Source organism: Sphingobium sp. KKT206, assembly GCF_055640555.1.
Window position 1 is genome coordinate 1,813,139 of the sequence record NZ_CM145764.1, and the last position, 450,612, is coordinate 2,263,750.

448 protein-coding genes, 5 tRNA genes, 1 other RNA gene, 2 pseudogenes and 1 riboswitch (2 of these 457 only partly in view) are annotated in these 450,612 nt (G+C 63.2%); of the genes and pseudogenes, 197 read left to right on the top strand and 259 right to left on the bottom strand.

All coding sequences use genetic code 11. The annotated features are described in order from the left end of the window. The 24 genes from gcvH to ACZ2HM_RS08675 form a co-directional block, all read right to left on the bottom strand. Positions 1–229, bottom strand: partial view of a glycine cleavage system protein GcvH gene (gene gcvH, locus ACZ2HM_RS08560; RefSeq protein ID WP_037480119.1) — the 5' portion only. Its footprint begins 143 nt before the window's first position; only the first 229 of its 372 coding nucleotides appear in the window; its start codon is at positions 227–229; the stop codon falls past the left edge of the window. 59 nt (positions 230–288) lie between these two features. Continuing rightward, complete coding sequence (gene gcvT / locus ACZ2HM_RS08565) at positions 289–1,455, bottom strand: glycine cleavage system aminomethyltransferase GcvT (RefSeq protein WP_052027824.1); 1,167 nt, start codon at positions 1,453–1,455, stop codon at positions 289–291. A gap of 176 nt (positions 1,456–1,631) precedes the next feature. Next, positions 1,632–1,732: riboswitch (glycine riboswitch) on the bottom strand. A 233-nt stretch (positions 1,733–1,965) separates the two neighbouring features. Further along, on the bottom strand, positions 1,966–3,108 hold the full coding sequence (locus tag ACZ2HM_RS08570) for a deoxyguanosinetriphosphate triphosphohydrolase (protein ID WP_037480115.1): 1,143 nt from the start codon (positions 3,106–3,108) through the stop codon (positions 1,966–1,968). An 11-nt stretch (positions 3,109–3,119) separates the two neighbouring features. Beyond that, a complete protein-coding gene (locus ACZ2HM_RS08575; RefSeq protein WP_470426820.1) occupies positions 3,120–4,883 on the bottom strand; it encodes a tetratricopeptide repeat protein in 1,764 nt (587 codons plus the stop codon). A gap of 163 nt (positions 4,884–5,046) precedes the next feature. Continuing rightward, positions 5,047–6,471, bottom strand: coding sequence for a cell division protein FtsZ (gene ftsZ, locus ACZ2HM_RS08580; RefSeq protein ID WP_037480675.1), 1,425 nt, complete (start codon positions 6,469–6,471; stop codon positions 5,047–5,049). 107 nt (positions 6,472–6,578) lie between these two features. Further along, complete coding sequence (gene ftsA, locus ACZ2HM_RS08585; RefSeq protein ID WP_037480110.1) at positions 6,579–7,865, bottom strand: cell division protein FtsA; 1,287 nt, start codon at positions 7,863–7,865, stop codon at positions 6,579–6,581. A gap of 5 nt (positions 7,866–7,870) precedes the next feature. Next, the gene (locus ACZ2HM_RS08590; RefSeq protein WP_037480105.1) at positions 7,871–8,815 is read right to left on the bottom strand and encodes a cell division protein FtsQ/DivIB; all 945 of its coding nucleotides are present in this window, start codon (positions 8,813–8,815) and stop codon (positions 7,871–7,873) included. Then, a complete protein-coding gene (locus ACZ2HM_RS08595) occupies positions 8,808–9,758 on the bottom strand; it encodes a D-alanine--D-alanine ligase (RefSeq protein ID WP_470426762.1) in 951 nt (316 codons plus the stop codon). Before ACZ2HM_RS08595 ends, ACZ2HM_RS08590 begins: the two co-directional genes overlap by 8 nt. A 160-nt stretch (positions 9,759–9,918) precedes the next feature. Further along, positions 9,919–10,839 (bottom strand): UDP-N-acetylmuramate dehydrogenase, encoded by a 921-nt coding sequence (murB, locus tag ACZ2HM_RS08600; protein ID WP_470426763.1) that lies wholly within the window; start codon positions 10,837–10,839, stop codon positions 9,919–9,921. Then, entirely contained in the window at positions 10,809–11,006 is a 198-nt protein-coding gene (locus tag ACZ2HM_RS08605) for a hypothetical protein (RefSeq protein WP_470426764.1), read from the bottom strand. The genes murB and ACZ2HM_RS08605 overlap by 31 nt, the downstream gene beginning before the upstream one ends. After that, complete coding sequence (murC, locus tag ACZ2HM_RS08610) at positions 11,006–12,433, bottom strand: UDP-N-acetylmuramate--L-alanine ligase (protein WP_470426765.1); 1,428 nt, start codon at positions 12,431–12,433, stop codon at positions 11,006–11,008. Before murC ends, ACZ2HM_RS08605 begins: the two co-directional genes overlap by 1 nt. Positions 12,434–12,602: 169 nt before the next feature. Then, positions 12,603–13,769 (bottom strand): undecaprenyldiphospho-muramoylpentapeptide beta-N-acetylglucosaminyltransferase, encoded by a 1,167-nt coding sequence (gene murG / locus ACZ2HM_RS08615; RefSeq protein ID WP_470426766.1) that lies wholly within the window; start codon positions 13,767–13,769, stop codon positions 12,603–12,605. Next, the gene (locus tag ACZ2HM_RS08620; protein ID WP_470426767.1) at positions 13,766–14,968 is read right to left on the bottom strand and encodes an FtsW/RodA/SpoVE family cell cycle protein; all 1,203 of its coding nucleotides are present in this window, start codon (positions 14,966–14,968) and stop codon (positions 13,766–13,768) included. Before ACZ2HM_RS08620 ends, murG begins: the two co-directional genes overlap by 4 nt. Before the next feature lie 43 nt (positions 14,969–15,011). Beyond that, positions 15,012–16,526, bottom strand: coding sequence for a UDP-N-acetylmuramoyl-L-alanine--D-glutamate ligase (gene murD, locus ACZ2HM_RS08625; protein WP_470426768.1), 1,515 nt, complete (start codon positions 16,524–16,526; stop codon positions 15,012–15,014). Next, on the bottom strand, positions 16,523–17,596 hold the full coding sequence (gene mraY / locus ACZ2HM_RS08630) for a phospho-N-acetylmuramoyl-pentapeptide-transferase (RefSeq protein WP_037477658.1): 1,074 nt from the start codon (positions 17,594–17,596) through the stop codon (positions 16,523–16,525). The genes murD and mraY overlap by 4 nt, the downstream gene beginning before the upstream one ends. Beyond that, complete coding sequence (locus ACZ2HM_RS08635) at positions 17,596–18,978, bottom strand: UDP-N-acetylmuramoyl-tripeptide--D-alanyl-D-alanine ligase (protein ID WP_470426769.1); 1,383 nt, start codon at positions 18,976–18,978, stop codon at positions 17,596–17,598. Before ACZ2HM_RS08635 ends, mraY begins: the two co-directional genes overlap by 1 nt. A 115-nt stretch (positions 18,979–19,093) precedes the next feature. After that, positions 19,094–20,539 (bottom strand): UDP-N-acetylmuramoyl-L-alanyl-D-glutamate--2,6-diaminopimelate ligase, encoded by a 1,446-nt coding sequence (locus ACZ2HM_RS08640; RefSeq protein ID WP_470426770.1) that lies wholly within the window; start codon positions 20,537–20,539, stop codon positions 19,094–19,096. Continuing rightward, a complete protein-coding gene (locus ACZ2HM_RS08645) occupies positions 20,536–22,251 on the bottom strand; it encodes a peptidoglycan D,D-transpeptidase FtsI family protein (protein ID WP_470426771.1) in 1,716 nt (571 codons plus the stop codon). The genes ACZ2HM_RS08640 and ACZ2HM_RS08645 overlap by 4 nt, the downstream gene beginning before the upstream one ends. Continuing rightward, positions 22,251–22,904, bottom strand: a complete 654-nt coding sequence (locus ACZ2HM_RS08650; protein ID WP_313923522.1) for a colicin transporter — start codon at positions 22,902–22,904, stop codon at positions 22,251–22,253. The genes ACZ2HM_RS08645 and ACZ2HM_RS08650 overlap by 1 nt, the downstream gene beginning before the upstream one ends. Beyond that, positions 22,901–23,866, bottom strand: a complete 966-nt coding sequence (gene rsmH / locus ACZ2HM_RS08655) for a 16S rRNA (cytosine(1402)-N(4))-methyltransferase RsmH (RefSeq protein WP_470426772.1) — start codon at positions 23,864–23,866, stop codon at positions 22,901–22,903. Before rsmH ends, ACZ2HM_RS08650 begins: the two co-directional genes overlap by 4 nt. Then, a complete protein-coding gene (locus tag ACZ2HM_RS08660; protein ID WP_470426821.1) occupies positions 23,863–24,360 on the bottom strand; it encodes a division/cell wall cluster transcriptional repressor MraZ in 498 nt (165 codons plus the stop codon). Before ACZ2HM_RS08660 ends, rsmH begins: the two co-directional genes overlap by 4 nt. Positions 24,361–24,544: 184 nt before the next feature. Next, entirely contained in the window at positions 24,545–25,753 is a 1,209-nt protein-coding gene (locus ACZ2HM_RS08665) for a Gldg family protein (protein ID WP_470426773.1), read from the bottom strand. 31 nt (positions 25,754–25,784) lie between these two features. Continuing rightward, positions 25,785–26,093, bottom strand: coding sequence for a hypothetical protein (locus tag ACZ2HM_RS08670; RefSeq protein WP_096062565.1), 309 nt, complete (start codon positions 26,091–26,093; stop codon positions 25,785–25,787). Positions 26,094–26,135: 42 nt separating this feature from the next. Next, on the bottom strand, positions 26,136–27,131 hold the full coding sequence (locus ACZ2HM_RS08675) for a cysteine synthase A (RefSeq protein WP_313924812.1): 996 nt from the start codon (positions 27,129–27,131) through the stop codon (positions 26,136–26,138). Between the two features lie 193 nt (positions 27,132–27,324). Here ACZ2HM_RS08675 and ACZ2HM_RS08680 point away from each other — a divergent pair, with 193 nt between their 5' ends. Beyond that, the gene (locus tag ACZ2HM_RS08680) at positions 27,325–28,284 is read left to right on the top strand and encodes a cell wall hydrolase (protein WP_470426774.1); all 960 of its coding nucleotides are present in this window, start codon (positions 27,325–27,327) and stop codon (positions 28,282–28,284) included. 361 nt (positions 28,285–28,645) lie between these two features. Next, positions 28,646–28,774, top strand: coding sequence for an entericidin A/B family lipoprotein (locus tag ACZ2HM_RS08685; RefSeq protein WP_037476638.1), 129 nt, complete (start codon positions 28,646–28,648; stop codon positions 28,772–28,774). Positions 28,775–28,852: 78 nt separating this feature from the next. On the opposite strand, the gene tatC is transcribed toward ACZ2HM_RS08685, so the two are convergent. The 10 genes from tatC to glmU form a co-directional block, all read right to left on the bottom strand. Further along, positions 28,853–29,632, bottom strand: coding sequence for a twin-arginine translocase subunit TatC (tatC, locus tag ACZ2HM_RS08690; RefSeq protein ID WP_037476637.1), 780 nt, complete (start codon positions 29,630–29,632; stop codon positions 28,853–28,855). After that, positions 29,629–30,081, bottom strand: a complete 453-nt coding sequence (gene tatB, locus ACZ2HM_RS08695; RefSeq protein ID WP_470426775.1) for a Sec-independent protein translocase protein TatB — start codon at positions 30,079–30,081, stop codon at positions 29,629–29,631. The genes tatC and tatB overlap by 4 nt, the downstream gene beginning before the upstream one ends. Positions 30,082–30,107: 26 nt before the next feature. Further along, a complete protein-coding gene (locus tag ACZ2HM_RS08700) occupies positions 30,108–30,344 on the bottom strand; it encodes a twin-arginine translocase TatA/TatE family subunit (RefSeq protein ID WP_037476635.1) in 237 nt (78 codons plus the stop codon). Positions 30,345–30,371: 27 nt separating this feature from the next. Then, positions 30,372–30,962: an SMC-Scp complex subunit ScpB gene (gene scpB, locus ACZ2HM_RS08705; RefSeq protein ID WP_470426776.1), complete on the bottom strand. Its 591-nt coding sequence runs from the start codon at positions 30,960–30,962 to the stop codon at positions 30,372–30,374. Further along, positions 30,959–31,720, bottom strand: coding sequence for a segregation and condensation protein A (locus ACZ2HM_RS08710; protein WP_470426822.1), 762 nt, complete (start codon positions 31,718–31,720; stop codon positions 30,959–30,961). Before ACZ2HM_RS08710 ends, scpB begins: the two co-directional genes overlap by 4 nt. Positions 31,721–31,728: 8 nt before the next feature. Then, entirely contained in the window at positions 31,729–33,552 is a 1,824-nt protein-coding gene (glmS, locus tag ACZ2HM_RS08715; protein WP_037476632.1) for a glutamine--fructose-6-phosphate transaminase (isomerizing), read from the bottom strand. Between the two features lie 15 nt (positions 33,553–33,567). Further along, complete coding sequence (locus ACZ2HM_RS08720) at positions 33,568–33,948, bottom strand: PIN domain-containing protein (protein WP_037476631.1); 381 nt, start codon at positions 33,946–33,948, stop codon at positions 33,568–33,570. Then, positions 33,945–34,304, bottom strand: coding sequence for a ribbon-helix-helix domain-containing protein (locus ACZ2HM_RS08725; protein ID WP_037476629.1), 360 nt, complete (start codon positions 34,302–34,304; stop codon positions 33,945–33,947). Before ACZ2HM_RS08725 ends, ACZ2HM_RS08720 begins: the two co-directional genes overlap by 4 nt. Positions 34,305–34,349: 45 nt before the next feature. Further along, complete coding sequence (locus ACZ2HM_RS08730) at positions 34,350–35,201, bottom strand: metallophosphoesterase (protein WP_470426823.1); 852 nt, start codon at positions 35,199–35,201, stop codon at positions 34,350–34,352. Between the two features lie 100 nt (positions 35,202–35,301). After that, entirely contained in the window at positions 35,302–36,594 is a 1,293-nt protein-coding gene (gene glmU, locus ACZ2HM_RS08735) for a bifunctional UDP-N-acetylglucosamine diphosphorylase/glucosamine-1-phosphate N-acetyltransferase GlmU (protein WP_037480314.1), read from the bottom strand. Positions 36,595–36,741: 147 nt separating this feature from the next. On the opposite strand from glmU, the gene ACZ2HM_RS08740 reads away from it, so the two are divergent. Beyond that, positions 36,742–37,410 carry an HAD family hydrolase gene (locus tag ACZ2HM_RS08740; protein WP_470425046.1) on the top strand — a complete coding sequence of 223 codons (669 nt, stop codon included), beginning with the start codon at positions 36,742–36,744 and terminating at the stop codon, positions 37,408–37,410. Beyond that, the gene (locus tag ACZ2HM_RS08745; RefSeq protein WP_470425047.1) at positions 37,407–38,174 is read left to right on the top strand and encodes an enoyl-CoA hydratase/isomerase family protein; all 768 of its coding nucleotides are present in this window, start codon (positions 37,407–37,409) and stop codon (positions 38,172–38,174) included. The genes ACZ2HM_RS08740 and ACZ2HM_RS08745 overlap by 4 nt, the downstream gene beginning before the upstream one ends. 4 nt (positions 38,175–38,178) lie before the next feature. Here the strand turns inward: ACZ2HM_RS08745 and ACZ2HM_RS08750 are convergent, their stop codons facing one another. From ACZ2HM_RS08750 to ACZ2HM_RS08760, 3 genes are read right to left on the bottom strand one after another with little or no spacing between them, the layout of a single operon-like run. Next, the gene (locus ACZ2HM_RS08750; protein WP_037480308.1) at positions 38,179–38,607 is read right to left on the bottom strand and encodes an HIT family protein; all 429 of its coding nucleotides are present in this window, start codon (positions 38,605–38,607) and stop codon (positions 38,179–38,181) included. Continuing rightward, positions 38,604–39,698, bottom strand: coding sequence for a CDP-alcohol phosphatidyltransferase family protein (locus ACZ2HM_RS08755; protein WP_037480306.1), 1,095 nt, complete (start codon positions 39,696–39,698; stop codon positions 38,604–38,606). The genes ACZ2HM_RS08750 and ACZ2HM_RS08755 overlap by 4 nt, the downstream gene beginning before the upstream one ends. Further along, positions 39,695–40,762 (bottom strand): glycosyl transferase, encoded by a 1,068-nt coding sequence (locus ACZ2HM_RS08760; RefSeq protein WP_037480304.1) that lies wholly within the window; start codon positions 40,760–40,762, stop codon positions 39,695–39,697. The genes ACZ2HM_RS08755 and ACZ2HM_RS08760 overlap by 4 nt, the downstream gene beginning before the upstream one ends. Positions 40,763–40,920: 158 nt before the next feature. Here ACZ2HM_RS08760 and ACZ2HM_RS08765 point away from each other — a divergent pair, with 158 nt between their 5' ends. From ACZ2HM_RS08765 to lpdA, 9 genes are all read left to right on the top strand, one after another. Beyond that, on the top strand, positions 40,921–41,709 hold the full coding sequence (locus ACZ2HM_RS08765; RefSeq protein ID WP_037480303.1) for a succinate dehydrogenase iron-sulfur subunit: 789 nt from the start codon (positions 40,921–40,923) through the stop codon (positions 41,707–41,709). A gap of 2 nt (positions 41,710–41,711) precedes the next feature. Then, positions 41,712–42,173: a PaaI family thioesterase gene (locus ACZ2HM_RS08770; protein ID WP_037480764.1), complete on the top strand. Its 462-nt coding sequence runs from the start codon at positions 41,712–41,714 to the stop codon at positions 42,171–42,173. Next, positions 42,170–43,282 (top strand): cell division protein ZapE, encoded by a 1,113-nt coding sequence (zapE, locus tag ACZ2HM_RS08775; RefSeq protein WP_470425048.1) that lies wholly within the window; start codon positions 42,170–42,172, stop codon positions 43,280–43,282. Before ACZ2HM_RS08770 ends, zapE begins: the two co-directional genes overlap by 4 nt. A gap of 465 nt (positions 43,283–43,747) precedes the next feature. Next, positions 43,748–44,710 carry a malate dehydrogenase gene (mdh, locus tag ACZ2HM_RS08780; RefSeq protein WP_037480299.1) on the top strand — a complete coding sequence of 321 codons (963 nt, stop codon included), beginning with the start codon at positions 43,748–43,750 and terminating at the stop codon, positions 44,708–44,710. Between the two features lie 322 nt (positions 44,711–45,032). After that, positions 45,033–45,917 carry a succinate--CoA ligase subunit alpha gene (sucD, locus tag ACZ2HM_RS08785; protein ID WP_096062546.1) on the top strand — a complete coding sequence of 295 codons (885 nt, stop codon included), beginning with the start codon at positions 45,033–45,035 and terminating at the stop codon, positions 45,915–45,917. 91 nt (positions 45,918–46,008) lie between these two features. Continuing rightward, positions 46,009–48,804, top strand: a complete 2,796-nt coding sequence (locus tag ACZ2HM_RS08790) for a 2-oxoglutarate dehydrogenase E1 component (protein WP_470425049.1) — start codon at positions 46,009–46,011, stop codon at positions 48,802–48,804. A gap of 8 nt (positions 48,805–48,812) precedes the next feature. Continuing rightward, positions 48,813–50,057: a 2-oxoglutarate dehydrogenase complex dihydrolipoyllysine-residue succinyltransferase gene (gene odhB / locus ACZ2HM_RS08795; RefSeq protein WP_470425050.1), complete on the top strand. Its 1,245-nt coding sequence runs from the start codon at positions 48,813–48,815 to the stop codon at positions 50,055–50,057. 76 nt (positions 50,058–50,133) lie between these two features. Further along, entirely contained in the window at positions 50,134–50,397 is a 264-nt protein-coding gene (locus ACZ2HM_RS08800; RefSeq protein WP_470425051.1) for a GIY-YIG nuclease family protein, read from the top strand. 50 nt (positions 50,398–50,447) lie between these two features. Continuing rightward, positions 50,448–51,848 (top strand): dihydrolipoyl dehydrogenase, encoded by a 1,401-nt coding sequence (gene lpdA, locus ACZ2HM_RS08805; RefSeq protein WP_470425052.1) that lies wholly within the window; start codon positions 50,448–50,450, stop codon positions 51,846–51,848. A gap of 352 nt (positions 51,849–52,200) precedes the next feature. Here the strand turns inward: lpdA and ACZ2HM_RS08810 are convergent, their stop codons facing one another. Then, on the bottom strand, positions 52,201–52,971 hold the full coding sequence (locus ACZ2HM_RS08810) for a phosphocholine cytidylyltransferase family protein (protein WP_037477105.1): 771 nt from the start codon (positions 52,969–52,971) through the stop codon (positions 52,201–52,203). 119 nt (positions 52,972–53,090) lie between these two features. Between ACZ2HM_RS08810 and ACZ2HM_RS08815 the strand changes: the two genes are divergently transcribed. Next, positions 53,091–54,404, top strand: a complete 1,314-nt coding sequence (locus ACZ2HM_RS08815; RefSeq protein WP_470425053.1) for a lipopolysaccharide biosynthesis protein — start codon at positions 53,091–53,093, stop codon at positions 54,402–54,404. 92 nt (positions 54,405–54,496) lie between these two features. On the opposite strand, the gene ACZ2HM_RS08820 is transcribed toward ACZ2HM_RS08815, so the two are convergent. Beyond that, positions 54,497–55,291, bottom strand: coding sequence for a nucleotidyltransferase family protein (locus ACZ2HM_RS08820; protein ID WP_470425054.1), 795 nt, complete (start codon positions 55,289–55,291; stop codon positions 54,497–54,499). A 40-nt stretch (positions 55,292–55,331) separates the two neighbouring features. Continuing rightward, positions 55,332–56,861, bottom strand: coding sequence for a peptidoglycan DD-metalloendopeptidase family protein (locus tag ACZ2HM_RS08825; protein WP_470425055.1), 1,530 nt, complete (start codon positions 56,859–56,861; stop codon positions 55,332–55,334). Between the two features lie 227 nt (positions 56,862–57,088). On the opposite strand from ACZ2HM_RS08825, the gene ACZ2HM_RS08830 reads away from it, so the two are divergent. The 4 genes from ACZ2HM_RS08830 (at position 57,089) to ACZ2HM_RS08845 (ending at position 62,159) form a co-directional block, all read left to right on the top strand. After that, a complete protein-coding gene (locus ACZ2HM_RS08830) occupies positions 57,089–59,803 on the top strand; it encodes a helicase-related protein (RefSeq protein ID WP_470425056.1) in 2,715 nt (904 codons plus the stop codon). Next, complete coding sequence (locus ACZ2HM_RS08835; protein WP_037479277.1) at positions 59,796–60,092, top strand: RNA-binding S4 domain-containing protein; 297 nt, start codon at positions 59,796–59,798, stop codon at positions 60,090–60,092. The genes ACZ2HM_RS08830 and ACZ2HM_RS08835 overlap by 8 nt, the downstream gene beginning before the upstream one ends. Before the next feature lie 959 nt (positions 60,093–61,051). After that, positions 61,052–61,390: a ferredoxin FdxA gene (gene fdxA / locus ACZ2HM_RS08840; protein ID WP_069066175.1), complete on the top strand. Its 339-nt coding sequence runs from the start codon at positions 61,052–61,054 to the stop codon at positions 61,388–61,390. Positions 61,391–61,631: 241 nt separating this feature from the next. Then, entirely contained in the window at positions 61,632–62,159 is a 528-nt protein-coding gene (locus tag ACZ2HM_RS08845; RefSeq protein ID WP_037477608.1) for a CarD family transcriptional regulator, read from the top strand. A gap of 87 nt (positions 62,160–62,246) precedes the next feature. Here ACZ2HM_RS08845 and uraH read toward each other — a convergent pair whose 3' ends face one another. The 10 genes from uraH to ACZ2HM_RS08895 form a co-directional block, all read right to left on the bottom strand. After that, complete coding sequence (uraH, locus tag ACZ2HM_RS08850) at positions 62,247–62,648, bottom strand: hydroxyisourate hydrolase (RefSeq protein ID WP_470425057.1); 402 nt, start codon at positions 62,646–62,648, stop codon at positions 62,247–62,249. Between the two features lie 80 nt (positions 62,649–62,728). Beyond that, a complete protein-coding gene (locus tag ACZ2HM_RS08855) occupies positions 62,729–63,232 on the bottom strand; it encodes an asparaginase domain-containing protein (RefSeq protein ID WP_470425058.1) in 504 nt (167 codons plus the stop codon). Between the two features lie 61 nt (positions 63,233–63,293). After that, positions 63,294–64,103 (bottom strand): pyrroline-5-carboxylate reductase, encoded by an 810-nt coding sequence (gene proC / locus ACZ2HM_RS08860; protein ID WP_470425059.1) that lies wholly within the window; start codon positions 64,101–64,103, stop codon positions 63,294–63,296. Between the two features lie 4 nt (positions 64,104–64,107). Next, a complete protein-coding gene (locus ACZ2HM_RS08865) occupies positions 64,108–64,614 on the bottom strand; it encodes a type III secretion system chaperone family protein (RefSeq protein WP_037477312.1) in 507 nt (168 codons plus the stop codon). A 42-nt stretch (positions 64,615–64,656) separates the two neighbouring features. Then, the gene (locus ACZ2HM_RS08870; RefSeq protein ID WP_470425060.1) at positions 64,657–64,956 is read right to left on the bottom strand and encodes an accessory factor UbiK family protein; all 300 of its coding nucleotides are present in this window, start codon (positions 64,954–64,956) and stop codon (positions 64,657–64,659) included. A gap of 44 nt (positions 64,957–65,000) precedes the next feature. Next, a complete protein-coding gene (locus ACZ2HM_RS08875; protein ID WP_470425061.1) occupies positions 65,001–65,549 on the bottom strand; it encodes a TspO/MBR family protein in 549 nt (182 codons plus the stop codon). A gap of 22 nt (positions 65,550–65,571) precedes the next feature. Next, entirely contained in the window at positions 65,572–68,676 is a 3,105-nt protein-coding gene (locus tag ACZ2HM_RS08880) for an efflux RND transporter permease subunit (protein WP_470425062.1), read from the bottom strand. 7 nt (positions 68,677–68,683) lie between these two features. Beyond that, complete coding sequence (locus ACZ2HM_RS08885) at positions 68,684–69,730, bottom strand: efflux RND transporter periplasmic adaptor subunit (RefSeq protein ID WP_470425063.1); 1,047 nt, start codon at positions 69,728–69,730, stop codon at positions 68,684–68,686. 88 nt (positions 69,731–69,818) lie between these two features. Then, positions 69,819–70,556: a TlyA family RNA methyltransferase gene (locus ACZ2HM_RS08890; protein WP_470425064.1), complete on the bottom strand. Its 738-nt coding sequence runs from the start codon at positions 70,554–70,556 to the stop codon at positions 69,819–69,821. Continuing rightward, positions 70,556–72,580: a protein-disulfide reductase DsbD family protein gene (locus ACZ2HM_RS08895; RefSeq protein ID WP_470425065.1), complete on the bottom strand. Its 2,025-nt coding sequence runs from the start codon at positions 72,578–72,580 to the stop codon at positions 70,556–70,558. Before ACZ2HM_RS08895 ends, ACZ2HM_RS08890 begins: the two co-directional genes overlap by 1 nt. Positions 72,581–72,656: 76 nt before the next feature. Between ACZ2HM_RS08895 and ACZ2HM_RS08900 the strand changes: the two genes are divergently transcribed. Continuing rightward, positions 72,657–74,306, top strand: coding sequence for an alkaline phosphatase family protein (locus ACZ2HM_RS08900; RefSeq protein ID WP_470425066.1), 1,650 nt, complete (start codon positions 72,657–72,659; stop codon positions 74,304–74,306). 6 nt (positions 74,307–74,312) lie between these two features. On the opposite strand, the gene ACZ2HM_RS08905 is transcribed toward ACZ2HM_RS08900, so the two are convergent. From ACZ2HM_RS08905 to ACZ2HM_RS08935, 7 genes are all read right to left on the bottom strand, one after another. Beyond that, positions 74,313–75,629, bottom strand: a complete 1,317-nt coding sequence (locus ACZ2HM_RS08905) for an ATP-binding protein (RefSeq protein ID WP_037477296.1) — start codon at positions 75,627–75,629, stop codon at positions 74,313–74,315. Positions 75,630–75,637: 8 nt separating this feature from the next. After that, complete coding sequence (locus ACZ2HM_RS08910; protein WP_037477295.1) at positions 75,638–76,348, bottom strand: response regulator; 711 nt, start codon at positions 76,346–76,348, stop codon at positions 75,638–75,640. 181 nt (positions 76,349–76,529) lie between these two features. Further along, complete coding sequence (locus ACZ2HM_RS08915) at positions 76,530–77,375, bottom strand: TorF family putative porin (RefSeq protein ID WP_470425067.1); 846 nt, start codon at positions 77,373–77,375, stop codon at positions 76,530–76,532. A 266-nt stretch (positions 77,376–77,641) separates the two neighbouring features. Continuing rightward, positions 77,642–79,138, bottom strand: coding sequence for a SulP family inorganic anion transporter (locus tag ACZ2HM_RS08920; RefSeq protein ID WP_470425068.1), 1,497 nt, complete (start codon positions 79,136–79,138; stop codon positions 77,642–77,644). Between the two features lie 3 nt (positions 79,139–79,141). Beyond that, positions 79,142–79,840 (bottom strand): carbonic anhydrase, encoded by a 699-nt coding sequence (locus ACZ2HM_RS08925; protein ID WP_470425069.1) that lies wholly within the window; start codon positions 79,838–79,840, stop codon positions 79,142–79,144. A 174-nt stretch (positions 79,841–80,014) separates the two neighbouring features. After that, positions 80,015–80,725, bottom strand: coding sequence for a response regulator (locus ACZ2HM_RS08930; protein WP_470426824.1), 711 nt, complete (start codon positions 80,723–80,725; stop codon positions 80,015–80,017). Between the two features lie 168 nt (positions 80,726–80,893). Beyond that, the gene (locus ACZ2HM_RS08935) at positions 80,894–81,430 is read right to left on the bottom strand and encodes a hypothetical protein (protein WP_470425070.1); all 537 of its coding nucleotides are present in this window, start codon (positions 81,428–81,430) and stop codon (positions 80,894–80,896) included. A gap of 226 nt (positions 81,431–81,656) precedes the next feature. Between ACZ2HM_RS08935 and ACZ2HM_RS08940 the strand changes: the two genes are divergently transcribed. After that, entirely contained in the window at positions 81,657–82,625 is a 969-nt protein-coding gene (locus ACZ2HM_RS08940) for a magnesium and cobalt transport protein CorA (RefSeq protein WP_470425071.1), read from the top strand. A gap of 5 nt (positions 82,626–82,630) precedes the next feature. On the opposite strand, the gene ACZ2HM_RS08945 is transcribed toward ACZ2HM_RS08940, so the two are convergent. The 5 genes from ACZ2HM_RS08945 to ACZ2HM_RS08965 all read right to left on the bottom strand — a co-directional run bounded on the left by ACZ2HM_RS08945 (position 82,631) and on the right by ACZ2HM_RS08965 (position 85,107). Beyond that, positions 82,631–82,707, bottom strand: a tRNA-Arg gene (locus ACZ2HM_RS08945). 36 nt (positions 82,708–82,743) lie between these two features. Continuing rightward, on the bottom strand, positions 82,744–83,217 hold the full coding sequence (locus ACZ2HM_RS08950; protein ID WP_037472140.1) for a DUF1178 family protein: 474 nt from the start codon (positions 83,215–83,217) through the stop codon (positions 82,744–82,746). Continuing rightward, the gene (locus ACZ2HM_RS08955; protein ID WP_470426825.1) at positions 83,214–84,044 is read right to left on the bottom strand and encodes a carbon-nitrogen hydrolase family protein; all 831 of its coding nucleotides are present in this window, start codon (positions 84,042–84,044) and stop codon (positions 83,214–83,216) included. The genes ACZ2HM_RS08950 and ACZ2HM_RS08955 overlap by 4 nt, the downstream gene beginning before the upstream one ends. Before the next feature lie 5 nt (positions 84,045–84,049). Then, positions 84,050–84,307 (bottom strand): glutaredoxin 3, encoded by a 258-nt coding sequence (gene grxC, locus ACZ2HM_RS08960; protein WP_037472139.1) that lies wholly within the window; start codon positions 84,305–84,307, stop codon positions 84,050–84,052. A gap of 50 nt (positions 84,308–84,357) precedes the next feature. Beyond that, complete coding sequence (locus ACZ2HM_RS08965; protein WP_037472491.1) at positions 84,358–85,107, bottom strand: ComF family protein; 750 nt, start codon at positions 85,105–85,107, stop codon at positions 84,358–84,360. A gap of 40 nt (positions 85,108–85,147) precedes the next feature. On the opposite strand from ACZ2HM_RS08965, the gene ACZ2HM_RS08970 reads away from it, so the two are divergent. From ACZ2HM_RS08970 to ACZ2HM_RS08995, 6 genes are all read left to right on the top strand, one after another. After that, complete coding sequence (locus ACZ2HM_RS08970; protein ID WP_037472138.1) at positions 85,148–85,996, top strand: class I SAM-dependent methyltransferase; 849 nt, start codon at positions 85,148–85,150, stop codon at positions 85,994–85,996. A 182-nt stretch (positions 85,997–86,178) separates the two neighbouring features. Continuing rightward, a complete protein-coding gene (locus ACZ2HM_RS08975; protein ID WP_156106019.1) occupies positions 86,179–86,877 on the top strand; it encodes a hypothetical protein in 699 nt (232 codons plus the stop codon). A 143-nt stretch (positions 86,878–87,020) separates the two neighbouring features. Continuing rightward, entirely contained in the window at positions 87,021–88,034 is a 1,014-nt protein-coding gene (locus tag ACZ2HM_RS08980) for a phytanoyl-CoA dioxygenase family protein (protein WP_470425072.1), read from the top strand. A 131-nt stretch (positions 88,035–88,165) separates the two neighbouring features. Beyond that, positions 88,166–89,236 (top strand): dTDP-glucose 4,6-dehydratase, encoded by a 1,071-nt coding sequence (rfbB, locus tag ACZ2HM_RS08985; RefSeq protein ID WP_037472276.1) that lies wholly within the window; start codon positions 88,166–88,168, stop codon positions 89,234–89,236. 65 nt (positions 89,237–89,301) lie between these two features. Continuing rightward, on the top strand, positions 89,302–91,593 hold the full coding sequence (locus tag ACZ2HM_RS08990) for a glycosyltransferase (RefSeq protein ID WP_076605436.1): 2,292 nt from the start codon (positions 89,302–89,304) through the stop codon (positions 91,591–91,593). Positions 91,594–91,721: 128 nt separating this feature from the next. After that, positions 91,722–91,795: transfer RNA gene (locus ACZ2HM_RS08995), tRNA-Gln, on the top strand. Between the two features lie 215 nt (positions 91,796–92,010). Here the strand turns inward: ACZ2HM_RS08995 and tnpC (ACZ2HM_RS09000) are convergent. From tnpC (ACZ2HM_RS09000) to thiS, 11 genes are all read right to left on the bottom strand, one after another. Continuing rightward, on the bottom strand, positions 92,011–93,534 hold the full coding sequence (tnpC, locus tag ACZ2HM_RS09000) for an IS66 family transposase (RefSeq protein WP_470425073.1): 1,524 nt from the start codon (positions 93,532–93,534) through the stop codon (positions 92,011–92,013). A 31-nt stretch (positions 93,535–93,565) separates the two neighbouring features. Further along, positions 93,566–93,922 (bottom strand): IS66 family insertion sequence element accessory protein TnpB, encoded by a 357-nt coding sequence (tnpB, locus tag ACZ2HM_RS09005; RefSeq protein ID WP_470425074.1) that lies wholly within the window; start codon positions 93,920–93,922, stop codon positions 93,566–93,568. Then, entirely contained in the window at positions 93,919–94,347 is a 429-nt protein-coding gene (gene tnpA, locus ACZ2HM_RS09010; RefSeq protein ID WP_470425075.1) for an IS66-like element accessory protein TnpA, read from the bottom strand. The genes tnpB (ACZ2HM_RS09005) and tnpA (ACZ2HM_RS09010) overlap by 4 nt, the downstream gene beginning before the upstream one ends. Positions 94,348–94,946: 599 nt before the next feature. Then, on the bottom strand, positions 94,947–96,230 hold the full coding sequence (locus ACZ2HM_RS09015; RefSeq protein ID WP_470425076.1) for a capsule biosynthesis protein: 1,284 nt from the start codon (positions 96,228–96,230) through the stop codon (positions 94,947–94,949). Then, positions 96,223–97,737 (bottom strand): capsular polysaccharide export protein, LipB/KpsS family, encoded by a 1,515-nt coding sequence (locus tag ACZ2HM_RS09020; RefSeq protein WP_470425077.1) that lies wholly within the window; start codon positions 97,735–97,737, stop codon positions 96,223–96,225. Before ACZ2HM_RS09020 ends, ACZ2HM_RS09015 begins: the two co-directional genes overlap by 8 nt. 52 nt (positions 97,738–97,789) lie before the next feature. Beyond that, positions 97,790–99,085 (bottom strand): glycosyltransferase family 4 protein, encoded by a 1,296-nt coding sequence (locus tag ACZ2HM_RS09025; RefSeq protein WP_037477285.1) that lies wholly within the window; start codon positions 99,083–99,085, stop codon positions 97,790–97,792. 33 nt (positions 99,086–99,118) lie between these two features. Beyond that, the gene (locus ACZ2HM_RS09030) at positions 99,119–99,559 is read right to left on the bottom strand and encodes an HIT family protein (RefSeq protein ID WP_037477283.1); all 441 of its coding nucleotides are present in this window, start codon (positions 99,557–99,559) and stop codon (positions 99,119–99,121) included. 10 nt (positions 99,560–99,569) lie between these two features. Next, positions 99,570–100,205 carry a CoA transferase subunit B gene (locus ACZ2HM_RS09035; protein WP_037477281.1) on the bottom strand — a complete coding sequence of 212 codons (636 nt, stop codon included), beginning with the start codon at positions 100,203–100,205 and terminating at the stop codon, positions 99,570–99,572. Further along, positions 100,205–101,035, bottom strand: coding sequence for an HAD family acid phosphatase (locus ACZ2HM_RS09040; protein WP_052027799.1), 831 nt, complete (start codon positions 101,033–101,035; stop codon positions 100,205–100,207). The genes ACZ2HM_RS09035 and ACZ2HM_RS09040 overlap by 1 nt, the downstream gene beginning before the upstream one ends. Positions 101,036–101,079: 44 nt before the next feature. After that, positions 101,080–101,790, bottom strand: coding sequence for a CoA transferase subunit A (locus tag ACZ2HM_RS09045; protein WP_037477278.1), 711 nt, complete (start codon positions 101,788–101,790; stop codon positions 101,080–101,082). A gap of 82 nt (positions 101,791–101,872) precedes the next feature. Next, positions 101,873–102,874: a sulfur carrier protein ThiS gene (thiS, locus tag ACZ2HM_RS09050; protein ID WP_076605529.1), complete on the bottom strand. Its 1,002-nt coding sequence runs from the start codon at positions 102,872–102,874 to the stop codon at positions 101,873–101,875. 123 nt (positions 102,875–102,997) lie between these two features. Between thiS and aroQ the strand changes: the two genes are divergently transcribed. From aroQ to arsC, 4 genes are all read left to right on the top strand, one after another. Then, positions 102,998–103,438 carry a type II 3-dehydroquinate dehydratase gene (gene aroQ / locus ACZ2HM_RS09055; RefSeq protein ID WP_313923457.1) on the top strand — a complete coding sequence of 147 codons (441 nt, stop codon included), beginning with the start codon at positions 102,998–103,000 and terminating at the stop codon, positions 103,436–103,438. A 118-nt stretch (positions 103,439–103,556) separates the two neighbouring features. Beyond that, positions 103,557–104,036, top strand: a complete 480-nt coding sequence (gene accB, locus ACZ2HM_RS09060) for an acetyl-CoA carboxylase biotin carboxyl carrier protein (protein WP_313923456.1) — start codon at positions 103,557–103,559, stop codon at positions 104,034–104,036. 14 nt (positions 104,037–104,050) lie between these two features. Beyond that, positions 104,051–105,403 carry an acetyl-CoA carboxylase biotin carboxylase subunit gene (accC, locus tag ACZ2HM_RS09065; RefSeq protein WP_037477272.1) on the top strand — a complete coding sequence of 451 codons (1,353 nt, stop codon included), beginning with the start codon at positions 104,051–104,053 and terminating at the stop codon, positions 105,401–105,403. Continuing rightward, positions 105,400–105,744 carry an arsenate reductase (glutaredoxin) gene (gene arsC / locus ACZ2HM_RS09070; RefSeq protein WP_037477270.1) on the top strand — a complete coding sequence of 115 codons (345 nt, stop codon included), beginning with the start codon at positions 105,400–105,402 and terminating at the stop codon, positions 105,742–105,744. Before accC ends, arsC begins: the two co-directional genes overlap by 4 nt. Before the next feature lie 42 nt (positions 105,745–105,786). Here arsC and ACZ2HM_RS09075 read toward each other — a convergent pair whose 3' ends face one another. Further along, entirely contained in the window at positions 105,787–107,919 is a 2,133-nt protein-coding gene (locus tag ACZ2HM_RS09075) for a TonB-dependent siderophore receptor (protein WP_470425078.1), read from the bottom strand. 168 nt (positions 107,920–108,087) lie between these two features. Here ACZ2HM_RS09075 and ACZ2HM_RS09080 point away from each other — a divergent pair, with 168 nt between their 5' ends. Then, a complete protein-coding gene (locus ACZ2HM_RS09080; RefSeq protein ID WP_037479079.1) occupies positions 108,088–108,837 on the top strand; it encodes a ParA family protein in 750 nt (249 codons plus the stop codon). Here the strand turns inward: ACZ2HM_RS09080 and ACZ2HM_RS09085 are convergent, their stop codons facing one another. Both ACZ2HM_RS09085 and ACZ2HM_RS09090 read right to left on the bottom strand, forming a co-directional pair. Continuing rightward, positions 108,838–111,135 (bottom strand): putative bifunctional diguanylate cyclase/phosphodiesterase, encoded by a 2,298-nt coding sequence (locus tag ACZ2HM_RS09085; RefSeq protein WP_470425079.1) that lies wholly within the window; start codon positions 111,133–111,135, stop codon positions 108,838–108,840. Positions 111,136–111,251: 116 nt separating this feature from the next. Then, positions 111,252–112,988 (bottom strand): fatty acyl-AMP ligase, encoded by a 1,737-nt coding sequence (locus ACZ2HM_RS09090; protein WP_470426826.1) that lies wholly within the window; start codon positions 112,986–112,988, stop codon positions 111,252–111,254. Positions 112,989–113,174: 186 nt separating this feature from the next. Between ACZ2HM_RS09090 and ACZ2HM_RS09095 the strand changes: the two genes are divergently transcribed. The 5 genes and pseudogenes from ACZ2HM_RS09095 to ACZ2HM_RS09115 all read left to right on the top strand — a co-directional run. Next, a complete protein-coding gene (locus ACZ2HM_RS09095) occupies positions 113,175–113,702 on the top strand; it encodes a regulatory protein RecX (RefSeq protein WP_470425080.1) in 528 nt (175 codons plus the stop codon). Between the two features lie 629 nt (positions 113,703–114,331). After that, the gene (locus ACZ2HM_RS09100; protein WP_470425081.1) at positions 114,332–114,730 is read left to right on the top strand and encodes a VOC family protein; all 399 of its coding nucleotides are present in this window, start codon (positions 114,332–114,334) and stop codon (positions 114,728–114,730) included. A 288-nt stretch (positions 114,731–115,018) separates the two neighbouring features. After that, the gene (locus tag ACZ2HM_RS09105) at positions 115,019–115,546 is read left to right on the top strand and encodes a DUF192 domain-containing protein (protein ID WP_470425082.1); all 528 of its coding nucleotides are present in this window, start codon (positions 115,019–115,021) and stop codon (positions 115,544–115,546) included. Between the two features lie 195 nt (positions 115,547–115,741). After that, a complete protein-coding gene (locus ACZ2HM_RS09110; protein ID WP_037476915.1) occupies positions 115,742–116,140 on the top strand; it encodes an NADH:ubiquinone oxidoreductase subunit NDUFA12 in 399 nt (132 codons plus the stop codon). Positions 116,141–116,307: 167 nt separating this feature from the next. Beyond that, a pseudogene (locus ACZ2HM_RS09115) lies at positions 116,308–116,544 on the top strand (DUF2155 domain-containing protein); the annotation flags it as partial. Positions 116,545–116,579: 35 nt separating this feature from the next. Here the strand turns inward: ACZ2HM_RS09115 and aat are convergent. Beyond that, positions 116,580–117,329, bottom strand: coding sequence for a leucyl/phenylalanyl-tRNA--protein transferase (gene aat, locus ACZ2HM_RS09120; protein ID WP_037476919.1), 750 nt, complete (start codon positions 117,327–117,329; stop codon positions 116,580–116,582). Between the two features lie 105 nt (positions 117,330–117,434). On the opposite strand from aat, the gene ACZ2HM_RS09125 reads away from it, so the two are divergent. After that, a complete protein-coding gene (locus ACZ2HM_RS09125) occupies positions 117,435–118,652 on the top strand; it encodes a dipeptidase (protein WP_037476921.1) in 1,218 nt (405 codons plus the stop codon). Between the two features lie 155 nt (positions 118,653–118,807). Here the strand turns inward: ACZ2HM_RS09125 and ACZ2HM_RS09130 are convergent, their stop codons facing one another. The 4 genes from ACZ2HM_RS09130 to ACZ2HM_RS09145 form a co-directional block, all read right to left on the bottom strand. Continuing rightward, positions 118,808–119,227 carry an AbrB/MazE/SpoVT family DNA-binding domain-containing protein gene (locus tag ACZ2HM_RS09130; RefSeq protein ID WP_237748916.1) on the bottom strand — a complete coding sequence of 140 codons (420 nt, stop codon included), beginning with the start codon at positions 119,225–119,227 and terminating at the stop codon, positions 118,808–118,810. A gap of 203 nt (positions 119,228–119,430) precedes the next feature. Continuing rightward, positions 119,431–121,113 carry an AMP-binding protein gene (locus ACZ2HM_RS09135; RefSeq protein WP_037476923.1) on the bottom strand — a complete coding sequence of 561 codons (1,683 nt, stop codon included), beginning with the start codon at positions 121,111–121,113 and terminating at the stop codon, positions 119,431–119,433. A gap of 74 nt (positions 121,114–121,187) precedes the next feature. Then, positions 121,188–121,544: a hypothetical protein gene (locus ACZ2HM_RS09140; RefSeq protein WP_470425083.1), complete on the bottom strand. Its 357-nt coding sequence runs from the start codon at positions 121,542–121,544 to the stop codon at positions 121,188–121,190. Further along, positions 121,426–123,495 (bottom strand): TonB-dependent receptor, encoded by a 2,070-nt coding sequence (locus ACZ2HM_RS09145; protein ID WP_470425084.1) that lies wholly within the window; start codon positions 123,493–123,495, stop codon positions 121,426–121,428. Before ACZ2HM_RS09145 ends, ACZ2HM_RS09140 begins: the two co-directional genes overlap by 119 nt. Positions 123,496–123,809: 314 nt before the next feature. On the opposite strand from ACZ2HM_RS09145, the gene ACZ2HM_RS09150 reads away from it, so the two are divergent. Next, a complete protein-coding gene (locus tag ACZ2HM_RS09150; RefSeq protein WP_037476927.1) occupies positions 123,810–124,715 on the top strand; it encodes a helix-turn-helix domain-containing protein in 906 nt (301 codons plus the stop codon). A 10-nt stretch (positions 124,716–124,725) separates the two neighbouring features. Here the strand turns inward: ACZ2HM_RS09150 and ACZ2HM_RS09155 are convergent, their stop codons facing one another. Genes ACZ2HM_RS09155 through oxdA form a run of 3 tightly spaced genes read right to left on the bottom strand, consistent with a single transcriptional unit; the run spans position 124,726 to position 127,560 of the window. After that, positions 124,726–124,962: a hypothetical protein gene (locus tag ACZ2HM_RS09155; protein WP_037476929.1), complete on the bottom strand. Its 237-nt coding sequence runs from the start codon at positions 124,960–124,962 to the stop codon at positions 124,726–124,728. Then, positions 124,962–126,476, bottom strand: coding sequence for an amidase (locus ACZ2HM_RS09160; protein ID WP_069066142.1), 1,515 nt, complete (start codon positions 126,474–126,476; stop codon positions 124,962–124,964). The genes ACZ2HM_RS09155 and ACZ2HM_RS09160 overlap by 1 nt, the downstream gene beginning before the upstream one ends. 13 nt (positions 126,477–126,489) lie before the next feature. Further along, positions 126,490–127,560 (bottom strand): aliphatic aldoxime dehydratase, encoded by a 1,071-nt coding sequence (oxdA, locus tag ACZ2HM_RS09165; RefSeq protein WP_037480141.1) that lies wholly within the window; start codon positions 127,558–127,560, stop codon positions 126,490–126,492. A gap of 319 nt (positions 127,561–127,879) precedes the next feature. Between oxdA and nthA the strand changes: the two genes are divergently transcribed. From nthA to ACZ2HM_RS09180, 3 genes are read left to right on the top strand one after another with little or no spacing between them, the layout of a single operon-like run. Beyond that, positions 127,880–128,503 carry a nitrile hydratase subunit alpha gene (gene nthA / locus ACZ2HM_RS09170; protein WP_037480142.1) on the top strand — a complete coding sequence of 208 codons (624 nt, stop codon included), beginning with the start codon at positions 127,880–127,882 and terminating at the stop codon, positions 128,501–128,503. Positions 128,504–128,533: 30 nt separating this feature from the next. After that, complete coding sequence (nthB, locus tag ACZ2HM_RS09175) at positions 128,534–129,166, top strand: nitrile hydratase subunit beta (protein WP_037480144.1); 633 nt, start codon at positions 128,534–128,536, stop codon at positions 129,164–129,166. A gap of 11 nt (positions 129,167–129,177) precedes the next feature. Beyond that, entirely contained in the window at positions 129,178–130,353 is a 1,176-nt protein-coding gene (locus tag ACZ2HM_RS09180) for a GTP-binding protein (protein WP_470425085.1), read from the top strand. Positions 130,354–130,540: 187 nt separating this feature from the next. On the opposite strand, the gene ACZ2HM_RS09185 is transcribed toward ACZ2HM_RS09180, so the two are convergent. The 4 genes from ACZ2HM_RS09185 to ACZ2HM_RS09200 form a co-directional block, all read right to left on the bottom strand. Beyond that, on the bottom strand, positions 130,541–130,702 hold the full coding sequence (locus tag ACZ2HM_RS09185) for a hypothetical protein (protein WP_171899254.1): 162 nt from the start codon (positions 130,700–130,702) through the stop codon (positions 130,541–130,543). A gap of 437 nt (positions 130,703–131,139) precedes the next feature. Then, a complete protein-coding gene (locus ACZ2HM_RS09190; RefSeq protein WP_037476896.1) occupies positions 131,140–131,943 on the bottom strand; it encodes a LytR/AlgR family response regulator transcription factor in 804 nt (267 codons plus the stop codon). Then, positions 131,940–133,046 (bottom strand): sensor histidine kinase, encoded by a 1,107-nt coding sequence (locus tag ACZ2HM_RS09195; RefSeq protein WP_037476898.1) that lies wholly within the window; start codon positions 133,044–133,046, stop codon positions 131,940–131,942. The genes ACZ2HM_RS09190 and ACZ2HM_RS09195 overlap by 4 nt, the downstream gene beginning before the upstream one ends. 44 nt (positions 133,047–133,090) lie before the next feature. Further along, positions 133,091–133,573, bottom strand: a complete 483-nt coding sequence (locus tag ACZ2HM_RS09200) for a winged helix-turn-helix transcriptional regulator (RefSeq protein ID WP_037478935.1) — start codon at positions 133,571–133,573, stop codon at positions 133,091–133,093. A 110-nt stretch (positions 133,574–133,683) separates the two neighbouring features. Between ACZ2HM_RS09200 and ACZ2HM_RS09205 the strand changes: the two genes are divergently transcribed. Further along, positions 133,684–135,789, top strand: coding sequence for a RelA/SpoT family protein (locus ACZ2HM_RS09205; RefSeq protein WP_037476901.1), 2,106 nt, complete (start codon positions 133,684–133,686; stop codon positions 135,787–135,789). On the opposite strand, the gene ACZ2HM_RS09210 is transcribed toward ACZ2HM_RS09205, so the two are convergent. Further along, positions 135,786–136,073, bottom strand: a complete 288-nt coding sequence (locus ACZ2HM_RS09210) for an addiction module antidote protein (protein ID WP_037476903.1) — start codon at positions 136,071–136,073, stop codon at positions 135,786–135,788. The genes ACZ2HM_RS09205 and ACZ2HM_RS09210 overlap by 4 nt on opposite strands. 57 nt (positions 136,074–136,130) lie before the next feature. Next, positions 136,131–136,421 carry a type II toxin-antitoxin system RelE/ParE family toxin gene (locus tag ACZ2HM_RS09215; protein ID WP_202807674.1) on the bottom strand — a complete coding sequence of 97 codons (291 nt, stop codon included), beginning with the start codon at positions 136,419–136,421 and terminating at the stop codon, positions 136,131–136,133. 356 nt (positions 136,422–136,777) lie between these two features. On the opposite strand from ACZ2HM_RS09215, the gene rplJ reads away from it, so the two are divergent. The 4 genes from rplJ to ACZ2HM_RS09235 all read left to right on the top strand — a co-directional run bounded on the left by rplJ (position 136,778) and on the right by ACZ2HM_RS09235 (position 140,746). Then, complete coding sequence (rplJ, locus tag ACZ2HM_RS09220) at positions 136,778–137,293, top strand: 50S ribosomal protein L10 (protein ID WP_043149471.1); 516 nt, start codon at positions 136,778–136,780, stop codon at positions 137,291–137,293. Positions 137,294–137,369: 76 nt separating this feature from the next. Next, positions 137,370–137,741 (top strand): 50S ribosomal protein L7/L12, encoded by a 372-nt coding sequence (gene rplL, locus ACZ2HM_RS09225; protein ID WP_037476909.1) that lies wholly within the window; start codon positions 137,370–137,372, stop codon positions 137,739–137,741. A 1,066-nt stretch (positions 137,742–138,807) separates the two neighbouring features. Then, entirely contained in the window at positions 138,808–140,304 is a 1,497-nt protein-coding gene (locus ACZ2HM_RS09230) for an ABC transporter substrate-binding protein (RefSeq protein ID WP_470425086.1), read from the top strand. A gap of 19 nt (positions 140,305–140,323) precedes the next feature. Then, positions 140,324–140,746: a DUF4112 domain-containing protein gene (locus ACZ2HM_RS09235; RefSeq protein WP_333976615.1), complete on the top strand. Its 423-nt coding sequence runs from the start codon at positions 140,324–140,326 to the stop codon at positions 140,744–140,746. A 3-nt stretch (positions 140,747–140,749) separates the two neighbouring features. Here ACZ2HM_RS09235 and ACZ2HM_RS09240 read toward each other — a convergent pair whose 3' ends face one another. The 6 genes from ACZ2HM_RS09240 to ACZ2HM_RS09265 are packed head-to-tail and all read right to left on the bottom strand — an operon-like array spanning position 140,750 to position 146,361. Continuing rightward, positions 140,750–141,589, bottom strand: coding sequence for a ribonuclease T2 family protein (locus ACZ2HM_RS09240; protein WP_470425087.1), 840 nt, complete (start codon positions 141,587–141,589; stop codon positions 140,750–140,752). Beyond that, positions 141,582–142,433, bottom strand: a complete 852-nt coding sequence (gene nadC / locus ACZ2HM_RS09245) for a carboxylating nicotinate-nucleotide diphosphorylase (RefSeq protein ID WP_470425088.1) — start codon at positions 142,431–142,433, stop codon at positions 141,582–141,584. Before nadC ends, ACZ2HM_RS09240 begins: the two co-directional genes overlap by 8 nt. Beyond that, positions 142,414–143,733 carry a DUF2254 domain-containing protein gene (locus tag ACZ2HM_RS09250; RefSeq protein WP_470425089.1) on the bottom strand — a complete coding sequence of 440 codons (1,320 nt, stop codon included), beginning with the start codon at positions 143,731–143,733 and terminating at the stop codon, positions 142,414–142,416. The genes nadC and ACZ2HM_RS09250 overlap by 20 nt, the downstream gene beginning before the upstream one ends. Before the next feature lie 28 nt (positions 143,734–143,761). Next, complete coding sequence (gene nadA, locus ACZ2HM_RS09255) at positions 143,762–144,748, bottom strand: quinolinate synthase NadA (protein WP_037475903.1); 987 nt, start codon at positions 144,746–144,748, stop codon at positions 143,762–143,764. A gap of 33 nt (positions 144,749–144,781) precedes the next feature. Continuing rightward, positions 144,782–145,501 (bottom strand): DUF4230 domain-containing protein, encoded by a 720-nt coding sequence (locus ACZ2HM_RS09260; RefSeq protein ID WP_470425090.1) that lies wholly within the window; start codon positions 145,499–145,501, stop codon positions 144,782–144,784. Continuing rightward, on the bottom strand, positions 145,486–146,361 hold the full coding sequence (locus ACZ2HM_RS09265; protein WP_470425091.1) for an MBL fold metallo-hydrolase: 876 nt from the start codon (positions 146,359–146,361) through the stop codon (positions 145,486–145,488). Before ACZ2HM_RS09265 ends, ACZ2HM_RS09260 begins: the two co-directional genes overlap by 16 nt. Before the next feature lie 239 nt (positions 146,362–146,600). Between ACZ2HM_RS09265 and ACZ2HM_RS09270 the strand changes: the two genes are divergently transcribed. Continuing rightward, complete coding sequence (locus ACZ2HM_RS09270; RefSeq protein WP_470425092.1) at positions 146,601–147,494, top strand: tyrosine recombinase XerC; 894 nt, start codon at positions 146,601–146,603, stop codon at positions 147,492–147,494. A gap of 7 nt (positions 147,495–147,501) precedes the next feature. Here the strand turns inward: ACZ2HM_RS09270 and ACZ2HM_RS09275 are convergent, their stop codons facing one another. The 5 genes from ACZ2HM_RS09275 to rsmI form a co-directional block, all read right to left on the bottom strand. Beyond that, positions 147,502–147,894 carry a BA14K family protein gene (locus tag ACZ2HM_RS09275; protein WP_470425093.1) on the bottom strand — a complete coding sequence of 131 codons (393 nt, stop codon included), beginning with the start codon at positions 147,892–147,894 and terminating at the stop codon, positions 147,502–147,504. Between the two features lie 61 nt (positions 147,895–147,955). Beyond that, positions 147,956–148,573, bottom strand: coding sequence for a DedA family protein (locus ACZ2HM_RS09280; protein WP_470425094.1), 618 nt, complete (start codon positions 148,571–148,573; stop codon positions 147,956–147,958). A 112-nt stretch (positions 148,574–148,685) separates the two neighbouring features. Continuing rightward, the gene (gene gshB / locus ACZ2HM_RS09285) at positions 148,686–149,660 is read right to left on the bottom strand and encodes a glutathione synthase (protein WP_470425095.1); all 975 of its coding nucleotides are present in this window, start codon (positions 149,658–149,660) and stop codon (positions 148,686–148,688) included. A 142-nt stretch (positions 149,661–149,802) separates the two neighbouring features. Next, entirely contained in the window at positions 149,803–150,156 is a 354-nt protein-coding gene (locus ACZ2HM_RS09290; RefSeq protein WP_069066125.1) for a YraN family protein, read from the bottom strand. Further along, positions 150,153–150,995, bottom strand: a complete 843-nt coding sequence (gene rsmI, locus ACZ2HM_RS09295) for a 16S rRNA (cytidine(1402)-2'-O)-methyltransferase (RefSeq protein ID WP_470425096.1) — start codon at positions 150,993–150,995, stop codon at positions 150,153–150,155. The genes ACZ2HM_RS09290 and rsmI overlap by 4 nt, the downstream gene beginning before the upstream one ends. A gap of 11 nt (positions 150,996–151,006) precedes the next feature. Between rsmI and ACZ2HM_RS09300 the strand changes: the two genes are divergently transcribed. Next, complete coding sequence (locus ACZ2HM_RS09300; RefSeq protein WP_037479485.1) at positions 151,007–152,212, top strand: penicillin-binding protein activator; 1,206 nt, start codon at positions 151,007–151,009, stop codon at positions 152,210–152,212. A 45-nt stretch (positions 152,213–152,257) separates the two neighbouring features. On the opposite strand, the gene ACZ2HM_RS09305 is transcribed toward ACZ2HM_RS09300, so the two are convergent. After that, positions 152,258–153,355, bottom strand: a complete 1,098-nt coding sequence (locus tag ACZ2HM_RS09305; protein ID WP_470425097.1) for an AI-2E family transporter — start codon at positions 153,353–153,355, stop codon at positions 152,258–152,260. Positions 153,356–153,486: 131 nt separating this feature from the next. On the opposite strand from ACZ2HM_RS09305, the gene ACZ2HM_RS09310 reads away from it, so the two are divergent. Continuing rightward, the gene (locus ACZ2HM_RS09310; RefSeq protein WP_470425098.1) at positions 153,487–154,287 is read left to right on the top strand and encodes a TrmH family RNA methyltransferase; all 801 of its coding nucleotides are present in this window, start codon (positions 153,487–153,489) and stop codon (positions 154,285–154,287) included. Positions 154,288–154,450: 163 nt separating this feature from the next. Beyond that, the gene (locus ACZ2HM_RS09315) at positions 154,451–155,722 is read left to right on the top strand and encodes an MFS transporter (RefSeq protein WP_470425099.1); all 1,272 of its coding nucleotides are present in this window, start codon (positions 154,451–154,453) and stop codon (positions 155,720–155,722) included. An 85-nt stretch (positions 155,723–155,807) separates the two neighbouring features. Here the strand turns inward: ACZ2HM_RS09315 and rplS are convergent, their stop codons facing one another. From rplS to ffh, 9 genes are read right to left on the bottom strand one after another with little or no spacing between them, the layout of a single operon-like run. Then, the gene (gene rplS, locus ACZ2HM_RS09320) at positions 155,808–156,176 is read right to left on the bottom strand and encodes a 50S ribosomal protein L19 (protein WP_037479649.1); all 369 of its coding nucleotides are present in this window, start codon (positions 156,174–156,176) and stop codon (positions 155,808–155,810) included. 6 nt (positions 156,177–156,182) lie between these two features. Continuing rightward, positions 156,183–156,920: a tRNA (guanosine(37)-N1)-methyltransferase TrmD gene (trmD, locus tag ACZ2HM_RS09325; protein ID WP_037479647.1), complete on the bottom strand. Its 738-nt coding sequence runs from the start codon at positions 156,918–156,920 to the stop codon at positions 156,183–156,185. Beyond that, positions 156,917–157,189 (bottom strand): hypothetical protein, encoded by a 273-nt coding sequence (locus ACZ2HM_RS09330; RefSeq protein WP_470425100.1) that lies wholly within the window; start codon positions 157,187–157,189, stop codon positions 156,917–156,919. Before ACZ2HM_RS09330 ends, trmD begins: the two co-directional genes overlap by 4 nt. A gap of 46 nt (positions 157,190–157,235) precedes the next feature. Then, a complete protein-coding gene (locus ACZ2HM_RS09335) occupies positions 157,236–158,729 on the bottom strand; it encodes a serine hydrolase domain-containing protein (RefSeq protein ID WP_470425101.1) in 1,494 nt (497 codons plus the stop codon). Next, positions 158,729–159,100, bottom strand: a complete 372-nt coding sequence (locus tag ACZ2HM_RS09340; RefSeq protein WP_470426827.1) for a PIN domain-containing protein — start codon at positions 159,098–159,100, stop codon at positions 158,729–158,731. Before ACZ2HM_RS09340 ends, ACZ2HM_RS09335 begins: the two co-directional genes overlap by 1 nt. Then, positions 159,100–159,369, bottom strand: a complete 270-nt coding sequence (locus ACZ2HM_RS09345) for an AbrB/MazE/SpoVT family DNA-binding domain-containing protein (RefSeq protein ID WP_043154881.1) — start codon at positions 159,367–159,369, stop codon at positions 159,100–159,102. The genes ACZ2HM_RS09340 and ACZ2HM_RS09345 overlap by 1 nt, the downstream gene beginning before the upstream one ends. Before the next feature lie 33 nt (positions 159,370–159,402). Beyond that, positions 159,403–159,897, bottom strand: a complete 495-nt coding sequence (rimM, locus tag ACZ2HM_RS09350) for a ribosome maturation factor RimM (protein ID WP_470425102.1) — start codon at positions 159,895–159,897, stop codon at positions 159,403–159,405. 5 nt (positions 159,898–159,902) lie between these two features. Then, positions 159,903–160,352: a 30S ribosomal protein S16 gene (gene rpsP / locus ACZ2HM_RS09355; protein ID WP_037475913.1), complete on the bottom strand. Its 450-nt coding sequence runs from the start codon at positions 160,350–160,352 to the stop codon at positions 159,903–159,905. A 42-nt stretch (positions 160,353–160,394) separates the two neighbouring features. Continuing rightward, positions 160,395–161,855 carry a signal recognition particle protein gene (ffh, locus tag ACZ2HM_RS09360; protein ID WP_037475915.1) on the bottom strand — a complete coding sequence of 487 codons (1,461 nt, stop codon included), beginning with the start codon at positions 161,853–161,855 and terminating at the stop codon, positions 160,395–160,397. Positions 161,856–162,311: 456 nt separating this feature from the next. On the opposite strand from ffh, the gene ACZ2HM_RS09365 reads away from it, so the two are divergent. Together ACZ2HM_RS09365 and ACZ2HM_RS09370 are read left to right on the top strand one after the other, a co-directional pair. Further along, entirely contained in the window at positions 162,312–163,058 is a 747-nt protein-coding gene (locus tag ACZ2HM_RS09365) for an SGNH/GDSL hydrolase family protein (RefSeq protein ID WP_470425103.1), read from the top strand. Between the two features lie 189 nt (positions 163,059–163,247). Further along, positions 163,248–164,645, top strand: a complete 1,398-nt coding sequence (locus tag ACZ2HM_RS09370; RefSeq protein ID WP_037475916.1) for an amino acid permease — start codon at positions 163,248–163,250, stop codon at positions 164,643–164,645. Between the two features lie 3 nt (positions 164,646–164,648). Here the strand turns inward: ACZ2HM_RS09370 and ACZ2HM_RS09375 are convergent, their stop codons facing one another. Next, the gene (locus ACZ2HM_RS09375; protein ID WP_037475917.1) at positions 164,649–164,939 is read right to left on the bottom strand and encodes a HigA family addiction module antitoxin; all 291 of its coding nucleotides are present in this window, start codon (positions 164,937–164,939) and stop codon (positions 164,649–164,651) included. A 188-nt stretch (positions 164,940–165,127) separates the two neighbouring features. Between ACZ2HM_RS09375 and dapF the strand changes: the two genes are divergently transcribed. The 6 genes from dapF (at position 165,128) to ACZ2HM_RS09405 (ending at position 170,247) form a co-directional block, all read left to right on the top strand. Beyond that, positions 165,128–165,928 (top strand): diaminopimelate epimerase, encoded by an 801-nt coding sequence (gene dapF / locus ACZ2HM_RS09380; RefSeq protein WP_470425104.1) that lies wholly within the window; start codon positions 165,128–165,130, stop codon positions 165,926–165,928. Then, positions 165,928–167,241 (top strand): tRNA (N(6)-L-threonylcarbamoyladenosine(37)-C(2))-methylthiotransferase MtaB, encoded by a 1,314-nt coding sequence (mtaB, locus tag ACZ2HM_RS09385; RefSeq protein ID WP_037475922.1) that lies wholly within the window; start codon positions 165,928–165,930, stop codon positions 167,239–167,241. Before dapF ends, mtaB begins: the two co-directional genes overlap by 1 nt. A 115-nt stretch (positions 167,242–167,356) precedes the next feature. Next, positions 167,357–168,289, top strand: coding sequence for a signal recognition particle-docking protein FtsY (gene ftsY, locus ACZ2HM_RS09390; RefSeq protein WP_152542530.1), 933 nt, complete (start codon positions 167,357–167,359; stop codon positions 168,287–168,289). Beyond that, complete coding sequence (gene ispZ / locus ACZ2HM_RS09395; protein ID WP_037475350.1) at positions 168,279–168,896, top strand: septation protein IspZ; 618 nt, start codon at positions 168,279–168,281, stop codon at positions 168,894–168,896. The genes ftsY and ispZ overlap by 11 nt, the downstream gene beginning before the upstream one ends. Positions 168,897–169,075: 179 nt before the next feature. Further along, positions 169,076–169,690: a superoxide dismutase gene (locus tag ACZ2HM_RS09400; RefSeq protein WP_037475352.1), complete on the top strand. Its 615-nt coding sequence runs from the start codon at positions 169,076–169,078 to the stop codon at positions 169,688–169,690. A gap of 119 nt (positions 169,691–169,809) precedes the next feature. Then, the gene (locus tag ACZ2HM_RS09405) at positions 169,810–170,247 is read left to right on the top strand and encodes a hemerythrin domain-containing protein (RefSeq protein ID WP_470425105.1); all 438 of its coding nucleotides are present in this window, start codon (positions 169,810–169,812) and stop codon (positions 170,245–170,247) included. Positions 170,248–170,253: 6 nt separating this feature from the next. On the opposite strand, the gene ACZ2HM_RS09410 is transcribed toward ACZ2HM_RS09405, so the two are convergent. The 13 genes from ACZ2HM_RS09410 to mscL form a co-directional block, all read right to left on the bottom strand. Then, entirely contained in the window at positions 170,254–171,786 is a 1,533-nt protein-coding gene (locus tag ACZ2HM_RS09410) for a methyl-accepting chemotaxis protein (RefSeq protein ID WP_470425106.1), read from the bottom strand. Then, positions 171,786–172,037 carry a hypothetical protein gene (locus ACZ2HM_RS09415; protein ID WP_069066106.1) on the bottom strand — a complete coding sequence of 84 codons (252 nt, stop codon included), beginning with the start codon at positions 172,035–172,037 and terminating at the stop codon, positions 171,786–171,788. The genes ACZ2HM_RS09410 and ACZ2HM_RS09415 overlap by 1 nt, the downstream gene beginning before the upstream one ends. A gap of 94 nt (positions 172,038–172,131) precedes the next feature. Further along, complete coding sequence (locus ACZ2HM_RS09420; RefSeq protein WP_470426828.1) at positions 172,132–172,446, bottom strand: (2Fe-2S) ferredoxin domain-containing protein; 315 nt, start codon at positions 172,444–172,446, stop codon at positions 172,132–172,134. A gap of 10 nt (positions 172,447–172,456) precedes the next feature. Further along, positions 172,457–173,005: a J domain-containing protein gene (locus ACZ2HM_RS09425; protein WP_037475360.1), complete on the bottom strand. Its 549-nt coding sequence runs from the start codon at positions 173,003–173,005 to the stop codon at positions 172,457–172,459. Positions 173,006–173,074: 69 nt separating this feature from the next. Next, positions 173,075–173,460: RNase P RNA component class A (gene rnpB, locus ACZ2HM_RS09430), an RNA gene on the bottom strand. Positions 173,461–173,501: 41 nt separating this feature from the next. Further along, positions 173,502–174,200, bottom strand: a complete 699-nt coding sequence (locus ACZ2HM_RS09435; RefSeq protein ID WP_037478310.1) for an N-acetylmuramoyl-L-alanine amidase — start codon at positions 174,198–174,200, stop codon at positions 173,502–173,504. 94 nt (positions 174,201–174,294) lie between these two features. Beyond that, positions 174,295–175,158 carry a CheR family methyltransferase gene (locus ACZ2HM_RS09440; RefSeq protein ID WP_470425107.1) on the bottom strand — a complete coding sequence of 288 codons (864 nt, stop codon included), beginning with the start codon at positions 175,156–175,158 and terminating at the stop codon, positions 174,295–174,297. Further along, the gene (locus ACZ2HM_RS09445) at positions 175,155–176,237 is read right to left on the bottom strand and encodes a chemotaxis protein CheB (protein ID WP_037475367.1); all 1,083 of its coding nucleotides are present in this window, start codon (positions 176,235–176,237) and stop codon (positions 175,155–175,157) included. The genes ACZ2HM_RS09440 and ACZ2HM_RS09445 overlap by 4 nt, the downstream gene beginning before the upstream one ends. 69 nt (positions 176,238–176,306) lie before the next feature. Further along, complete coding sequence (locus tag ACZ2HM_RS09450) at positions 176,307–176,672, bottom strand: response regulator (protein WP_037475370.1); 366 nt, start codon at positions 176,670–176,672, stop codon at positions 176,307–176,309. Positions 176,673–176,756: 84 nt separating this feature from the next. Continuing rightward, entirely contained in the window at positions 176,757–177,194 is a 438-nt protein-coding gene (locus ACZ2HM_RS09455) for a chemotaxis protein CheW (RefSeq protein WP_037475373.1), read from the bottom strand. A gap of 4 nt (positions 177,195–177,198) precedes the next feature. Continuing rightward, the gene (locus ACZ2HM_RS09460; RefSeq protein ID WP_470425108.1) at positions 177,199–179,571 is read right to left on the bottom strand and encodes a chemotaxis protein CheA; all 2,373 of its coding nucleotides are present in this window, start codon (positions 179,569–179,571) and stop codon (positions 177,199–177,201) included. Positions 179,572–179,710: 139 nt separating this feature from the next. Continuing rightward, positions 179,711–179,980, bottom strand: coding sequence for a hypothetical protein (locus ACZ2HM_RS09465; RefSeq protein WP_037475378.1), 270 nt, complete (start codon positions 179,978–179,980; stop codon positions 179,711–179,713). Between the two features lie 143 nt (positions 179,981–180,123). Next, entirely contained in the window at positions 180,124–180,567 is a 444-nt protein-coding gene (gene mscL, locus ACZ2HM_RS09470; RefSeq protein WP_037475380.1) for a large conductance mechanosensitive channel protein MscL, read from the bottom strand. Positions 180,568–180,670: 103 nt separating this feature from the next. Here mscL and ACZ2HM_RS09475 point away from each other — a divergent pair, with 103 nt between their 5' ends. The 4 genes from ACZ2HM_RS09475 to ACZ2HM_RS09490 are packed head-to-tail and all read left to right on the top strand — an operon-like array spanning position 180,671 to position 183,382. Further along, positions 180,671–181,273, top strand: coding sequence for a LemA family protein (locus ACZ2HM_RS09475; protein ID WP_037475382.1), 603 nt, complete (start codon positions 180,671–180,673; stop codon positions 181,271–181,273). Between the two features lie 11 nt (positions 181,274–181,284). Next, positions 181,285–182,178, top strand: a complete 894-nt coding sequence (locus ACZ2HM_RS09480; RefSeq protein ID WP_470425109.1) for a TPM domain-containing protein — start codon at positions 181,285–181,287, stop codon at positions 182,176–182,178. Further along, a complete protein-coding gene (locus ACZ2HM_RS09485) occupies positions 182,178–182,855 on the top strand; it encodes a TPM domain-containing protein (protein WP_037472159.1) in 678 nt (225 codons plus the stop codon). Before ACZ2HM_RS09480 ends, ACZ2HM_RS09485 begins: the two co-directional genes overlap by 1 nt. Next, complete coding sequence (locus ACZ2HM_RS09490) at positions 182,852–183,382, top strand: NUDIX hydrolase (RefSeq protein WP_470425110.1); 531 nt, start codon at positions 182,852–182,854, stop codon at positions 183,380–183,382. The genes ACZ2HM_RS09485 and ACZ2HM_RS09490 overlap by 4 nt, the downstream gene beginning before the upstream one ends. Here the strand turns inward: ACZ2HM_RS09490 and ACZ2HM_RS09495 are convergent. Next, complete coding sequence (locus ACZ2HM_RS09495) at positions 183,379–183,837, bottom strand: DUF6456 domain-containing protein (RefSeq protein WP_470425111.1); 459 nt, start codon at positions 183,835–183,837, stop codon at positions 183,379–183,381. The two genes, ACZ2HM_RS09490 and ACZ2HM_RS09495, sit on opposite strands and share 4 nt — an antisense overlap. Before the next feature lie 99 nt (positions 183,838–183,936). On the opposite strand from ACZ2HM_RS09495, the gene ACZ2HM_RS09500 reads away from it, so the two are divergent. Next, positions 183,937–184,500: a helix-turn-helix domain-containing protein gene (locus ACZ2HM_RS09500; protein ID WP_037472155.1), complete on the top strand. Its 564-nt coding sequence runs from the start codon at positions 183,937–183,939 to the stop codon at positions 184,498–184,500. Between the two features lie 59 nt (positions 184,501–184,559). After that, the gene (locus ACZ2HM_RS09505) at positions 184,560–185,732 is read left to right on the top strand and encodes a glycosyltransferase (protein WP_470425112.1); all 1,173 of its coding nucleotides are present in this window, start codon (positions 184,560–184,562) and stop codon (positions 185,730–185,732) included. Here ACZ2HM_RS09505 and ACZ2HM_RS09510 read toward each other — a convergent pair. After that, positions 185,708–187,351, bottom strand: a complete 1,644-nt coding sequence (locus ACZ2HM_RS09510; RefSeq protein ID WP_470425113.1) for a molybdopterin-dependent oxidoreductase — start codon at positions 187,349–187,351, stop codon at positions 185,708–185,710. The two genes, ACZ2HM_RS09505 and ACZ2HM_RS09510, sit on opposite strands and share 25 nt — an antisense overlap. Before the next feature lie 82 nt (positions 187,352–187,433). After that, a complete protein-coding gene (locus tag ACZ2HM_RS09515) occupies positions 187,434–188,294 on the bottom strand; it encodes a metallophosphoesterase family protein (protein ID WP_470425114.1) in 861 nt (286 codons plus the stop codon). Positions 188,295–188,364: 70 nt separating this feature from the next. On the opposite strand from ACZ2HM_RS09515, the gene ACZ2HM_RS09520 reads away from it, so the two are divergent. Next, a complete protein-coding gene (locus ACZ2HM_RS09520) occupies positions 188,365–189,285 on the top strand; it encodes a diacylglycerol/lipid kinase family protein (RefSeq protein ID WP_470425115.1) in 921 nt (306 codons plus the stop codon). On the opposite strand, the gene ACZ2HM_RS09525 is transcribed toward ACZ2HM_RS09520, so the two are convergent. After that, the gene (locus ACZ2HM_RS09525; protein ID WP_470426829.1) at positions 189,286–190,443 is read right to left on the bottom strand and encodes an N-acetyltransferase; all 1,158 of its coding nucleotides are present in this window, start codon (positions 190,441–190,443) and stop codon (positions 189,286–189,288) included. Positions 190,444–190,589: 146 nt separating this feature from the next. On the opposite strand from ACZ2HM_RS09525, the gene ACZ2HM_RS09530 reads away from it, so the two are divergent. Then, positions 190,590–191,657 carry a fatty acid desaturase family protein gene (locus ACZ2HM_RS09530; RefSeq protein WP_037472147.1) on the top strand — a complete coding sequence of 356 codons (1,068 nt, stop codon included), beginning with the start codon at positions 190,590–190,592 and terminating at the stop codon, positions 191,655–191,657. Between the two features lie 3 nt (positions 191,658–191,660). On the opposite strand, the gene lptG is transcribed toward ACZ2HM_RS09530, so the two are convergent. Continuing rightward, complete coding sequence (lptG, locus tag ACZ2HM_RS09535; protein ID WP_037472146.1) at positions 191,661–192,761, bottom strand: LPS export ABC transporter permease LptG; 1,101 nt, start codon at positions 192,759–192,761, stop codon at positions 191,661–191,663. A gap of 4 nt (positions 192,762–192,765) precedes the next feature. Continuing rightward, a complete protein-coding gene (gene lptF / locus ACZ2HM_RS09540) occupies positions 192,766–193,983 on the bottom strand; it encodes an LPS export ABC transporter permease LptF (RefSeq protein ID WP_037472145.1) in 1,218 nt (405 codons plus the stop codon). A 129-nt stretch (positions 193,984–194,112) separates the two neighbouring features. Here lptF and ACZ2HM_RS09545 point away from each other — a divergent pair, with 129 nt between their 5' ends. Genes ACZ2HM_RS09545 through ACZ2HM_RS09555 form a run of 3 tightly spaced genes read left to right on the top strand, consistent with a single transcriptional unit; the run spans position 194,113 to position 195,876 of the window. After that, positions 194,113–194,607 (top strand): DUF2141 domain-containing protein, encoded by a 495-nt coding sequence (locus ACZ2HM_RS09545; RefSeq protein WP_037472144.1) that lies wholly within the window; start codon positions 194,113–194,115, stop codon positions 194,605–194,607. 10 nt (positions 194,608–194,617) lie between these two features. Further along, positions 194,618–195,586 (top strand): diacylglycerol/lipid kinase family protein, encoded by a 969-nt coding sequence (locus ACZ2HM_RS09550; RefSeq protein WP_037472143.1) that lies wholly within the window; start codon positions 194,618–194,620, stop codon positions 195,584–195,586. Positions 195,587–195,645: 59 nt separating this feature from the next. Further along, a complete protein-coding gene (locus tag ACZ2HM_RS09555; protein WP_037472142.1) occupies positions 195,646–195,876 on the top strand; it encodes a hypothetical protein in 231 nt (76 codons plus the stop codon). Between the two features lie 60 nt (positions 195,877–195,936). Here ACZ2HM_RS09555 and xth read toward each other — a convergent pair whose 3' ends face one another. The 6 genes from xth to ACZ2HM_RS09585 all read right to left on the bottom strand — a co-directional run bounded on the left by xth (position 195,937) and on the right by ACZ2HM_RS09585 (position 201,956). Next, positions 195,937–196,710 (bottom strand): exodeoxyribonuclease III, encoded by a 774-nt coding sequence (gene xth, locus ACZ2HM_RS09560; RefSeq protein ID WP_470425116.1) that lies wholly within the window; start codon positions 196,708–196,710, stop codon positions 195,937–195,939. A gap of 50 nt (positions 196,711–196,760) precedes the next feature. Next, positions 196,761–197,087 carry an iron-sulfur cluster insertion protein ErpA gene (erpA, locus tag ACZ2HM_RS09565; RefSeq protein ID WP_037474406.1) on the bottom strand — a complete coding sequence of 109 codons (327 nt, stop codon included), beginning with the start codon at positions 197,085–197,087 and terminating at the stop codon, positions 196,761–196,763. Positions 197,088–197,165: 78 nt separating this feature from the next. Continuing rightward, positions 197,166–197,894: a M23 family metallopeptidase gene (locus tag ACZ2HM_RS09570; protein WP_081912826.1), complete on the bottom strand. Its 729-nt coding sequence runs from the start codon at positions 197,892–197,894 to the stop codon at positions 197,166–197,168. A gap of 107 nt (positions 197,895–198,001) precedes the next feature. Further along, positions 198,002–198,811: a ferritin-like domain-containing protein gene (locus ACZ2HM_RS09575; protein ID WP_470425117.1), complete on the bottom strand. Its 810-nt coding sequence runs from the start codon at positions 198,809–198,811 to the stop codon at positions 198,002–198,004. After that, positions 198,808–199,269 carry a peroxiredoxin gene (locus ACZ2HM_RS09580; protein ID WP_470426830.1) on the bottom strand — a complete coding sequence of 154 codons (462 nt, stop codon included), beginning with the start codon at positions 199,267–199,269 and terminating at the stop codon, positions 198,808–198,810. The genes ACZ2HM_RS09575 and ACZ2HM_RS09580 overlap by 4 nt, the downstream gene beginning before the upstream one ends. Then, a complete protein-coding gene (locus ACZ2HM_RS09585; protein ID WP_037475041.1) occupies positions 199,269–201,956 on the bottom strand; it encodes a bifunctional [glutamine synthetase] adenylyltransferase/[glutamine synthetase]-adenylyl-L-tyrosine phosphorylase in 2,688 nt (895 codons plus the stop codon). Before ACZ2HM_RS09585 ends, ACZ2HM_RS09580 begins: the two co-directional genes overlap by 1 nt. Before the next feature lie 93 nt (positions 201,957–202,049). On the opposite strand from ACZ2HM_RS09585, the gene ACZ2HM_RS09590 reads away from it, so the two are divergent. Together ACZ2HM_RS09590 and ACZ2HM_RS09595 are read left to right on the top strand one after the other, a co-directional pair. Continuing rightward, complete coding sequence (locus ACZ2HM_RS09590; protein WP_333973896.1) at positions 202,050–202,235, top strand: hypothetical protein; 186 nt, start codon at positions 202,050–202,052, stop codon at positions 202,233–202,235. A gap of 88 nt (positions 202,236–202,323) precedes the next feature. Then, positions 202,324–202,650 (top strand): hypothetical protein, encoded by a 327-nt coding sequence (locus ACZ2HM_RS09595; protein WP_037475035.1) that lies wholly within the window; start codon positions 202,324–202,326, stop codon positions 202,648–202,650. Positions 202,651–202,653: 3 nt separating this feature from the next. On the opposite strand, the gene ypfJ is transcribed toward ACZ2HM_RS09595, so the two are convergent. Further along, complete coding sequence (gene ypfJ, locus ACZ2HM_RS09600) at positions 202,654–203,532, bottom strand: KPN_02809 family neutral zinc metallopeptidase (RefSeq protein WP_037475032.1); 879 nt, start codon at positions 203,530–203,532, stop codon at positions 202,654–202,656. A 146-nt stretch (positions 203,533–203,678) separates the two neighbouring features. On the opposite strand from ypfJ, the gene ACZ2HM_RS09605 reads away from it, so the two are divergent. Next, the gene (locus ACZ2HM_RS09605) at positions 203,679–204,869 is read left to right on the top strand and encodes a patatin-like phospholipase family protein (RefSeq protein ID WP_037475030.1); all 1,191 of its coding nucleotides are present in this window, start codon (positions 203,679–203,681) and stop codon (positions 204,867–204,869) included. Next, positions 204,866–205,657, top strand: a complete 792-nt coding sequence (locus ACZ2HM_RS09610) for a 3-hydroxybutyrate dehydrogenase (protein WP_470425118.1) — start codon at positions 204,866–204,868, stop codon at positions 205,655–205,657. Before ACZ2HM_RS09605 ends, ACZ2HM_RS09610 begins: the two co-directional genes overlap by 4 nt. Positions 205,658–205,676: 19 nt before the next feature. Here ACZ2HM_RS09610 and ACZ2HM_RS09615 read toward each other — a convergent pair whose 3' ends face one another. From ACZ2HM_RS09615 to ACZ2HM_RS09625, 3 genes are read right to left on the bottom strand one after another with little or no spacing between them, the layout of a single operon-like run. Then, entirely contained in the window at positions 205,677–205,958 is a 282-nt protein-coding gene (locus tag ACZ2HM_RS09615) for a hypothetical protein (RefSeq protein ID WP_470425119.1), read from the bottom strand. A gap of 3 nt (positions 205,959–205,961) precedes the next feature. Continuing rightward, entirely contained in the window at positions 205,962–206,090 is a 129-nt protein-coding gene (locus ACZ2HM_RS09620; protein WP_255245595.1) for a hypothetical protein, read from the bottom strand. A 28-nt stretch (positions 206,091–206,118) separates the two neighbouring features. Beyond that, a complete protein-coding gene (locus ACZ2HM_RS09625) occupies positions 206,119–206,361 on the bottom strand; it encodes a hypothetical protein (RefSeq protein ID WP_037475022.1) in 243 nt (80 codons plus the stop codon). Between the two features lie 226 nt (positions 206,362–206,587). On the opposite strand from ACZ2HM_RS09625, the gene ACZ2HM_RS09630 reads away from it, so the two are divergent. Further along, positions 206,588–207,943, top strand: coding sequence for an amidohydrolase (locus ACZ2HM_RS09630; RefSeq protein ID WP_037475019.1), 1,356 nt, complete (start codon positions 206,588–206,590; stop codon positions 207,941–207,943). Positions 207,944–207,974: 31 nt separating this feature from the next. Here ACZ2HM_RS09630 and vapC read toward each other — a convergent pair whose 3' ends face one another. The 7 genes from vapC to ACZ2HM_RS09665 all read right to left on the bottom strand — a co-directional run bounded on the left by vapC (position 207,975) and on the right by ACZ2HM_RS09665 (position 212,554). Next, complete coding sequence (gene vapC / locus ACZ2HM_RS09635) at positions 207,975–208,370, bottom strand: type II toxin-antitoxin system VapC family toxin (protein ID WP_037475016.1); 396 nt, start codon at positions 208,368–208,370, stop codon at positions 207,975–207,977. Further along, positions 208,367–208,561, bottom strand: coding sequence for a type II toxin-antitoxin system VapB family antitoxin (locus ACZ2HM_RS09640; protein ID WP_037475014.1), 195 nt, complete (start codon positions 208,559–208,561; stop codon positions 208,367–208,369). The genes vapC and ACZ2HM_RS09640 overlap by 4 nt, the downstream gene beginning before the upstream one ends. Before the next feature lie 100 nt (positions 208,562–208,661). Beyond that, positions 208,662–209,651, bottom strand: a complete 990-nt coding sequence (locus tag ACZ2HM_RS09645) for a nucleotidyltransferase domain-containing protein (protein ID WP_470425120.1) — start codon at positions 209,649–209,651, stop codon at positions 208,662–208,664. Beyond that, a complete protein-coding gene (locus tag ACZ2HM_RS09650) occupies positions 209,648–210,511 on the bottom strand; it encodes an HprK-related kinase A (protein ID WP_470425121.1) in 864 nt (287 codons plus the stop codon). The genes ACZ2HM_RS09645 and ACZ2HM_RS09650 overlap by 4 nt, the downstream gene beginning before the upstream one ends. Then, a complete protein-coding gene (locus tag ACZ2HM_RS09655) occupies positions 210,508–210,795 on the bottom strand; it encodes an HPr-rel-A system PqqD family peptide chaperone (RefSeq protein WP_470425122.1) in 288 nt (95 codons plus the stop codon). The genes ACZ2HM_RS09650 and ACZ2HM_RS09655 overlap by 4 nt, the downstream gene beginning before the upstream one ends. Before the next feature lie 62 nt (positions 210,796–210,857). Continuing rightward, positions 210,858–212,018, bottom strand: coding sequence for a glycosyltransferase (locus ACZ2HM_RS09660; protein WP_470425123.1), 1,161 nt, complete (start codon positions 212,016–212,018; stop codon positions 210,858–210,860). A gap of 110 nt (positions 212,019–212,128) precedes the next feature. Next, positions 212,129–212,554 (bottom strand): hypothetical protein, encoded by a 426-nt coding sequence (locus ACZ2HM_RS09665; RefSeq protein ID WP_069066074.1) that lies wholly within the window; start codon positions 212,552–212,554, stop codon positions 212,129–212,131. 101 nt (positions 212,555–212,655) lie between these two features. On the opposite strand from ACZ2HM_RS09665, the gene ACZ2HM_RS09670 reads away from it, so the two are divergent. From ACZ2HM_RS09670 to phoB, 7 genes are all read left to right on the top strand, one after another. Next, positions 212,656–213,942 carry an ATP-binding protein gene (locus tag ACZ2HM_RS09670; protein WP_052027732.1) on the top strand — a complete coding sequence of 429 codons (1,287 nt, stop codon included), beginning with the start codon at positions 212,656–212,658 and terminating at the stop codon, positions 213,940–213,942. Between the two features lie 105 nt (positions 213,943–214,047). Next, positions 214,048–215,097 carry a substrate-binding domain-containing protein gene (locus tag ACZ2HM_RS09675; protein WP_037477000.1) on the top strand — a complete coding sequence of 350 codons (1,050 nt, stop codon included), beginning with the start codon at positions 214,048–214,050 and terminating at the stop codon, positions 215,095–215,097. 10 nt (positions 215,098–215,107) lie between these two features. After that, positions 215,108–216,502 (top strand): phosphate ABC transporter permease subunit PstC, encoded by a 1,395-nt coding sequence (gene pstC, locus ACZ2HM_RS09680; RefSeq protein WP_037477002.1) that lies wholly within the window; start codon positions 215,108–215,110, stop codon positions 216,500–216,502. Continuing rightward, positions 216,499–217,743, top strand: a complete 1,245-nt coding sequence (gene pstA, locus ACZ2HM_RS09685; protein WP_037477004.1) for a phosphate ABC transporter permease PstA — start codon at positions 216,499–216,501, stop codon at positions 217,741–217,743. The genes pstC and pstA overlap by 4 nt, the downstream gene beginning before the upstream one ends. 8 nt (positions 217,744–217,751) lie before the next feature. After that, a complete protein-coding gene (gene pstB, locus ACZ2HM_RS09690) occupies positions 217,752–218,540 on the top strand; it encodes a phosphate ABC transporter ATP-binding protein PstB (protein WP_037477006.1) in 789 nt (262 codons plus the stop codon). 21 nt (positions 218,541–218,561) lie between these two features. Then, complete coding sequence (gene phoU, locus ACZ2HM_RS09695) at positions 218,562–219,260, top strand: phosphate signaling complex protein PhoU (protein WP_037477008.1); 699 nt, start codon at positions 218,562–218,564, stop codon at positions 219,258–219,260. Positions 219,261–219,262: 2 nt separating this feature from the next. Then, positions 219,263–219,964 carry a phosphate regulon transcriptional regulator PhoB gene (gene phoB / locus ACZ2HM_RS09700; protein ID WP_037477010.1) on the top strand — a complete coding sequence of 234 codons (702 nt, stop codon included), beginning with the start codon at positions 219,263–219,265 and terminating at the stop codon, positions 219,962–219,964. A 50-nt stretch (positions 219,965–220,014) separates the two neighbouring features. On the opposite strand, the gene def is transcribed toward phoB, so the two are convergent. The 4 genes from def to recR all read right to left on the bottom strand — a co-directional run bounded on the left by def (position 220,015) and on the right by recR (position 222,251). After that, positions 220,015–220,545 carry a peptide deformylase gene (gene def / locus ACZ2HM_RS09705; RefSeq protein WP_037477011.1) on the bottom strand — a complete coding sequence of 177 codons (531 nt, stop codon included), beginning with the start codon at positions 220,543–220,545 and terminating at the stop codon, positions 220,015–220,017. Positions 220,546–220,602: 57 nt separating this feature from the next. Beyond that, complete coding sequence (locus ACZ2HM_RS09710; RefSeq protein WP_470425124.1) at positions 220,603–221,061, bottom strand: VOC family protein; 459 nt, start codon at positions 221,059–221,061, stop codon at positions 220,603–220,605. A gap of 106 nt (positions 221,062–221,167) precedes the next feature. Next, positions 221,168–221,500, bottom strand: coding sequence for a hypothetical protein (locus tag ACZ2HM_RS09715; RefSeq protein WP_470425125.1), 333 nt, complete (start codon positions 221,498–221,500; stop codon positions 221,168–221,170). Between the two features lie 154 nt (positions 221,501–221,654). Then, positions 221,655–222,251 carry a recombination mediator RecR gene (gene recR / locus ACZ2HM_RS09720; RefSeq protein WP_333975549.1) on the bottom strand — a complete coding sequence of 199 codons (597 nt, stop codon included), beginning with the start codon at positions 222,249–222,251 and terminating at the stop codon, positions 221,655–221,657. Between the two features lie 53 nt (positions 222,252–222,304). Between recR and fmt the strand changes: the two genes are divergently transcribed. Together fmt and truA are read left to right on the top strand one after the other, a co-directional pair. Then, positions 222,305–223,213: a methionyl-tRNA formyltransferase gene (fmt, locus tag ACZ2HM_RS09725; protein ID WP_470425126.1), complete on the top strand. Its 909-nt coding sequence runs from the start codon at positions 222,305–222,307 to the stop codon at positions 223,211–223,213. 13 nt (positions 223,214–223,226) lie between these two features. Further along, on the top strand, positions 223,227–223,988 hold the full coding sequence (gene truA, locus ACZ2HM_RS09730) for a tRNA pseudouridine(38-40) synthase TruA (RefSeq protein ID WP_470426831.1): 762 nt from the start codon (positions 223,227–223,229) through the stop codon (positions 223,986–223,988). Here truA and ACZ2HM_RS09735 read toward each other — a convergent pair. Further along, complete coding sequence (locus ACZ2HM_RS09735; RefSeq protein ID WP_470425127.1) at positions 223,966–224,907, bottom strand: GGDEF domain-containing protein; 942 nt, start codon at positions 224,905–224,907, stop codon at positions 223,966–223,968. The genes truA and ACZ2HM_RS09735 overlap by 23 nt on opposite strands. A 62-nt stretch (positions 224,908–224,969) precedes the next feature. Next, on the bottom strand, positions 224,970–225,689 hold the full coding sequence (locus tag ACZ2HM_RS09740; protein ID WP_470425128.1) for a queuosine precursor transporter: 720 nt from the start codon (positions 225,687–225,689) through the stop codon (positions 224,970–224,972). 68 nt (positions 225,690–225,757) lie between these two features. Here ACZ2HM_RS09740 and ACZ2HM_RS09745 point away from each other — a divergent pair. Next, a tRNA-Arg gene (locus ACZ2HM_RS09745) sits at positions 225,758–225,834 on the top strand. A gap of 150 nt (positions 225,835–225,984) precedes the next feature. On the opposite strand, the gene ACZ2HM_RS09750 is transcribed toward ACZ2HM_RS09745, so the two are convergent. Next, a complete protein-coding gene (locus ACZ2HM_RS09750; protein WP_063141252.1) occupies positions 225,985–226,239 on the bottom strand; it encodes a hypothetical protein in 255 nt (84 codons plus the stop codon). Between the two features lie 15 nt (positions 226,240–226,254). Further along, positions 226,255–227,007, bottom strand: a complete 753-nt coding sequence (locus ACZ2HM_RS09755; protein ID WP_234780504.1) for a hypothetical protein — start codon at positions 227,005–227,007, stop codon at positions 226,255–226,257. A gap of 112 nt (positions 227,008–227,119) precedes the next feature. Between ACZ2HM_RS09755 and ACZ2HM_RS09760 the strand changes: the two genes are divergently transcribed. The 4 genes from ACZ2HM_RS09760 (at position 227,120) to ACZ2HM_RS09775 (ending at position 231,123) form a co-directional block, all read left to right on the top strand. Beyond that, complete coding sequence (locus tag ACZ2HM_RS09760) at positions 227,120–227,530, top strand: ArsR/SmtB family transcription factor (protein WP_470425129.1); 411 nt, start codon at positions 227,120–227,122, stop codon at positions 227,528–227,530. A gap of 51 nt (positions 227,531–227,581) precedes the next feature. Then, positions 227,582–228,625: a hypothetical protein gene (locus ACZ2HM_RS09765; protein ID WP_063141247.1), complete on the top strand. Its 1,044-nt coding sequence runs from the start codon at positions 227,582–227,584 to the stop codon at positions 228,623–228,625. Between the two features lie 97 nt (positions 228,626–228,722). Further along, positions 228,723–229,709, top strand: a complete 987-nt coding sequence (locus ACZ2HM_RS09770; protein ID WP_037510693.1) for a CBASS cGAMP-activated phospholipase — start codon at positions 228,723–228,725, stop codon at positions 229,707–229,709. Between the two features lie 7 nt (positions 229,710–229,716). Next, positions 229,717–231,123, top strand: a complete 1,407-nt coding sequence (locus tag ACZ2HM_RS09775) for a CBASS cGAMP synthase (RefSeq protein ID WP_052076664.1) — start codon at positions 229,717–229,719, stop codon at positions 231,121–231,123. 197 nt (positions 231,124–231,320) lie between these two features. Here the strand turns inward: ACZ2HM_RS09775 and ACZ2HM_RS09780 are convergent, their stop codons facing one another. The 4 genes from ACZ2HM_RS09780 to tnpA (ACZ2HM_RS09795) form a co-directional block, all read right to left on the bottom strand. Continuing rightward, positions 231,321–231,566, bottom strand: a complete 246-nt coding sequence (locus ACZ2HM_RS09780) for a hypothetical protein (protein WP_470425130.1) — start codon at positions 231,564–231,566, stop codon at positions 231,321–231,323. Positions 231,567–231,583: 17 nt separating this feature from the next. Next, positions 231,584–233,248 (bottom strand): IS66 family transposase, encoded by a 1,665-nt coding sequence (tnpC, locus tag ACZ2HM_RS09785; RefSeq protein ID WP_470425131.1) that lies wholly within the window; start codon positions 233,246–233,248, stop codon positions 231,584–231,586. 71 nt (positions 233,249–233,319) lie between these two features. Continuing rightward, a complete protein-coding gene (gene tnpB, locus ACZ2HM_RS09790; RefSeq protein WP_031286377.1) occupies positions 233,320–233,661 on the bottom strand; it encodes an IS66 family insertion sequence element accessory protein TnpB in 342 nt (113 codons plus the stop codon). After that, entirely contained in the window at positions 233,658–234,005 is a 348-nt protein-coding gene (gene tnpA / locus ACZ2HM_RS09795; RefSeq protein WP_043151652.1) for an IS66-like element accessory protein TnpA, read from the bottom strand. The genes tnpB (ACZ2HM_RS09790) and tnpA (ACZ2HM_RS09795) overlap by 4 nt, the downstream gene beginning before the upstream one ends. A 95-nt stretch (positions 234,006–234,100) precedes the next feature. Between tnpA (ACZ2HM_RS09795) and ACZ2HM_RS09800 the strand changes: the two genes are divergently transcribed. The 3 genes from ACZ2HM_RS09800 to ACZ2HM_RS09810 all read left to right on the top strand — a co-directional run bounded on the left by ACZ2HM_RS09800 (position 234,101) and on the right by ACZ2HM_RS09810 (position 236,909). Continuing rightward, positions 234,101–235,294, top strand: a complete 1,194-nt coding sequence (locus tag ACZ2HM_RS09800) for an RNA-guided endonuclease InsQ/TnpB family protein (protein WP_080727058.1) — start codon at positions 234,101–234,103, stop codon at positions 235,292–235,294. Between the two features lie 110 nt (positions 235,295–235,404). Continuing rightward, positions 235,405–236,109, top strand: coding sequence for a pirin family protein (locus ACZ2HM_RS09805; RefSeq protein ID WP_470425132.1), 705 nt, complete (start codon positions 235,405–235,407; stop codon positions 236,107–236,109). 47 nt (positions 236,110–236,156) lie between these two features. Then, complete coding sequence (locus ACZ2HM_RS09810) at positions 236,157–236,909, top strand: hypothetical protein (protein ID WP_063977167.1); 753 nt, start codon at positions 236,157–236,159, stop codon at positions 236,907–236,909. 30 nt (positions 236,910–236,939) lie between these two features. On the opposite strand, the gene ACZ2HM_RS09815 is transcribed toward ACZ2HM_RS09810, so the two are convergent. Continuing rightward, positions 236,940–238,121: a hypothetical protein gene (locus tag ACZ2HM_RS09815; RefSeq protein ID WP_010338246.1), complete on the bottom strand. Its 1,182-nt coding sequence runs from the start codon at positions 238,119–238,121 to the stop codon at positions 236,940–236,942. Between the two features lie 313 nt (positions 238,122–238,434). Here ACZ2HM_RS09815 and ACZ2HM_RS09820 point away from each other — a divergent pair, with 313 nt between their 5' ends. The 4 genes from ACZ2HM_RS09820 (at position 238,435) to ACZ2HM_RS09835 (ending at position 244,502) form a co-directional block, all read left to right on the top strand. Next, positions 238,435–239,235, top strand: coding sequence for a hypothetical protein (locus tag ACZ2HM_RS09820; RefSeq protein WP_010338245.1), 801 nt, complete (start codon positions 238,435–238,437; stop codon positions 239,233–239,235). 174 nt (positions 239,236–239,409) lie between these two features. Continuing rightward, on the top strand, positions 239,410–241,674 hold the full coding sequence (locus ACZ2HM_RS09825) for a Mu transposase C-terminal domain-containing protein (RefSeq protein ID WP_010338244.1): 2,265 nt from the start codon (positions 239,410–239,412) through the stop codon (positions 241,672–241,674). Between the two features lie 21 nt (positions 241,675–241,695). Further along, a complete protein-coding gene (locus tag ACZ2HM_RS09830; RefSeq protein ID WP_029547813.1) occupies positions 241,696–242,646 on the top strand; it encodes an ATP-binding protein in 951 nt (316 codons plus the stop codon). A gap of 5 nt (positions 242,647–242,651) precedes the next feature. Beyond that, positions 242,652–244,502: a TniQ family protein gene (locus tag ACZ2HM_RS09835; protein ID WP_234781663.1), complete on the top strand. Its 1,851-nt coding sequence runs from the start codon at positions 242,652–242,654 to the stop codon at positions 244,500–244,502. Here the strand turns inward: ACZ2HM_RS09835 and ACZ2HM_RS09840 are convergent. Further along, positions 244,499–244,678, bottom strand: coding sequence for a hypothetical protein (locus ACZ2HM_RS09840; RefSeq protein WP_037525480.1), 180 nt, complete (start codon positions 244,676–244,678; stop codon positions 244,499–244,501). The two genes, ACZ2HM_RS09835 and ACZ2HM_RS09840, sit on opposite strands and share 4 nt — an antisense overlap. A gap of 220 nt (positions 244,679–244,898) precedes the next feature. Between ACZ2HM_RS09840 and ACZ2HM_RS09845 the strand changes: the two genes are divergently transcribed. Then, a complete protein-coding gene (locus tag ACZ2HM_RS09845; RefSeq protein WP_029547811.1) occupies positions 244,899–245,234 on the top strand; it encodes a hypothetical protein in 336 nt (111 codons plus the stop codon). On the opposite strand, the gene ACZ2HM_RS09850 is transcribed toward ACZ2HM_RS09845, so the two are convergent. After that, positions 245,214–245,468 carry a DUF1289 domain-containing protein gene (locus ACZ2HM_RS09850; RefSeq protein WP_470426832.1) on the bottom strand — a complete coding sequence of 85 codons (255 nt, stop codon included), beginning with the start codon at positions 245,466–245,468 and terminating at the stop codon, positions 245,214–245,216. The two genes, ACZ2HM_RS09845 and ACZ2HM_RS09850, sit on opposite strands and share 21 nt — an antisense overlap. A gap of 121 nt (positions 245,469–245,589) precedes the next feature. On the opposite strand from ACZ2HM_RS09850, the gene istA reads away from it, so the two are divergent. The 4 genes from istA to dmeF all read left to right on the top strand — a co-directional run bounded on the left by istA (position 245,590) and on the right by dmeF (position 249,348). Continuing rightward, positions 245,590–247,104, top strand: coding sequence for an IS21 family transposase (istA, locus tag ACZ2HM_RS09855; protein WP_021238707.1), 1,515 nt, complete (start codon positions 245,590–245,592; stop codon positions 247,102–247,104). After that, positions 247,091–247,819 carry an IS21-like element helper ATPase IstB gene (istB, locus tag ACZ2HM_RS09860; RefSeq protein ID WP_031304487.1) on the top strand — a complete coding sequence of 243 codons (729 nt, stop codon included), beginning with the start codon at positions 247,091–247,093 and terminating at the stop codon, positions 247,817–247,819. The genes istA and istB overlap by 14 nt, the downstream gene beginning before the upstream one ends. Positions 247,820–248,119: 300 nt before the next feature. After that, positions 248,120–248,395, top strand: a complete 276-nt coding sequence (locus ACZ2HM_RS09865) for a metal/formaldehyde-sensitive transcriptional repressor (protein ID WP_004210808.1) — start codon at positions 248,120–248,122, stop codon at positions 248,393–248,395. A 50-nt stretch (positions 248,396–248,445) separates the two neighbouring features. Continuing rightward, entirely contained in the window at positions 248,446–249,348 is a 903-nt protein-coding gene (gene dmeF / locus ACZ2HM_RS09870; RefSeq protein WP_470426833.1) for a CDF family Co(II)/Ni(II) efflux transporter DmeF, read from the top strand. A 102-nt stretch (positions 249,349–249,450) separates the two neighbouring features. On the opposite strand, the gene ACZ2HM_RS09875 is transcribed toward dmeF, so the two are convergent. The 18 genes from ACZ2HM_RS09875 to fsa form a co-directional block, all read right to left on the bottom strand. After that, positions 249,451–250,908 (bottom strand): argonaute/piwi family protein, encoded by a 1,458-nt coding sequence (locus tag ACZ2HM_RS09875; RefSeq protein WP_037510712.1) that lies wholly within the window; start codon positions 250,906–250,908, stop codon positions 249,451–249,453. Further along, positions 250,898–252,229 (bottom strand): DUF4365 domain-containing protein, encoded by a 1,332-nt coding sequence (locus ACZ2HM_RS09880; protein WP_037510774.1) that lies wholly within the window; start codon positions 252,227–252,229, stop codon positions 250,898–250,900. Before ACZ2HM_RS09880 ends, ACZ2HM_RS09875 begins: the two co-directional genes overlap by 11 nt. Positions 252,230–252,440: 211 nt before the next feature. Next, on the bottom strand, positions 252,441–253,064 hold the full coding sequence (locus ACZ2HM_RS09885; RefSeq protein ID WP_063142258.1) for a carbonic anhydrase: 624 nt from the start codon (positions 253,062–253,064) through the stop codon (positions 252,441–252,443). A gap of 145 nt (positions 253,065–253,209) precedes the next feature. Further along, positions 253,210–254,085, bottom strand: coding sequence for a bestrophin family protein (locus ACZ2HM_RS09890; RefSeq protein WP_037510716.1), 876 nt, complete (start codon positions 254,083–254,085; stop codon positions 253,210–253,212). A 52-nt stretch (positions 254,086–254,137) separates the two neighbouring features. Beyond that, positions 254,138–254,602, bottom strand: a complete 465-nt coding sequence (locus tag ACZ2HM_RS09895) for a hypothetical protein (protein WP_037510718.1) — start codon at positions 254,600–254,602, stop codon at positions 254,138–254,140. A gap of 30 nt (positions 254,603–254,632) precedes the next feature. Continuing rightward, positions 254,633–257,119: a heavy metal translocating P-type ATPase gene (locus ACZ2HM_RS09900; protein ID WP_182115411.1), complete on the bottom strand. Its 2,487-nt coding sequence runs from the start codon at positions 257,117–257,119 to the stop codon at positions 254,633–254,635. Between the two features lie 49 nt (positions 257,120–257,168). Continuing rightward, positions 257,169–257,570: a hypothetical protein gene (locus ACZ2HM_RS09905; protein WP_246428341.1), complete on the bottom strand. Its 402-nt coding sequence runs from the start codon at positions 257,568–257,570 to the stop codon at positions 257,169–257,171. Positions 257,571–257,680: 110 nt separating this feature from the next. Beyond that, the gene (locus ACZ2HM_RS09910) at positions 257,681–257,923 is read right to left on the bottom strand and encodes a TFIIB-type zinc ribbon-containing protein (protein ID WP_037510722.1); all 243 of its coding nucleotides are present in this window, start codon (positions 257,921–257,923) and stop codon (positions 257,681–257,683) included. Between the two features lie 61 nt (positions 257,924–257,984). Further along, on the bottom strand, positions 257,985–258,608 hold the full coding sequence (locus tag ACZ2HM_RS09915; RefSeq protein ID WP_037510724.1) for a cation efflux transmembrane domain-containing protein: 624 nt from the start codon (positions 258,606–258,608) through the stop codon (positions 257,985–257,987). Next, a complete protein-coding gene (locus ACZ2HM_RS09920; RefSeq protein ID WP_037510726.1) occupies positions 258,601–259,095 on the bottom strand; it encodes an SRPBCC family protein in 495 nt (164 codons plus the stop codon). Before ACZ2HM_RS09920 ends, ACZ2HM_RS09915 begins: the two co-directional genes overlap by 8 nt. 62 nt (positions 259,096–259,157) lie before the next feature. Beyond that, entirely contained in the window at positions 259,158–262,385 is a 3,228-nt protein-coding gene (locus tag ACZ2HM_RS09925) for an efflux RND transporter permease subunit (RefSeq protein ID WP_010338226.1), read from the bottom strand. A gap of 4 nt (positions 262,386–262,389) precedes the next feature. Next, a complete protein-coding gene (locus ACZ2HM_RS09930; protein WP_010338225.1) occupies positions 262,390–263,547 on the bottom strand; it encodes an efflux RND transporter periplasmic adaptor subunit in 1,158 nt (385 codons plus the stop codon). Positions 263,548–263,550: 3 nt separating this feature from the next. Further along, positions 263,551–264,813, bottom strand: coding sequence for a TolC family protein (locus tag ACZ2HM_RS09935; RefSeq protein ID WP_010338224.1), 1,263 nt, complete (start codon positions 264,811–264,813; stop codon positions 263,551–263,553). A 74-nt stretch (positions 264,814–264,887) separates the two neighbouring features. Next, positions 264,888–265,223: a hypothetical protein gene (locus ACZ2HM_RS09940; RefSeq protein ID WP_010338223.1), complete on the bottom strand. Its 336-nt coding sequence runs from the start codon at positions 265,221–265,223 to the stop codon at positions 264,888–264,890. Positions 265,224–265,907: 684 nt separating this feature from the next. Beyond that, the gene (locus ACZ2HM_RS09945; protein ID WP_470425133.1) at positions 265,908–266,858 is read right to left on the bottom strand and encodes a hypothetical protein; all 951 of its coding nucleotides are present in this window, start codon (positions 266,856–266,858) and stop codon (positions 265,908–265,910) included. Further along, positions 266,851–267,855 carry a nucleoid-associated protein gene (locus ACZ2HM_RS09950; RefSeq protein ID WP_228221999.1) on the bottom strand — a complete coding sequence of 335 codons (1,005 nt, stop codon included), beginning with the start codon at positions 267,853–267,855 and terminating at the stop codon, positions 266,851–266,853. Before ACZ2HM_RS09950 ends, ACZ2HM_RS09945 begins: the two co-directional genes overlap by 8 nt. A gap of 294 nt (positions 267,856–268,149) precedes the next feature. Further along, positions 268,150–268,272, bottom strand: coding sequence for a hypothetical protein (locus tag ACZ2HM_RS09955; RefSeq protein WP_470425134.1), 123 nt, complete (start codon positions 268,270–268,272; stop codon positions 268,150–268,152). Positions 268,273–268,320: 48 nt separating this feature from the next. Continuing rightward, on the bottom strand, positions 268,321–268,974 hold the full coding sequence (fsa, locus tag ACZ2HM_RS09960) for a fructose-6-phosphate aldolase (RefSeq protein ID WP_470425135.1): 654 nt from the start codon (positions 268,972–268,974) through the stop codon (positions 268,321–268,323). 143 nt (positions 268,975–269,117) lie between these two features. On the opposite strand from fsa, the gene ACZ2HM_RS09965 reads away from it, so the two are divergent. The 3 genes from ACZ2HM_RS09965 to ACZ2HM_RS09975 are packed head-to-tail and all read left to right on the top strand — an operon-like array spanning position 269,118 to position 272,188. After that, on the top strand, positions 269,118–269,765 hold the full coding sequence (locus tag ACZ2HM_RS09965) for a DUF2490 domain-containing protein (protein WP_470425136.1): 648 nt from the start codon (positions 269,118–269,120) through the stop codon (positions 269,763–269,765). A 45-nt stretch (positions 269,766–269,810) separates the two neighbouring features. Then, the gene (locus tag ACZ2HM_RS09970; protein ID WP_470425137.1) at positions 269,811–271,979 is read left to right on the top strand and encodes a primosomal protein N'; all 2,169 of its coding nucleotides are present in this window, start codon (positions 269,811–269,813) and stop codon (positions 271,977–271,979) included. Beyond that, the gene (locus ACZ2HM_RS09975) at positions 271,979–272,188 is read left to right on the top strand and encodes a DUF1289 domain-containing protein (RefSeq protein WP_470425138.1); all 210 of its coding nucleotides are present in this window, start codon (positions 271,979–271,981) and stop codon (positions 272,186–272,188) included. The genes ACZ2HM_RS09970 and ACZ2HM_RS09975 overlap by 1 nt, the downstream gene beginning before the upstream one ends. Here the strand turns inward: ACZ2HM_RS09975 and ACZ2HM_RS09980 are convergent. Then, on the bottom strand, positions 272,103–273,614 hold the full coding sequence (locus ACZ2HM_RS09980; RefSeq protein ID WP_470425139.1) for a hypothetical protein: 1,512 nt from the start codon (positions 273,612–273,614) through the stop codon (positions 272,103–272,105). The two genes, ACZ2HM_RS09975 and ACZ2HM_RS09980, sit on opposite strands and share 86 nt — an antisense overlap. Positions 273,615–273,684: 70 nt before the next feature. Then, positions 273,685–274,737, bottom strand: coding sequence for a bifunctional DNA-binding transcriptional regulator/O6-methylguanine-DNA methyltransferase Ada (gene ada / locus ACZ2HM_RS09985; RefSeq protein ID WP_037480732.1), 1,053 nt, complete (start codon positions 274,735–274,737; stop codon positions 273,685–273,687). 110 nt (positions 274,738–274,847) lie between these two features. On the opposite strand from ada, the gene ACZ2HM_RS09990 reads away from it, so the two are divergent. From ACZ2HM_RS09990 to ACZ2HM_RS10035, 10 genes are all read left to right on the top strand, one after another. Next, complete coding sequence (locus tag ACZ2HM_RS09990) at positions 274,848–276,395, top strand: S1C family serine protease (RefSeq protein ID WP_470425140.1); 1,548 nt, start codon at positions 274,848–274,850, stop codon at positions 276,393–276,395. A 199-nt stretch (positions 276,396–276,594) separates the two neighbouring features. Continuing rightward, positions 276,595–277,149 (top strand): F0F1 ATP synthase subunit delta, encoded by a 555-nt coding sequence (locus tag ACZ2HM_RS09995; protein ID WP_037479226.1) that lies wholly within the window; start codon positions 276,595–276,597, stop codon positions 277,147–277,149. Positions 277,150–277,151: 2 nt separating this feature from the next. Then, entirely contained in the window at positions 277,152–278,681 is a 1,530-nt protein-coding gene (atpA, locus tag ACZ2HM_RS10000) for a F0F1 ATP synthase subunit alpha (RefSeq protein ID WP_037477463.1), read from the top strand. Beyond that, positions 278,678–279,064, top strand: a complete 387-nt coding sequence (locus tag ACZ2HM_RS10005) for a hypothetical protein (protein WP_193378882.1) — start codon at positions 278,678–278,680, stop codon at positions 279,062–279,064. The genes atpA and ACZ2HM_RS10005 overlap by 4 nt, the downstream gene beginning before the upstream one ends. A gap of 12 nt (positions 279,065–279,076) precedes the next feature. Then, positions 279,077–279,961 carry a F0F1 ATP synthase subunit gamma gene (locus tag ACZ2HM_RS10010; RefSeq protein ID WP_037477465.1) on the top strand — a complete coding sequence of 295 codons (885 nt, stop codon included), beginning with the start codon at positions 279,077–279,079 and terminating at the stop codon, positions 279,959–279,961. 24 nt (positions 279,962–279,985) lie between these two features. After that, a complete protein-coding gene (atpD, locus tag ACZ2HM_RS10015; RefSeq protein ID WP_037477467.1) occupies positions 279,986–281,431 on the top strand; it encodes a F0F1 ATP synthase subunit beta in 1,446 nt (481 codons plus the stop codon). Between the two features lie 178 nt (positions 281,432–281,609). After that, entirely contained in the window at positions 281,610–281,864 is a 255-nt protein-coding gene (locus ACZ2HM_RS10020; protein WP_037477469.1) for an ATP synthase F1 subunit epsilon, read from the top strand. A 207-nt stretch (positions 281,865–282,071) separates the two neighbouring features. Next, positions 282,072–283,595 carry a CpaF family protein gene (locus tag ACZ2HM_RS10025; protein WP_037477472.1) on the top strand — a complete coding sequence of 508 codons (1,524 nt, stop codon included), beginning with the start codon at positions 282,072–282,074 and terminating at the stop codon, positions 283,593–283,595. Positions 283,596–283,690: 95 nt separating this feature from the next. After that, a complete protein-coding gene (locus tag ACZ2HM_RS10030; protein ID WP_037477474.1) occupies positions 283,691–284,503 on the top strand; it encodes a class I SAM-dependent methyltransferase in 813 nt (270 codons plus the stop codon). Positions 284,504–284,591: 88 nt separating this feature from the next. After that, on the top strand, positions 284,592–285,476 hold the full coding sequence (locus ACZ2HM_RS10035) for a DMT family transporter (protein WP_470426834.1): 885 nt from the start codon (positions 284,592–284,594) through the stop codon (positions 285,474–285,476). On the opposite strand, the gene ACZ2HM_RS10040 is transcribed toward ACZ2HM_RS10035, so the two are convergent. Then, positions 285,448–285,879 (bottom strand): OsmC family protein, encoded by a 432-nt coding sequence (locus ACZ2HM_RS10040; RefSeq protein ID WP_037477476.1) that lies wholly within the window; start codon positions 285,877–285,879, stop codon positions 285,448–285,450. The two genes, ACZ2HM_RS10035 and ACZ2HM_RS10040, sit on opposite strands and share 29 nt — an antisense overlap. 87 nt (positions 285,880–285,966) lie before the next feature. Here ACZ2HM_RS10040 and ACZ2HM_RS10045 point away from each other — a divergent pair, with 87 nt between their 5' ends. The 11 genes from ACZ2HM_RS10045 (at position 285,967) to ACZ2HM_RS10095 (ending at position 296,446) form a co-directional block, all read left to right on the top strand. Further along, positions 285,967–286,332 (top strand): PRC-barrel domain-containing protein, encoded by a 366-nt coding sequence (locus ACZ2HM_RS10045; RefSeq protein WP_037477478.1) that lies wholly within the window; start codon positions 285,967–285,969, stop codon positions 286,330–286,332. Between the two features lie 178 nt (positions 286,333–286,510). Next, positions 286,511–287,176 carry an RBBP9/YdeN family alpha/beta hydrolase gene (locus ACZ2HM_RS10050; protein ID WP_037477480.1) on the top strand — a complete coding sequence of 222 codons (666 nt, stop codon included), beginning with the start codon at positions 286,511–286,513 and terminating at the stop codon, positions 287,174–287,176. A gap of 92 nt (positions 287,177–287,268) precedes the next feature. Next, the gene (locus ACZ2HM_RS10055; protein ID WP_037477482.1) at positions 287,269–287,457 is read left to right on the top strand and encodes a YezD family protein; all 189 of its coding nucleotides are present in this window, start codon (positions 287,269–287,271) and stop codon (positions 287,455–287,457) included. Between the two features lie 166 nt (positions 287,458–287,623). Then, positions 287,624–290,086: a TonB-dependent receptor gene (locus tag ACZ2HM_RS10060; protein ID WP_470425141.1), complete on the top strand. Its 2,463-nt coding sequence runs from the start codon at positions 287,624–287,626 to the stop codon at positions 290,084–290,086. Positions 290,087–290,176: 90 nt separating this feature from the next. After that, positions 290,177–291,049, top strand: coding sequence for a 3-methyl-2-oxobutanoate hydroxymethyltransferase (gene panB / locus ACZ2HM_RS10065; protein ID WP_037477487.1), 873 nt, complete (start codon positions 290,177–290,179; stop codon positions 291,047–291,049). Between the two features lie 78 nt (positions 291,050–291,127). Next, a complete protein-coding gene (locus ACZ2HM_RS10070; protein ID WP_313923327.1) occupies positions 291,128–291,826 on the top strand; it encodes a tetratricopeptide repeat protein in 699 nt (232 codons plus the stop codon). Between the two features lie 40 nt (positions 291,827–291,866). Further along, positions 291,867–293,189 (top strand): outer membrane protein assembly factor BamB family protein, encoded by a 1,323-nt coding sequence (locus tag ACZ2HM_RS10075; RefSeq protein WP_470426835.1) that lies wholly within the window; start codon positions 291,867–291,869, stop codon positions 293,187–293,189. A gap of 121 nt (positions 293,190–293,310) precedes the next feature. Further along, positions 293,311–294,678, top strand: coding sequence for a ribosome biogenesis GTPase Der (gene der / locus ACZ2HM_RS10080; RefSeq protein ID WP_037480361.1), 1,368 nt, complete (start codon positions 293,311–293,313; stop codon positions 294,676–294,678). Further along, positions 294,665–294,880, top strand: a complete 216-nt coding sequence (locus ACZ2HM_RS10085) for a sulfurtransferase TusA family protein (protein WP_037480362.1) — start codon at positions 294,665–294,667, stop codon at positions 294,878–294,880. Before der ends, ACZ2HM_RS10085 begins: the two co-directional genes overlap by 14 nt. A gap of 72 nt (positions 294,881–294,952) precedes the next feature. Continuing rightward, complete coding sequence (locus tag ACZ2HM_RS10090; protein ID WP_470425142.1) at positions 294,953–295,393, top strand: Hpt domain-containing protein; 441 nt, start codon at positions 294,953–294,955, stop codon at positions 295,391–295,393. A gap of 45 nt (positions 295,394–295,438) precedes the next feature. Then, entirely contained in the window at positions 295,439–296,446 is a 1,008-nt protein-coding gene (locus ACZ2HM_RS10095; protein WP_470425143.1) for an LLM class flavin-dependent oxidoreductase, read from the top strand. On the opposite strand, the gene ACZ2HM_RS10100 is transcribed toward ACZ2HM_RS10095, so the two are convergent. After that, on the bottom strand, positions 296,441–297,502 hold the full coding sequence (locus ACZ2HM_RS10100) for an acyltransferase family protein (protein ID WP_470426836.1): 1,062 nt from the start codon (positions 297,500–297,502) through the stop codon (positions 296,441–296,443). The genes ACZ2HM_RS10095 and ACZ2HM_RS10100 overlap by 6 nt on opposite strands. Positions 297,503–297,739: 237 nt before the next feature. Here ACZ2HM_RS10100 and ACZ2HM_RS10105 point away from each other — a divergent pair, with 237 nt between their 5' ends. After that, positions 297,740–299,395 carry an ATP-binding protein gene (locus ACZ2HM_RS10105; RefSeq protein WP_470425144.1) on the top strand — a complete coding sequence of 552 codons (1,656 nt, stop codon included), beginning with the start codon at positions 297,740–297,742 and terminating at the stop codon, positions 299,393–299,395. Here the strand turns inward: ACZ2HM_RS10105 and ACZ2HM_RS10110 are convergent, their stop codons facing one another. The 6 genes from ACZ2HM_RS10110 to ACZ2HM_RS10135 all read right to left on the bottom strand — a co-directional run bounded on the left by ACZ2HM_RS10110 (position 299,396) and on the right by ACZ2HM_RS10135 (position 307,509). Further along, positions 299,396–300,847, bottom strand: coding sequence for an MATE family efflux transporter (locus ACZ2HM_RS10110; protein WP_470426837.1), 1,452 nt, complete (start codon positions 300,845–300,847; stop codon positions 299,396–299,398). Positions 300,848–301,083: 236 nt separating this feature from the next. Continuing rightward, entirely contained in the window at positions 301,084–304,059 is a 2,976-nt protein-coding gene (locus ACZ2HM_RS10115) for a valine--tRNA ligase (RefSeq protein ID WP_470425145.1), read from the bottom strand. 44 nt (positions 304,060–304,103) lie between these two features. Continuing rightward, positions 304,104–304,784, bottom strand: a complete 681-nt coding sequence (locus ACZ2HM_RS10120; RefSeq protein WP_470426838.1) for an NnrU family protein — start codon at positions 304,782–304,784, stop codon at positions 304,104–304,106. Positions 304,785–304,864: 80 nt separating this feature from the next. Then, positions 304,865–305,359: a DUF2497 domain-containing protein gene (locus ACZ2HM_RS10125; RefSeq protein ID WP_069066051.1), complete on the bottom strand. Its 495-nt coding sequence runs from the start codon at positions 305,357–305,359 to the stop codon at positions 304,865–304,867. Positions 305,360–305,396: 37 nt separating this feature from the next. After that, positions 305,397–306,872 carry a TolC family outer membrane protein gene (locus ACZ2HM_RS10130; protein ID WP_470425146.1) on the bottom strand — a complete coding sequence of 492 codons (1,476 nt, stop codon included), beginning with the start codon at positions 306,870–306,872 and terminating at the stop codon, positions 305,397–305,399. 10 nt (positions 306,873–306,882) lie between these two features. Then, positions 306,883–307,509, bottom strand: a complete 627-nt coding sequence (locus tag ACZ2HM_RS10135) for a protein-L-isoaspartate O-methyltransferase family protein (protein WP_470425147.1) — start codon at positions 307,507–307,509, stop codon at positions 306,883–306,885. A 205-nt stretch (positions 307,510–307,714) separates the two neighbouring features. Here ACZ2HM_RS10135 and ACZ2HM_RS10140 point away from each other — a divergent pair. Both ACZ2HM_RS10140 and ACZ2HM_RS10145 read left to right on the top strand, forming a co-directional pair. Beyond that, a tRNA-Cys gene (locus ACZ2HM_RS10140) sits at positions 307,715–307,788 on the top strand. A gap of 163 nt (positions 307,789–307,951) precedes the next feature. After that, positions 307,952–308,587, top strand: a complete 636-nt coding sequence (locus ACZ2HM_RS10145; protein WP_237748929.1) for a tyrosine-type recombinase/integrase — start codon at positions 307,952–307,954, stop codon at positions 308,585–308,587. Positions 308,588–308,652: 65 nt separating this feature from the next. On the opposite strand, the pseudogene ACZ2HM_RS10150 reads toward ACZ2HM_RS10145, so the two are convergent. Beyond that, positions 308,653–309,096 (bottom strand): annotated as a pseudogene (locus tag ACZ2HM_RS10150) (TonB-dependent receptor plug domain-containing protein); the annotation flags it as partial. A gap of 102 nt (positions 309,097–309,198) precedes the next feature. Between ACZ2HM_RS10150 and ACZ2HM_RS10155 the strand changes: the two are divergent. The 3 genes from ACZ2HM_RS10155 to ACZ2HM_RS10165 all read left to right on the top strand — a co-directional run bounded on the left by ACZ2HM_RS10155 (position 309,199) and on the right by ACZ2HM_RS10165 (position 312,211). Next, positions 309,199–310,980, top strand: a complete 1,782-nt coding sequence (locus ACZ2HM_RS10155) for a TonB-dependent siderophore receptor (protein ID WP_470425148.1) — start codon at positions 309,199–309,201, stop codon at positions 310,978–310,980. Beyond that, complete coding sequence (locus tag ACZ2HM_RS10160) at positions 310,980–311,630, top strand: PepSY domain-containing protein (RefSeq protein WP_470425149.1); 651 nt, start codon at positions 310,980–310,982, stop codon at positions 311,628–311,630. Before ACZ2HM_RS10155 ends, ACZ2HM_RS10160 begins: the two co-directional genes overlap by 1 nt. A gap of 311 nt (positions 311,631–311,941) precedes the next feature. After that, a complete protein-coding gene (locus ACZ2HM_RS10165) occupies positions 311,942–312,211 on the top strand; it encodes a DUF3325 domain-containing protein (protein ID WP_037477422.1) in 270 nt (89 codons plus the stop codon). Positions 312,212–312,648: 437 nt separating this feature from the next. Here the strand turns inward: ACZ2HM_RS10165 and ACZ2HM_RS10170 are convergent, their stop codons facing one another. The 4 genes from ACZ2HM_RS10170 to ACZ2HM_RS10185 form a co-directional block, all read right to left on the bottom strand. Then, the gene (locus tag ACZ2HM_RS10170; protein ID WP_156106254.1) at positions 312,649–312,816 is read right to left on the bottom strand and encodes a hypothetical protein; all 168 of its coding nucleotides are present in this window, start codon (positions 312,814–312,816) and stop codon (positions 312,649–312,651) included. A gap of 46 nt (positions 312,817–312,862) precedes the next feature. Further along, positions 312,863–314,371: an aldehyde dehydrogenase family protein gene (locus ACZ2HM_RS10175; protein ID WP_237748927.1), complete on the bottom strand. Its 1,509-nt coding sequence runs from the start codon at positions 314,369–314,371 to the stop codon at positions 312,863–312,865. A gap of 72 nt (positions 314,372–314,443) precedes the next feature. Continuing rightward, a complete protein-coding gene (locus ACZ2HM_RS10180; protein ID WP_470425150.1) occupies positions 314,444–316,807 on the bottom strand; it encodes a TonB-dependent receptor in 2,364 nt (787 codons plus the stop codon). A gap of 90 nt (positions 316,808–316,897) precedes the next feature. Next, complete coding sequence (locus ACZ2HM_RS10185; RefSeq protein ID WP_037477418.1) at positions 316,898–318,199, bottom strand: cytochrome P450; 1,302 nt, start codon at positions 318,197–318,199, stop codon at positions 316,898–316,900. Positions 318,200–318,420: 221 nt separating this feature from the next. Here ACZ2HM_RS10185 and ACZ2HM_RS10190 point away from each other — a divergent pair, with 221 nt between their 5' ends. Continuing rightward, entirely contained in the window at positions 318,421–319,524 is a 1,104-nt protein-coding gene (locus ACZ2HM_RS10190) for an NAD(P)-dependent alcohol dehydrogenase (protein ID WP_037477416.1), read from the top strand. On the opposite strand, the gene ACZ2HM_RS10195 is transcribed toward ACZ2HM_RS10190, so the two are convergent. The 4 genes from ACZ2HM_RS10195 to ACZ2HM_RS10210 all read right to left on the bottom strand — a co-directional run bounded on the left by ACZ2HM_RS10195 (position 319,499) and on the right by ACZ2HM_RS10210 (position 324,594). Then, the gene (locus ACZ2HM_RS10195) at positions 319,499–320,242 is read right to left on the bottom strand and encodes a MerR family transcriptional regulator (protein WP_052027742.1); all 744 of its coding nucleotides are present in this window, start codon (positions 320,240–320,242) and stop codon (positions 319,499–319,501) included. The two genes, ACZ2HM_RS10190 and ACZ2HM_RS10195, sit on opposite strands and share 26 nt — an antisense overlap. A gap of 71 nt (positions 320,243–320,313) precedes the next feature. Next, positions 320,314–321,357 carry an aromatic ring-hydroxylating dioxygenase subunit alpha gene (locus ACZ2HM_RS10200; protein WP_037479167.1) on the bottom strand — a complete coding sequence of 348 codons (1,044 nt, stop codon included), beginning with the start codon at positions 321,355–321,357 and terminating at the stop codon, positions 320,314–320,316. 145 nt (positions 321,358–321,502) lie between these two features. Continuing rightward, on the bottom strand, positions 321,503–322,282 hold the full coding sequence (locus ACZ2HM_RS10205) for an SDR family NAD(P)-dependent oxidoreductase (RefSeq protein ID WP_052027803.1): 780 nt from the start codon (positions 322,280–322,282) through the stop codon (positions 321,503–321,505). 59 nt (positions 322,283–322,341) lie between these two features. Continuing rightward, on the bottom strand, positions 322,342–324,594 hold the full coding sequence (locus ACZ2HM_RS10210) for a TonB-dependent receptor (RefSeq protein ID WP_069066038.1): 2,253 nt from the start codon (positions 324,592–324,594) through the stop codon (positions 322,342–322,344). Positions 324,595–324,814: 220 nt separating this feature from the next. Between ACZ2HM_RS10210 and ACZ2HM_RS10215 the strand changes: the two genes are divergently transcribed. The 6 genes from ACZ2HM_RS10215 (at position 324,815) to ACZ2HM_RS10240 (ending at position 331,993) form a co-directional block, all read left to right on the top strand. Further along, positions 324,815–326,128, top strand: coding sequence for a Rieske 2Fe-2S domain-containing protein (locus ACZ2HM_RS10215; RefSeq protein ID WP_037479160.1), 1,314 nt, complete (start codon positions 324,815–324,817; stop codon positions 326,126–326,128). Positions 326,129–326,275: 147 nt separating this feature from the next. After that, entirely contained in the window at positions 326,276–327,208 is a 933-nt protein-coding gene (locus ACZ2HM_RS10220) for a PDR/VanB family oxidoreductase (protein WP_069066037.1), read from the top strand. 94 nt (positions 327,209–327,302) lie between these two features. Beyond that, positions 327,303–328,640: an MFS transporter gene (locus ACZ2HM_RS10225; protein WP_470425151.1), complete on the top strand. Its 1,338-nt coding sequence runs from the start codon at positions 327,303–327,305 to the stop codon at positions 328,638–328,640. Beyond that, positions 328,637–330,265: a GMC family oxidoreductase gene (locus ACZ2HM_RS10230; protein ID WP_470425152.1), complete on the top strand. Its 1,629-nt coding sequence runs from the start codon at positions 328,637–328,639 to the stop codon at positions 330,263–330,265. Before ACZ2HM_RS10225 ends, ACZ2HM_RS10230 begins: the two co-directional genes overlap by 4 nt. An 11-nt stretch (positions 330,266–330,276) precedes the next feature. Further along, on the top strand, positions 330,277–331,764 hold the full coding sequence (locus ACZ2HM_RS10235; protein ID WP_470425153.1) for an aldehyde dehydrogenase family protein: 1,488 nt from the start codon (positions 330,277–330,279) through the stop codon (positions 331,762–331,764). A 52-nt stretch (positions 331,765–331,816) separates the two neighbouring features. After that, on the top strand, positions 331,817–331,993 hold the full coding sequence (locus ACZ2HM_RS10240) for a hypothetical protein (protein WP_193378881.1): 177 nt from the start codon (positions 331,817–331,819) through the stop codon (positions 331,991–331,993). Between the two features lie 2 nt (positions 331,994–331,995). Here the strand turns inward: ACZ2HM_RS10240 and ACZ2HM_RS10245 are convergent, their stop codons facing one another. Further along, positions 331,996–333,228 (bottom strand): LysR family transcriptional regulator, encoded by a 1,233-nt coding sequence (locus ACZ2HM_RS10245; RefSeq protein WP_470425154.1) that lies wholly within the window; start codon positions 333,226–333,228, stop codon positions 331,996–331,998. Between the two features lie 204 nt (positions 333,229–333,432). Here ACZ2HM_RS10245 and ACZ2HM_RS10250 point away from each other — a divergent pair, with 204 nt between their 5' ends. Further along, positions 333,433–334,572 carry an acyl-CoA dehydrogenase family protein gene (locus ACZ2HM_RS10250; protein WP_470425155.1) on the top strand — a complete coding sequence of 380 codons (1,140 nt, stop codon included), beginning with the start codon at positions 333,433–333,435 and terminating at the stop codon, positions 334,570–334,572. 214 nt (positions 334,573–334,786) lie between these two features. Here ACZ2HM_RS10250 and ACZ2HM_RS10255 read toward each other — a convergent pair whose 3' ends face one another. From ACZ2HM_RS10255 to ACZ2HM_RS10265, 3 genes are all read right to left on the bottom strand, one after another. Beyond that, the gene (locus ACZ2HM_RS10255; protein WP_470425156.1) at positions 334,787–335,617 is read right to left on the bottom strand and encodes a 23S rRNA (adenine(2030)-N(6))-methyltransferase RlmJ; all 831 of its coding nucleotides are present in this window, start codon (positions 335,615–335,617) and stop codon (positions 334,787–334,789) included. A 345-nt stretch (positions 335,618–335,962) separates the two neighbouring features. After that, positions 335,963–337,150: a CaiB/BaiF CoA transferase family protein gene (locus ACZ2HM_RS10260; RefSeq protein ID WP_470425157.1), complete on the bottom strand. Its 1,188-nt coding sequence runs from the start codon at positions 337,148–337,150 to the stop codon at positions 335,963–335,965. Positions 337,151–337,219: 69 nt separating this feature from the next. Next, positions 337,220–337,954 (bottom strand): FadR/GntR family transcriptional regulator, encoded by a 735-nt coding sequence (locus ACZ2HM_RS10265; protein WP_470425158.1) that lies wholly within the window; start codon positions 337,952–337,954, stop codon positions 337,220–337,222. 130 nt (positions 337,955–338,084) lie between these two features. Here ACZ2HM_RS10265 and ACZ2HM_RS10270 point away from each other — a divergent pair, with 130 nt between their 5' ends. From ACZ2HM_RS10270 to ACZ2HM_RS10285, 4 genes are all read left to right on the top strand, one after another. Continuing rightward, positions 338,085–338,834 (top strand): electron transfer flavoprotein subunit beta/FixA family protein, encoded by a 750-nt coding sequence (locus tag ACZ2HM_RS10270; protein WP_069064938.1) that lies wholly within the window; start codon positions 338,085–338,087, stop codon positions 338,832–338,834. Beyond that, positions 338,831–339,760, top strand: a complete 930-nt coding sequence (locus ACZ2HM_RS10275; RefSeq protein ID WP_037475700.1) for an electron transfer flavoprotein subunit alpha/FixB family protein — start codon at positions 338,831–338,833, stop codon at positions 339,758–339,760. Before ACZ2HM_RS10270 ends, ACZ2HM_RS10275 begins: the two co-directional genes overlap by 4 nt. A 358-nt stretch (positions 339,761–340,118) precedes the next feature. After that, a complete protein-coding gene (locus tag ACZ2HM_RS10280) occupies positions 340,119–340,793 on the top strand; it encodes a glutathione S-transferase family protein (protein ID WP_037475703.1) in 675 nt (224 codons plus the stop codon). A 4-nt stretch (positions 340,794–340,797) separates the two neighbouring features. Beyond that, the gene (locus ACZ2HM_RS10285) at positions 340,798–341,442 is read left to right on the top strand and encodes a hypothetical protein (RefSeq protein ID WP_069066028.1); all 645 of its coding nucleotides are present in this window, start codon (positions 340,798–340,800) and stop codon (positions 341,440–341,442) included. 70 nt (positions 341,443–341,512) lie between these two features. On the opposite strand, the gene ndk is transcribed toward ACZ2HM_RS10285, so the two are convergent. The 3 genes from ndk to ACZ2HM_RS10300 form a co-directional block, all read right to left on the bottom strand. Next, positions 341,513–341,935 (bottom strand): nucleoside-diphosphate kinase, encoded by a 423-nt coding sequence (gene ndk / locus ACZ2HM_RS10290; RefSeq protein WP_037475709.1) that lies wholly within the window; start codon positions 341,933–341,935, stop codon positions 341,513–341,515. A 91-nt stretch (positions 341,936–342,026) separates the two neighbouring features. After that, the gene (locus ACZ2HM_RS10295) at positions 342,027–342,464 is read right to left on the bottom strand and encodes a DNA polymerase III subunit chi (RefSeq protein WP_037475712.1); all 438 of its coding nucleotides are present in this window, start codon (positions 342,462–342,464) and stop codon (positions 342,027–342,029) included. A gap of 147 nt (positions 342,465–342,611) precedes the next feature. Then, entirely contained in the window at positions 342,612–344,057 is a 1,446-nt protein-coding gene (locus ACZ2HM_RS10300; protein WP_037475715.1) for a leucyl aminopeptidase, read from the bottom strand. Positions 344,058–344,251: 194 nt separating this feature from the next. On the opposite strand from ACZ2HM_RS10300, the gene ACZ2HM_RS10305 reads away from it, so the two are divergent. From ACZ2HM_RS10305 to rsmA, 4 genes are all read left to right on the top strand, one after another. Further along, the gene (locus ACZ2HM_RS10305) at positions 344,252–346,516 is read left to right on the top strand and encodes an LPS-assembly protein LptD (protein WP_470425159.1); all 2,265 of its coding nucleotides are present in this window, start codon (positions 344,252–344,254) and stop codon (positions 346,514–346,516) included. Positions 346,517–346,601: 85 nt separating this feature from the next. After that, on the top strand, positions 346,602–347,987 hold the full coding sequence (locus tag ACZ2HM_RS10310) for a peptidylprolyl isomerase (RefSeq protein ID WP_470425160.1): 1,386 nt from the start codon (positions 346,602–346,604) through the stop codon (positions 347,985–347,987). 31 nt (positions 347,988–348,018) lie between these two features. Next, positions 348,019–348,987, top strand: a complete 969-nt coding sequence (gene pdxA / locus ACZ2HM_RS10315) for a 4-hydroxythreonine-4-phosphate dehydrogenase PdxA (protein WP_470426839.1) — start codon at positions 348,019–348,021, stop codon at positions 348,985–348,987. After that, complete coding sequence (gene rsmA / locus ACZ2HM_RS10320; protein WP_470425161.1) at positions 348,980–349,816, top strand: 16S rRNA (adenine(1518)-N(6)/adenine(1519)-N(6))-dimethyltransferase RsmA; 837 nt, start codon at positions 348,980–348,982, stop codon at positions 349,814–349,816. Before pdxA ends, rsmA begins: the two co-directional genes overlap by 8 nt. A gap of 10 nt (positions 349,817–349,826) precedes the next feature. On the opposite strand, the gene ACZ2HM_RS10325 is transcribed toward rsmA, so the two are convergent. From ACZ2HM_RS10325 to ACZ2HM_RS10360, 8 genes are all read right to left on the bottom strand, one after another. Continuing rightward, a complete protein-coding gene (locus tag ACZ2HM_RS10325) occupies positions 349,827–351,341 on the bottom strand; it encodes a M56 family metallopeptidase (protein ID WP_470425162.1) in 1,515 nt (504 codons plus the stop codon). Beyond that, on the bottom strand, positions 351,338–351,706 hold the full coding sequence (locus ACZ2HM_RS10330; protein WP_037478444.1) for a BlaI/MecI/CopY family transcriptional regulator: 369 nt from the start codon (positions 351,704–351,706) through the stop codon (positions 351,338–351,340). The genes ACZ2HM_RS10325 and ACZ2HM_RS10330 overlap by 4 nt, the downstream gene beginning before the upstream one ends. A 163-nt stretch (positions 351,707–351,869) precedes the next feature. Next, positions 351,870–352,202: a Grx4 family monothiol glutaredoxin gene (gene grxD, locus ACZ2HM_RS10335; RefSeq protein WP_037475731.1), complete on the bottom strand. Its 333-nt coding sequence runs from the start codon at positions 352,200–352,202 to the stop codon at positions 351,870–351,872. A gap of 60 nt (positions 352,203–352,262) precedes the next feature. After that, positions 352,263–352,496: a BolA/IbaG family iron-sulfur metabolism protein gene (locus ACZ2HM_RS10340; protein ID WP_037475732.1), complete on the bottom strand. Its 234-nt coding sequence runs from the start codon at positions 352,494–352,496 to the stop codon at positions 352,263–352,265. A gap of 10 nt (positions 352,497–352,506) precedes the next feature. After that, positions 352,507–352,830 carry a DUF1476 domain-containing protein gene (locus ACZ2HM_RS10345; protein ID WP_037475734.1) on the bottom strand — a complete coding sequence of 108 codons (324 nt, stop codon included), beginning with the start codon at positions 352,828–352,830 and terminating at the stop codon, positions 352,507–352,509. Positions 352,831–352,886: 56 nt separating this feature from the next. Beyond that, entirely contained in the window at positions 352,887–353,480 is a 594-nt protein-coding gene (gene leuD / locus ACZ2HM_RS10350; RefSeq protein WP_037475736.1) for a 3-isopropylmalate dehydratase small subunit, read from the bottom strand. A 109-nt stretch (positions 353,481–353,589) separates the two neighbouring features. Then, on the bottom strand, positions 353,590–355,041 hold the full coding sequence (gene leuC / locus ACZ2HM_RS10355) for a 3-isopropylmalate dehydratase large subunit (RefSeq protein WP_037475738.1): 1,452 nt from the start codon (positions 355,039–355,041) through the stop codon (positions 353,590–353,592). Positions 355,042–355,131: 90 nt separating this feature from the next. Continuing rightward, positions 355,132–355,818, bottom strand: a complete 687-nt coding sequence (locus tag ACZ2HM_RS10360; protein WP_037475739.1) for a glutathione S-transferase family protein — start codon at positions 355,816–355,818, stop codon at positions 355,132–355,134. Positions 355,819–355,988: 170 nt separating this feature from the next. Between ACZ2HM_RS10360 and ACZ2HM_RS10365 the strand changes: the two genes are divergently transcribed. Next, positions 355,989–357,800, top strand: a complete 1,812-nt coding sequence (locus ACZ2HM_RS10365; protein ID WP_037475741.1) for a DUF885 domain-containing protein — start codon at positions 355,989–355,991, stop codon at positions 357,798–357,800. A gap of 333 nt (positions 357,801–358,133) precedes the next feature. Here ACZ2HM_RS10365 and ACZ2HM_RS10370 read toward each other — a convergent pair whose 3' ends face one another. Further along, on the bottom strand, positions 358,134–359,729 hold the full coding sequence (locus ACZ2HM_RS10370; protein WP_037475743.1) for an isocitrate lyase: 1,596 nt from the start codon (positions 359,727–359,729) through the stop codon (positions 358,134–358,136). Between the two features lie 142 nt (positions 359,730–359,871). On the opposite strand from ACZ2HM_RS10370, the gene ACZ2HM_RS10375 reads away from it, so the two are divergent. After that, positions 359,872–361,260, top strand: a complete 1,389-nt coding sequence (locus ACZ2HM_RS10375) for a helix-turn-helix domain-containing protein (protein WP_470425163.1) — start codon at positions 359,872–359,874, stop codon at positions 361,258–361,260. On the opposite strand, the gene ACZ2HM_RS10380 is transcribed toward ACZ2HM_RS10375, so the two are convergent. Then, the gene (locus ACZ2HM_RS10380; protein ID WP_470425164.1) at positions 361,218–362,243 is read right to left on the bottom strand and encodes an esterase-like activity of phytase family protein; all 1,026 of its coding nucleotides are present in this window, start codon (positions 362,241–362,243) and stop codon (positions 361,218–361,220) included. The genes ACZ2HM_RS10375 and ACZ2HM_RS10380 overlap by 43 nt on opposite strands. Before the next feature lie 200 nt (positions 362,244–362,443). Here ACZ2HM_RS10380 and ACZ2HM_RS10385 point away from each other — a divergent pair, with 200 nt between their 5' ends. After that, positions 362,444–362,872 (top strand): glycine zipper 2TM domain-containing protein, encoded by a 429-nt coding sequence (locus ACZ2HM_RS10385; protein WP_037475748.1) that lies wholly within the window; start codon positions 362,444–362,446, stop codon positions 362,870–362,872. A 49-nt stretch (positions 362,873–362,921) separates the two neighbouring features. Here ACZ2HM_RS10385 and ACZ2HM_RS10390 read toward each other — a convergent pair whose 3' ends face one another. Beyond that, a complete protein-coding gene (locus tag ACZ2HM_RS10390) occupies positions 362,922–363,164 on the bottom strand; it encodes a hypothetical protein (RefSeq protein WP_470425165.1) in 243 nt (80 codons plus the stop codon). A 267-nt stretch (positions 363,165–363,431) separates the two neighbouring features. Beyond that, positions 363,432–363,650: a hypothetical protein gene (locus ACZ2HM_RS10395; RefSeq protein WP_037475755.1), complete on the bottom strand. Its 219-nt coding sequence runs from the start codon at positions 363,648–363,650 to the stop codon at positions 363,432–363,434. A 216-nt stretch (positions 363,651–363,866) separates the two neighbouring features. Between ACZ2HM_RS10395 and ACZ2HM_RS10400 the strand changes: the two genes are divergently transcribed. The 10 genes from ACZ2HM_RS10400 to ACZ2HM_RS10445 all read left to right on the top strand — a co-directional run bounded on the left by ACZ2HM_RS10400 (position 363,867) and on the right by ACZ2HM_RS10445 (position 373,878). Beyond that, a complete protein-coding gene (locus ACZ2HM_RS10400) occupies positions 363,867–364,838 on the top strand; it encodes an ArsR/SmtB family transcription factor (protein WP_037475758.1) in 972 nt (323 codons plus the stop codon). Continuing rightward, the gene (gene metF, locus ACZ2HM_RS10405) at positions 364,835–365,740 is read left to right on the top strand and encodes a methylenetetrahydrofolate reductase (protein ID WP_470425166.1); all 906 of its coding nucleotides are present in this window, start codon (positions 364,835–364,837) and stop codon (positions 365,738–365,740) included. Before ACZ2HM_RS10400 ends, metF begins: the two co-directional genes overlap by 4 nt. Positions 365,741–365,839: 99 nt before the next feature. Then, positions 365,840–366,886 carry a homocysteine S-methyltransferase family protein gene (locus tag ACZ2HM_RS10410; RefSeq protein WP_470425167.1) on the top strand — a complete coding sequence of 349 codons (1,047 nt, stop codon included), beginning with the start codon at positions 365,840–365,842 and terminating at the stop codon, positions 366,884–366,886. An 86-nt stretch (positions 366,887–366,972) separates the two neighbouring features. Then, positions 366,973–369,573: a methionine synthase gene (gene metH, locus ACZ2HM_RS10415; protein WP_470425168.1), complete on the top strand. Its 2,601-nt coding sequence runs from the start codon at positions 366,973–366,975 to the stop codon at positions 369,571–369,573. 90 nt (positions 369,574–369,663) lie between these two features. After that, entirely contained in the window at positions 369,664–370,023 is a 360-nt protein-coding gene (locus ACZ2HM_RS10420; protein ID WP_470425169.1) for an argininosuccinate lyase, read from the top strand. A gap of 352 nt (positions 370,024–370,375) precedes the next feature. Beyond that, positions 370,376–370,711, top strand: a complete 336-nt coding sequence (locus tag ACZ2HM_RS10425) for a low molecular weight protein tyrosine phosphatase family protein (protein ID WP_037475764.1) — start codon at positions 370,376–370,378, stop codon at positions 370,709–370,711. A gap of 206 nt (positions 370,712–370,917) precedes the next feature. Next, positions 370,918–371,217 (top strand): GIY-YIG nuclease family protein, encoded by a 300-nt coding sequence (locus ACZ2HM_RS10430; RefSeq protein ID WP_037475766.1) that lies wholly within the window; start codon positions 370,918–370,920, stop codon positions 371,215–371,217. 493 nt (positions 371,218–371,710) lie between these two features. Then, positions 371,711–372,163, top strand: a complete 453-nt coding sequence (locus tag ACZ2HM_RS10435; protein ID WP_470425170.1) for a hypothetical protein — start codon at positions 371,711–371,713, stop codon at positions 372,161–372,163. Between the two features lie 182 nt (positions 372,164–372,345). Then, positions 372,346–372,639, top strand: coding sequence for a LysR family transcriptional regulator (locus ACZ2HM_RS10440; RefSeq protein WP_470425171.1), 294 nt, complete (start codon positions 372,346–372,348; stop codon positions 372,637–372,639). Positions 372,640–372,939: 300 nt separating this feature from the next. Then, the gene (locus ACZ2HM_RS10445; protein ID WP_470426840.1) at positions 372,940–373,878 is read left to right on the top strand and encodes a right-handed parallel beta-helix repeat-containing protein; all 939 of its coding nucleotides are present in this window, start codon (positions 372,940–372,942) and stop codon (positions 373,876–373,878) included. Between the two features lie 34 nt (positions 373,879–373,912). On the opposite strand, the gene ACZ2HM_RS10450 is transcribed toward ACZ2HM_RS10445, so the two are convergent. Beyond that, positions 373,913–374,197 (bottom strand): TFIIB-type zinc ribbon-containing protein, encoded by a 285-nt coding sequence (locus ACZ2HM_RS10450; protein WP_037475774.1) that lies wholly within the window; start codon positions 374,195–374,197, stop codon positions 373,913–373,915. 4 nt (positions 374,198–374,201) lie between these two features. Beyond that, a complete protein-coding gene (locus ACZ2HM_RS10455) occupies positions 374,202–374,894 on the bottom strand; it encodes a Bax inhibitor-1/YccA family protein (protein WP_470426841.1) in 693 nt (230 codons plus the stop codon). Between the two features lie 328 nt (positions 374,895–375,222). Here ACZ2HM_RS10455 and ACZ2HM_RS10460 point away from each other — a divergent pair, with 328 nt between their 5' ends. Both ACZ2HM_RS10460 and ACZ2HM_RS10465 read left to right on the top strand, forming a co-directional pair. Next, on the top strand, positions 375,223–376,749 hold the full coding sequence (locus tag ACZ2HM_RS10460; RefSeq protein ID WP_470425172.1) for a cysteine--tRNA ligase: 1,527 nt from the start codon (positions 375,223–375,225) through the stop codon (positions 376,747–376,749). 76 nt (positions 376,750–376,825) lie between these two features. After that, positions 376,826–379,750, top strand: coding sequence for a CHAT domain-containing protein (locus ACZ2HM_RS10465; protein ID WP_470425173.1), 2,925 nt, complete (start codon positions 376,826–376,828; stop codon positions 379,748–379,750). Here the strand turns inward: ACZ2HM_RS10465 and ccoS are convergent, their stop codons facing one another. The 9 genes from ccoS to ACZ2HM_RS10510 form a co-directional block, all read right to left on the bottom strand. Next, positions 379,751–379,894 carry a cbb3-type cytochrome oxidase assembly protein CcoS gene (gene ccoS, locus ACZ2HM_RS10470; protein WP_037476351.1) on the bottom strand — a complete coding sequence of 48 codons (144 nt, stop codon included), beginning with the start codon at positions 379,892–379,894 and terminating at the stop codon, positions 379,751–379,753. It lies immediately after the preceding gene. Then, complete coding sequence (locus tag ACZ2HM_RS10475) at positions 379,891–382,038, bottom strand: heavy metal translocating P-type ATPase (RefSeq protein WP_470425174.1); 2,148 nt, start codon at positions 382,036–382,038, stop codon at positions 379,891–379,893. Before ACZ2HM_RS10475 ends, ccoS begins: the two co-directional genes overlap by 4 nt. Continuing rightward, positions 382,038–382,499, bottom strand: a complete 462-nt coding sequence (locus ACZ2HM_RS10480; RefSeq protein ID WP_470425175.1) for a FixH family protein — start codon at positions 382,497–382,499, stop codon at positions 382,038–382,040. The genes ACZ2HM_RS10475 and ACZ2HM_RS10480 overlap by 1 nt, the downstream gene beginning before the upstream one ends. Further along, positions 382,496–383,932 carry a cytochrome c oxidase accessory protein CcoG gene (gene ccoG / locus ACZ2HM_RS10485; protein WP_470425176.1) on the bottom strand — a complete coding sequence of 479 codons (1,437 nt, stop codon included), beginning with the start codon at positions 383,930–383,932 and terminating at the stop codon, positions 382,496–382,498. Before ccoG ends, ACZ2HM_RS10480 begins: the two co-directional genes overlap by 4 nt. A 123-nt stretch (positions 383,933–384,055) precedes the next feature. Continuing rightward, positions 384,056–384,994, bottom strand: coding sequence for a cytochrome-c oxidase, cbb3-type subunit III (gene ccoP, locus ACZ2HM_RS10490; RefSeq protein WP_069066003.1), 939 nt, complete (start codon positions 384,992–384,994; stop codon positions 384,056–384,058). Further along, positions 384,987–385,163: a cbb3-type cytochrome c oxidase subunit 3 gene (locus tag ACZ2HM_RS10495; RefSeq protein WP_096060801.1), complete on the bottom strand. Its 177-nt coding sequence runs from the start codon at positions 385,161–385,163 to the stop codon at positions 384,987–384,989. Before ACZ2HM_RS10495 ends, ccoP begins: the two co-directional genes overlap by 8 nt. Then, positions 385,160–385,915: a cytochrome-c oxidase, cbb3-type subunit II gene (gene ccoO, locus ACZ2HM_RS10500; RefSeq protein WP_096060802.1), complete on the bottom strand. Its 756-nt coding sequence runs from the start codon at positions 385,913–385,915 to the stop codon at positions 385,160–385,162. The genes ACZ2HM_RS10495 and ccoO overlap by 4 nt, the downstream gene beginning before the upstream one ends. Positions 385,916–385,927: 12 nt before the next feature. Further along, entirely contained in the window at positions 385,928–387,589 is a 1,662-nt protein-coding gene (gene ccoN, locus ACZ2HM_RS10505) for a cytochrome-c oxidase, cbb3-type subunit I (protein WP_470425177.1), read from the bottom strand. Positions 387,590–387,835: 246 nt separating this feature from the next. Further along, on the bottom strand, positions 387,836–388,579 hold the full coding sequence (locus tag ACZ2HM_RS10510; protein ID WP_470425178.1) for a Crp/Fnr family transcriptional regulator: 744 nt from the start codon (positions 388,577–388,579) through the stop codon (positions 387,836–387,838). 205 nt (positions 388,580–388,784) lie between these two features. Between ACZ2HM_RS10510 and ACZ2HM_RS10515 the strand changes: the two genes are divergently transcribed. Further along, the gene (locus ACZ2HM_RS10515) at positions 388,785–390,365 is read left to right on the top strand and encodes an ABC-F family ATP-binding cassette domain-containing protein (protein WP_037476331.1); all 1,581 of its coding nucleotides are present in this window, start codon (positions 388,785–388,787) and stop codon (positions 390,363–390,365) included. Here ACZ2HM_RS10515 and ACZ2HM_RS10520 read toward each other — a convergent pair. The 3 genes from ACZ2HM_RS10520 to ACZ2HM_RS10530 are packed head-to-tail and all read right to left on the bottom strand — an operon-like array spanning position 390,362 to position 394,555. Then, entirely contained in the window at positions 390,362–391,891 is a 1,530-nt protein-coding gene (locus tag ACZ2HM_RS10520) for a DHA2 family efflux MFS transporter permease subunit (protein WP_069065998.1), read from the bottom strand. The two genes, ACZ2HM_RS10515 and ACZ2HM_RS10520, sit on opposite strands and share 4 nt — an antisense overlap. A gap of 11 nt (positions 391,892–391,902) precedes the next feature. Continuing rightward, the gene (locus ACZ2HM_RS10525) at positions 391,903–393,048 is read right to left on the bottom strand and encodes an EmrA/EmrK family multidrug efflux transporter periplasmic adaptor subunit (protein ID WP_470425179.1); all 1,146 of its coding nucleotides are present in this window, start codon (positions 393,046–393,048) and stop codon (positions 391,903–391,905) included. Beyond that, the gene (locus ACZ2HM_RS10530; RefSeq protein WP_470425180.1) at positions 393,041–394,555 is read right to left on the bottom strand and encodes an efflux transporter outer membrane subunit; all 1,515 of its coding nucleotides are present in this window, start codon (positions 394,553–394,555) and stop codon (positions 393,041–393,043) included. The genes ACZ2HM_RS10525 and ACZ2HM_RS10530 overlap by 8 nt, the downstream gene beginning before the upstream one ends. 88 nt (positions 394,556–394,643) lie before the next feature. Here ACZ2HM_RS10530 and ACZ2HM_RS10535 point away from each other — a divergent pair, with 88 nt between their 5' ends. Then, positions 394,644–395,303 carry a TetR/AcrR family transcriptional regulator gene (locus ACZ2HM_RS10535; protein ID WP_470425181.1) on the top strand — a complete coding sequence of 220 codons (660 nt, stop codon included), beginning with the start codon at positions 394,644–394,646 and terminating at the stop codon, positions 395,301–395,303. 53 nt (positions 395,304–395,356) lie between these two features. Then, entirely contained in the window at positions 395,357–395,980 is a 624-nt protein-coding gene (locus tag ACZ2HM_RS10540; RefSeq protein ID WP_037472761.1) for a response regulator transcription factor, read from the top strand. A 3-nt stretch (positions 395,981–395,983) separates the two neighbouring features. On the opposite strand, the gene ACZ2HM_RS10545 is transcribed toward ACZ2HM_RS10540, so the two are convergent. The 4 genes from ACZ2HM_RS10545 to argH are packed head-to-tail and all read right to left on the bottom strand — an operon-like array spanning position 395,984 to position 399,650. Then, a complete protein-coding gene (locus ACZ2HM_RS10545; protein ID WP_037472760.1) occupies positions 395,984–396,742 on the bottom strand; it encodes a precorrin-2 dehydrogenase/sirohydrochlorin ferrochelatase family protein in 759 nt (252 codons plus the stop codon). Continuing rightward, positions 396,742–398,007: a diaminopimelate decarboxylase gene (gene lysA, locus ACZ2HM_RS10550; protein ID WP_470425182.1), complete on the bottom strand. Its 1,266-nt coding sequence runs from the start codon at positions 398,005–398,007 to the stop codon at positions 396,742–396,744. The genes ACZ2HM_RS10545 and lysA overlap by 1 nt, the downstream gene beginning before the upstream one ends. Before the next feature lie 18 nt (positions 398,008–398,025). Next, positions 398,026–398,283 carry a hypothetical protein gene (locus ACZ2HM_RS10555; protein WP_096061183.1) on the bottom strand — a complete coding sequence of 86 codons (258 nt, stop codon included), beginning with the start codon at positions 398,281–398,283 and terminating at the stop codon, positions 398,026–398,028. After that, a complete protein-coding gene (argH, locus tag ACZ2HM_RS10560) occupies positions 398,280–399,650 on the bottom strand; it encodes an argininosuccinate lyase (protein WP_470425183.1) in 1,371 nt (456 codons plus the stop codon). The genes ACZ2HM_RS10555 and argH overlap by 4 nt, the downstream gene beginning before the upstream one ends. 43 nt (positions 399,651–399,693) lie before the next feature. Between argH and ACZ2HM_RS10565 the strand changes: the two genes are divergently transcribed. The 5 genes from ACZ2HM_RS10565 to ACZ2HM_RS10585 all read left to right on the top strand — a co-directional run bounded on the left by ACZ2HM_RS10565 (position 399,694) and on the right by ACZ2HM_RS10585 (position 406,046). Continuing rightward, positions 399,694–400,275: a TlpA family protein disulfide reductase gene (locus tag ACZ2HM_RS10565; protein ID WP_470425184.1), complete on the top strand. Its 582-nt coding sequence runs from the start codon at positions 399,694–399,696 to the stop codon at positions 400,273–400,275. Positions 400,276–400,532: 257 nt separating this feature from the next. After that, the gene (locus ACZ2HM_RS10570) at positions 400,533–403,148 is read left to right on the top strand and encodes a TonB-dependent receptor plug domain-containing protein (protein ID WP_470425185.1); all 2,616 of its coding nucleotides are present in this window, start codon (positions 400,533–400,535) and stop codon (positions 403,146–403,148) included. Positions 403,149–403,212: 64 nt separating this feature from the next. Further along, on the top strand, positions 403,213–404,349 hold the full coding sequence (locus tag ACZ2HM_RS10575; protein WP_037477723.1) for an aminotransferase class I/II-fold pyridoxal phosphate-dependent enzyme: 1,137 nt from the start codon (positions 403,213–403,215) through the stop codon (positions 404,347–404,349). Then, a complete protein-coding gene (locus ACZ2HM_RS10580) occupies positions 404,346–405,599 on the top strand; it encodes an aminotransferase class V-fold PLP-dependent enzyme (protein ID WP_037473247.1) in 1,254 nt (417 codons plus the stop codon). The genes ACZ2HM_RS10575 and ACZ2HM_RS10580 overlap by 4 nt, the downstream gene beginning before the upstream one ends. Positions 405,600–405,614: 15 nt before the next feature. After that, positions 405,615–406,046: a RidA family protein gene (locus tag ACZ2HM_RS10585; RefSeq protein ID WP_037473249.1), complete on the top strand. Its 432-nt coding sequence runs from the start codon at positions 405,615–405,617 to the stop codon at positions 406,044–406,046. A gap of 44 nt (positions 406,047–406,090) precedes the next feature. On the opposite strand, the gene ACZ2HM_RS10590 is transcribed toward ACZ2HM_RS10585, so the two are convergent. The 8 genes from ACZ2HM_RS10590 to ACZ2HM_RS10625 form a co-directional block, all read right to left on the bottom strand. Next, a complete protein-coding gene (locus ACZ2HM_RS10590) occupies positions 406,091–406,381 on the bottom strand; it encodes a GIY-YIG nuclease family protein (protein ID WP_037473250.1) in 291 nt (96 codons plus the stop codon). Positions 406,382–406,438: 57 nt separating this feature from the next. Beyond that, positions 406,439–406,636 (bottom strand): Trm112 family protein, encoded by a 198-nt coding sequence (locus tag ACZ2HM_RS10595; RefSeq protein WP_037473252.1) that lies wholly within the window; start codon positions 406,634–406,636, stop codon positions 406,439–406,441. After that, complete coding sequence (locus tag ACZ2HM_RS10600; protein ID WP_470425186.1) at positions 406,633–407,247, bottom strand: LON peptidase substrate-binding domain-containing protein; 615 nt, start codon at positions 407,245–407,247, stop codon at positions 406,633–406,635. Before ACZ2HM_RS10600 ends, ACZ2HM_RS10595 begins: the two co-directional genes overlap by 4 nt. Then, a complete protein-coding gene (locus ACZ2HM_RS10605) occupies positions 407,247–408,158 on the bottom strand; it encodes a tetratricopeptide repeat protein (protein ID WP_037473254.1) in 912 nt (303 codons plus the stop codon). The genes ACZ2HM_RS10600 and ACZ2HM_RS10605 overlap by 1 nt, the downstream gene beginning before the upstream one ends. 86 nt (positions 408,159–408,244) lie before the next feature. Continuing rightward, entirely contained in the window at positions 408,245–409,093 is an 849-nt protein-coding gene (locus ACZ2HM_RS10610) for a MipA/OmpV family protein (protein ID WP_037473256.1), read from the bottom strand. 91 nt (positions 409,094–409,184) lie between these two features. Beyond that, complete coding sequence (locus tag ACZ2HM_RS10615; protein WP_037473257.1) at positions 409,185–409,622, bottom strand: DUF2141 domain-containing protein; 438 nt, start codon at positions 409,620–409,622, stop codon at positions 409,185–409,187. Further along, positions 409,619–410,350, bottom strand: coding sequence for a sterol desaturase family protein (locus ACZ2HM_RS10620; RefSeq protein WP_470425187.1), 732 nt, complete (start codon positions 410,348–410,350; stop codon positions 409,619–409,621). The genes ACZ2HM_RS10615 and ACZ2HM_RS10620 overlap by 4 nt, the downstream gene beginning before the upstream one ends. A gap of 49 nt (positions 410,351–410,399) precedes the next feature. Then, positions 410,400–411,290 carry a prephenate dehydratase gene (locus ACZ2HM_RS10625; RefSeq protein ID WP_470425188.1) on the bottom strand — a complete coding sequence of 297 codons (891 nt, stop codon included), beginning with the start codon at positions 411,288–411,290 and terminating at the stop codon, positions 410,400–410,402. A gap of 185 nt (positions 411,291–411,475) precedes the next feature. Between ACZ2HM_RS10625 and ACZ2HM_RS10630 the strand changes: the two genes are divergently transcribed. Beyond that, the gene (locus ACZ2HM_RS10630) at positions 411,476–412,096 is read left to right on the top strand and encodes a cytochrome c family protein (RefSeq protein WP_313923224.1); all 621 of its coding nucleotides are present in this window, start codon (positions 411,476–411,478) and stop codon (positions 412,094–412,096) included. A 274-nt stretch (positions 412,097–412,370) separates the two neighbouring features. On the opposite strand, the gene ACZ2HM_RS10635 is transcribed toward ACZ2HM_RS10630, so the two are convergent. Next, a complete protein-coding gene (locus ACZ2HM_RS10635) occupies positions 412,371–413,687 on the bottom strand; it encodes a hemolysin family protein (protein WP_037473266.1) in 1,317 nt (438 codons plus the stop codon). A 148-nt stretch (positions 413,688–413,835) separates the two neighbouring features. Between ACZ2HM_RS10635 and ACZ2HM_RS10640 the strand changes: the two genes are divergently transcribed. Beyond that, a complete protein-coding gene (locus ACZ2HM_RS10640) occupies positions 413,836–414,516 on the top strand; it encodes a YiaD family glycine zipper/OmpA-like lipoprotein (RefSeq protein WP_037473268.1) in 681 nt (226 codons plus the stop codon). A 262-nt stretch (positions 414,517–414,778) separates the two neighbouring features. Here the strand turns inward: ACZ2HM_RS10640 and purN are convergent, their stop codons facing one another. Both purN and purM read right to left on the bottom strand, forming a co-directional pair. Beyond that, positions 414,779–415,729: a phosphoribosylglycinamide formyltransferase gene (gene purN, locus ACZ2HM_RS10645; protein ID WP_470425189.1), complete on the bottom strand. Its 951-nt coding sequence runs from the start codon at positions 415,727–415,729 to the stop codon at positions 414,779–414,781. A gap of 106 nt (positions 415,730–415,835) precedes the next feature. Further along, positions 415,836–416,930, bottom strand: coding sequence for a phosphoribosylformylglycinamidine cyclo-ligase (gene purM / locus ACZ2HM_RS10650; protein WP_470425190.1), 1,095 nt, complete (start codon positions 416,928–416,930; stop codon positions 415,836–415,838). 233 nt (positions 416,931–417,163) lie between these two features. On the opposite strand from purM, the gene ACZ2HM_RS10655 reads away from it, so the two are divergent. The 11 genes from ACZ2HM_RS10655 to ACZ2HM_RS10705 all read left to right on the top strand — a co-directional run bounded on the left by ACZ2HM_RS10655 (position 417,164) and on the right by ACZ2HM_RS10705 (position 427,392). Continuing rightward, the gene (locus ACZ2HM_RS10655; protein ID WP_470425191.1) at positions 417,164–418,453 is read left to right on the top strand and encodes a heavy-metal-associated domain-containing protein; all 1,290 of its coding nucleotides are present in this window, start codon (positions 417,164–417,166) and stop codon (positions 418,451–418,453) included. After that, positions 418,450–419,088, top strand: a complete 639-nt coding sequence (locus ACZ2HM_RS10660; protein WP_470425192.1) for a P-loop NTPase family protein — start codon at positions 418,450–418,452, stop codon at positions 419,086–419,088. The genes ACZ2HM_RS10655 and ACZ2HM_RS10660 overlap by 4 nt, the downstream gene beginning before the upstream one ends. A 3-nt stretch (positions 419,089–419,091) precedes the next feature. Then, on the top strand, positions 419,092–421,230 hold the full coding sequence (locus tag ACZ2HM_RS10665; protein ID WP_470425193.1) for an RNA degradosome polyphosphate kinase: 2,139 nt from the start codon (positions 419,092–419,094) through the stop codon (positions 421,228–421,230). A 5-nt stretch (positions 421,231–421,235) separates the two neighbouring features. Further along, positions 421,236–422,750: a Ppx/GppA phosphatase family protein gene (locus tag ACZ2HM_RS10670; protein ID WP_470425194.1), complete on the top strand. Its 1,515-nt coding sequence runs from the start codon at positions 421,236–421,238 to the stop codon at positions 422,748–422,750. 46 nt (positions 422,751–422,796) lie between these two features. After that, the gene (locus ACZ2HM_RS10675; protein ID WP_470425195.1) at positions 422,797–423,471 is read left to right on the top strand and encodes a queuosine precursor transporter; all 675 of its coding nucleotides are present in this window, start codon (positions 422,797–422,799) and stop codon (positions 423,469–423,471) included. Between the two features lie 107 nt (positions 423,472–423,578). Continuing rightward, positions 423,579–424,496, top strand: coding sequence for an acetylglutamate kinase (gene argB / locus ACZ2HM_RS10680; RefSeq protein ID WP_037473279.1), 918 nt, complete (start codon positions 423,579–423,581; stop codon positions 424,494–424,496). 98 nt (positions 424,497–424,594) lie between these two features. Next, positions 424,595–424,909: a YggT family protein gene (locus tag ACZ2HM_RS10685; RefSeq protein ID WP_150125798.1), complete on the top strand. Its 315-nt coding sequence runs from the start codon at positions 424,595–424,597 to the stop codon at positions 424,907–424,909. Then, a complete protein-coding gene (locus tag ACZ2HM_RS10690) occupies positions 424,906–425,232 on the top strand; it encodes a DUF167 family protein (RefSeq protein ID WP_470426842.1) in 327 nt (108 codons plus the stop codon). The genes ACZ2HM_RS10685 and ACZ2HM_RS10690 overlap by 4 nt, the downstream gene beginning before the upstream one ends. Then, complete coding sequence (gene folD / locus ACZ2HM_RS10695) at positions 425,229–426,122, top strand: bifunctional methylenetetrahydrofolate dehydrogenase/methenyltetrahydrofolate cyclohydrolase FolD (RefSeq protein WP_470425196.1); 894 nt, start codon at positions 425,229–425,231, stop codon at positions 426,120–426,122. Before ACZ2HM_RS10690 ends, folD begins: the two co-directional genes overlap by 4 nt. Then, positions 426,119–426,775 (top strand): Cif family virulence factor, encoded by a 657-nt coding sequence (locus ACZ2HM_RS10700; RefSeq protein ID WP_470425197.1) that lies wholly within the window; start codon positions 426,119–426,121, stop codon positions 426,773–426,775. The genes folD and ACZ2HM_RS10700 overlap by 4 nt, the downstream gene beginning before the upstream one ends. After that, on the top strand, positions 426,772–427,392 hold the full coding sequence (locus tag ACZ2HM_RS10705) for a MarC family protein (RefSeq protein ID WP_037473284.1): 621 nt from the start codon (positions 426,772–426,774) through the stop codon (positions 427,390–427,392). Before ACZ2HM_RS10700 ends, ACZ2HM_RS10705 begins: the two co-directional genes overlap by 4 nt. A gap of 58 nt (positions 427,393–427,450) precedes the next feature. On the opposite strand, the gene fixJ is transcribed toward ACZ2HM_RS10705, so the two are convergent. The 3 genes from fixJ to ACZ2HM_RS10720 are packed head-to-tail and all read right to left on the bottom strand — an operon-like array spanning position 427,451 to position 430,058. Next, positions 427,451–428,074, bottom strand: a complete 624-nt coding sequence (gene fixJ, locus ACZ2HM_RS10710; protein WP_470425198.1) for a response regulator FixJ — start codon at positions 428,072–428,074, stop codon at positions 427,451–427,453. After that, positions 428,071–429,222: a sensor histidine kinase gene (locus ACZ2HM_RS10715; protein WP_470425199.1), complete on the bottom strand. Its 1,152-nt coding sequence runs from the start codon at positions 429,220–429,222 to the stop codon at positions 428,071–428,073. The genes fixJ and ACZ2HM_RS10715 overlap by 4 nt, the downstream gene beginning before the upstream one ends. Before the next feature lie 20 nt (positions 429,223–429,242). After that, a complete protein-coding gene (locus tag ACZ2HM_RS10720) occupies positions 429,243–430,058 on the bottom strand; it encodes a universal stress protein (RefSeq protein ID WP_470425200.1) in 816 nt (271 codons plus the stop codon). Positions 430,059–430,173: 115 nt separating this feature from the next. On the opposite strand from ACZ2HM_RS10720, the gene ACZ2HM_RS10725 reads away from it, so the two are divergent. Then, the gene (locus ACZ2HM_RS10725) at positions 430,174–430,536 is read left to right on the top strand and encodes a hypothetical protein (RefSeq protein ID WP_037473292.1); all 363 of its coding nucleotides are present in this window, start codon (positions 430,174–430,176) and stop codon (positions 430,534–430,536) included. A gap of 19 nt (positions 430,537–430,555) precedes the next feature. Next, positions 430,556–431,053: a GNAT family N-acetyltransferase gene (locus tag ACZ2HM_RS10730; RefSeq protein ID WP_470425201.1), complete on the top strand. Its 498-nt coding sequence runs from the start codon at positions 430,556–430,558 to the stop codon at positions 431,051–431,053. Between the two features lie 9 nt (positions 431,054–431,062). Here the strand turns inward: ACZ2HM_RS10730 and ACZ2HM_RS10735 are convergent, their stop codons facing one another. Continuing rightward, the gene (locus ACZ2HM_RS10735) at positions 431,063–432,916 is read right to left on the bottom strand and encodes an ABC-F family ATP-binding cassette domain-containing protein (RefSeq protein WP_470425202.1); all 1,854 of its coding nucleotides are present in this window, start codon (positions 432,914–432,916) and stop codon (positions 431,063–431,065) included. Between the two features lie 375 nt (positions 432,917–433,291). Here ACZ2HM_RS10735 and ACZ2HM_RS10740 point away from each other — a divergent pair, with 375 nt between their 5' ends. Beyond that, positions 433,292–434,749: a hypothetical protein gene (locus tag ACZ2HM_RS10740; protein ID WP_470425203.1), complete on the top strand. Its 1,458-nt coding sequence runs from the start codon at positions 433,292–433,294 to the stop codon at positions 434,747–434,749. Between the two features lie 136 nt (positions 434,750–434,885). On the opposite strand, the gene ACZ2HM_RS10745 is transcribed toward ACZ2HM_RS10740, so the two are convergent. Together ACZ2HM_RS10745 and ACZ2HM_RS10750 are read right to left on the bottom strand one after the other, a co-directional pair. Next, positions 434,886–435,206, bottom strand: a complete 321-nt coding sequence (locus tag ACZ2HM_RS10745; protein WP_470425204.1) for a DMT family transporter — start codon at positions 435,204–435,206, stop codon at positions 434,886–434,888. Positions 435,207–435,301: 95 nt separating this feature from the next. After that, positions 435,302–435,388: transfer RNA gene (locus ACZ2HM_RS10750), tRNA-Tyr, on the bottom strand. A 105-nt stretch (positions 435,389–435,493) separates the two neighbouring features. On the opposite strand from ACZ2HM_RS10750, the gene ACZ2HM_RS10755 reads away from it, so the two are divergent. Beyond that, a complete protein-coding gene (locus tag ACZ2HM_RS10755) occupies positions 435,494–436,234 on the top strand; it encodes a TrmH family RNA methyltransferase (RefSeq protein WP_096060986.1) in 741 nt (246 codons plus the stop codon). 94 nt (positions 436,235–436,328) lie between these two features. On the opposite strand, the gene ACZ2HM_RS10760 is transcribed toward ACZ2HM_RS10755, so the two are convergent. Then, positions 436,329–436,646 (bottom strand): 2Fe-2S iron-sulfur cluster-binding protein, encoded by a 318-nt coding sequence (locus ACZ2HM_RS10760; RefSeq protein ID WP_037473305.1) that lies wholly within the window; start codon positions 436,644–436,646, stop codon positions 436,329–436,331. Positions 436,647–436,726: 80 nt separating this feature from the next. On the opposite strand from ACZ2HM_RS10760, the gene ACZ2HM_RS10765 reads away from it, so the two are divergent. The 3 genes from ACZ2HM_RS10765 (at position 436,727) to ACZ2HM_RS10775 (ending at position 438,112) form a co-directional block, all read left to right on the top strand. Then, positions 436,727–437,344, top strand: coding sequence for a DNA-3-methyladenine glycosylase family protein (locus ACZ2HM_RS10765; protein WP_470425205.1), 618 nt, complete (start codon positions 436,727–436,729; stop codon positions 437,342–437,344). After that, positions 437,341–437,577 (top strand): DUF2188 domain-containing protein, encoded by a 237-nt coding sequence (locus tag ACZ2HM_RS10770; RefSeq protein WP_313923206.1) that lies wholly within the window; start codon positions 437,341–437,343, stop codon positions 437,575–437,577. The genes ACZ2HM_RS10765 and ACZ2HM_RS10770 overlap by 4 nt, the downstream gene beginning before the upstream one ends. Positions 437,578–437,677: 100 nt before the next feature. Further along, entirely contained in the window at positions 437,678–438,112 is a 435-nt protein-coding gene (locus ACZ2HM_RS10775) for a response regulator (RefSeq protein WP_470425206.1), read from the top strand. Here ACZ2HM_RS10775 and ACZ2HM_RS10780 read toward each other — a convergent pair. Next, on the bottom strand, positions 438,060–439,586 hold the full coding sequence (locus tag ACZ2HM_RS10780) for a PAS domain-containing protein (protein WP_470425207.1): 1,527 nt from the start codon (positions 439,584–439,586) through the stop codon (positions 438,060–438,062). The two genes, ACZ2HM_RS10775 and ACZ2HM_RS10780, sit on opposite strands and share 53 nt — an antisense overlap. Next, a complete protein-coding gene (murA, locus tag ACZ2HM_RS10785) occupies positions 439,579–440,862 on the bottom strand; it encodes a UDP-N-acetylglucosamine 1-carboxyvinyltransferase (RefSeq protein WP_470425208.1) in 1,284 nt (427 codons plus the stop codon). Before murA ends, ACZ2HM_RS10780 begins: the two co-directional genes overlap by 8 nt. Before the next feature lie 196 nt (positions 440,863–441,058). On the opposite strand from murA, the gene ACZ2HM_RS10790 reads away from it, so the two are divergent. Next, complete coding sequence (locus ACZ2HM_RS10790; RefSeq protein ID WP_037473317.1) at positions 441,059–441,793, top strand: Crp/Fnr family transcriptional regulator; 735 nt, start codon at positions 441,059–441,061, stop codon at positions 441,791–441,793. 310 nt (positions 441,794–442,103) lie between these two features. Here the strand turns inward: ACZ2HM_RS10790 and ACZ2HM_RS10795 are convergent, their stop codons facing one another. Both ACZ2HM_RS10795 and ACZ2HM_RS10800 read right to left on the bottom strand, forming a co-directional pair. Then, on the bottom strand, positions 442,104–442,373 hold the full coding sequence (locus ACZ2HM_RS10795; protein WP_037473319.1) for a hypothetical protein: 270 nt from the start codon (positions 442,371–442,373) through the stop codon (positions 442,104–442,106). Beyond that, entirely contained in the window at positions 442,370–442,936 is a 567-nt protein-coding gene (locus ACZ2HM_RS10800) for an HNH endonuclease (RefSeq protein ID WP_037473320.1), read from the bottom strand. Before ACZ2HM_RS10800 ends, ACZ2HM_RS10795 begins: the two co-directional genes overlap by 4 nt. Positions 442,937–443,057: 121 nt before the next feature. Here ACZ2HM_RS10800 and gluQRS point away from each other — a divergent pair, with 121 nt between their 5' ends. The 7 genes from gluQRS to ACZ2HM_RS10835 form a co-directional block, all read left to right on the top strand. Next, positions 443,058–444,023, top strand: a complete 966-nt coding sequence (gluQRS, locus tag ACZ2HM_RS10805; protein WP_076605541.1) for a tRNA glutamyl-Q(34) synthetase GluQRS — start codon at positions 443,058–443,060, stop codon at positions 444,021–444,023. 9 nt (positions 444,024–444,032) lie between these two features. Next, positions 444,033–444,269, top strand: a complete 237-nt coding sequence (locus ACZ2HM_RS10810; RefSeq protein ID WP_037473323.1) for a twin transmembrane helix small protein — start codon at positions 444,033–444,035, stop codon at positions 444,267–444,269. A gap of 6 nt (positions 444,270–444,275) precedes the next feature. Next, positions 444,276–444,845: a cob(I)yrinic acid a,c-diamide adenosyltransferase gene (locus tag ACZ2HM_RS10815; protein ID WP_037473326.1), complete on the top strand. Its 570-nt coding sequence runs from the start codon at positions 444,276–444,278 to the stop codon at positions 444,843–444,845. A gap of 128 nt (positions 444,846–444,973) precedes the next feature. Further along, positions 444,974–445,825 (top strand): GGDEF domain-containing protein, encoded by an 852-nt coding sequence (locus ACZ2HM_RS10820; RefSeq protein ID WP_037477735.1) that lies wholly within the window; start codon positions 444,974–444,976, stop codon positions 445,823–445,825. A gap of 76 nt (positions 445,826–445,901) precedes the next feature. After that, positions 445,902–447,170 carry an ergothioneine biosynthesis protein EgtB gene (gene egtB / locus ACZ2HM_RS10825; protein WP_037473328.1) on the top strand — a complete coding sequence of 423 codons (1,269 nt, stop codon included), beginning with the start codon at positions 445,902–445,904 and terminating at the stop codon, positions 447,168–447,170. Positions 447,171–447,175: 5 nt separating this feature from the next. Next, a complete protein-coding gene (egtD, locus tag ACZ2HM_RS10830) occupies positions 447,176–448,135 on the top strand; it encodes an L-histidine N(alpha)-methyltransferase (RefSeq protein WP_470425209.1) in 960 nt (319 codons plus the stop codon). Between the two features lie 257 nt (positions 448,136–448,392). Beyond that, a protein-coding gene (locus tag ACZ2HM_RS10835; RefSeq protein WP_470425210.1) for a TonB-dependent receptor crosses the window boundary here: on the top strand, positions 448,393–450,612 show its 5' portion. 243 nt of this gene lie beyond the right edge of the window; only the first 2,220 of its 2,463 coding nucleotides appear in the window; its start codon is at positions 448,393–448,395; the stop codon falls past the right edge of the window.

Consider the following 450,612-nt stretch of genomic DNA (forward strand, 5'->3'; position numbering starts at 1 on the left):
CATTGGCTTCGACGACTTCGCCCGAAATCGGTGCATAGACGTCGGATGCGGCCTTCACTGATTCCACGACGGCGGCGTCATCGCCCTTGTCGAAGGTCGCGCCTTCGACCGGCAGTTCGACGAACACGATGTCGCCCAATTGCTCCTGGGCAAAGTCGGTGATGCCGACCGTGGCGATCTCACCCTCGACGTCGATCCACTCATGTTCTTCGGTAAAATAACGGCTCATGATGATAGTCTCCGGAATGATTGCTTGAAAATCATGATCACAAAAAGTCGGAACAAAAATTAGGCGGTCGCGCGGCGATAGCGGTGCGGCACGAAAGGCATCGGCACCACCGTCGCGCTGATGCGCTTGCCGCGCACGTCGATCTCCAGCGCGGTGTCGAGCGCGCTATGCGGCAGGCTGACCCAGCCCATGGCGATCGGCGCGCCCAGGCTCGGCGCAAAGCCGCCCGACGTCACTTCCCCGACCAGATTGTCACCGACAAAAATTTGGGCGCCCTCCCGCGCGGGCAGACGCCCCTGGATTTTCAGGCCGACGCGCTTCGTGCCGGGGCCATCGGCCAGTTCCTTCATCACCCGACCATGGCCGATAAAGCCGCCCTCCGCGCGCCGACGCTTGCCGATCGCAAAACCCAGATCCGCGCCGATCGTGCTGACGGCAGGGGTCAGGTCGTGCCCATAAAGCGGCAAGCCCGCCTCCAGCCGCAGCGAGTCGCGCGCGCCAAGGCCGATCGGCTTGACCTGGCGGAGCGCACACAGCGCATCGGCAAAGCCCTCGGCGGCGTCCGCGGGCAGGCTGATCTCGAACCCATCCTCGCCGGTATAGCCCGACCGGCTGATCCACAGCGCCACGCCGTTCCACTCGAACGCGCCGCACTGCATGAAGGTCAGGTCCGCCGTCCCCGGCACCAGCGCGGCCATCGCCTCGCCGGCCTCCGGTCCCTGCAACGCCAGCAGCGCCTGCTCGTCCATATGGTTCATCACGACCTCGTCGGGCAGATGCTCGATCATCCAGGCCATGTCGTCATATTTGGTCGCGCCGTTGACGACCATATAGATCGCCGCGCCATCGAACGCCCCATCGGCTGGGCGCGCGACCATCAGGTCGTCGAGAATGCCGCCATCCTGGTCCAGCAGCATCGAATAACGCTGGCGACCGGGCTTCAACCCCTTGATGTCGCTCGGCAACAGCATTTCCAGCGCTTCGTCCACGCCCTCGCCGGAAAAGCCGATCTGCCCCATATGGCTGACATCGAACAGCCCGGCATGTTCGCGGGTCCAGCTATGTTCGGCCATGATGCCATCATAGTGGATCGGCATATGATAGCCCGCAAAGCCGACCATGCGCGCGCCCTGCGCACGGTGCCAGGCGTCGAGCGGCAGCGCTTCGAGCGGCAAGGCCTCTTCGAGCGTAGCTACATCGTCATTTGAGTCATAGGTGGCGGTCATAGGACGGCCTTTCCGTGAGAGGGTTGCAGCGACGTTCAGCCCGGCCCGCACCGGACCGCTTCTGTTCGTCACCCCCTCTGTCACGGGAACCTGAGAGCTTTGACCAGCGGCCTTGCGGCCACATGGCTTACCCCTTCGGTGGGACGAGATAACTCGTCCGCTTTCCAGAGTGCCTTGCGCGCGATGCGGTCCATTGGCCTGAGAGATTCCGGGGCGGTTGCTCCTTCGGCGACGGGGACGGCCTCAAAGGCCACCCATGCTCTCCCGCATCATGCCCAGCGCCGAATCCTCGACACCGGAGACATCCAAGGCATTGCGACAAAGGACAGGGCACGTCAATCAGCTAAAATATCCTCCCATTGCAAGGAAGGTGGCTGGCCGCAAAGCTCTGCCTATCTCACCAACCCCACCCCGTTCGGGCTGAGCCTGTCGAAGCCCCCTTCCTTTCTTCAAGAAAGGCCCTTCGACAAGCTCAGGGCGAACGGAAGAGGGATGAGCCTTCCCCCTAACCTACCCGAAAATTTCCGCATGCCGCTTTTCGGCATAGCGGTCCGTCATCCCGGCGATGAAGTCGGTGATGTGGCGGCTACGCGCCGGTTCGGCCAACACACATTCGTCGCGCCATTCAGGCGGCATCAGGCCGGGCTGCTCCTGATAAGCACGGAACAGGTCGGTCACGACCACCCGCGCCCGGTCGGCCGCCGCCATTTGCTCTGGATGGTGATAGAGGGTGGCGTACATGAAGCGTTTGAGGTCGCGCTCCTGCGCCGCCAGCTCCGGCGAAAAGCCGACCAGCGTGAGGCCCAGCGCGCGCACATCTTCCACCGTTTCGACGCGCGATTCCGCGATATTCGCCCGCGTCGCCGCCAGCAGGTCATTGGCCATCACGCCGATCTGCTCGCGCACCAGTTCGCGCAGCAAACCATCCTGCGGCACGTCGGGATAGCGAGTCCGCACCCGGTCCCAGCAGGTCGCGACAAATGGCACTTCCAGCAATTGCTCCAGCGTCAGCAGCCCGGCGCGCAATCCATCATCAATGTCGTGATTGTCATAGGCAATATCGTCCGAAATCGCCGCCAGTTGCGCCTCCAGCGAGGCATGGCTGGTCAGGTCCAGCGGAAACAGCGCATCCAGTTCGCGCATCGCCCAGCCGGGATGGTCGATCGGCCCATTATGCTTGGCCAACCCCTCCAGCATCTCCCAACTAAGGTTCAGCCCCTTGAAGCGCGGATAGGGGCTTTCCAGCAGCATCAGCGTGCGCAGCGTATGGGCATTATGGTCGAACCCGCCATGATCCTCCATCGCCACTTCCAGCGCATCCTCGCCCGCATGGCCGAAGGGGGGATGGCCGATATCATGCGCCAGGCACAGCGCCTCGGTCAGATCCTCGTTCAGCCCCAGCGTGCGCGCGGTGGTGCGGCCAATCTGCGCAACCTCCAGGCTGTGGGTCAGGCGGACACGGAAATGATCGCCATCGGGCGACACGAACACCTGCGTCTTGTGGCGCAACCGGCGAAAGGCGATCGAATGGATGATGCGGTCGCGGTCGCGCTGGAACATGTCACGCGGCCCGCGCACCTCCCCGCCTGGTTCGGCATGGAGCCGACCCCGGCTGGCGGCGGGGTGGCAGGCATAGGAAGCAAGGATCGTCATGGGACGTCCTCTTACTGACCGCCCAGCCTTTCGACCACCTCTCCCGCGCTGCTTTTCCACGCAAAGGCATCGCCACCGGCAGCCTTGATCTTGTCCTCCAGCGCCTTGGCGCGCGCGAAGTTGGGGAACGGCCCGACCAATAAGCGGTTGGTCTGGCCCCAGCTTGCGCTCCAGCCATCCTGCGCGGACAGGCTGTCATATTTTTTGCGCAGCGCATTGAGCGTGAAGGCGAGGCCCGATTTGCTGGCGCCGATGCCGATCTGCAACCAGTTGCGCGACGGATTGTCGGCCAACTTCTTCTTTTCTTCTGCTTCCTTCTTCGCCTTGGCGTCGGCTTCCACCTTGGCCTTGGCGAGCGCCGCTTTCTTCACCTTGTCGGCAGCCGCTTGCCGCTCGGCGCGGCGCGCGGCCTGCCGCGCGGCGATCTCCTCCAGATCCACGGCAGCGACGCGCGCCTGTCGCTCCGCTTCGGGCACATCGATCGCGCGAATGATGTCGGCGAGCGTTCGCGTCGCCTCCGGGTCCGGCTGCGGCGGCGCAGCGGGCACTGATTGAACCATGGCCGGCTGCGGCGCGGTCTGCGGCGCAGGCGACGGCGCGACGGTGGCTACCGATTCGAAGCCCGGCGCGGGCGGCCCCTGCACCGCTGTAGCGGGCGTACTCGCCTCCCGCACCGGCGGCGGCGTTGGATCCGGGGTCGGCACGCTTGCCTGGACCGATGGCACAATGGCAGCCGGTGGCGTCTGCGCTGGCGCAGGACTTGGGGTCGGCTGAACCATCGGCGTCGGCGACGGCGTAGGCTGGACCATCGGCGTGGGCGTGGGCGTGGGCTGAACCACCGGCATCGCCTGACGTTGCGTCTGCGCCCGTGCCATCGCCACGCGGGCGGGTGTTTCAGCGCGGGCCAGGCGCGCGGCCTCGCGCCGCTGGCGTTGCTGTTCGGCCCGGCGCGCCCGCGCGCTTTGCGGTCGATTGGTCGGCGCGGCGGCGACCGCCACCGATGCGGCTGGCACCACGACCTGCGGCGTGCCGGGCGCTGGTGGCGTCGGCGTGATCGCCGCAATGCGCGTGCCGGTCTGCGCCGGGAACTGCCCGAAATGCACCGCCGCCGCCTTTTGCGGCGCGGTCAGATAGGGCATTTTCTGCATATAGGGGACGATCGCCGCCGCGAGTTGCGCGGGCATGGTCTGGTCGGCCACCTTGCGCGCTTCCACCTGCTGGTTGTTCATCGCCAGAATGAATGCGCGATAGCGCCACGCCGCCCGATCACTCTTGTAGAGCAAAGGCTCCAAAGCCCGCTCCGCCGCCGCCACCTGGCCCGATATGCCCAGCGACGCGGCATAGCGGCGGATCAGTTCGGCGTCATTGGGCGTCCGCTGCAACGCGGCCTGATAGTCGCGCTGCGCCCCGGCCTGATCGCCGGTCATGTCGCGCGCCAGCCCGCGATCGGTCAGGATAGTCGCGTCGGCAAATCCCAACCGCCCTGCCTGATCGAACAGCCGCACCGCCTCCGCCGGATTTTGCAGCTTCAGATTGACCCGCGCCAGCCCGACCTTGATCCGGCCATTGCCGCTGGTGATCGTATCGGCGCGCGCAAAGAAACCCGCCGCCGCGCGCGGGTCATCCAGCGCCAGCGCCGCCTCCCCTGCGCCGATCAACGCATCCACGTCGCGCGGATTGGCCGACAGGCGCGCCAGATTGCTGTTGAGGTCGGCGGCGCCAAGGGGACGGACCAGTTGGGCCTGGTCGGTTTGCGCCTGGGCGGTTCCGGCCATCAGCAGGCCGCCAAGAATCCATGAAAGATATTGTGTCACATTCGGGCTCTAGCGGATCAAGGCGCGAATAGGAAATCGCCCAGCCAAAAAAGCACGCCGTGCTGCCCCATAGGACAGACGGCGCGCTGCATGACCGGCGCGGCGCGTACCGCGCGCGATGATCTTACTGGTTGTTCTGGCGGTTCAGGAAGCGGGGAATGTCGACACCGGCGGCGTCATCGCCACCCGGCACCTTGTCCGCACCACGGGTCAGGCCCGCCATCCGCTCGAACAACGTCCCACCGCTGGCAACGCGCGGCGCTGCAGGTTGCGCAGGCGCTGCAGCTGGCGCGGCATTGTCCGCACCCAGCACCAGTTCGTCCTGGTCCGGCCCTTCGTCGGAAAACACGGCCGCAGGCTTGGGCGCAGCGAAAGGCGCGGGGGCCGCTTCGACCGGTGCAGGCGCAGGCGGCGCCGGGACGTCCAGTTCCAGTGTTTCAGGTTCGGGCGCGGGTGCTGCGGCTGGCGCAGGCTGCGGCGCGGGCGTCGCGGCCTTGGGCGCGCCACCCTGCTGCGGCACCGAGACGGCGGGACGGCTGGCAAAGCTGAACGGCTGCGTCAACGGCGCGGCATGGTTGCCGATCTCATTGTCGATGCCGGTGGCGACCACCGACACGCGGATCTTGCCGTTGAGATTGTCGTTGAACGCGCTGCCCCAGATGATGTTCGCGTCCGGATCCACCAGCTCGCGGATATGGTTGGCGGCTTCGTCCACTTCCATCAGGCGCATATCTTCGCCACCGACGATGGAGACGATCACGCCCTTCGCGCCGCGCATCGACACGCCGTCGAGCAGCGGGTTGGCAATCGCCTTCTCCGCCGCCTGCAAAGCGCGGCCGTCGCCTTCCGCTTCGCCGGTGCCCATCATCGCCTTGCCCATTTCGCCCATCACCGACCGCACGTCGGCAAAGTCGAGGTTGATGAGGCCGGGCATGATCATCAGGTCGGTGATGCTGCGCACGCCCTGCTGCAACACTTCGTCCGCCATCTGGAACGCTTCCTTAAAGGTCGTGTTCGGATTGGCGATCAGGAACAGATTCTGGTTCGGAATGACGATCAACGTATCGACATGCTTCTGTAGCTCATCGATGCCGCTTTCCGCCGACTTCATGCGGCGATTGCCCTCGAAGGTGAAGGGCTTGGTTACGACGCCGACGGTCAGGATGCCACGCTCACGCGCCGCCTTGGCGATGACGGGGGCCGCGCCAGTGCCGGTGCCGCCACCCATGCCCGCGGTGATGAAGCACATATGCGCGCCTTCCAGCGCCGCTTCGACCATGGCGATGGTTTCTTCCGCCGCCGCCTTGCCGATTTCGGGACGCGATCCTGCGCCCAGACCCTCAGTGATCTGCGGACCAAGCTGGATACGGCGTTCGGCCGGCGAGCTGTTCAATGCCTGCGCGTCGGTATTGGCGACGATGAAATCGACACCCTCGACATTGGCGGCGATCATGTTCGCGATGGCATTGCCGCCCGCGCCGCCGACGCCGATCACCGCGATCCGCGGCTTCAGTTCGTCCACATGCGGTGGGCTGATCTCAATGCTCATATATTCTGCTCCCTCAGCTTCCTCGTCAGGAAGCGAAACCGTCATTAATTGTTAACACCAGAAAATAGGGGATTTCACCAGCTATTTTCGTTTCATTCCAAATTCGGTCAATAGTTTGTCTTCATCGCGCGCATCATCCGCTGCCACCAGAGCGGAGTCCCCAGACGATGGACCGTCTGCGGCGACGGCGCCATCGTTCGGAGATCAACCGGGTTGGAAGCACCGTAAAGCGCCAGACCCGCCAAAGTTGCAAAGGCCGGGCCACTATGCGCTTCGGGCATGGCGGACAAGCCCCGTGGCCGCCCGATCCGCACGGCCCGGCCCAGCGCGCCCTGCGCATAATCGGCAATGCCCTTCATTTCCGCGCCGCCGCCCGTCAGCACCACCTGCCGCCCGGTCGGCGTGTTGAACCCCATGCCCGCCAGCGCCGTATTCACTTCGGCCATGATCTGGTTCAACCGTTCGCAAATGACGCCGACCAGCGCCGCACGGGTGATCTTGCCCCCTTCCGCATTCGGCCCGGCCGCCTGCCCCGCCGCCGCACTTTCGCCATGGGGCGCGGCAATCTCGATCATCTCGCGGAAATCGCGCGGATTCTGCATCGCCGAGCCATAGAAGCATTTGATCCGCTCCGCCTGGCTGCGCCGAATGCCGAAGGCCGACGCAATATCGTCGGTAATGTCCGCCGCGCCGATCGGGATGCTATGCAGCCCGACCAACATGCCGCCCGCATAGAGCGAGACATTGGTCACCCCCGCCCCGATCTCGACCAGCGCCACGCCCAGGTCGCGCTCCTCTTCGGACAGACAGGCAAGTCCCGTCGCGATCGGCGCGGCGACGATCGAATTGACGTTGAGATACGCCCCGCGCACGCACAGGTCGAGATTGGCGAGCGGCGCGCCATCGGCCAGCACGACATGGATATCCACGCCCAAAAGGTCGGCGTGCATCCCCAACGGCTTCTTAACTGGCACCCGGCCATTGATAGTGAAGCAGGTCGGCTGGGCATGCAGCACGACTCGGCCGTCCGGGTCGATGCCCTGCTGTCCCGTGGTCAGCAGGTCATCAATATCCGCCTGCTCGATGCGATAGCCCGCCATGTCGCGCTCGACCGTGACGACATCGCTGACCAGGCTGCCGCCCGAAAAGCTGACCCAGACATCTTCGATATTGGTGCCCGCGACCCGCTCGGCCTGCTCGATCGTTTCGCGCACGGCCAGTTCAGTGCGCTCCATGTCGGCGATGAAGCCGCGCCGCACGCCCCGGCTTTCGCGCTGGCCGGTGCCCAATATCGCCAGCTCGCCCGTGTCGGTCCGCCCCGCGATCAAGGCGGAGACCTTCCACGACCCGATATCGATCGCGGTGATCAGCTTTTCGACCTTGGGCTGCGCCATGCGGTTTAGCCCTCTTCCTCCGCGGGCGCAGCGCTCGCGGTCTTGCCGTCGGTGGCCATCGGCTTGTCCTCGACCTTGCCTTGGGGCAGGCGCAGGACGAAACGATCGGGGTCACGCATGTCGAACTTGACGATCCCGCGCCCCAGCAGGCGGTTGACGCCATCCATGCGCGCGAAATTCACCAGAGCCGCCGCGCTCCCCTTGTCGCCTTCGGGCAGCGACAGGGTTTCGCCCGACTGAAAGCGTAGATCCCAGCGGCGATTGCCGACCCAGGTCGCGCCCGCCAGCATCGGCTTCAACGCGGGCGCATTGTCCATCAGCGCATTCAGCCCCGCCGTCTGCCGATTGGCGTCCGGTCCCACCACTAGCGGCAGGTCGGGCATCGCATTGGCCGACACAGGTTGCAGCACCACGCCCATCACGTCGATCAGGTGCAGCCGCCCGCCATGCTGCCACACCGCGACCGGATCGCGCTCGACGATGTCCACCACCAGCGTATCGGGCAGGCGGCGGGAAATGCGCGCATCCTTGATCCAGCCGAGTTTCAGCATCTCACTGCGCACCTTGGGCAGGTCGAGCGACAGCATCGAACGATCGACCTGACCTAGTGCGATATTATAGACCGGCAGCTCGTCCATTCGCTCGACGCCGCGCACCTCGACCTTGTCGACCTCGAACCCGGCGCGCGCGGCCAGCAGCGCCGCCTGCTTGTGCGCCATGGCGGGCACGCCGAAGAATATTGCGACGCCGACCACGCCCGCGCCGAAAATGCCGACGATCGCCCAGCTCGCCAGGCGTTGCAGCGTCGCTTCGCTGACCGGCAGCGCTTCGATCACCCGGTCCAGCGTCGATTGCCGCTTGAGCGTGCGGCCGCGCCGCCCCTTGGTCGCCGTATCGCGCGCGCTGCTCAATCGCGTGGAGCCGCCCCGTCTGATGCGTGTCTCAGCCATGTTCCGTCCCCCCGGCGCGCGACAGCGCTTCTGCGACAATAGTCTCTACCAACGTGGCATAGTCAATGCCCAGCTTCGCCGCCTGTTCAGGCACGAGGCTGAGCGGCGTCATGCCCGGCTGGGTGTTGACCTCCAGCAGATACAGCCCCTCGATCCCCTGTTCATCGTCCCAGCGGAAATCGGCGCGCGACGCGCCCTGGCACCCCAGCAATTGATGCGCACGCAGCGCGATCGCCTTGCAGGCTTCGCTAATGTCGGGCGGAATATCGGCCGGGCAGACATGCTCGGTCATGCCATCGGTATATTTGGCATCGAAATCGTAAAAGCCGCTCTTGGGGCGCAATTCCGTGACCAGCAGCGCTTCATTGCCCAGCACGGCCGTCGTCAGTTCACGCCCGCGAATATAGGGTTCGGCCAGCAGTTCGGAAAAATCCTGCCACGGGCCGACACTGTCGCGACCGATGGGATCGCCATAATTGCCCTCCGCCGTGACGATCGCCACGCCGACCGAACTGCCTTCATTGACCGGCTTCAACACATAAGGACGCGGCAACGGATCGCCCGCAAACAGGCTCTCGCTCGCCACGATCTTGCCGCCGGGCATGGGGATGCCATGCGGCACCAGCGCCTGCTTGGTCAGCTGCTTGTCGATCGCGATGACCGATGTAGCGAGGCCCGAATGGGTGTAGATCAGGCCCATCAGGTCCATCATCCCCTGCACCGTGCCATCCTCGCCCGGAACGCCGTGCAGCGCGTTGAACACGACATCGGCCTTGGCCTCGGCGAGACGCGCGGCGACGTCACGATCCATATCAATCCGCGTGACCCTATGCCCCCGCGATTCCAGCGCCTTGGCAACACCCTCCCCGCTCATAAGGGAAACCGGCCGCTCCGCCGACCAGCCACCCATCAGGACGGCGACATGCCACGGACCACGGGTCATGCAATTCCTCCCCGGCACGGTTCGGCAGAGTCACGTGCCTCTGCCGAAGGGGACCGCTGGCGAAGCCAGTGGTGGAGGGGGCGTGCAGCGGGGCGAGCCCCCTCCGTCAGGCCTTCGGCCTGCCACCTCCCCGTACCGGGGAGGAACTTCATAGCGCCGCTCACTTTACCATCCCCACCCGCTGAATTTCCCATTCCAGTTCCACGCCGCTCTTGTCTTTCACCCGCCGCCGCACTTCTTCGCCCAGCGCTTCGATGTCCGCGCTGGTGGCGTCGCCCAGGTTGAGCAGGAAATTGGTGTGCTTCTCGCTCACCTGCGCGCCGCCCAGTTGCAGCCCGCGACAGCCCGCCTCGTCCACCAGCGCCCAGGCCTTATGCCCGTCCGGGTTCTTGAAGGTCGATCCGCCGGTCTTGCTGCGCAGCGGCTGGCTGGCTTCGCGCGCAGCGGCGATCCGGTCCATTTCCGCCTGAATCGCGGCCGGTTCGCCCGGTTCACCGCGAAAGGTCGCGCTGACCACGACGGCCCCTTCCGGCAGCGTCGAATGACGATAGCTATAGCCAAGCTCGTCCTTGGAAAGCGTCACCCGCTCGCCCGATCGCAGCACCACGTCGCATGACAGCAAAATGTCGCATGTCTCGCGGCCATAAGCGCCGCCGTTCATCCGCACGAACCCGCCGACCGTGCCGGGGATGGAGCGCAGAAATTCGAGGCCCGCTATGCCCTTGTCCCGCGCGGTCGAGGACACGAGAATGCCCGACGTCCCGCCGCCGCAGACCAAGGTGGTCGCGTCCAGCGCCTCCACCGTCGCGAATGGCTTGCCCAGCCGCACCACCACGCCCGGCACCCCGCCATCGCGCACGATCAGGTTGGAGCCAAGGCCGATCGCCATCACCGGCACCGCCGGATCGAGCGCGGACAGCAAATCGGACAAGTCCTGCGCATCCTTCGGCTCGAACAGCCATTGCGCTGCACCGCCCGCCTTGAACCAGACCAGCGGGGCCAGCGGCGCATCGGGCTTGATCGTGCCACGGACAGCAGGAAGGGTCAGGCTCAACCGCGCACTCCCCACATATTCATCCATTTTTTCATGGACTTAATGCCATCCTCTTGCGCCTGGGTCGCGGCCATGCCTGCCTGTACGTTTTGCTGTGCGGCATCGATCATGTCGCGCGCGGCTTCGACGCCCTGCATCTGCACGTCGATCATCCGCTTCTGCATTTCCAGGCCAACGGCGAACAATTCGAACATCAGACCGCTTCCTTGACCTTTGCGGACACCGCCAACGCCATCCCCGCCGCCCATTTGGTGATGTCGCCCGCGCCCAGGCAGACGATCATGTCGTCCGGCTGGATGTCAGCGGCGATCGCATCCACCAGTTCGTCCATATCCGCCACGGTGGAGGCATGGCGATGCCCCCGACGCTTGAGCCCCGCGACCAGCGCGGCGCTGTCCACGCCCTCGATCGGCTGCTCGCCAGCGGTATAGACGGGCGTTGCGTAAACCATGTCCGCATCGTTGAACGCTTGCTGGAAATCATCCATCAAATCGCGCAACCGCGTGAAGCGGTGCGGCTGGACCACGGCGATCACGCGACCCTGCGCGCCTTCGCGCGCCGCCGCCAGCACGGCCTTGATCTCGACCGGATGGTGGCCATAATCGTCGATCACGATGGCACTGCCATCCCCGACTACAATCTCGCCGACCTTGGTAAAGCGCCGCTTGACCCCGCCAAACTTGGCGAAGCCCGTCTGGATCGTCGCATCGTCGATCCCCATGTGCAGCGCCACGCCGATCGCCGCCATCGCGTTCAACACGTTATGGCGCCCCGGCATCGGCATCTCGATCCCCTCGATCTTCCGCGTCGATCCGTCGCGTTCGCGCACCTGAATGTCGAAACGGTTGCCGCCGGGGAAGCTCACCACATTGTCGCCGCGAATATCGGCCTGCGCCGAAAAGCCATAGGTGACGATCCGCCGGTCCTGCACCCGCGGCAAGATCGCCTGCACTTCGGGATGGTCGAGGCACAGCAGCGCCGCGCCATAGAAAGGCACATTGCCGACAAACTCGACAAAAGCGTCCTTCACCCGGTCGAAGCTGCCATAATGGTCGAGATGTTCGGGATCGATATTGGTGACGACCGCGATGGTGCCGTCCAGCCGCAGGAAGCTGCCGTCGCTCTCATCGGCCTCCACCACCATCCAGTCGCTATTGCCTAACCGCGCGTTGGAGCCATAGCTGTTGATGATGCCGCCATTGATGACCGTCGGGTCCACCCCGCCCGCGTCCAGCAAGGCCGCGACCATCGACGTCGTCGTGGTCTTGCCATGCGTCCCCGCGACGGCAACGGTGGATTTCAAACGCATCAGCTCGGCCAGCATTTCGGCGCGACGGATGACCGGCACGCGCGTTTCCAGCGCCAGCTCGACCTCCGGGTTGCCGCGCTTGATCGCGGTGGACGTCACCACGACAGCGGCGTCGCCCAGATTTTCCGCCTTATGGCCGATCATCACTCTTATGCCCTTGGCGCGCAGTCCTTCGACCACATAGCCTTCGGCCACGTCCGATCCCTGAACATCATAGCCCAGATTGTGCATCACCTCGGCAATCCCCGACATGCCAATGCCGCCAATGCCGATGAAATGGATCGTGCCGATGTCCGTGCCGACACCCTTCATGAGCGAGATTCCTTCAGGTTCATCATGTTGTGATCCTCCCCTGGCAGGGGAGGTGGCAGGGCGAAGCCCTGACGGAGGGGTGTCGCCCCATCGATAGGGTGACACCCCTCCACCGGCTCCGCCGGTCCCCCTCCCCTTACAGGGGAGGATGCATGGGTCGGGATCTGGCTCACGCCGGAACCCCCGCCAGATTGAGCGTCGTCGGCATCGGTCCGACCCGTACCGGGTCATTGACGATCGGCGCATGACCGATGCTTTCCAGCAAGTCCGCCATGTCACGTGCCGCGTTCGGCCGGCCGCAGCCCCATGCGCGCTTCGCAGCGTTCTGCAACGCGCCCGGCTCCATCGCCATCTTCTGCATCTGCTTGGCCAGCTCGACGGCGGTAAAGCGCGCCTGGGTAATCGTGCGCGCCCCGCCCGCTTCGGTCATCTCGCGCGCATTGGCCGTCTGGTGATCGTCCATGGCGCTCGGCAAGGGGATGAGGATCGCGGGCCGCCCGGCGCAGGTCAGTTCCGCCAGCGTCGAAGCCCCCGCCCGCGCGATCACCAGATGCGCCCAGCCCAATTTCTCCGGCACATCGTTAAAATAGGTGGCGAGGTCTGCGGGAATTTCCATCTCCGCATAGGTTTTCCGCACCCGATCAATATCCTCGGCGCGGCATTGCTGCGTGACCTGCAAGCGGCGGCGCAGCGCGACCGGCAGCATCGACAGGCCTTCGGGCACGACGCTCGACAGGATGGACGCTCCCTGGCTGCCGCCGATCACCAGCACCCGGAACACGCTTTCATCGGTCAGCGCCGGGAAATCCTCCTCGCGCAAGGCTTTCACCTCCTCGCGCACCGGATTGCCGATCAGATGGACCTTAGCATCATATCTGGGCTTGAGCCGCTCGACCCCCGGATAGGCCGTCGCGATCGCATCCACCCGCGCGGCGAGCAGGCGGTTGACCCGGCCCAGCACCGCATTTTGTTCATGGATCGCGGTCGGAATACCATCGGCCAAGGCGCCGAGCAGCGCAGGCATGGCGGGATAGCCGCCGAAGCCCACGACCGCGGTAGGCCGGAACGTCTCGTTCAACCGCCGGGACATGGCGCGCCCGGCGAGGATCGCCTTCAACGCCCCCGGCCAACTCGCCGGGTTCTTCGTCATGCGCCCCGCTGGCATGATATGGACTTGCGCCCGGTCGAAGATACCGGGGATCTTCGCGCCCCGTTCATCGGTAACCAAAGCGACATGATGGCCACGCGCCATCAGTTCTTCGGCCACCGCATGGGCGGGAATCATATGACCCCCCGTCCCGCCAGCGGCCAGGACGAAGTGACGGGAAATGCTCATCGACCACTCCATTTGACGACCGTATGCCGACCCATGAAGGGGTTGCGTCGCGTGAAGGCGAGCAACAGGCCGACGCCGATGCAAAGCGCGAGCATAGAGGAGCCGCCATAGCTGATAAAGGGCAGCGTCATGCCCTTGGACGGAAATATCTGCGCATTGACGCCCATATTGATGATCGCCTGCAATCCGAACTGGGTGGTGAGGCCTGCCGCCGCCAAAATGGTGAACACATCCTCCTCGTCCAGCAGGCGCAGCAACACCCGCACGATGATGGCGAGATAGACGCAGGCAATGGCGATGCAGGCCAGCAGCCCGAACTCCTCGCCGATCACCGAGAAGATATAGTCGGTATGCGCTTCGGGCAGGCGGAATTTATGTTGGCCCCCGCCCGGCCCGACGCCAGTAAAGCCGCCATGGGTTATGGTGCGAAAAGCAAGGTCGGTCTGGTCCGGCCCCGCACTCTCGTCCACACCGATGCCCAGAAAGTCGTTGAAGCGCTGGCGGCCATTTTCATAGAACATATAGACCGCGACCAACCCCGCGAGGCCTGCGCCGATCAGCGCGCCGATCGCCCGCATCGACACGCCCGACAACAGCAGCAACACGCCCCAGCAGGCGCAGAAGATCACCGTCTGGCCGAAATCGGGCTGGCGCATCAGGACGAGCGCGATCAGCGCCGTGGTCACGCCAGTCAGCGGGATGACGGGCAGGGTCTGGTCCTTGCCACGCAGCGACAGCAACCAGGCCAGCGTCACCACATAAGCGGGCTTCAGAAACTCCGACGGCTGAAAGCGGAAGCCGGGCAAATCGATCCACCGCTTCGCCCCGTTCACCGTGCTGCCGAGCAGCGGCACGACCAGCAGCATCACGAAGAAGAAGACCGCCATGAAGGTCGCCAGCCGCCGCGCCTGCGGCCGGGGCAGCATGGAGATGACCAGCATGATGGGGAGGCCAAGCAGCACGAAGAAGAGCTGGCGATAGAAATAGACGAGCGGATTGACCGCGATCTGCGCGGTCGACCGATCGATCGCGGCCACCGGCGAGGCAGCGGCAACCGCCACTAGCCCGATCGCCATCAGCGCGACGATGAGCGACAGGAGGACGCGGTCGATCTCCCAGAACCAGATGGCGAGCGCCGTGCGTTCGCGCGGCACGGTGCGGGTGCGAAACCCCTTCACCAGGTCGCCAGCTCTAGACATGCGCGTCGTCCCTTCCCTGTTCATGCTCTGCCCCCGATGCCGTCTAGTCGAGCGCCGCGACGGCGGCGACGAACGCATCGCCGCGCGCCTCGAAATCGCGAAACTGGTCGAAACTGGCACAAGCGGGCGAGAGCAATATCACGTCGCCGGGCTGCGCGATGCGCGCGGCGCGGCGGACGGCGGCGCTTAGCATCTCACTATCGTCCACCGCCATAGAGGGGCGCAGCAGGTCAGCGAACATATGCCCCGCTTCGCCGATCGTATAGGCATGGGCGACATTGCCGAAATGCGGCACGCACTCGTCCAAATTGTCGGACTTGGCAACACCACCCAAGATCCAGTGGATGCGGGGGCGGCCGTCCTTTGCGGGCCAGGCGGCGAGCGCAGGCGCGGTGGAGGCAGCGTTGGTCGCCTTGCTGTCATTGACGTAAAGAACGCCGTTACGAGTCGCCACGGCCTGCATGCGGTGGGGGAGCGAGGCGTAGCTCACGAGCGCGTTGGCCAGCGTCGCGTCGTCAATATCGAGCGCCTTGGCGACGGCGATTGCTACAGCCGCATTCTGCGCATTGTGCGGCCCTTGCAAAGCGGGCCAGCCCAATTGGGTATTGGGATCGATGGTGGACGATGCGACCGTCACAACGCCGTGCTCCTGCGCAAGCAGGAGCCCAGGGTCGGATGGCACCTCGTTACGCTCTAGGCTCCTGCTTTCGCAGGAGCACAATTTCTCGGCAATCGCCCGGCTCGGCTCATCCTCGGTTGCAATCACCGCGACATGGCCCGCCGACTGCATCGCGAACAACCGCGCCTTGCTCGCCACATAACCCTCAAACCCGTTATAGCGGTCGAGATGATCGGGCGTAATATTGAGCAGCACCGCGACATCGCAATCCAGGCTGTAGGTCAGGTCGATCTGATAGCTGGACAGTTCCAGCACATAGACGCCCACCCCTTGCAAATTCGGCTCCAGCGGCGGTTGGCCCAGCACGGGCAGGCCGATATTGCCGCCCATGGTCGTGGGATAACCCGCCTGCTCGATGATATGATGGATCAGCGCGGTCGTGGTCGACTTGCCGTTGGTGCCGGTTATGCCGACGACCTTGTGCGGCGGCAGCGTCGGCCGGGCGAGCGCGAACAGTTCGATGTCGCCGATGATCGGCACGCCGGCGATCTTCGCGCGCATGGCGATGGGATGCCGATTGAGCGGAACGCCCGGCGACACGACGATGCCGTCGAAACCGGTCAGGTCGATCTCCATCGGATCGCCGATTTCCAAAATTCCGTTCGTTTCGAGCCCTTCGACTGCTTGCCAAGGCAGGCGCTCAGGATAAACTTCATCCCGTTGGGATGAATTCGAGAAACCCTGCTCTGCGCAATCGTCTCTCGACTTCGCTCGAGACGAACGGCCAAGGGCTATAGCAGCCGCGCGCGCCATTTCCTGGCTATCCCAGGCCACAACCCTCGCCCCGCTGGCCAGCAGCGTTTCGACCGTGGCAAGGCCGGACCGCGCCAGCCCCAGCACCGCATAGGTTTTGCCTGCAAAGACCTCCGAAACGATCATCGCAGCTTCAACGTCGCAAGACCGGCGAGCGCCAGCACGAAGGCGATGATCCAGAAGCGGATCACCACGGTCGGTTCGGCCCAGCCCAGTTGCTCGAAATGATGGTGGATCGGCGCCATCTTGAACACGCGCTTGCCGGTGCGCTTGTAGAAGAACACCTGGATGATGACCGACAGGGCTTCGACCACGAACAGGCCACCGATGATGCCCAGCACGATTTCATGATGCGCCGTCACCGCGATCACGCCGATCGTTCCACCCAGCGCCAGCGATCCGGTATCGCCCATGAACACGGCAGCGGGCGGCGCGTTGAACCACAGGAAAGCGAGCCCCGCGCCGATGATCGCACCGCACAGGATCGTCAGGTTGCCCGCGCCCGGCACATGCGGAATGCCCAGATATTCAGCGAAATCAGCGCGCCCCACCAGATAGACGATCAGCATGAAGGCCAAGCAGGCGATGATCACCGGCATCGTCGCCAGCCCGTCCAGCCCATCGGTCAGGTTCACCGCATTGCCGAACGCCACGATGACGAAGGCGGCAAAGCAGAAATAGAAGGGACCAAGCTCGATCGCCGGACCATTATAGAAGGGCACGTAGAGCGCGGTATTGCCATGGCTGTTGACGATCATCCATGCCGCGACGCCCGCGATCAGGAACTCGAACGCCAGCCGCATCTTGCCCGACAGCCCCTTGTGGCTGGCCTTGGTCACCTTGTCATAATCGTCGAGGAAACCGATCGCGCCGAAACCCAGCGTCACGAACAGGCAGGCCCAGACATAGGTGGACGACAGGTCCATCCACAGCAGCACCGATATGATCATGGAGGTCAGGATCATCAGCCCGCCCATGGTCGGCGTGCCCCGCTTGGCCAGATGCGTCTGCGGGCCATCATCGCGGATCGGCTGCCCCTTGCCCTGGCGGACGCGCAGCCAGCCGATGAATTTGGGACCGATCACCAGACCGATGATGAGCGCGGTGAAGATCGCCGCGCCCGCGCGAAAGGACAAATAGCGGATGAGGTTGAAAATACCCTCGAAATCCATCGTCTGGGCAAGCCAGTACAGCATCAGTCTTGTTCTCCGTCGGCAAGGGCCGCGACCAGCCGGGACAGGCCGATACCGTTCGATCCCTTGACCAGCAGCGCGTCGCCCGCGCGCAGTTCATTTTGGATGATGGGGATGGCGCTCGCCGTATCGGCGACATGCGCGAAGGGCAGCACGCCGTCCAGCGCATCGGCGAGCGGCTGCATTTCTGCGCCGACCAGAATGACGTAATCGATCCCATTGTCGCGCAGCACAGGCGCGATATCGGCATGGAGTTCCGCGCTGCGACTGCCCAGTTCCCGCATCCCGCCCAGCACCGCCAGGCGACGGTCGGCTGTCTCCCGGCCGAGTTGCCGCAACGTCGCCGCCATCGACAGCGGATTGGCATTATAGCTTTCGTCGATCAGCAACGCCGTGCCGCCGCCAACCGAGACGGTCCGCCGCTCGCCCCGGCCCGGCAGGCCCGGCATCTCCGCCAGCGCCAGACCCGCCGCGGCCAGATCGCCGCCGACCGCATCGACCGCCGACAGCACCGCCAGCGCATTGGACACCCAATGTTCGCCCGGCGCGGCAACCGTAAAGCAGAGTTCGGCATCGGGCAGCTTGGCCGTGACCAGCGTGCCACCGCCCGGCGCGGGCACCGTTTCGCGCGCATGGACATCGGCCTGCGGACTGGTGCCGAAGGTCAGGATGCGCCCGGCATGACGCTCCGCCTTGTTGTAGAGCAGCGCCACATGCGGGCTGTCATAGGGAATGATCGCGGTGCCGCCCGGCTCCAGCCCCTCGAAAATCTCGGCCTTGGCCTCGGCGATCGCCGCTTCGGTGCCGAAAAATTCGATATGGGCGGGCGCGATGGCGGTGACGATGGCGACATGGGGCCGCACCTGCCGAGTCAGCGCGGCCAGTTCGCCCGCATGGTTCATGCCCATTTCGAACACGCCGAACGCCGCGTCACCCGCCATCCGCGACAGGCTGAGCGGCACGCCGACATGATTGTTGTAGCTTTTGACCGAGCGGTGAACCTGCCCCGGATGCGCGCGATCCAGCGCCTGGAACAGCGCTTCCTTGGTCCCGGTCTTGCCGACCGATCCGGTGACGCCGATCACCTTGCCACTCATGCGCTTGCGCGACGCGCGGCCCAGCGCTTCGAGCGCGACGGCGCTGTCGGGCACCAATATATGGGGATGATCCACCGGCTCGCTGACGATCGCCCCGGCCGCGCCCTGGGCAAAGGCCTTGTCGAGGAACTTATGCCCGTCGGTCGCCTCGCCCTTCATCGCGACGAACAGGTCGCCATCCGTCACTTCGCGGCTGTCGAACGCCACGCCCGAAACGGCAAACGGCGCCGACGCGGCGCCGCCCGTTGCCTGAGCGATGTCTGCGGAGGTCCACAATGGCTCCGTCACGCGCCCTCCTCCCCGTTCGCTTCGAGCAGCTTCGAGCAGCTTCGAGAAGCGTCTGTCGAGAAGGCAGCGCATAGTTCTCGACAAGCTCGAACCGAACGGAGGACGGATGGCAGGCTCACTCCGCGCACTCCCGCGCCACGGTGACATCGTCAAAGGGCAGCACCCGGTCGCCGATGATCTGGCCCTGCTCATGCCCCTTGCCGGCCAGCAGCACGATGTCGTCCTTGCCCGCCAGCGCGATCGCGGCGGCAATAGCGGCACGTCGCCCACCAATTTCCTCGGCTCCTCGCGCGCCCGCCATCACGGCGGCACGGATCGCGGAGGGTTCTTCGGAGCGGGGATTATCATCCGTCACGATCACATGATCGGCCAGTTCCGCCGCAACCTGCCCCATCAACGGCCGCTTGCCCGCGTCCCGGTCCCCGCCTGCGCCGAACAGCGCGATCAGTCGCCCGTTTGTGTGCGGGCGCAGCGCTTCGATCGCGGCTTTCAGGCCATCGGGCGTATGCGCATAATCGACATAGACCGGCGCGCCCGTCCGGCTGATGACGGCCCGTTCGAGACGGCCGCGCACGGGCTGCACCCGGCCCAGCAATTCCAGCACCTTGGCCACGTCCCCGCCGGTCGCGATGACTAGCCCCGCCGCCGTCAGCGCATTGGCCGCCTGATAGGCGCCGATCAGCGGCAAGTTGACGGTATAGCTTTTGCCCTCGACCTCGATCTCCAGCAATTGCCCCAATTGCGTCGGCGTGCGCGAGACGAGGCGCAGCGCTTCCCCCTTCTCGCCGACCGACAGCAGCTTGAGGCCGCGCGCTGCGACCCGTGCAATCACCTTGTCCGACCAGGCATCATCGGCCCAGACAACCGCCGCGCCATCCGCCGCCACCACTTCATCGAACAACCGCATCTTGGCGTCGAAATAGCGGTCCATATCGCCATGATAGTCGAGATGGTCGCGCGACAGATTGGTGAACGCCCCCGCGACGACCGGCAATCCTTCGGTCCGATACTGGTCCAGCCCATGGCTCGACGCCTCGAACGCGGCATGGCTGACGCCCTCACGGCGCAGGCCCGACATGTTGGCGAGGAAAGTGACGATGTCCGGCGTGGTGAGGCCGGTGGAAACCTGATCGACCGAGGTGGTGACGCCCAGCGTGCCGATGGAGGCGGCATGATGCCCCATCATCCGCCACAATTGCCGCGCCAGTTCCACGGTGGATGTCTTGCCGTTGGTGCCGGTCACAGCCACGGTCACATCAGGGAAAGGCGCGAAATAGCGCGCAGCCAGTTGCGCGAACAGGCGGCGCGGATTGGCGTGCGCGATATGGATCGCACCCTCGACCACCGCTTGCGGCCGGGCAACCACGGCGATCGCGCCTGCCTTCACTGCGTCAGCAATATAATCCTCGCCATTGACGCGCATACCCTCGAACGCGCCGAACACCGTGCCCGGCGCGACCTTGCGATTGTCGATCGCAAACCCCGTGACATTGCGGTCAAGGTCAGCGTCCGCCCCGACATGAGCATCCAGACCGTCGATCAGCGAACCCAGCCGTGTCATTCGCGCTCTCCCTTGGCCTTCCACAGCAACGGCATCAGGTCCGAAATATCCACGTCGCGCCGTTCGTCGGGCATCACGCCCAGCATCGGCCCGACCCGTTCGACCACGCGCTTGACCACGGGCGACGCCGTCCACGCGGCGGTGCGCAGGCCGAATGTCTCCGCATTGCCCTTGGGCTCGTCCATCATCGCCAGGACGACATAGCGGGGATTATCCATCGGAAAGGCAGAGGCGAACGTCGTCACCAGCGAACTCTTGTTATAGCGACCTTCTTCGGGCTTCTCGGCGGAGCCCGTCTTGCCACCCACCCGGAAACCCTTGGCGTCGGCGCTGCGTCCTGTACCCTCCGCCACGATCATCCGCAACAGCTGGCGCATCCGCGCGCTCGTTGCGGCGGTGAAAACGCGGCGACCCTGCGGCACATCGTCCCCATCCAGCTTGCGCAACGTCGCGGGCCGCCATAGGCCGCCATTGACGAGCGCAGCATAGGCGCTGGCCAGATGCAGCGGCGTCACCGCGATGCCATGGCCATAGGATACGGTCATCGTCGTGATCCGTCCCCAATTGGCGGGCCACAGCGTCCCGGCGCGCTCTTTCAGCTCGATCGGCGCGCGCTGGTCGAAATGCAGGGCGCGGAACAGGTCCTGCAACGGGGCCGCCCCCAATTCGTCGGCGATGCGCGCGGTCGCGATGTTGGAGCTATGGACCAATGTTTCAGGCACGTTGATCCAGCGCCCCATGGCGTGATCGTCCTTGATGCGGAACCCGGCGATGGCGATCGGCGCAGTCGCATCATAGCGCTTGCTCATCGACGTCACGACGCCCTTGTCCATGGCGGCGGCGATCGACAGCGGCTTGAAGGTCGACCCCAGTTCGTAGCGGGCCTGCACGATCTGGTTGCATAGCGGCGACTGGCTACAGCTCTTACCCGCATAATTTTGCAGCTTGTTGGGATCGAATACCGGGATGGAGGCCATGGCGATCACTTCGCCGGTGTTGACGTCCAATATGATCCCGCCCGCGCCACGCGCACGCTGCGACACCATCTGCGCATAAAGCTCGCTTTCCAGCGCGCCCTGTACCCGGCTGTCGATCGAAATGGCGAAGGGCTGGCCGCGCAGCGTCGCGTCGGTCAGCCGATCGTTGAAGGCCGACTCGACGCCCATCCCGCCGACGCCGTTGGCGTTGGGCGCAAAGCCCAGAACATGCGCTGCCAGCGTCCGCTGCGGATAAAGCCGTTCCTTTTCACGCGGAAATTCGATGCCGATTTCGCCCAGCGCATTCACTGCCGCCACCTGTTCGGGCAGCGCGCGGCGGCGCAGATAGGCCCAGCCCTTGCCGGTCAGCTTCTTGTAGAAGACTGCCTCGGCTTCGTCGGGGAAGATTTCGTGCAGCTTGCGCGCCAGTTCGGCCGGTTCGCCGATCAGCTTGGACGGCCGCACCGCCACCGAATAGGCATCCATCGTCCGCGCCAGTGGCACCCCGTTGCGATCGACGATATCGGCGCGCGCAGGCAGGAAAGCCGACAGCGCATCGTCGCCCTGGCCGCTCTGCGTGAAGATACCGACCCAGAATAGCCGCCCGATCACGATCAGCGTGATGAGAATGAACAGGATCAGCAACAGCATCAGCCGGTTATGGGCAACGGCAGTCAGGCTGACGCGCTGCCGCCCGACACGCGCATGGCCGGGTTGGACGATGATCGTAGCCATCAGCGCGCCCCCTTCTTGCGTTCGCGCGCCGCCTTGGCGCTCAAATCGCCCAGCGTGCTGTCATCCAGCAGCTTGGCATCGAGCATCGCCATCCGTTCCGCCTTGCGCGCGACCGGATTGGGCTTCGACACATCGGCATCGACCTTGGCCTGCACCGCAGGCGTCCGCGCTGGCGTGGCCTTGGCCAGCTTCTCGACATTGTCGGCGGCATGGGCTTCGCGAATGACGGCGATGTCGCTGCGAATCTGCGTCGCGGCGGGACTGGCGGGTGCGGCCTGCGGCGCGGAGGGCAGGTCGGCGGGGGTTTCGACCATCGCTACCATCACGGGCGGCGCGACATAGTCGGGGCCATTGGGCTGCACCCCGTCCAGCTGCGCCAGTGCGCGCTCGCCCGCCAGATATTGCCCGGCGGTCGGCGTGCCATACATGAAATCATGCTGGTTCCAGCTTTCGAGCTGCCGCATCGAGGCGCGCGCGCTGAATTCCGTTTCCAGATAACGGATCTCACCCTGCGTCCGCGCAATCTGCGCACGCACCCGCATCAGTTCGTTGCGCTCGGTCGCGACCTTGAGCGACACCATATAAGCCCCCAGCGCGCCCAGCGCGACCAGGATCACCCAGATCAGGCTCTGCAACCTCTTGACGGCGATCATGGACGGGCACTCCGGGCGGACGGGACAACAGGGGATTGGGCAACGGGGGCAGCGGTACGGACGGCGCTGCGCAAAGTGGCGGATCGGGCGCGGGGGTTGCGCGCCAGTTCCGCTTCACCGGCCCGCACCGCCTTGGCCGGCTTGGCAAAGGTCGGCGCAGCGCTCGCCTGCTTTTCGGGCATATGGCGCGATCCGCCCCCCTCGCCCCCGCTGCGATTGCGCAGGAACTGTTTGACGATGCGGTCCTCCAGGCTGTGGAAGGTGACGATCGCCAGGCGACCGCCCTCCTCCAGCAGCGCTTCGGCCGCTTCCAGCCCGCGCTCCAGTTCCTCCAATTCGCGATTCACATGAATGCGGATCGCCTGAAAGGTGCGGGTGGCAGGGTCTTTCTTGTCATGCGACTTGTGGCCCAGCGCGCGGCGCACGACGCTGGCAAGCTGCGCCGTCCGCTCCAACGGGCGCGCCATCACGATTGCGCGGGCGACCCGGCGCGACCGTGGCTCGTCGCCATAGCGATAGATGACGTCGGCAATCTCTTCTTCGGCCGCTTCGTTCAGGAAATCGGCGGCGTTCATGCCCGCCTGGCTCATCGTCATGTCGAGCGGGCCGTCAGCCTGAAAGGAAAAGCCGCGATCGGCCCGGTCGAGCTGCATCGAGGATACGCCGATATCGAGCGTCAGGCCCGACACCTGCTCGATGCCCTGTTCGGCCAGCAACTCGCGCATCCGCGAAAACTCGCCCGCGATCAGCAGGATGTCGTTCGCCGCCGCGACATCCTGACCTTCGCGGATCGCATCGGGGTCGCGATCGAAGGCGATGACGCGCGCGCCCTTGCCCGCCATGGCGCGCGAATAGCCGCCCGCGCCGAACGTGCCGTCGACATGGATTTCGCCCGGCGCAATGGCCAGGGCGTCCAACACTTCATCCAGCAGCACGGGGATATGCGGAACGGTCTCGGTCACTTGCCACCCTCAGCCGCGCGCGCATCGAGCCAGCGCTTCGCCTTGTTGCGGATGACCGCCGGACGATCGGGGCTAGCGACCAGCGCCTTGGGATCCCAGAGCTGGAAATAGAAGCCAACGCCCAGAAAGACGACCGCGTCGGTGATACCGACTTCTTCCTTGATATCGGGGTGCAGGAAGAAGCGGCCACCATCGTCGAAATTCACGTCTTCGATCATGCTCAGGCGATTTTCACGCTCCAGATCGCCGTTGAAGGGGCGGTTCGCCTCGCGCGCCAGCCGTTCCAACTCCGCGACTTCATCGAACAGGAACTGCTTGTGCGACAGGCCGAAACCAGTGGCGCAGCCATTGGCCATGTGGATCGACAGGCACAGCCGGTTCTCGCCGCCGCTGGCCTGCTTGACCTGCTTGCGCATCTCCAGAGGCAGCACGAACCGGCCTTTGCCGTCCGCGACGCTGATTGCGTTGCCTGAATAGAGAATTGCGTCCGACACGGCGACTAGCGGCCCCTTTTCCATGGGGCACAGATTTCCTGCCCACGGAACCGCGATCGCGAATCCCGATGCACAGGACTGATCAACGCCTGATGAACCCCAATGCGAGATTACCTATCAAGCATGGGCTGGGCTGCAAAGGGAATTTTCGGGATTTACCGGGAAAATCCGGTCAAAAATGGGATCAACCGCTTTTCGGCGCATCTCCTTCGGGATATACCTTTTTTGTTCTCGTGCCGCCGCCCGGCTTCACCCTGCGCAACAGCCCCGCACCCATCATCGCCCAGCCCAGCCCAGCCAGAATCGCCCAGCGCAGCGCCGCGACCACATCCGCCCCTTCGCGCATCCAGCGCCGATCGTCGGGGATCGCTGCGCCCAACCATTGCGCAATGCGCGCGGGCGTGTCGGCGCTCCAGACGCGGGGGTCGAGCGGCCGGGCGGGATCGGCAAGCCACAGCCGATCATCGATCAGGTCCGCATCGCCCAGCAGCACGACCTTACCCCGGCCGATCCGCTTGCGCTGCACCATGCCCTCGCCCCCCGCCATCTGCGCGCCCGACAGGGTGAGAAGGGCGCCATCGGGCAGGAACCAGCGCCGCTCCCCGTCCTCGATGCGATCGAACGCAAAGCCCCAATGGCCCAGCAACGGCTCCAACAAGCTGGTGGCGGGCGCGCGGCGACGGTCGCCCATGGGCAGGTCGGACGGCCAGCGCAGCAACGGATCGGCCAGCACCACCGCCCTGCCCCCGCCCCGCACCCAGCGATCGACCGCCACCAAGGCTTCGGGCGTCATCGCGCGCGGCTGGACGAGCAGCAGCAGGCGCGCACGCGACGGCTCCAATTGCTGTGCATCATCGATCGGCTGGACGGTGAAACGGGTACGCAGCACGGTGACGATCGCCGCATCGGCCCGTCCCTGCGCATCCCAGAACAAAGGCAGGGCGGTGATGACCGCCAGGGCCGGGCGATCGACGACAGGTTCGATCGGTTGCGCCGGGCCGCGCCACGCCAACAGGGCCGCCAGAGCCAGCAAGGCAATGCCACCGGCCACGCGTTTTGCGCGCAATGGCGCACCCTGCCGGACCAATGCACCACCAAACGCCGCTGATGATGCAACCAGGATCAAGCCGGTCGCCGCTACAGGGTCAGGCCACCGCCCCGCCGCGACCCCGCAAAAGAGCAAAGCGGACACGACGGCGCCCATAGTCCAGGCCAGCAGCGGCCATCCCTGCCTTGCCAGCAACAGCCCCATCGCCGCCATCACCGCCAGCGCGGGCCAGGCCCAATCCCATGGGTCGGTCTGTCCGGTCGCAAAGGCGCGCTGTAGTCCCGCGAGCAAAATCGCAAGGCCCGGCAGCCACAGGATCAGGACTCGCTTTAGCGCCGCCATCATGGGCGGCTTCCCCTGACCCTGTGCATCGGCGTCAGCGCGACGGCTGCGCGGGGTCGCGATCCATGGGATTACGCAAATTGGGGTCCGGCTCAAGGTCAGGGACCAAAGGCGCCTGCTCCGGCGCGGGCTGTACCCCAAGCTCAGCGAGCGGATCCCTGGGCGACACGGCGGCATTGCCGGTCATCGTCGGCACCGCTGGCGGCGGCAGCGCCGCATCGTCCACCCGCGCCTTTTCGATCACGATATTGGCAAGGCCCACCAGCAACACGACGCCCGCCAGTCCGGTCAGGCCGATCTGGACGCGCTGCAACCCTTCGACGCGGCGGGGTGTCTCAGCCATGGGCTTGCTCATTTTCTTGTCGCCGCGACCCGTGTCGGCGCATCAACCATTGTGCGCGAGCCAGGGGAAGACCGTCAAGCCCTTCGCTTCGAGCCACTGGCGATTATAGAGCGTCGAGAGATAGCGGAAGCCCGTGTCGCACAATATGGTGACGATCCGCTTGCCCGGCCCCAATTGCCGCGCCAGCGCCACCGCGCCAGCGACATTGATGCCCGACGAGAGGCCCAGGCACAGCCCTTCTTCGCTCAGCAGGCGGCGGACCCATTCCAGCCCTTCCTCATCCGAAATGCGGAACTGCGTGTCGATCGGCGCGCCTTCCAGATTGGCGGTGATCCGCCCCTGCCCGATCCCTTCGGCGACCGACGACCCTTCGGCCTTCAATTCGCCATGGGCATAATAGTTGAACAGCGCCGCGCCGTGCGGATCGCTGAGCGCGATGGTGATACCTTCATCCTTGGCCTTGAGGCCAAGGCCAACGCCCGCGATCGTCCCGCCGGTCCCCGCCGCGCAGGTGAAGCCGTCGATCCGCCCCTCCATCTGGGTCCAGATTTCTTCGGCCGTGCCGACGATATGCGCCTTGCGGTTGGCGATATTGTCGAACTGGTTGGCCCAGATCGCGCCTTCCGTCTCTTCCGCCATGCGGCGCGAGGTGTGGACGAAATGGCCGGGGTTGGAATAGGGCGCGGCTGGCACGGTCACCAATTCGGCGCCCAACGCGCGCAGCGTGTCCATCTTCTCGCGGCTCTGGGTTTCGGGCATGACGATGATCGACTTATAGCCCTTGGCATTGGCGACCAGCGCCAGGCCGATGCCGGTATTGCCCGCCGTCCCCTCGACGATCGTGCCGCCCGGCTTCAACAGCCCGCGTTCTTCGGCATCATTGACGATGAACAAAGCGGCGCGGTCCTTGACCGACGCGCCGGGGTTGGCGAATTCGCACTTGGCGAAGATGTCGCAGCCCGTTTCCTGGGAAGGGCCGGTGAGGCGCACCATCGGCGTATTGCCAATCAGCGCGAGACTATTGTTCTGGAGCAGCATGGCGTGACGCATAGCGGACGCCATGCACCTTTGCCAAGCAAGGGAATGATGGCCCGGTGAAAGAGCCGATTGTTAACACGGCCGCTGGTTAACGTCCCATCGCGGCACAGCGCAAAATCCGGCAGGCAATTTTTAGCATTTTGGCTTATGGGGCAGCGCAGGCAGCCCATGGCTGCGGCTATAAGGTCTTGAAATGCAGCGGCTCGAACGGTTCAGCGGATGGAAGGGACGCAGCGCGGTCATAGGACTTGCGCTGTTGGCGCTAGCCGCGCCGCGCTTCATCACCGCCGCACCGCTCGACATGCTCGATGGCGATCAGGGCCGTGCGTCGGTCGATCCAGCGGAAGAATCGGCAGCGAATTTCCCCGGCTCTGCTTTTTTCTTCGCACAAGGCGCATTCGATCCCGTGCCGGGCGTCGAAACCGTGCAGAGCCAGCATGTGCTGGGCCTGGATGCGGTCAAGGCCGCCCCCGCCACCATCTTTCGCGGCCTCACCCCGCTCGACAGCTATCGCGCGATCAACTGTCTGACCTCGGCCATCTATTATGAAGCCGGAAACGAACCGGAAGACGGCCAGCGCGCCGTCGCGCAAGTCGTACTCAACCGGGTGCGCAGCCAGCTCTGGCCCGATACCGTATGCGGCGTCGTCTATGAAGGGTCCGAACGCACCGACTATCGCTGCCAGTTCACCTTCAGCTGCGACGGCGCGATGGCGCGGCTGCCTGCGGCCGCTTCATGGAACCGCGCCCGCCGCGTCGCGCAGGAGGCGCTGAGCGGCACCGTCTATGCGCCGGTCGGCCTCGCCACCCATTATCACACGCTCGCCGTCCGCCCGGACTGGTCGTCCCGCCTACATGCCGTGGCGGTCATCGGCGCGCATATCTTCTATCGCAATCCCGGCTTCAACGGCACACCCGCTGCCTTTCGCGCGGTCTATCTGGGCCGGGAAACCCAGTCCGGCCCGGCGCGCCGCGTCTGGCCGACCCGTCCGGTGGCCCCCGTCGAACTGCTCGCCCCCGCCTATAGCGCGCCAGCGCCAGCAAAAGCGGCACCTGCAATCGGCTGGACGCTGCCTGCGCCCCAGGTCGATGACAGCCTGCCGGAATCGACGATCCGCCCGGAATATCGCAATAGCGGCCGGCCGCTGATCTGACTTTTGATGATGGCCGGCACCCTATTTTAATCTTAACGGCCGGTTGACCATCAAAGTCCTTGAAAAGACGCGCGATAAAAAGTGCAAATTTTTGACCCCGGTTTGGAACCAGATTTCGGGCTTGTGGGTTCTATATTCAGGACAGCAAATCTTTTGCCCCCCGCTCTTGCTGTCCAATATTATGAGCCCGGAATGCTTCCCCCCCCGACGCGTTCCGGGCTCAACCTTTTTCCGGGCAAGATAATATTTGAAATCATTATATTTTCCACCGCCGGAACGCTTTGTCGGGCGGCGGGTTCTGATCTGCGTCACCGGCATGGCGCAAACCAACCGGTCGCGAAGTTTCTCAAGGAGACGGTCTATGACGAAGAAGATTTTCGCAGCCCTGCTGCTCACCGGTTCGCTGATGGTCGCCGCCTGCAACACCGTCGAAGGCGCTGGCCGCGACGTACAGAGCGCCGGCGAAGCGGTCGAACGCGCTGTCGACTGACCTGCACGATTTTCTGATTTGCCTCCCAGGCATCAATGAGGTCTGCCCCCAAGGGGCAGGCCTCTTTTTTTTGCGAGTTCAGGCCGCCGCCTCTTCCGCCTCTTCACCCTTGGCCTTGCGCCGATCGGTGAACCAGATCGCCATGATCGTGATTTCGTACAGCAGCAGCAGCGGGATCGCGAGCATCAGCTGCGATACGACATCGGGCGGCGTCAACACGGCCGCGACGATGAAAGCCGCCACGATCATATAACGGCGCAGGCCGATCAATTGCGCCCGGCTGACGAAACCCGCACGGTTCAGCAGCATCAGCAGCACCGGCATCAGGAAGCTGATTCCGAACGCCAGGATGAACTGCATCACCAGCCCCAGATAGGCGTCCGCGCTGGGTAGCGCCTCGACCTGCAAGCCGCTGCTATTGCCCTGAAATTCCAGAAAGAAGTGGAAAGCCGTCGGCATCACCACGAAATAGGCAAGGCTCGCGCCCATGCCGAACAGGAAGGGCGTGGCCAGGATGAAGGGCAGCAGCGCCTTCTTTTCCTTGGCATAAAGCCCCGGTGCCACGAACGCCCAAAGCTGGTTGGCGATGATCGGGAAGGACAGGCAGAAGGCCCCGAAAAAGGCGATCTTCACCTGCACGAAAAAGGCTTCGTAGAGCTTGGTATAAACGAGCTTCCCGCCGCCATCGCCAAAGGCTTCCTTGAGCGGATGCACGAGGATCGCGAAAAGCTGTTCGGAAAAATAGAAGCACAGCGCCCCGGTCAGGGCCAAGGCATAGACGCATTTGAGCAGGCGACCGCGCAATTCGATCAAATGGTCGAGCAAGGGCGCCTTGCTCTCGTCAATATCGCCGATCATGCCGCCGCATCTCCCTTGGGGGTCGCGGACGCGTCGGCGACATAGGGCGGACCATCCGATGCCGCGACAGGCGCGGCGGCCACGGGCGCGGATTCGGCGACGAACGGCGGCACTTCCACGGGCGCAGGCACGGCCGACTGCGCGACATAGGGTGGATGCTCGTCAGCGGCCACGGGCGCGTCCAGCGCTTCCATCGCGGGCGCTGCGGTCTCAGGCGGATGCTCGGCCATGATCCGCTTATTCTGGTCGGCCCATTTCTTTTCCAGTTCCTCCAGTTCGACTTCGCGCACCATCGCGTCGAGCCCAGTGCGGAAATGGCGGGCCATGCCCTGCGCCTTGCCGATCAACTGCCCCACCTTGTAGAGCGCGCGTGGCAAGTCCTTTGGCCCGATCACGATCACCGCAATGATCACGATCACCAGAAACTCGGTGGAATCGATGCCGAACATGGGACTGGTCTACCAGATTGTACGAATCAGACCTTGGTCTTGTCTTCCGTGGTCACGCTCGCATCCTGTTCGGACACGCGCTGCCCCTCGATACGGCTGGCAGGCTTGGTCGGCGTGGCGTCATCATCGTCGGCCATGCCCTTCTTGAAGCTCTTGATACCCTTGGCGACGTCACCCATCAGGCCGGAAATCCGACCGCCACCGAACAGCAGCATGACGACCAGGAGTACAATGACCCAGTGCATCAGCGAAAAGGAACCCATTTTCAATACTCCAGCAAGCAGACCTATCTAGGCCACATCGTCATCAGTTTCCAGAACGGATTGGCCGCCCAGACCCTCCAGCGCCAAATCCACCGGATCGAGCAGCCCGGCCGCGCGCAGATCGTCCACGCCCGGCAGGTCACGGCGGCTGCTAAGCCCGAAATGTGACAGGAAGTCTACGGTCGTCGCATAGATGAGCGGACGGCCCGGCACTTCACGCCGCCCGGCGGGCCGGACCCAGCCCGCCTCCATTAGCACATCCAGCGTCCCCTTGGCCACCTGCACGCCCCGGATCGCCTCGATCTCGGCGCGGCTGACCGGCTCATGATAGGCGATGATCGCCAGCGTCTCCATCGCCGCGCGCGACAATTTGCGCGGTTCATCCTTTTCGCGGCGCAGGATATGCGCCAGGTCGGGCGCGGTCTGGAAATACCAGCGCCCGCCGCGCTCGACCAGATTGACGCCGCGCCCGGCGTAATCCTCCGCTAATCCCGCCAGCGCCGCCGACAGGTCGCCCTCGCCGACATGCAGCTTGAGGTCGGCAGGCGTCATCGGCGCTTCCGCCACGAACAGCGCCGCTTCCACCGCACGCCGGAAATCGTCGGGCTCTTCGTTCATGCGCCTGCCTCCGGTGCCGCCGCGCGCAGATAGAGCGGCTGGAAAATCCCGTCCTGCTGCAATTCCACCCGCCCCTGCCGCGCCAGTTCCAGCGCCGCGACGAAACTGCTCGCCAGCGCCGACTTCGCCTTGGGACCGTCCATATCTTCGGGCAGAAACGACTCCAGCCGCGTCCAGTCGATCGCCGTGCCGACCAGCGCACCGACGCGCTGGATCGCTTCGTCCAGCGTCATCACGGGTCTCCGCGCGATGGTGTGAACGACCGGCCGCGTGCGCGCGCGAATCTGGCCATAGGTCTGAATGAGGTCATAGAGGCTGGCGCGCCATTGCGTCTTGCGCACCAGCCGCAGCCCTTCGGGCTTGCGCCGCACGAACACGTCGCGGCCGATCCGATCCCGCGCCATCAGCCGCGCGGCGGCATCGCGCATCGCGTTCAGGCGTTGCAACCGCAATTGCAGGCGCAGCGCCATTTCTTCGGGGCTGGGATCGGGCTGTTCCTGCCGGGGCAGCAGCAGCGAGGATTTCAGGTATGCGAGCCACGCCGCCATCACCAGATAATCGGCCGCCAGTTCCAGCTTCAATTCCCGCGCGCCATCGATGAAGGCGAGATATTGTTCGGTCAGTTCCAGGATCGAAATTTCGCGCAGGTCGACCTTCTGCCCGCGCGCCAGCGTCAGCAACAAGTCGAGCGGCCCTTCCCAATGGTCGAAGCTGACGGTCAATATGTCCGGGCCGGGGATGACCGGCGACGCGAACATATCCTCGCTCACTCCACCGTCACCGACTTGGCGAGGTTGCGCGGCTGATCGACATCAGTGCCCTTGGCGACCGCGACATGATAGGCCAGCAACTGCACCGGCACCGCATAGACGAGCGGCGCGATCAGCGGATGGACCTTGGGCATTTCGATCGTCGCCATGCAGCCTTCACCGGCCAGCGCAATGCCTTCCGCATCGGAAATCAGCACCACCTTGCCGCCGCGCGCCTGCACTTCCTGCATATTGCTGACGGTCTTTTCGAACAAAGGCCCACTCGGCGCGATGACGATCACCGGCACCAGTTCGTCGATCAGTGCGATCGGCCCATGTTTCATCTCGCCCGCGGCATAGCCCTCGGCATGGATATAGCTGATTTCCTTGAGCTTGAGCGCTCCTTCCAGCGCCATCGGATAATCCGGCCCACGGCCCAGATACAGCACGTCCCGCGCGGGCGCGATCAGATGCGCCATCGCCTCGATCTGCCCGTCGCGGCTCAGCGCCTCGTTGAGCGCGGCCGGTGCTTCGGACAGGTGCCAGACGATCTCGGCCTCCTCCTCCGGCGTCAGCTTCCCTTTGGCCCGCGCCAGATTGGCCGCCAGCGCCGCCAGCACCGCCAACTGGCAGGTGAACGCCTTGGTCGAAGCGACGCCGATCTCCGGCCCGGCATGGGTGGGCAGCAACAGGTCGGCCTCACGCGCCATCGAACTGGTGGGGACATTGACCACCACCGCGATGATCTGCCCCTCCGCCTTGGCATGGCGCAGCGCCGCCAGCGTGTCCGCCGTCTCGCCCGACTGGCTGATGAACAGCGCCAACCCGCCCGGCTCCAGCACCGGGTCGCGATAGCGGAACTCGCTTGCCACATCGATATCTACGGCGACGCGCGCGAATTTCTCGAACCAATATTTGGCGACCAGTCCGGCATAATAGCTGGTGCCGCACGCGACGATGGTGATGCGCTTCACCGACCCCAAGTCGAAATCCATGTCGGGCATGGCGACCTCATTCTCCATCCGGCGGAGATAAGCGCGCAACGTCTGGGCGACGACGACCGGCTGCTCAAAAATCTCCTTCTGCATGAAGTGGCGATGATTGCCCTTGTCGATCATCGCCCCCGACACGCCGGACAGCGTGACCGGCCGTTCGACTGGCTGATTATCCTTGTCGAAAATCTCCGCGCCGTCCTTGGTTATGACGACCCAGTCGCCCTCTTCCAGATAGGCGATCCGCTGCGTCAACGGCGCCAGCGCCAGCGCATCGGACCCCAAATAGGTCTCGCCATCGCCATAACCCACGACCAGCGGCGACCCCAGCCGCGCGCCAATCAGCATGTCGGGATGGCTGCGGAACAATATGGCGAGCGCAAAGGCCCCGTGCAGGCGCGGCAAGACCCGCGCAACGGCATCGCGCGGCGACACGCCCTGCTCGACCAGTTCGCTCACCAGATGCGCAACCACCTCGGTATCGGTCTGGCTGTCGAAAATGCGCCCGCGCGCCATCAGTTCGGCGCGCAGCGGCTTGAAATTCTCGATAATGCCATTGTGGACCAGCGCCACTTCGCGCGTCGCATGGGGATGCGCGTTGCTGGTCGTGGGCGCACCATGCGTCGCCCAGCGGGTATGAGCGATACCGGTGGTGCCGGGCAGCGGCTCGTCGCGCAATTCGGTCACCAGATTGGCGAGCTTGCCTTCCGCCCGCCGCCGTTCGATCGCGCCATCATGGACCGTGGCGACGCCCGCGCTGTCATAGCCGCGATATTCCAGCCGCTTCAATCCATCGACCAGCCGCTCCGCCACGTCGTCCCTGCCGATGATACCGATAATGCCGCACATGTGCCGGAGAGCCTTTCAGAGTGTGTAGGGAACGCGGATACCTGGCATCTCTGCCGGGAAATCCTTTGTATTTCGTGTCACCAGCACGCGGCCGCGCAATTGCGCCGTGGCCAGGATGATGGCGTCCGGCGATTTGAGCCTTGCCCGTTCACGGCGCAGCGCAGCCGCCCGATGCGATATCTCGTCATCAATTTCGTCCAGGCCGAACTGTGCCAAAAACATCAGCACCTCACGCACGGCCGTTTCATTCCCCTTGGACAATATCTCGATCCACGCCATGCGGCTGAGCCACATGCGCGCACCGCTATCGGCTATGCGGGAAAGTTCGCGATGCGCGGGTTCGTGATTCAAAAGAGCGTCGATGACGATATTGGCGTCCAGGCTGTAACCGCTCATGCGCTGTTCTTTGGGTGCGTCTCGGCCGCCTTCTTGGTCAGCGCCAGATAATGCGCCCGCTCCTTATCATCTTCTTCCGTGAAATATTCAGGCGATGCGGCGCGGACTTCGTCATAATCATCGTCCCAGGGTCGTGTCCATTCCGCCCGCCGCGCACGTTCATATTCGTGGGGATCGATCGACACGCCATTCCGCGCCCACGCGCCGAAGCCCTGCTGCAGCCAATCTTTCGACGTTTGCGGGCGATAGGCCGAAACCGCCTCCCGCAGCACCGCCGCGCGCGACTTGCCCTGCTCGCGCGCCAATTGGTCGAGCCATTTGACGTCTTCGTCGGGAATATCGGCCAGGAAACGCATGATGATAGATTGATATCATATCATGATATCATGTCAACAGGCGTCTCACTGTGGCCGGACAGTGATCAGCCAGATGTCCGGTGGTGCGAGCATCCGAATCGGCAATCCGCTGGTGCCGACCCCGCCCGCCACGATCATCGTTCTCGCCCCATCGCGATACAGGCCGCAGGCATAGCGCGTGCCATATTTCGACGGCACATAGACGATCCCCGCAAAGGGCAGCGCCACTTGCCCGCAATGGGTGTGCCCCACCAACGTCAGCGACGGCGCATCGGGCAAAGCGGGAAACACATCCGGCCCGTGCGACAGGATCAGCGGCGCGCCACGGACCCGCGCCATCGCCGCCAGCGTCGCGGGCAAATCGATCCTGCGCGTATAGACATCCTGCAACCCGCCGATCGCCAGCGGCCCGCGCCGCACCGCGCCATCCTGCAACAAAGTGATGCCCATGCGTGCAAAAGCCGCCTGCCAGTCCGCGCCACTCAAAGCGCGCTGGTTCTTCTGGCTGCGGCTGTCATGATTGCCCAGCACCGCGACGACACCCAGAGGCGCGCGCAGCCCCGCAAAGGGCGCGATGCTCGCCCGCGCATCATAGGTCGCGCCACCTTTGGCATCGCCGATATAATCGCCGCCCAGCAGGATGAGGTCAGGCTTGAGCGCATTGATCTGCGCCACGATCCGCGCCATCCGCGCCGGGCTATTGTCCGGCCCCGACAAATGCGTGTCGGTCAGCAAGGCGACCGTGACCGGGCTACGCGGCGCATCGGCGGGAAAGGGCAACACTACCTCCGCACGCCGCACCACCGGCATGGTGCGCGCATTGAGGATGAGCCAGAGAGCGAGCCAGCCCGCAAGCAGAACCAGCGCAAGCAGCGTCCAAAGAATTTTACGGCGCATGCTCAAAGAACGACGTGCTCCTGCGAAAGCAGGAGCCCAGGGTCGATCGGATTGCCCTGCACACTAGGCTCCTGCTTGCGCAGGAGCACCAACATCACCTTCACTTCGCCGCCTTCTTCGCCACCATCCGCTCGCGAAAGGCCGCCGCCCAGCCGGGCTTTGCAACCTGCGCGGGCCGGACCAGGCACAGCGCATCATCGCCCACCGGCTGCGTCACCACGCTACCCGCCGCCACGATCGCGCCATCGCCGATCCTGACCGGCGCGACCAGCGCGCTGTTCGATCCGATGAACGCCCCCGCGCCGATTTCCGTGCGATATTTGAAGAAGCCATCATAATTGCAGGTGATCGTCCCCGCGCCGATATTGGCACCCGCGCCGACGCCCGCATCGCCGATATAGGACAGGTGATTGACCTTCGCCCCCTCGCCCAGCCGCGCCTTCTTGATCTCGACGAAGTTGCCGACCTTGGCCTTGACCCCGATCTCGGCGCCGGGCCGCAGCCGCGCATAGGGACCGATCGCAGCGCCGCGTTCGATGCGCGCACCCTCCAGATGGGAGAAGGCGTGGATCACGACATCATCGGCCACCGTCACGCCCGGTCCGAACACGACGTTCGGCTCCACCACCACGTCGCGGCCCAGCACCGTATCATGGGCAAAGAATACCGTCTCCGGCGCCACCAACGTCACGCCCTCGCGCATCGCCTCGATCCGGCGGCGCGCCTGCCACATCGCTTCCACGCCCGCCAGTTCGACCCGGCTGTTAACCCCCGCCACTTCCCAAGCTTCGGTCTCGATGACGGCGCTTTGCGCGCCCGGCAGCATGATGATATCGGGCAGATAATATTCGCCGGCGGCATTGTCGTTGCCAATCTGGTCGAGCAGCACGAACAGGTCGGTCGATCGCACCGCCATCAGCCCGCTATTGCACAACGTCACCGCGCGCTCGGCCTCGCTCGCATCCTTATATTCGACCATCTTGCCGATCATGCCCTGCCCGTCGGCGATGATCCGGCCATAGGCGGCGGCATCGTCGGGGCGGAAGCCCAGCACCACCGCGCGCGGATCGTCCCCCCGGTTCAGCCGATCGAGCATCGCCCGCATCGTCGTCGCACTCACCAACGGCACATCGCCATACAAGATCAGCACATCGCCCGCGAATCCGGCCAGCGCGTCATGCGCCTGGGCGACCGCATGGCCAGTGCCCAACTGCTTGTCCTGCACCGCGATCACCGCGCCGGTGCCCGCTACCGCCGCCTCCACCTGTTCCCGGCCTGCGCCGACCACCACCACTTGCCGCTCCGGCTCCAGCGCGGCAACGCTGGCCAGCAGGTGCAACAGCATCGGCCGCCCGGCGACCGGGTGCAACACCTTGTGCAGCGCGGATTTCATGCGCGTGCCTTGGCCTGCGGCAAGGATGATGACGGCGAGAGGACGGGCGGCAGTCACGATGGCTTTGTCCCTGACAAGTGCGTTGGATCATGCGGCTCTGCCATGTTTGGCTTGCCTTTGCCACCGCCGACGCGGCATGGCGCGGCCATGGCCCATATTCCTTTCGATATCGTCGGCTTCGACCTCGACGGCACGTTGATCGACACCAGCGGCGATCTCGCCGCGGCGGTCAACCACGCCATCGGCACGGTCGGCCTTGCCCCCTTCCCCGTCGCGGACATTCGCCCTTTCGTCGGCCAGGGGGCCAGGGTCATGCTCGACCGCGCGCTGTCGGCATCGGACGCGCAGGACGATGCCTTGCTGGCGCAACTGCTCCCGGTGCTGCTCGACTATTATCAGGCGAACCTCAGCGCCCATTCCACCCCCTATCCCGGTCTGCTCGGCGCGATGGATGCGCTGACAGCGGCGGGCGTCACGCTCGCCATCTGCACCAACAAGGCGGAACGTTTCGCCCTGCCCCTGATGGATCAGCTCGGCCTGTCGCACCGCTTCGCCAGCATCATCGGCGGCGATACGGTCGGCGTCGGCAAGCCCGATCCCGCACCGATCCACGCCATGATCGAGCGGGCGGGCGGCGGGCGCACGATCTTCGTCGGCGACACGATCAACGACATAGCGGGCGCGCGCCATGCGGGCATCGCCAGCGTCGCGGTCAGCTTCGGCTTCCTCGACGGCCCGGTCGAAGAGTTGCGGGCCGACGCCATCATCCATCATTTCGACGAATTGCTGCCCCTGCTGCAAGGCTGGCCGCAATGACCCTGCGGCTGGAGCGCGACGGCCCGGTCGCCCGGCTGCTGATCGACCGCCCGGCCCGGCGCAACGCCATGACGCAGGATATGTGGGAAACACTACCACTCCTCGTCCATGACGCCATAGCCGATGATGCCATCCGCGTGCTGATCCTCGCCTCAGCCACGCCCGGCCTGTTCTGCGCCGGGGCGGATATCGATGAATTTGCGACTTGTTCCGGTGGTCCCGACTGGCGCGTCACGAACCAGACAGCGATCCGTAATACCCAATATGCGCTCGCCCATGCCGACAAGCCGGTCATCGCCGCGATTGATGGCGATTGCGTCGGCGGCGGCTGCGGCCTCGCCATCGCCTGCGACCTGCGCATCGCCGCGCCCACCGCGCGGCTGGGCATCACGCCCGCCAAGCTCGGCATCGTCTATTCGCTGTTCGACACCAAATTGCTGGTCGATCTCGTCGGCCCTGCCCGCGCCAAGCGCATCCTCTTCACCGGCGCGCTCCACGATGCCGATACCGCGCTCGCGATCGGCCTCATAGACCAGATCGCCGCCGATCCGCTGGCGGAGGCTGACGCCCTTGCCCGCACCATCGCCGCCAATGCCCAGCATAGCGTGCGATCGTCCAAGACGATCATCCGCCGCATCCTGGATGGTCAGGCAGACGATGACGACAGGACGCTCGCGCTGTTCCGCGACGCCTTCACCCTGCCCGATTTCGCCGAAGGTGTGTCCGCTTTCCGCGCCAAACGGAAACCCGATTTCGGCGGCTGAGGCCTTAGGGCTGCGCAGCCTCGAAATAGGATGCGACCCAATCGCGGACCCCCGCATCGGACGCAACCGCCGCACCCAAATCCGGCTGCCCCGGCCAGCCCGCATCGCGCACCGTCAGCCCGCCACCGCTGCGCTCGCCCTCATAGCGCGGCAGGACATGGAAATGGACATGCGGATCGACCATCATCAGCATCAGATAGTTGATCTTCTGATAGCCGACCGCCGCCCGCAATGCCGCTTCGATCGCCCCGGTCACGGTCTTGAGTTCGGCATGGGCTTCGGCTGGCAAATCCCCGAACGCCGTCGCATCGCTCTTGGCCGCCAGCACCAGCGACCCCAGCGTCGGCTGCGCCGGGCGCAGCAGCACCACCCAATGCGCAAACTCCGCGATCAGGCTGGCGGGCCAGCCGAACTTCACTATCGTCTCGTTCACGCTGCCGCCTCATCCATCCAGCTGACGATCGGCCGTCCCGACCGCTTCACGCTATAGGCCTGCGCCAGCCGCACCGCATGCACGACCAGCGAAATCACCGTCCACCAGGCCAGCGCCACCAGCCCGATGTCTGGCCGCCCGACCAGCAGCGCCACGAACAGGATCACCATATTCGGGTTGCGCCGCGCCGTCACCAGCCGGAACTGGCTGTCGAACCGCCTCCAGACATGGATGTCCATGCCGAAATCCTTGAGGAACGCGCCCTCAATCAAGCGTTGCAGCACATAGCCGACGACCACCGCCGCCATCACCAGGATGAACGCCTGCCCCGTCAGCGACAGGCCCCAGGCGGCCAACCCCGTTCCCCAAAAATACCACCAGAAGGGCGGGTGAACCAGATCGACGCCATGGTCGATCACATTGCCCCATTTGGACGAGGTGATGGTGCAGCGCGCCAGCTTCCCGTCCACCGTATCCAGCACCATGAAGATGAAACCGCACAGGAAGCCGGTCCAGTACATCCCTTCTGAAAACAGGAAGGTCGCGATCAGGCACAGCGTCACCCCGATCACCGACACCATATTGGGCGTCATCTTGAGCTGCGCCGCGATCCGCGTCAGTATCAGCGCCAATTCGGGCCACAGATATTTGGTCAGCACGTCCGTCACGCCCTTATAGGCGCCGAAATAGCTGTGCCGCTCGATCGCGCGCCGGGTCGCGGGGGTCAGCTCGCGCACCATCGGCTGCTCCAGCTTGCGCAACTGCCGGTTATAGAGTTTGCGCCCGTCCGACAGGTCGATCACCGCTGCCTGCATCGGATCATGTCCCTGCGGCACCTGCCCCACGACCGGCACGCCACCCCAGGCAAAGACCGTCCCCGGCGTCTCCAGCACCAGCCGCAGCAGCAACGGATCGAATGCATAGGTCAGGTTGAAGACCAGTTCATGCCCCGGTGCCAGCGCGCTGCCATTCTTTGCCGCGCTTTCCGCCATCCGGCGGTTCCGTTCGGCATTGGTCATGCCCCAGATCGGCGTGGTATTCTTCCCCAGCATGCGAATGGGGCCAAGGGCAGTGGTCATCGTCTCAGTCATGCAGGCGCTTTCGCGAAGGTCATTATGATGTCGGCCTGCCGCCGCGACGCGGGAATCGGCGACAGGTCGATGGATTGCTCCATGGCCGCTTCCTGCGCAGCAACGAAGCCGGGTTGCAAGTCCTGCGCCCGCGCCAGGGCATCGGCCAGCGCCTCCGGCGTCTCGATCACCTGCCCCAACCGCCAATGCGCAAAGGCCTCACCACTGGCATCGCGCCGGTCGAGATTGAGGAAGATGCACGGCCGCGGCTGGATCAGAAACTCATACACCTGGCTCGATACATCGCCCAGATAGACGTCGGCGCTCATCGTATAGCTCATGTCGATCGCATGCCGGCTGCCCATGTCGACGCGGATGTGCGGCGCGGCGCTGACGATCGGCGCCACCGCCTGCGCCAGCTTGGTATGCGGCGCGATGATGACATTCCACCCGTTGAACGACTCCAGCGCCGCCAGCATCGCCGGGCCATGCCGCACCCAGGAAGACAGATCAGGGTCGAAATGCGGATTATAGAGCAGCACCGGCTTGTCGTCAGCGAAGAAACGCTGCCGCGCTGCCTTCAACTCGAACTTGGCATAGCCCCCGACCACGACTTTATTCGCCGCGCACAACCCCCGTTCGATCATCCGGCGACGATCCTTTTCGCCCGCCACCAGCGTCAGGTCGAAATCGGCATGGCGCTTCTTATAGCCCCCCTCCCGGTCGCCCGCGCCATGTTTGATCAGCACCAGCCGGGACTTGAAACCCGGCACCCGCCGCAACCAGGCGGTGGAAATCTCCGTCGTCACCAACAGCGGAAAGGCCGCGATCGTGCGGTAATTGCCAAGCAGGGTGAGGATTCGCGAAGGCTGGCGGAACAGCGAGTCGGCTTGGGCCGAAAAACGCCTCAGCCGTACCGGCCGCAACCGCCGGTCTGTGTCGTACCCCGCCACCAGATCCAGTATCGCGTCCGATGGCGACAGCACATGCACCCGCACCCCAGGACGCCGCGCCAGTTCCAGCGCGGCAGGCAGCCAATGATAAAGCTGCTGCGCTTCGGCAATGGCGAGGAAGGCGATGTCCATGCGCGAAAGCCACTCCAGACGGGCTGGAGGCCTAGCGGCGATATAGGGGCTTTTGCAAGGGCGCGCGTCGCATTCCCTTTTGTAGGTGCTGGACCTTTGCCCATATTTTGGTATGCGGGCCGCAACCGAACGACACTCTGAAAGAGGCTCGACGAGCGATGGCCGAATTTGCGTTGCCCAAGAACAGCAAGATCAGCGGTAAGGGTGTGACCCACCCCGCACCCGCAGGCGCAACCAATGTGCGCAGCTTCAAAGTCTATCGCTATGATCCCGACTCCGGGCAAAACCCGCGTTACGACACGTTCGAGGTCGATCTCGACCAGTGCGGGCCGATGGTTCTGGACGCGCTCATCAAGATCAAGAATGAATATGACACCACGCTGACCTTCCGCCGCTCTTGCCGCGAAGGCATTTGCGGTTCCTGTTCGATGAACATGAACGGCAAGAACGGCCTGGCCTGCACCACCGCGATCGACGAATGTTCGGGCAAGGACGTGAAGATCACGCCGCTGCCGCACATGGACGTGATCAAGGATCTGGTGCCTGATTTCACCCATTTCTACGCGCAATACAACTCGATCCAGCCTTGGCTGAAGACCGTGTCGCCCCCGCCATCGGGCAAGGAGCGGCTCCAGTCGCCCGCCGACCGTGAAAAGCTCGACGGCCTCTACGAGTGCATCCTGTGCGCCTGCTGCTCGACCAGCTGCCCATCCTATTGGTGGAACAGCGACAAGTTCTTGGGTCCGGCCATCCTGCTCCAGGCCTATCGCTGGCTGGCCGACAGCCGCGACGAATATACCGGGGACCGCCTCGACGAGCTGGAAGATCCCTTCCGCCTCTATCGCTGCCACACGATCATGAACTGCGCCAATGTCTGCCCCAAGGGTCTGTCGCCGGCCAAGGCGATCGCCGAGACCAAGAAGATGATGGTCGAACGGCAGCTTTGATCTTGAACAGTGATGGTGTCGCCGGGGGTCAGCCACTGACGGACGGGCAATGGGCGGGCTGGATCGCATGGTCCGACCCGCACCCCGATACGTTTTTGCAGGCGATCGGCCGTGGCTATATGCGCGAACTCTCGCCCGGCCGGGCGGAAGTCGCGCTGGAAACCCGCTCCAGCCATCGCAACCGGCTCGATACGCTGCATGGCGGCTTCCTCGCCGCCTTTGCCGACCATGCCTATTTCGGCGCGCTCTGGGCGATGGGGCATAAGGATCAGATTCATGGCGTGACCATCGACCTGTCGATGCAATATCTGGGTGCCGGGCGCGTCGGCCCGCTGCTGCTGGCGCAGGTCGACCTGTTGCGTGAAACCGGCCGCCTATTGTTCCTGCGGATGCTGATGACGCAGGATGGCGAACCCGTCGCCGCCTCCACCGCCACCATCCGCAAGGCGCCGCCCGCCAAATGACCGGTGTCCTTGCTCGCTACGAAGCGTTGATCGCTGCCGGAGAATTGCGCGCCGATCCCGATCAGCGCGCCGCTGCCGTCCGGCTCGACACCCTGCAACAGCAGTTGGAAGCCGCGCCCGAACGCGGCTCGACCCTGTGGCGGCTGCTCCGCAAGGCCCCCGAACCGCCGCGCGGCCTCTATATGTGGGGCGGCGTCGGGCGCGGCAAATCCATGTTGATGGACCTGTTCTTCGACACGGTGAAAATCCCGCGCAAGGCGCGTGCCCATTTCCACGAATTCATGCTCGACGTCCACGCCCGCTTGGCCGAAGTGCGCAAATCCGAAACCGGCGACCCCATCCCCCCGGTGGTCGAGGCGCTGGCCGAGAATGCCCGGCTGCTATGCTTCGACGAGATGGTGGTCAATAATATGGCGGACGCCGCGATCATGTCGCGGCTGTTCACGGGATTGCTCGAAAAGCGGGTGACGATCGTCACCACGTCGAACCGCGTGCCCGACGATCTCTACAAGGACGGCCTCAACCGCCAGTTGTTCCTACCCTTCATCGACCTGATCAAGGATCGGCTCGATGTGCAGACATTGAACGGCCCGACCGACTATCGCCGCGACCGGCTCGGCGATGCGACGCTGTGGCATTGCCCCAATGGCGACGAAGCGACCGCCGCGCTCAGCACTGCCTTTTTCCGCCTGACCGACTATCCGCCGTCCGATCGTGCCCATGTCCCGTCCGAAGACATACCGGTCCAGGGCGGCCGCACCCTGCATGTGCCCAAAAGCCTCAAGGGCGTCGCGGTCTTCTCGTTCAAGCGCCTGTGCGCCGAAGCCCGCGGTGCGCCCGACTATCTGGCGATCGCGCGCAAATATCATACAGTCATCATCGTCGGCATTCCGGTGCTTGGCCCGGAAAACCGCAACGAGGCCGCCCGCTTCGTCACGCTGATCGACTCGCTCTACGAATATAAGGTCAAATTGCTGGCCTCGGCCGATGCGGAACCGGCGCAGCTCTATCCACAAGGCGATGGCGCATTCGAATTCGAACGCACCGTCTCGCGCCTGATGGAAATGCAGTCGGATGATTATCTCGCGCTCGGCCACGGCCCCAAATAGCATCCTCCCCTGGCAGGGGGTCGTTGCGAAATGCGCATCGCTTACCAATCACCGTCATTCCCGCGAAGGCGGGAACCCATCTCCCACCTTATCGTCTTGGGTTTAGGTTCGGAGATGGATCCCCGCCTTCGCGGGGATGACATAAAGACCTATGGGTAACTGCCTGTTGCAGCACGTTATAGCGCGCACCGCCGTCATCACGGCGCAATCTTCTTGTCCATATCCTGCGAAAAATAGACCGGATGCCTTCCGTCGGGAAGGCATCCGGCAGGGTAGCGCTGCAGGGAAGGCTCACCGGCCAGGGTAGGAGCCGGGAGCGACAGCGTGTGAATCGCCTTTAATGCAACTGCGAATGAATTGCAAAGATAAATCCGACTTCCCACCTTTGACAGGTTGAAACCCCCGGTCGAAGGGCGTAGGCGAGGCATCAATTCCAGTAGTCAAGACTTGGAGGATGACAGATATATGGCCCGTAAGAAGATCGCGCTCATCGGCGCTGGCAATATTGGTGGCACGCTGGCGCATCTCGCCGCTCTGAAGGGCCTGGGCGACATCGTCCTGTTCGACGTCGTCGAAGGCATCCCCCAGGGCAAGGCGCTCGACCTGTCGCAGTGCGGCGCGGTCGAAGGCTTCGATGCCAAGATCACCGGCTCCAACGATTATGCCGACATTGCAGGCGCGGACGTCATCATCGTCACCGCCGGCGTCGCCCGCAAGCCGGGCATGAGCCGCGACGATCTGCTCGGCATCAATCTCAAGGTCATGAAGGCCGTGGGCGAAGGCATCGCCGCCAACGCGCCCGACGCCTTCGTCATCTGCATCACCAACCCGCTCGACGCGATGGTGTGGGCGCTGCGCGAATTTTCCGGCCTCCCCCACAATAAGGTCGTCGGCATGGCGGGCGTCCTCGACAGCTCGCGCTTCAACCACTTCCTCGCCGAGGAATTCCAGGTGTCGGCCAAGGACGTCACCAGCTTCGTGCTGGGTGGACATGGCGACACGATGGTCCCCGTCATCGAATATTCGACGGTCGCTGGCATCCCCGTCCCCGACCTCATCAAGCAGGGTCGCTCGACGCAGGAGCGCATCGACGCCATCGTGCAGCGCACCCGTTCGGGTGGCGGCGAAATCGTCGGCCTGCTCAAGACCGGCTCGGCCTTCTATGCGCCCGCCACCAGCGCGATCGCCATGGCTGAAGCCTATCTGGGCGACAAGAAGCGCCTGCTGCCCTGCGCCGCCAACCTCACCGGCCAATATGGCGTCGACAATCTCTATGTCGGCGTGCCCGTGATCATCGGCAAGGACGGCGTCGAGCAGGTCATCGAGATCGAGCTGAACGAAGAAGCCAAGGGCAACCTCCAGGTGTCGGTCGACGCGGTCAAGGAACTGCTCGACGCTTGCAAAGCGATCGATCCCAGCCTGGCCTGAGTGATTTCGATGGTATTTCCCAAGCCCACGGTTGCTCAGGCCATCGAAGTTATCGTCCGATACAGGGCACCTATTGATTTGGTGCAATTGGCAATGGCGATATTTGGCTCTGGTGATCGAGCATCTGATCTACGCAAGGATTTAGCTTGGCTAGTAAAAGAAGGGCATCTGCGTGTGGACGCCGGAAAATACTTTCCGGGTCGGATCGGACCTACTAACTTGAATAGTAACGACCACTACGTTCCCGAATAAACGCCATTCTCGCAACTAGCGAGTTCATAGACCCGACCTGCACCGGGCAACCGAAAGGACGCCAAGACAAATGTCGATTCTCGTCAACAAGAATACCAAGGTCATCACGCAAGGGATGACCGGTGCCACCGGCACTTTCCATACCGAACAGGCGCTTGCCTATGGCACGCAGATGGTGGCCGGCGTCACGCCGGGCAAAGGGGGCCAGACCCATATCGGCCTGCCCATGTTCGACACCGTGCTGGAAGCCAAGACCAAGACCGGCGCCGATGCCTCGGTGGTCTATGTGCCGCCACCATTTGCCGCCGACTCGATCCTGGAAGCGATCGACGCGGAAATCCCGCTGATCATCTGCATCACCGAAGGCATCCCCGTCCTCGACATGGTGCGCGTCAAGCGCGCCCTGTCGGGCAGCAAGTCGCGCCTCATCGGCCCCAACTGCCCCGGCGTCCTGACCCCCGACGAGTGCAAGATCGGCATCATGCCCGGCAGCATCTTCAAGAAGGGCAGCGTCGGCGTCGTCTCGCGCTCCGGCACGCTGACCTATGAAGCCGTGTTCCAGACCTCGAACGCGGGCCTGGGCCAGACCACGGCTGTCGGCATCGGCGGCGATCCGGTCAACGGCACCAACTTCATCGACGTGCTGGAACTGTTCCTGGCCGACGACGCGACCGAATCGATCATCATGATCGGTGAAATCGGCGGCGACGCGGAAGAACAGGCCGCCCAGTTCCTGATGGATGAGGCCAAGCGTGGACGCAAGAAGCCGATGGCCGGCTTCATCGCGGGCCGCACCGCCCCTCCGGGCCGTCGCATGGGCCATGCCGGCGCGATCGTGTCGGGCGGCAAGGGCGACGCGGAAAGCAAGATCGCGGCGATGGAAGCCGCCGGGATCAAGGTCGCCGCCAGCCCCTCGGAACTCGGCACGACCTTGCTCGAAGTGCTGAACGGCTAAAAAGCGACTATATATAGAGGCGGCCGGGCTGCACCCTGGCCGCTCACTTCCCGCACCGCGACTGCACGCGGCACGGATCGGACAAGATATTATGGGTTACGAAAACCAGGATTTCGAGATCGAGCAAGGCCCCAGCTGGGCACGCCCGAATTGGCCGTTGTCGGACACTGACGACCTCACCGGGGCGCTTGACCCCACGCAGATGCAGGTCGCGGTCAAGGCCGCCGCCAAGGCTGCGGGCAAGGCGGTGTCGGATGCGGACATAGCGCAGGCCGCCGAAGATTCCATCCGCGCGATGATGCTGATCCGCACCTATCGCGTGCGCGGTCATTTGGCCGCCAATCTCGATCCGCTGGGGCTGACCCATCGCGATCTGCCGGCCGACCTGACGCCGGAATTTCACGGCCTGACCGACCTTAACCGGAAAATCTATCTCGGCGGCACGCTCGGCCTGCAATTTGCCAGCGTCAGCGAGATCGTCGCCATCCTGCGCGCCAATTATTGCGGCAATGTCGGCCTCGAATATATGCACATCGCCGATGTGGAGGAGCGCCGCTTCCTGCAGGACCGGATGGAAGGCAAGGACAAGGAAATCATCTTCACGCCGGAAGGCAAGAAGGCGATCCTGGCCAAGGTCATCCAGGGCGAGCAATATGAGAAGTTCCTGGGCCGCAAATATGTCGGCACTAAGCGCTTTGGCCTCGACGGCGGCGAATCCATGATCCCCGCGCTCGAAGCCGTCATCAAATATGGCGGCCAGTCGGGCGTGCGCGAAATCGTCTATGGCATGGCCCATCGCGGCCGTTTGAACGTCCTTGCCAATGTGATGGCCAAGGGCTTCCGCGTCATCTTCCACGAATTTTCCGGCGGCACCGCCAACCCCGAAGATGTCGGCGGTTCGGGCGACGTGAAATATCATCTGGGCACCTCCACCGATCGCGAGTTCGACGGGATCAAGGTCCATATGTCGCTGGTGCCCAACCCCTCGCATCTCGAAACCGTCGATCCGGTCGTATTGGGCAAGGTGCGCGCGCAGCAGACCTTCCGCGACGACCTCGACAAGCATGAGCAGGTTCTGCCCGTGCTGATCCATGGCGACGCCGCTTTTGCGGGTCAGGGTATCGTATGGGAATGCCTCGGCTTCTCCGGCGTGTCGGGCTACAATACCGGCGGCTGCATCCACTTCATCGTCAACAACCAGGTCGGCTTCACCACCAGCCCGCAATTCTCGCGCGGCTCGCCCTACCCGTCCGACGTGGCGAAGGGCGTTCAGGCCCCGATCCTGCACGTCAATGGCGACGACCCCGAAGCGGTGACCTTCGCGTGCAAACTGGCGGTCGAATATCGCCAGACCTTCCACCGCGACATCGTGATCGACATGTGGTGCTATCGGCGCTTTGGCCATAATGAAGGCGACGAGCCTTCGTTCACCCAGCCGCTGATGTATGCGAAGATCCGCCAGCATCCGCCGGTCAGCGACGTCTATGCCACGCGCCTCAAGGAACAGGGCGTGATCGGCGACGATTTCGTGGCCAGCGCGACCAACGAGTTCGTGACCCATCTGGAAGACGAGTTCGAAGCGTCCAAAAGCTACAAGGCCAACAAGGCCGACTGGTTCGCCGGTCGCTGGTCGGGCCTGCACAAGCCCGCCGACGCGGAAACCACACGCCGCAGCGTCGAATCCGCCATCGCGCCTAAGCTGATGGAAAGCCTGGGCAAGACGCTGACCACCGTTCCCGAAGGCCATGCCGTCCACAAGACGCTCCAGCGCGTGCTGGATGTCAAGGCGGAGATGTTCAAGACCGGCGCGAATTTCGATTGGGCAACCGGCGAGGCGCTGGCCTTCGGCTCGCTCCTGTCGGAAGGCTATGGCGTGCGCCTGTCGGGCCAGGACTCAGGGCGCGGCACGTTCAGCCAGCGTCACTCGGTCTGGGTCGATCAGAATACGGAAAAGAAATATATCCCGCTCTCCACCGTCCGTCATGGCCGGTTCGAGGTGCTGGATAGCCCCTTGTCCGAATATGGCGTCCTTGGCTTCGAATATGGCTATGCCCTGGCCGACCCCAAGAGCTTGGTCCTGTGGGAAGCGCAGTTCGGCGATTTCGCCAATGGTGCGCAGATCATCTTCGACCAGTATATCGCCTCGTCGGAAAGCAAGTGGCTGCGCGCCAACGGCCTCGTCTGCCTGTTGCCGCACGGCTATGAAGGACAGGGACCGGAACATAGTTCGGCGCGTCTGGAACGCTTCCTTCAGCTCTGCGCCGAAGGGAATATCCAGGTCGCCAACATCACGACCCCGGCCAATTATTTCCACGTCCTGCGCCGTCAGATGCTGCGTCCCTTCCGCAAACCATTGATCATCATGACGCCCAAGTCGCTGCTGCGGCACAAGCTGGCGGTGAGCAAGGCCGAGGATTTCCAGGGCGACACCCACTTCATGCGCATCCTGTCGGACATGAATCCGGCACCCGATGCGGAAACGAAGCGGCTGGTGCTGTGTTCGGGCAAAGTCGCCTACGACCTGATGGAAGCGCGCGATGCGGCCGGGGACAAGAACACCCAGATCGTCCGCATCGAACAACTTTATCCCTTCCCCACCGAAGCACTCGCCATCCGCATGGAGCGTATGCCAAAGCTGGAAGAAGTGATCTGGTGCCAGGAAGAGCCACGCAATAATGGTGCGTGGTTCCATGTGGAGCCCTATATCGAGGAAGCTCTGGCGGACGTCGGCAAGGCACCGATGCGCGCCCGCTATGCCGGTCGCAAGGCATCGGCGTCGCCCGCAACGGGTCTCGCCAAACGCCATGTCGCCGAACAGGGCGCCCTCGTCGCCGATGCGCTGGGTCACAGCGTCCGTGAAGAAATCCGACGCCAGAAGAAAGGCTGAACAAGCTCATGGCTACCGAAGTCAAAGTCCCTACCCTGGGCGAATCCGTTACCGAAGCAACCGTGGGCCAGTGGCTCAAAAAGCCCGGTGAAGCCGTCGCGCTCGACGAACCCATCGTCAGCCTGGAAACCGACAAGGTCGCGGTCGACGTGCCCTCGCCGGTCGCCGGCACGCTGGGCGATATCATCGCCAAGGAAGGCGATACCGTGAATGTCGGCGCGCTGCTGGCGATGGTCAACGAGGGCGCGGCCGCCGCTGCTGCGTCGCCTGCTCCCGCTGCCAAGGCGGAGGCCGCTGCGCCTGCGCCTGCCGCATCGGCCCCTGCGCCAACGGCGTCGGACGAGGAGGAAGGCGGCAATCTGACGCTCTCCCCCGCCGTGCGCCGCCTGGTGCTGGAGCATGGCCTTGACCCGTCCAAGATCAAGGGCACCGGCAAGGACGGCCGCCTGACCAAGGACGACGTCACCGCCGCCGTCGCCGCTGGCACTGCCAAGGCCGCCGCGTCCGCGCCTGCCTCGGCCCCAGCCGCCGACGCCCCTGCCGCTGGCCCCACCCGCGCGCAGGAGCGGGTGAAGATGACCCGCCTGCGCCAGACCGTCGCCAAGCGGTTGAAGGAAGCGCAGAATACCGCAGCGATGCTGACCACGTATAACGACGTGGACATGACCAACATCATCGAGGCCCGCGCCAAATATAAGGACTTGTTCGAAAAGAAGCATGGCGTCCGTCTGGGCTTCATGGGCTTCTTCACGAAGGCGGTCTGCATGGCGCTCCGCGACATTCCGGGCGTCAATGCGCAGATTGAAGGCGACGAGATCGTCTACAATAATTTCTGCGACATCTCGGTCGCGGTGTCGGCGCCCACCGGCCTCGTCGTTCCGGTCATCCGCAACGCCGAATCGCTCAGCGTGGCCGAGATCGAAAAGACCATCGGCGGCTTTGGCAAGAAGGCCAAGGAAGGCAAGCTGACCATGGAAGATATGAAGGGCGGCACCTTCACCATCTCCAATGGCGGCGTGTTCGGCTCGCTGCTGTCCAGCCCGATCATCAACCCGCCCCAGTCGGGCGTTCTGGGCCTCCACCGGATCGAGGACCGCCCGGTCGTTCGCGACGGTCAGATCGTTATCCGTCCGATGATGTATCTGGCGCTCAGCTATGATCATCGCATGGTCGATGGTCGCGAAGCGGTGACCTTCCTCGTCGCGGTCAAGAACGCGATCGAAGACCCGACCCGCCTGCTGATCGACCTGTAAACTAAGCCAACAGTGCTCCTGCGAAAGCAGGAGCCCAGGGCGGAGACGTGCAACGAAAGCCGGATATGTCTACCTGATGGCCAACAGGCGCAACGGAACGCTCTATGTGGGCGTTACGAGCGACTTGGCCAGCAGGGCATATCAACATCGCAAGAAGCTGGTGGATGGCTTTACGAAACAGCATGGCTGCACCATGTTGGTATGGTTCGCTGCTTATGACGATCTGCAGGAAGCGAGGCTTCGCGAAGTGCAGATCAAAAGATGGAAACGCGCCTGGAAGATGGAGTTGATCGAACGGGAAAATCCGCAATGGCGCGATTTGTTCGAGACGCTTTTCTGACGACGCCCTGGGCTCCTGCGTGCGCAGGAGCACTAAGAGGAAGGTGACACATGTCCGATTTCGACTATGACGTTCTGGTGATCGGGTCCGGCCCCGGCGGTTATGTCGCCGCGATCCGCGCCGCGCAGTTGGGTCTCAAGACCGCCTGCGCCGAAAGCCGCGATACGCTGGGCGGCACCTGCCTCAATGTCGGCTGCATCCCGTCCAAGGCGATGCTGCACGCCTCCGAACTTTATGACGAAGCGGCCAATGGCACGCTCGCCAAGCTCGGCGTCAAGATCGACAAGATGAGCCTCGACCTGACCACCATGCAGGGCCAGCGCGCCGATGCGGTCGAGGGCCTGACCGGCGGCATCGAATTTCTGTTCAAGAAGAACAAGGTGACCTGGCTCAAGGGCCTGGCCAGCTTCACCGGCGCGAACACCGTCGAGATCAACGGCGAAAAGGTAACGGCCAAGAATATCGTCATCGCCACCGGCTCGTCGGTCACGCCACTTCCCGGTGTCGAAGTCGACAATGACGGCGGCAAGATCGTCGATTCGACCGGCGCGCTGGTGCTGGACAAGGTGCCGGGCCATCTAGTGGTCGTCGGCGGCGGTGTCATCGGCCTGGAAATGGGCAGCGTATGGCGTCGCCTGGGCGCCAAGGTCACCGTCGTCGAATATCTCGACCAGATCCTGCCCGGCATGGACGGTGAAGTCCGCAAGGAAGCCAACAAGATCTTCAAGAAGCAGGGCTTCGACTATAAGCTCGGCACGAAGGTCACCGGCGCGAAGGCGCATGACAAGGGCGTGACCCTGACCGTCGAACCCGCCGCCGGTGGCGATGCTGAAACCATCGAAGCCGATGTCGTGCTGGTATCGATCGGCCGTCGTCCCAACACCAACGGCCTTGGCCTCGACAAGATCGGGCTGGAACTGAATGCGCGCGGCCAGATCGAAACCGATCATGAGTTCGGCACGAAGGTTCCCGGCGTCTGGGCGATTGGCGATGTCATCCCCGGTCCGATGCTGGCGCACAAGGCCGAAGATGAAGGCATTGCGGTTGCGGAAAATATCGCGGGTCTGACCGGCATCGTGAACCACGACCTGATCCCCTCGGTCGTCTACACCAAGCCGGAAATCGCGGGCGTCGGCCTGACCGAGGAAGCCGCCAAGGAAAAGGGCGCGATCAAGGTCGGCAAATTCCCGATGATGGCCAACAGCCGCGCCAAGACCAACCACGAACCCGAAGGCTTCGTGAAGATCATCGCCGACGCCGACACCGACAAGGTGCTGGGCGTCTGGATCATCGCCACCCCCGCCGGCACGATGATCGCGCAGGCGGCACAGGCGATGGAGTTTGGCGCATCGAGCGAAGACATCGCCTACACCTGCCACGCTCACCCCACGCACAGCGAAGCGATCAAGGAAGCCGCCATGGCGGTCACCGGCAAACCGATCCACATGTGATCGCTGCCCGCTCGCGCAAATGAAAAAGGCCTCCGCAAAACGGAGGCCTTTTTCATGTCATTCCCTTGCAAGGGTCGGAAGCAGGGCTGAACTATGGCATCATAGGACCCGTTCGTCCTGAGTAGCCATTGAGCGAAGTCGAAATGGCGTATCGAAGGATCAGGCGCTGCGTATGATGCTTCGATACGAGCCTTCGACAAGCTCAGTCTCTACTCAGCACGAACGGATGTTATATAACCGATCCAGAGTCATCATGGCTTATGATCAGATGGAGAGGTGTCACCCTATCGAGACAGAAAATGCCTCTGTCCTACAATCCGCCTGAAAAGCATGACGTTCACCCCCCACTCCCCTATCGCCGATAGCGCCCCTCATCGACCCACCGCGCCGTCAGCGCCGCCGCCGCTTCCACGTCCTGCGGAAAATCGACCTCCTGCCACGGCAGACCGTCGATCGACACGGTGCCCACCCGGTTGCCCTTGGCGATGATGTCGATCGCGCGCAGATACCAGCGTTCCACCCCTTCGGGCGTCCGCATCATCTGGTTGATCTGGTTGCGGAAGATCGCCGGGCCTTCGCCGGTGAACGCCAACATGCCGATCGATTCGGCATTGGTGTCGGGCGGCAGCAAGCGCTTGCCGATATGGTGCAGGCGGCCGCTCTCGTCGCGGTTCACCTTCATGTCATCGTCGTCATAGTCTCCATCGGGCTTCACATCGACGGTGACGGTGATCGCGTCGGTCGCCCCGGCGATCAGCTTGGCGACGATCTCGTCCGACACGATGGTATCGCCATTCAGGATGATGAAGTCGCGGTCCATCTCTTCCCGCACGATCCAGCAGGTGCCCAAGTTATCGGCAACCTGAAAGAAGGGATTGAACACGGTGCGGATACGCGCGCCCGTCTCGCGATAGAGCTGCAGCGCATGATCCTCGACCCGCTCGGTGCGAAAGCCCGTCACCACCACGATGTCGGTCACGCCATTGGCGACCAGCGCGGCGACCTGCCAGCTGATGAGAGTACGCCCGTTAAATTCGATCATGCATTTGGGCACGTCGCGGGTCAGCGGCAACAGGCGTGAGCCTTGCCCGGCGGAAAGAATGATGGCTTTGCTGATCGTCATAGCGCGCGGCCTTAGACCGCAATTTGGCCGAAAAAAAGGCGGGGTTTGCACGACGGCCCGAACCCCCTAGACAGGCGCACGCCGGATGACCGGCATCCGGGTGAAAGGCCAGGGCAGACGTGAAGGTCAAACGCGGATCGGGGCAGGCAGGCGACGGCTTTTCGCGCATCCTGGCCAATACCGGCTGGCTGCTGGGTGGCAAGGGCGTCGGCGCGATCCTCAGCATCGCCTATCTCGCCATCGTCACCCGCACGCTCGGCGTCGCCGATTTCGGCCGCTTCGCCCTGGTGCTGAGCGCCGCGCAGGTCATCAAGACGCTGGTGTCGTTCGACAGCTGGCAGATCGTCGTGCGCTATGGCCAGCCGCATCTGACCGCCGGCCATGGCGATGCGCTCAACCGGGTGCTGCGCTTCTGCATCCTCATCGACCTGGCATCGGCGGTCGCGGGTGGGCTGATTGCGGCCGCGATCCTGCTCCTGTTCGCTGACCTGCTGGAGGTCGGACCGCATATGGCCTGGCAGGTCTGGCTGTTCTGCATGGTGATGATGATCACCATCCGCTCCAGCCCGACCGGCCTGTTGCGCCTGTTCGACCGGTTCGACAGCGCCGCGCTCGCCGAAACCATGATCCCGGTCGGCCGGATGATCGGCGCGGGCGCGGCGCTGCTGTGGATGCCCGACATTACCGGCTTCCTCATCGCCTGGGCCTTTGCCGAACTGCTCTGCGCGCTCAGCTATTGGGGACTGGCGTTGCGTGTCGGCCATGGCCGCATCGGCCATTGGCGCGCCGGACGGGCGATCGACGCGCGTCGCGAAAATCCCGGTATCGTCGGCTTCCTGACCGCCACCAACCTCCAGACCAGCCTCACCTCGATCGGCCAGCAGGTCGCGGTGCTGATCGTCGGGGCGTTCGTCGGCCCCGTGGGCGCTGGCCTCTACCGCCTCGCCAACCAGCTCGCCAATTCGCTGACCAAGATCAGCAGCTTGCTGTCGCGCAGCATCTTCGTCGAACTGTCGCGCAGCAGCAGCCATGGCAAGGAAGCGCTCGGCGCCCTGTTCCGCCGCACCAACCGGCTGGCGCTGATCGCGGGCGCGGTCATCATCGCGCTCATCGCGACCATCGGCCGCCCATTGCTGGGCTTCATCGCCGGGCCGGACTTCCTGCCCGCATATCCGCTGCTGCTGCTGCTCGGCATCGCCGCCTGCATCGAACTGATCGGCGTCAGCTACCGCCCGCTACTGATGGCGACCGATCGCGCGGGCCTGTCGCTGCGCATCACCTTCGTCGCGACCCTGCTGCTGCTCGGCCTGCAGGCGGCGTTGCTGCCGCTCTACGGCACGATCGGCGCAGCGGTCGCGAACATCGTCGCCGCCCTTGCCGGTTTCGCGATGATGGGCTGGGCCAGTCGCCGGGCCGTGGCGAGCGACAAGTAAGCAACCACCCGCCGTTCGTTTCGAGCGCAGTCGAGAAACCCTCGCGCCGGTTTCTCGACTGCGCTCGAAACGAACGGAACCAGGAATAGCGCCTACCGCCCCGCCAATATCGCCTCGATCAGATCCACATCCGCCTGCTTGTCCGCATCGATGCACGCTTCGGGCTGCGCCATCGCCACCAGCCGCGCCACCAGGCCAAAGCGCCGCCCGACCCGCGCCATGCCACCGCGCAGCGTCGAAATCCGCAACAGCGCGCCCAGCAACGCCAGCGGCCCGAAGGCGGACAGGATTTTCCACCCCTTCTTGCGGTCCTGCTCCACCTCCTGCCACAGAGCGATCACCGGCCGCGCCTTGTTGCTGCCGAACCAGAAGATATTGGCGCCCGACCAACCGCCATCGCGGAATTTAAGCCAGGTCCGCCGCGATTGCGGATAACGCGCCAGCAGCGTCACCCGTTCGACCATAGCCACCGCAACATCCGCGCCCGTCGCCTCGGCAATGAACTGATCCAACATCGCCCGATCGAGCAGCACATGATCGGCCGTCGTCAGCAACAGCGGAAAGGGCAGATCGCCCGCCTCCATCAACGCCAGCAGCGACGAAGCAATCCCCGCCCCGCCCCGCTCGAACCGCACGCGCGGATGCGCGCCCAACCACGCCGTCGCCGGATCGGCGGCAAAGGCATCGGCCCGCTGGGTCAGGACGATCACCTGCCCGATCGCAGGATGATCGAGCAACGCGCGCGCGGGGCGATTGATCATCGGCTCGCCCGCGACCGGCGCGAGCGGCTTGACCGGCACGCCTGCGGCAATCGCCAACGGATCGGGAATGGGCCGCGCACCCGCAAGCAGGATGGCGGTGACGGAAGCCGGAGCGGAAGCAATCATCCCCGCTCGTTACCCAAGCGACACCCGCGCGGGAAGCGGCTTATTTACCGCTGGCGACCGGCGCGGCCGATGGCACTTCGGCAAAGGCCTGGCGCTGGCCCACAGCCAGCCCCTTGTAGCGCGCCAGTTGCGCGCGGAACGCCCGCAAATCATTGCCCGCCAGCTGCGCCGTGGTGGTGAACTTGACCGACAACGGATTGACCGTCGCACCACCGCGATAGAGTTCATAATGGAGATGCGGCCCGGTCGACAGGCCGGTCGAGCCGACATAGCCGATCACTTGGCCCCGGCGCACACGCTGGCCCGGCGCGGCGGCGATGCGGCTCATATGCGCATAGCCCGTCGCGATACCGCCGCCATGCTGGATACGCACATAATTACCATGCCCGCCATGCCGACCGGCATAGGCGGTCACGCCATCCGTGACCGCATAGATGGGCGATCCATAGCGCGCCGCGAAATCGATGCCCGCATGCATCCGGCTATAGCCCAAAATCGGGTGCCGCCGCATACCATAGCTGGACGACATGCGCCCGGCGACCGGGGCCGACAGCACACCGCGCCGCTCGCCCACGCCCGACGCTTCGAACCATTCGGTGCGGCCATTGCTGGTCCATTTGAGCATGTCGACCGATTTGCCGCGCGCGCGCTGCAACCCGGCATAGAGCAACTCGCCCACCTCGATATCGCCCGTTTCCGCGCGGCGATATTCAGTCACGATGTCGTAGCGATCCCCCGCGCCGATCCCGCCCAGATCGACCTGCCCGGCAATCACCCGCAGGAAGGCCTGCACCGCCTTGGGCGGCGCACCGGCGGCGCGCGCCGAGCGATAGATGCTCTCGCCCACCACGCCCTGAATGCGCAGCGGCGTATTATCGACGCGGATCGGGATGCGCCGCACCGACAGCACCCCGCCCGCCCGCTCCAGTTCCAGCGCCAGGTCGAGCCGCGCGCGGAACGCCAGCCGATCAAGCGGCCGGGGCCGGTCGCGGCTCGCGCGGCGGCCCAATATGATGTCGAGCCGCGTGCCCGGCTTCACCCCGTCGCTGATATCCGCGCCGACCAGCGCGTTGATCGTCGCCACATCGCCGCTGCTGACCCCCGCCCGCGACAAGGCACGCGCCAGCGTGTCGCTGCTGCCGACCTGGGCGTTGAGTTCGATCTGCGGCCGCTCCGGCGTCTGGCGCAATGGCTGCACCGCATCGGTCGCGCCCATCCGCCGCCCGCTGTCCGCGCCCAGTGCCAGTGGCGTGATCATCTGGCTGCGCACTTCGTCATACTGCGCTTCGGCCATCGTCCGGCCGGGCAACCCCGGAATGGGCTTGAAACCCGGCGACAGATACAGCGCCGTCGCGCACAGCCCGAAACAGGTGGCGAGGCCCCGGAACCAGGTCGGGCTGCCGATCCGCTGGGCAAGGTCGGGGACCAGTTCCACCTCGTCCGCCCATTCGCGCAGCCGCATCCGCCAGTCGCGCGGCGGGACCGGTGCAGGCTGACGCAGCGAGTCGGCCAGCCATAGCGACATGGTGGCGCCGCCCTGCTGCGATCCGAACTGGCTATCCTGAAACAAACCGCGACCCCCAGGGGCATGATAGCATTGCTTGGCGACGCAACGGCCCCCGCGCCATACGTCGGGCCAGACCCTTGTGAAGCGGCAGGGTTAAAGTCAATTTAAGACGCACCAATGACGCACCCGCCTGCGACGACCCGTGCCACGGACCCGATAGGAATGCACCAAGGTAGGGAACCCGCGAATCTCCTTGCTCCATCGCCGCCCATGCTCGACAGAGGGCCATCATGGTTGCCTTTGCCCGATCGCCCGTCACCGCCGTCCTGGGGCCAACCAATACCGGCAAGACCCATCTCGCGGTCGAGCGGATGTGCGGGCACAGCAGCGGCATGATGGGCTTCCCCCTCCGCCTGCTCGCCCGCGAAGTCTATGACCGGGTGGTCGCGATCAAAGGCCCGGCGCAGGTCGCGCTGATCACCGGCGAGGAAAAGATCGTCCCGCCCCACGCCCGCTATTTCCTCTGCACCGCCGAATCCATGCCGATCACCGGCGATTATGCCTTCGTCGCGCTGGACGAAGCGCAACTGGGCGCAGACCCTGAACGCGGCCATATCTTCACCGACCGGCTGCTCCGCGCGCGCGGGCGCGAAGAGACCATGATCCTGGGTTCCGCCAGCATCGCCCGCACCGTCAAGGCGCTGGTCAAGGATGTCGAGATCATCGGCCGCCCGCGCTTCTCCACCCTCTCCTATGCGGGCGCGAAGAAGCTCTCGCGCCTGCCCAAACGCTCCGCCATCGTCGCCTTCTCGGCCGAGGAAGTCTATGCCGTCGCCGAAATGCTGCGGCGGTTCCGGGGTGGTGCCGCCGTGGTGATGGGCGCGCTCTCTCCCCGCACCCGCAATGCCCAAGTGCAGATGTTCCTCAATGGCGAGGTCGATTATCTCGTCGCCACCGACGCGATCGGCATGGGGCTGAACCTCGACGTCGCCCATGTCGCCTTCGCGTCGCTGCGCAAGTTCGATGGCCGCCGCACCCGCCGCCTGACCGTCAGCGAAATGGCGCAGATCGCCGGGCGCGCCGGGCGGCATCACAAGGATGGCACATTCGGATCGCTGGGCGGCGAAGATAGCGACGCTGCCTTTACCCCCGAAGAGATCGAAGCGATCGAGGCGCATCGCTTCCCGCCGGTGGACCATCTTTTCTGGCGCGACGGCACGCCCCGCACCGACCGGCTCGACCATCTTATCGCCGATCTGGAGGAGCGGCCCGACCGCCCCGAACTGCGCGCCGCGCCGCAGGCCGTCGACCTGTCCGTGCTCAAGCGGCTGGCCGACGATCCCCTCGTCATCGACCGCGCGCGTGGCCAGCGGCAGGTCGAACGGCTCTGGGCCGCCTGCAGCCTGCCCGATTTCCAGAAGCTCGGCACCGAACATCATGGCCGCGCCGTCGCGCGCATCTGGCGCTTCCTGTCCGAAGGCAATGGCCACATCCCCCGCGACTGGTTCGCGCAGGCGATCGCCCGGCTCGATTCGGTGCAGGGCGATATCGACACGCTCGCGGGCCGGATCGCCGCCGCCCGCACCTGGTCCTACATCGCCCACCGCGCCGACTGGCTCGCCGATCCCGCCGAAATGGCCGAACGCACCCGCGCGCTGGAGGAAAAGCTGTCCGATGCGCTCCACGCCGCGCTGACGCAGCGTTTCGTGGACCGCCGCACCACCGTCCTGTTGCGCGATCTCGGCCAAAATGCCAGCACCCTGCCGGTCACCGTCGAACCGGACGGCAGCGTGTGCGTCGATGGAGAATCGATCGGGCGACTTGACGGATTTCGTTTCTCGGTCGATCCCGCTACGCGGCATCAGGACAGGAAGATGCTGTTGGCGGCGGCGGAAAGGCGCCTTGGAAAGGTATTGCGTGTGAAGGCAGATGAATTGGTTGCGGCGGCGGATGCGGATTTTGCCCTGCTGGACGAAGCGGGACAGATGCCGGGCATCGCTTGGGGACAGGCGACGGTCGCGACCCTGCTGGCGGGGCCGACCCTGCTGACGCCCGAAATCCGGCTCGACCGCGCCTTACTCGAACTGGCCCCCGATCTGCAGAAACAGGTCGCCACGCGCCTCGCCGCCTGGCTCGACGCGCAGAAGCAGAAGCATCTGTTACCGCTGGTAAAAATGGCCGAAAGCGCCGCCGATCCGGCCGTCCCGGCCGTGGTGCGCGCGGTCTTCGCGCAGCTTGCCGATGGCGGCGGCGTGATGGCGCGGGTCGATCTCGATGCCGCGCTTGGTCATCTCGACAAGGACCAGCGCCACCTGCTGCGCCGCGCGGGCATCGATATCGGCGTGCTCGACATCTATCATCCGGGCCTGCTCAAGCCCGGCGCGGCGCGCTGGCGCTCCGCCTTGCTGGCGGCGCGACTCGGCAAGCCCTGCCTGCCCTTGCCGCTGCCCGGCCTCACCCTGCTGCCCACGGGCGACAAATTTGCGCAGATGGGCGCGCGAATCGCTGGCTTTCGCGGCTTTGGTGACCAGATGCTGCGCATCGACATGGCCGAACGCATGGCCCGCGCCGCGCATGAGGCGATCGCCAAGGGCGAAGCCTTCACCGCCGTCAGCCCGCAGATCGTCTCGCTCGGCCTGCTCGAACCCGCTTTCCTGCAACTGATGCGCGCCGCCGGCTTCCGTCCCGTCGAAGCGCCCACTCCGGTTGCGACCGAGGAAGCTGTCGAAGGAGCTGAACCAGCAGAAGCGCCCCCCGTCAGCGCCGCCAACTGGGTCTTCAAGGGCCGCCAGAAACCCCGCCCCGAACGCGCCCAGCACGCCCGTCCGCGCACGGGCCGACCAGACAATGAGCAGAAGCCACGCAGCGACAAACCCGCCCATGGTCGTCGCGGCGGCAAGGATGGCACCCCCCCGCCCTCGCGCGCGAACCCCACCGGCGGCAGCCCCGCGCCCGCCAATAACGCCTTTGCCGGATTGGCCGAGCTGCTTGGTCGCAATGGCTGATCCGGGCGCAGCCCCCGGCCATGCGCCGACGCTGCGCATCGACAAATATCTCTGGTTCGTCCGGCTCTGCTCCAGCCGGTCAAGCGCCCAGAAACTGGCGGAGGACGGCCATATCCGCCTCAACGGCCGCCGCATCGACCGCGCCCACGCCCCCGTGCGCGCGCACGATCTCATCACCTTCCCCCACGGCACCACCGTCCGCGTCGTCCGCATCACCCACCTCCCCACCAGACGCGGCCCCGCAACCGAAGCGCGCGGCTGTTATGAGGAACTGACGGTCGGCGGGTGAAGGGCGGGGGCCATCCGCAATCGACCACTTGCGGACAGAAGCCTACGATGAGACAGTGTCGTTCATGAAAGATCGCCCTCGATATTGGACCCTTCAAACGCGAAAGCCACTGCATCCGGCAATTCCCACGCGGGCAAGGGAATTGCTCATGTTTTTTTGCGGCAGCCCTTTTCCTTGTCGCCGCCCCTGTGTATATTTTATTAGCCTATTTTCGTCACTTACTGACTGCTGACGAAGCAGTACAAATGGCCATCCCGCTTTGGTTTGGAGGCGGAGTGTTCGTTGTGGCCGGGTTGTTTTGTAGATGGTGGCGATTGAAGAAGCTGGAGATGTATATTCGGTTCAAACGAGATTTAGTTGCGGGCCTTTCCAAATCGGACTGACGGCAATCCACCCTTCGCCGTCATGCCGGGCTTGACCCGGCATCCATTGGCTCAACAGTTCGGCGTCACTGAGAGGGCGAGGCTAATAGACCCCGGATCGAGTCCGGGGTGACGCCGTTTGAGGGGCATCCCCCTCTAACCATGCCAGCCGTCCGCCATGGTGCCCCTCTCTCGACGCACCCCCCTTCTCCCCGCCGAGGCGGAGTTGGATGAGGGGGCTCGGCATTGATGCGGCGCGATGGTGTAAGGCTCAGGACACCCTCACTCCGCCTGTACCAGGAACCTGCCACCGCTCTGTCCTACATCCCAATCCCATGTTACCCTCCCCCCGGCACCGCTCTTTCCCATCGTCCACCCCGCTCCCACGACGCACGCCTGCAACGGTGTGAACTTCGCCGGATTCGCATCATCACGCGCCTATCCCGCCGTCCGCCCAATCCAACCCTGCAACGGTGTGAACTTTCGAGTCGGGCCGCAGGAAACCGGGCCTAAACCCCCGGCAACATTATCCTCATTGACCTTGGCCGTGCCTGCGCATAGCAGGACCGCGCTTTTCCAACCAAGAGTGACCAGACAATGACCTATGTCGTGACCGACAACTGCATCCGCTGCAAATATATGGATTGCGTCGAGGTCTGCCCCGTGGATTGTTTCTACGAGGGTGAGAATATGCTGGTCATCAATCCGAGCGAATGTATCGACTGCGGCGTGTGCGAGCCTGAATGCCCGGCCGAAGCGATCCTGCCCGATACCGAAAATGGCCTGGAAAAATGGCTGGAGCTGAACACCAAATATTCGGCCGAATGGCCCAACATCACGGTCAAGGGCGATGCCCCGGCCGACGCCGATGCCATGAAGGGCGTCGAGAACAAGCTGGAACAGTATTTCTCGCCGGAACCCGGCACGGGTAGCTGACGGGCGCGCCGCCGCCGCCTTCGCCGTCCCATTTTGCGCCACACGCCCGCCCTTTATGTCCGGGGGTGGTAATTTTGTTACGAATCTGCTAAAAGCCGTCACAACGGACGGGCATATGCGCTCGCCCCTGGAGTATTAGCTTCATGTCTTGACGGTGGTGTCGCGGTCTTCCCTGCATGTGACCCCTATCGCATGTGCCCTGCGTCGGCCCCGTTCCCCGGTTGAATTGGAAAGGTTGCAAATGGCTGCCAAAGCGCTGTCCTTTGACGTTGGTGATTATGTCGTTTATCCCAAGCATGGCGTAGGCCGTGTAATCGAGCTGCAGAAAGAGCAGATTGCAGGCATGGATCTGGAGCTGTACGTGCTCCGTTTCGAAAAAGAGCGCATGACGCTCCGCGTACCGACCAACAAGGCCGAAGGCGTCGGCATGCGCAAGCTGTCGTCCAACAAGACGCTCGAAGAATCGATGGAAACATTGAAGGGCAAGCCCAAGGTCAAGCGCACCATGTGGTCGCGCCGCGCGCAGGAATATGAAGCGAAGATCAATTCGGGCGACCTGGTGTCGATCGCCGAAGTGACCCGCGACCTGTTCCGGGCCGACGACCAGCCCGAACAAAGCTATTCCGAGCGTCAGATCTTCGAAGCGGCCTCCAGCCGTCTCGCCCGCGAACTGGCCGCGATGGAAGAAACCGACGAACCCACCGCGCTCAAGAAGATCCTCGCGATCCTCAACGAAGCCGCGCCCAAATATGCCAAGGTCGAAGGCTGATCGGCTTGGCTTGAGCCGATAACGGCAGGCTGAAGGAAAAAGGGGCGTCCCGATATCATCGGGGCGCCCCTTCCTCGTCTGGGCCAATCAATTGCCGCGATAGCTGCTATAGCCATAGGGGCTGACGACGACCGGCACATGATAATTGGCCTTTGCCTCGTCGGCGCGGAACGTGACGCTGATTTCCGGGAAAAATGGCTTCGCCGCCGATCCTGCATAGGCCGTCATGTCGAAACTGATGCGATAGATGCCGGGCGGCGTATCGATCCCTTCGCCAAAGCTGCGGATGCGGCCATTGCCATCGGTGCGCGCCGTGGCGACGCGGGTCCAGTTGCCGGCCGCATCCTTGCGCTCCAGCGTCGCCGGGATGTCGGCCCCACCCACGCCCTGCGCCAGATCGAGAACATGGGTGGAAATATCCGAAGCCTGCGCCACCAAAGGTGTCGCAAAGAGAGAGAGGGCTAGGGTAGCGGCAATCCTGTGACGCATCATTCTGGTCCTGATCCTGTGTAGTTCGTCGATGTAAACGCCTCGACTGCGCCGTAAACCAACCCGAAAGACCATGGCTGTCAGGTCGGCATCGACACGAAGGCACCTTTGGCGCGGTCCTTGATCACTTGGTCGGCACGGAACACCGATCCGCTCATGGTGATGTAAACGCCGGGTTCCGCCACCTGCGCGGTGGCGAAGGCCATGCCGAGGTTGAAACTCGCATCGCTCTCCCCGAAGCGCGCGGGCGCGAGCGCACCGACGAGGACGATCGTCTTGCCCTCGATGCCCGCCAGCGCCTTGGCCGTGTCGGTCATCGTATCGGTGCCATGGGTGATGACGATATGCTTTTCCGCCGCGGCCGCAATCCGCGCATAGATGAGCGCGCGATCGCGATCGTCCAGTTCAAGGCTGTCCTTGCGGGTCACTTCCTCGATCCGAAACGGCCGCTTGACCCGTGCCACGTCCAGCAGCTTGGCCATCACCGTTTCGCCCACCTGATAGTCGGACAGCGCATCGAAATAGACTTTGTCGATCGTTCCGCCAGTGGTCAGCAGCAATATGGGGGTGTCGGGCGACAGCATGGGAAAGCTCCAAACAGGGAAGATATGCCCCTAGCGCAAATCGTCCCGTGCCGGAACCGGCCTATTCCCCCCGCGCCATCGCTTCGCCGCGATCCCGCGCCGCCGTCAATGTGTCGACCAGCAGCGTGCGCAGACGGTCGTCGGCGTCGAGGATGTTCATGCCTTCGCGCGTCATGCCGCCGGGACTGGCAACTCGATCGGCCAACTGGCTAGGGCTATCGCTGGCGCAGGCCGCCATATTGGCCGAACCTTGAACCGTCGCCAGCGCCATCCGAGCGGCCTGATCGGCGGGAATGCCGAGCGCTTCGCCTGCCTTGGCCAACGCGTCGATGAAGCGGAACACAAAGGCAGGACCACATCCCGACAGCGCCGTGACCTGGTTGAGCAACGCTTCGTCCGTCACCCATTCGGCAAGGCCCAACGGACGGATAAGGGCATCGACGGCATCCCTCGCCGGGGGTGCAGTGCGGCTATCCGTGAACAGCGCGGTCACGCCCTCGCCCAGCCCCACGGGCAAATTGGGCATGGCCCGCACAATGTCCCGAACCTGCGGGAAACATGCGCGCAGGTCCGCCAAAAGCGTGCCCGCCAGGATCGACACGATCCTCGTGTCAGCCGCGCATAGGGGCGCAAGTGATTCCGCCACATCGCCAATCTGATAGGGTTTCATGCCGAGCAGCACCGTGGTTCCAGCGGGCAATGCGGCGGGATAATCCGTCATCACCACCACGCCATCCGCCACCGCCTTACCGCTCGGACGCAGGACGGTAACGCGCGCAGGATCAAGGCCGCAAGCAAGCCAGCGCGACAACATCTGCCCCGCCATATTGCCACAGCCGACGAGAAAGAGGTGTTGGGGCCAGATCGTCATCGGCTCAGGCTTCGCCGCGCGTTTCGATCAAACTGGCGGAAATCGCTTCCGACGGGGATTTGCCGCCCCACAATACGAACTGGAACACGGGATAGAAGCGTTCGCATTCGTCGATCGCCGTTTCGACCAGCAGTTGCGCCTGGTCGAGCGTCAGCGTGCCGCCTGCGCCCAGCAGCGCCCCATGACGGAACAGAATGATGCCGCTCGAAGACCAGAGTTCGAAATGACCGAGCCAGAGCTGTTCGTTGATTAGGCCCAGCGTCTCGTAAATGACGCTGCGCTTCTCATCGGTGACGCGGATGTCGGGCATTGCCAATAGCTGCAACACCTGGTCTTCGTCGCGCCAAATGCCGCGCAATTCATATTGCGCCCAAGATCCTTGCGTGTTGGCGACGATCTCATCCTCGCCAACCTGCTCGTAGCTCCAGCCATGCGCCTCGTAAAAGGCCGCCAGCATATCGATCGGAGCGGCCTCCTGACCGCCATGTTCAAACTCGTCACTATCCATCATCGCCGCGCCTTATCACTGCATAAGGCGAAAAGACAGACAGGATCAGAGCGCGTCGCTTCCCTTTGGCTTGCTCGCCTTGACCGTCTTGGTGACGGGTTCGGACGTCCGCCCCTCCAGCGCGTCGAGGCGCGCCTTCAGCAATTCGACCTCTTCGCGCGCGACGGCAGCCATGGCCTTAACCGCATCAAACTCCTCGCGCGACACAAACTCCATGCCTCCAATCCATTCCTTGGCCTTTTCACGGGCATTGGCCTCGAACTCGCGGCTCATGCCCGCAACCGTACCGGCGGCACCGTTTACCAGCTTGGCCAGATCGTCGAAAAAGCGGTTTTCGCTCTGCATTGCTCTTGTCCTTTGCGGCGGCGCGATGGAACCTGCGCCAAAAATCATATCTGGGTGCTAAGCGCCGGTGCGACAAGGGTCTCGGCATCGGGATTGAGCCGTCCAATCTCATAATTGAGGAAGGAAGCAAAGGCGAGCCACGCCAGATAGGGGAGCAGCAGCAAACCGGCGACACGCCGTATCCGGCCAAACAGCCATATGGTTATCGCGACAACGACGATCAGCGCCAATATCAACATCAGCGCGCTGCCGACCTGATGCGCGCGGAAGAAGAGCGGCGACCAAGCAAGGTTCATGACCAGCTGGACCAGGAACAGGGTAATCGCCGGTCCCCGCCCCTTCGCGCCGCGCGCATGCAGGACGATAGCCAGTGCCAGACCCATCAATATGTAGAGAATGGTCCAGGCGACACCGAACAGCCAGCCGGGCGGCATCAATGCGGGCTTTTCCAACGCATCGAACCAACGATTGCCATAGCCGCTATTGGCGAGGCGCCCCGACAGGAAGCCTAAAAGTACAATGGCCGGAACGGTAAGCAGGGACCACCGCAGATAAGCGAGGCGCAACTGGCCGGGGGACGCGATCTCGTTCATCGGCAACGCTTCTCCATAACCCTCATTCCGCCGGTTCAGGCGCGTCCTTCAGCGCCGAATCCAGCTTTCGGCCGACGGTTTGCGGGGAAACCGTGCGCTTGGCAACGCGCGAATAGAAGATGGGGATGAGGAATAATGTGATCAGTGTCGCCAAGCTGACGCCCGATACGATGACCACACCGATCGACTGGCGCGCCGCCGCTCCCGCCCCGCCGCGGATGACCAGCGGCACTGCGCCGATGACCGTCGCGATCGAGGTCATGAGGATGGGACGCAGGCGGCGGGTCGCGGCCTCGCGAATGGCCTGCCCCACCTCCATGCCTTCGTCGCGCAACTGGTTGGCGAACTCGACGATCAGAATGCCGTTCTTGGCTGCCAGCCCCACGAGCATGACGATACCGATCTGGCTGTAGAGATTGATCGTGCCCCCAGTGATGATCAGCCCAATCACGCCGCCCGCCACGGCGAGCGGCACTGTGGCGATGATGACACCGGGATGGATGAAGCTCTCAAATTGCGCGGCGAGTAGCAGAAAGACGACGAGGATGGTGAGGCCGAAAATCAACCAGATCGATCCGCCGGTTTCCCGCAACGACTGGCTTTCGCCGCGATAGCCGATGGCCAGCACTTCGGGCGCTTGCCGTGCTTCATTCTCCAGAAATGTGAGCGCGTCCCCAAGCGAGGTTCCCGGTGCAAGGGCCGCGGTCAAAGTGATCGCGCGGAGCTTGTTGAACCGGTTAAGCTGACGTGGCCCTGCGACTTCACGCACGGTCACGACGGACGACAGTGGCACCAGCGCCCCGGTGCGGGTGCGGACATTGATCCGTTCCAGATCGGCGAGGGTTTGCCGCCCTTCGTCTTCGGCTTGCACGATGACACGATATTCCTCGCCCCGATCGACATAGGTAGTCACGCGGCGGGAGCCGAGCAGGCTTTGCAGCGCTTGGCTGACATCGTTAACCGACACGCCCAGATCGCCGGCGCGCTGCTGATCGACGTCGATCCGCATTTGCGGTTTGGTTTCCTTATAGTCGCTGTCGAGGTTGATCAAACCCGGATAGTTGGCGGCGGCCGCGGTGATGCGATCGCGTGCCGCGACCAGGCCTTCGTAGGTAGAGCCTGCAAGCACGATATTGACCGGCAGGCCGCGCCCGCGTCCCAAGCCAGAGCGCGGTGCGGCATTGCCGCGCACGCCTGGCTGGTTGGCGATGACATTGTTGATGATGGTCGCGACTTCCGCCGTTGTGATCGTGCGATCCTCCCAAGGTCGGAGGAAGGCGATGACATTGCCGCCGTTGAAGTCGTCGGTCGTACCAAAGCCGCTTGGCGTGCGGATAATCAGATTTTGAAGCGTGCCATCCTTGCGCAACGGCGAGAGTTCATCCTCGATCTTGCGCATATAGGTCAGCATCCGGGCATAGCCGGTGCCTTCGGGCGCGCTGATCTGGCTGTCGACGACACCTGTATCTTCGGCCGGTGCCAATTCGTTGGGCAACAGGGTGAACAAACCGCCTGCGATGGCGAGGAAAAGGCCGACCCCGATGAGTGGGATCAGGGGCTTGTTGAGCACCCGATCCAGCCACTTGCGATAGCCGCCTTCGATCCTCTGAAACCGTGCATCGACCCAGCGCGCCAAACGCCCGCGCTCCGCATCGTTGAGCAATTTGGAGCAGAGCATGGGTGCAAGGCTGAGGGAAATGAAGCCCGAAAAAGCAATGGCCGCGACCATCGCGATAGCCAGTTCACGGAACAGCAACCCCGTCTGTCCGGCGAGGAACATCACCGGCACGAACACCGCACACACGACCAAAGTGGTCGAGATGATGGCGAAACCCACCTGCCGCGTACCAAGATAGGACGCAAGAAGCGGGTCTTCGCCCTGTTCGATGCGGTGATAGACATTCTCAAGCACGACGATGGCGTCATCCACGACGAGGCCAATGGCCAACACGAACGCCAGCAATGTCAGCAGGTTGATCGACAGGCCCGCCAACCACATGACAGCACAGGTCGCCAACAGACAGATCGGCACGGTAATGGCCGGGATGATGGTAGCGCGCACCGAGCCCAGAAACAGGAAGATGACGAGAATGACGAGCAGCGCCGCCTCGATCAGCGTGTCGTAGACGTTGGCAATGGCACGGCTGATGAAGAGGGACTCGTCGGACCCGACGGCAACGCGCATGCCTTCGGGCAGGGTTGGTCGCAATTCCTCTGCCAAAGCCTTCGCCTTGTCGGCGACGTCCAGCGTATTGGCACCCGACTGGCGCACGATGCCCAATCCCACGGCCGTCCCGGCGTTGGATCGGAAGCTGTTATAGGGATTTTCCGCCGCTTCCTCGATCCGCGCGACGTCGCCCAGCTTGACCTGGTATCCGTCGGCACCACGGCCGACGACCAAGCTGGCGAACTGCGCGGTCGTAGCAAACGCCCGTTCGACGCGCAGCGTCTGATTCTGATCCTTCGATTCAAAGCGACCGGCGGGTAATTCGACATTCTGCGCACGCAGGGCGTTTTCCACGTCGGCTGGCGTCAGACCAAAGGCAGCCAGCCGCTCGGCATTCATCCACACACGGGTCGAAGGCCGCGCCTCGCCACCAATGGTAACCCGCGCCACGCCATCGATGGCAGAGAAGCGGTCCGCAACGTTGCGGTCGATATAGTCGCTGAGTTGAATCGAGGTCCAACCGGGGCGGGAGAAGGCCAGAAACAGGATCGGCCGCGCATCCGCATCGACCTTGCGAATTTCAGGAGCCAACGCGTCTTCGGGCAAGTCCTCAACCACGGAACCGACACGGTCACGCACGTCATTCGCCGCCGTATCAATGTCGCGCGACGGATCGAATTCGATGCTGATGTTGGACGTGCCATCCTGCGACGTCGACGTGATGGTCCTGATGCCTTGGACACCGGCCACCGCATCTTCGATCAACTGGGTGATGCGCGTCTCTACGACCGAAGCGGCGGCCCCGGTATAGCTTGTCTCGACCGATACGACCGGCGGGTCTGTATCGGGATATTCGCGTACCGACAGGCTGAGATAGCCGACCACGCCGACGATGCAGAGCAAGATGGCGACGACGGCCGCAAAAACCGGGCGGCGGACGGAGAGATCGGACAGTTGCATGACTGCTCTAGCCCGCAGGCTTGCGCGAAGGCGCTGGCTTGTCACCCGCCAGGCGCACGGTCGCGCCATCGCTCAGTTTCACCACACCCTCGATCACGACCTGCTGCCCCGCCTTCAGGCCGCTCAAAATCTCGACCTGTCCATCCTGGCGAATGCCAGTATCGACTTTGACCCGCTTCACCTTGCGACCTTCGAGCAGGAACACGAACCGGTCCTCGCCATCACCGACGATCGCCAGTTCGGGCAAAGCCAACGACTGGCGCTGGCGCGATGCGACGCTGACGGTCAGCAACATGCCGGGTTTGAGCGTCCGGTCAGGATTAGGCAAGATCGCCCGGACCCGCACTGCCCGCGTGGCGGGGTCGATCACCGGATCGATCGTCGCGATCGTGCCCGTATAGGGCCGGTCGGGCCAGGCGGCGGAAATAGCCTTGATCGACTGACCGGCCTGGATCGACGATAGCCGTGTCTCCGGGATGGTGAAGTCGAGCTTGATGCGTGACACGTCGCTGACCGTCGCGATGGCGGTGCCTGCCGACACGATCGCACCGGGCGAAACAATCCGCAGACTGGCCCAACCCGTGAAGGGGGCACGGATCACCCGGTCGCCGATCGACGCGCGCGCCTGATCGGCAGTGGCGCGCGCTGCGTTGGCCAGCGCGAGTTGCTGATCGAGCGACGACGCGGTCGCAAAGCCGCGGGTCTTGAGCGACTGGACCCGCTCCAATTGCTGGCGGGCCTGCAAGGCCTGCGCTTCGGCGGCCGCAAGCTCGGCCTGTTCCTGGCCAACCGCCAGCGTCGCGATCACCTGACCCTTTTTGACATAAGCACCATCCGCGAAATTGATCGATGTGATCCGCTCCGTCACCGGCGCGGACAAAACCACCTGCTCGTTGGCAAGGGCCGTGCCGACCGCCTCTAGGCGGTCGGTAAAGGTTGCCGTGGCGACCGGTGCCGCCTCCACCAGCGGAACGGCGCGCGGTTGCTGCGCCTTTTCACTGCCGCAACCGGCAAGGCAAAGCGCTGTAAAGGCGAGGAGATGGGGAAATCGCATAGGAGGGGGCTAACGGGCCTTTGCAAGCGGCACAACATGACCTTTTGCCGCTGGATGAACTTACTGGCGAGAAACGAACATGGGGCGTTTATCCACCAAGCCGCGCGTAGATGAGAAATTCGACATTGCCCTGTGGACCCGTAATCGGACTTTGTGTCAGGCCGATAACGGTCCAACCCTGCGCATCGATCCATGCCCGCACTTCCGCGCAAACCCGATCGTGGATCGCCACGTCGCGCACGACCCCGCCCTTGCCGACTTCGCCACGTCCCGCTTCGAACTGCGGTTTGATCAACGCTACCAGGGCGGCGCCGGGCCGGGCGAAGGTCAGCGGGCGTTCCAGCACCTTGGACAAAGCGATGAAGCTCGCGTCGCAGACGATACAATCGACCGGCTCCGGGATATGCGTTTCCGTCAATATGCGCGCACTGGTCTGTTCATGAACGATCACCCGATCATCCGAACGCAATTTCCAGGCGAGCTGATTGGTGCCGCTATCGACCGCATAGACTTTGGCCGCGCCGTTGGTCAGCAGCACGTCGGTAAAGCCGCCGGTCGAACTGCCTACGTCGATCGCGACCTGACCGGTCACGTCGATACCGAATGTATCAAGCGCGTGGGCGAGCTTGATGCCCCCGCGCGAGACCCAAGGATGGTCGCGACCGCGCACGTCGATCGCAGCGTCCGGCGCGACTTGCTGACCGGCTTTCTCCACCTTGCGATCGCCGAGGAAGACATGGCCCGCCAGGATCAACGCCTGCGCGCGGGCGCGGCTTTCCGCCAGGCCCAGATCGACGAGCAACTGATCGGCGCGTATCTTGGCCATCAGCGTACCAGTCCGGTCAGCGTCGCTACGCTCAGCAATTGCGGCAAGGTCTGCGCCTCCTTACCCGGCGCATACCAGAGGTAGAGCGGCACGCCCGAACGGCCCTGCGCTTCCAAGAAGCGGGTAATGGCGGGGTCGGCATTGGTCCAGTCGCCAACCATGACCGTTACGCCACCCTGTTCGAAACGGGCGCGCGTTTCGGCACGGTCGATGGCGGCGGCTTCATTGGCCTTGCAGGTCAGGCACCAGTCGGCGGTAAAATAGAGGAAAACGGGCTTGTTCGCCGCGCGCAGACTGGCCAGCTGCGCCTCGTCGAACGCGAGATGATTGGCGCTTGCTGTTTCCGCGGGGGCTTGCGTCGGCAATGTCACCGCTGCTGCGGCAAGCAACGCCACGCCCAACAAGGTGGCGATCAGTCCGCCCCCCCGGCCTGCACGCTGCCGCATGCCCAGCCACCAGAGTAGAAGCGCCAGCAGGAGCGCCGCCGCCAGACCGATAGTCATGCCCGAAACGCCGCGCTGCTGACCCAATAGCCAGGCAAGGCCGAGCGCGGTCAGGAACATAGGGATAGCGAGAATTTTCTGAAGGCGACCCATCCATGCGCCAGGCTTGGGCAAACGCCGCCGCAAAGCGGGGACATAGGCGAGCAGCAGGAAGGGCAGCGCCAGGCCCAAGCCTAATCCGGCAAACACTGCCAGCGCAGCGACCAGCGGCAGCAGCAGCGCCGCGCCCATGGCAGCCGCCATGAACGGCCCCGTGCAGGGAGTTGCGACGAAGGCGACCAACGCGCCGGTCCAGAATGACCCGGCTATGCCGCCTTTGCCCGCCAGTCGATCACCGCCGCCGATCGCACGAAAATCGAACAGGCCTGCCAGATTGAAGGCTATGAGCGTCACCAGCAGCAGCAAGCCCAGAATGATGCGTGGATCCTGCAACTGGAACGCCCAGCCAGCCGCCGTCCCCGCAGCGCGCAAGGCGAGCAAAATGCCACCAAGGGCAAGGCAGGTCATGATGACACCCGCCGTATAGGCCAGCGCTTCCTGCCGGACCACGCGCTCGTCGCCTCCGGCCTTGGCCAGTTTCATGACCTTGAGGCCCAGGATCGGAAAGACGCAGGGCATGATGTTGAGCAGCAAGCCGCCAAGCAAGGCGCCACCGAGCGCGGCCAGGATCGCCCCCGCCTGCCCCCCGCCCGACGATGCGGCAACCGCGCCCGGCTGCGCCGTCAGCAGGAAACCGACATGCTCGCCAGTTCGCAACACCGCCTGAACATTACCGCCCTTGCCGCCTTCGGCCGCATCCGTCTCGATCAGTAGGCGATCGCCATCGCGGGTGATGCTTTGCGGCGCGGCGTAGCGGGTGAGGCCCTCTGCCAGCGGAAAGAGATGGACATCGCGCGCCTGCGCATCCGCTGGAAATGGCACTGACAGGCGCAGCTTGCCGTCGGCGATGGCATAGGTCGACACACTGCCCAACGGCCGGGGGAGATGCGTGCGCCAGGCGTCGAACCGGGCGCGATCGGCGGCGCTGGCCTGTCCCTCGCCCGCTACGAGATCGAGCGCCATTTCCCCGCGTTCAGGCACGCACACTTTGTCGGTGCAAGCCAACCATTGCGCCTTCACCCGGACCGGCAAACGGGTGCCCAGTGCCACATCCGGCGCGACGGTCAGGTTCGCCAATATACCATAGGGGCCTTCATACACATGGTTCATCAGGCCGGAGATCAACAGCGTTTCAGGGACAGGGTAACGCAACGCCCCAACGCTGACGCCCTTTGGCAGCGTCCATTCGACGCTCATCCCCAAGCCTGCATCGCCCGGATTTTCCCAATAGCCGTGCCATCCTGCCTCCGGCGTCATGGCAAAGGCGATAGTCGTGCCCTTGCCGGGCTGCGGCGCGGCGCTTTCGGCCACCAGCCGCGCGGCGATATGCGGCGCTCCGCCCCCGAACGCGCCCTGGGCCAGCGCAGCGGGCGCGGCGAACAGCAACGCCAACGTCATCAATATGCCATGAAAAATCCGCATCGGGCCTCTGGTCGAGTGGGTGAGAGCGGGCTAGGTCCGGGGGCGTTCGCCGTCAAGGCTGGAGAAGGTACAGGAAATGTTGAAACATGTCGCCGCCGCCCTGCTGCTGGCCACCGCCATGCCGATTGTGGCGCAGACGCCTGCCCCGGCTACAACCTCCGCCCCGCCGAAGCTGATCGTCGCAATCAGCGTCGATCAATTTTCCGCCGATCTGTTCAGCGAATATCGCCAATATTATAGCGGCGGTCTCAAGCGACTGACCCAGGGTGCGGTCTTCCCCAACGGCTTTCAAAGCCATGCCGCAACCGAAACCTGCCCCGGCCACAGCACCATCCTGACCGGCAGCCGTCCGTCGCGCACGGGCATCATCGCCAATAGCTGGTTCGACCTCAACGCCGCGCGCCCAGACAAAGCGGTCTACTGCGCCGAGGACGAAACCCAGCCGGGCAGCAGCAGCGACGCCTATGTCGCGTCGCCTGTACATCTCAAAGTACCTACATTGGGCGGACGCATGAAAGCCGCCAATCCGGCGACCCGCGTGGTGTCGATTTCGGGCAAGGATCGGGCCGCTATCATGATGGGCGGGCCGACCGCAGACCAGGTCTGGTGGCTTGGCGGACCGCAGGGCTATGTCAGCTACAAGGGCGTCGCCAAACCGCCGCTCGTCGCCAAGGTGAATGAGGCGATGGGCCGGCAACTGGCGCAGCCCAATCCCGGCTTCGACCTGCCCGCCCAATGCGTAGCCAAGGATTTTGCTGTGCGCGCGGGCGACCGTACCGTGGGCACGGGCCGCTTTGCGCGTGCTGCGGGCGATTATAAGAGCTTCCGAATCTCGCCGGAACAGGATGCCATGACGCTCGCGTTCGCGGCGGCCGCCGTCGCGACGATGGCGCTGGGTCAGCAGGCGCAGACCGACATCATCTCCATCGGCCTGTCCGCCACCGACTATATCGGTCATAGCTACGGCACCGAAGGGACCGAAAGCTGCATCCAAGTCGATCGTCTGGACCGGGAACTGGGTGCCTTTTTCGACCGGCTCGACAAGGACGGCATCGATTATGTCGTGGTGCTGACCGCGGATCATGGCGGGCATGACTTGCCCGAACGGCATCGCCTGAACGCCATGCCGATGGAAAGCCGCGTCGACACCGCGCTCACGCCCAAGGCGCTGAACGCGGCCATAGCGCAGCGCACCGGCCTTGCGGGCAAGACCCTGATCTGGGGCGATGGCCCATCGGGTGACCTCTATTTCAACAAAGGGCTGACGTCCGCCCAGCGCGCGAAGGTGGAGGCTGCCACGCTGGCGCTGCTTCGTGCCCATCCGCAGGTCGCCGCCGCCTTAACCAAGGCCGAGATCGCCGCCACCCCCTCTCCTGTTGCCCCCCCCGAAAACTGGACCCTGATCCAGAAGGCGCGTGCCAGCTTCGATCCGACGCGGTCGGGCGACCTGCTCCTGCTGCTCAAGTCGCGGGTCATGTCGATCCCCGAACAGGCGGTAATGGGTTCAGTCGCCACGCATGGCAGCCCATGGGATAGTGACCGTCGCGTACCGATCCTGTTCTGGCGCAAGGACATGCGCGGCTTCGAACAGCCATTGGGCGTCGAGACGGTGGACATCATGCCCAGTCTGGCCGCGCTGATCGGCCTGCCGATCGCGCAGGATAAGATCGATGGGCGCTGCCTGGATCTGATCGCGGGCGAGGGAGATAGCTGCGCGGGAAAATAAGCGGCGTTAGCGCCGCACGTTCTTGGGCCGCTGCAGGCAGATTTCTGCCCGCAGTCCGCCTTCGGGGCGATTGATCAGCGTCAACTGCGCGCGTTCCAGTTCCACCGCTTTCTGCACGATCGCCAGCCCCAGCCCCAGACCGCGCGTGTTACGCTGCCGCGCGGTATCGAGCCGGGCGAAAGGCTTGAGCACTTCGCCGATCTGATCGCGCGGTATGCCGGGACCATCATCGTCGATGCGGATCAGCACCTCGTCCCCCACCCGCAGCAGGGAGACGCGCGCCCGCTGCCCATAATGGAGCGCATTTTCGATCAGGTTGCGGACGGCACGGCGCAGCGAAAGCGCATGAATCTCCATCTCCAGATGGTCCGGCCCGCTATAATCGACATCCTGCCCATGATCCTGGAACGCATCGACCACGGTCGCGATCGTGACGGCCAGGTCTGCCCGGACCAGAGGCTCAGGATTCTTCTCCCCGCCCAGAAAATCGAGCAGCGATTCGATCATGGCCCCCATCTCTTCGAGATCGCCATCCATGGCTTCGCGGACATCATCCTGCCGCACCGTTTCCAGCCGCAACTGCAACCGGGAAAGCGGGGTGCGCAGGTCATGGCCGACCGCCGCCAATGTCTCGGTGCGTTCGTTGATCAGGCGATGGATGCGAGTCTGCATGGCGTTGAACGCGCGGATCAGTTCGCGCACGTCGCTGGTTCCCGCTTCCGGCAGGATGACTTCGGCACCAAGGCCGATCTTCTCCGTTGCTCGCGTCAACTCCCGTAATGGTGCCAATGTGCGACGGATCAATATCCATCCGGCCACCAACAGCGCCAGCACCGGGATCAGGGCGAGGCCCATTCGGCCGATGGTGAAGGCCCATTTGCCACCGCCATGATGCATGCCGAAATAGAGCCAACTGCCGTCGGGCAGTTGCAGTCCGCCATTGATTTCCGAATGGCGACTGGGCGACGTGAGCCGCAGCCAGAGGCGCGAGCGTTCGAGTGTCGGTTCCCACGCGATGATCTGCTGCCGCATCCGTTCCAGTTCCGGCGACAGCGGCGGGGGCGGCGGCGATGCAGCCGACCAATGAACATCGTAGCGATCGGTGGTCAGTTGAACGCCCATGGCGCGCCGCTCAGCAGGCGGCTGTTCGGTCAATAATTTCCGGGCGATGACCAGATGTTCGGCCAGCCGCCGTGCTTCGTCATCCTGCAGCGATATCTGGCTTGCCCGTTCGTAAATGAGCGTGCCGACGGCAAATTCCAGCGTCAAGGTCAGGAGCAGGATCGCGAAGAGGCGGCCAACCAGCCCCAGCGATCCGTGCATGTGCCACCTCAAGCGCGGCTGACCTCTGCATTGAACATATAGCCGACACCACGCACGGTCGTGATCGGTGCGCCCCGGTCCTCGGTCGATAATTTGCGGCGCAGGCGACTGACCAGCACGTCGATGCTGCGGTCGCTGCTGTCGCCCATCCGGGTCCGCGACAATTCGATCAGGCGCTCGCGGGCGATGACCCGCTGTGGATGGCTCAGAAAACTGCCAAGCAGATCGAATTCCGCGCCTGTCAGATCGACCAGCCCGCCGGTTGGGGATCGCAGCTCGCGACGCGGGAAATTGACGACCCAGCCATCGAACCGGGCTTCATTCTCGCGATGTTCGTCCGGGCCACGCTCAAGTCCCACCCGGCGCAGGATAGCCCTGATGCGGGCGATCAGTTCGCGCGTGCCGAATGGCTTGGGGAGATAATCATCCGCACCCAATTCCAGGCCGACGATCCTGTCCGTTTCGCTGCCCTTGGCGCTGATGAAGATGATGGGGACATCGCTCTTGCGCCGGATCTGGCGGCACAGGTCGATGCCATTGGTGCCGGGCAGCATGACGTCGAGCACGACGAGATCGACGGGACCAGCATCGAACGCCACCCACATTTCCGGGCCGGACGAAGCGGGACGCACCTCATAGCCATGCTCCTGCAAAGCGCGGGCGGTCAGGGTGCGAAGCGGCGGGTCGTCTTCGACGAGGATGATCGACGGAGCGGTCATGAATGCTGCAAGGCGGGTGATGTCATGGCCATGGGATAGGGCCGACCGTTTCGGGGGTCAACCGGATCAGACGCACCGGACGCTTGCCAGCGGCTTAGCAACACTTTGTCATGCGTGCAGCAATGCGACGCAGATGCGAAAACGCCGGGACCAGTTGCTGGCCCCGGCGTTCTTTATGCTATTAGAATGCGGCCGAGATCGAGAAGACGATCTGGCTGCGGGCAATCGACTTGCCCACATCCTTGCTGTCGCCGGAAACCATGAAGTTCGGGCGCAGATAATTTTCTTCGACACGGGCAATGTCCGTATCGACATAGGCGACGCCCAGCGTCAGCGGCGTGCCAGGAATGGCGACGTCTGCACCGACCAACCAGTCGAGATATTTGCCAGTCGGCGCGATCGAGGTGCCGTTCGGGCCGAGGCCGGGGTTACCGTCCGACCAACCCAGATGCGCCTTCAGCGTAACCGGGGTGTTGGGCACCGAACCGCTGACATCGGCCCAGATGTAGAGATTGTCTTCCTTGTCGCCGGGGTTGAACACGGTGCATGCTGCATCACTGCAAACATTGCCCAGGGCTTCCTGCTTGGGCGCGTAGGCGACACCGACCAAGCCCTTTACGGGACCAACCGTGCTGGACAGCTTGATATAGGGTTCGGCGAAGTCCGTCTTATCAGCGCCCGACGGGTACATATACCAGGTCAGACCGACGTCGAGCGTCGCGCCGCCCAGTGGAATGGCATAACCTGCGAACAGGTCGAGTTCCATGTTGGAACCACCAAAACGACCCCAGCCGCCGAGATTGGATGCCCAGGTGCCAGCATAGGCCCCGCTTTCATGCGTAGCGGTGATGCCGCCTTGCACGGCCATGCCCTTGTCGCTCTGCGACACGCCACGGAAACGATAATCGGAAACGAGCGCTACGCTGCCGGTCACGGTGACGGGGCTGGTGGGCTCTTCCTGAGCAAAAGCCGGTACGCTAGACATCAGCGCGAGGGCGGCACAGGCGATTTTATACTTCATGAACATTCCCCTTTACGAAAGAATGTTCCGTCCTGCTTCCACTCAGCCCGAAAGTCTGTTGCTTGCGCCTTCAGTGCCGGTGGATGACCCTTGCCTATTCAAAATAGCCCCACAGTCAAACAGGTTTTTCTCGCATCTGCGAGATGGCGCGTATCGCTGTTGCATAACGGGCACAGTTCAATGCCTTGCCACGCTGATACAAAGTCAAAAAATGCCGCCGCGCCGGGGGTAGTGGCGCGGCGACACTCTGTATCGCCCGATATTTTGAAAAATCAGGCGACCAGTTGGCGCATCCGTCCGGTCGCACCAAATAATTCCACCGGAAGCCCGCTGCCGCGCCGACGCTCGACCCATTCGCGGACCATCTCTGCGGTCGTATGATCGATATGACCCAGACGTTCGACGTTGAGGATGACCAGACCACCCTTTGGCAACGAATCGAGCTTTGCCGACAATTTGGGTAGCGTCAGGAAGGTCGCGCTGCCGCGCAGAGCCACTTCATGCGCATCACCCCGGCTTTCATCCTCCAGCTTGAGGCGCAGGCGGCTCAAATGAGGGATGAGTTCCAGCATCGAAAGGCCGATGCCAACCAGAACACCGGTCAGCAGGTCCATGGTAACCACGCAGATCAGCGTGGCCGCCCAGACGATCGCGGGCAGCGGACCATAGCGGTGAAGCAGATGCCGAACATGATCGACGCTGACGAGGCGCACGCCGGTGACGACGAGAATGCCCGCCAAGGCGGCCATCGGGATTTCGCGCAGCAACCAAGGCAGCAAGGCGACAAAGCCCAGAATCCAGACGCCGTGCAGCACCGCCGACATGCGGGTCTTTGCGCCCGCCTGCACGTTGGCCGAGCTGCGAACGATAACGCCGGTCATGGGCAATGCACCGGCAAAGCCGCACAGCAGGTTGCCGACGCCTTGGGCGCTCAGTTCCCGGTTATAATCGGTACGCACGCCATCATGCATCCGGTCGACGGCGGCAGCCGACAGCAATGTTTCGGCGCTGGCAATGAACGCAATGGCGATGGCAATCGTGATGACCGCAGGGTCCATCATCGTCGCGAACAACCCCGCGTCCGGCAGGCTGACAGCCGCCACGATCGATTCGGGCACCACGACCCGCGCGACGGGAAGGGCGAGGAAGAAGGCCACTAGGGTCGCAAGCAAGACGCCCACCAGTGCGCCGGGGACGAGCTTCAGCGACGCAGGGCGGAACTTCTCCCAGCCGAGCATGCCGCCAATGGTAACCAGGCCGATGGTGAAGGCCGTTACCGTGTCGCCAGTGGAGAGACCGAGCAACTGCGCAGGCATGGCCAGCAAATTGGCTAGACCGCTCGACAGGGGCGTATCGTCGAACAGCACATGAAACTGGCCAACGACGATCAACACGCCGATGCCAGCCAACATGCCATGGACGACGGCCGGCGAAATCGCGCGGAACCAACCGCCAACGCGCATCAAGCCCGCCACCACCTGTATGGCCCCCGCCAGAATCAGGATCGGTCCCAGTGCGGAGAGACCCTGTTCGCGCACGATTTCAAAGACGATGACCGCAAGACCAGCGGCAGGCCCGCTGACCTGCAGCGGAGAACCCGCCAGCAGGCCGACAACAATGCCGCCGATGATGCCGGTAATTAGACCCTTTTCCGGCGGAACGCCGGAGGCAATGGCAATGCCCATGCAGAGCGGCATCGCCACCAGAAAGACGACGATCGACGCCGTGAAGTCGCGGCCGAAGGTGCCGCCGGAAAAGGCTTTCAGCATGATTTACTCCGCCGCCAGGGCATATTCGCCATCGCCAGCCAGTCGACGGGCATGGGGCAGCGCAATCGGCATGGGCTGATCCTCGCGGAGCGGCATGAAACGACCAGTCTCGCCATCCAGGCCCAGCACCTGACCGGCGTGAATGTCCACATACCAACCATGGAGCGCGATATCGCCACGCGCGATGCCCGAAGCGACCGATGGATGGGTGCGCAGATGGGCCAGCTGTACGACGACATTTTCCAGCGCCATGTTACGCAACTTTTCTGCGTCGGTCAGCGTGTCGGGATAGCTCTCGCTGCAAACCTGCTGCGCGGCATGGGCATGACGCAACCAAGCCGCGACGTTGGGCATTTTGGAGAGGTCGGCATTGGTCGACATCGCCTTCATAGCGCCGCAGTCGCTGTGACCACATACGATGATGTCACGCACGCCCAATACCATCACCGCATATTCGACGGTGGAAGTGACGCCGCCATTCTGCGTCGCATGCGGGGGTACGATGTTCCCGGCATTGCGGCATACGAACAGATCGCCCGGCTGTGCCTGCATGATATGTTCGGGCACGATCCGCGAGTCGGCGCAGGAGATCATCAGCGCCTTGGGGCTTTGCCCATCGCTGGCCAGCCGATTGTAAAGCGCGCTTTCATTAGGAAACACATGCTTTTCGAAGCTGAAGACGCGGCCTAGAAGCTCGTTCATGGGGTCTATCCTTCTATTGCTATGCCGGTCAGGGGGAACCAGCTCAGTCTCGGACAATAGAGGTCAGGTTTTGCTGCGTCGCAGCGGCTTTGTTAAAAAACATGTCTGGATGGCAAAATCGTTACGGGGTGATCGCCATTGCGAAAAACCAGCAATTCCGGGCGTTTTAGTGGGTCAGCGTCGCTCCACCGCCGCGCTGAACATATAGCCTGCGCGTCTTACGGTAACAATTGGGGCAGGTTCATTGCCCCATTGCAGCTTTCGACGCAAACGGCTGACCAGCACGTCGATACTGCGATCGGACGATGGCGCGTCGCGCACGCCTGCCAACTCCATCAGCCGCGCGCGCGTAAGCACGATTTGCGGATGATCGAGCAATACGCCGAGCAACGCGAACTCGGCCGCGGTCAGACCAACAGCCGCGCCCGTCGGATCAGCCAGCGTCCTGCGCGAAAAATCTACGGTCCATCCGTCGAAGAACGCCATGGATTGGCGCGGCAGGCCGATCGCGCGCTCGCCCCGCCCCCGCCGCAGGACGGCACGCAGGCGCGCAGCGAGTTCACGCGCAGAATAGGGTTTGTTGATATAGTCGTCCGCGCCAAGCTCCAATGCGACGACGCGATCGACCTCCGAACTATTGGCCCCCACCAGGATCACCGGCACCTCGCTCCGCGCACGCACGTCTCGGCACAAGTCCATGCCATCCGCGCCGCGAAGCGCGGCGTCCAGCACTATGACGCCAACGGGCATGGTGGCCAGCGCCTGAAAAATCTGGGCAGCACCACCGCTTGGCACAACTCTAAAGCCGGTTTCCTCCAGATGCGTGCGGACCGCTTGCTGCTGCGCGGCTTCCGTTTCCGTCACCAGGATGAGCGGCGGGGTCATGCCCAAAGATCGTGCCATCCACACTTGCCTCGACCGCCGATCATGCGCGTACCTCCTGCAACAGACGGACGCCCCCAATGCGCCCGTAACGGGGCCCGGCTTAGATCGCCTGAATGTCTCTGAAATTTGCCGAACGTTACAAATTATTGCGCAGGCGACACAGCAGCGTCAAACCGACGATAATTCCGGCATTTTCGTCCCAATCTGCGGTGGTGCAGCGGCGGGGAGTTGCGCCAGCATGGTGGCGAGCCACAAGGCGTCGGTGCCCGCGCGATGGCGTGTGGGGCATCGACGGTCGGCGATCGCCACGGCCTCACGGACTTGCGCATCGTCGGCATGCCGTTCCGCAACAATCGCGGAGACATGCTCGATCAGGAAGGGCGCGGGTCGACCCGCAGCTGAAGCAAGCGTGTCCAGCCATTGTTGATCGATGCGGCTGTCCGCTACCACGCGCCGACCGGTTGCGGCATCGCTCAGCAAGGCCCATACCGCATCGACATCCAGGCCCTTTTGCACGAGCATCGATCGATCAAGACCGTGCAAGGCCTGCGCCTCCTGCGTCCAGCCCCAGTCTTCCCAATCCTGATGCGGCCGTATCAACCAACTGCACGACCAGCCTTCCACCGCAATACCGACCTCGATCGGGAAGGACCGACCATGGCGCGGGAGGCAGGACGCCTCGAAATCAATGGTCAGGATAGACACGGATGTAGCTCCACTGTGCGCGTGACCCGGTTTATCCCGGCCTGGGTGCCCGCATCGATACATCCCTTTCGCGCTCGACTGTGTCAGAGCGAAGTCAGCTTGCGATGGTTCCCGATAAAATTGCGCCGGGCGAGGCTGGCGAGCGACGAACAGATGGGCGTGCTTGGAGGACGCGGGAAAGGCCATCTGCTAATCGGCATGTCCGACTCCATATGCAGGATCACTCATGACCGTCATCGCCGCCTATCTCTATCGCAATGGCCGCCGCGTCAGGCCGGTGACGATCGACGAGCGGATCGACTGCGCGCACGACAAATCCGAATTCGTCTGGATCGGCATGGCTGAACCGACGATCGCGGAAATGGAAACCCTCCGGAGCAGCTACGACCTGCACCCGCTGGCGATCGAAGATGCCATCAAGGCCAATCAGCTGCCCAAGGTCGATATTTATGGCGACCAATTGTTCGTGGTTGCGCGCACCGCCCATGTCGAGGAAGGCAGCATCTGTTATGGCGAGACCGCGATCTTCGTCGGCCACAGCCATATCATCAGCGTACGTCATGGATCAGCTCGCGCGCATCATATGTTGCGGCAGGAACTGGAAGCCGTGCCGGATCGACTGGCGCAAGGCGTGGACTATGTGCTGCATGCCGTCCTCGATTTCATCGTCGATGGCTATCTGCCCGTCATCGAGGGCGTGGAGGACGAAGTGCTGGCGATGGAGCAACAGACCGTCGATCAGTTCCTGGGGCGGGAAGACATCACCCGGATATTCAATCTACGCAGGCAGGTGATGCGTTTCCAGCGTATCCTGACGCCGATGCATGAAGTCGCCAACAAGTTCGTCAAACTGGACCTCCCCTGCATCGACGCGGAGGCAAGGCCCTATTTCAGCGACGTGCGCGATCATGTCCGCCGGGTCCAGACCATGGTCGATGATCTGCGCGAAATATTGATGTCCGTGTTCGAATTCAGCAACCTGCTCGAACAGCAGCGGACCGGCGCTATCACCCGCCAGTTGGCCGCCTGGGCTGCGATTCTGGCCGTGCCGACCGCCATCGCGGGCATATATGGCATGAATTTCGACAATATGCCCGAACTGCGGACGCGCTACGGCTATTTCGTCGTGTTGGGCGTGATCACGATCATCTGCAGCCTACTCTATGCCCGCTTCCGCAAGCTCAAATGGCTGTAGGAAGATGGTGCACCCGACGGGATTCGAACCCATGGCCCTTAGATTAGGAATCTAATGCTCTATCCTGCTGAGCTACGGGTGCACGCCCGGCACGCTCTATTATGCGTGAACGGCGCGGTCAATTCTTCGCTTCGGGCGGGATGACCGGGAAAGGTAAGGGCGCGACTTCGACGCCTTCGGCGATCAGCGCCTTGGCCTCCTGCGGCGCGACTTCGCCGTGTATGCTGGCGCGATCCTGCTCGCCATAATGCATGGCACGGGCCTGTTCGGCAAAGCCGTGCCCGACCCAGGTCGATCCCTCCAGCGCCTTGCTCTGCGCCTGCGCCAGCGCATCGACCAGCGCCCGCATCTTCGCCTCGTCGCCGCCATTGGCGACCACCGGGGTTGTGGCTTCTGGGCGCGGTACCACCGCGCGACTATTGCCCTTGGCCGCAACGGCCGGGGCCATCACCGCTTTCATCACGCGCGCGTCACCACAAAGCGGACAGGCAATCAGACCGCGCGCCTGCTGGTCGGCATAGTCGTTGCTGGAGCCGAACCAGGCTTCGAACACATGGCCCTGCCCTTCGCATTTGAGGTCGAACACGATCATGCCAGCGTCACCTGCGCCGGGATCGGGCGGCGGTTGGCAATGGCGGGCACGCGCCCGCGCACGGCGTCGATCCGCGACAGGTCGAGATCGACAAGGGCGAGCCCAGCCGTCTCGCCCATGTCGAGCAGAACATCGCCCCACGGATCGACCACCAGGCTATGGCCATAGGTCGTCCGGCCATCCGCATGATTACCGACCTGCGCCGTCGCGATCAGGAAGCAGCCCGCTTCGATCGCGCGGGCACGCAGCAGCACATGCCAATGCGCCTGTCCCGTCGGCACGGTGAAGGCGGCCGGTGCCAACAGGATCGTTGCCCCTGCATTGGTGAGCGCGCGATACAGGTCCGGGAAGCGCATGTCGTAGCAGATTGAAAAGCCCATCCGGCCCCAGGGCGTATCGGCCGCAACCACTTGCTCCCCCGGTCCATAGGCCGACGACTCGCACCAGCTTTCGCCTGTTGCCAGATCGACATCGAACAGATGGATCTTGTCATAGGTCGCGCGGATCGCGCCGGTATCGTCGATCAGGAAACTGCGATTGGCCCAGCGACCGTCGGCGCGCTCGTCCTTGAGCGGCAGCGAGCCGATATGCACCCACAACCCTTCGCGCGCCGCCGCATCCCGCACCGCCGCCAGCACGCCATCGTCCGCCTGGCAACGCAAGGTCGCCGCCGCGCGTGCCCGGTCCCGATCAAGATAGCCCGCCATTTCGGGCGTGAAGAGCATGTCTGCCCCCTCGCCCTTGGCGCGCGCGATCATTTCCACGATCGCGGCGGCATTGGCGGCGGGGTCGATCCCGCTGGTCATTTGGAACAGCGCGGCGCGCATGTGCATCAGAGGCCGAGCAAGGCGTCGAGCTTGCCCTGTCGGTTGAGCGCCGCCATGTCGTCGCTGCCGCCGATATGCGTACCGTCGATGAAGATTTGCGGCACGGTCACCCCGCCATTGCTGCGCGCCAGCATTTCCTCACGCTTGGGGCCGCCCATGCTAATGTCATATTCCTCGAACGCCACGCCCTTGTCGCGGAACAACGCCTTGGCGCGCGCGCAATAGCCGCAAAATGCCTTGGTATAGATTTCGACCTTCGCCATATGCCTGTCATACTCCTTAGCGTCCGAAATTGGGCGCGCACACCGCTTTGTCAATCCGCAGCGTCGCGCGGCAAGGCCCGTGCCCAGCACAATAGACGCACATGACTCGCCCCGCCCCGGTGCAGAACCTGCGCACAGGCCGCCGCCGTCGCGCCGCTGGTGTGGACATCGTCGATCAACAAGATACGCCGCCCCTTCACCCCATGCCCATCCGCCAGCGCAAAAGCACCGCGCACCGTCTTCGCCCGTGCCGCCGGGTTCATGCCCCGCAAGGGCTGGGTCCGACGGGTCCGCAGCAACAGATGTTTTTCGACCCGCAACCTGGTCAGGCGGCCCAGATGATCGGCGATCAGCGCCGACTGGTTGAACCCCCGCCCCCATAATCGCCAGCGATGCAGCGGCACCGGCACGATCAGCGGCGGATCGTCGCCATGATCAGGCACATGACGCAGCATCTGTCGCGCGATCAGCCGCGCCAGGCCGATCCGCCGCCCATATTTGAGCCGCAGCGCCACGGTGCGCGCGACATCGCCATAGGCCAGCACCGCCCGCGCGCTGTCGAAGGGCGGCGGATCAACGAGGCATCGCGCGCATTCCGCCCCCTCCCCCATATCGTGCGGAAAGGGCAGGCCGCAGCGCGCGCAACAGGGTTCGCCCAGCAACTCCATCCCGCCCCAACAATCGAGGCAGAAAGCAAAATCCTCCTGCACGATCGCGCCGCAACCGGGACAGCGCGGTGGCAGCGCATAATCGACCAGCGGACGGATCGCGCCCTTGAGAAGCGGCAAGACGGACATCATCTGCTTGTCCCCGCTTGCCGCCCGATGCACAAGGCCCGCCATGACCGCCCCCGACATATTCGACCGATCGCGCCGCGCCCAGGGTCGCGACCGCATGATCACCCGTTTTGCCGATCACGACTTTCTCTATCGTGCCATGCTGGAGGAATTGCTCGACCGACTGGCCGACGTGCAGCGCGACCTGCCCGAAGCACTGATGATCGGCTGCCCTGACGACAGCGCGAAGGCCGCGTTGGAAGCGATGGGCAAGCGCGTCGCCTGCGTGGATCCCGGCTTCCTCGCCGCGCGCGGGGCAAACGGCGTGCAGGGCGACGAAGATGCCCTGCCCTTTGCCGATGACAGTTTCGACCTCATCATCGCCTGCGGCACGCTGGACAGCGTCAACGACCTGCCCGGTGCGTTGATCCTGATCCGGCGCATCTTGCGACCCGACGGATTGATGCTCGCCGCCTTCACGGGTGCGGGCAGCCTGCCAAGGCTCAAGGCCGCATTGCTGGCGGGTGAGGGCGACCGGCCAGGCCAGCATATCCATCCCCAGATTGATGTCCGCGCGGCCGGCGATTTGCTCAGCAGAGCGGGCTTTGCCATGCCGGTCGCCGATGGCGAGACGCTCGTCGTGCGCTATGGCGACATAGTGCGGCTGATGCGTGACTTGCGCGGCATGGGCGCGGGCAACCGACTGGCAGAGCAGCCACCGCTACTGAACCGCGAAACGCTGGCAAGAGCAGGCGCGCATTTCGCGCAGGCAGCGGACGCGGACGGCCGGACGGCCGAGCAAATGGCGATCGTCTATCTGTCCGGCTGGAAACCCGACCCCAGCCAGGCAGCCCCTGCCCGACGCGGCAGCGCCACCATGTCGCTCGCCGCCGCGCTCAAGGGCAAGGCCTGATCGTGGCAGAGGAAATCTGCGAAGATTTCGCTTGCTCGCCATCCTATGCGTAGCTTCCGCCGCCGAGCGACGACCCATAGACGTCCACTCAGCCAGACCTCACCTTGGAAATACCAATAGACTGACGCATTTCTCCCTTTTTGCGGTCGACAATGTGCCAATTGCCAGTCATTGGAAAGGCGATGCAAGAGCCAGAAATTGATCTGCCAAGTGGCGATGGCCGAACCGCCGATTCAGTCGAACCCGCAGGCACTTTGTTTGTCATAGAGGAAATGCGGCAACGTTTGGCGACTCTAGAGCAGATGACGGCGGCGATTATCGGTCGGATCGATCAATTGCAGCATCTCGCTGAATTGTCATTTGCAGAAACCCACGCCCGCCGCCGTGACGACGCGACGAAGCCTCAAGGCCAATCAAGCTGGTCCAGCGCAGGCTTTCCCCTCATCCCCCGCAACATACCGGTATTTTTCGGTACGCTTCGCGATAACCAAACTGTCGATGTCGATGATATCTTGGTCAGAGGTTGGTACACCCGTGAGGAATGGGGCGTTTGGGGTCAAGATTCAATTCAGGAATTGCGGTTCGCCATGGACGGCTATGGCGGCGGATATGCAACCGTACACCTAGCCCTTCAATGCTTCGTACCACCAGGCATGAGCCATCAGAATATCGATATCCTTGCGAACGGTTATTTTCTCGGCAGTTTCGATCTGCCGGGAGGATTGCAGATGATCAAGTTGCGGCTACCTCCTTCCTGCATCTGCAACGGCGATATTTTGTTGCAAACTCAGCAAGACAAAACATTTTCTCCTGCTGCATTTAGCGATAGTCTGGACACCAGAGTGTTAGGCATTGGACTCATATCACTTGACGCAGGCTGAGGGTGCCAATGAGCATTGAGGTAAATAAATTTTACGCCGCATCGCGTTACCCTGCTTAATCCTATGCTTCGTTCTGACCATTGGAAATATCGCTACATCACGCTGCCTCTAGAAGCCTATATCGCTCTGAAAGGATGATCCCCGTGAGTAAGAATGATGATCCCGCTTTCCACTCGCGATTTGGTGGCTTGTGGGTGGACCGCGACGACTGGCGTCAGCAGATAACGGCCCGTCATTTGACATCCGAGCAAATAAATCAGATCGAATTTTTTGTTAGAAACGGCTTTATCATTCTACACGCTGCCGCAACACCAGAAAAAGTTGATGCATTTCGACGTAAAATAGAGACGTCTTTCCGCGAAGGAAATAAAGACGTTCTTTATCAGCGGCATGATGGCTATGATACTTTGCCATTAAGTCAACCTGAGGACAGATTGGGCGTACGTGTCGTCGATTCTTTTGTGCCGTTTGCGGAAGCTCTCGATCTTTTTTCTTCTCCATCATTGATTGCATTTTTGCAGCTGATATTCGACGCTGATCCCCTGTTGTTTCAGAGCTTGAGTTTCGATCAAGGGTCGCAACAGGGACTCCATCAAGACACGGCTTATGTTGTTGTCGATCAACCGTTAGAACTAGCCGCCTGCTGGATCGCGTTGGAAGATATTCAACCGGGTTCAGGCGAACTGATGTATGTTCCCGGTAGCCATCGGCTGCCCGACTGGAATTTTGGTGGGGACAGAAAACATTGGGTTGCCACCGAGGATGGGAAGGAGCCTCATGACGATTGGGCTCGGCATCTAACGCAGCATGCCAAAGATAGCCAATATGGAGTCCAATACTTCCTCCCCAAAAAAGGCGATATATTGGTATGGCACGCGGATTTGGCGCATGGCGGCGCGCCAGTCAAAAACCCCGACCTGACGCGGCAAAGTTTGGTCGGCCATTTTTGTCCGCAAGGGCGGTCACCCCATTTTTTTTCGACGTCTCCCCATTTGGCCACCATTCGTCATCGCGGTTCGCTTGCTTATTGCAGCCAGCATTATGACCTCGCCGGGCGACCCGATCAAACGCGGACGGACGCTAAAATACCCCCGCAACAAAATTTTATGTCGAGCATAGAGGCATTTCGTCAGGCGACGAAAAAGCAGGCCTCCTGATTGCAGTGCAGCACATTTTGCGGCTACTGCTTTGCGACGGGTAAGGGAATCATAAGTCGCTCGCAATCTGAACAGACTAGGGCGCGCTATTTCTTCGACGTGGGGATTTCAAGGGAGCGAAATACGGGCATATGGCCAATCTGATCATCACTGGAGGAGCCGGTTTCATCGGCGCGAATTTCGTCCGTCATTGGCGCAAAGCGTCTCCCGATGACGGTATCGTCGTCCTCGATGCGCTGACCTATGCAGGCAATCCTGCCAACATTACCGATGTGCCCGACGTCGAATTGGTCGTCGGCGACATTTGCGATACCGACCTCGTTTCCCAACTGATGGCCGATCATGATATCGACACGATCGTTCATTTCGCGGCGGAAAGCCATGTCGACCGATCCATCACTGGCCCTGACGCCTTTGTGACGACCAATGTCATCGGCACGCACAGTCTGCTCAAGGCGGCCAAGACCGCCTGGCTCGACAAGGGCACCGGCCGCCCCCATCGCTTCCACCATGTCTCGACCGACGAAGTCTATGGCACGTTGGAACTGGATGATCCGGCGTTCAGCGAAACCACCCCCTATGCCCCCAACTCGCCCTATTCGGCGTCGAAGGCGGGATCGGACCATCTGGTTCGGGCCTATCATCACACCTATGGGCTGGAAACGACGACCAGCAATTGTTCGAACAATTATGGTCCCTACCAGTTTCCCGAAAAGCTGATCCCGCTGTTCACCATCAATGCGCTGTCGGGCAAAAATCTGCCTATCTATGGCGATGGCATGAATATCCGCGACTGGCTGCACGTCGAAGATCATTGCATCGGCATCGAACTCATTCTGCGCAAGGGCCGGATCGGCGAAACCTATAATGTCGGCGGCGGGCAGGAATTGCCTAACATCGAAGTGATTCGCGAAATCTGCCGCGGTGTGGATGCCGCTTTCGAGCGCAATCCCGCCCTCGCGACGATGTTCCCCGATGCGCCCGCCGCGCAGGGCCGCCCTTCGATCGACCTGATGACCTATGTGCAGGACCGCAAGGGCCATGACCGTCGCTATGCCATCGACGAAACCAAAATTCGCAGCGAATTGGGCTACGCTCCATCGCGTGATTTCCCGCAGGGTTTTGCTGACACACTCAACTGGTTCCTGGATAACCAGGACTGGTGGCGTCCATTGATGAACCGCGCTGAGTTGGGTGGCTAATAGAACCTGACCTCCTTCGAACCGCCTTAGTCAAGGCGGAATGAGCCAGTTATCAAGGACCTTTGATGAAACTCAATCTCATCATACCCGTTTATCGCAATGTCGAGTTGGTTAAGACTTGCCTCGAATCGATAAGCGCAAATCTGGATGAAATTCGGGCATATAATCCTAAGGTCATCGTCATTAACGATTCGCCTGATGATGAGGCGGTTGAAGAGTATCTCGCAGAATGTCACAAGTCGGGCTTGATTGACCTCTATATTCGTAATTCCGCCAATATAGGCTTCGTTCAAAGCGTTAACAAAGGGTTGGCGATCAGCCGAAAAAATGGCGCAGGCGCGCTTCTGATTAACAGCGACACGATCACCTACAAAAACACATTGATAGAATGCGTTGCGGTAATGTTATCGGATCCCCAAATTGGCTTTGTATGCCCGCGATCTAACAACGCCGCCATCGCAACATTTCCCCAAGCGCCAAATAATCTATCCGGCATCGCGACGACGCCGGAGATTTGTCACATAAGTTGGCAATCAGTCTACCGATATTTGCCTCGCTATACTTTAGCGCCCACAGCCGTAGGCTTCTATATGCTCATTTCCCCCCAAGTCGTGGCCAACTTCGGGCATCTGGATGAAGCCTTTGGGACTGGGTATGAAGAAGAAAATGATCTCGTGATGCGTGCTGGTAAAGTAGGTTATCGAGCAGCACTCGCCAATCACGCCTATGCCTATCATTCGGGATCGGCGTCTTTCATGCTTCACGAAATGGACCTGAAAGGCCAGCAGCAAAATAATCTTCAAAAAATGATGGAACGGCACCCGGAGTTTTTGCCGTTGGTTCGAGAATTTGAGCGTTCTCCTGAACATCGGGCCATGACCCAGGTAAAAAATCTAATACCCACTGTGGAGGGTAAGCTTAAGGTTGCTCTTAACCTGCTGACCATGGGCCGTCATCACAATGGCACGAACGAACTGATCGTGAATTTCATCCATTGGTGCGATAAGCGGCAGTTTGACGAATTTGAAGTTTACGCCATTTGCGATAAGTCCGTCGCCGAATTTCATGGTATCGACCAACTTGAAAATGTGAAATTCCGGACTGAAATATCGCCAACCTACGCCGTTGCTATCTTCTTTGGCCAGCCTTTCGACTTACATCATATAAATGTTATGGAGCATCTCGCTCCCGTTAATATATATGGAATGCTGGATGTCATTGCGCTTGATTGCAGCAATTTGCGCTATGATAGCAACGTGGAGCCGATGTGGTCCTATGTTGCGCGTAACGCAAGTGGGCTGTTCTTCATCAGCCAGTTTGCAGAAGATACGTTCCGTCATCGATTCATTCGAAAAGATCGTGCTAAGAAATTTACGCGCCTTTTGCCGACCAGCCCAAAATCTTATGCCGCCCGTTATGATGGTGTAACATTAGGGCGGGAGCATGTCCTTGTTATGGGAAACCATTTTGCACATAAGGCTGCTGGCAGCACTGGCAGAATGATTGCTAATGCTATCCCCAGCCTCTCCATTATAGTCATGGGGAATGGAAGCGAAACGTCTCTCCGAAATCTGCGCGAACTTCAAGCTGGCGTCGTTCCTGAAAAGGAAATGAACGATATTCTGGCAGGCAGTAGCGTTATCATTTTGCCGTCATATTATGAGGGGTTTGGCCTTTCACTTATGCACGCCCTCGCACTAGGTAAGCCTGTGGTTGCCAGGGATATTCCAGCAACACGCGAGATACTGGCCACCTTTTTAACGGTTGAAGGCGTGTATCTCTATGAAAGCGACAGCGAACTACCTGAGTTGGTGCGGGCTGCTGTGGCTTTTGGCCATTCCACCGTGGTCGAACGTGAACCAAGCGACTGGAATGAGTGGTCACGCGGACTATTCGAATTTGCCACCAGCCTGACGTCTAGTCCTGACCTATATGATCGACTGATGGACCGCATTGAGGACGGGGACACGTTGCGTTTTCGTCATTCGGTCGGAAATGCGGCATCGCAATCTTCTTCCCTCGCTTCACCTTCTGCAAGAGATGACGTGGATAGCGGTGCAACGCAAAAAATTTGGCGCGAATCCGATGCGACTGTCGATGTTGCTTCGATCCTTGCGCTAGATGATGAGGCGTTCATTGAGAAATTTTATCAACACGCACTTGGTCGTCGCGCTGATCCCGCTGGTCTTTCGCACCATCTCGCGCTGTTAAGCAGTGGCGTGACAAAAATCGACATGCTTCGTTCAATCCTTGAATCCCCGGAATTTAAGGAGCGACGCGCGAGCATTACGGTGATTGGCGGAGAATTATTAAAGCGTAAGAGCAAGCGTCGCCGATTGTTAATATCACGGGATTGAGCTGATCTTTCGATTCCGATGGACTATGTGATCGACCAAAAAGTCATTCCAGATCATCGAGAAGCTCTTGACCGAATGAGCATCGCCGCCTATCTGCGGCCTCCCAAGCGCAACGCGCTACAGATTGATGCCCGATCGTCTAAAGGTAAGACAACGGACTCTGACTCCGTTAATCGAGGTTCGAATCCTCGTCGGGCATCCAAACTACCGGTATTAGGTAGCAAACGCACCAAGCGCCCTATCGACCTCGCCGAGGCCCATCCGGTATCTCTTCGGCATGGGCATGACCAATCTACAGCACTCCCTCAGAAAGAAATTTTCGGCGCTGACCGGCGAGCTTGCGGAGGTGCGCGCCAATATTGAGCGCATCCAGCGAGAGCAAAGCAGGCTCCCCGAACTGGAAGGTAAGCGCTGTTCTCAGCCCACGGCGGTCCAAGGCATCAGTGCGCCGACGTCGTTCGCCGGATGACCGTTGGCGAGTTTGGTGAGCGTCTCGGCGAGCCAAGTATGCGGGTTGATACCCGAGATCTTGCAGTTCTCGATGAGCGTGGCGATGACCGCCCAATTGTCGCCGCCTTCGTCGGAGCCGGCGAACAAAGCATTTTTGCGATTGAGGGCCAGGGGCCTGATGCTGCGTTCGACGGGGTTGGAGTCGAGATCGACGCGGCCGTCGTCGAGGAAGCGTGAGAGGCCTTCCCAGCGGGTGAGCGCGTAGCGGATCGCCTCGCCGAGCTTGCTCTTGGCGCTGACCTGGCGGTTTCTTGCCTCGAGGTATTGGTGCAGATCGGCGACGAGGACGCGGCTGCGCTCGGTGCGGGCTTGGCGTCGCTGCTCGGCGGATGTGCCGCGGATGTCGGCCTCGATGGCGTAGAGCTGGGCAATGTGGCGCAGCACTTCGGTGGCCACCGGCGACGTGTCGGCGAGTTCGTAGAACTTGCGGCGGACGTGTGCCCAGCAAAACGCGAGGCTGATCTGCTGGCGGCGCCTGGCGAGCGCGGTATAGCCGCCATAGCCATCGACCTGCAGGATGCCTTCAAAATCGCCAAGATGCGCTTCGGCTCGTTCGCCCTTCCGGTCGGCGGCATAAACGTAAGCGACCATCGGCGGATCACCGCCGCCCCAAGGTCGGTCATCGCGGGCATAGGCCCATAGCTGCCCGGTCTTGATCCGCCCGCGCCCCGGATCGAGCACCGGCGCGGTCGTCTCGTCGGCGAACAGCCGCTGCGATCGTCGCAATCGCTCCAGGATGTGGTCGCGCAAGGGCCGCAGATACCAAGCTGCCCGGCCAACCCAGTCCGCGAGAGTGGATCGATCAAGCTGGATGCCTTGCCGGGCGTAGATCTGGGCCTGGCGGTAGAGTGGAAGGTGATCGGCATACTTGGCGACCAGCACCTGGGCGATCAGCGCTTCGGTGGGAATACCGCCCTCGACGATCCGCGCTGGCGCCGGGGCCTGCACAACCGTGCTCTCGCACGAACGGCAACCATAGCGCGGACGACGGGTGACGAGCACACGGAAAGTGGTGGGCACGACGTCGAGGCGCTCGGCAACATCCTCGCCGATCTGGTGAAGCGCCCCGCCACAGCAGGGGCAGGCCTTGTGCTCGACATCGACGACCTGTTCTATCCGCTCGAGATGGGCCGGCAGTGAACCGCGGTTGGTCTTGCGCGGTCGTTCGGTCGGAGTCCGGCTTGCCTTGTCGCGAGCATGCTCGGCCTCGGCCAGCGCCGTCTCGACTTCCTCCAGGGCAAGCTCGAACTGATCGGGATCGAGCTGTTCGGAGCGGCGGCCGAAGCGGTGACGCTGAAGAGCGTCAATGATCGCCTTCAGACGTTCGACCTCGGCCCGGAAAACCTTGAGAATATCGAGCTCGCGGGCCTGTTCGAGGACGAGCGCGCGTAGCGCTTCAACGTCATCCGGGAGGTCCGCTTCCATGAGCATGGAAGCAATGAATCAGGACAAGAAGGCCCCGTCAACCGGCAATCTGCGGGGCAATAGGACGACGTCCACCATGCACCCGCCGCCAGTCCAGACCTTCCAGCAGCGCGCCAAGTTGCGCCGACGTCAGCCGCATTACACCGTCCTGGATGGCTGGCCATCTGAAGCCTCCTGACTCCAGCTTCTTGGCCATCAGGCACAAGCCGGTGCCGTCCCACCATACCAGCTTGATCCGGTCGGCACGCTTGGCCCGGAACACGTAGATCACGCCCGAATAGGGATCACCGCCATACTCGGCGCCGACCAGTGCGGCCAAGGCGTCAGGTCCCTTGCGGAAATCCACCGGACGCGTCGCGACCATCACGCGCGCGCCAGCACCAGGTCCAATCATCGCGTTGCCTTGAGCGCTTCGATAACTGCGGCAATGACGCTGGCGTCGGCTCCGTGGCCGATCTTCACTGCCACCCCGTCAATCTCCAACTCCACAGCGGCACCGGTAGACCGGCGCCGACGGCGCGGGCGACGCTTGGGTGCAGAATGCACCGTGCCGTTCACCTCGACTATGGCAGGCACAAACGATGGCACTTCCGGCTCCGTCGCCGGCAGGACTACGCCCGCCACCTCAAGTTGCTTCCGAAGGTCCCTCCGCCATGCGTACACCTGCGAAGGGTCGAGCCCATGCCGACGAGCAACGGCACGGACGCCTTCTCGCCCGGAATAGCACTCGGCGACAATCGACGCCTTCACCTCGGGCGGCCACTCGCGCCGCTTGCCAGCCCCCGTGAACACCTCGAAGCGCTGCGCGCCCTTGCTCACAGGATCATCACCCGAGATTATCATAGTAGCAGCGCACTCCCGCCCGATCAGGGCGCGAAGACTCGGCGCTACGCGTCAACCGCGCAAGGTGGGCGCAGGACAGCGCTTACACTGGAAGCACGCATTCCGAAGTTGGAGGCATTGATCGAAAGCGCGGCGATGCTGCTCAAAGACGCATCGGATGATTGGGAACCAGAGCAAACACCGCCCGTCAAACCATGGACGCATATGCTTCCCGTTCCGTTCGGTTCTTGCGGTCGTCGCGGGATGGAGGTTCTCCGTAAAGCGGATGTGCCTATGACCACGCGACAGATCGCACAGGAAGTCCTTCGACAGTCAGGTAGCGAGTGTCCTGACCCCATCCACGAGGCTTCCAGTCCATAGCAGCTTGCCTGAACCGCTGCTGCTGGCGGTTTCGTGATATTTGCACTCAGGACAAATGCGTATCGCTTCAATTCCGGCCATGTCGCCCTCCTTTGGGACCACTTAGCTGGAATGAGCTAATGATCCGTGACCGGAAGCTCTTGGTGCGTTTGCTACCTAATACCGCAAACTACTTCCATTCATCCAATAGAAGTTCGGCGAGGACGCATCGTCCATCAAGCTGCATCGCCCCGTACAATAGCTATTTGGCGCTGGCGTCGGCGGCCTTGGCGTGGAAGAGCCAAGACTTCCGACGGGTCCTTCTCAAGGCGCTCAACCGCATTGGCTACAAGCAGTTCAAGCCCTTCTTCGCTCAGCAAACCGCCACGGATGAGACACCGATCCACCAAAACGCGACGAAACGCTGAATAGAGTTTCAGGTCCGGCTGACGAGGTGCCGCCCAAAAATCATCCAAATTGCCCTGGTGTACGACGCCTGGCACTTTGTAGACTGCATGTCCCAGCACCACGACTGGCTTGCCGCTGTTCAGGGCCAGCGTGCCCACAGTGCTGTTGACGGTCACCACGCCCAGAGATTTGCTCACTACCTCGGCAATGTCCCAGTCAGGTAGGTAGGATACGCGATCGGCCACACCATAATGTTTAGCAATCCGGTTCGTCAGCCTGCGCCAGGCGACAAGACCAGCATCCAGCGGATGACGTTTGACCAGCAGGAACACCCCCTGAGGCGCATGCTGTGCGAAGCTCTTTATCACGAAACGCAACGCGGCGCGCATGTTACCAAAGGGCGAATGAACCCGGATCTGATAGTCGGAATTGAGCTGGAGCGGCAGCGTGAAATAGGGCTTGTCTTTGACCGCTTCCCAAACGACCGCCGAACGCTGAATTTCGCTCTGCCGCGTCAGTAGCTTGTAGCACCAGGCAACGGATTCGAGCAGGAAACTGTGCGGACGATGGGTCTGATAATAGGGAAAATAGGGCCGCATCCAGGCCGATGCCATGCCGTTCCGCATGGTGTTGCGCGCGCGCGCTCGAAAAGTCGATGGCACCGGCGGCAAGTCGCCATCATATGGTGACAGTTGTTCGGCCTGATCAAGATACCATTGCGGATCGAGCGGCAGGGTAGAGTTGCCGTTCACTCCATCATCCTGCAAAGTCAGGAAATCGGGACGAATATAGCCCTCCTCCATGACATGGACACGCAAGCCCCGCAGCCGCGCCATGCCATGCGCGGACGCATGATAGGGACGGCAATCACCATAGAGGATCAGGTCGGTGACGCCATGATTGACGACGAAATCATCGAAGAATAACGGCCAGTTGCGGAACGTGCCGCGATAGTCCGTGGCGTCCCCAGGCCAGTCGATCTTGTCGCCGCCATTGATATTGATCCGCAGGGCAATATGCCCACGCGTCCGAAGGGCATCCGCCAGCATTGCGAAATAAGGGCCGTGCGGCCCTTGCAGAAAAAGAAAGGTCTTGGTTGGCACGTCAGCCATGAAGATAATCAGCCGTCAAAGTCATAAACCGTCGTAACTTTCCCTGCATGGACCGCAACCGGATCAGCCATGTCGTCGGTGGCACAGCCCCATTTGCCAAGCGATCCGTCATCACTTCAGGGCCGCAGGGCAACCGGGTTACCGGGTCCAGATACCGTGGATAGAGAATGAGGGCGGCGGCGACAAGTTCGTCCAGCAACAATTGCCGCCCGCGCCGCGCAACCGGTGGGGCAAGATCGCGCGTCAGGCCCCAGCCTGCATAGAAAGGCATGCCATGCACCGTCACGCGACATCCCCGCATCAGAGCCTCGAACCCGGTCAGCGAAGACAGGACATGCAGTTCATCGACCGCCTGCACCAGAGCCATGAGCGGCGAACCGCGGTCAATCGCATCGGCATATGTCAGCACGGTCGCATCGGCCAGATGCCCTTTGCGATGCCCCGCCTCCACATCGGGATGGGGACGATAGATGATCCAGGCATCAGGCTCGGCGCGTCGGACCTGGCCAAGAAAATCGAGATTGCCGACGACCCCTGCCCCGCCAAGTTGCACCGACAAATCATCATCGACCTGCCCGATCGCCAGCACCGTGCGACGTCCGGTGGGTAAATCAGGCAACCGCCCCGTATCCTGCCCATATTTGGTGACCCCACCGGCGCAAATACGCGCGCGCAGGCGGGCGGCACGTTCCACAAGAGCGGGGGAGAAATCCTGCGTCGCCAGCAAGGTTTCCAGATCGTTGGCAGCCAGCGCATTATAATAGATGCCGCTGCGGTCCACGACGATCGATCCCGGCGGATGCAGCGCCGCACCCAGCCCGCGTGAGCGCAGGAAGCCATCCTCCACCCGCACGAGTTGCACGCCCTGCGCCTGCGCGTCCGCCACCAGCGTCGATGGCACCCGCGAAGGCCAGATGGCCAGCGCACCGCGCCCATAACGGGCACGACGCACCCCCTGCGCTGCAGACAGGAACGGCGGTGAACGCTGCCCATCCCAAAGAAAGTGGCGCATGGCCTCCTGCTTCCAGAAGGCCATACCACAGGCGGCTGCGATCCCCCTATTGCCGTCCAGATGCCGCCGCCAGTCCGCCAGCTGCGCTACCGCCTGCGCCGCATCGACGGACTCGCCACTGAAACAGTCACAGTAGCGGGCAGCGGCAATGCGCCGTTTCAGAGTCGAGCGGAGCAGAGCAGGATCGATCCGCACACCATCCGGCCCAATCACCGGCACATCCAACAGTCCGGCGACCAGCGCCACGTCATCGTCGGCGCTCGCCTTTATGCTTTGCACTTGCGCCACCTGTGTCCAAGGGTCGTCGGCTCCGGCCCAGAATGCCCCACCGACGCGCGCATCTCGGATCAGGTCGAGCAGGTCATCGGGAACCTCGCCATCACACTCGATGGCAGCCTCACTAATCGCAGCGACCGAAGGCGCGATACCGGGAAACGGGGGCGACCGCAGAAAGGGCGGGAAAGTTAGGGGCTGGCGCGCAGCCCCTGCTGTCATATCCGAAGGTGATAGCGTCACTGTTCATCCATGCGCGGCGGCCAGTCGCACGTCAAGAAACAGACTCTGTCACTTCTTCCAGAAGACCCGTGATAATGTCGAAATAGTCGCGCCATGTCGGCGCGCGCCATTGCGCGATACGCGCGCGCTGCGCCGCGCGTTCCGGCGAATCTTCAGCGACATAGGCACAGATTATCCGCATCCAGCCTAATCCATCGAGAGGATCGAGATAATCGGGTGCATCACCGCCAACCTCGCGATGGGCGATAATGTCGCTGCAAATGACCGGCACGCCCGCCGCCAGCGCTTCGACCACCGGCATCCCGAACCCTTCGATGAAGGACGGCATCAGCATCGCGCGGGCATGGGCGAGCAAGGCCTGCATTCGGTTGTCGGAAACCTCGCCCGCTTCGATCACATGGCCACGTAGCACTTCGCCGCGCTCCAGCATGTCGATGACATTTTCGTTTTCCCAGCCGCGCCGACCGATCAGCACCAGCATGGGTGCGTCATCGCCCATCGTCTCGATCAAGCGCCGCCAGATATTGAGCAGCAGCAGGTGATTTTTGCGTGGCTCTATGGTGGAGATGTAGACGAAATAGGGGCGGTCGGGGACGTCCTCGCGCGGGGCGCCGAATATGTCGGGCGCGTCTGCGCCGAAATGGGCGACGCGGATCGCTCGTCCCTCCAGCCCGCGCCGCATATGCGGGGCAAGCGCGTCGATCGTCGCCTGGCTGTTGCCGATGATCCCATGGGCAAAGGCATCGATGGACCGCACGCGCCGCAAATGCTCCTCCGCCCCCTGCGGTCGGGCGAACTCTGGATGGCTGAGCGGAATCACGTCATGCACCAAGGTCACGAACTTCGCGCCTTCCGCCCGCAGGATCGCGCCGACCTGCTTGGGATCGTCCAGATGGTGTGGGGAAACCTGCAGATAGATGCGTGGTCGGGTAGCGCGCGGCACCGGGCGCGGCCGGGTGGCGAACATATGGCGGATCGCCGCCGCTTTGCCTTCGGCCGCATCATAGAGGCCCGGATTGCGCCATTTAGCCGCTGTCGAGGCCAGGAATTGGCGCACCGCGGCGCTGTTCAGCCGCCCATAATAGCCGCCCGCCGGATGAACCGCCGCAAAGGACAGGCGATCGGGCATGCGCTCCAGCAATTCGCGCGCATAGACATATTCGACGCGGTCGATGCCGGTGGGTGCTGCATGAAAGGAACGCGAGAGCAGCCGCGACAGATCGAGGATGATCTCGCTATCGCCTGCGCCGCCTGTCAGGTTCGGGCTGGCACGCTTGGACCGCAGCGCGAGCCGCGCGCCGGGGGCATTGAAAGGACGCAGCACCATGTCAGTGCGCGCCGAAGATCAAGGGCCAAGCCATCAAAGTTGCGCGCGAATCTCGTCGGCAAGCGCGCCGAGCGCGTCGGCATCGGCGAACGCGCCCTGCCCATGGGTGGCAAACCCGGCGGCCTGCCCGTCCCAGCGGGGCACGATATGGACATGCAGATGGAACACCGTCTGCCCGGCCGGTGCGCCATTGAACTGCGCGATATGCAAGCCATCCGGCTTCAGCGCGGAGCGGATGGCGCACGCGACTTTCTGCACCGTCGCCATCACCTGCGCCAGCGCCTCAGGCTCAATCTCCAGAATGTTACGCGCCTTCGACCATTTGGAAATGACCAGCGCATGCCCCTTCGACTGCGGCTGTATGTCGAGAAAAGCGAGCGTGTCGTCATCCTCATACAGCTTGGTCGCCGGGATTTTCCCTGCGATGATCAGGGCAAACGGATTGCCCGCATCATAGGTGCCATCGAGGCTCATCAGCCGTCCCTTATTGCACGAAATGCGCGGTGGTCTTGGCGGCTATATCCTCGGCCGTGACGCCGGGGGCCAGTTCGACCAGCTTGAACGGGCTGTCATGATCGGGCCGCTGGAAGACGCACAGGTCAGTGATGATCATGTCCACGACATTGCGGCCGGTCAGCGGCAGGGTGCATGCAGGAATGAATTTGGGATCGCCATTTTTGGACGTATGCTCCATCACCACGATGATCTTCTTGACGCCAGCGACCAGATCCATGGCACCGCCCATGCCCTTGATCATCTTGCCGGGGATCATCCAGTTGGCAATGTCGCCATTTTCCGCGACTTCCATCGCGCCCAGCACGGTCAGGTCGATATGCCCGCCACGGATCATCGCAAAACTGTCAGCGGAGGAGAAATAGGCGGTTTGCGGCAATTCGCTGATCGTCTGCTTGCCCGCGTTGATGAGGTCGGCATCTTCCTCCCCCTCGAACGGGAAGGGACCGATGCCCAGCATCCCGTTTTCGGACTGGAGCGTGACTTCCACGCCAGCGGGGATATGGTTGGCCACCAGCGTGGGGATGCCGATGCCCAGATTCACATAGAAGCCATCCTTGAGTTCCTTTGCCGCGCGTGCGGCCATTTCGTCACGAGTCCAGGGCATCAGTTCTTCTCCCCATCGGTAGGCAAGGCCCACCTTCTATCCATTGGAAAAACATCGTCAAATCCGCCTTTGAGGCCGCTGCCGTAGACAGGGTTCGGCAGGACGAACCAACCCCTTCCCCACAAGGCCGCAATCGCAGGCGTTGTCGTCGCCACACGTCGGGCAGCGACCGGTTGGCCAGCATTGAATAGGTCGGAAAAATCACCGAGCTGGTCACCGCCCAGCGCAATCACGCAATAGCGCGAAGCAATGGTCGCCCGGCGCCCATCCTTGCCCGATCCCATGGCATCATCGCCTTGCAGGAACAGCGTCTGGCCATGCACCGCCTGCCCAAGGCCCGCCGCGCTGATCGCCTGCGCCGTTGCCGCTGCGTTGGCGGCAGAACGATTGGTGTTGAACACCACGGTCACGCCCGCCGCCCGCAATTGCGCCAGCGCCGCGACCGCGCCAGGCACTGGGCTGACCGCGCCTGCGCCAGTGCGCTCCCACGCATCCCATGCTGCTTCGTCATAGCCTTTGCCCGACCGCGCATCATGATATTCATAGCCGATGTTCAGCAGCACGGTTTCGTCGACATCGAACACAGCGGCAAAAGGCTTGTCCCCGCACGGCACGAAGCGTGGCTGGTCGAGCGACGCACCCGATGTCAGCACGACGGACTGCGCCGGTCGCGCTTTGGCCGTCGCGGTGGCATGGGACGCCAGCATGGCAAATGCCTGCACCGACAGCGCAGCCGCCTCGCCCGACCCGTAGAGATATTGCATCCCGGCGGGCGGATTGGCGGGCGGCGGGGCAATCGGTTGCGGCATGGGCGCACAGGCGGCAACCATCGTCAGCAACGATGCCACCGCTACCGCGCGCAGCGCCACTGCCCTCACGCCGCTTCCCGCTGCCTTACGGTGCGAAACTCGATCTTCTTGTCATAGGGCGCGCCGACGATCATGCGCTTCACATAAATGCCGGGCAGATGGATCGTATCGGGATCGAGTGAGCCGACCGGCACCACTTCCTCGACCTCGGCAACGCATATCTTCGCGGCCGTCGCCATCGGTTGGTTGAAGTTACGCGCGGTCTTGCGGAAAATCAGGTTGCCGCTCTCATCGGCTTTCCAGCCCTTGATGATCGCCACGTCGGCGAAGATGCCGCGCTCCAGGATATAATCCTGCCCGTCGAAATTCTTGACTTCCTTGCCCTCGGCCACGGCCGTCCCGACGCCCGTCTTGGTGTAGAAGCCGGGAATGCCCGCGCCCCCTGCGCGGCACCGTTCGGCCAGCGTCCCCTGCGGACAGAACTCCACCTCCAGCTCGCCCGCCAGATATTGCCGCTCAAACTCTTTGTTTTCGCCGACATAGGAGGAAATCATCTTCTTGACCTGCCGGGTGCGCAACAGCTTGCCCAGCCCCTCGCCATCGATCCCGGCATTGTTGGACGCGATGGTCAAATCCTTGACGCCCGAATCGCGGATCGCATCGATCAGTCGTTCGGGAATGCCGCACAGGCCGAACCCGCCCGCACATAGCTGCATCCCGTCGAAGAGGAGGCCTTCCAGAGCCGATGCCGCATCAGGGTAGAGCTTGTTCACCATCGCTTATTCTCCTCCTCAACGTGATCCTGCCCATAGGGGACAAGCGGGCCGCCGGTCAATTTACTGCGGTCGCGAAAGCGCGTCAGATCAGTCCCGCCAAAGGACTGGACGGGTCGGCATACATACGCTTGCCCATGCGCCCCGCGCGATAGGCCATACGGCCTGCCTCGACACCGGCCTTCATCGCCGCAGCCATCAGCACCGGGTCTTTCGCCTCGGCGATCGCCGTGTTCATCAGAACGCCGGTACAGCCCAGTTCCATCGCCTGCGCCGCTTCCGACGCGGTGCCGACCCCTGCATCTACCAATACCGGCAGTTTGGTGCCCTCCACGATCAGTCGGATCGTCACCCGGTTCTGGATACCCAGCCCAGACCCGATCGGCGCGCCCAACGGCATGATCGCGACCGCCCCGACATCCTCCAGTCGCTTGGCCGCGATCGGATCATCGACGCAATAGACCATCGGCTTGAAGCCTTCCTTGGCCAATATTTCGGTCGCGCGTAGCGTTTCGACCATGTCGGGATAGAGCGTCCGCGCTTCCCCCAGCACTTCGAGCTTCACCAATTCCCAACCGCCCGCTTCCCGCGCCAGACGCAGCGTGCGGATGGCGTCCTCGCCCGTGAAACAGCCCGCCGTATTGGGCAGATAGGTGATGACCTTCGGGTCGATATAGTCGGTCAGCATCGGGGCCTTGGGGTCCGACACATTGACACGGCGCACGGCCACGGTGACGATCTCCGCGCCCGATGCCGCGACCGCCGCTGCATTCTGCTCGAAACTCTTATATTTGCCCGTGCCGACGATCAGCCGCGAGCGGAATGTCTTGCCTGCGACGCTCCAGCTATCGTCGCCCGCTGGAGCGATGTCGCCACCGCCGACGAAATGCACGATTTCCAGCTCATCGCCATCCTCGACCATCACGTCCTGCAAGGTCGAGCGCGGCACGACCGCCAGATTGCGCTCCACCGCCACCTTTTCCGGCACGAAGCCCAGTTCGCTTGCCAGCGCCGCCAGCGTCAGCCCTTCGCGCACGCGACGATGCTCGCCATTGATATGGATGGATATGGTGCCGTCGACGCTCACGATATGCGGTCCCGTTCTTGCAAAAAGGAAACGTGCCTCGACTTGGCGCGGCACGAAAGGCTAAGGATTGAGCCGCATATAGGGGCGGCATCGCCCCAGCCGCAACATGCAAGGGGGATCGCCATGGCGGATAGTCGCAAAATCTATGTTCTCAACGGCCCCAATCTCAATCTGCTGGGCACGCGCGAGCCGGAAATCTATGGTTATGACACGCTCGACGACATCGCCGAACGGATGGAGGATGCCGCAACCCGCGCCCATGTCGTCCTCGATTTTCGCCAGTCCAATCATGAAGGCCATCTGATCGACTGGTTGCAGGAAGCCCATGGCGAAGGGGCGCATGCGGTCATCATCAATCCCGGCGGCCTGACCCACACCTCGGTCGCCCTGCATGACGCGATCAAGGCGATCAGCGTGCCGGTGATCGAAATTCACCTGTCCAACCCCCATGCCCGCGAGCCTTTCCGCCATAAAAGCTATGTCGGCATGGCGGCAAAGGGGACGATCGCGGGCTTTGGCCCCCTCTCCTATATGCTCGCGCTCGAAGCGGCGCTGGAACTATAGCATCGGCGGATACGGCGTTGCGCTCGATCGGCCGGACGTTACAAAGTTGCGCTTTGCCGCAAACCGGCATAGGCGCTGGCCGCTAGAGATACGTTAGAATGGCAAACAAGGGTCAACCATGAACGACAAGCAAGACAAGGGCGCGATGCAGGTGGACGTTACCCTGGTGCGCGAACTGGCCGCGCTGCTGGACGACACCAACCTGACCGAAATCGAGGTCGAAGACGGCGATCGCAAGATCCGCGTCGCGCGCAAGGCCGGGGCCATGGCCCCCGTCTACGCCGCGCCACCCGCAGCGCCCGTCGCAGCCGCCGCTCCCGCCGCTGCGCCTGTAACGGCAGCCGCTGAACCCGCCATGCCCGCCGGCACGCTGGTCCGCTCGCCGATCGTCGGCACCGCCTATCTGTCGGCCGAACCCGGCGCCGCGCCCTTCGCCCGCATCGGGTCGCAGGTTGCCGCTGGTGAAACCGTGCTGATCGTCGAAGCCATGAAGGTGATGAACGCGATTCCCGCGCCGGTATCGGGCACGGTAAAGGCCGTATTCGTCGACAACGGCCAGCCGGTCGAGTTCGACCAGCCGCTCATCGTGATCGAATAAGGCCGCTATACCCCATGGCCATTGAAAAGCTGCTCATCGCCAATCGCGGCGAAATCGCGCTCCGCATCCATCGCGCCTGCCATGAAATGGGCATCAAGACGGTCGCGGTCCATTCCACCGCCGACGCCGACGCCATGCATGTGCGCCTCGCCGACGAGGCGATCTGCATCGGGCCGCCCGCTGCGCGCGACAGCTATCTGAACGTCGCGGCGATCATCTCTGCCGCCGAAATCTCCGGCGCGGACGCGATCCATCCGGGCTATGGCTTCCTGAGCGAAAACGCCAAATTCGCCGAGATCGTCGAAGCCCACGGCATCGCCTTCGTCGGGCCGAAGCCCGAACATATCCGCACCATGGGCGACAAGATCGAGGCGAAGCGCACCGCTGGCGCACTCGGCCTGCCGCTCGTCCCCGGTTCCGATGGCGCGATCAGCGACCTGGAAGAAGCGAAGGCGATCGCGGAGAAGGCCGGCTATCCGGTCATCATCAAGGCCGCGTCCGGCGGCGGCGGTCGCGGCATGAAGGTCTGCACCTCGCCCGACGATCTGGAAACGCTGATGCAGCAGGCCGGGTCGGAAGCGAAGGCCGCGTTCGGCGACGCGACCGTCTATCTCGAAAAATATCTGGGCAACCCCCGCCATATCGAAATCCAGGTGTTCGGTGACGGTAAGGGCAATGCCATCCATCTGGGCGAGCGCGACTGTTCGCTCCAGCGCCGCCACCAGAAGGTGTTGGAAGAAGCCCCCTCCCCGGTGCTGGGCCAAGCCGATCGCGAGCGTATCGGCGGCATATGTGCCAAGGCGATGGCCGACATGGCCTATCGCGGCGCGGGCACGATCGAATTTCTGTGGGAAGATGGGGAATTCTACTTCATCGAAATGAACACCCGGCTGCAGGTCGAACATCCCGTCACCGAGATGATCACCGGCGTCGACCTGGTGCGCGAACAGATCCGCATAGCCGAGGGTCGGCCACTGTCGGTTGCGCAGGAAGATATCGTGTTTTCGGGCCATGCGATCGAATGCCGCATCAACGCCGAAGACCCCCGCACCTTCGCCCCCTCGCCCGGCACCGTGACCAGCTATCACGTCCCCGGCGGCATGCACGTCCGCGTCGATAGCGGTCTGTATCAAGGCTATAAGGTGCCGCCTTATTACGACTCCATGATCGGCAAGCTGATCGTCTATGGCCGCACCCGCGAGGGCGCGATCATGCGCCTCAAACGCGCGCTGGAGGAATATGTGATCGAGGGGATGAAGACCACCATTCCGTTGCATCAGGCGCTGCTGCGCGATCCTGAGTTCCTCAACGGCGACTATACGATCAAGTGGCTGGAGGAATGGCTGGCCCGCGACGGCCAGCCATGAAGGCCAGCATCTGGCATAACCCCCGCTGTTCGAAATCGCGCCAGGCGCTTGCGATCCTGCAAGCGACGCCGGGCGTGGAGGTCGAGATCGTCGACTATCTCAAGACCCCTCCGAGCCGTGCCGAACTCGAAGCGCTGTTCGCCAAGGCTGGCGTCACCCCCGCGCAGGCGCTGCGCAAGGGAGAGGCCGTGGTGAAGGAGATCGGCCTCAATACGGACAGCGATTCGGACATACTTCATGCAATGATATCGCACCCGATCCTGATCGAGCGACCGATCGTGATCACGGAAAAGGGCGCGGTCATTGCCCGGCCGCCCGAAAAGGCGCGTGACGTTCTGTGACGCTGGAGCGAAGGGCAGGCGACGTGCCTGCCCTCCGCCTTCTCAAAAGCGATATTGCAGCGTCAGCGTGACATTGCGTGGCTCGCCGAAAGCATGTTGGTTGTAAAAGCCTATCTGCGAATAATAATGTTTGTCGAACAGATTTTCGACATTGACCTGAGCCGACAGTCCGGGCTTGAACTCATATCGGCCCATCAGGTTGACCAGCGCATAGGGCTTGACCTCCAACCGTTCCGCCGCGCCCGTCACCGGATTGACCGCGTCGGTATAGCTCAACCCTTCCCAATTGACCCCGCCGCCTATTGTGAGGCTGTTCAGCTTATAGGTGGTGAATAGGCGCAACAACTTCTGCGCATAAAGCGTGTTGATACGCGCGCCGTTCGCATCCTTAGCGCGAAACTGGGTGTAGTTGCCGCTGACCGACCAGCCGGGCAGCACTTCGCCATTCGCCTCGACTTCGAATCCGGTGCTTCTGGCACCCTTGATCGCCCGATAGGCTTGTTCATTTTCCGTACCCAGCACCGGAATGTCGCCGTCCAGCACGCCGAAATTATCCTGCTCGATGCGGAAGACCGACAGCGCTGTGTTCAGCCGCCCGCCAAAGAAGCTGCTCTTGAGCCCGGCCTCATAGGTGCTGCCCGATAGCGGATCGAGGAACTGGCCGTTGCGGTTCCGTATCTGCTGCGGCTGGAAAATGTCGGTATAGCTGGCATAGAGCGTATGGCCCGGTGCGATATCGTACAGCAGCCCGGCATAGGGCGTGAACTTGTCGCGGATGCCGTAATCGATCGCCATGCCATAATAGCCGCCGGTGCGATCCCAGCTGTTCAGTCGCCCGCCCAATATGAGCTTGAGCGAATCCGCGAGATTGACCCGCGTCGATGCGAAATAGCCCCATTGCTTGGTGGCGAGGTCCACCTGATGGCTGCGCGCGCCCCAGGTCGGTTCGGCATAGCTGCCATCCCAGGTCAGGAAATTACCCGGCGTCGCGACATTGCTGCGCGCATAGCCGAAAAAGTCCATATCCTGCTTGGCATAGCTTGCCCCGACCATCAATTCATGGTCGCGACCGAACAGCGCGTAGCTGCCATTCAGCCGGATGCCGACATCGAACTGGTTGCGCCGCGCGTCAAAGCGACTGGGCGAGGCCGTCATGCCAAGACCCGTATCCTTGTCCGGCTGCCCCGACAGGAACAGCAATCGCATGTCGCTGCTGTTCTGCGTATAATTGCCATAAACGCGCAATTGCCACCGTTCGCCGAGTTGCTGCGTCGCATCGGCAAAATAGGTGGCATTTTTCGCGGGCCATGTCGTCCAGTCCGCACCGATGCTTTGGGACCGGCTCCAATCCGTGCGGGAGCCATCGGAAAACCAGGTCGGCAAACCGCCCCATTGGGTGCCGCTGGCATCATGGTCCTGATAGCTGGCGCCGAAGCGCAGATGCGTGTCCACCGTGACATCAGCGTCGATCACGCCGTATAGGACGAGTTTCTTGTTGTGCAGGCGGTCAATGAAACTGTCGCCTTCCTCATATTTGGCCACGATCCGGCCGCGCACGGCGCCATCGGCGGTGATGGGCGCACTGATATCGCCCATGACGAAAATATTGTCCCAGCGGCTTGCCGAAGCGGTCAACGTTCCGGTCAGATGGTCGCTGTCGGCATGTTTGCGCACCAGGTTGACCGAAGCCGAGGGATTGCCGACGCCGGTCAGAAGACCCGTGGCACCGCGCACGATCTCGACCTGTTCGTAGATAATGACGTCCAGATTGGATTCGCCCGCGCTGAATCCCTGGTCCCATTGCACAGGGATGCCGTCAATCTGATAGATATTGATGTCGAAGCCGCGCGCCGAAAAGCCGTTGCGCGAACTGTCCAGCGCCTTGACCGAAACGCCCGCCGCATTGTTCATGACATCACTCAGCGTTCGGATCGCCTGATCCTCCATACGCTGCGCCGTCATCACCGTCACGGACTGGGGCGTCTCCTGAATGGTCAGGCCCAGCCCCGTCGCTGACCCCAGTTTCTCATTGGTGGTGTAGGAACCCGTGACGATGATCTGGTCTGCTTCCGTCGCCTCGGTCGGCGCAGAGGTCTGCGCCTGTGCGGGCGCGACGAGCAACAGCGCAAGCGGCGATGCCGTGATGGACAAAAGAATGACGTGCGACTTTGGCATGGCGATGCCCCCCGATGATCTGCTTATAATGATATTGCGAATGATTCGCGGTCGCCATATGCGTTTCCGCGCCCACACTGTCAATCGGCATGGATTGCGTCACCGTCGCGTAACATGAGGATGATTGAGCGCTTGCTTTGGCGGACGGAAGCCGTAGCTTCACGCCTCATGGCAAAGGAACCGGCATTGGCGACCATCGCGGTCTACAGTCTCAAGGGTGGCGTGGGCAAAACCACATTCGCGATCAATCTTGCCTGGGCATCGGCCAGCATATCGAAGCGCCGCACCCTGTTGTGGGATCTCGATCCGCAGGCGGCGTCCAGCTGGCTTGTCTCCACCGACAGCAAGAGTCGCGATGCCGCGCAGGCGATCTTCAGCAAGGATGTCGAGGTCAGGAAACTGATCCAGCCTTCGACCGTGCCGGGACTGGACCTGATCGCGGCGGACACGTCGCTGCGCAGCCTCGATCATCTTTTCCGGGAGATGGACAAGAAGAAGCGATTGTCCAAGCTGATCGAAAGCCTGGGCAAGGATTATGACCGCATCATTCTCGATTGCCCGCCGGGCCTCACTGAAACCAGCGAGCAGGTGTTGCGCGCCGCTGACCTGATCGTCATTCCAGTCATCCCCTCCCCCTTGTCGCAGCGGGCCATGGGCGAGGTCGCACGCTATCTGGTCGAACGCGGCGGAGCACATGCGCCGATTTTGCCGGTCTATTCGATGGTCGATCGCCGCCGCAGCCTGCATCGCAAGGCGCTGGACGAACATCCTGGTTGGCCCGCCATTCCGATGGCCAGCATGATCGAACAGATGACGGTGCGCCGCAAGCCGCTGGGGAGCTTCGCGCCCAACTCCCCCCCGGCCAAGGATTTTGCCGCGCTCTGGACTACCGTCGAACGGTTGCTGCGCGGCGGTTGATCAGGCGATCAGCCGTTCGGGCGCCGCCAGGAACAGAGCGCCTGCGTCGTCGGCGGACATGGGCCGTCCGAAATAGAAGCCCTGCACCTTCTTGCAGCCCAGCGCCAATACCATCGCCAGTTCCGCCTCTGTCTCCACGCCCTCCGCCGTCGTCGCCATCCCCAGGCTATCGGCCAGTGTGACAACGGCGCGGATGATCGCCAGGCTTTCCGCCACATCCTTCGACGCGCCGACCACGAAACTGCGGTCGATCTTGATCGTGGTGAAGCGCGTGCGGCTGAGATAGCCAAGCGAGCTGTAGCCCGTACCGAAATCGTCAAGCGAAAGCTGGATACCCAGCCCAAGCAACTGATCCAGCACGCGCAAAGCGCCCGCATCCTCGTTCATGAACACGCTTTCGGTGACTTCCAGTTCCAGCCGCCGTGCGTCCAGGCCGCTCTGCGCCAAGGCGGACACGACGGTCGCGACGAAGCTCGGATGGCTCAACTGTTCGGCCGATACATTGACCGCGATCCGCACGTCATCGGGCCAATTCACCGCTTCCATGCAGGCGGTACGCAACACCCACTCACCGATGGGTGCGATCAACCGCGCTTCTTCGGCCACCGGCACGAATTTGGCGGGCGAGATCGGCCCCAGTTCGGGATGCGTCCAGCGGGCCAAAGCTTCGAAACCGACGACCCGACCGCTATCGGCCTGCACCACCGGCTGATAGAGAACGTGCATCTGGTCCTTTTCCAGCGCCGCGCGCAGCGCCAGTTCCAGCAGACGGCGTTCCTCGGCCTTGGCATGGAGTTGCGGCTCATAGGCGTAATGGACCCCGCCGCCGTCATCCTTGGCGCGATACAATGCCAGGTCCGCGCTGCGGATAAGCGCTTCGGAATCACGCCCATCGACCGGCGACAGCGCCGATCCGATCGACGCGCCGATATAGAGGATATGGCCATCGATTTGATAAGAGGCCGACAATATGGCGATGATGCTGTCTGCCAATTGGGCGATCGCATGATTGTCGAGAGCGGACGGCACGACCACGGCAAATTCATCGCCGCCGATCCGTCCGCAAAATTCCTGCCCACGGCAGGCCTTGCTCAAACGGCGAGCGACCTCGCTCAGCAATTTATCGCCAATCTGATGGCCTAGGGTATCGTTGACCGACTTGAACCGATCGAGATCGACCATCAGGAAAGCGCAGCCGGGGCGGCGCGCGCCTGCGGCAGCTACCGCCTGGTCCAGCACTTCGCGCAGATGGCTGCGGTTGGGCAGGCCAGTTAGCGGATCGAACCGCGCCAGTTGCGCAATCTTGTCCGCCGATTCGCGCTGTACCGTCACATCCGATGCGACGCCACGGAAGCCAAGGAAAGCACCATTATCGTCGTGGCGGGGAGAGGCGGACAATTCCCACCAGCGTGTCTTGCCCGACACCTCAACCGGCAGCACGAGGTTGGAAAAACTCTCCCGCCGCTTGAGATGATCGGCTAGGCTGTGCAGTCCGGCGGCGAAGCGTCCGCTTTCCCACGCGCTGCCTGCCAATATCTGAACCAGCGGCACGCCCTCCAACTGTTCGGGCGGCAATCCCATCGTCTCGGCAAAACGCTTGGACGCGCCGTTAATGCGGCGCATCGTGTCGGTCTGCCACAGCCAATCCGAGCCGCCCTCTTCATATTCGCGCAGCAGCAGGCTGACGACTTCGGATTTTTCCGCCAGTTGCGCGGTGCTGCTATGCTGGTGCGCGAATGTGCGCGCATAGATGAAGCAGCCAGCGAGCAGCGAGAGCGCATAGCTGGTCGCGAGCGCGTGCAGCGGCAGTTGCAGGCCGTCGCCGAACATAGCGAACAAGCCGCCGATGCAGGGCAGCAGAAACGCCGTCGCCGCCAGCGGCGTGGCGGCGTAGCTGATCGCGCTGCAAACCATGATGCAACTGACCAGCGTCCACAGCGCGACCAGTTCCTCCGTTTCCCCGGCATGGGCCACGATCATCATGCAGCCCGCCCAGGACAGGCCCAGCGCCAAGCCCCCCATCCCATGGCGACGCAAATCCCGCGCAGTCAGGCCGACATTGTCCGCCCGGCGACGATTGCGGTCGAGCCATAATCCCAACATTATCGTGCCGATCAGCGCCACGCTCCACCCGGCCAGCAAGATCGGCGAACAGCAATGGGCGAAAACGGCCCAGACGAAAATCAGGCCCAGCAGGTTCATCACATGGCGCAGCAGGGCGACGCTGTCGGCGGCGCGAAACTGCGCCTCCAGCACGCGATATTGCGCGTCGTCGGCGATTGTGCCCAGACCCGTCATCGCCCGGAGACTTATCCGCTCCCGGCCATCCGCGTCGCGTTGCTGATGATCCCTCTTGCCCACCGTGCCGCGATAACGGCTATGGGTTATGATTTGGTAACCTCGATCCGACTTTGTCAGGCGGCGATGTCGTAGGGGCGGATTTCCCCGGTCAGATAGAGGTTGCGCGCTTTCGACCGGCTCAATTTGCCCGAACTGGTGCGCGGCAGGGTGCGCGGCGGCACCAGTTCGACGACGCAGTTCATGCCGGTGATGGCGCGCACGCGCTCGCGAATCTGGTCGCGCAAGCGCGAGCGTTCCTCATTGTCGGAGGTGCGGCAATGGACCAGCACGGCGGGCGCTTCCTCGCCGCCCGGCGTGGTGATGGCGAAGGCGGCGATGTCGCCCTGCTTGAAGCCGGGCAATTGTTCGACCGCCCATTCGATATCCTGCGGCCAGTGATTCTTGCCGTTGATGATGATCATATCCTTGGCGCGGCCGACGATGTAGAGATAGCCGTCGCTCAGATACCCCATATCGCCGGTGTCGAGCCAGATGCGGCCAGAGGCATCGGAGGCCATGCAGGCGTCGGTCGCGGCCTGATCGCGGAAATAGCCGACCATCAGGCTTGGCCCGGTGGTCCAGACCTTGCCGATCTGCCGCTCGCGTAGCGGGCCGCCATCCTCGTCGCGGATTTCCACGACCATGTCCTTGGCGGGCTTGCCGCAATTGACGATCGAACGGAAGCGTTGCGGACGCCCCTCGGTCGCGTCGCCGCCCGACAGGTCGGTTTCCTCGACCAGTTCTACGATGATCCCCTCGCCCGGCGGCATGATGGTGACGGCCAGCGTCGCTTCGGCGAGGCCATAGCTTGGCAGGAAGGCGCTGGGCGAGAAACCGGCATCGGCAAAGGCATCGACGAAGCTCTGCATCACGTCGGGGCGGATCATGTCCGCGCCATTGCCCGCCAGCCGCCAGCGCGACAGGTCGAAGCGATCCTGCGCCTTGGTCTGGCTCGACATGCGGCGGGCGCAGATGTCGTAGCCGAAGGTCGGCGAATAGCTGATCGAGGTGCCTTCATTGCGGCTGATGAGGTCGAGCCAGGCGAGCGGACGGCGGGCGAAATCCTCGGTCTTCATATAGTCGGTCGACACCTGATTGGCGACGACCGAGAGGAAGCAGCCGACGAGGCCCATGTCATGATACCAGGGCAGCCAGCTGATGCAGCGGTCGCTGTCCTGCACCTGCATCCCGTGGCTGTGCGCCGACAGGTTGGAGAGCAGCGCATGGTGCGTCACGGCGACGCCATGGGGGAAGCGGGTCGACCCGCTGCTATATTGTAGATAGGCGATTTCGCCGCTGCGCGCTTGCGGCAAGGCGCAGGGGACGGCTTCGCGGGCAATGAAATCCTCGAACGCGATGCTTTCGACCGCCTTTTGCCGACCGGATTCCCCGGCCATGTCGGCCAGTTCGCGGGGAAAGAGGAACAGCATGGGATCGCAACTGGTCAGCTGGACATTGAGCTGGTCGATATAGCTGTCCTTGCCGCCGAAGCTGGTCGGCAGCGGCAGCGGCACGGGCCAGGCGCCGGCATAGACGATGCCGAAGAAAAGCTGGGCAAAGTCCGCCCCGGTTTCGGCGACCAGTGCGACGCGATCGGCGGGCTTGACGCCATGGGCGATCAGGCGATGGGCACAGGCGACGGCGTCGGCACGCAATTCGCTGAACGGATAGGGCCGCGCCAGATTGCCGCGCGCATCATGGAAATTCAGGCCCCGCTTTCCCCGCGCCGCATAGTCCAGCGCCTCGCCCAGCGTCTCGAAGTCCGAGAAGCGGCGCGGCAGGTCATCGGTGGTCGGCGTTGGTGCCATCATCTCTTGCGAACCCGTCATATTGGCGTGACCATATGGTCTAAAAATCGTGAAAGCGCGGCCGCTATCATCTTTGACTGCGACATGCACCGGATATTGCACTCCAGCTTTCCCTCTTAGCGGAACAGGAACGGTAAAATTCCGGCCCGACTGTGGCATAAACATGGCGCATGGCCCATGAAAGCGAATATGTCCGCCAAACGCCTCCCCCCGCCGCTCGATGAGGCGACGATGCGCGACATGGCGCTGCGCCATGTCGCGCGCTTTGCGACCAGCCGGGGCAAACTGCTTAGCTATTTGAAGCGCAAGATCAAGGAGCGCGGCTGGGGTGGCGAGCAGCCTGCCGACCCCGAAGGCCTCGCCGATCGCTTCGTGGAACTGGGCTATATCAATGATGCGGGCTATGCGGTGATGAAGAGCGGGGCGCTGGCCCGGCGCGGCTACGGCGCGCGGCGGATCGACCAGGATCTGCGCGCGGCCGGGATCGGCGAGGAAGACCGGGTGCAGGCGGATGCGCAGATCGCGGCCGAAGCCTGGGCGGCGGCGGACCGCTTTGCGCGGCGCAAGCGGGTCGGCCCCTATGCTACTGCGCCGCTCGGCCCCAAGCAGCGGGAGAAGGCGATCGCCGCCTTTTTGCGGGCGGGCCATGATTATGCCGTGGCACGGCGCTGGGTGGACGCCGCGCCGGGCGAGGCGCTGGCGCAGGAGGAGGAATAGCGGGCCTGGGGCACGGCAGGGTCACAGGGCGCAAGTTCACACCGTCGCTGGCCTGATTTTGCGCGGGAAACTGGGGAAAAAGCGCGCGCAAAGTGCCGACGAAGTGCTGGCGACGCGCCGGTTGGGTCACAATGCGGTGCCTGTCGGGTCACAGGGACGCGCCACCCGCGCGTCGGCGACGCGGCTGCGGGTTTTGGGCGGGAGGCCGTCGCACACGGCGCGGGCGGATCGGCGGCGGGATCGGGGTTCACCGGCAAGGATAGATCAGATGAAATCCTATTTTGGAAGGGGTTTTGGCGTGGGGTGGGTACGCGCCATCTATCTCGCAATCCCCTTGAGCGGCTGGGCAGCAACGACATCGCGGCGTGGGCGCCCATCCCCGCAACTTCGCCCTTGGGGTAAGAGCGAGAGATGTTGGGTCCAGTAGCTTGGTTGCGCGATGGATCGGCGTTGGCGGCCGTCTCGCAATCGCGTCCGACATGCTTCACCCCCAAGGTACGGTTCCTGTGCCTGCCAGTTCTAATCTATCGCCATCGGCGTGCATATCCGAGCGTGACCCAATATCTCAATCTGCTACTGCGTGACCGCACGCGGTGTTCAATCATGAGCCCCAACGCAGGAGATGATGCATGCTTTTTCACACGATGATTGGGTCGAATGACATCGAGCGTGCAAAGCGCTTTTACGACACTGTACTCGGCACCCTTGGAGTGGGGCGGGCAGCAGTTAACGTAGCCGACAGTGGCCACACTCGCCTAATCTACCAAAATGGGAATGGCACTAATTTTATCGTCACACAGCCCATCAACGACGAACCTGCAACCGTCGCAAACGGCGGCACCATTGCTTTTTCATGCAACTCGCCGGAGCAGGTGAAACAATTTCATGATGTCGCAGTGGCGAATGGCGCTACGTCGATTGAGGCAGAGCCCGGTCCTCGTGAAACGGCGTCCATGGGCATGATCGTACTCGCCTATTTTCGCGACCCTGATGGAAATAAGCTATGCGGCATACATTTCCCTAAATAACCAGTCTTCTCATATACTTGCCAGAGGTAGCTGCCCGCTATCGCTTTGGTTGGGCAGCTACAGTCTACCGACTAAATTAAGATGGCGCTGATTCTGCTTTACGGGAGCATCCGGCATCAGCGTCGAGCCATTTTCCTACTGCGCCCATCCTCACTGCGTTCGGTAAGGCTTCGTATCCTTCTCCCGGATGGGGAGACGGGACTTTCGTTTGCGGGCCTGCCAAAAAAGGCTGGCGACGCGGCCGATGCCCCCTCCCCTTCTTTCCCGAATCGCTTTAGGCACATCGCCATGATCCGTTTTGCCGCAATTCTCGCCCTTGGCCTGCTCGCCGCCTGTTCCAGCCCGCAAGCCGCGCCCGACAATGGTGCGCAGGCGCAAGCCGTGCCTGCGCTGCTGCCGGTGGTCATCCGCACGGCCAAGGGGGCGCATCGGTTCGATGTCGAGGTTGCGGATACGCCGCAGGCGCAGGAGAAGGGGTTGATGTTCCGCAAGGAGCTTGGCCCAACCACCGGCATGTTGTTTCCGATGGACCCGCCGCGCACGGCGAGTTTCTGGATGAAGGATACGCTGATCCCGCTCGACATGATCTTCATCCGCACCGACGGGACGATCGCTTTCCTGCGGGCCGATACCGAACCCTATTCGCGCGTGCCGGTGTCGGCGGGTGTGCCAGTAGCGGCGGTGCTGGAACTGGCGGGCGGGCGCGCTGCGGCGCTCGGCATCAAGGAAGGCGACCGGGTTGCGTGGGGTGGGTGCGCGGTGTCGCAGGAGACGGTGACGACCGAACGCAATTTCTGCCCGTCCGCCTCTCGCTAAAGGACGAACAGCCACCAACCGTTCGCTTCGAGCGTGGTCGAGAAGCCTCTCGCGCTGTGCCATGCGTTTCTCGACTTCGCTCGAAACGAACGGATAGGGGTGGATCGACCCCAGCGCTCCGCATCCCGATCCGCCTCTCGATTCTCGCATATCCGCCTTGCCAACGCCCCGCTCCAGCGGCTAAGCGCTTGAGCCATGGGAATCCTCGGCAAGATCTTCACCTGGTGGGATGGCGCGACCATCGGCACTTCGCTCTTCACCGCTCGCAAGGGCAGCAAAGTGGGCGAGGATCATCAGGGCAATGTCTATTATCAGGGCGGCGTCGATGGGAATGGCCTGACGCGGCGCTGGGTCATCTATAATGGCGCCAACGACGCCAGCCGGGTGCCAGCCGAATGGCATGGCTGGCTGCACCATTCGATCGAGGGTGCGCCGGAAAGTTTCCTGCCGCCGCCGCGCATCTGGGAACGCGAATATACCCCCAACGCCACTGGTACGGTGAATGCCTATCGCCCGTCCGGCGCGATGGAAAAGGGTGGCCTGCGCCAGAAGGCGACCGGCGATTATGAAGCGTGGAGCCCCGACGCATCATGATCGGGCGTGCGGCGGGCGTTGCCCCGTCGATCCTGATCGGCGCGTCGCTGCTCGCGCTTGCCGCCTGTAGCGATGGCGAGGTGCCGGTGGCCAACCAGACCGGGCCGGTCAAGGTTCAGGGCACCGCGATCCGCTCCGCCGACAAGGACAGCCTGCCCGGCACGCCCATGGCCGAGCGCACTGCCGTCGTCGGCCTGCTCAACAAGCGCAACGGGCTGACCCGCGACCTGACGCTCAAGCCCGGCGAAGCGGTGCGGGTGGGGGACGCGATCGTGCGCCTGCAGGCCTGCGAAACCAGCGCGCCGTGGGAAAATGTGCAGGACACCGGCGCGTTCGTGCAACTCGACGTGCGCAGCAGCGCCGATGGCAAATGGCGGCGCAATTTTTCCGGCTGGCTGTTCCGCGACCGGCCCGACCGCAATGTCGTGCAACACCCAATCTATGACATCTGGGTCAGAAGCTGCACGATGGCATGGCCCGAAAGTGGCCCCGACACGGTGACGTTGGGCGCGAAGGGTGAACCGGCATCGGCGCGCCCGGCGAGCGGCGCGAATGCCAGTTCGGCGGCAGCCCCGGAACCTGAACCCAGCGCCCCGGCCCCTGCGCCCAGCGCCGCGTCCCCCACGGCCGCGCCCAGCAACTGAAGATAGTCGCGCTGGCTGATTTCGACCGCGCCCATCGAATGGAGATGGTCGGTCATGAACTGACAGTCGAGCAGGGTGAAACCGCCAAAGCGTAGCCGCGCCACCAGCCAGGCGAGCGCGACCTTCGACGCATCGGTGCGCCGCGATACCATAGATTCGCCGAAGAAGGCGCGGCCCAGCGCGACGCCATAGAGGCCGCCGACCAGTTGCTCTCCCTCCCACACTTCGACCGAATGGGCGTAGCCGATGGCATGGAGGTGGCGATAGGCGCTCTCAATCTCGCGGTTGATCCAGGTCGATGGCCGATCCGGCGCAGCCTGCGCGCAGAGCGCCAGCAGGTCGGGGAAAGCGCGATTGGCGGTGACGCGGAACGGATCGCGGCGGAGTGTCTTGGCGAGCGAGCGGGACAGATGGAAGCCGTCGAGCGGCAATATGGCGCGTTGCTTGGGTTCGACCCAATAGACTTCGGCGGCATCGCGGTCGTCCGCCATGGGAAAGACGCCGATCGAATAGGCCTGGAGCAATATCGCGGGATCGATCATCATTGCCCGTCTTATGGCGCATATTCGGCACCGAGCGAAAGCGCTTTGGGCGGCGCGGGCGATTTTTAGCCATTGACGTGGGGGGATGCCACCATAGGCTCCAGCGCCATGATCCTGTTTCGCCTGATGGCCCTGTCGCTGCTGCTCGCCCCGCTGCCGCTCAACGCCGCGCCCGATCCTCATTCGGCACGCATCGCCCGTATCTTGAAGGCCACGCCGCTGATCGACGGGCATAATGACTGGCCCGAAGCGCTGGCGGAAAAGGCCAAGGACGCACGCTGGACGATGGACCTGACCCGGCTCGACCCGGCGACCTATCATACCGATCTCGATCGGCTGCGTGCGGGTGGGGTCGGCGGGCAGTTCTGGTCGGTCTGGGTGTCGGCAGACCTGCCGCAGGTGCAACAGGTCAAGGATACGCTCGACCAGATCGGCATGGTCCATAGCCTGGCCGCGCGCTATCCCCGGCATATCACCTTGGTCCGCACGGCAGCGGAGCTGCGCGCGGCGCACAAGGCGGGGCGGATCGGGTCGCTGATCGGGGTCGAGGGTGGCGGCCAGATCGACGGCAGCCTCGCGGTGCTGCGCGCCTATCGCCAGCTTGGCGCGGCCTATCTCACCCTGACGCATAGCCGCACCATCGCCTGGGCCGACAGCGCCACCGACAATCCGCAGCATGACGGCCTGACCCCGTTCGGCGAAGATGTGGTGCGCGAACTCAATCGGCTGGGCATGTTGGTGGACCTGAGCCACGTCAGCGAAGCGACGATGCTGGATGCGCTGCGCATGACGAAGGCACCGGTCATCTTCTCCCACTCCAACGCCCGCGCGCTGTGCGACACGCCGCGCAACGTGTCGGACACGGTGCTACGGCAGGTCGCGGCCAATGGCGGGGTGGTGATGGTCAATTTCGCCGCCCAATATGTCTCCGAAGCGCGGCGCATCTGGGGCGCCGATCGCAGCGCGGAAATCACCCGCAACAACGCCCCACCCTTTGGCGGCCTGCATATCGGCGACCCCAAGGGCGCGGCGCAGGCACTGGCCGACTGGGAACAGGCGCATCCCGAACCCGTCACCACGATCGCGCAGGTCGCCGACCATATCGATCATATCGTCAAGGTGGCAGGGATCGACCATGTCGGGATCGGTAGCGATTTCGACGGCGTGGGTGCGTTGCCGCAGGGGTTGGGCGGCGTCGAGACGTACCCAGCTTTGCTGTCCGAACTGATGCGGCGCGGCTGGAACGATGGAGACATCGCGAAGCTGGCGGGCGAAAATGTCCTGCGCGTGATGGCGGCGGCGGAGAAGGTTGCGGTGGGGAAGTAGATGCTGCCTAGGGCCAGGACAGCGCTTGGCGGATCGTGGCTGACGACCACCTCAAAAACATATCCCTTGATCCGCATTGTCACCAGGCAACAGAGCATCATACCGCGATAGCGCGCGGGCGAGAGGACGAGTGCGGAACGGTGCCCAGGCCGACATCACCAGACTTCCTTGCCGATCGGAGCACCGAAATCGACATCATCGGGAAAAGTGTCGGCCGTCATTGCGGATAGCAATTCATCGAAATCATAGACTGGCGCCCGGATCGGCTCGATCACCACGCGTCCACCTTCTTCCCGCACATCCACCGCCTGATCGACGTGCAAAGCAGCAGCAGCCATGACCGATGCGGGAATCCACACCGAGGCGCTGTTGCCCCATTTCTCGAAAATTGCCCAAGGCTGACTGTCGTTGGTCGCTATACGGGCGCGAATATGCTGGCGGACGATGTGCCGACCCATAGCCTCTGCGACGCAGGTCAGCGCTGCTCTTACATCCATGTCAGGCGGTTCGGTGACAACGTCATTGTCGTTCGCGACACCGATGCGATGGTCTGTGGCCTTGCTGCTGGCGTTCATCGCATTGGCACAAACCTGACCTTGCCTTCCACCTTCTGGAGACCTTCGAGCGCTATGGTCATCCGGCGGCTGCTATCAGCAGATTTCTAATCGAAGAAAAGCCGTACCAACAAACGACCGGTTCCGGCCGTTCAGCGATCAAATTTTCTTCCCAATGAGCAGACCGTTTCCTTTCCTTGTCGGCAAGATGTAAATTTGCACGGTCATACGGTTCCTATCATTGCCTCATCACGCTCAGCCATCATGACCTCGCGCATGGCGAATTTCTGAATTTTGCCGGTGACCGTCATCGGAAATTCTTGGACGAACCGAATGTGTTCGGGAATTTTATAATGAGCGATCTGGCCGCGGCAATGACCGCGTATTTCCGCTTCGGTAAGGTGCGCATTGCCCGTTCGTATCCATGCGCAGACGGTTTCGCCCAGTCGCTCGTCGGGGATGCCGAATATCTGGGCTTCCTGCACATCCGGGTGGCGGTGAAGGAATTCCTCAATCTCGCGCGGATAGATATTTTCGCCGCCGCGGATGATCATGTCTTTGGCGCGACCGGTGATGCGCACATAGCCATCCTCATCCATCGTCGCCAGATCGCCCGAATGAATCCAGCCGCGCGCATCGATTGCCTCGGCGGTCCGGTCAGCATCCTCCCAATAGCCGTTCATCAGGCTGTAGCCGCGGAACAATATTTCTCCCTGCATGCCTCGCGGCACCACCCGTCCGCGGCCATCGACGATCTTGGCCTCGACAAAATCATGGACTTGGCCGACCGTTTCGACCCGCCGTTCCAGGCTGTCGCCCGGCATGGTCTGGAAACTCAGCGGGCTGACCTCCGTCATGCCATAGCCGATCGTGATATCGCGCATGTGCATCTGCACGATCACCCGCTCCATCACGTCCACCGGGCAAGGCGCGCCAGCCATAATCCCCGTGCGCAGGCTGGACAGGTCGAATGTCGCGAAGGCGGGATGGTCGAGTTCGGCGATGAACATCGTCGGCACGCCATGCAGACCGGTACAGCGCTCGTCCGCGACGGTTTCCAGCACCACGGCGGCATCGAAGGCTTCACCCGGAAAGACCATGCAGGCGCCATGGGTGATGCAGGCCAGCACACCCAGCACCATGCCGAAACAATGATAGAGCGGCACCGGGATGCAGAGCCGGTCCTGTTCCGACAAGAGCATTCGGCGACCAGAATAGAAGCCGTTATTGAGGATATTATGGTGGCTGAGCGTCGCCCCCTTGGGCGATCCGGTTGTGCCGCTGGTGAACTGGATGTTGATCGGGTCTTCAGGCTGGAGGCGGTTGGCCAACGCATCGAGCGCCGCGTCGCTATCCGGGGTAACAAAGGCCGCGACGGCATCGAACGGTAAAGCCCCCGCCATCTGGCCCTCCCCGATGGTGATGAGCCATTCCAGCTCCGGCAGGCGGGCGGCGCGTAGCGCGCCGGGCGAGGCTTGCGCCGCTTCGGGCGCCAATTCGGCGATCATGGCGCAATAGTCGCTGGCCTTGAACTGCCGCGCAAATATCAACGCGCGACAGCCGACTTTGTTGAGGCAATAATCCAGCTCGGCGATGCGATAGGCAGGATTGATGTTGACAAGGATCAGGCCCGCCTTGGCCGTGGCCAACTGGGTGACGACCCATTCCAGGTTATTGGGCGACCAGATGCCGACACGGTCGCCTGGTTCCAGACCCATTGCCAGCAGTCCGCTGGCGAAGGCGTATACCTTCGCCGCCAGGGCCGTATAGGTCAGCCGCACGTCCTGATCACGCACGACGATCGCCTCGCGATCGCCATGTCGCTGCGCGATGTCGGTAAAGGCTGCACCAATCGTCTGATACAGCAGCGGGTGATCGCTGCATCCCGACACATAACTGGCCGTCATTTTATCCTGTCCTGCTACTATTGTCATTGTAGTATCGCACCGACGAGAATGGTCTCGTCGGTGCGACGGTTAGATCAGAAGCGACGGCGGAACGTGACGCCATAGGTACGCGGGGCGCTGTAATTGCCCTGGACGAAGCCAGCCGCGGCATTGGCATCACCGCTAAAGATGACCTGCTTGTCGCTCAGATTCTTGCCCCAGAGCAGCAGATCCCAATTTCCATCGTCATTTTCATAGGCGATCTGCCCATTGAAGATGCTGTACCCTTTCTGCGTCAGCCAGACCGAGTTGATGTCGTCATTGTAGATCTTGCTATTGTAAGACCAGTCGCCGCGCAGGCTGACATCGCCCGAAAGCGCCGGAGCAGGGATGCGATAGTCGAACCCGGCACTGGCCGACCATGCGGGCGAGTTGGACAGGGTGTTGCTCATCCGCACCTGAAATTCCGGCCGGACGAGCGAGGAGAGCGGCAGCAGCTTGGTAATGGGTGGCGAGATGCGCCAGCGAGGCATTGAGCGTCAGCCGATCGGTCGGCTTGGCCGCCAGCTCTGCCTCAAACCCCTTGATCCGCGCATCGCCGCCATTTTGCGTGCCCGGCGCGAAATCCTCGATCACGGTGATCTGGATGTCCTGATATTTGGTGGTGAAGGCGGCAAGGTTTAGCCGCACCTTGCGATCCAGCATCTCCAGCTTGGTGCCGATTTCGAAGGTGGCAAGCTTTTCTGGCGTGAAGCCCAGAACATCGGGCCGGGGCGCGACGGTGCGGGCATTGAAGCCGCCGCCCTTGTAGCCGCGCGAATAGGAGCCATAGAATAGTACGTCGCGGGAGAGTTTATAGTCGATGCTAAAGCGTGGCGACACGTTGGAAAATGTGTTGGTGACACGGCCATAGGGCACAGTGCGGACCCCGGCAAAGGCGCCCCCTGCCGCCGGGTCATAGATGAAGTCCGGCAACAGCGATTTCTTGTCATGAGTATAGCGGACGCCGGCAGTGATCTTGATAGCGTCCGATAGTTTGAAGGATGCCTGGCCGAAAGCGGCGTAACTGCTATTGTCGGCATCGGATTTCAGGATGATCGTGCCGATCGAGGGCGGCAGCGCGCAGCGATAGTCATCAACGGCGCTTTCCTTGAAATAATAGGCACCACCGATATATTCCACGCGATCCGAGAAGGCCGACCCGACCAGTTGCCCTTCCTGCGAGAATTGCTTCTGCTGGAAATTGCTGAAGCAATCGACAACCTGGAGCGGACTGTTGTCGGCATCGCGGTTGAAGCTGCCGCTGACCTTGCGAAAGGCTGTGATCGACTTGAAGGTCAGATCGTCCGTCAGTTTCCATTCTGCGGTTCCGGCAAAGCCGGTAACGTTGAGATTAGTGCCGTTCGGGCCCGTCTGGTAAGTGCCGCGCTTGTTGCCCGGCGCGACCACCCAGCGATCGTCATAAAGGACGCCGGTGCCATAGCCGGGGACGTCGATGACCGCCGCATCATTGGCATTATAGGCCGCCGTCAGCGTGCCATCGAGCGGCACAGCCAAAGCGGCCGAGGGCACGGTAGCTTCCCTTATGCGCGAGACATCGGCGGTCAGATAGAGGTTGAAGGCGTCTGATGGCGCATATTCTATCGCAAGGCGACCCGATCCGCGATTGACGTCGCCGGGCGTGCGCTGGCTGCGGTTATTATGGGCAGGCGCGGGATAGTTGGCCGCCAGCAAATGCGACCAGCCATCGGCGCGCTTATAGCCAAAGGTAAGCTTGGTGCGCAGGACGTCGGAGATCGGCGTATCGATCGATCCGCGCATTTCCATGCGGTCATAATTGCCATAGGTCGCCTCCAGCGAGCCTTCCGGGGTCGAGGACGGGCGCTTGGTGGTCACGCTGATCGCGCCCCCAATCGTGTTGCGGCCGAACAGCGTACCTTGTGGCCCGCGCAACACTTCGATCCGCTCCACATCCAGCACGTCCAACACGCCGCCGACCGAGCTGGAAACATAGACCCCGTCGATATAGGTGCCGACGCCTGGATCGTCCGTGACCTGATAGCCCGACTTGCCGACGCCGCGAATGAACACGATCGCGGCCGACGATGCTCCACTAAGCGGCGCGGTGGAATCGAATTGCAAGTTGGGGGTGAAGGCGGCGATGCCGGAAATATCCTCGACATTCTTGTTGGCAAGAGCCTGCGCGTTAAAGGCGGTCACCGCGATCGGCGTGTCTTGCAGATTTTCGGTACGCTTCTGAGCGGTGACGACGATTTCATCCAGGCCGCCGGACTGCTGAGGCGCAGCATCCGCACCTGTGATTTGCGCTAAGGCGGGTTGAATAATTGTCGATGCCGCCAGGGCGATCAGCGAAATTGACAGATTTGCATTTTTATAACGCAATTTATCTTCCCCTATTTGATTAGATGATCGCGGTCCGACACAATCCGAGCGCGAGATGTTCTCACCCGCCGCAACGTTAATCGCGGCACCCTGCGAATATTTTCTATTATGTTCTTTTGTTTGGCGCAGGATCTGGAAATGAATTCGCACTTTCGTGCGATCATTTGCCTTTCCCGCGATCTGTGGAATGGCGCACTCTTGCGGCAAGATATTGCCCGCTCTTGCGCACTCTTTGCCATTTCGTGCTCGATTGTGACGGCCCACTTGTGCCGCCGCTCACTCTGAGTCTTAATCGAGCCATGGGGTAGCAAGACATGCAGTTGAACAGTCATGGCGACAGAAAATATATTACCGGGCGGCGGCTTTCGGATGTCGCTGAATGGTCCGGACTGCGCCTTGAACTTTGGCAGCATGATGCCGGGCAGCTAGCCGACCTTGGCCTGGAATGTACCGAGATCGGCATCCTCCTGTCCGGACAGCTCAGCGTCCGGCGGACCGGCGATGGCCAGACGCAGGAGGCGTTCGCCCGTCCGGGGACATCCTGGATCTGTCCGTCAGGTACTTATGAAAGCGATATTCGCCTCTCCGCGCCGATGGACGAGTGCCTGCACATCTTCCTGCCGCCCACTTTGCTGGAGCGTGCAGCGCTGGAAGCGTATGAGATCGATCCGGACAAGGCGCGCCTCGGCTATGCGGGCGGCATGAACGACACGCTGCTGGTGCAGATCGGCACGGCTTTCCGTTCGCTATTGGAACGTGGACCGGCCCCTACCGATCGTCTGCTCGTCGATGGGATGCGCACGACGCTCGCGGCACATCTGGTCAGCCAATATTCCGCCGATCACTGGCGCGCGCCGGATATGCAGGCCGCGCGCACGCTCGATCCAGTTCGGCTGAAACGGGTGGTGGACCTAATCGAACACAAGCTCGACGCCGAACTGTCGCTGGAGGAACTGGCCGCGCAGGCGTGCCTCAGCCCGTTCCACTTCACCCGCCTGTTCCGACGGGCGACCGGGCTGACGCCGCATCGCTATGTGATGGAGCGGCGCATCCAGGTGGCGCAGGAACGGCTTGCACTGGGGCGGCTGACGCTGGTGGAGATTGCATTGGAAACGGGTTTCGGGTCGCAGGCGAATTTCAACCGCGTGTTCCGCAAGGCGACTGGCATGTCGCCCGGCCAGTATCGCAAGCTGCATTGCGTCGCGCTATGCGCAACCTGAAACGGATCGCTCAATTGGCGATACCGCCATCATCCGGCAATTGGCCAATGCGCCGCAGTAACCGCGTGGCCACCGATGCGCGGATCGGCTGTCCGCGCCTGATCTTGACCCATGTGTTGACGCTGATCCCCAACTTTTCCATCAGATAGTCTGGCTTCTGGCTTTCGAGCTTTGCCGCTAGCCTATCCGCGATGCTTGGGTCGATATGCGCCATGCGCTGCGGTGTCGCGGGCTGCCCGCCCGACATCACAGCGCTTCCCAATCCACCGCCTGCTCATAGGCAGCTGCAGCCTGATAGATGATGCTTTCGCCATGATCGCGCGCCACCAGCATCAGACCCACGGGCAGCCCGTCGACCGTGCCGCACGGTAGCGACAAAGCCGGATTGCCGGTAACGTCATAGGCGGCTGTATTGCCGATCATCTCCAGCGCGCGGGCGACGATCTCGGTCACGGGCGCATCGGCGGCTGGCAGTTTCGACGCGACGATCGGCAGCGTTGGCATCAACAGCAAATCATAGGCACCGAAAAGCCTTTCGTAGCTGCGCTTTACCCGCAAGCGGATATTCTGCGCTTTGGCATGGTAGCGCCCGCCAAAGGCGCGCCTGCCATATTCGCCCACCATCATGCATAATTTGAGCGACGCAGACAGGGCATCGGCCTGATCGCGCCAATTCCGATGCCGGTCGATCAGCGCGACATCCTGCAAGCCGATGCTGTTATGACCGCCGCCGTTGCCGAACATCATCTGCGCCAATAGCCCCTCGCAGCCGATCGGTGTCCACAGCGCGGTCGCCAACTCATGGTCGGGGACTGACAGGGGCGTGACAGTGGCGCCGAGCGCCTCGAACTGGCGCGCCGCATCCCGGACCTTTTCTGCAACTTGCGGCATCATGTTGGACAGCGCGAAGCCTTCTTCCACTAAGCCGATCCGCAGCCCCTGCACCCCGCGATCCAGCGCAGCCGAATAGGCCTGCGCCTGTGCGCCGCGCTGGCGCGAGTCCATACCGTCGGGACCAGCGATGACTTCGAGCATCAGGGCATTGTCGCGCACAGTGCGGGTGATCGGGCCGCAATGGTCCACCGTCGCCTCGATCGGCATAAGGCCGGTATAGGGCACCAGCCCATGGGTCGGTTTCATCCCCACGACGCCGCAGAAAGAGGCGGGGATGCGCACCGACCCACCCTGATCCGTGCCCAGCGCCATGTCCACTTCGCCTGCCGCGACCAGGGCGGCGCTGCCCGACGACGATCCACCAGCTGAATAGCCCAATCGGCGCGGATTATGGACAGGTGCCGGATCTGACGTATGGCTCCCCCCCGACAGGCAGAACTGCTCGCATGTCGCCTTGCCCAGGATCGAGCCCCCGGCATCCAGTACACGAGTCACGACCGTCGCGTCGAAACTGGGCACGAAGCCCTCCAATGTCGCCGATCCGTTCATCATCGGTACGCCAGCGACGTTGATATTATCCTTGATCGCGACAGTCCTGCCATGCAGCTTGCCGGTCGAGGCGCCCTGCACCATGGCCTTCCAATACCAAGCGTTGCCGCATGTTTCCTCCCCTTCGGGGCGATAGCCCGGCGCGCGCGGATAGCGCAGCGGCGGCACCTCGTCGGGAAGATCGTCGATCATCTGATAATCGGCAAGGAAGCCGTCCATCAGGACCCGATAGTCCTGCACCTGATCGGGCGGCAGAGTCATGTGCAGGCTGGCGGCGATGTCGGCCAGTTCGGCGGTCGACGGCGTGCGGATGGTCATGGATGATCCCCGATCAGTTGGCGTCGGCGCCGATGCGGGCGTCGCGCATCAGGCCGCTATTGGGATGGCAATTGATATATTCATAATATTGGTCAGCAGCGTCGACCACCAGCACCTCATGATAGAGCCTGAGCTTCTCAAGCGAAGTGGCGACCCGGAAGAAGGTGACGAAGATGCGCAAATGCGTCGGATGAGATTCCGCCCAGCGCTCCAGTAGGTCGAGCGACCGCCAGTGGCCCAGGTCGAAACTCTGGTCGATCGGTCGCCCGTCCAGGTCGATATGCCGGACATAGCGGTTCGAATAGCAGCCGACACTGGCACCCTGATCGCGCAGGAAATCCATGCCCGCGCGTAGCGTCGGCTCGATCTCCTCCAGATACAGGACGCGCTCTTCCGCTCCGGCCTCCTCCCAATCCTGTCCTGACCGGATCAGGCAGAGATTGTCATGCCCGCCGATGATGACCCGGCCCCGTGCCTGCGGGTCGCCGGCAGCAACGGTCAGGTCGCCCTTCGCCGCCAGCCAGTCGGTCTGCGAAGCGGCCATCCGGTCACGCATCGACCCCCAATAGCCATGTTCCTCAATCTGGTCGCTGACGCGATCCATGACCGCGCCGACGCCGGGCAGCGCATCACGAAAGGCATAGAGCGTCTCGAACTGATCGACGCGTGGGGCCAGTATCTCGCGAAAATAGCCTAGCCCGTCGGACAGGCGCGCATCCGCCTGCCACCAGTCCCGCACCGGCGCGGCATCCTGCCAGCGCGCGAACGCGGCGGGATCGCCCCAGTAGGCGATGGCCATGCGATTGTCATAGCCATCGGTGTCGGCATAATCGACCAGGTCGAAATGACCCGGACCGTCCGTCGCCTGAAACATCGCGACGATGTGCCGCAGCGCATCCAGCGAAGCGGCGTTGGCGAGACCATCGCCACTTTTCGACTGCACGCCGAAATGCGCCATCACGACCTGCTTGAGCGACGGATCGGCACGCGCCACCCACATGGGGAAAGGCGGAACATAGTCGGCCGCGACCCGGCGCGAGAGGCTACGCGGGCATTTGAGGTGGGTATCGATTGCGGATTCCATGTCGCCGATGGTCCTTTCCGGGCGCGAACTTAGCCCTCCATGAGCCGGTCGATAGGCTCGCGGAAAGGCATGGACCGATCATATCGGGCGGCAGCGCGAGATATTGCCAAGGCTTGCGAAGTCATTGGCATATCTTGCTATTCATTCCGTTGGCCTAGGTTCCCGCAAGATGTGTCAACAGCTCCGCAGGATCGGGCAATACGTGCCTGGTCGAGGCATCCAATCTCTTGGCGATATCGGCGCAAGCCCGGCGACCTCGCCCGAACTGAGGTCCGCTTGCGGTCGTATCGACCTGATCTCATCGAGAGAGGAAAAGGGAATGTCTGTCGGGGTAGAAGAGATGCATGACAACCGACCCGGCCTGCCGTTGCAGGCGTCGGCCGAAGAGCGCGCCCGCGCGCTCTATCAGGTTTTGAAGGACAAGGGCGTTGCAGCGGACGGCTTTGTCGAAGGATGGCAAAAGGTGTTCGAGGAGGATTTCTCCCCCCGGCGCGGCGCAGAATTGGTCGCCCGCGCCTGGACCGACCCGGATTTTCGGGATTTGCTGCTCAGCGATGGCACAGCAGCTGTAGGGCAATATGGCTATCTGGGGCCGCAGGGCGAATATATCGTCGCGCTGGATGACAGCGCCAGCGTCAAGCATGTCGTAACCTGCACGCTATGTTCCTGCACCGCCTGGCCGATCCTTGGCCTGCCACCGACATGGTATAAGAGCTTTGAATATCGGGCGCGCATCTGCCGCGAACCGCGCAAGGTGCTGGCCGAAATGGGCACCGACATCCCCGCCGAGGTCGCCATCAAGGTTTATGATACGACCGCCGAAACGCGGTACATGGTCCTGCCCGTCCGTCCCGAAGGGACCGGGGGCTGGAGCGCGGAGCAGCTCGCCCAGATCGTCACCAAGGACTGCCTGATCGGCGTCGCCTTGCCCAAGGCAGGCTGAACCCAAGACTTCAAGCAAAGGACAGACATAATGGACGGTATCCATGATCTCGCCGGGATGCAGGGCTTCGGGAGGGTCGATCATATCGCCGATGCGGACGTCGGCGGCCCGTTTCACCATGACTGGGAGGCGATCGGCTATGGCGGCATTTTCCTGGGTGTGGAAAAGGGCATTTTCAGCATCGATGAAGTGCGTCACGCGGTCGAGCGGCTGGAGCCGCTCTATTATCTGATGACTCCCTATTATGAACGCTATGTCGTCGGCGTAGCCTCCCTACTGGTCGAAAAAGGCGTGTTGACGCAGGATGAACTGGTCGCCGCGACCGGCAAGCCCTTCCCGCTGGCCCGGCCTGCCTTGTCGCAAGGTCGTGCCCCGCGCCAGGATCGCTCTCTCTTTGCGGTCGGCGATCGCGTCCGGGTACGCGACGATCATTTTGCCGGACATGTCCGCTATCCCGCTTATTGTCGGGGCAAGGTGGGGACCGTCACGCACCGCACCAGCGCACAATGGCCGTTCCCCGACGCGATCGGCCATGGGCGCAACGACTGCGGATCGGAACCAACGCTCCATGTCGAATTTGCAGGGGCTGACCTATGGGGCGACGATACCGACGCCTCCGCCGTGGTGGTCGATCTGTTCGAAACCTATCTCGAACCCGCCTGAGCCATAGGGCCATGGATGACACCCGCCTCCCGGTCACCGTCCTCTCCGGCTTTTTGGGCGCGGGGAAAAGCACCTTGCTCAGTCATATCCTGAAAAACCGTCAGGGCCGACGGGTCGCCATCATCGTCAATGACATGAGCGAGATCAATATCGACGCCGCTGACATGATGCGTGATGTCGCCCTCAGCAGGTCGGAGGAACGGCTGGTCGAAATGACCAATGGTTGCATCTGCTGCACTCTGCGGGAGGATTTGCTGGAACAGATCAGCCTACTCGCAGCAGAGCAGCGGTTCGATTATCTGCTGATCGAATCGTCAGGTATTTCCGAACCCCGGCCGGTCGCGGAAACTTTCACCTTTATCGACCCTGCGGGAAGAACGCTGGCCGATGTCGCGCGACTGGATACAATGGTGACGGTCGTGGACGCTCGTCACTTCCTGCGCGACTTTCGCGCTGGCGAGTGGCTGGAGGCAGGTTTGCCGGGCGATCGCGACCTCTCACAATTGCTGATCGACCAGATCGAGTTTGCCGACATGATCCTTGTCAGCAAGGTGGATCTGGTATCCGCGGACGCGATCGACGAATTGCTAGCGATCCTGCGCCGCCTCAATCCTGTGGCTACCATCAGGTATATGCAGATGGGCAAGGTTCCGCTCGACTGGATTCTCGACACCCGCCTTTTCTCCCTGGAACGGGCGGAAAGCGCGCCGGGGTGGTTGCGGGAACTGCGGGGCGACCATGTACCGGAGACGGAAGAATATGGCATAGCATCCTGCGTCTATCGCGCCCGCGCGCCCTTCCATCCAGGACGCTGGAATGACTTTCTCGCACAACCCTGGAGCAATGGCCGCCTGTTGCGGGCCAAGGGCCATTTCTGGAATGCCGCCCGCTTCGCCGAAATCGGAAGTATCTCCCAAGCCGGAACCCTGATCCACCAAGGCTATATAGGGCGATGGTGGAATTTTATCCCCCAGGTCAACTGGCCCTTAGATGAGGATCGGCGCAGTGCGATCCTGCAGCAATGGGAGGAACCGGTCGGCGATTGTCGGCAGGAACTCGTCTTCATTGGCCAGCATATCGATCGCGAGACGCTATTTAGGCGACTGGACGCTTGCCTTTTGACGGTAGCGGAGATTGCTCTTGGTCCAGATCGCTGGAAAGATTTTGGCGCCGTTGCCGATGATTGAGAAGAAAGAAGGCTCTTAGCGACCTTGATGCGATGTTCAGGATTCGATTGTAATACCCGATGTCCGGACGTTCCGCCTTCCTATTCTGGACACCCAGGACTGGGCTGATTGCAGAATGACTGGTTCCAGATGATATGAACGTGAAGCGGACCATCATTCAGCTGGACTTGTAACCTATTTGCGCCGGTCACCCATCCCATTGAGCCGCCTTGACTTCGAAGGCGAGCAGGCTGATGCCACCGGGATATGAATGTCGACGGCGGGTGATGTAGAGCCCGTTGATCTTCATCAGCCGCCCGTCCCGCCATTGGCCAACATCGAGCCCCACCTCCTTTAGCTCCATCGTCACGCAAGGACGCCCCCTTCGACGACCTGCAAGGCGGGCGCTCAGGATAAACTGCGGTACCACGGCTCAGCCTGTATTGTTCCCGAATATGGGCCAGCACTTTGGCTGAGCCATCCTTCGGAGCCGCTTGCTGATCAGGCGAGAGCGCCAGGAACGATCGCCACGTTCACTCACATCCATGACACGGCAGGGCAGTTCAACGGGCCTCTGGGGCCGACAGCCATGCACAAATGCGAAATTCACGACCTTTGGCTCGCGAAGAACTGCTTGGCCTTCCCCAGCATTTCCCTCTCCTCCCGCAGCACATGGTTTTCAAGGCGAAGACGCTCATTCTCACGCGCCGGATTTGCATCCTGCGCGGCCATCAGGTCAGATCGGTATCTCCAGCGAGTTACAACAATGATGTTCCCGTGAAGGCGGGAGAGAGCAGAGTCGTCACCTCAATGTACGAAGCGGGCCACCACGTCGCGGTAGGAGCGGCTGACTTTGACTTGGGCGCCGGATTCCAGCACCAGGAAACATTCGCCGTTGGTGTGCGGCTTGACCTGCTTCACCTGGCTCAGGTTGACGATGGTGGAGCGGTGGACGCGCTGGAAGTTGCGGGGGTCCAGGCGCTTTTCCAGATCCTTCATCGTTTCGCGCAGGATCAGGCTGTTGTCGGCGGTGTAGATGCACATATAGTCGCCGGCCGCGTCGATCCGTTCGATGGAATCGACGTCGACCCGGAAAATCTGGCCGCGATCCTTGATGTTGATGAGCTTTTCGAAGCGGTTGGAGGCTGGCCCCTCTTCATCGCCCGCGGCGAAATCGGTCATCGCCTGGGGCGCGACTTCGGCCAGTACTTCGCGCAGCTTTTCCGCTTCCTGCACCTGGCGCTTGTCGGACAGGCGCAGCCGCACGCGGTCGAGCGCATCGGCCAGGCGGCCTTCTTCCACCGGCTTCATCAGATAGTCGATCGCCTGCGCTTCGAACGCGCGGATGGCATGGTCGCTATAGGCGGTCACGAAGATGAACAGCGGTGGTTCGACTTCCATCATCCCCTGCACGACGGAAAATCCATCGAAGCCAGGCATTTGAATGTCGAGGAACACGAGGTCGGGCTTGTGCGTCTTGATCGCACGAATGGCTTCGCGGCCATTGGTGCAGGTTTCGATGATGTCGACATCCTCATGCGCTTGCAGACGCAGGGCAAGGCCCTGGATGGCCAGGCTTTCGTCATCGACGAGGATAGTTCTGATGGTCATGCGGCCACTTTCGGTTTGTCTTCCATGTTCAGCGGAATTTCGATGATGACCGAAAATCCGCTTGGGCTGGAACGTGTTTCAAAGCGCTGTCGTTCCCCGAAAGCCTGAATTAACCGGTCCCGGATGTTCGGCAGGCCCACGCCCATGCCCTCGCTCACCATCATGTGCGGCTTCATTCCGCCTTCGTTCAATCCCGGACCGGTGTCCGATACGACGATCCGCACATTTTCACCGGCAGGCTGCGCGCTGACCGAGATTTCCGCCCCCTCCTCCTTGGGCGTGACCGCATATTTGATGGCATTTTCGACCAGCGGCTGGAGCAGCAGCGATGGCAGGCGCGCATGGCCGACCGCCGGATCGATGATGAAGACCGGCCGCAACCGCTCCTCGAAGCGCATCTTCTCAATCTCCAGATAGAGTTTGAGCGTCTCGATCTCCTGTTCGATCGTCACCTGCGCGGTCGGTTCGTTGACGAGCGTGTAGCGCAGGAAGGATGACAGCCGCGACAGCATCGCATTGGCGCGGTCGGTCTGTTTGAGCAGCACCAGCGTCGAGATGGAATTGAGCGTATTGAACAGGAAATGCGGATTGAGCTGATAGCGCAGCATCGCGAGTTGCGCGTTCGCCGCCTGCGCCTCCAGCCGCAACAGTTGGTCGGCCTGTTCCTCAACCGTCAGATAGAAGTTGATCGCATAATAAAGCGCCGACCAGGCCCCGATCAGCGTGACCGACAGGTAGAAAGCGCCCAGGAACAGTTGCACCCCGGCCGTTTCGCTGCCCTTATTCTGCGTCGAAAAGACCCAGGCGTCGATGAAGGCGACCAGCCCGGCGGCGATCAGCACGGCGAGGATGGATACGCCCCAGGTGATGATCGGCCGCTGTTTGAGCAAAAAGCGGAACATCACCGCGATCAGCAGCGTGACCGAATAGCCGGTCGCGGTGGAGATCATCACCGGCACCAGGCTGGAGAAGGACTGGCCATTGGCGATCGTGGACGAACCGCGCAGCAGGAAGGCACCAGCCCATCCCAGCGATTGCAGGTTCCAGAAAGCGCGGTTCTTGTCAGCGAAAAAGGGCTGAGGCTGGATACGGGGCACGGACATCGCGCGGGAGACTAGGCGATTTCCGCGCGGGGGTGAAGCCGGGTTCAGGCTGCGGCTGCCGGTTCTTCCGCCATCGGCGTGATTTCATCCGGGCACAGCCACACCAGATCGGCGAAGCTGAGCGGCCGTCCGTCATGCGCGTGGATGGCGATGGGACGGATCGGCTGGCCATCCCGCTTGTCGGCCAGCACCTGGCACGACATGGTGCCGCATCCCCACCGTTCGCCCCATTGGCGCAGCGCGATCATCGCGGGCACGAGATCCTCGCCCTTTTGCGTCAGGCGATATTCGACCTTGCGTCGGTCGCACTGCATCGGCTGGCGCAGCATGATGCCATTTTCCACCAGCCGCGACAGGCGGTTGGCCAGGATGTTGCGGGCGATGCCCAGCGTCGATTGAAATTCCTCGAAATGGCGGATGCCCGACAAGGCACCACGCAGGATCAGGAAGGACCAGCGTTCGCCCATCATCTCCAGCGCGCTGGGCAGCGCGCATTGTTCCAGATCCTGGGCGAGATTATGTTTCATCGTCATAGCATATAGCGCAAAGCCACAGGCGTTGCAAAAGTGCAGCCTTATTCGGGGAAATGGGATTTTTTTGTTGCGTAACAAGGCACTTCCCACACAATCGGGAAACGATGTTACGCCAGTATGAACTTGTCGAACGGGTAAAGCGCTACGATCCCGATGCGGACGAAGCGATGATCAACCGCGCCTATGTGTTTTCGGTGCAGAAACATGGGAGCCAGAAACGTGCGAGCGGTGACCCCTATTTCAGCCATCCGATTGAAGTCGCGGGGATATTGACCGACTTCCATCTCGATGATCAGACCATCGTCACTGCCCTGCTGCACGACACGATCGAAGACACGCTGGTCACCTATGAAGAGATTGAGGCCGCGTTCGGCAAGGATGTCGCCCGCATGGTCGATGGCGTCACCAAGCTGTCGAAGATCGAAGCCATGTCCGAAAATGAGCGGGCGGCGGAAAATCTGCGCAAATTCCTGCTCGCCATGTCCGACGATATCCGCGTGCTGCTGGTCAAGCTCGCCGATCGGCTGCACAATATGCGCACGCTGCATTTCATCAAGAATGAAACCAAGCGCCGCCGCATCGCCAAGGAGACGATGGACATCTATGCCCCGCTCGCCGAGCGGATCGGCATGTATGATTTCATGCGCGAGATGCAGTTGCTGTCGTTCCGCGAGCTGGAACCGGACGCTTATGACAGCATCACCAAGCGGCTGGAGCAGTTGAAGGAAGGCGGCCATGACAAGGTCGACCGCATCGGCGCGGAATTGCAGCTATTGCTGGGCAGCCGCGACTTGCCGGTCACTGTGTCGGGGCGCGAGAAACATCCCTATTCGATCTGGCGCAAGATGCAGGAGCGCCACATCAGCTTCGAGCAGCTGACCGACGTCATGGCGTTTCGCGTCATCACCGACAGCCCGGAGGATTGCTATCGCGCGCTGGGCGTCATCCACCAGACCTATAAAATGGTGCCCGGCCGCTTCAAAGATTATATCTCCACCCCGAAACGCAACGGCTATCGGTCGATCCATACCACGGTCATTCATCAGGACAATGCCCGGATCGAGGTACAGATCCGCAGCCGCGACATGCATAATCATGCCGAACTCGGCCTTGCGGCGCATTGGGCTTATAAGCAGAAGGGCGACGCCACCGACCAGCAGGCGGCGTGGCTGCGCGACCTGGTCGAAATCCTGGAACAGAGCCAGGATGCCGACGAACTGCTCGAACATACGCGCATGGCGATGTATCAGGATCGCATCTTCGCCTTCTCGCCCAAGGGCGAGCTGCATCAATTGCCCAAGGGGTCGACCCCGGTCGACTTCGCCTATGCCGTCCACACCTCGCTTGGCAATCAGACGGTGGGGGCAAAGGTCAATGGCAGGGTCGTGCCGCTGCGCACCTCCCTCGAAAATGGCGATCAGGTCGAGATCCTCAAGTCCGACGGGCAGGAGCCGCAGCCCGGCTGGCTGACCTTCGCCATCACCGGCAAGGCACGCGCGGCGATCCGCCGCTATATCCGCCAGAAGCAGCGCGGCGAGGAGATCAAGCTGGGCGAGAAACTCTATGACGAGATTCTCGGCCGCTTCTCGCCTGACCTCGCCAAGGAATTGGGCGACAAGGCGCTGGCAGGCGCGCTCAAGCGGTTGAAGCTGGAGGATCGCGCCGCACTGATGGTCGCGATCGCCACGCACCGCCTGCTCGATTCCGAAGTCATGGAAGCGCTCGTCCCCGGCTCGACCAGCGCCATCGGCATGGAGGAAACCCACCCGCGCCAGCATGCCCCGGTGTCGATCCGCGGCCTGACGCCGGGCATCGCCTATAACCTCGGCGATTGCTGTCATCCAGTGCCGGGCGACCGCATCGTCGGCGTGCGCCGCACGGGCGAGCCGATCGAGGTCCACACCATCGATTGCCGCGCGCTCGAAGCGGGGCAGGATGATGACTGGATAGACCTCAGCTGGGACAGCAAGTCCAAGGGCGGCACCGCCCGCCTCTCGGTCATCGTCAAGAACCAGCCCGGCGCGCTCGCCGCCGTCGCCAATGTGTTCGGCGCGACCAAGGCGAACATCCTCAACCTGCAACTGGTCAACCGCGAAGGCCCGTTCCACACCGACGTCATCGACCTGGAAGTCGCCGACGCCCAGCATCTGATGCGGATATTGTCAGCGCTGCGCGCGATTGACGTGGTAGTGCAGGCGGACCGGGTTTAGGCTGCCGCCTCTATCCGCATTCGCAAGCCCAGGGCCGGCAGAAGCTTCAGCATGGTGCCAAGTGTCGGATTTCCTTCGGGACCAAGCACACGATAGAGTTGTTGCCGCTTGATGCCAGTTTCCTGTGCAAGCTCCGTCATTCCATGTGCCCGCGCGACAATGCCAATCGCTTGGGTAATGACATGGACGTCGCCCGTCGCGAGCGCTTCGGCCAGAAGGTCCGCTTGATCTTCGGCCTCGGTCAGATATGCCGCCGCATCGAAGCGGGTGAGTTCGATCGTCATCATAATTTCCTTTCGCACGCAGGCCCAGGCCTATTGACGCTGGTTGCGTGTGGCGGCTCAGCCTATCCGAGCTGCCATATCCTTTGCTTTTATTATATCCCGCTGTTGGCTCGACTTGTCGCCGCCCATCAGCAGGATGACCCATTGTTCGCCCCGCCTCAGCAGATAAAGGCGATATCCAGGGCCGAAATCGATCCGCGCTTCCAATACGCCTTCGCCCACCGACTTCACGTCACCCATCAAACCCAGTTCAAAGCGCGCGATCCGGCCGGCAATCTTCGAACGTGCCTTGTGATCGCGCAAACTGGAAAACCATTCGACGAAGGTTGGGGTTTGCTGCACGTTCACAACGTCAACATATATGTGACACATCCTATGACGTCAATATATAAGTGACACTCGTGATCATTGTCGCATGTTATGCATTGATTCTGCCCAATAGATCTGTATAGGCGACCGCAGCGAACCCTTCGGGGTTCACCGTCCGAGACAGTTGGTGAAGGGAATATGCCCTTCTTAATGTCCAGCCTAGACGGGGAAAAGTTCTTTACCGAACGGGCCATATGCCCGATTCGGGTCTGCCTGTTCCCGTCAAACGGATGCGGGCCAGTCGATCTCTCCCCTTCGGACTTAGTGCCCCGTGGCTTATCCCACGGGTTTTAAGCGTTCGTCGGATTTCCGCCGAACAGAAAGTGGAGAATGGCATGGATCGTAATCAGAAAGCTGAGGTCGTTTCCGCGCTGAACGCAGAGCTGGCAGAAGTTGGCGTGGTCGTCGTGACCCGCAACCTCGGCATGACCGTCGCCCAGTCGACGGTTTTGCGCCAGAAGATGCGGGAAGCAGGCGCGACCTACAAGGTTACGAAGAACCGCCTCGCTCGTATCGCCCTTGATGGCACCGACTATGCCGGCCTCAGCGACATGCTGACCGGTCCTGTCGGCCTTGCTACCTCGGCCGATCCGGTTGCAGCCGCCAAGGTTGCAGTCGAATTCGCAAAGACCAACGACAAGATCGAAATCGTTGGCGGCGCGATGGGCGGAATGCTGCTCGATGCAGAGGGCGTCAAGGCGCTCGCATCGATGCCGTCGCTGGACGAACTGCGTGCAAAGATTATCGGCCTCATCCAGGCGCCGGCAACCAAGCTCGCTACCGTCATCCAGACACCGGCTTCGCAGCTCGCGCGGGTCTTCAACGCCTATGCGGAGAAGGACGCAGCCTAAGGGCTGCCCCCGACCCCTTTTCGTTTGACTCATTATCTGACGGGGCAAACGGCCCCAACGTAAGGAAATATTGCACATGGCAGACATCAACGCACTGGTCGAACAGCTTTCGGCCCTCACCGTCCTCGAAGCCGCCGACCTGTCGAAGGCTCTGGAAGAAAAGTGGGGCGTTAGCGCCGCTGCTGCCGTCGCCGTCGCTGGCCCGGCCGCTGCCGCTGCCCCGGCTGCTGAAGAGCAGACCGAATTCGACGTCATCCTGACCGGCGACGGTGGCAAGAAGATCAACGTCATCAAGGAAGTCCGCGCTATCACCGGCCTGGGCCTGACCGAAGCCAAGACGCTGGTCGAATCGGCTCCCAAGGCCGTCAAGGAAGGCGTGAACAAGGACGAGGCCGAGAAGGTCAAGAAGCAGCTTGAAGAAGCCGGCGCGACCGTCGAACTCAAGTAATCGGTGCGCCCCGCGTCATGCGGGGCACAACGGTCCGGTTTCGACCGGACGATATCGGGCGGCTCCTCGCGGGGCCGCCCTTTTTCGTGGGGTTAGGGGTAGTGGCGTTTGGTTTTGGCCGATCCCAGCTTTGCACCCGTGGATGCACGAGCAAAGCCAGGTGTGACGGCTATTGGTAGATGGCGGACCTTCCGGTTTCCGACTCCGTTTTCCCGATAGCTGACATTTTAGATGTCGGCGCCATGTGGTGCTTGCTCATCCCATTCGGCTCCCTCTGCGCAGCCGCCGCCCTTACACTCAAGGAAACGATCCATCATTGCGCGGACCCGAACGATCTGACGGCAATTCGCCCCATTATCTGGCCGGAACACCACTATAGGCTGGACAGGTAGTTTGGAGATCGAGATTAGACGGGAGGCTAACGCAGACCGTGATATTTCACGGCCATCGAACAAAATCTGGTTTTCTCTCGTTAGCTCCAACACGCTTAATGCAGAGAGCCTAGTGTTCCATTGAGGTTTTGTATCCCAACGTCCCGCCCGACAAACATTGGAAGCGGTTGAGGCGACGATGATACAACCAGCAAAAGCCATCAGCCAAAACGCTCCGCCTAAAATTATCTCGCGCCGTTCCATAGCATCTCTCCGTTTCGGATCAGGCACAGTCTATCGAATGGCCGATTTACGGCGAGCTAACAATAAAATTGGGCCGGCATTTATGGGCGATACCGGGCGGATAACTTTCTATTCCCCGCCCGCTTGCGGGAGGGGCAGCGAGACTTAATGAGCGGAGCGAATTTAGTCGCAGCGGGGTGGGCCGACGCGAGCGTTGCGCTATGCCCACCCCCTAACCCCCTCCCGCCAGCGGGAGGGGGGACAGCCTTTGTGCAAGGGCGGCCTTTCCGATTCAAGTCCGGTAAGGGCCTCGACGTTGTAGCGGGGAAGCTCAATGGCATCGCGCCTAATCCTATCAACAGCGCCAATCGGAAAAAGATCATCCCTCCCCCTTCCCTTCCCGCCATGACGGTTGGCGTTGAAGCGATAGCGGGGTAGGTCTCTTCATCGCCATGTTCGCCCGCCCTGCCCTGCCGCGTCGTTATCGCCCCCTGTTTGCCGCCGTCGCTGCGCTGGCGGCGATTGGCGGCTGTTCGCGGGAGGGTAGCGGGCCGGTTGTCGTCAGCGTGGTGGGCGACCGGGCGGATGTGACCAAGCCGTTGCAGCGATTGCCCAACCCGGCCGCCAAATTGATCCTGGAAGCGACCGCGCAAGGTCTGGTCGGCTTCGACGCCAGCGGTGAAATCCTGCCGGCGTTGGCGCAGCGCTGGATCGTCGAGGATGACGGGCGCAGCTATATTTTCCGCCTGCGCCGCGCTTTCTGGCCCGACGGCACGCGCGTCACGGCGCGCGACGTCGCGCGGATATTGCTGTCGCGGATCGTGGCGCAGCGGCGGCTCGACCCGGACGGGCCGTTCGACGCGGTGCAAAGCGTGGTGCCGATGACGGGCGAGGTGATCGAAATCAAACTGACGGTCGCGCGGCCCTTCCTGCTCCAGATATTGGCCCAGCCGCAAATGGCGATCCTGGCGCGCGAGGGGGGCACTGGTCCCTATCGCCGCGCGCAACAAGGCCAGGCGCTGTTCCTGACTCCCGTCGATCGCGCGACCGGCGACGATGACGCGGCCGATGACGAGCCGATCCCGCCGTCGCAGACGCGGGTGTTGCGCGCCGAAAATGCCGCGCTGGCGATCATCCGGTTTCGCGAGGAACAGGCGGCGCTGGTGTTGGGCGGGCGCTTTGCCGACCTGCCGCTGCTGCTGCCCGCCGGAGTCGAGCGCGATGCGGTGCGGACCGATCCGGTTCAGGGCCTGCTGGGCCTGGCCGTCACCGGGCGCGGCAAGCTGCTCGATGATGATTATGTCCGCGCGGCCATCAACATGGCGATCGACCGCGCCAGCCTGTCCGCCCTGTTCCCGCTCGGCGGCTGGGCCACCAGCGAGCAGATATTGCCCTCCGCGCTCGACCTTGGCCGCTCGCCCACCGCCCCTGCCTGGGCCGGACAGTCGATGGACGAACGCCGCGCGCTGGCCAGCGCCACCATGACGCGGTGGCGGGCCGACAATGGCGATCCCCCGCCGCTGCGCATCGCCCTGCCGCAGGGGCCGGGCGCGACGCTGATCTTCGGCCTGTTGCGGCGCGATCTGGCTGCGATCGGGCTGACCGCCGTGCGCGTGGCGATCAACCAGAAGGATGCGGACCTGCGCCTGATCGACGAGGTGGCGCCCTATGACAGTGCGCTCTGGTATCTCGGCCGCGTCGGGTGCGCCCGTGCGGTGCATTGCAGCGATGCCGCCGACGCGGCGTTGCAGGCCGCCAGCCTTGCCAGCAACAGCGACAATCGGATCGCCCATATCTCACAGGCCGAAGCGCTGATGCAGGCGCATAATGGCTATATCGCGCTCGGCGCGCCGATCCGCTGGTCGCTGGTATCCAAACGGCTGAGCGGCTTTCAGCCCTCGCGTCGTGCGCGCCACCCATTGAACCATCTGTTCCGTCGCCCCAATTAAGGGGGAAGGAGACAGGCAGATGGCAGTATCGCAGGATCAGTTCGAGCGCGTGGTGCGCGACATGCCCGGTTTCGGACGCGATCCCGCGTCGATCCGCCGCCGGATAGAGGCAATGGAAGCGGTGCTGGAGGGATTGTTCGTAATCCCCGGCACCAATCGCCGCGTCGGCCTCGACAGCCTCGTCGGCCTGGTGCCGGTGGTCGGCGACCTCGCCACCGCCGCCATGGGCGCATGGATGGTGTGGGAAGCCCGCAACCTTGGCATGTCGAAATGGCAGCTGGCGCGCATGGCGGGCAATGTGGGCGTCGATACGCTGGTGGGGGCGATCCCCTTTGCCGGTGACATTTTCGACTTTCTCTACAAGTCGAATACCAAGAATCTGCGGATCATCCGCAAGCATCTCGACAAGCATCACCCCTCGACCGCGACGATCGACGCCTGATCCTTAGGGCGCGCTGGCGTTGGCGAGCGGCTGGACCTTGGGATCGAGGTCTAGGATCAGTCCCGGCTTGCGGGCGGGGGTAGCAGCGGGCCTTGGTTGGCGGGGCGCGGAGATCGCCGGACGGCCATAGGCGATGCGCGGCCCTGGCTCGATCCGCAACAGGCTAGTGGGCGCAGCGCCGCCTTGATGCGCCGGGCATCGCGTGAAGGCCATCGCCCGGTCCATGCACAGCCACACTTCGCTCAGCCAATTGCCGCGGGTCGTCGTCACCCGCAGCATGTCGGCGCGCAGTCCTTTGTTGGCGCGGGCGAAGGCTTCGGCGAATTTCCCCACGGTCAAATTCTTGGTCGCAGCGAGCGCGGTCATATCGGGGTAGCGCATCGATTGGTAAAAGGCGCGCGACAGGTTGAAATAGAGTTCCGGCTTGGTCGTCATGCAAGTGCCATGCTTGGCCCATTCATGCTGGATCAGTTGCACCGACGGTGTCGTGCAAAGGTTGGCGCGGATCACGTCGCGCGGGACCAGATCGGCGGGGCGGCAATATTGCGGCCATTCCTTGCCGAAGCCATCGGGCCACAGGCCATGGAGCGTAAAGCCGAAGCGCCCCGCCTTGCCCCCGCATTGCAGCGCATGTTTGTTGCCCCGCGCGGTCGAGCAAAATTGCGGCGACCAACTGAGTGCCAGCGTATAGCTGCCGATCGGCAGGACGCGCTTGGGTTCCTTGGCGGTCGGCCCTTCGATGGTAGGCCGGACGATCTGCGATGGCGGGCGGCATTGGTCCGATTGCGCCAGCGCGGTGCCCGGCAGCGCGATCAGGCTCAGTCCCGCCAACGCCTTAAGCATAAGCGAAGTCCAGCCCGATGTCGGCGGCGGGTGCCGACTGAGTCAGCCGCCCGACGCTGATATAGGTGACGCCCGTGCTGGCCTTCGCGCGGATCGTGTCGAGCGTCACGCCGCCCGACGCTTCGGTCGGGACGCGGCCATCGACCAGTCCCACGGCCTGCCGCAGCATGGCCGCATCCATATTGTCGAGCAGTAAATGAGTCGCGCCCGCCGCCAGCGCCGGTTCGATCTGGTCGATCCGGTCGACCTCGACGATGATCCGCTCGACCCCGGCCTCGACCGCGCGGCGCACCGCTTCCTCGACCGACCTCGCCACCGCGACATGATTATCCTTGATCATCGCCGCATCCCACAGCCCCATGCGATGGTTGGTCGCCCCGCCCATGCGCGTCGCATATTTTTCAAGCCTCCGCAGGCCGGGGATGGTCTTGCGGGTGTCGAGCAGGATCGCGCCGGTGCCGTCGATCGCATCGACATAGGCCCGCGTCATGGTCGCGATGCCGCTCAGATGCTGCACCGTGTTGAGCGCCGACCGCTCCGCCGTCAGCATCGCCCGCGCGCGCCCCCGGATGCGCAATATGTCGGTCCCTGCCGCCACCTGGTCGCCATCCTGGCGCAACTGTTCGATCTCGACATCGGGGTCGAGCGCGCGGAAAAAAGCGACCGCAATTGGCAGCCCCGCCAGCGTCACCGGATCGCGCGCATCCATCACCCCGTCGAAGATAGCGTCGGCGGGAATCACCGCCTCGCTGGTAACGTCGCGCCGGTCCGGCCCCAGATCTTCGGCCAGCGTAGAGGCCACAAAGGCGTTTAGGTCGAAACCATCAAGAGCAAAGCCGGTCATGCGCGCCGTTTTCCATGGCTTGGACAAAATCGCAATAGCGCGCTTCCAATTCCTCCAGCGCCGGGCCGTCCAGCGCCAGGCGGGCCTGCGCGATCAGGCGCGTGCCCTCCGCCTGCAACCGTGCGCGCCGGGAGCCGAGCGTCAACGGGGCTGCGGCATCCCGCAAGCCATCGAGGAACTGCGCCGCCGCAATCGGGCTGGTCGCGGCAGCGGGCATGATCCCACCGAAGCCGCGCGCGACGAAATGGTCGAAATCGTCATTGAGCGGCACCACCCAGTTCCAGTCATAATCGCCCCGGTCCGGTCCGCCGCGCAGGTCGCGCTGGCCGATCGCCGCCGTCGCCGCGCCGAGCCAATGAAGCGCGGTCACCGCCGTAAACGGATCGTTGATGCCGGGCGACAGCGCGCGCAAGGCGATTTCCACCAACTCGTCGATCAGAAATTCGATGTCCTGCGCAGGGGATCGCATCGCCCCGGTCGAAAAGCAGGACCGGACGGCGTCACGCATCGCGCTGTCGATCTTCGCGCCGACGACGCCGACCAGCAGGATGCCGGGATGGACGAAATCGCCCGGCCGCAACCGCAACTCCAGCCGACATCCGGCATCGCGCGCAATCTCGTCCAGACCGGCGAAATCGACGATCTGGATATAGCCGGTATCGGCCGCGACGATCGGCTCCCCCTGGGGCGGGGCATCGGCGGTCTCCTCGACACAATCGTCGGGGAAGCGCCCATGGACTTCGCGCAGCAAGCGATCCCCAATGCCTTCCAGCACGGCGTTGATACGGATGCTCGATGGCACATGGTTGAGGAAATAGACCAGGATGGCGATCGATATGCCCATCAACAGCGTGGCGATAAGCAATGATATTTGAGGCACGAATCCGGGATCGCCCGCGCTTTCCTGCGCATCGCGCACAACCCGCAACACCAGCACCGCATAAACGAAGGTTGCGATAAAGGTCGCCAGCGACAATTGGTTGCCGCGATCCTCCATGAAATTGGACAGCAGGCGCGGGCCATAGCTGCCCGATGCATAGACGACGGCGGCGATGGTGATCGAAAAGACCGTGGAGGCGACGCCGATCATCGACCCGGCAATGACGTTGAGGACGTTGCGTGCGCCTTCGGGCCGGGCGATGTCGATCCAGTCGTGCCGCTCCAGCCAGACCGACCCGCCATGACGGTCGATCCACACCGTCGCAAAGGCCATCAACGCGGCGAGCGTGGTGAACAGGGCGGGATAGAACCAATAGCTGGCGCGGGTTTCCTGCCAGCGCGCGCGCAGCCGAGCGATCATCGCCGTGCGGCCTTCACCGCGCGCCCCTTCACCGTGGGCCTACGTCGCCCAGACCCACCGTGGCGCTCGCCATTTCCAGCATCCGGTCCAGGCTCTTCTTCGCGCCCAGGCGCAGCGTCTCGTCCATTTCGATGCGCGGCTGCAGGTCGCGCAGCGCGAGGTACAGCTTTTCCATCGTGTTGAGCGCCATATAGGGACAGATATTGCAGTTGCAGTTGCCGTCCGCGCCGGGCGCGCCGATAAACTGTTTATCCGGCACCGCCTTTTCCATCTGGTGGATGATATGCGGCTCGGTCGCGACGATCAGCGTATCGCCGGGCATCGTCTTGGCGAAGTCGAGGATACCGCTGGTCGATCCGACATAATCGGCATGATCGACGATATAGGGCGGGCATTCGGGGTGGGCCGCGACCGGGGCGTCCGGGTGTTGCGCCTTGAGCTTGAGCAACTCGGTTTCGCTGAACGCCTCATGCACGATGCAGACGCCCGGCCACAACAGCATGTCACGGCCGAGCTTGCGCGCGAGATAGCCGCCCAGATGCTTGTCGGGGCCGAAGATAATCTTCTGGTCCAGCGGGATTTGCGACAGGATCTTTTCAGCGGACGAGGATGTCACGATGATGTCGGACAGCGCCTTCACCTCGGCCGAACAGTTGATGTAGCTCAGTGCAATATGGTCGGGATGGGCTTCGCGAAACGCCTTGAACTGCGCGGGCGGGCAAGAGTCTTCCAAGGAGCAACCGGCGTCCATGTCCGGCAGCACCACGATCTTGTCGGGCGATAGGATCTTGGCCGTTTCGGCCATGAAGCGCACGCCGCAAAAGGCGATCACGTCCGCATCCGTCTCCGCCGCCTTGCGCGACAGTTCCAGCGAATCGCCGACGAAATCCGACAAATCCTGAATTTCGGGCGACTGATAATAATGGCCCAGGATCACGGCATTGCGCTCCTTGCGCAGCCGCTCGATCTCGCCGCGCAGGTCTATGCCCTGCGGAATGCCGGTAAAAGCGTTCATGTGCCTAAAACTCCTCGATCCCTGAACAGCGCCCTAGCTCCGAGCCTGCCGGTTGGCCAGCACCTCGTTCACGGGCGTGGTGACGTCCCATCGTTCGCGATTGCGCCCGGCCCGTTCGGGCGGAAAGGTCACGATCACCCGCGCATCGTCATAGCCTGCGGCCGCCAACGGCGCGGCCATCAATTTGGTCAGCGCGCCGCGGCCATATTCGCGCGCCTGCGCCATGCGTTCGGGTGCCTGCGCCTCGCGCTGGGCGCGGCTTTGCGCATGGGCGGAGACGCGGCGGCTCAACTCCTCGCCCGCCTGCCGCGTCACGAACATGCCCTGGGTGCGGACCAGCGTGCGGCGGCTCTCATCGACATTGGGCTTGCCGGGCTTCACATCGGGCGCGTTGACGATCAGCGTGCGGGTCGCCTCGTTCCATTCCAGATCGCCTTCGCCAAGGCCGCCGACCTCGACGAAATAATCGACCGAGAAGGGCATTTTGACCACCTGATCGGACTTGAGGAGGCCGAAACCGCGCACATCCTGCGCCGTGCTCTGAACCGTGCCGGACAGTTCGGAGACTTTGAGGCTGCTCACCCCGGCGATCTTCGCCGCGATCACCTTGGTCACCGCAACGCCATCCTCCTCGACCGCGACCACATAGTCCCGGTCATAGCGCTGCCAGCCGACCAGCATCGCCCCGCCGACCAGCAACAGGATGACCGCCGCCGCAATCGGCCCGGCATAGCGTTTCAGCGCATCTGCCATCGATCCTCCGTCGACGTCACCAGCCCGCGCTGATCCAGGTCGATCAGATGCGCCAGCACGGATCGCCCGGCGGCGGGATGCAGGCGCGGGTCGACGCCCTTATACATTTCCAGCACCATATCGGGGATGAGGCTGTCGCCATTGCGCGACAGAAAGCGCAAAATCTGTCCCTCGCGCTGCTTGCGATGGCCCATCATGCCGCGCACCAGCCGCTGCGGATTGCCGATCGGGTCGCCATGGGCGGGATAATAGATGACATCCTCGCGCTCCAGCAGCCGCTGCATCGATCGCATATAGGCCGCCATGTCGCCATCGGGCGGGGAGATCACGCTGGTCGACCAGCCCATGACATGATCGCCGGTGAACAATGCGCTTTCTTCGGCCAGCGCGAAGCAGAGATGATTGGACGTATGCCCCGGCGTCGCCACCGCTTCCAGGGTCCAGCCAGTGCCCGCCACTTGCTCGCCATCCGCCAGCACCCCATCGGGGCGATAGGCCGCATCGAACGCCGCATCGGCGCGCGGCCCGTCATCCTCCAGCGTCAGCGGCGCGCAACCGATCACCGGCGCGCCGGTGGCCTCGCTCAGCGGTCGCGCCGCCGGGCTATGATCGCGGTGCGTATGGGTGCAGAGGATCGCCACCACAGGCCGCCCTGCGATCGCCGCCGTCAGTGCCGCCAGATGATCGGGCGCATCGGGACCGGGATCGATCACCGCGACGTCGGCCGCCCCCACCACATAGGTCTGGGTGCCGGTAAAGGTGAAGGGCGATGGATTGGGCGCCAGCACCCGCGCCACCAGGGGAGATAGCGGCATCTGAACGCCGGTCGGCAGGTCGGCCGGATCGAAGGGAGGTGCCATGTCTCCCATGTGCCTATTTCCGGCGGGATTTCAAGGTGCGGCTTGGGTCCATAAAGATCCTCCCCTGGAAGGGGAGGGGGACCGGCGAAGCCGGTGGAGGGGTGTCGCCCCATCGTGAGGGTGACACCCCTCCGTCTGGCCTGCGGCCAGCCACCTCCCCTTACAGGGGAGGATTTTAGTGGCGTACCGGATGCCATCCCGCATTTCCCATTTCCCCCAACCTGCCCTATCCTCCGCCCATGCCCTCCCCCGACCTCATGGAACGCTGGCGTCACCATCTCGCGCTCGACCGCCGCCGGTCGACGCATACGGTGCGCGCCTATGTCGCGACGGCGGAGCGGCTGGTCGCCTTTCTGGAGGGCCATCATGGCGCGGCGGTGACCCCCGCCAGTCTGGCCCGGATCGACCAGGCGGACCTGCGCGCCTTTCTGACGGTGCGGCGAATGGACGGGATCGGCAATCTGTCGGCGGCGCGCGAACTCTCCGCCGTGCGCGGTTTTCTGCGCTTTACCGGCGGCGAGGATGCCCGCGTGCCCCTGCTCAAGGGGCCACGGGCCAAGCGCGGCCTGCCCCGCCCCATCTCGCCCGACGAAGCCGTCGCGCTGGCGCAGGACATTGCGGAAACCGCGCGCCTGCCCTGGATCGGCGCGCGCGACTGGGCGGTGTTGCTGCTGCTTTACGGGGCGGGCCTGCGCATCGGCGAAGCCATGGGGCTGACCGGCGCCGCGCTACCGCTCGCCGACACGCTGCGCGTCACCGGCAAGCGTAACAAGACCCGGCAAGTCCCACTGCTGCCGCAAGTGCGCCAGGCGATCGAGGCCTATGTCGATCAATGCCCCTTCCCCATGACCCGCGACGAAGCGCTGTTCCGGGGTGCGCGCGGCGGGCCGCTCTCGCCTGCGCTGATCCGCCGCGCCGTGCAGGGCGCACGCGGTCGGCTGGGCTTGTCGGACCGCACCACGCCCCATGCGCTGCGCCACAGTTTCGCGACGCATTTGCTGGGGCGGGGCGCGGACCTGCGCAGCTTGCAGGAACTGCTCGGCCATGCCAGCCTGTCATCGACCCAGGTCTATACCCAGGTCGATGCCGCGCATCTAATGGACGTTTATCGCAACGCCCATCCGCGGGCGTGAAGCGGCGTCAGAGCGTGCAGGTGCGGCTCACGCCCCGACGCACGAAATATTGGTCGGTACGCGAATTATAGCTGCGATAGCGCTGCTGGCAGGCGCGCACATGCTGATACCAGTTGCTGCGATTGCCCCAGCTGCGCGGCGGATCGGACGGGCGGCTGCCCCATTTGCTGTCCCAATTGCCATGCCGGCTCTGGCCACTGTTCCGCCCATTGTCGTTCCGGCTGGCGGCGGGAGCACGGCGGTCGTCACGGTTGCTGGTCTGCGCCTTTTGCGGTCCGCGACGGTCATCGTCCTTGCGTCCGATAGTGCTCCCCGATTGCTGTCCCGGCTGGGCAAGAACAGAGGCAGGGGCAAGCGCCAGAAACATAGCGCTCAATAGTGTCGCGGTTTTCATCAACATCAAAACAAACTCCGATAGTCAGCCGGGTTTAGGCAACTGACTGACGAACGAAGCGCTGTGGCTATCGCTCCTCGCAAACAGGCGCCTTGGGCTTCCATGTTGCTAGACGCCACAGATAGAGGATTACCGCCCCAACGACGCAGATTGTCGCGGCCGGGCCGATATATTTGTCGATCTCGCTGAAATTCTTGCCCAGTACGAAGCCAGCATAAGCCAGGATGATGTTCCAGATCAGCGCCCCGCCGGTAGTCCACAGCAGGAAGCGGATATGCCCCATCCGAAACAGTCCGGCGGGGAGCGAGATCATCGTCCGCAACGCGGGCATGAAGCGGAAGACGAAGACGACGATCTGGCCATATTTGCCGAACAGGCGATCCAGCGCCTCGACATCGCGCCACTCCAGCGTCGCCCAGCGGCCATAGCGATCGACCAGCGGCTTCAACCGGGCAAAGCCCAGCACATGGCCGATCATATACCAGAAATAATTGCCGATCGTTGTGCCGATCGTGCCCGCCAGCAGCAGCCAGCCCATGTCCATCCGCCCCTGGCCGACACGAATGCCGCCAATGCCCATGATGAGTTCGGACGGAATCGGCGGAAAGACATTTTCCAGCACCATTAGCAGGAAAATGCCCCAATAGCCGCCCGCATCGATCAGGCGCAGCACCCAGTCAGTCAAACCACGCGCTCCCCGTCATGCCAGCGCACGCTGCCATCCCTCTTTCTTGTCGCGCCAGAGGAAGAAGGGAGATCCCAGCTTTCGCTGGGATGACGATGGAGGATCATGCGGATTAGGCCGCCACGCGCGCTGCCAACCGGGCGTCGATCGCGTCCCAGATCAGCCCGCCGGTGTCGGTCCCGTCGAACGCTTCGATCGAGACGATGCCCGTCGGCGAGGTCACGTTGATTTCAGTCAGCCATTCGCCGCCGATCACGTCGATACCCACGAACAACAGCCCGCGACGCTTGAGTTCCGGGCCCATCGCCGCGCAGATTTCGCGCTCCTTGTCGGTCAGCACGGTCTTGGCCGCAGAGCCGCCAACGGCGAGGTTGGAGCGGATTTCGCCAGCGCCGGGAATGCGGTTGACCGCGCCCGCGACTTCGCCGTCGATCAGCACGATGCGCTTGTCGCCCTCCGCGACGCCGGGAATGAAGGCCTGAACCATGAAAGGCTCGACCCATGAGGCGTTGAAGAGTTCCACGAGCGAGGAGAGGTTGGCGCCATTTTTGCCGACATGAAACACCGCCACGCCGCCATTGCCATAGAGCGGCTTGACTACGATCTCACCATGTTCGGCGAGGAAGGATCGCACTTCGGCCAGGTCGCGGGTAATCATCGTCGGCGGCATGAAGCGCGCATAATCCAGCACGAACAATTTTTCCGGCGCATTGCGGACGCTGGCGGGGTCGTTGACCACCAGCGTCTCATCCTGCACCCGCTCCAACAAATGGGTGGCGGTGATGTAGGACAGGTCGAACGGCGGATCCTGCCGCATCAGCACGACATCGACATCTCGGCCAAGGTCGATCATCTCTTCTGGCCCATAAGCGAAATGATCGCCATCCACTTTCTGCACATGCACCGGCCGCGCCTTGGCCAGCACCCGGCCGTCGCGGAACGTTAGGTCATGGGCGAGATAATGGTAAAGCCGATGCCCGCGCGCCTGCCCCGCCAGCATGATGTGGAAGGTCGAATCGCCCGCGACCTTGATGCCCTCCATCGGGTCCATCTGCACCGCGACGGTCAGGGGGTTGAGCTGCGTCATTGGGGTCATCCTCATATAATGACTCGTCATGCTGAACTTGTTTCAGCATCCATTCGTCCTACCGCTGCGTATATCCGCAGCCGCAGAGCCAATGGACCCTGAAACAAGTTCAGGGTGACGAAGGGGTGTATGGAAGGACAAATCACCCCCCATGCCAGACATTCGCCAGATGGCGTGGCGCGCGGCCCGGCGCAAGGAGGATGACGTCGATTCGCATATCGTCCCCCGCTTTGCCCAGCTCATGCCACAATATTTCCGCCGCCGCCGCCACCCGGCGCAAACGCCGCTCGTCGATCGCCAGGTCCAGTTCCGCCGCCGTGGCGCGCGCCTTGACCTCGACAAAGGCCAGCATCGTGCCCTTGCGCGCGACCAGGTCAACCTCACCCGCCGCCGTCCGCATCCGCCGCCCGACAATCTGCCAGCCTTTGAGCCGCAGCCACCAGGCGGCGATCCGTTCCGCCTGACGCCCGCGTCGCTCGGCGCTTTCGCGCTTCACCCCTTCAATTCCGTCGCCCGATCATAGAGCGTGCGCCGGTCCAGCCCCAGTTTCTTGGCCACTTCGCCCGCCGCCTTGGACACGGACAGCCGGGTCAGCGCCTCACGCAGCGCCACGTCGGCATCTTCGGCGGTTGCGGGCGGCGCTTCGCCCGGCGGGCCGACGGTGACGACGATCTCACCCTTGGGCGCGGCATCGGCATAGCGAGCGGATAGTTCGCTGAGCGTCCCGCACGCCGTTTCCTCGAACGTCTTGCTGATCTCCCGGCTGACCGCTGCCTCCCGGTCGCCCAGATGCGCCGCCATCGCCGACAGGCTTTCCGACAGGCGCGGCCCGCTTTCGTAGAAGACCAGAGTCGCGCGCAATCCCGCCACTTCATCCAGTGCATCGCCCCGCGCCTTGGCCTTGCTGGGCAGGAAGCCCATGAACAGGAAGCGATCTGTCGGCAGCCCCGACAGGGTCAGCGCCGCGATCGCCGCGCTCGGTCCGGGCAGGGTCGTGATCCGCCGCCCCGCCGCCCGCGCGTCGCGCACCAGCTTATAGCCCGGATCGGAAATCAGCGGCGTGCCGGCATCCGACAGCAAAGCGACCGATTCGCCCGCCATCCGCTCGACCAGTCGCTGGCGCACATTTTCGCCGCTATGGTCATGATAGGGCAGCATTGGCCGATCAGAGCCTGCATGGCGGAGCAGCCGCGCGCTGACCCGCGTATCCTCGACCGCGACGACATCGGCCAGCCGCAACACCTCCGCTGCGCGCGGCGTGAGGTCACCAAGGTTGCCGATCGGCCCCGCGACGATATAAAGCCCAGGTTCAAGACCCGATGATTGAGTTTCCATAAGGACGCCAGATGACAGAGACGGATGCCTCCCGGCAAGCGGACTTGTTCGCTTCCCTCAAACGCGGCGCACGGCTGGCTTTCGCCGCGAGCGCCCTGATGCTCGCCGCCTGTCAGTCGATCGTGCCCAAGGGACCGGCCCCGACGACGCCCACCGGTCCGGTTCAGCCGACACGTCCCGACGTGACCGAAGGCCTGCCCACCGACACGCTGCGCCATCGCGTCGCGCTGCTGGTGCCGATGAGCGGCACCAATGCGGGCGTCGGCCAGTCGATCGCCAACGCCACCACGCTGGCCCTGATGGATACCAAGACCGACAAGGTCCGCATCACCACCTATGACACCGCGCTGGGCGCGGCGGCGGCAGCCAACAAGGCGCTGGCCGATGGCAACCGCCTGATCCTTGGCCCCTTGCTGGCCGATGACGCCCGCGTGATCGGGCCGATTGCGGCGCGCGCCAATGTGCCGGTGATCAGCTTCTCCAACGACAGCGGCGTTGCGGGCAGCGGCGTCTATATCATGGGTTACAACCCCAATCAGTCGATCGAACGCGTCGTCGGCTTTGCCCGGCAAAAGGGGCTGAGCCAGTTCGGCGCACTGATTCCGCGCGGCACCTATGGCGAACGGGCGGGCAACGCCCTGCTGCGCGCGGTCGAGCAGGCGGGCGGCACGGTCGTATCGATGCAGACCTTCGACCGCAGCCCCGCATCGATGACGGCGGCGGTCAAGAAATTGCAGGCCTCCTCCAGCTATGACGCGCTGCTGATCGCCGATAGCGGCCGCGTCGCGCTGCAGATCGCGCCGATCGTGCGTAAGAATGGCGGCGCGACGGCGCGGCTGCTCGGCACCGAATTGTGGAATACCGAAGGCTCGCTGTCGGCCAGCCCGGTGTTGCGCGGCGCCTGGTTCGCCAGTGTTTCCGACAGCCTCTATCGCCAGCTCGCCACCAAATATCGCGCCCGCTACGGCAGCGCGCCTTTCCGCCTGTCCTCGCTTGGCTATGATGCCGTGCTGCTGACGGTGCGGATCGCGCAGGACTGGAAGCCGGGCAGCGCCTTCCCCGCCGCGCGCCTGCGCGACGCGGGCGGCTTTTCCGGCATCGACGGCGCATTCCGCTTCTCGCGCTCCGGCGTTGCCGAACGCGCGCTCGAAGTGACCGAAATCGGCGCAGGCAATATGACCGTCATCGCGCCTGCGCCCCGCAGCTTCGAGGATTAACGGAAAGCGAGCGTCACCTGGCGGGCCGGGCCAGCGCTCGGTGCCCTACCCTTCCGCCAGGCCACCCACCTGCCGCATCCGGGTAAAGATGTTCCACGTCGCGATGAACAGCGCCGCGATGACCGGCCCGATGACGATGCCGTTGAAGCCGAACAGCTCGATCCCGCCCAGCGTCGTGATCAGCACCACATAATCGGGGATGCGCGTATCGCGACCGACCAGGATCGGGCGCAGCACATTGTCGACCATGCCGATGATCAGCACCCCGCACGCCACCAGCACGATCGCCTGCCAGATCGCGCCGCTGGCGAACAGATAGATGGCGACCGGCACCCACACGATCGCCGTGCCGACCGCCGGCAACAGCGAAAACGCCCCCATCAGCACCGCCCAGAGCAAGGCGCCTTCAATCCCCAAGGCCCAGAAGACGATACCGCCGATCAAACCCTGAACGATGGCGACGACGATGCTGCCCTTGATCGTCGCGCGGATGACGATGACGAATTGCTGGATCAGCGCCTGGCGCTGGCTGGCCCGCAACGGCGCGGCGGCGACAATGCGCTGCGACAATTTTTCGCCATCACGCAACAGGAAGTAGGAGAGGTACAGCATCACGCCCAGCGCCATGAAGAAGCTGAAGGCTCTCTGGCCGATCTGGAACGCCTGCGCCGCCAGCACCCGGAAACTGCTGGTGATGCCCTTCGTCACCATCGCCTGCGCCGCGTCGAAATTGCTCAGGCCCAACCGTCGCAAATAAGGGCGCGCCCAGTCGGGCAGTGCCGCCATCATCTGCGAGAAGAGCCGGGCGAAGTCGATCTCGCCGGTCTGGATCTTGCCATAGAAATAGGCCGCCTCCTGCAACAACGCCGCCCCCAGCACGAAGGCCGGGATGATGACGATCCCCAGGATCAGGAACAGCGTGATCAACGCCGCCCCGTTGCGATGAGTCGGCATTTTTTCCAGGATATTGCGGTAGATCGGCGCGAACAGGATGGCGGCGATCACCCCCCACAAAATCGCGGCAAAGAAAGGCTGGATCACCAGCAGAAAGGCGATCGACACCAGCACGACGACGCCCAGGAAAAAACCATCCTCGATTTTGGGCGAGACGTGCAGCGGCGGTGGGGGCGTTTGGGAATCCATGCCCGCTCCTTCGCAAGATTCGACGATCAAATCCATCGCCGAACGACCCGGCCGACCCCTGCCCTCTGTCCTTTTGTTGTTTCCGTCGATAGAGAAGCCCATTCCTTGGGCAATTGGGACGTCGAGCAACCGTGGCACGCGAAATCACCGGATTTTCAAACCCGCTGGTGAAGCGTGTCCGATCCTTGCGCGAAAAGAAGTTCCGCAAGGCCGAAGGCCTGTTCTTGGCCGAAGGGCTACGCATCCTGACTGAAGCGCGGGAGGAAGGCGTGCTGCCTGAAATGCTGTTCCACGCCGGGTCCACCCACCCGCTGGCGGCCGAGCTGATCGCGGCGATGGAAGCGGCGGGCGGCGACGTCATCGAAACCAGCGCCGACATCCTCTCCAAGATCAGCGGCAAGGATAATGCCCAGGCCGTGGTCGGCGTCTATCGCGACCGGCTGACGCCCCTGGATGCGCTCGATCGCACCAGGGCCGACATCTGGATCGTCGCGCAATCGCTGCGCGACCCCGGCAACCTCGGCACCATCTTGCGCACCGGCGACGCGGTCGGCGCAGGCGGCCTCATCCTGATCGACGATTGCGTCGACCCCTTCTCGGTCGAATCGGTCCGCGCCTCCATGGGCGCGCTCTTCACCCAGACGATCACCCAGGCGCGCTGGCCCGAATTCATGACCTGGCTGCGCGCCGGCCCCGGCGAACTCATCGGCACCAGCCTCAAGGCAACCCATGACTATCAGGAACCGCGCTACCAAAGCCCGTCCTTCCTGCTCGTCGGCAATGAAGCGCAGGGCCTGCCCGAAGCCTATGAAGCGGAATGCGACCTGCTGGTGAAGATGCCCATGCTGGGCAAAGCCGACAGCCTGAACGCGGCCGTGGCGACGGCGGTGATGGCCTATGAACTGCTCAACCAGAAACGGCGACGATCATAACGGTACGCAACATACAATCCTCCCCTGTAAGGGGAGGGGGACCGGCGCAGCCGGTGGAGGGGTGTCACCCTATCGAGAGGGCGACACCCCTCCGTCAGGGCTACGCCCTGCCACCTCCCCTACCAGGGGAGGATTTTGGCAAGAATAACAGAGGGGGCATGATATGGCGGAACTGAGCGGCGTTGGGGAAATGTGGCGGCACAAGCGCGTGCTGACGGCCAGCCTGGTCGGCACGGCGGTCGAATTTTACGACTTCTACATCTACGCTACCGCCGCCAGCCTGATCTTCCCGGCGCTCTTCTTCCCCTCCTCCTCGCCCACGGCGCAGTTGATGGCCTCCTATGGCAGCCTGGCGCTTGCTTTCTTCGCCCGGCCGCTGGGTGCCGCTGTCTTCGGCCATTATGGCGACCGCGTCGGGCGGAAGGTAACGCTGGTCACCTCGCTGATGCTGATGGGCGGCTGCACGCTGGCCATCGGTTTCCTCCCCACCCATGCGCAGATCGGCTGGTGGGCGCCGCTCATCCTGTGCCTGCTGCGCTTTGGCCAGGGGCTGGGCCTGGGCGGCGAATGGGGCGGCGCGGCGCTGCTGGCGGTGGAAAATGCCCCGCCCGGCTGGCGCGCGCGCTTTGGCATGTTCCCGCAACTGGGCGCGCCGGTCGGCTTCATCGCCGCAAACGGCCTGTTCCTCATCCTGGGCACGATCCTGACCGAAGAGGAATTTTTCGCCTGGGGCTGGCGCCTGCCCTTCCTCGGCAGCGCGGTGCTGGTGTTCCTTGGCCTCTGGGTCCGCCTGAAACTCACCGAAACTCCGGAATTCGCTGCCGCCCAGGCCGAAGCGCCGCCGCACGCCATGCCGCTGGCATCGCTGTTCAAACATCATCTGGGCGCCGCGATCGCGGGCACCTTCGCCGTCGTCGCCTGCTTCGCCATCTATTATATCGCGACCGCCTTCTCGCTCGGCTACGGCACCACCACGCTCAAGATCGACCGCAGCGATTTCCTCTCGATCCAGCTCGGCGCGATCCTGTTCATGGCGCTCAGCATCCTCATTGCAGGTTGGTGGGCGGACAAGACCAGCCCGACCCGCGTCCTCGCCTGGGGCTGTGTCGGCACGGTCTTCATGGGGCTGATCTTCGGCCCGATGATGGGCGCGGGCACGCTGCTGCCGATCTTCCTGATCCTCAGCCTCGCTCTGTTCCTGATGGGCTTCGTCTATGGGCCATTGGGGGCCTATCTCCCCGCCCTCTTCCCGATCCAGCTCCGCTACACAGGCGCGTCCTTCGCCTTCAATCTGGGCGGCATATTGGGCGGCGCGCTCGCCCCGATCGTCGCCACCTGGCTGATCGCGGTCCAGGGCGTCGAATTTGTCGGCCTCTACATGTCCGCCGCCGCCGCGATCAGCCTGGCCGGCCTATGGTGGACCAGCCGCCGCTAATCCGCCGTCAAAGAAAAAGGGCGGCGCTCCCGATGGAGCGCCGCCCTTTTCTGTTTCTACGCTATCCCGTGGGACAGCCGAAGGATCAACCCTCGGTGCGCACGTCGCGACGCTCGGCGATGCGAGCGCGCTTGCCGGTGCGGCCGCGCAGATAATAGAGCTTCGCACGACGCACCACGCCACGGCGGACGACGGTGATCGAATCGATGTTAGGCGAATAGAGCGGGAACACGCGCTCCACGCCTTCGCCGAACGAAATCTTGCGCACGGTAAAGTTCGAACCCATGCCCTTGTTCGAACGCGCGATGCACACGCCTTCGTAATTCTGGACGCGGCTCCGTTCGCCTTCGACGACCTTCACGCCGACGCGCAGCGTGTCGCCGGCGCGGAATTCGGGGATTTCTTTGCCGAGGGCGGCGATGTTTTCCGCCTCGATCTGCTGGAGGATGTTCATGAAACGTCAGTCCTTCAAGTCGCGTTGCGCACCAGAGGGCGACTGGACCCGAACGCCGCTGTGACGTTCCCAAAGGTCCGGCCGCCTTAGCCGTGTATCATCGACCGCCCTTTGTTTCCGCCAGGCAGCGATCTTCGCATGATCCCCCGATCGCAACACCTGCGGGATCGTGCGCCCCTCCCATTCGACCGGTCGGGTATAGTGCGGATATTCGAGCAGCCCCGTTTCAAAGGACTCCTCGACTCCGCTGGAAGCCGCGCCCATTACACCGGGAAGCAGCCGGACGCAAGCATCGAGCAGCAGCAGCGCGCCCATCTCGCCGCCCGACAATATGATGTCGCCCATGCTGACCTGCTCGATCGGCCGGGCATCGAAAATCCGTTCGTCAAACCCTTCGAACCGGCCGCACAGGATCGTCGCGCCCGGCCCCTCCGCCAGTTCACGCACCCGCGCCTGCGTGATCGGCACCCCGCGCGGCGTCATGGCAAGGACGGGCAGGTCCGGCCGCCGCTCCAGCGCATGATCGACCGCCTTTGCCAATATGTCGGCGCGCAGTACCATCCCCGCGCCACCGCCCGCAGGCGTATCGTCCACGGTGCGATGCTTGTCGGTCGCAAAATCGCGGATGTGGATAGGATCGCAGGCCCATTTCCCCTCGGCCAGCGCGCGCCCTGCCAGCGATACACCAAGCGGCCCCGGAAACATCTCCGGGTAGAGCGTCAGGACTTGCGCGGTAAAGCTCATCGCCGCCGCGCCCGCATCTTGGCGGCGGACCAGCCCCCGCCGAGGCACAATGCCCCGCACAGCAGCAGCGTCAGGCCGATCATGCGCAACAGGTCGGCAAAAGGCCGCTCAGGATGGATGAGGCCGGGCAACAGCACCAGCAGCGGCACCGGGCAGACCAGCGCCACCGCAGCCGCGATCTTGATACCGCGCGACCAGCCAAGGCCGAACAGTCGCCAGCCAGCGGCCAGCATGGCGATCAGATAGAGGGCAGTGAATATCTGGGGCATGTCTCGCGCTTAGGCGATGCCAGCCGCAGCGTCCAGACGGCTGCTGTCAGGGCGCCCGCACCGTAAAGGACAGTTCCTGTATCTGCGCATCGGGCGTCGGCGCGAGCAGGATCGTGCCCGCCACCCGCCCGCGCTCGCACGTCCAGGTGAATCGCCCCGCCAGAGCGCCGGTCGCGACGATCGGCGCGTCGCTGGCACATGCCCCGACCTCCTGCTTCACCGCCGCGATCCTTTTACCCCATTGCGCCGCATCATGGTCCATCAGGAAATTCATCGCCAGCCGATCGCGCGCCGCCAACACATCGCCCGCCGCATAGATGCGCCCCGCCGCTGCGTAACCGTCCGCCAGCAACTCCGACACCGGGATCGTCCGCGCGATCAACGCCCCCGCCTTGTGCAGCGCCACCGCCGCGTCCCAGGCCGGGCCACTGCCACCATTATAAGTACGGTTGGTGAAGACGAAGATGCCCACGCCATGGTCCGGCATCAGCATGACATGGCTGCCATAGCCCGGATAACCCCCACCATGCGCCAGCGTCAGCCCCAGGTCGCAATCCTGCGCCACCCGCATCGCAAAGCCATAGGCCGCCGCCTGTCGGCACGCCGTCGCCCCGCTCACGCCGTTGCGCTGGGCGACCGCCATGAAATTGCTCCCCTGCGCCAGCATCCGCACGGACGCGCGCATCACCGGCCCCGTCTCCGCGTCATCGCGGGCGGGCCAGGCGGACAGCAGAAAGGCGACCCAGCGCGCATAGTCGTTGGCGCTGGTCTGCAAGCCCCCCATCGCCCCGAACGCCCCGTCCGCCATGGTCGGCTCGACGCTCCATCGCCCGTCCTCCCAACGATGGCCCATCGCGCGCTGCTCAACCGGCCATTCGCTGACCTGATAGCCGCTCGACGTCATGCCGAGCGGGGCCAGCAAGCGACCTTCCACATAGCGGCGATAAGGCTGACCCGACACATTGGCGACGATCCGCCCCAGCAGCGCATAGCCGAAATTGCTATATTCATAACGCGTGCCGGGCGTGGTGCTGAACGGCACGCCCGTTTGCAACATCCGCGTAAAGTCGGCTTCGGGCAAAGGCGTCTGCCGATCGCCCCAAGGATTATCGTCCACCAGACCGGCACTGTGCGTCAAAAGGTCTCGGATACGGATACGCGGACTGTCCTTGGTCGGATAGGTCCAACCCCGCATTTCCGGCACATGGGTCTCGGCCAGATCATCGAGGCCGAGCTTGCCCTCGTCCCGCAATTTCAGGATGGCGAGCGCCGTGAAAGCCTTGGTCATCGACGCGATCCGAAACAGGCTGTCGGGCGTAACGGCCCGCTTATGCACCAGATCCTGCACACCCAGCCCCTTCACATGGACCAGCTTGCCATCGGCCACGATCCCATAGACCAGTCCCGGTGCCCGACTATCCACCTGAAAATCGGCAAACAACCGATCGATCTCAGGAATGGCTGCGGCGATCTTCTGCGCGTCGGCGGCATGGGCAACGCACGGAATGACGGCGAGGAGCAAGAGGAGAAAATATCGCATCAATGCGTCCAGTCTTCCACGCGCAAACCGGGGATATCCTTGAAATCGGCAAGATTGCGCGACACCAGCGCCGCATCGAGGGACAAGGCATGGGCGGCAATGAGCCGATCGAAACTACCCCGCCTGAATGGCATGGCGGCATAGGCTCGCGCCGCAGCTTCATCAAAAGGCAGGATGCCCACTTCCGAGACGAAGGCAGCCAGCGCGTCCGATGCCGGCGGCTTACCCTGCATCGTACCATAGGCCAATTCGGCATAGGTGATGGAAGAGATGAAGAGACTGCCCGCAACCTGGTCGGCCATGCGCGCGATCAATGCGGGATAGACGCCGGTAAAGACGTAGATGCAGCTATTGGTATCCAGCAGCCGCATCACGCCCCGGACGCATCCCGGCCGAGCAGGTGCCAATCGCGCGGAGAATCGTCAAAATCCTCGCGCGGCAAGGGTTCCAGCCACGGGGCCTTGCCCGCGAACTTGCTGACGTCGATCTTGCGCTCACTATGCGCGGGTTCGAAGCTATATTTGCCCTGCTCTTCACGCAGGGTCATTTCCGCGCCCTCTTTCAGACCAAGGGCCTTGGGCAAGCGCAATGCCAGGCTGTTGCCAGACTTGAAGACCTTGGCCTTATATTCCGCGCTCATGGCAATGCCCTTCGTATATACTCACTGTATATACTACTCCACAAACAGCGCGTCAATCACCGCCCGCTCCGCCTCCAGCGTCACCGCATGCATCGGCGCCATAAAACGCTTGCCGGGCTTGCCCTCGACCGATGGCCGCTGCACTTCAACAATATCTCCCGCGCCGAAATTCTCGATCGCGATGATCTCGCCCAACGCTTCCCCCTCGCTCGAAACGCAAGGCAGGCCGATAATGTCGGCATGATAATATTCGCCCTCGGCCAACGGCGGCAGGGCGGATCGCGGGACGGTCAGCGCCGTGCCGCGCAGGGCTTCGGCCGCGCCGCGATCGCCGATCTCGGCAAAGCGGGCGACCGCGCCATTGGGGCCGGGGCGCACCGACTTCAACGTCAATGTGCGCCCCGCCGCATCGAAACTGCCATAGGCTTTGAGGCTCTCGGCCCCTTCGCCAAACAGCTTGAGACGGACTTCGCCCGCCACCCCATGCGCCCCGACGATCGCGGCGAGCGTGACGGGCTTGTCCGTCAAGACAATCAGCCCTCGGCCTGTTCGGTCGCGGCATCCTCGGCGGGAGCCTCTTCAGCGGCAGGCGCTTCGGCAGGAGCCTTGGCGGCTTCTTCCGCAGCAATGCGGGCTTCTTCGGCTTCGGCCAGCTTGGTCGCACGATCTTCGGCGCGATCCTTGGCCTTCTGACCCGGCACGGCCTTGTTCGGGTTGTTGCGGACGATCCGCTCCTTCACGCCGGCGGCGTCGAGGAAACGGGCAACGCGGTCGGTCGGCTGCGCACCAGCGGCAACCCAATGCTTCGCACGCTCGACGTCCAGGATGACGCGCTTTTCGTCGCCCTTGGGCAGGACGGGGTTGTAGCTGCCGATACGCTCGATGAACTTGCCATCACGCGGCGCGCGGCTGTCGGCCACGACGATACGATAATAGGGACGCTTCTTGGAACCACCGCGCGAGAGACGAATGGACGTTGCCATGGAACTTAACCTTTCTATACTAAATCAAACTATTGAAATTGCTTATTTCTTCATGAAATTCTGAAAGCCCGGCGGCAATTTGGGCATGTTACCGCCCAGTCCGCCCAGGCCCGACAGATCAGGCCCACCAGCCCCATCGGGTCCGCCCAGGCCACCCATGCCGCCACCGGTGAACATCTTGGCCAGCCCCTTGAGGCCGCCCATTTTGCGGATCTTCTTCATCGCACCTTCCATCTCCTGATGCATTTTCAGGAGGCGGTTGACGTCCTGCACGGTCCGCCCGGCGCCCTTGGCGATGCGGATCTTGCGCTTGGCGTTGATCAAGGCGGGGCGTTCCCGCTCCTTGGGCGTCATCGACCCGATCATCGCGTCGAGATGGATCAGCGTCTTGTCGTTCGCGCCGCTATTGGCCATCGCCGCCTGCGCCTTCTTGAGGCCCGGCAGCATCCCCGCCAGCGCGCCAAGGCCACCCATGCGGCGCATCTGGTTAAGCTGCGCGCGCAGGTCGTTCATGTCGAACTGACCCTTGGCCATCTTCTTGGCGAGCTTGTCCGCCTCGTCCGCGTCGATGCTCTCGGCGGCCCGCTCGACCAGCGAGACGACATCGCCCATGCCCAGGATGCGCTGCGCCACGCGCTGCGGATGGAAAGGCTCGATCGCGTCGAGCTTTTCGCCCGTGCCCGCAAACTTGATCGGACGGCCGGTAACCGCCCGCATCGACAGCGCCGCACCACCGCGCGCATCGCCGTCCATCCGGGTCAGCACAACACCGGTCAGCGGCACCTGCGCGGTGAAATTCTGCGCGACATTGACCGCATCCTGGCCGGTCAGCGAATCGACCACGAGCAGGATTTCGGCAGGGCTGCTCGCGTCAGCGACAGCCTTCATCTCGTCCATCAGCGCCTGGTCGACATGCAGACGCCCGGCGGTATCGAGCATCACCACGTCGAAGCCCTGCAGCTTCGCCGCCTGCAGCGCGCGCTTGGCGATATCGACCGGCTGCTGCCCGGCGATGATCGGCAGCGTCGCGACATCGCATTGCGTGCCCAGCACGGCCAACTGCTCCTGCGCGGCCGGGCGCTGGACGTCGAGCGACGCCATCAGCACCTTCTTGCGCTCACGCTCTTTCAGGCGCTTGGCGATCTTGGCGGTCGTGGTCGTCTTGCCCGACCCCTGCAGGCCAACCATCATGATGACGGCGGGCGGCGCCACGTCGATCATCAGGTCCGACGTTTCGGACCCCAGCGTTTCAGTGAGCGTGTCGGAAACGATCTTGACGACCATCTGCCCCGGCGTGACCGACCGCAGCACGTCGCTGCCGACCGCGCGTTCGGTGGCCTGATCGACGAACTGGCGCACGACCGACAAGGCGACGTCGGCTTCGAGCAGCGCGATTCGCACCTCGCGCATCGCGGCGCGGACATCGTCCTCCGTGAGCGCACCACGCCCCCGCAGTTTATCGAATACCCCACCCAGACGATCGCTCAGCGAATCGAACATCATCACCTCAATTGGGCCAAAAGGCCCGGAAAACAGCAGCTACCCTGCCAAAACGACAAAATCGCCGGTGGGCGAAACCTCGCCAACCAGCGTCCATACAAAACGCCTGGTGCATCCTGTTTTCAGGATGCGCGCTCAATGGATGTGTCAGGGACCGAACGGCAAACCGCCCGATTGCTGCTTGGCCCTATAAAAGAAGGCATCGGGAATGGCAAGCGGCCTGCCCCCAACAGCGGCGCACAAGGTAGCGCTGCCGATTATAGCGTGCCCGTTGTGCCGTGAAGGCTTTGGGCTATAGCGCGTCATACCAGATACATGCGGAAGTACGATGTGATGAAACTACACTCATCCTTACCCTTATCCGTCCTTGCCTTGTGCCACACAATGCTGCTGGCGGCTTGTGCCACGGGCGGGGACGGCAGGGTCGCGTCGCTGTCATCAGGTGCCCGTTATGTCGCCATGGGCAGTTCGTTCGCGGCCGGGCCGGGCATCTCGCCCCCGTTGGCGGAAACCCCCGCGCGCTGCGCCAGATCGGCACGGAATTACGCGCATCTGCTCGCCACCAGTCTCAATCTCGCGCTGACCGATGTGAGTTGCAGCGGCGCGACCACCAAACATCTGCTGGGACCATGGGGAGATCTGCCGCCCCAACTGGGCGCGCTGACCCCCGATACGAAGCTGGTGACGATCACGATCGGCGGCAACGATGTGGGCTATATCGGAAGCATCGGGTCTGCTTCGTGCCGCAGCTTTCCCACGCCTCCAGCCAATGCACCGGGCGGAAAATGTCCGCAAGCGCCGCAAACGTCGGAAAGCGACTGGACGGGGCTGGATGCATCGCTGCGACGCATCGTGGCTGAAGTACGCCGCCGGTCACCTGATGCGCGGCTGATTTTCGTCGATTATGTCACGGTCCTTCCACCCGCCAACCCATGTGCCGCCGTGCCGCTGTCCAAAGAACAGATGGAGGCAGGTCGGCAAATAGCGAACCGCCTTGCCAGATTGACGCAGCAGATCGCGACAGAAACGGACGCCGAAGTTCTTCCCGCCTCCTCTCTTTCGCGCGATCATAGCGCATGCAGCGACGATCCGTGGATCACCGGCTTTCCCTTGCCGGGGCAGCCTGGCTTCGTCCCCCACCACCCCAATGCGCGCGGCATGGCAGCGATCGCCCAAGCGCTGCACAACCGGCTCAAGCCTGCATAGGCAGGACGGTTCGGCGATGCCGTTGACATGTATTGCTGTCCTATCTGCACTTGAGCCCCTATGCTGCCCCGCGTCTCGTGCGCTCTACGCCCCGACTTTCCGATAGGATCAAGGCCGCGTAATTTTATGTCGAAATCTGCGGGAAATGTGCGAAGCTAAGGGCGACAAGATGAGGGGAGCCTGAGACACATGAGTTGGACACGCCGCAAGTCGATCGAAGCGATGACGCCGACGGGGGATCAGCATCGCCTGGCCCGCACCCTGTCCTGGCCGCATCTGCTGGCGCTGGGCGTCGGCGCGATCGTCGGCACCGGCATCCTGACGCTGATCGGCGTCGGCGCGGATCGTGCCGGGCCTGCCGTCCTCCTCTCCTTCGCCATAGCAGGCGCGATCTGCGCCTGCGCCGCGCTCGCCTATGCCGAACTTTCGACCATGATGCCCGCCGCGGGCAGCGCCTATAGCTACTCCTATGTGGCGCTGGGCGAGGGCATCGCCTGGATCGTGGGATGGAGCCTCATCCTCGAATATAGCCTCGTCGTTTCCACCGTCGCGGTCGGCTGGTCGGGCTATGCCGCGCCGCTGCTGACCGGGATCGGCTTTCCGCAGGTGTTGACGCAAGGGCCGGAACTGGGCGGCTTCGTCAACCTGCCCGCCATCTTCATCATCGCCGTGGTCGCGGGCCTGCTGATGCTCGGCACGCATGAAAGCGCGCGCCTCAACAGCATCCTCGTCCTCATCAAGATCGCGACCTTGAGCCTGTTCGTCTGGGTCGCCCTGCCCGCTTTCGATGCGCAGAATCTTGAGCCGTTCATGCCCTTCGGCTTCGCCAAGGATATGGGACCGGACGGGGTCGAGCGCGGCGTGATGGCAGCGGCCGCGATCATCTTCTTCGCCTTCTACGGCTTCGACGCCATTTCGACTGCGGCGGAGGAAGCCAAGAACCCGGACCGCGACCTCGCCATCGGCATCGTCGGCTCGCTGATCGTCTGCACCCTGATCTATGTCCTGGTCGCCGCCGCCGCGATCGGGGCCATGCCCTTCACCCGCTTTGCCGACAGCCCCGAACCGCTCGCGCTGATCCTGCGCGAAATGGGTCGCGGAGAGGTGGCGCGGATCGTCGCCATCGCCGCCGTCATCGCCCTGCCGACCGTGCTGCTGGGCTTCCTCTACGGCCAGAGCCGCATCTTCCTGGTGATGGCGCGCGATGGCTTCCTGCCGCAAAGCCTCGCCAAAATCTCCAAGCGCGGTACCCCTGTGCGCATCACCATCGTCACTGCCGTCTTGGTCGCCATCATCGCGGGCCTCCTCCCCATCGATGAGATCGCCGCCCTCGCCAACGCAGGCACCCTGATCGCCTTCACCGCGGTCGGTGCCTGCCTCCTAGTCCTGCGCCGCCGCAGCCCCGACCTCCGCCGCCCCTTCCGCACGCCCGCCGCCTGGTTCGTGGGGTTAGGCGCGATCGCCGGTTGCGCCTATCTGTTCATCAGCCTGCCGACGGGCACGATCTTGGCGTGTTTCGGGTGGAATGCGCTGGGGCTGGTCGTGTATTTTCTGTACGGGCAGAAGCGGGCGACTGCCGCTGGATAACGATCAAGCCGCGAGCGGTTTGACCTCCAGCCCATCGGCATGACCCCGCGCCACAGCCAAGTCATGGCGCATCCGCATCAGCGTATCCGCGTCGATGCCGAACAGCTTTTCGAAGCGGATCGCCATGTCTGCCGTCAACACCTGTCGCTGGTTCAGCAATCGGCTGACCGTCTGGCGCGTTACCCCCAGATGATCGGCCAGATCACCAACCTTGAGGCCCTTTGTTTCGACCAGTTCCGTCTTGATCCTGTCGCCGGGATGAACCGCCAGCGAAGCGTGCATCTTGAGCGCCATTATTGACCTCCCCCTTCCGTTCGGGCTGAGCTTGTCGAAGCCCTTTACTGAAAGCTATCGTTACTCGATTTCCAGACACCCGTGACATCATGAAATAGAGACCGCCTTCGACAAGCTCAGGCTGAACGAAATGAAGGGGAATGCCTCTGCTCTGGCCTTTTCCCGCCCCACCCCCTACATGCGCCGCCATGGGACGCTTCTCGAAAATGCATGGCTTGGGCAACGACTTCGTCGTGATCGACGCGCGCAGCAACGCGATCGAGATGACCCCGAATCTCGCCCGCGCCATTGCCGATCGTCATGCCGGGATCGGCTGCGACCAACTGATCCTGATCGGCAATGCGCCCGACGCGGACGTGTCGATGCAGATTTTCAACGCGGACGGCAGCGAGGTCGAGGCTTGCGGCAACGCCACCCGCTGCGTGCCCTTGTTCGTCGGCCGCGACGTGTCGATCCGCACCAAGGGTGGCCTGCTCGAAGCCAGGGCCGTCGATGGCGGCGTGAGCGTCGACATGGGCGCGCCGCGCTTCGCATGGGACGCGATCCCGCTCGCCTACCCCATGGACACGCTGACCATGAGCGCGAGTTGGGAAGACTTGCCTGCCCCCGCCGCGGTCAATGTCGGCAACCCCCATGTCATCTTCTTCATGGACGCTTGGGACGGTGTGAACTTCGAGCGGCTCGGCCCGCTCATAGAGACCGACCCGCTCTTTCCCGCCCGCATCAACGTCAATTTCGCGCAAGTCATCGCCGACGATCATATCCGCCTGATCGTGTGGGAACGCGGCGCTGGCCTCACCCGCGCCTGCGGCACCGGCGCCTGCGCCACCGCCGTCGCCGCGATCCGTCGCAAGCTGGTGCGCGGCCCCGTGACCGTGAGCCTGCCCGGCGGCGATCTGGTCATCGACTGGGCACCGGGCGGCACGATCCGCATGACCGGCCCCGCCACCCATGTCTTCGATGGCGAGGCTGACTGGGCGCGTTTCTGATGAGCGGTCCCGCCATCATCACCATGGGCTGCCGCCTCAACATTGCGGAGAGCGAGGCGATCCGTGACCTGGCGCAGGGGCAGGACAACCTGATCGTCGTCAATAGCTGCGCCGTCACCGCCGAAGCCGTGCGTCAGACCCGCCAGGCCATCCGCCGCGCCCGACGCGAGCGGCCCGATGCGCGGATCATGGTGACCGGCTGCGCGGCGCAGACCGAGCCGGAGACCTTCGCGGCGATGGCCGAAGTCGATGCGGTGATCGGCAACCGGGAGAAGCTAGAGGCGGAAACATACCAACGTCCGTTCGCTTCGAGCGAAGTCGAGAAGCGCTTCTCTACTTCGCTCGAAGCGAACGGAGCTTTTGGAGCGATGCCCAAAGTCCGTGTCGCCGACATCATGGCCGTGCGCGACACTGTGCCGCATATGGCGTCCGCCTTTGCCGACCATGCCCGCGCGTTTCTGGAGGTGCAAAATGGCTGCGACCATCGCTGCACCTTTTGCATCATCCCCTATGGCCGGGGCAACAGCCGCTCCGTCCCCGCAGGCGCAGTGGTGGACAAGGCCCGCGAACTGGTCGCGGCGGGCTATCGCGAAATCGTGCTGACCGGCGTCGATGTCACCAGCTACGGCCCCGACCTGCCGGGCAGCCCGTCGCTTGGCTCCTTGGTCGAGCGCATCCTGACCAGCGTCCCCGATCTCCCCCGTCTGCGCCTTTCCTCGATCGACAGCGTGGAGATAGACGACCGGCTGTTCGACCTGATCGCCCACGAACCCCGGATGATGCCGCACCTTCACCTCTCGCTTCAGGCGGGCGATGATCTGATCCTCAAACGGATGAAGCGCCGCCACTGTCGCGCCGATGCCGTCCGCATCGTTGAACGGCTCAAGGCCGCGCGCCCCGACATCAGCATCGGCGCGGACATCATCGCGGGATTCCCGACCGAGGAGGATGCGATGTTCGAACGGAGCCTGGCGCTGATCGCCGACTGCGACATCGTCCATGGCCATATCTTCCCTTATTCGCCGCGCACCGGCACGCCCGCCGCGCGGATGCCGCAGGTCGATCGCGCCACCATCAAGGCCCGCGCCGCCCGCCTGCGCGCGGCCTGCACGACCCGACGCGAAGCCTGGCTGCACAGCCTGATCGGCACCACCCAGTCGGTGCTGGTCGAACGCAGCGGACTGTCGGGCCATGCCGAAAATTTCGCCCCCGTGCGCTTCGCGTGCGCCCAAACGCCGTCGACCATCGTGGCCACCCGCATCACAGGGCTTGAGAAGGACACGCTGATCGCGCAAGAGGCGGTTCAAGAATGACGCTCTTTTTTCCGTCATTCCCGCGCAGGCGGGAACCCATTTCCCAACCGCCGCGCTTGATGCTGCGTCGGGAGATGGATCCCCGCCTGCGCGAGGATGACGATGGTGGATGAACATGGCTGACATTTCCTGGCGCGACCGTCTCTTTGGCGGATTGAAGCGCACGTCCGACAAGCTCGGCGACAATCTCACCGGCCTGTTCGGCAAGGCCGCCCTGGACGCGCAGACCCTTGACGAGATCGAGGAGGCGCTGATCCTGTCCGACCTCGGTCCGGCCATGGCCGTGCGGGTGCGCGAACGCCTGGCCGAAGGCCGGTTCAACAAGGAACTGACAGAAGAGTATCTGCGCGAGATCATCGCGGAGGAAATCGAGAAGGTCTTGGCCCCCGTCGCCCGGCCACTAGAGATCGAAGCCTTCCCCCGGCCGCAGGTCATCCTGGTCATTGGCGTCAACGGGTCGGGCAAGACCACCACCATCGCCAAGCTCGCGCATAATTTTCTGGAACAGGATTATGGCGTGATGCTGGCAGCGGGCGACACGTTCCGCGCCGCCGCGATCGGCCAGCTCAAGGTCTGGGCCGAGCGGTTGGGCATCCCGATCGTCGCGGGCAAGGAAGGCGGCGACGCGGCGGGCATCGTGTTCGACGCGGTCAAGCAGGCGACCGCGACCGGCATCGACGTGCTGATCGTCGACACCGCAGGGCGCTTGCAGAACAAGACCGAGTTGATGGACGAACTGGCCAAGATCCGCCGCATACTGGGCCGGCTGAACCCGGCTTCGCCGCATGACGTCGTGCTGGTGCTGGATGCGACCACGGGCCAGAATGCGCTGAACCAGATCGAAGTGTTCAAGGAAACCGCGCAGGTCACGGGCCTCGTCATGACCAAGCTGGACGGCACGGCGCGCGGCGGCGTGCTGGTCGCGGCGGCAGAGAAATTCCGCCTGCCCATCCACGCCATTGGCGTCGGGGAAAAGATCGAGGATCTGCGCCCCTTCGATCCCGGCGACATGGCGCGCGCTATCGCAGGAACAGCCTATGCCCGCTGATACCAAACCCGCCCATAGCGGCACGCTCAGCCTGGCGCTCGATTTCGGGCCGCTGCTCGTCTTTTTCCTCGGCTATAAATTTCTCGGCATGATCGTCGGCACGGCGGCCTTCATGGTCGCCATCATCATTGCGGTGATCGTGTCGAAATGGAAACTGGGCCGGGTTTCGCCGATGCTCTGGCTATCGGCAGCGCTGGTGCTGTTCTTCGGCGGCCTGACCATCTATTTCCATGACCAGAGCTTCATCCAGTTGAAGCCGACCATCATCTACGCCTTCTTCGCATTGATGCTGTTCGCGGGACTGGTGCGGGGCAAGCCGCTGCTCAAATATCTGTTGCAGGCGGCCTATGATGGCCTGAGCCACACCGGTTGGATGAAGCTGTCCCGCAACTGGGCGCTCTTCTTCGTCGCCATGGCGATCGCGAACGAAGCGATGCGTCGCTCGCTGAGCTTCGACACCTGGCTTGCGGTCAAGGTTTGGGGCGTGACCATCGTCTCGGTGATCTTCGCCGCCGCCAATATCCCGATGCTGATGCGTCACGGCCTGAAACTGGGCGACGAGCCTGCCAGCGACGATCTGGGCGAGACGACCCCGCCCCAAGGTTGAGCCGCCCGCTAAGCCCTTATTTCTGCGATCGTTTCGCAATAGGCATATAGGCCTTTTTTTCCGCGCGCGGGTGCGCATATGGAAGGGCGCGGCGGCGTTTCGCGTCCCGCCTGGACCCATAATAGATCGACCGCGCCAGTCATCGTGCGGCCGTCCCACCGAACCTTAGGAGTTCCGCCATGGCTTTTGTTCTGCCCGACCTGCCCTATGCCAAGGATGCATTTGGCGACATCCTGTCGGCCGAAACCTTCGACTATCACCACGGCAAGCATCATAACGCCTATGTCGTGAAGGCCAATGAACTGGTCGCCGCCGACGCGGCCCACCAGGGCAAGTCGCTGGTCGAGCTGATCAAGTCGACCAAGGGCGGCCTGTTCAACCAGGTCGGCCAGATCTGGAACCACACATTCTACTGGCAGTCGCTGTCGCCGACCAAGACCGCGCCGACCGGTGACCTGCTGGCCAAGATCGAAGAGGCGTTCGGTTCGGTCGATGCGCTGATCGAGAAGATGAAGGCGGAGGCCGTGGGCCATTTCGCCAGCGGCTGGGCCGCGCTGATCCTCAAGGACGGCAAGCTGGAAGTCACCAGCTATCATGACGCCGACACGCCGGTCGCGCATGAAGGTCATGCCCCGCTGCTGATCGTCGATGTGTGGGAACATGCCTATTATATCGACTATCGCAACGCACGCCCCGGCTATGCCGACCGCATCCTCAAAGACGCAATCAACTGGGACTTTGCGGCGCTGAACCTGGATGGCGAAGGCGCGAGCCGCGCTGATCAGCCGGGCTGAAGCACAAAGGGCGGCCCCACAAGGGGCCGCCCACTTTTTTTGCGCCAGTTCGGACCTTACACAATCTTTTGTTAAATCCCGACGCGCATCATCGCCTATCCTTGAGGGAGGGGCGACATATGATGGATATGACGGCGCTGCGGGGGCAGCATGAACAAATCAGCCTGACCGCCCGGCAACTGGCGCAGGCCACGAGCGACACGGCCACGCCGCAAAGCGTTGCGGCGCTCCGATGGTCCCTCGCGCGACAATTGATCGCGCATCTCGCGCTGGAGGATCGCATCCTCTATCCCGCGATGCAGCGGGCGCCGGACTTGGCCGCACGCAAGACAGCCGCCCAATTGCAGAGCGAAACCGGCGCACTGGCCGATCGCTTCACCCGTTATATGGCCGATTGGAGCGATGATCGCATCGCGCGCGAATGGCCCGCCTTCTGTGCGGAAACACGGCTGATCCTGGCGGCGCTGGCCGAACGGGTCGACCGCGAGAATCGCACCCTCTATCCATTGGCGGACCAGCAACGACGCCCCATGCCACCGGTCGCACGGGCAAGCTGACCGGGCTCAGGCCGCTTCGAGTTGCGCCACGAACAGGTCTGTCGCGCGCTGCAAATCCTGCGCCGTGCGCGACAGACCGGAAGCGGCACTCGACACCCGCCCCGACAGGCTTTCCGTGCTGCGGGCCATGTCCGCCACTTGCTCCATTCGTCCGGCCATGATGGTGGCGTCCTGTGCCGTATCCCGCGCCGTCGCACCAATGGCCGCCGTCGCATCCCGCTGATCCGCCACCGCGCGTTGGATCGCATCGGCGGCATCGGCCAGTTGCTCGACTGCGCTCGCGACATCGGACAGCGCGTTTTGGGCGACTCCTGCGCCCTGCTGTGCCGAAGACGCCAGCGACTGGATCTCCCCTGTCGCATTGGCCGCCTGCCCCGCCAATTGCTTCACCTCGCCCGCCACCACGGCAAAGCCACGTCCGACATCCCCGGCGCGCGCCGCTTCGATCGTGGCATTGAGCGCCAGCAAATTGGTACGCGACGCGATCTGGGTGATCGAATGGGCAAAGCTGGTGATGGAAGCGGTATGATTTTCCATGTCGCGCATCGCTTCATGTCCGGCGTTGGACACACGTTGCGCCTCACCGCCTAGCGTCGCCTGCTGATGTGCGGCCGAGGCGATGGCCGTGATGGATTCGGACAACTGATCAATCCGCTGCGCCAACATCGCCGCGCGCGCCGAGGATTGCTCCGCGGCATGAACAGTCTCGCCGGTACCCGCACTTGCGCGGCGCGCGAGATCGTTCAGCGAGAGCGCTGACTCCTCCAACTCGCCGGTCGCTGCACTGACCGCATCGGCCACTTCGGCAATCGACTGGCGGAAGGCCGCAAGCAATGCCAGCGTTTCGGCCCGGCGATCCGCCATCATCCGTTCGCGTTCCCGCTCCCTTTCGACCCGCAGCGCTGCTTCGCGTGCATCGGCCTCCCGCCGCGCCGCCATCGCCGCTTCCGCAGCCGCGCGTCCGGCCTGGGCCTGTTCGGCCAACTCCGCCGATCCCGCGACATGACGATCCAATGCCAGCAGCATTTCGCGCAGGCGAACGCTCAGATAACAGAGCACCGATGCCTGCAAGATCACCGCCGCCCCGTGGAGCGCGATCCGTTCGAGATTGCCCTGCCCCGGAAAGACCCAGGAAGGCGCAAGATAATTGAGCAACAGATGATGGAGCGCAACCAATGTCGCCCCCAACACGATCGGCCGCCAGTCATAGAGCAGCACCAGCCCCGCCAGCGCGACGAAGAAATACATATGGCCGTCCATTTGCCAGCCATGGCCGGACAGCAGCACGACGCCGATGGCAGGCTGAACCGCCGCGAGTGTGCCCATGACCATACGGGCTTCCAGATCCCGACGCCCACGCAGGACCATCACCGTGGGCAGCGCATTGACCAAGGCGGACAGGAACATCGCCTTGACGCTGTCCTCTTCGCCCATCGCCATGGCCATCAGGCCCAGCACCACGGTCCAGACCCAGTTGGCGAGCAACAGGATACGCAGACCCTGCAAGCGCAGACGGCCAAGACTGCTGATCGCGTTCATCAGCCCAGATCTCCGCAACCACCAGCGTCAGCCGCAATGGCCAGGACACCTGCCATGAACAAGGGCCGCGCCAAGGCGTCACGCCGTCCCTCCACCACCAGCGATCCCGCCCATGGCCCGGCAGCGATCAGCCGCGCACCATGGGCAACCGCGACGCGCGCAAGCCCCGCGCGCCCATCCTGGGTCATCGGCATCAGCAGCATACGTCCGCTGACGGGGGGCATGGCGTAAAGCACGGCCAGGCTGCTCATCGCCAAGCAGCATTGAACGGATAGGGACGTGCCAGGACGCGCGCGCGCAAAATAGGTCATTCAGTCCGGATAGGATTGAATGGTAAGGATAATATTAAGGCTGTTTTGGTGCGCCTATGCCCAAAGTGACAGCGAGTTCATCCAGATCAGTACCCGGTTTCACCAGCAGCCATTCGCGACTCACCGCGCCGTTGACCACCGTCACCGCGCCCTTGGGACAGATGCCCAGGCAGTCGACTTCGATGATCCCTGCCGCCGCTTTGCGCCCTTTGCCCAGCGTCAGATGCTTGCGCAGCGCCTTGGCCAGCCGCTCGTCACCGTCGGGGCCAAAGCCGCCATCCAGTTTCTTGGCGCATTTGCGGCACACCAGCACGGCGTTGCGCCAATTGGAGCGGACATGATCCTTCATCGATCGGCCTTCAATCCACCGCGCCACGCGGTTTCCACGTCCGCCGCTCCTCGGCGGCGCGCAGAACCTCATAGGCGGCCTGGATCGTCTGGAATTGGACCGCCGCCTTGGCATCGCCGGGCTTTACGTCAGGGTGGAATTCCTTGGCCAATCGACGCCAGCTTTTCTTCACCGCTTCGAAATCGGCGTCATCCTCCAGCTCCAGCGCCTGGAGCGCGTGCAGTTCGTCGCGCGACCGGTTGCCATCGCCTGGCCCACCCCAGCCATGATAGGCGCTCGACTGAAAGCCACCCGCATCGCGCCGCTCATCATGTTCGCGCTTCGCCCGCTCTTCGTCATCCAGCCCCTGAAAATAATCCCAGTTCCGGTTATATTCGCCCGCATGTTCGGGGCAGAAATACCAGCGTTCCGGGCTGTTGGGGGATTTGGGCGCAGGGCAATTGCCCGGCTGGTCACAACCAAAGCGGTCGCAGCCGCGCACCGCCTGGGCTTCACGCGATGCGCCATAGCTGCGCCAGCGGGGAAAGCCCCAGTCATTGGATCGGCCGTTACGAGACATGGATTACAGGTAAGGATTCCGTCAGAAAAACGCCACCCCGCTGCAGCGCAAAAGGGGTCGCCAAAAAAATGTGCCAGAGGGCCTATAAGCCGGGTTTTGTCCTCTCCTTGCGGAGATGTGCGACCATTCCTCTAGGGGACGGATTACTCCGCCCCTCAAGCAACCAACCCGGACGATCTCGGTCGAAACAGACCTAGCAGCCAAAACTGCGCGCCGTCCCTATTCGGTCTTGCTCCCGGTGGGGTTTACCGTGCCGCCTTGCGTTGCCGCAGACGCGGTGCGCTCTTACCGCACCCTTTCAATTTCGCATGGCCTAAGCCGTTGCGACCTGCTTTCTGTTGCACTGTCCCTTGGATCACTCCAGCCGGTCGTTAACCGGCACCGTCATTTCGTGGAGCCCGGACTTTCCTCGCCGTGGAAGTTACCCGCCACGCCGCGGCCGCCCAGCCCTCTGGCGGACACGTCCCTAGCGCCGTTCGGGTCCGGCGTCACCTGCTTATTCATCGCCCCTGGGCTTGGGCAGCAACAGCGCGAGCAGGATGGCACGGCATTCGCCATCGATCACCCCGTCGATCCGTTCCGGGCGAAAGCGGCGCTGGAACGCGACCACCGCCGCCTGCGGTTCGGCAATGTCATAGCCGAAGCGTTCGAGCGCGAGCATGAAGCCGCCATCGGTCCAGTGTGGGTCCATCAGATTCTTGGTCGGCCGGGGCAGCGCCAGTCGCAGCCGCGCCAGTTGGCCCCAGGGAAACAACTCGCCCGGATCCTGCTTGCGCGCAGGCGCGATATCGCTGTGGCCAACGATATTGCCACGCGTGATCCGGTGCCGCTGGGTGATGTCATGCACCAATGGGATTAACGATCCCATCTGCGCTTCGGGAAAGGGCCGATAGCCCCATTCATGCCCCGGATTGATAATCTCTATGCCGATGCTGGCCGAGTTGATGTCGTCGATACCGCGCCAGTGCGACCGCCCGGCGTGCCAGGCGCGCTTGGCCTCATCGACCATGCGGATGATCTGGCCATCCTCGGTCACGACATAATGGGCCGACACCTTCGATTCCGGGTTGGCCAGCCAGTTGATCGCGCTCGCCGCGTCGGGCATCCCGGTATAATGCAGCACCAGCATGGTGATGGGCAGGCTGCGCTCGTCATAATTGGGCGACGGCGTCTCGATCATCGGCAGCTTGGTCATCATGCCCTTTCGGCCTGCACCGTCGATCCGGCGGCCTGACCATGACAATGGCGCAGCGCGACGCCGCAATCAAGCATGGTTAAGGACGGGCAGGTTAGCCTGCCAGCCGCGTCCGCCCGATGGTGCCCTCCGGTAGCGCTGCCTGCCGGGCATAGGCACCGCGAAATTCGGGATGGGCGGTAAAATCATCCCCCTGCCCGATCACAGTTTCGCCTGCTCCCAATAGCAATACCGACCGGGCATGGCTGTGTCGGCCCAGCAGCCGCAGCACCGCCTGCCGCCGCTCCGGCGAGAAATAGAGTAGGACGTTGCGGCACAGGAGAAGATCATATTCGCCGGTGGGAACCTTGGCATCGAACAGGTTGTCGTGGCGGAAATCGATCATGCGGCGCAGTTCCGCGCTGGCGCGCCAATCTTCGCCATGCGGTTCGAACCATTTGATGAGGTCGCCGACCGCCAAGCCGCGCTGAACGTCCATTTGCGAGAAAATGCCGGCGCGCGCCTGATCGATCGCCGCGGTCGAAATGTCCGTGGCCATGATCTCGATCCGCCAGCCGCTCCAGCGCGCGGCATCGTTGCGCAGGCGGATCGCCAGCGAATAGGCTTCCTGACCGGTCGAACAGCCCGCGCTCCAGATGCGCAAGGTGCGATTGGATCGCTCCGCCTGGATCGCGGGCAGGATCTGGCGATGGATCATGTCGAAGATCTGAAGGTCGCGAAAGAAGCTGCTTTCATTGTTGAGGAGCGCGTTGACCACATCTTCCTCCAGGCGGGGATCGCTCTTGCGCGTCAACCATCCGGCCAGTTCGTCCATGTCCGTCAGCTTATGCTGTCGCAACACCGGACGGAGCGCGGTTTCCATCCGCCAGGCGCGCCCTTCGGACAAGGCCTGACCGGTGCGGGCTTCGAGCAGCGCCGCCAGGACGCGGGCCGCGCCTTCGAATACCGCTGCCGTCATATGCCGACCCTGCCGCGCTTGGTAATGAAGTTCATCATCTGGTGCGGCTCCATCAAGGCGCAGGTCAGGCCAGCACCAGCAACCGATCCCGGCATGCCCCAAACGACGCTGCTGGCTTCGTCCTGCGCCACGATCCAGCCGCCCGCCGCGACGATGTCGCGCGCGCCGACCGTGCCGTCCCGGCCCATGCCGGTCAGCACGACCCCGGCTGCGCCCGCGCCATAGACCTCCGCCATGCTGGCGAACATCGGATCGACGCCGGGTAGGTTGCCCGCTGGCGTGCGTTCGGGATTGAGTTGCACCATGACCCGGCCGTGGAGGCCACGGCGTACCTGCAGATTAGCATCGCCCGGCGCGACATAGATGGTGTCGGGGAGCAAGATATCCCCGGTTTCAGCCACCTTCACCCGTAAGCTCGTCATGCGCATCAGTTGTTGCGCGAAATAGACGGTGAAGCTGGCGGGCAGATGCTGGGTCAGCAGCAGCGGCACCCCCATCGGCGCTGACAGGCCTTCGAACAATTGGCCCAGCGCATGGATACCGCCGGTGGAGGCGCCAATGCCCAGGCAAGCCAGCGGCTGAAGCGCGGGTCGCGCGACCGGTGGGACGACCGGTGCGGTGGACAGGACAGCCATGACGCGCTGGTCGAACAGGCGGTTGAGCCGGTCGATCAAGCCCTGGGAGAATTGGTCGCCGAAACTGCCGCTGCCGGGCTTCGACACGATGTCACTGGCGCCAAGCGCCAGCGCTTCGACCGCCGCCGCGCTGCCTTCCTCGCACTTGCCCGACAGGATCGCGACCTTCACGTCGGCCTGCGCCTTCAATATCGCCGGGAGCGCGGCAAGGCCGCTCTGCCCCGGCAGTTCGATGTCGAGCAGAACCAGATCGACGGCATGATCGGCCAGATAGCCCAGGGCCAGTTCCGCGCTGTTGCTCTTGTGAACCACGCTATAGGCTGGCTCGTTGTTGAGTATCCGCTCGATCACCGTGCGGACCACCACCGAATCATCGACGATCAGGGTGCGCACGGCACCCTGCTGTCTCCTTATATGGGTCATGATCGGCATGTTGACGGTCATCACGAGGCTTTCTGCACGAAGACGAAAAGGGTGGAGGTTACTCCCTGGATTGGAGTGCAGGCTGTCGGGCTAGATAACCCCGACGATCACCAATTTGCTTTCCAGCGTTTCGCGATCGAAAGGCTTCATCACATATTCGTCGGCCCCCGCCTCGACCGCAGCCTTGATATGGCTGATGCCATTTTCCGTGGTGCAGAAGATGATCTTGGGACGGGCGGTCATCTTGGCGGTCGTCAGGGCCTGCAGAAACTCCATCCCGCTCATCACCGGCATGTTCCAGTCGAGCAGGACCACGTCCGGCGCGGAGGCTTCGCACTGGGTCAGGGCGTCCTGTCCATCCACCGCTTCGGTGACGGACAGGTCGAGCGATTCGAGAATATGGCGGGCCACCTTGCGGATAACCTTCGAATCGTCGACGACCAGGCAGTTCTTCATGATGCGTCCCTTTGGAATTTATGGCCCGAAAATCGAGACCTAACGGGCAAAAGCGAGTTTTTGGTAAACGTGTTGGAAAACAGTTCAGGCCGCCTGGGCCTGGCAGCCGCCGTCGATGAAGCTGGCCAAGGACACCAGCAGCCAGGGATGACCATCCTGTTCCACGATGGCGCGGCCATAGGGTGCCCAGGCCCGGTCCAACTGACCGCGCAGCGGCAGTTCCCCCTCCGGCACGCGGCAGATGTCGGAGACGCTGTCGACCATCAGACCATAGCTGTGCCCGGCGATATTGGCGATGATGGCGAGGCCCGCGTCGCGGGTCGGCGAGGCCATCCCCTGGATCAAGGCGGCCGTATCGATGATCGTCAGCACCCGGCTGCGCAGCGCTGACAGGCCCGCGACATGCGCGCCCATGCCCGGCACCGGCGAAATTTCGGTCAGCTTGACCACCGCTTCCACCTCGTCGGTTTCCACCGCGATCCGCGTGCCCGCCAGCGTGGCGAAAAGATATAGTCGGTTCATGGCCCTATCCCTGTCCGGCGGTGATCGCCGCCATCAGTGCGTCCTGGTCATAGCGATAGATGCTGGCGTCGTGCGGTCCGGCGGCACGGGGCGAGGCGCGCAGTTGCACCACGCGGCATCCGGTCATCTCCGCCATGATCCCGGCGACTTTCGATCCTTCGCCATCATGGCACAGCAATACGTCGCGCGGGTCGATCACGCCGTCTTCCGGCAGGCCCAGCACGACGTCATGGCCCGCCTGCCGCAACAGCGGTGCCAATATCTCGCGGGTCCAGCCATCCTCGGCATCGGCCAGCAGGCAACGGCCGCCCTGCCCTTCGACGCTGTCGTAACCGGACAGCGAAGCGAACAGTGCAAACGGGTTTATCACCTCCAGATGCTCGCCTTCGATCACCGCGACGCCGCTCAGGATTCCTTGCATCGCGACCATGTCGGGGACCAGCGGCATCTGGACGATGTCCAGCACGGCGGCGACCGGGTAGCAGGCTTCCTGCGTGCCATCGCGCAGGCGCAAAGCGGACACTTTGGCCCGATCGAACTGGGACAAGCCATTGACGACGGGGATTAATCGCCCGTCGAGCCGGACATAGGCCTGGTCGCCCGACCGGCCGAACAGCCCGACATCGATATCTTCGACCCGGTCGATCAGCGCCAGTTTGAGCAGCCGTTTTTCGCCGGTCATTTCCTCGAACCGCAGCGCCGCGACCATCTCGACCCCGGCCTGGGCGTCCGCCTGTTCCTCTGTCCGCCGTGCGGCCTGATCGTCCAGGATCGTGGGGAGTTGGGCCGCGCTGGCAATGCCTGCCGCGTCCAGCAGCAGCATCGGCTTGCCATTGTCCGGCAAGGTCATGCCGGCATAGACGCCCGTCGCCATGATCAATGGCGAGGCTGGCCGGATCACCAGTTCCTCATGATTGTCCACGGCGGCGACGCCCATCGCATAGGGTACGCCGCTGCCCGACCGTACCACCATGATGGCGCGGGGTCCGGCCTGTGCCGGTCGGTCCATGCCCAGCACATCTTCCAGCTCGATCATCGAATGCCGCACGCCGCGGATCGTGGCGATCTGTGCGCCGCCGATGCAGCTGATCTGGAGCATCGCATTGTTATCATGCAGTATTTCGACAACGGCAGCGCGCGGGATGGCGAAATGCAGGCCGCCCGCCCGCACCACCAGCCCCGGAATGATGGTCAGCGTCAGCGGCACGCGCAGGGTGATGCACAGCCCCTGGCCCGGATGATTGTCGAGCGCGATGACGCCGCCGATCCGCTCTACATTGGCGCGCACCACGTCCATGCCGACGCCGCGGCCGGAGATCGACGTCACTTGATCGGCGGTGGACAGCCCGGCGTGGAAGATCAGGTCCAGCTTGTCCGCCTCGGTCATCCGTGCCGCCGCTTCAGGGGTCAGCCGGCCTGCGCTGATCGCCTTGTCCACCAGCCGCGCAGTGTCGATGCCTGCGCCATCGTCGCTGATGGTGATGACGATCTGATTGCCCGACTGGCGGGCCTCCACGCGTAGCGCGCCAGCTTCCGGCTTGCCGACCGCGCGACGCTGTTCGGGGGACTCGATGCCATGGTCGATGGCGTTGCGGACGATATGGGTGAGCGGGTCGACGACCATCTCCACCATTTCGCGGTCCATTTCGACGTCGCCGCCCTCCAGCGTCAGGTCGATGCGTTTGCCCAGATCCCGGCCGAGATCGCGGACCATGCGCGGGATGGCCGCGAACAGCCGTTCGACCCGTTGCATCCGCGTCTTGGAAATCACGTCGCGCATGTCCGCCACGCAGGTCGACAGCCGTTCGAACACATTGTCGAGTTCCGGGTCGGCCGACCGTTCGCGCAGTTTGCGCGACAATTCGTTGCGGGCCAGCACCATGTCCGACACGCCGTTCATCAACTGGTCGATCAGGCTCAAGGGCAGGCGAATGGTGCGGGGGCCAGCCTGTCCCGCTTGACGCGCCACCGCGACCGGAGCCGCCTGCACCTGGGGCGCGGGCTGGTCCACTGGCGCGTTGAGCGCCGCAATCAGATAATCGTCATTTTCATTGGGGAGCGCCGCGCCCATGGCCACCGCTTCAGTCAGTTCGCCGATCCGGTCCATCAGGCCCAGTACGGCGCTCACCGTTGCGGGATCAGCGCCGCGCTTGCCTGCACGAATGTCCGCCAGCACATCTTCGGCAGCGTGGCTGAGCCGTTCGAACCTGGGCAGGTTGAGGAAGCCGCAACTGCCCTTGACCGTGTGGAAGAAACGGAAGATCGCATCGAGCCGGTCGCGGTCAGACGGGTCGGCTTCCCACGCCACGACCTCCCCAGCCAACGCTTCAAGCGTTTCCTGGGTTTCCGATATGAATTCCTGCAGTAACTCGTCCATTGCCATGGCCCCACCGATGCGCGCGACAGGCACCTTTGGCGGGACGTGGTTAAGGGGCCGTTAAAAGCCGGGACGCAGACGGCAAAAGGGGCGCCGTGACCATGTCACGACGCCCCTTCGCTTGAATGACGAGAGCAGATTACTGCTGGTCTTCGACCGCTTCTTCAGCCTTCTCGCCCGCTTCGCGGGTGGCGTCGGCCTTGTTTTCCAGCGCATCGGCAGCATTTTCAGCCGACATTTCGGCGTTGCCGGTCAGGTTGTCGGCCATGGCTTCCATATTGTCAGCCTGGTTGTCGAGGGCGTCCGCCTGATTTTCGTAAGCGTTCTCGACCTGGTTTTCCTTGGCGGAATCGCACGCTGCGAGCGCGACAAGGCTGGCGAGGCCAAGGACTTTGACGAAGGTTTTCACGGCGTTGTTCTCCTGTTGCGCCCCCTGGGGCTACCTACTTCGCAAGGCTTCCAGGCCGCACACGCAGCCTTCAGCCCTGACCGCGATCAACCGGTCGCGCCGGGGATGGTTCCCGTCGCAGTCTCGCTTCGTCGCATAAACGATTATTTTTTGAGGGAATCGCGGATTTCGCGCAGCAACATGATGTCTTCGGGGGTGGGCGCGGGTGCCGCAGCGGGTGCTTCGGCTTCCTGCTTGGCGGTCAGCCTGTTCACCAGCTTGACCAGCAGGAAGATGATGAAGGCCAGGATCACGAAATTGACCAGCACGGTCAGAAATTCGCCCCAGCCGAACATGGCGACGCCCGCCGCCTTTAGATCGGCATAGCTTTCGGGGTTGCCCTTAAACTCTGCGGGCAGATCGCCCATGCGGATGAAGTAGCCCGAAAAGTCGGCGCCGCCGAAAATATAGCCGACCACCGGCATGATCAGGTCATCGGTCAGCGATTTGGTGATGGTCGCGAAGGCGCCGCCGATGATGACGCCGACCGCGAGGTCCATCACATTGCCGCGATTGATGAAAGTCTTGAATTCCGAAAGCAGCCCCATGGTTTAAGCCCTTTTACCATCTGCGATAATATCTGCATGGCCCGTTGCGCGGATCAGTTCAACGCCCTATTTCCAGCAACGAAACAATCGCCAAGGATGTCCCATGACGCGCCTGCGCCGCTTCTCCACCTTTCTGCTGCCGCTCTTTGGGGCGTTCGCCCTGTCCGCGTGCGGCATCAACAGCGTTCCAACGGCCGAGGAAGAGGCGAAGGCCAAATGGGCCGACGTGCAGGCGCAATATCAGCGCCGCTCCAACCTGGTCGGCAATCTGGTCGCCACGGTCAAGGCGGCGGGCAAGCAGGAGCAGGACACGCTGGTCCAGGTGACCGAGGCGCGTGCCAAGGCCACTTCGGTACAGGTCAATGCCGAAGACCTGTCCGATCCCGCCAAGGTCGCGCAGTTCCAGGCGGCACAGGCGCAGTTGAGCCAGGGGCTTGGCCGCCTGCTCGCCTCGGTCGAGGCCTATCCCGACCTCAAGAGCAATGAGAATTTCCTGCAGCTCCAGTCCCAGCTGGAGGGCACCGAGAACCGCATCGCCGTTGCCATTCGCGACTATAATGGCGCGGTGCAGGCTTATAATACCCGCATCCGCACCTTCCCCGATGCGATCGGCGCGAAGATCATCCATGGGGCCAAGCCGATGACGCCGTTCCAGGCCACCACCCCCGGCGCGGAAGAAGCCCCCAAGGTCGATTTCGGTAGTTGAGCATCGGAACCATGCTTTCCTTTCCGTTCGGCCTGAGTCTGTCGAAGGCCCCTTCCCTTCGTTGGGGAGGAGCGTCGATAGGCCTGCTCCGCACGGCACTGTCTGGCCTGTTTCTTCTCCTTCTCCTCGCGCTCGCCTCGACGGCATGGGCGCAGGATTTTCCGAAGTTCGACGACAAGGGCGTGGTCGATGCCGCCAACCTGCTCGATCCGGCGCAGGAGCAGGCACTTAGCCAGACGCTGATCGCGCAGAAGCAGGCCAGCGGGCGGTCGCTGGTGGTCGCGACCATAGCCGATCTGCAGGGCTATGATATTGCCGACTATGGCTATCGGCTGGGTCGCGCCTGGGGCATTGGTGACAAGGACAGCAATGGCGCGCTGCTGATCATCGCGCCCAATGATCGCAAGGTGCGGATCGAGGTCGGCTATGGCCTGGAAGGCATACTGACCGACGCGCTTTCCTCGCAGATTATCCGCAATGCCATCACCCCGCGCTTCAAGGCGGGCGACATGCCCGGTGGCATCGCGGCGGGCGTGGAGCAGATCACCGCCTTGCTTGCCCTGCCGCCCGAAGAGGCCAAGGCCCGTGCGGCGGCCGCAGAAACCGAAGCGCGGGCCGCCGATCGCGGCGGCAGTGCGATATTGGGTTTGTGGCCGATCCTGTTCATCGTCCTGTTCATCGCCATGCGACTGATGTCGCGCGGCACCGGCGGGGGCGGCGGGAAGCGCTATCGCCGGGGCGGGAGCAGCATGCCGATCATCCTGTGGGGTCCGGGTGCGGGCGGGTCCGGCTGGGGGTCGGGCGGCGGCTCCAGTTGGGGCGGTGGTGGCGGCTTTGGCGGCGGCGGCGGCGGCTTTTCGGGTGGCGGCAGCTTCGGCGGCGGCGGCGCGTCGGGAGACTGGTGATGCAGCTTAACCTTAGCCAGGCCGACCATGACCTCGTTTCCGCCGCGGTCGCGGAGACCGAAGCGCTGACGTCGGGCGAGATTGTCACCATCGTCGCACGTCGGTCGGACGCCTATCATGATGTCGGGCTTAGCTGGGCGGCGGCGGCGGTGTTCATCGCCCTGTCGCTTGCCGCAGCTTTCCCCGACCATTTGCATAGCTTCATGTCCACCTTGTGGCTCGATTGGGAGCATGAACTGGCGGACTGGAAGCTGATGACCGGCTTGCTGGGGCTGCTGCTGCTCAAATTCCTGATCGTGCGCTATGCGCTGGCGATCATGCCGCTGCGCATGGCGCTGACCCCGCGCGCGACCAAGGCGCGTCGCGTGCGCCGCCGTGCCATCCTGCTGTTCCGCTCGGCGGTCGAGGCGCGCACCCATGGCCGCACTGGCGTCCTCCTCTATCTCTCGCTCGACGAACATCGCGCCGAACTGGTCGCCGACCGCGCGATCAACGACAAGGTTGCGCCCGAAGCCTGGGGCGAGGCGATGGCGGCGCTGATCGAGGCGATCCGCGATGGTCGCCCCGGCGAAGGGCTGGCGGCCGAAGTGAGGCAGGTCGGCGCGATATTGGCGACGCATTTCCCGCGCGCGCAGGACGACATCAACGAATTGCCCGACAGGCTGATCGAATTATGACCGACCCGGATCGCGATGCGCCCGAAGAGGTGATGTGGCAGGGCCGCTTCATCACCGCCAAACAGCGCGGCAAATGGGAATATGTGGGCCGCGCGCGCGGCATCCAGGCGGCCGTGATCCTGGCGATCGATGACGGCCATGTCCTGCTGGTCGATCAATATCGCGTGCCTTTGGGTCGGCGCTGCATCGAACTGCCCGCTGGCCTGGTGGGTGACGAGGCAGCGGGCGAGGACGCCAGCATCGCCGCCGCGCGCGAGCTGGAGGAGGAGACGGGCTATCGCCCTGCCCGGCTCGAATCGCTGGGCCAGTTTTTCAGCTCTCCGGGCATGGTGTCGGAAAGTTTCACCCTGTTCCGCGCCCTTGGCCTGAAGAAGACCGGCGAAGGCGGTGGCGTGGAGGGCGAGGATATTATCGTCCACCGCATCCCGCTTGCCACCCTGACCGACCAGATCGCGGAGTGGCGCGCGCAGGGCTATGCGATGGACGTCAAGCTGCTCCTGCTTTTGGGCGCGGGGATGATGGCTTAGGCCACCCGATACCAGTCGGCCACGCGCTCCAGGGCGAGGGTCAGCACCAGCTTGCCTGCGCGGCTCGGCCAGCCCAGCGCTTTTTCCGCCGCGACGAGGCCTTCGCCTGCACAGACCACGCGCCACAATATGTCGGCGAGGCCAGGCCCGGCGGCCGTGATCGCGCCATCGAAACGGTCGCGCGCCGACAGTTGCGCGCTGGTCGGGTCGGGCGTTCGTCCTGGTCCGCGCCGCCCGCCCTCGCGCGGGGCCGCATCCCAACACATGGCCACCCGTGCGCCGAGGCCCGCTTTCTCCCAGTCGGCGCGCAGGCGTTCGCCCGCCAGATATTGGCGTTCGCTCACATGGCCGCGCGTGTGCAGCCAGGCGAGCGGCGATTCGCCGAGATTGACCATTACGCGCTGCGCCCGGCCATCGGGGCCTTCGATCGTCTGTTCGATATGCGTTACGGCCATCACCACCTCCTGCTGCCCAAGAATCGGAAGAGCCGCTCTTGCCATGGGGGATCATTTGTAGGAAAGAGAAAACCAAATAGGTTATTATAGAGGCGTGGGATGATCACCCGTATCCGCGAAGTCCGCAAGGCGAAGGGGCTGACACTCGAACAGGTGGGCGCGCTGTGCGACCCGCCGACCACGGCGCAGACGATCGGGCGGCTGGAAACGGGCACGCGCACCGTATCGGTGAAATGGCTCAACCGCATCGCGCTGGCACTGGGCGTCACCACGTCCGAACTGGTCGCGTTGCCGGGCCAGGCCGAAGTGCCGGTTGCAGCGTTGCTCGGCCCTGATGGCGTGCGCGCGCCGACCCGGCCGCTCGCCTTCCCCTCGCCCGCGCCCAGCGACGGCATGGTAGGCGTGCATGTCAGCGCCAGCATCGGCGATTATCGCAGCGGCGACGCGATCTGGTGCCGCCGCATCGGACCGGAAGAATTCGCCAGCGCGCTCAATCGCGACATTCTCTTTCCGCGTCCCGCCGGGCGTTTCCTGTTCGGGCGGCTGATCGGGCGGGAAGGCGACCGGCTGCAACTGCTGCCGCTGGGGTCGGGCGCGCGGCAATTGGTGCTGACCGACCCGCCATGGGCCGCAGTCGCCGTGCAACTCGTCCGGCGGCTCTAGCCAAAAGCACAAGCGCCGCTTAACCCGATGGCAATGGCTGATCCGCGAAAGACAAGACCATGACGCTCAACGTCCTCATGCTATCGACCCTCTTTCCCGATATCAGCCGCCCCAATTTCGGCGTGTTCGTGGAACGGCAGGCGCGCGAACTGGCCAGCCGGGCGGAGGCGACGGTCACCGTCGTCGCGCCGGTCGGCCTGCCGCCATGGCCGCTCTCGCTCAGCGCCCGCTATGCGCCGCTGCGCGCGCTGCCGCGTAAGGAACGCTGGCGCGAACTGACCGTCTATCGCCCGACCTTTCCGATCATCCCCAAATTCGGCGGGCGCACCAATGTCATCACCATGACGCGCGCCATCCTGCCGCTGGTGCGTCGGCTCCACGCGCAGACGCCGTTCGACGTGATCGATGCGAGTTTCTTCTTCCCCGATGGGCCGGTGGCGCAGCGACTGTCGAAGGCGCTCGGCATTCCCTATTCCGTCAAGGCGCGCGGCGCGGATATTCACCATTGGGGCACGCAGCGCGGCACCCGCAAGATGGTGCGTCAGGCGGGCGATCAGGCGGCGGGCATGCTCGCCGTGTCCGACGCGATGCGCCGGTCGATGGCGCGGATGGGGATGGATGCCGACAAGATCCGGGTCCATTATACCGGGGTCGATCTCGACACGTTCGAACTGTCCGATCGCGCAGCGGCGAAGGAAGCGCTCGATTTCAGCGGGCCGGTGGTGCTGTGCGTCGGGGCGCTGATCCCGCGCAAGGGGCAGGAACTGCTCGTCCGCGCGCTGCCCGCATTGCCCGACGTCACGTTGCTGCTGGCGGGACAGGGTCAATATCGGCGGACGCTCGAAAATCTGGCGCAGGAGCTGGGGGTGGAGCGCCGAGTCGGTTTCCTGGGGTCGGTGCCGCATCATAAATTGCCGCGCATCTTTGCCGCCGCCGATGTGATGGCGCTGCCGTCGGCATCCGAAGGCCTGGCCAATGCCTGGGTCGAATCGCTCGCCTGCGGCACGCCGATCGTGATCAGCGACGTGGGCGGTGCCCGCGAATTGCTCGATCGGCCCGAAGCTGGGCAGATCGTCGAGCGCGATCCGCAAGCCATCGCAGCGGCCATTCGTACTATCCTTGATGATCCGCCGCCACCGGAGAAGGTGCGCGAGGCCGCGCTACGCTTCACCTGGGCGGCCAATGGCGACGCGCTGCTGGCGCATCTTCAGGGGATCGCGGCCTCGGCCTGACCCGCGATCGGCAAGAGCCGCGCCCGACCATCGGACGTCGGAAAATGCCCGCCATCGAATGGCACTTCGCCCCAGCGCCACGGCGTCAGTTCGGCATAGGCCGGGTTGGAAATGGGTGCATGGCGGCGCAGGTTGAGCAGTCGCGTGCCATCATTGCGATAGGCGGTCAGCCGCCCATGTTCGCGATAAATGTCGGCGGGCTGTTCATAATGGAAGGCATCGCCCCAGCCCATGGCTTGGGCCACCCGCGTCAACATCCACCAGTCGGGCCGCGCTTCGCCGGGCAAGTCGAACAGGCGGCGATGGCGACTGACCAGCCGGTCCAGCCCCGTTACCGTGCCATCCTTTTCGATCCAGTTCGCCGAAGGGAGGCATAGGGTCCAGCCGTCCTCGGCTTCTTTCGCACGGTCGGTCGAGCGGATCGACAGTGGCACCACCGCTCGCGCGGCGCGCAACCAGTCCGTTGCCCCGTCATCCGCGCCGATGCTCCATAACGCCCGCACCTGCCCGTCGCGCATCGCGTCGAGCAGCGCTGCGTCCTCCAGTCCGGGCTGTTCCACCAACTGCCGCGCCCCCCAGAAGCGCGCGACATTGGCGCGCACGGGTTCGTAGAAATCGCCATGCGCCGCGAGGTCGGCGGCGTGACAACCCACCTCGCGCGCGCCCATGCCGTTCGCGCCGGAAGGCAGCGCGAAGGGTGCCGCGCCCGGTCGTCCGATCCTTCCCGTGAGCAGATGCAGGTTGATCGCCGCCACCGCGACATCCGCGCCCGCCGTCTCGCCGAACAGGGTCACCAGCCGATCGACCGGTCCGATCGCATCGAAGAAATCGCGCACCTGGCCCGGCTCGATCCCGCAGACCCGCGCCACCGACCAGAGATCATGGCCGGGGGCGAGCCGATCCCGAAAGCCATCCGGCACGGTCACATGCGCGGCCACGAAGTCGGCGTCGATCAGGCCACTATCAATGCTGTGCAACAGCCATCCGGCCAGTAAGCGGGCGACACTGCCTGTGCGCACCGGCAATTGCATGTCGGCTTCGATCCCCGTGCCCAGCACCACGAGCCGCGTGCCGCGCGTCGTGCGCGCATCCTGTACCCGTTCCAGCAAGAGCGGGTGCGCCAGCAACGCAGGCACGTCGGCGATCAGGATCAGGTCGGCGCGGTCGATATCCTCCAGCGTGGCGGGCATCACATCTTCGCCATAGGCGGCGCGCTGCACGTCGCCGATCGCGCCGCGCCAGGGGGCATGGATATGGGTGGACCCCAAAAAGCCCTTCATCAGCTTGTTGGCGACATAATAATCCTCGGTCAGCAAGCCGCCGCCGACATGCAGCGCGACGCTGCCGGGGCCATGACGCGCCTGCACGGCGGCCAGACGCCGCGCGATCAGCGCAATGGCCTTGTCCCATGCTACCCGCTTACCCTCGATCAGCGGGTGCAGCAAGCGCCCGTCCAGGTCCGCCATGACCGTCAGCGCATCCGCGCCTTCGCACAGCCGCCCGGCATTGGCGGGATGCGCCTTGTCGCCCTCGATCCGCAGGTCGCGATCGGTGCCAGTCATCGCCCGCACGCCGCAACCCATGCCACACTGGCCGCACAGGCTTCTGACGATCGCCATCTCAGCGCGGATTCCGGTTGCGAACGCTCATAGGCCGCGTCCTAGCGTATCGCGCTATCCGACAAAAGCAGCCACGGCGATGTCAGGCGATGGCACCCACGCTCACCGGATGATCAACCGCCTCGCCGGTCCAGCGATCGCCATGCTGATGATAGGCGACATGGCTGGCGCGCTGGAAGCCGGTGCCGTCCCAAACGATTACCTGCAGTTCCACTTCATTATTTCGGTGGACGTGCAGCCAGTTGAAGCTCTGCGGTTCGTCGTTGCGCAGGCGTGTCGAGGTGGCAGTGCCAGCCTGGATCACCAGCGCGCCGCCCGCTTGTTCCACCATCTTCGTCGCCGATTCGGCATAGGTCTGATGAAAATGGCCCGCCAGTGCGAGATGCACCCCAGCTTCGCGTGCCGCCTGTATCGCGTCCTCATGCTGGCCGACCGCTTCGCTCAGTTCGCCGCCCCGGCCGATCGGCATGGCGAACAGCGGGTGGTGGGTCACGAGTATCCGCGTCTTGTCCGGGGCGACGGGAGCGAAGCGCTGGCGTAATATCTCCATTTGATCATGATTGATCCGGCCATCCTTGATCGTCAGCGAGCGCGCCGTGTTAAGGCCCAGAATGGCGACTTCGGCATCCTCATAAAAGGGGCACAGGTCGCTGCTGATATAGCGTTTGTAGCGATCAAGCGGGGCCATGAACCGCCGCACCACGTCATAGAGTGGCACATCATGATTGCCGGGCACGACCAGCAATTTGAGGCCTGCGCTACGCAGGCGGTTGAGCCAGGCCGATGCCGCCCGGAACTGATCGACGCGGGCGCGCTGGGTGAAATCGCCGCTGATGACGACCAGGTCCGGTCGGCGCGCCTCCAGCCAGGCGGTGGCAGCGTCGACGATCCTGGGATCGTTCGCGCCAAAGTGAATGTCGGAGAGATGTGCGATGCGGGCCATCAAAGGGTAACGAAGTGTAAGCAGATGGTTTCCATTTGACCCAAATCCCCTCTTGCCGTGTTGTTGTGCCATGGAAACGAAAGCGCCCCCCAGCCCTGTTCTTCGCCCCCTCCCCCGCGAGGCCGCGCTCATCGTCAACGCGCATAGCCGCAGGGGGCAGGATCTATACGCGCAAGCCAAGCAGAAGCTGGAAGAGGCAGGCGTCCGGCTGGTTGCCGCCCATGCGGTCGAAGATCCCAGCCAAATGAATAGCACGGTTCGCCAGGCGATCGCCGATGGCGCGCCGATGGTGATCGTCGGCGGTGGCGATGGGTCGATGTCGGGCACGGTCGATGAACTGGTGGGCAAGGATTGCGTTTTTGCCGTGCTGCCGCTCGGCACCGCGAACAGCTTTGCCCGCACATTGGGCTTGCCGCTCGATCTGGACGGCGCGGTGCAGGTGATTGCCCATGGCCGCCGACGACGGGTTGATCTGGGCATGATCGACCGGGATTATTTCGTCAACGCCGCCTCGCTCGGTCTGTCGCCGATGATCGGCAAGACCGTGCCGCACAAGCTCAAACGCTATCTCGGTCGGATCGGTTATCTGGTCTGGGCGGTCAAATGCTCGGTTGGGTTCCGTGCCTTTCGCCTCGTGATCGACGATGGGCAGAAGGAACATCGGCTCTGGTCGACCGAAGTCCGTATTCTCAACGGTCCCTTTCATGGGGGGGTCGAGTTATCCGACCATGCCGATGTGGATACGGGCGAAATCGTTGTCCAGGCGGTGGTCGGACGCAGCCATGTCCGGCTCGCCTGGGACTGGTATGCCAAATTCTTCAAGCTGCGCGACCGGAATTCCCACACGCAGGAATTTACCGGCAAATCGTTCAAGATTTCGACCCGCCCGACCCAGCGCATCTCGATCGATGGCGAAGTGCTGGCGAAAACGCCCGTCACCGCCCGGATCGCGGCGGGCGCGATCGAGGTGGCAGTGCCGGTCGAGGATTGATCAGAGCAGCTTTTCGTAGATCTGATAAACTTTGTTGACCGTGCTGTTGATCGCCTCGGCAATCGCGTTCATCCCCTGATTATCGTCCAGCACCCAGCCGATCTCACCCCGTGTCGAGCCATAATGTTCGATTGCGTCGAGCCGGATATGTTCGATCATCATGAAGGCGAGTTGGCTGGCGATGCGCGAGGATTGCAACCGTTGCACCACGCCCATCAGCGGCACGCGCATGGTGCGGACCTTGGGCTTGCGCAGCCAGCGGAGCAATTTTAGCCAGCCGAACGGGAAAAGCGACCCGTTGAGCGGCCCCAGCGCTTCGTTGAGGTCGGGCAGGGTCATCATGAAGGCGACCGGCTCGCCATCCAGTTCGGCGATCATGATCAGATCTTCGAACACGATGGGTTTCAGCTTCTTGCCGGTATGCGCGACTTCCGCATCGGTGATCGGCACGAAGCCCCAATTCCTGCCCCAGGCGTCGTTCAGGATCGACAGGATGATCGCCGCTTCCTTGTCGAACTTCGCCTTTTCGACCTTGCGGATGCGGATGCGCGGATTTTTCTGCCCCGACGCGACGATCCGCTGGATAAGCGGCGGGAATTGGTTGGTGATGTCCAGTTCGTAGCAGAGCAATTGCTTGGCCGGGGCATAGCCTGCGCCCTCTATCATCGCCTGGTAGGTCGGGCTGTTATGCCCCATCATGACCGTTGGCGGATGATCATGGCCCTGGATCAGCAAGCCAGGCTCTTCCCAGATCGACAGCGAAATCGGCCCCAGCACGCGAGTCATGCCCTTGGCGCGTAGCCAGGCTTCGGCGGCCGCGATCAGCGCCGCGCCGACGTCCGCATCGGTCGCTTCGAACAGACCGAAATTGCCCGTGCCCGGCCCCATGCCTTGTTCCGCTGGCTGCGCCAGCGCCAGACGATCGATATGCGCCGAAATGCGGCCGACAACGCGGTTGCCGCGGCGCGCGAGAAAATATTGCGCTTCGGCATGGTCGAAAAAGGGATTGTCGCCGGGCGTCAGCAGCGCCTTCACCTCGGCCTTGAGCGGGGGCACCCAGTTCGGATCGTTCGCATAGAGGGACCAGGGCAGGTCGATAAAAGACTTGAGGTCGGCCTTGCCGGAAACGGGAGTGATGACCAGATCGGATTGCGCCACGGTTGCCGCCTTGATGATGGGAATGGGATGCAGTTCGCCGCTTGTTTGCGCAATGTCAATCACGGGCGCGGGTTGGCGGCGTATCGGGACGCGGATGTCATGGTGCTGCCACGATATCAGCGCATTTGGAGTGTAGGACGGCAGGTATGACAGTGCATGATCCCATATTGGCCGCCGCCCAGCGCGCGCGGGCGACCATTCCCGACGATACCGCCATGCTGCGGGCCGCAGCGGAACTGACGCGCGACTATAGCGTCGCCAATCCGCGTATCTATTGGCCCGACATGCTGGGTTCGGCGCTGATCGGTTGGGCCGCGATGGTCGGCGCGATCGTGGCGGACAATCTCGCGATTGCCCTTGCCTGTGGCTTGGTCGCGATGATGGCGCTTTATCGGGCGGCGAGCTTCATCCATGAGTTGACGCATATCCGCAAGGGCGCGTTGCCGGGCTTTCGCTTCGGCTGGAATCTGATCGTCGGCATCCCGCTGATGATCCCGTCCTTCCTCTATGAAGGCGTGCATACGCAGCACCATGCCCGCACCCGCTATGGCACGGCGGAAGACCCCGAATATTTGCCGCTGGCACTGATGAAGCCCTGGTCGTTGCCCTTGTTCATTCTGGTCGCGTCGCTGGCGCCCGTCGGCCTGATCCTGCGCTTCGGGCTGCTGACGCCGCTCAGCCTCATCCTGCCGCCCTTGCGCCGCAAGGTGGTGGCGGAACTGTCGGCGCTGTCGATTAATCCTGCCTATCGCCGCCGCGCGCCGGAGGGTGACTTTGCGCGCATGTGGGCGTGGCAGGAAGCGGGTGCCTGCCTGTTCGCGCTGGCGCTGGTGGGCAGCGTATTCGTCTTCGGCTGGAAGCCTTTGCTCGTCTATATGGCGATCCATTCGGCGATGACCGTCGTCAACCAGTTGCGCACCTTGGTCGCCCATCTGTGGGAGAATGAGGGCGACCCGATGACGGTGACCGCGCAATATCTCGATTCGGTCAATGTGCCGCCGCCCGGTGTCCTGCCGGAGCTATGGGCGCCGGTGGGGCTGCGCTATCATGCGCTCCACCATCTGCTGCCGAGCGTTCCCTATCATGCGCTGGGCCAGGCCCATGCCCGGCTGATCGCGACGCTGGACGGGGATTCTCCCTATCATCGCGGCAATTATCCGGGGATGATCCCGCTGGTGGGCAAGATCGCGCGCAGCACGATGGGCGCGCGCTGAGCCTTATTCCTCGGTCCTGAACAGCACGGTTTCGCCGACTAGCAGGAACAGGAAGAAAGGTGCCCAGGCCGCGAGGAAGGGCGGATAGGCACCCAGGCTGCCCATCGCCAGCGAGAAATTGTCGGCGACGAAATAGGCAAAGCCAAGCGCCATGCCCATCACTGCGCGCACGAATAATTGCCCCGACCGGGCGAGGCCGAAGGCGGCAACGGACCCCAGGATCGGCATCAGCAGTGCAGACAGCGGCCCCGATAATTTGTGCCACAGGCTTGCCTCCAGCTCCGCCGTCGGCCGCCCGGCATCATGCAGGTCGGCAATCGCCGCCTTGAGCTGGGCGAAGGTCAGCGCGTCGGGATCGACCTTCGCCAGGGTGAACTGGTCAGGACGAATATCGCGGCCAAAACGGACGGTGCCGACATTGGTGACCGTGCCGCGCGCCACGTCGAACTGCCGCGCGCCTTCCAGCAACCAACTGCCGCTGGCGGCGTCATAGCGGCCGCGAGGCGCCTCAACTATGGTCGTCAGGCTGTTGTTGATCCGGTTATAGATGCGGACCTGGCGCAGTTGGACTTCCGTGCCGCGCCCCGCCACGATCGCAGCGTTGACGAGGTTGTTGCCGTCGCGGACCCAGGGGTTGCTCTTAACCCCGCTGTCGCGCGGGATCGGACCGTAATCCACCGCTTCCCAGGCGCTGAGTGCGGCAGTCGATCGCGCCACCACCCGTTCGTTGAAGACATAGCTGATCAGCGAGACGCCGAGCGCCGCGGCGATCAGCGGTGCCAATATCTGATGCGCCGACAGGCCCGCCGCCTTCATCGAGATGATCTCGCTATTCTGGTTGAGCGTGGCCAGCATGACCAGCGTGCCGAGCAACACCGAGAAGGGCAGGAAGCGCGCGATGATCTGTGGCGCGCGCAGGCCGACATAATGCCATAATTGCGCATCGCCATTGCCGGGATAGGCCAATACGTCGCCCGAATTGCCGAGCAGGTCGAGCGTCTGCAGCACCACCACCAGCAGCGCCAACACGGCGAAGGTCCGAGTCAGGAACAGGCGCGCCATATAGAGGGTGATGGGCGTCGACGGGAAGAAATTGAACTGCATGGCCTCAGGCCGCTCCTTCCACGGTCATAGCAGGTCGCCGTTTGCGGCCCAGCCGCAACAGGCGCGCGACCTGCTTGCCCAATTTGGCGAAGGCGAATTCCAGCGCGCCGATCGGCTGCCCACCGGGACGATGCGCCACCACATGATACATCCAGAAGATCAGCCCGGCGGCCAGAATGAACGGCCCCCACAGAGCGATGATCGGGTCGACCTTGCCCAGCGCACCGATGCCTTCGCCATATTGGTTGATCTTGTGATAGGTCACGATGAACACGATCGAGAGGAAGACGCCGAGCGCCGATGTCGATCGCTTGGGCGGGATGGCAAAGGCCAGCGCGGCGAGCGGCAACAGCAGCATCATCGCCACTTCGACCATGCGGAAATGGAAGTTCGCACGCACTTCGTCGCGCAGTTTGTCGGGCGTGGCCGCGCTGCGGCCGATCACCATCAGTTCGGGGATCGTCTTTTCCCGATCCACGTCGCGGCCGCGGAAATTTTCGATCTGCGGCAGGTCGATCGGCAGGTCATGGCTGGAAAAGGACAGGATGCGCGGCGTCTTATATTTGGGCGCATCATTGACCAGCACGCCGTTGCGCAGGCGGAAGATGATCGTGTCGGGATCGTCGGTGGCCAGGAACATGCCCTGCGCCGCGGTCACTGCCACCGATTGGCCGTCGCGGCTGGTCGCTCGCACGAAGATGCCCTGGAGATTGCGGCCCTCGTCCAGGCTGCGTTCGATTCGCATCGTCATCCGCTTGCCCAGATTCGTGAACTCGCCGACCTTGATCGACGCGCCGAGCGCACCAGACCGCAGTTCGAAGCGCAATGCCTCATAGGCGTGGCGCGACAAAGGCTGGACCCAGCCGACGATGCCGAAATTGAGCAGCGCCAGCGCGATCGCATACATGTAAGGGACGCGCAGCAAGCGGCCGTAGGACAGGCCAACGCCGCGCATGACGTCCAGCTCCGACGACATGGCGAGCTTGCGAAAGGCCAGCAAAATGCCGAGCATCAGGCCGATTGGGATGCCGAGCGAGAGATATTCGGGCAGCATATTGGCGAGCATCCGCCACACGACGCTGACCGGTCCGCCCTCCGCCGCGACAAAATCGAACAGGCTGAGCATCTTGTCGAGGACAAGCAGCATCGCGGCGATCACCAGCGTACCCAGCATGGGTACCGCGATCAGGCGGGCGAGATAACGGTCGGTGGCGGTCAGCATTCTCTAAGTCGTCGTCCCATCACCATGTTTTGGCCGCAAACCCCGCCCATATCAAACGGCATAGCGTTGCGGGGCGAACAGGGGCTCGCCATCCGGCCCATGCCGGTGGCTATAGCTTCCAGGAGTCTGATGGTCATGATAAAAGTTGCAATGGGTTTGATGTCGGGAGCAGCGCTGGTCGCTGCGACGCCCGCATTCGCCCATGGCCAGGAAATTGCCAATGATCTGGACCGTTGCGCGGCAAGCGCCAGCGGACCGGCGGTGCTGGTCGATGTACGCGGTTTTGCCGCCGCCACCGGCAAGGTGCGCGTCCAATCCTATCCCGGCACCAAGGCCGCCTGGCTGAATAAGGGTCAATGGCTGCATCGCATCGATACCGCGGTGCGTCCCGCCAATGGTGCGATGCGATTCTGCATGCCAGTGCCGCAGCCGGGCAAATATGGCATCGCCGTGCGGCATGATCGCAACGGCAATGGCAAGACCGACATTTCCAGCGACGGCGGTGGTTTTTCCAACAATCCGTCGATCAGCATCTTCAACCTGGGCAAGCCCGGTGTCGAGAAAGCCGCTTTCTATGCCGGTCCCGGCGTGACGAAAATCACGATCACCCTCAAATATATGTGACCCCAAAGCCATGGTTTGCGTCGCCCTCCTGTCCAATCCCAAGTCCACGGGCAACCGGCAGTCGCTTCCGCGCGTGCGCAGCTATTGCGCGAGCAACCCCGACATCTTCCATTATGAAGTGGAGCATGTCGAACAGATCGGCCGGGCGTTCCAGACCATCGCCCGCGTCGATCCGGTCGTCATCGTCATCAATGGCGGCGACGGGACGGTGCAGGCGTCGCTGACCGAGCTGTATCAGGGCGAGCATTTCAAAGGCCGGGTGCCGCCGATCGCGGTGCTGCCTAATGGCAAGACCAACCTGATCGCGCTGGACCTGGGCATCCATGGCGACCCGATCAGGGCGCTGGAGCGGATCGTAGCGATCGCCAAGGCAGGCGTGGACGATCATGTCGTCGCGCGGGAGCTGATCGCCCTGTCGGACGGACAGGTCGGCAGCCGCCCGGTGCTGGGCATGTTCCTGGGCGGCGCGGGACTGGCCGACTATATGCTCTATTGCCGCAACCAGATTTATCCGCTGGGGCTGTCCAATGGCCTGAGCCACTTCATCACCGCGATGGCGGTGCTGGTGTCACTGTTGTTCGGCATCAGCGCCCGTTTCCTGCCACCATCGAGCAAGCCGGTCAGCATCTCGCTGATCCGCGACGGCCAGTTGGTCGGGCGCTTTTCGGTGCTGATCGTGACCACGCTCGAACGGTTGCTGCTGGGCGTGCAGCCGGGCGACAGTCGACGCGGCAATATGAAATTGATGGCGGTGGACCAGAATTTGCCGGCGCTGTTGCGGCTGATGTGGGCCAGCATCTTCAAGCGGGTGGGCAAGCGTCAGATGCAGGGCATCCACCTGGAACAGGGCGACACCATCCGTATCGAAGGCAATCATAGCAGCGTCATCCTGGACGGCGAATTGTTCGAAGCGTCGGAGGGCAAGCCGATCGTGCTGCGCTCGACCCAGCCGGTGCCGTTTTTGCGGTTGGCGGCTTAGAACACGTTCGAGTAGTTGATTTTAAGAATTTGCTAACGATCTTTTAGGAGTCAGCGCACGTGATAACGTCGGAACATTTGTTGGTGCGTGCGGAGGTCGAAGTTGACGGTTCGCGTGAGACAATCGACCTTGCTGGGCTGTCAATTTTGCCCAAAGCAGGCGAAGTTATGAAGCTCGACTATTGGCATGGGCGTAAGCTGATATTTCTTGTTGAAGAAGTTCAGCATCACATCTCCAACATTGGTCAGGATATGCTTCAACAGATCACCCTGCGCGGGAAGGAAGTGTAACCCCACCACCTTTAACCGATGCACACATCGGCGGCGTAAGCTTCCATCTTAGCTGTCACGTTAATCCCGCAATTCCACCCAGGTCGGGGCATGGTCGCTGGCTTTTTCCCGGCCGCGAAAGTCCCTGTCTACCTGTGCGTCGATCAGGCGGTCGGCAGCGGCGGGGCTGAGCAGGAGATGGTCGATGCGGAAGCCTGCGTCGCGTGGCCAGCTGTTCATCTGATAATCCCAGAAGGTCCATACGCCGCCCGCAGGGTGGCGGCTGCGCAGCGCGTCGGTCCAGCCATCGGCCAACATCCGGCGATAGGCGGCGCGGCTTTCGGGCTGCATCAGCGCGTCGTTGGCCATTGCCTTGACGGAATAGGTGTCATCGTCACGGGGGATGACATTATAGTCGCCCGCCAGGATCGCGGGCACTTCTTCCGCCCAGATTTCAGCAGCGCGGGTGCGCAGGCGTTGCATCCAGCGGAGTTTATAGTCGAATTTGGGGCCAGGCTGCGGATTGCCATTGGGCAAGTAGATGCTGGCGACGCGCACGCCCTTCACATCGGCCTCCAGATAGCGGCTATGCTCATCCTCCGGTTCGCCGTCGAGGCCGCGCCGGACTTCGACCGGACTTTCGCCGCGCGCGAGGATGGCGACGCCGTTGAAGCCCTTTTGCCCGTGCCAGATCACGCCATAGCCCGCCTCCTCGATATCCTTGACCGGGAAGGTTTCGTCGGAGGTCTTAATCTCCTGCAGGCAGGCGATGTCGGGCCGTGTTTCGTCCAGCCATTCCAGCAGGCGCGGCAGACGCGCCTTGATGCCGTTGATGTTGAAGGTGGCGATACGCATGGACGATTCTCCTCGCCCCCGTCCCTAATGACTGGAACGGCGCTTGGCTATCAGACCGAGAAGCTGGTGCCGCAGCCGCAACCCGCCGTCGCGTTGGGGTTGGTCACCTTGAAGGCTGCGCCGCCCAGGTCCGAGACAAAATCCACCGCTGATCCGCGGACCAGGTCGAGGCTCACGTCATCAACCACCAGGGTCACGCCGTCACGCTCGACCGATATATCCTCTGCGTCGATCTGATCGGCGAGGCCGAACCGATATTGGAAGCCCGAACAGCCGCCCCCCTCCACGGCCAGACGCAGGATCGCGGGCTTGCCCTGTTTGGCAGCGATCGCGGCGACACGCGCGGCGGCAGACGGGGTGAGATCAATGTCGGTCATGCGCCTTAGATAGGATCAAGCAAAAGGCCCGGCAACCCATGGGGTGCCGGGCCTTTTGCGAAAGTCGAAAAAGGGTGATCAATCGGCCGCTTTTTCCTGCGCCGTGGTCGGGCCGCCCATGGCGACCGGCGGCTTGGTGTTGGCGGCGACCAGATAGTCGGGACCGGCAACGAAGGGGATGGGGTTTATCGCCGCGCCATCGACGCGGACTTCATAGTGAAGGTGGCTGCCGGTGGAACGGCCGGTCGAGCCCATGAGGCCGATGACCTGGCCGCGCTTCACATAGCTGTTGGCTGCAACGACCAGCTTCGACATATGGCCGTAGCGCGTTTCCATGCCGCCACCATGCGAGATCTGGACGAGATTGCCATAGCCGCTGGCCCAGCCCGAACGGCTGACGATGCCGTCGGCGGTCGCATAAATGGGGGTGCCGACGGGACCGGGAATGTCGATGCCCTTGTGCATGCGGGCGCGGCCATTGAACGGATCGGAGCGGGTGCCGTAGTTGGAGGTCAGCGAGAGCTTTTCGACCGGGCGGCCCGACGGGATATAGGCAGTCGCCTTGGGCGTGCCATCCATGCGCTGCAGGCTGGAGAAGATGTTGGAGAAGGCGAGATCGACCGCGGCAGGTGTGGTTGCCGCCGCTTCGGTCACTTCGCCATAGGGATCATCATCTTCGGTCGCCTGTGCGGGCATCGCCGCGCAGAGCGTTCCGACCATCGCGATGCTTCCAAAAATTTTTGCGGCTTTCGCTGCACTCTGGAACAAATTGGATGCACCAACATTGATCGATTGAAGAAACAGCATGCCGACCCCGACTTATGTCACCGCAGGCTTGATTGCCCGTCGGCGCTTCCCGTGTTTTTATTGGCGACCTAGATCGCCCCCGCCAGACATAGACTGCAAATTGGCGGTCAGGTTGCAAGCGCGGCGTAGAATTCGTGGGTCAAACCGGCCTGTCGACGCGCCGAGTCGTTGAACGGCGGCTTAACGCTGCCCCGAAAATGGCGTTTCACCAGCATTTGGTAATGAATCGGTGGATTTAGGTTCCTTCGGTTCGCCTCCGTGACAAACCAGTTCGTCCCGGCTTGGACATGGCGAATCTCGTCGACGAGGATGCGCTCAAGGATTTTGACAGTGGGCGCGTCGCCTGCCTGGTCGAAGCGCGCGACCGTCGCGGGCGTGATGTCGAGCGCGCGCGCCTCCAGCACCATGGGCACGATGGCGAGGCGGGCGAGCGCGTCTTCCGCTGTTTCGGTGGCCGCCTGCCACAGGCCGTCATGGGCAGCCAGCGCGCCATAATGACTGCCCATCTGGCGCAACCGCCGGTCGAGCAAGGCGAAATGCATCGCTTCGTCCGCGCCGACGCGCATCCATTCGTCGGTGAAGGCCGGCGGGAACTGGCTGCCGAAGCGGCCGATCAGGTCGAAAGCCAAGTCGATTGCGACAAATTCGATATGGGCGAGCGCGTGGATCATGGCGATCCGCGCCCGTTCCGACCCGATCTTGCCGCGCCGGGGCATCTGGGCTGGCGGCAGCAGTTCAGGCGTGGTCGGGCGCGCGGGTCGATCGGGCATGGCCACATCGAAATCATGGGCCAGATGTCCGAGCCGCCACGCCCGCGCGGTCGCGCGGGCGGCCATGAGCTTGGCGATGGGATCGGCGGTCAGCAGGACATGGGCACAGGCGGCGCCCACGCTGGTAACGCCAGCAGGCAGGCTCAAAGTGCCTGCGCCGCCTCAAGCACCTCCTGCGCGTGGCCCTTGACCTTCACCTTGAGCCAGACACGCTGCAGGCGGCCATCAGCGTCGAACAGGAAGGTGTCGCGCTCGATGCCCATATAAGAGCGGCCATACATGGATTTTTCGACCCAGGTGCCGAAGGCTTCGCACAGCGTACCTTCCTCGTCGGAGGCCAGGATCACCGACAGGCCATATTTGTCGGCGAATTTGCGCAGCTTGGCGGGCTTGTCCTTCGACACGCCGACGGCCGGGACGCCCGCCGCCGCAAATTCGTCGGCCAGCGCGGTGAAATCCTTGGCTTCGTTGGTGCAGCCCGGCGTGTCCGCCTTGGGATAGAAATAGACGACGAGCGGCTTGCCTGCATAGCGGTCCAGCGTGAACTCCACGCCATCGGCATCCTTGATCGTCCCCGTGGGGATGGCGTCGCCCTGTTGCAGCATCATATATCCTCCGAATAGGGCGCGGCGAGCGCGGCCCAGGCCTGGCCGACGCTTTGCCGCGCCTGCGCATAGCTTTCAAGCAGACTGTCCCAATGGTCAGCCCCGCAGGCGCGCGCGACGAGCGGACGGGTCGCTTCGGCCGGTTCGGTCGATCCGGGCGCGACGAGACGCGAGACGACGAGATAGCGGGTAATGAGGTCATGCGCGGCGATGAGATCGGCGGGCAGATGCCCCGCAGCGACGAGGTCCGCGAGCGCTTTGCCCAGATCCGGGTCGAACGCCATGCCGTAACGAAATTGCGAGACGTGGATTAGAAATTCGAGATCGACCAGGCCACCGGGCACCAGCTTGACGTCGAGGTCGCTGGCAGGCGGCTTGTGGGTGGCGATGTCCCGCCGCATCTGCACCGCCTGCCGCGCCAGTTCATCGAAGTCGCGGGGGCGATGCAATGTCTCGGCGAGGATGGCCTCCAGCGCAGCGTGAGCTTCGGGCGATCCGAACACAGGCCGGGCGCGGGTGAGCGCGAGATGCTCCCAGGTCCAGGCGGCTTCGCGCTCATATTTCGCGAAACTGTCGAAGCTGACCGCCAGCAGCCCCTGCGCGCCCGATGGCCGCAGCCTTGTATCGACCTCATAGAGCGGGCCGGAGGCGGTATGGACTGACAGCGCATTGGTGACGCGCTGGGCCAGGCGGTTGAAATAGAGGGTCGCGCCGAGCGGCCGGGCACCATCGGACTCGGTCTGGAAATCGCCGGTGAAGAGATAGATGAGATCAAGGTCGGAGGCGTGGGTCAGCAGGCCGCCCCCCATCCGGCCCAGCGCCAATATGACCAGTTCGCCGCCCGGCACCGTACCATGCGCGGATTCGAACTCGGTGATGGTGGCATTAGCCAATGTCTCGATCGCGGCCTCAGCCACGCGGCCATAGCCGCGCGCGGCTTCGAGCGGATCCCCGCCACGGATGATCTGTACCCCCAGCGCGAAGCGGCGATCGCCCACCCGCTGGCGCACCCGGTCGAGCAGCGCCTGATAATCCTCGCCCGGCTCCAGCGCGCCAAGCTGGGCGGTCAGCCCTTCAACCGAGGGCGGCGGGTCGAAGGCGGTGGCGTCGATCAGCCCGTCGATCAGTTCGACCCGGCGGGCGAGCGCATCGGCCAGCGTCGGCGCATGGCTCAATATCTCGGCAAGCAGTTCGACCAAAGCGGGCCGGGCGGCGAGCAGCTTAAAGAAATTGATGGCGCTGGGCAGCCGGGCAATCATGTCGTCGAGCCGGTTGAGCGCGCGGGCGGTATCGGGTGCCTTGGCGATCGCGCGCATCACGCCGGGTAGCAGCGCTTCCAGCGCCTCGCGCGAGGGGCCGCTGCGCAGCGCGCGGATCGTGCCCCCGCGCCAACGGGCGATGCGGGCGAGCGGCGTGTCAGCATCGACAAAGCCCATGGCGAGCAACTGGCCCTTCAGCCGATCTTCGTCATGGGACAGCGATGTGTCGTCGGTCTGCGGGGTCAGCCGGTCATAATTGCGGCCGACCCATTCGACATGCGGGGTCAGCACGGCGAGCAGCGCCGGACCATCTGCAAGGCCGTGCAACCGGGCAACATTGTCGAGCGCTGCGTCGCTCTTGGGCAGTTCGTGCGTCTGAAGGTCGTCAACCATCTGGAGGCGATGCTCGATGGTACGCAGGAGGATGTAAGCGGCATCGAGCCGCGCCGCGACGTCGGGTTCGATTACGCCCGCGTCGGCCAGTGCGCTAAGCGCTTCGCGCGTGTTGCCCGACCGCAGTGCGGGATTGCGCCCGCCATGGATCAACTGATGCACCTGCGCGAAAAATTCGACCTCGCGGATGCCGCCGCGTCCGCGCTTCAAATCATAGCCCAGGCCGAACGCTTGTCCCTGCGCATAATGGTCGCGGATGCGGCGGCTGATATCGACGATGGCATCGATCGCGCCGAAGTCGAGGCTGCGCCGCCACACGAAGGGGCGGATCTGGCGCAGGAAATAGTCGCCCAGTTCCATGTCGCCCGCCGCGGCACGCGCACGGATGAAGGCGGCCTGTTCCCAGCCGACCGCCATCGATTCATAATAGCCGATCGCCGCTTCCACCGGCAGCGCGATCGGCGTCGCTTCGGGCGACGGGCGCAGCCGCAGATCGACACGAAAGACATAGCCGTCGCCATCGGGCGCGCTCAGCAATTCGGTCATGCGTCGCGCAATCCGCACCGCGGCATCGGCAACATCCTCGCGATCGCGATGCGGCAAGGTCGCAGGATCGTAGAGGAGAATGGGGTCGATGTCGGAGGAATAATTGAGTTCGCGGCTGCCATGCTTGCCAAGCGCCAGCACGACGAAGCCGCGATGAGGCATGTCGGGATAGCGTTCCTGCATGGCGGCGGCGAGCGCCTCTTCCAGCGCGGTGTCGGCAAAGTCGGACAGGGTGCGGGTAACCCGGTCCAGATCCCACGCCCCTGACAGGTCGGCGGCCGCGACGGTCAGGGCGATGGCGTTGCGCCGTCGCCGCAGCGATCGGGCCACCCCGTCCTGCGGGCTGCCTGCCGCATGGGCCATGGCCAGCGCGGCGTCGAAATCCCCGGTCGCGAGGCAATCGGCCAAGGTCGGCAAGCGATCCAGCACCCGCGCCAAAAAGGGCGAATGTGCCCGTATCCGTGCTTGTGTCTGCGGCCAGTCCGTCACGCACTCTCTCCCGTCTTTGCGCGGGCTATCGCGTGACCATGCGACGAATGCCAGCAACTTTTTGGCCCGACGACCGTTCTATGGATTATGGAAATGCAGCGCAAATATGCTTGCCGATCGGCAACGGGCGGCGACGGCGACAAAGGCCGGATCGTCACCGTCGCGCTGCCCGCCCCTTATGAGGGGATCGGCAATGCCTTGCGCAAGACCTACAGCCCGCCGCGCGACAGTTTGCCCGACGATATGATGGCACTGCTCAAGAAGCTCGATCATCATTGAAACGGCGCGTTGCCTGGTAGGGCAGCAGTTTCTTTACCTCTGATCCTTAAATGCAGACTGCATTATCGTCGGGATCTGGGACGGCTCCATGCTCTATCGCAACTTTGCCATCGCCACCTTGTTGGGTGCGCCCTTGCTGGTCATGATCGTGGAAGCGGTGGTGCCCAAGCCGCAGCCTGCAGCGGAGACAAGCGCCGTGGCGGCGGCGACCCCCGCGCCAGTTACGCCGGTCCCGCCATCACCTCCCATTGTCATGCCCCAAGCGCCACCCGTCGCGGCGATGCCCGATTATGGGCAGCCGCTTCCGGGCGCAGGCCAACCCGCGATCGTGCCCAATGCCGAAATGCCCACGACAGCCAGCGGGCCGATCTTTTCGTCCCGTTCCGCGCCGCCGGGGTCGCCCAACGCGGAATGACCGTCAGATCGCGCCGCTGAACGTGTCGCACTGAGCGGGGTCGCCGGTCGACAGGCCTTTGCGTAGCCAGACCATGCGCTGTTCGCCGCTGCCATGCGTAAAGCTCTCTGGCACGGGACGACGTCCGGCCGCTTTTTGCAGCGTATCATCGCCGATCGCTTCGGCAGCGCGCATGCCCTCTTCTAGATCGCCCGCTTCCATCAAATTGGTGTCGCGCGCGGCCCATACGCCGGCATAGCAATCGGCCTGCAACTCCATCTTGACCTGGAGCGCATTGCCCTCCGCCTCGCTGGCCCGGCTTTGGGCGGCGCGGACCTTGTCGGCGGTGCCAGTGATGGTCTGGATATGATGGCCCACTTCATGCGCGATGATATAGCCGATCGGGAAGTCGCCCGGCGCGTTGAAGCGGCTCTCCATCTCGTTGAAGAAGTCGGTGTCTATATAGATGCGCTGATCGGCCGGGCAGTAGAACGGCCCCATGGCCGATTGTGCCGCGCCGCAGCCCGACTGGCCGTTCTGGGTGTAGAAGACCAAGGTGGGTGGCGGATATTGCTGCCCCTCTGCCTTGAAGATGTCGGCCCAGCGGCGCTCGGTCGATCCCAGCACCTTGAGCGACGTGCGCTGGATGTCGGTGAGTTCAGTCGTCGCGGGGCGTTCCGTCTGCACCGACTGGCCGCCACCACCACCACCGCCGCCGATCATGCTGAGCGGGTTCATGCCCATCACCACCATGATGACCAAAACCACGGCGATGCCGCCGCAACCAAAGCGACTGCCGATCAGCGGCAACAACATGCCGAGGCCTCCGCCAAGGCCGCCGCCCCCGCCCCGGCCGTCCTGCACTTCGAAATTGCCGCTTTCCTGTTCGTCGTCGAGCCGCATGATACCCTCCCTCTATCCATCGCGGCCTACGCGATTCCCTGACGGCTGGAAACCATCGCAAGGGTCATGCGGTTGCAAGGCGGTGAATAATTTACCTGCTACTATGCGTTGGATTGCGAGGCCTAAACCCTATATTGCAGTGCGACATGGCTGACAGTGATCCCCCCATCCACCCCAAGCCGCTGCGCCGTGCGCGTACGCCGCTCCCCCTTCCCCGCGAAGTCGCGCTGTTGCTGCAAGGCGGCGGGGCGCTCGGTTCCTTCCAGTCCGGCGCCTATGAGCGACTCGACGAACTGGGTGTGGACGTCACCTGGGTCGCGGGGATTTCGATCGGCGCGATCAATGCGGCAATCATCGCGGGCAACGAGCCGCATCGCCGGATCAGCCGCCTTAAGAAATTCTGGTATACGGTGTCGGGCGGCATGCCCAACATCATCCTGCCCGAAATCGACCAGATTCGCGAAGCGATGCATCTGCTCGCTGCCGGCACGGTAGCCAGTTTCGGCGTGCCGGGCATGTTCCGCCCCCGCCTGTGGCCCGCCACCCTGATGCCGGAAGGCACGCCCGGTGCGATCAGCTTCTACGACAGCGCACCGCTCAAGGAGACGCTGGACGCCTGCGTCAATTGGGATCTGCTCAACGACGGCCCGGTGCGGTTGTCGGTCGGCGCGGTCGATGTCGAGACCGGCAATTTCGCCTATTGGGATACGCGCGGCCCCGGCGGCAATACGCGGATCGACGCGCGGCACATCATGGCATCGGGCGCGCTGCCCCCTGGCCTGCCGCCGATCGAGATTGACGGGCGCTGGTATTGGGACGGGGGCATCGTGTCGAACACGCCGCTCGCCCACGTGCTTGATCACCAGACCGACGACATGCTGGTGTTCCAGGTCGACCTCTTCCCCGCCGAAGGGCCGATGCCGCGCCACATGACCGACGTCTATTCGCGGGCGAAGGACATCCAGTTTTCCAGCCGCACCCGCCAGGTTACCGACCAATATCTGCGGCTGCGGCGCGAGCATGGCGCGATCAAGGCGTTGCTCGACAAGCTGCCGCCCGCCTTGCAGGGCGAACCAGAAGCGCAGAAGTTGCGCGATATCCTCGATGTCGGGTCGGTCAACATCGTCCACCTCATCTACCGCACGCGCGATTGGGAAAGCGGGGCGAAGGACTTTGAATTTTCGCGCTCGACCATGCTCGACCATTGGGCGCAGGGTCGCGATGCCGTGGAGGAAGTGATGCACAAGGGCGATTTGATCGCGCGCAACATCCTGAACGGCAAGAGTTCGACCTTTGATCTCGACGCCCCCGATCATCTCAAGGAGAAAAAGGCATGAGCAAGTCACTGGTGGGCAAGACCGCTCTCATCACGGGTTCGACGTCGGGCATTGGCCTCGCTTATGCCAAGGTGCTGGCGGGCGAAGGCGCGAATGTCGTCATCAACGGCTTTGGCGATGCCGATGCGATCGAGAAGGAGCGGCTGGGGCTAGAGGCGCTGAGCGGTGCCAAGGCGCTCTATAGCGGCCATGACCTGACCAAGGCGGACGAGATCGAGGCGATGATGGCGCACGCGGCCGAGGCCTTTGGCGGGGTCGACATCCTGATCAACAATGCCGGTACGCAGCATGTGTCGCCGGTCGAGGATTTCCCGGTCGACAAGTGGAACCTGATCATCGCGCTCAACCTGACCAGCGCCTTTCACACGACCAGGCTGGCCGTGCCCTATATGAAGTCGAAGAAATGGGGGCGCATCATCCAGACGGCATCGGCGCACAGCAAGGCGGCGTCACCGTTCAAGAGCGCTTATGTCACTGCCAAGCATGGCCTTGCGGGCTTCACCAAGACGGTCGCGTTGGAAGTCGCGACGTTCGGGATCACCGCCAACTGCATTTCGCCCGGCTATGTCTGGACGCCGCTGGTAGAGAACCAGATTCCCGACACGATGAAAGCGCGCGGCATGACGCGCGAGCAGGTCATGAACGATGTGCTGCTCGCCGGTCAGCCGACCAAGGAGTTTGTGACCGTCGAACAGGTCGCGGCCATGGCGCTGTTCCTGTGCAGCGACGCCGCCGCGAACATCACCGGCGCGAATATGAGCATCGATGGGGGTTGGACGGCGCAATAAAGCGCCGTCACCGGTTCGTTCAGGCGGCCGCTGGCTCCAGCAGGCGCAGCACCGATTGCAGGCCATCTTCGCTGGCAGTCGCCAGCGGGAGTGGTCGGTCGGACAGGCCGTCATGTTCGCTGTTGAGGAACAGGATCGCAGCGGAAGCGCCTAGCGCCTCGATGGCAAGGCGCGTGACGCGGCCCTGCCGTTCCGCCGCATCCGGTGCGAGGCGCACGGCGTTGCGGGGCGTGAAGCGTCGGCCGGGCGCGGTGCGCGCGGGCGTTGGCGTGGCGGCGGCGTCAGGTTTTTGCGTCGTCATCGATCAGCTCTTCAACGTCACGATACCGACCGGCGCTGGCTTGCTGGATGGGTTGGACGCATTGGCCTTGGGCGGTTTTTCCGCCTTGGGTTTGCGCACTTCCTTGTTCGATTTCTTCTGGCTCTTGGCCATCGTCCATTCCTTCGATTAGGGGAAAAGGTCAGCCGGCCGCGCGCGCGGCTGCTTCGTCTTCAGCCTGAAATTCCGCGACGATCGCTTCATCTTCGCTCGCGACCGTGCGGGTCGCGCGGCGGCGTTCGGCATTGGCGGCGAGCGTCGCTTCCTTGCCCCAGGCATCGGCAGCGGCAAGCGCGATCCGGCGGGTGTTGGGCAGGGTTTCCGACTGCGAACGGGCGATGTGGAGCGACTGCTGGGTGAGGCAGAATGCCGATGTCTGGGCCATGGATCAGGCTCCTAATGCGAGGAATGGGGCGTTCGTGGCGGCAGGGCCAAAATAAGGTAGTGCCGCAGGGAGGACGATCATCGGGCCGCGTCGTGCGACGGATCGTTCCTTTCACATGTGAAATAGTCTCTTATGCGCAAGTTTACAAGGGCGGCGAGGAAACAGCCCCTTTTTAACCGGCGCAAAATAGGCTTATGCTCCCCCGATCCAAGGGAGACATATCAGCATGCGCCACGCGCTTACGGCCATCATGGCCGCCGTCAGCTTTTCGTCCATCGCCACCGCCCAAACCGCGGACACCCCCGTCGCCGCAGCGCCGCCCGTACAAAGCGAGATCGGCGCGGCGATCGCCAAGGATATGGACGGGCTGATGGCGCTCTATCGCGACCTGCATGCCAACCCCGAACTGTCGGAAAAGGAAGTCAACACCGCCGCCAAGCTCGCCAAGCGGTTGAAGGCGATGAAGTATGACGTGACCGAGAAGGTCGGCGGCACCGGCGTCGTGGCGGTGATGAAGAATGGGTCCGGCCCGGTACTGTTGATCCGCGCCGACATGGACGGCCTGCCGGTGGTCGAACAGACGGGGCTGGAGTTCGCGTCCAAGGTCCGCACCAAGACGCCCGAAGGCGTCGAGACAGGCGTGATGCACGCCTGCGGCCACGACACGCATATGACCGCCTTCATCCAGACCGCCAAGCTGCTCGCGGCGCGCAAGGATGACTGGAAAGGCACGCTGGTCATGATCCTCCAGCCCGCCGAGGAAGTCGGGCGCGGGGCGCGACTGATGCTGGAGGACGGGCTTTACACGCGCTTCCCCCGGCCGACCCATGCCATCGCTTTCCATGATGCCGCCAATCTGGAGGCGGGCAAGATCGGCTATACGCCGGGCTTTGCGCTGGCCAATGTCGACAGCGTGGACATCCTCGTAAAGGGCGTCGGCGGCCATGGGGCCTATCCGCAAACGACCAAGGATCCGATCGTGTTGGGATCGCGGATCGTGGGGTCGCTGCAGACGTTGGTGAGCCGTGAGCAGGAGCCGCAAGACCCCGCCGTGGTGACGGTCGGCAGTTTCCAGGCCGGGGCGAAGCATAATATCATCCCCGACGAAGCCAAGCTGCTGCTGACCATCCGCAGCTATTCGGACGAGACGCGCGAGAAGCTGATCAAGGGGATCGAACGGATCGCGCGCGGCGAGGCGATCGCGGCGGGCATCCCCGACAACCGGATGCCGGTAGTAAGCGTGAAGGACGAGTTCACCCCGTCGACGTTCAACCCGCCCGAATTTGCCGAACAGATGGCAGGCGTGCTGAAAGCCCATTTCGCCGATGATCGGGTGGTCAAGACCCCGGCGGTGATGGGCGGTGAGGATTTCGGCCGCTTCTATCGCGCGGACAAGAGCATCAACAGCTTCATCTTCTGGGTCGGCGGCGTGCCCGCCGACAAGATGGCCGCGGCCGCCGCGGGACAGGCGACGCTGCCGTCGCTGCACAGCCCCTTCTGGGCACCGCAGGCCGATAAGGTGATCGCCTCGGCGAGCGAAGCCATGACGGTGCTGGCGCTGGATATATTGAAGGAGAAATAGGGGAATGGCGGCTTAGCAGCGCATCCTGCTTCTAGGCCATCGCGGTCCTCAGTCCCAGATGCGTAACGAAAGGGTCGAAATCACGGTCGCTGAAAAGCAGCGCATGGCCGTCGCGGATGCATCGGGTGGCGATCAGCGTATCGATCGTCTTGCGGACAGTGATGCCCAATGCGCGGAGGTGGCGGAAGTGCCGAGCAGCATCGATCGCCACCTCCGCTCCGCCGATGACGATCACATCCATGGTCAGGAGCAGGCGGCGAACGCGGTCGAACTCCCGGTCAGCACTGATGCCCTGTAATATTTCAGCGAGAATGAGATCGCCGACCAGCAAGGGTTCCCGTCCCAACAGACTGTCGAGACGGTCGGCCTGGGGCGTCGCGATACCGCGAAAATAGTCGATCCAGACGCTGCTATCGACGAGGATCATCCGTCGCAGCGCTGGACGTCAAGATCACCGTCCCATTCGATCGCGCCGCGCAACGACCGCAATTCCGCTTGCTCGCTCAGGCGCAGCAGGGTGCGCAGCCCCTGTTCCACGGCCTCTTTTTTGGTCTTGATGCCGGTCGCGTGCATGGCCCGCGCCATGAGTTCGTCGTCAATTACGATATTGGTGCGCATGATGTGTATCCGATTAGAGAATTATACACATACCATGTCGGTAGAGCGGAGACAAGCAAGGCCCTTCGACAGGCTCAGGGCGAACGGAACAGCCAACATTTCATGTGGGTCGGTGGCCTTTGCGCCATTTGGTCCAGAGGTGGCGGGCGAGCATCAGGGGGGGCATGCGGAGCCAGTGGGAGCGGAGGAAGAAGGCGAAGACCAGGGCCTTACGGGTTTCACGACCCCAGCCGTCGCGGGCGAGGAGGCGGGCGCGGACGAGGTGGTCCCACAGGGTCAGGCGCGCGCCGTCGCCATAGAGGGCCAGCGCCAGGCGCCGCGCCTGCTGCACATGGGCGCGCAGGCCGTGGTGGGCGGCGCGCTGGTCCAACAGGCTCGGATCGCATTCGGCGAACAGGCCATATATGTCCCACAGGTTGCGCAGCCCGCCCTGCAGATCACCATCAGCCAGCATATGCGCGGCGGCGTGACAGACGCGGTCTTCTGCCGAGAGCATATATAACCCGTCGGCTATCGGTTGGGCGTCAGCGATCAGCGCGGCGGCATCGGGCGTGGGTCGGGCGGTAAGCGGCAGGATGGTATGATGCACGTCGATCATCCGGTCGCGGGTGCGGTGGATCATCGGCGGGAGTTCGTGCATCCACTGGCGATAATAGGCGTCGTCATAGGCGTCTTCCTTCACCCATTCCCAGCCTGCCGCGATCAGCGCCTGTTCGATAGCCGCCAGTCGGCCGCGCGGCACGAGTATGTCGAGGTCGCCGATAAAGCGTCCCTGCCCTGCGCGCAGTCCGGCCGCTGCATAGGCGGTGCCCTTGAGCAGGATGACCCGCACGTCGAGGGGACGCAGCGCATGGACCGCGCGGTCGGCTTCCCACAGGGCTTGGCGCGCTTCGCGGGCTGCGTCGGTGCGAGCGTCGGCGAGGATCGGTTGCACCGCTGGCGGCACGGCGACGTCGGCGAGGCGGAAGGCCAGCGTGCCGATCAGCCGTTCGGCGCGGGCTGCGGCGATCAGGCCGTTCCAGCCGGTTGCATCGAGTGTCGTGACGGACGCGGGGTCGCGCAGCGCGCTTACCAACAGCGCGGCGCTCATGCCCGCTCCTCCCACAGCCGTTCCACCATGGCGATGGCGCCCTCACCGGTGGGGAAGTCGATGGCGCGGGCAGGCACGTCGCGCACGAAGCGGGTCAGGGCGGTGAAGGCGGGTTCGCCGAGTGCGACATAGTTGGTCGAGGCCTGAGTCAGGCGCATGAAGATTTCGCCCTGCCCGACCGGGCGGATGTCCGGCGCATGGCCGAAGCGAGGGAAGAGCAGCAGGGCGGGCATCGCCCCCTCCCCCATGCGCGCCACGGCATCGGCGCGGGGGACCATGTGGCGGATGTCGCCCTTGGCGGTGGCGGCGAGTAGTGGACCCATGCGGGCTTGCCCGACCGTATCGGCGACGACCTCGATCGCGCGGTTCTTGAGGCTGACAAGGCGGGGAAATGGCAGGATTGCGCCGCTGTCGAGATCGAGCAGGGCAAATTCGTCACCCATGAAACGCCAGCCGCGCTCGCCCAGCAGCGCCGCGAGGGTGGATTTGCCGGACCCCGACTCGCCGGTCATCACCAGCACGTGGCCGTCCTTTTCGACGCTCGATGCGTGGAGCAGCAGATGCCGTCGCCAGCCGAGCGCCATCTGGAGGTTCATGCCCATCTCCGCCGCCAGCAGGCCATGCGAGAGACTCATCGGCGCGGCGTCGGCCAGGCCATGGTCGCCGGTGATGAAGATGGAAGGGCGGACCCAGCGGCGCAGCGCGCTGGTCGGCTGGAGCCGGACGGTGAAGTCGGCGACTTGCCCCGTCACATCGGGATAGGCGGCATAGAGGCGTTGCAACTGCGCGATCGGCTGGGGCCAGGCCGCGCCGATGCGGAATGTTGCGGGGCCGATGCGCAGGGTCAGCGCATGGTTCATGCCGGACGCACCAGGCCGAGCGCGGCCAGCGCGTCGAGATGGGTGGCGATTTCGGCGATGGCTTCGTCCGGTGGGCCGAGGTCGAATTCCTGCGCCAGCCGGTCATGCAATATGTGCGCGGTGACGGGGGCGCCGTCGGCCATGCGGTCGAGCAGTTCTGGGACCGGGCTGATGACCATATGGGTCTGGCCCGACCGGCGATGATAGAGCAGCGTCAGGTCTTCGAGCGCGCAACTGAGCAGCACGTCGGCCGTATCGCGTCGATAGGATAGGCTGTTGTCCATAGTCCGGCACCCTGCTGCTTTGGCTCCCCCTAGCGCGGAAGCGTAGCCAAGTGCCTAACGTATCAGCGCAGGGCTGGCGATGGCAGAGCGCGGGTTTCGGGGCGATCGGCGAGGGCCGCGAAGGCGCGCCAATAGCCGTCGAGCGCGCGTTCGACATGATGATCGCGCACGGCGGCGGCCAGCGTTGCGGGGTCGGTCGGCTGGCGCAGCGCGCGTTCGATGGCGCGGGCGAAGGCGGCGGGGTCGCCGGTGGGCACCGGGGGATGCTGGGCAGCGGCGGCGAGGACCGGGTGGATGTTGGGCGTGCTGTCGGTCGCGACCACGCCCGCGCCGCAGGCCAGGGCTTCGATCAGGGTTGCGCATAGTCCCTCCCAGCGAGAAGGCTGAAGCAGCAGGTCGGCTTGGCCCATCAGCGCGGCGAGTTCATGTGGGTCGCTGACAAAGCCAGTGAAATGCACGCGGTCGGCGATGCCTGACGTGGCGCATTGCTTCTGGAGGGCGGCGCGCAGCGGCCCTTGGCCTGCGATCGTCAACTGCCAGTCGAGATGGGGCAGCAGCGCCAGCGCTTCGAGCGCCGTTGCCTGATCCTTTTGCGCGGTCAGGCGGCCTACCATCAGCAGGCGCACGGGCGCGGCGGGATCGCGCGGCTGGCGGGCGGCGCGGGCCTGATCCATCATGGGGGTGACGGTCGGACGGGGCAGCAGGCGCACGGGGCCGCTGTCCGCCAGCAGGGCGCGATCATGCTGACCCATCACGATGGTCAGGGCACTGAGGCGCGCGATGGTACGGAAGCGGAAAAGCCGAGCCTGGGCGGCTACGCCGTGGCTGCCGGGGCGCTGGATCGGGTTGGAAATGCGCGCGACCGCCTGCGTCGCGGTGCCCAGCGCAGCGAGCGCGACGAGCATATTGCTCTGGTTGCCCGCCGAATAGAGGATGTCGGGGCGATGCCGCCGGACCAGCCGGGCGAGCGCAGGCCATTGCGCGATCATCGCCAATCGGCGGTTGCCGCCGGGCGCGGGAAGGCGGCGGACGGTCAGTGCCGGATCGATCAGATGCGCCGTCGGTCCATCGGTGCGCGCCATCCACAATTCGACGCGCCCGCCACGACGAAGGAGGTGATTGGCCAGCAGGATCGCGACCCGATCAAGCCCGCCATCGCCGGGCTCGTAGAGATAGACTGCGACCGACAGGGCATGCGCCGGAGACTGGCGGAAGTGGAACATGGGGCTGCCCTTGCGTTGGATCGAACCTTCGCAGGTTCGACGTCCTCAACGCGGGAAAGCCGTATTCGTCCTGATCGTTATAGCTAGGGTAGTCGCGGAAAAGCGGCGCTTCAGCGCGGCATTTGCAGCGAGGCGTAGCAGGTGAAGCCGCTCTGCCCCGATTGGAGGCGGCGGATATAATTGAGATAGGCCTGGTTCTGCTGATAGCTGGTGCCGGGCAGCGGACGACCTCGCAGGGCTTGCTTCACCTGCTCGCCGGTAAAGCTGCGCCCGGTGCCGGGAAACGCGCCGGGGGTGCCCGCAGGCACCACATGCCCGTTGGGCGCGATGAAATTGCCCGCGCGGCCATTGTCGGGAACGGGGATGGTGCAGTTGAGGACCGAGGCGGCGGTGTTGGCGAGCGCGGGGCGGATCGAGACGATGGCGGACGCCGCCATGGCCCCGCCCATCAACAATTGGCGACGCGAGGCGACGGCCGGTTCGGCGGCGGTTTCGTCCATCTGGGGACCGTCCTGATCGGGCATCTGCTCGCTCATATCGTCCTGTTCCGCATCTCGCGCTTGCCAAAGCGTAATGATTGCACGCTATTGGGCTTAGGTCTTCGCAGTGTTTGCGCGACAAATCCAGTGCGGTAACCATGAATCGACTCAGCATTTCCCAAATCACCGCGTCGCTGGCCGTGCTTATGCTGGGCACGGGCGGCGCCTTGTTGCTTGGCGCTTCGCCCGTCGGCATTGCCCTGCCGATTCTGGCGGGCCTGGTCGTGTTGCTGATCGCGGCGCACGGTCACGACCCGGAGCCGGACCAGCCCGCGCCGCCGCCCGAACAGCCCGACCTGATCGACCATCCTGATTTTCCGACCTTGCTGGAAGGGATTTCCGATCCGCTGATGCTGGTGGAAAAGGGCAAGATCGTGCGCGCCAATCGCGCGGCGCAACGCTTGCTGGGCGCGCACATAGAGGGGGATGATGCGCGGATCGCCATTCGTCATCCCGCCGCCGCCGAACGGCTGGCCAGCACCGCGCCGCTGGCCGATCCCTTCATGATCGAACTGGTGGGCCTGGGCAGTCGCGAGCAGCGCTGGCAGATGCGCGTGGCACCGGTGGGCGCGGTGACGTCGATGCGGCGGCTGGTGCATCTGGTCGACCATAGCGGCACCCATGCGGCGGAGCGGATGCGCGTCGATTTCGTCGCCAATGCCAGCCACGAACTACGCACGCCGCTGGCCGGGATATTGGGCTTCATCGAAACGCTGGCCGACCCCGAACTGGGCAAGGACCATGAGACGCGGCAGCGTTTCCTCAAGATCATGGATGGCGAAGCGCGGCGGATGCAGCGGTTGATCGACGATCTCATCTCGCTCTCGCGGATCGAGGCGGAAAAATATCGCGCGCCTGACGGGGCGGTCGATCTGTCCGAACTGGTCGCCGAAGTGGTTGGCATATTCCGGTCCAGCCATGGGCCGCGCGGTCGCGATGTGGAGATGGAGATCGCCCATTCGTTGCCACCCGTGTTGGGCGATCGGGCGCAATTGTCGCAGCTGGTGCATAATCTGATCGGCAATTCGGTGAAATATGGTCGACCCGACACGCCGATCCGCGTCACGCTGACCGAGGGACCGAGCGGCATGACGCGGCTGGCCGTGGCGGACGAGGGCGAAGGCATAGGCCCCGATCATCTGCCGCGATTGACCGAGCGTTTCTATCGCGTCGATTCGGGCCGCAGCCGCGCGATGGGCGGCACGGGGCTTGGCCTCGCCATCGTCAAACATATTATCGAGCGGCATCGCGGTCGGCTGGATATTGCCAGCACGCTGGGCAAGGGCACGACGATCACCATATTGCTGCCGCCAGCGACCGATGAGGGGGTGACGAAGGCCGATGAACGGCGGCGGCCATCGGCGCTTTCGGGCACCGTGTCATGAAACTGCAACCTAACTGTCACAAAGGCGCGATGGTCCGCAGCTAGACGCATGCTCCATGGGGGGCGGCGACATGCGAATCGCGGCCTTAGTTGATGGAGGTTTTCCGTGAAGAGATTCGCCTTGCTCGCCGCCACGGCGCTGAGCGTCCTTAGCCTGTCCGCTTGCGGCGATCAGGGCGGCGCGGGGGCGACCCGCGACCAGATCCGCGCGGTCGGTTCCTCCACCGTCTATCCCTTCGCCACGGCTGCGTCCGAACTGTTCGTGCAGACCAATGCCGGCATGAAGTCGCCGATCATCGAATCGACCGGCACCGGCGGCGGCATGAAGCTGTTCTGCAGCGGCGTCGGCGCGCAATATCCCGACATCGCCAACGCATCGCGGCGGATGAAGAAGGCCGAGTTCGACCTGTGCGCCGGCAATGGCGTCAAGGACATCATCGAAGTGCAGATCGGCGTCGATGGTCTGGCCTTTGCCGAAGCGAAGAACGGCCCCGGCTATAAGCTGACCCCCAAGATCGTTTACGAAGCGCTGGCCGCCAATCCCTATGGCAAGGGCCCGAACAAGACGCAGACCTGGAAGGATGTGGACCCCAGCCTGCCCGCCATCGCGATTTCGGTGTTCGGCCCGCCATCGACCAGCGGCACGCGCGATTCGCTCGCCGAGCTGATCCTGGAAAAGGGATGCCAGAGCGATCCGGCGATGGAAGCGCTCAAGGAAAAGAGCGAGGACGAGTATAAGGCGACCTGCACCCGCGTTCGCGAGGACGGCAAATATGTCGATTCGGGCGAAAACGACAATCTGATCGTGCAGAAGCTGGGCGCGAACCCCAATGCGGTCGGCGTATTCGGTTTCAGCTTCCTCGAAGAAAATCGCGCCACGCTGAAGGATATTCCGATCGACGGGATCGAAGCTTCCTATGAGACGGTCTCGTCCGGCCAATATCCTGGCGCGCGCCCGCTCTACATCTATGTGAAGAAGGCGCATATGTCCGCCATTCCGGGCCTTCAGGGCTTCCTGAATGCTTTTTCGACCAATTGGGCGCCGGGCGGCGCGCTGACCAAGCGCGGTATGGTTGCCGCGCCGGACGATGTCCGCAAGGCGAACGAACAAACCGTCAAGGCGCTGACCACGCTTGACGGCGCGCAGCTGAAATAAGCGAGACCCCATGACCGGACCCGCAATCCTCCTGCTGCTGGCAGGCCTGGGCGCGATCGCCTGGGTCAGTGCCCGCGCCCGCGCCATGCGTCTGCAGGCGGTGGCACGGACCACCGGGCGGCGTGACGCCGTCCACAGCCTGCCGGGCTATCATGGCTGGTATGTGGCGCTATGGACGCTGCTGCCCGCTGCCCTGTTCCTGGTCGTCTGGGCCAATGTCGCGCCCAGTCTGGTGACGCAGGCCGTGCTGGCTGATCCGGCTGCGCAGGCTTTGCCGCTCGACGGCTTCTCTCGTTCCGCCATCTTGGGCGAAGCGCGGGCGATCGCGACGGGGATGCAGGCCGGCGCCTTCAACCCCGCCTCGCAAGCGCTGGTCGAGCCTTATACGCGAGCGCTCGACAAGTTCGGGTTGGCAGGCGCGATATTGGCGCTGGTGCTGGCTTTCGCCGGGGGTGCCTATGCCTTCACCCGCATCCGTCCCGATTTCCGGGCACGCACGCGAGTGGAGCGGCTGGTGATGGCCCTGCTGCTGGTGGCATCGCTGCTGGCGATCGTGACCACCGTCGGCATCGTCGCTTCGCTCTTGTGGGAAAGTTTCCGCTTCTTCTCGATGGTCAATCCTATCGACTTCCTGTTCGGGACCAAGTGGAGCCCGCAATCGGCCGCGATGGGCTATGGCAATGAGGATGCGTTCGGCGCGATCCCGCTCTTTTGGGGCACGATCTTCATCGGTGCGATCATCGCGATGATCGTCGCCATTCCGCTGGGCCTGATGAGTGCGGTCTATTTGACCCAATATGCCAGCCCAACGGTCCGCCGCTGGATGAAGCCGACGCTGGAGATGCTCGCGGGCGTGCCGACGGTCGTCTATGGTTATTTCGCCGCCCTTACCATAGCCCCTGCGCTACGCGACTTTGCGGTGATGATCGGGATTTCCGGTGCATCGTCGGAAAGCGCGCTGGCGGCCGGCTTGGTGATGGGCGTGATGATCATTCCCTTCGTCTCCTCCATGGCCGATGACAGCATTGCCGCGGTGCCGCAGTCGATGCGCGACGGCAGCCTGGCGATGGGCGCGACGACCAGCGAAACGATCAAGCGCGTCCTCATCCCCGCCGCCCTGCCCGGTGTCGTCGGCGGCGTGTTGCTCGCCGTCAGCCGCGCGATCGGCGAGACGATGATCGTGGTGATGGCCGCAGGGCTTGCCGCCAACCTGACGCTCAATCCTTTCTCCAGCGTGACGACGGTGACGACGCAGATCGTCCAGTTGCTGACCGGCGACCAGGAGTTCGACAGCGCCAAGACGCTGGCGGCCTTCGCGCTGGGGCTGGTGCTGTTCATCATCACCCTGTTGCTCAACATCGTGGCCCTGCGGGTCGTGAAGAAATATCGCGAGGCTTACGAATGACCGTCGAACGTCTGCCCACCGACTGGAAGTCGGAGGCGATGCGCAAGCGGATTGCGGGGCGCTATGCCAAGGAACGCCGCTTTCGGCTGATCGGCCTGGGCGCTGTGGTGCTGTCCGCCGCCTTCCTCGCCTTCCTGCTGTTCACCATGATGGGCAATGGCCTGCGCGGCTTTACCCGGACGGAGATTGCGCTGACGGTCGATTTCCCGGCCTCACCGCTGTTGCTCGATCCCGCCGCGATCACGGACGAATCGCTCAATCAGGCGAACCTGCCGATGGTGACCAGCGCGGTCGCCAAGCAAGCATTGGGGCCGGACGCCGACTCGCTCCTGTCATCGACGGCGTGGATCACCATCCGCGACGCGATCAAGGCCGATCCCTCGATCCTTAGCCGGACCGAGACGATCGCCCTGCCCGCTTCGACCGGCATCGACCTGGCGGCCAAGAGCGAAGGGCCGCCCGAAGCCGAGGCCGCCGTCGCGCGGCTGGAAAAGGCGGGCGTGCTGACGACCGGTTTCAACTGGAATTTCCTGTCGGCCAGTGACGGCACCGATCCAGCGCAGGTCGGCATCTGGGGCGCGTTCAAGGGCACGTTGCTGACGATGCTGGTGACGCTGTTGCTCAGTTTCCCGGTGGGCGTGGCGACCGCGCTCTATCTGGAGGAATATGCGCCCAAGGCATGGTGGACAGACATCATCGAAGTGTCGATCAACAACCTCGCTGCGGTGCCGTCGATCATCTTCGGTCTGCTGGGCCTGTCGATCTTCCTCAACCTGCTGCACTTGCCACGATCGGCGGCGCTGGTCGGCGGCATGACGCTGGCGCTGATGACGATGCCGGTCATCGTCATCGCCGGGCGTAACGCGATCAAGTCGGTGCCGCCCAGCATCCGCGACGCGGCACTCGGCATCGGGGCCAGTCCCGTACAGGTGGTGTTCCAGCATGTGCTGCCGCTCGCCCTGCCCGGTATCCTGACCGGCACGATCATCGGCATGGCGCGAGCGCTGGGCGAGACGGCACCGCTGCTGATGATCGGCATGCGCGCCTTCATCGCCACCCCCCCCGGCGGGATCAGCGATCCGGCGACCGTCCTGCCGGTCCAGATCTTCCTATGGTCGGACGAAGTATCCAAGGGCTTTGTCGAAAAGACATCGGCCGCGATCATCGTGCTGCTGGCCTTCCTCCTCGCGATGAACGGCCTCGCCATCTATCTGCGCAACAAGTTTGAAACACGGTGGTAACTGCACCCATGACCCAAGACCAAATCAACCTGGCGATCGCCAATCCGAAAATGTCGGCCCGCGACGTCAACGTCTTCTATGGCGAGAAGCAGGCGATCAAGCGCGTGTCGATCGACGTCGACATGGACAATGTCACTGCCTTCATCGGCCCGTCGGGCTGCGGCAAGTCGACGTTCCTCCGCACTTTGAACCGCATGAACGACACGGTCGCGTCGGCACGGGTCGAAGGCGAGATCACGCTGGATGGCGAGGACATCTATGCCTCCTCCATGGACGTGGTGCAGTTGCGCGCGCGGGTGGGGATGGTGTTCCAGAAGCCCAACCCCTTCCCCAAGTCGATCTACGAGAATATCGCCTATGGGCCGCGCATCCATGGCCTGGCCGCATCGAAGGCGGACATGGACGTGGTGGTCGAAAAGTCGCTCCGTCGCGCTGGCCTGTGGGAAGAGGTGAAGGATCGGCTGCACGACAGCGGCACGGCATTGTCTGGCGGGCAGCAGCAGCGGCTGTGCATCGGCCGCGCGATCGCGGTCGAGCCCGAAGTCATCCTGATGGACGAGCCATGCTCGGCGCTTGATCCGATCGCGACAGCCAAAATCGAGGAACTGATCCACGAGCTGCGCGGCCGCTACGCGATCGTCATCGTCACCCATAATATGCAGCAGGCCGCGCGCGTGTCGCAGCGGACCGCCTTCTTCCATCTGGGCGAACTGGTCGAATATGGGGTGACGTCGGACATCTTCACCAATCCGCGCCAGGAGCGGACCAAGGACTATATCACCGGTCGTTACGGCTGATCGGGCGGAGAGAGACAAGACATGGCTGAACATACGATCAAGGCATTTGACGACGAAATCGACCGGCTGCGCGGGTTGATCGCCGAAATGGGCGGTCGCGCGGAAGCGGCGATCGAAAATGCGATGCTGGCGCTGCAACGGCAGGATCTGGCGCTGGCGGCCGAGGTCGTCCAGGGCGACAAGCGGATCGACGCGATCGAAGCGGAGGTCGAGAAGCTGGTGATCGAGGTCATCGCGCTGCGCGCACCGATGGCCAACGACCTGCGCGACGTGATCGCCGCGCTCAAGATCGTCAGCGTGATCGAGCGGATCGGCGACTATGCCAAGAATATCGCCAAGCGGGTGCCGCTGATCGCCACCAACAGGCAGTTGCTCGAACCCATGTCGCTGCTGCCCGCCATGGGGCAGGTCGCGGCCGAAATGGTGCATGACGTGCTGAACGCCTATGCCGCGCGTGACCCTGACCTCGCGCAGGCGGTGGTGGAGCGCGATGCGGTGGTGGATGATTTCTACAATAGCGTGTTCCGTACGCTGGTAACCTTCATGGTCGAAAATCCCAAGACGATCAGCGAATGCGCGCATTTGCTGTTCGTCGCCAAGCATATCGAGCGGATCGGCGACCATGCCACCAATGTCGCCGAGATGGTCTATTATGCCGCGACCGGCCAGACCATGCCGGAGCGGGAACGCGGCGGCACCGACGTACAGGCGGAGATCTGACCATGGCACGGGCCAAGATGCTGCTGGTGGAGGATGACGCGGCTTTGGCCGAATTGCTCATCTGGCACTTTAAGCGCGAGGATTTCGACGTCGCCCATACGGTCGATGGCGAGGAAGCGCTGTTGATGGCGCAGGAAAATGTGCCTGACATCGTGCTGCTCGACTGGATGGTCGAAAGCCTGTCGGGGATCGAGGTCTGCCGTCGGCTGCGGCGGATGACCGGCACCGCCAATGTGCCGATCATCATGCTGACCGCGCGCGGCGAAGAAGAGGATCGCGTCCGTGGCCTGGAAACCGGCGCAGACGATTATGTGACCAAGCCCTTCTCGCCCCGCGAGCTGGTAGCGCGGGTCGGCGCGGTGCTACGCCGGGTGCGCCCGGCGCTGGCCGGTGAGACGCTGACCTTTGCCGATGTCGAGATGGATACGGTGGGGCATAAGGTGCGGCGCGGCGGGCAAGTGATCCCGCTGGGGCCGACCGAATTCCGGCTGCTCAAGCATTTTCTGGAGCATCCGGGCTGGGTCTTCTCGCGCGAGCGGCTGCTCGACAGCGTGTGGGGGCAGGATAGCGACATCGAACTGCGCACGGTCGATGTGCATATCCGCCGTCTGCGCAAGGCGATCAATGCCGATGGCGTCTATACCGACATCATCCGCACGGTACGGTCGGCGGGCTATGCGCTGGATACCGACGGGGTAGCGTGACAGGATGGGAAGCCCCGGTCGGCATGACCGGGGCTTTCCCTTATACCGGATCAGGCGGCGCGGCGCGCCTTGGTCAGCTTCTTGAGCAGCATGTCGCGCTTCATGCGCGAAAGATGGTCGATAAACAGCACGCCCTCCAGATGGTCCATCTCATGCTGGAGGCAGGTGGCGAGCAGGCCTTCGAGCTGCTCCTCATGGATGCGGCCATCGCGGTCCATCCAGCTGGCGCGGATCGTCGCGGGACGCTCGACCTCGGCATATTGCTCCGGGACCGACAGGCAGCCTTCATTATAGACCGACATATCCTGCGATTCGCGCAGGATTTCCGGGTTGATGAAGACCATCGGCCGTTTGACCGGGGGCGCGCCTTCCTCGTCGGATTCGGGTTCCTGCAGGTCCATGACCAGTACCCGCTTGGGCACACCGACCTGGATCGCGGCAAGCCCGATGCCCGGCGCGTCGTACATCGTTTCGAACATATCGTCGATCAGCCGTTGCAGATCGTCGTCGATCGCCTCGACCGGGGTCGAAATGGTACGCAGGCGCGGATCGGGCGCCTCAAGGATAGGAAGAATGGCCATGGCGACAAAATAGCGGAATGGCGCGGAATTTCAAGCCGCCCGCCGAGTCGCCTCCGCTTATTCGCCCAGCCATGCGTCGATCGCGGGCTTGAGCGCGGTGGAGATCAGTTCGACCAGCAGCGCGCCATCAGGCGAGGCGAGATAGGCGATGAGGCCATAGCCATCGGCAGGCGCAGCATTGGCGGCACGGACCGTCCAGCCGAGATCGACCAGCCGTGCGGTATCGGCCGGAAGGTCATCAACCCAGACACCGATATGGCGGGCCGTTTCGGCACTGGCGGGATCGTAGAAAGGCCCCTGCCCCTGCACCAGTTCGATATGAATGGGGCCACCCAGCGAATAGGTGGCGCGCACGCGAAGGTCGCGCAGGCCGTCTTCGGGCGTCCAGAAAGGCAGCGGATCGAAATCGCGCACGGGCGCGAACGTCAGGCCGAGCGCCGCGCCATAGTCCGCGACGGCGCGGTCGATATCGGCAACGGCAATACCCTTGTGATGGGTGCGGGTCAGGTCGATCATCGGGGCATCCCTCCTGTGGTTCTTGAGGTGGGTCTAGCGGAAGGTGGAGAACAGGTCAGCTAGTGGCTTTCGCAGGGAGGGCCGGCCAGGAAGGCCGACCCTGCCCCTAATTGCCCTCGGCGTCGACGGTGAACACCATGGGTTTGCCGCGCGAGGTGGGTTCCCAGCCGGCTTCCAGCGCGGCGCGGATGCCGCGGGCGATGATGGCATCGTTGATCTGCAGGCGGCCGCGTTGCAGGCCTTTCAGCAAGCGCTTGGGCGGCGGAAATTCGAGGAGCGCACCGCGTTGCGTGTCTTTCTGCTGCAAGGCGATGGCCATGCCTTTCCACCCGTCAATGTCGCTCCATTGGGGTTCGCGGCGGAGTTCCCATTCATAGGATTCGCCATCGACGTCGATAGTACCGGCAAGGTTTTGCATGTTTTGCATGGCACCGCGCATAGCAGGACTGGCGGGATAGGCCAGCTATTGCAGCGACAGTGTTTCCGACTGGGCTTGATGGTCGTTCGCCATCGACAGGCTGAGGCTAATAGATCCCGGATCAAGTCCGGGATGACGGATTGAGAGGATCATGACGATTTGAGAGGTTCACCCCCTACCCTACTGGCCTTCTCGCACGCAGCGCCTGGGCGAGGGTGCCTTCGTCGAGATAGTCGAGTTCGCCGCCGACGGGCACGCCATGGGCCAGCTGGGTCAGGCGGATGGGGAAGCGTTCGAGCCGTTCGGCGAGATAATGGGCGGTGGTCTGGCCTTCGAGCGTCGCGTTCATGGCCAGCACCACTTCGTCCACTCCACCCTGTTCCAGCCGCGTGACCAGCGCGTCGATGGTCAAATCTTCGGGCCGGATGCCTTCAAGCGCGGACAGCCGCCCGCCCAGCACATGGAAGCGGCCGGGAAACAGCCGCGATTTGTCGAGCGCCCACAAATCCGCGACATCCTCCACCACGCAGAGCGCGCGAGGATCGCGGCGCGCATCCTTGCAGATGCCGCAGGGATCGACCGTATCGACATTGCCGCAGACATGGCAGGTGACGAGCCGCTCGTTCACCGCCTCCAGCGCGCGCAACAGCGGCGCCATCGCCGCCTCGCGCTTCTTGATGAGGTGCAGCACCGCGCGCCGCGCCGAACGCGGCCCAAGGCCGGGCAGGCGGGAGAGCGCCTGGGTCAACGCTTCGATTTCGGGAGAGGCCATGCTGTGAGATAAGGGGTTGCAACCCGTCCCGACAAGAGCTTTGAGCATTTGCTATGCGTATCATTTATATGGGTACTCCCGAATTCGCGGTTCCGGCGCTGGAGGCGTTGGCTGCCGCAGGACATCAGGTCGTGGCGGTCTACAGCCAGCCGCCCCGACCCGCCGGGCGCGGCAAGGCTTTGCGGCCCTCTCCGGTCCATCAACGTGCCGAAGCGCTGGGGATCGAGGTGCGAACGCCGGTGTCGCTGAAGGAGCCGGAGGTACAGGCAGCCTTTGCCGCGCTCGACGCCGATGTCGCGGTGGTGGCCGCCTATGGCTTGATCCTGCCGCGCGCGATTCTCGATGCGCCGCGCCATGGCTGCATGAACATCCATGCGTCGCTGTTGCCGCGCTGGCGCGGGGCGGCACCGATCCAGCGAGCGGTGCTGGCGGGCGACAATGTCACCGGCGTTACCATCATGGACATGGAAGCGGGTCTCGACACCGGCCCCATGCGCGCCAAATATGTGACGTCGGTGGAGGGCAAGACGGCGGGCGCGCTGACCGAGGAACTGGCGCAGGCGGGTGCTGCGCTGATGGTCGAGGTGCTGGACGACATCAGCCTGCATCCGGCGATGCCGCAGCCGGAGGAAGGCGTGACCTATGCCGCCAAAATCGACAAGGCCGAAGCGCGAATCGATTTCGCACGCCCGGCGATCCAGGTCGAGCGCCAGATTCGCGCTTTCAATCCCGTTCCGGGTGCCTTTTTCGAATATGGCGGCGAGCGGTTCCGCATATTGACGGCACATGTCGAGCATGAGGATGGCGCAGCGGGCGCAATGCTGGACGATGCGCTGCTGATCGGGTGCGGCCATGGCGCGATCCGCCCGACGCTGATCCAGCGCGCGGGCAAGGCGGCGATGACGCCGGACGATCTGCTGCGCGGGTTCGACATGCCGGCGGGGAGCCGGGTGGATGGATGAGCCGGAGACGGGTCTGACTCGCTTTGCCTTCACGGTCGAATTTGACGGGCGGCCCTTTATGGGGTGGCAACGGCAGAACCATGGGCCCAGCGTGCAACAGGCGATCGAGGACGCCATCCATGCGGTGACCGGCGAACGGGTGGCCGTCAATGCCGCCGGACGGACCGATGCGGGCGTGCATGGGCTGGCGATGCGGGCGCATGCCGACATAGCCAAGGCGATCACCCCATTCCGGCTGATGGGGGGGATTAATGCGCGATTGCGGCCGCATCCGGTGGCGATCCTGGCGTGCGAGATCGTGCCGGACGACTGGCATGCGCGTTTTTCCTGCCTTGGCCGTTCCTATGTCTATCGCATCGTCAATCGCCGGGCACCGCTGACGGTCGAACGGGGGCTGGCCTGGCAGGTCGCCAAGCCGCTGGATGCCGATGCGATGCAGGCGGCGGCGCAGTTGCTGGTCGGGCTGCATGATTTCACCACCTTCCGGTCGGCCCATTGCCAATCGGCCAGCCCCGTCAAGACGCTCGACCGGTTGCACGTCGCGCGCGATGGCGAACGCATCGCCGTTCACGCAGACGCGCGATCCTTCCTGCATCATCAGGTGCGATCGATGGTCGGGTGCCTGGCGCTGGTGGGCTATGGACGGTGGTCGGCCGACGATCTGCGCGCGGCATTGGAGGCGAAGGATCGCGCCGCGTTGGGGCTCAATGCCCCGCCCGATGGGCTGTATTTTTCAGCGGCACATTATCCGGTCAGGGAAGATAGCCCGTCCTGAGTTGATTGCGCCCGCCGCGCTTGGCCGCGAGCATGGCGGTGTCGGCGCAGTCGATCAGCGCTTCGAGATCAAGCGCACCGCTTGCAGTGACCAGCCCGAACGATCCGCTGATCCCGCCGCAGCGCGCCGTGAGCGCATGGCGCAACTGATCGCCCAGCGCCGTCGCGGTCGGCGCGTCGCGCAGGGGCAGCAGGAGCAGAAATTCGTCACCGCCCACCCGCGCGACCGCATCGATGGCCCCGGTATGATCCATCAGCAACGCTGCCACATCGGCAAGGCAGGCGTCACCCGCCGCATGGCCGCGGCTGTCGTTCAATTGTTTGAACCCGTCGAGGTCGAGGAAGATGAGGCTGACCGGCTGCCCTGTATGCGCGGCGTCGGCCAGAATGGCGTCAGCGCGGTTCGCCAGCCCGCGCCGGTTGAGCAGGCCGGTCAGCGGATCATGCACGGCTTCGAAACTGGCACGGCGCAGGTCGGACAGATCCTCGATCACGGCGACAAACAATTCGGGCTGCCCCGCTGCATCGCGCACCATCGACACGGTCAGGTTGACCCAGACGATGCCGCCATCGGCGCGGATATAGCGTTTTTCCAGCGTATAACGCGGTATCTCACCGGCATGGAGACGCGCCAGTAAGGCTTCGTCGGTATCGAGATCGTCGGGATGGGTAATCCGCTGAAAACCGACCTGCAACAGCGTATCGGCATCATGCCCGCTGATTTCGCAGAATCGGGGATTTACCAGCAGGAAGCGGCCATCCAGGCCCGCATGGGCGATGCCCACCGGCGCATGATAAAAGGTCGCCTCGAACCGGCGCTGCGCAAGCGCCAGTTGGGCGACGAGATGGTCATGAGAAATGGAGGCGACGCCTCCTTCGATGTTCGATTGGGCGAAATGCCGATGCGACTGCCTGCTCATGCCCCCTCATGCGACCGGGAGGGTAAACAGGGCCTTATCTCATGCTCGCTGGACGAAAGAAATCAGAGCCGCGCACGGAATGGGGTGAAGTTGGTGCCTGCGTCATATACGTCCAGCCCTTCGCGCCGCTTGAGAGCATTGACGACGACATAAGTGACAGGCGTCAGCAGCGCTTCCCAACCGACCTTCATCGCCCAATTGGTGACCATGACGGTCAGCACCTGCGTTTGGGTCCAGTTGCCGTAGAAGGCGAGCGGATAGAAGAGCAGACTGTCCACGCCCTGCCCCACGATCGTCGATCCGATCGTCCGCATCCACAAATGCTTGCCCTGCGTCAGCAATTTCATGCGGGCGAGGACGAAGCTGTTGGCCAGTTCGCCCGCCCAGAAAGCGATGAGCGAAGCAAAGACGATGCGCCAGGTGCTGCCGAACACGGCTTCATATGATGCCTGGCCCGCCCAGCCTTCGGCAGGCGGCAGCGCGACCACGACCCAGCTCATCACCGCCATGAACAGCATGGCGGCAAAGCCCGCCCAGACGCAGCGGCGCGCGCGGGCATAGCCATAGACTTCGGTCAGCACGTCGCCGATCACATAGCCGAGCGGGAAGAAGAGGATGCCAGCGCCGAAGGTGAAGCCACCCAGGCTCGACAATTTGGCCGCGCCGATCAGGTTGGATAGCAGCAGGATCGCGACGAAGGCCGCCATCACGAAATCATAATAGCGTAGCGGCCGCGCACCCAGCGCGCCCGCATCGACCCTGTGAACTGCCCCGTCGTTCATGACGTCCTGCATATCGCACAGTCGGGTGATTGCAAGCTGTCCCCGGCGTCGCTATCGAGCCTGCCCAAGGCCCCGTAGCTCAACTGGATAGAGCACCCGCCTTCTAAGCGGGATGTTGCGTGTTCGAGTCACGCCGGGGTCACCATCCACCTTTCGGTTGTCAGTAAGACTGCTCCTTTACTTCATTTTCGTGATCCTCTGAGCTGCAAGAATGGCCAATTTCGGCCATTCCGGTTCTTAGAGGGTGTAGCGAAGTAGGGGTTTTCGCCGTCAGCGAGGAATTAGGAACGTCCATTCAGGATGGCAAATCGAGGCGATCGAGTATCCGCTTGAGCAATGCCCAAGGTCCATCCCGGCGCGGATGCGATGATATTCCCACCCAGGTATCCATCCCTAGCACTCCTATCCGGGAATTCTCCCGCTGGACGATGCGGGCGGTATAGTCGCTGACGTCCGCCAGCCTACTCTCGTTCTCGATCTTCATCTGAGCGATATCGAAAGCCGCTGCCTCATCGCCACCCGGCCAGATTGTGATCGTGACGACCATCATGGCCTGCGCGCCTCTCTACGGCGCGAACCTAGACTCGAGCTGCAGGTCCAGCCCTTCAGCCAACGCACTTTGAGGATTGCTGGCTACCATCGCCAAGATCGCCCCCATCGCGTCCGACACCATAGAGACCGCCAGCGGGTTGCTCGCGTCGTACCCTCTGCGGACCTCAGCCTGGTCCGCCAACTGTCTTCCATAACGAAGTCTGAGCAATCCTCTCGCCTCAGCGAGATCGCAGGCCATCATCGCATGGTAGACATGATGGATTTGGCTCACCTGCACATCGACGATCGTCGCGGTGTAAAGCGTCCGACCATGTTCGACACTGTCCCGGTCCCTGCCGGTATTCCAGAGCCCCCCGGCCACCGTCTCTCCGGTCATGCCCGCGTCACGACGGAGGATTTGATCGACCAGATCACTTGGCATGCCCAGTTCCAGATCGAGCGAGTGGAACATGATGCACCTCATCAACCCCGGCGCTGTCAAACACGCTTCCAGCGGTCGCGCCCCGTCAAACGGAGGCTGCGGGCTATACAGCCAGGCCAATGGATCGGACGGCAAGCTGTCACGCTCAAACCGAGCGCCGGTTTCAACGGCCGCGATCACGAGGCGATCGACCATCTTGTAGGTCAAATCGAATGACACATCGTCGGGGCTATCGCTGGCTAGCGGATCAGGGCGTCCCAACAGAGCTGAAGTGGTAAAGTAATCCAGCGCTGAGCGCTGGGTCCGTGCAGCTATTCTCTGTTCGTACATCTCATGCGTCAGCATTGCGATACCCTTTCTGTCACCATCCTTTTCAGAAGAAGCCTGCGCGAGTCGCTTGCTCCACTTGCAGACTTGTACATTCATTTCAATGATTCTGGAATTGTAGAATTGAACGGTGTCCGATTTGCTGTTTCAACGGACGTCGAAACGGACATCGGCCGGTACATTGTTGGTTTGGCTGACGGATCTGTCCGTCACTAACCGTTTGACCGGTTGGGATGGATCGCTGATAGTCTGGTCCATGGACTCATCAGCAATGGTCGAGGCCCTGGCTGCGCTGGGGCAACCGACTCGGCATGATATCTACCGCCTCCTCGCCCGGGCGCCTGAAGGCCTGCCGGCGGGAGAAATCGCGCGCCACCTCAATGTCGCTGCAAACACGCTATCTTCCCACCTGGGAATTCTATCGCGTGCCCACCTGGTCTCCTCACGCCGTGCGGGAAAACAGGTGATCTATCGGGCTGATACAGCCGCAGCGTCGTCCATCAGCACATACATCAATGGTCTGGCCTCAGTGACGCCCTGAATTTTCTGAATACGCTCAGCTTCGCTCCTCGAAACTCAGGAGTGAAGAAAAATGGAAGATCGCATTGCCCACTACATGGTGACCTTCACGCCTCAGCAGTGGCCGGAAGCTTATCGGCGCGCTCTGGAAGTTGAAGAGCTCCCCAGGAAGGGCGGTCGGCGAATGGCAGCAGCTGTTACCGCTGCCGCCACTCGGCTGGGGTATAAGGAGCGCAACTTCTTCAAGATCATTCGGGCGTACAAGGACTCGCTCCAGCTGAACGATCAGGTTCTGTCCAACTACCCCCGCCAGCTTCCTGCTGAAACGAGAGCAGCTCTCGAAGAAGCCATCGCGCACGCCGGCCCGGGCGCTCGGCCAGGGGCGATCCAGGCTGCCGCCGAAGCCTTGTGCGAGAAGCGTAAAATAAGTCCACCAAGCAAACGGGCAGTCCGCACGAGACTCAATCTGCCCATGGAAGTGACCGATATCGCGTCCTACACCGGCATGAATACCGATTACGCCATCGATATGTCGCCACTCGATGTGGCGGTCGATGGCCCTGATGACATCCCCTATCACGCTGTCCTCACCGCGTTCATCGACGTCAGCCGTGGTATCGCTCTTGCCCATGTGGTGACTGCAGATAGGCCAACTGCCGACGACATCCTCCAGTTGGTCACCGAGGCCGCTGAACAGATGAGTTCCGCATCACCCGCACGCGCGTCTTTGGCAATATACCGCAACGCTCCTGTCGATGACCTACGCACGAAAGCCCAGTTGCGCTCGATCGGCATCGCCAAGTCAGACGTTCAGGTGGATTCTCGTCGGCCAGGATTGGCCCTCACTGCCATGTTCGGCACCAAGCTCGGCCGCGTGCCTCTCAATCCGCGCCGCAATCCTTCCATCCCATTCGCAATTCGCGAAACTCTGCCTCTGCCTGTCGTGCGTCCAGCCGTCGCTCTGCTTCTGGAGCGCTATCACGCTGGCCTGCAGATCAATCGAGAGGCCGAGCCTGCCGTATCAGCCGCGGCAGCGGTCCAAGCGATTACCAAGGGGCCAGCCAAAGCGACGCCGATTGGAAACGCCTATCCCCCATCTCTCCACGCAAGTAGATAGGCCATTGGTCATGTGCCCGCCCAGGTGCATTCTTTTATCATGATAGCTTAGCTTGAAACTTCGAGGCGCCTCTCTAACTTGCAAGAGGGGGTGTCGCTTGGCGTTTCAAATCCTATCCTTGTCGGGAGGAGGCTTTCTGGGCCTCTACACCGCCGCAGTTCTTGCAGAACTAGAACAGCGTTCGGGCAAGCGCCTGAACGAGTGCTTCGATATGTTCGCCGGCACGTCGATTGGCGGCATTATTGCTCTGGGTCTTTCAGCTGGGAAGAGTGCCACTGAAATCCGTGATGCCTTCATCGAGCACGGTCCTAAAATTTTCCCTCGCGCGCCAGCGAACTCCAAACTGGCTTGGTTGATCCGTTTCACCAGAAATTTGCCTGCCCCTCTCTACAAGCAGGACGCGCTGCGCGAGACGATCGAAGAAATCGTCGGTCCCCAAACGTTGATGTCGGACCTCGCCCGGCCGACGGTCATCCCTTCTGTCAGCCTTACCAAGGGCGGACCTAAGGTATTCAAGACAGGACATCACAAGCGATTTGTCCTCGATTGGCAGTTGAAGGTCGTAGACGTCGCATTGGCTACCTCGGCAGCGCCGACCTATTTCCCTGCACATCGGATCGGCGACGAGTTGTTTTCGGACGGAGGGATGTTCGCCAACTCACCCGATATGATCGCCCTTCATGAGGCCGACATGTTTCTGGGCATTAACCGTGACGACATCTCAGTCTTAAGCGTCGGCACCACTACCACAGACTTCGCCATGTCCAGTTCGCTCAATCCCAACATGGGGGTGATGGGTTGGATGAAAAACCAGCGCCTGACCGATGTGATGATCGGATCACAACAGGCGTTGGCCGATGACATGATGAAGCATTTGCTGAAAGATCGTTACCTACGGATTGACCGTCGACAGGCAGATGAACAACGGCAAGAACTTGCCTTGGATGCCGCCACCCCCAGCGCCATCAGCAATTTACTTTCCATCGCCAAGGGCTCGTTTGCCGAGGTGTCAGCCGACCCTCGCCTCCGGCAACTGCTGTCACACGAGGCCCCGCCATTCGCTTTCGTCAACGCTAAGCTTTGAGTGTCCGATGTCCACTGCTGCACGCCTCTTTCATTCGAAGTCCGATCAGACGCTTTACGAGCGCATCACCCCATCAACCGATCAGTTCGCGACTCAACAAGCCCGCTGGAATGACCTTGCCGACTTTCTGAAATCCAGAATGAAAGACGACACCGGCTATCCGATCAGCACCTGGCTGCAGGGTTCCTACAAATTCGACACTCAGATCAGGCCGTGGACGACGGGCGCCCAGTTCGACATAGACCTCGGACTATATTTCGAATGGGCCGGCTCTGACGATGACGGCGACTATGATCCTGAAGGTTTCAAAGAGCTGATCCAGAACGCTCTCCTCGATTATGCAGACGACGAGGACAACGACGCCTCAGGGGTCGAAGAGCCCAAAGAGCGATGCTGCCGCATTGCCTTCAATCCCGACTTTCACATCGATGTGCCCTGCTATCACCTTGATCGTGCCAAGGACCGGCGCGCGCTGGCAACAGAGACCAAAGGCTGGGAGGCAAGCGACCCCAAGGCGATCTATGTGTGGTTCAAGGATCTCCACGACGACAAAGCCATTCGGGCTCAGCTGCGTCGACTCGTTTGCTATTTCAAGATGTGGGCAGCGTTGAAGATCGAAGACGAGGCAAGCCGACCTTCATCGATCACACTTACGGTTCTGGTCGCCGAAGCTCTGGATGGGATTGATCTTTCAGAGACCAGAGACGACGACGACGTCCTCGCGGAAATTATCACGATCATCGCAGATCGCCTTGATGACGATACTGAGGTCGAAAACCCGATCGATACCCAAGAAAATTTGAACCGTCTTTCTGACGACGCAAACGACAATCTCCGCGAACGCCTCCGCGAGTTCGAAGACACCGCGCGCCGAGCGAACGCTGCGACCAGCGAGGCGACGGCGGCCGAGATCTGGACGGAGGCCTTTGAGCATTTCTTCCCTATGCCGGAGGATGTTGAGGGTGAAGCAAACGCCACCACTGCAGCACGCAGCGATATTGCAAAAAATCACGCTTTGGTCGCTTACAGCTTCGACCCCGAAATTCACGTTCGGGCTTGGTCCCAAAACAATGAGAATTACGAGCGCTTCGGGGTGAACGAGCTTCCCACGATCCTGAAAGACTGCTCCATCGACTTTACATTGGTCAACGCAGCCTCGCTCCCAGTGGGCGCTTCGGTACGATGGACGGTTAGGAACCGCGGACATGAAGCGTGGACCAAGAATGATATTGGACACTGCTCAGGCGATGGTTACGAAGTATCCGAGCATTCAGCGTATAATGGCAACCACGCAATGGATCTCACCGTCTACCAGTGGGGTCGGATTATCGGCCGCAGGCGCATCGAGATCAACGTCCGCGGCACAGCGTTGGCTGCCCGGCAATTACCGGCGAAGCGACGCTTCCGACGCTGAAGATTTCGCGCACCCGCAGATCACAGAATTCGATCCAACAGTAGGCATCTCATCATTCTGTCCGAATGGATCCCCACCGTCATGCCGTTCGATTGATCTTTGAAAATCCACCTTGCGTTAACTTTTGCACGTCAGATGCAAGGTATGCATCCGGTGAGGACCGCAGCTACTGACGGTTCGCTGCAGGATTTGGCATCTTACTTGCCGAGGAAGGCCTCGACGCCTTCTTGAGCGAGCACATCGCGGAATGCAGCATCGGCATCGCGGTCGGTGGGGAATAGATTGTCCCAGACCGTCGAGGTGCCGTGCTCGTTGACGACCTCGAGGGACCAACCGCGCTCGGTGGCGAGCCGCACGATGTTGATGGTCAGCCGTATGCCCGCCTGTTCGATGGACCGGCAGAGAGAGGATTCAATCAGTTCGGGTTGCGGGCCAAATTCCATGCCGTGATGCTATGAGATCACGGCTCCAGCTTCAACGCTGTTGGTTTCCAATTCCATGGGAGTAGATCGCCAAGCCGATTAGCCGGATGACCGGCGATGCGGGCGAGGACGTCAGCGAGCCAAGCCTGGGGATCGACGTCGTTGAGGCGACAGCTCTGAATGAGTGAAAACATGATGGCGGCGCGCTGACCGCCGCGATCGGAGCCGCAAAATAGCCATGCTTTCCGCCCGAGTGGCACACAGCGCAGCGCCCGTTCCGCTGCGTTGTTCGTGAGGCATACCCTGCCATCGATGAGGAAGCGGGTGAAGGCGTCCCAGCGCCGGAGCATATAGTTGATGGCCTTGGCGAGATCATGGTTACGCGACAGCTTGGCGAGTTGGGCGTTCAACCAGTCGTGCAGTTCGGCGATCAGCGGCGCGCTCAACTCCTGACGTGCGGCAAGCCGCTCCGCTGGTGTCTTGCCGTTGACACCGCGCTCAACGTCGAACAGGGCGTCCAGCTTCTGCACCGCCTCCAGCGCAATCGGATAGATGGGGCCAGTCCGCTCGCCGCGGCTCTTCTTGCGCGCAGCGCCCTCGACGTCAGCAAGTTCGAAGAACTTCCTGCGCGCGTGAGCAAAGCATCCTGCCTCCAGGATGAGACCAGGCTGGCGGTCGGGAGCGTACAGCTCGAAATAGCCCGCATAGGCATCTGCCTGCAGAATCCCGGACCAGGACGCGAGATGCGCCTGGGGATGTTCGCCGCGCCGGTCGCGCGAATAATAGAAAACGACCGCCGGCGGATCGGCGCCGCCGAATGGGCGGTCATCCCGGACATAATCCCATAATCGACCGGTATCGGTCTTGCCCTTGGCCATGACTGGCACGGTGGTGTCGTCGCCATGCACACGTTCGGCGGCAAAGACATAGGCCTCGATCAATCGGAAGATGGGCATCAGGGCGAAGGAAGCTGCACCGACCTGATCGGCAAGCGTGGAGACGCTCAGCGGCACGCCTTCGCGGGTGAACCGCTCCGCCTGGCGGTTGAGAGGCTGGTGCTGGCCATACTTCTCGAACAGCAGCATGGCGAGGAAGCTTGGGCCTGCCCAGCCACGCGGCACGACATGGAATGGCGCGGGCGGCTGCGTGATCTTCTCGCAGTCACGGCAGGAGAACTTCTCGCGTACGGTCTGGATGACCTTCCAGGTACGCGGGATCACCTCCAGCGTCTCGGTTACATCCTCGCCCAGCTTCGACAGGCGCATGCCGCCACAGGCCGGACAGGAACAGGGCGCCGGAACGACGACGCGGTCGCGGGGCAAATGGTCGGGGAACGGCTTTCTGACCGGCCTCTTGCGCTCGAAGGCGGTGACGTTCGTCGCCTTTGTCGCGGCGGTCTCGGCGGCCAGATCGTCTTCGGCGGCGTCGGCCTCCAAATCTTCGAGCTCAAACTCCATCTGCGCAAGAAGCCGGCGGGTGCGTTCGGCGCTGGGGCCGTATTGCTCGCGCCTGAGCTTGGCGATCTGCAACTTGTAGTGCGAGATCAATGCCTCGGTGGCGCTCTCCCGGGCACGGGCATTGGCCAGTTCGGCCTCGGCGCTGGTGGCGCGCTGTTCGGCCGCATCGGCGCGTTGCGTGCTGAGCCGGACCAGCGCCTTGAGCACTTCAATGTCGTCAGGCAGGGGCGAAACGGCGGCGTCCACAACCAGGATGGAATCATAGAAAACCGCCCGGTTAAAGCGGAAAATGCGGCCTCGACGAAGAAAGTCTGCGCCTATCCCGCGCTCTGCGGGCGCCAGCTATATTGCGGGTTCCGCCAGTCCACGCCGTCGAGCAAACAGGCCAGCTGTGAGCTCGTCAGCGACACTACGCCGTCCTTCGCGGAGGGCCAAATAAACTTCCCTCGTTCCAACCGCTTCGAATAAAGCGACATCCCGAGACCGTCGTGCCAGATTATCTTCACCAGCGACCCGTTACGCCCGCGAAAGACCCAAAGATCGCCGGCAAATGGGTCTCGCGAAAAACTCTGCTGTACCATCGCCGCGAGGCTCTGCATGCCGCGACGCATATCGGTATGGCCCATTGCGATCCACACCCGTGCGCCTGCTGGGATCATCGCAAGGCCTTCAGCGCCGCCGACACCAATGCAGGTGATGCCGCAGCTGATACGTTCACGCGTCCCTTGGCGCCGAGATCGATGATGATCACCGGCATCCCGGCCTGTTGCCCGCCTTGCTGGGTGCCATCGTCTACCACCGCCTCGGCGAACTCGGTCAGGGCGGGCGGTTGTCGCAGCTTGCTGCGCCATGTGTAGATCCGCGCCGTGGAAATGTCGTGCCGTCGCGCCACGGCCGAAACGCTGGATCCCGGCGCAAAGGCTTCCGCCAAAATCTGCAGCCGTTCCTCGTCGCTCCAACGCCGCCGCCGTTCCGGCCCGGTCATTACCGTTATGTGCCCCATGAACCGCTCCTAAGCCTACTCTCGAGAGCATGCTTAAGAGCAGTCCACTACCTCACGACAAGGCGGGCGCCGCCGGATGGATACGATGCAAGCGCATGTTCTTGCAGTATAAATTTCCGATCGAGCCAAGCCGGGCGCAACATGCGCGCCTGGCGTCGATCCTGCAGCTGCAGCGAAATTTATACAACGACGCGCTCCAAAATCGGCGTGCAGCCTTTCAGCGCGGCGTCCATCTCACATACGAAGACGATACCAAGTCTCTCCCTGCGTATAGAATGGCCAACCGCCAGCATACTGCCCTGCCCTGGGGCATTAACAACTGGACCTTGCGCTGCGTCGATACCGCAATGACGAGGTATCGCGATCGCCTGACGGCCAACCCCAACGCCGGGTTCCCGCGCTTCCGCTCCGAAGAGCGTTGGCGCAGTTTTGGCGTCCACGGCGTACGAGGATGTGTTATTGCCGACGGCTACCTAACGGTCGATGGCATCGTCGGGAAATTGCGCATGCGCATGCATCGCCCTTTGCCGGCTGACGCTCGCCTCGCCAGACTCACCTTCACCCGCAGAGCCCGCCAATGGCATGTTGCCATCCTGATTGATTGCAAAGTCGGCGATCAAGAGCATAAGAAACCCGGTAGCGCATGCGGCCTCGATCTCGGCATAGAGCAACTAGCATCGCTGTCAGATAGCTCTCTCTTCGACGACACACCCCGTAAGACCACTCAGAGTTCCGCGTTGCGTCGGGCCTACCGGGCACTGGCAAGATGCCAGAAAGACTCCCGCCGAAGTAAAAAGCTGCGCGAACGCCAAGACCGCGCCAGTCAACGGGTGATAAACCTCCGTTCCACGCGGCTGCATCAGATCTCGGCGGCGATCACTAATCGATTTGAAACGATCGTGGTCGAAGATCTCGCGCTCAAACAATTTCCCCGACCAACACGCACACGACGCCCATCAGACGGCGTTGGCGCAATCGCGATACGAGAAAACGGTCAGGTGTTGGCCGAGCCAAGACCAAAGCGCCTTCTTGAGATGATCCGCTACAAAGCTGAAAAAGCTGGTGGCAAAGTCGTCGTTGTCGATCCGAGACACATTACGCAAACGTGCAATGCATGCGGATCACCAACCTCTGAAAGTAACGATGCTGACCGGCACATCTGTGCCTGCGGCGCCGATGTCCCACGAGGCACCAACAACGCAATCAACATCCTTGCGCGCGGTCTCTCCGCGCATGCGGCCGCTTTGGGTCGCAGGGTGGGCAAGGTTTTGCCCAACGCCAGCGTCTAGCTGCGCGTCCACCCGGAAATGCAGCGCGTTTGCATAGCAACTGCCTGTCCAAAGCCAGTTTGGTTTTTTTCAAACCCGCTTTAGCCATTCATATTCGCACTGGAACCCTGATGATCACCTTACGCCCCTCCCGCGACTTCGGCAGCTTCCGTTTGGATCATTTCCAAAGCCTTCAGCATTTCGGGCCTGAGAGCTGCGGCGGACATCCGATGCAGTGGGGCGATATGATCATGTGGAACCACGAGACGATCTCTCCCCGCGCTGCCCTGCCGCAAACTCCGCATGCCGATACCGAGATACTGACCTACGTCACCAGTGGGTTCCTCTATCACGAAGATAACCTGGGCAATGTCGGGATGCTCCAGGCAGGCAATTGTCAGATCATGTCAGCTGGAACTGGTGTCTTTATCAGGCGCGGCAATCCAGACGAAGCTGAACCAGTCGAATTTGTCCAGATCTGGCTGATGCCCAACCATCAGGCTGGCGAGCCATTTTCCTTCACGAATGGGTTCGCTGATGATGGTGAGCCGGGGCAGTTCGTTACATTGGCCAGCGGGTTCGACAATGAAGGCAATTCACTGCCAATGCGAGCCAATGCCCGCCTCTCGCGCATTGTGCTGACCGACAGTGGCACTGCGGATTACCGATTTGAAGCAGGCAATTTCGGCTATGTCGTGCCGCTCACCGGCGCTGTTCAGGTCGGTGATGTTGTCGCCAACCGCAACGACGGAATTCTCATCAACGATGTTGAAGTCATAACCATAGTCGGCGTCGGAGACGCGGAAGTGCTCCTCATAGAGCTTTCTGAAGCCTGAGGGCTGATCGCTTTAAGAAAACCTCACAGGGTGGATGACCAAGCCAAATGAATCAGATCGCTCGGGTTGTGAACGTATTTTCCACCCCATACGAAGCATGGAGTTACCGCCAGTCCACCGATGAAGAAGCGCTATCCCTTTGCCAAAAGGGTTATTCGTTAGCCGAATCCTTCACCACGAAAGACAAGCTGCTTGAGGAAGTCTCGAACCATGTCCAGGCCGCGGCGCGCATGCTTCGTGAGGGTGCAGATAACGCGCTCGAGCGTCACATAGACAAAGCGCTGTCAGCAAGCTCTGAATATCGCGATCTCCGCAACCTGATGCCGTCAAACGTGCCTCAAGCCCTAAGTGCTTATCAGGCTGAGTTCTCAGAGGCCGACTTATCTGCGGCGGATAGCGCGATCAAAGCTATCGGGGTGACGATGCCAAATGGACAATTCTTGTTCCACGGTGGCTTATGGCCGCTCGGCGTACAAACTTTCACGACAACCCGCCCATTCTCCACATCCTTCTGCCCGCAAGTGGCACGCAAGAATGCAGAGTGGAAAAGCAAAGCTTATGACGCTGGCCGGATGGACCTGATGGTCGTCCACGTCATCCAGCCACAAACCAAAGCCTACGCTTACAGTAGGGATGGAGACCACGGCAACGAGAAGGAAGTCGTTTTCGCCACCGGCGCACAGCTGACCTTAACCCGCGAAACCCACATTGCTGACGTGACAGCCTATAAGGTTGGGCCTTGCTATGAAACGTTGAAACGCACTGTTCCGGCGTATCTGGTGGAAATCGACATCTCATAACATCGCAACGATCGTGTTGCTTGGTTCCGACTAGAACTCCGGCCGCATCACCACATCGCGGAAAAGGGCAGTTATCGCACTCGCACGCTCTTCACGCATACGCTGAGACTTCTCGACCGTCGGCTCCGCCTGCTGCCACTGGCTTTCGTTCCAGCGCATCGCCTCCACGAGCAGCGCCCGCTCGAGAACCTCTTGCTCAATCCCCTCGCTGATCGAGTTGCTGAGAGGAGCCCCCTCCTCCGTAAATCGCGGTTTGAACTGATACGGCCCCAGCGTGTCGCCCAGGTAGCGGACCAGCTGCGTGCCGTGACGCCACTTCCCGCCTGCATGGATGTCGAACGACACTCGGCGGTTGAAGACCCGAAAGCGCTTCTGTAACTGCTTGCTCTGCCGCGCTCCTCCTGGAGGCGCGATAAAGTCGATCGACTCCACTCGATCAAAATGCACCTGCGTATGTTGCACCAGATGGCGCATGAGGTCGTCGTCCATATTGCGGGTAGCGCGCATGAGCCCGTCTTCCGGAATTAGCGGATCGCCCACCCCCAATCCAAGGATCATCCTTGAGCCCGTATCAAGAATGAACGTCGCCGTAGCCAATTCCACCCGGCCGTTGATCTGAACCATCACATCGACTGCGGTCTGGTCCACCAGGATCTGAAGACCAGCAGCCCCAGCCGCCGGCTCTGCGACACCTTCCCGGCGGAGTACCTTTATGCGTCGCTGGATCGAGGATGCGGACGGAGGCGCCTCGCCCGCGTCCGCGCAGGATTCAAATATCCAGCGTATGATCGACGCGGGCGAAGCCGCGGGCTCATGCTGCAGTTTCCAGCGCAGCGCACGCTCGGCAACGGGTGCGAAGCCTTTCTGTGCTGGTGCCGCGACAGCCTTCACCCGGAAGCTCGGTGACAGACCTCGTGTTGGGCCCAGATCCTTCAGCTTCTTCAGCAGTCGGTAAAAATTGCGCTGCTCCATATCGAGCGCGCTGCACGCGTCGCCCACGGGCATGGGGTCATCGTCGCGAAGATAGAGGTCCATCGTCCTCAGTCTGGCGATCACCGCCTCCCGCTTAGAATCATCCAGAGACAGGAACAGGGCGTACTCTGATTCGCCAGAAAAGCCTGAAGCGGCATGCCGTTTGACCAACTCCTCGTCAGTTTCGAGGGCCGACCGGTCCGAACCAACGTCGCGCGTGCCGTTTTTCTTACTGTTCATCCATGACTTATTAGAACAGTAAGGCACGCATCGTCAAGTGAGTTGGTCACGATACTGTGCAGTTGAAACCACATTCCTGTTGCCATCACGGTCATTTTAGCGTTCCTAAATGCACAGTATCGTGACCAACATGGAGACAGTGCGATGACGACTAAACCGCGAAGTGCAGATCAAAACAACCTCGTTTCAATCGTTTATACAGAGTATCTGATCGAGATCATTCGACATTTTGAACGACAGCAGCGCGTTAAGACGTGGAGTCGTTCTCGCTCCAAATGGCCCAACAGCAACCGTCGCGGTTGGACGTTCTGGCATGACTGACGCATATGAAGAACTGGCTGAGATCGACGTTCGCGCCGCTATCAACCTCATGCTGCGCAACCCGTCATACGAACCTTCCGCTGGCCGGTTGCGCGCCGAAACCTTGCTGAGGAAGCACAACAGCCTGGTCAACACCATGGCTCGCATTGTGGTCGCCAACGACAATGGATCGCTCCGAACAGTCTCTGGCGGAACGCACCATGCGAGTGGCTGGTACCCTTCCGTGAAGGTCGGCCGCACACAGCATTATGAGAGCCTGCATCAGCTTGCACTGATCGAGCGGTGCGAGACGGACCCCAATGTCGTCCACTACCAATCAGAGGCTCGCCGCTTCGAATTCATCCTGAGGAAGAAGGAGCGGTACACAAGCGACGTCGACATATTGGACGCCGATGGCCGCCTGGCGGTTGTCGAGGTCAAAGGCGACGATGCAGACCTCCGAGATCCGGAATATCGGCTGAAGCTTGCCGGCGTCGCAGAGATTTGCCGCCGGGTAGGCCACGAATTCCGTATCACCTTCGGTTCCGAAATTTTCGAGAATAGCCGCCACCGCTTCAACGTACGCCTCGCCAGCTCGATGCGCCGCACGGCCATCTCATCGTCGCAGAAGCGGCTCGTCGAAAGCCTCCGCAGCAAAGGCGATGACATGCAGTTGGGCGAATTCGCTGAGCTGATGGCGCCCGGAAATTTTGTCCAAGGGCGGGCAATCACTTTCGCCATGCTGGTGAGGCGCATCGTGTCGATCGATCTCACGCAGCCTTTCATCGATGAGATGCCTGTCAGCTTCATCTGATCATAGATCAAATACCCCAGGAAGGATTCAACCATGACCTAGAGTGAAATCATAACTACCTGACGAACCCGCAGGCACCCATCACAACAGAAGCAATGCCATTCGCAGCGTAGAAATATCTACTGCTGATGGATTTTGCGCGCCCTCAGAATGCCCAAATCTCGGGAGAGATACGTGAATTACTTCCCCTATAAGCTCAAACGCAATCAGCTATACAGTATCGAAGGTCAACCCTGTGTTTTTACATCACACGGATATGGCACCCGCCTGAACTTCGAACATGCTGCCACAGGCAAGCCCGTCGAATATCTCGATGACGCCGGCGTCGTCCGTCCAATGGACCAGGAGCGCTTTCGAGAGCTGCTTCAGAACGGTCAATTCTTCCAGATGGCAGACCGTGGGCAGTCGCCGGCCAAGAACAAGATCGCTGAATCACATCTCACGCCCGCCGAATGTGAGGAGCTCGATCCCGAAAGCGCACTTCGGCTGGCAACGTTACGGCTGCTCGACCGGAACGGCGTAATGACCGGCGTGAAGGCAATCTCTGCAGGATTTGCCGAGCACTGGACCCCCGAGTTGCACGCCAAATATGGCGAGGCACCCAATCCGCACACCGTGAAACGCTGGATGCGGGAGCGCGGTAAAGTCGGCGACCGCGATGCTCGTGAGGCCACAAGCGCCCAGGGGCACCATTGCTATGATGAAGATGGCATCCGCATGGAAATCCGCCAGCGCCTGGCTTTGACCTACTATGTGTCGAAGAAGAGCGTCACCGATATCAATGTGCTGACCAACGCCGAGATTAGCCGCGTCAACGATGGCACTTCGCTCGAATACGAGATGCCTACAGAGCCGCTCCTCCCGGTGAGCATGAGCACCACATATCGCGATATCAAAAAGCTGGAGTGCGAACAGACGGTTGCGGCCCGCCACGGCAAGCAGGCGGCCTACTCTCGGTGGCGTGGCGCAGGGAAAGGCCATGAGGCGGAGCGTCCTCTGGAATTCGGGCTTATGGATCACACACCCATACCCGCTCTCCTCGTCATCGACGTGGAACGCGCCATCATCCTGGGCCGCCCCACTTTCTCCGCACTTGTTGATGGGTTCAGCAGGGTCGTGCTCTCGCACATGCTGTCCTTCAATGCTCCATCATACGCCACCGTGTCGGAGTTGCTTCGCCGGTCTGTTCTGCCCAAGATCGTACCGCCGATCATCAAGAACAAGCACCCTGAAGCCCAGGACGTCTGCGGCCTGTGCAGCACATATCATGTGGATGGCGGCATGGAATTCCGCAGCCACGACATGGAGAGCATGAGCAAGGCGACCGGTGCAACGGTCCGCATCAGTGGTCGTAAAAAGCCGCGCGAACGAGCCCTTGTTGAGCGCATCTTCCTCACCATCCACAATTACGTGTCATCGAAGGTGGCCGGCGCCCATCTGCCGATCGCCCTCTCCCGCGAGTATGATTACGACCCCGCCGTGGATGCCGTGTTGACGCTCGACGAGCTCGAGACGCTCATCATGTTCGCCATCGCGGTCTATCACACGACCCCGCATGGCGGCCTGAACGAGAAACAGCCTCTGCTCTGTTGGAAACAGGGCACCGCCCAGTACGGGATCGTTCTACCGCGTGACCCTCGCATCTTCGAGAAGGCCCTCCTCCCCAAGATCAATTCGCACCGGCTGACCCACGCTGGCATCGAGTGGAATGGCCTGCGCTTCGGCGATTTCAAAGCCGTGCCTGACCTGCTCGCCGATCTTGTCCCTTTGGAAGGCAAGCGTCAGCGCCTGAAGAATGCCACTGCAACGGTGTCGTTCCGCTATGACCCATACGATCTGCGCAAGATTTGGGTGATCAACCGCAAAACCAATCAGGACGTCGAGTTGTACTGCCAAACGGCCGGCTATAGCGATGAGCCGATCAGCCTGTGGATGCACGAACAGATCCGTGAGAAGGCCAAAGCGGAAGCCGCCGACTTCAACTCACGGGAATGGCGTGACGCCTGCCGCGCCGAGCTTCTCGACGCCATCGACCAGCTGACGCCCGAAGCCAAGGAGCGTGAACGCAAGCTTCTGGCCAAGCTGTACGAAAACAAGCGCATCCGCAGCATCACCGGTGAACTCGCCAGCCTGCAGCGCGAGCGCCCCGAGCCGGTCGATATCCCGATCATCTATGCAGACGTGATCGAGCACGAGATGCACGATGCCGACACCCTGTCTCGTCGCCCCGCTCCACAGAAAGCTGCCCCTACCGCATCTAAACGGCGGAGCAACCGGCAGAAGGCGAAAGCTGCCAATGCCCGAGAGGCGACGCCAGAGGACATGCCAGAGCGCGACCGGCGTGCTCCTGCGCCGCCACCCACCCCGGACGCATCGACCACCGACCCCGAACCACGCCGTGAACGCAAAAAGCGCTCGAACGACAGCAGCTATTTCTAACCCCTACCCGAAAGGCAACTCATGACTACCACCACTCCAAACCCGCCCGTTGTACGGCCGAATGAAGCCGCTGCCCGCTCTCAACGCGTGGCAGATGCCCGCAGCGCATTCCGCCAGATCAAGATTGTTCATCCTCGCCAAGAGGCCATCATTGCTGGGTTGGATGAGGTCCGGCGCTCTGGCATCGCCACCCGTGGCGAGCGGCAATATGGCATCACCCTCCTGGCTGAAAGCGGTTCCGGCAAAACGACAGCAGCCGAACATTTCCGGGACGGCATCGAACGCCTGGGCGAACTTCCCGAAGGCAGCCGGCCCGTCCTGATCGTCAAGCTCATGAGCACTGGCACCGCCAGGTCGCTATTCTCTTCCATCCTGCAGGCCCTGGACGACCCCTTTTATGACCGCGGCACCGAACCCAACCTGCACAAGCGCGCCGTGCAAGCCATCAAACGGGATAACGTGCAGTTGCTCGTCATCGATGAAATCCAACATCTGTCGCGCCGGTCATCGGCCGCAACCCATGTCACGGATAGCCTGAAGACGTTCCTTGATTCTGGCCTTGTTCCTATCGCCTTTTTCGGCACCCACGACGCGGACAAGCTGTTCCAGTCCAGCCACGAGTTGAACGGCCGGCTCTTCCCTCCCCTCACGCTTCCTCCCCTTGATTGGTGGGCGGATGACGATCGGGATCTGTTCCTGGACTTCATCGAAGACCTCGATACCGCCATGGTCGACAAGAAGATCATGAAGGTTGCCAGCGGCCTAGTCGAAGAAGACATCGCCCGCCCCCTTTGCCTCGCAAGCAGCGGGATCATCGGCCGCACGTGCCGCATCGTAGAAACGGCGGCCATAAACGTCGTGCGTGATGGTCGACATGCCATTACCCGCAACGATCTCGCCCTGGCGGTGAACAGCTGGGCAATTGCCCATAGCTTCATCGACTATAACCCGTTCGTGGAGATCGAAGCTTGAGCCAAGTGAAATACCCGCTCGCGCCGATCGCTGGCGAAAGTCTCATGGGCCTTGTCGCCCGTGTGACTGCCGAGAACGGGTATCCACGGACGGGAACGCTGTTGTCCGAGGCTGGCTGGGTTTACGACAACAAGCCGACGGCGGCCACAACCAACGCCGAACAGCTACCGGCGCTGGCTGACATTCTGGTGGTGCCGTACCTCCAATTACTGCACCATGCCCACGGTCCAGAAGAAGGCAGCGCGATCATACATTGGTTTGGTGGACGCGCGTGGCAGAGCGAACTGAGAACCACCATCCGCCGATATGCACCGGCCAGCCTTGCCCTATCGGCTCATCATCGTGCGATTTGGCAGTTAGCCTCCGTCCCATTCTGCCCGGAAACCTTTCAGGTCTTGCGCAGTGAGTGTCACGAATGCGGCGCCACCCAGCGATGGCGCTACGCCAACGGCATTGCCACCTGCGACCAAGATGTCTGCAGCGCGGATCTCCGAGAGGGACAAGCCGAGTTCATCCCTCACGAAATGCGCGGCAATTTGGGCATCTATGCTGGCCTCTTCAGCCATGATCCCGATGTACGTGCCGCTTCGCGATCACAGCTTCCTGACCCGATTTCGAGCTTGGAGCCGCACGACATTGCCGACTTGGCCGTGAAGCTCTCCCCCTGGCTAAACGTCCAACTGCGCGGAAAATGGCTGACCAATCCTGACCTTACCATGGCGGTCATCAGCGCGCTTCACGACGCTGTAACGCTGCTGCGCCAATGGCCCATCGTTCCAGCCGATCTACTTCCAACTCCAGGCGAAGGGGGCAACTGGTCGAACAAGCTGGGGCACGCCGTCAAGCAAGCCCGGATCGGCCGCTCCTCGCCCCGCGTCAAAGCCCTATTCGCGATGTTTCTACATGGCCTCCAGCAAGAGCAAGCCGATCTCAGTCAGAGCCCCGATCTGACCAACCTCCCGTCGGCCGACGAGGGGAATGAAATAATTGGACTGATCTCCGCCAAATCAGCCGTGCGTGTGCTGCGCGAGACGGATACCATCATCGCAAAGCTGCGAGCCGCCGGCGTCTTCAAGCTAACCGACGTGCGAGTTCATGGCGTGGTTAGACCGTTCCATGATCCCGAAGAAATCGAGAAACTGGCACGTACCAAGCCCGACCGTCTGCCTTTGACCGCCGTGTCGCAGTCAACTCAGTTGCCCCGCTATGCCATAGCGCAGTTGATGCAATCTGGATTGCTCGCCCCGCTGACCCACCCGTACTGGGAGGCGCGATATGGCGTCCGCAATACCACCACGCAGGCCTGGGCGGCATTCGAGGCAAAGATCCAAGCCAAAGCCGATCCCGCTATGATTGACGGCGTTCCGCTGCAAATCGCAGCACGAGCTATTGGCGGTCGCGCCAAGCCCTGGGCCGGCATCTTCGCCTGGCTTCTGGGGCCGGATGGTCGATTTGGTCTGGCCCCCGAGGCGACGGACCTGTCCCACCAGATACTAATCCCGGCCGAACTCATCGACACTTTGCGGATGTTGGAAAACCCGTTGCCCGGTGCCCATGTCGAGGATGAGCTATCAGGCGCCGATGCCAGCGAGATACTCAACCTGGCCACCAATCGGTTTCTCAAATTCGTCGCCACCGGCCGCATACGTCGCCACGGTAAAGCATATCTCGCGGTGGATGTTCTTCAGACCGCCGCAGAGATCATAGGATCGGTCGAGATCGGCTACAGGATGGGATTGCCTCCCCAGTCAGCACAAAAATGGGCGCGGAAGGTCGGTTTGCCGACGATACATGATGCTGGCTACTGCCGCATGAGCTTCGCCAAGATCATGAAACAAGGCGCTTGGTCAGCCTAGACGACGCCCGCGTCGCGTGAGCGCTCCTCGATCCGGGCCAACATAGCACGCTTGCGCGCTGTTCGACGCGATCCGCTATTGCGCATGGCATCGGTACGCTCTGGGGTATCGATGATACCCAAGGCAGCCTTGCGCTCTCGGATTCCCGTTAAAAGGTCAGAGAGGGTGATGATCATGCCGCTCCATCCCTTCCGTGGATCCAGGTTCATTTTAGAAATGTGCAGCCCGCCAGCGACATTCCTGCTTCGGTGCCAATAATATCCCATGCAAGATGAATACGCGAGCAAGCGTCGGAGCAACTCCGAACGCCGCTCGATCGCCTTCAGGACATCGCTGTTCACGCCCCGTTAGGCCGGGCTTTTTATTATGCGCGGTTCTAGCGAATAAGAAGAAATCATGAGACCGACGATCTTACTGACCGCCTTGGCCCTCTCCCTGTCCGCCTGTGGGCCGGTCCACCCCAGATGGAAGAATGAAAGCTCCCACGACATCCGTGTGACCTATTTCAAAGGCACATCGCACTATGGGGTGCTCATCAAACAGGGTCGGGAAAACGTCCCTGTTGCGCCATTCGATTTCCAATCGGTCGAACGGATCGAAATCGAAGATAGCGGCCAGACACAGCGGCTGACCAAAGCCGCCGTGTCACAGATGCACGCTGAGTGCGGCCATGGCTATTCCTGCCGCATTCGATACGGAGACGATCATCAGTTAAAGGTCGCGCCTGGCTAACAGCTTCAGCTTGCCACCCATCGCACTGACGACATCAGCCGAGAAGTTGGTCAGTCGTCGGTGCGAATCATTCGTCAGGCTCTTTGCGCGCAGCTTGGACAGGCGCTGTGGCAAGTCCGCCGCAACCTTACGCGCCTCGCCCGGGCGCAGATTGCGCCAACGACGCACTTCCTCACGAGAACGACCACAACCACGGCACCAGCCGGACGAGGCGTCAAAACCACAAAGGTCAATGCAAGGTGAGGATCAGCGTGCAATAGGCACCCCCTTCGTGGGGTGATCGGCGTGCAAAAAGGACCCCTTCATCCCGGGGATTTAGTCGGCCGACTGGTTTTGATCAGTTGGCGAGAACGGGATGTTGATCGTGGAGACAGTGGTTCGGATTCGGCGTGAGCATGCAGCGGGTAAGGCGATCAAGGCGATCGCTCGTGACCTTCGTTTGTCGCGGAAGGTCGTCCGCAAAGCGATCCGGTCGCCGGAGGCGGCGTTCAACTATCAGCGCAAAGTCCAGCCGCTGCCGCGGATCGGTCCTTATCAGGATCGTCTCGATGCGCTGCTTGAGGAGAACGAAGGTCGCGGCCGCCGCGATCGGCTACGGATGACGCGTATCCATGACCTGCTGGTGCGCGAGGGGTTCGATGGATCCTATGATGCGGTGCGCCGCTATGCGGCGCGCTGGCGTGCTGCGCGGCGGAAGGATGCTGGCGAAGGCGCACCGGCGTTCATCCCGATGACCTTCCAGCCGGGTGAGGCCTACCAGTTCGACTGGAGCCACGAGGATGTGGAGATCGCCGGCAAGCCGATGCGGGTGAAGGTGGCGCATATGCGTCTCTGCGACTCGCGCGCACCCTATGTCCGGGCCTATCCGCGCGAGGGCCAGGAGATGCTGTTCGATGCCCATGCCCGGGCGTTCGCGTTCTTCGGCGGTGTGCCGCGACGCGGTATCTACGATAATATGAAGACGGCGGTGACGGCCGTGTTCACCGGCAAGGAGCGTGTGTTCAACCGCCGCTTCCTGATCATGACCGATCATTACATGGTCGAGCCGACCGCCTGCTCGCCGGCGGCGGGATGGGAGAAGGGCCAGGTCGAGCAGCAGGTCCAGACAATCCGAGGCCGCTTCTTCCAGCCGCGGCTCCGGTTCGCCAGCCTGGCCGAGCTCAACGGGTGGCTGGAGGCCGAGTGCCGGCGCTGGGCCGAGCATCATGCCCATCCCGAACGCGGGGATATTACCGTCGCCGAGGCGCTGGATATGGAGCGACCGGCCCTGCAGCCGATCCTGGCACCGTTCGACGGCTTCCATGAGAGCGAGCATGCCGTCACCGGCACCTGCCTCATCAGCTTCGATCGCAACCGCTACTCGGTCATGTCGACGGCCGCACGCCGGACCGTTCAGGTGCGCTCCTATGCCGATCGCATCGTCATACGCTGCGGCGATGCGATCGTCGGGGAGCATGAGCGCCACTTCGGTCGGAACCGCACGATATACGATCCCTGGCATTATCTGCCGGTCCTCGCGCACAAGCCCGGCGCGCTGCGTAACGGCGCACCGTTCCAGGACTGGGATCTGCCGCCCGCCCTGCACCGATTACGGCGAAGGCTCGGCACCGGGGACGAGGCCGATCGCAGGTTCGTGCGGGTCCTCTCGGCGGTGCTCACCGATGGCCTGGAGCCGGTAGAGGCTGCCGTGCGCGAAGCGTTGGCGAACGGAACGGCCAGCGACGAGCTGATCCTCAACATCCTCTCCCGGCGCCGCGAGCCGGCGACACCCCACAGCATCGTCACTTCGGAAGACCGGATGCTGCAGCATCCTCCGCTCGCCGACTGTGCCCGCTATGATCTGCTGCGAGGCTATGATGCAGCGGCATGATATGATCGACACGATGCGCGGCCTCGGACTCAAGGGCATGGCGGCGGCGTTCGACGAGGCGGTCACCACCGGCCTCCAGCGCAAGCGCACCACCATGGAGATACTGACCGACCTGCTCCGTGCTGAGGCGACCCACCGGGATGCAGCCTCCATCCGCTATCGGATGACGGCTGCGAGGCTGCCCGTGGTGAAGGACCTGGAGCGGTTCAGCTTCGAGGGCACACCGATCAATGAGGAGATGATCCGCTCCCTTCACGATGGCTCCTTCCTCCCGCCTCGCCGCAATATCGTGCTGGTCGGCGGCACGGGGACAGGCAAGACCCACCTCGCCATCGCGATCACCGCCAATGTCGTGCGAAGGGGCGCTCGCGCCCGCTACTTCAACACCGTCGATCTGGTGACACGCCTCGAAGAGGAGACCCGGATCGGCAAAGGCGGGACCCTGGCGGCGCAGCTGTCGCGGCTCGACCTGATCGTTCTCGACGAGCTCGGTTATCTGCCGTTCGCCCGCTCGGGAGGGCAGTTGCTGTTCCACCTCATCAGCAAGCTTTATGAGCGGACCAGCGTCATCATCACCACGAACCTCGCCTTCGGCGAATGGCCGACCGTGTTCGGCGATCCCAAGATGACCACGGCGCTGCTCGACCGCGTCACCCACCACTGCGATATCGTCGAGACGGGCAACGACAGCTGGCGCTTCAAAAACCGCAGCTGACAGCCACCTTCGGCGCCTTCAAAAATCTATCTTGCGCTGCGCGCGCCTCCGGTCGGGCTACGCCCGCCCTCCGCCGCACGCAGCGCAAGGCCATCTTCAACAAACCAGCATCATATTATCTGAAAAGGGGGTCCCTCTTCGACGCCGATCGGGGGTCCCTTTTGAACGCCGTTTGACAATGCAAGGCGAGCGCACAGATCATTCCATTGAATTTGATTGCATACCCTACCCACCTACCCTATAACGCATCGTCCTACCAGCAGCAATTTGCTGCGTGACACTGAGGCTACCGAGGGAAAAATGGCCCACATCAATGAGAACCGAGACGCGTTGCTCGGGCGAATCAAGCGCATCGCGGGCCAGGTTGGCGCAGTAGAACGCGCGCTTGGCGGCAACGCGAATTGCACCGAAGTCCTCCATCTGGTCGCAGCCGTTCGCGGAGCCGTGAATGGGCTTCTCGATGAGATCATCGTCGAACATCTGGAGGCCCATGTCGCGCGCGACGGTCTGTCGCCCGAAGAACGCCAGCAAGGCGCAGAGGACCTCGTCACGATCATCCGGAGGTACAGCAAGTGAGCACCAAGACCGCCGTGCTGGCCGACACCGGCCACCTGACGCACGAACATATGTTCCTGGCCGCCAGCCATGACGACAATGCCCGCCGGACACTCTGGGTCGTGGTGCTCACCGCCCTCATGATGGTGGCAGAGATTGTCGCTGGTTACACTACTGGATCGATGGCCCTACTGGCTGACGGCTTCCATATGGCCACCCATGCCGGAGCGCTTGGTGTTGCGGCCGCGGCTTATGCCTATGCGAAACGCCATGCTCATAACGGCGACTTCAGCTTCGGCACCGGGAAGATCGGCGATCTCGCTGGATTCGCATCGGCCCTCGTCCTGGGCATCATAGCCCTCGCTATCGGCGTCGAGTCCGTCATGCGGCTGTTTGAGCCTATCAACGTCGCCTTCGCGGAGGCCACATGGATCGCAATCCTCGGGCTGCTCGTGAACATAGCGTCGGCCTTCCTCCTATCTGGTGGTCATGGACACAACCATGGTCATCACCACCACCACGATCATGGGCATTCGCATGGCCACAGCCATGGTGGCGACAACAACCTGCGTTCCGCCTATATGCATGTTCTCGCTGATGCCCTGACATCGGTGCTGGCAATCGCAGCTCTGTTGGCCGGCCGCTATCTGGGCTGGGTGTGGATGGATCCAATCATGGGCATCGTCGGCGCCATCGTGATTGCGCGCTGGTCATGGTCGCTGATGCGCGACACGGCCGCCATTCTCCTGGACCGCACAGATCGCCACGTAGCCGATGAAGTCCGCGAGTTGGTCGAAACGACAGGCGATGCCCGGATCACGGATCTGCACGTCTGGAAGGTCGGCCCCGAAGCCCACTCAGCGATCGTCGGCGTCGCTGCCCATCCGGGTGTAGATGCGACGGAAATCCGGCGGCGCCTGGTGCCCGTTCATGAGCTCCAGCACCTTACCGTCGAAGTCGCGACAGTGGCATAACCGACAGGAATATCGCAATTTATCCCACATTTTTACGATTCGAGAAAATGTGGGATAAATTTATGACAACATACGATCGGCGCCTCTCACCTGAACGCCAAATCAGATGTACCGTCGATAGTCAGCGCTAACCGACTGCCCCTCCTCCAGATACTTCAGCACCTCGCCGACCTTACGAGCAGCGCGAATGGGGACCGGTAGACGCTGATTCATCTGGGTTGAATTCCAGTTGATCTTGGTCAGCGAAAAGACCTCTTCAGCAATCTGTGCCACTGTGCTGTCGCTGCTAGGATGAGGACATAGGAGCAGCGGCCGCGGCACATACAGGCCTGGATATGTGCCGTAATACGGGATGCTGCCGTTCGTGTAGAGTAACCCTTTGCCGTCCAGCTCGACGAACGTACCTCGCAGAACCGGATAATCGCCATCTCTTAGGATTTTGGCGTCATACGACTCTTGGACCCAGACAAGATCGCGAAACTCGGTTTCTGCTTCGTCGAGCGCGCGAAGGATGCCATCGGCCTCTTCAGCCCGAAAGCGCGATGTTTTCAGAATGATCACCCGCGCTGGCGGATGCTTGTGATGGTCGCGATAGGCTTTGAGCGCGCCCTTCACCAGATCATAGGCGTCGCTTTCGGTCATGTAAGGATGCCGGCCTCGCGTCTCCGTCTGTGCCCGCTTGCCCTTCAAAATGAACCCACGGCCACGTTCGTCGAACATCTGAGCCGCACTGGTCCAAAGCTGTTGGCCGCTGACATCCCGGTAAAAGCTGACCCCGATGTAACAGGCGCGAAACTCGCCTTCCTTCGGCAAACGACGCCACGGGATACGCCCCGTTCCCTTGTAGTAGAGGGTGGTTAGCAGGTTCCAGGTCCGCCCGGCCTGATCCTGGATCTTCCGATCGCTGCTGACCTTCACCTTCCGAGGGATCTTGGCCTTCTCGTCAATGACGTCTTCCCAGATGATCTGGATCGGGAAGTTGAGCGGCATCGCCTTGGCCTTGAGCAGGCCCCGGAAATTAGGAGCATCAGAGCCGCCCGCATCTTCTTGCTCTGTGGTCCCATCGGCATCCGTTTTGGCGTTCCAGACCCGCTCAATGAGGGCAACCGGAAGCGCAACTAATGCGACATCAGGTCGATTTCCGCTGTCATCGATCGCCTGGAGACTATCCATGATGGCATCAACTGCCATCTCAACGGCTTTGCCGTGATGAGGCTCTTTCAGGATGCGATCGATCTGCGCTCTAGTCAGCGTGCTGCAAGCGTCATCGTCAATTTCAAAGCCACAGCGGAAAGGGTTGTTGTTATGAAGGCCCGGAAAATGGGGATTCATGTTTGGATGGCTTTCCGCCTTCGACGCAAAGCCGCTAGCCGCCGCCACCAAGAACTGCTTAGAGCCCTCGACGGTCTTGGCATCGCCTACGACACCTACGCGAATTTTATCGCCCAACGGAGCCTGTAAAGGACCAGCGTCGGTTAGGCCGAGGCGAGGATCCTGATGGCTATGCTGGTCGCCGAACTCGAGCAGCGGCTCGTCGAATATCCGACATTCAAACTTCATCGAACAATGACCCCGACGTCTCACCATCATCTTGCTCTGCGGCCGGCCGCCGTCCCCAGACATCATCCGGTACGGTCGTTGGCAGTTCGATCTCCGGGGGTGGATCAAAGCGCAACACCACTGCTGGCCCGACAGGCTCGGCGAACAGATCGGTGCCACCTTCCTCATTCTTTGTGAGGAAACGATGCCACATGATCACCTGCCCCCGTATCGCCGCATTATTTTCCAAACGCTTCTTCCCCGACAGCAACGCGTCGGGGAATGGATGGCGATAGTAGCCGTTTGTCGTGAAGTGGTAGGTCGGGCTGACCATCAAGAACCACTGATCCATCATGCACTCGAATTTGGGTGCAAAGGCGTGATGCCGCACGAAGCCGACCTTGTCTTTCACCTTGGTGCTCATGATGACGTTCACCACGTCGGCCTTCGTCTTCACCTTGGCGGACTGATAATGGAACGTGCGAGGCTGGCTGTCTTCAAGCGCCCTGACATAAAACACCCGACCATCTTTGTCCCATGCCAGGTCGTCCTGCATCTGGTGCTGGAGCGTCTGACGCAACAGGAACGCGAAGTTGTTCTGCTCGTCGATGTCCTCATGATATCCGATCATGCGGGTCTCGACGGCTTCCACCTGGTCCAGATCGACTATGGCGCCAGTCACCGCTTCGCGGGGATCATGGAACGACCAAAACGTCCCATCCTTGATCACCCAGTCGTACCGCACCGTTTCACCCGTGTCGTACATCTCTTTGATCGCGCTTTTGCGATCGAAAGGGGTGCTCGCGACGAATATCTCGGCCGGCAGTTTGATCGGCAGCAGGTTGACCAATGCGGTTTCACCACCGCCCAACGGCGGCACATAGTAGCCAAAACCGTTGATAGGGACCGTCAGGGCCGCAAGCCTATCAAGAGATGACTTGTCGAGAACGTCCCGAGCCTTATCGAAAGTGAGGCGGCGCTGCTCAACGCCTGGTTGCGACTGAACCTGAGCCCAATAATGGCTATCGTCGCTTTCGCGATACATCACCACGATGACCGGCAAATTGGACGTCTTCCAATATTGAAGGTCTTTCACGTCGAGGAGATACGTAAACCCAGTTTCCGTCTCGGACGTGTATTTACCAGCCCTGGTCGACTTAATCTGGACGGCGATCATCCGCGCTGTCGGCTCACCCTCAATCATGACCTCAGCTAGCCCGTCGATACCGGCTTCCAGTCGACTGCGATGGTCAAACTGAAAGCCCATGGACAGGAACCGCTTGCGAACGGCCGCTTCTCCCAGCTCGCCAATGAGCTGATTATCGGTGATCTTCTTCCCCATGAGCCAATGATAGAACATCTTGGCAACGACGCTACAGTGATTTTCGGCTGCGACGTCCCTTTTCTTGCCGAAAACTGTGGATATCGATCATGTTACGATATGCCACTGGAGAAATCGTATCAAAGCTTACCTACACTTCCAATATCCATGCCATCTTAACGGACATGATCGGTTCAATTTCCGATCACGTCCGTCAGGGATGCTTGCCGCCTTATAGCCAGCGCACCCGGCCCGTTGACAGCTCGTACACAGCGCCCACGACCTTCAACTCTCCACGCTCTTGCGGCTCTATCAGCATCGGCTCCGAAAACTTCTGCAGACGTTCGACCATGCGCCGGACGTTTTCCTCGACCGCGGTATCGACCAGCTTGTCTTCGCCAACGTTGCGCTGAGCCGCCAAAACGGCCGGCACGATCGGCTCGATCATACGAGCGATGCTGCCCGGAAACCGTGTGTCCTTCGTCACGACGTCGGCGGCTGCCGCAACGGCACCGCACTTTTCATGCCCCAGCACGACGATGAGCGGCACCTTCAGCACGGCCACCGAATATTCGATTGACCCCATGCCGGCGGTGTCCACGTTGTTACCGGCAGTCCGGACAATGAACAGTTCGCCGAGGCCGGCGCCGAACAGCTGTTCTGGGCCAACGCGAGAGTCCGAACAGCCCACCAGCGTCGCAAACGGCTGCTGACCTTCTGCCAGCGCCAAGCGCCGCTCGCGTGACAAGTCGGCCGGCACCGGCGCATCGGCCACGAAAGCTTCGTTGCCATCGACCAGGCGCTGCAGGGCCTCGTCCGGTGTCGGTTGCGTGTTGATTACGCTTGCTGTTGCCACTTCATACTCCTTCAAATGAATGGGGGCGCAAGGCAGATAGGAACCGTCTGTCGCCGGCGCCCAACTCGATCGTAACGATTGATTTCCGCCCCTTTACGGCCTGTTGGAGGGTGTAACGGCTACGTCCGGCCTTTGATCCCCTACCCTACCACTGCGTTCCCGCCACAGGAGGAAGCGGCCCCGGGCTCTTCCGCCCCAAAGACTCCAAAAGGTCGATTTCGATCGTCCGACACATCGTTGATAGCGGCACGTCATGGACGGTGTTGGCAAACGGGTCCGTCAGATCCTGCCCGATCCGCAACGCAGCCAGGAAGATCATCCCGATCAGGGTCGATCCTATCGGTGTGTAGAGATCCAGCGTCTCTACCAACGAGATCGGTAACAGCACGCAGAACAGCCGCGTGAAGAAGTTCGGCATAAACTCGAAGCCGCTGGGCAGCGGCGTGTTCTTGATCCGCTCCATGCCACCCTGGGCATTGGCGATGTCGATCATCACTCGTTCGAACAGGGACTGCTGGATGGTGTCGATCTTTCCATCAGCCCGCGCTCCAGACACGATGCGAGACATGTCCTCGAGCAGCGCGTTGGGGCGGTTCGTACGCTCGGCAGCGACTTCGGCCGCCTCCTTGCCCGCCAGCCGCTCAATATCCTCTGTCGGATCCTGCCCCCGCAGCCGGCACCGCATCGCGTGCGCGAAAGAGATCTGCCGCAGCACAATGGCCTCCGCTTCCGGGCCAGCTGGCAATACATTGCGGCACAACCGGGCAATGCTGCGCGATGCATTGATCAAGGCGCCCCATAAGGTGCGCGCCTCCCACCAGCGGGCGTAAGCGGCGTTCGTCCTGAAGCCGAGAAACAAAGCTATGGCCGTGCCGAACAGTGCGACTGGCAGCGCGGGCTCCTTGATTGGCATGAACCGGTGGAAGATGGTGACTGCCACATCCCAAGCAAACAGGATGGTCAGTGGCTTCCAGATTTCGAGGATTATCTGCTGCAGGCGGGGACGCGCTCCGACGATCATCGCGGTGCTCCATTGTCTATGATGTGAGAGGTGTAGCGCCCAATTCTTAAAATCAGGGGGCCACCAAGGATTCAGGCTGACGAGCGCCTGTTCGGTTCAGGATGTCGAAATTGCCCTCGGCAAAGAAGCCTACATGCACCGGCCCGGGCGATAGGTTGTTCCAAGACCATTCGTACAAGCTGCCATGCTGGGGGCGTAACTCCCCCCGCTGAGCGCCTGAAGCAATCGTATCGGCAAGAATGGAGCCCTGGTGCCCATCTTCCAGGCGAAGGCGATAGCGGACCTTCGCCCCGAGACTGTCGCTCACGAACCGTACGGTCCCCTCGCCCGCCACATAGACTGCTACCCGCTGCGTTTCGCCCGGCCGGATCGTGAAGTTCATACGCTTCGCGGCGGGAGGATCATTGGGCGGTGCGTGCAGTACGCCGGACACCACCCACACTCCCACGACAGCGAGCGCGACGCATATCAATATGCCTGTCCCGACGAAGATGGCGTCGAATCGTCCGATCCTCACGTCGCGTCTCGATGGTGGCCCGCGCCCTGCTCAGGCACGGACCGGATCCCGATATGCCAGAAGCCGCAGCGCGTTGATGACCACCAACAGAGTCGATCCTTCATGAAGGGCGACAGCCGGTCCGATGCCAAGACCCAGGATGGTCGCCGGTACGAGGAAGGCGACGACACCCAGGCTGACGAACACATTCTGCCTGATAACCCAGCGCGTGCTCCGGCTGAGGCCCACCGCAAACGGCAGGTGCGACAGATTGTCGGCCATGAGCGCCACATCGGCTGTCTCCAAAGCAACATCTGAGCCGGCTGCGCCCATGGCGATACCCACGGTTGCGGTCGCCATAGCTGGTGCATCGTTCACGCCGTCGCCGACCATGGCGACCTTGGTCTCGGCTCGCAGCTTCTTGATGGCCTCGACCTTGTCTTCAGGCATGAGATCGCCCCAGGCTTCATCGATCCCGACCTGCTTGCCTATGGCATCAGCCACACGCTGGTGATCGCCCGAGATCATGACCATCCGCTTGATGCCGATCTCGCGCAGGCGTTCCAGCGCCGCGCGGGCTGCTTCGCGCGGCGTATCCAGAAGACCGATAGCCCCCATATCCCGCGAGCCGCTGCGCACGACCATGCTGGTCTGTCCTGCCTCCCGGAGCGTCTTGATCGCAGCATCCATCTCGGTGGACAGCGGGGCGATGCCATCGCTGCCGAACATCTCGGCCTTGCCAATGAGAACTTCGTCCTCACCGACAAGAGCCGAGATGCCGCGACCCGTGAGGCTTTTCAGATTTTCAGCCTCCGGAACTGGATGATCGCCAATATGCTCGCGCCCATCTCGCGCAATTGCCTGGGCCAAGGGATGGTCGCTGAGGCTTTCTACAGCCACCGCCAGCGCCATCAGCTCGTCCCTGGTGACGCCAGGCGCCGGGATGATCTGCTGGATGCGCGGCTCACCCATCGTCAGCGTGCCGGTCTTGTCGAACGCGATAGCGTCGAGCGAACCCAGCAATTCGAGCGGGGCACCGCCCTTCACCAGGACGCCGCCACGCGCTGCACGGGCAACACCCGACAGCACGGCGCTCGGCGTCGCGATGGCCAGCGCGCAGGGGCTGGCGGCCACAAGGACGGCCATCGCCCTATAGAAACTGTCGCGGAAAGGCTCGTCGACGACGACCCATGCGAACAGCAACAGGAACGCCAATACAAGCACCGCAGGCACGAAGAAGCGCTCGAAACGATCGGTGAACCGCTGTGTCGGCGATTTCTGCGTTTCCGCTTCGCTGACCATCTTCACGACCTTGGCGAGCGTGCTTTCGCTCGACAGCCGCGTGACCTCGATCTCGATCAAACCGCTGCCATTGATTGTGCCGGCGAAGACCCGGCTTGCTGCCGCGACACGGTCGGGATTGGTTCGGGCCGCCTCAGGGCTTTCTACAGGCTCCTTATCGACGGGGATGCTTTCGCCGGTAACCGGCGCCTGATTGACGGCAGAGTTCCCCTTGATGACGAAGCCATCGGCCGCGATGCGTTCGTCCGGCTTGATGATGACGACATCACCGAGGACCAGTTCCTCGACCGGCACGACACTGGAGCCACCATCCATGCGCCGAACAGTGGCCGTCCGCGGCGCCAGTTCGGCCAGCGCTTCGATTGCACGCTTGGCGCGGCCCATGGCGTAGTGCTCTAGCGCATGCCCCAGACTGAAGAGGAACAGCAGCAAAGCACCTTCGGCCCATGCCCCAAGAGCGGCCGCACCTGCTGCTGCCACAAGCATCAACGTGTCGATCTCGAAGCGCTTCTGGCGCAGATTTTCGATAGCCTCACGCACGGTGTAGAAACCGCCGAAGACATAAGCAGCGATGAAGAGAGCGAACGGAACCCAGGCGGGTGCCTGCAGGAACGTCTCGATGAGGTAACCCACGCCCAGCGCGCCGCCGCAGGCCAAAGCGAAAATCAGCTCGGTGTTGGGTCCAAGCAATCCGCCGTGCCCATGATCATGGTCGTGCTTCTCGCCAGCCGGGTGATCGTGATCCTTGTCATGGTCATGTGCCGACGGCTTCTTGTCCGGAGCGGTGAGAGCCCTCGGGCTTACACCTGCATCGCGAAGCGCCGTAAGAATTCCATCTTCCGAAGTGAGCATACGATCGAACTCGACCCGCACTGTCCCAGGAAGAATGGCTTCGGCTTCGAGCACGCCTGACAGCGCGCGAAGCGTTTCGCCAATGGACCTGGCCCGCCTCTGGTGGCCGATGCCGTCGACCTCCCACACCACATGGCCGATGCGCTCTGCGATCTGCGTCCCCGCCGCCTTCGCCAGCTCCCGGATACGCGGAAGTGAGATCGCGTCCGGATCATAGTGGATGCACAACTGCGGCAGTGTACCGGCTGGCTCCTTCGTTACATGCACTTCAGAGACGCCGGGACGGCTTTCGATCAAGGATATCAGGCGCGAAACGCAGCCATCAGCCGTGTCGATGACTTCGGGGAGCAGCAGGGGGACATCGAGGCGGAGTTTTTCAATCATGACCATCATCCTGGTTGGGGCACGCTATCTTCGGTAAAAGCAGTTACCATCAGGGTGGATGCAGGCGTCCCTGCTTGCTGATCGTCCGAGTTCTCCTGCAGATCAGCGGTTTTTGATCGGCGCGTACCAGCTTCAACGTGTCTACGCCGGTTAGGCTGACGTTAAGCTTGTTGCCGACATAGGTCAGGCCCGTGTCGGGTGCGGTGAGCCGGATAGGCTTCTGATCCGGTAGGATGGCGAGATCTAGCGTCAGTCCGTCGACCAGGAAATCCCCATCGAGCTGGGTGCCATCCTCGCAGACATAGAGATGCTCGCCCACTAACGCTGGCGTTGAATTACGATCATGGCGACTTTCATCACCGCCGCTATTCTGCTGGCATCCCATCAGGCTGAGCATCAGGGCTCCTCCAGTCAGGGAGAGACGGCTCAAACGATATTGTTTCAGGCGCATATTGTTTCCCGGATCCGGAGGATAAACTGTCGCCATGAGCGGCAAGAGAAGCCGCCCATGGCGCGGGCCGTTCTCACACACAGGGGTAGGTGCGGCGGCCAAGCTGGTCATCAGTCGAACAGTTCGCGCAGGAAGCCCTTGCGACGACCATGATGGCCGCCTCGAGATCCGTGGCTCTCGCCACGATCGCTTCCGTGCTTTGAGCCGAACACACCAAGAGTGCCTTCACGCCGTTCGGCCGGCTGAGTTTCGCTGATGCTGCGTTCGATGATCTTGTCGAGTTCGCCACGGTCGAGCCAAACGCCACGACACTGGGGGCAATAGTCGATCTCGATGCCCTGCCGCTCGCTCATGAGCAGGTCGACGTTGCAGACCGGACAGGGAAGTCCATTCGAAGAAGTACGGTTCGTCATGTCAGGCTTCCTTGGTTTCTGGGCGACCTTTGGCCTCCCGAATTTCGCTACGAGCGTCCTGAAGGATTTCGACCCCGCCCTTGATGGCGATCAGCGCAGTCGCGACGCCGACAAGGAGATCCGGCCAGTTTGTGCCGAGCCACCAGACCAGCACGCCTGCGATCAGGATCCCGCCATTCGAGATGAAGTCGTTGAAGCTGAAGGTGGTCGCAGCACGCATGTTGACGTCGGGCTGCTCAAGCCGTTGCAGAAGCCTCAGGCAAATGAAGTTTACGACGGCTGCCACTGCCGACATCGCCATCATCGCTGTGCCGATCGGCTCGCTGCCATAAACATAGCGACGGCCGACATCGACGAGGATGCCGACTGCGAAGACCAACAGCATAGAGCCGGAGAACATTGCCGCCCGGCTCTTCCACATGACGCCTCGGCTCAGGGCTACGAGGCTCAGAGCATAGACGAGAGCATCCGACAGATTGTCGACGCCATTGGCGATGAGCGCGCTGGAGTCTCCAGTGAAGCCCACGACAAAGAAGGCAACAGATATGAGGACATTCAGGATCAGCACAATCCAGAGCGTTTTGCGCTCCATCCTCTGATCGCCGGCACGTTTGGTCTCAACCATCGCTCTTCCCCCTGCCCTTGATCACGCTGAGCGAGCGCCGCTTGTGGCGATTGACTGGAGAGACTGCGCGGACCGTGCGCTTCACCGCCGCCATGAAACTCGCGTCCTGCGTTCTCATTTGACGGCGAAGGCCTGTGGCTAGCGGGCGTGCCAACAATCCAAGGATACCCTTGCATTCGAAGCTGTGCCGGACATGCAGACCGGTTTCATCCTCATAAATTTCATACCCCTCTTCGATGCTGAAAAGCGGCAATGTGGCTGCTCTCCAGCGGATGATATCGGGCTTATCATTGGCTACAATTCTGGCTTCCAGCGATGCCTGCTTGCCCATCAGCGTCCAGGTCATGTCGATCTTGTTCCCAAGTTCGACGACCCCCGCGCCAAAGCGATAGTGGGGATGCCATGCTTCATAGCGATTGAGGTCGGCCAACAGCGTCCACGCCCGCAAACGCGAGATCTGAGGACTGAATATGGTTTCCTCTCTCATCGGTCTGATCCTTTCCTTCGATCAGGAAGAGGCGGGAGGGCAGTTGCTGCCCTCCCGTCACATCAGTGCTGCGGTTGAACAGACGGGGAGACCTCGATCTCTGGATCATCCTCCTCGACCATCGTCGTGCGGCCGTATCGCGCATAGAGCGTCGGCAGGACGAACAGGGTCAGGAGCGTCGCGGAGATCAGGCCGCCGATTACGACCGTCGCCAGCGGCTTCTGGACTTCGGCGCCAGCACCACTGCCCAGGGCCATCGGCACGAAGCCAAGGCTCGCAACCAGCGCCGTCATGACCACCGGCCTCAGACGCTGAAGCGCGCCCACCCGAGCGGCTTCGGCGCGCTCCATGCCGGTTCGCATGAGATCCTGAATGGAGGACACCATGACGAGGCCGTTCAAGACCGCGATGCCGGACAGCGCAATGAACCCGACCGCTGCGGAGATGGAGAAGTCCATGCCCCGCAAGAAGAGGGCCAGCACGCCACCCACCAGAGCGAGCGGAACGCCGGTGAACACGATCGCTGCATCACGGACCGACCCCAACGCTCCATAGAGGAGCAGCAGGATCAGGACAAAGCAGGCCGGGATCACCAGTTGCAGGCGTTCCTGAGCCGATGCCAGATTCTCGAACTGGCCACCCCATTCGAGATAGCTGCCTGGAGGAAGACGCACTTCCTTACCAATGGCAGCCTGCGCATCTGCGACCACGCCGCCAACGTCACGGCCACGCACGTTCGCCTGGACAACGACACGACGCTTGCCGTTTTCACGGCTGATCTGGTTTGGACCGTCGACGACGCGGATATCCGCAACGCTGGCCAGCGGAACAAACTGGCCGCTCGGGGTCGGCACCTGGACCTGACTGAGCAGCGAGATGTCACCACGCTGATCTTCGGAAAGACGGATCACCACCGGGAAACGGCGGTCGCCTTCGAAGATCATGCCCGACTGCTGGCCGCCCAGCGTTGCGTTCACGATGTCCTGCACGTCCTGAGCGGTAACGCCGAGGCGGGCCATGGCGTCGCGATTCACCCGAATGTCGAGCATCGGAAGGCCCGTGGTCTGCTCGACTTTCACGTCGGCAGCCCCCTGCGTGCGGCGCAGGACGCTGGCGATCTTCTCCGCCGTCGCGTTCATCGAGTTGAAGTCGTCCCCGAAGACCTTGACCGCAATATCACCGCGCACGCCGGCGATGAGCTCGTTGAAGCGCATCTGGATCGGCTGGGTGATCTCGTAGGCGTTGCCCGGGAATTTGGCGAGTTCCCCCTCGATCCGAGAGATGAGTTCCTCCTTCTTCAGGCTGGGGTCCGGCCATTCCTTCCGGTCCTTGAGGATGACGAACATATCAGTGGCGTTGGGCGGCATCGGGTCGGATGCCAGTTCGGCCGTACCGGTCTTGGAGAAGACGAACTTCACCTCCGGCTGCTTCGACATCATCTGCTCGATCGGCACCTGCATCGCCTGGCTCTGCTGCACCGACGTCGCCGGAATACGCAGGGCTTGGATCAACAGGTCGCCCTCATCGAGCTGCGGCAGGAAAACCTGTCCCAGCGACATGAAGGCCAGGATCGCGAGAACGAAACCACCGACACCAGCGCCGACAGTGACTACAGGCCGCTTCATCGCCCGGTCGAGACCGGGTTCGTAGCGGGCCTTGAGCCAGCTCATGATCCGTCCTTCCTTCTCTTCGATCCGCTTGGATAGCCACAGGGCGATCGCGGCGGGAACAAAGGTCAGGGAGAGGATGAAGGCGCAGACCAGCGCGATGATGACGGTAAGCGCCATCGGCACGAAGGTCTTGCCCTCGACACCGGTCAGGGTGAGGAGCGGCACATAAACGAGGATGATGATCGCCTGGCCATAGACCGACGGCTTGATCATCTCCCGGGCAGCAGAAGCGACCGTATCCAGCCGTTCCTTCACGGTGAGCAGACGCCCTTCGTGATGCTGATGCTCAGCCATGCGTCGCAGGGCATTTTCGACGATGATGACGGCGCCATCGACAATGAGGCCAAAGTCGAGCGCGCCAAGGCTCATGAGGTTCGCTGACACCCCGGCACGCAACATGCCAAAGCCGGTCAGCATCATGGTCACCGGGATGATGACGGCGGCGATCAGCGCGGCACGGAAGTTGCCGAGCAGCAGAAACAGCACCACGATGACAAGGACCGCGCCTTCGCCCAGATTCTTGGCGACCGTCTTGATGGTCGAGTTCACCAGCGCCGTACGGTTCAGCACAGGCTGGACGATTACGTCTGGCGGCAGTGAGGCGTTGATCTCCTCCAGCCGGTTGGCGACTGCGGTCGCGACGGTGCGGCTATTCTCGCCGATCCGCATGATGGCGGTGCCGACGACGACCTCAGTTCCGTTTTCGGACGCCGACCCCATGCGAATCGCCTGACCGGTACGAACAGATGCAACCTGACCAAGGGTGATGGGTACACCTTCCCGGGTGGCCACCACGATCTTGGAAAGTTCGTCGGCGTTACGGACAAGAGCGTCCGCACGGACTGCCAGACCTTCGCCATTGCGATTGACGAAGCCGCCACCGACGCTGGTGTTGTTGCGTTCAAGCGCCGTGCTGAGCTGCGTCAGCGTGATCCCCATCGAAGCCAGGCGCTGGACGTCGGGCACGACGAGGAACTGCTTGGCATAGCCGCCAATCGAATCGACGCCGGCCAAGCCCTGCGTGTTCTTCAGCAGCGGCGAAACGATCCAGTCCTGCGCGGTACGCAGGTAGGTCGCCTTGTCGGTGTCGTTCGTCAGCCGTTCGCCTTCCGGCGTGATGTAGCTGCCATCGGGCTGCATGCCGGGTTCACCCGGCTGGTGCTTGTCGTCCTTGCGATGCTCCAGACGGACGGTCCACATATAGACCTCGCCCAGACCGGTGGCGATCGGGCCCATTTCGGGCGTTACGCCATCGGGCAAGTTCTCGGACACGCCTGTCAGGCGCTCGCCGACCTGCTGGCGGGCGAAAAAGATATCCGTCTGATCGGAGAAGACCGCCGTCACCTGCGCGAAACCATTGCGGCTAAGCGAACGGCTATATTCGAGGCCCGGAATGCCGGCGAGCGCAGTCTCGATCGGGAACGCCACCTGCTTTTCGACCAGTTCGGGCGAAAGCGCGGGCGCACGGACGTTGATCTGCACCTGATTGTTGGTGATGTCCGGCACTGCGTCGATAGGCAGGCGAGACAGGGCGGCGGCGCCGATCACGGCGGCAATGGCGGTCAGCAGCAGGACGAGCCAGCGCTTGTGAACCGCCCATGTTACGATTGGGGCGATCATCGGCTCAGTCCTCCGCGGCTTCGCTCTTGCCGAGTTCGGCCTTGAGCGTGAAGCTATTGACGGTGGCGATCTCCTCGGTGCCCTTCAGGCCCGACTTGATGATCACGCTGTCGCCGGCACTGTCGCCCAATTGGACGGCGGTTGCCTGGAACCCGGTCTTGGTCCGCACAAAGACGACCGACCTGCCCTCCTCTGTCTGCACCGCAGTCAGCGGCACACGGATCGCGCCATCGCCGCCGCTGCCGGTGAGCGCGACCGATGCCGTAACCGGCTCGCCGACGCGCCAGAGGCCATCACGATTGTCGAGAGTCGCGATGACGGGAACCAGTCGCGTATTGGCATCGAGCGCCGGCGACACGAACGTCACCTTCGCGGTCGCCTGTCGACCAGCTGCCTTGATATTCACCGTTGCGCCCGGACGCACCCGGCCCGCATCCTGCGGCTGCAGGTTGAGCGAAAGCGACACGCTCGAAAGGTTGGCGACGCGGAACAATTCAGCATCCGCCGCGACCGTCTGCCCCAGCACCACGCTGCGGCCGATAACCTGACCCGACATAGGCGCCACGATGCCGATGCGATTGAGGCCGCCGCCACCCGTGCCCGCAGCAGAAACCTGCTGCTGCGCCAGACGAAGGGCGATGCGGGCTTCGGTCGCTGCGGTGCGTGCAGCGATGAGATCCTGCTCAGGCGAGACGCGCTGCGAAAACAGACGCTGTTCGCGGGCGAGATTGCTGTTCGCCAGAGACAGCCGTGCGCGAGCAGCTTCGGTCTCGGCGTTGAGCGAGGCGGCCTCGCGGCTCTCGATCACGGCAAGCGTCTGGCCGCGACCGATCGACTGCCCAAGGTTACGGGTCAGCGAAACCACGCGGCCACCGATCGCGGCCGATACCACCTGCGTGCCCTGAGGGTCGCCATCGATGGTAGCGGGGAGCTCGATCGTGCCCGAGCCGCCCATCATCGGGCGCGCCGTCTGAATGCCAGCCGATGCGATCTGATCGGCCGAGAGCGTGATCTTGCCCTCTTCGGCTTTCTCCCCTGCCTTTGCTTCAGCAGCGGGTGCCGCGTCGTTGGACGGATTCTCCTCGGCACCGCTTCCGCAAGCGGCGAGCGCCAGCATCAGGGACAGGGGCAAGGCGGCGTAGATGATCTTCTTAGATGTCATGGATCAGTTCCCCTGTTCCGGCGCGGGCGCTGTCAGGCGCTCCAGCTGCGCGCGGGCATTCTGGTAAGAGGCGAGCGCGTCGATGGCCGCGAGGCGCGTCTGGGCGAGCGTACGTTCGGCATCGAGCAGATCGAGCTGGCCGAACTTGCCTTCGCGATAGCCGATGCGCGCAATACGAGCCGCTTCCTGAGCTGCCTCAAGGGCAGGACCAGTAGCCGTCTGTGCAGTGACTGCGGCATTCGATGCCGATGTCTGCGCGTCGGTGATGGCCTGCTCGACGTCGAGTGCCGTCATACGCTTCTGGGCTTCCACCTGATTGCGCTGCGCGCGAGCCTGCGCGACAGCCGCCTTGCCCGAATTGAAGATCGGGATAGGCATCGTGACCGTGAAGATCAGGGCCGTATCGTTGGTGGCTGACAGCCTGCGTAAACCGGGGCCAGCTTCGAGATTGGGGACTCGTTGAGAATTGGCGAGTCGGACATTGGCATCAGCTACGGCAAGGTCCGCGTCTGCGGCAGCCAGGGCCAGCGTACCTACCGCGCTCGGTGGGACTTCGGGACCGTAGCCACGTGGCAAGCGCTCCAACCAAGCCGTATCGAGCGGTCCGCCCATCGGTTGCCCAATCCGACGCTCGAGATTAGCGCGGCTGGCCTGTGCCAGCCGGATAGTCCGAACCAGTTCGGCATCGGCGTTGATCTTCGCAACGTTAGCGCGCTGCTCCTCGATCGGAGAGGCCCGTCCGGCCTTTACCCGTACACTCGCAGCGTTCGCGGCGTCGCCGGCTATCCGCGCCTGATCGCGTGCCGTTTGGACACGCCGTTCGGCAGCAGCCGCTTCGATATACAGCTGCGTGATCTGCAGCCTGATGTCTGCCTGCGTGATCGCCGAGACTAGCAGCGCCTTGTCGGTCTGGGCATTAGCGACCGCGATGCGTGCGGACCGCTTGCCACCCAGTTCGATGGGAACAGCCATGCTGACCGTCGACTCGGCGCTACCAACGCCGCGATACGGTCCGCTTCCTGCGATATTCTCCACCTGCGTCTGCACGGTGGGATTGGGACGAAGACCAGCGACGGTACGTGCGGCGCGGGCCGCTTCGACATTGGCTTGCGCGGCTTCGGCCGCCGGGGCGCTGCCACCAGCGGCGGCGACTGCCTGATCAAGCGTATAGGGTGACGCCCCCGCTACCGCAGCGGGCATCTCCTGTGCCTGCGCCACAGCGACGCAGGACACGGCAGCCAATAAGGCTGCAATGGATCGGAACATGAATAGGAATCCTGAACACGAGTCATGGACGACCGGCGGCCTGAATTCAGGCGCAACGGTCCATTATGGCTCTGTCAGGCTATGGGTGGGCGCAGGTCGGGGCCGATGGCCCAGCGCTTGGACGGAATCGGCGCAGGGATGAACACAGGCGCGTCCACCGCCAACGGAAGCATATCTTCGCTTGCAGAGACCGGAACGAAAGCCGGAGCACCCTGGCAACCGCCATGATGATGCGGGATCGCCTTGTCGGCATCACCCTGCGTCTGGTCCGCGTCCCCTTCGCTATGCACGTAACCCGTGCACTCGATTGTGGGGGCACGGGCGTTAGGAACTTCCTGGGCATGCACCAGCGTCGTCGTCAGCATGGACAACGAAAGCAGGCAGAGCAGGAAACGTCCTAAGCGGCGCATGACAGGCTACATAGTAGGCTTTTCGCAGAATGTCATCTGCAAAAGTAAAATCGCGGCATATTGGACTGTTTCCGAATGTTACATCAGATCATTGTGCCATGATAGCGCACTGATACACCATATCATCACGGATTAACTTTACCTAAACTATGATGCGATCAAATATACATTATGGCACAGACAAGAATAATTCGAATAAATCTGCATACCGACCCAGACACAAGGCGCAATTTGCAAAATAGCCACCCCCCGTCTTATGGGCATTACAGATCCTTTGGAATCAGGCTGCACTTTAGACAGAAGCTTTCTGATGCCGCTTATCCGCGGACCATCCGGGGAACCAAAGCTTCCTCTCAATCCGTGAGTGCCGCCCGATAATTGCTCATGCATTCTTCTACGATGCGATCTTGATTTCCGACGAAGATCACGGCTGGAAATCCATGCAGTATCCCCTCAGAGGCATTGCCAACCGTTGGCCGGCAAAAGCCTCCAGACTGCGACTGCCGTTATAATCACGCCGAGCGACAGAACGCCGCCAACGACAAGAAGAGCAGCGCGGTGCCACTTGATGCGGGCGTGGAGGTCATCGAACACGTCAGAGAATTGATCGGCGATCAGGGCAAAGTCGTCGCTGAGGCGGGTGCTTTGCCGCTTCACCTCTTTCGCGATAACATTGAGCGTCTTCTACTGGTTCAGCCCGGCAATCCCCAACATCACCGCGAAGACGATTGCTCCTATAAGCACGCCAAGGTTCGTCCAGAACTCGAGGCCGCACGACGCCGGCACCTTTTTGAGTTGGGAAACCACGACGATCGTTGCAACAGGAATGCCAAGGAGCTGGCCTTGGATATCGACGATGGTCTTGTGGATCTTGCCCACGAAATCCAGTCGCGCCGTTTCAACCTCATTGCGGATCTTCGAGTACGAGAAGCTCGAGGTGAAGAGTCGATATCCCTTCTCGACCTCATTCGCGAGGCGATCTAGATTCCGAATTAGGAAACCGAACCGATCCTTGTCGCGTAGCGAACGCACCATTTCGATGAGGGTGGTCTGAAGAATCGTCCGCTTCTCATCCAAGTGCAATTCGTCTTCGAACAGCTTCGTCAGCCGCACAGCCTGACCCACCACGTCGCCGCGAAGGTCCATTGAACCAAACTGGATCGGCACGACGACCTTCTCTTTGCCGATGAAAATGAGCTGACGCATCGTTTCATCAACCAGCGACGCGCTATCGCGAAGTATCTTGAGCACGTCCAAGACTGCACGATACGCAAGCAGTTTTGGCGGGACAGGGTTATCACCCGACGCGTAATGTTCTTTCTTGATGTAATACCGCTGAGGCTCCGCGAGCACGGCGCCAGGCGCCTTGAACAGATCATCCAAAGTGGAAACCAACAGGCCCATCTTCGCCACATTGGGCCGACCAATCGTTACCGGCACTTCTGCCCCGACGGCCAGATCATAGCCGTCCTCGACCGAAATCTGGGCATCGTTGTAATGCGTATCGATCTCCATGATGGCGGTTAAAACTGCCACCATATGGTCGCTCTTGATCGTCAGAACGTCGCCGTTCTCATCATCGAACCGCGTAGCGCGGTATATCTCGACAAGATCGGCAAACGTAACATCAATCACTGATCATCCCTTCGGCGCGCATCTGATTGATCAGCTCGTCTGGCACATCCATCAACGTAAGGGATTTCTTGTCCTTGTCGAACACGACTTTGCTCTGGTCGATTGCTTCACGCGTGAATTCGACCGACCACATCTTCGTTTTGGCGGTCACTTTCACGAGGGCTTTCAATGCGCTGGCGTTCGGAACATAGCCTTCATTCAGCTGACGATCGGTATTGGCCAGAAATTTCGATAGCCTGCCGGGTTCCTTCGGCATCAGGCGATTTGCCATAGCTTCGAAATCCACCGGCTCCTTCGCCTTATTCGCCTTGCCAAGATAATCTAAGGCATCGGACAGGAACGCCGTCGCCTCGGTGTCGACCATCTTTTCAGTGAGCGTAAATTCCTTCAGTGCATCCACGAGGCTCTGAGTGTCCTTACGCTCCAGAACCGCCGAATCGCAGCCAAGGAAATCACGAAAATAATCGGATATCGAACCCTTGCCTTTCAAGAAGCTCAGGTAGCGGTCCTGCTTGTCCGCCCAAGCAGTAAGATTAATGCGGCCGGCGAAGCGGAAACCATCGAGATCGAGGTGCTCGACGTCCTCCATTCCATGATTTTTGGTCAGGGCCGCGCTCAGCTTGTCGGTGACCACCGTGACGAGCATGAAATCTGAACCATCCCGTCGGAAGTGGGCAAAAAACACATGCCCGCCGACTGAAGCAGATTTCTTTCCCGCTTCCCGTGCCAGATTATCCATCATCTTGCCGGTAAGACCGAGGAAGTCCTTCTCCTTGGCCTCAACATAGGCACGGATTTGCCCCTCGGTGGGAGAACCTTCTGCCGTTGTGAACCGACCGTGAGACTTGGAAGTCCGGCTGTTGTAAAGTTCATAGACCGTGGAGATGACGCGAAGCGTCGTGTCGGTCACGTCAAGCAACTTCTTGGAGAGTGCGACAGAATAGCCAGCATCGCTACGATTCAGGTCATGAATCGCAAGCGCAATTATCTCGGTCACCAATAATCCCCCCAACGTCCAAAACCGTGACGGACATGACCAATCCTTGGGACGTCCGACTGTTACGCAAAACTTTGAAGCACGAGCGAGCGATAAGCAAGGTGTCGCAGATTTAGCGCAGATATCATGCTCTGGGCTTCGGCTAGGAATCTTCTCGACGCGATGAAAGGTTCATCTGAATCGCCGATAAATAGGGATCGGAGCAGAAGTTGACATTACTCCCCCTCCAGAGGAGCAGAAGTTGAAAATCAGCCGTGATCCTCTGATGACAAAAGCACCGGAAACTCTAGGGGGTCAGGAGCAGACTTCCTGACAACCGACACCACCCATGACCATGAGCAGCGCCATGCCAATGATGGTGAGTAGCAGCGAGAACCAGAGAAAGCCGAAATCGGGCTTGTCGGGATCGTGGCTCATGGGATTTTCCTTAAGGCGGGACGACGCTTGCCGTCCCGCCTGTTCAGATCACAGGATCGACTGGCCGGTCTTGGCCCAGTCGGCGGCGAAGCCTTCGAGGCCCTTGTCGGTCAGCACATGCCTGGACAGCATGCGGATGACGGCGGGCGGCGCGGTCATAACGTCGGCGCCGATGCGGGCGCTTTCCAGCACATGGATGGGGTGGCGGACGCTGGCGACCAGGATTTCGGTGTCAAAGCCATAATTGTCGTAGATCAGGCGAATATCCTGGATCAGCGCCATACCGTCGAAGCCATTATCATCGTGGCGGCCAACGAAGGGCGAGATGAAGGACGCGCCGGCCTTGGCCGCGAGCAGCGCCTGATTGGCGGAGAAGCAGAGCGTGACATTGACGAGCGTGCCCTCGTCGGTCAGCGCCTTGCAGGTCTTGAGGCCGTCAATGGTCAGCGGCACCTTGATGCAGACATTGTCCGCGATCTTGCGCAGGACTTCTGCTTCTTTCATCATCGTTTCATGGTCGAGCGCGACGACTTCGGCGGAGACGGGGCCGTCAACCAGACCGCAAATTTCCTCGACCACTTCGAGGAAGGCGCGGCCCGACTTGTGGATCAAGGACGGGTTGGTGGTGACGCCATCGAGCAAGCCAGTGGCAGCCAAGTCGCGAATGTCGGCGGTGTCGGCGGTATCGACAAAGAATTTCATGGATTTGGGCTCCGGGGATGAATGAGTCGGCCCCCTTTAACCGCTGGCAGCCGGTTTCGCCATCGTCGGCGACGCAGGGCGGCAATTGCAACAGAGCAGCAACATCCCTAAGGCGCGGGCACCTTACCAAAGGATATGCCATAATGCTGTGCCGACTGAGTATTGCCGTGTCGGTGCTGGCCATGCCGTTGCCCGTTCATGCGGCGACGCAGGAAAGCCAGGCGTGGCTGACCGAGATGGTGATGATCAAGGTGAGCGAGGCCGATCTGGTGACGATCGATTCGAGCCAGCGCGCGCGGTCCGACAGCCAGAGCGGCGGCGAGCAGTTTCTCAGCCGGATCGCCATCGACCACCGCATCGCCCCGGTCGTGCAACTGGGCGGGGGCTTTGCCTATCTCAAGAGCGAGGCGGACGAAGAGTTGCGGCTGTTCCAGCAAGTGACGCTGACCAAGGGTATCTGGCTGGCCCGCACCCGCATGGAGCAGCGCTTCTTCGATACGGTCGATGCGCCGGTGTGGCGGCTGCGCCAGCGGCTGCAGGCGAGCGTCCCGGTCGACACGGCAAAGCAATGGACGGTGGTGGCCGCGACCGAAATCTTTTTCCATCTCAATCGCGGGCGGCCCAGCGACAAGACGGGTCTGGCGACGATGCGCCACCAGATCGGCCTGCGTCATCCGATCGCCAAGGACGTCGATGCGCAGATTCTCTATATGCGCCAGCAGAATTTTCGCGATGGGCGGCCCGATATCGTGTCGCATGTGCCGTGGCTGACGCTGAGTTGGCGGATCTGACGCGCGGCATTTGCGTGGCGGGCGGGACGGGCTAAGGACGGTGCCATGTCCCGCGCCCGTGTCCTCCTGCTCAATGCCGCCCTGGGGCCGCTCGACTATCGCGTGCCGCACGGGATGCACGTCAAGCCCGGCAGCATCGTCGTCGCGCCGCTGGGGCCGCGCCAATTGGTGGGCGTGGTGTGGGAGGAAGACAGCTTCCCCGATGTGGAGAGCGTGGGCGACAACCGGCTGCGCAATTTGCTCGAACTGGTCGATGCGCCGCCCCTGCCCGCGCCCCTGCGCCGCCTGATCGAATGGACAGCGCATTATTATCTGAGCCCGCCCGCCGCCGTGCTGCGGATGGCGCTGGCGTCGATGGCGGCGCTGGAGGGGACGCGCACGGTCATCGAATATAAGGCGACGGGCGCCGTGCCCGAACGGATGACCGAGCAGCGCGCGCAGGCGCTGGAGCGGATTGGCGAGCGGCAAGGGCTGGTGCGCGAACTGGCGATGATCGGCGGGGTCAGCGACGCGGTGATCCGTGGCCTCATCAAACAGGATGTGTTCGAGCCGGTCGAGGTAAGCGTCGATACCCCCTTCCCCCTGCCCGACCCGGATCATGCGCCGCCTGCCTTGTCGGACGCGCAAAGGACGGCGGCGACCACCATGGCCGACGCGGTGCGGGCACACGAGTTCGCGCCCTTCCTGCTCGACGGGGTCACCGGATCGGGCAAGACCGAGGTGTATTTCGAGGCGATCGCCGCGGCCATGCACGCGGGCCGGCAAGTGCTGGTGCTGCTGCCTGAAATAGCGCTGACCGAGCCGTTTCTGGAGCGGTTCGAAAAGCGGTTCGGCACGGTGCCGGTCAACTGGCATAGCGGGCTGCGCCAGACCGAGCGCCGGCGGGCGTGGCGCGCCATTGCGGCGGGCGAAGCGCAAGTGGTGGTGGGGGCGCGGTCCGCGCTGTTCCTGCCCTATCCCAACCTTGGCCTCATCGTCGTCGATGAAGCGCATGAGGCCAGCTTCAAGCAGGAGGATGGCGTCCATTATCACGCGCGCGATGTGGCGGTGATGCGGGGCCTCATTGAGAAATTCCCGGTCATCCTGGCGTCCGCCACCCCCGCGATCGAAACGCGGCATCAGGTGGAATTGGGCCGCTATGCCGAGATCAAATTGCCATCGCGCTATGGCGGGGCGGAAATGCCGCATATCGAGGGCGTCAACCTGCTGACCGATCCGCCCGAACGCGGGCGCTGGATCGCGCCGCCTTTGGTCAAGGCGATCGACGAGACGATGGCAAAGGGCGAGCAAAGCCTGCTCTTCCTCAACCGGCGTGGCTATGCGCCACTGACGCTGTGCCGCCATTGCGGCTATCGCTTCCAATGCCCCAATTGCACCGCCTGGATGGTGGAGCATCGGCTGTCGCATCGGCTGGCCTGCCATCATTGCGGCCATGTCGTGCCGGCGCCGCGTTTCTGCCCGGACTGCAAGGAGGAGGACAGCCTCGTCGCCTGCGGGCCGGGGGTCGAGCGGATCGCCGATGAGGTGAAGGCGCTGTGGCCGCTGGCGCGGATTGCGATCGCTACGTCCGACACGCTGTTTTCACCGGCAAAGGCGGCCGATTTCGTCAAGTCGGTTGAGGCGGGCGACATCGACATCATCGTCGGCACGCAGTTGGTCACCAAGGGCTATCATTTTCCCAACCTGACGCTGGTGGGGGTGATCGACGCCGACCTGGGGCTGGAGGGCGGCGACCTGCGCGCGGCCGAACGGACATTCCAGCAGATCGTCCAGGTTGCGGGGCGCGCGGGGCGGGGTGCCAAGCCGGGGCGGGTGTTCATCCAGACGCGAATGCCAAGCAGCGAGGTCATCCAGGCGCTGATCGATGGCGATACCGAGCGATTCTATGCCGTGGAAACCGAGCATCGGCGGCGGGCCAACGCCCCGCCCTTCGGCCGCTTTGCCGCGATCATCATTTCGAGCGAGGATGCCGATGAAGCCGCGCAGGTCGCCCGGCTGATCGGCAAGTCCGCGCCCGTAATCGACGGGATGCGGGTCTATGGCCCGGCCCCGGCCCCACTGTCGGTATTGCGTGGGCGGCATCGGCACCGCTTGCTGATCCACGCCACGCGGCAGGTGGATATCCAGTCCGCGATCCGTGAGTGGCTGAGCAATATCGTGTGGAAATCGGGGACGCGGGTGGCGGTGGACGTCGATCCCTACAGCTTCATGTGATGGAGACACCCTGCCGCAACCTCTGTGCGCTGAATGCCGCGCGCGCGACCTGCACCGGTTGCGGCCGGACGATCGACGAGATCGTCCATTGGCGCAGCATGACCGACGCGCAGCGCGCCACCGTCATGACGCGGGTGCAGGACTTTGCGCCGTCGCCGCATCCTTCGGCTTTTTCGCAGCCTGCGCGTCGAACTGAGCCTTCATCCTGAGCGCGTTTTCGCGCATCCCGGATTCATGGGGCGAATAGGCGATGGGATCGAGCAGAATAGAGGCGCTGGCATAGTCACCCCTAAAAGCCATCGCCTGAGCAAAATTGAAGCGATAGCCGGGGTTTTGCGGTAGCAGGCTGAATGCCTTGTAGAGACCGTCATAGCCAAGGTCCGGCATCTTGCCGCCCCGCATGGCATGATAGCGATAGAAGAGCGCGAGCGGCACCGGGTCTTCGGTATCAGCACGGTTGGCGCGCACGATCGCCGTCAGCGCAGCCTTCCAGTCGTCCACCTTGTCGCTGTCATTGGCGCGTTCCAGCAACACTTCTGCGCGAACAGCTTGGGCGCGCGCGGATTGGGGGTTGCTGGCGATGGCGCGGTCAGCGGCGGCAAGCGCCGCGTCTACCTGATCCGCCTTCCATTCCGCTTCCGCGAGCAACGCCTGCGCATAGGCGTCGCCGGGATATTGGTCAGCAATGGTGCGGATAGCCGCGACAATGCCGGGCAGTTCTTCCGTCTTGGGGCGGTGGGTCAAGCGTAGCTCATCCTCGACCAAAGCCGCCTGCGCTGGGTCAACAGCGGTCACGGTAATCGCTCCGATCGCCATATCCTTGGGCGTGAGTACGCTGATGAATTGCTTTTTACGCATATAGGCTTTGAGGTCTTTTTCGAGACCTTCCAGCCCGCCCTCAAAATAGTCCGCCACGTCGCCGTCCGTCGTGCCCTTGGCAATCTCTGTCAGGTAGCGGTTGATCTCCGCCTTCCGGTTGGAGGCGTGCTGAAAATAGAAATGGGTCAGCAGCCAGGCGGTGCCATAAAAGCGATCGCCGTCTCGCAGGTTCAGTCCTTTGGTTTCGCGCGCCAGCAGTTGCGTCAACGGATAGGGCTGGCCCAGCACGAGGCCCGGTACCCGTGCCATCGGGATATGGCCGAACTCGATCGATCCGTTTTTGGGGAACTTCACGACGGAAAAAAATTCGGCGAACCCCTCCACGAACCAGGCGGGGTAGGCGGCTGGAAAATAGTGCAGCATGAAATGATGGGCATATTCGTGGAACAGTATTTCCTCTGCCCCAATACCGAACTGACCGTTCTTCGTTTCACGTGAGAGGAAGGCGTAGGCGTTCCGTTCCGACGTTGTGTAAAAGCCCTTGAGATTGCGGTTGCCCGCCAGATCCTGCACCTTGCGGTCGTTGGACAAAAGGTAGACTTTGACCGGACTGCCCTGTTGCCGATCCGTGACGCCATAGAGGCGGCGCAGGAGGAAATCGAACTTCTCCAGACGTTCGGCAAAGCCGCGCAGCGTTTCGTCCTTGCCCTCGCTGTAAACGGTGAAATGGTCGGTCTTTGCCTGCCACCAGGTCGCGTGTGCGACGCCGGGCAGCGCGAGCATCAGCGCCGCCAGCGCCTTCAACCAGAATCGCATCATATCCCCCATTTGGCCCAGCCTTCAGAGTGGCCGAGCGATGGCACGAAGGAAAGATACAATCGGCCCGCTACTCGCCCTTTTCGCGAGCGAGCAGCGCCTGCTTGCGGTCCAGACCCCAGGCATAGCCGCCCAGCGTACCATCGCTGCGCAGCACGCGGTGGCAGGGGACGAGGACCGCCAGAACATTGTCGCCACAGGCGCTGCCCGCCGCGCGGACGGCTTGCGGCCTACCGATGGCGGCGGCTACCTCGCTGTAGCTGCGCGTTTCGCCCGGCGGGATGGCGCGCAGCGCGGCCCAGACGGCCTGTTGGAAGGCCGTGCCGCAGACGTCGATCGGCAAATCCGGCGTTTCGCCCGGATGATCCACCAGTGTCACGACGGCCTCCGCCAACTGGTCGAGAGTGGCGTCGGCCGGTTGAAGATCAGCATTGGGGAAGCGGGCGCGCAACTCTGCCTCGCCCTCGCCGAAGCTGATACAGCACAGGCCGCGCGCCGTCGCCGCGACCAAAAGCGGCCCAAGACTGCTGTCGATCGTGCGCCAGCGGATCAGCGCGCCGCGCCCGCCATCCTTCCAGGCGCTGGGCGTCATGCCCAGATGGCGGTCGGCGTCGGCATAGGCGCGGCTGGGCGCATTATAGCCCGCTGCATAGATGGCGCTCGTCACGCTGCCGGGCACGTCGAGCGCGGCCTTTAATCGGTCGGCGCGCAGGGCGCGGGCATAGGCGGCAGGGGTGAGGCCGGTTTCGCGCTTGAACAGGCGGTGGAAATGATGCGGGGCATAGCCGACATGGGCGGCGATCGCCTCCAGCCGGGTGGCGTCTTCCGTCGCCTCGATCAGCGCGCGCGCCGCCGCGACGGCGATTCGGTCGCGGCCCACCTCGTCCGGGCGGCAACGCAGGCAAGCGCGGAACCCCGCTGCGCGCGCCGCTGCGGGGTCTGGCAGGAAGCGCATATTTTCGCGTTTGGGATGGCGGGCGGCGCAGCTCGGTTTGCAATAAATGCCGGTAGTGGCGACGCAGCCGACGAAACGGTCGTCCATGGTGCGGTCGCGCGCCAGGAAAGCGGCCCAACAGGTCGCGTCGTCAGGCATCGGGTCGGCAAGGGCTGTCATCAGGGTCATGCCTATGGAATAGACGCGGGCGCTTGGCCATGCTTCCCGCGCCTTGCTTTCAAAACATTGCGGCATTTCCCGATTGCGCCGCGCCCGCCATCCAATATGTATGCCCGCTCATGATCGCCCTCCTCCGCCGCTTCGCCCTGCTGATCGCGCTTTTCGCGCCAGCAACATCCCACGCCGAACAGCAGGATATCGCTGCAGCGGCGCGCGGGGTGGTGCGGGTGGTGCTGGTCGCGACCGATGGCAGCGAGGCCTATTTCGTTGGCCATGGCAGCGGCCTGGCGGTCGCGCCCGACAAGATATTGACCAACGCCCATGTCGTCGAACTGGCGCGCGAGGAAAAGAATCTGGTCATCGGCGTGATCCCGTCAGAGGGCACCAAGACCTATGGTGGGCGCATCATCGCCTTTTCGCCGGGTAATGATTTGGCGCTTATCCAACTGGAGGAAGGCAGCCTGCCGGTCAGCACTTTTTACGCCGGGGCGATATCGGATGGGCAGCATGTCACCGCGATCGGCTATCCCGGCACGGTCGATCGGGCGCAGGGGCTTGGTCTCAAGCAGTTGGTCGAGCCGCTGGCGACGGTGAAGACCAGTGGCAATGTGTCGGCGGGACGCGCAAGCCAGAGTTTCGAGACGGTGCTGCACACTGCACCTCTGGCGGCGGGCAATAGCGGCGGGCCGCTGGTGGACGATTGCGGCCGGGTGCTGGGGGTCAATAGTTTCGGGTCGATTTCGGACGGCAACGACGCCGAATTCGGCTTTGCCGTGTCGTGGCGCGAGATCGCCTCCTTCCTGCGGCAGGCGGGCGTCGCGTCGTTGCGCACCGTCGTCCCGTGCCGGTCGATGGCGGAGGCGGACGCCGCCGAAGCCTCCATCACCCAGCGCGAATCGCAGGCAAGCGAGCAGAAGAACCGGGCCAGCGCCGATGCGCGCGACCAGGCGCTGATGCGCGCGCGCGATGCCGCCGTGCGCGATGTCATCACCGCGCGCGAAAACGCCATGGCGGGCGCGGCGGTGCTGCTGGCGCTGGCGGTCTTGGGGTTGGGCGCAGGCGGGCTATTCTACAGCCAGGACAAGGAAAAGCCCGCCATATGGGGCATTGGCGGCGGCGGGGCGTTGCTGTTCGCCGCGCTGGCCCTGTTCGTGTTCAAGCCGAGTTTCGACACGATCGAGGAACGCACGGCTTTGCCGCAGGACAAGAGCATCACAGGCAATGGCGCCTATGCCTGGGCCGGGGACAATATCTGCCGGGTCGACCTGCAGCGCAGCCGCCTCTCCGTTTCGCAGCCCAACGATATCGGGTTCAACTGGGCCGAAGGTGGCTGCGTCGATGGCGACACGCAATATGTCGCGAGTGGGACCAAATGGCAGCGCGCGAGTATCCCCGCGCAGGGCAATTTCGTGACCATGAGCGCGTTCGATCCGGTCAGTGGCACGCTGCGCGTCCAGCGCTGGCTGCCCGATATGGAGAATATGGCCAAGGCGCGCGCGCTGCTGGGCGACAAGCCTTTCCCCGGTTGCGGCAGTGACCCAGAAGCCCTGGCACGCATCGCTACGCTGCAATCGGACCTGACCACGCTGCTGCCCGCCCAGCCCAATGAGCGGATCGTCTATCATTGCCAGAAGGGACGGCTTGCCCCGGCCGAAGCGGCGCAATAGCCGATTCGCGCGGGCGATAAAAACTCAGGCAAATGGCGCGCCCTTCCGACTAATGATGGAATCGCGCACCATGACTTGCATAGTCATAATCGCGCTGCTAACCGGCCCGACAACAAGGGGGACGGGCGTAACTGCTCCCCTCTCTTTTTGCATGACCGGCAAATCACCTGCCAGTAAGTCAATGGAGGACGGCAAGCGCGTGGAGACTAATGGCGGCATACAGGCCAGCCTCAGCGGCCGCTACGCGGTGGCGCTGTTCGATCTGGCTCGCGACGCGAACGCGCTCGACACGGTGGCGCAAAGCCTGTCCGGGTTGAAGGCGGCTATCGCCCAATCCCCTGATTTCAAGGGCCTTATCAACAGCCCCGTGCTGAGCCGGGACGCATCGGGCAAGACGATCGCGGCCGTGGCATCCGCCATGGGCATCGATCCGCTGACGACGAAATTCCTGGGCGTGCTGGCGCAGAACCGTCGCCTGGGGCAATTGGGCGCGGTCATCCGCACCTATGAAACGCTGCTGTCGAATCACAAGGGCGAGGCCCGCGCCGAAGTGACGAGCGCGCATCCGCTCGACGCGCAGCAGATCGCCGCGCTGGCACAAAATCTGCGCGCCCGCGTCGGCCGCACCGTCGCCGTCGATGCCAAAGTCGACCCCGCGATCCTGGGCGGGCTGGTCGTCAAGATCGGCAGCCAGATGATCGACAGCTCCATTCGTACCCGTTTGAATAGTCTCGCTATGGCGATGAAAGGCTGAACATGGATATCAACGCCGCAGAAATCTCGAAGGTCATCAAGGACCAGATCGCCAATTTCGGCACCGAAGCGCAGGTCAGCGAAGTCGGTTCCGTTCTGACCGTGGGTGACGGCATCGCCCGCGTCCATGGCCTCGACAACGTCCAGGCGGGCGAGATGGTCGAATTCGCCAACGGGATTCAGGGCATGGCGCTGAACCTGGAAGCCGACAATGTCGGTGTCGTGATCTTCGGGTCCGACAGCGAGATCAAGGAAGGCGACACCGTCAAGCGCACCGGCACCATCGTCGACGTGCCCGTCGGCAAGGGTCTGCTGGGTCGCGTCGTGGACGGCCTTGGTAATCCCATCGACGGCAAGGGTCCGATCGTGTCCGACCAGCGCATGCGCGTCGAGCGCAAGGCGCCCGGCATCATCCCGCGCACCTCGGTCCATGAGCCCGTGCAGACCGGCCTCAAGGCCATCGACACGCTCGTCCCCGTCGGCCGCGGCCAGCGCGAACTGATCATCGGCGATCGCCAGACCGGCAAGACCGCCGTCGCGATCGATACCTTCATCAACCAGAAGACCGCCAATGCGGGCGATGACGAGAGCAAGAAGCTCTACTGCATCTATGTCGCGATCGGCCAGAAGCGCTCGACCGTGGCGCAGATCGTCAAGCAGCTCGAAGAAAATGGCGCGATGGAATATTCGATCGTCGTCGCCGCTACCGCTTCCGAGCCTGCCCCGCTTCAATATCTTGCGCCCTATACCGGCGTGACCATGGGCGAATATTTCCGCGACAACGGCATGCACGCCGTCATCGTCTATGACGATCTGTCCAAGCAGGCCGTCGCCTATCGCCAGATGTCGCTGCTGCTGCGTCGTCCTCCGGGCCGCGAAGCCTATCCTGGCGACGTTTTCTATCTGCACAGCCGCTTGCTGGAGCGCGCGGCGAAGATGAACAGCGACAATGGATCGGGTTCGCTGACCGCGTTGCCCATCATCGAGACCCAGGCGGGCGACGTGTCGGCCTATATTCCGACCAACGTGATTTCGATCACCGACGGCCAGATCTTCCTCGAAACCAACCTCTTCTACCAGGGTATCCGCCCGGCCATCAACGTCGGCCTGTCGGTGTCGCGCGTCGGTTCCGCCGCGCAGACCAAGGCGATGAAGAAGGTGTCCGGCTCGATCAAGCTGGAGCTGGCGCAATATCGCGAAATGGCGGCCTTCGCCCAGTTCGGTTCGGACCTTGATGCTTCGACGCAGAAGCTGCTGAACCGTGGCGCGCGCCTGACCGAGCTGCTCAAGCAGGCGCAATTCTCGCCCCTGCCCTTCGAAGAGCAGACCGCGTCGATCTTCGCTGGCACCAACGGCTATCTCGACGGGATCGCCGTCAGCGATGTGAACCGCTATGAAGAGATGATGCTGGGCTATCTGCGCCACGAACATGCCGACGTGCTGGGCATGATCCGCGATACCAAGGATCTGGGTGACGAAGCCAAGAGCAAGCTCAAGGCCGCGCTCGACAGCTTCGGCAAGACGTTCGCGTGATCGCTCGCGCCGCTCTTCTGCTGGCGTGCGTCACCGCTGCTCCTGCGTTCGCGCAAGGATCGGCGGATGACGTCGCCTCGGGCGGCGCGCTCAATGGTCGCTGGACGGTCGATCTGTCGCCCGCCGGAGACAAAAGCTACGTCAAGACGATGGCGTTGACGCTTCAAGCGGACGGCAGCGTGTCGGGTAGCTTTTACGATAGCGACATTCAAACGGGGCGCTGGAAAGCCGGAAACGGCCGTACCTGCGTCAGCTTTCGGACGACGGACGGGGCCGGTCCCTATCACACGGCCGCTTGTCTGACAGGCGGCAAGGTGGAAGGGCAGACATGGGCCGAACATCGCAATTTCCTGTTCAACTGGAACGCCGAGCGCGCCCAATGACGGTAGTGAACAATGGCTAGTCTTAAAGAACTGAAGATCCGGATCGGGTCGGTCAAATCGACCCAGAAGATCACCAAGGCGAAGCAGATGGTCGCCGCCGCGAAGCTGCGCAAGGCGCAGGCCGCAGCGGAAGCCGCGCGTCCCTATAGCAGCCGTCTGGAAGCCGTGGTCGCCAGCCTCGCGTCGAAGATTGCGGGCGGTTCGGGCGAAGGCGCATCGCCGCTGCTGGCGGGCACCGGCAAGGATGAGGTGCATCTGCTGGTCGTCGCCAACTCCGACCGTGGCCTCGCTGGCGCGTTCAACGCGAACATCGTCAAGGCCGCACGCGTGAAGGCGGATGCGCTGATCGAGCAGGGCAAGACGGTGAAATTCTACCTGATCGGCCGCAAGGGTCGCCCGGTGATCAACCGCCTCTACCCCGGCGCGATCGTTGCCCAGTTCGATACCACCGGCGCCAAGCAGCCCGGCTATGATCAGGCGCAGGCGATCGCGAACGAGCTGACCACCATGTATCTGGACGGCAAGTTCGACATGGCGCACCTTTTCTATTCGCGCTTCAAGTCGGCCCTGTCGCAAATCCCGACCGAGCAGCAGATCATCCCCGTCAAGATCCCGGCCGATGCCGACCGCAACGCCATTGGCGCCACGGTGGAATATGAGCCGAGCGAGGAAGCGATCCTGGACGACCTGCTGCCGCGCAACATCGCGATCCAGCTGTTCAAGGCGCTGCTGGAAAACAACGCATCCGAACAGGGCGCGTCGATGAATGCGATGGACAATGCCACGCGCAACGCAGGCGACCTGATCAACAAGCTGACCATCCAGTATAACCGCAGCCGCCAGGCCGCGATCACCACTGAACTGGTCGAAATCATCTCGGGCGCGGAAGCCCTCTAAGTACACGCACGCAAGGAAGCAGTCATGGCAACCACCAACAATGTAGGCCGCATTTCGCAGGTCATCGGCGCCGTCGTCGACGTGACCTTCCCCGATGCGCTCCCGTTCATCCTCTCGGCGCTGGAAACCAGCAATAACGGACAGCGGCTGGTGCTCGAAGTCGCCCAGCATCTGGGCGAAAACACCGTCCGCACCATCGCGATGGATTCGACCGAAGGTCTGACCCGCGGCCAGGAAGTCACCGACACCGGCGCGCAGATCAGCGTTCCCGTCGGTCCGGCCACGCTCGGCCGCATTCTCAACGTCGTCGGTGAACCGATCGACGAACGCGGCCCGGTGCAGACCGAGATGCGCTCGCCCATCCATGCCAAGGCACCCGATTTCGTCGACCAGTCGACCGAAAGCTCAATCCTGGTCACCGGCATCAAGGTCATCGACCTTCTCGCCCCTTATGCCAAGGGCGGCAAGATCGGCCTGTTCGGCGGCGCGGGCGTGGGCAAGACGGTTCTCATTCAGGAACTCATCAACAACATCGCCAAGGGCCATGGCGGCACGTCGGTCTTCGCAGGCGTGGGTGAGCGGACCCGTGAGGGCAACGATCTCTATCACGAATTCCTCGACGCAGGCGTTATCGCCAAGGACGCCGATGGCAACGCCATTTCCGAAGGCTCCAAGGTTGCGCTGGTTTATGGCCAGATGAACGAGCCTCCAGGCGCGCGTGCCCGCGTTGCCCTGTCGGGCCTGACCATCGCCGAATATTTCCGCGACGTCGAAAATCAGGACGTGCTGTTCTTCGTCGACAATATCTTCCGCTTCACCCAGGCAGGCGCGGAAGTGTCCGCTCTGCTCGGCCGTATCCCGTCGGCCGTGGGCTATCAGCCGACGCTGGCGACCGACATGGGCCAGTTGCAGGAGCGCATCACCTCGACCAATAAGGGTTCGATCACTTCGATCCAGGCCGTGTACGTTCCCGCGGACGATCTTACCGATCCGGCACCGGCAACCTCGTTCGCGCATCTTGATGCGACCACGAACCTCAACCGCGCGATTTCGGAGCTGGGCATCTACCCGGCGGTCGATCCGCTCGATTCGACCAGCCGCATGCTGACCGCCCGCACCGTGGGCCAGGAACATTATGACACCGCCCGCGCGGTCCAGTCGATCCTGCAGAAGTATAAGTCGCTGCAGGACATCATCGCCATTCTGGGCATGGACGAGCTGTCCGAAGAGGATAAGCTGACCGTTGCCCGCGCGCGCAAGATCCAGAAGTTCCTTTCGCAGCCCTTCCACGTCGCCGAAGTCTTCACCGGCATCAGCGGCAAGTTCGTGCAGATCGAAGACACGGTGAAGTCGTTCAAGGCCGTGGTCGATGGCGAATATGACCATCTGCCCGAAAACGCCTTCTACATGGTCGGCGGCATCGACGAAGCCGTCGAGAAGGCCAAGAAGCTGGCCGCCGAAGCGGCGTAAGCAGAATCTATCTAGCCCTCTCCCGCCTTCGCGGGAGAGGGTTGGGTGAGGGTCTTCCTCTCTTTCTGGCAATGAGCGGAAAGACAGGAAGACCCTCACCGACTTTGACTAGGCAGCAAGCTGCCAAGTCTTCGTAGCCTCTCCCGCGAAGGCGGGAGAGGGCAAGAGGATCGAAAACATGGCACTGCATTTTGAACTCGTGACCCCCGAAAAGCTCGTTCGTGCGGCGGACGTGTGGCAGGTCGTGGTGCCGGGCACCGATGGCGACTTCGGCGTGCTGGAGGGCCATGCGCCTTTCATGTCGACCGTGCGCGACGGCAGCATCCAGATCTATGCGTCGGCAGGGGCCACGCCGGAGATTATTCCGGTCCAGGGCGGCTTTGCCGAGGTCAATGAAAAGGGCCTGACGGTGCTGGCCGAAAAGGCGGGTTGATCCTTCAGCGATAGAGCGGCGGGCATTGGCCCAACCGCATGAGGAGGGGTGCTGTTGGCGCCCCTTTTTATTGTCACCCTATGTTCGCCCCCGTGGGCGGGCACTGATTGGCCAATGCGCCATTAGCCATTTGTCAAAGTTTCCAATCTATTCACCTTATCCGACACCATCAGGCCGGCGACGGTCGCGAATTGCTGGCGGAGATATATGAGCGCCTTTGGACGGAAAAATGGACCTGCCGCGATCAAGACCGGCTTTGGCGTCGCCCGACCGATGCACGGCGGCAGCGCGAAGGAGGAGCCGCGCGGCGGCGACCAGTTCCCGCCACTCGACATAGCGTCGCTGCCCGGCGAGAGTTTCGACTCGTTGTCTGCCCCGACAAGCCAGATGCAGCGCAATGCCGATGCGATGATGCGCCTGTCCGATCGCGCCAATGCCGAGCATCTGCCCGACGCCGGGCCGCAAGGGTTCGAGGCGAGCGTCCACAAGATCAAGGAGCAGGTGCTGCCCCGCCTGCTGGAACGTGTCGACCCCGAAGCCGCGGCGACGCTGACCAAGGATGAGCTGGCGGAGGAATTCCGCCCGATCATCCTGGAGGTGCTGGCCGAACTCAAGCTCACCCTCAACCGGCGCGAACAATTCGCGCTGGAAAAGGTGCTGGTCGATGAATTGCTGGGCCTTGGCCCGCTCGAAGAATTGCTGAACGACCCGGACATCACCGACATCATGGTGAACGGACCGGACCAGACCTATATCGAAAAAAAGGGCAAGCTGGTCATCGCCCCGATCAAGTTCCGCGATGAGGAGCATCTGTTCCAGATCGCGCAGCGGATCGTCAACAAGGTCGGCCGCCGCGTCGATCAGACTACACCGCTGGCCGACGCCCGCCTGCCCGACGGCAGCCGCGTCAACGTGATCGTGCCGCCGCTGAGCCTCAAGGGCACGGCGATCTCGATCCGTAAATTTTCCGCCAAGCCGATTACGCTCGACATGCTGGCCAATTGGGGCGCGATGAGCCCCAAAATGGCGACCGCGCTCAAGATTGCCGGTGCCTGCCGGTTCAACATCGTCATTTCGGGCGGCACCGGTTCGGGCAAGACGACGATGCTTAACGCCCTGTCGAAAATGATCGATCCGGGTGAGCGCGTGCTGACGATCGAGGATGCGGCGGAACTGCGCCTGCAACAGCCGCACTGGCTGCCGCTCGAAACCCGCCCGGCCAATCTGGAAGGCAATGGCGCCATCACCATCGGCGATCTCGTCAAGAACGCCCTGCGTATGCGGCCGGACCGCATCATTCTGGGCGAAATTCGTGGCGCGGAATGTTTCGATCTGCTGGCGGCGATGAACACCGGCCATGATGGCTCTATGTGTACGCTGCACGCCAACAGCCCGCGCGAATGCCTGGGCCGTATGGAAAATATGATCCTGATGGGCGACATCAAAATCCCCAAGGAAGCAATTTCCAAGCAGATTGCCGATTCGGTCGACCTGATCATCCAGGTGAAACGCCTGCGCGACGGATCCCGCCGCATCACCAACGTCACCGAAGTCATCGGTATGGAGGGCGACGTCATCGTCACCCAGGAATTGTTCAAATTCGAATATCATGACGAGGATGACAGCGGGAAGATCGTCGGCGAATATCGCTCGATGGGCTTGCGTCCCTATACGCTCGACAAGGCGCGGATGTTCGGCTTCGACCAGCCGTTTCTGGAGGCGTGTCTGTAAGTTATGATGTTCGGGAGGGGTTTTCCCTTCCATTCCCCTTGCGCTTGGCACGGGCGGACGGCACATCAGCCTCTCCCTATAAGAGAGGATCCCCGATGAACCGTCTCGCCCGTACCGCACTTGTTGCAACCGCCCTTTGCCTTCCCCTCCTGCCGCTGGCCGCCCAGCATGCCGATCATGCCGCGCATCAGGCTGCCGACCCGATCGCGGCCGCTGTCGCCGCACCGAGCCGTACCCCGGCCAATGTCGCGCGCGACCAATATCGCCATCCGGCCGAGACGCTGGCCTTCTTCGGCGTCACCCCCACCCAGACCGTGGTGGAATATAGCCCCAGCGGTGGCTGGTATTCCGAAATCCTCGCACCCCTGCTGCGCGACAAGGGGCGTTTCTACGCGCTCCAGCCTAGCGGCCGTTATCTGGACGGCTACAAGACGTTCCTGGCCGCCAAGCCGACAGTCTATGACAAGGTGACGCTGGTTGCCCATCCCGATGCAGCCGGCACGATCCCGGCGGGGAGCGTGGATACGGTGCTGACCTTCCGCAACGTCCATAATATGGTCATGGCAGGCAGCGAAGCGGCAACCTTCAAGGCCTTCTTCGCGATGCTCAAGCCCGGCGGCACGCTGGGCGTGGTCGATCATCGCCTGCCCGAAGATCGCGACAGCGCGCTGGAAAAGAGCAGCGGCTATCTCAAAGTCTCGACCATCAAGCGGATTGCGCAGGAGGCAGGCTTTGAATTTGTCGAGGCGTCGGAAGTGAATGCCAACCCCAAGGATACGACCGATTGGGCCAAGGGCGTGTGGACATTGCCGCCTGGCCTCAGCCAGAAGGAGGTCGATCGCGACAAATATCTCGCTATTGGCGAGAGTGACCGGATGACGCTCAAATTCCGCAAGCCTGCGGCATAAGCCTTTCCTGACCAAGCCCGGTTGCGTCATCGCGCGACCGGGCTAAGGCGGGGGCGTGACCCTTGCCGCTCGCCCCCATCGCCCGCTCCTGGCCATCGGCCTACGCCTGACCGCGGTGATCTGCCTGTCGGCGATGTTCGTGACGGTGCGGATCGTCGACCAGCGCGGCGTGCATATCGTCGAATCGCTCTTTTACCGGCAGGCGCTTGCCCTGCCCTTCGTGATCGCCTGGCTTTCCATGTCCGGCGGACTGGGCGCGGTGCGGACACGGCGGATCGGCGTGCATGCCAGCCGGATGCTGCTGGGCATGACCGGCATGCTGCTCAATTTCCTGTCCTATATCCTGCTGTTGCCCGCCGAGGCGGCAACGATCGGCTTCACCATGCCGATTTTCGGCACCATCCTGTCGGCGCTGATCTTGCGCGAAGCTACGGGCGTGCATCGCTGGAGTGCAGTGCTGATCGGCTTTGTTGGCGTGCTGGTGATGATCCGGCCCGAAGCGGGGCATTTTCCGATGCAGGGCGTCGCGGTCGCGATCGTGGCCGCGATCGTGACCGCCAGCGTCAGCCTGGTGCTGCGCGCGCTGGGCCGGACGGAAAATGCTGGCGTGGTCGTATTCTGGTTCACCACGCTGTCGATGATCCCGCTGGGCATTGCCATGCCCTTCTTTGCGCAGAGCCATGATCCGCTGACATGGGGGCTGCTGCTGCTGATCGGCTGTGTCGGCGGGATCGCGCAGTTGTGCCTCACCGCATCGCTGCGATGGGGGCCGGTGTCGGTGGTGCTGCCGATGGATTATAGCGCGATCATCTGGACCACGTTGCTGGGCGTCGCGATCGGCGAGGATTGGCCGATGCTCACCACCTGGATCGGCGCGAGCCTGATCATCGCCAGCGGCCTGTATATTGCCTGGCGCGAACATCGTCGCGCCAGGCAATTGGTCGTCAGTTCAGCAGTTCAGCATCCAGACTGATCTCTGCCTTCAGCAACTTGGAGATCGGGCAGTTCGCCTTGGCCTTGCCCGCCAGTTCCTGGAAAGTAGCATCGTCGGTGCCGGGGATGGTCGCCTTGAGCGTCAAGTGGCTGGCCGTCACGGCAAAACCGTCATCCTGCTTTTCCAGCGTCACGACGGCATTGGTTTCCATCTTGTCCGCCGTCAGCCCGGCTTCGCCCAGGATCAGTGACAGCGCCATGGTGAAGCAGGAAGCGTGGGCGGCCGCGATCAGTTCTTCGGGGTTGCTGCCCGGCACACCTTCAAAGCGCGTGGCAAAGCCATAAGGGTAGGCGTCGAGCGCGCCGCTCTGGGTGGAGATGCTGCCCTTGCCGTCCTTGAGGCCACCACTCCAGGCCGCCGAACCGTTGCGATTGATCTTCATCGTGTCACTCCTCTTGTGTCAGCCATGGAACCCCAGCCCGCCCGCATGGTTGCATCAGTATAGCGACATTATGTGAGGAGAGTGACGATGGCCGAACTGGCTATGCACAATCGCGGCGACCTGATCGCATCGGACCGGGTCGAAGGCACCACGGTCTTCAACAAACAAGGCGAGAAACTCGGCAAGATTTCCAACTTCATGGTCGACAAGAAGAGCGGACAGGTGCGCTATGCCGTCCTGTCGTTCGGCGGGTTCCTCGGCATGGGCGAGGACCATTACCCCTTGCCCTGGTCGATGCTGGACTATGACGTGGAACAGGGCGGCTATGTCGTTGAACTGGACAAGCAACTGCTGGAGGATGCCCCCCGCTATGCCGACGAGCAGCGCCCCAATTATGACGACGGCTATGGTCGCAACGTCTATCAATATTATGGGCTGATCTACCCCTGGTAACAGCCCCCTTACCGCCTATCCCCAGGCGCGCGCGATCAACGGATCGCGTGCGCCTTTTTCTATGGTGGTCGCTTTCATCCCTATTCCGACCATCGAAAAACCGCCACTCCCTGCCGCTTGTCATTTGTCTATCTCATAGATAGAGTTATTGCAGGGGCGGAAGCAAGAGGAGTGAGTCATGAACCGATTCGGATATTCAAATGGCGCTCAACAGCCGGTGGTGCTTTTGGTCCCAGGCCTGAACAATAGCGGACCTGACCATTGGCAAACCCGGTGGGAGGAAAGCCGGGGCGATTGCCGACGGGTTGATCTGGGTCGTTGGGCCAGTCCCAACCGCAATGCCTGGGTTACCCGCCTGGACGCGGCGATCCGTGAGATTGACGGGCCGGTCGTGCTGGCCGCCCACAGCCTGGGCTGCATTACCGTAGGCTGGTGGGGGGCGTTACAAAGCCAGGCCTATGGCTGGCCGGTGATTGGCGCATTGCTCGTCGCGCCGCCCGATTGCGAACGGGTGGAAACGCCTGATACGATCGGTGGCTTTGGCCCGACACCCCAATCACCGCTGCCCTTCCCCTCCATCCTGGTGGCGAGCCGCGATGATCCCTATATTTTCTTCGAGCGCGCCCATAGCATCGGCAAATATTGGGGCAGCGCGTTCGTCGATGCCGGGCATTGCGGGCATATCAACGCGGAATCGGGACTGGGCGACTGGGCGTTCGGACAGGGCTTGCTGGACCGATTGATCGACAATGCGCGCGTTCGGCCGCTGCCCACCCACCGGGCTTTACCGACCACGCATCGCATCCGGGCGGCGACCCACGGGGCGGCGCATGCGTACCGCTAATCCTGCAGGCGAGAAGCTGACGTTGACGCCACCCTAATTTTCATTATTTGTCTACTTATAAAGTTGAGATAAAGGAGGGGCAGGAGGTATATATGACGGACCAAAGACCGATCGAATTGCGACACACCCATGCCGATACGCCGCGCATCGACATCGCCGCGAGCATCGAAAAGATACGCGATGCTTTGCAGGAACTGCGCTTCGGCTCGATCACGCTGACGGTGCATGACGCCCGCGTGGTGCAGATCGACGTGACGGAAAAGACCCGCCTCACCGCCTGACAACAGGATGGGGCAACATCTTGCCGGTTCGGGCCGCGCGCCGTCGCAGCCTTTAACACCGGCGCATCATTGGGGCCTTGAAGCCCGACCTACTCGGCCATGACCGGACCACCGGAATCGCCGCGATCACACATCCACCGGACAGCCGGACCTAAAGGGGATAATTATGATTGCGCGTTTCCTGTTGCTCGCCAGCGTGGCGAGCGCTTCCATCATCGTGCCTGCCGCTTATGCGCAGACGCAAGCCCCCGACGGGGCACCGGACCAGTCCGACGCCGAGGCTCAGCGGGTGCGCGGCGATGTGATTGTCGTTACTGCGCGGCGTCGCCAGGAGACGGCGCAGGAAGTGCCGCTCGCCATCTCGGTGATCCGTGGCGACAGCATCGAATCCACCGGCAATTTCAACATCGTCAAGCTGCAACAGCTTGCGCCCACGTTGCAGGTCTACACCACCAACCCGCGCAACACGTCGGTCAATATCCGTGGTCTTGGCGTGCCGTTCGGCCTGACCAGCGACGGGTTCGAACAGGGCGTGGGCATTTATGTCGACGATGTCTATAATTCGCGTGTCGCCGCGGCGACCTTCGACTTTCTGGACGTGGCCCAGGTCGAAGTCCTGCGCGGCCCGCAAGGCACGCTCTATGGCAAGAACACCACCGCCGGCGCGATCAACATCACCACCAACCAGCCGACCTTCGATTTCGAGGGCCGCGCCGAACTGACCGTCGGTAACCTGAACTATAAGCAGGCCAAGGCCGCCATATCCGGCCCGCTGACCGACACGATCGCCGCGCGGATCGCGATCGCGTCGACCAGTCGGCGCGGCACATTGTTCAACACCACCAGCGACCGGTGGATCAACGAGCAGGATAATCTGGGCCTTCGCGGCCAGTTGCTGTTCAAACCCGATGAAGATCTCAGCATCACCCTGTCGGGCGATTACAGCAAGCAGAACCCCGAAGGCTTCGGCACCGCCTTCGTGCGTGTCGGCCGCACCCAGCGCGCGCTCAACCGGCAATATGACGCCCTTGTCGCCGCGATCAACGCCGCCAATCCGGGCCGCAACTATACGCCCAGCCGCAATGTCTATGATCGCGTGACTGATCTCGACTCCAGCTTGAACGCCGGCAACAAGATTGGTGGCGCATCGCTGAAGGTGAATTGGGATCTGGGCGCAGGCAAGCTCACCTCTGTCACCGCATGGCGGTTCTGGGACTGGAAGCCGGAAAATGATCGTGACTTTACCGGCCTGTCGATCGTGTCGCGATCGCAGAACCCCTCGCAACAGGACCAATATAGCCAGGAATTCCGCTACAGTCAGGAAGGCGACCGGATCGATTTCGTCGTCGGCCTGTTCGGCTTCAAGCAACGGATCGACACCCAGGGCACCGAGCAACAGGGTGCCGACGCCAGCCGGTGGAGCCTGACCGGTGCGCTAGCCAATGATCCCAGCGTGCTGCAAGGCCTGACCGCCAGCAACACGCAATATCTCAAGAGTGACAGCGCAGCGCTGTTCGGGCAGCTCAGCTGGAAGGTGACCGATGCGCTGACCATCCAGCCGGGCGCACGCATCAACTATGACAAGAAGTCGGGCTATTACGAGCGCGTGGTGACCAACGGACAGGGCCAACTCATCAGTTGCACCCCGACCCCGGCTGCCGGATCGGTATTGGCCGCGCAATGCGGCGTCTACCAGCCGCAGGTCAGCGCGCCATCCGACAGCGCCTGGAACTTCACCTACGACTTCAACCTGAACTACAAGTTCGCGCGCGATGTCCTCGCCTATGCGACCTATGCCAAGAGCTTCAAGACGCTGGGCATCAACCAGAATGGCTTGCCCCTCAACGCCGACAATAGTGTCAATTACGATGCCGGAACGGTGAAGCCCGAATCGGTCAATCATTATGAAATCGGTTTGAAGACCCAGTTGTGGGATCGTCGGGCGACCTTCAACCTCTCCGCCTTCCGTACCGACATCAGGAATTTCCAGGCGACGGTGAATGGTGGCCAGTTCGGCACGGTGCGCGGCTACCTCGCCAACGCGGGCAAGGTCCGGTCGCAGGGCATCGAAGCCGACTTCAAGATCACGCCGAGCGATCGCTTCAGCGCCTATGCCAACGGTGCCTATACGGATGCGAAGTATAAGAGATTCACCAACGCACCCTGCCCGCCCGAATTGTCGGGCGGCACGCTTCAGCCCGCCAGTGCAACGCCGGATTATTCGCAAGCCGGTGTCCCCGGCGCGCTCAGCCCGCGCCAGTGCGATATTTCGGGGCAGGCACTGCCCGGCGTGTCGAAATGGGCCTTCTCCTACGGCGCGGAGGTCAATGCGCCGGTCACTTTGCTGGCGAAGGAGGGCCAGGTCTATCTTGGCGTCGATGGCAATTATCGGTCGCGCTGGAATTCGAACGCCTCGCCTTCAATCTATACCGAGGTCAAGGGCTATGCGCTCACCAACGTCCGCGCCGGTTTCCGGGGCGAAGGCTTCGATGTCTTCGGCTGGGTCCGCAATGCCTTCGACGTAAATTACATCGAAACATTGCAGGTCGCGCCCGGCAATACCGGCCTGATCGCGGGCCAGCCCGGCGATCCGCAAACCTGGGGTGGCACGATCAAATTCTCCTTCTGACAGGCTCCCACCCTGCGGGTGCGATCCACTGGATCGCACCCGTTTCTTTGCGCATTTGCGGCCCGGCCCAGGGTGGGGTAGAGCGCACCCATGTCCACGACCTTCACGATCGACACGGCGACCAGCCGCGCCACGCCCACCCCAGCCCCCATGAAGCGGCTGACCGTGCCCGCCATCCAACGGCGCAAGTTCGAGGGCAAGACGACCGAGCCGCTGGTGATGCTGACCGCCTATACCGCGCGGCAGGCACAATTGCTCGATCCGCACTGCGACATGCTGCTGGTCGGCGATTCGCTGGGACAGGTCATCTATGGCCTGCCATCCACGCTGGCCGTCACGCTCGACATGATGTGCGCCCATGGCGCCGCCGTCGTGCGCGGCAGCTATCATAGCGTCGTCATCATCGACATGCCCTTTGGCAGCTATGAAGCGTCGCCGCAGCAGGCCTTTGCCAGCGCCAGCCGCATCATGGCGGAAACCGGCGCGGCGGCGGTCAAGCTGGAGGGCGGGCAGGCCATGGCGGAGACGATCAGCTTCCTTGGCCAGCGCGGCATCCCGGTCATGGCGCATATCGGCCTGACCCCGCAAGCGGTCAATGCGCTGGGCGGCTATGGCGCGCGGGGCAAGAGCCAGCAGGAACATGCCAAGATCATGGCCGATGCGCGCGCCGTCGCCGATGCCGGTGCCTTCGCCATGGTGCTGGAGGGAGTAATGGAGGAACTGGCCGTTGCCATCACCGACAGCGTCGATGTGCCGGTCATAGGCATCGGTGCGTCCGCCCATTGCGACGGACAGGTACTGGTGACGGAGGATATGCTGGGCATGTTCGAGCGTGTACCCCGTTTCGTCAAACGGTTCGACAATATCGCCCAAAGCATCGACGGCGCCGCCCAGCGTTACGCCGCCGATGTGCGCAGCCGCGCCTTCCCCACCGAAGAACAGGTCTATCGCCCGAAAAAGTGATTTGCCTGTGGCATAAGCGCCGCTATTGGTCGCGCCTTCTGCCCTTACATATTTCTGATCCATGTCCCGGAGAATGCAGTGGCCCTGACGCCGCAAAATAGTGAAGCCTTCATGCGTGAAGTCGACGAAGCCGTCCGGCAGGACCAGCTGACATCCTTCTGGCAGCGCTATGGCCGCGTGCTTCTGGTCGTTCTGGTGCTGGGCCTCGCGGCTTTTGGCGGATGGCTCTATTGGCAGCAGCATCAGCAGAGCCAGTCCCATGCCGTGTCCGAAGAGATGGACGCAGTGCTGACGACAGCTGCTGGTGGCGGAACGCCCGATGCCAAGCAGCTCGACACGCTGACCAAGGCTGACCAACCGGGCTACCGCGCGTCGGCGCAATTGCTCAAGGCGGGCGTGGCCGCGCGCAAGGGCGACGCCAAGAGCGCGATCGCGCTATACGCAGCCATGGCCGCCGACACTGGCCTCGACCAACCCTATCGCGACCTGGCGCTGATCCGCCAGACCGCATTGGAATTTGAGACGCTCAAACCCCAGCAAGTGGTCGATCGCCTCAAGCCGCTCGCGGTTGAGGGTGCGCCCTGGTTTGGCAGCGCAGGCGAACTGGTCGCCATCGCCTATGCCAAGATGGGCAAGACCGATCTGGCAGGCCCCATGTTCGCCGCGCTGGCCAAGGACAGCAATGTGCCGCAGTCGATCCGTTCACGCGCGCGTCAGATGGCAGGCGTCATGGGGATCGACGCGGTAGAAATACCGGCCGAACCGACGGAAGGGTAACGAGCAAATGGGACAGCATAAGATGAAGAGATTTGCGCCCATGGGCCGCGCCCTGACGCTCGCCGCCATGATCGTGATGGTCGCCGGGTGCGGCATCATCGGCGGCAAGAAGGGCGGACCCAAGACCCCCGTGGTCGGCAATCGCGTATCCATCCTGACCAGCGAACAGGGTGTCGAGGTTGAACCGAGCCTGGCCGACGTTCAGGTCACCCTCCCCGCCCCCGCCGTCAATGACAGCTGGTCGCAGCCGGGCGGCGATCCGTCCAAGGCGATGGGCCATGTCGCGCTCGGCGGTTCGCCGACGCAGCTATGGACCGCGAGCATCGATGGCAGTTCGCCGCAGGCCCGGCTCGCCGCCTCACCCGTCGTGGCGGGTGGCAAGCTGTTCGTGACGGATGCGGGCGCCCATGTCATTGCGTTCGATGCCGCCAGCGGATCGAAATTGTGGCAGACCAACCTGCCTGCCGAGGGCAAGGGCAATGGCCGGTCGCTGTTCGGCGGCGGCGTCAGCGTCGTCGGTGATCGCGTGTTCGCCAGCACCGGCCTTGGCGACGTGTTCGCGCTCAATGCCAACGATGGCGCGATCCTCTGGAAAAAGCATCTGGCCGGGCCACTGCGCGGCGCGCCGACGCTGGAAAATGGCCATGTCTATGTGATGGGCCAGGATAATCAGATTTTTGCGTTGAACCAGTCCGATGGCGAAACCCAGTGGACCGACAGCGGCACCTTGCAGGTCACCGGCATTTTCGGCGTCGCCGCCCCTGCCGCCGCGCAGGGCACGGTCGTTGCGGGCTATAGCTCTGGCGAAATCAACGCCTATCGCTACGAAAATGGCCGCACGCTCTGGGGCGATGCGCTCTCGCGCACCAGCATTTCGACGGCGGTTGCGACCCTGACTGACATTGACGCCGATCCGGTCATCGACCGTGGCCGCGTCTTCGCGATTGGTCAGGGCGGCCGCATGGCCTCCTATGAACTCACTAGCGGCCAGCGCCTGTGGGAAATCAACATCGCGGGCATCTCCACCCCCTGGGTGGTGGGCGAGTGGGTGTTCGCGGTCACGAGCGATGCGCGCCTGCTCTGCGTCGCCCGCGCGACCGGCAAGATCCGTTGGGTCAGCCAGTTGCGCCGCTGGCAGAAAGAAAAGAAGAAGGACAAGGCGATCCGTTGGACTGGCCCGGTGCTGGCAGGCGGTCGGCTGATCGTCGTCTCGACGCGCGGCCAGATGGTCTATGTCGACCCCACGACCGGGACGGTGCAATCGGAAGTGGACATGAAACATTCCATGTCGCTCTCGCCCATCGTCGCCAATAATATACTTTATGTTCTGGCGGATGACGGCAAACTGACGGCGTTCCGCTAAACCGATTATTCGTGCTAAGCATGCTCCTGCGAAGGTCGGAGCCCAGTTCCTCGGCTTTTGGACTGGGTTTCTGCCTTCGCAGGAGCATTGCGTTTTTTAGATAAGAAGGAAACGGGCCTCCATGCTGCCCATCGTAGCCATTGTCGGGCGGCCCAATGTGGGCAAGTCCACCCTGTTCAACCGCCTGATCGGCAAGAAGCTCGCACTGGTCGACGACCAGCCCGGCGTCACTCGCGACCGGCGGGAGGGCGAGGCGCATCTGCTCGGCCTCGACTTCACCATCGTCGACACCGCCGGCTATGAAGATGAGGACGCCAACAGCCTGCCCGGCCGGATGCGGATGCAGACTGAAGCGGCTGTGGAAAATTGCGACGTCGCCTTGTTCATGATCGACGCGCGCGCGGGCATCACGCCACTGGACGAGGAAATCGCCCGCTGGCTGCGCGCCAATGACGCACCGGTCATTCTGGTCGCCAACAAGGCGGAGGGCAAAGCCGCCGACGATGGCGTGATGGAATCCTTCAGCCTGGGGTTGGGCGAGCCTGTCCCCTTTTCGGCCGAACATGGCCAGGGCATGGCCGACCTGTTTCAGGCGCTGCTGCCCCATGTCGAGCGCGAAGGCGACGAACCGTTCGAGCGGGAATTTTACGAGGATGACGAGAGCGCCCCGCTCAAACTCGCCATCGTCGGCCGCCCCAATGCAGGCAAGTCAACGCTGATCAACCGCCTGCTGGGCGAAAACCGCCTGCTGACCGGGCCGGAAGCGGGCATTACCCGCGACAGCATCGCCGTCGACTGGATGTGGACCAGCCGGGAGGGTGTGGAGCGCCCCGTCCGCCTGATCGACACGGCAGGGATGCGCAAGCACGCCAAGGTACAGGACAAGCTGGAAAAACTGGCCGTCACCGACGGTCTGAACGCTGTGAACTTTGCCGAAGTCGTGGTGCTGCTGCTCGATTCGACGCGCGGACTGGAAGCGCAGGATCTGCGCATCGCCGACAAGGTGCTGGAGGAAGGGCGCGCGCTGGTCGTCGCACTCAACAAATGGGATACGGTCGAACATGGTTCGGCCTTGTATCAGGGCATCAAAAAAGCGCTGGACGACGGGCTGGCGCAGGTGCGCGGCGTGCCCATCATGACCGTGTCGGCGGCCACCGGCAAGGGTCTGGACGACCTGATCCATGTCGCGTTCGAAACGCGCACCGCCTGGTCGCAGCGCGTGTCCACCGGCGTCCTCAACCGCTGGTTCGAAACCGCGCTGGAGGCCAATCCACCGCCAGCGCCGGGCGGCAAGCGGATCAAGCTGCGCTACATCACCCAGAACAAGACCCGTCCGCCGACCTTCGTGCTGTTCGGCACGCGGCTGGACGATCTGCCCGAAAGCTATCGCCGCTATCTGGTGAACGGCATAAGGCGGGAACTGGGCTTTGGCGCCGTGCCGGTGCGGCTGACGCTACGGAGCGCCAAGAATCCTTATGCCACAAAATGAGCCGCTGTCGGTCAACGCGCGCGGCATGAAATGCCCCTGGCCCGTGCTGCGCGCGGCACGGGCCATGCGCGGGGCCGATGCGGTGGTGGTGGAGGCCGACGATCCGATCGCGCCTGCCGAACTCGCGGCCCTGGCAAGCGCGCAAGGCTGGGCGTTCGAGGCGCTGAGCGACCATCGCTTTTCACTGCGCCGCCCAGGCTGATCATCATCCCGCTTTAACCACCTGTTTACGCAGCCCGCCTATTTCCAGACCTTAGCCAAAGGAGCGGTGCGCGTGCCCCATCAAGAGACCGATCTGGTCAACTGGACCGAATTTACCCGGACCCGGAATGAGCTGGGCGCCGCATTTCCACGTATATTGGGCTATTTTCGCGAAGATGGCGTGAAGTCGATCCAGGCAATCGAGCAGGCATTCCGCGCGCGCAACGCCGTCGCACTGGTCACCCCCGCGCACACGCTCAAGGGGGAATCGGCGCAGTTCGGTGCCTATCGCCTCAGCGCCATGGCCGAAGAGATTGAAATGGTCGCCCGCCGCTGCGTGGAAACCCGTGAGCAGCCCGACGAACTGATCGAAACGGTCGTAGCGTTACGCCCCTGCTTCACCGAAACATTGGCGCTGCTGGATCGCGACGCCAACCCGCTGGTCGCGCGCCGTCCCGTGACCTTCGGTCGCCGTACCGAAACCCCGGCCCAGGGCTTTGGCCGCGCCATATGAATTTACGTATTGAAATAAAACCCATCATGCCCCCATATGGAGAGCATGACACGCTTTTCCCTGCTCGATCTCGTCCCCGTCCGCGAAGGCGACAGCATTGCTACCGCGCTCGCCAATACAGCTGACCTCGCCGCCCATGCCGAAAGGCTGGGCTATCACCGTTTCTGGGTCGCCGAACATCATGGCATGGCGGGCATCGCGTCGGCCGCGACGTCGGTCGTGCTGGCGCATATCGGTCAGGCGACATCGACGATCCGCATCGGCGCGGGTGGCATCATGCTGCCCAATCATGCCCCCCTGCTGATCGCCGAACAGTTCGGCACGCTCGACGCGCTCTTCCCCGGCCGGGTTGATCTGGGGCTGGGTCGTGCACCGGGGTCGGACCAGCGGGTGGCGCAGGCGATCCGCCGCACGCTTGTCGGTGGCGCTGATAATTTCCCGCGCGATGTGATGGAAATACAGGCCTATTTCGCTGCCGACGATCGGCTGGGTATTCAGGCGACACCGGGCGCAGGCGCGAACGTGCCGCTGTGGATTCTGGGCTCCAGCCTCTATGGCGCGCAACTCGCTGCGGCGCTGGGCCTCCCCTACGCCTTCGCCTCGCATTTCGCGCCCGCTGCACTGGATGAAGCGATTGAAATTTACCGCCGCGATTTCCGCCCCTCGGCCCAGCTGAAGGAGCCTTATGTAATGGCGGGCTATAATGTCTTCGCAGCCGACAGCATGGCTGACGCGCAATTGCTCGCCAGCTCGATGCAGCAGGCATTTGTGCGGCTGCGCACCGGCCAGCCGGGCAAGCTCAAGCCTCCCGTAGCAGATTATTACGACACGCTGCCGCCCCAGGCGCAGATGATGCTGGCTGATTTTCTGAGCGCGTCGAGCATCGGGACGCAAGCGGATGTCGAGCGTGACGTGGCCGCATTCTTGCGTCGCACGCGCGCCGACGAACTGATCCTGACCGGGCAGGTTTTCGATCTTGCCGCCCGCAAGCACAGCTTTGCCATCGCCATGGCGGCGGCGCAGGCGATCACCGCGCCTGTACCCGCGTTATAGGCGACCCCCGCTGAGCAAGGCGGCAGCGCGCGGCGCGACGCGACGGAGTATCCTGCCCAGCGCCACCACTGCGACCAGCACCAAGAGCGGCTGAAGGATCAGGTAGAACGGATAAAGCGGCGATCCCAGCGGGCCGGTCAGCGTTCCCAGAAATGGTCCGCCAAGCCAGATCAGGATCAGGTGCGCGCAAAAGAGCAGGAAGACGAACGGTTCGATCCGCAGCAACATCGCGCGCGCCCGGCTGCCCGCCAGTGCCCAGGCAATGCGCCAGAAAGCGACGACAGCGCTCAGGCGAACGGCCAGGTCCAACGTCCGCTGCGCCAGCACCGCCTCGCCATCGCCGACCATGATCGCGCGATAAAGCTGCGCCCCCATCAACAGCGCGAAGGGCAACAGCGCCCATAACAAGGGCAAGCGAATGATCCGCGCCTCCCAGGCACCTCGTCGCGCCATGATGCCCAAGGTGAAGAAGAACAGGATCGACGCGCGCATCAGCACGGGTGGCCCCAATCCCGTGACGTGGCACGCCGCCGCAACCAGCGCGATGATCCCTAATGCCCAGCCCGGCGCCCGCACCAGCAGCGGCGCGGCGACCATGCACAGGAACAGGTCGCGCAAAAATCCCATCTGGACATTGATGTCGGGATTGCGGGTGAGGACCAGCATTTCATTCACGACCCACCAGAGCGACCGCGGCACGGGCGCGGAAAGGCCAAGTGTCAGCGCAGCGCTCGATACCAGCAGGATCGCAATGCCATTCCACAGGATCATGGGCAGCAAGATCGTCCGCGCCTTGCGCCGGACATGCCCGCTCCAGTTGCGCGTACCGCTCGACCCCGCCACCAGCCAGCCTGATATCAGCCCCAGCAACGGCACAGCGCTGCGGCCGAATAATTCCATCAACAGCCAGCGCAGATTTTCCTGCGCCGTTCCGCGCAACGCATTGAGCGCTTCGCCGTTCAAGCCGGTCCAGGCATGAACATAAACCACGCCGAGGATGCAGATGACACGGGCTATGGCAATCGCGTCGGAGCGCCGCGCTCCATCGTCCGTCATCGTTTCGGGCACGAAAATATCCTGTTCTAGCGCAGGCTCAATGCCCCAAAGCCTGTCCTGTTCCCCTGTAACGATCCGATCCGTTTCGGACCAACCGCTACCTTTTGGCAAGAAGCCATGCCCCAAATTGTCCGATCAAGCGATGATCGACCCATGCATAAGCTAATCTTTACCTTCGCCGCCTAGACGTCATGTGTTTGCCGGAAGTCTTTCCGGGCCAAGGGACGACAAAGGCTCATGACCCATATGCCGGGTGCGCATCACTTCACGCCGACAGCGACGCCCGCGTCCCTGGCCACGGCCCAATCGATGGGAATGGTGTTCCAGATCGCCGGATCAAGCTCCAAGATCCTGATCGATCCGCAACGGCTTGCCCTATTGGGGCAGGACATGGACCCCTGCACCGCCATGGCGGGCCAGGTCGGCAGCCAGGTCAAGATGCGCGTCGGCACGGTGTGGCTGGTTGCCAGCGTCCGCGCGATGGTGCTGGACCAGGCGAGCCAGAGCATCGTCGCCGACATCGACTTTCTGGGCGAGGGCGACGAAGAAAAGCTGACCGGGCGTATCTTTCACTTCCGGCGCGGCGTCACCCGCTATCCTACCCCCGGCACCGAGATTTTCCCGGTGTCGAGCAAGGATATGCAGCAGATCTACGCCGCCGATGACCGGCCGCATGTTCAGATCGGCACCGTCTATCCAACCACCGACACGCGCGCTGCGCTCTATGTCGATCAGATGCTGGGCAAGCATTTCGCGCTGCTCGGCTCCACCGGCACCGGCAAATCGACCAGCGCCGCGCTGATCCTGCACCGCATCTGCGACCTGTCGCCGCAGGGGCATATCGTGATGATCGACCCGCATGGCGAATATGGTGCGGCCTTCAGCAGCAATGGCGCGGTGTTCGACATCAGCAATCTGGCGCTGCCCTACTGGTTGATGAATTTCGAGGAACATTGCGAAGTGTTCGTCACCTCCTCCGGCTCCGAACGCACCGTCGATTGCGACATTCTCGCCAAATGCCTGCTCGCGGCGCGCTCGAAGAACCGGCTGGCCGAACAGATAGGTCGCCTGACCGTCGATTCGCCGATCCCCTATCTGCTCTCTGACCTGACCAACATCCTCCAGAATGAGATGGGCAAGCTCGACAAGGGCACGGGGTCACTGCCCTATATGCGGATCAAGACCAAGATCGACGAGATCAAGGCCGACCCGCGCTACAGCTTCATGTTCTCCGGCATGCTGGTTGCTGACACGATGCAGGACTTCATCGCGAAGATTTTTCGCCTGCCATCGAACGGCAAGCCGATTTCGATCATCGACGTGTCCGCCATGCCATCGGACATCACCTCGACGGTGGTGTCGGTGCTGTCGCGCCTTGTGTTCGACTATGCAATCTGGGCGCGCGACGAGCCGCAGCGACCGATCCTGCTCGTGTGCGAAGAAGCGCATCGCTATATTCCCAATTCGACCAGCGGTAACGGTCAGGCGGTGCGCAAGATATTGGAGCGGATCGCCAAGGAAGGTCGCAAATATGGCGTGTCGCTGGGCCTCATCACCCAGCGTCCGTCGGACCTGGCCGAAGGCGTGCTGTCGCAATGCGGTACGATCATCGCGATGCGCCTGAACAACGACCGCGATCAGGCCTTCGTCAAGGCCGCCATGCCCGAAGGCGCGCGCGGCTTCCTCGATTCGATCCCCGCGTTGCGCAACCGCGAGGCAATCATCTGCGGCGAAGGTGTCGCCGTGCCGATCCGCGTCGCGCTCGACAATCTGGAAGAACATCGCCGCCCCGCGTCCGGCGACCCCAGCTTCACCCAATTGTGGCGGCAGTCGGGCGATGAGCAGGCTATCCTCGACCGCACCATCACCCGCTGGCGCAACCAGGGGCGGTAATTATCCGGTCGGCGCGCTCCGTCCGGCGGGTTCAGCATCGCTGTTCACGCTCTCCCGGCATTCCTCTTCATGCACCGGCACCAGCAGCTTGGCCTTGCGCCAGCCGCCCTGAGCATAGACGAGATAGGCGAGCAGCAGCGAAACGAACGATCCCGCCGGAAAGCTGAACCACAGCGCATCGGCACCGATCCGGGGATAAGCGAGATAATAGAAACCGATCCGCACCGCAAACAGGGTGAAGATCAGGATGATCAGCGGCTTTATGACCACGCCATTGGCGCGCATCACCCCGAACAGGATCATGGTGCAGCCAAAGGCAATGAAGCTCCAGCTTACCCGCAACTGCATATGCCACGCTTCGGCGATCACGACGTCATTGTCGCCCAAAAACAGGCCCAGCAATGGCTCGTGGAAGGTCAGCATCACCGCGACCATGGTGCCGGTGATCAGCAACTGATAGCCGATGCCATAGCCGGTGACGCGGCTGATCCGGTCCCACCGCCCCGCGCCGATATTCTGCGCCGCCATGGCGCTGACCGCGCCGCCCATCGCCATCGCCGGCATCTGGAGATAGGTCCATAGCTGCTGCGACGCGCCATAGGCCGCCGTCACCTGCAGCCCTTCGCGGTTGACGAGGCCGATCATCACCAGGCCCGATGCCGACATGACGATCATCTGGAGGCCCATTGGCAGCCCCTTGCCCAGCAGCACGCGCATCTGTTCGGCCGCCGGGCGCAGATAGGCCAGCTCCAATCCGCGTAGCCGCAACGGCAGATCTTTGGCATAGGTATAGGCGATGATCCCGATCAGGCTGACGAAACCGGCCACAGCGGTCGCCGTCGCCGACCCCGCGATCCCCATGGCCGGGAACGGTCCCAGCCCCAGGATCAGCACGGGGTTCAATATCAGGTCCACCGCCACGCTGACGATCATGAAGATCAGCGGCGTGCGCGCATCGCCCACGCCGCGTAGGCCCATCATGATCATGACGGACAAGAGGGTTGCGGGCATGGCGATGAAGATGACGCGCAGATAGACGAGCGCCATGGCATAGGCTTCGACCGGGGTCGAAAGCAGCCGCAGCAGCGCGGGCGCGCCCACCCAGCCGAGGGTCGATACGACCAACGCCAGCCCCATGCAGAAGCCAACCGCCGACCCGAAGGCGCGGCGCGCGGCGTCCATGTCCCGCCGCCCCACCGCCTGGCCGATCATCACCGTGGACGCCATGCCAAAGCCGAAGACGATCGAGAACATAAGGAACATGATGATATTGGCGTTGGCCGTCGCCGCCAGTGCCTCCGGCCCCAGGAAGCGCCCAACCCAGATCGCGTTGATCGATCCGTTGAGCGACTGGAGGATGTTCGACGCCAATGTGGGCATGGCGAACAGCATCAGCGTGGACGCGATCGGCCCTTGCGTCAGGTCTTTTGCGCCCGTCTTGCCTGCCGCCATGCTCATTCCTCAATCCCACTCGCATGAAGCACATATCCTTTGCAGACCCGACCCTAAATTCCTCCCCTGTAAGGGGAGGGGGACCGCCGAAGGCGGTGGAGGGGTGTCACCCTATCGAGAGGGTGACACCCCTCCGTCAGGCTTCGCCTGCCACCTCCCCTGCCAGGGGAGGATCAGCTTGTCTCAACACGCCATCGAATATGATCGCCTCTGTCTCAACGCTTACAGACACCTACTCACCCCAACCGGTCGAGGGCCGCCTGCAACCGTTCCGCCTCGGCGGTCTTCTCGCCATGGTCCTCGCGCGCCTTGGCGACGGCTTCGGGCTTGGCTTTTTCGACGAAACTGGGGTTGGACAGACGCCCGCCCAGCGCATCGCGCTCCTTCTGTGCCGCGGCCAGCGCCTTGGCGAGCCGCGCCTTTTCCGCCGCGATGTCGATCACGCCTTCCAACGGCAGGATGAAGGTCGCCTCATCCACTACGATCTGCGCCGCGCCGCCGGTCGGCGCTTCGCCAAAGGTCAGGCTCTCGATCCGACCCAGCCGTGCAAGCGCTACGCCCTGCCGATCGAGGCGGCGATGCGTCTCCTCCGCCCCGTCGCTCACCACCATCGGCAGTTTGGCACCCGGCGGCACGTTGAGTTCGGTTCGCGCGGTACGGATGGCGCTGACCAAGCGGATCAGCCAGTCGATCTCAGCCCGTGCGTCGCTATCCACCGCCGCCAGCGCCTGCGGCCATTGCGCGACGATCAGTTCGTTCGCGCGCGCGCCGGTCAGGTGCCATAATTCTTCGGTGATGAAGGGCATGAAGGGGTGCAGCATCACCAATATCTGATCGAACGCCCAGCCCGCGACCGCGCGCGTCTCGTCGTCCATCGCGCCTTTCGTCAGTTCGATATACCAGTCGCAAAACTGGTCCCAGACGAAATGATAGATGGCGTTGGCGGCTGCGTCGAAGCGCAGGTCGGCAAGCGCGCTGTCGATCGCCTGCACGGTCGCGACCGTCTCGGCGATGATCCAGCGATTGACCGGCAATTGCGCGGCGGGTGCCTCATGGCTGGTCGAGGCCGTCACGCCGTTCGACTGGAGGAAGCGCGCGGCGTTCCACAGCTTGGTCGCGAAGTTGCGATAGCCCTCGACCCGCTTCTCATCCATCTTCACGTCGCGGCCCTGGCTCTCCATCGCCGCCATGAAGAAGCGCAGCGCGTCGGCCCCGAACTTGTCGATCAGGCCCAGCGGATCGACGACATTGCCCTTGGACTTGGACATTTTCTGCCCGTCCGCCGCCCGGACGAGGCCGTGGAGATAGAGTTTGCGCCAAGGCACGTCACCCATGAACTCCATCCCCTGCATCGCCATCCGCGCGTCCCAGAAGAACAGGATGTCGAAACCGGAAATGAGGAGATCGTTGGGGTAGTGGCGGGATACCAAATCCTCCCCGGCACGGGGAGGGGGACCAGCCAAAGGCTGGTGGAGGGGGCTGGCGTCCTGGGGCAAAGTTGCGTCCATAAGCGCGCCCCCTCCGTCAGCGCTCCGCGCTGCCACCTCCCCGTTCCGGGGAGGATTGTCGTTCGGCCAGCCCAGCGTCCCGAACGGCCACAGCGCCGAGGAGAACCAGGTGTCGAGAACGTCGGGGTCGCGAACAAGAGCTATAGTCGTCCCATCGCTAATTTGAGCGGCTTCAGCCCGATCATTGGCGAAAACAATGTTAGGGTTGGGCAGCTTTTCGCTGCGATAAAACTCCTTCGCTTGACTGAAGACATCTTGCTCAGTTTCACCAACGAAGGCTTGCTGATCTTCAAGCTGATTACGGTTTGAATCAAAGTGTTCATCGTTCGGATAAAAATGGTAGCGAACGCCATCCTTTTCCCAAATTGGCGGCCCAAACCAAGCCGGAATCCGATGCCCCCACCAAAGCTGGCGACTCACGCACCAGGGCTGGATATTCTCCATCCAGTTGAAAAACGTCTTTTCCCACGTCTTGGGGACGATCTCGATCCGCCCGTCGCGCACCGCCTGCATCGGCGCGACCGCCAGTTTAGCCGCATCGACATACCATTGGTCGGTCAGCCACGGTTCGATCACAACACCGGAGCGGTCCCCGAAAGGCGTCTGGATCACGCGCGGCTCGGAGTCGGCGGCGACTTCCTCGCCTTCCTTGTTCCTGGTGACATGCGGCACCAAGAAATCTGGCTTCATCGCCTCGACCACTGCCTTGCGCGCCTCGAACCGATCCAGACCTAGAAACGCCTCCGGCACCAGCCCGTCGGCGGTCTGCACCACCTTCGCATCCGCATCGAACATATTGAGCATCTGGCCCGCGGCGATTCCTGCGCGCTTGCCGACCTCGAAGTCGTTGAAATCATGCCCCGGCGTGATCTTCACCGCGCCTGACCCTAGTTCCGGGTCGGCATAATCGTCGCCGACGATCCGCAAGCGCCGCCCGGTGAGCGGCTGCAAAATCTCCTTGCCGATCACGCTCTGATAGCGCGGGTCATCGGGATGGACCGCGACCGCCATATCGGCCAGCATCGTTTCCGGCCGCGTCGTCGCGACGACGATATGGTCCGCGCCGTCAGCGAGGCGAACGCCATCGGCCAGCGGATATTTGAACCGCCAGAAGCCGCCCTGCGTCTCCTTCGTCTCCACCTCAAGGTCGGAAATGGCCGACCGGAAATGGGGATCCCAATTGACGAGGCGCTTGTCGCGATAGAGCAGGCCGCGCTGGTGCAGTTCCACGAACACCTTGACCACGGCCTTGCTGAAATGCGGGTCCATGGTGAATTGTTCGCGGCTCCAGTCCATCGAACAGCCCAGCCGCCGTAGCTGGCCCGTGATGGTGCCGCCGCTCTCCTGCTTCCAGTCCCACACCTTCGCGATGAATTCGTCGCGTCTATAGTCGGTGCGCTTCTCGCCCTTGGCGTTCATCTGCCGCTCGACCACCATTTGCGTCGCGATACCCGCATGGTCGGTGCCGACCACCCACAAAGCATCCTTGCCGCGCAGCCGCTCGTAGCGGATCATGATGTCCTGCAACGTGTTGTCGAGCGCATGCCCGATATGCAGGCTGCCGGTGACGTTCGGTGGCGGATTGACGATGGTATAGGGCTGCGCGTCCGGCCGTTCGGGGCGGAACAGGCCCTTTTCTTCCCAATGGGCGTACCAGCGGGTCTCGATTGCGGCGGGGTCGAATGTTTTGGGCAGCTCGGTCATGCCCGCGCCTTAATGCGCCTTGCCGCCCCATTCCAGCCGAAAGATCAGCCCAACCAGCGCCATATGCCCGCTGGCCAGCCCGCGAGCGGCATATGCGCCCAGGTCGCGCCCAGCCAGACGACCAGTCCGCCCGCCAGCGCATGCATCCCGAACTGCCCGAACCGCGCGCGCCCAGCCAGGATCGCGGCAAAGGGCCAATAGCTCGTCCGCGATTCCCAATGCTGCCAGGCCGCAGGGGTCAGCACTTCCTTCTTGCGGTCCTGCAAAGCGGCACCGACCAGCGACAGGAGGATGATTGCTACCGACACGATGATATTCGCCGCGACGGGATAGACCAATATATGCGCCAGTCCCCACAGCGCGAAAGCCCACATCATGGGATGGCGGGTGATGGCGAACACGCCCTTCGCCTCTGCCGGGACCATGATCGGCCCGTCCGGGTTGGGCATGGCCGGATTGCCGACCAATGACCCCAGCAGCAGGATCGAGGCGACAAGCATTATGAGGGTCGCGATCGCCCACAGTCCATCGCCGACCGGCCACAGCATCGGCGTGACCGGCGCAGCGCGATAGGCGACGATCATCCAGATCAGCGTCGCCGCCGCGACCAGCGAATAGAGGCCGAGAAAGCCCTTCTCCCCCAGCCGCGCCACCAGTGGCGCACGCAAGGGATGAGACAGGATAAAATGTGTGCCGACGAAGGCCGTCGCTGCGATCAAGACCATCATGTCCCCCCAGCCATCAGAACCGGGTCAGATATAGCATGATAAAAGGAATTGCGTCAGCGGTTTGCGCTAGGACAGGATCAGCGCGCGGTAATCCGCGCAATCTCCTTGGCCACCATCTCTTCGACCAAGGCCGGCAGCCGGGCGTCCAGCCATTCCTTGAGCATGGGCTTGAGCAGCGAGCGCACCAGCCCGTCGAGCGTATTGTCCCCCCCATCCTGCGGCGCGACCAGCATTGAGGACAAAGCGGACAGCGAATGGCGCGCGGCGACTTCGCTTTCGACCGACAATATCGTCTCAGCGCCCGGCGTGGAAGCCGCAGCGGTTGGCTTGGCGGGCTTGGGCGACGCGGCTTTGGGGGCAGGCATGGCGTCCTCCACACCGACCTCTTCGGTCAGTTCCAATATTTCATCACTGTCCAGATCGACGGGCGCAGGCGCTGCGACCGGGCGCACCGCATCGGCACGAACCCGGCGGGGGGCAGCCTGCGCCGCTTCCTCGCCTTCCTCGGCGATGATGCGCTTGATGGACGAGAGTATCTCCTCCATCGAGGGTTCTTTGCTCATATCGCCCATGTCGCCCCCAATTTGTCCGGCCGCCGACCGCAGCCGATCAGGGCCGCTGTGCCGTTTCGGGATTCACATTGGCGTTTTGTGGCACGCTGTCAACGGTGCGTGTCGCGGCGGGCGTAGGCGTGGTGCCATAGTCCCAGTCGAACCATTTGCCCTTCACCCGGTCATAATTGACCATCGGGTCATAGAGCGCGCCACCTTCCAGACCCAGATCATCCGCTTCGGCATGGCCCATGGCCGCCAGCAGGCTGAACCCTGCGACATAGGCATTGCGCCGCGCCGTCACGAGCTGGACACGGGCGTTGAGCGCTTCCTGTTCGGCATCGAGGATGTCGAGAATGGTGCGGCTGCCGACCGAATTTTCCGCGCGCACGCCTTCCAGCGACAGGCTCGATGCATCGACGGCCTTCTGGCTCGATTCGATCGTCTGGAGCGACGCCTGCCAGCTGGCATAGGCTGCGCGGGTCTGGGAGATCACGCTGCGCTCCGTCTCGATCTCCTGTTCCATCGTCTGCGACAGTTGCGCTTGCCGCTGTCGCACCTGCGCCGCCACTCGGCCGCCCTGATAGAGCGGAATGCTTAGCTGCACCCCGGCCTGCGCCTGCTTGTTGATCTGCGATCCGCCGCCGACCGTGCCATTTTCCAGCGTATCGAGATAGTTGGTGTAACCCGCCTGGGTAAAGGCCGATAACGTCGGCAGATTGCCGGCTTTGGCCACCTTCACATCATAACGGGCCGCGTCGCGGGATTTTTCCGCCGCGATGATGTCGGGATTGTCGGCGAGCGCAACCTGCACGGCGGTCTGCGGCGTGGCAGGCAGACCGGGCAGCGCCGGGGGCGGTGCCAGATCGTCCGGCGCACTGCCGACCAGCGCGATATAATTTTCGCGGCTGGTGATCAGATTGGCCTGCGCCGTCTGCAAGTCCGATTGCGCAAGCGCGAGGCGCGATTGCGACTGCGCCACGTCGGTACGGGTCAGGTCGCCAACTTCGAAGCGATCATTGGTCGCTTGAAGATTAACCTCCAGCACGCGCACATTGGCGAGGTTCAGCGACACGATCGCGCTATCGCGGATCACATCCATATAGGCGGCGACGACCTGAGAAAAAATGCTCGCCTCGGTGCCGCGCAGGTTCGCCTGCCCCGCCTCGACCCGCACCTTGGCCGCTTTGACGCCGTTGCGCACGGCACCCCCGGCATAGAGCGGCACGTTGAGCTGCGCCTGCGCATTCACCGTCCGCTGGGGCGAAGTAAAACTGATGGTGGGCTTGAGGATGCTTTCGGAATAGCTGCCGGTCACTTCGGCACCGGGACGCCCCGCCGCCTTCTGGATCGGCACATTCTCGTCCGTCGCCCGCTGCCCGGCGCGCGCGCCGGTCAGCGTGGGATTGGAGGCATAGGCCTTGGCCAGCGCGCCCTGCAGGGTTTCGGCCATGGCCGACCCCGACAGGCTGGTGGACAATAACAGCAAGGCTGTAGCGGTGACCCGCCCAAATGATGGTCGCTTTGCTGTCATGATCCCTGTCTCAAAAAACAAACTGTTCCGGCGTGGCAAAGCCCGGCAGCACCACCATTTCCAGGTCAGCGATGCTGGACAGACCCAGCACGTCGCCGACCACGCGGCCGCTGCACAGGCGCGTCACGCCGCGCTCGACCAGGCCGGTCACCACCCGTCCGCCATCGACAAGCTGCTGAACGAGCGTCGCGGGCACTTCCTCTACCGCGCCATCTATGACCAGAAGGTCATAGGGTGCGCCATCGACCGCCCCGGCACTCAGCGGCCCGCGCGTAACCACGGCACCGATGCTTTCCGGCCCGCCCTCTTCCTCGACCGCAACCACCTGCGCGCCCATTTCGGCCAGCAGCGCGGCGCAATAGCCGGTTGCCGCCCCGATCAGCAGCACCTTGTCACCCGGCACGACCTGCGCCTCAGTCAGCAGGCGGCCGGTGGCCAGCGGAGGATTGATCGCCCGTCCGCCGTCCAGCGGAATGGCGCGGTCGATATAGGTCATGGCGCGGCGATGCGCGGGCACATAATCCTCGCGCGGCACCTTCGCCATCGCCGCGATTACGCGCGGGTCGTTGACGTCGCTGGTGCGCAACTGGCTTTCGACCATGGCGGCCCGCATCGAAGAATGTTTCTGCTCGGTCACGATAGTTTCTCGCTTGGTCCAGTGGGCTTGGCACAACTGTATTGGCAATGCAATACAGTAAGGGGATCAACGGACCTCTAAATCAGCGCAGCCCCCGCGCCAAGCGGCTTTACATGACGGCACGCGAGATTCTTAGGATCGGCCGCTGCCCTTCCGCTTGACTTTGCCGCCAAAGCCGCACATTTGCGACCACCCACTTGACTGAGGCCCGATGGCGGAGTGGTTACGCAGAGGACTGCAAATCCTTGCACGCCGGTTCGATTCCGGCTCGGGCCTCCAAAATCCTGTCTGGCGACGTCTGCCAGCAGTTGAAAAATCCCTGATTTCCGGTAGTTTATGGGCATTCGCTGATTGTCAGTGGATGCCCTTGTTTGCCTGCAATTGCGGATGATGGGGGCCTAATTTGGGGGCCTCAAAGGCCCCAGCAGAATCGAGGCCCCCAATGGTGCTAACCGATACCGCTATCCGCAATGCCAAGCCCGCAGATAAGCCTTACAAGGTTACTGACTCCCAAGGTTTGTATCTGCTCGTCAATCCAAGAGGCAGCAAGCTGTGGCGAATCAAATACCGGATCGACGGCGTAGAACGGAAACTGTCGATCGGGGCGTATCCCGAGATTACCTTGGCCGAGGCGCGCGCTGCCAGGGATGCCGCCCGTAGGCAACTGGCTCATGCGATCGATCCCAACGTAGCCAAACGACAAGCCCGCATTGAGGCGAGCATTCGGGCCAGCAACAGCTTCGCTAGCGTGGCCGAGGAATTGATAGAGAAGAAAGCGCGTGAGGGGTTGGCTGAGCCGACGCTGGAGAAGATGCGCTGGTTTGTGAAACTTATGGGGGCAGACTTCGGAAAGCGACCTGTCACCGATATCACGCCTCAGGAACTTCTTCATGAACTGCAGAAGCATGAACGGCGTGGCCGCTTGGAAACCGCCAATCTCCTGCGCGCCTTTGCCAGCCGTGTTTTCCGCTTTGCAGTTGCAACGGCGCGTGCCGAACGTGATCCGGCGCAACTCCTGATCGGCGCACTGACCACACCGCGAGTCAAGCACTTCGCCGCCGGCCTCTTGGTCTGGTAGCTGATCACGCCGCCCGGCGCGCCAAAGCCGTACATAAAGCCGGTAAGGCCCTTCAGCGCCGTAACGCTTTCGATCGGCTCCAGCAGAAAGTCGCCGCCCCAATACAGCAGCAACGGCACATCATCGATATAATAGTTGCGCACGCCCAGCCCCCTGATCTGGGTGCCCCACCAGTTGGTCGATCCTGACGGCGCGGAAGAAAAGACGGACGGATCGTTGGCAAAGATCTGCCCAATGCTGTTGGCTTGCCGTCGGGCGATGTCATCCGCGTCGATTACCGTTACCGAATAGGGGGTATCCAGCAAAGCTTTCGTACCCAGAGCACCGCCCTGGCTGACCCTGTTCTGGCCCTCGTCCGGCTTTAGGCCGGTCACGATGATCGCCTCATTCGCATCGGGACGTGCCGCATCTTCGGCCGCATGGGCTTGCGTTGCAAAAACGGCAGGACAGGCCGCCATTCCCGTCATCGTCGTAGCGGACAAGAGCGACAGGACCAATTTGTGCGTCATCGAAGACTCCCTTCATCATAGCGCGGCCTCTAGATTTAATGATATTGCGAGTCAATCGCATATATACTTATAGCGCCCCGACTTTGGCGAAGGGGGTGAATGATGAAGAGTTTAGCTAGACTGACCGGCGCGTTGCTCAGCGCATCCTGTCTCGGCCTTTCCGCAGGCGCACGCGCACAGCCGGCGCCGGACGCCGACAGCAAACGGGACGAGATCATTGTCACCGGGGCCAGGAACCCCGATGTCGCCATGGCGTCGAAAGCCGACATCCCGCTTCTTGAAAATTCCCAGGCGATCTCGATCGTCTCGCAACAAACGCTGATCGATCGCGGGGCTCTGCGGCTCGGCGATGCGCTGGCAGGCGTCGCGGGCGTGTCGCGCAATAACACCTACGGATTCTTCGACGGTTTTAACATTCGCGGGTTCAATGCCTCATCCGGCGCGACCTATCTCGACGGGCTGCTCGATGATACCGGCTATGGCACGTCCGAGATGAGCGGGCTGGAACGGGTCGAGGTGGTGAAGGGGCCGGCATCGGGCCTGTTCGGGCAGGGGCCGCTATCGGGCATCGTCAATCTTGTCAGCAAACGGCCACAGGAGGATGCGTTTCTCGATCTGGGCATGAGTGCCGGTTCCTATGATCTGATCGAGGTCCGCGCCGATGCCAACGCACCACTGACAGCGGTCTATCGCGACCAGGATTTCTTCGTCCATTCGTCGGGACAGAAGCGCATCTTCCTCGCACCCTCGCTGCGTTGGCAAATGGGAAGCCGGACTAGCCTGACCCTGCTTGGTCGCTATCAGAGGGACGACATCCGTCCCTGGTCGCCGACTACCGCTTACGGCACTGCGCTACCCAATCCCAACGGACCGCTGCCGATCAGCCTGTCCATCAACGACACCATGTACCCCGCCGTCCAGAAAAATGACTACTGGAATCTGGGCTATGTGTTCGACCATCAGGTCAGCGAGGCCGTCGCGGTCCATCAGTCGCTGCGCTATCAGGATTTCCACAACAGCTGGGACAATTGGCTGTTCATCACCGGCATCAACACCCAGGATATTCCGGCAACCGCGATCAGCCCGCTCATCCCGGCCTACAGCCGGGTCAGCCGCGCCTTTTATGGTCCGTACGAGGAGAATGGCACCTATTTCCGCGTCGACACCAACGCCAGTGCGCGTTTCGACACCGGACCTCTGAACCATTATCTGCTGGCTGGACTTGATTATGGCCGACGCCGGTCGGACAACTACAATCTCTACGACACCAGCAATCCCTATTATCTCAACCTTTACGCCCCGGTTTACGGGACGGTCAGCACGCACAATCCGGCCGTTCCCTTCTCGACCGCAGGCAGCCGGACGCGTCAACTGGGGCTGTACGTCCAGGACCATATCAAGCTGGGCGATGTTCTGACGGTGACAGTCGGCGGGCGATGGGACGATGCCTCGGCGATCAACCTGAGCGGCGGCGTGGCAAGTCCCAAGACCAAAGCCACAGCGTTCAGCCCGCGGGCCGGGGCCACGCTTGCCCTTAATGAATGGGCGTCGCTCTATGTCAACTATTCCAAATCCTTCACGCCGCAATTCAGCTACCGCGACGTTGACCAGAAGGTTTTGCCGCCCGAACGCGGCGTCAATTACGAGGGCGGTGTGAAGATCGCCCGATCCGATGGCCGGCTGACCGGGATGATGACGCTGTTCTCTCTGACCCGCGCCAATGTCGCCACGGCCGACGCCGTGCTGCCCAATGTCTATGTGCTGACGGGCGAACAGCGCACGCGCGGCATCGAGGCGGAAATGGCATGGCGTCCCGGTAGCGGCATCGAACTAACGGCGGCCTATACCTATCTCGACGCCAATTCGCCCTGCCCTTCTATCTGATGATCACCTATACCGGACTGGTCACGCTGGCGACCCAATATATGCCCTGGGGCGTCATGGCGAACTATGCGTCCACCGAGAGGTTCTTCGAGGAACTTTTCCCCGGCCGGGCGGGCGTTCCGCGCAGCGGCGTGGCCGCCCCGTTGGTCTACGTCAGCCCGTTGATGGCGATCGCGAGCCGGACATGGGGCGGCGCGGGGGTGGGATCAATACAAGTTACCAACCCCGGCGACAGTACAGCCACCATCACGCTGCGTCGTTCGGCCACCACCGCAATCGGTGCGCGCGGTGAGAGCATCGTCTTCGCCGGGCCGAGCGGCAAGCTGCTGGATCGGCACGCGCAGGAGGGCGGCGCACTCGCGACGCAGAGCGTCATGGTGGGCCTGCATGCCGGACGCTTTGCCAACTGGGGCTTGCGCTGGCTCTATTTCCTCTCCGGCATCGGCGGCACGATCATGGTCGGCAGCGGGCTGGTGTTATGGACCGTGAAGCGCCGCGCGAAGTTGCCTGATCCGATGCAGCCCCATTTCGGATTCCGTCTGGTGGAGCGACTCAATATCGCGGCGATCGTCGGCCTTCCGGCAGGACTGGCGACCTACTTCCTGGCCAATCGGCTGCTGCCCATCGCCATGTCCGATCGCGCGGAATAGGAAATCAACAGCCTGTTTCTGGCATGGGCGGGCGTCCTCTTCTGGGCCTGCTTCCGGCCGCAGCGGCGCGCATGGGTCGAAAGCCTGTCATGCGCCGCCGCCCTGTTCGTGGCCGTGCCAATTGTAAACGCCCTGACTGTCCCGCGTAACATGCTAACTGGCCTCATGACTGGCGACTGGCTGTTCGTCGCCTTCGACATGGCGATGGTAGCGCTGGCCTGCGCCTTGGGCTGGGCAGCGCGCAAGGCGGCACGAGCTAAACCTAAAACGATGCACAGAAACCGTCCGAACAGAAAGGAACTGATCACAGCATGATCCATATTTTGGCGATTTGCGCGTCCATCCTGGGGTTCGGATGCCTCTGCGCCGCGATGGCGCGACATCAGAAGGATATGCTGGGCCGCACACTGTCGCGCCAGGCACAGCCGTGGCTTCGCGGGGCGGGTGGCGCTGTCCTACTTGTCGCGCTGGCGACCGACATGGCCGGACTAGGGGCAGCTAATGGCGCGATCGCCTGGTTCGGTCATCTGACAATAGGTGCCGCGATGGCAGTGATAGGATTGAAATGGAAAACAGCCTGACGAAATCGCCATCGCCTTTTCGCGAAATCCCGCACTGATTACCCGTCCAAGGAGGTGGTTGGCGGATCTCATCGTACGAGCCTCAAGCTCGGTTGAGTGGTATTGAAACGCGAAAGGACCTCCAGCACTGTCGCCGACTAAACCGTTTGAACCGGGCGAAAGATAGTCCGCCTAGTTTGCGCGGATCATACCTGACGAGCAATAGCGCCAGTGCGCCTAACGGCACCAATCCGAAATCCCCATAGCCCAGTGCTTGAAGCCCCGCGGGTCGTACTTGTAAGAATTTCGTACGCCTGCCAGCACGCGAAACCCTTCGACATTCGGCCGTTCGTGAGCGCCATGCGGAACCGCAGGTCTTGTCAGGAACCGACGTCCAGAACTTACCCAACCGACCATTTGACGATGACAGAAACTGGACGGTCCCGGAATGGCAGGTCTCAGACAGCTAGTGGGAAAACCAGACTGACAGCACCCGCCGAGGTTCCGCACAGTGCCATGAGTTCATCAACGCCGGCATTGCGGATGATTTCCATGATGCTGATGCCCAAATGGGCATACAATCTACGTTCTTGCCCGTCACGGGTCGTCACGACGATCACGCTCAAAACGAACATCCTCGTCCCGCCACAACCATCATTCCCGGCGGCGGCTTCAATCGGCCAAAAGAGCGGTCACGGTCTTTGTCTCTGTATAATGGAGGACGCCTTCTTCACCAACCTCCCGGCCCCAGCCTGATTCCTTGACGCCGCCAAAGGGGGCGGAGGGATCGTTCATCCCGTGCGTATTGATCCAGACCGTGCCGGCCTGAAGCCGTCGTGCGGTCAGATGGGCGCGGGACAGGTCGCGGGTCCAGATATTGGCAGCCAGGCCATAGCGGGAGTCATTGGCTTGCCTGACCACGTCATCGATATCGTCGAAGGGGGTCGCAACCAGCACCGGGCCAAAAATCTCCTCCCGCACGATGCTGGCATCAGCACCGGGATTGGCGAAGATCGTCGGCTCGACGAAATAGCCGTCCCGGTCCCCGGTCCCGCCACCTGTGACAAGGTCCGCGCCGGTCGCCTTGCCTTGCGCGATAAAGTCCAGCACGCGCCCCTGCTGCACTTTCGACACCAGCGGTCCGAGCATAGTGTCAGGATCGCGCCCATGGCCAAGTTTGAAGCTCTTAGCGACCTGCGCGATGCCATCGACCACCTTGTCGAACACCGACCGTTCGACATAGAGGCGCGAGGCGGCCAAGCAAACCTGTCCCGAATTGAAGAAAATGGCGAGCGCCGCGCCGATCGCCGCCTTGTCGAGATCGGCATCGGCGAAGATGAGCGAGGGTGACTTGCCGCCGAGTTCCAGCGTGACCCGCTTGAGGTCTTTCGCACAGGTCTGGACGATCTGCTTGCCGACGCGGGTCGATCCCGTGAAGGCGATCTTGTCGATGCCGGGATGCTCGACCAGCGCCTGCCCAGCCTCATGCCCATAGCCGGTGACGATGTTCAACACCCCTTCGGGCAGCCCCGCCTCCAGCGCCAGTTCCGCGAGGCGCAGCGCGGTCAGTGGCGTGACTTCGGACGGCTTCAGCACGATGGTACAGCCCGCTGCCAGTGCAGATGCGATCTTCCAGGCCGCCATCGCCAGCGGATAATTCCACGGCACGATTTGGCCGACAACACCGATCGGTTCGCGCACCGAGTAACTGTGATATTGGCGGCCATCGCCGGAAATCGGGTTCACCTGCCCATAAATCTTGGATGCCCAGCCCGCCATGTAGCGAAAGATATCGACGGCGGCGGGAACGTCCACCGCCAGCGCATGATGCACCGCCTTGCCATTGTCATAGCTTTCAAGCAGCGCCAGTTCCTGTGCATGATCCTCGATCTTGCGCGCGATCGCCTCGATGATCCGGCCGCGATCCAGCGGGCGCATCCGGCTCCAGGCCGCTGATTCGAACGCGGCCCGCGCTGCCGTGACCGCGCGATCAACATCGGCGGCCGTTCCTGCGGGAACAGCGGCGAACACCTTGCCGATAGCCGGATCTTCTACATCGATGACGCGGCCGTCCGCGGCCGCTTCCCATGATCGCCCGATCAACATTTTTTGCTGTGGAAGGCGGACCTCGAAACCGGCGTCACCATGTAATCCAGCGGCGATCGAAACGGGTGCAGTCATGGAACATGTCTCCGGGGATCGAAAAGAAAGAGCCGCGCCCGCCTTTCAGGGCGCGGCCCAGGGGGGAGCGGGTCAGAAGCGCGCCGACAGGGTCGCGCCGAACGTGCGTGGTCGTCCGGCAAAACGGACCGTCGTGTCCGTGATCCGCGTGGCGTTGGACCAGTAGTAGCTGTTGCCCAGATTCCGCACGAAGGCGCTGATCTTGTAGCGCTTGTTGGCAAAGGACAGGCCAGCGCGCAGATCGATCAGCGTATAATCCTCGATCGTCAGGCCACCCTGCGCGCTTAGGTCCGCCGATGGCGTGGCGCGGGCATTGCCCAGCACAGCCTTGGTATCGCTCTGGAAATTCAGATTGGCACCGACGAAAGCCTCGACGTTGTCGCTGAGCGCCCAGTCATATTGGGCATCGGTCACGATCTGAAATTTGGGCGTGTAGGGAAAGGCCGATCCGCCAAAATCCAGCTGGCTGCCATAGCTGTCATAGTTGACGAAACTGCCCTTGATCCGCGTGTCGAGATAGGTCGCGCCAATACTGACGCGCAGGCCATCGGTCGGCGCGAGGTCGAGTTGAATTTCCGCGCCCTTTACACGGCTTTTCGGGACGTTCACCAACGCTTCGAGCGGGCCGAACACATTGGGATTAGCGATCACGCGGCCCTTCAACTGCTTGTCGCTATAGTCGTAATAGAAGAGTGCGCCGTTGATCTGGGCGGTGTTCTCCAGCAAGGTCAGTTTCGCGCCGAGTTCATAAGCGGTCACGGATTCCTGCGTGACGGGATTGAACTGGTTGGCATCGCTGGCCGACAGCAGCGGAAAGCTACCCGACTTGTAGCCTTTGCTGACGGAAGCGTAGAGCAGCACGTCCCTGCTCGGCTTGTAATCGACACCCCCACGCCAGGATATATTATCCTCGTCCAGCGACTTGCGCACCTCGCCCACGGTCAGCGTCGATCCGTCGATCGTCACGCAACCATTGGTGGGAATATCGATGGGCGCCAGCCCTGCGCCGCCGCGAATGAAGTTGATCAGATTTTCGATCCCCAGCCCCAACGCATTGCCGCGATCGGCCGTGCAACCGGCAAAATCGATATTGGTCTTGGTATAACGCACCCCGCCATGCACGGTGATGCTGTCACCGATGTCGTAGTCCAGATTGGCGAACACCGCCTTGTTCACGAATTTTTGGCGCGCATATTGGCTGTAGACGAAAAAGGGGATGCCAAGGCCGGCGTCGACGAAATTATAGGCCGATGTCGATTGGTCATAGGGACCGGCATCATCCTGCTGATAGGTTTTTTCGCGCGCATAATTGGCACCCAGAATATAGGTCAGGCCGCCAGTCCGCCCTTGCAGACGCAATTCCTGCGACAGTGCCGTGATCTTTCCGGTGGTGTTGTAGAAATAGTCACGCAGGGCGACGCCGTCCGGGTCGATATCCTGGTCATTATGATATTCCGACCAGCTGCTGATCGAGGTCAGGCTCACATCGTCGGTCAGATCGATATCCCCCCGGAACGAGGCCTGATAGAACCAGTCGTCACGCCGGGGCTTTTGTTCCGGCGTCCAGTCGGCATCACGATTGTTACGCGGCGCGATAGGATAGGTGGCCAGAGGCCCCAGCCGCGCGGGATTGCCCAGCGGCACCACACCGATCAGTTGCGCAGCCTGCCCATCGCTCTTGTCGATGAAACCGTTGAGGTTGAGCGAAAAGCGTGCGCTGTCGGACGGCTCGAAGTCGATCAGGATGCGGCCCGTGGTGAAGTTGCGATCGCCGAGCTTTTCATCGCGCGTGTAGCTACGTTGCCATGCCCCGCCCTGTTCGGTCCGCACCGCCACGCGTGCGGACAGCGTATCGCTGATCGGCCCGCTGATGAAACCGCCACCCGACACCTGTCCGAAACTGTCCAGACCCGCGTCAAGACCGGCTTTGAAGGTCGATGTCGGCTTGGCGGCGATATAGTTGATTGCACCGCCCGTCGCGTTCGATCCGAACAGCGTGCCCTGCGGCCCTTTCAGCACTTCCACGCGCTCCAGATCGAGCGTCGCACCACGCGTCATGATGGAAAAGGGGATCGGCACCTGATCCTGATAGATGCTGACGGTGGGCTTGGCAGCGAGGCTGGTGTCGTAAAAGCCGATGCCGCGCAATGTGTAGACCGGCGTTGCGAACGCGCTCTCGGTATAGTTGAAGCCGGGCACGATCTTTACCAGATCCGCGACATTGGTGATGCCCTGGTTCGCCAGCTTCTCGCCGGATGCCGCGGTGATCGACAGCGGCACATCGTTGATCGCCTGCTCGCGCTTCTGTGCCGTCACGACGATGTCGCCAAGGCCCGAGGATGTCGCCTGTGGCGCAGCGTCGGTCTGGCCCCAGGCCTGCGCATGCAATGCAACGGCCGATACGGTGGCGGCCAGCGTGATAAACCTCTTGGTCATGTTCAGACTCCTCCCATTTACCGCCTGGATGTTCCCATCCTGGGCCTGAGCGCCGGTCCCGCTTTGGCGGTGATCCAGCGGCGATGTGCGTCAGTTCTTCGTGAAGCGGATCGGCAGCGCCTTGTACCCGCCGACGAAATTGGTCTCGACCATGCGGGGATCGCCCGCCATTTCGACCGAGCTGAGATGCGGCAGCAATTCCTCGAACAGGATGCGCATCTCCAGCTTGGCGAGATGCTGGCCCAGGCACATATGCGGACCAAAGCCGAAGGCGATGTGCGGATTGGGCGAGCGGGTGATGTCGAAGCGGTCAGCGTCGTCAAACACCGCCTCGTCGCGATTGCCCGACGGGTAACAGATCATCAGCCGTTCCATCGCGCGAATATCCATGCCGCGCACCTGCGTGTCGGCGGTGGCATTGCGCATGAAATGCTTGACCGGACTGGTCCAGCGGATCGCCTCATCCACGAGGCCAGGGATCAGCGACGGGTCCGCCTTCACCTTGGCCCAATTTTCGGGATAGACCATCATCCCGTGCAGCCCACCGGCGGTCGAGGACGACGTCGTGTCATGGCCCGCGGTGGCGATCGCGACATAATAGCCGTTCGCCTCATCGCGCGGGATCGGCGCGCCGTTGATCCGCGAATTGGCGATCAGCGACAACAGGTCATCGGTCGGCCTTTCCCGGCGGGCGGCACTCAATTTGTCGAAATAGGTGTAGAAATCCTCGATCGAGGCTGCCCATTGCTTTGCCGCGACCACCGGGTCCGCCGCCATTTCGGGCCGCTGTTCTTCGGGATCATGCACGCCGAAAAACTCCTGCGTCAACTTGAGCATCCGCGGTTCGTCTTCGGGTGGCACGCCGAACAGCGTCATGATGACGCGCAGCGGATAGTGCAGCGCAAAATCGCGGACGAAATCGCATTCGCCATCGAAGCTCAGCAGATTGTCCACCGACTGACGCGCCAGCACGCGGATCTGATCCTCCAGCTTGCTGATCTTGCCGGGCAGAAACCAGTTGGACGTCAGCGTGCGGTAGGACGCATGTTCGGGCGGGTCCATATAGGTCAGCGACGACAAGATGCGGATCGACCCGCCATTAATGTCCCGCGTGAAGGCGTCCGATGCCTGATCCACCAGAATCGGGTTGTGATCGGCATTGTGGAACAGCTTGCCGTTGCGTTCCACTTCCTTGATGTCGGCATGTTTGGTGACGACCCAGACCGGGTCATAGCCAGGCACCTGTGCGATACCCAGCGGCATATGTTCGCGCAGCCAGCGAAAAGCACCATAGATCGTCGCGTCGTCCGTATAGCTTTTGGGTGCGATCACGATCCGCGCAATGTCGTCGGGGATGATGGGACGCACGTCGGCATCCAGCGAAGTCGCCATGAAACTACCCTCTCCTACACGCTGTCCTAAGGACACTTACGTATTACGTATTGTCATTACGTAACTATGGACAAGCGGATTCGTCAATCGTAAAAAGAGGTCGGACCATTCGGCCTTTCAGGGACGGGAATCGCAGAAAATACGCGGCTTTACGGCGCAAATCATCCGTTCCCATCCCCGAAACTGAATGACGAACCCAAAGATTGAATAGGAGAAGGCCCATGGAAGTGAAGGCAGCTGTCGCCCGGATAGCGGGTGGTGACTTTACGCTAGAGCAGCTCACCCTGTCCGATATGCGCGCCGACGAAGTGCTGGTGCGGATCGTCGCGACGGGCCTGTGCCATACCGATATCGTCGTGCGCGATCAGTTGCTGCCGACGCCCCTGCCCGCTGTGCTGGGCCATGAAGGTGCAGGCATCGTCGAGGCAGTCGGCGCGGATGTCACCACACTCGTGCCGGGTGATCGCGTCGTGATGGGCTTTGCCGCCTGCCGCCAATGCCCCCAATGTGTTGCGGGGCACCCCGCCTATTGCCGCGATTTTTCCGCACTCAACTTCGGTGGCTGCCGGGCGGACGGCTCGACCTGCCTGCATGACGGCGTAGCGCCGGTCAGCAGTCACTTCTTCGGCCAATCCTCCTTCGCCAGTCACGCCATCGCGGCCGCCCATAATCTGGTGAAGGTACCGGCCGAAGCACCGCTCGAACTGCTTGGCCCGCTGGGCTGCGGTATCATGACCGGGGCGGGTGCAGTGATGAAGGCGCTCAAACTTCAGACTGGCGAGACCATCCTGATCACTGGCGGCGGCCCCGTCGGTCTGAGCGCCGTCATGGCGGCGAAGGCTTCGGGCGCAGGGGAGATCATCGTCGCCGATCCTTTGGCAACACGCCGCGCCATGGCGCTCGACCTGGGCGCGACCCATGTCATCGACGTGACCGCGGGCGACACCGCCGAACAGTTGCGCAAGCTGTTGCCCCAAGGCGTCGATTGCGTGCTGGACACGTCGGGCGCGGTCCCGGCGATCGACGCCGGCGTGGCCTCTCTTGCCCCTCTGGGGCGTCTTGCCATCGTCGGTGTGCCCAGGGCGCTGGATGCGGCGATCAGCCTCAACATCCTGACCCTCCTGTCGCTTGGCATCTCGATCTGCGGCGTGACCGAAGGCAATGCCGACCCGCAGACGTTCCTGCCCGAACTGATCGCGCTGAATGCCAAAGGGCTGTTCCCATTCGAGAAACTGATAACGACCTACAGGCTGGAAGACATCAACCAAGCGATCGAGGACCAGCATGATGGCCGCTGCGTCAAGGCTGTACTGACGATGGCGTGACCTTGCCCGCCGGGCGATCCGTTTCCTTGCCGGCGCGGATCGCCTCGACATGGCGGAAGAAAGCGCGCTGACGCATCAGGCCGAAGAAATCGAGCATGAGCGGAAGCGCATGTTCGACCATGGTGGCCGCTTCCGCCACATCGATATGCCCGTCGACCCGCTCCATGAAGGTCGACGCTTCCCAGCGTCCGACGAAATCCGCCGCCTCGGTGTAAAAGCCCAGTATGTCGGGCGTGTAATCCAGCCGCTGATCGAACCCGGCCTTGCGCATGTCGCCCCAGATACGCACCAGCTGCGCGCAGGTGATGCTCAGCGCCTCGCCCTGATCCGTTTCGATGATATCCAATATGCCGATCTTCGCGAGCGTGCGGGCATCCTCCGCCGCATGCGGATAGCGTTCCAGCAGCGACGCGATCGTCACCGGCGGCCCGTCGACGCCGACGCGATGCGCGACCAGTTGCTCCAGCTGGTCGAACGCGCTGGCCTCGACCCGGCCTTCGGTACCTTCACCGCCGATGATCGCCTTGATCTGTGCCAGCGTCAGCCGGTTCTCCCGCTGGAGCCGACGCACGGACAGGATCGCCTGGACATGCTCCTCGCCATAATCGGCAACCGTCTTGCGCGGCCGCTCCGGCTCCGGGATCAATCCTTCGCGCAGATAGACGCGGATCGTCTCCCGATGAACCCCCGTCCGATCCTCCAGTTCGCGCATCTTCATGATGGCGCTACAGCATGGCGCACCGGACAGGGCAAGCCGCTATGTTACTTATATACGCAAGGCTGAACGGTTCAGGCCGCGACCTTGCCGCCATCCTCCGCTTCCTGCATCGCGCTGAGCAGTCGCCGCGCCTGGTTGACCGCGCCGTCGCTGGCGATACCCACAAATGCCCGGTCCGGTTCGTCGTCGATCCGGCGCTGCTGCGCTTCGAGCGTTTCCTCATCCTCGGTGATGGTATCGAAAAACTGGTCGAACAGCACGTCCGGCACACCACTTTCCTTGGGCGCAGTGGTGCAGATGGTCCACAGATAATGGCTGGTCGTTTCCGTCTCCGGCGTGATGAAATGGTTGTTGGCCAGCATGAAGCCATTGTCGCGCTTGCCTTCATAGGCGCCGGTGCCAGCATCACAGCCCCCCGCGTTGACGCGGCACGTCATGCCGATGCCCGGCTCGAACCGCACTTCCTGCCAGCGATCAACCCGGCCCTTGAAGCCGCCAGCGTCGATATAGGATTTGGGCGGGATCGAATTGGGCATCTTGCGCAGCAACGTCACCTTGCGACCGTCGAACTCGACCTTGGTATCCGCATTATAATGCTGCTCCGGATTCCCGCCGATCGTGCGCGCATGGATATAGGGCACATGGGTCAGGTCCATGATATTGTCGATGATCAGCTGCCAATTGGCCTTCACCGGGAAATTATAGGGCCGCCACGTCCAGGCTGGATCATTATGTTCCGGGCTGTCGACGATGATCGACGGATCGGCCAGCGCCGGTTCGCCCATCCAGATCCAGATCAGATGATCCTTCTCCACCACCGGATAATGGCGGACATTGGCGGCGGCAGGAATGCGCGCCTGGTTGGGGATGCGGGTGCAGGTGCCCTTCCCGTCAAATTCCACGCCATGATAGCAGCAGCGGATGACGTCGCCATCGACATGGCCCGAAGAGAGCGGCATCGCCCGATGGCTGCACCGGTCCTCCAGCGCGGCGATCTCGCCGCTTTCGGTGCGGAACAGCACGACCGCCTTGTTCAGATATTTGCGCCCCAGCGTCTTGCCCGGTTCGATATCGGCAGCGAAAGCGGCCACATACCATGCGTTGTAAATGAACATGCTGCTCTCCATTATCCGGCCGGGCCGTTCACGGCTCCGGCGCTACCCTATTGTTGGTGGTTATTATGGATGGCCCGCGCAGAACCGCCAATCGCAATCCCATAACGCCATAAGAAAAGCGGGAAACAAAGACGGTAAAGCGGGATCACCGCAAATATAGCCCCCCATTCATGTCCAGCGTGGCCCCCACGAAGAACCCACCGCGATCCGAAGCCAGCAGTGCGGTCGCCGCCGCAATCTCGCCCACCTCCATGAAGCGGCCGACCGGCACCTCGCCCTCGACCTGTGCGATCTGTTCCGCCGACAGTCGCGCCTTGGCCGTGTCGATCGGTCCCGGCGCGATGGCGTTCACGGTCACGCCGGTCCCGGCCAGATAGCGGGCGAAATATTTGGTCAGCATGATCGCCCCGGCCTTGGACGCGGCATAATGGGGGGAGGCCACCGTCCCGCCATTCTGCCCGGCGAGCGACGTGATATTGACGATCCGGCCATAGCCATTCTCGCGCATATGGTCGGAAAATATCTGGCAGCTCAGGAATACGCTGCGCATGTTGATCTGCACGATCGCGTCGAACTCTTCGGGGCTGATGTCCTGCGTCGGCGTGCGCTTGGCGAAGCCGGCATTGTTCACCACGATGTCGACCTTGCCCCACAGGCCCGCCATCTGATCCCGCGCAACGAGGAAATGCGCCTTCTCCCGCACGTCCAGCGTCAAGGCGATCGCCGTCTCGCCCGACGGATCGAGCGAGGCCGCGACCGCCTGCGCCACAGCGCTGTCCACATCGCTGACGGCCACGCGACCGCCCCCGGCATGGATTTCGCGCGCCACCGCCTCGCCCACACCACGGCCGCCGCCGGTCACCAGCGCGGTGCGGCCTGCAAAGGAAAAGCTGCCATTGGCAGGCAGCGTGAAATGATCGCTCATGATATCGTCCTGCAGTGAAATGGCGGGGAAGGCCGCACCCTCCCCGCCCATGCCGTTCGTCAGCGGCGGATCGACAGCGTCAGGCCATAGGTCCGCGGCGTGTTGGTAAAGATCTTCCAATAAGTCGTGCCATTGCCCGGTACGGCCAGGAAGGCGGTGATGTCGTCCGCATTCACGATCTGATAATTGTTGGTCAGGTTCTTGCCCCACAGGCCGATCTGGAAACGGCCATCGGCTGTTTCATAATTCAGGCGGGCATTGAGTGTCCGCCCCCGTGTGTCGCGATGCAGATTGTCATAGAGCCGCAGCGTATTGGCGTCGTCGGTCGAAATGCGGGTGGAGAAGTTGAAATCCGCCTGCGGCGTCAACGTCGCGCCATTGCCCAGCCGCCCGGTATAGGCCGCGCCGACGGTGAAGCTGTCACGCGGCGCGAACTTGGCCGGATTGCCCGAATAATCGAGGTTCACCAGCGGATCGCGCAGGTCGGTATATCTGCCCACCAGATGCGTATAATTGGCGGTCAGACGCAGGTCTTCGACCGGGCGAATGACGGATTCGACCTCCATGCCCTTCATCTTGAGCGTGCCATTATAGGTATGGGCAATACCGCCCGCGCCAGAGAAATTCTGGAGATTCTTGGTCGTCTGGTGGAACAGCGCGACGTTCAGATCCAGTTTATTGTCGAACAGGCGGGACTTCGCACCGATTTCATAATTTTCGGCATTTTCCGGCTCCAGCGGGATGGTCGGGTCGCGATAGGCATTGTCGACGAAGCCGCCCGATTTGAAGCCCTTGGCATAGGTCGCATACATGTTGATCTGTTCGGTCGGCTCGAACTTGATCGTGAAGCGCGGCGTGAAGGCATCCCAGGTGCGGCCGCCCGATGCGCGCACTTCACCAGGAAAACCGAAACCGGGAATGGCCCCTGCATCCGTGGTCGAAAACGCACGATAATCGATCTTCTTGCGATCCGACGTATAGCGACCGCCCGCGACCACAGCCAGATTGTCGGTGATTTCGAATGTCGCTTCGCCGAACACGGCCAGGCTGCGGACATTGCCGTCCTGAACGCGCGTGATGTTGGTGACGTCGGGATTGCGGCGGATGCTGCCGGGCACGGCCGATCCGGGCAGCGGGCTGTAGAAGAAGATGTTCGTCGTCGAAACATCGGCCGACAGGAAATAGGCACCCACGACATAGGAGAAACGGCCCGGTGCCGATGCGAAGCGCACTTCCTGCGTAAAGCTGCGGTTCTTGACCACCTGGCGGCGGTCGAACACCGGCACGACCGTCCCCACCGGCACGTCGTCGTTGATCGCGCGGCTGTCGTTCATGCGATAGCCGGTGATCGACGTCAGCGTACCGCCGAGCAGGTCGAGGTCGCCGCGCAGATAGCCCCCGCGCAACCGCTGGCGATAGGGTGACGATACGAAGTCGTTATTGGTCCATTCGTCGTCGGTATAGGCACCAAACGTATCGGGTATGACCTGATTACCGCCAATGCCGAGCTGGATCGCGCCGCCATTGCCTTTGGTATAGCTATAATCGCCCGACAAGACGACCTGCAGCGTATCGGTCGGCTGGAACAGCAGCTTGCCGCGCGCCGAATAGCTGTCATATTTGCCATAACGCCCCGGCTGATTGGGCGTGTCGATCAGACCATCGCTATGTTCAGTGCTGAACGCGAAGCGGCCCGCGATCTTGTCCTCGACCAGCGCGCCGTTCAACATCCCTTCGGTCCGCACGAAGCCGCCATTGCCGCCGCTGATCTGGGCGAAATAATCATCGTTGAATTCAGGATTGTTGGTGACCACCGCAATCGCGCCGCCCACCACATTACGTCCGAACAATGTCCCCTGGGGGCCGCGCAGCACTTCGACGCGGTTGGTGTCGTAGAAATTGGCGTTCAGGTCATTGTTGAACACATAATAGACGTCGTCCATGAAATAGGCGACCGGCGTGTCCAGCGTGGCGGTGCGGAATGTCGACACATTGCCACGGATTGCGACGATCGACAGCGACTTGTCGGCGGTGTTGATGGTGATGCCCGGCATCTGCTGCGTCAGCGCGGCGGGGCTGTAGACCTGCGCCTCGCGTAGCAATTCGCCGCCGAACGCCGCAATGGAAAAAGGCACTTCGCGCACCGTCGATTCGCGCCGTTCGGCGGTGACGACGATGTCTTCGGGGAAGATCGCCTGCTGGGGCGCTGCGTCCTGCGGCACTGGCTGATCGGCCTGCGCAAAGGCCGAAACGCTCGTCATGGCAGCGATGATCGCGCCCATGGCGCAGGATGTTTTGAAGCTGAAAGGCATTCCCGGACTCTCCCTTGACAACACGGCTTGATGCCGTCTGCCAACCGTGAAGCAGCAAAAACAAAAGAGGTGCAATAGTATCATCCCGGTTATTGAATGGTCCGACCACATTCCGATTGGGGCGGGGCGTGGAGTGGCTCTAGTCAGGGATCAGGGAATGGCGCTGGCTTCGATTCACGCGGCGCTGCCAATGACAAGCAAGGAAGAGGCTGAAAAACTCATGCAGTCCACAGATAGCGCCGACATGACCAGGGTAGGACCGGGCACGGTCATGGGCACGATGATGCGCCAATATTGGCTGCCCGCCTGCCTGTCGTCCGAAGTTGCCGCCGATGGCGATCCGTTGCGCCTGATGATCCTGTGCGAAAAGCTGATCGCCTTTCGCGACAGCTCAGGCCGCGTAGGCATCATGGACCATCGCTGCCCACATCGCTGCGCGTCGCTGTTCATCGGCCGCAACGAAGAAAACGGCATACGCTGCGTTTATCATGGCTGGAAGTTCGACGTCGACGGCAAGTGCGTCGACATGCCGTCCGTCCCCGCCCGCATGGACTTCAAGGACAAGGTCCATGCCAAAGCGTATAAGACGCACGAAGCCAACGGCCTGATCTGGGTCTATATGGGCGAAAACCAGTCCGCCCCGCCGCCCTTGCCGGAAATCGAAGCGACGATGCACCCGGACGCCGAAATCTGGTGCCTGCAGCGCGACTGCAACTGGCTTCAGGCGCTGGAGGGTGACATCGACACCAGCCATGTCGGCTTCCTGCATGTCGGCTCGATTGAGGCAGACGATCTGGATGAGGATCATCCGATGCGCCCGACCGTCCTCAACCGCGCGCCCGATTATGAAGTCGCGCAGGCCGACTGGGGCGTCATGTATGGTGGCTATCGCCCGAATGATGATGGCCAGATGAGCTGGCGCGTCGCCCACTATATGTTCCCCTTCTGGACGCAGACGCCCAACAATCGCTTCGCCACCCGCGCCATTGCCCGCGCCTGGGTGCCGATGGACGACGAACATTCGATGCTGTTCGACATCACCTGCGGCGTGGACGCGGGCAACCCGGCCTATACCTCGACGCTCAAGGACGGCACGCCCTTGTTCGCGCCGCTGGAATATGCGCCGACGACCACCGACTGGTTTGGCCGCTGGCGCTCGCCCGATAGCGAGAAGAATGACTGGGCGATCGACCGTGAATCCCAGCGCAACGGCACCCAGTTCACCGGCATCCCCAACATCACGATGCAGGATCAGGCGGTGACCGAAAGCATGGGACCGATCACCGACCACAGCTTTGAAAATCTGGCGCCGACCGACCAGATGATCGCCCGCGTGCGCCGCCGCGTGCTGCTGGCCGCCCGTGCGCTCGCCAACAAGGGCACGCTGCCGCCGGGCATCGAAGACCCCAGCATCTTCTATCGCGCGCGCGCAGGCTCCTTCCTGCACGACCCCAGCGACACGCTTGCCAACGCCTATGAATCGGCACTGGCCAAGGCGGTACGCTGGCCCGACAAGGTCGAAGCGGCTGAGTGACACATATATAAGGGCCGGGGCGATCCATGCCCCGGTGCCTCAGACAAGGATGACAGAGGTGACGACACGCATTGCGGTTTGTCCGGTTCGCCGATCCATGGCGCCCCGGCCCTGCCAAGAGACGCATCGTACCGGACGGAGAGGGTGATGCGCGCACGATTGAAGAATATCCGCTGGGAAGCCGAAGGCATCAACAGCTACATCCTCGAACCGGTCGATGGCGGGCTGATGCCGCCCTTCGATCCCGGCGCACATATCGACGTGCAGCTTTCCCCCGGCTTGGCGCGCAGCTATTCGTTGGTCAATGATCCCGCCATTCGCGGCTATTATGAAATCGCCGTCCATCATGCGATCGACGGTCGCGGCGGATCGCGCCACATCCATGAAAAATGGCAGGTCGGCCAGATCCTCGACATCTCGGAACCGAAAAACAATTTTCCGATGGTGGAGGATGCCAGCCACACCGTGATGATCGGTGGCGGGATCGGCATTACGCCGATGTTGCCCATGATCGCGCGTCTCGAAAAACTTGGGCGTAGCTGGGAACTCCATTATGTCGCCGCCTCGCCTGAGCGCGCCGCCTATGTCGATCGCCTGTCTGATTATGACCAGGTGGAAATCGCCTATGACGGCATTCCCGGCGGCCGCCGCCTGGACCTCAAGGCCATCTGCGCGGCTGCGCCTGCCGACGCGCATCTCTATTGCTGCGGTCCGGGCGGGATGCTCGATGCTTTCGTGGCGATCAATTGCGACCGGCCCAAGGGCCACGCCCATATCGAATATTTCTCGGCCGAAACCGAAATGGCGACCGAGGGCGGCTACACGCTGGAACTGGCCAGGAGCGGCAAGACCATCGCGGTGGAAGAAGGCGAAACGATGCTCGACGCGCTGCTCAGCGCCGGTGTCAATGTCGGCTTTGCTTGTTCGGAAGGAATTTGCGGCACCTGCGAGGTCAAGGTGCTGGACGGCATTCCCGACCATCGCGACCATTTCCTGTCGGATGACGACAAAGCCGCCAACAGGTCGATCATGGTCTGCTGTTCGGGGTCGAAAAGTGCCAACCTCGTCCTCGACATCTGATTGCGATATTCCGGTTTTTCAATTGCCTGTCGATAAATGAATAGAGCGGCCACACATGGCCCAGGATAAGGAGAAGGTGTTGGCGGTCGTCCCAATGAAAGGCAGCAGTAAGGGGATGCTGGATGACATACCCATGTCGTCCTACCAGATCTGGTCCGTGCTAATGATCGCCGCGACCGTCATTCTCGACGGCCTCGACAATCAGATGCTTGGCCTAGCCGCGCCCTCCTTGCTCCAGGAATGGGGCATCGACCGCACGGCATTGGGGTCCGTGTTTGCGCTGGGCTTTGTCGGCATGGCCATCGGCACGCTGACGTCGGGCTGGGTCGGCGACCGTTTCGGACGGCGCGGCGCGCTCATCATCGGCGTCGCCATCTTCGGCGTTGCGACCCTGCTTACCGGCTTTTCCACGGCATTGTGGCAAGTCGCTTCGCTCAAGACGCTGGCGGGCGTGGGCCTTGGCGGCGTCCCCGGCACCGCCAGCGCCATGATCGCCGAATTCACCCCCGTCCGCTGGCGCAGCGTCGCCGTCACCTTCGGCGTGGTGTGCGTGTCGATCGGCGGGATATTGGGCGGGGTCGCGGCCGCGCTGATCCTGCCGGGCCTTGGTTGGCGCTGGCTCTTCTATCTCGGCGGCAGCGTGACGATGATCTTCGTCGCATGGCTCTGTTTCATCCTGCCCGAATCCCCGCGCTATCTGGCGGAACGGCCCGATCGCGCCGCTGAACTCGACCGCATCTTGCGCCGCATCGGGCACCCTGATCCCGCCTCTGTCGCCCACATCCCGCTCGCCGCCGGGGAAGCACCCCGCTACGAACCGATGCGCAACCTGTTCGGCACGGCCCTGTTGCGCGATACGCTGGCGCTGTCGGTGGCGATGTTCTCCGGCATGTTCATGATCTATCTCATGTTCAACTGGGCGCCGACCATGCTCACCAGCGCGGGCTTCGGCCTCCAGACCGCCAGCCTTGGCCTTACCAGTTTCAACATCGGCGGCACCATCGGCGCGATGATCGCGTCGCTGGCCATCATCCGCTTCGGATCGCGCCCGGTGCTGATCCTGATGGCGATCGTCGGGGCGGCCGTCTGCGCCACGCTCGCCCTGCTCCCCATCAGCGGCGCGCGGAACGAAGGCGCTGTCCTTGCCTGCCTCGGCGCGCTCGGCCTGTTCGCCAGTGCAGCCCAGTCGGCCATGTTCGCGGTGGGCGCACACGCTTTCCCCACCGGCCTGCGCGCCCGTGGCCTGGGCCTGATGGGCGCGGCGGGCCGGGTCGGCGCGATCGTCAGCGCGGTGGCGGGCGCGCTCCTCATCGACTGGGGCAATCTCGGCTTCTTCGGCGCGCTCGCCGCCCTGATGCTGGTCAACGCCTTGGGCTTCATCGCCGTGCGGGGCCATGTGCCCGCCATCGCCCGCAAGGATGCACAGATATGAGCGACAGCTTCGACTATATCGTGATCGGCTCCGGCTCGGCGGGCAGCCTGATGGCCAATCGCCTGTCCGCCGACCCGGCCAACCGCGTCACTCTGATCGAAGCCGGGCCATCCGACAAACAATGGCCGGTGAACCTCAAGACCGCGATGCCGGTCGGCAATATCTTCCTGCTGCCGCACGCAAAATATAACTGGAAACAGGCGCTGACCGGCAACGCCGCCGTCAACGACCGTACGATCAACTTTCCGCGCGGCAAGCTGTTCGGGGGATGCAGCGCCATCAACGGTGGCGTCTACATTCGCGGGCAACGGGCGGACTATGACGCCTGGGCCGATGCGGGCAATGATGGCTGGGCCTATGACGATGTCCTGCCCGCGTTCAAGGCGGTCGAAAATTACGCCGGTCCCGATACGCCCTGGCACGGCAAGGGCGGCGAACTGGACGTGCAGAAGCCCAAAAGCTGGAACCCCGTCAGCGCCGCAATCGTCGACGCGGCAGAACAAGCCGGGCATCGCCGCAATGATGATTTTGCCAGCGATCGGCAGGACGGCTTTGGCCGTTACGACCTCAACCAACGCAACGGCACCCGCCTGTCGAGCGCCCGCGCCTTCCTCCACCCCGCACTGGATCGCGCCAACCTGACCGTCATGGCGGACACCATGGTCCGCCGCATCCTGTTCGACCGGGGTCGCGCGGTGGGGCTGGAAATAGAGACGAACGGCGCGCGCAGCACCATCGCGGCGCGGCGGGAGATCATCCTGTGCGCGGGTGCGACCAATTCGCCGCAACTGCTGATGCTGTCAGGCATCGGGCCGCAGCATCATCTGCGCGAGATGGGCATCGACCTGGTCCACCATTTGCCCGGCGTCGGCGCGCATTTGCAGGACCATCCCACCGTCCATGTCGCGATGGAGAACCCGTCGGCGGAATCCTATGCCGTATCGGCCAAGGTTCTGCCCCGCATCCTGGCCAGCCCGTTCAAATATCTGCTGAAACGCGAAGGAATGCTGGCGTCCAATGTCGCGGAGGCCGGCGGTTTCCTTTGCACCGACGGAACGGGTCGCCCGGATATTCAGATCACCTTCCTCGCCGGGCTGAAGCTCGACGCCCGTTCGGTCCCCCGCCGCCACGGCTATATGGGGCTCATTCAGTTGCTGCGTCCCAAAAGCAGCGGGTCGGTTCGCTTGGCCAGCAACCGGCCGGAGGACAAGCCGGTCATCGATCCCAATTTCTTTGCCGATCCCTATGACATGCAGACGCTGATCGCCGGGTTTCGCGCCTGCCGCCATATCTTCGCCCAGCCCGCGCTCGCCGCCATGACTGGTGCGGAAATCGAGCCGGGCGCTCAGCATCAAAGCGACGCCGAGATCGACGCCGCCCTGCGCAAGATCGTCAACACTGCCTATCACCCCACCGGCACCTGTAAAATGGGGCCGGACAGCGACCCGATGGCCGTCGTGGACAATCGCCTGCGCGTGCGCGGCGTATCGGGCCTGCGCATCGTCGATGCATCGGTCATGCCCGAAATCATCAGCGGCAACACCTCCGCCCCCACCATGATGATCGCCCAGCGCGCGGCACAGTTCATCCTGCAAGACGCCGTCACATCCAACATCGCCGCCTGAAAGAGCCCTTCATGACCCAGCTTATCATCCCCTCCCGCCCCGCTCTGCTCGACACGCCGCATCAGGACATGCTGATCGGCGGCCAGCGCGTCCCTGCATTGTCGGGGCAGCGGTTCGAGACCCGCAATCCCGCCACTGGCGATCTGTTGGCTACCGTTGCGCAGGGCGGGGCGGAGGATGTCGACCGCGCGGTCAAATCGGCCCGCGCCGCGTTCGAGGGGCCATGGCGGCGCATGAAGCCGGTGGAGCGCCAGCGCATCATGCTGCGCCTCGCCGATCTGGTGGAACAGCATTTCGAGGAACTGGCGATGCTCGACACGCTGGACCTTGGCGCACCCTATAGCCGCACAATCATGGGCAAGGCGCGCGCCGGTGCGCTGCTGCGCTATTATGCGGGGCAGGCAACGCTGATCGCGGGCGATACGATCGACAATAGCGCGATGGGCGACGTCCTCTCCCACACGCTCAAGGAACCGATCGGCGTGGTCGCAGCAATCAACCCATGGAACGGCCCGATCGGCATGTCGGTGTGGAAGGCGGGGCCGGTACTCGCCACCGGCTGCACCCTCGTCATGAAGCCCGCTGAACAGACGCCCCTTTCCGCGCTGCGCTTTGGCGAACTATGCCTGGAAGCGGGCGTACCGGACGGCGTCATCAACATCCTCACTGGCCTTGGCGATGCAGGCGCGGCGCTCTCCAGCCACCCGGACGTCGACAAGATCGCCTTCACCGGCTCCACCGGCGTCGGTGAAAAAATCCTGCACGCCGCCGCCGGAACGATGAAGCGCGTAACGGTGGAACTGGGCGGCAAGTCGCCCAACATCGTCTTTGCCGACGCTGATCTCGACAAGGCCGTCCCTGCCGCCGCCATGGCCGTGTTCGCCAATGCCGGGCAGATTTGCAGCGCGGGCACGCGCCTGTTCGTGCAAAGCACAATCCACGACGAATTCATGGAGCGCCTGGCCGCCTTCACAAAGACGATCAAGGTCGGCGACCCGCTGGACCCGACCACCCAGATGGGGCCGGTCGTATCCTTGGCCCAAATGGACAAGATCCTCGGCTTCATCGCCAGCGCCAACACGCAAGGCGCCCGCCCGCTGACCGGCGGCAACCGCATGAGCGGCGCGGGCTATGATGCGGGCTATTTTATCGAACCCACCATCTTCACCCATGTCGCCGACGACATGACGATCGCGCGTGAAGAGATTTTCGGCCCGGTTCTGTCCGCCTTTACGTTTGACACGATCGAGGAGGTGCTGACCCGCGCCAACGCCACCGAATTTGGCTTGGGCAGCGGCGTGTGGACCCGCGACCTTGGCACCGCGCACCGCATGGCGCGCGGCATCCGCGCCGGGTCCGTCTGGGTCAATTGCTACCAGATGCTCGACCCCGCCGTCCCCTTCGGCGGCTATCGCATGAGCGGCTTCGGCCGCGAGTCCGGCCCGCACCATATCGAGGATTATTTGGAAACGAAGGCGGTCTGGATCAACCTGGACTGAGGCGCGTATCCTGCAGCAGAACAACAGCAATGGCGTGCATCTGGAGGAGGAGATGATCCTCCAGATGCAAAGGCTGGCAACTGGCCGCACCGACGAAGCGCTTAACGCCCGCTTCGGCATCAGCTACAATACATGGCGCAAATTGCTCGCCGGACAGCCGATCCGCCCTTCGCTTGCTGATCGTCTGAAGGGCCGCATCGCCGCGCTTGAGGCCGGCAACCCGCGATAGCCTCACACCCAGCCCGATTCTCGCAAGTCAGGCGGCGCGCCCGCCACCCGCTCGCCCTTGGCCGCCTCGCCCAGCATTTCCAGAAAGCGCCGCTGCGTCGCGGTCGGGCGCCAGCTGCGCCGCGTCGTGATCCCCACCACGCGCTTGCTGCCTTCCAGCGGCGGACCGACCTGCGTCAGCAGCCCGCTGCGAATCTGCAACGCCACCTGATCGGGCGACAGCAGGGTCAGAAAATCCCCCTCCGTCAACAACCGCCCGATGATCATCACCGACCCGCACTCGACCGGCGTCGCTGGCACCTTGCCCGCCCCAAACAGCTTTTCCCACTGTTCGCGCAACGGAGAGTTGGCGGGCGCGACGATCCAGGGATAGCTGGCCAGTTGCTCCATCGTCGGCCTGGGCACCTTGGCCAGCGGATGCTGGCTCCCCGCCGCGATCACCAACCGATCCTCCGACAAGGGCAACTGATACAGGTCGGCAATCTCGAACGGCCGCAGCGCGCCGACCACCATGTCGATCACCCCGTCGCGCAGCGGCTCTACCAGTTCGCGCCAACTGCCTTCCAGCACCTTGAACGCCGCGCGCGGATCGCTCCGCGCCATCCGCGCCATGGCGGCGGGAACCAGATAGGGCCGCGCCAATGGCAGCGCGCCGAACGCGATCAGCTCGCTCCCGCTCCCGCTATCGCGCCCGATGTCCGCCAGCGCCGCGACGATCTCCGCCACCGCCAGCCGCGTGCCCCGCGCCAGCCGCTTGCCCGCCGGATTGAGCCACACCGCCCGCCCCCGCCGCTCGACCAGCTTGCCACCGATCATCTGCTCCAGGTCGCCGACCGCGCGATGCACTGCCGTTTGCGACAGAGTGCTGCCATGCGCCGCCGCCGCGAAACTCCCCGCCTCCGCCAGCGCCAGAAAGGCGCGCAACTGCGTCATCGTCATTAGCCGCTCAGGATAATGGAACACGCCCGACAAGCCCTTGGCCGCCTGCGACAGATGATCGAGCGCCGCGCGCGCCCGCTCGATCACGATCTCGCCCATCGGCGTGGGGACCATGCCGCCCGACCGCCGCTCGAAAAAGGTATAGCCGAATTGCCGCTCCAGCTTGGCCAGCCCCTGCGTCAGCGCTGGTTGCGACAGGCTGACCACATCGGCGGCGGCAGTGATGCTGCCATGTTCGCGGATCGCCAGCAGCGCGCGCAGGTGGCGCAGATTAAGGTCGAACGGATCGGTCGCCATGCCGCTTACTCTTGTTACCCTGCGCCCGCGCGCTGCGTCGTCGGCGGGCGACCGCAGCCTTATCGGACAACTGCCCCAAAGGACAGCGGCCCCTTGCCGCATCAGGCAGAAAATGTAATGGACTGACCATTACCACAATGGTAGGACCATTAGCGAGAGGCGCGCACGGCCGCGCCACGGATTCGGATAAGAAGGAGGCACAAGATGGACTTTGAACTGCCCGACGACATCAAGGAATTTTGCGACGTCACCCGCGCCATCGTGCGCGACCTGCTACCATATGAAGCGGAATTTCAGGCCACCGGCAAAGTCCCGCCGATCGTGCGGCAAACGCTGGTCGACAATGGCTATTTCGGCCTGTCCTTGCCGGAAGAATATGGCGGCCTTGGCCTTGGCGCGCTCGCGCAGGCGGCCGTGCAGATCGAACTCGCCCGCCTTCCCCCGCAATTCTGGACCGAATTGCGCCCGCTAATGGGTCCGGGCGCGCGCAACATCGTCTATCATGCCTCGGAAGCGCAAAAGCAGCAGTTGATCCCCGGCATGGTGTCGGGCGAAATTGGCATCGCCTTTGCCCTGACCGAACCCAATAGCGGGTCCGATCCGGGGTCGATGCGCACCACCGCGACCCGCAACGCCGATGGCTGGGTCATCAACGGCTCCAAAACCTATATTTCCAATGGCAAGAACGCCAAATATGTGATCGTCTATGCCTATACCGACAAGGCAGCGGGGCCGCGCGGCGGCATTTCCGCCTTCCTGATGCCCGCCGACACGCCCGGCTTTGCCGTCACCGGCACGATCGAACTGATGGGCACCGCAACGCCCGGCGTCTATGAACTGAGCTTCGACGAATGCCAGTTACCGCCCGAAGCCCTGATCGGCGAAGAAGGCCGCGGCTTCCATTATGCGCTCGAAGGCTTGAACGAGGGCCGCATGAATGTCGGCGCGACCGCCGTCGGCATGGGCGAATATGCGCTGGAACTGGCGATCGAGGAATCGAAGCAGCGCCCCGCCTTTGGCGGCGTCATCTCGGACTTCCAGGCGATCCGCCACTACATCGCCACTATGGCGACGGACATGCGCGCCGCGCGCCTGATCCTGCTCGACGCCTGCTGGCGCTACGACCAGGGTGAGAAAAAGCGTGAGCTGGCGTCCATGGCCAAGCTGTTCGCCACCGAAGCCGGCAGCCGCACCGTCGACACGGCAGTCCAGATTTTCGGCGGCTCAGGCTATTGCCGGGGCTTCGCGGTAGAGCGCCTGTATCGCGACATCCGCATCACGCGGATTTACGAAGGATCTTCGGAGATTCAGAAGAACACGATCGCACGGGAATTGTTGCGGTAAGGAGGATGTGGGCGGGAGGCGTTGATGCCCCTTCCGCCTGATGTCTCGTTTGCGCCAAAAGCAGACCTGCCAGCGTTCACGGGTGAACCTGGGCCATAAGCAGCGATGGTCACCAGCCAATCTCCGACAGCGAGCGAATCTCGCGCGATGCTGTGTTTACGGCCCGCAGTGCAGCAATTCCTCCTTCGGGATACCAGGGCGATAAGGATTTGTCTTATTCGCCTAACCAATCGGCTGTGATCTCGCCCTTATGCCCTTCCGGGGCCAGCGCGACGCGCAGGGCTTCCAGCAGAGGCGGCAGCGCCTGTGTGAAGGCGTAGGGCGGGTTGACGATGTACAGGCCCGCGCCGTTATAGATGCCGGGTTGCTCACCATCATACAACCAATGCTCCACCCCCAGCAATTTCGGGATGCCGAGCTTGCGTAATTGCTGTTTCCACCGTGAATGCGTGGCGCGGTCTTTCAGCGGATACCAGATCACCGTCACGCCGTGCGCCCATTTGCGGTGAGCGGCGGCGAGGGTGGCGGTGATGCGCGCGCGTTCGTCCGTCTGCTCGTACGGCGGATCGACCACCACCACGCCACGCGCGGTGCGGGGCGGCAGCATCGCCAGCCACAGCTCATAGGCGTCGCGCTCATGCACGGCAGCGGATGTATCGCGCATCACGCCGCGCAGGGCATAGGCGTCTGCGGGATGTTTTTCGTTCAGGACCAGAAAATCCTGCGGGCGCAGAAGCTGCGCCAGAATCCGTGGTGAGCCGGGATAGAGGTGCGGCTCGGCCCCGACATTCACCGCCTGTACGGCGGCGCGATAGTCGTTCAGCAAAGGGTTCGAGTCGGCAAAGACCCGCTGCACGCCATTTATGGACTCGCCGGTACGTTGCGCCTCCTCCCCCTCAAGATCGTACAGGCCGCATCCGGCGTGGGTGTCGATCAGGGTCAGCGCGCCCGGTTTTTGCTGCAATGCCCGCACGAGGGCGATCAGCAGGCAGTGCTTCACGACGTCGGCGCTATTGCCGGCATGGAAAGAATGGCGATAATTCATTCCGACTCAAAAATCCTGACGATCTATATACATGCTGCCGGGCGCTGTTGCCGAACGCGAAGCGGTTTGAAATACCCCATCCGGTGCTAGTATAAAGTTGGGCGAAAACCTTCAACGGCCTTCTATCATTGGGCATCAAGCCCGGTGTTAGAGCCTGTCCTACACCTCCAACCCCATGCCATATTGCCCGTCGCTCTTTCCCACCGTTCGTCCGTCCGTCCGCACAGGTGCGCGCGGCCACTTCGCAAAAATTCTCCTATTGCGAAGTCCGCGCCACCCTTCCGCGCCCGCGCAAATGCGTGGCCTGCAATGGTGTGAACTTCGCAGGCTTTGCAGTGGCGCGTGTCAGACCAGGTCGCCGCTGGCCCGCAGTGCCGCCACCGCCTCAGCGGTCACGCCCAGTCCGGCCAGCACGGCAGCGCCATCCTCACCCAGCCGCGCCACATGGTCCCGCGCCTCGACCCGCGACCCGCTCATGCGGAAGGGCGGGTTGGGCACTTTGAACACACCCGCATCGTCATGCACCTGCGCAAAGGCGCCGCGCGCCGCCAGTTGCGAGTCGTCCAGCAACTCGGCTATCTCGCGATAGCGGGCGCATGGCACGCCATGGCGCGACAGGATCGCCTCGGCCTCCTCCGCGCTGCGCTCCATCGTCCATTCCTCGGTCAGCGCCAGCAGCGTCGCCCAATTGGCATTGCGATCCGCATTGGTCAGGAAGCGCGGATCGTCGCGCCATTCGGGATGGCCGACCGCGTCCGACAATTGCTCGAAATTGCGCGGACTGGTCGGCGCGACCATGATGAAGCCGTCGCCGGTCTTGAGCGGCGTATAAAGCGGCCGCCGCGCATCGCCCGGAAACTGCGCTTCCTGCGTTTCGAACACCAGCATGCCCACCATCGCTTCCAGCATCGACAGGTCGATATGCTGCCCCTGCCCGGTCCGCTCCCGCTGATAGAGAGCGGCCTGGATCGCGCCGAACGCATGGGTGCCGCCCAGCACGTCGGCGATGAAGATGCCGCTGGTCGCGGGCCGATCCGCCCCGTCCTGATAGCGCAGGTTGACCATGTCGAACCCGCTGGCCGCATGGATGACCGGCGCATAGGCCGGGAACAGCGCCTTCGGCCCGGTCTGGCCATAGCCGGAGATCGAGCAATAGATGAGCCGCGGATTGATCGCCGCCAGCGCCGCGAAGTCGAGGCCGAAGCGCGCCATGACGCCGGGCCGGAAATTCTCCACCAGCACGTCGCAGTTGGCGACGAGCTGCTTCATGAGCGCGATGATCTCTGGCGATTTGAGGTTGCAGGCAATCGACTGCTTGCCCGCATTCAGATTGCCGAAATAGGCGCTATGGCCGTCCCGTTTGGGCGGCCGTGCACGGACCTGGTCGCCCTCCAGCGATTCCACCTTGATGACCTCCGCACCAAGGTCGGCGAGCATCCGCGTAGCGAACGGCCCGGCCATGACGCTGGTGAAATCCAGCACCCGCACGCCGTCCAGCGCGCCTGCCATCTGTGTCTTGCCATCATCCGCCATGCCGCACCCACCTATGGATCCATATATTCAATGGTCCTACCTATTGCATAGCAAAGATGGTGCGGTCAATCAGCCCTTGGCGGCGGTCTTGCTGTTCTTGCGGACATGGCGATGCACCCGCTCCAGATGCTTGCGCATTTCGGCGACGGCTGCTTCCTCATCCTTCGCCCGCAAATGCCGCACCAGCTTGAACCGGGATTCGATCAACGACTGCTGCAAAGTTTCATAGTCCGGCCCCCGCACAAATTCGTGCAGGATCGCCGACAGCGAATCCACGAAGATGCCAAAGATGCGGTTCTTGGTCGCACGGGCCAGCACCGCATAATATTCCACCGCACAGGCATAGCGCGCCTCCACGCTGGTTTCACGCTTGGTCCGCTCGGCAATCGCCTCCAATTCGGCCAGGTCGGTTTCCGTGGCGCGCGCGCACGCCAGCCGGACGATGATATCCTGCAACGCCAGCCGCGCCTCGGTCAGTTCGCCCAGAGAAATATCACCCAGATGGACATAATCCTGCATAGCCTGCACGATCCGGTCCGGCTCGGCCGTTTGCACGAACGCCCCGCCCTTCGCGCCCTTCACATTGCGGATGATCCCCGCGACTTCCAGACTGCGCAGCGCCTCGCGCAACGCGCTGCGGCTGACCTGAAATTCGACCGCCAATTCCCGTTCGGCGGGCAGTTTGTCCCCCGCCTTGAGCGTGCCTGCCGCCAATTGCTCGCGGATCTGCTCACAGATCACTTCGAACGCGCGCCGCGTCTTGATAGGGGCGAAACTGGGTTTGGGGGACGGGGACGATGCCATAGAGTGCGCTCCGATAGGAATGCGGAAAACTATAGCCGACGCCCAGAAAGGCGCAATGGCCGGACCGAACGGGATTGACAGACGCTTATCATGCTTTAATGGTCGGACCATTCAAAAGATGGAGCAAGCCATGAAGATCCTTGTGCCCGTGAAGCGGGTCATTGATTATAATGTGAAGCCGCGCGTGAAGGCGGACGGCACGGGCGTCGATCTGGCGAACGTCAAGATGAGCATGAACCCGTTCGACGAGATCGCGGTCGAGGAAGCCATCCGCCTGAAGGAAAAGGGCGTGGCGACCGAAGTGATCGCCGTGTCCATCGGCGTTGCCAAGGCGCAGGAAACGCTGCGCACGTCGCTCGCCATGGGCGCTGACCGGGCGATCCTGATCCAGACCGATGAAGAGGTCGAACCGCTGGCCGTCGCGAAACTGCTCGCCAAGGTCCAGGAAGAGGAAGGCGCTGGCCTGATCATCCTGGGCAAGCAGGCGATCGACGATGACAGCAACCAGACCGGCCAGATGCTGGCAGCGCTGCTGAACCTGCCGCAGGGCACGTTCGCGTCGAAGGTCGAGGTCGAAGGCGACAGCGTGTCGGTGACGCGCGAAGTCGATGGCGGGCTGGAGACGGTGAAGCTGTCGACCCCGGCGATTATCACCACCGACCTGCGCTTGAACGAGCCGCGCTATGCGTCGCTGCCCAACATCATGAAGGCCAAGTCCAAGCCGCTCGCGCAGAAAACGCCTGCCGATTATGGCGTGGATATTGGCGCACGGTTGGAGACGCTGAAGGTGGTCGAACCGCCCAAGCGCACCGCTGGCGTCAAGGTCGCCGATGTCGATGAACTGGTTGCCAAGCTCAAGGCCATGGGAGTTGCCGCATGAAGACGCTTGTATGGGTTGAACATGAGGGCGGCGCGGTCAAGGACGCGACGCTTTCCGCCATCACCGCTGCTGCGAAGCTGGGCGAAGTCCATCTGCTCGTCGCTGGCGAAGGCGTCGATGGCGTTGCCGCCGCCGCTGCGCAGATTGCGGGCGTGGGCAAGGTGCATGTTGCTGACGATGCCGCCTATGGCCATGCGCTTGCCGAGAATATCGCGCCGCTGGTTGTCGAACTGATGGGGCATCATGACGCCTTCATCGCGCCTGCCACCAGCAACGGCAAGAATATCGCGCCGCGCGTCGCGGCTCTGCTCGACGTGATGCAGATCAGCGATATCCTGTCGGTCGAGAGCGAAGACACGTTCACGCGGCCGATCTATGCGGGCAATGCGATTGCTACGGTCAAGAGCAAGGATGCCAAGAAGGTCATCACCGTTCGCGGTACGGCGTTCGAGAAGGCGGCTCGCGAAGGTGGTTCGGGTACGGTGGAAGCGGTGGCTTCGACCGGGGACAAGGGGCTGTCGTCCTTTGTCGGGGCGGAGATCGCCAAGCTGGAACGGCCGGAACTGACCAGCGCCAAGATCATCGTGTCGGGTGGCCGGGCGCTCAAGGATGGGCCGACGTTCGAGGAAGTCATCTATCCGCTCGCCGATAAGCTAGGCGCTGCGGTCGGGGCCAGCCGGGCCGCGGTCGATGCGGGCTATGTGCCCAACGACTATCAGGTCGGGCAGACCGGCAAGATCGTTGCGCCGGAAGTCTATGTTGCCGTGGGTATTTCCGGGGCGATCCAGCATTTGGCGGGGATGAAGGACAGCAAGACCATCATCGCCATCAACAAGGATGAGGATGCACCGATCTTCCAGGTGGCGGACATCGGCCTCGTGGGTGATCTGTTCAAGATCGTGCCGGAATTGACCGATAAGCTGTAAGCGCGACGCCATCGCATAGGAAAGGGCGCGGGATAAAGATGCCGCGTCCTTTTTACGTCTGTCGTCGGCTGCATTGTCGTAAAGAAGATGATCTGTCGCGCGACGATGAGCGCCGGGCATTCACTGCTACCTCGCTCCATTCATGGTCCGTTCCCTTGTGCCTGGACTTGCGGTAAGTAATTGGGAACCCAATGTGATTCCCGATTCCAGCAAGAACGAACTGGGGCCTTATTAACCATCTCATTTTCATTACATATTTGAAAATAAAAACAGAAACATCGTGGATTGGATTCCGGCTCGGCTCCAACTCCTTCTTCCTGCTCGACTTGCCGCGCCGCTCCCGGCTAAGAGGGGCGGCATGATGAAGCTGTTTATCGGTAACAAGGCCTATTCGAGCTGGTCGCTGCGCGGCTGGCTGGCGTGCAAGCTGTCGGGCCTGCCCTTTGAGGAGGTCGTGGTCCCCCTCTATGACGAGGCGTGGGAGAAACGGCGCGAGGGCGACGAGTTCGCGCCCTCCTCCGGCAAGGTGCCGATCTTGTGGGATGGCGACGACATCGTCGTGTGGGACAGCCTCGCCATCATCGAATATCTCAATGAAAAGACCAGCGGCGACCTGTTCTGGCCGACAGACCCTGCCGCGCGCGCCATGGCCCGGTCGATGGCGGCGGAAATGCACAGCAGCTTCGCCGCGCTGCGTCGCGAGCATAGCATGAACATCCGCCGCATCTACGACGCCGTGCCGCCCTCCGAAGCGGTGGCGCAGGATATTTTCCGCATGATGCAGCTCTGGGCGCAGGCCCGTGCGCGCCATGGTGGCGAGGGCGAATTTCTGTTCGGGGCGTTCAGCGCGGTCGATGTGATGTTCGCGCCGGTCGTCACCCGCTTTATCACCTACCAACTGCCCGTCGCCCGCTTCGCCCAGGCCTATATGCAGGCGATCATCGCCCATCCCTGGATGCAGGAATGGATCGGCGGCGCGCAGGCGGAGGACTGGGTAATCGACAAGTTCGAGGTGCCGCCGCAGGTGACGTGAGGCAATGACGGACACGCCCGATACCCCCACCGAACAACGCGCCGCTGAAGCCGCCGCGATTCGCCGCCGCTGGATCACGCTCGGCGAAATGCTGGCGCTGCTGGCGGTCAGTATCTCCGGGTTGACCCTCTATCTCAATTGGTCGGACAAGCAGGACGAGCGCGCGGAAAAGGCGATCGCAAGCCGTCAGGCCTCCGTCCGCGCGGCGAAGCTGATACTCAACGCCCGTGCCGATGGCGACGACCGGCTGCTATTGACCCCGGCCGCTGCCGACCAGATCGTCCAGAGCCAGACCTTCCTCTTCCCCACCGCGCTGAATATTGCGGCCGTATCCACCACGGGCGAAGCGCGTATCGAGGCACGCTGGTTCGACAATGCGCTCAAGCGGGCGCGGGACAAGGCCAAGCTGCCCGACAATAGCGTGGGCGACGAAAAGCTGCCCGTGTTCATCACCACCCGCTTCGTGGTGAATGGCGAAGCGCGCGAAGATCGCGCCATCTATGATATTGGCTATGGCATATCGGGTCGCTGGTTGTCGGGCCATGACGTGACACTGCGCGGCCTGTCGCTCGTCACGCGCGAGATGGGTCAGTCCCCCGCCACGCGCGTCGATGCGCGCTGGGCGGCCGTCGTCACCGCGCGCAACTGACGCGGCTCCACGAAAAAGCCCGGCCCTTCGTGGAAGGACCGGGCTTTTTCCGCTCGAAAGGATCGGGGCTTTAGCCGACGATTTCTTCGGGCTTGAAGAAATAGGCGATTTCGGTCGCGGCATTTTCTTCGCTGTCCGAACCATGGACCGAATTGGCTTCGATCGATTCGGCCAGTTCCTTGCGGATCGTGCCCGCATCGGCATTGGCGGGGTTGGTCGCGCCCATGATGTCGCGGTTACGCTGCACAGCATTCTCGCCTTCCAAAACCTGAACGACGACAGGGCCGGAAATCATGAAGGCGACGAGATCGGCGAAGAAGGGGCGTTCCTTGTGGACGCCGTAAAAGCCTTCGGCCTGTTCGCGGCTCATGCGGATGCGCTTGGAAGCGACGACGCGCAGGCCGGCTTCCTCCAGCATCTTGGTGACGGCGCCGGTCAGGTTGCGACGGGTCGCGTCGGGCTTGATGATGGAAAAGGTGCGCGTGACGGCCATGGCCCTCGATACTCCGAATGGGTGGAAATGCTGGCCGCGCCTTTAGACGGGGCCGTGCTGCGCTGCAAGAGGTTTGAAGCCAAAGGCCGCGCTATGGCCCCTGCACCCATTTGCGGCCCTCCTGCCGCCAGAAGCGCGGCTCGACGCCGTCGCGCTTCGACAGGGTCCGCCAGCTTGCCCGCGCACCATCGATCGTATCGGCGTCGAAAAAATAAAAGGCCCGCTCGAATTCCAGCGCCTCGTCGCGCCACACGCCATCGGCCAGCGCGACATGCCGCGCGCCATTGGGGGCGTCGCAGGTCGGGGCGAGCAGGATCGGCTGCACCGCCTCATTCCCCTCGCCCGCCTGCCCATGGGCGAGGAAACTCTCAGGCGGCCCGGCCCATAGCCCCTGCGATATACGCTCCCGCCGATCGGCCGTATCCGCCACCACCAGCAGCCGCGCGCCCAGCCCCAGGATGCGCGCCGCGATGGCGGGCAACACCTGTTCGACAGGATCGCGGTTTAGCTGGTAGAAATCGACCTGCATGATCGTAAAATCCTAACCCCGTTCGCCCTGAGCCTGTCTAAGCCTGTCCTGAGCGCCTGCCTTAGCAGGCAGTCGAAGGGGGCTGTTCTTCTTTGCGCAGAAGGACAGGGCTTCGACAAGCTCAGCCCGAACGGGCGTGGGGGCATCTTACTGCTCGAACTTGTCCGCCACCAATTGGTCGATTAGGCGCACGCCATAGCCGGTCGCGCCCTTGTCCCATGTCGCGCCGGGCTTGTCGGACCAAACCATGCCCGCAATGTCGAGATGCGCCCATTTGACGCCATCATCGATAAAGCGCTTGAGGAACTGCGCGGCGGTGATCGATCCGGCATAGCGTCCGCCGATATTCTTCATGTCGGCGATCGGGCTGTCGATCAGCTTGTTATAGGCGTCGGACAGCGGGAAACGCCACAATTCGTCGCCGCTCGCCTTGCCCGCCGCAACCAGGTCATCGGACAGGCCATCGTCGTTCGAGAAGAGGCCCGCATATTGGTCGCCCAGCGACACCAGGATCGCGCCGGTCAGCGTCGCCAGATCGATGACGACCTCCGGCGAGTAGGTCTTCTGCGCCCAAGTCAGCGCATCGCACAGCACCAGCCGCCCTTCGGCGTCGGTGTTGAGCACTTCGATCGTCTGCCCCGACATGGAGGTGACGATGTCGCCCGGCCGCTGCGCATTGCCGTCGGGCATATTTTCGACCAGCCCGCAAATGCCCACGACATGCGCCTTGGCCTTGCGCCCGGCCAGCGCCTTCATCGCGCCCGCGACCGCGCCAGCGCCGCCCATGTCCCACTTCATGTCTTCCATGCCGGCCGCCGGCTTGATCGAGATGCCGCCGGTGTCGAAGGTCACGCCCTTGCCGACGAACACGACCGGCTTGTCCGCCGTGCCGCCGGTGCCGTCCCATTCCATCGCCAGCAGTCGCGCTTCGCGCACCGACCCCTGCGCCACGCCGAGCAGCGACCCCATGCCCAATTCTTCCATCGCCGCGCGATCGAGGACGCTGATCTTGATGCCCAAGTCAGCGAGGTGGCGGCAGCGTTCCACGAAACTTTCGGGATAGAGGATGTTGGCGGGTTCGGACACCAGTTCACGGGTGAAGGCGACGCCCGCCGCCACCGCTGCCCAACGATCCCAGGCCGCGCCTGCATCGCTCGACACGATCGTCACCGTCTCCAGCGTGGGCTTGGCCTTTTCGGCCAATTTGGTGCGATAGGTGTCGATCCGCCAGCTACGAAGCAGGGCGCCGAAAGCGAGGCGCGCCGCGCCTTCGCCCGTCACGTCGCCGACGAACTCGACCGCGACATGAGTCGCGCCGCTGCTCAGCAGCTTGGCCGTGAGCGCGCCACCCGCCCGCTCCATGTCGGCGTCGCTGCCGCTGCCGGTGCCCACCAGCACGACGCGCACTATTTTGCCGCCTTCTTCCACGAAACTCTCGAAGCTCGACCCGGCTTCACCGGTGAAGCGCGCAGCAGCGGCGCCCGCCACCAGCGTCGCGGACGCGGCGAGCGGCAGGCTGGGCAGCGTGCCCTTGGCAACGGCAAAGGCCAGGCTGTCGGTGTCGGGACGGGTCGGGCTGAAGGCGATATCCATGGATGGACCTTTTCTTGCTATGGGGACGGCTTTGGGGGCGTCTGGCCCGCTGATGTTCGTCAGATAGTGCGGCGAACCGTGTCTGGCAAAGCCGTTCGACCGATTTACCGCAAAAGACCATGGTCGCATGATTGCGGCGCGGGCGAAGCAATGCGATAGGCGGGACGATATGCGCCCCCGTTTTGAGGCTCTTTTTGTTGGTCACGCCCCTTTTCCCGTTTCGTTCCGCTTTGTTGCTGGGCAGCGCTTTGCCCTTGCTGGCGCTGGCCCCGCAGGCTTTGGCCCAGCAACTCAACGAGCCGCCAACGCCCATCAGCGCGCCCGATGCGCCCGTGCCCACCAATGACGACCAGATCGGATTCGCCGCCGACGCGCTCGAATATGACAGCAATCAGGAAGTCGTCACCGCCAGCGGCAACGTCCAGTTGCTGCGCGAGGGCAACCGCCTGCGCGCCGACAAGGTGGTGTGGGACCGCGATACCGGCAAGGTCGAGGCGCTGGGCAATGTCTCGCTCACCGATGCGGAGGGCAATATCGCCTATGGCGACCGGTTCGACGTAACCGACACGCTCAAGGACGGCATGGTCGACAATATGCTGCTGGTGCTGCAGTCGGGCGGGCGGCTGGCATCGGCGACGGGCACGCGCGTCAATGGCGTCTATACGCTCAACCGCGCCGCCTATACCGGCTGCGCGGTGGAAGACAGCAAGGGCTGCCCCAAGGAACCGACCTGGCAGATCAATGCGGTCAAGGTCATCTACGATCCCAGGCGCGAACGGGTCAGCTATACCAACGCCAATATCGAACTGTTCGGCCTGCCGCTGATCCCGCTGCCGGGCCTCTCTCATCCGGTCGGCGAAGCGGGCGGCAGCGGTCTGTTGATGCCTAATCTGCGCTATGACCGTAATAACGGTTTCGAAGTCGCGCTGCCCTATTTCTTCAAGCTCGCGCCCAACCGCGACCTGACGGTCACGCCGCATGTCTATACCAATGCGCTGCCCATGCTGGAGGCAAACTACCGCCATCTCTATGATCGCGGCGCCTATCAAGCCACCGGCTTCCTCACCTATGGCAGCCGCGTCGCGACCGGCGACAGCCCGATCGGCACCACCCCGGTCGACGCGCAAAAAGATATTCGTGGCTATATCGACGCCACCGGGGCGATGCAGCTGACGCCGGAATGGAGCCTGGACGGATCGATCCGCTTCGCCTCCGACCGCACCTTCCTGCGCCGCTACGACATCAGCCGCGACGATCGGCTCCGATCGACCCTTGGCGCACAGCGGATCGGCGACAACAGCTATTTCTCGATTCGCGGCTGGGCGGTGCAGACGCTGCGCGCGGGCGATTCGCAGGGCCAGACCCCGATCGCCCTGCCGCTGATCGACTATCGACTGCGGCTGAAAGACCCGCTGCTCGGCGGTGTGTTGCAATTGCAGGCCAACACATTGGCTATCACCCGCACCCATGGGCAGGACACGCAGCGCGCCTTTGCCGCGGCCGAATGGAATCTGCGCACCCTGACCGGCCTTGGCCAGGAAGTGACCTTCACCGGCTATCTGCGCGGCGACGTCTATCATAGCAGCGACAATGATCTGACCACCGTCGACACCTATGCGGGCAGTCCGGGCTGGCAGGGCCGCGGGATCGCGGCGGCGGCCGTGGACATGCGCTGGCCCTTCGTGGGCGAAGCATTCGGCGGGGTGCAGCGCATAGCGCCCCGCATCCAGATCGTCGCTGCACCACGTCTCGCCAATCTGTCGTTGCCCAATGAAGACGCCCGCGCGGTCGACCTGGAAGACAGCAACCTCTTCGCGCTCAATCGCTTCGCTGGCTATGATCGGTTCGAGGATTCGACCCGCATCACCTATGGCCTGGAATATGGCCTGGATCTCCCCGACTTCTCGCTCCAGAGCATCGTCGGGCAAAGCTATCGCCTGGACAGCCGGGAAAATATCCTGCCCGACGGCACCGGCCTGTCGGGTCGCACATCCGACATCGTCGGCCGGGTAACCGCACGCTACAAGGATTTCATCAGCCTCACCCACCGCTTCCGCGCGGACAAGGACAATCTGGCGGTCCGCCGCAACGAAGTCGATGCGACGGTCGGCAGCAAAAGCACTTATTTCATGGTCGGCTATCTGCGCCTCAACCGCGATGCCGACGACACGCTGGAGGATCTGCAGGACCGCGAGGAAGTGCGGCTGGGCGGCCGGGTGCAGTTTGCGCGCTTCTGGTCGGTGTTCGGATCGACCGTCATCGACCTAACCGATGCCAAGGAAGATCCGTTGAGCGCGGCGGACGGCTATGAACCGGTGCGCCACCGGCTGGGCGTCGCTTATGAGGATGATTGCCTGACGCTTGGCCTCACCTGGCGCCGCGATTATGTGGCCAATGGCGACGCGCGAAAGGGCAATGGCTTCCAGCTACGGCTAGCTTTCCGCAATATTGGCATATAAGGATCAGCCTTCCCGCGTCCCGTCAGGACTGGTTAAGGCGGCCCCGCGCATTGGCGCAGGACCGTATTGGAGATTTTTGCCGACGATGCTGCCCCTGGTTCCCCTGCCTTACCGCATCCGCCATTCCCTGCGCTCCGGCCTGCGCACGGCGCTCGCCTCCAGCGCGCTGCTCAGCATGGGCGTGCAAGGTGTCGTCGCACAGACCGTCGATGACGGTGGCGATGTCGCGAACCAGCAGCTCAACCTGCCAAAGGAAGTCACCGTCTTTGGCAAGAGCGATCCCAATGTGCGCAAGGCAACGGCGATCATCAACGGCCGCATCCTGACCGGCACCGACATCGATCAGCGCCTCGCGCTGATCATCACCGCCAATGGCGGCAAGGTCGAAGCGGAAGAAAAGGAACGGCTGCGTCTGCAAGTGCTGCGCAACCTGATCGACGAAACGCTCCAGATTCAGGAAGCCGCCGCCAACGACATCAAGGTCGATCCGGCCGAAATCCAGCAAAGCTATGAACGGGTGGCGGCGAATTTCCGCCAGTCGCCAACCCAGTTCGAAGCCTATCTGCGCACGCAGGGCAGTTCGTCGGCCAGCATCAAGCGCCAGATCGAGGGCGAACTGGCCTGGAGCCGCCTGCTCCGTCGCAATGTCCAGCCCTTCGTCAATGTGTCGGAAGATGAAGTGCAATCGGTCATCGACCGGCTGAACGCCGCCAAGGGCAGCGACGAATATCGGATCGGCGAAATCTATCTGTCGGCGACACCGGAAAATCGGGCGCAGATCATCGCCAATGCGCGCAACATCATTCAGCAGATTCAGCAGGGCGGCAGCTTCCCCGCCTATGCCCGCCAGTTTTCCGAAGCCTCGACGGCGGCGGTCGGCGGAGATCTGGGCTGGGTTCGCCCCGCACAGTTGCCGCCCGAACTGGCGCAAGCGGCGGCCGAAATGCAGGTCGGGCAGATCGCTGGCCCGATCGAAACGGTCGGCGGCGTGTCGCTGCTCTACGTCATGGACAAGCGCAAGGTGCTGACCGCCGATCCGCGCGATTCGCTGCTCAGCTTGAAGCAGCTTTCGGTCCTCTTCCCCAAGGGAACGACCAAGGAACAGGCCAGCACCAAGGCCGCCAGCTTCGCCGCCGCGATCAAGGAGATCAAGGGCTGCGGCCAGGCGAATGAAGTCGGTGCCCGGATCGGGGCCGATGTGGTCGACAATGACAATGTAAAGATCCGTGACCTACCGCCCCAGTTGCAGGATATTCTCCTCAACCTGCAGGTCGGCGAGGCCACCCCGCCCTTCGGGTCCATTACCGAAGGCGTGCGCGTGCTGATCGTCTGCGGTCGCGATGATCCGGCATCGGCCAATGCGCCCAACGCCGAACAGATCCAGGCGCAACTGGAAGAGGAACGGGTTAACCGACGTGCGCGCATCTATCTGCGCGATCTGCGTCGCGATGCGGTGATCGAATATAATTGAGGCCGTCCCTTTAGCACCCTTTGCGGTGCCGCTGGGCGATCCGGCCGGTATCGGGCCGGAGATCGTCGCCAAAAGCTGGGTCATGCGTGAGGCACGCGGACTTGCCCCCTTCTTCGCGGTAGGCGACCCTGCCGCGTTGCGTGCGGTGTGGCTCGGCCCGATTATCCCGATCAGTGCGCCCGAAGAAGCGACGGCGGCCTTCGCGACCGGCCTCCCCTGCCTCGAAATCGCCAAGGCGGGCGAGATCGTGCCGGGGTCGCCCAGCGTCGATGGCGCGCGCATCGCGTTTCAGGCACTCGAAGTCGCTGTTGGCCTAGCCCGTTCCGGTTCAGCCGCTGGCATCGTCACGGCGCCGGTGGGCAAGGAACAGCTTTATGGTGTCGGCTTCACCCATCCGGGCCAGACCGAATTCGTCGCCGAACGCTGCGGCGTTTCTGCCCATAATGCGGTGATGATGCTGGCCGGACCATCGCTCAAGGTCGTGCCGATCACGATCCATATCGCGCTGGCCGATGTGCCCGCCGCGCTCACCATCGATCTGATCCGCGCCCGCGCCATCACCACGGCCAAGGGGATGCAGAAAAATTTCGGCATCGCCCGCCCGCGCCTCGCGGTCGCTGGGCTTAACCCCCATGCCGGGGAAAATGGCGCGTTGGGCCGGGAAGAGATCGAGATCATCCGGCCTGCCATCGAGCAATTGCGCGCCGAGGGTATAGACATTGTCGGCCCCCTGGCGGCCGATGGCATGTTCCACGCCCGCGCGCGCGAAACCTATGACGTGGCGCTGTGCATGTATCATGATCAGGCGCTGATCCCGATCAAGACGCTGAATTTCGACGATGGCGTCAACATCACGCTGGGCCTGCCGATCGTCCGCACATCGCCGGACCATGGCACCGCTTTCGGCATCGCCGGGACCGACAGCGCCAATCCGGGCGCTATGATCGCCGCCATCCGCATGGCCGAAGCCGCTGCCCGCGCCCGCATCGCTTATGGGTGACACCCGCCCGGCATTGCCGCCCCTGCGCGATGTAATCGCGCGCCATGGCCTTGCTGCCAGCAAGGCGCTGGGCCAGAATTTCCTGCTCGACGAACAATTGCTCGACCGGATCGCCGCCATTCCCGGCCCGTTGAATGGGCAGCCTGCCTTCGAGGTCGGCCCCGGCCCCGGCGGCTTGACCCGCGCCATCCTGCGCGCAGGCGCACGACTCGTCGCGGTCGAACGCGACCATCGCTGCCTGCCCGCGCTGGCTGAACTGGAGGAGGCCTTTCCCGGCCAGCTGCGTGTCCTGTCCGGCGACGCGATGGAGATAGATGCCCGCGCCGAGGCTGGCGAGGGCGCGCATATCATCGCCAACCTCCCCTATAATGTCGGCACGCCTTTACTTGTGGGCTGGTTGTCGGCGGCATGGGAGCCGCTGCCCTGGTGGTCCAGCCTGACGCTCATGTTCCAGATGGAAGTGGCCGAACGCATCGTCGCTCAGCCCGGCACCGACCATTATGGCCGTCTCGCCATCCTGTCGCAGTGGCGCAGCGAGGCGCGGATCGCGATGAAAGTCCATCGCAGCGCCTTCACCCCGCCGCCCAAAGTCATGTCGGCGGTCGTGCATATCACCGCGAAACCGTCGCCGGACGGCGTCCAACTCAAGATGCTCGAACGGCTGACCGCCGCCGCTTTCGGCCAGCGCCGCAAGATGCTGCGGCAAAGCCTCAAGGGCCTACCCGGCGCGCTCGACGCGCTGGCGGAGGTGGGCATCGACCCGCAGCGCCGCGCCGAAACTGTCAGCGTCGAGGATTTCGTAGCCGTGGCCCGCATCCTCAGCCGCTAACGGCGCGCAATCAGTTGCGCTGACCGTCGATCTGCGCGATTTCCTCGTCCAGGTCGCGCAGCACTTCGGCGCGAATGCGGTCCGACATATGCTTTGCGCGCGTCGCTTCGGCCCGCGCCTTCATCAGTTCCGCGCGGGCCGATCGCAGCGCCTGTGCCTCGATCTGCGCCTCGCAGATGCGGATGCGGATGGCGCGGCGACCATTGCTGTCCACCGTCTCGCGCTGGCTGACCGTGCGGTCGCCATCGCAACCCTTGCGGACATCCACCACCGGCACCATCCGGGCAATGTCCGCCTCGGTCGGGATAGCGGGCGCCTGCCCCCACTGGTTGGCACGACTTGCGCTGATACGCGCCTTTTCCTCGCGCCAGGTCACCGGCGGCGCGGGGGGCACGGGCGGCACCGGCGCGATCATGTCGGCGGCAGGCACGATCGGCTCTGGCGGCACGGGCGTCATCGGCGCGGTTTCGGCCGCGATGGTCGCAGCGGTCGGTACATCGGGGACGGTTGCAACGGCTGGCACCTCCGGCACGGTGGCGGCGGCGGGCCGGGCGACCAGATCGCCCAGCCGGGCCAGATCAGCGGATTCGACGGTCTCGCTGATCGCCGCCATTTGCTGCGCGGCGCGGCTGCCCGATGCGGTGAGCGCGAGGCCGGTGGCGGTGACGATGGCGACAGCCGCCATGCCCCAGCTGATCCGCTGGAGCGAGATTTCATGGTGCGAAAGCATGGCAAGCCTCCCCTTGAGTGTAGCAATGCGATTGAGATGACAGGCGGCGACAAATTGCCGTCCGCCTGCGGCTTTGAGGATGGCGCGGCCATAAGCATGGGCCTGATCGCGGCCATAGAGAGAGAGGACGCGCGCATCGCACGCGGTTTCCTGGTCGGCGCGATAGGCGCGGTAGGCGATCCAGGCGATCGGATTGCACCAATGAATGCCAAGCAGCAGCAGCGCGATCATATTGGCCAGCAGGTCGCCGCGCTCATGATGGGCGCGCTCATGCGCCACCGCCATTTCCTGCTCCAGATCTTCATAGCGCTGCGCGAAATCGACCGGCAGGACGATCATCGGCCGCAACACGCCAAAGGCCAGCGGCCCCGATGCCTGCGGGCTGGCGATCGTGCGGATACGCCCCTCCTGCCCCAGCAAAATAGAGCCATCGAGCATATGGCGACGGAAACGGATATAGCCCACCGCCTGGAACAGCAGAAACGCCAGCAACCCGATGAACCAGAGCGCAATCCCCGTTTCCAGCCATGGGAAACCTGATGCCGAGGCCGCTTGCGGGTTATTTGAAAGCGCCAGCAATCCGGGCAGACCCGACTGGTCGACCGCGATATGCAGCGGCGAAGGCGCCGCCACCTCCTGCGGCAGCACCGGCAAAACCATGCGCAGCAACGGCAAGACCCAGAGGCTGTACGCCGCCCCGGCCCCCAGCCAGCGCGCGACCGGGCGGCGTAGCAGCATCACCAGCGCCATCAGCAAGCTGGTGGCGATCAGCGTTTCGACGATCCAGACGCTCATGATTTCAGCCCCTTAAGGATATCCTCCAGCTCGGCGATATCCTCCGCCGTCAACTGATCCTGGCTCGCCAACTGCGCGACCAGCGGCGAAATGCGACCGCCGAACAGGCGATTGACCAGCCGCCCCGACTCGCCCGCGACATAATCATCGCGCGCCACCATCGGCCGATAAAGAAAGCGGCGACCATCCTGGTCGGCGGCAATGATATCCTTGGCCATCAGCCGCGACAGCAGAGTCTTGACCGTCTGGACGCTCCAGTCGCGCGCGGCCGCGACGCGGTCGGCAACATCGGTGGCAGTCTGCGGCGACTGTTCCCACAGAGCCTCCATCACCACCAGTTCGGCTTCGCTGATCTTGTCGCTTATGTCCGCCACGCGCCTGCGCCTCCCGTTCAACTACATCTGTAATCGCATCGATTACATGCGTAGTCAACGGAGAAAAGCGAAGAAGCGGCGGCCAATCCCATCAGCCACAAAAAAGGCGGCCCGCACTGGACCGCCTCCTTCAATCTCGCCTTATCCGTCGCGATCAGCTCGCGGCGGCAACGCCCTGATCAGTCATCAGCTGGTGCAGTTCGCCCGCTTCATACATTTCCATCATGATGTCGCTGCCGCCGACAAATTCGCCCTTCACATAAAGCTGGGGAATGGTCGGCCAGTCGGAAAAGGCCTTGATCCCCTGCCGCACGGCCTGGTCCTGCAACACGTCCACCGTGTCATAGGCAACGCCCAGATGCTCCAGGATCGCAATGGCGCGGCTGGAAAAGCCGCATTGCGGAAAGAGCGGCGTGCCCTTCATGAAAAGCACCACGTCATGGGCACCCACAAGGTCGGCGATCCGCTGATGCACGGCGTCGGTCATGATCGAAAGTCCATTCCTGTCTGGCGTCGCGATAGGCCGACGCATACTATCCATGCGATCTTAGTTGGGAACCGCCGTGGTCAGTTGCAAGGCATGCAGTACGCCCCCCATCCGTCCGTCGAGTGACGCATAGACGGCGCGTTGCTGCGCCACCCGGCTCATCCCCCGGAAACTTTCCGCCACCACGCGCGCGGCATAATGGTCGCCGTCCCCCGCCAGATCGGTAATCTCGACCTGCGCATCGGGAATGGCGGCGCGGATCATGTCAGCAATTTCGTCGGCGGCCATCGGCATCGCGGCGGCCTTACTGCGCTTCGATGAACATGCGGCGCGCGACGACCGCCTGCTCTTCCAGCGCGGCGCGCACACCCGGCTCGTCAATCTCGATCCCGGCCGATGTCATGTCGCCCACCAGCTTGCGGATCACATCCTCGTCGCCCGCTTCCTCGAAATCGGCCTGTACGACGGCCTTCGCATAGGCGTCGGTCTCTTCGGGCGTCAGGCCCATTTTGGCTGCGGCCCATTCGCCGAGCAAACGGTTGCGGCGTGCCTGGATGCGAAACTGCATTTCCTGGTCATGCGCGAACATGTTTTCGAATGCCCGTTCGCGATCGTCGAAAGTCGTCATGCCCAAAAGCCCTGTTCAAAGCGGATATCGAAAATCAGATAGGCAGAAGCGCGCGATTACGCAACGGCAGGGATCATCCAGGGGCGATCCTGCGCAACGCTCTTTTCATAGACAGCTATCCCGTCCGCATCACCCAGCGTCAGGCCGATCTCATCCAGACCACCCAGCAGGCAATGTTTGCGGAAGGGATCGATCTCGAAGCGGAAACGATCCTGAAACTGCGTCGTGACCGTCTGTTGCTCCAGATCGACATGGATCTCGTCGGTGCGCGCAACCTCCATCAGCCGGTCGATCGCCGCCTGCGGCAGGACCACGGTCAAGATACCGTTCTTGAACGCATTGCTCGAAAAAATATCGGAAAAGCTCGGCGCGATCACCACCTTGATGCCCAAGTCACCCAGCGCCCAGGCGGCATGTTCGCGGCTCGACCCGCAACCGAAATTGTCGCCCGCGATCAGGATCGGACTGCCCGCATAGGCCGGATCGTCGAAGACATTTCCCGGCTCCTTGCGCAACACCTCGAACGCGCCCTTGCCAAGGCCGGTACGCGAAATGGTCTTGAGCCAGTGCGAGGGGATGACGATGTCGGTGTCGACATTCTTCATCCCGAACGGATAGGCCTTCCCCTCGACGGTCGTCAGCTTCTCCATCAGCGCGCCTGCTTGGCTTCCGCCGCGGTCAGATCTTCGGCCCGGCCGAGCGTCGCGGCCATCGCGGCACTCGCCAGCGCGCCCAGCGTCAGCAGCCAGAATATCTTTTTCACAACGTCATCCCCTCTTGGTCTTTCAATAATTCGCGCACGTCGGTCAGACGCCCGGTGAGCGCCGCCGCCGCAGCCATCGCAGGCGACACCAGATGCGTGCGCGCACCCGGTCCCTGACGGCCCATGAAATTGCGGTTGCTGGTCGATGCGCAGCGCTCGCCCGCAGGCACCTTGTCCGGGTTCATGCCCAGACACGCCGAACAGCCCGGCTCGCGCCATTCGAACCCAGCCGCCACGAAGATGCGGTCCAGCCCTTCGGCCTCTGCCTGCCGCTTGACCAGGCCAGAGCCTGGTACGACCATGGCATGCTTGATGCCGCTGGCGATCCGCCGCCCGTCCAGCAACGCGGCGGCGGCGCGCAGATCCTCGATCCGGCTATTGGTGCAACTGCCGATGAAGATATGCTCCACCGCCACGTCGGCCATCCGCTGCCCGGCGGTCAGCCCCATATAGTCGAGCGACTTTTGCGCCGCCGCCCGCTTGGACGCATCCTCGAAACTATCGGGGTCGGGCACCACGCCTGTCACCGCGACGACATCTTCAGGGCTGGTGCCCCAGGTCACGGTTGGAACGATGTCAGCCGCGTCGATCACCACGGTCTTATCGAACACCGCGCCCTCATCCGTAACGAGCGTGCGCCACCAGGCGACCGCCGCGTCCCAATCCGCACCCTTGGGTGCCATCGGGCGGCCCTGCAAATAGGCAAAAGTCGTTTCGTCCGGTGCAAACAGGCCCGACCGCGCGCCCGCCTCGATCGACATGTTGGCGACCGTCAGCCGCCCCTCGATCGACATGTCGCGGAACACGGAGCCGCGATATTCCATGACATAGCCGGTGCCGCCCGCCGTGCCGATCCGCCCGCAAATCGCCAGCGCGACATCCTTGGGCGTAACGCCAAAGCCCAGTTCGCCATCGACCACGACCGCCATCGTCTTCGACTGTTTGAGCAGCAGGGTCTGGGTCGCCAGCACATGCTCGACCTCCGACGTGCCGATCCCGAACGCCAGCGCGCCGAGCGCGCCATGCGAACTGGTATGGCTGTCACCACATACTAAAGTCGTGCCCGGCAGGGTGAAGCCCTGTTCCGGCCCCACCACATGGACGATGCCCTGCTCGACATCGGCGTCGCCGATCAGGCGGACGCCAAATTCCGGCGCATTGCGTTCCAGCGCTTCCAACTGCTGTGCGCTCTGCGGATCGGCAATCGGAATGCGCTTGCCATCGGCGTCGCGACGCGGGGTCGTGGGCAGGTTATGATCCGGCACTGCCAGCGTCAGATCGGGCCGCCGCACCTTGCGCCCGGCAAGACGAAGCCCCTCGAATGCCTGCGGGCTCGTCACTTCATGGACGAGATGCCGGTCGATATAGATGAGGCAAGTGCCATCCGGGCGACGCTCCACGACATGCGCGTCCCAGATCTTCTCATAGAGGGTGCGGGGTTTAACCATAGTGGCTCCCCCCCTAGACCCGGAATGGCAGGGGGAAAAGGGGGAAAGCCGATGCTATCTTCTGTTTTCTCCGCCACGCAGGCAAGAAAGTTACACCGCGCGATAATCCGCCACGATGCGCCCGGCCGCGCCGATCTCCGCCTCATGGCTATCCTCGCGCCAGGTTTCGGCGAGCGCCGCCGTCTCCCACGCCTGCATCGCGGGCAGCGCCAGCATATGCTCGACCCAGGCCAGTCCCGCCGGGCCGACATCCAGCCCGTAAGTCCGCACCCGATAGGCGACCGGCGCGTAAAAGGCATCGACAGCGGTAAAGACGTCCCCCGCCAGAAACGGCCCTCCGAAGCGCGCAAGCCCCTCCGCCCAAAGCTCGGTCAGCCGGGCGATATCCTTGTTGAGCGCAGGCGAGGGCAGATGCGGCTCCACCCGCACGCCGATGTTCATGGTGCAATCATTCCGCAGCGTCGCAAAGCCGCTATGCATCTCCGTCGCCGCGCACTGCGCCCAGGCCCGCGCCGCCTCGTCCCGCGGCCACACTTCGGCATGGCGATCGGCGAGATAGAGGATGATCCCCAGCGAATCCCACACCGTCCGCTCGCCATCGATCAGCGCAGGCACCTGCCCCGTCGGCGAAAAACTACGGAAGGCGGCATAGTTGGTCGGCTGCAAAAACGGCTCGATCCGGTCGATGAACGGGATGCCCAGCGCGGTCATCAGCAGCCAGGGGCGCAGCGACCAGCTGCTATAATTGCGGTTCGCGGTGATGAGTGTGTAGGCCATGGCAAGTCTCCCTTGGAGGCGCGGGTCGCATATCCCATCGACATCGCAGCGTATAGCGCCAGTGGCTTTGCATCGGACTGCCCCTAGCCAAGCCCTTGGGATCGCGGCACAAGGGGGCATCACGGGCGACGCCCCTCGCCGCCCTTCCCCGATTTGTGGAGCCCATAGTCGTGAACCGACGCCAATTTCTCGCCACCAGCGGCGCCACCGCGCTGACCGCCGCCACCGCCGCCCCCACCTTCGCCCAGTCCGGCAACGCCGACGCCCGGCTGCGCCCCATGCTCGACGGCTTCTTCTACGAACGGCTCGCCGACTCGCCTGAACAGGCGACCCGCCTTGGCCTCGACACCGGCGAGCGTGCTGCGCTGCGCGGCAAGCTCAGCGACACCTCCGCCGCCGGGGTCGCCCGCGACCTCGCCCGCAGCAAGGCCCAGGCCAGGCAACTCGCGACCATCGACCGCAATTCCCTCAGCGCCGCCTCGAAGCTCGACCATGACGTCGTCACCTATCAGCTCGACCGCGCGATCGGCGGCGAACGCTTCGGCTATGGGGAGACGGCGGGCCGCTACGCCCCCTATGTGCTGAGCCAATTGACCGGCAGCTATCGCGAGATTCCCGATTTCCTCGATTCGCAGCATCGCGTTGCCAACGCCGCCGACGCCGATGCCTATCTCGCCCGCCTCGACGCCTTCCCGGCCGCCATGGACGGCGAACTGGAACGGCAAAAGGCCGACGCGGCCAAGGGCGTGTTCGCGCCCGACTATATTCTCGACACGACGCTCAAGATGCAGGCGTCGCTGCGCGACCAGCCCGCCGCGCAGACTGTCCTGGTCGCCTCTTTCGTAAAGAAACTCGCCGCCGCCGGCCTGCCACCCGAACGCGCCGCGCAGGCCGAAAAGATCGTCACCGACAAGATCTTCCCCGCGCTCGACCGTCAGCGCGCCCTGGTGCAGGATCTCCGCGCCAAGGCGACCCATGACGCAGGCGTGTGGCGCCTGCCCGAAGGCGAGGCCTTCTACGCCGCCGCCGCCGAAGCGGCCACCACCACCGCGCTCACCGGCGATGAAATCCACCAGATCGGCCTCGATCAGGTCGCGCAGATCAGCGCCCGGATCGACACGATCCTGAAAGGCGAAGGGATGAGCCAGGGGACCGTCGGCGATCGCCTTGTCGCGCTGAACAAGCGCCCCGACCAGCTTTTCCCCAACACCGATCCCGGCCGCGAAGCGCTGCTCGCCCAACTCAATGTCCAGATCATCGCCATGCAAAAGCGCCTCGGCGAAGCCTTCAACACCGTGCCCAAGGCCCCGGTCGAGGTCCGCCGCGTGCCGGTCACCATCCAGGCGGGCGCACCGGGCGGCTATTATCAGAACGCCTCGCTCGACGGCTCGCGCCCGGCCATCTATTATATTAACCTGCGCGACACGTTCGACCGGCCCAAATTCGGCCTCGCGACCCTGACCCATCATGAAGCCGTGCCGGGCCATCATCTCCAGGTGTCGGTCGCACTGGAATCGGACGCCATCCCGATGATCCGCCGACGCGGCGGCTATAGCGGCTATAGCGAAGGCTGGGCGCTCTATTCCGAACAGCTCGCCGACGAAATGGGCATGTATGACGGCGATCCGCTGGGCCAGGTCGGCTATCTCCAGTCGCTCCTCTTCCGCGCCACCCGCCTAGTCGTCGACTCCGGTATGCACGTCAAACGGTGGAGCCGCGAAAAGGCGACCGATTATCTGATCGCCACCACCGGCATCGCCCGCGGCCGCAGCCAGGGCGAAATCGACCGCTACACCGTCTGGCCGGGTCAGGCCTGCAGCTACAAGATCGGCCACACCGTCTGGAACGACCTGCGCGCCGAAGTGCAGAAGAAGCAGGGCGCCGCGTTCGACATCAAGGCTTTCCATGACGTGCTGACGCTCGGTGCCATGCCGCTCGACATATTGAAGCAGACGGTGCGGCAACGGGCGGGGATAGCCTAAAAATCCTCCCCCTGCGGGGGAGGTGGATGGCCGCAGGCCAGACGGAGGGGTGTCACGCTCTCGATAGGGCGACGCCCCTCCCCCACGCCCTTCGGGCGCGGTCCCCCTCCCCTTCCAGGGGAGGATTTCAACGTTGAAAAAACGGCCCGGCAGTTTCCCGCCGGGCCGTCCAGTCCTTCCACCCAAACCCGCGAAGGGAGTGTCGAATTCCCCCGCGAGCTGGCCCGTAAAGCGGCCGTCATCCCCGCGCAGGCGGGGACCGATCTCCCGACATCGCACCCCAACGGCACGCCGGAGATAAAGCCCCACCCGCGCGGCAATCACGAAAGAGTGTCAGGCCGCAAATTGATTCATCGTATTGTGCGCGCCACCAGCCTTCAGCGCCGCTTCGCCCGCGAAATACTCCTTATGATCATCGCCAATGTCGCTACCCGACATATTCTGATGCTTCACGCAGGCGATGCCCTGGCGGATTTCCTTGCGCTGCACGCCCTCGACATAGCCCAGCATCCCGGCTTCGCCGAAATACTCCTTCGCCAGGTTGTCGGTGCTGAGCGCCGCCGTATGATAGGTCGGCAAGGTGATGAGATGGTGGAAAATCCCCGCCCGCGCTGCCGCATCCTTCTGGAAGGTGCGGATGCGGTCGTCGGCTTCCCGACCCAGATCGGTGGCATCATAATCGACGCTCATCAGGCGCGCCCGGTCATAGCCGCTGACATCCTTGCCCGCTTCGACCCAGGCATCATACACCTGCTGACGGAAATTCAGCGTCCAGTTGAAGCTGGGTGAATTATTATAGACGAGCTTGGCATTGGGGACGACCTCGCGGATGCGGTCGACCATCGACGCGATCTGCTCGATATGCGGCTTTTCCGTCTCGATCCACAACAGGTCCGCGCCATTTTGCAGGCTGGTGATGCAATCGAGGACGCAGCGATCCGCGCCAGTGCCCTCGCGGAACTGGAACAGGTTGCTCGGCAACCGCTTGGGGCGCAGCAGCTTGCCGTCGCGGTTCAGGATGACATCGCCATTCTTCGCCGTCGCCGGGTCGATCTCCTCGCAATCGAGGAAGCTGTTATACTGGTCGCCGATATCGCCCGGCTCGTTGCTGACCGCGATCTGCTTGGTCAGGCCAGCGCCCAGCGAGTCCGTCCGCGTGACGATGATGCCATCATCGACGCCGAGTTCCAGAAAGGCGTAACGGCAGGCGCGGACCTTCGCGAGAAAGTCCTCATGCGGCACGGTGACCTTGCCATCCTGATGGCCGCACTGTTTTTCGTCCGACACCTGATTCTCGATCTGGAGCGCGCAGGCTCCCGCCTCGATCATCTTCTTGGCGAGCAGATAGGTCGCTTCCGCATTGCCGAAGCCCGCATCAATGTCCGCAATGATCGGGACGACATGGGTTTCGAAATTGTCGATCGCGTGCTGCGCCTTCTGCGCCTTGACCTCGTCACCGCCAGCGCGCGCCGCGTCGAGATCGCGGAACAACATCCCCAATTCGCGGGCATCGGCCTGCTTCAGGAAGGTGTAAAGCTCTTCGATCAGCGCCGGAACGCTGGTCTTCTCATGCATCGACTGATCGGGCAGCGGGCCGAAGTCGCTGCGCAGCGCCGCAACCATCCAGCCCGACAGATAGAGATATTTGCGCTTGGTCGTGCCGAAATGCTTCTTGATCGCGATCATCTTCTGCTGGCCGATGAAACCGTGCCAGCAGCCGAGCGACTGGGTGTATTCGGCCGGGTCCGCATCATAGGCCGCCATGTCGCGGCGCATGACGCCCGCAGTATATTTGGCGATGTCGAGACCCGTGTTGAACCGGTTCTGCAATTGCATCCGCGCAACCGATTCCGCATTGATGCCGTCCCATGTGCCGGGATGGCTGCCGATCAGCGCCTGCGCCTTTGCGATATTTTCCTGGTAGGACATGGGCCGTTCCCTCGTGAGCTATGGGCTTGATGTACAGCCCCTACCCCCCGCCCACACTGCGCGGCAGCCCTTGTGAAGTTCAGTTGTCGATCTTTACAAAAATCTGCTGTAAAGTTGTAAAGCCTGCACAGGAGTCGAGCCGATGCGTAAAGACAGCCCGGTCTATATGGGGCCGCGCCTGCGGCGGCTCCGCCGCGACCTTGGCCTTACCCAAGCCGACATGGCCGCCGACCTGGACATTTCCGCCTCCTATGTCGCGTTGCTCGAACGCAACCAGCGGCCGCTGACCGCGGACATGCTGCTGCGCCTCGCGCGCACCTACAAGCTCGACATGGCGGAGGTGGCGGGCGACGGCGGCACTGAACAGACCGCGCGGCTCCACGCCGTCCTCAAAGACCCGATGTTCGCGGACCTTGACCTGCCCGCGCTTGCCACCGGCGACGTCGCGGTCAATTATCCCGGCATCACCGAAGCGCTGCTGCGCCTCTACACCAGCTATCGTGAAGAGCATCTGGCCCTCGCCGACCAGGGCACCGCCCCTGATGACGCGCCCGATCCAGTCGCCGAATCGCGCCGCTTCCTCGCCGCCCGCCGCAACAGCTTCCCGATGCTGGACGACCTGGCCGAAAAACTCGCCGCCGATGCCGAGACGGAAGGCGGCCTCACCGGCTGGCTGCGCGCCCGGCATAGTCTTCGCGTTCGCCGCCTGCCTGCCGACGTCATGGCCGGATCGCTGCGCCGCTATGACCGGCATCGCGACGCCATCCTCCTCGACGACACGCTCGACACCGCCAGCGCCCAATTCCAGCTCGCGCTCCAGATCGCCTATCTCGAAATGCGCAGGGCCTTCGACGCCATCCTCAAGGACGGCCAGTTCACTACCGAAAGCAGCCGCCGCCTCGCCCGCCGCGCGCTCGCCAGCTATGGCGCGGCCGCGATCCTGATGCCCTACGCCGCCTTCGCCAAAGCGGTTGAGGCACGCCGCTATGATGTCGAGGCGCTCGCCCGCCAGTTCGGCACCAGTTTCGAGCAGGTCGCCCACCGCCTCACCACCCTGCAAAAACCGGGGCAGGAGCGCGTTCCCTTCTTCTTCCTCCGCGTCGATCCGGCAGGCAATGTCTCCAAGCGGCTCGACGGCGCGGGCTTTCCCTTTGCCCGGCATGGCGGCTCCTGCCCGCTCTGGTCGGTGCATCGGGTGTTCGAGACGCCCCGACAGGTCGTCACCCAATGGCTCGAACTGCCCGACGGGCAGCGTTTCTTCTCGATCGCGCGCACGGTCACGGCGGGCGGCGGTGGTTGGGAATCCCCCAAGGTCGACCGCGCCATCGCACTCTGCTGCGCCGCGGACCATGCCCACCGCCTAATTTACACACAGGGCAGCCCGCCCCCGGACCCTACCCCCATCGGCGTCACCTGTCGCCTGTGCCACCGCCCCCACTGCCTCGCCCGCGCCGCCCCGCCGATCGGCCGCGACATGCTGCCCGACGATTATCGCGACACGCGCGCGCCGTTCGGCTTTGCGGATGGCTGATCCGCCGGCCCGAACTTCAGCAATAACGTCCGCTGGAAAAATTCGTGATTATCGTCGGAGATGACCCATAGCATCGTCCGCCCGCGCTCCCGGCTGATCGCGATCCCCTCGAAATTATCGGCCAGCAGCGGCGGCGCGAGGCGCGCCAAGGTTCGCGCCTTGAGCGTCGCGCCCGGCGCCAACTTTCCCGGCAGGTCGACGATCGCGATCGTGGCGGTAAAGAGGTTCTGCAGCGTCAGGCGGCGATTGACCACGAGCAACCGCCGATCGTCCAGCGCCACCGCATCGGTCGGCCGATAGCCCTGCGGCGGCTTGTAGCGCAGGGGAATGGGCACCGGCGTAGCACTCTCGGCCGGATCGCCCGCGAACAGCAGCGCCTGATGCGCCCCGTCCGACGTCATCCCCATCTCGGCAATCGCGATGAACCGCCCATCGGGCAACCGCGCCAGCGATTCGATGGACCCCGTCTTGGGCCAGCCCAGAATCGCGGGCCAGACGCGGCACGCCTCCACCCGCGCGAAACCGGGGGCATAGCGGCAGATCGACTGTTGCAATTCGAACCCCACCCAATGGCGGTCGGTCGCCGGATCATAGGTCAGCGCTTCGGAATCCCACGCCCACCAGGGTCGGTCCCGGTCCTTGGGCCGCACCGGCAAGGGCGCGATGAAGGGCCGCCGCGACGCCTCGCCCGATCCTACATGAAAGCCCATCAGGATGCCGGAATCGCTCAGCGCCAATATGTCGCCCCCGCCGGTCGCGCGCAGCGCCGAAATGCCGCCAAAGCCCGGATTGGCGCTGCGCAATTCCCAGCCGCCCAGATAGTCCAGCGCCCCCACGCGCCGCAGCGCAGGATCGATGCTGCTCAGCGGCAGCGCGCGTGCCGATACCAGCAACGCCCCTGCCTGCACCGCTTCCGGCTTGCTGGGATGCGGCGCGGGCAACAGCAGGATGGCCAGCGCCAGCACGATCAGGATTCGCGTCATCCCGCCCGCCATAGCCGCTCACGCGACGAAGCGCAGCAGGGCAATGGCCAACCCCTGCCACGTGACCTGCCATGTGAACAATGGCTGTCATCGCCATTCAGGGATGGCTCAACCCGAATCGGCCATAAAGACGTCACTCGATGGGCAATCCCGTAATCGGACATCGCCCCTCTGATGCTGACACAGGAAGGAGAAGCGCGATGAAGATGAAGTTTCTTTTGAATTTGGGCGCAGCCCTGGCAATGGGCGCAGCCTCTATGGTGGCGACGGCCACGCCCGCAATGGCGCAAAATGGCTATTATCGCGGTTACGACCGTGGCTATGATCGCGGCGATTATTATCGCGGCGACAATCGCGGCTATCGGGGTGACCGTGGCTATCGCGGCAACCGTAACCAATATTATCGCGGCGACCGCTATTATCGCAATAATGGCTATCGGGGCGGCTATCGCTGCCGCGACAATGGCACGGGCGGCACCATCATCGGCGCGATCGCCGGTGGCCTGCTCGGCAATGAAGTGGGCAAGGGTTCGGGCCGCTATGGCCGTCGCGGTGACGGCACGACCGGCGCGATCATCGGCGCAGGCGTAGGTGCTCTCGCCGGTCGGGCGATCGACCGTAACTGCTAAGCTCTGAACCAAGTGAAAAGGCCGTCCCGTCCGGGGCGGCCTTTTTGCGTCAGGGTCGGGGATCAGGCTGCGGCGCAACCCGGCCCCGATCGGCCCCTGCGGCCGCGCTGGCTGCGGGATTAAGACCAGCATCACCGCTCTGCGCCACACCCCTTTGCGCGTCGAGCATCGCGGCGGCGTCATTCAACGCGCTGGCTTCACTGGCGCTCACCCCACCGACACCATCGGACGGCTCTGAACCACAGGCACCAAGCGATAGCAGCGCTGTAGCGATGAATAAGGCGCGGATCATCTCTCTATCCCCAATCGAAAAGCGACCCTGTAATTCGCACATTAAAATCCTCCCCTGCAAGGGGAGGGGGACCGCGCCGAAGGCGTGGTGGAGGGGTGTCACCGCCTCGATAACGCAACACCCCTCCGTCTAACCTTTGGCCAGCCGCTTCCCCTAACGGGGCAGGAATGAGTAGTGGTGCAAACACCAAAACTGCCCAATAGAAAAGGGGCCGCGCCGTTGCCGGTGCGACCCCCAATCACATACTCCAACAAACCCTTGCGGGTTTTACATCGCGTTGGCGACGTTGTTGGTGGCGTTCGACGCAGCGTTGGCGGCGTTGTCGGCAGCGTTCATCGCCGCGTTCATGGCGTTGTCGGCAGCGTTCGACGCGTTCTCGGCCGAGTTGGCGGCGTTGTTCGCGGTGTTTTCGGTTTCGGCGCCCGAGCAGGCAGCCAGGCCGAGCGAAGCGGCAAGAACGAGCGAAAGAGCGATAGACTTGGTCATGGGCAAAAACCCCTCTCTGAGAAAAAAACGGTGCAGACCACTCTCGGAGAAAAGCTCACCCCCCATTGCGCCTGCGGGGCGATTCGTAATGCCTTGGACGGGGCAAGGCAATCCCATTCATGCAACAGCAAGGCGATAGGCCCATGCTTTTGCCGGTCAAAAGCCGGAAAATGAGAGTTGTTGACGCATATAAAGATTTCTTTATATGATGCTGGCATGGCAGCTTCGCTCGACATTTTCCGCGCCCTTGGCGATCCGACCCGCTTGCGGATCATCCATTTGCTGCGCGCGATGGAGCTGGCGGTGGGCGAAATCGCGCAGGTCGTGGGGCAAAGTCAGCCGCGCGTATCGCGCCATGTCCGCATCCTCGCCGAAGCGGGCCTGGTCGAGCGGCGCAAGGAGGGCAATTGGGTGTTCCTGCGCCTCGGCAAAGGCGAAGGCCTCGCTCCCTTCATCGCCCTGTTCGATCATCTGACGCCATCGGACGCCGAAAAATTATGGCAACAGGCTGATTTGGCGCGCCTTGCTGCCGTGCGCGCCGATCGTGCCCGCGCCGCCGAAAGCTATTTCGCCGACCATGCCGAGGAATGGGATGCGATCCGCTCGCTCCACGTTGCCGAGGCGCAGGTGGAAACCGCGATGACCGCGCTGCTCGCCAGCGCCCCGATCGGCCATCTGCTGGACGTCGGCACCGGCACCGGCCGGATGGTCGAACTGTTCGGCCCCGCCGCGCGCGCCGTGACCGCGATTGATCGCAGCCCGGACATGCTGCGCCTCGCCCGCGCCAAGCTGCCTGAAGATGCGGGCGACAAATATGCGCTGCTGCTGGGCGATTTTCTCGACCTGCCGCTCGAACCGGGCAGCGTCGATACGGTCGTGCTGCATCAGGTGCTGCATTATGCCCAGGCCCCCGAACAAGTGATTGCCGAAGCCGCGCGCGTGACCGCGCTCGACGGCCGCGTTTTGATCGCCGACTTCGCCCCGCATGAGCGTGAGGAATTGCGCCTGCGCGACCAACATGCCCGCCTCGGCTTTTCCGACGATCAGATCGGCGGCTGGTTCGCGGCCGCAGGGCTGGTGCTGGAGCGGGTGGAGACTTTGCCGGGCCAGGAACTGACGGTGCAACTCTGGCTGGGGCGGCGCAAGGGCGCCCGCATCCTGCCCATCGAAGGACGAATTTCCGCATGACCCTGAACGATCCTGCCGCCCCGCTCTACGCCGACCTTGCGGGCGACTGCCAGGTCAGCTTCGAATTTTTCCCGCCCAAGTCGGAAAAGATGGAAGCGCAACTCTGGTCCGCGATCGAGACCTTGACCCCGCTCGCTCCCAAATTCGTGTCCGTAACCTATGGCGCGGGCGGATCGACCCGCGAACGCACCCATAACACCGTCGCACGGATCGCCAAGGAGACGCCGCTCGCTGCCGCCGCGCACCTGACCTGCGTCGGCGCGAGCAAGGACGAGATTGGCGAGATCGCCGATGCTTATTGGGACGCAGGCGTGCGCCACATCGTCGCGCTGCGCGGCGATCCCCCCGAAGTCGGTGGCACGTTCGAACCGCACCCGCAGGGCTATAAGGGCGCGGCTGAACTGGTCGAAGGCCTGATCAAGCGCCACCCGTTCGAAATTTCGGTATCCGCCTATCCCGAAGTCCATCCCGAAGCCGTCAGCGCGCAGAGCGACCTGGATAATTTGAAGCGCAAGCTGGATGCCGGAGCGATCCGCGCGATCACCCAATTCTTCTTCACCCCCGACGCCTATTTCCGCTTCCTCGACAAGGTGCTGGCGGCGGGCATCACCGCCGACATCGTGCCCGGCATCATGCCGGTCAGCAATTTCGCCGCGACCCAGCGGATGGCCGCCATGTGCAATACGCAGGTGCCCAGCTGGATGGCGCGCCTGTTCGAAGGACTGGACGACCACCCCGCCTCGCGCCAACTCGTTTCGGCAACGATCGCGGCGGAACTGTGCCAGAAACTCTATGCAGGCGGCGTGCGCGACTTTCATTTCTACACGCTCAACCGCTCGGAATTGAGCTTTGCCATCTGCCATTTGCTGGGGCTGCGGGCAAAGGCGACAGCGGACGCCTAGATATTTCACCCCCCCCTCCGTTCGGTTCGAGCTTGTCGAGAACTGGTTTCGTGGGGGTTCTCGACAGGCTCGAACCGAACGGTACGAGAGGATATGAACATGACCGCTGAACACCAATTACGCGCCCTGGCCGCCGAAAAGATCCTGATCTTCGACGGCGGCTATGGCACGTCGATCCAGAAACATGGCCTGACCGAAGCCGATTATCGCGGCACCCTCGATTTGCCCAAGGATCAGAAGGGCAATAACGATCTGCTCTGCCTGACCCGGCCGGACATCGTTCAGGGCATCCATGCCGCCTATCTCGCGGCGGGCGCGGACATGATCGAAACCAACACCTTCAGTTCGACCAAGATCGCCATGGCCGATTATGGCTGCGAACATCTGGTGTGGGACATCAATATCGCCGCCGCCACGCTCGCGCGCAACGCCTGCGACGCCGCGACCGCAGCGGATGGCAAGCCCCGCTTCGTGTGCGGCTCGATCGGCCCGACCAACAAGACGCTATCCATCTCGCCCGACGTCAACGACCCCGCCTATCGCGAGGTCGATTATGACACTCTCAAGGCCGATTATCGGCAACAGTGCGAAGCGCTGATCGCGGGCGGGGTGGATTTCCTGCTGGTCGAAACCTGCTTCGATACCTTGAATGCCAAGGCCGCAGGCATGGCCGCGCGCGAAGCGGAGGAAGCGGCGGGCCGCCCGGTCCCGCTGATGCTCAGCTTCACCATCACCGACATGTCGGGCCGCAACCTGTCGGGCCACACCATCAACGCCTTCTGGTATTCGATGCGCCATTTGAAGCCGCTGACCATCGGCGTGAACTGCGCGTTCGGCGCGGACCTGCTGCGCCCCTATCTCGCCGACCTGTCGAAGAACGCCGACACCCTGATCCTGGCCTATCCCAATGCAGGCCTGCCCAACGAGCTGGGCCAATATGACGAACTGCCCGAAACCACCGCAAAGCTGATCCGCCAATGGGTCGATGAAGGGCTGGTCAACATGGTCGGCGGCTGCTGCGGCACGACCCCGGACCATATCGGCGCGGTGGCCAGGGCGCTGGCGGGCGAAAAACCGCGCGTGGTGCCGGAACTGCCCGTCGTGACCCGCCTCGCAGGTCTGGAACCCATGCACATCGCCGCCTGAACCCAACCTCCGTTCGTGTCGAGCGTAGTCGAGACACGGGCGCGAATGCTTCTCGACTTCGCTCGAAGCGAACGGACCATGAAAAAATGACCACCAAATCCACCGCCACCTTCGTCAATATCGGCGAACGCACCAACGTCACGGGCTCTGCCAAGTTCAAGAAGTTGATCATGGCGGGCGATTACGCCGCCGCGATCGACATTGCGCGCGAGCAGGTGGAAAATGGTGCGCAGATCGTCGACGTCAACATGGACGAAGGGTTGCTCGACGCGGTCGAGGCGATGACGACCTTCCTCAAGCTCATGACCTCGGAGCCGGACATCAGCCGCGTCCCCGTCATGATCGACAGCTCCAAATGGGACGTCATCGAAGCGGGCCTCAAATGCGTCTCCGGCAAGCCGATCGTCAACTCGATCAGCATGAAGGAAGGTGAGGAGGCCTTCCTCTTCCACGCCCGCAAATGCATGGCCTATGGCGCTGCCGTCGTGGTCATGGCCTTCGACGAAACCGGCCAGGCGGACACCAAGGCGCGCAAGGTCGAAATCTGCGCCCGCGCCTATGACCTGCTGATGGGCATCGGCTTCCCGCCCGAAGACATCATCTTCGACCCCAATATCTTCGCGGTGGCGACGGGGATCGAGGAACATAACAACTACGGCATGGACTTCATCGAAGCCTGCCGCGAGATCAAGGCGCGCTGCCCGCACGTCCATATCTCCGGCGGCCTGTCCAACTTCTCCTTCTCCTTCCGTGGCAACGAACCCGTCCGCCGCGCGATGCACAGCGTCTTCCTCTACCACGCCATCCCCGCTGGCCTCGACATGGCGATCGTCAACGCCGGCCAGCTCGACGTCTATGACGCGATCGACCCCGCGCTGCGCACCGCCTGCGAGGATGTCCTCCTCAACCGCGATCCCGAAGCGGGCGACCGCCTCGTCACCCTCGCCGAAAGCTATCGCGGCAAGGACGCGGCGGTCGAAAAGGCCGCGCAGGAATGGCGCAGCTGGCCCGTCGCCCGCCGCCTCGAACATGCGCTGGTCAAGGGCATCGACATGTATGTGGTGGAGGATACCGAGGAAGCCCGCCTCGTCGCCGCCCGCCCGATCGAAGTGATCGAAGGCCCGCTGATGGACGGCATGAACGTCGTCGGCGACCTGTTCGGCGCGGGCAAGATGTTCCTGCCTCAAGTCGTCAAATCCGCCCGCGTCATGAAGAAGGCGGTCGCCCACCTCCTCCCCTATATCGAGGCCGCCAAGGAACCGGGCGCCAAGGGCAAGGGCAAGATCATCATGGCCACGGTCAAGGGCGACGTCCATGACATCGGCAAGAATATCGTCGGCGTCGTCCTGCAATGCAACGGCTTCGACGTGATCGACATGGGCGTGATGGTCCCCTGGCAGGACATCATCAAGGCCGCGAACGAGAATGACGCCGACATGATCGGCCTGTCGGGCCTCATCACCCCCTCGCTCGACGAGATGGTGACGGTCGCCACCGAAATGCAGCGCGCGGGCATGACCATGCCGCTGCTGATCGGCGGCGCGACCACCTCGCGCGTCCACACCGCGCTGCGCATCGACCCGGCCTTCACCGGCCCGGTCGTGCATGTGCTCGACGCCAGCCGCGCGGTCGGCGTCGCCACCGCGCTGGTATCCGACACGCAAAAGACCGCCTTCGTCCAGAAGACCAAGGATGATTATGAGCATGTCCGCGTCGCCCGCGCCAACAAGGGGCAAAGCGCGCTGGTCAGCATAGAGGACGCCCGCGCCAACGCCTTCGAAATCGACGAAAGCCTCAAGGCCCCGCGCCCGCGCCTGCCCGGCGTCCATCGCTTCCCCGATTGGGATCTGAAGGATCTGGTGCAGTATATCGACTGGACCCCCTTCTTCCGCGCCTGGGAACTGGCGGGCAATTATCCCGCGATCCTGACCGACGAGGTCGTGGGCGAAAGCGCTTCCAGCCTGTTCGCCGATGCGCAGGCGATGCTCGACAAAATCGTCACCGAAAAATGGCTGACCGCGCGCGGCGTCGCGGGACTATGGCCCTGCCGCCGTCAGGGCGACGACATCATCGTCCATGTCGAGGATGAGAAACACTATACCCTCCCCATGCTGCGCCAGCAGATCCAGAAGCGCGAAGGCCGCGCCAATATGTGCCTCGCCGATTTCATCAGCCATGATGGCGACTGGATGGGCGGCTTTGCGGTCGGTATCCACGGCATCGAACCGCATCTGGCCCGCTTCAAGGCGTCGATCGACGACTATTCCGACATCCTCCTGAAAGCCCTGGCCGACCGCCTCGCCGAAGCCTTCGCCGAACGCCTCCACCATTATGTCCGGACCGCGCTATGGGGCTATGCCGAGGGCGAACAACTGACCAACGAAGCGCTGATCAAGGAACAATATCGCGGCATCCGCCCCGCGCCGGGCTATCCCGCCTGTCCCGAACATAGCCTCAAGACGATCCTGTTCGAGATGCTCGACGCCCATCATGCGACCGGCATCACCCTGACCGAGAGCTTCGCGATGCTTCCCACGGCGGCGGTCAGCGGCTTCTATTTCGGCCACGCCCAATCGGAATATTTCGGCGTCGCCCGCGTCGGCCGCGACCAGTTGGAGGAATATGCGGGACGGCGCGGTATCGACCTGGAAACGGCCGAACGCTATCTGCGTCCCAATCTGGATTAAGTGCCCTAAAACAGCCGCTTGTTACGGTCGGCGCAATATCCTACACCCACCCCGCGCCGATGATATGCATCGGCACGGGGGGGATTATTCATGAAGCCGATTGCCACCATCCTGGGCGCCTGCGCCCTGTTTCTCGCTGCGCCCGCCATCGCCGGGGATCAGGACTTCACCCTGTTCAACAAGACCGGCTACGACATCGCCGAAGTCTATGTCTCCCCCGCCGCTGCCAAGACCTGGGGCGACGATGTGATGGAAGACGAAGTGCTGGAAGACACCGCCTCGGTCCCCATCACCTTCAACGCCAAGAACGACATCTGCAACTACGACCTCAAAGTCATCTTCACCGACGGCGACGAAGCCTATTGGACCAATTTCGACCTCTGCACGATCAGCAAGATCCAGATTTTCTGGAACGCGAAGACGCAAAAGGCGACGGCCAAGTGGGAGTGAATGGGCGGGGGTAAGTGGGCCGGTTGGGTAGGGAACCGGTGTATCGCATCACGCCTTCTATCGATGTAAAGCGGGATGCCGGGTCAAGCCCGGCATGACGAAAGGGGGGTAAGTCTGGTGACCAGTCGGACGGACAATCGTCACGACCTCCCCATCCCACTCCACGTCACCCCGGACTTGATCCGGGGTCCCGCTTCTTGCTCGGCGCAACCGAAGGAAAGCGGGATGCCGGATCAAGTCCGGCATGAGGAAGGCGGATGGGAATGAACGACCACATCAAGCTGTTTCCAGCTCAATTGACCTTCCCCCAAAGCTGACAGTACATCGCGGGCATCCGTTGGGCCGGGAGGCTATGCCCGTGAAAAATATTTTGTTTGTTTGCAGTCAGAACCGTCTTCGCAGCCCGACTGCTGAGCAGGTTTTTTCTGGGCGACCGGACCTCGAAGTTTCATCGGCAGGCACAAATAATGATGCTGAGAACCCTCTCACATCGGAATTGATCAAGTGGGCCGACGTGATCGTGGTCATGGAAAAGATGCACCGCACCAAGGTCCAAAAACGCTTCCGTTCTTCGCTCAATGGAAAGCGGATGATCTGTCTCGACATACCAGATGAGTTCGTATTCATGGACCCGGCGCTGGTGGCATTGCTGGAGGAGCGGCTTGCACGGCATCTGCCTACTGGCTGACATCAGCCATTTCTTGCCGCTTATCTGGCTTGCTGATCCGCCCGCAAGCAGACATGATTGCGATGTGTTGAATTAGAGAAGTTGAGCGGGATGGAAGGAGATGCGTCGGGTGATCAGTCGGACTGAAAATGCGCAGCATCCCACCGTCCAACGCTACGTCACCCCGGCCTTGAGCCGGGGTCCCGCTGCCTTCTAAAACCCGCCCCATGGATCGCGAACATAAAGGCGGCTGGGTCTACATCATGGCCGACCGCTATCGCGGCACGCTCTATGTCGGCGTCACCACCGATCTCGCCGCCCGCATCCACCAGCATCGCTCCGGCACCGGCTCAGACTTTTGCGCGCGCTACGGCCTGCATCGCCTCGTCTGGGCGGAGCGCGGCGATGACATCGCAAACTGCATCGACCATGAAAAGCGTATAAAACGCTGGCGTCGCCCCTGGAAGTTCGCGCTTGTCGAACAGGGCAACCCGAACTGGCGCGACCTGTTCGACACGCTGACCTGACCACCCAACCAGCCAAGCCCGACACAAACAACCGTTCACTCCTACTCGCCCCCAATCAACGTCACCCCGGCCTTGAGCCGGCATCCCGCTTCTCCTCCGGCGCAACCGAAGGAAAGCGGGATGCCGGGTCAAGCCCGGCATGACGAGAGGAAGGCAAAGCGTAATGCCCGCGCTTGCCCTAAAATCCTCCCCTGTAAGGTTCAACAGAGGCACGTAACTCTGTTGAAGGGGACCACGAAGTGGTGGAGGGCGTCATCTTCGTTGGGCTGACCAAGGATACGGCTGAGATAATCCAGTTGAGCAGCAGCGCCACGATTTTGGTTCTGATTAAGGTCATGAAGGTAAGCCACGACAATACTCAGCCCAATGAGTAGGATGAGTGCGATGGTGGCCAACAGGTATTGGATTATTAACATGCGCGAAATATGCCTAGCCTCCGTAAATATCGCGTTGCACGGTTATCCGTCACGGCGATTCACTGGGGCATCATCAGATGAAGACTGACACATTCCTGTTCAGACTAGCGTTGAGCATTGCAGTGCTTTGGCTGGGCTATTGGGGCTATCAGTCCATCACGCAATACAACGCCGCTAAGGCATCTGCCCTCGCATATCGTATGGACCCTTCACGCTACGAGCGGTGCAACGACGCCACTCTTGATGCATCATCCAAAATGGATGCGTGGAAATGGCGCGCTCCAACCTTCAAAGAGGTTGATGATTGCCGCCGCATGTATGACAGGATTAAGGATGACTTTGCCGCCAGGCAATCCCTATGGGACAACCTCATCAACGAACGAAACGCTGTGTCATCCTTCTTCTATTATGGGCTGCTGCCAGCAGGTATCGTACTGCTAATACTGGGGCTGTGGGATTGGATAGCTGCCACTTTCCTATATTATCTCAATTGGCTTAGGACAGGGAAAACCAAGGTGGGCGGTGATTGAATATGAACGCTCTTAGGTTGATCTTGGACCGACCCGCGAACGCCCGCAAGTGGGGCGTTTCCTGCCGAATGATTTTATACCGGGCGGCGTCAGCTATCGTCGGTCGTCTCCCCCAAAGCTGACCGACAGTTCTCCCCAAATCCCCCTTCCAATGTAGGAAATCCTCTGGTCTATCCTCATAGATGGACCAGCACCCCACCCCCCATCCGCCCGCGCCCGCCGCGCCAGCCTCCACCGATCGCGCCCGCTGGACGCCGGACAGGCAGCGGCTTTTCCTCGCCACGCTGCTCGCCACCGGCAATGTCACGCACGCCGCCCGCACCGCAGGCATGTCGCGCGCCAGTGCGCATCGGTTGCGGCAGCGCCTCGCGGGCACGCCGTTCGACCGGACATGGGACCGCGCGCTGGCGCTCCATGCGCAGAGCCTGGCCGATCCCTTCGCGCCGCCGCCCGCCCCCAGGGCGGCGCGTCGCTGACGCGTGGGTGGCGCGTCCCTCTCGCGTCGCTGTGACCCAACAGGCGCGTCACTGTCGCATCGCGAGGGCTTTACCGGCACTTTACGCCCGGATTCGCCCGAAAATAGGGTGCTGCAACGGTGTGAACTTCCCCACCGTCGCGTGGCTGTGACCCTGATCGGCGCGGGGACGGGCAGGGGACCGGCAACCGCCACAGCCGCCCGCAACCTTTGCCCCTCCATCTGTCCCATAGCGGGGCAGCGCGCCATTAACCCCCTTCACGCCTTGGTCGGCGCGTCGCCCGCGCCTATCCTGCGCGCCATGCGCATCATATCCACCAGCCTGCTCGTCTCCCTCGCCATCGCCTCGACCGCGCTGGCACAGGGCAATCCCGCCCCCTTCACGCTCGCCGAATCGGGCCGCGCCTTCGGGTCGCTGGCCGATGCGCTGGGCGCGATCGGTGACGGGCGGGGCACGGTGGTCGTGGCGCCTGGCACCTATCGCCAATGCGCGGTGCAGCAGGGCGGCGACGTCACCATCCGCGCCGCGACGCCGGGCAGCGTCATATTCGACGGCGTGCCGTGCGAGGGCAAGGGCGCCTTCGTGCTGCGCGGCCGGGCGAGCGTGGTGGATGGCATCATCTTCCAGAACATCCGCGTGCCCGATGGCAATGGCGCGGGCATCCGCCTCGAAAGCGGCAGCCTCACCGTCCGCAACAGCCTGTTCCGCAACAGCGAGGAAGGGATTTTGACCGGCGACTATGACGGCGGCCAGGTCGTCATCGACAAGTCGACCTTCCGCCATCTGGGCCGCTGCGACCGCGACCTGGATTGTGCGCATGGCATCTATATCGGGCGGCTCGACAGCCTGACCGTCACCAACAGCCGTTTCGACCTCGGCGACGGCGGCCATTATCTGAAAACGCGCACCGCCCGCGTCACCATCACCGGCAATAGTTTCGATGACAGCGGCGGCAAGCTCACCAATTACATGATCGACCTGTCCAACGGCGCGAGCGGCCTCATCCGCGGCAATGAAATGGTGCAGGGCAAGGATAAGGACAACTGGTCCGCCTTCATCACCGTCGCCCCCGAAGGCCGCGAACATGACAGCAGCGGACTGGTGATCGAGGGCAACAAGGCCGGTTTCGTGCCGGGCCTGGAACGCGGCTCCACCTTCGTCGCCAACTTCACCGACGATGCGGTGAAGATCGGCGCGAACCAACTGGCTCCAAGCATGAAAGTGAAGGACCGGCGCTAACGAAAAGGCCGATCCTCGCCGGACCGGCCTCCCCTCAATCGAACAGCTCTTCCAGAAAGCTCTTCTTCCGCTTCTTTTGATAGCCCTGCCCATCGTCACGATAATCGCGATCCGGGCGATAGCTTGGCGGTGCCACCGGCGGCGCAACGACATTGCCCGGCCCCGATCGTTCGATGATCTTGTCCAGTTCGCCCCGGTCCAGCCACACGCCCCGGCATTGCGGGCAATAGTCGATTTCGACACCCTGCCGGTCCGTCATCGCCAATCCGACATGACAGACCGGGCAGAGCATGGCGGAGACCGCCGCTTGATCACGCATAGATTTACTCCCGCTCGCCGGTCAGGCTGAGCAACATCTGGAACAGGTTGACGAAATTGAGGTACAGCGACAGCGCGCCCATCACCTGGATCTTGGCCGCCATTTCATGGCCCGCATAAGCGAAATAATCCGACTTGATGCGCTGCGTATCCCAGGCGGTCAGGCCGGTGAAGATGACGACGCCAAGGATCGAGATGACCATCTGCATCGCCGACGACCCGATGAACAGGTTAATGAGGCTGGCGACGATGATGCCGATCAGGCCCATGATCAGGAAGCTGCCCATCTTCGTCAGGTCGCGCTGCGTCGTGTAGCCCCACAGCGCCATGGCGAGGAACATGACCGCTGCCGAGAAAAAGGCCTGCGCGATGCTGCCGCCGGTGAAGACCAGGAAAATGCTGGCCAGCGATACGCCCATCACGGCGGAGAAGGCGAAGAACGCCATGCGCGCGCCCGCCGTCGTCATCTTGTCGATGCGGAAGCTGAAGAAGAACACAAAGGCCAGCGGCGCGAAGATCGCCACCCATTTGAGCGGCGTGCCAAAGATCGCGGCGGCCAACACCGGCGTATTGCCGATGAACGCGGCGACCAGGCCAGTGATCACCAGCCCCAGGCCCATATTACGGAAAACGCCCAGCATATGCGCGCGCAGCCCGGCGTCGGTCTGCGCCGTCCGGCTCGCGCCATAGCCCGGCATACGAACGGGATTATTCACGGCTACTCTTACTCCATCAAGACGGTGGATCGAGTGGCCCGGTGCGGTCTCTTGCGACATTGAGGGGGCAACTGCCGCAAAACCTGCACCGGGCGCACCCGATGCGGTCCGACATCACGATATGGACAAGGGGGGAAATCCAGATCGTCAGAGGGGCCCGGCCCGCATCAAGCATATTGGTGGAGGAACGCGCCGGTGCAAGGGCCGGGCGCAGATGCAACATTTTATTACAAATATTCAAATCCTCCCCCGCCGGGGAAGGCTTTCTTGTTGTTGACCCCCGCGCCGCTTCGCGCCATCGCTTTGCGCCATGTCCGACGACCAGCATATCACCGCGCCGCTGCGCCTGTTCAACAGCCTGACCCGCACGATCGAGCCGTTCGCGCCGATCGAGGACAGCCATGCGCGCATCTATAGCTGCGGGCCGACCGTCTATAATTATGCGCATCTGGGTAATTTGCGCGCCTATGTCTTCACCGACACGCTGCGCCGCACCCTGTTGTGGAAGGGGCTGTCGGTCACCCACATCATCAACATCACCGATGTCGGCCACCTGACGTCGGACGCCGATGTGGGCGACGACAAGATGGAAGCGGCGGCGCGCGCCAGTGCCAAGAGCATTTGGGACATCGCCGCCCATTATACCCAGGCGTTCAAGCAGAATATCGCTGACCTCAATATCCTTTCGCCTAGCGAGTGGACGGTCGCGACCGATTATGTGCCGCAGATGATCGAATTTGCGCAAAAGATCGCGCCGACCCATTGCTATGAGCTGGACAGCGGCCTCTATTTCGACAGTTCGACGGTGCCGGATTATGGCGCGCTGGCGGGCGGCCGCGACGATGCCGCGCATGCGCGGATCGATCCGGTCGCGGGCAAGCGCAACGCATCCGACTTCGCGATCTGGCGCAAATCGCCACCGGGCGAACAGCGGCAGATGGAATGGGACAGCCCATGGGGCAAGGGCGCGCCGGGCTGGCATCTGGAATGTTCGGTGATGAGTCAGGCGCGCCTCGGCCATCCGTTCGACATCCACACCGGCGGCATCGACCATCGCGAAATTCATCATCCCAATGAGATCGCCCAGAATCAGGCGTTCCACGCCTGCTGCGGCGGCGATGTCGGTGCGGCGGAGGCGGGCTTCACCGGCGCGCGCTGGTGGATGCATAATAATTTCCTGGTCGACCGCAGCGGCAAGATGAGCAAGTCGAAGGGCGGCTTCACCACCCTCTTCTCGCTGATCGACGCGGGCGTGCATCCGCTTGCCTATCGCCTGCTCTGCCTGGGTGCCCATTATCGCAGCGAATTGGAGTTCAGCGCCGAGGGCGTGGCCGCGGCGTTGACGCGCCTCAAGCGGCTGGTGATGGGCGTCGAAGCGTTGAAGGCGCGCGCCGAGGGCGTGACATGGCAATCGCCACGGCTCGATTATCTCCGCGCCAATCTCCACCCCAAGCTGGTGCCGTTGCTGGAGCAATTCGACGCAGCGATCGCCGACGATCTGATGACGCCGCGCGCCCTGCCGCTGCTGGAGGAAGCGATCGCGATCAAGAAGATCCCGGTGGATGAAAAGCTCTGTCTGATCGCCGCCTTCGACGCGGCGCTGGGGCTGAACCTGATGACGCTCGGCCGCGCAGATCTGCGCCTGCGACCCAAACATGCCGCCATCACCCCCGACGCGATCGAGGCGCAACTGGAGCGCCGCGCCGCTGCCCGTGCCGACAAGGATTTCGCCCTGTCGGACGAGATTCGCGACGCGCTGGTCGCGCAGGGCGTCGATGTGATGGATGGCGATCCGCTACGCTGGGACTGGCGATTGACGCTGACGCAAGGATCGTAACGGCTGCGGTTGTGACTTGACGCGGCACTGCGCCGCGCGCCTATGCTGACGCCGGGGAATCCTTGGGGGCATGGGCATGAGGCTTTCGACGCGCGCAATCAGTCTGCTTCTGGCGCTGGCCGCGCCACAGGCGTTGGCCGCGCCGGACGCGATGCGCGGTTTTCAGCGCGACGATGCCCGCTATGCTGACCTGCGCGCGATGGAGACACGCGGCACGACCCTGTTCGAAAATGACGATTTCGACAAAGCGATGGGTCCGGCGACGCGCGACGCTTGGCACAAGTTGGTTGCGGCAGCCAGCCGGGTCAAGGTGAACGGCCTGCCCCATCCGCTGGCGGCGGTGGCGACGATCAACCTGGCGTCGATGGACCAGATCGAGGGCAAGAATCCGCAAGCCCTGGCGATGGCGGAGAAGGGGCTCGCCATGCTCGCGCCCTTCCGCGACGCCTATCCGATCCCCTGGATGCAGGGGCTGTCGATCAAGGGCTATATCCAGTCGATCAACGGCGACGTCGCGACCGGCGCGCAGACATTGGCGGAGGGCAGCGCCTATGCCGACCGCCATTTCGCGCAGGTCGATCCCAAGACGTTGGACAAGGGCGATTATATGCTCAAGTCCAACATCGCCTTTTCCCTAGGACAAGCCTATTCGCGCCTTGGCCGCAACAGCGACGCGGTGGAAGCGCAGAAGCGCAGCATGGAAGCGCGGATCACCGGGCTTGGGCCCCATGATCCCGACACGGTCGCTTCCTATTATACCTATGCGCAGATGCTGCTTCGCGCCGACCGCAATGCCGAGGCGGAACGCTATGCGCGCCAGGCAGTGGAGGTCGCGACCGCCCATATCGACACCAAGCATCCCAGCTATGCCCGCGCGCTGGAAATGTTGGGCATCCTCCTGTCGCGCACCGGGCGACGGGTGGAAAGCCTGGCCTATCTGCAGCGCGCGATTGCGATCAAGCGCGAGACGGTGGGGACTAAGAGCCTTTATTTCCACTATGGCCTCTATAATCTGGGCGGCATATTGCTGCCACTGGAACGCTATGCCGATGCCGCGCCGCTCTATGTCGAAGCGGAAAAGGGGTTTCGCGCAGTGGAGGGCGAAGCCAGCCCGCAGGCGGCGCGATCGCTCGCTTTACTGGGCCTGATCGACCAGGCCAGCGGACGGCCGGACGAGGCCGCAACGAAGCTGGAAACCGCTCTCGCCCGCGTGCGCGCGGCGACGACGCAGGACCGCGACATGGGCCAGCGCGTCTATCCGCATCTCATCCCGGTGCTGCTCGATCTGCAACAGCGGGATAAGGCAGCGGCGGCGGCGCGCGACTATGCCGACGAAACCGCTGCGCTCGACAATAGCCCCGCCTTCGCGCTGGCCAATGCCGCCATGATGCAGCGCTGGGCCGATGGCGATCCGGGCCGCACCGCCTCTGCGGCCCAGCTTGCCGCCCTCCTGCGCGACGAGCAGAATCTGCGCGACGATGGCGAATTGGCCGACGAACAGCGCGCGGCGCTCGATTCGATCCTCGCCATCGCGGCGGACAGCCAAGATGCGGCGCTGGCGCTGGACGCCATGGCGATCCTGGCCGGGTCGAAGATCGCGCAGGCCAACCGCCTCGTCACCGAAAGGCTGGTCGCCGATCCGGCGCTTGGCGAGCGGGTGCGGGCATTGCAGGACAAGGTGCGCGCGCTCCAGACCGCAGACCGCGCGATGCTGCGGGCGCTGGCGACCGCAGGCGATGTCGCCGCCACCCGCAGCGCGCGCGACCGGCTCGATGCCGAAGTGAACGGCCTGCGCGCCGCGATCAGCCGCGACTATCCCCGCTGGGCCGAAGCGCGCGGCGGGGTGAAGCCCGATTTGGCGCAGGTGCAGGCGGGGCTTGGCAAGGATGAAGCGCTGCTGGCGGTCACGCCCGCCTTTGGTCATGTCTATCTGCTGGCGATCAGCCGCACCGGGGCGCGGGTCGAACGCACGGTGATGAGCCGCGCCGCGATGGTCGCGCTGGTCGATCGGCTGCGCGCGACGATGACGCCGGGCGGCATGGACCTGCCCGCCGCCCATACGCTCTATGGCCAGATCTTCACCCCCGCCATCCGCGCGACGCTGAGCAAGGCACGGTCATTGCGGATCGTACCGACCGGCGCCTTCGCCTCGCTCCCCTTCGCGCTATTGCCTGAGCGGCCCGTCGCCGCCGTCGAGCGCGACACGCCCTGGCTGATCCGCCGCTATGCGCTGGCGGTGCAGCCCTCCTTCGCAATGGAGGCGGGCAAGCGCCCCATGCAGGTCGCCGCGTCCCGCTTTCTGGGCGTCGGCGCGCCCCTGCCCTTTCCGACGACGGCCAACGCCGCGCCTGCCCCCGCGCTGATGGCCGCGAACCAGTATTTCCGGGGCGGCGCGGCCGATGGCGAAGCGCTCTCGCACCTGCCGCCGCTGCCGGGATCAGCCGACGAAGTACGCGGCGTTGCCAGCCGCTATGGCGTGCAACGCGCGACCCTGATGCTGGGCGAAGCCGCCAGCGAAAGCGCTCTGCGCGCACTCGACCTATCGGACTATGGCGTCATCCTGTTCGCAACACATGGCCTGGTGAGCGGGCAGATGGAGGGCGTGACCGAACCCGCCTTGGTGCTCTCGCCCCCTGCCCCCGGCGCGACCGGCGAGGATGGACTGCTCACCGCATCCGAAGTCGCCGCGATGCGGATCGGCGCGGACTGGGTGATCCTGTCCGCCTGCAACACGGCGGCGGGCGACAGCGCGCAGGCGCCCGCTTATTCGGGGCTGGCACAGGCGTTCCGCTATGCGGGCGCAGGTTCGCTGCTCGTCTCGCACTGGCCGGTGCGCGACGATGCCAGTGCCTTCGTCACGCTGGAAACGGTGAAGGGGGCGGAGCGTGGCCTGCCCCGCGCGGTCGCGCTGCAACGCGCGATGCTGAAACTGATGCGGTCGAACCGCCCCGGCGCGGCCCAGCCCTATATCTGGGCACCCTTCATCCTCGTCGGGCGCTGATCACTCGTCATCATCGATCAGGATGCGCGCCGCCGCGCCATCGCTATCGTCGAACTGGCCGCTGCCTAGCGCCCAGAAAAAGGCGGCGAGGCCAAGCAGGCCTAGCGACAGGGCGATGGGGATAAGGACGGTGAGACCGGTCATCGCGCTGCGCCCTTGAGCCGCAGCGCATTGGCGATGACGATCAGCGAACTGGTCGACATGGCGACGGCGGCGACCAGCGGGGTGACATGGCCCGCGATCGCCAGCGGAACGGCAAACACATTATAACCGATCGCGAGCGCGAAATTCTGCTTCACCACGCGCACCGTCCGCCGCGCCGCGCGCACCGCCATCGCCACCGGGGCGAGCCGATCGCCCAGGAACACCGCGTCTGCCGCCAGCTGGCTGGCGTCGCTCGCCGAGGCCGGTGCCATGCTGGCATGGCCTGCGGCAAGGGCGGGGCCATCGTTCAGCCCATCGCCCACCATCAGCACCCTATGCCCCGACGCGCGCAGCCGCTCGATCAGGGCCAGCTTGTCCTGCGGGCGCAGATGGCCGATCGCGGTGGTCTCGGTCTGGCGCGCAATCTCGGTCAGGGCTTCGGGCCGGTCGCCGCTGGCGATCAGCGTTTTGAGGCCCATGGCGCGCAGATCGGCCAGCGTCTCGACCGCGTCGGGCCGCAACGCATCGGTAAAGCGCAGCAGGACGGCACGATCGCCGCGCCGATATTCCGCCGCCAGATCGAACAGGGTGATGAGGCTGCGCGGACGGCCGAGCGCCACCGTCTCATCGCCCAACCGGCCCGTCACCCCCTCGCCCGCCTGTTCGCGCAGGTCGGTCAGCGCCGCCGGAACGACACCCTCGCCCTCCAAAGCCTGGCGCAGCGCGACGCTCAACGGATGCCGGCTCCCCTGCACCAGGGCCAGCACGACGGCGCGGTCCTCCGCCGCCAGTCCCGCCAGATCGCGCGGCACCGGGCGACCGAGCGTCAACGTGCCGGTCTTGTCGAACAACGCCTCGTCCACTTCCGCCAGCCGTTCAAGCGCCGACCCGTCCTTGACCAGCACCCCGCGCTTCATCAGCGCGCCGCACGCCACGATCTGCGCCGCCGGCACCGCCAGCCCCAGCGCGCAGGGGCAGGTGATCAGCAACACGGCAACCGCGATCAGCAGCGATTGATGCACGCCCGCGCCCGCGATCATCCACCCAGCAAAGGACAGTGCCGACAGCAGATGGACGCTCGGCGCATAATAGCGCGCCGCCCGATCAGCGAGGCGGACATAGCGCGACTTGCCCTGCGCCGCTTCCTCCATCAGCCGGGCGATGTCGGCGATCACTGTGTCTGGCCCGGCGGCGGTCACCACGACGCGGATCGGCCCATCGATATTGAGCGCGCCGGCCTGCACCAAATCGCCCGGACGCACGCGCACCGGCGCGCTCTCCCCGGTCAGGAAGGCGATGTCGATGCCGCTGTCGCCCTCCATCACGCGCCCGTCGGCGGCCAGCCTTTCGCCCGCGGCGACCAGCATCATCATGCCCGGCCGCAGCGCGCTCGCCGCCACCCAACGGCTTTGCCCGCTATCGTCCAGCAACATCGCGCCCGGCGCGGATTGTTTGAGCAGCGCGGCAACGCCAGCACGCGCCCGGCCCCGCATCAGGCTGTCGAGGCAGCGCCCGGCGAGCAGGAAGAAGAGCAGCATCACCGCCCCGTCGAACCAGGCGTCTTCGCCGCCGATCAGGGTTTCATAGACGCTCATGCCGGTCGTCAGCAGCACACCGATGCTGATCGGCACGTCCATATTGGTCCGCCCCTGCCGCACCGCCGCCCAGGCCGAGCGGAAGAAGGGCCGCCCCGCATAGGCCACGGTGGGCAGCGCGATCAGCGCCGACAGCCAGTGAAACATCTGCCGCGTGCCGCCCTCCGCCCCGGACCAGACCGACACGGACAGCAGCATGATGTTCATCGCGGCAAAGCCCGCAACCGCCAGCGCGCGGATGAGCATGCGGTTTTCCGCCGCCGCCACATCGACGCCGGGATCGGCGAGCGGCTCCGCCTCGAATCCCAGCGCGGCGATCGCAGCGCGCAAATCGGGCGGGCTGAGCGCGGGATCATGCTGGATGGTGACGCGCTTCGCCGAGAGATTGACCCGCGCCGACGCGATGCCGGGGGTGCGGGCCAGGCCATTCTCGATCTTGCCGATGCAGCCCGCGCAATGCATTCCCGGCACCGCGAACAGGCTGATCTGCGTCGTATCTATGTCCGTTTCGGTGTCCGTTGCGGGCAGGATCAGGGCTTGGCTGGCCATCAGTCGATCTCTTGGACGAAGCGATGGTCGGCAGCAGTGAGCGACAACCGCCAGCGCCCGGCAGGCAGTGTCCGATCGGCGCTGTATCGACCAGGTGCCACCTCGCGGAACGACAAGGCGATGTCGGGCGCGCGACCTAGTGGATGCGCAGCGGTAGCGGTGACGATCACACCTGTCAGCGGTGCGCCCGCCGCATCGGCAAGGCTGACCTGCACGCGCCGCTGCGCATCAACCGCGATCGTCTCGTGCCAGCCTTGCGCCTCCTGCGCCCGCGCCGCCTTCAGCCAGCCGTTGAATTTCTGGCTGGCGACATAGCTGTTATCGACCACCACCCCGCCAAAGGACCGCACCGCAAGCGTCGCCATCAGCATGTTGACGGCGATGACGACGGCGAAGAAGGCCACCAATATGCCGGTCATATGCCATCCGGTGAAGCGGCGGGGGGTGGAGCTACGCATCATTGGGGCCTTTCGAAACGGGCGGGTTCGCTGGCGGTGCCGCCTTCGCGGTCGGTGGCGGTCAGGACGAAGCGGAAATCCTGCCGCTGTGGACCGGCGGCGGGCACGGCGGCATAGAGGCGCAACTTGGCCACGCTGTCCGGCGATACGGTGACGTCCACCGCCGCGCGGGCCTGCTCCCGCGCCATCGCATCGGTCCATAGCAGCGCGCCGGGCAAGCCTTCGGCGCGCACCGTCATCGGCCGAGGGCGTGTCTCCATATTGCGAATCTTGATGGTATAGGCGTTGCGCACCGCCCCATCGGACAGAGTCACGAAGATGGGATTGCGGTCCTGCTGTGCGGCGATGTCCAGCCGGGTGCGCGCCCCCAGCGCGAACAGCATCGCCGCGCCGATGCTGCTCCATACCAGCAGATAGGCGATGGTGCGTGGGCGCAGCAATGTCTTGAGTACCGGTCGGGGCTTAGCCCCCTGCTTCTCCGCATCGGCATCATCCTGCGTACAATAATCGATCAGCCCACGTGGCCGCCCGACCTGCGCCATCACCTTGTCGCAGGCGTCGATGCACAAGGCGCAGGTGATGCAGCCGATCTGCGGCCCTTCGCGAATATCGATGCCGGTCGGGCAGACCGCGACGCACTGGTCGCAATCGATGCAGTCGCCAAATTCGCCCGGATGCGCCGCCGCCTTCTTGACGCTGCCGCGCTTTTCGCCGCGCCAGTCCTTATATGTCACGACCAGCGATTTCTCGTCGAGCATCGCGGTCTGGATGCGTGGCCACGGGCACATATAGATGCACACTTGTTCGCGCATGAAGCCGCCCAGGACGAAGGTCGTCGCGGTCAGCAGTGCGGTGGTGCCATAGGCGACCGGCGCGGCGGTGCCGCTCCAAAATTCCTGCTGCAACGTCGGTGCATCGGCGAAATAGAAAATCCACGCCCCCCCGGTCAGGAAGGCGATGATCAGCCACACGCTCCATTTGACCAGCCGCCGCGCCAGCTTGGACGGGGTCCAGGGCGCCTTCGCCAACCGCACCTGCGCATTGCGGTCGCCATCGATGAAGCGTTCGACATGCTGGAACAGGTCGGTCCACACCGTCTGCGGACAGGCATAGCCGCACCAGGCGCGACCCACCGCCGACGTCACCAGAAATAGCCCGACGCCCGCCATCACCAATAGCCCGGCGACATAGTAAAATTCATGCGGCCAGATTTCGATATCGAACATGTAGAAACGGCGATTGGCCATATCGACCAGCACGGCCTGATCGGGCGCATAGGGGCCGCGATCCCAGCGTATCCATGGCGTCACCCAATAGATGCCCAGCGTCACCACCATGATCGCCCATTTCAGGCGGCGGTAAAACCCATCCACCGCCTTGGGAAAGACGCCCTTGCGCTTCTCATAGAGATCGCCCGTGTCGGTCGGCATCAACATGCGCCCAATCCTCCCCGGCACGGGGAGGTGGCTGACCGCAGGTCAGACGGAGGGGGCGGGCAATGCGTCGCAAGCCTTGCGCCAGAGGCGCACCCCCTCCCCTTCCAGGCAAGGATTGGGGCTTTATTGGGCCACATTGCCTTCAACTCCATTATCCGCCGCAGCCGCCGCTTCCACCAGCGTCGCCTCGCCACCGCCCAGGCTATGGACATAGACGGCCAGCATGCGGATGGTCGCGGGGCTGAGCTTGTCGTCCCAGCGCGGCATCACGCCCTGGCGGCTGTTCCACACGCTCTGGTGGATGGACTCGGTGTCGCCGCCATAGAGCCAGATGCCATCGGTCAGGTTGGGCGCACCCAGCGCGCGATTGCCCTTGGCATCCGTGCCATGGCAGACCGCGCAATTGTCGGCGAACAGGCCCGCCCCACGCTGCGCGGCGGCACTGGGCTTATCCTGTCGGCTGGCGACCCGGACATAGGCGACGACATCATCGACCTGCGGGGCGGTGAGCAACTGGTCGCGGCCAAAGGCGGGCATCATCGATACGCGTGTCGCATCATGACCCGGATTGCGGATGCCATCGATCAGCGTCTTTTCGATCGTGGCGAGGTCGCCACCCCACAGCCAGTCATCATCGTTGAGGTTGGGATAGCCCTTGCCGCCCGCTGCGCCAGAGCCATGGCATTGTACGCAATGGACCTTGAACGCGGCGCGCCCACCCTCGATCGCGGCCTGCATCAATTGCGGCTGCCCGGCCAGCTTCTCGATCGTCGTCGCGGCGATCGCCTGGTGAATGGGCGCCACCTGATCGGCGCGCGCGGCCAGTTCCTGCTCCAGCGCCCCGCGGCTCGACCAGCCGAGCATCCCGCGCGTATAGTCGTTGAGCATCGGGATCGCCGGATAGGCAATCACATAACCGATCGCGAATAGGATGCTGGCATAGAAGGTCCACAGCCACCAGCGCGGCAGCGGCGTGTCCAATTCCTGAATACCGTCCCACTCATGCCCCTTGAACTGGGTGCCGGTGGCGGCGTCGATCTTGGGGTTCTTATCGTCAGCCATGGTCGGCCTCCGTCTTTTCCGTGTCTGGCTCGAAGATCATGGTGGCCGCGCGCTTGCTGGCATGGCGGCCGTGCGGCAGAAAATGCCAGCCGATGAGGAGAATGTAGGTCAGGGCCATGAAGACCAGGCCCCAGCTATCGGCGAAATGCCGCAAAGCGTTATAGCTCATCGCGTCCCCTCCTTTGGCTGCGGCTGGCCTTCGAGCGGCTTGGCGGCGTCGACATCGACCAACGTGCCGATCATCTGGAGATAGGCGACCAGCGCATCCATCTCGGTCAGCTTGTTCGGATCGCCATCGAAATCGCGCACCTGCGCCTTGGGATAGCGTTTGATCAGGTCAGCCGTATCGGCATTGGGATCGGCCTGGGCCTTAAGGTCCTCATTGGCCTTTTCCTTGTCCGCATCGCTGTACGGAACCCCGACCCGGCTCAGCGCCGTCAGATCCGCCGTCATATCACCCCCCTTCAACTCGCGCTCGGCGAGGAAGGGATAGGTCGGCATGATCGATTCCGGCACCACGGCGCGCGGATCTTTCAAATGCTGGACATGCCATTCGTCGGAATAGCGCCCGCCGACCCGCGCCAGGTCCGGCCCGGTCCGTTTGGACCCCCATTGGAACGGATGGTCGTACATGCTTTCGGCGGCCAGGCTGTAATGGCCATAGCGTTCGGTTTCGTCGCGGAATGGGCGGATCATCTGGCTATGGCAGTTGTAGCAGCCTTCGCGGATGTAGATGTTGCGCCCGGCCAACTCCAGCGGGGTGTAGGGCCGCATCCCCTCCACCTTCTCGATCGTATTGTCGATCCAGAAGAGGGGCGCGATTTCCACGATCCCGCCAATGGCGACGACGATCAGGGCGGCAATACCGAGCAGCGATACATTCCGCTCCAGCTTGCCATGGTCGAAGAATTTGGATGCCATGTCGGCGTCTCCTTATACAGGCTGGGCAGCGAGGAGCGGCTTGTCGGCCGCTGGATCGAAGGCGGCGTCGTGCATCGGCTTCTCTTCGCGCAGCTTGCTGCCTGCGATGGTCTTGCCGATGTTCCAGGCCATGATGATCGCCCCGGCCAGGTAAAGCAGGCCACCGGCACCGCGGATCAGATACATGGGGAACATGGCGGTCACGACTTCGGAGAAGGCGTAGACCAGATAGCCATCGGCCCCATATTCGCGCCACATCAAGCCCTGCATGATGCCCGCCACCCACATTGACGAGGCGTAGAGAACGATGCCCAGCGTCGCGAGCCAGAAGTGCCAGTTCACCAGCCGCAGCGAATAGAGCCGTTCCCGGCCCCACAGGCGCGGCGTCATATAATAGAGGCAAGCGAAGGTGATCATGCCGTTCCAGCCCAGCGCGCCGGAGTGGACATGGCCGATCGTCCAGTCGGTATAATGCGACAGGGAATTGACGGCCTTGATCGACATCAGCGGCCCTTCGAAGGTCGACATGCCGTAAAAGGCCAGCGCCATCACCATCATGCGGATGATCGGGTCGGTGCGGATCTTGTCCCAGGCGCCGTTGAGCGTCATCAGGCCGTTGATCATCCCGCCCCAGCTCGGCATCCACAGCATGACCGAAAAGACCATGCCCAGCGTCTGCGCCCAGTCAGGCAGCGCAGTATAGTGAAGGTGATGCGGCCCCGCCCAGATATAGAGGAAGATCAGCGACCAGAAGTGGATGATCGACAGGCGATAGCTGTAGACCGGCCGTTCCGCCTGCTTGGGCACGAAATAATACATCATGGCCAGGAAGCCGGCAGTCAGGAAGAAGCCCACCGCATTATGGCCATACCACCATTGGGTCAGCGCATCCTGCACCCCGGCAAAGGCGCTGTAGCTCTTGGATCCCAGCAGGCTGACCGGCATCGACAGATTATTGACGATGTGCAGCATGGCGATGGTGATGATGAAGGCGAGGTAGAACCAGTTGGCCACATAGATATGCGGTTCGGAGCGCTTGAGGATCGTCCCGCCGAACACCAGCAGGTAGCAGACCCACACGACCGTCAGCCACAGATCGACATACCATTCGGGCTCGGCATATTCCTTGCCCTCGGTAATCCCCATCAGATAGCCGGTCGCGGCCAGCACGATGAATAGCTGATAGCCCCAGAAGACGAAGCGGGCCATGGACGGGAACGCCAGCCGCGCGCGGCAAGTGCGCTGCACCACATAGAAGCTGGTCGCGATCAGCGCGTTGCCACCAAAGGCGAAGATCACCGCCGATGTGTGCAACGGCCGCATACGACCGAAGCTGGTATATTCGATGCCAAGGTTCAGCGCGGGAAAGGCCAGCTGAAATGCGATGATCAGCCCGACGAGAAAGCCCGCCAGACCCCAGAAGACCGTCGCGATCACGCCCCAGCGGATCGGATCATCATCATATCTGCCCTGGTCGGTCGGCATTTTCAGCATGCCGCGCGCCAGCCCCGCATAATCCGCGCCGCGCATCGTCAGGACTGCCAGCAGCAGTCCGACCGCGCAGACGATCCCCATATGAACGGCAAATCCGCTGTCCACTGCGCCCAGCATCGCCGCGAAGGCCGCCAGCGCGAGCGCGAACCAGCCGCCCGTCCTCATTACCAATCGGTCCATGATATTCCCCGTCAAAGGCTCGGCGGTCCCTCTGTTCGACAGGCCGCCCCCATGCATTGACCTCTGTCAAACCGCCGGGCGCGGGTCTTTACGGGATAGTGCGTAGAGAGGTACGAGAGGGTCTGGCGCGACGACCGCGACACTTAAAGCCCCTCCCCTTCAGGTTCAAACGAAGCACGTGACTCGATTGAAGGGTTGGGGTGGGGGCGTGCGGCGAAATACTACGAAGCCCCCCAAACCTTAACCTCAGACCCCTTCCGCCAACGCCTCCAGCGCCGCGCCATCGACCAGCCGCACGCCGCGTCGCCCGACCAGCGCGATGATCCCGCGCCGCTTGAAATCGCTCATTTGTCGCGACACGGTTTCGATCGTCGTGCCCAGAATATCGGCAATCTGCTGGCGTGAGAGCGGCAGCTCGATCGTCCCCGTCGGGTCGGCCTGCAACCGCCGCGCCATGTCGAGCAGGAAGGTCGCCACCTTCTCCCGCGCGGTCTTGCGACCGAGCAGCAGCATCCAGTCGCGGGTCCGGTCGAGATCGTCGAGCGTGCGCTGGAGCAACCGATGCTGCAAGTCGCCATGGTCGCGCGCGAATCCATCGAAGCGCCCTCGCGGAAACAGGCACAGCCGCGCGTCTGTCAATGCGGTGACGCTATGGGGCGTGCGCGCGCCAAAGGGGCGACCGATAAAGTCGGACGCATAGACCACGCCGACGATCTGTTCGCGCCCGTCGCCGGTCGAAGTCGCCAGTTTGAGCGTCCCTTCGATGACATTGGCGACGACCATGCTGTCATCCCCCTCCCACATCACCGTCTGCCCGGCATGCAGCGTCACCCGCCGCCCGATCCGGCTGAGCGCGTCGCGATCCGTTTCTGACAGATCAGCACAAATCGCCCGATCGCGCACCCCGCACTGGTCGCAGGACTGGGGCGCACAAGGGCGCGTCATCAGCGAAAGAGCGCCATTTTGCGCCACGTCAAATTGCATGTCCATGTCCGCTGCATGACGCGACGGCGGACACCGACCTATGCGTAAATATCCCTAGCTCCGTAAGAATGCGAGGGATTGGCGTGCCGCAGCCTATCTTGCCAACCGATGCCTTAGCCTCTACATTTTCTATTCATCTTAAAAGGAACCCCCATGGACATCGCCCTGACTGCTTAGCCCACCCGCTCTGCCTTCAGGAAAGCCTGTGTCCATGCCTGCCATTACCCTTTCGACCCTTGGATGGTCCGCGCCCGACGGTACTGCTGTCCTTGCCGGTCTCGATTTCCGCTTTGCCCCCGAACGTATCGGCCTGATCGGTCGCAATGGCGTCGGCAAGTCCAGTCTGCTCGCGCTGATCGCCGGGGAATGCACCCCGACGCACGGCCATGTCACGATCGACGGACGTATTGCCGTGCTGCGCCAGAATCTTGAACCAGCGCCGGGCGCGACCATTGCCGACCTGTTCGACGCGCGCGAGGCTTTGGCGGTGATCGACCGGGCGGAGGTGGGCAGCGCGACGCTTGATGAACTGGATGCGTGTGACTGGACGCTGCCCGCGCGCCTCGCCGATGCGCTGGCGGACGTGGCGCTGAGCGCTGATCCGGCAACGCTGCTTACGACCCTGTCGGGGGGCCAGCGCACCCGTGCCGCGCTCGCCGCCGCGCTCTTTACCCAGCCCGATTTCCTGCTGCTGGACGAGCCGACCAATCATCTGGATGCCGAGGGGCGCGAGGCCGTAATCGCCCTGCTCGCGCGCTGGCGCGGCGGCGCGATCGTCGTCAGCCATGACCGCGCACTGCTGGAGACGATGGACGCCATTGCGGAGCTGACCACGCTCGGCATCGCCCGCTATGGCGGCAATTGGTCCGCCTACACGACGCGCAAGGCGATCGAACTGGCCGCCGCGCATCATGATCTCGACCATGCCGAAAAGCAGGCGGCGGCCCTGTCGCGCAAGACCCAGCAGCTGACCGAGCGCAAGCAGCGGCGCGATGGCGCAGGCAAGCGCGACGCGGCCAAGGGCGGGATGCCCCGCATCCTGCTGGGCCAGCGCAAGCAGCAGGCCGAACAATCGGGCGGCGATGCCGTGCGCCGTGCCGGGCAGCAACAGGGCGAAGCGCGGCAGGCGATCGACGCGGCGCGCGCGCGGATCGAGATATTGGAGCCGATCCGCATCGCCCTGCCCTCCGCCAACGTCGCGCCGGGTCGCATCATCCTGACGCTCGACGCGGTGACGGCGGGCCATGCGCCGGACTGCCCGGTCCTGCGCGACGTCAGCCTGACAATCAGCGGGCCGGAGCGGGTGGCGATCACCGGGGCGAACGGGTCGGGCAAATCGACGCTGCTGCGCCTGATCGCGGGTGATCTGTCGCCGATGGCAGGCCGGGTTCACCGCCCTGTCGATTGCGCGCTGCTCGATCAGGACGTTGCGCTGCTCGATCCGGCACGCAGTATCGCCGACAATTTTGCGCGGCTGCACCCCGGCACGACCCGCAACGCAGTCCATGCCGCGCTGGCCCGCTTCCGGTTCCGCGCCGACCTGGCGTTGCAACAGGTGGGGACGCTGAGCGGCGGGCAGCGATTGCGCGCCGGCCTCGCCTGCGTGCTGGGCGGGGCCGCGCCGCCGCCCCTGTTGTTGCTGGACGAGCCGACCAATCATCTTGACCTCGATTCGATCGCCGCGATCGAACAGGGGTTGAACGCCTATGACGGCGCGCTGCTGGTGGTCAGCCATGACGCGGCGTTTCTGGATGCGATCGGCATCACCCGGCGGATCGCCCTCCCGCTTTAGTGCGCGGCGGACGTATCCACCGGCCCGGTCGGCTTGGGCGCGAGCCAGACAATCGCCGTGGCGAGGAACAGGACGAGCGCGGACAGGAAGAAGACATGATCCACCGCGATCGCCAACGCCTCCTGATCGACCAGATTGGAGATGACTTGGCGCGCTTGCTCGAAGGACATGCCCATCGCGCTCAGTTGTGCCTGCGTATCGGCCGGTTGCAATGTGCCCGCCATCTCGCTGCGCGAGACGCGCTGGCCGTTGCCCCAGCCGGTCAGCACCAGCGACGTCGCGATCGCCAGTGCCATGGTTCGCAGGAAATTCTGCAGCCCTGCCGCCGACGCCGTCTCGTCGGGCCGCACCGACCCTAGCGTCAGGGTCGTCAGCGGGATCATGAAGAAGGGCATGGCGAAGCCCTGGATGAATTGCGGCGCGGCCATCGACCAGAAATCGATCGAGCTGGTCCAATGCGCCCGCCACAGGGTCATCAGCCCCAGCCAGAAGAGCGCACCCGAAATCATGATACGCGGATCGACCCGCCCCGTCATGCGCGCGGCGATCGGCGCGGCCATCAGGGCCGCCACCGCCGTCATGGCGGTCAATATGCCTGCATCGGTGGCGGTATAGCCCATCGACGTTTGCAGCCATTGCGGAATGACGACGATGCCCGCGAAATAGGCGCCAAAGCCCAGCGCCAGCGAGAAAACGCCCGATGTGAAGCCGATATGGCGGAATATCCGCAGATCGACGATCGGATGCTCCTCCGTCAACTCCCAGATGATGAAGGCGGCAAAGCCGATCACGGCCAGGATCGCCAAGATGACGATCAGCGGATCGCCGAACCAATCATGGTCGCGGCCGATATCCAGCATGATTTGCAGGCAACCGATCCAGAAAACGAGCAGAAACAGGCCCATGCGATCGATCGGCACGCGCGCTGTGTCGGTTTCCACCGGGCGCAGCAGCGCCATCGCCGCCACCACGCATAGGATCGCGATCGGCACGTTGATGAAGAAGATCCAGTGCCAGCTCCAATTGTCGCTGATATAGCCGCCGATGATCGGCCCCATTGCCGGGCCGAGCAATGTGGTCATGGCCCATAGCCCCATCGCCCGCGCGCGTTGATCGGGCGGAAAGATGCGCAGCAGCAAAGTCTGCGACATCGGCATGATCGGGCCGCCGCACAGCCCCTGACCAATGCGGCACGCCACCAGCATGGTGAGCGACATGGACAGGCCGCACAGCACCGAGAAGATGCCAAAGCCGATCATCGCCCAGATGAACATCTTCACCACCCCAAACCGCTGGGCCAGCCAGCCGGTCAAGGGCACGCAGATGGCTTCGGCCACCGCATAGGAGGTGATGATCCACGTCCCCTGATCCGGCGTGATGCCCAGATTGCCTGAAATATGCGGCACCGAGACATTGGCGATGGTCAGGTCGAGTACGACCATGAAATTGCTGAGCGCCAGCACCAGCCCGGCCAGCGTGCGCTGGCGCGGCGTCAGCCGGGAAAAGATGCTGTCCTCGTCGCTCACCTGTCGACCCTTCAGTGACCGGAAAGGTCGATCTCGACCTCCGTGGAGAGGCCGACGCGCAAGGGGTGCGCCGCCAGTTCCTTGGGGTCGAGCGCGATGCGGACGGGCAAGCGCTGCACCACCTTGATCCAGTTGCCGGTCGCATTCTGGGCCGGGATCAGCGAGAGCGACGCGCCCGTGCCGCCGGAAAAGCCGACAACCTTGCCATGATAGACGACGTCGCCGCCGTAGATATCAGCGGTCACCTTGGCGGGCATGCCGACCTTCACCTTGCCCAGCTGCCGCTCCTTGAAATTGGCGTCGACATAGACTTGCGCCAACGGGACGATCGTCATGATCGGGCTGCCCTGCGCGACGCGCTGGCCGACCTGCACTTGCCGCTTGGTCACGACGCCGTCGATGGGCGCGCGGATGATCGTGCGCTCCAGGTCTAGCTTCGCTGCGTCGAGCTTTGCCTGCGCTGCCATCACCGCCGGGTCGGTATCGACCTGCGATCCGCGCACCAGTGCATCATTGGCGGCGAGTTGCCCGCTTGCCGCGCTGCGCGTCGCTTGCGCCGTGGTCACGCTGGCGCGCGCGACATCAAGCGCGGCGCGGGCGGCGGCAAAGGCCGTGCGCGCGCTCGTCACTTCGTCGCCCGATACGGCACCATCGCCAACCAGCGCTTCACGCCGTTGCAGATCGACCCGCGCCTTTTCAACGTCGGCCTGCGCGCTGGCGAGTTGCGCCCGTGCCTGGACAATGTCCGCGCCGCGCGCATCGACCTGCGCCGAGAGCGCGCCGCTGGTGGCCGACGTCTGGCGGAAGCGGCGCTGCGCTTCGGCCAGGTCCGCCTGTGCCTGCGCGATCGCGATGCGGGCGTTGGTGGGATCGAGCTTCACCAATATGTCGCCACGCTTGACCGCCTGCGTATCGCTGACCAGTACCTCGATCGCCTGGGCGGAAATGAGCGGGGTTACCTGCGCCATTTCGGCATTCACATAGGCATTGTCGGTGCTGACATGGTTGCGGCCAACCAGGACATACCAGGCCGTCCAGAGGAGGCCAGCGATGACCACCGCGAGCGCCAGCCGGGTCAGCCAGGTCTTGCGGGCGCTGCTGCGATCGGCCTGGGGTTCATCGGTCGGGGCGGTAAGTTCGGGAGTGGCGTCAGCCATGGGGTGCGTCCTTGGACAGGGCGGCGTCAGGGGCGAAACCACCACCCAGCGCGCGGATCAGGGCAATATCGAGCGAAAAGGCGCTTGCCTCCAGCCCGGAAACGGTACGCTGCGCGGCGAGGAGTTGATCCTCGACATTCAGCACATCCAGATAGGTGGACAGGCCGCCATCATAGCGCTTCTTGGCGATGCCATAGGCGTCCTGCGACGCGGCCACCGCCGCACGGGCATCGACCAGGCGCGCGTCCAGCGTGCGGCGGCTGGTGACGGCGTCCGCCACCTCCTGATAGGCCGTCAGCACGGCCTTATCATAGCTCGCCACCGCTTCGTCATAGGTCGCGCGCGCACCGCGATACTGGCCCTGCAGCGCGCCGCCGTGGAAGATCGGCAGGCTGATCGCTGGCCCGGCATTTCCGAAGATCGAGTCCTTCTGGAACAGATTATTGGTGAAAGGCTGGGCCGATCCGATCGCGCCGCCATTGGCAAAGACGGTATTATAGCCCAACGATTGTAGGCCGATCAGTGCGCTCAGGCGCACGGCGGGGAAGAAATCGGCGCGCGCGACCTTGATTCGCTTGGCCGCCGCCTCGGTACGGGCGAGGGCCGCCGCGATGTCGGGACGGCGCGCGATCAGATTGGTGGTGACGTCGGCGGGAAGCCCAAGCGGTGCCAGCGCGCCGGGCGTTGGCCGCGTCATCGCCGCGCCGCGGTCCGGCCCCGCGCCGATCAGCGCGGCGATCTGATGCTGGCGCAGTTCGATCGCCATGCGCGCGCCGGCCAGTTGCGCCCGTGCGGACGCGACCGTGGCATCGGCCTGCCGCACGCTGCCGCGTGTTTCCAGCCCATTTTGCCGCCGATCCGCAACCAGCTTCTGGCTGGCCATGCGGATGTCGAGCGTGCGTTGTTGAATGTCCGCCTCATCATAGAGGCGGGCAAGGTCGGCATAGGCGTCGGCGATGCCCGTGGTCAGCGCCAGTTGCGCCTGCTGCGCATCAAGCTCCGCCGCGCGTGCCTGCGATGTTGCCGCCGCCAGTGCCGCGCGGTTCTTGCCCCACAGGTCGAGATCAAGCTCCAGGTCCAGCGCCAGCCGTCCGGTGCCGAGCCAGCCCTGCGGCACGAACTCCTTGGGCATGCCCATATTATAGCTTTGCTTGGTGGCGGCCGCGCTGGCGTCGAGATTGGCAGAAGGCAGCAATGCCGCGCCGGACTGTTGCGCCAGCGCCTGCGCCTGGCGGAAACGCGCGGCAGCGATCGCCATGTCGGGCGCGTTGCGCAAGCCTTCTTCGATCAGTGCGGTGAGTTGCGGATCGCCATAGGCGCGCCACCAGTCCGTAGCGGGCCAAGCCGCCTGCGGCGCGGCCAGGCTCTGTTGCGCGGCGATCGTGTCCGCCGCGCGAATTTCGGGCTTGGTGCCAAGGTCAGGGACCGCTGCGCACCCCGCCAGCAACGACATCATCGTCGCCAGGACCAGCGGACGAACGGGCGGGGAAAGGCGACTCACCGACATAAAAACCGTACCATCTAGTATGAAAAATGCATCTGGCGTCGCGACACCCGCTTGTCAAGATTTTTATCATACTCTATGGTACGGTTTCATGACAGGCGCTTCCACCACTCCCCCCACCAGCCGAAGGGAAGCACGCCGTCTGGACCGGCGCGATACCATATTGACCGTGGCCAAGGCCTATTTCCTGGAACATGGCTATGCCGGGACGACCATGTCGGGCATCGCCGCAGCGCTGGGCGGGTCCAAGGGCACTTTGTGGAATCACTTCCCTTCAAAGGAAGACTTATTTTCGGCGGTCCTCGATCGGGTCGCTACCGCCTATCGCGCGCAACTGTCGCAAATCCTCGACCCGTGCGGCGTGCTGGAACCCACTTTGTTGCGCGCCTGTCGCAGCCTGCTTGACAAGGTCTGCTCGACCGAAGCGATCGCCCTGCACAGGTTGATCTATGCCGAGAGTGGTCGATTTCCCGAACTCAGCCGGATATTCTTCGAGCTTGCGCCACGCCACACCCGCGCCCTGCTCGCCGACTATATAAGTGGCGCAATGGATCGGGGCCAGTTGCGGCGGGACGACCCCGCCGATGCGGCGCGCGTCCTGATGGCCCTGACCATGGCTGGCAGCCATCAGCAGTTGATGATCGGTCAGATTACGGAACCCTCGTCAGCGCAGATGCAGGCCGATGTCGATCTGGCCGTCGACCTGTTCCTGCGCGGCTATGCGCCCGAACCGAACAGCGCGAACCGTTAACCATTTCTTTGCGGTGCCTTCCTATCCTTCGATGACGGGCGGAAGGACAGACGATGCCATTTTTCAAACGGAACGAAGCCTCGCAGTTCGATGCCCCCGATGCGGAGGGTCGCGCGCGCGCCCAGCGCCGCCTGCGCGTGCTGCTGATCGACGAAAATCCGACCGCGCGCGCTGTCATCGCCCGCCGCCTGTCGCACCTCAATTATGACGTCGCCCTCGCCGACACGGGATTCAGCGCGCTCAGCCTGTTGGTAACGCATAGGGCCGATATCATCCTGATCGACATGGGGCTGACGATGCTGCCCGCCGTCGCGACCATGAAGCAGATCCGCGCCGCCAATCTCGCCGCCTCCGCCTGTTTCGTCATGATCGCCGGGCGGCTCGACAGCCAGGCGACTGTCGAAGCGCTGGACGCGGGCGCGGACGACTATGTCGTCAAACCGTTCGACTTCGACATATTCGACGCTCGGCTGCGCCATCTGTGCCAGCGCGCCGAACAGATGGGCGCGCTCTCGCGCCACAATGCCGAACTCGACGCCCGCATCGCGCGCCGTGCCGTGGAACTGGGCGAAACCCGCGAAACGCTGCGCGAATTGCAGATCGATCGTGCCCGGCTCGTCTCCTCGATCCAGGCCTTGCAAGACGAACTCGAACGAGTCACCGCCCAACAGGGCTAAGCGTCAGCCCAGGGTGAGCCAGAGCGACAGGCCGTCGCCCGGCTGCGCAGGTGGCGCGTCCACCGCGATCCGCACCGCATCGGCCCGCGCCCGGTCGAGGACAGCTGCCGCAACCGTTGGCTGGTGATAGACCCGGTCGGCCTCCCCCAACAGCCGCGCGACCCGCAAGGTCAGATCGTCAGGATCGTTGGATGCCAGCCGGATCGGCTCCAGCCGCGTCGCATCCGCATCGCCCTGCCCTTCGATCCAGCGCGGCACGGCGTCAGCGGCACCGGCGCGCAGGGGATCAATCATCCCGCCCGCCGCTAGCCCGGCATCGATCGCCCGGCGTCGATCGCCCCCATCGGGCCAACGCGCGCGGATCGCGCCCCGCGCCGCTGACAATCCCCTCGCCAATGCGCCAAGGCCCGCAGGCAACAGCGTCTCCAGCCTTTGCCGCAACGCCTTCGCCAATCCCGCCGACGCGCCGCCCGTCCCGATCGCGATCAGCACCGGATCGCGATCGACGATCGCGGGCAGCGTGAAGTCGCACAGGTCGGGATTGTCGGTCGCATTGACCAGCACGCCGCGTACGCGCAGGCGCTGGGCCGTCACCGCATCGCCATCGGACACGATCGCGATCCGCGCATCGCCATCTTCTTCGCCCACGATCCGCGCGCCTGCCCGTTCCAGCAGGCGGCGCTTGGCGTCCGCCGCCTCGCCTTCGCCGGTCAGGATCACGGGCCTGCCCGTCAGGCGCAAGAACACGGGCAGGCTGTGCATCAATCTGCCAGCCAGTCGGGGATCGAATCGCCCTCGATCAACGTCTCGATCGGCGGACGCGCGCGGACCACGGCCCAGCGGTCGCCCGACACCAGCACTTCAGGCGTGAGCGGGCGGCTGTTGTAGGTGCCCGCCATCGTCGCGCCATAAGCGCCTGCGGTCATGAAGGCGACCAGATCGCCCGCTTCCACCACGTCCATATCGCGTCCCATGGCGAAGGTGTCGCCCGTCTCGCATACGGGTCCGACGACATTGGCGGCTGCCTGCTTGCCCGATGGCGCGACCGCGCGAATATCATGCCAGGCGTCATAAAGGCTGGGCCGCAACAGGTCGTTCATGGCCGCATCCACAATGACGAAGGGTGCCTTGGCCCCCTGCTTCACCCGCACCACGCGCGACAGCAACGCGCCCGCATTGCCCACGATCACGCGGCCAGGCTCGAACATCAGCCGCACGGGCCAGGCCTGCGTCACGCGGCACACCATCGCGCCATAATCGGCGGGGCTGGGCGGCAGCGGCTGCGACGGGTCGTAGGGGACGCCCAGGCCACCACCCAGGTCAGCGGTGCGAATGTCATGGCCCGCTTCGCGCAGCGCCGTGATGAGTGCGCCGACCTTGGTAAAGGCGGCCTCCAGCGGGGCGAGATCGGTCAACTGGCTGCCGATATGGACAGCGACGCCCTGCACATCCAGCCCCGGCAGATCGCGCGCGGCGGCATAGCTCTCCAGCGCGCGGTCATAGGGGATGCCGAACTTGTTTTCCGACTTGCCGGTCGAGATCTTGGCATGGGTGCCCGCATCGACATCGGGGTTGATGCGATAGGCGACCGGCGCGCGCTTGCCCATCGACAGCGCGACTTGCGACAGCATCTCGGCTTCCGGTTCGCTTTCCAGATTGAACTGGAAAATGCCATGTTCCAGCGCCAGCCGCATTTCGTCGGCGGTCTTGCCGACGCCGGAAAAGACGATGCGGTCGGCCGGGATGCCTGCCGCCACTGCGCGCAGCAATTCGCCGCCCGACACTACGTCCGCGCCCAGGCCCAACTTCGCCAGCGTCGCCAGGACGGCGGCATTGGGATTGGCCTTGACCGCAAAGGCGATCAGCGGATTGTCGAGCGCGGCCAGCCCTTCGCGGAACACGCCGACATGGCGTTCCAGCGTCGAGGTCGAATAGACATAGACCGGCGTGCCGACCGCATCGGCGATCACCGCCATCGGCACCTGCTCCACCCGCATGGTGCCGTCCACATAGTCGAAATGGTCCAATTTCCAGTCCTTACAGGCTTATTGCGGCTGCTTTTCGGGCGGCAGGTCGAACGGGTCGTCGCTCCGCTGGCGCGATTGGGTCAGCAATTCGACGTTGCGCTCGGGCCGCGCCTGGATGGAGGGTGCCATCAGTTCGCCGCCGGTCGGGGCAGTCGCCGCGCCCACGGGCACGGCAGGCAGTTTCTGGTCCTTGAGCGGCTTGAGCGAAGGTCGGCCGCCGCAGCCCGCCAGCACCAATGCGGCCATAGCCAGCCCGGCCAGCGTGCGCGTCTTCATGAGTCCAGTTCCTTCTTCGCCTGGGCGATCCGCGCCCGCACCTGCGCCGGGGCCGTGCCGCCATGGCTCGTCCGGCTGGCGACCGACGCATCGACGGTCAGCACCGCATAGACGCGATCGTCGATCCGCGCGTCGATATCCTTCAGCGTCGCGATCGGCAGTTGATCGAGCGGTACGCCTGCCGCCTCGGCCGCCGCCACTGCGCGCCCGGTGATATGATGCGCCTCGCGGAAGGGAATGCCGCCTTCGCGCACCAGCCAATCTGCGAGATCGGTTGCGGTGGCGAAGCCGCTTTCAGCAAGGCCGCGCATCCGGTCGGTGCGGAAGGTCACCGTCTCGATCATGCCGGTCATCGCCGCGATCGACAGGCCGAGCAGGTCGTGCGCCTCGAACACCGGCGGCTTGTCGTCCTGCATATCCTTGGAATAAGCGAGCGGCAGGCCCTTCATCGTCACGCACAGCGCGGTCATGCAGCCCATGATCCGCCCGGCATGGCCGCGCACCAGTTCGGCGGCGTCGGGGTTGCGCTTCTGCGGCATGATCGAGCTGCCGGTCGAATAGGCGTCGGGCAGTTTCACGAAGCCGAAGGGCTGGCTCGCCCAGATGATGAATTCCTCCGCTAGCCGCGAGAGGTGCAGGGATGCCTGCGTTGCCGCCATCAGATAATCGAGCGCGAAGTCGCGGTCGGATACGCTGTCCAGGCTGTTATCGGTCGGCCGGGCAAAGCCCAGAGCCTCAGCCGTCGCCTGGCGATCGATGGGAAAGCCCGTGCCAGCGAGCGCGGCCGCACCCAGCGGACATTCATCGGCGCGCGCCCGCGCATCGGCAAAGCGGCTGCGGTCGCGCCGCACCATTTCATAATAAGCCATCAGATGATGGCCGAGCGTCACCGGCTGCGCCGATTGCAAATGGGTGAAGCCCGGCATCACCGCGTCAGCATGCTCCTCCGCCCGCGCCAATAGCGCGCGTTGCAGGCCGAGTAGGCCCGCCGCCACTTCGTCGATCGCGTCGCGCACCCAGAGGCGAAAATCGGTCGCGACCTGATCATTGCGGCTGCGCGCGGTATGCAGCCGTCCAGCGGTCGGCCCGATCAGCTGCGCCAGCCGTGATTCCGTGACCATATGAATATCTTCGAGGTCGAGATCGACCGGCACGCCATCGGCTGCATATTCCGCAGCGATCCGGTTCAGACCTTCGGTAATCGCCTGCGCATCTTCGCCATCGACGATGCCCTGCTGGGCCAGCATCGCGACATGCGCTTTGGACCCAGCGATATCTTGTTGCCACAAACGCTTGTCGAACGGGATGGAGGCATTTATCTCGCGCATGATCGACGCGGGGCCGGCCGCAAACCGGCCACCCCACATGCTGTTGGAGCCTTCTCCCTTGGAACCTGTTTCGCGCGCGCTAATGATACTGCTCCTGGCTGCCGGTCTGGCGGCTTGCGATAGGCAATCGCCGCCCGCTGGGCAAGCCAATGCAAGCATGAGCGGCGAGGTTCCCGCATCGGGAAATGCAACGGCGGGCAGCGAAGCGTTCAACTACCGGCTCGATCGCAGCAAGGCGGGGACGGCCGCGCCGACCTTTGCCTTCCAGAACCCCGATGGCGGCGAGGCGACGCTGCAGGATTTTGCCGGGCGGCCAATGCTGGTCAATCTGTGGGCGACCTGGTGTACGCCATGCGTCGCGGAAATGCCGACGCTTGACCGGATCGCCGCCACCTATGGTCCCAAGGGGCTGGCCGTCCTCACCATCTCGCAGGACAATCAGGGCGAAAAGGCAGTGAAGCCCTTTTTCGCCAAGCATGAGCTGCCCCATTTGAAGGGTTGGGCAGACCCCGACAACCAGTTCGGCTTCGACTATGCCACCGGCCTGCTGCCCACCACCGTCCTCTATGATGCGCAGGGCAAGGAAATGGTGCGCGTCATCGGCGCAATGGATTGGGAAGGGGTGGAAGCCAAAGCGTTGATCGACGCGGCGATGGCATCCTGATCCGAAAGACCAAGGCGCGCCAAAACGAACATAGCGACAAAATCCACCATGCCAGCTGCGTGCAAAATGCATGATCGTCAGTGCAAAATTGGCAATTGCGCAAAGTCGTAGAAGAAAATTATCCTGTTGAGTCGCTGCTCAGATAAGCAGCGGCAATTATTGCATTTTTACTTAAAAATTGTGCGGCGCAATAGAGGCTTTGCCTGAGCCAATCGTCAAACCCCCTGTCATCAACAATGCAATAACAGGGGGCATGAATGACACGCTTGTCAGCGCTTAAACTTTCATTGATTCTCGCTTCGTCTTGGTCCGCTTGCGCATTGGCGCAGGAAGCACCGCAGGAACCACAGGCCGAGGACGGCGGTACCATCATCGTCACCGGCACCCGTGCCGTCGGCATGCAGGTCGCCGACAGCGCCGCACCGATCCAGGTCTTGGGTCAGGACGCGATCACAAGGGTCGGCCAGCCGAACCTCAACCAGGTTCTGACCCAGATCGTCCCCAGCTTCACGGCGCAGACGCAGGGCACCGATCTTTCCAGCTTCTCGCTCTCCGCCCGTCTGCGCGGCCTCAGCCCCAACCACACGCTGGTTCTGGTCAACGGCAAGCGTCGTCACGGCAACGCGATTCTCCAGGTGCTTGGTGCCTTCTCCGGCTCCGCCGCACCCAGCATCGATCTGATTCCGCCAGACGCCGTCTCGCAGGTCGAAGTGTTCCAGGAAGGCGCGGCCGCCGTCTATGGTACGGACGCGATCGCGGGCGTCATCAACTTCATCCTCAAGGACCAGGCCGAAGGCGGCTCTTTCAAGGTCACCGGCGGTCAATATTATGACAGCCAGGGTGAACTTTTCTCGGTTTCCGGCAATTATGGCGTCAAGCTGGGCGAAGACGGCTTCCTCAACGTCAGCCTGTTCCACCGCCGCCAGGATTATACGACGCTGGGCGAAGGCCAGGTCCAGGTGACGAAGCCGGACGGCACGCTCCAGCCCAATGCGCCGGCCCAATGGTCCAACCTTGCCGGCGACGCGCTGGCCAACATCAACGGTGGCCAGCCCAAGACCGAACTCAACCTGCTCTTCTACAATGCCGGCTATGATTTCGGCGGCGTCGAAGTCTACAGCTTCGGCGATGTGTCCCGCCGCGAAGGCTGGGCCAAGCAGGGCTACCGCCATCCCAAGCGCATCTGCTACGAGGCTGGCAACCTGGGCGGCGGCGTCACCCCCGCCGCTTACGACCCCAGCATCTGCTACAGCGACACCGGCATCAACGGCATGGTCCCGCTGCAGCATGTGATCGAGGATGAATATAGCTTCACCGTCGGCGCCAAGGGCGAGTTTGGCAGCGGTTGGAATTATGACCTCAGCACCACCTACGCCAATCAGAAGAACGACATCTGGACTGAAAATTCCGCCCATCGCGAAGTATGGCAGGAAAGCTATGCCGCAGCACTGGCAGGCATCGGCACGCCCAATACGCCCGACAAGGCCTATGATGGTGGCTTCCGCCTGAGCCAGACCACGGTGACCGCCGACATCCGCAAGGAATTCGAAGTCGGCATGGCCGCCCCGCTGACCTTCGCCTTCGGTGGGGAATATCGCAAGGACACCTATGAAATCGTCCAGGGCGATTTCTATTCGACCTACAAGACCGGCGTGCAGTCCTTCCCCGGCTATAAGGCAACCGACGCGGGCCGCTTCAAGCGCAGTTCGCGCGCAGGCTATATCAACTTCATCGCCCAGCCGGTCGAAGGCTGGACGGTCGATCTGGCCGGTCGCTATGAAGATTATACCGACTTTGGCGATACGCTGATCGGCAAGATCACGACCCGCTACGACTTCTCGGACGCCATCGCCATTCGCGGCACCGCCAGCACCGGCTTCCGCGCTCCGTCGCTGGCTGAACAGAAATATTCGACGATCAACGTAGGGCCAACCAGCGCCGTCGCCCAGTTGCCCGCGGGCAGCCCGGCCGCCGCCTTGCTCGGCTTCGACTCGCTTGGCCCTGAAAAGTCCAAGAACTTCTCGGCGGGCATCGTGCTACGGCCCGTGCCCAAGCTCGCCATCACCGTCGATGCCTATATGATCAAGATCAAGGATCGTATCGCCGCCACGGCATCGCGTAACGCCGTTCAGGGTGGCGTCGTCCAGCCCGGCGCCGCCGCGATCTTCGATGCGCTCGCTGCCGCCGGCATCGTTCTCGACACCGCCCTGCAACAGGTCGGCGTCCAGAGCTTCACCAACGGCATCGACACCCGGACGACTGGCGTAGACTTCTCGATCAGCTACCCGGTGGCGCTCGACTTCGGCTCGTTGAACCTGTCGCTCAACGGCAACTATAACAAGACGAAGATCACCAACAACAAGGTCGGCTATCCGCTGTTCAACGCCGCATCGGAAAGCAATATCGAAGACACGACCCCCAAATATAAGGTCGGCTTCGGCGCGCTGCTCAAGGCGGGCAAGCTAAGCGTCAACCTGCGCGAAACCCTCTATGCCAAGACGAGCGTCCTGGTCCGGCCGGGTGTGGGCAGCGGCGTGGTGCCCGAAGGCGGCTTCCTGATCGCCGATGGCGCGCTGATCAACGGCGTGAATGCCAACCAGCTCTACTTCGATGGCGTGGTCAAATCGGCGATCATCACCGATCTCGAAGTCGGCTATGACTTCAACGACAATGTCACCTTCTCGCTGGGCGCGAACAACCTGTTCGACAAGGTGCCGGAAGTGCCCAAGTTCGTCACCGGTGCAGGCGTTGTCGTGAACCCCGGCGTGTCGCCATACCAGAATGGCTCTGGCTCCTATAACAGCCCCTATGGCCATGGCCCCTACGGCACGGCGGGCGGCTATTATTACGCGCGTATCGACTTCAAATTCTAAATCATATCATGACGAAGGGCCGGTTCGGGAACGAACCGGCCCTTTTCCTATGGAGGGTGCCTGCATGACTGGATCGTCCGACAGCCTGTCCCGCCGCATGCTGATGCGCGGGGCGGTGGGTGCCACCGCATTTGCGACCGCAACCCCTGCCCTCGCCCAGCGCGGGCGCAAGGTCGATCTGCCCGACGATCCCGCCGCCATGGTCGCCAGCCTGACCGACGGAATCTTCCTTAATAGCAATGAACATCCCATCGGCCCCGGCGCTGCAGCGCTTGCCGCGCTGGCCAAGCTGCCGCCCTTGTCGGGGCGCTATGGCATGGCGTTCGCCGCCAAGCTCGAAAGCCTGTTTGCGCGGCAAAATGGCCTCTCGCCGACACAGGTGCAGGTCCATCCGGGTTCCTTCATGCCGCTCCGCTCGGTCGCACTCACCTATTCCTCGACTGACCGGCCCATCGCCTATTTCGAGCCGACCTTCGATCAAGGTTTCCTGGGGCTTGGCAACCAGAGCGTGACGCGCTCGGTCGCCGTGCCGCTGTCGGGCGATTTCGCCGCAGACCCCCGCAAACTGCTCGCCGCCGCGCCGAATGCGGGCGTCTATTATCTGTGCAATCCCAACAACCCGACCGGCCTGGTCACGGCACGCGCCGACATCGACTGGCTGCTCGCCAACAAGCCCAAGGGCGCGATCCTGCTGATCGATGAAGCCTATATCGATTTCAGCGATGCCCGGACCTGCCTCGATCTGGTCGCCAGCGGCGCGGACGTGCTGGTGACGCGGACCTTTTCGAAGATTTACGGCCTCGCTGGCTTGCGCTGCGGCCTGATCGCGGGGCGCAAGGATCTGCTCGACGGCATGGCCCGCTACGGCACCAACATCACGCCCATGCCCGCCGTGGTCGCGGCGGAGGCGAGCCTGCTCGATCCCATGCTGCTGCCCACGCGCAAGGCTGAGAATAAGGCGGTGCGCGATGATCTCTATCGCTGGCTTGACGCGCAGGGGTTGCGCTACCTGCCCTCGCAGGCGAGTTTCGCGATGATCCATGTTGGTCGTTCGGGCGCAGACGTCACCGCCGCGCTGGCGGCGCAGAAAATCTACATCGGCGGCCCGCGCAAATATATGGACGACTGGGTCCGCGTCTCGTTCGGCACGCCAGCGGAAATGCAGGCGTTCAAGGCCGGACTGCTCAAGGCGCTGGCATGAGCCTCAGCCGTCGCGAGGCGCTGGGCGCGGCGGTGGCCCTGCCGCTGGCGGTGCGGACGGCGCGCGCCGCGACGCTCACCCTTCCCGACAAGGCTGGCTTTGCCGCCACCCCGGTCGCCTATCTCGACAGCGCATCGACCCATCCGATCAGCCTGGGCGCGCGTGCCGCGATGGACGCCTATGTCGCGACGCGGACGCTCGATCCTGCGGCCGTCGCGCGCAAGCCGGTTGATCGGGCAGGAGTCATCGCCAAATTCGCGCGCCTGGTGAACGCCGACGCGGATGAAATCACCTGGGTCCAATCCACCACCATGGGCGAGCAGGCGGTGCTGCGCGCGCTCGGCTTTCCCGGCAGCAAGGGCCGCGTGGTCACCGACACGCTGCATTTCTATGCTGCCTTCCCCATGTATCTGGAAATGGCCAAACAGGGCGTCGATGTCGCCTGGGTTCAGGCGCGCGCGGGGCGCATCGAACTGGACGATATGGCCCGCGCCATTACGCCGGGCACCCGCCTCGTCAGCCTCTCGCTCGTGTCGACCTATAATGGCTTCCAGCATGACCTGAAGGCGGTGTGCGACCTGGCGCACAAGGTCGGCGCGTTGGTCTATGCTGACATCATTCATGCGGCGGGCGCAGTCCCGGTCGATCTCCACGCCAGCGGCGTCGATTTCGCGGCCTGCGCCACCTATAAATGGCTGATGGGCGATTTCGGGCTTGGCTTCCTCTACGTCAGGCGCGGCGTGTGGGATCAGCTACCCCGCACCGAATATGGCTATTATGGCTTTGCCGCGCCCGATGCCCCGCCCGGCATCGGCCTGTCGCCGCCGCAGACCCATGCCTATCCGCTCGACCCGCCGGGCGACGCGCCGGTCAGCTATGCCGTCCGCACAGGCGCGCTCGGCCATTTCGCGACCGGCACCTATGCGCAGGCAATCGTCGCCGCGCTCGACCATTCGCTCGACTATATCGGCCGCCTGACGGTGCCCGCGATCCAGGCCCATGCCCAGCAATTGATCGCCGCCTTGCGCGAAGGCCTGCGCGCCAAGGGCTATGCGATCATCACGCCATCCGGCACCACCGCGCCGCTGCTCACCGCGCTGCTGCCCGATGCCAAGGCGCGGCTGTCGGACCCGCTGGCCAAGGCGGGGGTGCGGGTTTCGCTGCACGATCATCATCTGCGCGTCTCGCCTTCGGTGTTCAACGATGCGACAGATATCGAACGGCTGCTCGCCGCCCTGCCCCGTGCCTGATATTTGGAGAGACTGATGGTCCGCCTGATCCCCGCCGCCCTGCTGCTGGCTACCACGCCTTCGTTTGCGCAGCCTGCCGCCGCGCCGCAGCCGATGCCCGCCAGCCTGCCCTTCTCCCCCGCCATCCGAGTGGGCGATATTCTCTATATGTCGGGGCAGATCGGCCAGGTGCCCGAAGGCATGGACGCGCATAAGGAAGGGTTCGACGCGGCGGTCAGGGGCGCGATGGATGCGATCGGCGGCATCCTCAAGGATAATGGCCTCGACTTTGGCGATGTCGTCAAATGCACGGTCATGCTGGACGACATGGCCGACTGGCCCCGCTTCAACGCCGCCTATACGCCCTATTTTGCCGGCAAGCGCTTGCCCGCGCGCAGTGCCTTCGGCGCGGACGGTCTGGCACTCGGTGCGCCGCTGGAAGTGGAATGTATCGCGGCTTATTCTTAACCGAACGCCGATCGTCCTGAGCCTGTCGAAGGACGCGCGCCAACCTATCCCTGATCCTGCCGATTCCGCGCTAACAGGCTCAACCGCGCCCAATCGCCATCAATCAGCGCCTGCTTTTTTGCCCGGCTCCATCCTTTGATCCGTCGCTCGGCCGTCAAGGCTTCGTCGCGGGTGCCGAAACTTTCAGTCCAAACCAGATGGAGCGGTCTACGCGCGAAGGTATAGCCGGGGATCATGCCCATTTGGTGCGCTGCGATCCGGCTCTCCAGGTCATCCGTATGCCCGGCATAGAAGCTGCCGTCGCTGCATCTTAGCAGATAAGCGTGGAAGGCCATCGCTTGTGCGCGTCCTTCGACAGGCTCAGGACGAACGGGGGACTGAGAGAGGCATCATCACATGATGGGCACGGCTTCCCGCGCCAACAGCACCGGGACGCCGTCGCGGACCGGATAGGCCAGGCCCGCCGCGTCGGACACCAGCGCCTTGCGCGCTGCGTCCCAGCGCAGGGGTGTGCGGGTTACCGGGCATACCAGCTTGGCGAAGAGCCAGGGGTCGATCGGCCCAGGCTCGCTTACTGCAATCTCGCTCATTGCATCGTCGCGCCGCCATCGCGGTCGCCGCGGCCGACGATCTGCATCAGTTGGATGATGCGCTCCGACCGTTCGGACAGCGTATCGGCCTCCAGCAAGGTCTGCTTGGCGGCGGGATCGAACGGCGCGATCTGGGCGATGCCGTTGACCAGCGACGTGTCGTCCAGCCGCGACACCGCCGTCCAGTCCACCACATATCCCAGCGCGTCGGCAAAGCGCCGCGATTCCTGCTCCAATGCGGTGCGTTCGACCGCGTGCAGCACTTCGTCTTCCTGTGGCGCCTGCTCGATATCCGCTTCGATCTGGCGGAATTGGGTCGCCACCGGCAGTTCGCGCACGAAGCGGAAGCGGGCGAGGCCGGTCAGGATGATATTGAACCGCCCATCCTCCATCGCCTCGATATGGCTGACATGGCCCAGGCACCCCATGTCGAACAGCGAAGGCACCGGCCCGCCTTCGCGCGGCTGGATCATGCCGATGCGTCGGTCGCGCGCCATCGCGTCATGGATCAGCGCCCGGTAGCGCGGCTCGAAAATATGCAGCGGCAGGTCCATGCCCGGCAACAGCAAGGCGCCGGACAAGGGAAAGATCGAGACGCGCGCGAGGGGCATCAGGCGAAGAGAATCTGCGACAGCTTGCGACGCTGCGCGGATACCCAAGGATCTTCCAGCCCGACGGCTTCGAAGATGGTGACGAGTTGCGCGCGCGCCGCGCCTTCGTTCCAGGTGCGGTCGCGCCGCACGATTTCCAGCAGCGCGTCGGCGGCCCCGTCGCGGTCGCCATTGGCCATCAGCCCGCCTGCAAGTTCGAACCGGGCTTCATGATCGTCGGGATCGGCGGCGACTTTCGCTTCCACCGCCGACAGGTCGGCCAACGGCTTGACGTCGCGCGCCAGCGCGATCGCCGCGCGCGCCTGATCGACCGCACCATGCCGGGCGATCTCGGCGGGCAGGGCTGCCAGCAGCGCTTCGGCCTCGTCCAGCTGGCCCAGCATCACCAGCGCCCGCGCTTGTCCTGCGACCACCTCGACCATGTCGGGGGCCATTTGCGCGATCTGCGTGAACACCGACAGCGCCCGCTCGGCGTCGCCCTCGGCCAGCAATTCCTCGCCCATGGCGATCAGCGGGGCGATTTCCTGCGCCTGCGACTTTTCTTCCGATTCGATCGGCAGTTGCGACAGCAATTGGTCGAGATATTGTTTGAGCGCGCCTTCGGTCCGCGCCTGGGTCAAATCCGCGACGGGCTGGCCCTGGAACACGGCATAGACGGTCGGGATCGACTGGACCCGGAACTGGCTGGCGATGAAGCCATTGTCGTCGACATTGACCTTGACCAGCTTGACGCCCTTGGCCGCATAGTCGGCGCAGACCTTCTCGATGATCGGGGTCAGCTGCTTGCACGGGCCGCACCATTCGGCCCAGAAATCGACGATCACCAGCTGGGTGCGAGACGGCTCCACCACGTCCTGGCGAAACGCCTCAATCGCCGCCTTGTCGGCCTCGCTCAATCCCAGGGTCGCCACGCTTCAATCTCCTGCCAATGCGGTGTGTCGCCGCCTCCATATATCGCCATATGGGGCGCGTCACCCTTGTCCCGCAAGATCGCCTGTCAGAAGGTGTAGCCGACGCCGACCGCCCCGACGAACTGGTTGCGCGATCCGACATCCGACACGATCGGCGAATCGGCATATTTGCCGAGCAAGCGGGTGTAGCCGGCGACGCCGAAGATCGCCCAGCCCGTGCGGATATCGCCCGACAGCGATTTGCCTGCCGACAGGTTGACGTTCATCCGACGAAAGCCCGATCCCCGTCCTGCACGGTCATAGACGTCCAGCCCACTGGCCAGACTATCCTGCGGCGTGATGTCGAAATAATAGCGGCCATATTTCTTGCCGACATAATCGGCCGACACGCCCAGGCCGACGAAGGTGGTGATCGACAGCGGCGTGAAATATTCGATCGACGGCGTTATGACGAAGGAGCCATGGGCGCCCGCGACATCCTTGGTCACGGCGACGCGCGCCGACAGATTATCATAATCGCTGGTGATCACCCCGGTCTTGCCGATGCCGATAAAACCGCCCGCTTCCAGCGCGAAGTCCCGCTTCCCCAACGCCTGCACGGCGTCATCCTTGATGGCCTTGCGGCTGGTACGGTCAAATCTCAGGTTGACGACCGGCCCCAGTTCGAAATCGACGCCCGGCCCGGTCGGATCGGCAATGGCATCGACATAGAGGGCGGTGCCGCGTGTCCAGAAGGCGATATCGTTCACCTTGCCGCGCGCCTGGGCAATGGGCAGGACGCGATATTCGTCCGAGCCCTCATAGCTGGGGATCATGGCGGCACCGGCCCCGATGGTCAGCGTGCTATGCTGTTCTTCTTCCTGCGCCATGGCGGGCGCAGCGAGGGACAGGGTCGCGACGACGGTCGCGGCCAGCGAGCAGCGGAAAAATGGCATGAATGACCCTGTTGTTTTTTTAACGTGCGTTCAGGGTTCTGAATGTTTCGGGCGGGTGACAGGTTCCCGCCGATGCGGCCAACCGTTCAGGTCACAGGAAATATTTAAGCTTTATATCCTGCTCGACCGGCGCCCCCGCGACCGGGAAACTGGCCGATTGAAAACTCGGCGCGCCAAAGCGCAGCGCCGGGTTTCGGGAAAAGCCGACGCCTTCGCGCGGTATCCCGGCGAAGGTATCCAATTTGCCATTGGCATTTTCGTCATGGATGATGGCGATGGCATAGCGGCCGGGCGCCATGGCGCCCAACGCCACCGCCCCGCCCTGCGCCGCCACGGCGAAATGACGCTTGTCGGGATCCTTGGTGCAGTCGGGGAAATATTCCGGCATCCGGGTGACGCAGACCAATATCTGCCCCTTGCCCGATCGCAAGCCTTCCAGCGCCATGCTGACTGACTGGGGCTGGCCCAGCGGCGCAGCCCCGCTCAATCCCGCCAGCGCGATGACAGCCATCGCCAACCGCCCGATCATGCGCGCGCCTTCGTCGTGAAATCGCCCAGCCCCTGGTCGGTGCCGCACAGCCGGTCCCAGAAGCGGAAATAGAGGCCATAATTGCAATTATAGCGGTCATGATGCCGCTGATGATGCGTCGCGGTGATCAGCCATCCGCCGATCGGCCCGCGCACCAGCCAGCGCGGGAACATCTCCCACCCCATATGATTGCTGACCCCCATCACCGTCATGATCGTCAGCACGACGCCCAATGCACCGACATGGATGGGGATAAGGAACACCAGCGCCGGGATCACCACCGCGCCGGTCAGCGCCTCCCAGGGGTGGAAGCTCATCGCCGCCCAGGCCGTGGGTGGGCGGCTGGCATGATGCACCGCATGGGCGACGCGAAACAGCTTGGGCCGATGCATCCAGCGGTGCGTCCAGTAGAACCAGGTGTCGTGCGCGGCGAGATAGAGCAGCACCGACAGCGGCAGATACCAGAGCGGCATCGCCGCGACATCGGTGTAGATGCGCGTCCAGCCATGCGCCTGCCAACCCCAGGCGACCACGCCCGCGGGCATGCCGTAGATGAGCGCCGAGGCCAGCGACCAGGCGATTTCCCGCCCCATCTGCTTTTCCAGGCCGCGATACAGGCCTGGCTGGCGAATCCGGGTCGCGAGCGCAAAACCCCCGCTCGCCAACAGATACCGCACGCCGACAATGGCGCTCATCGCCAGGGCGGACAAAAGAATAGCTGCGACCATGAAGCGCCTATAGGCGCGATTGCGCGGCTGCGAAAGCGGGAGCCTGCAGTTAAGTGCGGGGGCGTGCCTGCCGATAGCTGCCCAGCACCCGCACCCATTTGGTGTGGAACTCCAGTTCGGCGAGCGCCCGGTCGACCGCCGGGTCGCCCGGCATCCCTTCGATATCGCAGAAAAATTCGGTCGCGGCGAAGCTCGCCCCGCGCTGATAGCTTTCCAGCTTCGTCATATTGACGCCATTGGTCGCAAAGCCGCCCATCGCCTTGTAGAGCGCGGCGGGGACATTCTTCACCTCGAACAAAAAGGTGGTCATGACCGGGCCGACATAGGCGATCGGCATTTTGGGTTCGCGCGCCAGCACCAGGAAGCGCGTCATATTATCGTCGCTATCCTCGATATTCTCGGCGATCAGGCGCAGGCCATAGAGTTCGGCGGCCAGATAAGGCGCGATCGCCCCTTCGCCCGGCGTCTTGCGTTCCGCCACCAGCGCCGCCGCGCCCGCCGTATCGGCATAGGCGACCGGCTGGATACCGCGCTCGCGCAGATAGTGGCGGCATTGGCCAAGCGCCTGGGGGTGGCTGATCGCGCTTCTCACCGGGCTATTGTCGGGCGCCATCAGGCAATGGCGGATGCGCAGGAAATATTCGTCGACGATCGCCAGCCCCGATTCGGGCAGCAGGAAATGCATGTCGGCAACCCGCCCATGCAGGCTGTTTTCGATCGGGATGATAGCGCGCGCGGCGAGGCCATTGCGCACCGCGTCGATCGCATCTTCGAACGCAAAACAGGGCAAGGGCACGCAATCGGGCGCATAGCCCAAGGCCGCGAGGTGCGAGTTGGCCCCCGGCGCGCCCTGATAGGCGACGGCACGGGCCGGATCGGCGGCGGCCTTGGCCGCGAGGTCGGCGACGATGATGCGGGCGGGGGCGGGATAATTGTCCATGGGTGGCTGCGCGCTTATGCATTTGCTTGGCGCTGCGCAAGCATCGGCGGGGCGGCAGTGAACAGGACTGACATATTTCCCGCGTCAACCCGGCTTGCACCTTGGCGTGTCCGCCATTATGGCAGCCCTCAAGAGGGGGCCGGAACATAGCCGCCCGAAAAGATACGCAAGGGAAATCGAGCGAAATGGGCGATCGTTTCAATACCGTAGCGGGCTGGGCACTGTTCGCGGGCATCATCGCGCTTGGCGGCGCGATCGTCAGTTCCAAAGTTTTCCATGACGAACGGCCCGAAACCATGGGCTATGCGATCGAGGGCGTCGAAGCCGAGGGCGAAGGCGGCGCTGCCGGTCCCAGCCTCAACACCCTGCTCGCCAGCGCAGACGTCGCGGCGGGCGAAAAGGTGTTCGCCAAGTGCGCCGCCTGCCACACCGTGAACCAGGGCGGCGCGAACGGCATCGGTCCCAATCTGTGGGCGACGGTCGGCAAGGCGCATGGCCATGTCGCAGGCTTTGCCTATTCCGAAGCGCTCAAGTCGGTTCCAGGCGACTGGACGTTCGAGGCGATGGACAAGTGGCTCAAGAGCCCGCGCGAATATGCGCCTGGCACCAAGATGACCTTTGCTGGCCTTGGCAACCCGGTCGATCGCGCCAACCTGATCGCCTGGCTCAATACGCAGGGGTCCAACCTGCCCCTGCCCGCCGCCGATGCCGAACCGGCCGCCGAAGGTGACAATGCGGCCGAGGCAGGCAATGCCGCCAACGCCGCCGAAGCCCCGGCCGAGAACGCGGCCAACGCGGCGGAATAATCCGGCGATCCTGATTGCCAATATGACGGGCGCGGCACGAGGTGCCGCGCCCGTTTTGTTGGTGGGGTGAGCGTCGCGGAAGGTGTCGACCGATGTACACCTCTCCCGTCTTCACGGGAGAGGGAGGGGCCCGCGCCGCAGGCGTGGGAGGGTGAGGGTCTGCCTGGCATCTGGAATAAAAGACCCTCACCGACATCGACTAGGCAGCAAGCTGCCAAGTCTACGTAGCCTCTCCCGTGAAGACGGGAGAGGACAAGAGAGAGGGGAAGGCCGCTTAGCGTTCCGCGACCAGCAGCTTGTCGATCTTGCGGCCGTCCATGTCGACGATCTCGAAGCGCCAGCCTTGATCGTCGATATAGTCGCCGACTTCGGGCAGGCGTTTCATCAGCCACAGGACATGGCCCGCGACGGTCGCATAGTCGCGGTCTTCGGACAGGTCGATGCAGATGCGTTCGGCGAGTTGGTCCATCGGCATCTGGCCGGACACAAGCAGGCTGCCATCCTCACGCTCGACCAGATCAGGTTCGTCGAACGCATCGCGGTCGGACGCGAAATGGCCGGCGATCGCCGACAATAGGTCGGCCGGGGTTACGATTCCTTCGAAATGGCCATATTCGTCATGGACCATGACCATCGGCACGTCGGAGCGGCGCAGCACTTCCAGCGCGTCCATGGCATCGACCTGATCGGGCACGACCTCCGCCTTGCGCATCAGCGCGCCGACGTTGAGGGCTTCGCCCCGGAACAGCGCGCTCATAATGTCGCGGGCCTGGACGATGCCGATAATATCCTCCACCGATCCGCGGCCGACCGGCAGTCTGGTATGCGGCGTTTCCAGCAGGCGGGCGCGAATCGTGTCTTCGTCGGCGGCGATGTCGATCCAGTCGACGTCCATCCGCTGCGTCATCACTTCACGCACGGGTCGGTCGGCCAGACGCACGACGCCTGAAATAATCGCGCGCTCGCTTTCCTCGATCACGCCCGACTTGCTCGCTTCGGCGACGATCAGGTGCAGTTCCTCGGCCGTGACATGGCTTTCCGATTCGCGGTCCATCCGCAACAGCTTGAAGATCAGGCTGCTCGACCCGTCCAATATCCACACGATCGGCGCGGTGATTTTCGAGAGCCACAGCATCGGCGTCGCGACCAGCACCGCGATCGGTTCGGGCGCGCGCAGGGCGAATTGCTTGGGCACCAGTTCGCCGATGATGAGCGAGGCATAGGTGGTCAGGCCGATCACGACCGCAAAGCCCAACGTCTGCGAGGCATCGGCCGACAGGCCGAGCCACTGCAACCGCTCGCCCACCGGCCCGCCCAGGCTGGCGCCGGAATAGGCACCGGCGATGATGCCGATGAGGGTGATGCCGATCTGGACCGTGGAGAGGAATTTGCCGGGATCGCTGGCGAGCGCGATCGCCGTCGTTGCGCCCTTGCGCCCCGCCTTCTCCAAGCCCTGCAGCCGGGGCTTGCGGGCGGAGACGATGGCGAGTTCGGACATCGCAAAGACGCCGTTCAACGCCACCAGCGCGAGGATGATGACAAGATCGGCCCAGGGAAAGGGCGTCGGATTGGGGAGGGGTATCGTGGCCATGGTGGTCGGGGAAAGGCTATACCCTCTATTCTTTCATTTGCACAACCATCCCATCATCAAGAGTTCAGTTCGCTTGTGGAACAAAGACGTTCGCTCAGCGATTTGGGGACATCCGCTCCACAGGGCGATAAGATAAGGGAATAGTTTCATGAGGATTTCACATCGCATCATCGGTGCGGCCGGTTTGGCCGCGATGCTGGCCACCACCGCCTGCACCACCGACCCGACCACGGGTCAGCGCACGATTTCGAAGGCCGCGATCGGCGGCATCGGCGGCGCATTGGGCGGCTATCTGCTGGGCGATTTGGTCGGCGGGCGCAGCGATCGGACCGAGAAGATTCTGGGCGCGGGCATCGGCGCGGTCGCGGGTGCGGGCATCGGTGCCTATATGGATGCGCAAGAACGCAAGCTGCGCGAAGAAACAGCCGGCACCGGCGTCGATGTGATTCGCGATGGCGACGACCTGCTTCTGCGCATGCCGTCGGGCATCACCTTCGCCTATGACCGGGCCGATGTGCAGCCCCAGTTCCAGCCGACGTTGAACGATGTCGCGTCGGTTCTGGCGCAATATCCCAAAACCTATATCGACGTGTTCGGCCACACCGACAGCGACGGGGCCGACGCCTATAACCAGACCCTGTCCGAACGCCGCGCCCAGGCGGTGTCGAGCTATCTGGTGAGCCGTGGCGTCCAGTCGGCCCGCATGGGCACGCGCGGTTTCGGCGAGACCCAGCCGATCGCGTCGAACGCGACTGAGGAAGGCAAGGCCGCCAACCGCCGGGTGGAGATCAAAATCTCGCCGGTGACCGAGGCTGACGTTCGGAGCTGATAGTGTATCCTTCCCTGTAAGGGGCCGAGCGGAGTCATGTGCCTCGGTTTGAGGACCACGACGAGATGGAGGGGTGTCACCCTATCGAGATGGCGACACCCCTGGCCTGCGCTTTGCGCAGCCACCTCCCCTACCAGGGGTAGATTACTAAATGCGCCGATTTTAAGACGTTTAGCACCCTTCGATGCGATCCCGATCGCAGGCATTTGCAACAGTCCTGCCAGCGGGCGGGGGAAATTCTCCCACCCTAAAAAGCCCCCCCTTAAAACTCCTCCGCAATATCCATCAGCCCCAGCAGCTTTTTCGGCGCAACCTGCCGCCAGCTGGCGCGCAGCCGTTCTGCGATATGCTCCCAGTCCGTATCGCCCAGGTCCAGGCGGATGCCGACCCAATCGGTGCCGAAATAAGCGGGTCGATAATAGCGCGCCGGGTCGGCTTCGATCAGGCTGGCCTGTTCTTCGGGCGCGGTGGTCTTGACCAGCAGGGCGATAATGCCGTCGCCATGATGGTCGCGGGTGAAATAGGCGAACTTCTTGCCTTTGACGATGCCGAAGCAGGGCATGCCGTGGGAGAGGATTTCGTCCGCCTGCGGCAAGGCCAGCGCACTTTCGCGAACCTTGTTGAGCAGCCAGTCCGGGTGACGCTCGCGACTGACGAAGGCGGCGAGGGTGCGGCTGTAGAGCTGATGCTCCGCGATCAGCGTGCGGGCGGCCAGCGTGTCGGCATCGTCATCGGGCAGGATCGCGACCGGCGTCTGGCCCAGCACCGGTCCGTCGTCCAGCGCGGCGGTGACGATATGCACGGAACAGCCCGTATGGCTGTCACCCGCGTCGATCGCGCGTTGATGCGTGTCCAGCCCCTTATATTTGGGCAGCAGGCTGGGGTGGATATTGAGCATCCGCTCTTCCCATCCCGCGACAAATTCGGGCGACAAGAGCCGCATATAGCCCGCGAGCGCGACATAGTGCGCGCCCGCCGCGCGCAACTGTGCATCGATAATCTGGTCGAATGCGGCGCGCTTCAAGCCCTTATGGCTCTGGCCAAAGGTCGCAATCCCTTCGGCAGCAGCGAGTTTCAGCCCCGGCGCTTGCGGATCATTGGCGGCAACCAGCACGATCTCATAGGGGCAATCATCGGCCTTGGCGGCATAGAGCAGCGCCGCCATATTGGACCCGCGACCGGAAACCAGGACGCCGACTTTGGCTTTAGCCATCATTCTAACTCCGTTCGCCCTGAGCCTGTCGAAGGGCCTTACTTTTCTTAAAAGAAAGAACAGGGCTTCGACAGGCTCAGCCCGAACGGAGCAAATTTGCCTTATCTTACCCCAAATGCGTCGCCGACCAGTCGGCCTTCGCGCTCCATGTCTCGGTCGAACCGCGCACGGTGCAGCCCTTGTCGCCCGCCTGCACCACGCCGATGCGGTGGACGCTCTCGCCCGCCGCGGCCAGCGACGTGGTGACGCCCGCGACATGCGCTTCGTCCACGGCCAGCACCATGCCGATGCCGCAGTTGAAGGTGCGCGCCATTTCGGCGGGGTCGATATGCCCCTGCGCCTGAAGGAAGGCCATCAGCCGCGGCTGTTCCCAAGTGTCGGCATCGACCATCGCGTGGCAGCCGTCGGGCAGCACGCGGGGGATGTTTTCCAGCAAGCCGCCGCCGGTAATATGCGCCAGCGCATTGACCATGCCCGCGCGCACGAGCGGCAGCAGGCTCTTCACATAAATGCGCGTCGGCGCCATCAGCGCATCGATCAGCAACACTTCATTGTCGAAGATGGCGGGGCGGTCGAGCCTCCAGCCCTTGTCCGCAGCCAGGCGACGGACCAGCGAGAAACCGTTGGAATGGACGCCCGACGAAGCGATGCCCAGGAGCACGTCGCCCGCCTTCACCCGGTTGCCGGTCAGCACCTTGGTCCGCTCGACCGCGCCGACGCAAAAGCCCGCGAGATCATAGTCGCCCGGCGCATACATGCCCGGCATTTCGGCGGTTTCGCCGCCGATCAGCGCGCACCCCGCGATCCGGCAACCCTCGGCGATCCCGGCGATGACGCGCTCGGCCACGCCGCTCTCCAGCTTGCCGGTGGCATAATAATCAAGGAAGAAAAGCGGCTCGGCACCCTGCACGATCAGGTCGTTGGCGCACATGGCAACCAGGTCGATGCCCACCCCGTCATGGCGGCCATGGTCGATCGCGAGCTTCAGCTTCGTGCCGACGCCATCATTGGCCGCGACCAGCAGCGGATCGGTAAAGCCCGCCGCCTTGAGGTCGAAAAAGCCGCCAAAGCCGCCCAGTTCGGCATCCGCACCAGGGCGACGGGTGGCCTTGGCCAAAGGAGCGATGGCGCGCACCAGCGCATTGCCGGCGGCGATGTCAACGCCAGCCTTGGCGTAGCTGTAAGATTCGGTATCGGTCATGGGACACGCGCCTAGAGCAATCGATGCGAAAACGGAACCGTCCATCTGTTGGCCCCCTATAACGGGCGGTAAACACACCGTTCGGGCTGAGCCTGTCGAAGCCTTCTCCTGAGCGAAGCGAAGGAGCTTCGCCTTCGGCTCAGCGCAGGGCTTCGACTTCGCTCAGCCCGAACGGCAAGGTGGGTGAAGGTTGGCGCTTGGCATATAGGGCAAATCCCGCCAAAAGGGCGCGCGTGAGCCTTGCCCAGACCTTTTCCCGCCTCTCTTTGTCGCCCGGCACCATGCTGCGTGCCCTGTCGCGCCCGGCACAGATCCTGTTCGCCATCGCGCTCGGCCTCGCGGCCGCCGCGCTGTTCGCGCAGATGGAGGGGGAGCGCGGCGTACCGCCGATCGCCAGCGGCGGCGATTTCGAAGTGCGCGGCGTCAAGGTCGATGTCGTCGCCAAGGATGCCGACACCGCCCGCTATGCCGGCTGGCGCATGGCCCAGCGGCAGGCCTGGCGGATGCTGTGGAGCCGCACCCACAGCGGCGCGGGCGCGCCTGCCCTGTCCGATTCGCAGATCGAGGCGATGGTGTCGGGCATCGAGATCGATTATGAACAGGCCGGGCCGACGCGCTATGTCGCGACGCTCAGCATCCTGTTCGACCGCGCCCGCACCGGCCAGTTGCTTGGCGTGTCCGGCAATGCGATGCGCTCGCCGCCCCTGCTGGTCATTCCCGTGCTGTGGGATGGCGGCTCTGCGGTCTCCTACGAACGCACCAATGAATGGCAAAAGGCCTGGGCGCGCTATCGCACCGGCGACAGCGCGATCGACTATGTCCGCGTCGCCGGGTCGATCGCCGACCCGATCCTGCTGAACGCCGGACAGACCGGACGGCGCGGGCGGCTGTGGTGGCGCGTGCTGCTCGACCAATATGGCGCGGCCGATGTGGTGATCCCGATCGCCCGGCTCGACCGCGCCTATCCCGGCGGCCCCGTGACCGGCACCTTCACCGCCCGCTATGGTCCCGACAACAGCCTGATCGGCAGCATCACGCTGCGCGCTTCCAACGATAGCGGCCTGCCCAAGATGCTGGACGAAGGCGCCCGGCGGCTCGATGAACTCTATATCCGCGCGCTCAACGACGGCCGCCTGCGCCCCGACCCCTCGCTGATCATCGAGGAACCGGTCGATCCCGCGACGCTGGAGTTGGAGAATGTGACCGAGGCGATCGTTGAAACCACAGAACTGCCCACTGCCGCCACGACCGGCACCAGCTTCGCGATCCAGTTCGACACGCCCGATGTCGGATCGGTGACGCAAGGCGAGGCGGCGGTGCGCGCGGTGCCGGGAGTCCGCTCGGCGACGACCAGCAGCCTGGCGCTCGGCGGTACATCGGTGATGCAGGTCAGTTTCGAGGGCACGGTCGAAATGCTGCGCGCCGGGCTTCAAGCGCGCGGCTATACCGTCGCGGCGTCCGGCACCACGCTGCGGATCAGCCGTCGCGCCGCGCCCGCCGGACCCGCCCCCGCCGCGCAATGAGCCAGATCAGCCTGCCCTTCGACTGGCATGGCGATGCGCGCGACGGGGATTTCCTGGTCAGCGAGGCCAATGCCCAGGCCGTCACCCATCTGGAGCGCTGGCGCGACTGGCCGCTGTCGGTCAGCGTGCTGACCGGCCCGCCGCGATCGGGGCGCTCGACGCTCGCCCGCCATTTCGCGCGGATGAGCGGCGGCTCGATGATCGACGATGCGCAGGGGCAGGACGAACACACCCTGTTCCACGCCTGGAACGCGGCGCAGACCGACCGGCGACCGCTGCTGATGGTGGGGCGCACCCCGCCCGCAAGCTGGACCGTCGCCTTGCCCGACCTGCGCTCCCGACTGGCGGCGGTGCCGCATGTCGCCATCACCGAACCCGACGAAGCGCTCGCCCGCGCGCTGATCGCCCGCGCCTTCGACCATGCCGGGGCGGGCTATGCCGCCGATCTGCCGGACTGGCTATTGCGCCGGATAGAGCGTAGCTATGGCGCGATCGACGCCGTCACCCGTTTGCTCGACGCGGCGGCGCTGTCATCTGGTCGTAAGATTTCCACCGCACTGGCGAAAGAGGCTCTGCAAGCTGCCGGATTTCTGCCTATAGTGCCGCCCGATCCTTCCACCGCCAACCGCGAGTAATCCGTGGCCGAAGCCGATCCCACACCCAGCCTGTCGCTGCACAGCGAACGCTATTTCAACCGCGAACTGTCCTGGCTCGCCTTCAACCAGCGGGTGCTGGAAGAAGCGATGAACCGCGCCCATCCCTTGCTGGAACGGCTGCGCTTCCTGTCCATCTCCGGCGCGAACCTGGACGAATTTTTCTCCGTCCGGGTCGCGGGCCTCAAGGGGCAGCAGTTGCAGGATGTCGATCTGCGCTCGGTCGATGGGCTGACGGCGGGGCAGCAACTCGCCGCGATCGCCGCCGAAACCGCGCGGCTGATGGCGGCACAGCAAAAGGTCTGGGGCATATTGCATGGCGAACTGGGGCAGGTCGGCATCGAAGTCATCGGCCCGTCCAGCCCCATGGACCCCCTGTGCGAAGCCTGGCTGCGCGATCATTTCCTCACTCAAATCTTCCCGATCCTGACGCCCCAGGCGCTCGACCCGGCGCATCCCTTCCCCTTCATCCCCAATCAGGGGCTGTCGATCGTCTTCGACCTGCAACGCCTGTCGGACAAGCAGCCGATCCGCGAACTGGTGATGATCCCCGCGACGCTCGACCGCTTCGTGCGCGTACCGGGGCCATCGGCCCGCTATATCGCGCTGGAAGCCGTAGTGCGGCGCTTTTCGGGCGATCTCTTCCCCGGCTATCAAGTGCGCAACAGCGGCGTGTTCCGCATCATCCGCGACAGCGACATCGAAATCGAGGAAGAGGCCGAGGATCTGGTCCGCCACTTCCGCAGCGCGATCAAGCGCCGCCGCCGTGGCCGCGTGATCCGCATGGAAATCGAAGAGCGGATCCCCGAACCGGTCGAGGAAATGCTGCAGGACATGATCCAGGGGCATGAGGCGATCATCGCCGAGGTCGAAGGATTTGTCGGCATCGGCGACCTGTCCGGCATCGTTGACGAGGATCGGCCCGACCTCAAATTCGAACCCTATGCGCCGCGCTTTCCCGAACGTATCCGCGAATATGGCGGCGATTGCTTCGCCGCGATCCGCGCCAAGGACATCGTCGTCCACCACCCCTATGAGGCGTTCGACGTCGTCGTCTCCTTCCTGAAACAAGCGGCGATCGACCCCGATGTGGTGGCGATCAAGCAGACGCTCTATCGCGCGGGCAAGCAGTCGGCGATCATCCGCGCGCTGATCGACGCGGCGGAAGCGGGCAAGTCCGTGACCGCCGTGGTGGAACTGAAAGCCCGTTTCGACGAGGAACAAAATATCCTGTGGGCCGACGCGCTCGAACGCGCCGGGGTGCAGGTCGTCTATGGCTTCATCGACTGGAAGACTCACGCCAAGATTTCGATGGTGATCCGGCGCGAGGGCGAGCAGTTTCGCAGCTACTGCCATTTCGGCACCGGCAATTACCACCCGATCACTGCGCGCATCTATACCGATTTGAGCTTCTTCACCGCTGACCCGGCCTATAGCCGCGATGCCGCCGCGCTGTTCAATTACATCACCGGCTATGTCGAACCCAAGCGGCTGGAAAAGCTGGTCATGTCGCCGCGCGACCTGCGCGACCATCTGTGCCGCCTGATCGATGACGAGATCGACCATGTTCGCGCCGGGCGACCGGGCAACATCTGGGCGAAGATGAACTCAGTGGTGGACCCGGCGATCATCGAAAAACTCTATGCTGCCAGCAATGCGGGCGTTCAGATCGATCTGATCGTGCGCGGCATATGCTGCCTGCGTCCAGGCGTGCCGGGCATGTCCGAAAATATCCGGGTGAAATCGGTCGTCGGCCGCTTCCTGGAACATAGCCGCATCGCCGTGTTCGGCAATGGCAAGGCGCTGCCCAATAATGGCGCAAAAGTCTATATCAGCTCGGCCGACTGGATGCAGCGCAACTTCGACCGGCGGGTCGAATTCATGGCCCCGATCGAAAATCCCACCGTCCATGACCAGATTCTCGACCAGGTGATGGTCGCCAACCTCATTGACACCGAACAAAGCTGGGAACTGGACAGCGACGGCCATTATGCGCGCGTCGATGCGGGCGAAAGGCCGTTCAACCTGCACCGCTATTTCATGACCAACCCGTCGCTGTCGGGCCGTGGTGCCGCGCTCGACAATGAAGCGGTGCCAACCTTGCGCCTGCGCGGACGGGTTTGACCCTCATGAACTCGATGCTCAGCCGGGTCCGTGCCGCTGCTCAGACCATGGCGACCTCGCCCCAGCCAGCCACCGCGCGCACCGCGATCATCGATATCGGTTCCAACAGCGTGCGCCTCGTCGTCTATGACGGGCCACGGCGGCTGCCCTTCATCCTGTTCAATGAAAAGGTGATGGCGGGACTGGGCGCCTCGCTCGCCCGGACCGGCCGGATCGAGGAAGAACCGATGGAGCGCGGCCTGCGCGCGATCGGCCGCTTCGCCCATCTGTGCCAGGATATGAAGGTCGCCCATATCCGCTGCGTCGCCACGGCGGCGGTGCGCGATGCGACCAATGGCGACGAATTCATCACCCGCGCCGCCGCCATGGGCCTGACCGTCGAAATATTGACCGGCGCGCAGGAAGCGATCGGCGCGGCCATGGGTGTGCTGTCGGGCATTCCGGGCGCAGACGGCATCGTCGGCGATCTGGGCGGCGGCAGCCTGGAACTGGCCCGGATTCGCGACGGCGCGGTCGAACAGACGATATCGCTGCCTTTGGGCGTCCTGCGCCTGCCCGCCATCCGCGCCAAGGGGCCGGGCGCGCTGGAACGGCGGGTCAAGGCGATGATGGAGAAAGCGGGCTGGCAGCCTGAACCGGACCTGCCCTTCTATCTGGTCGGCGGATCGTGGCGCGCGCTGGCGCGGTTCGACATGCAATTGACCAATTTCCCGCTGCCCGTCGTCCATCAATATGAAATGACCGCCGCGCGCGCCGAACAATTGACCCGCATCGTCTCGCATGTCGGCCGCGCCCGGCTCAAAAGCATCCCGGCGATGAGCGGATCGCGCATCCCGACCCTGCCCAATGCCGCGGCCCTGCTGTCGGTCGTGGTGCGGCAATTACGGTCGAGCCGCCTTATCGTGTCGGCCTATGGCCTGCGCGAAGGGCTGCTCTACGAAGACCTGCCCGCCGACATTCGGCAGGATGATCCCCTGCTGGTCGCGGCCGAAGCGGAAGGGGAGGCGCAGTCGCGCTTCCGTGGCCATGGCGACCGGATCGAACGCTGGATCGCGCCGCTCTTTCTGGACGACAGCGCCGATCTGCGCCGCATCCGCCGCGCCGCCTGCCTGCTCGCCGATGTCGGCTGGCGCGCCAACCCCGATTTCCGCGCCGAACGCGGGGTGGAGATAGCCCTGCACAGCAATTGGGTCGGCATCACCGCAGCGGAACGCGCGATGCTGGCGCAGGCGCTGCACAGCAATTTCGGTGGCGGCCTGTCCACCCCGCTCGGCGTCGAACAACTCGCTTCGCCCGAAGCGCTGCACCACGCCGCGCTATGGGGGCTCGCGATCCGCCTGGCGCAACGTCTGTCGGGCGGTGTCGAGGGGCCATTGAACCTGTCGCGGCTGGCACGCGAAGGCGACCTGCTCACCTTGTCGCTGCAACAGGAAGACGCCGAATTGTTCGGCGAAGCCGTGGAACGCCGCTTGCGCCACCTGGCCCAGGCCATGGGCGTCAAATATCAACTGACCGCCTGACCCGCGCCATCTTTCCCACGTCCGCAAATAGGGCTAAGGGCCAAGGATGACCACCTCCCCCGCGCTGATCAGCCGCTCGCTCTTTTCCTTCGCGATCTTTTATGGCGGCATGGTCTGCATCGCGGGCGTGCTGGGTAACAAGCAGGTGACGTTGGGGCCGATTTCCGCGCTTGGACCTATGGTCGGCTTGGGACCGCTGGCGGTCGAGGCGGGCATCTTCGCCTTCCTGCTGCTGGTGACGATTTCCAGCGCGGTGGCCGAACTCCATGGCCGCGCGGTCGCCAACCGGCTGGTGCAGATCGGCTTTCTCCCGCTCATCGCCTCGATCCTGCTGTCGATCATCGTCCTGTCGGTGCCCGCGGCGGACGACATGGACCCGGCCCGTGCCGAAGCCTTTGCGATGATGATGGGCGGCACGCCGCGCATCTGGCTCGGCGGCATCATCGCCTATGGCATTTCGCAGACGCTCAACGTCACGCTCTTCGCGGCGCTAAAGGGGCAGGAGGGCAGCCGGATGCTCTGGCTGCGCGCCGCCGTCGCCAGCATCCTCTCGCAAATCGTCGATACGCTGCTGTTCGTCTCGATCGCCTTTTACGGCATCTTCCCGATCGGCGAACTGCTGCTGGGGCAGATGCTCGCCAAGGTCGTGCTGTCCGCACTGCTCGTCCCGCCGGTCATCTATCTGCTGGTGGGCCTTGGTCGGCGGCTCGATCGCGCCTGAGGGGTGACACTTCGATTAGTTAGCTAACTAATCAAAATCGAAAAACACGCGACCCTTGTCCGGGTCGCTGTACGGTCCCGGCCTTGCGATACCCCCGCTTAGGGCTTATGCGCCCGCGCATGAACAGCAATCACGCCCCCGATCCCGCGCTCCTCGCCAAGGCCGAAACCCTGGTCGAAGCGCTGCCCTATATGCAGCGCTATGCGGGCAAGACCTTCGTCGTCAAATATGGCGGCCACGCCATGGGCGACCCCGAAGCCGCGCGCGACTTCGCCGAGGATGTGGTGCTGATGAAGGCGGTCGGCATCAATGTCGTCGTCGTCCATGGCGGCGGGCCGCAGATCGGCGCGATGCTCAAGAAATTGGGCGTCGAATCGGAGTTCGTCGGCGGCCTGCGCGTCACGGATGCTGAAACCGCCAAGATCGCCGAAATGGTGCTGGCCGGCTCCATCAACAAGGAAATCGTCGGCTGGATCGCCGGCGCAGGGGGCCGCGCTGTCGGCATTTCGGGCAAGGACGGCAACCTCATCCTGTGCGAAAAAGTGCTGGGCAAGCGCGAGGCCGACCCCAATTCGGGGATCGAGCGCAATGTCGACCTGGGCTTCGTCGGTGACCCCGTGAAGGTCGACCGCCGCATCCTCGACACGCTGACGCAGGACGGCATCATCCCCGTGGTCGCCCCCGTCGGCATCGGCGCGGACGGCCATACCTATAACGTCAATGCCGACACGATGGCGGGCGCGATCGCCGCCGAACTCGGCGCATCGCGCTTCTTCCTGCTGACCGATGTCGCGGGCGTGCTGGACAAGGACAAGAACCTCCTGACCGACCTCGACCCGCAGGGGATCGAAGTCCTGCAACAGGATGGCACGATCAGCGGCGGCATGATTCCCAAGCTCGAAACCTGCGTCCGCGCGGTCGAGGGCGGGGTGGACGCCGCCGTCATCCTCGACGGTCGGGTACCCCACGCGATGCTGCTGGAAATCTTCACCCGCCGCGGCGCAGGCACGCTGATCCGGCGCTAAGGGCGCGTGCTGCCGCTTGTGGACGGCCTGCCGCCTGCGCTAAAGCATAGACCGAAGAACCCGCCCCCTGTGGCGGGTGACCAGCGGAGAACGATAGCTTGTACGAACTTCTGAACGCCCTCAACGGCATCGTCTATATCGTGCTGGAAGCGGTGTGGTGGATCATCATCGTCCAAGCGGTGCTGAGCTGGCTGATCGCCTTCAACGTCATCAACACGTCCAACGAATATGTGCGCAACGGCCTCTACGCGCTCGATCGCATGACCGAGCCGCTCTATCGCCCGGTGCGTAAGGTGCTGCCGGATCTGGGTGCGCTCGACCTGTCGCCGATGGTCGTGCTGCTCGCGGTCATCATCCTGCAGGGGCCGGTGCGCGAAAATCTGTTCGGGGCGCTGATGCGCGCGACGATCTGACCGCGGTCTGGTCGCTGGCGGGCGATGATCTGCTGCTCGCCGTCCGGCTGACGCCGGGCGCTAAGAAAGATGCGATCGGCGGTGGCTGGACGGACGAGAAGGGCGCGGCCTGGCTCTGTGCCCGCGTGCGCGCCGTGCCCGAAAAGGGCCGCGCCAATGGCGCGCTGATCGCGCTGCTGGCCAAGGCGCTCGATTGGCCCAAAAGCGCGATTTTACTGGAATCGGGCGACACCAACCGGCTAAAGCGGCTGCGAGTACGGGATGGGGCGGATGCTGCGGCGCGCCTCACCACCATCATCGACATATGGGTGCAAGCGACATGACCATCGGCAAGATCATCGACGGCAAGGCTTATGCGGCGGGGCTGCGCGACACGGTGGCCGAGGGCGTCGTAGCTTTCTCGGCGCAAACCGGGCGCAAGCCGGGCCTGGCCGTCGTGCTGGTGGGCGAAGACCCGGCGAGCAGTGTCTATGTCCGGTCGAAGGGCAAGATGACCGTCGCGGTCGGCATGGAAAGCTATGAATTCAAACGCCCGGTTACCATCGGCCAGGACGACCTGCTCGACCTGATCGCGGAACTCAATCAGGACGACCGCGTCGACGGCATCCTCGTCCAGTTGCCCTTGCCCGACCATATCGACGAAGCCAGCGTCATCGCCGCGATCGACCCGGCCAAGGATGTCGATGGCTTCCATGTCGTCAATGCCGGCCGACTGGCGACGGGGCAGGAGGCGCTGGTCCCCTGCACGCCGATGGGCTGCATCATGCTGCTGAAGGACGAACTTGGCGACCTGTCGGGCCTGGAGGCGGTCGTGGTCGGCCGCTCCAATATCGTCGGCAAGCCGATGGCGCAGCTGCTGCTCGCCGAAAGTTGCACCGTCACCATCGCCCACAGCCGCACCCGCGACCTTGCCAGCATCGTCCATCGCGCCGACATCGTCGTCGCTGCCGTCGGCCGCGCCGAAATGGTCAAGGGCGAATGGATCAAGCCCGGCGCGACCGTGATCGACGTCGGCATCAACCGCGTCACCGATACCGAGGATGGCAAGAGCCGGATCGTCGGCGACGTCGCCACCGCCGAAGCGCTCGCCCATGTCCGCGCCATCACGCCCGTCCCCGGCGGCGTCGGGCCGATGACGATCGCCGTGCTGCTGCGCAACACGCTGGTCGCCGCCCATGCCCGCGCGGGGCTGCCCAAGCCGGAGGGCTTGTGAGGGCGCGCGCCGCCCTCCTGACGCTTAGCGCGCTGGCGCTGCTCGCGGTGCCAGTCTCCGCCCGCCCGCCGCTGCGCTTTCAGCCTGACCCCAGCTCGGTCATCGCCGCCGAAATCGCCTTCAACCGGCTGGCGAAGCAGAAGGGGCAATGGACCGCCTTTCGCGACACCGCCGCCGATGACGCCGTGATGGTCGCGCCGCAGCGGGTGCTGGCGAAGGACTGGCTGAAGGGCCGCGCCGACCCGCCTGCGCCGATGACCTGGTCCCCCTCGATCGTCTATGTCGGATGCGATGGTGGCCTCGCCGCCAGCACCGGCAACTGGACCGCCACGGACGGCACCGTCGGCTATTTCACGACCATCTGGCGGCGCGACAAGAAGGGGCGGTGGGAATGGATCTTCGATCACCGCGCCCCGTTGGCCAGCCCGCGCGAGGCTCCTGAATTTATGACCGGCAAGGTCGCGACCTGCAAGCGGCCGCCGCGTCCCGATGGACCGCCGCCGGGTAAAAACGACCTGCCCCCGCCGCCCGACGACAGCCTGCTCTGGAGCGCTGACGTCGCCGCCGATGGCAGCCGCACCGTCAATGTGCAAATATGGAATGGCAGCGGCTATGATGCCGTCATAGCGGACAGGGTAGGGGCCGGATCATGATCGAATTATTCCTGTCGGCCTTCGTCACCCTGTTCGTGGTGATCGACCCGCCGGGCTGCGCGCCCATCTATGCCAGCCTGACCGGCGAGGCGAGCGCCGCCGAACGGCGCGCCATGGCGATCCGCGCAGTCGGCATCGCCGCCGCCATCCTGCTGGTCTTCGCTTTGTGGGGCAAGCAACTGCTCGGCGTGCTGGGCATCGAACTCGACAGTTTCCGCATCGCGGGCGGCATCATGCTGTTCATGATCGCGATGGACATGGTCTTCGAAAAACGCACCCAGCGGCGCGAGGACCGGGCGCAGAAGCTCACCGACGAAGAACCCCATGTCGAGGATGTGTCGGTCTTTCCGATGGCCATGCCGATGATCGCCGGACCAGGGTCGATCGCCACGGTGATGCTGCTGATGTCGCGCGCCCACGATCTGACCGAGCGGATGGTCGTGCTGGGCGCTGTGCTGTTGACGCTGGCGCTGATGCTCGGCGCGCTGCTCGCGGCGGGGCCGCTCATGGCACTGCTCGGCCGCAAGATCGAAGCGGTGATCACCCGGCTGCTTGGGGTATTACTCGCCGCCCTGGCCGCCCAATTCGTAATCGACGGCCTGAAAGCGAGTTTCTAAAAATTCCTCTCCGGTCAGAGGAGGATTTTAGTTCATGCGGCCTGGCGCTTGGATTGCCCTATCCCACCGGTGCCCCTTCGACAGCGTGAAAAGCGATGCGCAGCGCTTCGGCGAGGCTTCGGACTTCCAGTTTCTGCATCAAATTGGCGCGGTGAATTTCGACGGTGCGGGGGCTGATGCCGAGGTCATAGGCGATGGTCTTGTTGGGCAGGCCTTCGACCAGCCCGTCCAGCACTTCGCGTTCGCGGTCGGTCAGGATGTTGAGGCGGGCCTGCGCCTCCTGCGCCCGCGCGCCGACCCCGCGCGTGGCGATCGACTGTTTGCGGGCCGATTCGATGCAGGCGAGCAGAGTCGCTTTTTCGAAGGGCTTTTCGATGAAGTCGCTCGCGCCCGCCTTCATCGCCGCGACGGCCATGTCGATGTCGCCATGGCCGGTCATGATGATGACCGGCAGCATGATGCCGCGCGCGCGCAATTCGCGCTGCACCTCCAGCCCGTCCATGTCGGGCATCCGCACGTCGAGCAGAACGCAACCCTGCGGCAGCGTCGCAGCAGCCTTCAGGAAGGGCAGTCCGCCTTCGAAGACCTGCACCGCAAAGCCGCTGGTCTTGAGCAGGAAGGAGAGCGAGCGGCGGATCGCGTCGTCATCATCCACGACATAGAGGGGATAGGGTTCGGTCATGATAGGTCGTCCGCCCGGTCCAAAGTGAAATGAAAGGCGGTGCCGCCCCATTGCGAGGGCGTGGCCCAGATGCGCCCGCCATGGCCTTCGACGATCGTCTGGCTGATCGACAGGCCCACCCCCATACCATTGGCCTTGGTGGTGGTGAAGGGGGTGAAGAGCGTGCGCGACATGCCGGGGTCAAGGCCGGGGCCGCTGTCGGCGACGACCACCTCCACCTTGCCATCGTCGGCGGGCGCGGCGCTGAGGCGCAGGATGCGTGCCGGGCTATCCTGCATCGCGTCCACCGCATTGCGAACGAGGTTGATGATCACCTGCTGCAACTGCACACGATTGGCCAGCACCAGATCGACTTGGCGGTCGACCTGCACATCCATGTCGATGCCGCGGCTGTCGGTGCCGATGAAGGCCAGCGCCGCGCCTTCGGCGAGCAGGCTGCGCAGCGGTTCGGGCTGGCGCAGGGTCTCGCCGCGCTTGATGAATTCCCGCAGCGACCGAATGATCTCACCCGCGCGCAGTGCCTGGCGCGCGCTTTCGTCCATCGCTTCGCCCAGCATGGCGCGGTCTAGGTCGCCGGGCGCGGCGAGCAGGTCGCGGCCGGCCTCCATGTAATTGGCGATAGCGGTCAGGGGCTGGTTGAGTTCATGCGCCAAGGCGGAGGCGAGCGTGCCCATCGCGGTCACCCGCCCGGCATGGGCCAGTTCAGCCTGCAAATCGGCGACACGCCGTTCGGCCTGCTGCCGTTCGGTCAGGTCGCGGATGAAACCGGTGAAGAGGCGCTGGCCCTGATCATTCACTTCCCCGACCGACAATTCGATGGGGAAGGTAGATCCGTCGCGCCGCCGCGCGGCGGTCAGGCGGCCGATGCCGATGATCCGCTTTTCGCCGGTGTCGATATAATGGCCGATATAGCCGTCATGCCGCTCGCGATCGGGCGAGGGCATCAGCATCGAGATATTCTCGCCCAGCACGTCGGCTTCGCTATATTGGAACATGCGTTGCGCCGCGGCGCTGAACGACACGATGCGCCCGCGCATGTCGATGACGATCAGCGCATCGGGAATGGTCGCCAGGATGGACCCTAGCAAAGCCTGTTCCAGACTGTGCGCGTCGGTCAGCGCATCGCTTTCATCATCCGCTACAGCCATGCGCCGACCATGACCCCCTTTTAGTGCGCCAGCAAGAGGGGGACGCGCGTATCGCGCAGCATGGCACGGGTGACGCCGCCGAATACCAGTTCGCGCCAGCGGCTATGGCCGAATGCGCCCATGACGACCCAGTTCGCCGCCAGCATGCCGATCGCCTCGCGCAGCGCCACGTCCACCGCCCGGCCCTTGCGCGGCCAGCTATGCAGTTGCGCCTTGATGCCGTGGCGGGCGAGATATTCGGGCGCGGCGGTCGAAGGAAATTCAGCTTTGTCGGCTTCCTCCACGGACACGATCTCCACCGCCTGCGCCAGTTGCAACAGCGGAACGGCAGCGCGCAGGGCGGCGCAGGATTCGGGCGACCCGTCCCAGGCGACCAGCGCGGTGCCAGTGACGGCAAAACCCTTGCACGCCTGCGGCACGGCCAGCACTGGCGTCCGCCCGCCCAGCGCCAAGTCAGCGACGATCGGCAAGGGATCGGACAGATGGACCCGCCCGCCTTCGGGTAGGGTCGCGACGATCGCGTCGCTCAGCCGCGCGGCGGAGAGCAGGCCCGCGACGCTGTCGCCGTCGATCTGCCGCCAGTCCCAGGCGATATCCTCCTGCCCCAACCGCGCCTCCATCTTGGTGCGATAGGCTTCGTCAATCTCATGCAGTTCGGCCGCGATCGAGGGGGCATAGCCCGCGCCGCCATAGACATCGGCCGCGACCAGGTCGGGCAGCGGCGTTACCTGGACGCAATGGACATGGGCATCGCAGGCGCGGGCGAGGTCGCAGGCGGCCTGCAGGCGGCTGTCCGCGCCGACATCATCATGAATATGCAGCAGGATCGATTTCATCGCACGTCTCCCGGCAGGGTTTATCGCCCCTTGATGGCTAGGCGTCCCCCGGCGCGCGCACCATCAGGGATAGTCCTTATAGAATTTTGCGCGCCTAAATCCGATTCATTCCGGCATGACGTGGACCACGATACGCCTGGAGCTGGCCAGTTCCCCTGCTTTTCCCAAGGGGTCGGTGGCGCGCAGCTATGTGCTGCGGCTGCCGCTGGGAGAGGATGGCGTGATCGACGAGCCAGCCTATCGCGCCCATCCCGAACTGGCGACGGTGCGGCGTTTCTGGCCCAACGAACCCGACCGGCACGGCAGCCTGCTGCGCACGGCGGAAGGCTGGGCGCTGGCCTATGCGCCGGGCAAGGAAGATGACGAACGACTGTTCCGGCTGGATGCGCAAGCGATCCGGGCGGGCAATATGATCACCCTGATCGAACCCGATGGCGCTGCCCTGCCCTTCCTGGTGAAGGCGTTGGCGGCGGCCTGAATGCAAAAGGATAGTGTTGATGATCGCGCTTGAAACCCGGTACGGCTTTCCCTTCACGGTGCGCCCGGCCACCCATGATGATGAGGTCGCACTCGCCGCCTTCTTCGACGAAGTATCCGACGAGGACCGGCGGTTCCGCTTTCTGAGCGCGGTGCGCCATGTCAGCCCGGCGCAACTGCATGACATTACTGCGTTCGAGCATCACCGGCATGAAACGGTGCTGGCGTTCGAGCCGAGCGGCGCGACGATCATCGCGGCGGCAACGCTGGCAGCGGACAAGGCAGGCGACATTGGCGAGGTCGCCATTTCGATCCTGCCCGAATTGAAGGGCAAGGGTATCGGCTGGACCCTGCTCGACCATATGGCGCAGGAAGCGCGGCATTGGGGCATCAAGAAGCTCCAGTCGATCGAGAGCCGTGACAATCATGCCGCGATCTCGCTGGAACGGGAAATGGGCTTTACCGCCCGTGCCGTCGAGGGCGATCCGGCGCTGATGCTGCTGGAGCGCTGCTTCTAAAGCGCCGGGTCAGCCCGCTTCCAGCGCGGCGCCCGCTTCCATCCACACTTCCTCGGCGGCGGCGAGTTTCTTTTCGATTACGGCGCGCTGGACCATCAGGTCGCTGGTCTTGGCCGTTGCTTTGGCGGGGTTGGCGAGCGCGGCGTCGATGCGGGTGCGTTCGGCGGCGAGTGCGGTCATTTCGCGTTCGGCCTTGTTGACCGCGTTCTTGAGCAGCTTCTGCTTTTCGCGCCATTCGGCGGCGGCCTTCTTGTCGGCCTTGCGATCGACCTTGGGGGCGTCGCCGCTGCTGCTGTTGCCGTCGGCCTTGCGCAGGATGATGTCGGTATAATCGTCAAGGCTGCCATCGAACGGCTGGGCGGTGCCGTTATCGACCAGCACCAGCCGGTCGGCGACCAGTTCGATCATGTGGCGGTCATGGCTGACGATCACCACGGCGCCCGAATAGTCGTTCAGCGCCTGGACCAGCGCTTCGCGGCTGTCGACGTCCAGATGGTTGGTCGGTTCATCGAGGATCAGCATGTGCGGCGCGTCGCGGGTTATGAGCGCCAGCGCCAGGCGGGCGCGTTCGCCGCCGGACATGGAGCCGACCTTCTGCACCGCGCGCTCGCCGGAAAAGCCGAAGCGGCCGAGTTGCGCCCTGACGGCACCGGGGGTCGCGCCCTTCATGACACGGGTCATATGTTCGAGCGGCGTGTCGGTGACGTCCAGCTCTTCCACCTGATATTGGGTGAAATAGCCGACATTCATCTTCGGGCTGCTGGCCATTTCACCCTCCATCGGCGCGAGTTGCGCGGCGATGAGGCGGGCCAGCGTCGTCTTGCCGTTACCGTTGCGGCCCAGCAGCGCGATCCGGTCATCCGGGTCGATGCGCATGTTGATGCGGCGCAAGATCGGCGTGTCGCCATAGCCGACCGAGGCCATGTCCATGGTGATGAGCGGCGGGCGCAGTTCGGCGGGGCTGGGAAAACCGAAATGAAGCGTCGGATCTTCAATCGCGGCGGCGATCGGCTGCATCCGGGCCAGCGCCTTGGCACGGGACTGGGCCTGTTTCGCGGTCGAGGCACGGGCGGAGTTGCGGGCGACATATTCCTGCAATTTCTCGCGCTCGGCCTGCTGCTTGGTGCGGGCCGATTCGAGCTGGGCCAGCCGTTCGGCGCGCTGCCGTTCGAAGGCGTCATAGCCGCCGGGATAGAGGGTGACCTTTCCGCCTTCGAGATGCAGGATATAGTCGACCACATTGTTGAGCAGGTCGCGTTCATGGCTGATGACGACCACGGTGCCGCGATAGGCTTTGAGGAAATTTTCGAGCCAGAGCGTCGCTTCGAGATCGAGATGGTTCGAGGGCTCGTCAAGCAGCAGCAGGTCGGGGTTGGAAAAGAGCAGCGAGGCAAGCGCCACGCGCATTTTCCAGCCGCCCGAATAGCTGTCGAGCGGGCGGCCCTGCATTTCCTCGTCAAAGCCAAGGCCCACCAGGATGCGGGCGGCGCGGGCGGGCGCGGTGTAAGCGTCGATCGTCGTCAGCCGCTCATAGATATGGCCGAGGCGGTCGGGATCTTGCGTATGCTCCGCCTCTTCCATCAGCGCGGCGCGTTCCTTGTCCGCCTCCAGCACGGTTTCGAACGGGGTCGCGGTGCCAGACGGGGCTTCCTGCGCGATATAGCCAAGGCGCGTGTCGCGCGGCATGTCGCAACTGCCTTCGTCCGGGTCGAGCTGGCCGATCATCACCTTCATCAGCGTGGACTTGCCAGCGCCATTGCGGCCGATGAGGCCAACGCGCGACCGGGGCGGCAGCGCGGCGGCGGCACGGTCAAGGATGATGCGGCCGCCCAGGCGCACGGTGATGGCATTCAGATTAAGCATGGCGCGCCCCTAGCATGGGTGTGCGGTGCAGCAAAGGCAGGAAGCGGCGTTTTGCAAGGGCTCGGCCGGTTGCGAAGTATACAGTGTCGTGGCCGACGCAAAAGCGTGGGGACAGACGGGTGGCGCGGATTTCGCAATAGGAGAATTTTTGCGAAGTGGGTGGGCGTGCGGAGGGCGGGCCGCATGGTGGGGGAAGGTGACGGGGAGAAAGAGCGCAGGGCGAGTGTGGCATGATAGGGGGGATGTAGGACAGGGATTTTTGGCCAAAGACGGAACGGCTGCTTTGGAAAATCTTCTTCGCAAAAGCGGACAAGAAAGAGCGATTAGCAAACAAACCAGCAAATGGCGCTAATTTACCAGACGACTTGACATGGCTTGTCCTGTGACGCTCTGCGCTGCAAACTGAACGACATGTATTCACGCCCATTCGAAAAAGTCGCCTCGATTCAGCTCATCGACGCATCTGGCGAGGCACGCACCGCCTCGGCGCTCTTTCATCAGGATCCGCAATACCTTCATATTAATCGCATATCGTTGATCGGTAACAGGGAACACGAACTCAATCTGCTTGGATTTGGTCGAGACGGCATCGTGGAGTGGCGATACCACACTCGGCCCGACTGGAAGATCAGCGATGATCCGAATGATGCTCATATTCAGCGCGGCAATGGCATTTTGCGGTCAACGGGCATGACGCATGGCGTGATGATCGCTGACGATTCCATCCAGCCGTTCGCCGAGATTGAAATTATTGAGGCAATCGATGAACTACGCGCCAAAGGGGCCAGAGGACTCAAAGCAGAATATTGGTTTCTGCAACGACCGAAGGATGATTGGTATGTACATCAACGATCCTGGGGCAAATCTGAGTCAATCAAGCTCGCTGGCCCTTGGGCCAAAATTTCCTCGCTAAATCTTCGCTTCCGCCTTCTGCGTATCGCCTACCATCGCGATGACGACCGCATAACTCAGGAATGCGAGCGCATCGACATACCGGGTATCGAGATCCAGCCGATTGGCACAATGGAGGAAGCCGAGTTCTTCGCAGCCGCCGAAGGGCTTTGGTTCAGCTTCCGAGTGCTTCTGGCATTCCGCTACCGGCAGTTTGTCCACACTCTTGCCAAATTTAAGGCCTGTGAACGATGGCGAGAGAATACTTGGCACAGCGCTCGGCTCGAACCGCGATATCGCCGACGCCAACACGAAGCTTATGACCCCCCATTTTATGGGCACATCGAGCGCTACCTCGCCAAAGGCGCAGCGTTGCTCGCGCAGATGGAGCCGCAGCGCGAACTGCTCCATGCTGCAGCTTTTGGCTATGCAAGCTCGTACATGGCTTCCGTCATGGAAAGCGGTCATACGGCTTGTGTTGAAGGTATCGAGCGGCTGGTCGAGGCATTCGAGCAAGTAAATGGCCTGACTCGCGAACGCATAGACCGAAAACGCTGGCGCACGCTTGGCAAAGCGGTGCGTAAGCAGGCACGCATAGTGGACGCGACTTCGCACGAGCGTAAAGCTATTGAAATCACGCTTTCTGACGTCCCCAAATTTCACCTATTCGAAAGGATCGAGCGAATGGTTAAGAGCCTTCCGCTTAAATGGCGCAAGGATTCTCTCGAATTGCTTGATGGCGCTGCCGCGATGATTACAGCGCGTAACGACATCGTTCACGGACGGATGATCAAGAATTACAATAATCTGCAGATCGAGCGTCTGCGCGCACAAACACTGTTTGAGCGGCTTTGGCTCGGTTTTTTCGGCTGCGGCGATCTTCAACACTCACATTGGGCGCAGTTTGCGATCCGTAGCCATTTGGAACTGCCAACTGATTGAGGTTCTAAACTCGCAGTTGGACAAAACGATTTCTCTGGGCGCGAGGCCGTCTCTCGCGCATGAACGGCAACTTCTGGAATGTGAATGCCCTAGCTTGCGCAGCTTAGTCGGCGCTATCCTCTCGCCACTTACCCCTTCACGCACTCGCGAAAAACTTCGTGCCCACGACGCCCACCACGATCAGCGCCATGAACATCATCTGCACGCCGTTCACGCGGTCGCCGAAGAAGAGGATGCCGCCGATGATGACGCCGACAGCGCCGAGGCCGGTCCAGACGGCATAGGCGGTGCCGGCGGGGATGCCGCGCATGGCGAGGGCGAGGAGGCCCATGTTGAGGAAGCTGAGCGCGATCGGGATGATCGACGCCTGCCAGGTGGCGACCCCTGCGGCCCATTTGAGGCTCAAGGCCCAGCAGATTTCAGTGAACACGGCGATGCCGAGGATAAGCCACGCCATGGGCGCTTCCCTTTCGTCTCTCAGCGGGCTCGGTGGGAGGGCGCGCCAGCCGGAAACCCGGAAGAGGCCGCGCGCCGGGGCGCAACGCGCAAGGGTGGTGGACAGGGTTGGGTTCGAACCAACGTAGGGCGTAGCCCGGCAGATTTACAGTCTGCTGCCTTTAACCACTCGGCCACCTGTCCAGTACCCTGTGCGATGACAGAAAACTTCCTTTCATCGCGCCGGAGGCGGCTCAATGGCGAAACGAGGCTTGCCTGTCAATGGGTGGATGTGAAATGAGCGCAATCATGAAAAGAGGTCATCGCTCCGCCAAGCCCAAGGGCGCCTTCCCGCGCTTCTATGGGCGTCACGCCGTTATCGCGGCTCTCGCCAACCCCAATCGCATCGTGCGCAAGATATGGGGCACGCGCGAAGCGCTGGCCCCGCTCGACCTGCCCCCGGTGCTGCCGATCGTCTATGCCGACGTCGCCGACATGGGCCGGATGGTCCCGTCGGACGCGCCGCATCAGGGCATCGTCGCCGAAGTCGAACCGCTGGACGATGTCTGGCTGGACGAAGTGCTGGAACAGGGCCGCGACGACAAGCGCCCGATCCTGGTGCTGGATCAGGTGACGGACCCGCATAATGTCGGCGCGATCCTGCGGTCGGCCGCCGCCTTCGACGCGCTGTGCATCGTCACGCAGGACCGGCATGCGCCGCCCGAATCGGGCGTGCTGGCGCGCGCGGCGTCCGGCGCGCTGGAAATCATGCCGTGGGTGCGGGTGGTGAACCTAGCGCGCGCGCTCGATGAGATTGCCGAGGCAGGCTATTGGCGCATCGGCCTGGATGGCGATGCGGACACGGTGCTGGGCGAGGCGATCGGCGAATCGCGCGTGGCGCTGGTGCTGGGGGCCGAGGGCGAAGGCTTGCGGCACAACAGCATGGCGCATTGCGACATATTGGCGAAGCTGCCGATCAGCCCGCGGATGGAGAGTTTGAACGTCTCCAATGCGGCGGCGATTGCGCTCTATGCGGCGGCGAGTCGGTAACAAAAGGGAAAGGGTGTCGCCCTGTTGATAGGGCGACACCCCTTCGTCAGCACTTCTTGCTGCCACCTCTCCTTACAGGGGAGGATTTTGACGCTTAGTCTTCGGGGGCGATGGTGACGCGCAGGCCGTCGAGCGCGTCGCTCAGCACGACCTGGCAGGACAGGCGGCTGGTGTCGTTACGATGGTCGGAACTGTCGAGCAGGTCGTTTTCATCCTCGGTCATCGCAGGCAGCACATCGGCGAAGTCGGGATCGACATAGACATGGCAGGTGGCGCAGGAGCAGCAGCCGCCGCACAGGGCGAGCAATTCGTCAAAGCCGTTGTCGCGGATGACTTCCATCACCGACAGGCCATTGTCGCCTTCGACAGCCTGTTCTTCGCCCGCACGGTTGACCACGATCAGTTTCGGCATCTATCCAGTCCCCTAGGAAATTATCTCCGCTGCTCTGACGGAGGGACGCCGGGAAATCAAGCGCTGCTGAGGGAAACATCATGGTGACGACGGCGCAACAGCTGCGCGACAGCCTGGACGCGATCGCCGCCATCGAGCCGGGCTTCGCCGCCGCGCTGGCGCGGGCGGGCTATCCTGAACCGCGGGTGCGCGAGCCGGGCTATGAGACGTTGCTGCGCACGATCGTCGGGCAACAGGTGAGCGTCGCGTCGGCGGGCGCGGTGTGGCGCAAGCTGGAGGCGGAACTGGGCGAAGGCTGTGCGCCGGATGTGCTGCTGGCGCGCGACTATGATGCGTTGCGCGCGTGCGGGCTGTCGCGGCAGAAGCAGGGCTATGCCCGCAGCCTGGCCGAGATGGTGGTGACGGGCGCGCTGGACCTCCACGCTTTGCCCGCCGATGACGAGGACGCGATTGCGCAACTGGTGCGGATCAAGGGGATCGGGCGCTGGTCGGCGGAAATCTATCTGTTGTTTGCCGAAGGGCGGCCCGATATCTGGCCGGCGGGCGACCTGGCGGTGCAAATCGAGACCGGGCGGATATTGGGGTTGCCCGAACGGCCGAGCGAGAAAGCGACCCGCGCTTTGGCCGACGCCTGGCGACCGCATCGCGGCGCGGCGGCGATCATGGCCTGGCACCATTATAACATCGAGGTATTATGACCAAGACACTGCCGCCCAAACTCCCCCATGCCCGCTACATCGTCCTGCACCATGATGGCGCGTGGAAGATCAATCTAAACAACAGCTATTATGGCCCGTTCGCGACCCAAGAGGCGGCGGTCGAGAGCGCGACGGCAACCGCGCGGCAGGCAAGCGAGGGCGGTTATCCCGCGTCGGTGCTGTTGATGAAGGGGACCGAGTTCGAGACGCTGTGGACCAGCGAGGCGGCGTGAGGCCTGTCCAATAGTGTAGTTTTCAAGGCTTTATCCGCCAGCGGGGGAACTGAACCACGGTGCGGGACATTCCGTTGATCCAGGTTATATGGAAATGGGAATGAGCAAGAAGGTTCTGATCGTCGAGGACGAGATATTCGTCGCGCTGGAAATCGAGCAGATCGTCGAGGATGCAGGGTTCAATGTCGGCGCGATTGCCGCTGACATGGACGCGGCGCTCGCCTGCGCCGATTCGTGCGACATCGCGCTCGTCGATCTGAACCTGCGCGATGGGCCGACGGGTCCGGCGATCGGCATGGAATTGGCGATGCGTCATGGCGTGCGCGTGATCTATGTGACCGCCAACCCCGCGCAGATCGGCCCGGCTTCGGTGGCTGCGCTGGGCGTCATCACCAAGCCGTTTCGCGCGCATAGCATCGTCGCCGCGCTGCAGCTGGCGGCAGAGGAAACGCCGGAACCCTGCGCCGCCGATATTGCGGGCTTTATTCCTTTCCTGCCGTCCGACTCATCGAACGGCGCGGAATCGAGAGGCTGATCGCAAGGCCCTCCGAGCGCCATTCGCGCTCGATTCTACCACCCAGTTGCCGTTCGACGCTGAGCGTCATCAGGCGGCTGCCGAACCCGTCGGTGCTGGAAGGCGCCACGCTCGGCCCGCCCTCTTCACGCCAGTCGATACGGATATCGTCGCCGACCGCGCTGACATCTAGAAGCACGCGTCCGTCCGGCACCGAGAGCGCGCCATATTTGGCGGCGTTGGTGGCGAGTTCGTGGAAGAGCAGCGCAAGCGGTGTCGCGGAACGGTCGTCGATCGCGGCATCGTCGCCCGATAGCAGGATGCGCGAGCCGTCCGTGCCGCGATAGGGCGCGAAAATCTGCTTGAGGATACCCGACAGGCTGCCGACCCCCTGCCCCGGCTGCGGCGCAGAGTCGGCGCTGTGCGGGCGCACGAAATCATGCGCGCGACCCAGGGCCAGGATGCGGTCGCGCAAATCGTCGGCGACATCGCTGATCTGCGGATGCTGGCGCGCGGACAGGCCAATGAGGCCAGCGATGACCGAAAAGATGTTCTTGATCCGATGGGAGAGTTCGTGCGCGATCATCTCGCGCTCTTCCATCATCAATTTCTGTTCGTGAATGTCGGTGCAGGTGCCGATCCAGCGGGTGATCGTGCCTTCGGCATCCCGGATCGGCAAGGCGCGGCCCAGCGTCCAGCGATATTCGCCGCTATGATGGCGCAGGCGATATTCGATCTCATAGGGTTCGCCAGTGACGAGGCTAGTGCGCCAGCGGCCCCAGGCGCGCTCCTGATCGTCGGGATGGAAGACGCCGTTCCACCCTTCGCCATCGGTAGAGCCCGACGGCGTGCCGGTATATTCATACCAGCGCGCATTATAATAGTCATGATAGCCGTCGGGCAGCGTCGACCAGACCATTTGCGGCATGGTGTCGGCCAGCGTGTGGAACATGCGATCGCTGGTGGCGAGCGCCGCCGCGCTTTCATTCTGGAAGGTGATGATGTCGCGGTCGCGGCGACGCCCCTCCAGTTCGACCATCACCTGCCGGGCGAGCAGGACCATGCCCTGCCGCTGCATCGGTGTCAGGTCGGCGCGCGGCTTGGTATCGATGACGCATAGCGCGCCGAGCGGCACGCCATCGGCCCCGACCAGCGGTGCCCCGGCATAGAAGCGGATATGCGGCGGGCCGGTGACCAGCAGATTGTCGGCGAAGCGGTGATTCTGCGTCGCATCGGGGACGACGAAAATCTCCGACCCCAGCATGGCGTGCGCGCAGAAGGAGACGTCGCGCGGGGTTTCCTCCGCATCCAGCCCGGTACGGGCGAGAAAGCGCTGACGCACATCTTCGACAATGCTGACCAGCGCGATCGGCGCGTCGCACAGCGTTGCGGCGAAATCGGTGATCTCGTCCAGATTGCGGAAACCACCGGCGTCGAGATCGTAGAGCGCGAGCAGCGCGGCACGATCCGTCTCCAGGCCGCGGCCCTCAGCCATCGCTGACACGTTCGATATCCGCGCCGACGGCGGACAATTTCTCTTCGAGCCGTTCATAGCCGCGATCAAGATGATAGACGCGGTTGACCTGGGTTTCACCTTCGGCGGCGAGGCCCGCAAGAATGAGGCTCATCGAGGCGCGCAGGTCGGTCGCCATCACCGGCGCGCCGACAAGGCGGGGCACGCCGCGCACGACGGCGGTGCGGCCATTGACGGCGATATCCGCCCCCATGCGCGCCAGTTCGGGCACATGCATATAGCGATTTTCGAAGATGGTTTCGGTCAACACCGATGCGCCATCGGCCATGGTGAGCATCGCCATGAACTGCGCCTGCATATCGGTCGGGAAGGCCGGGAAAGGCGCGGTCGAAAGGGTCAGCGGGCGGAGCTTGCCGTCCGAGGCGACGCGGATGCCGCCCTTATAGGGATCGACCTGCACCCCCGCCTCGCGCAGCGCGACGATGATGGCATGCATGTCGTTTTCATTGGCCCCGGCGAGATCGAGCGAGCCCCCGGCGATGGCCACGGCGCAGGCATAGCTGCCCGCTTCGATCCGGTCGGGCATCACGCTGTAAGTCGCGCCATGCAGCCGGTCGCGGCCATGGATCACCAGCCGGTCGGTGCCCACGCCTTCGATATCGGCACCCATGGCGATCAGCAGGTTGCACAGATCGACGATTTCCGGTTCGCGCGCGGCATTGTCGAGGATGCAGGTGCCCTTGGCGAGCGATGCAGCCATCAGCGCATTTTCCGTCGCGCCGACCGACACCACCGGGAAGGTGAAGTGACCGCCGGGCAGGCCGCCGTCGGGCACGCTGGCGCGGACATAGCCTGCGGTAATCTCCAGCACCGCGCCAAAGGCTTCGAGCGCCTTGAGATGAAGATCGATCGGTCGGTTGCCGATGGCGCAGCCGCCCGGCAGCGACACCCGCGCTTCGCCCGCACGGGCGAGCAAGGGGCCAAGCACCAGGATCGACGCGCGCATCTTGCGCACGATATCATAGGGCGCTTCGGTCGAGGTGACGCGACCCGCGCGCATGGTGAGGACGCGGCCGAAATCCTCCGGTCTTGCGCCCTCGATCATGGTCGAGACGCCCAACTGGTTCAGCAAGTGACCGAAGCTGTCGACATCGGCCAGCCGCGGCAGGTTGCGCAGCGTCACCGGTTCGTCGGTCAACAGCGCGCAGGGCAGCAGCGTCAAAGCCGCATTTTTCGCGCCGGAAATGGGAAGGCGGCCGTTCAGTGCGTTGCCGCCGCGAATATCAATGCGGTCCATCGGACAGGGTTAATAGCGGCAAATGCGCGCCGCGCAAGGCGGACGCCGTAGCATTCGTCACCCGTGCGCGGTGCGCGCGCAATATAGCCGCAACAATCGTCGCCAGCTTGATCGAGTTTAGTGCGACGGGCGCAAATGCAGCCAAAAGGCGCTTGAGGCGTTCTGCCATCGTAACGAGAATTGGAAGAAGGTGTTATTGGTGGCAACAAGTTGTTTCGCCGCAAGGCTGGCCAAACAGGTGCCGCTGTCGGACGCGGAAAGGACGGCACTGGCACGGTTGGAGGAAAACCCCCGCAAGGTAAAGCGCGGGGCGATGGTTCAGCGTGTCAATGATACGGTGACAGAATTGTTCGTGCTGCGCGAAGGCCGAATGATGAGCTTCGTCATCATGCCCGACGGCAGCCGTCAGATATTGCGCGTCTATTTTCCGGGCGACTTCATCGGGTCGGCCAGCACCATCTATAGCCGCGCGCCCGAATCGCTGATCGCGCTGACCGACGCGATTATTTGTCCGTTCGACAAGCATGCGCTGCGCCGACTGCTCGATGAATCGCCGCGTGTTGCCGCGTTGCTGTTCCTGCTGTCCAATGCCGAGCGGGTGGCGATGACCGACCGGCTGGCGTCGCTGGGCCGGACATCGGCCAAGGCGCGGGTTGCTTCCTTCCTGCTCGACATGTTCGACCGCATCCGCGTTACCGACGATGCCGTCACCGACAGTTTCGACCTGAAGCTGACGCAGGAGGAAATCGGTGATTCGATCGGCCTGACATCGGTGCATGTGAACCGCATGATCCGGCAGATGGAGGAAGAAGGGCTGATCAGCCGGTCGAACGGCCGAATCACGCTGCGCGACCTGCCCCGGCTGGAGGAAATCGGCCATTATACCAATCGGCAGAAGGATATGGACCTGGACTGGTTGCCGGTCGGATAGCGATCACATCTTGATACCGAGCGCTTAAGCAGCAGGGACAAATTAATCAGAGGCGAGCTTTCCAAGTGTCGGTCGGATATTTGATAATCCGCCGTCGCCATAGCCAAAGAGCGAAAGCAAACATCAGCGCTCCGATAGCGATGCCAGCAGCCCATCCCTGCTGCTGGCCATGAAAATACGCAGCCAGCATGCTTACAATTGCCGGAGCCGATAAGGCGAGCCAATCCCTGCGGTTTAATTTTCTCATGCTACGCGATCTATCGCGAAACAAAGCGAATAGCACCGGCTTTTGCGTGAGCATTGGGTCGTTCTATCTTCGTCTGGGCGCGGGCGCGAAGCAGCGGTCGCAGCGGCGCCAGCAGGCGACGCCGGGCATGGCGACTGCTGGTTTGAGCTCGGGTTGCGGCGCAAGGCGGGCGAGGATGTCGGGCGACAGTCCATCCGGCGCGGCGCGATTATGGCACATCAGGCAGTTTTGCACATATTTGGCACGGGTCAGGCCGCTATGGTCCTCCTGCGCGGCGAGCGGGCCGGGGCTAATCAGCAGCACGGCCAAGGCAAGCCGCAGCGCCCGCGTCATGCCAGCAGCTCGACATCCCAATAGAGCCAGTCGCGCCAGCTGTCGTGGAGATAGCCGGGCGGGAAGGCGCGGCCATGTTCCTGCAACTGCCAGGTCGTCGGGCGGATCGGTTCGACATGGAGGCGCATGCCCGCTTGCTTTGGCGTGCGCCCGCCCTTTTTGAGGTTGCAGGGCGAACAGGCGGTGGCGACATTTTCCCAGGTCGTGCGCCCCCCCGCGCGGCGCGGCACGACATGGTCGAAGGTCAGGTCGGTGCTGACGCCGCAATATTGGCAGGCGAACTTGTCGCGCAGGAACAGGTTGAAGCGGGTGAAGGCGGGATGTTCGGACGGGCGCACATATTGTTTGAGCGCGATGACCGAGGGGATTTTCATGTCCAGGCTGGGACTATGCACCTGCCGCTCATAGCTGGCGATGATGTCCACGCGGTCGAGAAATACCGCCTTGATCGCCGTCTGCCACGGCCACAGGCTCAGCGGATAATAGCTGAGCGGGGTGTAATCCGCATTGAGTACGAGCGCCGGGCAGTTTTCCGGGTGCCGTATAAGGTCGGGATGGTACATAGAAACCTTCTACCCCCTTGCCGACGCCGCTGATTAACCAGCAACATGACATCCGCATGACAGCATCAACCAATATCGTCCGTCAAGAGCCTGTATGACCGATACGAACGCCCTACCGCATATGGTGACCCGCTTTGCCCCCAGCCCGACCGGGCGGCTGCATGTCGGGCATGGCTGGTCCGCGCTGCTGGCCATGGACATGGCGCGCGCGGCAGGGGGCGCTTTTCGCCTGCGGATCGAGGATATTGACGGGACGCGTAGTCGGCCGGAGCATGTGGCGGGGATCATTGAGGATCTGCGCTGGCTGGGTGTGACATGGGATGGCGATGTCGTTTTCCAGTCGCAGCGGCTGGAGGCTTATGAGGCGGCGCTTGATCGGTTGCGGGCCATGGGGCTGCTTTATCCCTGTTTCTGCACGCGCAGCGACATTCAGGCGAGTTTGACCGCGCCGCATGGGCCGGAGGGGCCGGTTTATCCGGGGACGTGTCGGGGGTTGGGCGAGGGCGAACGGGCGCGGCGGATCGACGCGGGGGACGCGCATGCGTGGCGGATCGATATGGCGGCGGCGGTGGCGCGGGTTGGGGTGGTAAGGTGGCGGGCGCTCGCCTTCTCTACCTCGTCATTCCCGCGCAGGCGGGAACCCATCTCCCACGCTATCATGTCAACGCCAGGTCGGGAGATGGGTCCCCGCCTTCGCGGGGATGACGATGAAAAGGGTGAGACGCTGCATTCCGCCGATCCGCTGGCGCATGGCGATGTGGTGCTGGCGCGCAAGGATGCGCCGGCGAGCTATCATTTGTCCTGCACGCTGGACGATGCGGCGATGGGGGTAAGCCATGTGCTGCGCGGCGATGATCTGAAAGGGGCGACGGATATTCATTGCCTGTTGCAGGCGTTGCTCGACCTCCCCTCCCCGACCTATTGCCACCATCCGCTGCTGGTCGGACCGGATGGCAGGCGGCTGGCCAAGCGGGACAGGTCGATCGCGCTCGCCGATCTGCGCGCGCAAGGGGTCGATCCCGCCGAACTCGCGACTGCCCTAAGAGGCAAGCGCTTTCCGGTTGGAATCAGGCTGGCAAGCGCCTAAGTTGGACATATGAACATAGTCCTCGTCATCGCCCTCATCCTTGCCATGGCCGCGACGCTGTTCGCGCTCATCCGTGGCATCATCAGCTTCCTTCAGACGACGAAGGAGGAGTTGAACGCGCCCGAAGGCAGCGGTCCCGGTCCGTCGCGGTTGAAGCAGAATAAGGCGATGATGAACCGCGTGCTGTTTCAGGCGATCGCGATCGTCATCGTCGCGCTCCTGCTGCTGATGAAGGGCAACGGGTAAGATTACATGGTCAAGCTGAACAAGATCTACACCCGCACCGGTGATGCGGGCACGACCGGCCTTGCCGACGGCACGCGCCTGCCCAAATATGCGCCGCGCATGCAGGCGGTGGGTGATGTCGATGAAGCCAATAGCGCGATCGGCCTTGCCGTGCTGGCGATCGGCGATGCGCCCGAAGCGGCGTGGCTGACGATGATCCAGAATGATCTGTTCGACCTGGGGGCCGATCTGGCGACGCCGATCACCGATGCGGGCGACCCGCCCTGGGCCTTGCGGATCATCGAAAGCCAGGTCGAGCGGCTGGAACAGCAGATTGATGCGATGAATGCGGAACTGGCACCGCTCGACAGTTTCGTGCTGCCGGGCGGATCGGCGGCAGCGGCGGCGGTGCATCTGGCGCGCGCCATCACGCGACGGGCCGAGCGCAGCGCGACGGCGGCGGCGACCGACGTGACGCTGAACGTGCAGGCGCTCATCTATCTCAACCGCCTGTCCGACCTGCTGTTCGTCATGGCACGCCGCCTGAACGACAATGGTGCGCGCGACGTCAAATGGGTGCCGGGCGCATCGCGCTGAGCGGTCGGGTCGCTCGACTCATGCGCGGCACAGTTGATCGCAGAGACGCGCATTAACCCTGTTTCTTCAGGATGCGTTTAGACGCGCCGACGACTTTCCGCCCGGTCTATAATCATGACTGGGCTGATATGCATTTCTACCTCGCGACCTCCTTCATTTTCCCCCGCTCGCTCAGGCTCCGGCTGTTCACCCTCTGCTTCGTCGCCACCCATTTGCCGCTGCTGGGCTATATGGCCTGGGGGCTGGCGACCGGGCGGCTGGCACTGGCGGAGTTCGTGCTGCTGACGCTGGCGACGGTGATCGGCACCGGCATTGCGCTGTACGGGATCGGCGCGTTGCTCAATCCCATCCATGCGCTGGCGCAGACATTGCAGGGGCAAGATAGCGACCCCACGCCCCTGCCCCAGGTCGGCGATGTCATCCAGACGCTCTATGCCGGGGTGCATCGTGCCGCCCATGTCACGCGCACGCAGATGCAGGATCTGAACGTCGCCGCGCATGAAGACCCGCTGACCGGTATCGCCAACCGGCGCGGTTTCCTGATGCAGATCGACATGCTGCCCCAGGTGCGGCGCAAGGGATGCGTGGCGATTATCGACATCGACCATTTCAAGCAGGTCAACGACCGGATGGGCCATGACGAGGGCGACCGGGTGCTGGCGGCCTTTGCGCAACGGCTGGCGGCGCAGTTGCGCCGGGTCGATCATGTCGCGCGCTGGGGCGGCGAAGAGTTCATGGTCTTCTTCCCCGACTGTATCGAGGATGAGGCCTGCTGGTCGCTATCGCGGATCGCCACCCAGATGCGCGACGATCCGATCGGCCAGGTCAATGGCCGCGCGATCAGCTTTTCTGCGGGTGTCGCGCGCTGGCAGGGAACGCCCATCGAAGAGACGATCGCGAGCGCGGACCAGGCGCTCTACGATGCCAAGCAACAGGGGCGCGACCGCGTCTGCCGCGCCGCTCAACCGGTCTGCTGCTGAAAAAGGAGGGGAACCCTAAAGGGCAGTCATGCGCTTTTTGCTCCATCATCATGCGAGCATAGCGTAAGGGGCAGGCATGGCCAGAAGCTGGACCGAGTTGGACAGGGATGCGCTGATGTCGCGCTATCGCGAGGTGCGCGCGCTGACACAGGCGCTTGGGCTTCCCCTGTCCGATGCTGATGCGACGGTCCAGTCCATGCCCGATGCGTCTCCGGCCAAATGGCATCTGGCGCATGGCACCTGGTTCTTCGAAACCTTCGTTTTGCGCGATCATGTGCCGGGCTATCAGCCGTTCGATCCGCGCTACGCCTTCCTGTTCAACAGCTATTATGAAGCCGAAGGCGCGCGCCATGCGCGGCCGATGCGGGGGATGCTGACCCGGCCGTCGCTGGACGAGATAAGCGACTATCGCGCGCATGTCGATGCGGCGCTACTGGCGGCGATCCCCATGCTGTCGCGCGAGGCTAGGACGCTGGTGACGCTGGGGCTGCATCATGAGCAGCAGCATCAGGAATTGATGCTGACCGACCTGCTGCATCTGTTTTCGCTCAATCCGATGGAGCCCGCGCTGTTCGCCGGACCCGCTGCTGCCTCCATGGACCTGCCCGACGCCCTGCACTGGATCGAGGGGCGCGAGGGGCTGGTCGAGATTGGCGACGAGGGCCGGGGCGGGTTCGCCTTCGATTGCGAGGGACCACGGCACAAGGCACTGCTCCATCCCCATGCGCTGGGGCACCGGCCGATCACCAATGGCGAATGGATCGCCTTCATCGAGGATGGCGGTTATCGCACGGCGGCGCATTGGCTGGCCGATGGCTGGGCCTGGGTGCAGGCGGAAAGCGTCGATGCGCCAGCCTATTGGGCGCAGGGCGAACAGGGCTGGACCCGCTTTGGCCTCGATGGCCGCCAGCCGGTCAATCCGGCCGCGCCGGTGACGCATATCAGCCTGTATGAAGCCGATGCCTATGCCAGTTGGGCAGGCGCGCGGCTGCCGACCGAGGCGGAATGGGAAAGTGCGGCGCAGAATATCGCGCCGACGTCGGGCAATCTGCTGGATGATGCCGCCTGCCCCCGTCCCCACCCCGCCGATGCCACCGCGTCGCTGACGCAGATGTTCGGCGATGTGTGGGAATGGACCGGCAGCGCCTATCGCCCGCATCCCGGCTTTCGCGCGGCACCGGGCGCGGTCGGCGAATATAATGGCAAATTCATGTCGGGCCAGTTCGTGCTGAAGGGCGGTAGCTGCGCCACGCCGCGCGGGCATGTGCGGGCGAGCTACCGCAACTTCTTTTACCCCCATCAACGCTGGCAGTTCACCGGGCTGCGACTGGCGAAGGATCTGTAACGACCATGCTGCTGACAGACGACGCCCCGACCGTAACCCATGCGGTCGACCCGGCCTTTCGCCGCGACATTATCGAAGGCCTGTCGCGCAGCCCCAAGGCGACGCCGCCCATCTGGTTCTATGACCGGCATGGGTCGGAATTGTTCGAGGCGATCACCGACCTGCCCGAATATTATCCCACGCGCACTGAAACGGCGCTGCTGGAGAATCATGGTGCAGATTTTGCCGAAGCAGTGGGCGAAGGCCGGGCGGTGGTTGAGTTTGGCGCGGGCAGTTCGCGCAAGACGCCGCATTTGCTGCGTGCGATCGCGCCGGGGGCCTATGTGCCGATCGACATTAGCGGCGATTTCCTGCGGGCGAGCAGCGCGACCTTGGCGCAGGCCTTTCCCGACCTGCCGGTGATCCCGGTCGAAGGGGATTTCAACCGGCCGCTGACGCTGCCCGATGCGATCGAGGCCATGCCCCGGCTGGGTTTCTTCCCCGGATCGACCATCGGCAATATGGAGCCGGATGCGGCGGTCGACCTGCTGCGCGCGATGCGCCGCCTGCTGGGCGATGGGGCCATGCTGCTGATCGGCATGGACCGGATCAAGGATCGCGACCGGCTGATCGCGGCCTATGCCGATGCGGCGGGAGTGACGGCGGCGTTCAACCTCAACCTGATCACGCGCATCAACCGTGAGTTGGAGGGCGATCTGCCGATCGACGGCTTTGCCCATCGCGCGATCTGGAACGACGACAAGGCGCGGGTCGAAATGCATCTGGAGGCGGCGCGGCCGCTGCATTTCCATGTCGCGGGAGAGAGCTTCCGCATGGCGCAGGGCGAGACGATCCACACCGAAAGCAGCCATAAATATGGGGTGCGCGACGGGCGGTTGCTGCTGCGGTCGGGTGGCTGGGAGCCGGTGCGCGAATGGACCGATGAGGACGGACTGTTTTCGTTGATGCTGGCGCGCGCGGCGTAGCGGGCGCGCGTTTTCGTCGAATCGCATTACGACTCTCTGCCAAGCCATAGTCGGCCCAAGGCTTACATCCATCCGGCTTTTGCGCTGATCCGACGCCACCTTCGCGTCGGATGAAATGATGCAATTTTAGCACATCACCCGAAATTCATATGCACCTTGGGACAGTCGCTGGATGCAAATTGCGTGGGGGGTGCGCTCATGCTAATTGTTTCAGCAGGACACAATTAACACGATGTCCGGTTTCAGGGAGGGACGCCATGAAAGTTTCCAGTAATTCACGGGCGATTTGCGCCTTGTTCGCTTCCGTTTCGGTCATTGGCGTATCGAGCCTTGGCCTCGCCTCGATGGCGCAGGCGCAGACGGACGGCATGGACATCATCGTCACTGCGCAGAAGCGCAGCCAGTCGTTGCAGGATGTGAGCGTCGCGGTCTCCGCCGTCAGCGGTGATGCGCTGACCAATGCCGGGATCAACAATCTGCAGGACATTCAGCAGCTCGTCCCGTCGGTCACCTTCGGCAATGATTTCAACCAGGCCAAGGTGTTCATCCGCGGCGTGGGTGCCAATACCTCCACCACCGGGTCCAGCACCGGCGTCGCGCTGCATGTCGATGGCGCCTATGTCGCGCGCGCCGAGGCGCAGCTGACGTCGCTGTTCGATCTGGAGCGGGTCGAAGTGCTGCGCGGACCGCAGGGCAGCCTCTATGGCCGCAATGCCGTGGGCGGGTCGATCAACCTGATCACCGCCAAGCCGACCGCCGAGTTCAGCGGTTATGCGCGGCTTGGCTATGGCAATTATAATGCGATGACCGGCGAAGCGGCGATCGGCGGGCCGATCATCGATGCGATCCGCTTTCGTTTGGCAGGCAAGGTCGAGGCGCGCGACGGCTATGGCGGCAATCCGTTCAAGGGCGGCGCCGATGTCGATGATCTTAATCGCTACATGGTGCGCGGCCAGATCCACCTGATCGCGTCGGACAAGATCGACTATCTGATTTCGGGCGAATATTTCCGCCAGAATGACAATAGCGGCGCGGTTCATTATCGTGGCCCCGCCTTCCCCGGCGTGCCACGCCTCGCGCCGACGGGAACGGGCGGTTTTGCGACCAACCCACGCGACCTGGCCAGCGACGAGCCGCCCTCGGTCGATACCAAAAGCTATTCAGTCACCGGCACGCTCAACATCGAGCTGAGCGATGCGTTCAGCATTGGCAACATCACCAATTATCGCGATTTCAAGACGCAGTTGATTCAGGATCTGGACGGGTCGGCGCTGGTCGCCACCCTGCCCAACTCGACATCGGTGCAGGTGCGGACGATCGACGCGCAGCAGTTCAGCAACGAGCTGCAGTTCAAATATGACAGCGACATCGTGAAGGGTGTCGTCGGCCTCTATTATTTCCATGAGCGCCAGCGGGCCCGCGATCAGGTGGGATTGAGCTCCACCAACGATCTGGCGTCCAACATCACCGTGCTGGCGACGCGGCCGACCTTCGTCGACAATGTCGCCGCTCCCGTCGGTTCGGTGACTCTGGCCGAAGCGCAAGCGATGTGCAATTTCCCGGCGGGCACCTCGCCCAACCGCGTCTGCTTGAAGTCCAGCCTTGGCACCCGCGCCTATGCGGCGTTCGGGCAGTTGAACTTCGACCTGGGTGCCGCCTTTGGCCTTAATGGCGTATCGCTGAAACTGGGTGGGCGCTACAGCCATGAGAAGGTGGATAGCTCCAACCCGTCGATCATCCTGACCGCCAACGGTAACCCGGCGGTGGCGCAGGTGCGCAAGACGACCATCGAGGGCACCTATCGCGAACGGACGTTCAAGGATTTCACTCCGGAAATCGGCCTGCAATGGCAGCCCAACAGCGATCTGCTGCTCTATTATACCTATTCCGAAGGCTTCAAGGCCGGGTCGGGTGAGAATGCGGCGGGCAGCACGACGATCGTGCGACCGGAAAAGATGAAGAACCACGAACTGGGCGTGAAGGCGGAACTGCTCGACCGTCGCCTGCAAGTCAATCTGGCCGCCTATCATTACAAGCTGGACGATCTGCAGATCAACAAGACGATCGGCGGTGGCCCGGCAGGCTTCACCACCATCTTCGAAAATGCGGCCAAGACGTCGGCGACCGGCGTCGAAGCCGATCTGTTGGCCCGCCCGGTCGATGGCGTGCGGGTGCGCGGGTCGGTTTCCTATACCGACAGCAAATATGATGACTTCATCACGGTCGATCCGCTCGATCCGGTGAACGTGGCGCAGGCGGGGCAGCCCGCTTACAACCCGGTCACCAATCCCGATCCCACCGCCTTTGGCGCGCCATGCGGGGCCGACGCGCTCAATGCCAATGCGCCGTGCAACATCCAGTTGGCGGGCAACCCGACGCGCAATTCGCCGACCTGGTCCTACAGCGCCGGGATCGAGGTCGATCTGCCGATCATGCAGGAGGCGGGCACCTTCACCGTCAGCGGCGACATGACCGGG

Bases quoted from the DNA above. Each gene is read 5' to 3' on its own strand.
- gcvT (WP_052027824.1), bottom strand. From the start codon at position 1,455: ATGACCGCCACCTATGACTCAAATGACGATGTAGCTACGCTCGAAGAG.
- ACZ2HM_RS08570 (WP_037480115.1), bottom strand. From the start codon at position 3,108: ATGACGATCCTTGCTTCCTATGCCTGCCACCCCGCCGCCAGCCGGGGT.
- ACZ2HM_RS08575 (WP_470426820.1), bottom strand. From the start codon at position 4,883: ATGGCCGGAACCGCCCAGGCGCAAACCGACCAGGCCCAACTGGTCCGT.
- ftsZ (WP_037480675.1), bottom strand. From the start codon at position 6,471: ATGAGCATTGAGATCAGCCCACCGCATGTGGACGAACTGAAGCCGCGG.
- ftsA (WP_037480110.1), bottom strand. From the start codon at position 7,865: ATGGCGCAGCCCAAGGTCGAAAAGCTGATCACCGCGATCGATATCGGG.
- ACZ2HM_RS08590 (WP_037480105.1), bottom strand. From the start codon at position 8,815: ATGGCTGAGACACGCATCAGACGGGGCGGCTCCACGCGATTGAGCAGC.
- ACZ2HM_RS08595 (WP_470426762.1), bottom strand. From the start codon at position 9,758: ATGACCCGTGGTCCGTGGCATGTCGCCGTCCTGATGGGTGGCTGGTCG.
- murB (WP_470426763.1), bottom strand. From the start codon at position 10,839: ATGGATGAATATGTGGGGAGTGCGCGGTTGAGCCTGACCCTTCCTGCT.
- ACZ2HM_RS08605 (WP_470426764.1), bottom strand. From the start codon at position 11,006: ATGTTCGAATTGTTCGCCGTTGGCCTGGAAATGCAGAAGCGGATGATC.
- murC (WP_470426765.1), bottom strand. From the start codon at position 12,433: ATGAAGGGTGTCGGCACGGACATCGGCACGATCCATTTCATCGGCATT.
- murG (WP_470426766.1), bottom strand. From the start codon at position 13,769: ATGAGCATTTCCCGTCACTTCGTCCTGGCCGCTGGCGGGACGGGGGGT.
- ACZ2HM_RS08620 (WP_470426767.1), bottom strand. From the start codon at position 14,968: ATGTCTAGAGCTGGCGACCTGGTGAAGGGGTTTCGCACCCGCACCGTG.
- murD (WP_470426768.1), bottom strand. From the start codon at position 16,526: ATGATCGTTTCGGAGGTCTTTGCAGGCAAAACCTATGCGGTGCTGGGG.
- mraY (WP_037477658.1), bottom strand. From the start codon at position 17,596: ATGCTGTACTGGCTTGCCCAGACGATGGATTTCGAGGGTATTTTCAAC.
- ACZ2HM_RS08640 (WP_470426770.1), bottom strand. From the start codon at position 20,539: ATGACACGGCTGGGTTCGCTGATCGACGGTCTGGATGCTCATGTCGGG.
- ACZ2HM_RS08645 (WP_470426771.1), bottom strand. From the start codon at position 22,251: ATGGCTACGATCATCGTCCAACCCGGCCATGCGCGTGTCGGGCGGCAG.
- ACZ2HM_RS08650 (WP_313923522.1), bottom strand. From the start codon at position 22,904: ATGATCGCCGTCAAGAGGTTGCAGAGCCTGATCTGGGTGATCCTGGTC.
- ACZ2HM_RS08665 (WP_470426773.1), bottom strand. From the start codon at position 25,753: ATGATGGCGGCGCTAAAGCGAGTCCTGATCCTGTGGCTGCCGGGCCTT.
- ACZ2HM_RS08670 (WP_096062565.1), bottom strand. From the start codon at position 26,093: ATGGCTGAGACACCCCGCCGCGTCGAAGGGTTGCAGCGCGTCCAGATC.
- ACZ2HM_RS08675 (WP_313924812.1), bottom strand. From the start codon at position 27,131: ATGCTGCTCCAGAACAATAGTCTCGCGCTGATTGGCAATACGCCGATG.
- ACZ2HM_RS08680 (WP_470426774.1), top strand. From the start codon at position 27,325: ATGCAGCGGCTCGAACGGTTCAGCGGATGGAAGGGACGCAGCGCGGTC.
- ACZ2HM_RS08685 (WP_037476638.1), top strand. From the start codon at position 28,646: ATGACGAAGAAGATTTTCGCAGCCCTGCTGCTCACCGGTTCGCTGATG.
- tatC (WP_037476637.1), bottom strand. From the start codon at position 29,632: ATGATCGGCGATATTGACGAGAGCAAGGCGCCCTTGCTCGACCATTTG.
- tatB (WP_470426775.1), bottom strand. From the start codon at position 30,081: ATGTTCGGCATCGATTCCACCGAGTTTCTGGTGATCGTGATCATTGCG.
- ACZ2HM_RS08700 (WP_037476635.1), bottom strand. From the start codon at position 30,344: ATGGGTTCCTTTTCGCTGATGCACTGGGTCATTGTACTCCTGGTCGTC.
- scpB (WP_470426776.1), bottom strand. From the start codon at position 30,962: ATGAACGAAGAGCCCGACGATTTCCGGCGTGCGGTGGAAGCGGCGCTG.
- ACZ2HM_RS08710 (WP_470426822.1), bottom strand. From the start codon at position 31,720: ATGTTCGCGTCGCCGGTCATCCCCGGCCCGGACATATTGACCGTCAGC.
- glmS (WP_037476632.1), bottom strand. From the start codon at position 33,552: ATGTGCGGCATTATCGGTATCATCGGCAGGGACGACGTGGCGGAGCGG.
- ACZ2HM_RS08720 (WP_037476631.1), bottom strand. From the start codon at position 33,948: ATGAGCGGTTACAGCCTGGACGCCAATATCGTCATCGACGCTCTTTTG.
- ACZ2HM_RS08725 (WP_037476629.1), bottom strand. From the start codon at position 34,304: ATGCGTTTCCTGGCCGATATTCCCGACGAAGACGTCAAATGGCTCGAC.
- ACZ2HM_RS08730 (WP_470426823.1), bottom strand. From the start codon at position 35,201: ATGCGCCGTAAAATTCTTTGGACGCTGCTTGCGCTGGTTCTGCTTGCG.
- glmU (WP_037480314.1), bottom strand. From the start codon at position 36,594: ATGAAATCCGCGCTGCACAAGGTGTTGCACCCGGTCGCCGGGCGGCCG.
- ACZ2HM_RS08740 (WP_470425046.1), top strand. From the start codon at position 36,742: ATGGCCCATATTCCTTTCGATATCGTCGGCTTCGACCTCGACGGCACG.
- ACZ2HM_RS08745 (WP_470425047.1), top strand. From the start codon at position 37,407: ATGACCCTGCGGCTGGAGCGCGACGGCCCGGTCGCCCGGCTGCTGATC.
- ACZ2HM_RS08755 (WP_037480306.1), bottom strand. From the start codon at position 39,698: ATGACTGAGACGATGACCACTGCCCTTGGCCCCATTCGCATGCTGGGG.
- ACZ2HM_RS08760 (WP_037480304.1), bottom strand. From the start codon at position 40,762: ATGGACATCGCCTTCCTCGCCATTGCCGAAGCGCAGCAGCTTTATCAT.
- ACZ2HM_RS08765 (WP_037480303.1), top strand. From the start codon at position 40,921: ATGGCCGAATTTGCGTTGCCCAAGAACAGCAAGATCAGCGGTAAGGGT.
- zapE (WP_470425048.1), top strand. From the start codon at position 42,170: ATGACCGGTGTCCTTGCTCGCTACGAAGCGTTGATCGCTGCCGGAGAA.
- mdh (WP_037480299.1), top strand. From the start codon at position 43,748: ATGGCCCGTAAGAAGATCGCGCTCATCGGCGCTGGCAATATTGGTGGC.
- sucD (WP_096062546.1), top strand. From the start codon at position 45,033: ATGTCGATTCTCGTCAACAAGAATACCAAGGTCATCACGCAAGGGATG.
- ACZ2HM_RS08790 (WP_470425049.1), top strand. From the start codon at position 46,009: ATGGGTTACGAAAACCAGGATTTCGAGATCGAGCAAGGCCCCAGCTGG.
- odhB (WP_470425050.1), top strand. From the start codon at position 48,813: ATGGCTACCGAAGTCAAAGTCCCTACCCTGGGCGAATCCGTTACCGAA.
- ACZ2HM_RS08800 (WP_470425051.1), top strand. From the start codon at position 50,134: ATGGCCAACAGGCGCAACGGAACGCTCTATGTGGGCGTTACGAGCGAC.
- lpdA (WP_470425052.1), top strand. From the start codon at position 50,448: ATGTCCGATTTCGACTATGACGTTCTGGTGATCGGGTCCGGCCCCGGC.
- ACZ2HM_RS08810 (WP_037477105.1), bottom strand. From the start codon at position 52,971: ATGACGATCAGCAAAGCCATCATTCTTTCCGCCGGGCAAGGCTCACGC.
- ACZ2HM_RS08820 (WP_470425054.1), bottom strand. From the start codon at position 55,291: ATGATTGCTTCCGCTCCGGCTTCCGTCACCGCCATCCTGCTTGCGGGT.
- ACZ2HM_RS08830 (WP_470425056.1), top strand. From the start codon at position 57,089: ATGGTTGCCTTTGCCCGATCGCCCGTCACCGCCGTCCTGGGGCCAACC.
- ACZ2HM_RS08835 (WP_037479277.1), top strand. From the start codon at position 59,796: ATGGCTGATCCGGGCGCAGCCCCCGGCCATGCGCCGACGCTGCGCATC.
- fdxA (WP_069066175.1), top strand. From the start codon at position 61,052: ATGACCTATGTCGTGACCGACAACTGCATCCGCTGCAAATATATGGAT.
- ACZ2HM_RS08845 (WP_037477608.1), top strand. From the start codon at position 61,632: ATGGCTGCCAAAGCGCTGTCCTTTGACGTTGGTGATTATGTCGTTTAT.
- uraH (WP_470425057.1), bottom strand. From the start codon at position 62,648: ATGCGTCACAGGATTGCCGCTACCCTAGCCCTCTCTCTCTTTGCGACA.
- ACZ2HM_RS08855 (WP_470425058.1), bottom strand. From the start codon at position 63,232: ATGCTGTCGCCCGACACCCCCATATTGCTGCTGACCACTGGCGGAACG.
- proC (WP_470425059.1), bottom strand. From the start codon at position 64,103: ATGACGATCTGGCCCCAACACCTCTTTCTCGTCGGCTGTGGCAATATG.
- ACZ2HM_RS08865 (WP_037477312.1), bottom strand. From the start codon at position 64,614: ATGATGGATAGTGACGAGTTTGAACATGGCGGTCAGGAGGCCGCTCCG.
- ACZ2HM_RS08870 (WP_470425060.1), bottom strand. From the start codon at position 64,956: ATGCAGAGCGAAAACCGCTTTTTCGACGATCTGGCCAAGCTGGTAAAC.
- ACZ2HM_RS08875 (WP_470425061.1), bottom strand. From the start codon at position 65,549: ATGAACGAGATCGCGTCCCCCGGCCAGTTGCGCCTCGCTTATCTGCGG.
- ACZ2HM_RS08880 (WP_470425062.1), bottom strand. From the start codon at position 68,676: ATGCAACTGTCCGATCTCTCCGTCCGCCGCCCGGTTTTTGCGGCCGTC.
- ACZ2HM_RS08885 (WP_470425063.1), bottom strand. From the start codon at position 69,730: ATGCGATTTCCCCATCTCCTCGCCTTTACAGCGCTTTGCCTTGCCGGT.
- ACZ2HM_RS08890 (WP_470425064.1), bottom strand. From the start codon at position 70,556: ATGGCCAAGATACGCGCCGATCAGTTGCTCGTCGATCTGGGCCTGGCG.
- ACZ2HM_RS08895 (WP_470425065.1), bottom strand. From the start codon at position 72,580: ATGCGGATTTTTCATGGCATATTGATGACGTTGGCGTTGCTGTTCGCC.
- ACZ2HM_RS08900 (WP_470425066.1), top strand. From the start codon at position 72,657: ATGTTGAAACATGTCGCCGCCGCCCTGCTGCTGGCCACCGCCATGCCG.
- ACZ2HM_RS08905 (WP_037477296.1), bottom strand. From the start codon at position 75,629: ATGCACGGATCGCTGGGGCTGGTTGGCCGCCTCTTCGCGATCCTGCTC.
- ACZ2HM_RS08910 (WP_037477295.1), bottom strand. From the start codon at position 76,348: ATGACCGCTCCGTCGATCATCCTCGTCGAAGACGACCCGCCGCTTCGC.
- ACZ2HM_RS08915 (WP_470425067.1), bottom strand. From the start codon at position 77,375: ATGTTCATGAAGTATAAAATCGCCTGTGCCGCCCTCGCGCTGATGTCT.
- ACZ2HM_RS08920 (WP_470425068.1), bottom strand. From the start codon at position 79,138: ATGCTGAAAGCCTTTTCCGGCGGCACCTTCGGCCGCGACTTCACGGCG.
- ACZ2HM_RS08925 (WP_470425069.1), bottom strand. From the start codon at position 79,840: ATGAACGAGCTTCTAGGCCGCGTCTTCAGCTTCGAAAAGCATGTGTTT.
- ACZ2HM_RS08930 (WP_470426824.1), bottom strand. From the start codon at position 80,725: ATGACCCCGCCGCTCATCCTGGTGACGGAAACGGAAGCCGCGCAGCAG.
- ACZ2HM_RS08940 (WP_470425071.1), top strand. From the start codon at position 81,657: ATGACCGTCATCGCCGCCTATCTCTATCGCAATGGCCGCCGCGTCAGG.
- ACZ2HM_RS08950 (WP_037472140.1), bottom strand. From the start codon at position 83,217: ATGATCGTGTTCGACCTCAAATGCGAAGGGCAGGGCCATGTGTTCGAA.
- ACZ2HM_RS08955 (WP_470426825.1), bottom strand. From the start codon at position 84,044: ATGCGCGCCGCGCTGTTCCAAATGACCAGCGGGATCGACCCCGCCGCC.
- grxC (WP_037472139.1), bottom strand. From the start codon at position 84,307: ATGGCGAAGGTCGAAATCTATACCAAGGCATTTTGCGGCTATTGCGCG.
- ACZ2HM_RS08965 (WP_037472491.1), bottom strand. From the start codon at position 85,107: ATGATGTCCGTCTTGCCGCTTCTCAAGGGCGCGATCCGTCCGCTGGTC.
- ACZ2HM_RS08970 (WP_037472138.1), top strand. From the start codon at position 85,148: ATGACCGCCCCCGACATATTCGACCGATCGCGCCGCGCCCAGGGTCGC.
- ACZ2HM_RS08975 (WP_156106019.1), top strand. From the start codon at position 86,179: ATGCAAGAGCCAGAAATTGATCTGCCAAGTGGCGATGGCCGAACCGCC.
- rfbB (WP_037472276.1), top strand. From the start codon at position 88,166: ATGGCCAATCTGATCATCACTGGAGGAGCCGGTTTCATCGGCGCGAAT.
- ACZ2HM_RS08990 (WP_076605436.1), top strand. From the start codon at position 89,302: ATGAAACTCAATCTCATCATACCCGTTTATCGCAATGTCGAGTTGGTT.
- tnpC (WP_470425073.1), bottom strand. From the start codon at position 93,534: ATGCTCATGGAAGCGGACCTCCCGGATGACGTTGAAGCGCTACGCGCG.
- tnpB (WP_470425074.1), bottom strand. From the start codon at position 93,922: ATGATTGGACCTGGTGCTGGCGCGCGCGTGATGGTCGCGACGCGTCCG.
- ACZ2HM_RS09015 (WP_470425076.1), bottom strand. From the start codon at position 96,230: ATGGCTGACGTGCCAACCAAGACCTTTCTTTTTCTGCAAGGGCCGCAC.
- ACZ2HM_RS09020 (WP_470425077.1), bottom strand. From the start codon at position 97,737: ATGACAGCAGGGGCTGCGCGCCAGCCCCTAACTTTCCCGCCCTTTCTG.
- ACZ2HM_RS09025 (WP_037477285.1), bottom strand. From the start codon at position 99,085: ATGGTGCTGCGTCCTTTCAATGCCCCCGGCGCGCGGCTCGCGCTGCGG.
- ACZ2HM_RS09030 (WP_037477283.1), bottom strand. From the start codon at position 99,559: ATGAGCCTCGATGGCACCTATGATGCGGGCAATCCGTTTGCCCTGATC.
- ACZ2HM_RS09035 (WP_037477281.1), bottom strand. From the start codon at position 100,205: ATGCCCTGGACTCGTGACGAAATGGCCGCACGCGCGGCAAAGGAACTC.
- ACZ2HM_RS09040 (WP_052027799.1), bottom strand. From the start codon at position 101,035: ATGGTTGCCGCCTGTGCGCCCATGCCGCAACCGATTGCCCCGCCGCCC.
- ACZ2HM_RS09045 (WP_037477278.1), bottom strand. From the start codon at position 101,790: ATGGTGAACAAGCTCTACCCTGATGCGGCATCGGCTCTGGAAGGCCTC.
- aroQ (WP_313923457.1), top strand. From the start codon at position 102,998: ATGGCGGATAGTCGCAAAATCTATGTTCTCAACGGCCCCAATCTCAAT.
- accB (WP_313923456.1), top strand. From the start codon at position 103,557: ATGAACGACAAGCAAGACAAGGGCGCGATGCAGGTGGACGTTACCCTG.
- accC (WP_037477272.1), top strand. From the start codon at position 104,051: ATGGCCATTGAAAAGCTGCTCATCGCCAATCGCGGCGAAATCGCGCTC.
- arsC (WP_037477270.1), top strand. From the start codon at position 105,400: ATGAAGGCCAGCATCTGGCATAACCCCCGCTGTTCGAAATCGCGCCAG.
- ACZ2HM_RS09075 (WP_470425078.1), bottom strand. From the start codon at position 107,919: ATGCCAAAGTCGCACGTCATTCTTTTGTCCATCACGGCATCGCCGCTT.
- ACZ2HM_RS09080 (WP_037479079.1), top strand. From the start codon at position 108,088: ATGGCAAAGGAACCGGCATTGGCGACCATCGCGGTCTACAGTCTCAAG.
- ACZ2HM_RS09085 (WP_470425079.1), bottom strand. From the start codon at position 111,135: ATGACGGGTCTGGGCACAATCGCCGACGACGCGCAATATCGCGTGCTG.
- ACZ2HM_RS09090 (WP_470426826.1), bottom strand. From the start codon at position 112,988: ATGATGGCACCAACGCCGACCACCGATGACCTGCCGCGCCGCTTCTCG.
- ACZ2HM_RS09095 (WP_470425080.1), top strand. From the start codon at position 113,175: ATGTCCGCCAAACGCCTCCCCCCGCCGCTCGATGAGGCGACGATGCGC.
- ACZ2HM_RS09100 (WP_470425081.1), top strand. From the start codon at position 114,332: ATGCTTTTTCACACGATGATTGGGTCGAATGACATCGAGCGTGCAAAG.
- ACZ2HM_RS09105 (WP_470425082.1), top strand. From the start codon at position 115,019: ATGATCCGTTTTGCCGCAATTCTCGCCCTTGGCCTGCTCGCCGCCTGT.
- ACZ2HM_RS09110 (WP_037476915.1), top strand. From the start codon at position 115,742: ATGGGAATCCTCGGCAAGATCTTCACCTGGTGGGATGGCGCGACCATC.
- aat (WP_037476919.1), bottom strand. From the start codon at position 117,329: ATGATGATCGATCCCGCGATATTGCTCCAGGCCTATTCGATCGGCGTC.
- ACZ2HM_RS09125 (WP_037476921.1), top strand. From the start codon at position 117,435: ATGATCCTGTTTCGCCTGATGGCCCTGTCGCTGCTGCTCGCCCCGCTG.
- ACZ2HM_RS09130 (WP_237748916.1), bottom strand. From the start codon at position 119,227: ATGAACGCCAGCAGCAAGGCCACAGACCATCGCATCGGTGTCGCGAAC.
- ACZ2HM_RS09135 (WP_037476923.1), bottom strand. From the start codon at position 121,113: ATGACGGCCAGTTATGTGTCGGGATGCAGCGATCACCCGCTGCTGTAT.
- ACZ2HM_RS09140 (WP_470425083.1), bottom strand. From the start codon at position 121,544: ATGAGCAACACCCTGTCCAACTCGCCCGCATGGTCGGCCAGTGCCGGG.
- ACZ2HM_RS09150 (WP_037476927.1), top strand. From the start codon at position 123,810: ATGCAGTTGAACAGTCATGGCGACAGAAAATATATTACCGGGCGGCGG.
- ACZ2HM_RS09155 (WP_037476929.1), bottom strand. From the start codon at position 124,962: ATGTCGGGCGGGCAGCCCGCGACACCGCAGCGCATGGCGCATATCGAC.
- ACZ2HM_RS09160 (WP_069066142.1), bottom strand. From the start codon at position 126,476: ATGACCATCCGCACGCCGTCGACCGCCGAACTGGCCGACATCGCCGCC.
- oxdA (WP_037480141.1), bottom strand. From the start codon at position 127,560: ATGGAATCCGCAATCGATACCCACCTCAAATGCCCGCGTAGCCTCTCG.
- nthA (WP_037480142.1), top strand. From the start codon at position 127,880: ATGTCTGTCGGGGTAGAAGAGATGCATGACAACCGACCCGGCCTGCCG.
- nthB (WP_037480144.1), top strand. From the start codon at position 128,534: ATGGACGGTATCCATGATCTCGCCGGGATGCAGGGCTTCGGGAGGGTC.
- ACZ2HM_RS09180 (WP_470425085.1), top strand. From the start codon at position 129,178: ATGGATGACACCCGCCTCCCGGTCACCGTCCTCTCCGGCTTTTTGGGC.
- ACZ2HM_RS09190 (WP_037476896.1), bottom strand. From the start codon at position 131,943: ATGACCATCAGAACTATCCTCGTCGATGACGAAAGCCTGGCCATCCAG.
- ACZ2HM_RS09195 (WP_037476898.1), bottom strand. From the start codon at position 133,046: ATGTCCGTGCCCCGTATCCAGCCTCAGCCCTTTTTCGCTGACAAGAAC.
- ACZ2HM_RS09200 (WP_037478935.1), bottom strand. From the start codon at position 133,573: ATGAAACATAATCTCGCCCAGGATCTGGAACAATGCGCGCTGCCCAGC.
- ACZ2HM_RS09205 (WP_037476901.1), top strand. From the start codon at position 133,684: ATGTTACGCCAGTATGAACTTGTCGAACGGGTAAAGCGCTACGATCCC.
- ACZ2HM_RS09210 (WP_037476903.1), bottom strand. From the start codon at position 136,073: ATGACGATCGAACTCACCCGCTTCGATGCGGCGGCATATCTGACCGAG.
- rplJ (WP_043149471.1), top strand. From the start codon at position 136,778: ATGGATCGTAATCAGAAAGCTGAGGTCGTTTCCGCGCTGAACGCAGAG.
- rplL (WP_037476909.1), top strand. From the start codon at position 137,370: ATGGCAGACATCAACGCACTGGTCGAACAGCTTTCGGCCCTCACCGTC.
- ACZ2HM_RS09230 (WP_470425086.1), top strand. From the start codon at position 138,808: ATGTTCGCCCGCCCTGCCCTGCCGCGTCGTTATCGCCCCCTGTTTGCC.
- ACZ2HM_RS09235 (WP_333976615.1), top strand. From the start codon at position 140,324: ATGGCAGTATCGCAGGATCAGTTCGAGCGCGTGGTGCGCGACATGCCC.
- ACZ2HM_RS09240 (WP_470425087.1), bottom strand. From the start codon at position 141,589: ATGCTTAAGGCGTTGGCGGGACTGAGCCTGATCGCGCTGCCGGGCACC.
- nadC (WP_470425088.1), bottom strand. From the start codon at position 142,433: ATGACCGGCTTTGCTCTTGATGGTTTCGACCTAAACGCCTTTGTGGCC.
- ACZ2HM_RS09250 (WP_470425089.1), bottom strand. From the start codon at position 143,733: ATGATCGCTCGGCTGCGCGCGCGCTGGCAGGAAACCCGCGCCAGCTAT.
- nadA (WP_037475903.1), bottom strand. From the start codon at position 144,748: ATGAACGCTTTTACCGGCATTCCGCAGGGCATAGACCTGCGCGGCGAG.
- ACZ2HM_RS09260 (WP_470425090.1), bottom strand. From the start codon at position 145,501: ATGGCAGATGCGCTGAAACGCTATGCCGGGCCGATTGCGGCGGCGGTC.
- ACZ2HM_RS09265 (WP_470425091.1), bottom strand. From the start codon at position 146,361: ATGGCACCTCCCTTCGATCCGGCCGACCTGCCGACCGGCGTTCAGATG.
- ACZ2HM_RS09270 (WP_470425092.1), top strand. From the start codon at position 146,601: ATGCCCTCCCCCGACCTCATGGAACGCTGGCGTCACCATCTCGCGCTC.
- ACZ2HM_RS09275 (WP_470425093.1), bottom strand. From the start codon at position 147,894: ATGTTGATGAAAACCGCGACACTATTGAGCGCTATGTTTCTGGCGCTT.
- gshB (WP_470425095.1), bottom strand. From the start codon at position 149,660: ATGACGCAGCTCAACCCCCTGACCGTCGCGGTGCAGATGGACCCGATG.
- rsmI (WP_470425096.1), bottom strand. From the start codon at position 150,995: ATGGAAACTCAATCATCGGGTCTTGAACCTGGGCTTTATATCGTCGCG.
- ACZ2HM_RS09300 (WP_037479485.1), top strand. From the start codon at position 151,007: ATGACAGAGACGGATGCCTCCCGGCAAGCGGACTTGTTCGCTTCCCTC.
- ACZ2HM_RS09305 (WP_470425097.1), bottom strand. From the start codon at position 153,355: ATGGATTCCCAAACGCCCCCACCGCCGCTGCACGTCTCGCCCAAAATC.
- ACZ2HM_RS09315 (WP_470425099.1), top strand. From the start codon at position 154,451: ATGGCGGAACTGAGCGGCGTTGGGGAAATGTGGCGGCACAAGCGCGTG.
- rplS (WP_037479649.1), bottom strand. From the start codon at position 156,176: ATGAACATCCTCCAGCAGATCGAGGCGGAAAACATCGCCGCCCTCGGC.
- trmD (WP_037479647.1), bottom strand. From the start codon at position 156,920: ATGAGCTTTACCGCGCAAGTCCTGACGCTCTACCCGGAGATGTTTCCG.
- ACZ2HM_RS09330 (WP_470425100.1), bottom strand. From the start codon at position 157,189: ATGCCCCAGATATTCACTGCCCTCTATCTGATCGCCATGCTGGCCGCT.
- ACZ2HM_RS09335 (WP_470425101.1), bottom strand. From the start codon at position 158,729: ATGCGATATTTTCTCCTCTTGCTCCTCGCCGTCATTCCGTGCGTTGCC.
- ACZ2HM_RS09340 (WP_470426827.1), bottom strand. From the start codon at position 159,100: ATGCGGCTGCTGGATACCAATAGCTGCATCTACGTCTTTACCGGCGTC.
- ACZ2HM_RS09345 (WP_043154881.1), bottom strand. From the start codon at position 159,369: ATGAGCGCGGAATATAAGGCCAAGGTCTTCAAGTCTGGCAACAGCCTG.
- rpsP (WP_037475913.1), bottom strand. From the start codon at position 160,352: ATGGCAACGTCCATTCGTCTCTCGCGCGGTGGTTCCAAGAAGCGTCCC.
- ffh (WP_037475915.1), bottom strand. From the start codon at position 161,855: ATGATGTTCGATTCGCTGAGCGATCGTCTGGGTGGGGTATTCGATAAA.
- ACZ2HM_RS09365 (WP_470425103.1), top strand. From the start codon at position 162,312: ATGGGCAGTTCGTTCGCGGCCGGGCCGGGCATCTCGCCCCCGTTGGCG.
- ACZ2HM_RS09370 (WP_037475916.1), top strand. From the start codon at position 163,248: ATGAGTTGGACACGCCGCAAGTCGATCGAAGCGATGACGCCGACGGGG.
- ACZ2HM_RS09375 (WP_037475917.1), bottom strand. From the start codon at position 164,939: ATGGCGCTCAAGATGCACGCTTCGCTGGCGGTTCATCCCGGCGACAGG.
- dapF (WP_470425104.1), top strand. From the start codon at position 165,128: ATGGGACGCTTCTCGAAAATGCATGGCTTGGGCAACGACTTCGTCGTG.
- mtaB (WP_037475922.1), top strand. From the start codon at position 165,928: ATGAGCGGTCCCGCCATCATCACCATGGGCTGCCGCCTCAACATTGCG.
- ftsY (WP_152542530.1), top strand. From the start codon at position 167,357: ATGGCTGACATTTCCTGGCGCGACCGTCTCTTTGGCGGATTGAAGCGC.
- ispZ (WP_037475350.1), top strand. From the start codon at position 168,279: ATGCCCGCTGATACCAAACCCGCCCATAGCGGCACGCTCAGCCTGGCG.
- ACZ2HM_RS09400 (WP_037475352.1), top strand. From the start codon at position 169,076: ATGGCTTTTGTTCTGCCCGACCTGCCCTATGCCAAGGATGCATTTGGC.
- ACZ2HM_RS09405 (WP_470425105.1), top strand. From the start codon at position 169,810: ATGATGGATATGACGGCGCTGCGGGGGCAGCATGAACAAATCAGCCTG.
- ACZ2HM_RS09410 (WP_470425106.1), bottom strand. From the start codon at position 171,786: ATGAACGCGATCAGCAGTCTTGGCCGTCTGCGCTTGCAGGGTCTGCGT.
- ACZ2HM_RS09415 (WP_069066106.1), bottom strand. From the start codon at position 172,037: ATGAGCAGCCTGGCCGTGCTTTACGCCATGCCCCCCGTCAGCGGACGT.
- ACZ2HM_RS09420 (WP_470426828.1), bottom strand. From the start codon at position 172,446: ATGAAGGATCATGTCCGCTCCAATTGGCGCAACGCCGTGCTGGTGTGC.
- ACZ2HM_RS09425 (WP_037475360.1), bottom strand. From the start codon at position 173,005: ATGTCTCGTAACGGCCGATCCAATGACTGGGGCTTTCCCCGCTGGCGC.
- ACZ2HM_RS09435 (WP_037478310.1), bottom strand. From the start codon at position 174,200: ATGACCAAGCTGCCGATGATCGAGACGCCGTCGCCCAATTATGACGAG.
- ACZ2HM_RS09440 (WP_470425107.1), bottom strand. From the start codon at position 175,158: ATGACGGCAGCGGTATTCGAAGGCGCGGCCCGCGTCCTGGCGGCGCTG.
- ACZ2HM_RS09445 (WP_037475367.1), bottom strand. From the start codon at position 176,237: ATGACCGTCAACATGCCGATCATGACCCATATAAGGAGACAGCAGGGT.
- ACZ2HM_RS09450 (WP_037475370.1), bottom strand. From the start codon at position 176,672: ATGAAGAACTGCCTGGTCGTCGACGATTCGAAGGTTATCCGCAAGGTG.
- ACZ2HM_RS09455 (WP_037475373.1), bottom strand. From the start codon at position 177,194: ATGAACCGACTATATCTTTTCGCCACGCTGGCGGGCACGCGGATCGCG.
- ACZ2HM_RS09460 (WP_470425108.1), bottom strand. From the start codon at position 179,571: ATGGACGAGTTACTGCAGGAATTCATATCGGAAACCCAGGAAACGCTT.
- mscL (WP_037475380.1), bottom strand. From the start codon at position 180,567: ATGGGGCTGCTTTCGGAATTCAAGACTTTCATCAATCGCGGCAATGTG.
- ACZ2HM_RS09475 (WP_037475382.1), top strand. From the start codon at position 180,671: ATGACGCGCCTGCGCCGCTTCTCCACCTTTCTGCTGCCGCTCTTTGGG.
- ACZ2HM_RS09480 (WP_470425109.1), top strand. From the start codon at position 181,285: ATGCTTTCCTTTCCGTTCGGCCTGAGTCTGTCGAAGGCCCCTTCCCTT.
- ACZ2HM_RS09485 (WP_037472159.1), top strand. From the start codon at position 182,178: ATGCAGCTTAACCTTAGCCAGGCCGACCATGACCTCGTTTCCGCCGCG.
- ACZ2HM_RS09490 (WP_470425110.1), top strand. From the start codon at position 182,852: ATGACCGACCCGGATCGCGATGCGCCCGAAGAGGTGATGTGGCAGGGC.
- ACZ2HM_RS09495 (WP_470425111.1), bottom strand. From the start codon at position 183,837: ATGGCCGTAACGCATATCGAACAGACGATCGAAGGCCCCGATGGCCGG.
- ACZ2HM_RS09500 (WP_037472155.1), top strand. From the start codon at position 183,937: ATGATCACCCGTATCCGCGAAGTCCGCAAGGCGAAGGGGCTGACACTC.
- ACZ2HM_RS09505 (WP_470425112.1), top strand. From the start codon at position 184,560: ATGACGCTCAACGTCCTCATGCTATCGACCCTCTTTCCCGATATCAGC.
- ACZ2HM_RS09510 (WP_470425113.1), bottom strand. From the start codon at position 187,351: ATGGCGATCGTCAGAAGCCTGTGCGGCCAGTGTGGCATGGGTTGCGGC.
- ACZ2HM_RS09515 (WP_470425114.1), bottom strand. From the start codon at position 188,294: ATGGCCCGCATCGCACATCTCTCCGACATTCACTTTGGCGCGAACGAT.
- ACZ2HM_RS09520 (WP_470425115.1), top strand. From the start codon at position 188,365: ATGGAAACGAAAGCGCCCCCCAGCCCTGTTCTTCGCCCCCTCCCCCGC.
- ACZ2HM_RS09530 (WP_037472147.1), top strand. From the start codon at position 190,590: ATGACAGTGCATGATCCCATATTGGCCGCCGCCCAGCGCGCGCGGGCG.
- lptG (WP_037472146.1), bottom strand. From the start codon at position 192,761: ATGCAGTTCAATTTCTTCCCGTCGACGCCCATCACCCTCTATATGGCG.
- lptF (WP_037472145.1), bottom strand. From the start codon at position 193,983: ATGCTGACCGCCACCGACCGTTATCTCGCCCGCCTGATCGCGGTACCC.
- ACZ2HM_RS09545 (WP_037472144.1), top strand. From the start codon at position 194,113: ATGGTCATGATAAAAGTTGCAATGGGTTTGATGTCGGGAGCAGCGCTG.
- ACZ2HM_RS09550 (WP_037472143.1), top strand. From the start codon at position 194,618: ATGGTTTGCGTCGCCCTCCTGTCCAATCCCAAGTCCACGGGCAACCGG.
- xth (WP_470425116.1), bottom strand. From the start codon at position 196,710: ATGCGTATCGCCACCTTCAACATCAACGGCATCAAGGCGCGTCTGCCG.
- erpA (WP_037474406.1), bottom strand. From the start codon at position 197,087: ATGACCGACATTGATCTCACCCCGTCTGCCGCCGCGCGTGTCGCCGCG.
- ACZ2HM_RS09570 (WP_081912826.1), bottom strand. From the start codon at position 197,894: ATGCTGTTTCTTCAATCGATCAATGTTGGTGCATCCAATTTGTTCCAG.
- ACZ2HM_RS09580 (WP_470426830.1), bottom strand. From the start codon at position 199,269: ATGCTGCAACAGGGCGACGCCATCCCCACGGGGACGATCAAGGATGCC.
- ACZ2HM_RS09590 (WP_333973896.1), top strand. From the start codon at position 202,050: ATGCAGCGCAAATATGCTTGCCGATCGGCAACGGGCGGCGACGGCGAC.
- ACZ2HM_RS09595 (WP_037475035.1), top strand. From the start codon at position 202,324: ATGCTCTATCGCAACTTTGCCATCGCCACCTTGTTGGGTGCGCCCTTG.
- ypfJ (WP_037475032.1), bottom strand. From the start codon at position 203,532: ATGCGGCTCGACGACGAACAGGAAAGCGGCAATTTCGAAGTGCAGGAC.
- ACZ2HM_RS09605 (WP_037475030.1), top strand. From the start codon at position 203,679: ATGGCTGACAGTGATCCCCCCATCCACCCCAAGCCGCTGCGCCGTGCG.
- ACZ2HM_RS09610 (WP_470425118.1), top strand. From the start codon at position 204,866: ATGAGCAAGTCACTGGTGGGCAAGACCGCTCTCATCACGGGTTCGACG.
- ACZ2HM_RS09615 (WP_470425119.1), bottom strand. From the start codon at position 205,958: ATGACGACGCAAAAACCTGACGCCGCCGCCACGCCAACGCCCGCGCGC.
- ACZ2HM_RS09620 (WP_255245595.1), bottom strand. From the start codon at position 206,090: ATGGCCAAGAGCCAGAAGAAATCGAACAAGGAAGTGCGCAAACCCAAG.
- ACZ2HM_RS09625 (WP_037475022.1), bottom strand. From the start codon at position 206,361: ATGGCCCAGACATCGGCATTCTGCCTCACCCAGCAGTCGCTCCACATC.
- ACZ2HM_RS09630 (WP_037475019.1), top strand. From the start codon at position 206,588: ATGCGCCACGCGCTTACGGCCATCATGGCCGCCGTCAGCTTTTCGTCC.
- vapC (WP_037475016.1), bottom strand. From the start codon at position 208,370: ATGATCCTCGTCGATAGCAGCGTCTGGATCGACTATTTTCGCGGTATC.
- ACZ2HM_RS09640 (WP_037475014.1), bottom strand. From the start codon at position 208,561: ATGCGCACCAATATCGTAATTGACGACGAACTCATGGCGCGGGCCATG.
- ACZ2HM_RS09645 (WP_470425120.1), bottom strand. From the start codon at position 209,651: ATGAGCGCCGCGCTGTTGGTAAGCGCGCTGCGCGACCCCGCGTCCGTC.
- ACZ2HM_RS09650 (WP_470425121.1), bottom strand. From the start codon at position 210,511: ATGAACCATGCGCTGACCCTGCGCATCGGCCCCGCAACATTCCGCATC.
- ACZ2HM_RS09655 (WP_470425122.1), bottom strand. From the start codon at position 210,795: ATGGACAACAGCCTATCCTATCGACGCGATACGGCCGACGTGCTGCTC.
- ACZ2HM_RS09660 (WP_470425123.1), bottom strand. From the start codon at position 212,018: ATGTTCCACTTCCGCCAGTCTCCGGCGCATGCCCTGTCGGTCGCAGTC.
- ACZ2HM_RS09665 (WP_069066074.1), bottom strand. From the start codon at position 212,554: ATGAGCGAGCAGATGCCCGATCAGGACGGTCCCCAGATGGACGAAACC.
- ACZ2HM_RS09670 (WP_052027732.1), top strand. From the start codon at position 212,656: ATGAATCGACTCAGCATTTCCCAAATCACCGCGTCGCTGGCCGTGCTT.
- pstC (WP_037477002.1), top strand. From the start codon at position 215,108: ATGACCGGACCCGCAATCCTCCTGCTGCTGGCAGGCCTGGGCGCGATC.
- pstA (WP_037477004.1), top strand. From the start codon at position 216,499: ATGACCGTCGAACGTCTGCCCACCGACTGGAAGTCGGAGGCGATGCGC.
- pstB (WP_037477006.1), top strand. From the start codon at position 217,752: ATGACCCAAGACCAAATCAACCTGGCGATCGCCAATCCGAAAATGTCG.
- phoU (WP_037477008.1), top strand. From the start codon at position 218,562: ATGGCTGAACATACGATCAAGGCATTTGACGACGAAATCGACCGGCTG.
- phoB (WP_037477010.1), top strand. From the start codon at position 219,263: ATGGCACGGGCCAAGATGCTGCTGGTGGAGGATGACGCGGCTTTGGCC.
- def (WP_037477011.1), bottom strand. From the start codon at position 220,545: ATGGCCATTCTTCCTATCCTTGAGGCGCCCGATCCGCGCCTGCGTACC.
- ACZ2HM_RS09710 (WP_470425124.1), bottom strand. From the start codon at position 221,061: ATGATCGACCTGACCCGCACCCATCACAAGGGTATTGCCGTTGCCGAT.
- ACZ2HM_RS09715 (WP_470425125.1), bottom strand. From the start codon at position 221,500: ATGCGCGGTGCCATGCAAAACATGCAAAACCTTGCCGGTACTATCGAC.
- recR (WP_333975549.1), bottom strand. From the start codon at position 222,251: ATGGCCTCTCCCGAAATCGAAGCGTTGACCCAGGCGCTCTCCCGCCTG.
- fmt (WP_470425126.1), top strand. From the start codon at position 222,305: ATGCGTATCATTTATATGGGTACTCCCGAATTCGCGGTTCCGGCGCTG.
- ACZ2HM_RS09735 (WP_470425127.1), bottom strand. From the start codon at position 224,907: ATGAGCAGGCAGTCGCATCGGCATTTCGCCCAATCGAACATCGAAGGA.
- ACZ2HM_RS09740 (WP_470425128.1), bottom strand. From the start codon at position 225,689: ATGAACGACGGGGCAGTTCACAGGGTCGATGCGGGCGCGCTGGGTGCG.
- ACZ2HM_RS09750 (WP_063141252.1), bottom strand. From the start codon at position 226,239: ATGATGGTCGTCACGATCACAATCTGGCCGGGTGGCGATGAGGCAGCG.
- ACZ2HM_RS09755 (WP_234780504.1), bottom strand. From the start codon at position 227,007: ATGCTGACGCATGAGATGTACGAACAGAGAATAGCTGCACGGACCCAG.
- ACZ2HM_RS09765 (WP_063141247.1), top strand. From the start codon at position 227,582: ATGGAAGATCGCATTGCCCACTACATGGTGACCTTCACGCCTCAGCAG.
- ACZ2HM_RS09775 (WP_052076664.1), top strand. From the start codon at position 229,717: ATGTCCACTGCTGCACGCCTCTTTCATTCGAAGTCCGATCAGACGCTT.
- ACZ2HM_RS09780 (WP_470425130.1), bottom strand. From the start codon at position 231,566: ATGGAATTTGGCCCGCAACCCGAACTGATTGAATCCTCTCTCTGCCGG.
- tnpB (WP_031286377.1), bottom strand. From the start codon at position 233,661: ATGATCCCAGCAGGCGCACGGGTGTGGATCGCAATGGGCCATACCGAT.
- tnpA (WP_043151652.1), bottom strand. From the start codon at position 234,005: ATGGGGCACATAACGGTAATGACCGGGCCGGAACGGCGGCGGCGTTGG.
- ACZ2HM_RS09800 (WP_080727058.1), top strand. From the start codon at position 234,101: ATGTTCTTGCAGTATAAATTTCCGATCGAGCCAAGCCGGGCGCAACAT.
- ACZ2HM_RS09805 (WP_470425132.1), top strand. From the start codon at position 235,405: ATGATCACCTTACGCCCCTCCCGCGACTTCGGCAGCTTCCGTTTGGAT.
- ACZ2HM_RS09810 (WP_063977167.1), top strand. From the start codon at position 236,157: ATGAATCAGATCGCTCGGGTTGTGAACGTATTTTCCACCCCATACGAA.
- ACZ2HM_RS09815 (WP_010338246.1), bottom strand. From the start codon at position 238,121: ATGAACAGTAAGAAAAACGGCACGCGCGACGTTGGTTCGGACCGGTCG.
- ACZ2HM_RS09820 (WP_010338245.1), top strand. From the start codon at position 238,435: ATGACTGACGCATATGAAGAACTGGCTGAGATCGACGTTCGCGCCGCT.
- ACZ2HM_RS09830 (WP_029547813.1), top strand. From the start codon at position 241,696: ATGACTACCACCACTCCAAACCCGCCCGTTGTACGGCCGAATGAAGCC.
- ACZ2HM_RS09840 (WP_037525480.1), bottom strand. From the start codon at position 244,678: ATGATCATCACCCTCTCTGACCTTTTAACGGGAATCCGAGAGCGCAAG.
- ACZ2HM_RS09845 (WP_029547811.1), top strand. From the start codon at position 244,899: ATGAGACCGACGATCTTACTGACCGCCTTGGCCCTCTCCCTGTCCGCC.
- istA (WP_021238707.1), top strand. From the start codon at position 245,590: ATGTTGATCGTGGAGACAGTGGTTCGGATTCGGCGTGAGCATGCAGCG.
- istB (WP_031304487.1), top strand. From the start codon at position 247,091: ATGCAGCGGCATGATATGATCGACACGATGCGCGGCCTCGGACTCAAG.
- ACZ2HM_RS09865 (WP_004210808.1), top strand. From the start codon at position 248,120: ATGGCCCACATCAATGAGAACCGAGACGCGTTGCTCGGGCGAATCAAG.
- dmeF (WP_470426833.1), top strand. From the start codon at position 248,446: ATGTTCCTGGCCGCCAGCCATGACGACAATGCCCGCCGGACACTCTGG.
- ACZ2HM_RS09875 (WP_037510712.1), bottom strand. From the start codon at position 250,908: ATGAAGTTTGAATGTCGGATATTCGACGAGCCGCTGCTCGAGTTCGGC.
- ACZ2HM_RS09880 (WP_037510774.1), bottom strand. From the start codon at position 252,229: ATGGGGAAGAAGATCACCGATAATCAGCTCATTGGCGAGCTGGGAGAA.
- ACZ2HM_RS09890 (WP_037510716.1), bottom strand. From the start codon at position 254,085: ATGATCGTCGGAGCGCGTCCCCGCCTGCAGCAGATAATCCTCGAAATC.
- ACZ2HM_RS09900 (WP_182115411.1), bottom strand. From the start codon at position 257,119: ATGATTGAAAAACTCCGCCTCGATGTCCCCCTGCTGCTCCCCGAAGTC.
- ACZ2HM_RS09905 (WP_246428341.1), bottom strand. From the start codon at position 257,570: ATGCGCCTGAAACAATATCGTTTGAGCCGTCTCTCCCTGACTGGAGGA.
- ACZ2HM_RS09910 (WP_037510722.1), bottom strand. From the start codon at position 257,923: ATGAGCGAGCGGCAGGGCATCGAGATCGACTATTGCCCCCAGTGTCGT.
- ACZ2HM_RS09915 (WP_037510724.1), bottom strand. From the start codon at position 258,608: ATGGTTGAGACCAAACGTGCCGGCGATCAGAGGATGGAGCGCAAAACG.
- ACZ2HM_RS09920 (WP_037510726.1), bottom strand. From the start codon at position 259,095: ATGAGAGAGGAAACCATATTCAGTCCTCAGATCTCGCGTTTGCGGGCG.
- ACZ2HM_RS09925 (WP_010338226.1), bottom strand. From the start codon at position 262,385: ATGATCGCCCCAATCGTAACATGGGCGGTTCACAAGCGCTGGCTCGTC.
- ACZ2HM_RS09930 (WP_010338225.1), bottom strand. From the start codon at position 263,547: ATGACATCTAAGAAGATCATCTACGCCGCCTTGCCCCTGTCCCTGATG.
- ACZ2HM_RS09935 (WP_010338224.1), bottom strand. From the start codon at position 264,813: ATGTTCCGATCCATTGCAGCCTTATTGGCTGCCGTGTCCTGCGTCGCT.
- ACZ2HM_RS09940 (WP_010338223.1), bottom strand. From the start codon at position 265,223: ATGCGCCGCTTAGGACGTTTCCTGCTCTGCCTGCTTTCGTTGTCCATG.
- ACZ2HM_RS09955 (WP_470425134.1), bottom strand. From the start codon at position 268,272: ATGAGCCACGATCCCGACAAGCCCGATTTCGGCTTTCTCTGGTTCTCG.
- fsa (WP_470425135.1), bottom strand. From the start codon at position 268,974: ATGAAATTCTTTGTCGATACCGCCGACACCGCCGACATTCGCGACTTG.
- ACZ2HM_RS09965 (WP_470425136.1), top strand. From the start codon at position 269,118: ATGCTGTGCCGACTGAGTATTGCCGTGTCGGTGCTGGCCATGCCGTTG.
- ACZ2HM_RS09970 (WP_470425137.1), top strand. From the start codon at position 269,811: ATGTCCCGCGCCCGTGTCCTCCTGCTCAATGCCGCCCTGGGGCCGCTC.
- ACZ2HM_RS09975 (WP_470425138.1), top strand. From the start codon at position 271,979: ATGGAGACACCCTGCCGCAACCTCTGTGCGCTGAATGCCGCGCGCGCG.
- ACZ2HM_RS09980 (WP_470425139.1), bottom strand. From the start codon at position 273,614: ATGCGATTCTGGTTGAAGGCGCTGGCGGCGCTGATGCTCGCGCTGCCC.
- ada (WP_037480732.1), bottom strand. From the start codon at position 274,737: ATGACCCTGATGACAGCCCTTGCCGACCCGATGCCTGACGACGCGACC.
- ACZ2HM_RS09990 (WP_470425140.1), top strand. From the start codon at position 274,848: ATGATCGCCCTCCTCCGCCGCTTCGCCCTGCTGATCGCGCTTTTCGCG.
- atpA (WP_037477463.1), top strand. From the start codon at position 277,152: ATGGATATCAACGCCGCAGAAATCTCGAAGGTCATCAAGGACCAGATC.
- ACZ2HM_RS10010 (WP_037477465.1), top strand. From the start codon at position 279,077: ATGGCTAGTCTTAAAGAACTGAAGATCCGGATCGGGTCGGTCAAATCG.
- atpD (WP_037477467.1), top strand. From the start codon at position 279,986: ATGGCAACCACCAACAATGTAGGCCGCATTTCGCAGGTCATCGGCGCC.
- ACZ2HM_RS10020 (WP_037477469.1), top strand. From the start codon at position 281,610: ATGGCACTGCATTTTGAACTCGTGACCCCCGAAAAGCTCGTTCGTGCG.
- ACZ2HM_RS10025 (WP_037477472.1), top strand. From the start codon at position 282,072: ATGAGCGCCTTTGGACGGAAAAATGGACCTGCCGCGATCAAGACCGGC.
- ACZ2HM_RS10030 (WP_037477474.1), top strand. From the start codon at position 283,691: ATGAACCGTCTCGCCCGTACCGCACTTGTTGCAACCGCCCTTTGCCTT.
- ACZ2HM_RS10040 (WP_037477476.1), bottom strand. From the start codon at position 285,879: ATGAAGATCAATCGCAACGGTTCGGCGGCCTGGAGTGGTGGCCTCAAG.
- ACZ2HM_RS10045 (WP_037477478.1), top strand. From the start codon at position 285,967: ATGGCCGAACTGGCTATGCACAATCGCGGCGACCTGATCGCATCGGAC.
- ACZ2HM_RS10050 (WP_037477480.1), top strand. From the start codon at position 286,511: ATGAACCGATTCGGATATTCAAATGGCGCTCAACAGCCGGTGGTGCTT.
- ACZ2HM_RS10055 (WP_037477482.1), top strand. From the start codon at position 287,269: ATGACGGACCAAAGACCGATCGAATTGCGACACACCCATGCCGATACG.
- ACZ2HM_RS10060 (WP_470425141.1), top strand. From the start codon at position 287,624: ATGATTGCGCGTTTCCTGTTGCTCGCCAGCGTGGCGAGCGCTTCCATC.
- panB (WP_037477487.1), top strand. From the start codon at position 290,177: ATGTCCACGACCTTCACGATCGACACGGCGACCAGCCGCGCCACGCCC.
- ACZ2HM_RS10075 (WP_470426835.1), top strand. From the start codon at position 291,867: ATGGGCCGCGCCCTGACGCTCGCCGCCATGATCGTGATGGTCGCCGGG.
- der (WP_037480361.1), top strand. From the start codon at position 293,311: ATGCTGCCCATCGTAGCCATTGTCGGGCGGCCCAATGTGGGCAAGTCC.
- ACZ2HM_RS10085 (WP_037480362.1), top strand. From the start codon at position 294,665: ATGCCACAAAATGAGCCGCTGTCGGTCAACGCGCGCGGCATGAAATGC.
- ACZ2HM_RS10095 (WP_470425143.1), top strand. From the start codon at position 295,439: ATGACACGCTTTTCCCTGCTCGATCTCGTCCCCGTCCGCGAAGGCGAC.
- ACZ2HM_RS10100 (WP_470426836.1), bottom strand. From the start codon at position 297,502: ATGACGGACGATGGAGCGCGGCGCTCCGACGCGATTGCCATAGCCCGT.
- ACZ2HM_RS10105 (WP_470425144.1), top strand. From the start codon at position 297,740: ATGACCCATATGCCGGGTGCGCATCACTTCACGCCGACAGCGACGCCC.
- ACZ2HM_RS10110 (WP_470426837.1), bottom strand. From the start codon at position 300,847: ATGGCGGCAGGCAAGACGGGCGCAAAAGACCTGACGCAAGGGCCGATC.
- ACZ2HM_RS10115 (WP_470425145.1), bottom strand. From the start codon at position 304,059: ATGACCGAGCTGCCCAAAACATTCGACCCCGCCGCAATCGAGACCCGC.
- ACZ2HM_RS10120 (WP_470426838.1), bottom strand. From the start codon at position 304,784: ATGGTCTTGATCGCAGCGACGGCCTTCGTCGGCACACATTTTATCCTG.
- ACZ2HM_RS10125 (WP_069066051.1), bottom strand. From the start codon at position 305,359: ATGGGCGATATGAGCAAAGAACCCTCGATGGAGGAGATACTCTCGTCC.
- ACZ2HM_RS10130 (WP_470425146.1), bottom strand. From the start codon at position 306,872: ATGACAGCAAAGCGACCATCATTTGGGCGGGTCACCGCTACAGCCTTG.
- ACZ2HM_RS10145 (WP_237748929.1), top strand. From the start codon at position 307,952: ATGGTGCTAACCGATACCGCTATCCGCAATGCCAAGCCCGCAGATAAG.
- ACZ2HM_RS10155 (WP_470425148.1), top strand. From the start codon at position 309,199: ATGAAGAGTTTAGCTAGACTGACCGGCGCGTTGCTCAGCGCATCCTGT.
- ACZ2HM_RS10160 (WP_470425149.1), top strand. From the start codon at position 310,980: ATGATCACCTATACCGGACTGGTCACGCTGGCGACCCAATATATGCCC.
- ACZ2HM_RS10165 (WP_037477422.1), top strand. From the start codon at position 311,942: ATGATCCATATTTTGGCGATTTGCGCGTCCATCCTGGGGTTCGGATGC.
- ACZ2HM_RS10175 (WP_237748927.1), bottom strand. From the start codon at position 314,371: ATGACTGCACCCGTTTCGATCGCCGCTGGATTACATGGTGACGCCGGT.
- ACZ2HM_RS10180 (WP_470425150.1), bottom strand. From the start codon at position 316,807: ATGACCAAGAGGTTTATCACGCTGGCCGCCACCGTATCGGCCGTTGCA.
- ACZ2HM_RS10185 (WP_037477418.1), bottom strand. From the start codon at position 318,199: ATGGCGACTTCGCTGGATGCCGACGTGCGTCCCATCATCCCCGACGAC.
- ACZ2HM_RS10190 (WP_037477416.1), top strand. From the start codon at position 318,421: ATGGAAGTGAAGGCAGCTGTCGCCCGGATAGCGGGTGGTGACTTTACG.
- ACZ2HM_RS10195 (WP_052027742.1), bottom strand. From the start codon at position 320,242: ATGAAGATGCGCGAACTGGAGGATCGGACGGGGGTTCATCGGGAGACG.
- ACZ2HM_RS10200 (WP_037479167.1), bottom strand. From the start codon at position 321,357: ATGTTCATTTACAACGCATGGTATGTGGCCGCTTTCGCTGCCGATATC.
- ACZ2HM_RS10205 (WP_052027803.1), bottom strand. From the start codon at position 322,282: ATGAGCGATCATTTCACGCTGCCTGCCAATGGCAGCTTTTCCTTTGCA.
- ACZ2HM_RS10210 (WP_069066038.1), bottom strand. From the start codon at position 324,594: ATGCCTTTCAGCTTCAAAACATCCTGCGCCATGGGCGCGATCATCGCT.
- ACZ2HM_RS10215 (WP_037479160.1), top strand. From the start codon at position 324,815: ATGCAGTCCACAGATAGCGCCGACATGACCAGGGTAGGACCGGGCACG.
- ACZ2HM_RS10220 (WP_069066037.1), top strand. From the start codon at position 326,276: ATGCGCGCACGATTGAAGAATATCCGCTGGGAAGCCGAAGGCATCAAC.
- ACZ2HM_RS10225 (WP_470425151.1), top strand. From the start codon at position 327,303: ATGAAAGGCAGCAGTAAGGGGATGCTGGATGACATACCCATGTCGTCC.
- ACZ2HM_RS10230 (WP_470425152.1), top strand. From the start codon at position 328,637: ATGAGCGACAGCTTCGACTATATCGTGATCGGCTCCGGCTCGGCGGGC.
- ACZ2HM_RS10235 (WP_470425153.1), top strand. From the start codon at position 330,277: ATGACCCAGCTTATCATCCCCTCCCGCCCCGCTCTGCTCGACACGCCG.
- ACZ2HM_RS10240 (WP_193378881.1), top strand. From the start codon at position 331,817: ATGATCCTCCAGATGCAAAGGCTGGCAACTGGCCGCACCGACGAAGCG.
- ACZ2HM_RS10245 (WP_470425154.1), bottom strand. From the start codon at position 333,228: ATGGCGACCGATCCGTTCGACCTTAATCTGCGCCACCTGCGCGCGCTG.
- ACZ2HM_RS10250 (WP_470425155.1), top strand. From the start codon at position 333,433: ATGGACTTTGAACTGCCCGACGACATCAAGGAATTTTGCGACGTCACC.
- ACZ2HM_RS10255 (WP_470425156.1), bottom strand. From the start codon at position 335,617: ATGAATTATCGCCATTCTTTCCATGCCGGCAATAGCGCCGACGTCGTG.
- ACZ2HM_RS10260 (WP_470425157.1), bottom strand. From the start codon at position 337,150: ATGGCGGATGATGGCAAGACACAGATGGCAGGCGCGCTGGACGGCGTG.
- ACZ2HM_RS10265 (WP_470425158.1), bottom strand. From the start codon at position 337,954: ATGGCATCGTCCCCGTCCCCCAAACCCAGTTTCGCCCCTATCAAGACG.
- ACZ2HM_RS10270 (WP_069064938.1), top strand. From the start codon at position 338,085: ATGAAGATCCTTGTGCCCGTGAAGCGGGTCATTGATTATAATGTGAAG.
- ACZ2HM_RS10275 (WP_037475700.1), top strand. From the start codon at position 338,831: ATGAAGACGCTTGTATGGGTTGAACATGAGGGCGGCGCGGTCAAGGAC.
- ACZ2HM_RS10280 (WP_037475703.1), top strand. From the start codon at position 340,119: ATGATGAAGCTGTTTATCGGTAACAAGGCCTATTCGAGCTGGTCGCTG.
- ACZ2HM_RS10285 (WP_069066028.1), top strand. From the start codon at position 340,798: ATGACGGACACGCCCGATACCCCCACCGAACAACGCGCCGCTGAAGCC.
- ndk (WP_037475709.1), bottom strand. From the start codon at position 341,935: ATGGCCGTCACGCGCACCTTTTCCATCATCAAGCCCGACGCGACCCGT.
- ACZ2HM_RS10295 (WP_037475712.1), bottom strand. From the start codon at position 342,464: ATGCAGGTCGATTTCTACCAGCTAAACCGCGATCCTGTCGAACAGGTG.
- ACZ2HM_RS10300 (WP_037475715.1), bottom strand. From the start codon at position 344,057: ATGGATATCGCCTTCAGCCCGACCCGTCCCGACACCGACAGCCTGGCC.
- ACZ2HM_RS10310 (WP_470425160.1), top strand. From the start codon at position 346,602: ATGCTGCCCCTGGTTCCCCTGCCTTACCGCATCCGCCATTCCCTGCGC.
- rsmA (WP_470425161.1), top strand. From the start codon at position 348,980: ATGGGTGACACCCGCCCGGCATTGCCGCCCCTGCGCGATGTAATCGCG.
- ACZ2HM_RS10325 (WP_470425162.1), bottom strand. From the start codon at position 351,341: ATGAGCGTCTGGATCGTCGAAACGCTGATCGCCACCAGCTTGCTGATG.
- grxD (WP_037475731.1), bottom strand. From the start codon at position 352,202: ATGACCGACGCCGTGCATCAGCGGATCGCCGACCTTGTGGGTGCCCAT.
- ACZ2HM_RS10340 (WP_037475732.1), bottom strand. From the start codon at position 352,496: ATGCCGATGGCCGCCGACGAAATTGCTGACATGATCCGCGCCGCCATT.
- ACZ2HM_RS10345 (WP_037475734.1), bottom strand. From the start codon at position 352,830: ATGACGACTTTCGACGATCGCGAACGGGCATTCGAAAACATGTTCGCG.
- leuD (WP_037475736.1), bottom strand. From the start codon at position 353,480: ATGGAGAAGCTGACGACCGTCGAGGGGAAGGCCTATCCGTTCGGGATG.
- leuC (WP_037475738.1), bottom strand. From the start codon at position 355,041: ATGGTTAAACCCCGCACCCTCTATGAGAAGATCTGGGACGCGCATGTC.
- ACZ2HM_RS10360 (WP_037475739.1), bottom strand. From the start codon at position 355,818: ATGGCCTACACACTCATCACCGCGAACCGCAATTATAGCAGCTGGTCG.
- ACZ2HM_RS10370 (WP_037475743.1), bottom strand. From the start codon at position 359,729: ATGTCCTACCAGGAAAATATCGCAAAGGCGCAGGCGCTGATCGGCAGC.
- ACZ2HM_RS10375 (WP_470425163.1), top strand. From the start codon at position 359,872: ATGCGTAAAGACAGCCCGGTCTATATGGGGCCGCGCCTGCGGCGGCTC.
- ACZ2HM_RS10380 (WP_470425164.1), bottom strand. From the start codon at position 362,243: ATGACGCGAATCCTGATCGTGCTGGCGCTGGCCATCCTGCTGTTGCCC.
- ACZ2HM_RS10385 (WP_037475748.1), top strand. From the start codon at position 362,444: ATGAAGATGAAGTTTCTTTTGAATTTGGGCGCAGCCCTGGCAATGGGC.
- ACZ2HM_RS10390 (WP_470425165.1), bottom strand. From the start codon at position 363,164: ATGATCCGCGCCTTATTCATCGCTACAGCGCTGCTATCGCTTGGTGCC.
- ACZ2HM_RS10395 (WP_037475755.1), bottom strand. From the start codon at position 363,650: ATGACCAAGTCTATCGCTCTTTCGCTCGTTCTTGCCGCTTCGCTCGGC.
- ACZ2HM_RS10400 (WP_037475758.1), top strand. From the start codon at position 363,867: ATGGCAGCTTCGCTCGACATTTTCCGCGCCCTTGGCGATCCGACCCGC.
- metF (WP_470425166.1), top strand. From the start codon at position 364,835: ATGACCCTGAACGATCCTGCCGCCCCGCTCTACGCCGACCTTGCGGGC.
- ACZ2HM_RS10410 (WP_470425167.1), top strand. From the start codon at position 365,840: ATGACCGCTGAACACCAATTACGCGCCCTGGCCGCCGAAAAGATCCTG.
- metH (WP_470425168.1), top strand. From the start codon at position 366,973: ATGACCACCAAATCCACCGCCACCTTCGTCAATATCGGCGAACGCACC.
- ACZ2HM_RS10420 (WP_470425169.1), top strand. From the start codon at position 369,664: ATGAAGCCGATTGCCACCATCCTGGGCGCCTGCGCCCTGTTTCTCGCT.
- ACZ2HM_RS10425 (WP_037475764.1), top strand. From the start codon at position 370,376: ATGCCCGTGAAAAATATTTTGTTTGTTTGCAGTCAGAACCGTCTTCGC.
- ACZ2HM_RS10430 (WP_037475766.1), top strand. From the start codon at position 370,918: ATGGATCGCGAACATAAAGGCGGCTGGGTCTACATCATGGCCGACCGC.
- ACZ2HM_RS10435 (WP_470425170.1), top strand. From the start codon at position 371,711: ATGAAGACTGACACATTCCTGTTCAGACTAGCGTTGAGCATTGCAGTG.
- ACZ2HM_RS10440 (WP_470425171.1), top strand. From the start codon at position 372,346: ATGGACCAGCACCCCACCCCCCATCCGCCCGCGCCCGCCGCGCCAGCC.
- ACZ2HM_RS10445 (WP_470426840.1), top strand. From the start codon at position 372,940: ATGCGCATCATATCCACCAGCCTGCTCGTCTCCCTCGCCATCGCCTCG.
- ACZ2HM_RS10450 (WP_037475774.1), bottom strand. From the start codon at position 374,197: ATGCGTGATCAAGCGGCGGTCTCCGCCATGCTCTGCCCGGTCTGTCAT.
- ACZ2HM_RS10455 (WP_470426841.1), bottom strand. From the start codon at position 374,894: ATGCCGGGCTATGGCGCGAGCCGGACGGCGCAGACCGACGCCGGGCTG.
- ACZ2HM_RS10460 (WP_470425172.1), top strand. From the start codon at position 375,223: ATGTCCGACGACCAGCATATCACCGCGCCGCTGCGCCTGTTCAACAGC.
- ACZ2HM_RS10465 (WP_470425173.1), top strand. From the start codon at position 376,826: ATGAGGCTTTCGACGCGCGCAATCAGTCTGCTTCTGGCGCTGGCCGCG.
- ccoS (WP_037476351.1), bottom strand. From the start codon at position 379,894: ATGACCGGTCTCACCGTCCTTATCCCCATCGCCCTGTCGCTAGGCCTG.
- ACZ2HM_RS10475 (WP_470425174.1), bottom strand. From the start codon at position 382,038: ATGGCCAGCCAAGCCCTGATCCTGCCCGCAACGGACACCGAAACGGAC.
- ACZ2HM_RS10480 (WP_470425175.1), bottom strand. From the start codon at position 382,499: ATGATGCGTAGCTCCACCCCCCGCCGCTTCACCGGATGGCATATGACC.
- ccoG (WP_470425176.1), bottom strand. From the start codon at position 383,932: ATGTTGATGCCGACCGACACGGGCGATCTCTATGAGAAGCGCAAGGGC.
- ccoP (WP_069066003.1), bottom strand. From the start codon at position 384,994: ATGGCTGACGATAAGAACCCCAAGATCGACGCCGCCACCGGCACCCAG.
- ACZ2HM_RS10495 (WP_096060801.1), bottom strand. From the start codon at position 385,163: ATGAGCTATAACGCTTTGCGGCATTTCGCCGATAGCTGGGGCCTGGTC.
- ccoO (WP_096060802.1), bottom strand. From the start codon at position 385,915: ATGGCATCCAAATTCTTCGACCATGGCAAGCTGGAGCGGAATGTATCG.
- ccoN (WP_470425177.1), bottom strand. From the start codon at position 387,589: ATGGACCGATTGGTAATGAGGACGGGCGGCTGGTTCGCGCTCGCGCTG.
- ACZ2HM_RS10510 (WP_470425178.1), bottom strand. From the start codon at position 388,579: ATGGACATGCAATTTGACGTGGCGCAAAATGGCGCTCTTTCGCTGATG.
- ACZ2HM_RS10515 (WP_037476331.1), top strand. From the start codon at position 388,785: ATGCCTGCCATTACCCTTTCGACCCTTGGATGGTCCGCGCCCGACGGT.
- ACZ2HM_RS10525 (WP_470425179.1), bottom strand. From the start codon at position 393,048: ATGGCTGACGCCACTCCCGAACTTACCGCCCCGACCGATGAACCCCAG.
- ACZ2HM_RS10530 (WP_470425180.1), bottom strand. From the start codon at position 394,555: ATGTCGGTGAGTCGCCTTTCCCCGCCCGTTCGTCCGCTGGTCCTGGCG.
- ACZ2HM_RS10535 (WP_470425181.1), top strand. From the start codon at position 394,644: ATGACAGGCGCTTCCACCACTCCCCCCACCAGCCGAAGGGAAGCACGC.
- ACZ2HM_RS10540 (WP_037472761.1), top strand. From the start codon at position 395,357: ATGCCATTTTTCAAACGGAACGAAGCCTCGCAGTTCGATGCCCCCGAT.
- ACZ2HM_RS10545 (WP_037472760.1), bottom strand. From the start codon at position 396,742: ATGCACAGCCTGCCCGTGTTCTTGCGCCTGACGGGCAGGCCCGTGATC.
- ACZ2HM_RS10555 (WP_096061183.1), bottom strand. From the start codon at position 398,283: ATGAAGACGCGCACGCTGGCCGGGCTGGCTATGGCCGCATTGGTGCTG.
- argH (WP_470425183.1), bottom strand. From the start codon at position 399,650: ATGTGGGGTGGCCGGTTTGCGGCCGGCCCCGCGTCGATCATGCGCGAG.
- ACZ2HM_RS10565 (WP_470425184.1), top strand. From the start codon at position 399,694: ATGATACTGCTCCTGGCTGCCGGTCTGGCGGCTTGCGATAGGCAATCG.
- ACZ2HM_RS10570 (WP_470425185.1), top strand. From the start codon at position 400,533: ATGACACGCTTGTCAGCGCTTAAACTTTCATTGATTCTCGCTTCGTCT.
- ACZ2HM_RS10575 (WP_037477723.1), top strand. From the start codon at position 403,213: ATGACTGGATCGTCCGACAGCCTGTCCCGCCGCATGCTGATGCGCGGG.
- ACZ2HM_RS10580 (WP_037473247.1), top strand. From the start codon at position 404,346: ATGAGCCTCAGCCGTCGCGAGGCGCTGGGCGCGGCGGTGGCCCTGCCG.
- ACZ2HM_RS10585 (WP_037473249.1), top strand. From the start codon at position 405,615: ATGGTCCGCCTGATCCCCGCCGCCCTGCTGCTGGCTACCACGCCTTCG.
- ACZ2HM_RS10590 (WP_037473250.1), bottom strand. From the start codon at position 406,381: ATGGCCTTCCACGCTTATCTGCTAAGATGCAGCGACGGCAGCTTCTAT.
- ACZ2HM_RS10595 (WP_037473252.1), bottom strand. From the start codon at position 406,636: ATGAGCGAGATTGCAGTAAGCGAGCCTGGGCCGATCGACCCCTGGCTC.
- ACZ2HM_RS10600 (WP_470425186.1), bottom strand. From the start codon at position 407,247: ATGCCCCTCGCGCGCGTCTCGATCTTTCCCTTGTCCGGCGCCTTGCTG.
- ACZ2HM_RS10610 (WP_037473256.1), bottom strand. From the start codon at position 409,093: ATGCCATTTTTCCGCTGCTCGCTGGCCGCGACCGTCGTCGCGACCCTG.
- ACZ2HM_RS10615 (WP_037473257.1), bottom strand. From the start codon at position 409,622: ATGATCGGGCGGTTGGCGATGGCTGTCATCGCGCTGGCGGGATTGAGC.
- ACZ2HM_RS10620 (WP_470425187.1), bottom strand. From the start codon at position 410,350: ATGGTCGCAGCTATTCTTTTGTCCGCCCTGGCGATGAGCGCCATTGTC.
- ACZ2HM_RS10625 (WP_470425188.1), bottom strand. From the start codon at position 411,290: ATGGACAATTATCCCGCCCCCGCCCGCATCATCGTCGCCGACCTCGCG.
- ACZ2HM_RS10630 (WP_313923224.1), top strand. From the start codon at position 411,476: ATGGGCGATCGTTTCAATACCGTAGCGGGCTGGGCACTGTTCGCGGGC.
- ACZ2HM_RS10635 (WP_037473266.1), bottom strand. From the start codon at position 413,687: ATGGCCACGATACCCCTCCCCAATCCGACGCCCTTTCCCTGGGCCGAT.
- ACZ2HM_RS10640 (WP_037473268.1), top strand. From the start codon at position 413,836: ATGAGGATTTCACATCGCATCATCGGTGCGGCCGGTTTGGCCGCGATG.
- purN (WP_470425189.1), bottom strand. From the start codon at position 415,729: ATGGCTAAAGCCAAAGTCGGCGTCCTGGTTTCCGGTCGCGGGTCCAAT.
- purM (WP_470425190.1), bottom strand. From the start codon at position 416,930: ATGACCGATACCGAATCTTACAGCTACGCCAAGGCTGGCGTTGACATC.
- ACZ2HM_RS10660 (WP_470425192.1), top strand. From the start codon at position 418,450: ATGAGCCAGATCAGCCTGCCCTTCGACTGGCATGGCGATGCGCGCGAC.
- ACZ2HM_RS10670 (WP_470425194.1), top strand. From the start codon at position 421,236: ATGAACTCGATGCTCAGCCGGGTCCGTGCCGCTGCTCAGACCATGGCG.
- ACZ2HM_RS10675 (WP_470425195.1), top strand. From the start codon at position 422,797: ATGACCACCTCCCCCGCGCTGATCAGCCGCTCGCTCTTTTCCTTCGCG.
- argB (WP_037473279.1), top strand. From the start codon at position 423,579: ATGCGCCCGCGCATGAACAGCAATCACGCCCCCGATCCCGCGCTCCTC.
- folD (WP_470425196.1), top strand. From the start codon at position 425,229: ATGACCATCGGCAAGATCATCGACGGCAAGGCTTATGCGGCGGGGCTG.
- ACZ2HM_RS10705 (WP_037473284.1), top strand. From the start codon at position 426,772: ATGATCGAATTATTCCTGTCGGCCTTCGTCACCCTGTTCGTGGTGATC.
- fixJ (WP_470425198.1), bottom strand. From the start codon at position 428,074: ATGACCGAACCCTATCCCCTCTATGTCGTGGATGATGACGACGCGATC.
- ACZ2HM_RS10715 (WP_470425199.1), bottom strand. From the start codon at position 429,222: ATGGCTGTAGCGGATGATGAAAGCGATGCGCTGACCGACGCGCACAGT.
- ACZ2HM_RS10720 (WP_470425200.1), bottom strand. From the start codon at position 430,058: ATGAAATCGATCCTGCTGCATATTCATGATGATGTCGGCGCGGACAGC.
- ACZ2HM_RS10725 (WP_037473292.1), top strand. From the start codon at position 430,174: ATGACGTGGACCACGATACGCCTGGAGCTGGCCAGTTCCCCTGCTTTT.
- ACZ2HM_RS10730 (WP_470425201.1), top strand. From the start codon at position 430,556: ATGATCGCGCTTGAAACCCGGTACGGCTTTCCCTTCACGGTGCGCCCG.
- ACZ2HM_RS10735 (WP_470425202.1), bottom strand. From the start codon at position 432,916: ATGCTTAATCTGAATGCCATCACCGTGCGCCTGGGCGGCCGCATCATC.
- ACZ2HM_RS10745 (WP_470425204.1), bottom strand. From the start codon at position 435,206: ATGGCGTGGCTTATCCTCGGCATCGCCGTGTTCACTGAAATCTGCTGG.
- ACZ2HM_RS10755 (WP_096060986.1), top strand. From the start codon at position 435,494: ATGAAAAGAGGTCATCGCTCCGCCAAGCCCAAGGGCGCCTTCCCGCGC.
- ACZ2HM_RS10760 (WP_037473305.1), bottom strand. From the start codon at position 436,646: ATGCCGAAACTGATCGTGGTCAACCGTGCGGGCGAAGAACAGGCTGTC.
- ACZ2HM_RS10765 (WP_470425205.1), top strand. From the start codon at position 436,727: ATGGTGACGACGGCGCAACAGCTGCGCGACAGCCTGGACGCGATCGCC.
- ACZ2HM_RS10770 (WP_313923206.1), top strand. From the start codon at position 437,341: ATGACCAAGACACTGCCGCCCAAACTCCCCCATGCCCGCTACATCGTC.
- ACZ2HM_RS10775 (WP_470425206.1), top strand. From the start codon at position 437,678: ATGAGCAAGAAGGTTCTGATCGTCGAGGACGAGATATTCGTCGCGCTG.
- ACZ2HM_RS10780 (WP_470425207.1), bottom strand. From the start codon at position 439,586: ATGGCTGAGGGCCGCGGCCTGGAGACGGATCGTGCCGCGCTGCTCGCG.
- murA (WP_470425208.1), bottom strand. From the start codon at position 440,862: ATGGACCGCATTGATATTCGCGGCGGCAACGCACTGAACGGCCGCCTT.
- ACZ2HM_RS10795 (WP_037473319.1), bottom strand. From the start codon at position 442,373: ATGACGCGGGCGCTGCGGCTTGCCTTGGCCGTGCTGCTGATTAGCCCC.
- ACZ2HM_RS10800 (WP_037473320.1), bottom strand. From the start codon at position 442,936: ATGTACCATCCCGACCTTATACGGCACCCGGAAAACTGCCCGGCGCTC.
- gluQRS (WP_076605541.1), top strand. From the start codon at position 443,058: ATGGTGACCCGCTTTGCCCCCAGCCCGACCGGGCGGCTGCATGTCGGG.
- ACZ2HM_RS10810 (WP_037473323.1), top strand. From the start codon at position 444,033: ATGAACATAGTCCTCGTCATCGCCCTCATCCTTGCCATGGCCGCGACG.
- ACZ2HM_RS10815 (WP_037473326.1), top strand. From the start codon at position 444,276: ATGGTCAAGCTGAACAAGATCTACACCCGCACCGGTGATGCGGGCACG.
- ACZ2HM_RS10820 (WP_037477735.1), top strand. From the start codon at position 444,974: ATGCATTTCTACCTCGCGACCTCCTTCATTTTCCCCCGCTCGCTCAGG.
- egtB (WP_037473328.1), top strand. From the start codon at position 445,902: ATGGCCAGAAGCTGGACCGAGTTGGACAGGGATGCGCTGATGTCGCGC.
- egtD (WP_470425209.1), top strand. From the start codon at position 447,176: ATGCTGCTGACAGACGACGCCCCGACCGTAACCCATGCGGTCGACCCG.